The sequence below is a fragment of the Glutamicibacter sp. NPDC127525 genome, from assembly GCF_042672105.1.
Taxonomy (GTDB): Bacteria; Actinomycetota; Actinomycetes; order Actinomycetales; family Micrococcaceae; genus Glutamicibacter.
Genome location: NZ_JBHXVN010000005.1, coordinates 1 through 381,560, shown reverse-complemented (window position 1 = coordinate 381,560; position 381,560 = coordinate 1). Strand labels below are relative to the sequence as shown.

At 61.6% G+C, this 381,560-nt stretch carries 355 protein-coding genes, 4 tRNA genes, 1 pseudogene and 4 riboswitches; of the genes and pseudogenes, 165 read left to right on the top strand and 195 right to left on the bottom strand.

Annotated elements, in window-relative coordinates; genetic code table 11:
* On the bottom strand, positions 1–1,655 hold a 1,655-nt coding region (locus tag ACFVHU_RS14160; protein ID WP_388024918.1), incomplete at its 3' end, for a sigma-70 family RNA polymerase sigma factor.
* A gap of 2,121 nt (positions 1,656–3,776) precedes the next feature.
* Between ACFVHU_RS14160 and ACFVHU_RS14155 the strand changes: the two genes are divergently transcribed.
* The 4 genes from ACFVHU_RS14155 to ACFVHU_RS14140 all read left to right on the top strand — a co-directional run bounded on the left by ACFVHU_RS14155 (position 3,777) and on the right by ACFVHU_RS14140 (position 9,070).
* Positions 3,777–6,005, top strand: a complete 2,229-nt coding sequence (locus ACFVHU_RS14155; RefSeq protein WP_388024917.1) for a SpaA isopeptide-forming pilin-related protein — start codon at positions 3,777–3,779, stop codon at positions 6,003–6,005.
* A gap of 131 nt (positions 6,006–6,136) precedes the next feature.
* Positions 6,137–7,633 (top strand): SpaH/EbpB family LPXTG-anchored major pilin, encoded by a 1,497-nt coding sequence (locus ACFVHU_RS14150; RefSeq protein WP_388024915.1) that lies wholly within the window; start codon positions 6,137–6,139, stop codon positions 7,631–7,633.
* Positions 7,634–7,729: 96 nt separating this feature from the next.
* Complete coding sequence (locus ACFVHU_RS14145) at positions 7,730–8,680, top strand: class C sortase (protein ID WP_286134068.1); 951 nt, start codon at positions 7,730–7,732, stop codon at positions 8,678–8,680.
* Between the two features lie 162 nt (positions 8,681–8,842).
* The gene (locus ACFVHU_RS14140) at positions 8,843–9,070 is read left to right on the top strand and encodes a hypothetical protein (RefSeq protein WP_105656397.1); all 228 of its coding nucleotides are present in this window, start codon (positions 8,843–8,845) and stop codon (positions 9,068–9,070) included.
* A 463-nt stretch (positions 9,071–9,533) separates the two neighbouring features.
* Here ACFVHU_RS14140 and ACFVHU_RS14135 read toward each other — a convergent pair whose 3' ends face one another.
* From ACFVHU_RS14135 to ACFVHU_RS14100, 8 genes and pseudogenes are all read right to left on the bottom strand, one after another.
* Positions 9,534–9,878, bottom strand: a complete 345-nt coding sequence (locus ACFVHU_RS14135) for a hypothetical protein (RefSeq protein ID WP_388024913.1) — start codon at positions 9,876–9,878, stop codon at positions 9,534–9,536.
* Between the two features lie 225 nt (positions 9,879–10,103).
* The gene (locus ACFVHU_RS14130; RefSeq protein ID WP_388024912.1) at positions 10,104–10,544 is read right to left on the bottom strand and encodes a hypothetical protein; all 441 of its coding nucleotides are present in this window, start codon (positions 10,542–10,544) and stop codon (positions 10,104–10,106) included.
* A gap of 130 nt (positions 10,545–10,674) precedes the next feature.
* Positions 10,675–11,728, bottom strand: a pseudogene (locus ACFVHU_RS14125) (IS3 family transposase).
* A gap of 426 nt (positions 11,729–12,154) precedes the next feature.
* Positions 12,155–12,472 carry a hypothetical protein gene (locus tag ACFVHU_RS14120; protein WP_388024910.1) on the bottom strand — a complete coding sequence of 106 codons (318 nt, stop codon included), beginning with the start codon at positions 12,470–12,472 and terminating at the stop codon, positions 12,155–12,157.
* A gap of 249 nt (positions 12,473–12,721) precedes the next feature.
* Complete coding sequence (allB, locus tag ACFVHU_RS14115) at positions 12,722–14,104, bottom strand: allantoinase AllB (RefSeq protein ID WP_388024909.1); 1,383 nt, start codon at positions 14,102–14,104, stop codon at positions 12,722–12,724.
* 151 nt (positions 14,105–14,255) lie between these two features.
* The gene (gcl, locus tag ACFVHU_RS14110; protein ID WP_388024907.1) at positions 14,256–16,049 is read right to left on the bottom strand and encodes a glyoxylate carboligase; all 1,794 of its coding nucleotides are present in this window, start codon (positions 16,047–16,049) and stop codon (positions 14,256–14,258) included.
* A 267-nt stretch (positions 16,050–16,316) separates the two neighbouring features.
* A complete protein-coding gene (locus ACFVHU_RS14105; protein ID WP_388024906.1) occupies positions 16,317–17,228 on the bottom strand; it encodes a 2-hydroxy-3-oxopropionate reductase in 912 nt (303 codons plus the stop codon).
* A gap of 25 nt (positions 17,229–17,253) precedes the next feature.
* Complete coding sequence (locus tag ACFVHU_RS14100) at positions 17,254–18,057, bottom strand: hydroxypyruvate isomerase family protein (protein ID WP_388024905.1); 804 nt, start codon at positions 18,055–18,057, stop codon at positions 17,254–17,256.
* A 641-nt stretch (positions 18,058–18,698) separates the two neighbouring features.
* Between ACFVHU_RS14100 and ACFVHU_RS14095 the strand changes: the two genes are divergently transcribed.
* Positions 18,699–20,222, top strand: a complete 1,524-nt coding sequence (locus tag ACFVHU_RS14095; RefSeq protein ID WP_286134071.1) for an NCS1 family nucleobase:cation symporter-1 — start codon at positions 18,699–18,701, stop codon at positions 20,220–20,222.
* 8 nt (positions 20,223–20,230) lie between these two features.
* Positions 20,231–20,977, top strand: coding sequence for an aspartate/glutamate racemase family protein (locus ACFVHU_RS14090; protein ID WP_105656405.1), 747 nt, complete (start codon positions 20,231–20,233; stop codon positions 20,975–20,977).
* 160 nt (positions 20,978–21,137) lie between these two features.
* On the opposite strand, the gene ACFVHU_RS14085 is transcribed toward ACFVHU_RS14090, so the two are convergent.
* From ACFVHU_RS14085 to ACFVHU_RS14030, 12 genes are all read right to left on the bottom strand, one after another.
* Positions 21,138–23,021 carry an FAD-dependent monooxygenase gene (locus ACFVHU_RS14085; RefSeq protein ID WP_388024904.1) on the bottom strand — a complete coding sequence of 628 codons (1,884 nt, stop codon included), beginning with the start codon at positions 23,019–23,021 and terminating at the stop codon, positions 21,138–21,140.
* Between the two features lie 335 nt (positions 23,022–23,356).
* Entirely contained in the window at positions 23,357–24,850 is a 1,494-nt protein-coding gene (locus ACFVHU_RS14080) for an aldehyde dehydrogenase family protein (protein ID WP_388024903.1), read from the bottom strand.
* Positions 24,847–25,515 (bottom strand): HD domain-containing protein, encoded by a 669-nt coding sequence (locus ACFVHU_RS14075; RefSeq protein ID WP_388024901.1) that lies wholly within the window; start codon positions 25,513–25,515, stop codon positions 24,847–24,849. The genes ACFVHU_RS14080 and ACFVHU_RS14075 overlap by 4 nt, the downstream gene beginning before the upstream one ends.
* 7 nt (positions 25,516–25,522) lie before the next feature.
* The gene (locus tag ACFVHU_RS14070; RefSeq protein WP_388024899.1) at positions 25,523–26,818 is read right to left on the bottom strand and encodes an NAD(P)/FAD-dependent oxidoreductase; all 1,296 of its coding nucleotides are present in this window, start codon (positions 26,816–26,818) and stop codon (positions 25,523–25,525) included.
* A 2-nt stretch (positions 26,819–26,820) separates the two neighbouring features.
* Positions 26,821–27,141 carry a 2Fe-2S iron-sulfur cluster-binding protein gene (locus tag ACFVHU_RS14065; RefSeq protein ID WP_134779181.1) on the bottom strand — a complete coding sequence of 107 codons (321 nt, stop codon included), beginning with the start codon at positions 27,139–27,141 and terminating at the stop codon, positions 26,821–26,823.
* 50 nt (positions 27,142–27,191) lie between these two features.
* Positions 27,192–27,938, bottom strand: a complete 747-nt coding sequence (locus ACFVHU_RS14060) for an SDR family NAD(P)-dependent oxidoreductase (protein WP_388024898.1) — start codon at positions 27,936–27,938, stop codon at positions 27,192–27,194.
* Positions 27,939–28,046: 108 nt separating this feature from the next.
* Positions 28,047–29,912, bottom strand: a complete 1,866-nt coding sequence (locus tag ACFVHU_RS14055) for a PEP-utilizing enzyme (RefSeq protein WP_388024896.1) — start codon at positions 29,910–29,912, stop codon at positions 28,047–28,049.
* 57 nt (positions 29,913–29,969) lie between these two features.
* The gene (locus ACFVHU_RS14050; RefSeq protein WP_388024894.1) at positions 29,970–31,049 is read right to left on the bottom strand and encodes a PEP/pyruvate-binding domain-containing protein; all 1,080 of its coding nucleotides are present in this window, start codon (positions 31,047–31,049) and stop codon (positions 29,970–29,972) included.
* Positions 31,050–31,051: 2 nt separating this feature from the next.
* Positions 31,052–32,353, bottom strand: coding sequence for a cytochrome P450 (locus ACFVHU_RS14045; RefSeq protein ID WP_388024893.1), 1,302 nt, complete (start codon positions 32,351–32,353; stop codon positions 31,052–31,054).
* A 132-nt stretch (positions 32,354–32,485) separates the two neighbouring features.
* Positions 32,486–33,313, bottom strand: coding sequence for an IclR family transcriptional regulator (locus ACFVHU_RS14040; protein ID WP_388024892.1), 828 nt, complete (start codon positions 33,311–33,313; stop codon positions 32,486–32,488).
* A gap of 130 nt (positions 33,314–33,443) precedes the next feature.
* Entirely contained in the window at positions 33,444–34,127 is a 684-nt protein-coding gene (locus tag ACFVHU_RS14035) for an HD domain-containing protein (RefSeq protein ID WP_388024890.1), read from the bottom strand.
* A gap of 132 nt (positions 34,128–34,259) precedes the next feature.
* Complete coding sequence (locus tag ACFVHU_RS14030; RefSeq protein ID WP_388024889.1) at positions 34,260–34,946, bottom strand: SDR family oxidoreductase; 687 nt, start codon at positions 34,944–34,946, stop codon at positions 34,260–34,262.
* 174 nt (positions 34,947–35,120) lie between these two features.
* On the opposite strand from ACFVHU_RS14030, the gene ACFVHU_RS14025 reads away from it, so the two are divergent.
* The 6 genes from ACFVHU_RS14025 to ACFVHU_RS14000 all read left to right on the top strand — a co-directional run bounded on the left by ACFVHU_RS14025 (position 35,121) and on the right by ACFVHU_RS14000 (position 40,099).
* Positions 35,121–35,333, top strand: a complete 213-nt coding sequence (locus tag ACFVHU_RS14025) for a hypothetical protein (RefSeq protein WP_105656406.1) — start codon at positions 35,121–35,123, stop codon at positions 35,331–35,333.
* A 33-nt stretch (positions 35,334–35,366) separates the two neighbouring features.
* Complete coding sequence (locus ACFVHU_RS14020) at positions 35,367–35,900, top strand: DUF488 family protein (RefSeq protein ID WP_388024887.1); 534 nt, start codon at positions 35,367–35,369, stop codon at positions 35,898–35,900.
* Positions 35,901–36,248: 348 nt separating this feature from the next.
* The gene (locus tag ACFVHU_RS14015; RefSeq protein ID WP_388024885.1) at positions 36,249–37,235 is read left to right on the top strand and encodes a siderophore ABC transporter substrate-binding protein; all 987 of its coding nucleotides are present in this window, start codon (positions 36,249–36,251) and stop codon (positions 37,233–37,235) included.
* 92 nt (positions 37,236–37,327) lie between these two features.
* A complete protein-coding gene (locus ACFVHU_RS14010; RefSeq protein WP_388024883.1) occupies positions 37,328–38,308 on the top strand; it encodes an ABC transporter permease in 981 nt (326 codons plus the stop codon).
* Between the two features lie 4 nt (positions 38,309–38,312).
* Entirely contained in the window at positions 38,313–39,347 is a 1,035-nt protein-coding gene (locus tag ACFVHU_RS14005; RefSeq protein WP_105656410.1) for an iron chelate uptake ABC transporter family permease subunit, read from the top strand.
* On the top strand, positions 39,344–40,099 hold the full coding sequence (locus tag ACFVHU_RS14000) for an ABC transporter ATP-binding protein (RefSeq protein ID WP_388024881.1): 756 nt from the start codon (positions 39,344–39,346) through the stop codon (positions 40,097–40,099). The genes ACFVHU_RS14005 and ACFVHU_RS14000 overlap by 4 nt, the downstream gene beginning before the upstream one ends.
* 75 nt (positions 40,100–40,174) lie before the next feature.
* Here ACFVHU_RS14000 and ACFVHU_RS13995 read toward each other — a convergent pair whose 3' ends face one another.
* Entirely contained in the window at positions 40,175–40,645 is a 471-nt protein-coding gene (locus tag ACFVHU_RS13995; RefSeq protein ID WP_388024879.1) for a MarR family transcriptional regulator, read from the bottom strand.
* 50 nt (positions 40,646–40,695) lie between these two features.
* Between ACFVHU_RS13995 and ACFVHU_RS13990 the strand changes: the two genes are divergently transcribed.
* Positions 40,696–41,511, top strand: a complete 816-nt coding sequence (locus tag ACFVHU_RS13990; protein ID WP_388024878.1) for an alpha/beta hydrolase — start codon at positions 40,696–40,698, stop codon at positions 41,509–41,511.
* 37 nt (positions 41,512–41,548) lie between these two features.
* A complete protein-coding gene (locus ACFVHU_RS13985) occupies positions 41,549–42,478 on the top strand; it encodes a heme A synthase (protein WP_388024877.1) in 930 nt (309 codons plus the stop codon).
* Positions 42,479–42,618: 140 nt separating this feature from the next.
* Here ACFVHU_RS13985 and ACFVHU_RS13980 read toward each other — a convergent pair whose 3' ends face one another.
* Positions 42,619–43,230, bottom strand: coding sequence for a hypothetical protein (locus ACFVHU_RS13980; protein ID WP_388024875.1), 612 nt, complete (start codon positions 43,228–43,230; stop codon positions 42,619–42,621).
* On the opposite strand from ACFVHU_RS13980, the gene ACFVHU_RS13975 reads away from it, so the two are divergent.
* The 3 genes from ACFVHU_RS13975 (at position 43,205) to ACFVHU_RS13965 (ending at position 46,416) form a co-directional block, all read left to right on the top strand.
* Positions 43,205–43,357 carry a hypothetical protein gene (locus tag ACFVHU_RS13975; protein WP_388024874.1) on the top strand — a complete coding sequence of 51 codons (153 nt, stop codon included), beginning with the start codon at positions 43,205–43,207 and terminating at the stop codon, positions 43,355–43,357. The genes ACFVHU_RS13980 and ACFVHU_RS13975 overlap by 26 nt on opposite strands.
* A 474-nt stretch (positions 43,358–43,831) precedes the next feature.
* Positions 43,832–44,944, top strand: a complete 1,113-nt coding sequence (locus ACFVHU_RS13970) for a PrpF domain-containing protein (protein ID WP_388024873.1) — start codon at positions 43,832–43,834, stop codon at positions 44,942–44,944.
* A 176-nt stretch (positions 44,945–45,120) separates the two neighbouring features.
* A complete protein-coding gene (locus ACFVHU_RS13965) occupies positions 45,121–46,416 on the top strand; it encodes an SLC13 family permease (RefSeq protein ID WP_388024928.1) in 1,296 nt (431 codons plus the stop codon).
* A 62-nt stretch (positions 46,417–46,478) separates the two neighbouring features.
* Here ACFVHU_RS13965 and ACFVHU_RS13960 read toward each other — a convergent pair whose 3' ends face one another.
* From ACFVHU_RS13960 to ACFVHU_RS13935, 6 genes are all read right to left on the bottom strand, one after another.
* Positions 46,479–46,739: a GlsB/YeaQ/YmgE family stress response membrane protein gene (locus ACFVHU_RS13960; RefSeq protein WP_172511761.1), complete on the bottom strand. Its 261-nt coding sequence runs from the start codon at positions 46,737–46,739 to the stop codon at positions 46,479–46,481.
* Positions 46,740–46,813: 74 nt separating this feature from the next.
* On the bottom strand, positions 46,814–47,398 hold the full coding sequence (locus ACFVHU_RS13955) for a hypothetical protein (protein WP_105656415.1): 585 nt from the start codon (positions 47,396–47,398) through the stop codon (positions 46,814–46,816).
* 2 nt (positions 47,399–47,400) lie between these two features.
* Complete coding sequence (locus tag ACFVHU_RS13950; protein WP_388024872.1) at positions 47,401–47,952, bottom strand: DUF6286 domain-containing protein; 552 nt, start codon at positions 47,950–47,952, stop codon at positions 47,401–47,403.
* Complete coding sequence (locus ACFVHU_RS13945; RefSeq protein ID WP_388024926.1) at positions 47,949–48,320, bottom strand: Asp23/Gls24 family envelope stress response protein; 372 nt, start codon at positions 48,318–48,320, stop codon at positions 47,949–47,951. The genes ACFVHU_RS13950 and ACFVHU_RS13945 overlap by 4 nt, the downstream gene beginning before the upstream one ends.
* Positions 48,321–48,325: 5 nt before the next feature.
* Positions 48,326–48,502 carry a hypothetical protein gene (locus ACFVHU_RS13940; RefSeq protein WP_181148776.1) on the bottom strand — a complete coding sequence of 59 codons (177 nt, stop codon included), beginning with the start codon at positions 48,500–48,502 and terminating at the stop codon, positions 48,326–48,328.
* Between the two features lie 24 nt (positions 48,503–48,526).
* Positions 48,527–49,057 (bottom strand): Asp23/Gls24 family envelope stress response protein, encoded by a 531-nt coding sequence (locus ACFVHU_RS13935; RefSeq protein ID WP_286134072.1) that lies wholly within the window; start codon positions 49,055–49,057, stop codon positions 48,527–48,529.
* Between the two features lie 98 nt (positions 49,058–49,155).
* On the opposite strand from ACFVHU_RS13935, the gene ACFVHU_RS13930 reads away from it, so the two are divergent.
* The gene (locus ACFVHU_RS13930; protein WP_133833920.1) at positions 49,156–49,698 is read left to right on the top strand and encodes an RNA polymerase sigma factor; all 543 of its coding nucleotides are present in this window, start codon (positions 49,156–49,158) and stop codon (positions 49,696–49,698) included.
* Complete coding sequence (locus tag ACFVHU_RS13925; RefSeq protein ID WP_332488712.1) at positions 49,695–50,270, top strand: hypothetical protein; 576 nt, start codon at positions 49,695–49,697, stop codon at positions 50,268–50,270. Before ACFVHU_RS13930 ends, ACFVHU_RS13925 begins: the two co-directional genes overlap by 4 nt.
* Here ACFVHU_RS13925 and ACFVHU_RS13920 read toward each other — a convergent pair whose 3' ends face one another.
* Together ACFVHU_RS13920 and ACFVHU_RS13915 are read right to left on the bottom strand one after the other, a co-directional pair.
* Positions 50,271–51,533, bottom strand: a complete 1,263-nt coding sequence (locus ACFVHU_RS13920) for an MFS transporter (protein ID WP_388024869.1) — start codon at positions 51,531–51,533, stop codon at positions 50,271–50,273.
* A gap of 364 nt (positions 51,534–51,897) precedes the next feature.
* A complete protein-coding gene (locus ACFVHU_RS13915; RefSeq protein WP_359195219.1) occupies positions 51,898–52,680 on the bottom strand; it encodes a carbonic anhydrase in 783 nt (260 codons plus the stop codon).
* A gap of 270 nt (positions 52,681–52,950) precedes the next feature.
* On the opposite strand from ACFVHU_RS13915, the gene ACFVHU_RS13910 reads away from it, so the two are divergent.
* From ACFVHU_RS13910 to ACFVHU_RS13880, 7 genes are all read left to right on the top strand, one after another.
* Complete coding sequence (locus tag ACFVHU_RS13910; protein ID WP_105656422.1) at positions 52,951–53,586, top strand: TetR/AcrR family transcriptional regulator; 636 nt, start codon at positions 52,951–52,953, stop codon at positions 53,584–53,586.
* A gap of 4 nt (positions 53,587–53,590) precedes the next feature.
* On the top strand, positions 53,591–55,195 hold the full coding sequence (locus ACFVHU_RS13905; protein WP_388024868.1) for a carboxyl transferase domain-containing protein: 1,605 nt from the start codon (positions 53,591–53,593) through the stop codon (positions 55,193–55,195).
* A 15-nt stretch (positions 55,196–55,210) separates the two neighbouring features.
* A complete protein-coding gene (locus tag ACFVHU_RS13900) occupies positions 55,211–57,259 on the top strand; it encodes a biotin carboxylase N-terminal domain-containing protein (RefSeq protein ID WP_388024866.1) in 2,049 nt (682 codons plus the stop codon).
* Positions 57,256–57,780 (top strand): MaoC family dehydratase, encoded by a 525-nt coding sequence (locus ACFVHU_RS13895; RefSeq protein ID WP_388024865.1) that lies wholly within the window; start codon positions 57,256–57,258, stop codon positions 57,778–57,780. The genes ACFVHU_RS13900 and ACFVHU_RS13895 overlap by 4 nt, the downstream gene beginning before the upstream one ends.
* Positions 57,773–58,573 (top strand): HpcH/HpaI aldolase/citrate lyase family protein, encoded by an 801-nt coding sequence (locus ACFVHU_RS13890; RefSeq protein WP_388024863.1) that lies wholly within the window; start codon positions 57,773–57,775, stop codon positions 58,571–58,573. Before ACFVHU_RS13895 ends, ACFVHU_RS13890 begins: the two co-directional genes overlap by 8 nt.
* A gap of 66 nt (positions 58,574–58,639) precedes the next feature.
* The gene (locus ACFVHU_RS13885; protein ID WP_388024862.1) at positions 58,640–59,143 is read left to right on the top strand and encodes a hypothetical protein; all 504 of its coding nucleotides are present in this window, start codon (positions 58,640–58,642) and stop codon (positions 59,141–59,143) included.
* Positions 59,144–59,323: 180 nt separating this feature from the next.
* Positions 59,324–60,625 (top strand): MFS transporter, encoded by a 1,302-nt coding sequence (locus tag ACFVHU_RS13880; protein ID WP_133833913.1) that lies wholly within the window; start codon positions 59,324–59,326, stop codon positions 60,623–60,625.
* Between the two features lie 92 nt (positions 60,626–60,717).
* Here the strand turns inward: ACFVHU_RS13880 and ACFVHU_RS13875 are convergent, their stop codons facing one another.
* Together ACFVHU_RS13875 and ACFVHU_RS13870 are read right to left on the bottom strand one after the other, a co-directional pair.
* On the bottom strand, positions 60,718–61,155 hold the full coding sequence (locus ACFVHU_RS13875) for a DUF6069 family protein (RefSeq protein WP_105656428.1): 438 nt from the start codon (positions 61,153–61,155) through the stop codon (positions 60,718–60,720).
* Positions 61,156–61,253: 98 nt separating this feature from the next.
* Positions 61,254–61,664: a DUF6069 family protein gene (locus ACFVHU_RS13870; RefSeq protein WP_286134073.1), complete on the bottom strand. Its 411-nt coding sequence runs from the start codon at positions 61,662–61,664 to the stop codon at positions 61,254–61,256.
* A gap of 786 nt (positions 61,665–62,450) precedes the next feature.
* On the opposite strand from ACFVHU_RS13870, the gene ACFVHU_RS13865 reads away from it, so the two are divergent.
* A complete protein-coding gene (locus ACFVHU_RS13865) occupies positions 62,451–62,696 on the top strand; it encodes a hypothetical protein (protein ID WP_105656430.1) in 246 nt (81 codons plus the stop codon).
* A gap of 79 nt (positions 62,697–62,775) precedes the next feature.
* Entirely contained in the window at positions 62,776–63,246 is a 471-nt protein-coding gene (locus ACFVHU_RS13860) for a hypothetical protein (protein WP_332727602.1), read from the top strand.
* Positions 63,247–63,415: 169 nt separating this feature from the next.
* Here ACFVHU_RS13860 and ACFVHU_RS13855 read toward each other — a convergent pair whose 3' ends face one another.
* Positions 63,416–63,742, bottom strand: coding sequence for a DUF202 domain-containing protein (locus tag ACFVHU_RS13855; protein WP_105656432.1), 327 nt, complete (start codon positions 63,740–63,742; stop codon positions 63,416–63,418).
* The gene (locus tag ACFVHU_RS13850) at positions 63,742–64,125 is read right to left on the bottom strand and encodes a YidH family protein (RefSeq protein WP_105656433.1); all 384 of its coding nucleotides are present in this window, start codon (positions 64,123–64,125) and stop codon (positions 63,742–63,744) included. The genes ACFVHU_RS13855 and ACFVHU_RS13850 overlap by 1 nt, the downstream gene beginning before the upstream one ends.
* Before the next feature lie 149 nt (positions 64,126–64,274).
* Here ACFVHU_RS13850 and ACFVHU_RS13845 point away from each other — a divergent pair, with 149 nt between their 5' ends.
* Positions 64,275–65,321, top strand: a complete 1,047-nt coding sequence (locus ACFVHU_RS13845; protein WP_133833911.1) for an MBL fold metallo-hydrolase — start codon at positions 64,275–64,277, stop codon at positions 65,319–65,321.
* Complete coding sequence (locus tag ACFVHU_RS13840; protein WP_105662301.1) at positions 65,318–66,667, top strand: MFS transporter; 1,350 nt, start codon at positions 65,318–65,320, stop codon at positions 66,665–66,667. Before ACFVHU_RS13845 ends, ACFVHU_RS13840 begins: the two co-directional genes overlap by 4 nt.
* A gap of 45 nt (positions 66,668–66,712) precedes the next feature.
* On the opposite strand, the gene ACFVHU_RS13835 is transcribed toward ACFVHU_RS13840, so the two are convergent.
* Positions 66,713–67,630 carry a LysR substrate-binding domain-containing protein gene (locus tag ACFVHU_RS13835; RefSeq protein WP_388024858.1) on the bottom strand — a complete coding sequence of 306 codons (918 nt, stop codon included), beginning with the start codon at positions 67,628–67,630 and terminating at the stop codon, positions 66,713–66,715.
* 145 nt (positions 67,631–67,775) lie between these two features.
* Between ACFVHU_RS13835 and ACFVHU_RS13830 the strand changes: the two genes are divergently transcribed.
* Entirely contained in the window at positions 67,776–68,816 is a 1,041-nt protein-coding gene (locus ACFVHU_RS13830) for an MBL fold metallo-hydrolase (RefSeq protein WP_388024856.1), read from the top strand.
* A gap of 117 nt (positions 68,817–68,933) precedes the next feature.
* Here ACFVHU_RS13830 and ACFVHU_RS13825 read toward each other — a convergent pair whose 3' ends face one another.
* Together ACFVHU_RS13825 and ACFVHU_RS13820 are read right to left on the bottom strand one after the other, a co-directional pair.
* Positions 68,934–70,163: an acyl-CoA dehydrogenase family protein gene (locus tag ACFVHU_RS13825; protein ID WP_388024854.1), complete on the bottom strand. Its 1,230-nt coding sequence runs from the start codon at positions 70,161–70,163 to the stop codon at positions 68,934–68,936.
* A 28-nt stretch (positions 70,164–70,191) separates the two neighbouring features.
* The gene (locus ACFVHU_RS13820; protein ID WP_388024852.1) at positions 70,192–71,418 is read right to left on the bottom strand and encodes an acyl-CoA dehydrogenase family protein; all 1,227 of its coding nucleotides are present in this window, start codon (positions 71,416–71,418) and stop codon (positions 70,192–70,194) included.
* 50 nt (positions 71,419–71,468) lie between these two features.
* Positions 71,469–71,559, bottom strand: a riboswitch (SAM riboswitch).
* 274 nt (positions 71,560–71,833) lie between these two features.
* Here ACFVHU_RS13820 and ACFVHU_RS13815 point away from each other — a divergent pair.
* Positions 71,834–72,208 (top strand): SdpI family protein, encoded by a 375-nt coding sequence (locus ACFVHU_RS13815; RefSeq protein ID WP_181148779.1) that lies wholly within the window; start codon positions 71,834–71,836, stop codon positions 72,206–72,208.
* 75 nt (positions 72,209–72,283) lie between these two features.
* Here the strand turns inward: ACFVHU_RS13815 and ACFVHU_RS13810 are convergent, their stop codons facing one another.
* The 3 genes from ACFVHU_RS13810 to ACFVHU_RS13800 form a co-directional block, all read right to left on the bottom strand.
* Positions 72,284–73,645, bottom strand: coding sequence for a GntP family permease (locus tag ACFVHU_RS13810; protein ID WP_388024850.1), 1,362 nt, complete (start codon positions 73,643–73,645; stop codon positions 72,284–72,286).
* Between the two features lie 291 nt (positions 73,646–73,936).
* Positions 73,937–74,998 carry a CdaR family transcriptional regulator gene (locus tag ACFVHU_RS13805; protein WP_388024848.1) on the bottom strand — a complete coding sequence of 354 codons (1,062 nt, stop codon included), beginning with the start codon at positions 74,996–74,998 and terminating at the stop codon, positions 73,937–73,939.
* 57 nt (positions 74,999–75,055) lie between these two features.
* Complete coding sequence (locus ACFVHU_RS13800; RefSeq protein ID WP_388024846.1) at positions 75,056–76,564, bottom strand: aldehyde dehydrogenase family protein; 1,509 nt, start codon at positions 76,562–76,564, stop codon at positions 75,056–75,058.
* Positions 76,565–76,764: 200 nt separating this feature from the next.
* Between ACFVHU_RS13800 and ACFVHU_RS13795 the strand changes: the two genes are divergently transcribed.
* The 7 genes from ACFVHU_RS13795 (at position 76,765) to ACFVHU_RS13765 (ending at position 82,732) form a co-directional block, all read left to right on the top strand.
* Positions 76,765–77,769 (top strand): ABC transporter substrate-binding protein, encoded by a 1,005-nt coding sequence (locus tag ACFVHU_RS13795; RefSeq protein WP_332595029.1) that lies wholly within the window; start codon positions 76,765–76,767, stop codon positions 77,767–77,769.
* A gap of 90 nt (positions 77,770–77,859) precedes the next feature.
* The gene (locus ACFVHU_RS13790) at positions 77,860–78,636 is read left to right on the top strand and encodes an ABC transporter permease (protein WP_105656449.1); all 777 of its coding nucleotides are present in this window, start codon (positions 77,860–77,862) and stop codon (positions 78,634–78,636) included.
* Positions 78,629–79,462 (top strand): ABC transporter permease, encoded by an 834-nt coding sequence (locus ACFVHU_RS13785; protein ID WP_105656450.1) that lies wholly within the window; start codon positions 78,629–78,631, stop codon positions 79,460–79,462. Before ACFVHU_RS13790 ends, ACFVHU_RS13785 begins: the two co-directional genes overlap by 8 nt.
* A gap of 46 nt (positions 79,463–79,508) precedes the next feature.
* The gene (locus ACFVHU_RS13780) at positions 79,509–80,315 is read left to right on the top strand and encodes an ABC transporter ATP-binding protein (RefSeq protein ID WP_105656451.1); all 807 of its coding nucleotides are present in this window, start codon (positions 79,509–79,511) and stop codon (positions 80,313–80,315) included.
* A 5-nt stretch (positions 80,316–80,320) separates the two neighbouring features.
* Positions 80,321–81,430 carry a zinc-binding dehydrogenase gene (locus ACFVHU_RS13775; RefSeq protein WP_388024843.1) on the top strand — a complete coding sequence of 370 codons (1,110 nt, stop codon included), beginning with the start codon at positions 80,321–80,323 and terminating at the stop codon, positions 81,428–81,430.
* Between the two features lie 43 nt (positions 81,431–81,473).
* Positions 81,474–82,463 (top strand): ABC transporter substrate-binding protein, encoded by a 990-nt coding sequence (locus tag ACFVHU_RS13770; protein WP_388024841.1) that lies wholly within the window; start codon positions 81,474–81,476, stop codon positions 82,461–82,463.
* Positions 82,464–82,582: 119 nt separating this feature from the next.
* A complete protein-coding gene (locus ACFVHU_RS13765; RefSeq protein ID WP_166650762.1) occupies positions 82,583–82,732 on the top strand; it encodes a hypothetical protein in 150 nt (49 codons plus the stop codon).
* An 82-nt stretch (positions 82,733–82,814) separates the two neighbouring features.
* Here the strand turns inward: ACFVHU_RS13765 and ACFVHU_RS13760 are convergent, their stop codons facing one another.
* A complete protein-coding gene (locus tag ACFVHU_RS13760; protein WP_105656455.1) occupies positions 82,815–83,903 on the bottom strand; it encodes an alcohol dehydrogenase catalytic domain-containing protein in 1,089 nt (362 codons plus the stop codon).
* A 108-nt stretch (positions 83,904–84,011) separates the two neighbouring features.
* Between ACFVHU_RS13760 and ACFVHU_RS13755 the strand changes: the two genes are divergently transcribed.
* A complete protein-coding gene (locus tag ACFVHU_RS13755) occupies positions 84,012–85,094 on the top strand; it encodes a zinc-binding dehydrogenase (protein ID WP_105662291.1) in 1,083 nt (360 codons plus the stop codon).
* Between the two features lie 79 nt (positions 85,095–85,173).
* Here ACFVHU_RS13755 and ACFVHU_RS13750 read toward each other — a convergent pair whose 3' ends face one another.
* Positions 85,174–85,719 carry a hypothetical protein gene (locus tag ACFVHU_RS13750; protein WP_105656457.1) on the bottom strand — a complete coding sequence of 182 codons (546 nt, stop codon included), beginning with the start codon at positions 85,717–85,719 and terminating at the stop codon, positions 85,174–85,176.
* Positions 85,720–85,932: 213 nt separating this feature from the next.
* Between ACFVHU_RS13750 and ACFVHU_RS13745 the strand changes: the two genes are divergently transcribed.
* Positions 85,933–86,319, top strand: coding sequence for a nuclear transport factor 2 family protein (locus ACFVHU_RS13745; protein ID WP_105662290.1), 387 nt, complete (start codon positions 85,933–85,935; stop codon positions 86,317–86,319).
* A gap of 87 nt (positions 86,320–86,406) precedes the next feature.
* Here the strand turns inward: ACFVHU_RS13745 and ACFVHU_RS13740 are convergent, their stop codons facing one another.
* The 3 genes from ACFVHU_RS13740 to ACFVHU_RS13730 are packed head-to-tail and all read right to left on the bottom strand — an operon-like array spanning position 86,407 to position 90,491.
* Complete coding sequence (locus tag ACFVHU_RS13740; protein WP_105656459.1) at positions 86,407–87,552, bottom strand: flavin reductase; 1,146 nt, start codon at positions 87,550–87,552, stop codon at positions 86,407–86,409.
* Positions 87,549–88,979, bottom strand: coding sequence for an MmgE/PrpD family protein (locus ACFVHU_RS13735; protein WP_105656460.1), 1,431 nt, complete (start codon positions 88,977–88,979; stop codon positions 87,549–87,551). The genes ACFVHU_RS13740 and ACFVHU_RS13735 overlap by 4 nt, the downstream gene beginning before the upstream one ends.
* 15 nt (positions 88,980–88,994) lie before the next feature.
* Entirely contained in the window at positions 88,995–90,491 is a 1,497-nt protein-coding gene (locus tag ACFVHU_RS13730) for a 4-hydroxyphenylacetate 3-hydroxylase family protein (RefSeq protein ID WP_133833894.1), read from the bottom strand.
* 247 nt (positions 90,492–90,738) lie between these two features.
* Between ACFVHU_RS13730 and ACFVHU_RS13725 the strand changes: the two genes are divergently transcribed.
* Both ACFVHU_RS13725 and ACFVHU_RS13720 read left to right on the top strand, forming a co-directional pair.
* Positions 90,739–92,109: an MFS transporter gene (locus ACFVHU_RS13725; RefSeq protein WP_388024837.1), complete on the top strand. Its 1,371-nt coding sequence runs from the start codon at positions 90,739–90,741 to the stop codon at positions 92,107–92,109.
* Positions 92,110–92,277: 168 nt separating this feature from the next.
* The gene (locus ACFVHU_RS13720) at positions 92,278–93,606 is read left to right on the top strand and encodes an NtaA/DmoA family FMN-dependent monooxygenase (protein ID WP_105662287.1); all 1,329 of its coding nucleotides are present in this window, start codon (positions 92,278–92,280) and stop codon (positions 93,604–93,606) included.
* 3 nt (positions 93,607–93,609) lie between these two features.
* On the opposite strand, the gene ACFVHU_RS13715 is transcribed toward ACFVHU_RS13720, so the two are convergent.
* Positions 93,610–94,548 (bottom strand): LysR substrate-binding domain-containing protein, encoded by a 939-nt coding sequence (locus ACFVHU_RS13715; RefSeq protein WP_388024835.1) that lies wholly within the window; start codon positions 94,546–94,548, stop codon positions 93,610–93,612.
* A 99-nt stretch (positions 94,549–94,647) separates the two neighbouring features.
* Between ACFVHU_RS13715 and ACFVHU_RS13710 the strand changes: the two genes are divergently transcribed.
* Positions 94,648–96,207: an FAD-binding oxidoreductase gene (locus tag ACFVHU_RS13710; RefSeq protein ID WP_388024834.1), complete on the top strand. Its 1,560-nt coding sequence runs from the start codon at positions 94,648–94,650 to the stop codon at positions 96,205–96,207.
* Positions 96,208–96,496: 289 nt separating this feature from the next.
* Positions 96,497–96,760 carry a hypothetical protein gene (locus ACFVHU_RS13705; RefSeq protein ID WP_105662284.1) on the top strand — a complete coding sequence of 88 codons (264 nt, stop codon included), beginning with the start codon at positions 96,497–96,499 and terminating at the stop codon, positions 96,758–96,760.
* A 52-nt stretch (positions 96,761–96,812) separates the two neighbouring features.
* Here the strand turns inward: ACFVHU_RS13705 and ACFVHU_RS13700 are convergent, their stop codons facing one another.
* A complete protein-coding gene (locus ACFVHU_RS13700) occupies positions 96,813–97,088 on the bottom strand; it encodes an SDR family oxidoreductase (RefSeq protein ID WP_208294246.1) in 276 nt (91 codons plus the stop codon).
* Positions 97,089–97,368: 280 nt separating this feature from the next.
* Complete coding sequence (locus ACFVHU_RS13695) at positions 97,369–98,079, bottom strand: GntR family transcriptional regulator (RefSeq protein ID WP_166650759.1); 711 nt, start codon at positions 98,077–98,079, stop codon at positions 97,369–97,371.
* A gap of 135 nt (positions 98,080–98,214) precedes the next feature.
* Between ACFVHU_RS13695 and ACFVHU_RS13690 the strand changes: the two genes are divergently transcribed.
* The 6 genes from ACFVHU_RS13690 to ACFVHU_RS13665 all read left to right on the top strand — a co-directional run bounded on the left by ACFVHU_RS13690 (position 98,215) and on the right by ACFVHU_RS13665 (position 105,856).
* On the top strand, positions 98,215–100,197 hold the full coding sequence (locus tag ACFVHU_RS13690; RefSeq protein WP_388024832.1) for a flavin-containing monooxygenase: 1,983 nt from the start codon (positions 98,215–98,217) through the stop codon (positions 100,195–100,197).
* A 2-nt stretch (positions 100,198–100,199) separates the two neighbouring features.
* Positions 100,200–101,570 (top strand): carboxylesterase family protein, encoded by a 1,371-nt coding sequence (locus ACFVHU_RS13685; RefSeq protein WP_388024831.1) that lies wholly within the window; start codon positions 100,200–100,202, stop codon positions 101,568–101,570.
* Positions 101,571–101,717: 147 nt separating this feature from the next.
* Entirely contained in the window at positions 101,718–102,602 is an 885-nt protein-coding gene (locus ACFVHU_RS13680) for a VOC family protein (RefSeq protein WP_105656469.1), read from the top strand.
* 20 nt (positions 102,603–102,622) lie between these two features.
* Complete coding sequence (locus ACFVHU_RS13675) at positions 102,623–103,513, top strand: fumarylacetoacetate hydrolase family protein (protein ID WP_105656470.1); 891 nt, start codon at positions 102,623–102,625, stop codon at positions 103,511–103,513.
* Between the two features lie 50 nt (positions 103,514–103,563).
* Positions 103,564–105,192, top strand: a complete 1,629-nt coding sequence (locus tag ACFVHU_RS13670) for an FAD-dependent monooxygenase (RefSeq protein ID WP_388024829.1) — start codon at positions 103,564–103,566, stop codon at positions 105,190–105,192.
* Positions 105,185–105,856 (top strand): GntR family transcriptional regulator, encoded by a 672-nt coding sequence (locus tag ACFVHU_RS13665; protein WP_105662279.1) that lies wholly within the window; start codon positions 105,185–105,187, stop codon positions 105,854–105,856. Before ACFVHU_RS13670 ends, ACFVHU_RS13665 begins: the two co-directional genes overlap by 8 nt.
* A 3-nt stretch (positions 105,857–105,859) precedes the next feature.
* On the opposite strand, the gene ACFVHU_RS13660 is transcribed toward ACFVHU_RS13665, so the two are convergent.
* Positions 105,860–107,023, bottom strand: a complete 1,164-nt coding sequence (locus tag ACFVHU_RS13660) for a glycerate kinase (RefSeq protein WP_332594560.1) — start codon at positions 107,021–107,023, stop codon at positions 105,860–105,862.
* Between the two features lie 259 nt (positions 107,024–107,282).
* Complete coding sequence (locus ACFVHU_RS13655; RefSeq protein WP_105656474.1) at positions 107,283–107,720, bottom strand: MarR family winged helix-turn-helix transcriptional regulator; 438 nt, start codon at positions 107,718–107,720, stop codon at positions 107,283–107,285.
* A gap of 67 nt (positions 107,721–107,787) precedes the next feature.
* Here ACFVHU_RS13655 and ACFVHU_RS13650 point away from each other — a divergent pair, with 67 nt between their 5' ends.
* From ACFVHU_RS13650 to ACFVHU_RS13635, 4 genes are all read left to right on the top strand, one after another.
* Complete coding sequence (locus tag ACFVHU_RS13650) at positions 107,788–109,206, top strand: MFS transporter (RefSeq protein WP_286134076.1); 1,419 nt, start codon at positions 107,788–107,790, stop codon at positions 109,204–109,206.
* A gap of 1,451 nt (positions 109,207–110,657) precedes the next feature.
* Positions 110,658–111,104, top strand: coding sequence for a hypothetical protein (locus ACFVHU_RS13645; protein WP_388024827.1), 447 nt, complete (start codon positions 110,658–110,660; stop codon positions 111,102–111,104).
* A complete protein-coding gene (locus ACFVHU_RS13640) occupies positions 111,092–111,550 on the top strand; it encodes a hypothetical protein (RefSeq protein ID WP_388024826.1) in 459 nt (152 codons plus the stop codon). Before ACFVHU_RS13645 ends, ACFVHU_RS13640 begins: the two co-directional genes overlap by 13 nt.
* A 799-nt stretch (positions 111,551–112,349) precedes the next feature.
* Entirely contained in the window at positions 112,350–113,840 is a 1,491-nt protein-coding gene (locus tag ACFVHU_RS13635) for a SulP family inorganic anion transporter (protein WP_388024825.1), read from the top strand.
* 10 nt (positions 113,841–113,850) lie between these two features.
* Here ACFVHU_RS13635 and ACFVHU_RS13630 read toward each other — a convergent pair whose 3' ends face one another.
* On the bottom strand, positions 113,851–114,798 hold the full coding sequence (locus tag ACFVHU_RS13630; RefSeq protein WP_388024823.1) for a GGDEF domain-containing protein: 948 nt from the start codon (positions 114,796–114,798) through the stop codon (positions 113,851–113,853).
* A gap of 224 nt (positions 114,799–115,022) precedes the next feature.
* On the opposite strand from ACFVHU_RS13630, the gene ACFVHU_RS13625 reads away from it, so the two are divergent.
* Entirely contained in the window at positions 115,023–115,718 is a 696-nt protein-coding gene (locus ACFVHU_RS13625) for an EAL domain-containing protein (RefSeq protein ID WP_388024822.1), read from the top strand.
* Here ACFVHU_RS13625 and ACFVHU_RS13620 read toward each other — a convergent pair.
* The 3 genes from ACFVHU_RS13620 to ACFVHU_RS13610 form a co-directional block, all read right to left on the bottom strand.
* Positions 115,680–115,901, bottom strand: a complete 222-nt coding sequence (locus ACFVHU_RS13620; protein ID WP_286134077.1) for a hypothetical protein — start codon at positions 115,899–115,901, stop codon at positions 115,680–115,682. The genes ACFVHU_RS13625 and ACFVHU_RS13620 overlap by 39 nt on opposite strands.
* On the bottom strand, positions 115,898–117,313 hold the full coding sequence (locus tag ACFVHU_RS13615; RefSeq protein WP_388024820.1) for a glycosyltransferase: 1,416 nt from the start codon (positions 117,311–117,313) through the stop codon (positions 115,898–115,900). Before ACFVHU_RS13615 ends, ACFVHU_RS13620 begins: the two co-directional genes overlap by 4 nt.
* Before the next feature lie 225 nt (positions 117,314–117,538).
* Entirely contained in the window at positions 117,539–119,152 is a 1,614-nt protein-coding gene (locus tag ACFVHU_RS13610) for an AMP-binding protein (protein ID WP_388024818.1), read from the bottom strand.
* Positions 119,153–119,502: 350 nt separating this feature from the next.
* On the opposite strand from ACFVHU_RS13610, the gene ACFVHU_RS13605 reads away from it, so the two are divergent.
* From ACFVHU_RS13605 to ACFVHU_RS13585, 5 genes are all read left to right on the top strand, one after another.
* A complete protein-coding gene (locus ACFVHU_RS13605) occupies positions 119,503–120,414 on the top strand; it encodes a LysR substrate-binding domain-containing protein (RefSeq protein WP_105662373.1) in 912 nt (303 codons plus the stop codon).
* Positions 120,395–121,516 (top strand): enolase C-terminal domain-like protein, encoded by a 1,122-nt coding sequence (locus ACFVHU_RS13600; RefSeq protein ID WP_105656481.1) that lies wholly within the window; start codon positions 120,395–120,397, stop codon positions 121,514–121,516. Before ACFVHU_RS13605 ends, ACFVHU_RS13600 begins: the two co-directional genes overlap by 20 nt.
* Before the next feature lie 11 nt (positions 121,517–121,527).
* Positions 121,528–121,806, top strand: coding sequence for a muconolactone Delta-isomerase (catC, locus tag ACFVHU_RS13595; RefSeq protein WP_388024815.1), 279 nt, complete (start codon positions 121,528–121,530; stop codon positions 121,804–121,806).
* Between the two features lie 193 nt (positions 121,807–121,999).
* Entirely contained in the window at positions 122,000–122,857 is an 858-nt protein-coding gene (catA, locus tag ACFVHU_RS13590; RefSeq protein WP_388024814.1) for a catechol 1,2-dioxygenase, read from the top strand.
* A 117-nt stretch (positions 122,858–122,974) separates the two neighbouring features.
* Positions 122,975–123,127 carry a hypothetical protein gene (locus ACFVHU_RS13585; protein ID WP_388024812.1) on the top strand — a complete coding sequence of 51 codons (153 nt, stop codon included), beginning with the start codon at positions 122,975–122,977 and terminating at the stop codon, positions 123,125–123,127.
* Between the two features lie 153 nt (positions 123,128–123,280).
* Here the strand turns inward: ACFVHU_RS13585 and ACFVHU_RS13580 are convergent, their stop codons facing one another.
* Entirely contained in the window at positions 123,281–123,622 is a 342-nt protein-coding gene (locus tag ACFVHU_RS13580; protein WP_286134659.1) for a DUF1801 domain-containing protein, read from the bottom strand.
* A 253-nt stretch (positions 123,623–123,875) separates the two neighbouring features.
* Here ACFVHU_RS13580 and ACFVHU_RS13575 point away from each other — a divergent pair, with 253 nt between their 5' ends.
* On the top strand, positions 123,876–124,376 hold the full coding sequence (locus tag ACFVHU_RS13575) for a hypothetical protein (RefSeq protein WP_105662271.1): 501 nt from the start codon (positions 123,876–123,878) through the stop codon (positions 124,374–124,376).
* A 151-nt stretch (positions 124,377–124,527) separates the two neighbouring features.
* A complete protein-coding gene (locus ACFVHU_RS13570) occupies positions 124,528–126,087 on the top strand; it encodes a DUF222 domain-containing protein (RefSeq protein ID WP_388024810.1) in 1,560 nt (519 codons plus the stop codon).
* Positions 126,088–126,345: 258 nt separating this feature from the next.
* On the opposite strand, the gene ACFVHU_RS13565 is transcribed toward ACFVHU_RS13570, so the two are convergent.
* The 6 genes from ACFVHU_RS13565 to benA form a co-directional block, all read right to left on the bottom strand.
* Positions 126,346–129,030: a LuxR C-terminal-related transcriptional regulator gene (locus ACFVHU_RS13565; protein WP_388024925.1), complete on the bottom strand. Its 2,685-nt coding sequence runs from the start codon at positions 129,028–129,030 to the stop codon at positions 126,346–126,348.
* Between the two features lie 48 nt (positions 129,031–129,078).
* Positions 129,079–130,413 (bottom strand): MFS transporter, encoded by a 1,335-nt coding sequence (locus ACFVHU_RS13560; protein ID WP_388024808.1) that lies wholly within the window; start codon positions 130,411–130,413, stop codon positions 129,079–129,081.
* 178 nt (positions 130,414–130,591) lie between these two features.
* Entirely contained in the window at positions 130,592–131,407 is an 816-nt protein-coding gene (locus tag ACFVHU_RS13555) for a 1,6-dihydroxycyclohexa-2,4-diene-1-carboxylate dehydrogenase (RefSeq protein ID WP_388024806.1), read from the bottom strand.
* The gene (gene benC, locus ACFVHU_RS13550; protein WP_388024805.1) at positions 131,404–132,939 is read right to left on the bottom strand and encodes a benzoate 1,2-dioxygenase electron transfer component BenC; all 1,536 of its coding nucleotides are present in this window, start codon (positions 132,937–132,939) and stop codon (positions 131,404–131,406) included. The genes ACFVHU_RS13555 and benC overlap by 4 nt, the downstream gene beginning before the upstream one ends.
* Before the next feature lie 78 nt (positions 132,940–133,017).
* Positions 133,018–133,548 (bottom strand): benzoate 1,2-dioxygenase small subunit, encoded by a 531-nt coding sequence (gene benB, locus ACFVHU_RS13545; protein WP_105656489.1) that lies wholly within the window; start codon positions 133,546–133,548, stop codon positions 133,018–133,020.
* Between the two features lie 19 nt (positions 133,549–133,567).
* Complete coding sequence (gene benA / locus ACFVHU_RS13540) at positions 133,568–134,926, bottom strand: benzoate 1,2-dioxygenase large subunit (RefSeq protein WP_388024803.1); 1,359 nt, start codon at positions 134,924–134,926, stop codon at positions 133,568–133,570.
* A 237-nt stretch (positions 134,927–135,163) separates the two neighbouring features.
* Between benA and ACFVHU_RS13535 the strand changes: the two genes are divergently transcribed.
* Positions 135,164–136,582, top strand: coding sequence for an MFS transporter (locus ACFVHU_RS13535; RefSeq protein ID WP_388024801.1), 1,419 nt, complete (start codon positions 135,164–135,166; stop codon positions 136,580–136,582).
* Complete coding sequence (locus ACFVHU_RS13530; protein ID WP_105656492.1) at positions 136,551–136,976, top strand: DUF1801 domain-containing protein; 426 nt, start codon at positions 136,551–136,553, stop codon at positions 136,974–136,976. The genes ACFVHU_RS13535 and ACFVHU_RS13530 overlap by 32 nt, the downstream gene beginning before the upstream one ends.
* Before the next feature lie 24 nt (positions 136,977–137,000).
* Here the strand turns inward: ACFVHU_RS13530 and ACFVHU_RS13525 are convergent, their stop codons facing one another.
* Both ACFVHU_RS13525 and ACFVHU_RS13520 read right to left on the bottom strand, forming a co-directional pair.
* Positions 137,001–137,438, bottom strand: a complete 438-nt coding sequence (locus tag ACFVHU_RS13525; protein WP_105662264.1) for a hypothetical protein — start codon at positions 137,436–137,438, stop codon at positions 137,001–137,003.
* Between the two features lie 88 nt (positions 137,439–137,526).
* The gene (locus tag ACFVHU_RS13520) at positions 137,527–138,636 is read right to left on the bottom strand and encodes a hypothetical protein (RefSeq protein WP_388024798.1); all 1,110 of its coding nucleotides are present in this window, start codon (positions 138,634–138,636) and stop codon (positions 137,527–137,529) included.
* 402 nt (positions 138,637–139,038) lie between these two features.
* On the opposite strand from ACFVHU_RS13520, the gene ACFVHU_RS13515 reads away from it, so the two are divergent.
* From ACFVHU_RS13515 to ACFVHU_RS13500, 4 genes are all read left to right on the top strand, one after another.
* Positions 139,039–139,815 carry an electron transfer flavoprotein subunit beta/FixA family protein gene (locus tag ACFVHU_RS13515; RefSeq protein WP_105656495.1) on the top strand — a complete coding sequence of 259 codons (777 nt, stop codon included), beginning with the start codon at positions 139,039–139,041 and terminating at the stop codon, positions 139,813–139,815.
* 14 nt (positions 139,816–139,829) lie between these two features.
* Positions 139,830–140,810 (top strand): electron transfer flavoprotein subunit alpha/FixB family protein, encoded by a 981-nt coding sequence (locus ACFVHU_RS13510; RefSeq protein WP_388024923.1) that lies wholly within the window; start codon positions 139,830–139,832, stop codon positions 140,808–140,810.
* Between the two features lie 5 nt (positions 140,811–140,815).
* Complete coding sequence (locus ACFVHU_RS13505; protein WP_388024796.1) at positions 140,816–142,633, top strand: cytochrome b/b6 domain-containing protein; 1,818 nt, start codon at positions 140,816–140,818, stop codon at positions 142,631–142,633.
* Between the two features lie 102 nt (positions 142,634–142,735).
* A complete protein-coding gene (locus ACFVHU_RS13500; RefSeq protein ID WP_388024795.1) occupies positions 142,736–143,392 on the top strand; it encodes a class I SAM-dependent methyltransferase in 657 nt (218 codons plus the stop codon).
* 65 nt (positions 143,393–143,457) lie between these two features.
* On the opposite strand, the gene ACFVHU_RS13495 is transcribed toward ACFVHU_RS13500, so the two are convergent.
* From ACFVHU_RS13495 to ACFVHU_RS13475, 5 genes are read right to left on the bottom strand one after another with little or no spacing between them, the layout of a single operon-like run.
* Entirely contained in the window at positions 143,458–144,942 is a 1,485-nt protein-coding gene (locus tag ACFVHU_RS13495; RefSeq protein WP_105656499.1) for a rhamnulokinase family protein, read from the bottom strand.
* A complete protein-coding gene (locus ACFVHU_RS13490) occupies positions 144,939–146,990 on the bottom strand; it encodes a bifunctional aldolase/short-chain dehydrogenase (RefSeq protein WP_133833975.1) in 2,052 nt (683 codons plus the stop codon). Before ACFVHU_RS13490 ends, ACFVHU_RS13495 begins: the two co-directional genes overlap by 4 nt.
* A gap of 47 nt (positions 146,991–147,037) precedes the next feature.
* Positions 147,038–148,345, bottom strand: coding sequence for an MFS transporter (locus ACFVHU_RS13485; protein ID WP_332730802.1), 1,308 nt, complete (start codon positions 148,343–148,345; stop codon positions 147,038–147,040).
* 2 nt (positions 148,346–148,347) lie between these two features.
* Entirely contained in the window at positions 148,348–149,520 is a 1,173-nt protein-coding gene (gene rhaI, locus ACFVHU_RS13480) for an L-rhamnose isomerase (protein ID WP_105656500.1), read from the bottom strand.
* Positions 149,521–149,553: 33 nt separating this feature from the next.
* Entirely contained in the window at positions 149,554–149,901 is a 348-nt protein-coding gene (locus tag ACFVHU_RS13475; protein WP_105656501.1) for an L-rhamnose mutarotase, read from the bottom strand.
* 252 nt (positions 149,902–150,153) lie between these two features.
* Between ACFVHU_RS13475 and ACFVHU_RS13470 the strand changes: the two genes are divergently transcribed.
* A complete protein-coding gene (locus ACFVHU_RS13470) occupies positions 150,154–151,176 on the top strand; it encodes a LacI family DNA-binding transcriptional regulator (RefSeq protein ID WP_208294242.1) in 1,023 nt (340 codons plus the stop codon).
* A gap of 98 nt (positions 151,177–151,274) precedes the next feature.
* Positions 151,275–151,427 carry a hypothetical protein gene (locus tag ACFVHU_RS13465; RefSeq protein WP_388024792.1) on the top strand — a complete coding sequence of 51 codons (153 nt, stop codon included), beginning with the start codon at positions 151,275–151,277 and terminating at the stop codon, positions 151,425–151,427.
* A gap of 99 nt (positions 151,428–151,526) precedes the next feature.
* Here the strand turns inward: ACFVHU_RS13465 and ACFVHU_RS13460 are convergent, their stop codons facing one another.
* Positions 151,527–153,311 (bottom strand): plasmid pRiA4b ORF-3 family protein, encoded by a 1,785-nt coding sequence (locus tag ACFVHU_RS13460; RefSeq protein ID WP_388024790.1) that lies wholly within the window; start codon positions 153,309–153,311, stop codon positions 151,527–151,529.
* 32 nt (positions 153,312–153,343) lie between these two features.
* Positions 153,344–153,526, bottom strand: a complete 183-nt coding sequence (locus tag ACFVHU_RS13455; protein WP_388024788.1) for a hypothetical protein — start codon at positions 153,524–153,526, stop codon at positions 153,344–153,346.
* On the opposite strand from ACFVHU_RS13455, the gene ACFVHU_RS13450 reads away from it, so the two are divergent.
* Together ACFVHU_RS13450 and ACFVHU_RS13445 are read left to right on the top strand one after the other, a co-directional pair.
* The gene (locus tag ACFVHU_RS13450) at positions 153,525–154,223 is read left to right on the top strand and encodes a maleylpyruvate isomerase family mycothiol-dependent enzyme (RefSeq protein WP_388024786.1); all 699 of its coding nucleotides are present in this window, start codon (positions 153,525–153,527) and stop codon (positions 154,221–154,223) included. The genes ACFVHU_RS13455 and ACFVHU_RS13450 overlap by 2 nt on opposite strands.
* Positions 154,224–154,316: 93 nt before the next feature.
* Positions 154,317–155,372 (top strand): CobW family GTP-binding protein, encoded by a 1,056-nt coding sequence (locus ACFVHU_RS13445; RefSeq protein WP_388024784.1) that lies wholly within the window; start codon positions 154,317–154,319, stop codon positions 155,370–155,372.
* Positions 155,373–155,831: 459 nt separating this feature from the next.
* On the opposite strand, the gene ACFVHU_RS13440 is transcribed toward ACFVHU_RS13445, so the two are convergent.
* The 4 genes from ACFVHU_RS13440 to ACFVHU_RS13425 all read right to left on the bottom strand — a co-directional run bounded on the left by ACFVHU_RS13440 (position 155,832) and on the right by ACFVHU_RS13425 (position 161,025).
* Entirely contained in the window at positions 155,832–156,668 is an 837-nt protein-coding gene (locus ACFVHU_RS13440) for a bifunctional allantoicase/(S)-ureidoglycine aminohydrolase (RefSeq protein WP_388024782.1), read from the bottom strand.
* Between the two features lie 10 nt (positions 156,669–156,678).
* On the bottom strand, positions 156,679–157,932 hold the full coding sequence (locus ACFVHU_RS13435) for a DUF6986 family protein (RefSeq protein WP_105656507.1): 1,254 nt from the start codon (positions 157,930–157,932) through the stop codon (positions 156,679–156,681).
* The gene (gene aceB, locus ACFVHU_RS13430) at positions 157,929–159,560 is read right to left on the bottom strand and encodes a malate synthase A (RefSeq protein ID WP_388024781.1); all 1,632 of its coding nucleotides are present in this window, start codon (positions 159,558–159,560) and stop codon (positions 157,929–157,931) included. Before aceB ends, ACFVHU_RS13435 begins: the two co-directional genes overlap by 4 nt.
* Before the next feature lie 79 nt (positions 159,561–159,639).
* On the bottom strand, positions 159,640–161,025 hold the full coding sequence (locus ACFVHU_RS13425; RefSeq protein WP_388024780.1) for an NAD-dependent malic enzyme: 1,386 nt from the start codon (positions 161,023–161,025) through the stop codon (positions 159,640–159,642).
* A gap of 217 nt (positions 161,026–161,242) precedes the next feature.
* On the opposite strand from ACFVHU_RS13425, the gene ACFVHU_RS13420 reads away from it, so the two are divergent.
* Positions 161,243–162,016, top strand: a complete 774-nt coding sequence (locus ACFVHU_RS13420; RefSeq protein WP_105656510.1) for an IclR family transcriptional regulator — start codon at positions 161,243–161,245, stop codon at positions 162,014–162,016.
* A 127-nt stretch (positions 162,017–162,143) separates the two neighbouring features.
* Here ACFVHU_RS13420 and ACFVHU_RS13415 read toward each other — a convergent pair whose 3' ends face one another.
* Complete coding sequence (locus ACFVHU_RS13415; protein WP_388024777.1) at positions 162,144–163,997, bottom strand: ABC transporter ATP-binding protein; 1,854 nt, start codon at positions 163,995–163,997, stop codon at positions 162,144–162,146.
* Positions 163,998–164,441: 444 nt separating this feature from the next.
* Between ACFVHU_RS13415 and ACFVHU_RS13410 the strand changes: the two genes are divergently transcribed.
* Positions 164,442–165,959: a cation:dicarboxylate symporter family transporter gene (locus ACFVHU_RS13410; RefSeq protein WP_388024776.1), complete on the top strand. Its 1,518-nt coding sequence runs from the start codon at positions 164,442–164,444 to the stop codon at positions 165,957–165,959.
* 136 nt (positions 165,960–166,095) lie between these two features.
* On the opposite strand, the gene ACFVHU_RS13405 is transcribed toward ACFVHU_RS13410, so the two are convergent.
* A complete protein-coding gene (locus tag ACFVHU_RS13405) occupies positions 166,096–166,872 on the bottom strand; it encodes an SDR family NAD(P)-dependent oxidoreductase (protein ID WP_388024774.1) in 777 nt (258 codons plus the stop codon).
* 83 nt (positions 166,873–166,955) lie between these two features.
* Here ACFVHU_RS13405 and ACFVHU_RS13400 point away from each other — a divergent pair, with 83 nt between their 5' ends.
* Positions 166,956–167,543 (top strand): TetR family transcriptional regulator, encoded by a 588-nt coding sequence (locus tag ACFVHU_RS13400; protein WP_388024772.1) that lies wholly within the window; start codon positions 166,956–166,958, stop codon positions 167,541–167,543.
* 13 nt (positions 167,544–167,556) lie between these two features.
* Here the strand turns inward: ACFVHU_RS13400 and ACFVHU_RS13395 are convergent, their stop codons facing one another.
* Positions 167,557–168,153, bottom strand: coding sequence for a TetR family transcriptional regulator (locus tag ACFVHU_RS13395; RefSeq protein WP_181148784.1), 597 nt, complete (start codon positions 168,151–168,153; stop codon positions 167,557–167,559).
* Positions 168,154–168,346: 193 nt separating this feature from the next.
* Here ACFVHU_RS13395 and ACFVHU_RS13390 point away from each other — a divergent pair, with 193 nt between their 5' ends.
* Positions 168,347–169,375 carry an aldo/keto reductase gene (locus tag ACFVHU_RS13390; RefSeq protein WP_388024771.1) on the top strand — a complete coding sequence of 343 codons (1,029 nt, stop codon included), beginning with the start codon at positions 168,347–168,349 and terminating at the stop codon, positions 169,373–169,375.
* A 75-nt stretch (positions 169,376–169,450) separates the two neighbouring features.
* Entirely contained in the window at positions 169,451–170,245 is a 795-nt protein-coding gene (locus tag ACFVHU_RS13385; RefSeq protein WP_388024770.1) for a carbon-nitrogen hydrolase family protein, read from the top strand.
* A 403-nt stretch (positions 170,246–170,648) separates the two neighbouring features.
* On the opposite strand, the gene ACFVHU_RS13380 is transcribed toward ACFVHU_RS13385, so the two are convergent.
* Positions 170,649–172,010 carry an APC family permease gene (locus ACFVHU_RS13380; protein WP_388024768.1) on the bottom strand — a complete coding sequence of 454 codons (1,362 nt, stop codon included), beginning with the start codon at positions 172,008–172,010 and terminating at the stop codon, positions 170,649–170,651.
* A 345-nt stretch (positions 172,011–172,355) separates the two neighbouring features.
* Entirely contained in the window at positions 172,356–173,021 is a 666-nt protein-coding gene (locus ACFVHU_RS13375) for a TetR family transcriptional regulator (protein ID WP_388024766.1), read from the bottom strand.
* A gap of 110 nt (positions 173,022–173,131) precedes the next feature.
* On the opposite strand from ACFVHU_RS13375, the gene ACFVHU_RS13370 reads away from it, so the two are divergent.
* Together ACFVHU_RS13370 and ACFVHU_RS13365 are read left to right on the top strand one after the other, a co-directional pair.
* The gene (locus ACFVHU_RS13370; RefSeq protein WP_388024765.1) at positions 173,132–174,775 is read left to right on the top strand and encodes an amidohydrolase; all 1,644 of its coding nucleotides are present in this window, start codon (positions 173,132–173,134) and stop codon (positions 174,773–174,775) included.
* Positions 174,776–174,881: 106 nt separating this feature from the next.
* Entirely contained in the window at positions 174,882–175,910 is a 1,029-nt protein-coding gene (locus ACFVHU_RS13365; RefSeq protein ID WP_388024763.1) for a Gfo/Idh/MocA family protein, read from the top strand.
* Positions 175,911–175,943: 33 nt separating this feature from the next.
* On the opposite strand, the gene galE is transcribed toward ACFVHU_RS13365, so the two are convergent.
* The 11 genes from galE to ACFVHU_RS13310 form a co-directional block, all read right to left on the bottom strand.
* Positions 175,944–176,906, bottom strand: coding sequence for a UDP-glucose 4-epimerase GalE (gene galE, locus ACFVHU_RS13360; RefSeq protein WP_105656519.1), 963 nt, complete (start codon positions 176,904–176,906; stop codon positions 175,944–175,946).
* Positions 176,903–178,099: a galactokinase gene (gene galK / locus ACFVHU_RS13355; protein WP_133833862.1), complete on the bottom strand. Its 1,197-nt coding sequence runs from the start codon at positions 178,097–178,099 to the stop codon at positions 176,903–176,905. The genes galE and galK overlap by 4 nt, the downstream gene beginning before the upstream one ends.
* Positions 178,096–179,205 (bottom strand): galactose-1-phosphate uridylyltransferase, encoded by a 1,110-nt coding sequence (gene galT, locus ACFVHU_RS13350; protein ID WP_105656521.1) that lies wholly within the window; start codon positions 179,203–179,205, stop codon positions 178,096–178,098. Before galT ends, galK begins: the two co-directional genes overlap by 4 nt.
* Positions 179,206–179,260: 55 nt before the next feature.
* Positions 179,261–180,205 (bottom strand): aldose 1-epimerase family protein, encoded by a 945-nt coding sequence (locus ACFVHU_RS13345; protein ID WP_105662253.1) that lies wholly within the window; start codon positions 180,203–180,205, stop codon positions 179,261–179,263.
* A gap of 94 nt (positions 180,206–180,299) precedes the next feature.
* Entirely contained in the window at positions 180,300–181,481 is a 1,182-nt protein-coding gene (gene mmsB, locus ACFVHU_RS13340; protein WP_105656523.1) for a multiple monosaccharide ABC transporter permease, read from the bottom strand.
* Positions 181,478–183,016, bottom strand: coding sequence for a multiple monosaccharide ABC transporter ATP-binding protein (gene mmsA / locus ACFVHU_RS13335; protein WP_105656524.1), 1,539 nt, complete (start codon positions 183,014–183,016; stop codon positions 181,478–181,480). The genes mmsB and mmsA overlap by 4 nt, the downstream gene beginning before the upstream one ends.
* A gap of 93 nt (positions 183,017–183,109) precedes the next feature.
* On the bottom strand, positions 183,110–184,279 hold the full coding sequence (gene chvE, locus ACFVHU_RS13330) for a multiple monosaccharide ABC transporter substrate-binding protein (RefSeq protein WP_332502731.1): 1,170 nt from the start codon (positions 184,277–184,279) through the stop codon (positions 183,110–183,112).
* Positions 184,280–184,454: 175 nt separating this feature from the next.
* On the bottom strand, positions 184,455–185,966 hold the full coding sequence (gene araA / locus ACFVHU_RS13325) for an L-arabinose isomerase (protein ID WP_388024759.1): 1,512 nt from the start codon (positions 185,964–185,966) through the stop codon (positions 184,455–184,457).
* 7 nt (positions 185,967–185,973) lie between these two features.
* Complete coding sequence (locus ACFVHU_RS13320; protein WP_105662251.1) at positions 185,974–186,690, bottom strand: L-ribulose-5-phosphate 4-epimerase; 717 nt, start codon at positions 186,688–186,690, stop codon at positions 185,974–185,976.
* 35 nt (positions 186,691–186,725) lie between these two features.
* Entirely contained in the window at positions 186,726–188,339 is a 1,614-nt protein-coding gene (locus tag ACFVHU_RS13315; RefSeq protein WP_388024757.1) for a xylulokinase, read from the bottom strand.
* A 161-nt stretch (positions 188,340–188,500) separates the two neighbouring features.
* On the bottom strand, positions 188,501–189,562 hold the full coding sequence (locus ACFVHU_RS13310) for a substrate-binding domain-containing protein (protein WP_105656529.1): 1,062 nt from the start codon (positions 189,560–189,562) through the stop codon (positions 188,501–188,503).
* A gap of 307 nt (positions 189,563–189,869) precedes the next feature.
* Between ACFVHU_RS13310 and ACFVHU_RS13305 the strand changes: the two genes are divergently transcribed.
* Together ACFVHU_RS13305 and ACFVHU_RS13300 are read left to right on the top strand one after the other, a co-directional pair.
* Positions 189,870–190,754 (top strand): sugar phosphate isomerase/epimerase family protein, encoded by an 885-nt coding sequence (locus ACFVHU_RS13305; RefSeq protein ID WP_388024756.1) that lies wholly within the window; start codon positions 189,870–189,872, stop codon positions 190,752–190,754.
* 28 nt (positions 190,755–190,782) lie between these two features.
* Positions 190,783–191,784, top strand: coding sequence for a Gfo/Idh/MocA family oxidoreductase (locus ACFVHU_RS13300; protein ID WP_388024755.1), 1,002 nt, complete (start codon positions 190,783–190,785; stop codon positions 191,782–191,784).
* Between the two features lie 69 nt (positions 191,785–191,853).
* On the opposite strand, the gene ACFVHU_RS13295 is transcribed toward ACFVHU_RS13300, so the two are convergent.
* From ACFVHU_RS13295 to ACFVHU_RS13275, 5 genes are all read right to left on the bottom strand, one after another.
* The gene (locus tag ACFVHU_RS13295; protein WP_105662247.1) at positions 191,854–192,747 is read right to left on the bottom strand and encodes an ATP-binding cassette domain-containing protein; all 894 of its coding nucleotides are present in this window, start codon (positions 192,745–192,747) and stop codon (positions 191,854–191,856) included.
* 19 nt (positions 192,748–192,766) lie between these two features.
* A complete protein-coding gene (locus ACFVHU_RS13290; protein ID WP_105656533.1) occupies positions 192,767–193,831 on the bottom strand; it encodes an ABC transporter permease in 1,065 nt (354 codons plus the stop codon).
* A gap of 75 nt (positions 193,832–193,906) precedes the next feature.
* On the bottom strand, positions 193,907–194,902 hold the full coding sequence (locus ACFVHU_RS13285; RefSeq protein WP_105662246.1) for a substrate-binding domain-containing protein: 996 nt from the start codon (positions 194,900–194,902) through the stop codon (positions 193,907–193,909).
* A 209-nt stretch (positions 194,903–195,111) separates the two neighbouring features.
* On the bottom strand, positions 195,112–196,125 hold the full coding sequence (locus ACFVHU_RS13280; RefSeq protein ID WP_133833852.1) for a LacI family DNA-binding transcriptional regulator: 1,014 nt from the start codon (positions 196,123–196,125) through the stop codon (positions 195,112–195,114).
* A gap of 5 nt (positions 196,126–196,130) precedes the next feature.
* A complete protein-coding gene (locus ACFVHU_RS13275; protein WP_133833851.1) occupies positions 196,131–197,339 on the bottom strand; it encodes a Gfo/Idh/MocA family protein in 1,209 nt (402 codons plus the stop codon).
* A gap of 360 nt (positions 197,340–197,699) precedes the next feature.
* On the opposite strand from ACFVHU_RS13275, the gene ACFVHU_RS13270 reads away from it, so the two are divergent.
* Both ACFVHU_RS13270 and iolB read left to right on the top strand, forming a co-directional pair.
* On the top strand, positions 197,700–198,440 hold the full coding sequence (locus ACFVHU_RS13270; protein ID WP_332486354.1) for a GntR family transcriptional regulator: 741 nt from the start codon (positions 197,700–197,702) through the stop codon (positions 198,438–198,440).
* 33 nt (positions 198,441–198,473) lie between these two features.
* The gene (gene iolB, locus ACFVHU_RS13265) at positions 198,474–199,376 is read left to right on the top strand and encodes a 5-deoxy-glucuronate isomerase (protein ID WP_332594580.1); all 903 of its coding nucleotides are present in this window, start codon (positions 198,474–198,476) and stop codon (positions 199,374–199,376) included.
* A gap of 91 nt (positions 199,377–199,467) precedes the next feature.
* Here iolB and ACFVHU_RS13260 read toward each other — a convergent pair whose 3' ends face one another.
* Positions 199,468–200,262: a TIM barrel protein gene (locus ACFVHU_RS13260; protein WP_388024753.1), complete on the bottom strand. Its 795-nt coding sequence runs from the start codon at positions 200,260–200,262 to the stop codon at positions 199,468–199,470.
* Positions 200,259–201,350 (bottom strand): Gfo/Idh/MocA family oxidoreductase, encoded by a 1,092-nt coding sequence (locus ACFVHU_RS13255; protein WP_105656540.1) that lies wholly within the window; start codon positions 201,348–201,350, stop codon positions 200,259–200,261. The genes ACFVHU_RS13260 and ACFVHU_RS13255 overlap by 4 nt, the downstream gene beginning before the upstream one ends.
* 96 nt (positions 201,351–201,446) lie before the next feature.
* Between ACFVHU_RS13255 and ACFVHU_RS13250 the strand changes: the two genes are divergently transcribed.
* Positions 201,447–202,436 carry a LacI family DNA-binding transcriptional regulator gene (locus ACFVHU_RS13250; protein WP_388024751.1) on the top strand — a complete coding sequence of 330 codons (990 nt, stop codon included), beginning with the start codon at positions 201,447–201,449 and terminating at the stop codon, positions 202,434–202,436.
* A 64-nt stretch (positions 202,437–202,500) separates the two neighbouring features.
* On the opposite strand, the gene ACFVHU_RS13245 is transcribed toward ACFVHU_RS13250, so the two are convergent.
* The 8 genes from ACFVHU_RS13245 to iolC form a co-directional block, all read right to left on the bottom strand.
* Positions 202,501–203,991: a sugar porter family MFS transporter gene (locus ACFVHU_RS13245; RefSeq protein WP_388024750.1), complete on the bottom strand. Its 1,491-nt coding sequence runs from the start codon at positions 203,989–203,991 to the stop codon at positions 202,501–202,503.
* 415 nt (positions 203,992–204,406) lie between these two features.
* Positions 204,407–205,291 carry a sugar phosphate isomerase/epimerase gene (locus ACFVHU_RS13240; protein ID WP_105656543.1) on the bottom strand — a complete coding sequence of 295 codons (885 nt, stop codon included), beginning with the start codon at positions 205,289–205,291 and terminating at the stop codon, positions 204,407–204,409.
* Between the two features lie 7 nt (positions 205,292–205,298).
* Positions 205,299–206,312 carry a Gfo/Idh/MocA family protein gene (locus ACFVHU_RS13235; protein ID WP_105656544.1) on the bottom strand — a complete coding sequence of 338 codons (1,014 nt, stop codon included), beginning with the start codon at positions 206,310–206,312 and terminating at the stop codon, positions 205,299–205,301.
* Between the two features lie 40 nt (positions 206,313–206,352).
* Positions 206,353–207,273, bottom strand: a complete 921-nt coding sequence (locus ACFVHU_RS13230; protein WP_105656545.1) for a sugar phosphate isomerase/epimerase — start codon at positions 207,271–207,273, stop codon at positions 206,353–206,355.
* A 30-nt stretch (positions 207,274–207,303) separates the two neighbouring features.
* A complete protein-coding gene (locus tag ACFVHU_RS13225; protein ID WP_105656546.1) occupies positions 207,304–208,818 on the bottom strand; it encodes a CoA-acylating methylmalonate-semialdehyde dehydrogenase in 1,515 nt (504 codons plus the stop codon).
* Between the two features lie 44 nt (positions 208,819–208,862).
* Positions 208,863–210,794, bottom strand: coding sequence for a 3D-(3,5/4)-trihydroxycyclohexane-1,2-dione acylhydrolase (decyclizing) (iolD, locus tag ACFVHU_RS13220; protein ID WP_388024921.1), 1,932 nt, complete (start codon positions 210,792–210,794; stop codon positions 208,863–208,865).
* 30 nt (positions 210,795–210,824) lie between these two features.
* Positions 210,825–211,754, bottom strand: coding sequence for a deoxyribose-phosphate aldolase (locus ACFVHU_RS13215; RefSeq protein WP_105656548.1), 930 nt, complete (start codon positions 211,752–211,754; stop codon positions 210,825–210,827).
* Positions 211,755–211,756: 2 nt separating this feature from the next.
* On the bottom strand, positions 211,757–212,749 hold the full coding sequence (gene iolC / locus ACFVHU_RS13210) for a 5-dehydro-2-deoxygluconokinase (protein ID WP_105656549.1): 993 nt from the start codon (positions 212,747–212,749) through the stop codon (positions 211,757–211,759).
* Positions 212,750–213,088: 339 nt separating this feature from the next.
* Here iolC and ACFVHU_RS13205 point away from each other — a divergent pair, with 339 nt between their 5' ends.
* The 3 genes from ACFVHU_RS13205 to ACFVHU_RS13195 all read left to right on the top strand — a co-directional run bounded on the left by ACFVHU_RS13205 (position 213,089) and on the right by ACFVHU_RS13195 (position 216,400).
* Positions 213,089–214,096 (top strand): LacI family DNA-binding transcriptional regulator, encoded by a 1,008-nt coding sequence (locus tag ACFVHU_RS13205; RefSeq protein WP_332486334.1) that lies wholly within the window; start codon positions 213,089–213,091, stop codon positions 214,094–214,096.
* A gap of 118 nt (positions 214,097–214,214) precedes the next feature.
* On the top strand, positions 214,215–215,387 hold the full coding sequence (locus ACFVHU_RS13200) for a Gfo/Idh/MocA family oxidoreductase (RefSeq protein ID WP_332728164.1): 1,173 nt from the start codon (positions 214,215–214,217) through the stop codon (positions 215,385–215,387).
* A complete protein-coding gene (locus ACFVHU_RS13195) occupies positions 215,384–216,400 on the top strand; it encodes a sugar phosphate isomerase/epimerase family protein (protein WP_388024746.1) in 1,017 nt (338 codons plus the stop codon). Before ACFVHU_RS13200 ends, ACFVHU_RS13195 begins: the two co-directional genes overlap by 4 nt.
* Before the next feature lie 88 nt (positions 216,401–216,488).
* Here ACFVHU_RS13195 and ACFVHU_RS13190 read toward each other — a convergent pair whose 3' ends face one another.
* From ACFVHU_RS13190 to uraD, 7 genes are all read right to left on the bottom strand, one after another.
* Complete coding sequence (locus ACFVHU_RS13190) at positions 216,489–217,094, bottom strand: malonic semialdehyde reductase (RefSeq protein WP_105662234.1); 606 nt, start codon at positions 217,092–217,094, stop codon at positions 216,489–216,491.
* A gap of 186 nt (positions 217,095–217,280) precedes the next feature.
* On the bottom strand, positions 217,281–218,492 hold the full coding sequence (locus ACFVHU_RS13185; protein WP_105656554.1) for an MFS transporter: 1,212 nt from the start codon (positions 218,490–218,492) through the stop codon (positions 217,281–217,283).
* A gap of 67 nt (positions 218,493–218,559) precedes the next feature.
* Positions 218,560–219,522, bottom strand: coding sequence for an ROK family protein (locus ACFVHU_RS13180; RefSeq protein WP_286134082.1), 963 nt, complete (start codon positions 219,520–219,522; stop codon positions 218,560–218,562).
* A gap of 295 nt (positions 219,523–219,817) precedes the next feature.
* Positions 219,818–221,353, bottom strand: coding sequence for a nucleobase:cation symporter-2 family protein (locus ACFVHU_RS13175; protein WP_105656556.1), 1,536 nt, complete (start codon positions 221,351–221,353; stop codon positions 219,818–219,820).
* Positions 221,354–221,428: 75 nt separating this feature from the next.
* A complete protein-coding gene (pucL, locus tag ACFVHU_RS13170; protein WP_105656557.1) occupies positions 221,429–222,352 on the bottom strand; it encodes a factor-independent urate hydroxylase in 924 nt (307 codons plus the stop codon).
* Positions 222,353–222,356: 4 nt separating this feature from the next.
* Positions 222,357–222,713, bottom strand: coding sequence for a hydroxyisourate hydrolase (uraH, locus tag ACFVHU_RS13165; protein WP_105656558.1), 357 nt, complete (start codon positions 222,711–222,713; stop codon positions 222,357–222,359).
* A 67-nt stretch (positions 222,714–222,780) separates the two neighbouring features.
* Positions 222,781–223,275, bottom strand: coding sequence for a 2-oxo-4-hydroxy-4-carboxy-5-ureidoimidazoline decarboxylase (uraD, locus tag ACFVHU_RS13160; RefSeq protein ID WP_105656559.1), 495 nt, complete (start codon positions 223,273–223,275; stop codon positions 222,781–222,783).
* A gap of 322 nt (positions 223,276–223,597) precedes the next feature.
* On the opposite strand from uraD, the gene ACFVHU_RS13155 reads away from it, so the two are divergent.
* On the top strand, positions 223,598–223,792 hold the full coding sequence (locus ACFVHU_RS13155; RefSeq protein ID WP_133833838.1) for a hypothetical protein: 195 nt from the start codon (positions 223,598–223,600) through the stop codon (positions 223,790–223,792).
* A gap of 97 nt (positions 223,793–223,889) precedes the next feature.
* Here ACFVHU_RS13155 and ACFVHU_RS13150 read toward each other — a convergent pair whose 3' ends face one another.
* Entirely contained in the window at positions 223,890–224,543 is a 654-nt protein-coding gene (locus tag ACFVHU_RS13150; protein ID WP_388024744.1) for a TetR/AcrR family transcriptional regulator, read from the bottom strand.
* A 173-nt stretch (positions 224,544–224,716) separates the two neighbouring features.
* Here ACFVHU_RS13150 and ACFVHU_RS13145 point away from each other — a divergent pair, with 173 nt between their 5' ends.
* On the top strand, positions 224,717–226,990 hold the full coding sequence (locus tag ACFVHU_RS13145) for an ABC transporter permease (RefSeq protein ID WP_388024742.1): 2,274 nt from the start codon (positions 224,717–224,719) through the stop codon (positions 226,988–226,990).
* A gap of 67 nt (positions 226,991–227,057) precedes the next feature.
* Here the strand turns inward: ACFVHU_RS13145 and ACFVHU_RS13140 are convergent, their stop codons facing one another.
* Both ACFVHU_RS13140 and ACFVHU_RS13135 read right to left on the bottom strand, forming a co-directional pair.
* Positions 227,058–227,393, bottom strand: a complete 336-nt coding sequence (locus tag ACFVHU_RS13140; protein WP_133833835.1) for a LuxR family transcriptional regulator — start codon at positions 227,391–227,393, stop codon at positions 227,058–227,060.
* A 106-nt stretch (positions 227,394–227,499) separates the two neighbouring features.
* Positions 227,500–228,516 (bottom strand): AEC family transporter, encoded by a 1,017-nt coding sequence (locus ACFVHU_RS13135; protein ID WP_388024740.1) that lies wholly within the window; start codon positions 228,514–228,516, stop codon positions 227,500–227,502.
* 198 nt (positions 228,517–228,714) lie between these two features.
* Between ACFVHU_RS13135 and ACFVHU_RS13130 the strand changes: the two genes are divergently transcribed.
* The gene (locus ACFVHU_RS13130) at positions 228,715–229,479 is read left to right on the top strand and encodes an SDR family oxidoreductase (protein ID WP_388024738.1); all 765 of its coding nucleotides are present in this window, start codon (positions 228,715–228,717) and stop codon (positions 229,477–229,479) included.
* A gap of 250 nt (positions 229,480–229,729) precedes the next feature.
* Here the strand turns inward: ACFVHU_RS13130 and ACFVHU_RS13125 are convergent, their stop codons facing one another.
* The 3 genes from ACFVHU_RS13125 to ACFVHU_RS13115 all read right to left on the bottom strand — a co-directional run bounded on the left by ACFVHU_RS13125 (position 229,730) and on the right by ACFVHU_RS13115 (position 231,033).
* Positions 229,730–230,170 (bottom strand): SRPBCC domain-containing protein, encoded by a 441-nt coding sequence (locus ACFVHU_RS13125; protein ID WP_181148787.1) that lies wholly within the window; start codon positions 230,168–230,170, stop codon positions 229,730–229,732.
* A gap of 57 nt (positions 230,171–230,227) precedes the next feature.
* The gene (locus ACFVHU_RS13120) at positions 230,228–230,485 is read right to left on the bottom strand and encodes a hypothetical protein (RefSeq protein WP_286134083.1); all 258 of its coding nucleotides are present in this window, start codon (positions 230,483–230,485) and stop codon (positions 230,228–230,230) included.
* Positions 230,486–230,571: 86 nt separating this feature from the next.
* The gene (locus ACFVHU_RS13115; RefSeq protein ID WP_105656568.1) at positions 230,572–231,033 is read right to left on the bottom strand and encodes a MarR family winged helix-turn-helix transcriptional regulator; all 462 of its coding nucleotides are present in this window, start codon (positions 231,031–231,033) and stop codon (positions 230,572–230,574) included.
* 169 nt (positions 231,034–231,202) lie between these two features.
* On the opposite strand from ACFVHU_RS13115, the gene ACFVHU_RS13110 reads away from it, so the two are divergent.
* The gene (locus ACFVHU_RS13110; protein ID WP_105656569.1) at positions 231,203–232,204 is read left to right on the top strand and encodes a pirin family protein; all 1,002 of its coding nucleotides are present in this window, start codon (positions 231,203–231,205) and stop codon (positions 232,202–232,204) included.
* 17 nt (positions 232,205–232,221) lie between these two features.
* Positions 232,222–232,554, top strand: coding sequence for a GNAT family N-acetyltransferase (locus ACFVHU_RS13105; protein ID WP_105662222.1), 333 nt, complete (start codon positions 232,222–232,224; stop codon positions 232,552–232,554).
* Positions 232,555–232,564: 10 nt separating this feature from the next.
* Here ACFVHU_RS13105 and ACFVHU_RS13100 read toward each other — a convergent pair whose 3' ends face one another.
* The 14 genes from ACFVHU_RS13100 to ACFVHU_RS13035 all read right to left on the bottom strand — a co-directional run bounded on the left by ACFVHU_RS13100 (position 232,565) and on the right by ACFVHU_RS13035 (position 244,785).
* Positions 232,565–232,753, bottom strand: coding sequence for a hypothetical protein (locus tag ACFVHU_RS13100; protein ID WP_105656632.1), 189 nt, complete (start codon positions 232,751–232,753; stop codon positions 232,565–232,567).
* Positions 232,754–232,766: 13 nt separating this feature from the next.
* Positions 232,767–234,149: an MFS transporter gene (locus ACFVHU_RS13095; protein WP_133833832.1), complete on the bottom strand. Its 1,383-nt coding sequence runs from the start codon at positions 234,147–234,149 to the stop codon at positions 232,767–232,769.
* Between the two features lie 23 nt (positions 234,150–234,172).
* Complete coding sequence (locus tag ACFVHU_RS13090) at positions 234,173–234,910, bottom strand: ZIP family metal transporter (protein ID WP_105656633.1); 738 nt, start codon at positions 234,908–234,910, stop codon at positions 234,173–234,175.
* A 61-nt stretch (positions 234,911–234,971) separates the two neighbouring features.
* Positions 234,972–236,327, bottom strand: a complete 1,356-nt coding sequence (gene dnaB, locus ACFVHU_RS13085) for a replicative DNA helicase (protein WP_105656572.1) — start codon at positions 236,325–236,327, stop codon at positions 234,972–234,974.
* A gap of 794 nt (positions 236,328–237,121) precedes the next feature.
* Positions 237,122–237,814 carry a hypothetical protein gene (locus ACFVHU_RS13080; protein WP_146112228.1) on the bottom strand — a complete coding sequence of 231 codons (693 nt, stop codon included), beginning with the start codon at positions 237,812–237,814 and terminating at the stop codon, positions 237,122–237,124.
* Between the two features lie 148 nt (positions 237,815–237,962).
* Positions 237,963–238,862, bottom strand: a complete 900-nt coding sequence (locus tag ACFVHU_RS13075; protein ID WP_105656574.1) for an ABC transporter ATP-binding protein — start codon at positions 238,860–238,862, stop codon at positions 237,963–237,965.
* Complete coding sequence (locus ACFVHU_RS13070; RefSeq protein WP_181148788.1) at positions 238,859–239,533, bottom strand: ABC transporter ATP-binding protein; 675 nt, start codon at positions 239,531–239,533, stop codon at positions 238,859–238,861. The genes ACFVHU_RS13075 and ACFVHU_RS13070 overlap by 4 nt, the downstream gene beginning before the upstream one ends.
* On the bottom strand, positions 239,526–241,151 hold the full coding sequence (locus ACFVHU_RS13065) for a hypothetical protein (RefSeq protein ID WP_146112229.1): 1,626 nt from the start codon (positions 241,149–241,151) through the stop codon (positions 239,526–239,528). The genes ACFVHU_RS13070 and ACFVHU_RS13065 overlap by 8 nt, the downstream gene beginning before the upstream one ends.
* A gap of 55 nt (positions 241,152–241,206) precedes the next feature.
* Positions 241,207–241,665 (bottom strand): hypothetical protein, encoded by a 459-nt coding sequence (locus ACFVHU_RS13060; RefSeq protein WP_146112230.1) that lies wholly within the window; start codon positions 241,663–241,665, stop codon positions 241,207–241,209.
* Between the two features lie 42 nt (positions 241,666–241,707).
* Positions 241,708–242,265 (bottom strand): hypothetical protein, encoded by a 558-nt coding sequence (locus ACFVHU_RS13055; protein WP_332503204.1) that lies wholly within the window; start codon positions 242,263–242,265, stop codon positions 241,708–241,710.
* A complete protein-coding gene (locus tag ACFVHU_RS13050) occupies positions 242,262–242,819 on the bottom strand; it encodes a stage II sporulation protein M (protein WP_181148789.1) in 558 nt (185 codons plus the stop codon). Before ACFVHU_RS13050 ends, ACFVHU_RS13055 begins: the two co-directional genes overlap by 4 nt.
* A gap of 44 nt (positions 242,820–242,863) precedes the next feature.
* Positions 242,864–243,166: a hypothetical protein gene (locus tag ACFVHU_RS13045; RefSeq protein WP_105656580.1), complete on the bottom strand. Its 303-nt coding sequence runs from the start codon at positions 243,164–243,166 to the stop codon at positions 242,864–242,866.
* 210 nt (positions 243,167–243,376) lie between these two features.
* On the bottom strand, positions 243,377–243,853 hold the full coding sequence (locus ACFVHU_RS13040) for a DUF4913 domain-containing protein (RefSeq protein ID WP_105656634.1): 477 nt from the start codon (positions 243,851–243,853) through the stop codon (positions 243,377–243,379).
* Between the two features lie 431 nt (positions 243,854–244,284).
* Positions 244,285–244,785 carry a flavin reductase family protein gene (locus ACFVHU_RS13035; RefSeq protein WP_105656581.1) on the bottom strand — a complete coding sequence of 167 codons (501 nt, stop codon included), beginning with the start codon at positions 244,783–244,785 and terminating at the stop codon, positions 244,285–244,287.
* Positions 244,786–244,879: 94 nt separating this feature from the next.
* Positions 244,880–244,996, bottom strand: a riboswitch (SAM riboswitch).
* Positions 244,997–245,372: 376 nt separating this feature from the next.
* Here ACFVHU_RS13035 and ACFVHU_RS13030 point away from each other — a divergent pair.
* From ACFVHU_RS13030 to ACFVHU_RS13015, 4 genes are all read left to right on the top strand, one after another.
* On the top strand, positions 245,373–246,980 hold the full coding sequence (locus tag ACFVHU_RS13030) for a long-chain-fatty-acid--CoA ligase (RefSeq protein WP_105656582.1): 1,608 nt from the start codon (positions 245,373–245,375) through the stop codon (positions 246,978–246,980).
* A 15-nt stretch (positions 246,981–246,995) separates the two neighbouring features.
* Positions 246,996–247,418 carry a PaaI family thioesterase gene (locus ACFVHU_RS13025; protein ID WP_105656583.1) on the top strand — a complete coding sequence of 141 codons (423 nt, stop codon included), beginning with the start codon at positions 246,996–246,998 and terminating at the stop codon, positions 247,416–247,418.
* 70 nt (positions 247,419–247,488) lie between these two features.
* The gene (locus ACFVHU_RS13020; protein ID WP_105656584.1) at positions 247,489–248,079 is read left to right on the top strand and encodes a dihydrofolate reductase family protein; all 591 of its coding nucleotides are present in this window, start codon (positions 247,489–247,491) and stop codon (positions 248,077–248,079) included.
* Positions 248,072–249,151 (top strand): PQQ-dependent sugar dehydrogenase, encoded by a 1,080-nt coding sequence (locus ACFVHU_RS13015; protein ID WP_388024734.1) that lies wholly within the window; start codon positions 248,072–248,074, stop codon positions 249,149–249,151. Before ACFVHU_RS13020 ends, ACFVHU_RS13015 begins: the two co-directional genes overlap by 8 nt.
* Here ACFVHU_RS13015 and ACFVHU_RS13010 read toward each other — a convergent pair.
* Both ACFVHU_RS13010 and ACFVHU_RS13005 read right to left on the bottom strand, forming a co-directional pair.
* Positions 249,148–250,665, bottom strand: coding sequence for an acetyl-CoA hydrolase/transferase family protein (locus ACFVHU_RS13010; protein ID WP_181149065.1), 1,518 nt, complete (start codon positions 250,663–250,665; stop codon positions 249,148–249,150). The two genes, ACFVHU_RS13015 and ACFVHU_RS13010, sit on opposite strands and share 4 nt — an antisense overlap.
* A gap of 203 nt (positions 250,666–250,868) precedes the next feature.
* Positions 250,869–251,144: a helix-turn-helix transcriptional regulator gene (locus ACFVHU_RS13005; RefSeq protein ID WP_166650747.1), complete on the bottom strand. Its 276-nt coding sequence runs from the start codon at positions 251,142–251,144 to the stop codon at positions 250,869–250,871.
* 271 nt (positions 251,145–251,415) lie between these two features.
* On the opposite strand from ACFVHU_RS13005, the gene ACFVHU_RS13000 reads away from it, so the two are divergent.
* A complete protein-coding gene (locus ACFVHU_RS13000; RefSeq protein WP_105656586.1) occupies positions 251,416–251,718 on the top strand; it encodes a PadR family transcriptional regulator in 303 nt (100 codons plus the stop codon).
* Positions 251,719–251,727: 9 nt separating this feature from the next.
* Positions 251,728–252,114: a hypothetical protein gene (locus ACFVHU_RS12995; RefSeq protein ID WP_105656587.1), complete on the top strand. Its 387-nt coding sequence runs from the start codon at positions 251,728–251,730 to the stop codon at positions 252,112–252,114.
* Between the two features lie 175 nt (positions 252,115–252,289).
* Here the strand turns inward: ACFVHU_RS12995 and rplI are convergent, their stop codons facing one another.
* The 8 genes from rplI to ACFVHU_RS12955 all read right to left on the bottom strand — a co-directional run bounded on the left by rplI (position 252,290) and on the right by ACFVHU_RS12955 (position 258,924).
* Positions 252,290–252,748, bottom strand: a complete 459-nt coding sequence (gene rplI / locus ACFVHU_RS12990) for a 50S ribosomal protein L9 (protein WP_105656588.1) — start codon at positions 252,746–252,748, stop codon at positions 252,290–252,292.
* A 17-nt stretch (positions 252,749–252,765) separates the two neighbouring features.
* Positions 252,766–253,005, bottom strand: a complete 240-nt coding sequence (rpsR, locus tag ACFVHU_RS12985) for a 30S ribosomal protein S18 (protein WP_013350683.1) — start codon at positions 253,003–253,005, stop codon at positions 252,766–252,768.
* A 61-nt stretch (positions 253,006–253,066) separates the two neighbouring features.
* Positions 253,067–253,636 (bottom strand): single-stranded DNA-binding protein, encoded by a 570-nt coding sequence (locus tag ACFVHU_RS12980; RefSeq protein WP_013350684.1) that lies wholly within the window; start codon positions 253,634–253,636, stop codon positions 253,067–253,069.
* A 55-nt stretch (positions 253,637–253,691) separates the two neighbouring features.
* On the bottom strand, positions 253,692–253,988 hold the full coding sequence (rpsF, locus tag ACFVHU_RS12975; RefSeq protein WP_060703203.1) for a 30S ribosomal protein S6: 297 nt from the start codon (positions 253,986–253,988) through the stop codon (positions 253,692–253,694).
* A gap of 170 nt (positions 253,989–254,158) precedes the next feature.
* Positions 254,159–256,255 carry an acyltransferase family protein gene (locus tag ACFVHU_RS12970; RefSeq protein ID WP_388024731.1) on the bottom strand — a complete coding sequence of 699 codons (2,097 nt, stop codon included), beginning with the start codon at positions 256,253–256,255 and terminating at the stop codon, positions 254,159–254,161.
* Between the two features lie 110 nt (positions 256,256–256,365).
* On the bottom strand, positions 256,366–256,857 hold the full coding sequence (locus tag ACFVHU_RS12965) for a helix-turn-helix domain-containing protein (RefSeq protein WP_105656590.1): 492 nt from the start codon (positions 256,855–256,857) through the stop codon (positions 256,366–256,368).
* Between the two features lie 140 nt (positions 256,858–256,997).
* Positions 256,998–257,549 (bottom strand): LURP-one-related/scramblase family protein, encoded by a 552-nt coding sequence (locus ACFVHU_RS12960; protein ID WP_166650745.1) that lies wholly within the window; start codon positions 257,547–257,549, stop codon positions 256,998–257,000.
* A 94-nt stretch (positions 257,550–257,643) separates the two neighbouring features.
* A complete protein-coding gene (locus ACFVHU_RS12955; RefSeq protein ID WP_105656592.1) occupies positions 257,644–258,924 on the bottom strand; it encodes a M18 family aminopeptidase in 1,281 nt (426 codons plus the stop codon).
* Positions 258,925–259,164: 240 nt separating this feature from the next.
* Between ACFVHU_RS12955 and ACFVHU_RS12950 the strand changes: the two genes are divergently transcribed.
* Positions 259,165–259,551, top strand: coding sequence for a lipopolysaccharide assembly LapA domain-containing protein (locus tag ACFVHU_RS12950; RefSeq protein WP_133833776.1), 387 nt, complete (start codon positions 259,165–259,167; stop codon positions 259,549–259,551).
* A gap of 71 nt (positions 259,552–259,622) precedes the next feature.
* Here ACFVHU_RS12950 and ACFVHU_RS12945 read toward each other — a convergent pair whose 3' ends face one another.
* From ACFVHU_RS12945 to ACFVHU_RS12915, 7 genes are all read right to left on the bottom strand, one after another.
* The gene (locus ACFVHU_RS12945) at positions 259,623–260,366 is read right to left on the bottom strand and encodes a response regulator transcription factor (RefSeq protein ID WP_105656594.1); all 744 of its coding nucleotides are present in this window, start codon (positions 260,364–260,366) and stop codon (positions 259,623–259,625) included.
* On the bottom strand, positions 260,324–261,619 hold the full coding sequence (locus ACFVHU_RS12940) for a sensor histidine kinase (protein WP_105656595.1): 1,296 nt from the start codon (positions 261,617–261,619) through the stop codon (positions 260,324–260,326). The genes ACFVHU_RS12945 and ACFVHU_RS12940 overlap by 43 nt, the downstream gene beginning before the upstream one ends.
* A gap of 34 nt (positions 261,620–261,653) precedes the next feature.
* Positions 261,654–262,496, bottom strand: coding sequence for an ABC transporter permease (locus tag ACFVHU_RS12935; protein ID WP_332502719.1), 843 nt, complete (start codon positions 262,494–262,496; stop codon positions 261,654–261,656).
* Positions 262,497–262,500: 4 nt separating this feature from the next.
* Positions 262,501–263,427 (bottom strand): ABC transporter ATP-binding protein, encoded by a 927-nt coding sequence (locus tag ACFVHU_RS12930; RefSeq protein ID WP_105656597.1) that lies wholly within the window; start codon positions 263,425–263,427, stop codon positions 262,501–262,503.
* A gap of 138 nt (positions 263,428–263,565) precedes the next feature.
* The gene (locus ACFVHU_RS12925) at positions 263,566–264,591 is read right to left on the bottom strand and encodes a YdcF family protein (protein ID WP_105656598.1); all 1,026 of its coding nucleotides are present in this window, start codon (positions 264,589–264,591) and stop codon (positions 263,566–263,568) included.
* Positions 264,592–264,597: 6 nt separating this feature from the next.
* Positions 264,598–266,031 carry an NAD(P)/FAD-dependent oxidoreductase gene (locus ACFVHU_RS12920; RefSeq protein WP_105656599.1) on the bottom strand — a complete coding sequence of 478 codons (1,434 nt, stop codon included), beginning with the start codon at positions 266,029–266,031 and terminating at the stop codon, positions 264,598–264,600.
* Positions 266,028–267,491: a glycosyltransferase family 87 protein gene (locus ACFVHU_RS12915; RefSeq protein ID WP_105656600.1), complete on the bottom strand. Its 1,464-nt coding sequence runs from the start codon at positions 267,489–267,491 to the stop codon at positions 266,028–266,030. The genes ACFVHU_RS12920 and ACFVHU_RS12915 overlap by 4 nt, the downstream gene beginning before the upstream one ends.
* Positions 267,492–267,731: 240 nt before the next feature.
* Here ACFVHU_RS12915 and ACFVHU_RS12910 point away from each other — a divergent pair, with 240 nt between their 5' ends.
* The 7 genes from ACFVHU_RS12910 to ACFVHU_RS12880 all read left to right on the top strand — a co-directional run bounded on the left by ACFVHU_RS12910 (position 267,732) and on the right by ACFVHU_RS12880 (position 275,891).
* Positions 267,732–268,916, top strand: a complete 1,185-nt coding sequence (locus ACFVHU_RS12910; protein ID WP_105656601.1) for an acylneuraminate cytidylyltransferase — start codon at positions 267,732–267,734, stop codon at positions 268,914–268,916.
* Positions 268,917–268,928: 12 nt separating this feature from the next.
* Positions 268,929–269,822, top strand: coding sequence for an N-acetylneuraminate synthase family protein (locus ACFVHU_RS12905; protein WP_105656602.1), 894 nt, complete (start codon positions 268,929–268,931; stop codon positions 269,820–269,822).
* 87 nt (positions 269,823–269,909) lie between these two features.
* Entirely contained in the window at positions 269,910–270,905 is a 996-nt protein-coding gene (locus tag ACFVHU_RS12900; protein WP_105656603.1) for a glycosyltransferase family 2 protein, read from the top strand.
* The gene (locus tag ACFVHU_RS12895; protein ID WP_105656604.1) at positions 270,902–272,245 is read left to right on the top strand and encodes a polysialyltransferase family glycosyltransferase; all 1,344 of its coding nucleotides are present in this window, start codon (positions 270,902–270,904) and stop codon (positions 272,243–272,245) included. The genes ACFVHU_RS12900 and ACFVHU_RS12895 overlap by 4 nt, the downstream gene beginning before the upstream one ends.
* Positions 272,242–273,267 carry a hypothetical protein gene (locus ACFVHU_RS12890; RefSeq protein WP_105656605.1) on the top strand — a complete coding sequence of 342 codons (1,026 nt, stop codon included), beginning with the start codon at positions 272,242–272,244 and terminating at the stop codon, positions 273,265–273,267. Before ACFVHU_RS12895 ends, ACFVHU_RS12890 begins: the two co-directional genes overlap by 4 nt.
* A gap of 8 nt (positions 273,268–273,275) precedes the next feature.
* Entirely contained in the window at positions 273,276–274,508 is a 1,233-nt protein-coding gene (locus ACFVHU_RS12885) for a DUF6716 putative glycosyltransferase (protein ID WP_286134086.1), read from the top strand.
* A gap of 297 nt (positions 274,509–274,805) precedes the next feature.
* Complete coding sequence (locus ACFVHU_RS12880; protein WP_105656607.1) at positions 274,806–275,891, top strand: inositol-3-phosphate synthase; 1,086 nt, start codon at positions 274,806–274,808, stop codon at positions 275,889–275,891.
* Positions 275,892–276,079: 188 nt separating this feature from the next.
* Here the strand turns inward: ACFVHU_RS12880 and ACFVHU_RS12875 are convergent, their stop codons facing one another.
* Both ACFVHU_RS12875 and ACFVHU_RS12870 read right to left on the bottom strand, forming a co-directional pair.
* On the bottom strand, positions 276,080–276,202 hold the full coding sequence (locus ACFVHU_RS12875; protein ID WP_255209577.1) for a hypothetical protein: 123 nt from the start codon (positions 276,200–276,202) through the stop codon (positions 276,080–276,082).
* Between the two features lie 583 nt (positions 276,203–276,785).
* Positions 276,786–278,237: a CCA tRNA nucleotidyltransferase gene (locus ACFVHU_RS12870; RefSeq protein ID WP_105656608.1), complete on the bottom strand. Its 1,452-nt coding sequence runs from the start codon at positions 278,235–278,237 to the stop codon at positions 276,786–276,788.
* A gap of 124 nt (positions 278,238–278,361) precedes the next feature.
* On the opposite strand from ACFVHU_RS12870, the gene ACFVHU_RS12865 reads away from it, so the two are divergent.
* From ACFVHU_RS12865 to trxA, 5 genes are all read left to right on the top strand, one after another.
* Positions 278,362–278,901: an NUDIX domain-containing protein gene (locus ACFVHU_RS12865; RefSeq protein ID WP_105656609.1), complete on the top strand. Its 540-nt coding sequence runs from the start codon at positions 278,362–278,364 to the stop codon at positions 278,899–278,901.
* A gap of 37 nt (positions 278,902–278,938) precedes the next feature.
* Complete coding sequence (gene murJ, locus ACFVHU_RS12860; protein ID WP_286134650.1) at positions 278,939–280,642, top strand: murein biosynthesis integral membrane protein MurJ; 1,704 nt, start codon at positions 278,939–278,941, stop codon at positions 280,640–280,642.
* Positions 280,643–280,768: 126 nt separating this feature from the next.
* On the top strand, positions 280,769–282,385 hold the full coding sequence (locus ACFVHU_RS12855) for a hypothetical protein (RefSeq protein WP_388024726.1): 1,617 nt from the start codon (positions 280,769–280,771) through the stop codon (positions 282,383–282,385).
* Positions 282,386–282,485: 100 nt separating this feature from the next.
* Entirely contained in the window at positions 282,486–283,451 is a 966-nt protein-coding gene (gene trxB / locus ACFVHU_RS12850; RefSeq protein WP_105656612.1) for a thioredoxin-disulfide reductase, read from the top strand.
* 28 nt (positions 283,452–283,479) lie between these two features.
* Positions 283,480–283,803, top strand: a complete 324-nt coding sequence (gene trxA, locus ACFVHU_RS12845) for a thioredoxin (RefSeq protein ID WP_105656613.1) — start codon at positions 283,480–283,482, stop codon at positions 283,801–283,803.
* 112 nt (positions 283,804–283,915) lie between these two features.
* Here the strand turns inward: trxA and ACFVHU_RS12840 are convergent, their stop codons facing one another.
* From ACFVHU_RS12840 to rpmH, 10 genes are all read right to left on the bottom strand, one after another.
* Complete coding sequence (locus tag ACFVHU_RS12840; protein ID WP_133833767.1) at positions 283,916–284,128, bottom strand: hypothetical protein; 213 nt, start codon at positions 284,126–284,128, stop codon at positions 283,916–283,918.
* Positions 284,129–287,356: 3,228 nt separating this feature from the next.
* Positions 287,357–287,920, bottom strand: a complete 564-nt coding sequence (locus tag ACFVHU_RS12835; RefSeq protein ID WP_388024725.1) for an ATP-binding protein — start codon at positions 287,918–287,920, stop codon at positions 287,357–287,359.
* A gap of 2,779 nt (positions 287,921–290,699) precedes the next feature.
* Positions 290,700–291,893 (bottom strand): ParB/RepB/Spo0J family partition protein, encoded by a 1,194-nt coding sequence (locus ACFVHU_RS12830; RefSeq protein WP_332486933.1) that lies wholly within the window; start codon positions 291,891–291,893, stop codon positions 290,700–290,702.
* Between the two features lie 198 nt (positions 291,894–292,091).
* Complete coding sequence (locus ACFVHU_RS12825; RefSeq protein ID WP_105658699.1) at positions 292,092–293,015, bottom strand: ParA family protein; 924 nt, start codon at positions 293,013–293,015, stop codon at positions 292,092–292,094.
* A gap of 177 nt (positions 293,016–293,192) precedes the next feature.
* Positions 293,193–293,834 carry a 16S rRNA (guanine(527)-N(7))-methyltransferase RsmG gene (rsmG, locus tag ACFVHU_RS12820; RefSeq protein ID WP_388024723.1) on the bottom strand — a complete coding sequence of 214 codons (642 nt, stop codon included), beginning with the start codon at positions 293,832–293,834 and terminating at the stop codon, positions 293,193–293,195.
* Positions 293,835–293,880: 46 nt separating this feature from the next.
* Positions 293,881–294,408 carry a R3H domain-containing nucleic acid-binding protein gene (locus ACFVHU_RS12815; RefSeq protein ID WP_133833763.1) on the bottom strand — a complete coding sequence of 176 codons (528 nt, stop codon included), beginning with the start codon at positions 294,406–294,408 and terminating at the stop codon, positions 293,881–293,883.
* Positions 294,409–294,410: 2 nt separating this feature from the next.
* Entirely contained in the window at positions 294,411–295,385 is a 975-nt protein-coding gene (yidC, locus tag ACFVHU_RS12810; protein ID WP_105658696.1) for a membrane protein insertase YidC, read from the bottom strand.
* Positions 295,385–295,762 (bottom strand): membrane protein insertion efficiency factor YidD, encoded by a 378-nt coding sequence (gene yidD, locus ACFVHU_RS12805; protein ID WP_105662201.1) that lies wholly within the window; start codon positions 295,760–295,762, stop codon positions 295,385–295,387. The genes yidC and yidD overlap by 1 nt, the downstream gene beginning before the upstream one ends.
* The gene (rnpA, locus tag ACFVHU_RS12800; RefSeq protein WP_105658694.1) at positions 295,762–296,115 is read right to left on the bottom strand and encodes a ribonuclease P protein component; all 354 of its coding nucleotides are present in this window, start codon (positions 296,113–296,115) and stop codon (positions 295,762–295,764) included. Before rnpA ends, yidD begins: the two co-directional genes overlap by 1 nt.
* Positions 296,116–296,179: 64 nt before the next feature.
* The gene (gene rpmH / locus ACFVHU_RS12795) at positions 296,180–296,317 is read right to left on the bottom strand and encodes a 50S ribosomal protein L34 (protein ID WP_075972541.1); all 138 of its coding nucleotides are present in this window, start codon (positions 296,315–296,317) and stop codon (positions 296,180–296,182) included.
* Between the two features lie 516 nt (positions 296,318–296,833).
* Between rpmH and dnaA the strand changes: the two genes are divergently transcribed.
* From dnaA to ACFVHU_RS12740, 11 genes are all read left to right on the top strand, one after another.
* Positions 296,834–298,270: a chromosomal replication initiator protein DnaA gene (gene dnaA / locus ACFVHU_RS12790; RefSeq protein WP_105658693.1), complete on the top strand. Its 1,437-nt coding sequence runs from the start codon at positions 296,834–296,836 to the stop codon at positions 298,268–298,270.
* A 465-nt stretch (positions 298,271–298,735) separates the two neighbouring features.
* On the top strand, positions 298,736–299,863 hold the full coding sequence (gene dnaN, locus ACFVHU_RS12785; RefSeq protein ID WP_388024720.1) for a DNA polymerase III subunit beta: 1,128 nt from the start codon (positions 298,736–298,738) through the stop codon (positions 299,861–299,863).
* Positions 299,864–299,921: 58 nt separating this feature from the next.
* The gene (gene recF / locus ACFVHU_RS12780) at positions 299,922–301,085 is read left to right on the top strand and encodes a DNA replication/repair protein RecF (protein ID WP_388024919.1); all 1,164 of its coding nucleotides are present in this window, start codon (positions 299,922–299,924) and stop codon (positions 301,083–301,085) included.
* Entirely contained in the window at positions 301,078–301,635 is a 558-nt protein-coding gene (locus ACFVHU_RS12775) for a DUF721 domain-containing protein (protein WP_105658690.1), read from the top strand. The genes recF and ACFVHU_RS12775 overlap by 8 nt, the downstream gene beginning before the upstream one ends.
* A gap of 343 nt (positions 301,636–301,978) precedes the next feature.
* A complete protein-coding gene (gyrB, locus tag ACFVHU_RS12770) occupies positions 301,979–303,982 on the top strand; it encodes a DNA topoisomerase (ATP-hydrolyzing) subunit B (protein ID WP_219844139.1) in 2,004 nt (667 codons plus the stop codon).
* A gap of 58 nt (positions 303,983–304,040) precedes the next feature.
* Positions 304,041–306,668: a DNA gyrase subunit A gene (gene gyrA, locus ACFVHU_RS12765; RefSeq protein ID WP_105658688.1), complete on the top strand. Its 2,628-nt coding sequence runs from the start codon at positions 304,041–304,043 to the stop codon at positions 306,666–306,668.
* The gene (locus ACFVHU_RS12760; RefSeq protein ID WP_105658687.1) at positions 306,665–307,273 is read left to right on the top strand and encodes a DUF3566 domain-containing protein; all 609 of its coding nucleotides are present in this window, start codon (positions 306,665–306,667) and stop codon (positions 307,271–307,273) included. Before gyrA ends, ACFVHU_RS12760 begins: the two co-directional genes overlap by 4 nt.
* Before the next feature lie 122 nt (positions 307,274–307,395).
* Positions 307,396–307,469: transfer RNA gene (locus ACFVHU_RS12755), tRNA-Ile, on the top strand.
* 31 nt (positions 307,470–307,500) lie between these two features.
* Complete coding sequence (locus tag ACFVHU_RS12750) at positions 307,501–307,620, top strand: DLW-39 family protein (protein ID WP_219844366.1); 120 nt, start codon at positions 307,501–307,503, stop codon at positions 307,618–307,620.
* Positions 307,621–307,627: 7 nt separating this feature from the next.
* Positions 307,628–307,700: transfer RNA gene (locus tag ACFVHU_RS12745), tRNA-Ala, on the top strand.
* 95 nt (positions 307,701–307,795) lie between these two features.
* Positions 307,796–307,868: transfer RNA gene (locus tag ACFVHU_RS12740), tRNA-Ala, on the top strand.
* Positions 307,869–307,935: 67 nt separating this feature from the next.
* Here the strand turns inward: ACFVHU_RS12740 and ACFVHU_RS12735 are convergent.
* The gene (locus ACFVHU_RS12735) at positions 307,936–309,078 is read right to left on the bottom strand and encodes a glycosyltransferase family 1 protein (protein WP_332502889.1); all 1,143 of its coding nucleotides are present in this window, start codon (positions 309,076–309,078) and stop codon (positions 307,936–307,938) included.
* Positions 309,079–309,187: 109 nt separating this feature from the next.
* Between ACFVHU_RS12735 and ACFVHU_RS12730 the strand changes: the two genes are divergently transcribed.
* Together ACFVHU_RS12730 and ACFVHU_RS12725 are read left to right on the top strand one after the other, a co-directional pair.
* The gene (locus ACFVHU_RS12730; protein WP_332726979.1) at positions 309,188–310,159 is read left to right on the top strand and encodes a bile acid:sodium symporter family protein; all 972 of its coding nucleotides are present in this window, start codon (positions 309,188–309,190) and stop codon (positions 310,157–310,159) included.
* Between the two features lie 129 nt (positions 310,160–310,288).
* Complete coding sequence (locus tag ACFVHU_RS12725) at positions 310,289–311,155, top strand: DMT family transporter (protein ID WP_105658702.1); 867 nt, start codon at positions 310,289–310,291, stop codon at positions 311,153–311,155.
* Positions 311,156–311,161: 6 nt separating this feature from the next.
* On the opposite strand, the gene ACFVHU_RS12720 is transcribed toward ACFVHU_RS12725, so the two are convergent.
* On the bottom strand, positions 311,162–311,368 hold the full coding sequence (locus ACFVHU_RS12720) for a hypothetical protein (RefSeq protein ID WP_105658684.1): 207 nt from the start codon (positions 311,366–311,368) through the stop codon (positions 311,162–311,164).
* 171 nt (positions 311,369–311,539) lie between these two features.
* On the opposite strand from ACFVHU_RS12720, the gene ACFVHU_RS12715 reads away from it, so the two are divergent.
* Both ACFVHU_RS12715 and ACFVHU_RS12710 read left to right on the top strand, forming a co-directional pair.
* Positions 311,540–312,085, top strand: a complete 546-nt coding sequence (locus tag ACFVHU_RS12715) for a peptidylprolyl isomerase (protein WP_105658683.1) — start codon at positions 311,540–311,542, stop codon at positions 312,083–312,085.
* A gap of 237 nt (positions 312,086–312,322) precedes the next feature.
* Entirely contained in the window at positions 312,323–313,042 is a 720-nt protein-coding gene (locus tag ACFVHU_RS12710; protein WP_332594768.1) for a rhomboid family intramembrane serine protease, read from the top strand.
* Positions 313,043–313,523: 481 nt separating this feature from the next.
* On the opposite strand, the gene ACFVHU_RS12705 is transcribed toward ACFVHU_RS12710, so the two are convergent.
* Positions 313,524–314,141 carry a LysE/ArgO family amino acid transporter gene (locus tag ACFVHU_RS12705; protein ID WP_388024718.1) on the bottom strand — a complete coding sequence of 206 codons (618 nt, stop codon included), beginning with the start codon at positions 314,139–314,141 and terminating at the stop codon, positions 313,524–313,526.
* Positions 314,142–314,217: 76 nt separating this feature from the next.
* Between ACFVHU_RS12705 and ACFVHU_RS12700 the strand changes: the two genes are divergently transcribed.
* A complete protein-coding gene (locus ACFVHU_RS12700; RefSeq protein WP_388024716.1) occupies positions 314,218–315,096 on the top strand; it encodes an ArgP/LysG family DNA-binding transcriptional regulator in 879 nt (292 codons plus the stop codon).
* Positions 315,097–315,101: 5 nt separating this feature from the next.
* Positions 315,102–315,167: riboswitch (guanidine-III (ykkC-III) riboswitch) on the top strand.
* A gap of 11 nt (positions 315,168–315,178) precedes the next feature.
* Positions 315,179–315,496, top strand: a complete 318-nt coding sequence (locus tag ACFVHU_RS12695; protein WP_105658679.1) for a multidrug efflux SMR transporter — start codon at positions 315,179–315,181, stop codon at positions 315,494–315,496.
* Positions 315,497–315,556: 60 nt separating this feature from the next.
* Here the strand turns inward: ACFVHU_RS12695 and ACFVHU_RS12690 are convergent, their stop codons facing one another.
* A complete protein-coding gene (locus ACFVHU_RS12690) occupies positions 315,557–315,814 on the bottom strand; it encodes a cell division protein CrgA (RefSeq protein ID WP_105658678.1) in 258 nt (85 codons plus the stop codon).
* 221 nt (positions 315,815–316,035) lie between these two features.
* Between ACFVHU_RS12690 and ACFVHU_RS12685 the strand changes: the two genes are divergently transcribed.
* The gene (locus ACFVHU_RS12685) at positions 316,036–316,809 is read left to right on the top strand and encodes a class E sortase (protein WP_332730521.1); all 774 of its coding nucleotides are present in this window, start codon (positions 316,036–316,038) and stop codon (positions 316,807–316,809) included.
* Between the two features lie 175 nt (positions 316,810–316,984).
* Entirely contained in the window at positions 316,985–317,629 is a 645-nt protein-coding gene (locus tag ACFVHU_RS12680; protein WP_105658676.1) for an aminodeoxychorismate/anthranilate synthase component II, read from the top strand.
* 9 nt (positions 317,630–317,638) lie between these two features.
* Here ACFVHU_RS12680 and pknB read toward each other — a convergent pair whose 3' ends face one another.
* Genes pknB through ACFVHU_RS12645 form a run of 7 tightly spaced genes read right to left on the bottom strand, consistent with a single transcriptional unit; the run spans position 317,639 to position 326,900 of the window.
* Positions 317,639–319,558 carry a Stk1 family PASTA domain-containing Ser/Thr kinase gene (gene pknB / locus ACFVHU_RS12675; RefSeq protein WP_105662198.1) on the bottom strand — a complete coding sequence of 640 codons (1,920 nt, stop codon included), beginning with the start codon at positions 319,556–319,558 and terminating at the stop codon, positions 317,639–317,641.
* Entirely contained in the window at positions 319,555–321,363 is a 1,809-nt protein-coding gene (locus ACFVHU_RS12670) for a protein kinase (RefSeq protein WP_388024714.1), read from the bottom strand. Before ACFVHU_RS12670 ends, pknB begins: the two co-directional genes overlap by 4 nt.
* The gene (locus ACFVHU_RS12665; protein WP_105658673.1) at positions 321,360–322,820 is read right to left on the bottom strand and encodes a penicillin-binding protein 2; all 1,461 of its coding nucleotides are present in this window, start codon (positions 322,818–322,820) and stop codon (positions 321,360–321,362) included. Before ACFVHU_RS12665 ends, ACFVHU_RS12670 begins: the two co-directional genes overlap by 4 nt.
* On the bottom strand, positions 322,817–324,214 hold the full coding sequence (locus tag ACFVHU_RS12660; protein ID WP_105658672.1) for an FtsW/RodA/SpoVE family cell cycle protein: 1,398 nt from the start codon (positions 324,212–324,214) through the stop codon (positions 322,817–322,819). The genes ACFVHU_RS12665 and ACFVHU_RS12660 overlap by 4 nt, the downstream gene beginning before the upstream one ends.
* A complete protein-coding gene (locus ACFVHU_RS12655; RefSeq protein ID WP_388024713.1) occupies positions 324,211–325,605 on the bottom strand; it encodes a PP2C family protein-serine/threonine phosphatase in 1,395 nt (464 codons plus the stop codon). Before ACFVHU_RS12655 ends, ACFVHU_RS12660 begins: the two co-directional genes overlap by 4 nt.
* Positions 325,606–325,608: 3 nt before the next feature.
* Positions 325,609–326,088, bottom strand: coding sequence for an FHA domain-containing protein (locus tag ACFVHU_RS12650; RefSeq protein ID WP_105658670.1), 480 nt, complete (start codon positions 326,086–326,088; stop codon positions 325,609–325,611).
* Positions 326,085–326,900: a DUF3662 and FHA domain-containing protein gene (locus ACFVHU_RS12645; RefSeq protein WP_181148929.1), complete on the bottom strand. Its 816-nt coding sequence runs from the start codon at positions 326,898–326,900 to the stop codon at positions 326,085–326,087. Before ACFVHU_RS12645 ends, ACFVHU_RS12650 begins: the two co-directional genes overlap by 4 nt.
* 283 nt (positions 326,901–327,183) lie before the next feature.
* Between ACFVHU_RS12645 and ACFVHU_RS12640 the strand changes: the two genes are divergently transcribed.
* Positions 327,184–327,267: transfer RNA gene (locus ACFVHU_RS12640), tRNA-Leu, on the top strand.
* 85 nt (positions 327,268–327,352) lie between these two features.
* Here the strand turns inward: ACFVHU_RS12640 and ACFVHU_RS12635 are convergent.
* The gene (locus ACFVHU_RS12635; protein WP_133833747.1) at positions 327,353–327,808 is read right to left on the bottom strand and encodes a DUF523 domain-containing protein; all 456 of its coding nucleotides are present in this window, start codon (positions 327,806–327,808) and stop codon (positions 327,353–327,355) included.
* A 78-nt stretch (positions 327,809–327,886) separates the two neighbouring features.
* Between ACFVHU_RS12635 and ACFVHU_RS12630 the strand changes: the two genes are divergently transcribed.
* Positions 327,887–328,423, top strand: a complete 537-nt coding sequence (locus ACFVHU_RS12630; protein WP_388024711.1) for a YdeI/OmpD-associated family protein — start codon at positions 327,887–327,889, stop codon at positions 328,421–328,423.
* Here ACFVHU_RS12630 and ACFVHU_RS12625 read toward each other — a convergent pair.
* Together ACFVHU_RS12625 and ACFVHU_RS12620 are read right to left on the bottom strand one after the other, a co-directional pair.
* Entirely contained in the window at positions 328,412–328,579 is a 168-nt protein-coding gene (locus ACFVHU_RS12625; protein ID WP_166650740.1) for a hypothetical protein, read from the bottom strand. The genes ACFVHU_RS12630 and ACFVHU_RS12625 overlap by 12 nt on opposite strands.
* 3 nt (positions 328,580–328,582) lie before the next feature.
* Entirely contained in the window at positions 328,583–329,632 is a 1,050-nt protein-coding gene (locus tag ACFVHU_RS12620) for a LacI family DNA-binding transcriptional regulator (RefSeq protein WP_388024709.1), read from the bottom strand.
* A 150-nt stretch (positions 329,633–329,782) separates the two neighbouring features.
* Between ACFVHU_RS12620 and ACFVHU_RS12615 the strand changes: the two genes are divergently transcribed.
* The 9 genes from ACFVHU_RS12615 (at position 329,783) to ACFVHU_RS12575 (ending at position 336,762) form a co-directional block, all read left to right on the top strand.
* A complete protein-coding gene (locus tag ACFVHU_RS12615) occupies positions 329,783–330,754 on the top strand; it encodes a nucleoside hydrolase (RefSeq protein ID WP_105658665.1) in 972 nt (323 codons plus the stop codon).
* Positions 330,755–330,841: 87 nt separating this feature from the next.
* A complete protein-coding gene (locus ACFVHU_RS12610) occupies positions 330,842–331,540 on the top strand; it encodes a dienelactone hydrolase family protein (protein WP_105658664.1) in 699 nt (232 codons plus the stop codon).
* A gap of 54 nt (positions 331,541–331,594) precedes the next feature.
* Entirely contained in the window at positions 331,595–332,026 is a 432-nt protein-coding gene (locus ACFVHU_RS12605) for a universal stress protein (RefSeq protein WP_038992696.1), read from the top strand.
* 88 nt (positions 332,027–332,114) lie between these two features.
* Positions 332,115–332,831 (top strand): LysR substrate-binding domain-containing protein, encoded by a 717-nt coding sequence (locus ACFVHU_RS12600; protein WP_388024706.1) that lies wholly within the window; start codon positions 332,115–332,117, stop codon positions 332,829–332,831.
* Between the two features lie 42 nt (positions 332,832–332,873).
* On the top strand, positions 332,874–333,662 hold the full coding sequence (locus ACFVHU_RS12595) for an enoyl-CoA hydratase/isomerase family protein (RefSeq protein WP_105662190.1): 789 nt from the start codon (positions 332,874–332,876) through the stop codon (positions 333,660–333,662).
* 14 nt (positions 333,663–333,676) lie between these two features.
* Positions 333,677–334,342: an alpha/beta hydrolase gene (locus ACFVHU_RS12590; RefSeq protein WP_332503170.1), complete on the top strand. Its 666-nt coding sequence runs from the start codon at positions 333,677–333,679 to the stop codon at positions 334,340–334,342.
* A gap of 9 nt (positions 334,343–334,351) precedes the next feature.
* Complete coding sequence (locus ACFVHU_RS12585; RefSeq protein ID WP_359189306.1) at positions 334,352–335,251, top strand: PfkB family carbohydrate kinase; 900 nt, start codon at positions 334,352–334,354, stop codon at positions 335,249–335,251.
* Positions 335,252–336,046: an HAD family hydrolase gene (locus ACFVHU_RS12580; RefSeq protein ID WP_105658659.1), complete on the top strand. Its 795-nt coding sequence runs from the start codon at positions 335,252–335,254 to the stop codon at positions 336,044–336,046.
* Positions 336,043–336,762 (top strand): glycerophosphodiester phosphodiesterase family protein, encoded by a 720-nt coding sequence (locus ACFVHU_RS12575; protein WP_388024703.1) that lies wholly within the window; start codon positions 336,043–336,045, stop codon positions 336,760–336,762. The genes ACFVHU_RS12580 and ACFVHU_RS12575 overlap by 4 nt, the downstream gene beginning before the upstream one ends.
* Before the next feature lie 9 nt (positions 336,763–336,771).
* Here the strand turns inward: ACFVHU_RS12575 and ACFVHU_RS12570 are convergent, their stop codons facing one another.
* Positions 336,772–337,623 (bottom strand): hypothetical protein, encoded by an 852-nt coding sequence (locus tag ACFVHU_RS12570; RefSeq protein ID WP_332503168.1) that lies wholly within the window; start codon positions 337,621–337,623, stop codon positions 336,772–336,774.
* Between the two features lie 218 nt (positions 337,624–337,841).
* Here ACFVHU_RS12570 and ACFVHU_RS12565 point away from each other — a divergent pair, with 218 nt between their 5' ends.
* On the top strand, positions 337,842–341,024 hold the full coding sequence (locus tag ACFVHU_RS12565; RefSeq protein ID WP_388024701.1) for an HAD-IA family hydrolase: 3,183 nt from the start codon (positions 337,842–337,844) through the stop codon (positions 341,022–341,024).
* Positions 341,025–341,107: 83 nt separating this feature from the next.
* Here ACFVHU_RS12565 and ACFVHU_RS12560 read toward each other — a convergent pair whose 3' ends face one another.
* The 7 genes from ACFVHU_RS12560 to ACFVHU_RS12530 form a co-directional block, all read right to left on the bottom strand.
* Positions 341,108–342,514 (bottom strand): sugar porter family MFS transporter, encoded by a 1,407-nt coding sequence (locus tag ACFVHU_RS12560; RefSeq protein WP_388024699.1) that lies wholly within the window; start codon positions 342,512–342,514, stop codon positions 341,108–341,110.
* Positions 342,515–342,729: 215 nt separating this feature from the next.
* Positions 342,730–344,013: a uracil-xanthine permease family protein gene (locus tag ACFVHU_RS12555; protein ID WP_388024698.1), complete on the bottom strand. Its 1,284-nt coding sequence runs from the start codon at positions 344,011–344,013 to the stop codon at positions 342,730–342,732.
* Between the two features lie 27 nt (positions 344,014–344,040).
* On the bottom strand, positions 344,041–345,465 hold the full coding sequence (gene thiD / locus ACFVHU_RS12550; protein WP_388024696.1) for a bifunctional hydroxymethylpyrimidine kinase/phosphomethylpyrimidine kinase: 1,425 nt from the start codon (positions 345,463–345,465) through the stop codon (positions 344,041–344,043).
* Positions 345,462–346,103, bottom strand: a complete 642-nt coding sequence (gene thiE / locus ACFVHU_RS12545; protein ID WP_388024695.1) for a thiamine phosphate synthase — start codon at positions 346,101–346,103, stop codon at positions 345,462–345,464. Before thiE ends, thiD begins: the two co-directional genes overlap by 4 nt.
* A complete protein-coding gene (gene thiM / locus ACFVHU_RS12540) occupies positions 346,096–346,890 on the bottom strand; it encodes a hydroxyethylthiazole kinase (RefSeq protein WP_388024694.1) in 795 nt (264 codons plus the stop codon). The genes thiE and thiM overlap by 8 nt, the downstream gene beginning before the upstream one ends.
* Positions 346,880–346,974: riboswitch (TPP riboswitch) on the bottom strand. (Overlaps the previous gene by 11 nt.)
* A 34-nt stretch (positions 346,975–347,008) precedes the next feature.
* Entirely contained in the window at positions 347,009–347,377 is a 369-nt protein-coding gene (locus tag ACFVHU_RS12535) for a GntR family transcriptional regulator (RefSeq protein ID WP_388024692.1), read from the bottom strand.
* Entirely contained in the window at positions 347,374–348,903 is a 1,530-nt protein-coding gene (locus ACFVHU_RS12530; protein WP_388024690.1) for a hypothetical protein, read from the bottom strand. Before ACFVHU_RS12530 ends, ACFVHU_RS12535 begins: the two co-directional genes overlap by 4 nt.
* Before the next feature lie 89 nt (positions 348,904–348,992).
* Between ACFVHU_RS12530 and ACFVHU_RS12525 the strand changes: the two genes are divergently transcribed.
* Together ACFVHU_RS12525 and ACFVHU_RS12520 are read left to right on the top strand one after the other, a co-directional pair.
* Positions 348,993–350,426, top strand: a complete 1,434-nt coding sequence (locus ACFVHU_RS12525; RefSeq protein WP_388024688.1) for an aldehyde dehydrogenase family protein — start codon at positions 348,993–348,995, stop codon at positions 350,424–350,426.
* Between the two features lie 79 nt (positions 350,427–350,505).
* Positions 350,506–351,954, top strand: a complete 1,449-nt coding sequence (locus ACFVHU_RS12520) for an amino acid permease (protein WP_388024687.1) — start codon at positions 350,506–350,508, stop codon at positions 351,952–351,954.
* Here ACFVHU_RS12520 and pgm read toward each other — a convergent pair.
* Entirely contained in the window at positions 351,951–353,549 is a 1,599-nt protein-coding gene (gene pgm, locus ACFVHU_RS12515) for a phosphoglucomutase (alpha-D-glucose-1,6-bisphosphate-dependent) (protein ID WP_388024685.1), read from the bottom strand. The genes ACFVHU_RS12520 and pgm overlap by 4 nt on opposite strands.
* Before the next feature lie 56 nt (positions 353,550–353,605).
* Between pgm and ACFVHU_RS12510 the strand changes: the two genes are divergently transcribed.
* A complete protein-coding gene (locus ACFVHU_RS12510; RefSeq protein WP_105658645.1) occupies positions 353,606–353,944 on the top strand; it encodes a DUF4190 domain-containing protein in 339 nt (112 codons plus the stop codon).
* 63 nt (positions 353,945–354,007) lie between these two features.
* Here ACFVHU_RS12510 and ACFVHU_RS12505 read toward each other — a convergent pair whose 3' ends face one another.
* Entirely contained in the window at positions 354,008–355,465 is a 1,458-nt protein-coding gene (locus ACFVHU_RS12505; RefSeq protein WP_105658644.1) for a peptide MFS transporter, read from the bottom strand.
* Positions 355,466–355,517: 52 nt separating this feature from the next.
* Positions 355,518–356,864, bottom strand: coding sequence for an amidase (locus tag ACFVHU_RS12500; RefSeq protein WP_388024683.1), 1,347 nt, complete (start codon positions 356,862–356,864; stop codon positions 355,518–355,520).
* A gap of 67 nt (positions 356,865–356,931) precedes the next feature.
* Between ACFVHU_RS12500 and ACFVHU_RS12495 the strand changes: the two genes are divergently transcribed.
* Entirely contained in the window at positions 356,932–357,258 is a 327-nt protein-coding gene (locus ACFVHU_RS12495; protein WP_105658642.1) for a rhodanese-like domain-containing protein, read from the top strand.
* Positions 357,255–358,178: a prephenate dehydratase gene (gene pheA / locus ACFVHU_RS12490; protein ID WP_133833728.1), complete on the top strand. Its 924-nt coding sequence runs from the start codon at positions 357,255–357,257 to the stop codon at positions 358,176–358,178. Before ACFVHU_RS12495 ends, pheA begins: the two co-directional genes overlap by 4 nt.
* A 65-nt stretch (positions 358,179–358,243) precedes the next feature.
* Here pheA and ACFVHU_RS12485 read toward each other — a convergent pair whose 3' ends face one another.
* Positions 358,244–359,290, bottom strand: a complete 1,047-nt coding sequence (locus ACFVHU_RS12485; RefSeq protein ID WP_105658640.1) for a diacylglycerol kinase family protein — start codon at positions 359,288–359,290, stop codon at positions 358,244–358,246.
* A 38-nt stretch (positions 359,291–359,328) separates the two neighbouring features.
* On the opposite strand from ACFVHU_RS12485, the gene serS reads away from it, so the two are divergent.
* Positions 359,329–360,606, top strand: a complete 1,278-nt coding sequence (gene serS / locus ACFVHU_RS12480; protein WP_105658639.1) for a serine--tRNA ligase — start codon at positions 359,329–359,331, stop codon at positions 360,604–360,606.
* A gap of 124 nt (positions 360,607–360,730) precedes the next feature.
* Positions 360,731–361,561 carry an HAD family hydrolase gene (locus ACFVHU_RS12475; protein ID WP_388024681.1) on the top strand — a complete coding sequence of 277 codons (831 nt, stop codon included), beginning with the start codon at positions 360,731–360,733 and terminating at the stop codon, positions 361,559–361,561.
* A 9-nt stretch (positions 361,562–361,570) separates the two neighbouring features.
* Here ACFVHU_RS12475 and ACFVHU_RS12470 read toward each other — a convergent pair whose 3' ends face one another.
* Together ACFVHU_RS12470 and ACFVHU_RS12465 are read right to left on the bottom strand one after the other, a co-directional pair.
* Positions 361,571–362,173, bottom strand: a complete 603-nt coding sequence (locus tag ACFVHU_RS12470; RefSeq protein ID WP_105658637.1) for a hypothetical protein — start codon at positions 362,171–362,173, stop codon at positions 361,571–361,573.
* 58 nt (positions 362,174–362,231) lie between these two features.
* Entirely contained in the window at positions 362,232–362,867 is a 636-nt protein-coding gene (locus ACFVHU_RS12465; RefSeq protein WP_388024678.1) for a YitT family protein, read from the bottom strand.
* Positions 362,868–362,928: 61 nt separating this feature from the next.
* Between ACFVHU_RS12465 and ACFVHU_RS12460 the strand changes: the two genes are divergently transcribed.
* On the top strand, positions 362,929–364,329 hold the full coding sequence (locus ACFVHU_RS12460; protein WP_388024676.1) for a PLP-dependent aminotransferase family protein: 1,401 nt from the start codon (positions 362,929–362,931) through the stop codon (positions 364,327–364,329).
* A gap of 26 nt (positions 364,330–364,355) precedes the next feature.
* Here ACFVHU_RS12460 and ACFVHU_RS12455 read toward each other — a convergent pair whose 3' ends face one another.
* The 3 genes from ACFVHU_RS12455 to ACFVHU_RS12445 all read right to left on the bottom strand — a co-directional run bounded on the left by ACFVHU_RS12455 (position 364,356) and on the right by ACFVHU_RS12445 (position 366,048).
* Positions 364,356–365,015, bottom strand: coding sequence for a YitT family protein (locus tag ACFVHU_RS12455; RefSeq protein ID WP_388024675.1), 660 nt, complete (start codon positions 365,013–365,015; stop codon positions 364,356–364,358).
* A 179-nt stretch (positions 365,016–365,194) separates the two neighbouring features.
* Positions 365,195–365,416: a hypothetical protein gene (locus ACFVHU_RS12450; protein WP_388024673.1), complete on the bottom strand. Its 222-nt coding sequence runs from the start codon at positions 365,414–365,416 to the stop codon at positions 365,195–365,197.
* Positions 365,404–366,048 carry a pyroglutamyl-peptidase I gene (locus tag ACFVHU_RS12445; protein ID WP_388024672.1) on the bottom strand — a complete coding sequence of 215 codons (645 nt, stop codon included), beginning with the start codon at positions 366,046–366,048 and terminating at the stop codon, positions 365,404–365,406. The genes ACFVHU_RS12450 and ACFVHU_RS12445 overlap by 13 nt, the downstream gene beginning before the upstream one ends.
* Positions 366,049–366,131: 83 nt before the next feature.
* Between ACFVHU_RS12445 and ACFVHU_RS12440 the strand changes: the two genes are divergently transcribed.
* On the top strand, positions 366,132–367,340 hold the full coding sequence (locus ACFVHU_RS12440; RefSeq protein ID WP_388024670.1) for a DNA recombination protein RmuC: 1,209 nt from the start codon (positions 366,132–366,134) through the stop codon (positions 367,338–367,340).
* Between the two features lie 101 nt (positions 367,341–367,441).
* Here the strand turns inward: ACFVHU_RS12440 and ACFVHU_RS12435 are convergent, their stop codons facing one another.
* Positions 367,442–367,921, bottom strand: a complete 480-nt coding sequence (locus tag ACFVHU_RS12435) for an inorganic diphosphatase (protein WP_105658632.1) — start codon at positions 367,919–367,921, stop codon at positions 367,442–367,444.
* A gap of 97 nt (positions 367,922–368,018) precedes the next feature.
* Here ACFVHU_RS12435 and dacB point away from each other — a divergent pair, with 97 nt between their 5' ends.
* The 13 genes from dacB (at position 368,019) to panC (ending at position 380,277) form a co-directional block, all read left to right on the top strand.
* On the top strand, positions 368,019–369,383 hold the full coding sequence (gene dacB, locus ACFVHU_RS12430; RefSeq protein ID WP_388024668.1) for a D-alanyl-D-alanine carboxypeptidase/D-alanyl-D-alanine-endopeptidase: 1,365 nt from the start codon (positions 368,019–368,021) through the stop codon (positions 369,381–369,383).
* 18 nt (positions 369,384–369,401) lie between these two features.
* Complete coding sequence (locus ACFVHU_RS12425; protein WP_105662169.1) at positions 369,402–370,328, top strand: zinc-dependent metalloprotease; 927 nt, start codon at positions 369,402–369,404, stop codon at positions 370,326–370,328.
* A complete protein-coding gene (gene tilS / locus ACFVHU_RS12420; protein ID WP_286172157.1) occupies positions 370,325–371,251 on the top strand; it encodes a tRNA lysidine(34) synthetase TilS in 927 nt (308 codons plus the stop codon). Before ACFVHU_RS12425 ends, tilS begins: the two co-directional genes overlap by 4 nt.
* A gap of 64 nt (positions 371,252–371,315) precedes the next feature.
* A complete protein-coding gene (hpt, locus tag ACFVHU_RS12415; RefSeq protein WP_105658629.1) occupies positions 371,316–371,867 on the top strand; it encodes a hypoxanthine phosphoribosyltransferase in 552 nt (183 codons plus the stop codon).
* Between the two features lie 107 nt (positions 371,868–371,974).
* Positions 371,975–373,900, top strand: a complete 1,926-nt coding sequence (gene ftsH, locus ACFVHU_RS12410) for an ATP-dependent zinc metalloprotease FtsH (protein WP_105658628.1) — start codon at positions 371,975–371,977, stop codon at positions 373,898–373,900.
* Between the two features lie 9 nt (positions 373,901–373,909).
* A complete protein-coding gene (gene folE, locus ACFVHU_RS12405; protein WP_286134348.1) occupies positions 373,910–374,488 on the top strand; it encodes a GTP cyclohydrolase I FolE in 579 nt (192 codons plus the stop codon).
* A gap of 8 nt (positions 374,489–374,496) precedes the next feature.
* Positions 374,497–375,399, top strand: a complete 903-nt coding sequence (gene folP / locus ACFVHU_RS12400) for a dihydropteroate synthase (RefSeq protein WP_105658627.1) — start codon at positions 374,497–374,499, stop codon at positions 375,397–375,399.
* Positions 375,386–376,228, top strand: a complete 843-nt coding sequence (gene folK / locus ACFVHU_RS12395) for a 2-amino-4-hydroxy-6-hydroxymethyldihydropteridine diphosphokinase (RefSeq protein WP_166650737.1) — start codon at positions 375,386–375,388, stop codon at positions 376,226–376,228. The genes folP and folK overlap by 14 nt, the downstream gene beginning before the upstream one ends.
* Positions 376,216–376,677: a DUF3180 domain-containing protein gene (locus ACFVHU_RS12390; RefSeq protein WP_388024665.1), complete on the top strand. Its 462-nt coding sequence runs from the start codon at positions 376,216–376,218 to the stop codon at positions 376,675–376,677. Before folK ends, ACFVHU_RS12390 begins: the two co-directional genes overlap by 13 nt.
* The gene (locus tag ACFVHU_RS12385; protein ID WP_388024664.1) at positions 376,646–377,143 is read left to right on the top strand and encodes a PH domain-containing protein; all 498 of its coding nucleotides are present in this window, start codon (positions 376,646–376,648) and stop codon (positions 377,141–377,143) included. Before ACFVHU_RS12390 ends, ACFVHU_RS12385 begins: the two co-directional genes overlap by 32 nt.
* Positions 377,140–378,537, top strand: coding sequence for a PH domain-containing protein (locus ACFVHU_RS12380; protein WP_181148927.1), 1,398 nt, complete (start codon positions 377,140–377,142; stop codon positions 378,535–378,537). Before ACFVHU_RS12385 ends, ACFVHU_RS12380 begins: the two co-directional genes overlap by 4 nt.
* A 2-nt stretch (positions 378,538–378,539) precedes the next feature.
* Positions 378,540–379,406 (top strand): DUF2520 domain-containing protein, encoded by an 867-nt coding sequence (locus ACFVHU_RS12375; RefSeq protein WP_332595340.1) that lies wholly within the window; start codon positions 378,540–378,542, stop codon positions 379,404–379,406.
* A 4-nt stretch (positions 379,407–379,410) separates the two neighbouring features.
* On the top strand, positions 379,411–380,277 hold the full coding sequence (gene panC / locus ACFVHU_RS12370) for a pantoate--beta-alanine ligase (RefSeq protein WP_388024662.1): 867 nt from the start codon (positions 379,411–379,413) through the stop codon (positions 380,275–380,277).
* Here panC and ACFVHU_RS12365 read toward each other — a convergent pair.
* A complete protein-coding gene (locus ACFVHU_RS12365; protein WP_133833718.1) occupies positions 380,274–381,227 on the bottom strand; it encodes a nitronate monooxygenase family protein in 954 nt (317 codons plus the stop codon). The genes panC and ACFVHU_RS12365 overlap by 4 nt on opposite strands.
* Positions 381,228–381,560 lie beyond the last annotated feature (333 nt).

Sequence of the window (381,560 nt, the reverse complement as noted above, 5' to 3'; positions counted from 1 at the left end):
TCAACCGTCAGTTCCGGAGTCGGCTCAACCGTCAGTTCCGGAGTCGGCTCAACCGTCAGTTCCGGAGTCGGCTCAACCGTCAGTTCCGGAGTCGGTTCCGGAGTCGGCTCAACCGTAGGCTCCACCGTCAGTTCCGGAGTCGGTTCCGGAGTCGGCTCAACCGTCAGTTCCGGAGTCGGCTCAACCGTCAGTTCCGGAGTCGGCTCAACCGTCAGTTCCGGAGTCGGCTCAACCGTCAGTTCCGGAGTCGGCTCAACCGTAGGCTCAACCGTCAGTTCCGGAGTCGGTTCCGGAGTCGGCTCAACCGTCGGTTCAGGAGTCGGTTCCGGAGTCGGTTCCGGAGTCGGCTCAACCGTCAGTTCCGGAGTCGGTTCCGGAGTCGAATCAAAAGTAGATTCAGAGATCTCTTCAGGCGACGGCATAGCCGCTGGCACATGTGTCAGCGGGACAAATAGATTACTGAATGGCGACTCCACTTGGTTTGTGATTGCTGGATCGTCCTTCGCATCAGGAACAATTTGCCCAATCATGTCTCGTAAGAACATGGCACCGCTCATTACGACGGGTGGCTGGGCCCCAGCTATCGGGGCTTCAACACCTTGCACCTGCGGCTGGGTCTGGTCCGCGCTGGACGGTGCGGCCCGTTCCCTTTCCTCCTGAACAATCAGTTTCGGTATCAGGCCGATAGCGGACGCGGTTACGGCGACGCTCACCAACCCAATGCCCAAAGTGACGGCCAGGCTGCTTCCTCCCGTTATGCTCAATCCGGCGCCCGATGCATCAGCGGATGCTGTACCAGCAGTAGCTCCCGCAGACACCGTTGCTGAGGCAGCTGAAAATCCCATTCCAGCAATACCTCCCGAGGCAGGAATCCCCAGCGCAGTTATCCCGCCAACAAACAGAGGAAGGACATAAGCGCGCAACGTGGCACCGATTTCGTTCAATTCCCCGAACACTACTGCGCAGTTCGGGCACGATTTCAAATGCTCTTTGACATCACGCTCGTTCCGGATCCCCAACGTACCTCGGATAAAGGCAGGCAAATGCTCTCGAATGTCGGCGCAATTTGCAGGAACCCCAGACTGACCATTCATGTGCGCGGCCAAATAGGCTTCACGCAATCCCTCGCGCGCCCGTACCGCCAATGCTGAAACCGCGTTGGGTGTCATTCCTAGAATTGGCGCGACGTCTCTCGGCGGCAGTTCCTCTACTTCGGTGAGCCACAGCACCGTCTTCCAGCGTTCGGTCAAGGCATTGAACGCAGCGATGGCAAAGTTGGATTCATGGCGTTCCATCGCTTCGTCCGCGTGTGCATCGCCTGGAAGGAATTCCTGGACATCCTCGACAGCAATTTGCTTCGTGGCCGACTTATTCCTGGAAAAAGCTTCACGGGATACCGCAGTCATTAAATAGGCGCGGAAGAACTCATCCGGTCCTGCCCCACGCTCGATGATGCGGAAGACCCGCAAGAAAGCTTCAGAGACAACATCCTCGGCGTCGGAAGGAGAGTTCGTATGCCTGAACGCTACATTCAGCGCCACTTGCTTGTGCCGTCGATACAGGTGGTCCTGGGCTTCGCGGCTTCCTGTCCTAACACCACGAATTAAATCTGCATCGCCGACTTCAGTAAAGCGTGCCCCAGAATCAATTGTCACTACGTCCCCATAACGTTTCGTGCGACAAGGCAGGTGCTCGCAGCCGCCCCCCAAAGATTCCCCAACCCCTGGGTCCGACTAACGGCAACCTGCGCCCCGTCGACGATGCCGCCCGAGTTTGGGCGCCATTTTCATCCTTTAGAACATATCAGGATTTTTCCAATATATCTGTGAAATGGACCTGAAAATCCCGAAAGGTGGGCGAGTTCCATCCCCCAAACTTGCAACTCGCCCACCCGTCAGCATCTTCCCCATAAGACAACTGGACGTCTCGAAACCTCATAATTCCTTGTTGCCCAGTTCAGCGCCTACACCACTTAGATACGCGGAAAAGGGAATCATGACGCAAGAATCCGTATTAATTTGGAATTTTTTCTTCGAGCCGGAGTTCGTATAGATTCCACGGCTGGTCCGCATCCTGGCGAGTAGCAGGAAATTGGCTCGAAGCCCCCTCCAATGCGGACCCTACGCTGTCGTCCATCAACGAAGTGGGGTAGCGGAGACATGCAGCAACGAATGGCCCTCGGCATTTCGCAGTTCCTTGCTCACGGATCTGCTGCGCATGGAGCCTGCGCCTTCCCAACGCCCGATTTCCAAGGAATAATTTTCAGGTTCCTGCTTCATGTACCGCTACACCAATTCGTCTGTCGAAACCCGATTGGACGATGCGATGCCCCGAAAATTCCAGATGTTCAGGCGGTCAACAACGTTCAGAAGCTGCCCGTAATCTTGGCCGGGATCAGGACGTCCCCCTCGGATCTTCGTTGGCAGGTGATCGCACATCCATGGTGAGCACCGGACCGGCTTCGTCCAGAGTTCCAGCCACTTTCTTCATGATCGAGGTGACCGGGTTTGACCGCTATAGGTAGATTTAATCTGACTTAGAATCGATCGTTCCGTCAGCCGACCTCGGCCAATAAGGGCACTCACTGAACTTCGCGAAATTCTCCAAGTCGTCATCGCCGAACGCGCAACTGGGAAACATCAGCTCGGTGACGTTGATGCCATCGCGCACATAGCGCCGAACGACTTCACTAACCAGCTCGACAAGCCTGGTATCAAGCCCACCCTCTTTCCACGCCGAAATGCTTGCCAGTTTTCGGAAGGATGCCCCTCTCAGGAAGTAGAAATAGCTGCGAGAACGCCCTTCCACCAGTTAATCCGACGTGGGCGGAGGCTATGCCAAATTGGACACCGGACAACTCATCGACGCCCTTGGTCGGGCCTAGGATAGCGGCCCCGAATGCACCCATCGAAATGCATGAGAGCAAACTTTATTACGAAATGTTACTAAGTCCAAAGATGACTATTTATCAACTCCTTGGTAGGTTGATCCCGAATCATACATTCAGGTGTGGGGGCCTGGATTTATTACCTTGGGGATTTTTCGTTAAACGCTTAATGCGAGTTCTCTCTGGTTTTGTTTCCTTTTCCTAGTGACATTCTTCCCCACGCCTTTCATCAGTTGGGGAACGATAAATGCTGGGCAAGCACTACGAGAATCGTCGCACTCGCAAAAGTAACGGCAGAACCAAGTTGCCTAGCGGCCTGCCAGCGCCAAGAAACTCCCAAGGCCGGGATGTTCTTCAGCACCGAAGAGCTCGGAACTGGCTCATTTTCTGCGCAGCTCTCGTTGCAATCGGAAGCCTAAGTTTTCAGTACTCCGGGGCCGCATTTGCCACGCCATTGTCCAGCACCACTTCCGACACTGGCGAACTTTCAGTAATGGCATCCCAGAGTCCAGCGTCCACTGCCGGCCCTGAAGTTTCCGAATCTGCGCAGCCATCGGGCTCCTCCTTGGAAGAGTCGTCCGGTATAACCGACGAATCGCTCCCCTCGGCTCTCCTGAACAATCCTTCGGAAACACCAGCGCCGTCCCCCTCCAGCTCGAAGTCGGTCGAGTCAACCACTGACCCTGAGCCAGAGCCAAGTTCTTCGGAACCAACAGCCAAAGAGTCGGGTGCTTCCGTAGTGGAGTCCAGAGCTCTTAGAGCTGCGGCAACCTATTCCCCAATCTGTGGTCCCGGATATGTCTACGGGCTGACCTCTGCTGGACAAATCCGTGCCGTTGCACCAGATGGAGCTGTTTCAAACCTGGGCAGTGCTGTCAACCAGGCAAACATGCAGATGAACGGCCTAGGAATCGGTGCCGGCGGATCCACAGTATTCGCTTACCACCGCAGCACGGACACGCTAGGTGCCACGGTTTACCGTTTCGACGTCAACACAGGTTCCTGGTCCACCACCGGCGCTGCGGTAAACTCCAGCACACTGAATCGTTCGGCAGTATTCGTTGCAGGAGCAGTCGATCTGGGCACCGGTCGCTATTACATCGGCGGCTACACCCCTACCGGCAATAGCACACGGTCATTCCAGCTATGGGAATACAATCCTGCGACAAATGCGATCTCTTACAAAGGGCGGATCGCTACAGATACTGGATCCACCGCTGCGGCGAACGGCGACATGGGTTTCGATGCGAACGGAAACCTCTTCGTTGTCCGTGGCTCCGGAAGCACTGCGACCATATACTCTGTGACGGCAGCTAATCTGGCGTCTGCGAATGGCGGAATTATAACTTCGTCAGTCAGTAACACGGTTAATAACACCACGACCAACGTCAACGGTGTTGCCTTCGACGCCGACGGCAAGGGTTATCTGAGCTCGGGCGATATTGTGCAATCTTATGACATGCCTGGGTGGAGCAATCCGAAAACCGTCGTGAGCTCGAATTTCGGCGGAAGTACGGACCTCGCATCATGCGGATCACCGCCGACCATCACCATTGAGAAGTTTGTTGAAGGTGGACGTGTAGCATCAGGTGATCAATTCGGTTTGTCCCTACGCCAGGGAAGCGCTAGCGGCACTGTCATCGGCACGGCAACAACTACTGGCAACGCTAATGGGCAGCAGCCCGAGCGTGTTGGTCCCCTGCCGACTGTACGCAATGTCGAACTGCATTTCGCGGAAACCGCCGCAGGAACCACAACCCTAAGCAACTACGCCTCTAGCTACCGTTGTCTGGTCGATGGCGTTCAAACCGTTCAAGGCACAGGTACTGCAGGAAAAATCACGATTCCTTCCAGCGGCCAAGCAGTGGAATGCCGGTTCTACAATTCACCGCTCATCGCGCAAGTGAACGTCCACAAGCAAGTCACCGACTCAAAAGGTGAGAACCCTCAGCCAGGAAGGAACTGGACTGTAGGCGCTGCTGCGCAATCTGTAACCGGCTCCGTATCTTCTAGCCCATCAGCAACTACGCAGCAGACGAATGCGGAAGGATCGTCCTCATGGCGTTTCCAATTCGGTGCAAGCACCCACAAAGCTGACCTGAAAGTACGCGAAGTCATGCAGGACGGTTACAAATTCGCTAGCGGAAAATGCGACGTGACCAAGCTTGACGGAACCAAAACGACTATCGCTTTGACCGGTCCGGACAACAATCCTGCAGCTGGAATCGTTCCTGGGGACGTAGTTGACTGCACGTTCGTCAACAGCTTGAAACCGGCAAGCGTATCGATCGGAAAGCACCTTCAGGATTTCAAGGGACAGAACCCTAAACCAGCCAACAACTGGACCGTAGGCGCCACCCTGGCAGCCGGAAGCAGTTCTGGAACCAGCATCAGCACCCCGGCAACCGCGCTGACTGGTGCCGATGGCGAGGTCGCGACACCATGGGCTATTAATTTTCCGAACAATCCTACGGCCACTGCCAACGTGACTATCAGCGAGACCATGCAGACCGGGTACGACTTCGTCAGCGGTGTGTGCTCGGTGACTAGTGCCGGCGGAGCCAAAGCAGAAAAAAGCCTCTCTTCAGCGGCTTCAGTCCTGACAGGTCTTAAACCAGGTGACGTTGCTGAATGCACCTTCACCAATAAGCCCAAGAGCGGAGCAGTTCACTGGGAAAAGATCGACGAGGCCGGCAAGGCCCTCTCCGGATCGCAGTGGACGCTCACCGGGCCATCGAATTTCAATGGCGGGCAGGGGCTAGCAATCCAGGACTGCACCGCGCAGGAAGCTTCTTCGTGCACCGGTGCAGACCGTGATCCGCGGGCAGGCGGCTTCAAGATACCTGAATTGCCATGGGGAGAATACCAGTTGGAAGAAACCAAAGCACCAGCTGGCTATTACCCACTCGAAAACCCACTCGTGTTTGAAGTATCTGCCGATACCCTGACTCTCGACCTCGGCCCAATTGAGAACACCCGGCGCGAGGGCCCGGCAATACCACTGACTGGCGGGCTAGGCAGTGATTTCTACAGCATGCTCGGTGGCGGGATCCTGGCCGCGGGTCTTGTTGGTGCAGGGCTTATCCGTCTGCGCAAACGCCGTCAGGGGGTTTCATAACATCAATACCTCCTTGTAAAACCCGCATCATGCGCACACTAATCCCTCATCTCGAATCCACTCGAAGAACAATTCATCAGTCCACCCGAACCCGATGCGCGGTGAGGGAACGAAAGGAAAACGGAAAAACAATGACCGTTAAGAATCCGCTCCTAAGGCGCGCAACCGCCGCCATTGGAGCCATCTCGATCGCAGCTAGCGGGCTGCTGCTTCTTGGTTCACCTGCCTTTGCAGCTGTGGGCCCCGACCAGCCGGGCGCTCCGTCTAGCGGCACCCTGACGGTGAACAAGTATTCGGGTTCACCCGTTGGTACTGGGGAAACTCCTGACCCCGAAAACTTGCTTGATGGGGTTGAATTCACCGTGCAGCAGGTCGGTAAGCTCAACGCAGGGAATTCATGTGATCCAATCGATCTGTCTGCGGCTACCGACTGGAACGGCTTGAACGGATTGTTCAACTCTGCACCAGCTGCTCCTTCCGCGCCGTACTGCTTGATTTCAGGTACCGATGTTGCCCAGTCGACAGTGGATGGCTCTACTGTTTTCAACTTGGACTTAGGTGTCTACTTCGTTCGCGAAACTGACCCAGGCCAAAACAACATCGTCTCCAAGGTCCCGGACTTCTATGTTTCGATCCCTACCTCTGAAGGTGCCGAAGGCAGCGGCTGGAACTACAACGTAGTAGCCGACCCGAAGAACCAGATCCTGGATGAACCAACCAAGACCATCGATCCTGCACAGTCCGAACTGACCGTAGGCAGCGATGTGACCTGGACGCTGAACGTTCCAGTACCTACCCTTAACAATGGCGAGAAGTTCACTGAAGCCATCGTTCGCGACGCCCTCGATTCCCGCCTGCGCTACGTAGCTGAGTCGACAGTTGCCACGGTCGGAGGTACGCCACTTGTTCAAGGAACCCACTACAACGTCACTGGAAACGCCGTGTGGACCTTCACCGCAGCTGGCCGCGCAGTGCTCGATGCGAATATGGGCGAAAGCATCGCTCTTAGCTTCGACACCACCGTGCTTTCTGTCGGCAACGGGGCTATCCCGAACGACGATTACAAGAGCACCTTCAACGGCACCACGGTTCCAGGCGAACAAGTTCCTTACACCTATTGGGGACAACTCTCGATTCTGAAGACCGATGATTCCAAGCCCAACGCGCTAAAGCTGGCAGGCGCTGAGTTCCAGGTCTTCAACCTCACCGGTGAGACCTGCCCGGCAGAAGCTCCAGCTAATGGCACCGTGGCCACCGGCACCTCCGATGCCAACGGTCTTGTGCAGTGGAGCCACACCACCCCAGCCAGCAGCCCTCTGGGCCTTTGGATCACCAACGTTGACAACGGTCCAGCGGCGCCTGCCCCATCCAAGGACTACTGCGTTTATGAAACTGTGGTTCCAGCTGGCCACACCGCAACGCCAATCGACAATCCTGTCACCATCACCCCGGGTGAGAACAATGTCAATTCGATGACCGTGGTGAACGCCAAGACTGAAGGTCCAGATCTTCCGATGACCGGTGCTCAGGGCACGATCCTGCTGACCGTAGGCGGACTGGTAATCGTTGCGGCAGGCGGAGGACTCCTCCTCGCAGCCCGTCGCCGTAACAACAAGCAGGATGCCTAAGCTCCAGCTGGCCTGAACGTATAAAGGCCCAGAATTTGGCGGCGGTGCATTCATGTGCCGCCGCCAAATCTATTTCACCACCTATGAGGAAAACTAGTGAGTACATCGAGACTTAGGCGTCACGCACCGCACAGCGGGCGCCATCGGAGTTGGAAGCTGCCCTGGCTGGAGAGCCTCGCGGCCATCCTGATCCTCGCAGGAGTCATGACTTTCATGTATCCTCGCACGGCGTCATGGTTCTCGCAGCGCGAGCAGTCCCGCGTGACTGAGATGGCGCTCAACGAGATGCGAGAAGCTCCGACCAATGACGCAGCATATCGGGCAGAACAGATTAGCCGCGCCCATGAGTACAATGACGCCTTAGCTAGTGGCGCGGTATACCGGGCCAATGAGAACATCGCCAGCAGTGACATCAACGTCGCTGAAGAAAAGTTGGACTACGATTCAATGCTGGACACCACCGGCAACGGGTTCATGGGGCGCCTTCGATATGAATCTCTCGACATTGACCTTCCTATTTACCACGGCACAAGTGACGAAACACTGCAACGCGGCATTGGCCATCTGGAGGGAACTTCGCTGCCGGTCGGTGGAAATGAAACCCGTTCTGTATTGACAGCGCACCGCGGACTACCGGAATCTACGCTATTCACCCATCTGGATCGGGCACAGATCGGAGACCGCCTAACTGTTTCGGTGCTCGATCAGACTTTAACCTACGAAGTTGTAAAAACGGTGGTCATTGACCCAGACGAAACCGAAGCTATACTCCCTGTCGCCAATACCGACATGCTGACACTTGTTACCTGCACTCCTCTCGGGCTGAACAGCCACAGGATTCTCGTCAATGCAGTGCGAGTAACACCGACTCCACCAGCAGATGAACTCGCCGCAGCAGAAAAATCCGAACTACCTGGCTTTCCGTGGTGGGCCGTAGTCCTGAGCGCTGTGCTTCTAGCGGCAGTTGCATTCGTCTGGCGCGCTGGCTACGCGCAGGCCAACAGACATACCCGCGCCTCGAAGCGCATGGCTGAAGAAAACACATGAGTACCATTTGCTGTTTACGGCTTCCAACAGCATGCAGAGTTAGAAGTATTCCGATAACAGCCAAACCTCTCACGAGAGATACGTCTTCGGTATCTCGGCTGAGCGCCCATCCAATCAAATACGCCGCGGATAGTTCTCCGACACGACAATCAAGCAGGAATCATGGATTCTGACAAGCATTTCGTTCCATACTCGCTCACTATCCGGATGGAAGATGATGATTCCAGCTACGCCTTGTATGAAGCGCTGAAAAGATACAGAGATGGTTTGTTATCGGGCCCATCGGAATCACCGGCAATCCTTAGTTCCGTCACTCATTTGATCCAGGTGGTCGAAGAAGCATGGGAAGAATCGCCGAATGGTGATGCCACACTGGTATTGGGAGACTGAATGCCAGCAAATGGTCTGCTTGGGAATCTACGGCCTGTAATGCTGAAGAAGAACACTTCTTGGGTGTGTGGCTGCATAACCAGCATCAGTCCCTTGATGAGAAGACCCCCGCTGTCAATGCACGCGGGGTCTTCTCATCGGCAAGGAAAGCAACCCGCAAGTTTTTGGGGAAAACCAGCGGGCCCACTGGGAATCGTTATTCTTGGGGGAAAAAACGATTCGCCGCCCAGTGGTTGGATCTGAAAATCTAGCAAACGAAACTAGCCTAGCTGTAAATCCGTATCTTCGGTTTGCCGACATGCTGGACCGCACGATAAGCGGAGGATTCCGTACCATTTTTGCTGCCAGCGGTGCATGTCGTAACGCATAGAACCTCGAGAATGCGGGCCCGCAGGATCTTTCTGTAGTTCTCATGTCGCTTTGTCTTTTCCAAGAGGCAAATCGGCAGCGCCGTCCAGGCTGCTTATTTGCTCAATGAAACGTAGTCGTGAACCTTGTACGGTGCGGTGTCGGTGAAAGTGGAGAAGAACGTCTGATTCCCTCCCCAGCCCAGGATACTCCGTTCTTGGCGACCCATTGCCAGGTGGCGGTGACCGCAACGGTCTGGCTCGTGGCGCTCTGCCATCAGCTTCACCGAGGGCTTGCTGGTCGCCTTCTTTTCTGCGGCTGTCAACCATTCAACACCGGTTGAGGGCCGTTCCGAGCCGATGACCTCTTTGGCCCGTTCGCTGGTCATGAGCTTGCGGGCGCGCAGTTCAGCTGCGGTGCGGTTGAAATCCTTGTTCGGTTTCCAGGTGGTCAAGAACATTGCTGCTTTGCTTGGCCAATTCGATTTTGGCGGGATCATCCACAGCATCCCCGTGCTTGGGGCCGCTGCTTAGGGAGGGGCTACTGGCAGTTGGTGTCCGCATAGCCGTCATGGGCGGGAAACTGATAGGTTCGGCGTCTGTTCCCGCACTGGTGCATCCGGCCAGCTCTGTAACGCGTGCCGCCACCAGGGCGAGGCTCATGAGTTTGGGGGGTCTTTGGATGTTCACTTTTTGCTGTCGAAGGATCGATACCGGGTCATAGGTATTGCCGTTGTTGATTGCTGGGCGGTCGAAACCTGAAGTTTTCGGGTTGTTGGTCTGGAGGTGGACGTGGATGCCGCTGGAATTGCCGGTAGCACCCGGTTTGCCCAGCGGTTTTCCCTTCTCACCACATCCCCGGTTTTGACCAGCAGGGAGTGACCTTGGGCTTCGTGGAACTCGAATTCCGAATACAATGCTTCGGTCAACTGGGCGACGATGTAGTTGCCATTGGAGTCGTAGAGCTTGTCGATCTTGCCGACTCTGACATACGTGATTTTCATGTCCGTGGGATCGTGGAAGTAGGGGTCTGATCCTGCCAGGTAAACGCCTTCCTGCATCATCAGGAAAGGCATGCCACAGCAGCTGGCCAGCGGGCACGCACGCGGCCCGAATGGAGAGGTCATCCTCGAATTGGGCATGAGGTGTGCCCATTCATCCGCTTCCAGGTCACCAAAGTTGAAACCACCAGGGGCTTCGCAGGTTGAGGAATAGCCCTGCTGCGGGGTCTGCTGAGGGTTTGGTTGACACGAAGGTTTATTCTGCCAGAGCGACAGACTCGAACATTGTAGCCTCGAACTGGCTCGCGGTCATTTTCCCCAAAACCTCGTCGCCTGCTCTTGCGGTTATACCTCCCCTCCAGGTACCCAACAATGGCCAGACGAAGTTCCTGGCGGGAGGACCACCAGCGACGGTCCAACACGTTCTTCTGCAGCATGTTGAAGAACGACTCCATAGCCGCATTGTCACCAGCTGCCCCAACCCTGCCCATCGAACCAACCAGCCCCTGACGCTCGAGAGCCTGGGTGAATTTCCTGGATCTGAATTGGCTGCCACGGTCGCTGTGAACTGTGACCCCACACGGATGGCCTCGGTGCGCCACTGCCATTTCCACGGCGTTGACAGCCAGTTGGACGTTAATCCGCGAATCCATTGAATAGCCAACGATTCGGTTGATGAAGACGTCTTTGATCGCGCATAGGTATAGCTTTTCCTCACTCGTGTGGTGCTCGATGATATAGGTCAACCACAACTGGTTGGGCCGCTCGGCGGTGAAGTTCCGCTGCACTAAGGTCATCATGCACCACAGGGCCTGCCGGAACGTGCTTGCGCTTGTGTTGACTGATCACTAAGCGGATTGCAGCCTCACGACACAGCCTCCACACCCGCCGCTCAGAGACGGGGCTCTTCAGCTACTTGTAATACGCCTGGGTGCTGAATCCCAAGACCCGGCGCGTCACCGCCACAGAAATGCGTTTACTGCCTGTTCTGGCGACTAATTCTTGGACGAACGGGCCCAATATATTGGGCAACGGATGTGCGGCTGGGATAAGTAAGCTGCAGCCTTGCGCGGCACTTCGTTCTCCAATTCGAGCTCCCGGATCCGTTTGAGAGCCTGGATCATTTCTTTGCATTCGTCAGCATCGGAGGATGGGGCGAATCCGTGGGATTGGTAGCGGGCATCGCGAACCCAAGTTTGCAGTGCTGTCTTTGAGACTCACAGATCCGCAGCGACTTGCTTCTGCGACATCACTGATTCGACGGGAGCGACTGCGGCCTTCTTGAATTCTTCGGTGAAGATTCTTGGCATGGCTTTTGTTCCTTCGTTTGCGCATAACCAAAGCTTGGTCATGCGGTCGAAGTGTCAACCAAACCCTCAGCACACCGTATGCCCCGGTGCAAGCACCACCGCGGCATGGAGTTGCGGGTCTCGGGCTAGCAGCAGGGAAATCTTCTCGAGTTCTTCCAGCACCTCGAATGGCCGCTCCGAGAAATCATGGACGGCACCCTTCCGGTCCCCATCCAGGATTTCGCGAACCAGATCCGCCCGGTTTCGGGCGCTGCGCGCACCAGCAAGAGGCGTGGCAAGGCCGGGTGCACCCGGGTTGCTTCAACCACCGCTATACCTCCAGCCCGTTATCGCGTGGGCCAAGCCAAGTGCGGCCCTGCATGGGCTTGAGACTACCAATCTCGTCTTTGACTAACTATCCCGTTGCGTCCGGCCGAATCCCTGTCTTCATCTGCTGTCCTCTAAACCGCGCTTCAAGGCCCCGGTCCGGCGCAGGTCCCCGAGCGCCGAAAGCACTTCAACCCGCGGTGCTGGAAGTTTCCGGGTACCGCTTGCTGGACTCGGAGCCTCATCACGCTCGGCCGGACGCTGATCAGCTGGAGTGCCGTTGGCATGACGGCGCCAATGGGCATAGGTCTTGAGCCCGAAGGCAAGGAGCACAGCCATGAGGATTGCGCCGAAGACCAGCGACGCCTGGACCACTTCGCCCAACGCCAGATCGTCGACTTCTTTGCTCATTATCGAAGCAGCAGTAATCGCGTTCATACCCATTTCCTGTATTCAGAGTGACGGCTGCTCTATCCCCATAGTGCTGACAGTCTATGAGCTGGGCAGCCCAATCCTTTAACGCCACATCCAATCGATACCTGTTTGTTATGCGCCAGGGAAATAGCCTGCGTACCACCGGTGAATACACTGCGAATCTGTGGTGGCCAAAGCACGCCGGGGCTATTATTGCCCACGGCGCAGCAGAGCCCCCGTCCTGCGGACAGGGGCTTTGCGAGGTACCGGTTCCTAGCTCTCGCGGCGGATCAGCTGACCCGTTGGATTCTGGAAATCCACATCGGTCCCGGCAATGATGGACCGGCGGACTACGCCGTTCAGGGTCTTGCCCTGGTACGGGGAGATCGGGTTCTTGTGGTGCAGCTTCTGGACGTCCACCTCGAAGGTGTCCTCCGGAGCGAAGACCGCGAAGTCCGCGTCCTTGCCTACCTCGATGCTGCCCTTGGAGCCCAGTCCGGCAAGCTTCGCGGGATTCAGGCCCATCCACTGCACGACCTGTTCCAGCTTCAGTCCGCGCTTCTTCGCCTCGCTCCAGATCAGCGGCAGCCCCAGCTGCAGCGACGCCACCCCGCCCCAGGCCACGCCGAAGTCGCCGTTCTCCACATCCTTGAGGTCAATGGTGGACGGGGAATGGTCCGAAACGATGCAGTCGATGATGCCTTCCTCCAGGCCCTTCCACAGCAGCTCGCGGTTGTCGTTCTCGCGGATCGGAGGGCAGCATTTGAAGGCTGTGGCGCCGTCGGGGATGTCCTCGGCCAGCAAGGTCAGGTAGTGCGGGCAGGTTTCCACGGTGAGCAGCACGCCCTCGGCCTTCGCCTCGCGGATCATCTGGAGCGCATCCGAGCTGGACAGGTGCAGCACGTGGGCGCGCACTCCGGTTGTGCGGGCGCGTTCGATCACCTGCGCGATGGCGGTGTTCTCGGCATCGCGCGGGCGCGAGTCCAGGAAGCCGGCGTACTTGCCGCCCACCGGTTGCGGGGAGTTGCCGATGATATCGGAGTCCTCAGCGTGCACGATCATCAGCGAGTCGAAGGACGCCAGTTCGGCCATGTCCTCTTCCATCTCGCCAACACTCAGGGACGGGAACTCGTCGACTCCAGAATGCAGCAGGAAGCATTTGAAGCCGAAGACTCCGGCTTCGTGCAGCTCGCGCAGATCCTTCTTGTTGCCCGGGATGGCACCGCCCCAGAAGCCGACGTTGACATAGGCGTTCTTGGAAGCGGCCGCGCGCTTGATTTCCAGCGCTTCGAGGTTCACCGTGGGCGGGATGGAGTTCAGCGGCATGTCCACGATGGTGGTCACCCCGCCGGCAGCGGCGGCCTTGGTCGCCGACTCGAACCCTTCCCATTCGGTGCGGCCTGGCTCGTTCACGTGCACATGGGTATCAACGAGTCCGGGCAGCAGGACCTCATCGGAGGCCACCTCGATGACGCGCTCTGCGGCCAGTCCAGCACCCAATTCCTGCACGGCGACGATCTTTCCGTCGCGCACGCCGATTTCGCGCGGGCCAATGCCCTGCGTGGTCAGCACTTGCTGGCCTCGCAGCACCAGGTCATAGGTGGTTCCGGTGGCGGTCGGGGACGATGTGCGGCCAACAGCTTCGTTGATGCTCATGAGGTGTTCCTACTCGTTAATTGCTAGGTGTTCTTGGGGCTCGGCAGCTCTATGCCAAGTCTAGGTTGTTGTGGCGCGGGGCACACCCGTATTGGTGAACCGGTGCCCCGCGCCAAACTTTGCGGGTTGCAGGTCAGCGACGACTGCCCTTTCACGCACCCACGGTGGCCGAGGCTGCCATCGGCACCAACGCGGTTGGTGCATCGGCGGCGTCCAAAGCCAGGTCTTCGAATTCATTGACTGCATCCAGCTGCGCGCCCATGGCGATGTTGGTGACCTTTTCCAGAATCACTTCCACCACAACTGGCACCTGGTGCTCTTCGGCCAGCGCATTGGCCTGCGCGAATCCGGCAGCCAGCTGGCTCGGATCCTCGACGCGCACGGCCTTGCAGCCCAGGCCCTCGGCGACCTTCACATGGTCCACGCCGTAGCCGTTGGTTTCCGGGGAGTTGATGTTATCGAAGCCCAGGGACACGTGGTAATCCATCTCGAAGGCGCGCTGCGATTGGCGGATCAGTCCGAGGTAGGAGTTGTTGACCACCACGTGCACGTACGGCAGCTTGAACTGGGCGCCGACGGCCAGCTCCTCGATCATGAACTGGAAATCGTAGTCTCCGGAGAGGGCCACGACCTTTTCCCCCGGCTTGCCGCGCACGACGCCCAGGGCGGCCGGTCCGGTCCAGCCCAGCGGGCCGGCCTGTCCGGCGTTGATCCAGTTGCGCGGCTTGTAGACATGCAGCATCTGCGCACCGGCGATCTGGCTGAGCCCGATGGTGGACACGTAGGTAGTGCCCTGGCCGAAGGCGGCGTTCATTTCCTGGTAGACGCGCTGCGGCTTGATCGGCACGTTCTCGAAGTTGGTCTTGCGGTGCCCGGTGGACTTGCGGGCCGTGGCCTCGTTGGCCCAGGCCGAGTAGTCCGGCAGGGTGCCGGCGGCCTTGCGCTCGCGCACGACTTCCAGGATGGCTTCGATGGCGGCCCCGGCATCCGAGGTGATTCCCAGGTCCGGGGAGAACACCCGGCCGATCTGCGTGCCTTCGATATCCACGTGGATGAATTTGCGTCCGGCGCGGTAGGTGGCCAGATCCCCGGTGTGGCGGTTGGCCCAGCGGTTGCCCAGGCCCAGCACCATATCCGATTCCAGGAAGGTCTGGTTGCCGTACTTGGTGTGGGTCTGGATGCCGACCATGCCCGACTGCAGGCGGTGGTCATCCGGGATGGCGCCCCAGCCCATCAGGGTCGGGGAGACCGGGATGTCCAATTCCTCGGCGAGTTCGACCAGCTGCGCGCTGGCGTTGGCGTTGATCACGCCGCCGCCGGCGATGATGATCGGCTTGCTTCCGGAGAGCAGCAGGTCCACGATCTTCTCGGCCTGGCCGCGCGTGGCCTTCGGCTTTTCCACCGGCAACGGCTCGTAGGCATCGATGTCGAAGTCGATCTCGGCCATCTGCACGTCGATCGGCAGGTCGATCAGGGCCGGGCCCGGGCGGCCCGAGCGCATGATCTGGAAAGCCTTGGCGAAGGTGCCCGGAACCAGTCCCGGCTCCAGCACGGTCGAGGCGTACTTGGTCACCGGCTTGGCGATGGACTCGATGTCCACGGCCTGGAAGTCCTCCTTGTGCAGCACATTGGTCGGGGCCTGCCCGGTGATGCACAGCATCGGGATGGAGTCGGCGATCGCGGCGTACAAGCCGGTGATCATGTCGGTGCCGGCAGGACCGGAGGTGCCCAGGCACAGGCCGATCTTGCCAGTGGCCCGCGAGTAGCCGTCGGCGGCGTGGCTGGCCCCCTCGACGTGGCGGTGCAGGGTGTGGCGGATGCCGCCGTGAGCCTTCATGGCCGAGTACAGCGGGTTGATCGCGGCTCCTGGCAGGCCGAACGCCTCGGTGGCGCCCTCCTTGGCCAGGATCTGGACGACGGCGTCGATTGCGCGCATCTTAGGCATGGGAATACGTCCTTTGGAACGAGAAGAAGAAAAGAAGGATACCTACGGCGGGAAGCCAAGGTGCATGAGTCACCACAACGCCGCTTCCTTGAGCACCAGCTAGCGGCGATGAACTGGAACAAAGCCCATTGCGCAGCGGATACGGCGCGTCGGGCCCCTGCCGTGTACCAGGGGTCCGGCGGCACCGGAGCGTAGCCGGTATTGCGCGGCCGCTAGCTGAAGAAGCGGGTTACCTAGTTGTCCCCGCCGTAGGAAGATTTGGTGGTGCTAGGCAGGGACCGGGGCGTCGATCTTTCCGGCCAGGCGCTGCACCCCGCGGAAGAGGCCCGAATGGTCCAGCGCCCCGTCGCCGGAAGCCACGGTGGAGGTGACCAGCTGGGCGACCAGTGCGCCCAGGGGCAGCACGACGCCTGCTTCGCGGGCCGCGGAGGTCACGATGCCCATGTCCTTGTTGTGCAGGGCCAGGCGGAAGCCCGGGGCGAATTCGCGGTCCAGGATCTTCTGGGCCTTCTGGTCAAGCACCTTGGAGCCGGCCAGGCCGCCGCCGAGGACCTTGATGGCCGCGTCGGTGTCCACGCCATAGGCCTCGAGGAAAAGCACGGCTTCGGAGAGCGCCTGGATGTTGGCGGCGACGATCAGCTGGTTGGCGGCCTTGACCGTCTGCCCCGAGCCCGACGGGCCCACCAGCACGATGGTCTTGCCCATAGCTTCCAGGACCGGGGCGGCAGCCTCGAAGTCGGCCTGCTCGCCACCGACCATGATGGACAGCACGCCCTCGATGGCCCCTGCTTCGCCGCCGGAAACCGGGGCATCGAGCGGGCGCAGTCCGGCGTCGCGGGCCGCGGCCGCAAGCTCGACGGCCACGTCGGGACGGATCGAGGAGTTGTCGATCCACAGCGCTCCGGCCTTCGCGTTGGCGAAGACGCCCTCTGCGCCGAGGGTGACGGCTTGGACGTCCGGGGAATCCGGGACCATGGTGATGACCACGTCCGCATTGGCCACGGCTTGCGTGATGGAGGCGGCCTTGGTTCCGCCAGCGGCGGCCAGCTCATTGCCGGCCTTGTCGCTGCGGTTGTAGCCGGTGACATGATAGCCGGCGTTGACCAGGTTCTTGGCCATCGGCAGGCCCATGATGCCCAGTCCGATGAAGGCGATGTTCTGCGACATGTGATTCTCCAAAAATTCTTGTGCGAAAAGGTGTTCTCTAGACTGCGGCGCTGCTGCTGGCGTTCTGGAGCCAGTCGAAGGCGGTGGCCGCTTCCTGCTTGTACTCCAGGGCGACGTTGCCGGTGTAGCCCAACTCGCGCGAGCGCTTGATCCAGTCCTGCAGCGGCAGGTCCCCGGTGCCCGGAGCTCCGCGGCCCGGTGCATCGGCGATCTGGATATGGCCGAAGTCCTTGGCATGCGCTTCAATGACGGCGGCGACGTCATCGCCGTTGACTGACAGGTGGTAGAAGTCGGCCAGCAGCGCGATGTTCCCTTGGCCCTGGGCCTTGACAGCCTCGACGACTGCAAGCGCCTGGGCCGCAGTTTTCAGCGGGTAGGCTTCCGTGCCGGAGACCGGCTCGATCAGCACGGTGCCGCCGACCTTGGCCACGCCCTGGGCCGCGGACACCAGGTTCTCCAAGGCCAGCGCATCCTGGGCCGCCGGGTCGGCGCCCTCGATGCGGTTGCCGTACAGGGCGTTGAAGGCCTTGCAGCCGGTAGCTTCGGCGATGGCCACGACGGCGTCGACATTGTCCTTGAATTCGGACTCGCGCCCCAGCCATGAAACCAGTCCGCGGTCGCCTGCCGGCATGTCGCCGGCGAAGAAGTTCAATCCGTCCAGCTGGACGCCCGCGTTGGCCAGCGAGGCGAGAAATTCGTCGACCTGCTTGCCGGAGGGTGCGGCTTCGCCAAATGGCCACCAGAATTCGACGCTGTCGAAACCCGCCTGCTTGGCGGCATCCGCGCGCTGCAGCAGCGGCAACTCGGTGAGGAGGATCGAGCAGTTCAGAGTGTAGGACACTGGATTTCCCTTCAAGAACATCTTCCAAAGATTCCGCTTTATGGAAGTTAGCTTTTGCTTTATGAAAACTCTAGGACGAGACGCCAATCACTGTCAAGAAGGTTTCGGGACGAAGTGCCGATGCGCGCAGAGTCGCACAGAAGTGCGCTGCAGTGGCATCAGGACAGGAATGGCGCCCGGTGCGATCCTGATAAAAGCAGGCTCATCAGCGGATTCCGGGAATGGAATAAAAGGCTCCGGAATCCGGCCAAAATACCATCTGGTGAAATTATCATTTTCTATTGCGGGAATGTGATCCAGTGCATACAGTGGTGGTTACTCACCTGGCACATATCTCGGAGTGACTTCCTAGCTCAGGAGCAGCCATGCTTTTTCCACCGTGCATCACGCACAGCGCACAGCGGCTTGCCGTTGCGCCGCGCCCGGCCATGCCGCTTCTCGGCTCGCCGGCCGAGTTCTACGTTAATTTCGGACAGCCGATCTACCCGTAAGCGGGCCCGCCTACCTGTCCTGCGTCCCCGCAGGCAGGCACGGGCCGTTCCCCTGAACGCTCCGCTTCCCCAGATCTGTCATCTTCCCTTGCCGCAGTGCGCCCGAATGCGCCTGCCCGGATGCATGACCCTTTGACAAGGATGTCCATCATGTCGCAAAAGACCCCTGAAATGGTGCCCGAGGCCGCACCGCAGGAAAACCGGCCCGCTATCGACCGGGCCAATCCCTTCGAGTTGAGCGCGTCGCTCTACAACCAGGACCTGGCACCAACCACCCGCTCCGGGCGCACCTGGAGCTCTTACAGCATCTTCACCCTGTGGGCCAACGACGTGCACTCGCTGGGCAACTACACCTTCGCCATCGGGCTCTTCGCGCTGGGCATGAGCGGCTGGCAGATCCTCGGCGCGCTGGGCATTGGAGCGGTCCTGCTCTTCGCGCTGCTGAACTTCTCGGGGTTCATGGGCGAGAAAACCGGTGTCCCTTTCCCGGTGATGAGCCGCATCGCCTTCGGCATCAACGGCGCCCAGATTCCCGCGCTGCTGCGCGGGGCCGTGGCCATTGCCTGGTTCGGCATCCAGACCTACCTCGCCGCCCAGGTCCTCGCCGTCATGGTGATTGCCGTGGCCCCGGGGTCCGCAGCCCTGGAGCAGACCAGCTTCCTGGGACTGAACGCCCTGGGCTGGATCTGCTTCGTCGCCCTCTGGGCGGTGCAGCTGGTCATCGTCAGCTACGGCATGGAGATGATCCGCAAGTACGAGGCCTTCGCTGGCCCGGTCATCCTGGCCACCTTCCTGGGCCTGGCCATCTGGATGCTCTTCGAATCGGGTTTCAACGTCTCGATGAGCACCGGCGAATCGAAGACCGGCATCGAGATGTGGACCGCGATGTTCGGCGCAGCCGCCCTGTGGGTCTCGATCTACGGCACCTTCGTCCTGAACTTCTGCGACTTCACCCGTGGCGCATCCTCCAAGAAGGCGATCGTGAAGGGCAACTTCTTCGGCATCCCGCTGAACATGATGTTCTTCGGCGCCATCGTGGTGGTCCTGACCGGTACGCAGTTCTCCATCAACGGCCAGGTCATCACCTCGCCGTCGGATATTGTGGGCGCGATCCCGAACACCTTGCTGCTATTGCTGGCCTCCGCCGCCCTGCTGGTGCTGACCATCGCGGTGAACCTGATGGCCAATTTCGTGGCACCGACCTACGCATTGACCAACCTGCTCCCGAAGAAGCTGAACTTCCGCACCGCCGCACTGATCTCCGGAGTCATCGGCCTGGTCATCCTGCCCTGGAACTTGTACAACTCCCCCGAGATCATCAACTACTTCCTGGGCGGCCTGGGCGCGCTGCTCGGCCCGCTGTTCGGCATCATCATGGCCGACTACTGGCTGATCCGCAAAGCCCGGATCAACGTCATGGACTTGTACCGCTCGGATGCCGAAGGCACCTACTACTTCACCCGCGGCGTGAACTACCGGGCCGTCGGGGCACTGGTGATCAGCTCGGTGATCGCACTGGTGCTGGCCTTCGTCCCCGCCTTGCACGTGGTCGGCCCGTTCGCCTGGTTCCTGGGTTCGGGCGCCGGCGCCTTGGCCTACCTGGCCTTGGCCAAGCGCCAGCACGATCTGGCAGACATCGATGGCGAGCCGATCGCCGTGGCACCAACCCATTAGGACAACTCATGCGCATTCTGATCCTGAACGTCAACACCACGCAGTCCATGACCCGCGCCATCGGGGATTCCGCACGGCAGGTCGCCTCGCCCGGCACCGAGATCGTCGAGCTGACCCCGGATTTCGGGGCGGACTCCTGCGAAGGCAATTTCGAAAGCTATCTGGCGGCCATCGCCGTAATGGACAAGGTGGTCCGCTACACCGAGCCATTCGACGCGGTCATCCAAGCAGGCTACGGCGAGCACGGCCGCGAGGGCCTGCAGGAACTGCTGGATGTCCCGGTCGTGGACATTACCGAAGCCGCCGCCTCCACGGCGCAATTCCTCGGCCACAAGTATTCGGTGGTCACCACGCTGGACCGCACGGTGCCGCTGATCGAGGACCGGCTGAAACTGGCCGGCCTGACCGACCGGCTCGCCTCGGTGCGCGCCAGCGGGCTGGGCGTGCTGGAACTGGAATCCGATCCGCAGCGCGCGGTAGCGGCCATCGTCGAGCAATCCCGCCAGGCCGTGGAGCACGACAAGGCCGAAGTGATCTGCCTGGGCTGCGGCGGCATGGCCGAGCTGGAGGAACAGGTGCGGCTGGCCACCGGCGTGCCAATTGTTGATGGCGTGCGCGCAGCGGTGACCATCGCGGAGTCGCTGGTCCGCATGGGGCTGAGCACCTCCAAGGTGCGCACCTACGCTCCCCCGCGGCCCAAGACCGTGACCGGCTTTCCCATGACTCCGGCGGCCGTCGTTCCGGCGGGTCTCTGAATGCCAAGCCAAATGGCAGGCTCAGCCCAGCGCGCTCACAGTCAGCCGTCCTAGAGTTATAAGTACCTCATGAAGGTGCGAGTGATGACAAAAGGAAACCCCGGTGCTTCGGCACCGGGGTTTTCTTCTTGCCCTGCTCTCCATCGAGGACCGGATTGGCCTAGGAGAATTCAGGCACCTTCGGCAAAGCCATGTTCTTCGAGAAGAACTCGGCCAGTTCCGCGCGGGCAGTCAACGGCAAGACCTGGGCGACATACATGTCCGGGCGGACGACAACCAGGGCTCCGGCCCGGTCGATCTTGCGCTCGGTGAAGATATCCTGATGCGGGATCGCGGCATAGACCTTCTCCCAGTCGGTGATCTGGACCTGGCCCACCTTCGGCAGGAACAGCCGTGGCACCTTGTTGATTTCCACCTCATGGTAGTCCTGCTGGTAGATCACCTTGGCGTCGAATACGCTGTCGATGTCTTGGCCCTCAGCGGTGTACGCGGTAATTGGCGAATCGGCAGAATTCTCCAGCCATTGCGCCAGCTGTTCGAGCTCTTGCCCCGATTCGTCGGCAAAGGCGTAGAGCCTCCAGCGCCCATCGGCACGGAAGTGGTGCCCGAGCTGCACCGTGGTGGTATCGCAGACGCGGGAGACCTGCGCGGATTTGAAGCGCATGCCCACCGGGAAGCCTTCGGCCAGCTTCTGGTGCGCGGTCCCGCCGGTCAGCGTGGACAGCTCGTACTTGGTGTCGAAGCCGCCGGGGAAGTTGGCGGTCTTCACGAAGAAGTCGATGATCTCGTGCGGGCCTTCCATTTCCTCCGGGCTGCGCGACATCATCGCAGACCATTCCTTGTCGTAGTCGATGAGCTTCTGCGCAACATCCTGGCGCTCTTCGTTATAGGTCTTCAACAGCGACTCGTCGCTGCGCCCGGTGAGCACCTGGCCCAGCTTCCAGGACAGGTTCCACCCGTCCTGGATGGAAACGTTCATGCCCTGGCCGGCCTTGGCGCTATGCGTATGGCAGGCATCGCCGGCGATGAACACATGCGGGTTCAGCGATGGATCATTTTTCGCGGCGACATCATCGAAGCTCTGGGCCACCGAGTGGCGCACCTCGTAGATGCTGAACCAGGTCACCTCGCGCACATCCACCGAGTACGGGTGCAGGATGCGGTTGGCGCGGGCGATGGCTTCTTCCGCGGTGGTGGCGCGGACCTGCGCCCGGTTCTGGTCGTTCGGGGTATCCAGCGACACGTAGAAGCGAGTCAGGAAGCCGCCTTCGCGGGGAATCAGCAGGATGGATCCGTCTTTGTCGGACTGGATGCCGCTGCGCGTGCGGAAGTCCGGGAAGTCGGTGTTGGCCAGCATGTCGATCACTGCCCAGGCCTGGTCGGCAGGGTCGGTGACCACCTCGACGTCGATGCAGCTGCGCACCTTGCTCCGCGCGCCGTCGCAACCGACAACATACTTGGCGCGCACCGTGCGCTCGATGCCGTGCTCGTCATTGATGCGGACTTCTACCGGATACTCGCCGGAATCGTGGACCACCAGGTCCAGGAATTCGACACCGTAGTTGATGTTGATGCGGGCCGGGCCGTTTTCTGCGCGCTCTGCGAAGTAGTCGATCACGCGGGCCTGGTTGACGGTGAGGATCGGGAATTCGCTGACATATGCCGGCGGATCATCAGCACGGGCGCCACGGGCAATTTCGGCAGGGTTCTGCGGATGCGGACCCCAGAAGCTCATCTCGCGCATGTGCGCTGCCTCGTGCGCGATCTCGTCGTAGAACTCGAAGGCCTGGAAGGTTTCGCAGCTGCGCGGGAACAGGCCGTCGGCGCGGCCCGCGGCCAGCCGCTCCGGGCGGGCTTCGATGATGCGGGTGTGGACCTCGGGATACTCGGTCAACTGGGCGGCCTGGACGATGCCGGCCGGTCCGGCACCGACAATGAGCACATCCATCGTCTCGGGCAGTTCAGCAGTACGGTTCAGTCCCGTACCTTCTGCATTCCTGATACGAGGGTTGCGGCCGACATATCCGTCGTGGTGGTACTGCATCCTGGAGCTCCTTAGCTGGGTCGCATGATCTTCAAGCAGGAACTGCACTGTCGCTGCCGATCATCCGGAAAAGTTCTTCATGCCCGCTTGATTGTGATGCGGAACACGTTGAGGACTAGTAGCAAGCCTGCGCCCTTCTGCGGGGAAGCACCACGTGAATCTTCCACCCAGCGGAAGCCTTCTTTTAAATCTCCATGTATCGTATTTGACCTGGGGTTCCAATGATTCCAAGGCGCTTTCCACGGCCAGCGCCGCGGCCAGAAAAGGGCAGCAGGGCGTCCCGGGCCATCTGGCCCGGGACACCCTGCTGCGCTGCTTGCCGGCCGGTGTTCTTGCTAGCGGACCTGGCGATGGATGGACTTGTAGCTCAGGTACGCCGAGAGGCCCTCGGGCCCGTATTCGGCGCCCAGGCCGGAGTCATGGCGCCCGCCAAATGGCGCCGCATGGTTCGAGGCGAAGAAGTTGATGCCCACACTGCCCGAATCGATCCGGTCAGCGACCTGCACCGCATGCTGCTCGTCGGCACCGAAGACCAGGCCGCCCAACCCGAATTCGGTGTTATTCGCCAGGGCAATGCCCTCGGCTTCATCCTGGTACTTGAGCACGGTGATCACCGGTCCGAAGATTTCCTCGCGCGATATCCTCATGTCCGGGGTGACACCGGCAAAAACGGTTGGCTCGATGAAATATCCGCCGGCCAGCTCGGCCTCCATCATGGCCTTGCGGCCACCGGTCACCGCCTGCGCGCCTTGCGCATGGCCCGATGCGAGGTACTCCAGGACCGTCTCGTACTGGCTCCCGTTGGCCGAAGGGCCGAACACCGTGCCGGCCTGCAACGGGTCCCCTTGGGTTCCTGCGGAAATCGTTGCGCGCACCGTCTCCACGACGTCGTCGTAGCGCTGCGCTGGGGCCAGGATCCGGGTGGAGATGTAGCACGTCTGCCCGGTATTGCGCATGCACGAGCGGATCAGCCGCGAACTGAGCACCTCCAGATCGGCATCCGGCAGCACCAAGGCGCTGGACTTGCCGCCCAGTTCCAAGGTGACCGGCCGCAGCAGCTCGCCGCAGGCCGCGGCGATCTTGCGCCCCACCGGCGTGGACCCGGTGAATGCGACCTTGGAGACCAGCGGATGGCGAACCAGTTCATCGCCCATGCGCCCCGGCCCGGTGACCAGGTTGGCGACGCCCGCTGGCACTCCGGCGGCAGCCATGGCATCCATGATGATGCGGAAGGACAGCGGTGTTGGCGAAGCTGGTTTCATGACCACGGTGCACCCTGCCAGCAAGGCCGGGGCCAGCTTGATCACCATCAGGTTGATGGGGAAGTTCCAAGGGGCAATCAGCGCGCAGACCCCCACCGGATCACGGCGGACCAGGGATTCCCCGGACCCGTTCGGGAATGGGCGCAGGTCCTCGTTTTCCAGCAATGGAGCCAGCGTTGCGAAGTAGCGGAAGATTCCGGCGGCATTGGCGGCCGCTCCCCCGGTTTCAGAAATCGGGGAGCCGTTTTCCAAGGTATTGGTTAGCGACAGCTCGGTGGCCCGGGCCTCCACTTCTTCAGCGATGCGCAGCAGCAAGGCCGCACGATCCGAAGGCGAGTAGCTTCGCCACGGCTCACCGCGGAAAGCGGCGTGCGCGGCACCCACCGCGCGGTCGACGTCCTGGCTGGTGCCTGCCGGGACCGAGCCCCATACTTGCCCAGTGGCCGGATCGGTGACCTCGATGCGCCCGGTTCCCGCAGAGCCAACCCATCCCCCGTCAATGAAATGCGTATCGACATGGCGGTACGGGATCGCCAAGCTGTCGCGGGTGCTTGCGGCCGCGCTCATCGCAGGGCCTTGGTCCGCAGCAGCGACCGGGAGCGGGCCAGGTCAGCGGTGGCCATGGCCACGGCCGCCTCGGTGATCAGCTCCGGGATGATCTCGGTTTCCAGCCGGTCGGTGTAGGTGCTCGGGTCCTGGCCGAACCAGCCCGACGCCAGTGCGATGCCCGCCTGGTCGAAGCGCCACAGCCGATCCGCGTCGCGCATCAGCGCATCCTCCAGCGAATAGGCCACCGCACGGGTGTCATGCCCATCGATGATCGCGCAGACGGCCTCGACGAACTGCGCGCCATAGCCCAGCGGCGGCAGCACGCGCCGGGCCACTTCGCAGCCCTCGCGCTCGTGCTCGTAGCGGATGTCCGCCTTGCGCCAGTCGCCGCGGAAGCCGTCGGAGATGATCTTTTCTTCATCCACGTGGGCCCAGCCGGTGTCGTGCAGCAGGGTGGAAACCAGCACCAGGGTGCGGTCCGCTTCCGGATAGGCGTCGCACAGGCGACGGGCGAAGGACAGCGAAATCGGCAGGTGGATGTCGTTGCCGCGGGCACGGGTTTCCGGTTCCACCGCGGCCCAGATCTTATCCAGTTCACCGTCGAAGTGCTCATCCAGGGCAATGGGCCTGGTGTTGATGGAGCCCTGCGCAGGCAGTGGCCGGGTCTCGTTCAGAGTGGTCATGATGTCCTCAGGCAATCAGGGTCTTGAGTTGGACAGCGGCATCGGCGCCAGCTTGCGGGTCGATGTTCTTCCCGGCCGCCAGGGCCTGCTTTACCGCCATGAAATCCAATGGCGCGTTCACGCAGTCGGCCGCGATGATCTGGCCTTCGCGGTAGTACAGCACGGTGAATTTCCCCTTCTGGGGTACTTCACGCTTCACCATCTTGTCGAAGCCCATGGACAGGCCGGCGATCTGCAGTTTCATGTCGGCCTGGTTGGACCAGAACCATGGGATGCCGGCGTAGGCTTCGCGCTGGCCCATCAGGGCGTAGGCGGCCACCTTGGCGTGCTCCACGGCGTTGTTCACCGATTCCAAGCGGATCCGCTCGCCTTCAGGGGCGCCGGGCACCGGGTTGGGCATATTGGCCACGTCGCCGACTACCAGCGTGTGGCCATCCGAAGCCAGGGCCGCGTGGTCGACGACGATGCCGTTATCGATGCGCAGGCCGAGTTTTTCGCCGAGCTCGGTGTTCGGAATGACGCCGATGCCGACCAGCACGATTTGCGCGTCGATCATTTCCCCGGATTCCAATTCGACGGCGCTCACGTGGCCGCTTGCGCCGTGGATCTTGCGCACCCGGGCGTCGAGGTGGATATCGAGCCCCCGTTCCCGGTGCTTGCGCAGGAAGTAGCTGCTGGTGTCCTCGCCCACGGCGCGGCCCACCAGGCGTGGCCCGTATTCCAGCACGGTGACCTTCTTGCCCATGGCCTGCAGCGAGCTGGCTGCTTCCAGGCCGATGAATCCGCCGCCAATGACCACCACGTCGGTGGCCTTCGGGGCCAGGTCCTTCAGGTGCAGGGCGTCGTCGGCGTTGCGCAGGTACACCACGCCGTGCAGTCCGCTGCCTTCTGCTTCGAAGCGGCGTGGGCGCGCGCCCACCGCCAGCGCCAGACGGGTGTACGGGTAGCGGGTGCCGGAGCTGCCCACTGCGACGCCGGAGCCATCCGCATTGGAGGCGATTTCCTCGATGCGCTCGCCCTTGACCAGGGTGACGTTGTGCTCGTCCCAGTACTCGTTGGAGCGGAAGATCAGCGACTCGCTGCCGATCTTGTCCTGCAGGAATTCCTTGGACAGCGCCGGACGCTGGTAGGGGCGGTGGTCTTCATCCCCGAGCAGCGTGATGTGCTCGTCATAGCCCAGCGCGCGCAGCGAGATCGCTAGCTGGACGCCGGACTGGGAAGCGCCGACAATCAGCAGGCCGGTGGCTGTTTGCGCCTCTGGGGCCGGGGCGCCGGCGGTGGATACGGCGGTTGCGGTTTTCATGGCTACACCTGGGTTTCCGGGGTGGTGACGTTGATCGTTTGCCCTTCGCACATCTTGATCTGGCAGGACAGCCGCGAGTTGTCTTCGCGGTCTTCCGCGGTGCCGTAGAGCATCTCGTCTTCCATCTCGCTCATTGGCTCCAGCGAATCCAGGTCATTCTCGGCAACGAAAACGTGGCAGGTGGCGCAGGATAGCGAGCCGCCGCATTCGCCAACGATGCCTTCGACACCGTTGCGTACAGCGGTTTCCATCACCGAGTCGCCGGTGTTGGCCTCGATGCTGCGTGCATTGCCTTCGAAATCAGTGAAATTTACTGTCGCCATGATGATCACTCCTAATTTGGTGATTGAAGTCTTGTCCGATGAAGCATGAATCAGATGAATTGGCGTCCGCCGTCAACGACGAGCGTTTGCCCGGTGATGAAGGAGGAGTCCTGGCCGGCCAGGAAGAGTGCGGCTCCGACGATATCGGCGGGCTGGCTAGCCCGCTTCAGCGCCCCGCGGTCCACGCCGTAGCTGGCCGCGTCTTCCATCAGCCCCAGGCTTGCTTCGGTGAGGGTGAACCCCGGCGCGATGGTGTTCACGGTGATTTCCCGCCGGCCCAGTTCCTTGGCCATCACCCGGCTCAGGGCGATGACGCCGCCCTTGGAAGCCACGTAGTGGGCCCACTGCTCGGAGCCGGAGTACACGGTGGCGCTGGCCAGGTTGATCACCCGTGATCCGGCGGCCAGGAACGGGGAGACCGCGCGGGTGACCATCCAGGGGCCCTTGAGGTTCACGCCCATGACCTTGTCCCATTCGCCGGGGTCGATGTCCTCGAACAGCGAGCGGGTCACGGTGGCGTAGATCGCGGCGTTGTTGATCAGCACGTCGATGTGCCCGCCAGCGAATTCGGCGGCGCCGTCCGCCATCTTGTCGGTGGATTGCGGGTCGGTGACATTTACTTCGAAGGCCGCGGCCTGCCCGCCGGCCTCGCGAACCAGCTGCACGGTCTGCTCGGTGCCCGCTAGGTCGATGTCGGCGGCGGCTACCCGGTAGCCGCGTTCGGCGAACCCGAGGGCGAAGGCCCGGCCCAGTCCGCCGGCGGCTCCGGTGATCAGCACCGTTGGTGAGCTGCTCATGGATCGTGCCTTTCAACAGAAGAAAAGATTCTTGGTGGGATGGGTGCCGGCCCTTGGGGGCTGGGCCGGCACCCGGGGGTATTCCTGGTTTGGGGTACCAGGAAGGTCTTAGCCGTGGTTGTGCGAATGGGCTCCGGGCCCGGTCAAGACGGGGCTGTCCACCAGGATTTCCACGGTTCCCTTGCCGCCATCCACCCGAAGGCGGTCGCCGGTCTTGATGGTGGTCGATGCGCTGCCGGTACCGGTCACGGCTGGCAGGTCGTATTCACGGCAAACGATCGCCGCGTGGGACATCATGCCGCCGATGTCGGTGACCGTTGCCTTGATCTTGCCGAAGATCGGTCCCCAGCTCGGCGCAGTGATCGGCGCCACCAGGATTTCGCCCGGCTGGATCTGGCCCAGGTCGTCGGCGTGCATGATCACCCGTGCCACGCCCTCGACAGCGCCTGGCGAGGCGGCCATGCCCTTGAGGACGTTTTCCTGGGCATCCTCGTCATTGCCCAGCCACGACTGCACCTGTTCGGTGGTGATGCCCCACAGCATGCGGGTGAATGGCTCGGTGATCGATTCCGGCGGGGTGTTCAGTGCCGGTGCCGGGCGTGCGGTCTTCAGCGCGTCGACGATCTGGCGGCGCTTGGCGATCTTCTTCGGCAGGGCTACCGCGGCGATAGGCTCGCCGGCGCCGATGCCGAAGGAGGTGACCAGATCGAAGATGACATCGCGCAACTCGTTGCGGCCCAGGTAGAGCAGGTCTTCGGGATCCTCGAAGACCCCGGCATCGGCCATCATCCGCGAAAGCTCGCGGATCTTGCGCCAGAAGACGCCCATGGTCCAGTGCTCGATGTAGAAGTTGTGGTTCTCCACATAGGGGTAGGCAGTAGCAGCCAGCGAGCGCTTGGCCTCGAAGACCTCGGCGGTCTCGGAATCCAGCAGGTCGCTGTATTCCTCGACGATGCGTTCCTTCTCGGCAATCAGCTTTTCGGTGGGACGCAGGATCTGCGCGCCTTCCTCAACGCGGCGGATGTAGTCGGCGATGAAGCTCAGCGGGATCTGCGGGTGCTCGTTCCAGTACTTGTCATGGCCGTAGAAGCCGTTGCCGATGGTGAAGTTGAACCATGGCTCGTGGGCTGCTTCCCACTGGGCGATCCAGCGCTCGCCACCCGGGGCCGCGGCGATGGCCGCCAGGGTGGCCTGCGGGTCATCGGTGTTGGAGAAGAGACCCGAGAGCTTGAGCTCGACGGCCAGCAGGGCCAGCGACTTGAGCTCGTCATCGGGCTTGAACAGCTCCATGTCCACGCCCTGCACCATGGTGGCGATGGACTGGTCGGGGATGTTCGGGAAGACTTCCTTGCAGAAGTTGAAGAAGTCCAGGTAGGCGATGTAGCCCAGGTTCAGGAACTCGAAGTGGTACTGCCAATTCTGGTAGGTGAGCGAGATCAGCCGGTCGTAGTTATCCAGCAGGATCTGCGAGCCGTCCTTGCCCACGCCGTTCTCGATGTCCTGGAACGGAACAATTTCAGGCAGCGGGTCGAAGCGCAGTTCTTCCATGTCCGCGATGGTGCCCTTGACCTTCTCGTGCCAGGCCGCCAGCTTGTTTTCCCAGTCGCCGAAGTAGTGGCCGATGCGCGCCTCGAATTCCGGGACGCGGGCCGCGATCTGGTCCTCGGGCACCGGTATCGGGGACATGTACAGGTAGCCTAAGTGCACGCGGAAGTCGATGCCGTTGGCATTCGGGATCATCAGGTGGCGGGCGTTGTACTGGCCCAGGCACTTGACCGCGAATTCGCCGCCAATGGTCTCGAAGGGCTTGAAGACCGTTGGCCAGTGCGAGGAGTCGCAGAACCAGAACTTGGCATCTTCTTGTTCCTTAAGCTCGTCTTGGAACACCAGGTAGTACGGGTAGATCTCTTCCCATCCTTCGGCACCTGCTGGTACCGGCAAATCGGATGGCTTGGGGAACGACTTCATTGTCATGGTCATGCACCCTTTCAAGGGGTAAGGGAAAGCGCGGGTGGAAAACTTCAGTGCGTGCTAGCCGCTGATCCTGGTCAGCGATGCGGTGATGGAGCCGAATCCCGGGGAGGATGAGTAGCCGGTGCTCTTGGGCTTGGCTTCGGTGGCCTTGGCCGAGTGGACCGTTTCCGGCCGGGACTGCAAAAGCAGCAGGTTTTCGCCGTCGGGCAGATCCGCGTCGATCGCCCATTCGATATCCTGCGGCGCCTTGTAGTGCTTCTCGGCGCGCTTGGCCAGCTGGGCCACGGCGGCCAGCTCGTTGTCGGAGAGGCAACGCACGTTGCGTCGTGCTTCCTCGACTTCGCGTTCCACCAGGGTGTTGGTGGCCGCATCGGGGACCATCTCGGCATGCTTGTCGCCGACATGCTCATGGATCACGGCCAAGGTGACCTTGTCCAGCTGGATGTTATCCGGGGTGACGGTGCCCGAGACGACCATTTCGCCAACTCCCCAGGATGCGTCCACGGTGATCTTGGAGCGGTCGCCGTTGGTCGGATCCAGGGTCATGGCCACGCCTGCGGTCTTGGCATTGACCATCTTCTGCACGACCACCGCCATGCACAATCCTTCATCGGGGATCTCGTTCTTGATGCGGTAGATGATCGCACGGGTGGTGTACAGCGACGCGAAGCATGCGCGGATGTGCTCTGCGACCTGGGGGTAGCCGTTCAGCCAGAGGTAGGTGTCCTGCTGTCCGGCGAAAGAAGCATCGGGCAGGTCCTCCGCGGTGGCCGAGGAACGCACCGCCAGCGGCACTTCGCTTTCAAAGCGGGACTGCAGCTGCGCGTAGGCCTCCTTGGTTGCGTTGCCCAGCTCGGCGGGAACCGGACGGGAGAGGATGATTTCGCGGATGGCCGCGCTGGCGGCGTCCGCCGCCTGGACATCCTCCGGGTCCAGGCCCTTGAGCTGCTGAGCAATCGCCTCGGAGAGCCCGGAGTGCATGAAGGTGCGGAAGGCCTGGGTGTTGACCACGAATCCCGGGGGCACCGGCATGCCCGCGGCGGTCATGGTGACCAGGGAAGCCCCCTTGCCGCCCAGGGAGTCGAGGGTCGGCGCCTTGCCGCCGTCGAAGAACTCAATGAATTCGTTGCTGCTCATCTCTAGGCCTCTTTCAGCGAATCGGGATCCGCGTTCAGCGTGACATTCACGAAGTCCGGGACGCGGAAGGAAATGTTCTTGCGGAAGGTGATGGAATCCCCGTCCACCAGTTCGAGCTGCGGCAGTGCGCTGGTCAGTTCTTCCAGCGCGATCTTCGCCTGCAGCTTCGCGAGCATATTGCCCAGGCAGTAGTGGATGCCGAAACCGAAGGACAGGTGGTCGCGGGCGTTGGCACGGGTGATATCGAAGTCCTCGCCGTTCTCGAAGCGGGCCTCGTCGCGGTTGGCCGAGCCCATCAGCAGCAGGATCTCTGCGCCCTGCGGGATCTGCACGCCGGCGATTTCGGTGTCCGCCAGGGCCTTGCGGCGCCAGCCGACAATGGAGCCGGAGTAGCGCAGCACCTCGTCGATGGCCTTGGGGATCTGCTTCGGTTCGGCGACGAGCGCTTCCCACGCGTCGTGGTGCTCAAGCAGCACGCGCACGCAGTTGGAGATCAGCGTCGTGGTGGTCTCATGGCCGGCGAAAAGCAGCGAGTAGAGCAGCGAGGCGATTTCGTGGTCGGAAATCTCTGCGCCTTCGCGCTGCGCCTTGACCAGATCGGTGGTGAGGCTGTCGCGCCCGGTTCCATGGGCTTCGGCGACCAGCTTCTGGCATTCGTCCCAGTATTCGACGAGGTTGTGGGCGTGCGGGATCTGCTCCTCGTCGCTCAAGTCCCCCCAGGTCATGGCCGCGCGGGAGTCGCTCCAGCGCTTGTAGGTGTCGACCTTGGAGATATCTGCGCCGATCAGGGTCACGATGGTGATGGTCGGCAGCGAGTAGGCCAGGTCGGTAACGATTTCCGCGTGGCCCTCGCCGCGGGCGAGCATTTGCTCGATGGCGCTGCGCACGTTCTGGCGGATCATTGGCTCCAGGGCCTTGAAGCGCCTGGGGGTGAACGCCTTTTGCGCAATCGCGCGGATGCGGGTGTGCTCCGGCGGGCGGCGGGCGGAGAGTCCGGAGTAGGTGGTGAATCCGCCCTCGTCCATGATCCTGGCAGCCTGCGGGCCGCGCTTGCGGACCGGGGCCTGCGCATTCTCCGAGGAGAAGGTCTCCCAGTCCTCGAAGACGGCCTTCACATCGTCATAGCGGGTCAGAACGTACAGGCCGGTTCGCTCGTCGAACATGACCGGCTGTTCGCTGCGCATCTTCGCGTAGGACGGGAAGGGATTCTCCATCGCAAACGGCTCGTACCCGTGATGGCCTGCCGGCGCTTCGGCGCCGAAGCCCATGGGGCATCCGCCCGAGATGGCTGGGGTGCTCGTCATGGAACTGCTCCTTGGGAAATCGATGATGCACGGTGTTTCCCGTGCCGCATTCACTAACCCAAGTGTTACCCACGCCACACCCCAAGCAAAGACTGGTCTTCCATCCAGTGGAAGCTGTCTTTCTCCGGGCCCTTATCCTTCTTCCGAGAGGTCTTCCTCGGGAACATTCATGTCGGGGCCGGATATGATGCCCAGCAATGTTTCCAGCGGAATATGCACGGTCGCGGCTTCCAGGCGCTGGGAGGTTCCATGGAGCACCGGCAGGAAGCGGTCCATGTTCGCGGCGTGGGAGGTCGGAATGACCAGCCCGATGGAGCAGCCCAACCGGCCGGTATGGAATACCGGCACCGCTATCGACGAGGTACCCAGCCGGACTTCCTCATTGGTGGTGGCATAGCCGTTCTCACGGACCCGGCCCAGCTCCTCGCGCAGCTGCTTTGCGGAGCTGCGGGTATGCGCGGTCATCTTCTGCAGCGGCAGTTCCAGGTACGCGTCGGCAACCCAGGGTTCGGAGAATGCCAGGATGACCTTGCCCACGGCGGTCGCGTGCAGCGGCAGGCGTCCGCCAACGCGCGAGGCCCGTGCAATGCGCTTGGTGCCATAGACGCGGTCGATATACAGCGTCATGTTCCCATCCCGGATGGCCAGCTGGCTGGTCTCACCGGTCAACGAGAACAGGTCCTGCACATAGGGCCGGGCCGTATCGCGAAGTTGCCGGCCGGTGTTCTGGGCTATCGCCCACAGCCGCAGGCCCAGCTGGATGCCGCCGTTGGCCGAGCGGCTGAGCATCCCGGACTCGACAAGCTCGCCAACCAGGCGGTGGGTGGTGGATAGCGGCAGGTCCGCCGCCACGGAGATCTCGGTCAGGCTCAGCGATCTCCTGGTCGTTTCGAATGCGGCCAGGATCGCCAGGATCTTCGATGTGACGCTGCGCCCTGGCTGCGAACTGCCACCGGCCATTGATGCCTCCTGTAGGAAATCTGCTCATGCCCCTCGTTGCACGTGCCGCCAAGGCCCACACTAGTCCCCTTGGCCCGATGCGCCATGGCCCCGGCGGTCCAGGGCGCCTGGCCGCCGGGGGAAGTGGCAGCTACCGGCCGTCGAGCAAGAGCCGCTGCGGCAGCATGTTGGCACGCTCCACCGCGATGAATCCGCTGGCCATGCTTCGGGCCTGCTCGGTAGAGAGATGTCCGGCAACCCGCGATTCCACCAGCGTGAAAGCCTGGCTGCGGGTCAGGCCGAACCAGTCCATGATGGTATCCAGCCCATGGCCGGTCAGCCTCCATAGCTTGTCCGCGTCCTTGACCAAGGAATCCTCGATGCTGGTGGATTCCTTGCGGGAGTCGTGGCCGTCGATGATGAATACGATGCGCTCGATATCCGCCGATGCCACGCCCTGGCCCGCCAGCAGCCGCCTGGCCAGCTTGGCGCCTTCCTTTTCATGCTGCAGCACCAGCTCGGCATTGCCCGCACCCGGTGCGATCGCGCCCAGCACGAGGGCCGGATCCACGGCAGACCAGCCGATATCGTGCAGCAGCATGGCCGGCAGCACGATATTGGCATCGGCTTGCGGGTGATGGCCCAGCAGCTGCTGGGCCAAGGACACCGAATACAGGGTGTGCGCATCATTGCTCCGGACCGCGAGAAGCTGCTTGGCGTCCTCCCACAGCTTGTCCAGCAGCGGGTACTGCTCGAACAGGGCAGGTCCGGCGCTCCCGATCCTGTTCGAGACATCGCGCCCGTAGTGATTCGCAGCGGGTTCTAGTTTGGTCATGGGCACATGATCCCACCGCTTGCCCGCAGGCAGAAGGCTCCGCATCCACTCAGTGGAAGCCGCAGAACTTTCATCCGCAGATGCAGAACAGCCCTGCCCCCGTTGCGGAGGCAGGGCTGCGGCTGCGCTTTACTAGACGATCGCTTCCACGATCGGCATGTTGCCGTTGTAGAAGTTCACGGTGGAGCGGCGTGCTGCATTATTGGCCACCACATGGGTGATCACTTCGGCGACGTTCTCGCGCGAGGTCTGCGATGCCTCGCCTTCAACGTCCGCTCCGCTCACCTTGCCCGCCTTGTCAGCCAGCACCACGCGCTGGCTGGCCGGTTCCAGGGTCAGCGCCCCCGGGCCCAGGATCGTGTAGTCCAGCTCCGTGCCGCGCAAGTACGCGTCGGCGTCGTGCTTGGCCTTGGCATAGGTGTAGAACGAGTTGGCCGGATCCAGGCTGTTCACATCCACCAGGGCGCGGCTGTAGGAGACCATCACGAAGCGGTCCACGCCGGCCTGCTTGGCGGCCTGCATGGAACGCACCGCGGCGTCATAGTCCACAGCGCGGGTGCGATGCTCGTTGCCGCCACCGGCACCTGCGGAGAAGACGATGGCGCTGGCACCGGAAAAGGCCTGGGCCAACTGATCCACGCCAGCGCTTTCGATGTCGATGACTACTGGGGTGGCGCCCGTGGCGCTGATGTCGGCTGCATGCTCCGGGTTGCGGATCAGCGAGTTGACCGCGTAGCCGCGCCCAACCAGCTTGGGCGCTGCCAGCAGGGCAACCTTCCCATGTCCGCCAATGAGAACTACTCGATTTTCTTCAGCCATGAACTGCTCCTTCTGATCGATGCTCGTATTCGGCACAACAAGGCCTGCCACGAGCCTATTCCCGGCGAGCCCCGGCGACGACTTTCTGAGTGCCAGCTTGATAGCGGTCATTTCGGCTGGCAATGGGCGTACGCTCGGGTTCATAGAATTCGCACTCGACCCAGGATGAAGCTCATGAAGCAGAGAACCTTGAACTTGGAACTGAGCAATGACCAATTCGCGGACCTGGCCAATGCGCTGGAGGACCACCGGGACTATTTCAAGAAACGCGCCGATGAAGCAACGCTCGGCTTCGGGCTCGATACCGGCTACTGGCAGTCCCGTGCTGCCGAAGTCGAAGAGCTGCTCCAACTAGTCCTCAGCTCCGCCAAGCACGATCAGCATTAGCCCCGCCCCTTCCCCACCCAAGGAGCCAGCATTTTGCCCGCCGGAATTTTCACCATTGGACATTCGGCACGATCCATCGAAGATTTCCTCGCACTGCTAACGCAGTACGGAATCACGAATGTTGTGGATGTCCGCAAACTGGCCGGCTCCCGCAAATTCCCGCAGTTCAATGCGGATGCCTTGGAAGCCTCCTTGAGCACGGCGGGAATCAGCCTGCACCGCGAGGAAGCGCTGACCGGCAGGCGTCCTGTGAGCCGAAGCGTCGATTTCGCAGTCAACGCATGGTGGACGAACCGCAGCTTCCATAATTACGCCGACCATGCCCTCGGGGACGATTTCCTGCAGGCGCTCCAGCGGTTGCAGGCGCGGGCCGCCGGCCAGAAGACCGCGATCATGTGCGCCGAAGCCGTATGGTGGCGTTGCCATCGCAGGATCATTGCTGATCATCTGCTGGCCCGCGGTGCCGAGGTATTCCACATCATCGATGGGCATCCGGCCAAACCTGCCGAGCTGAGCCCGGGCGCGGTGATCGACCAGCAGTCGCGGATGACCTACCCGGCAGCCTGATACCGGCGCGCAAAACGGGCATCAATGGCAGCATCTGCGCCATGGCTCGGCTCATGCAATGAGCTGGAGGTGCAATTCATTACGCTGCCTGACGCAGCTTCCTCCATGCCTTCGGACACTAATTAAACAAGGCCGATGATCGTTATTTCTCCCTGAAATAGCCCAGTCAGCTGGGGCAAGCCTCATCAAGAGCCGCATTTGCGGACGGTTCCGGCCTTCAATTCGCGCATTTGGGTGACCTAGCTAACATAAGAGCCGTTTGGCTTAATTCGCTCAGATAAGGCTAAGCTAATTATCAGATCACTCAATAGCGCAACCAACGCCGGTTGCTGTCCGAAGAAGGAATACATGTCCTCCATGAAGCTTCGCGCTGCCGCACTGCTGAGCATCGCCGCACTGTCCCTGACCGCTTGCGGTTCCGCTACCGATACGGCAGCTGAGGCCAAGGCTGGCGACACCAAGACCGTCACCATCACCGACAATGAAGGTGAGAAGAAGATCGAGGTTCCCGCGAAGTCTGTCGTTGCCACCGACAACCGCACCTTCGAGACCTTGGATTCCTGGGGCATCAAGCTCACCGCAGGCGCTGTCTCGCTGATGCCGGATACCATCTCCTACACCAAGGACGAGAACATCCTGGACTTGGGCAGCCATAAGGAACCGAACCTGGAATCGGTGGTCACCGTCGACCCTGACCTGATCATCAACGGCCAGCGCTACACCCAGCACGCCGCGAAGTTCAAGGAACTGGCTCCGGAAGCCGCCATCATTTCGCTGGACCCACGCGAAGGCGAGCCATTTGACACCGAACTGGAACGCCAGGTCACCACCCTGGGCGAGATCTTCGGCAAGCAGGCCGAGGCCAAAAAGCTCGTTGAGGACTTCGAAGCCGCCGAGAAGCGCGTCACCGATGCCTACGACAAGGACCAGACCGTCATGGGCCTGATCGCCTCGGGCGGCGAGCTGGGCTACTCGGCTCCTACCACCGGCCGCACCGTCGGCCCGATGTTCGACTTCCTGGGCCTGACCCCGGCGCTGAAGCTCGACGAATCCTCCACCGACCACGAGGGCGACGACGTTTCGGTCGAAGCCATCGCCAAGTCCAACCCGGACTGGATCATCGTCATGGACCGCGATGCAGCGGTTGAAGCCGACGGTGCGGACTACCAGCCGGCAAAGGACCTGCTGGAGAAGTCCGAGGCGCTGCAGAATGTCACCGCCTCGAAGGAATCCCAGGTTGTCGTCATGCCTGCTGACACCTACACCAACGAGAGCATCCAGACCTACACCGAGTTCCTGAATACTTTCGCTGACGCGCTGGAAGCTGCCAAGTAGCATTCCGGACACCCCAGCCAGCTAGTGGCGAAGCCGTATTCCGGCTTCGCCACTAGAGCTGTTTTCCCACCACTTATTTCCACGGCGGCATAATGACAAGCACGACCTCCCCGGCCCGGACCAAGAGCAAGGTCCTTTCCGGAAAACTCGCATTGGGCATCCTCGGGGTGCTGGTGCTGCTGGCGTTCTCCCTGTTCACCGGCGTCTACGACATCTTCGGCAAGGACGACGGCGCGATGATGTTCGCCGTCACCCGCATTCCGCGCACCATTGCACTGGTACTGGCCGGAGCGGCCATGGCCATGAGCGGATTGGTGATGCAGCTGCTGACCCAGAACCGCTTCGTGGAGCCGACCACCACCGGCACCACCGAATGGGCGGGCCTGGGCCTGCTGACCATGCTGGTGCTCTTCCCCAGCGCGTCGCTGCTGGCCAAGATGAGCGTCGCGATTGTCTTCGCCTTCATCGGCACCATGATCTTCTTCCTGTTCTTGCAGCGCATTTCGCTCAAGGCCTCGCTGACCGTGCCGATCGTGGGCATCATGCTCGGTTCCGTGGTCGGCGCCTTCTCCACCTTCTTCGCGCTGTCCACCGACAAGCTGCAGTCCATGGGCATCTGGCTGGCTGGTTCCTTCACCTCGGTGATCCGCGGGCAGTACGAGGTGCTGTGGATCGTGGCCATCGTCGCCATTGCCATCTACATCGTGGCCGACCGCTTCACCGTAGCAGGGCTCGGCGAGGAAATCGCCACCAACGTCGGGCTGAACTACCGCCAGGTGATGCTGCTGGGCACCGCGCTGATCGCGGTCGCTACCGGCGTGGTCACCGTGGTCATCGGCAACCTGCCATTCCTCGGCCTGATCGTGCCGAATATCGTCTCGATGGTCCGCGGTGACGACCTGCGCAGCAACCTGCCCTGGGTCTGCCTGCTGGGCATCGCGATCACCACGGTGTGCGACCTGATCGGCCGCACCATCATCATGCCGTTCGAGGTCCCGGTCTCCCTGATCCTGGGCGTACTCGGCGCGGCCGTCTTCATCTTCCTGCTTCTGAGGCAGCGTAAAGTTGGCTAATCTCATGACTCATCCCGCTTTGGGCATCCACCACTCCGCCCGTTCTGCCGGGCCGCTGCCCACCAAGAAGGTCCGCAAGCGATACTGGATCACCCTGTCCATCATGATCGGGCTGGCCCTGTTCTTCGGGATCGGCCTGCTCGCCTGGGATAACCCCATGCCATTTGGCTCCGACGGATTCTGGATCATCGCCAAGCTGCGCGCCAGCAACATCCTGACCATGGTGATCGTGGCCGCCTGCCAGTCCATCGCCACGGTGGCTTTCCAAACGGTGACCAACAACCGCATCATCACCCCGTCGATCATGGGCTTCGAAGCCTTGTACCGGGTGGTGCAGACCGGTGCGATCTTCGTGCTGGGCGTTGCCGGGGTGACCTTCTTCACCGGTGTCAGCCAGTTCGTCCTGCAAGTGGCGATCATGGTGGGCCTCTCGGTGGCCCTGTACGGCTGGCTGCTTTCGGGCAAGCTGGGCAACATCCAGATCATGCTGCTGGTGGGCATCATCATCGGCACCGGGCTGGGCTCGATCTCGACCTTCATGCAGCGCCTGCTGACCCCGAGCGAATTCGATGTTCTCACCGCACGCCTGTTCGGCTCGATGGCCAACGCCGACATGAGCTACATGCCCGTGGCCATCCCGCTGGTGGCCATTGCCGGCGGCTACCTGGTGCTGTCCTCGAAGAAGATGAACATCCTGGCCCTGGGCAAGGAAACCACCATTAATCTGGGGATCAACCACCGCCGCGAAGTCATGAAGACCTTGTTCTTCGTATCGATTCTCATGGCGGTCACCACCGCACTGGTGGGCCCGCTGACCTTCCTCGGCTTCTTGGTGGCCACCTTGGCCTACCAGCTGGCGGACACCTACGACCATCGCTACATCTACCCGATGTCCTTCCTCATCGGCTTCGTGGTCCTGGCCGGCGCCTACTTCGTCATGAAGAACATCTTCTACGCAGAAGGCGTGGTCGGCATCATCATCGAAGCCGTCGGCGGCATTACATTCCTGATCTTCATCCTGCGAAAGGGCCGGCTGTGATTACCCTCAATTCCGTCAGCAAGAAGTACAGCTCCACGGTCTCCATCGGCCCGGTCAGCTTGGAAATCCCCACCGGCGGCATCACCGCCCTGGTAGGCCCGAACGGCGCCGGCAAGTCCACCATGCTCACCATGGTCGGGCGCCTGCTGGGCATCGACCAGGGTTCCATCGAGGTCTCCGGCTACGACGTATCCAAGACCAACTCGAAGGATCTGGCCAAGATCGTCTCGATCCTGCGCCAGGAAAACCACTTCGTGACCCGCCTGACCGTGCGCCAGCTGGTGGGCTTCGGCCGCTACCCGCACTCCAAGGGCCGGTTGACCCAGGCCGATGAAGAGATCATCTCGCGCTCCATCGACTTCCTGGACCTGGGCGAATTGGAAAGCCGCTACCTCGATGAGCTCTCCGGAGGCCAGCGCCAGCGCGCCTACGTGGCCATGGTCCTGGCCCAGGACACCGACACGGTGCTGCTCGATGAGCCGTTGAACAACCTGGACATGAAGCACTCGGTAGTGATGATGCAACACCTGCAGCGCGCTGCCCGCGAGCTGAACCGCACCATCGTGATCGTGCTGCACGACATCAATTTCGCCGGCCACTACGCCGACTACATCTGCGCAATGAAGCACGGCAAGGTCGTGCAATTCGGTTCCCCGGAGCAGATCATGCGCGACGACGTTCTCAGCGAAGTCTTCGAGACCCCGGTTACAGTGATCCCCGGCCCCAACGGGCCGTTGGCCGTGTACTACTGACCCCAGGGACTGCGGGAGATCCCGCATGGCCCCGGCTCCGGTCGCCGCGTTGCGGAAGCTGCCGTGCGCCTTGCCTCAGCAATCCGCCTGCTGCGCATCGGAGGCGAAGTCCCGATAGGCATGGGCCACTCGGGCTAGATAGCTGGAGATGGCCAGGCGCTCGGGGCCGGAAAACCCCGCAGAAGCGTCGTTAAGCGCCGCGACCAAAGGGGCAAGCTCGGTGCGGACGCGATTCGTTGCCCAGGCCGTGGGCATGAGCCTGAACCGGCGGCGGTCGCGCTCATCCCTGATCCGCTCGACATGCCCCGCGGCCACCAGGCGGTCAATCACCTCCGTTGTCGAGGAGCGGGTGATGGCCAAGCGTTCCCCGAGCTCCCCGGGGCTCAGCGCGGTGGCAGAGAGCGCAATATATTCAATGGCAAGGGCATCCGTGGCATTCATCGCCATCCTGCGGGCCAGCTCCGCGCTGGCGGCGCCAAATGCGTCCTGGAGTTCCCGCAGGGCAGCGGCGGACAGTTCATGGTTGTGGTTGGGATCAAGGCTCACCTAGTGATTCTAACCCAAATTATGCTACGGTTGCCGTACTACTTCCCTTCATGAAAGATGCCATGCCTTCGCCCGCCTCCAATACCCCTGACCGAGATGCCACGCCGCCGGGAACACCCAAAAAGCTCTCTCGGCGCAGGGTGTGGACCATCATCCTCATCTCCGTTTCAATCCTCATCCTCGGCGCCCTGGCAGCCTCGATCGCCTGGGTTTCGTCAAGCTTTCCTGCAGACGCGCAGCGGCTGGAAGGCGTGCAATCAGACGAGGATCTGACCTACGAGGACCTCGGCAACGCCATCAAGCTCCAGCCGGCCCAGGAGCCAACCGGGCAAGGCCTGATCTTCTTCCCCGGCGCCAAGGTCGAGCCCCCGGCCTACGCATCAGTGCTCTCCGAAGCGGCTGAAAACGGAGTGACTGTCCTCATTACCAAGCCGCCGCTGAATCTCGCGATGCTCCACCTTGGAAGTCTCGACGACATCATGGATTTGGCGCCTGAAGTCGATTCTTGGGCTGTCGGAGGCCACAGCATGGGAGGAGTCAAGGCCTGCGAATACGCAGACGACCAGCGGGTGGCAAAGCTGCTGCTCTTCGCCTCGTACTGCGCGTCCACTGAGGTGCAAGACCATCGAGGCCTCGATGTGCTGGCCCTCTACGGCGGCCGGGACGAAGTCATCAATAGGCAAAAAGTCGAAGGCTTCGAAAACCAGTTCTCGGAGAATGCCAACAGCGCCACCCTGAATGGCGTGACCCACGCGCAGTTCGGCGACTACGGCCTCCAGCCAGGTGATGGCACGGCGTTGGTTTCACTATCCGAAGCCCAGCAGCTGATCTCCGGACGTTTCCTCCCCTTCCTCCTAGACCGGTAGAAGATCCATGTCGAATCGGCCTTCCTCCGCCACCCCCGTGACGAATCACGCATCCCTGGCGCGCAGGTACCGCTTGCCCACCCGTCTGGACTGCAAAGTCACCGTGCTTGCCTGGTGCTCCTTCGTGGCCCAAGTCCTCGTTATCGCAACCGGAGGCGCCGTGCGCCTCACCTCCTCTGGCCTCGGCTGCCCCACCTGGCCCTTGTGCACCCCGGAATCACTCGTGAACACCCCTGAAATGGGCATCCACGGGTTGATCGAATTCGGGAACAGGACCCTGACCGGGCTGGTTGGCGGGCTCGCTCTTGCCGTGCTCCTATGCGTCTTCCAGCTCAGGGCACAACGCAAGGACCTGTACATCCTGGCCAGCTCGGTACTTGTCGGCATCATGGCCCAGGCGCTGGTCGGAGGAATCACCGTCCTCACCGGGCTAAATCCGTTCATCGTCGGATTCCATTATCTGGCGTCGCTCACCCTGGTCTGCCTCAGCGCGCTTTTCGTGGACCGGCTGGGATCGGGAGTGAGAAACCCCGCGAGTCTTGCCTCCCCGCGATGGCTGAAGAAAAGCCTGTGGGCCACTTCCACCCTCACCGCAGTGACGGTCATCCTCGGTGTGCTCACTACCGGAGCCGGGCCTCATTCAGGGGACGCGGCGGCAGGAAGGAATGGATTCAATGCGGTAATTCTCCAGCATGTCCATGCCTGGCCCAGCTACCTGCTCATCGTGATGACGTTGATACTGGCCCTGGTGCTGCACTCGAAGAAGCATGAATCATGGAAGCGGGCGGCTCTGCTGGTAGCCATCCAGGCACTGCAAGCAGCCTTGGGTATTTTCCAGGCCAGAAACGGCTTGCCCGAACTGGCGGTCGGGTTCCACATGGTTCTGGCATCTCTTCTGGCTGCCGCCACGGCTGTCATGTTCGTACGCACCCAGGGGTACCTGAGCTCGCCGCAGCAACGGGCCTAGCGGCACCCCGGCGGCCCGATGGCCCCGCGGAGCCACCAGAGCAGGGCGAGCCGGTCCCGCTGGCGTACGGGGCACGCAGCTGCCGTGGAGATCATTGCCCTGTGGGCGCGTTGCCAGCCCGGAATCCCGTGGCAGGCATCCTATTCTTCGGGCGGCATCTGCCCGTCCCAGTCCTGGGGCTGGCCGATGAGATCCTGCCGGCTTTCGGGCGCATCCAGGCGCTGCGCAGTCAAGTCCCGCGGCACCAGGTTGAACCCCTGCCAGTGCACTTCCATGGGAGACTGCTCCTCGTCGCGGGGCACGTGGTGGTATCCCACCGCGACACAGGACACCAGGTCATCGAGCTTCTCATCTTCCTGTTCCTGGACATAGTCCAGCACTCCCCGCCCGCAGCCGCCGCGGTTATAGGTGGCGAATACCTGGCATTCATCCGCACTGGTGAAGGCCACATCGTAGCCGACGCTGTCATCGCCATCGTCGGAGTGCTCGTAGTTGCGCTGGTCGTCGATGAAGGTGAAGCTGTCGGCATTCCCCATGCTGATTTCGTAGGACATTTCATGCCCGTCCTCGTTGAGCATCTGTGGCGCCGAGATCTTCCACCAGAGCTTGTCGGTCCACTGGGCAGTGGCCGGTGCGGAGATCGTCGAGTACTTGCCCTCCACGATGGGCGAGTGCTCGCCGTCCTTGCCGGTGGGCTTGGAATCGTACTGCTGGACCTTCTGCCCGGTGTCCCCGCCCAGCGCCAAGCTCAACCAGCGCCCTTTCCATGCATGGGCCAATTTGCCCGAAGGCTGGACGCTGATCACCGACGCACAGGCCAGCGCCGGCCAGCTCGCGCCATTCAAGGAAGCGAACGTGGAGATTATTCTCGCGGGCTAAACCCGGGAAAGCCGCTGCGCATGGCACTCAAATCTCCCTCTATCTAACCTGCCTCTGTATCGCACAGAGTGCGATACAACGGCATTTTTTGGTCATTCGTCTCGGCGCCAATGCCTCATCGCGCGCACGTAAAATCTTTGTCGCCTCGCTCCAAGCAGCGCCGCCAAAAATACTTTTCGCTCGTAATAGTGAAATCTGTAAGCAATGCTTCAAACAACTGCATACTTTGTTCAATCTCTAAAATTAGCGCGCCGAACTACTGATATTGAGCTTCCAGCGCAAGATAAAACTACAGAATTGCGAGCACATAGGCCTCTATTCCCAGTAAATTAAGCAACTCTACAATCCCATGCATTTTATGTACGTAGACTTCATATGTGATGCAAATTATGGTTTTTCGTAGCCGGCTGACGACGAAACCGGACCGAGTGACCGGGAGCGAAAACCGCGGCACCACGAGATGCAGGAATCACGATGAACATACAAGCCGAATGGATGCGCGGAGGAACGAGCAAGTGCTGGGTCTTCGAATCCGAGCACCTGGACAACATGGCCACCAGCCTCGATGAATTACTGCCGAAGGTCTTCGGCAGTCCGGATTCGCGACAGATCGACGGCGTCGGCGGAGCCACCTCAACCACCAGCAAGGCAGTCATCCTGCACCGTTCCGACGATGCCGAGGTAGATGTTGAATTCACCTTCGCCCAGGTAGGCATCGAAGAAGCCACCGTGGATTGGGGAAGTAATTGCGGCAACTGCTCGGCAGTGGTCGGCCTCTACGCCATCGAACAGGGATGGGTTGCTCCCAACTCTGACATAACCCGTGTCATCACCCGCAATACCAATACCGGGCAGATCATCATCCAACGCGTGGATACGCCAGGTGGCGCACTGCCTATCGTTCCCCAAGCGCAGATGCCCGGCGTTGCAACCGCCGGTTACAAGGTCGGCCTCGGGTTCCGCGACCCGGCAGGAAAAACCACCGGCAGCCTGCTGCCAACGTCGAATCCGACGGACATCCTCATCGCCGCTGACCGCGCGTGGACCGTATCATTGATCGATGCTGGAGCCCCGGTGGTGGTTTTGCGCGCAGAAGAGCTCGGCCTTGACCCCGCCAACTATGATTCATGGATGGCCGCCGTCGACTCGCAACTGAATATCTTAGACCAGGTGCGCCGCGAAGCCGCGGTGCGCATGGGCCTGGCCGCGACCCCCGAGCAGGCCGCCCGGGCTATCCCCAAACTTGCTATCGCCGCCGCACCCCAGGATGATCAGAGCGATGCCAGCGTCATGATGCTGTCCATGGGCAAGCCCCACCCTGCGCTGGCCATCACCGGCAGCGTCGCGCTGACCCTCGGCGCGCAAACCCCGGGCACGGTCCTGGGCGAGATCACCGGCGGCGAGCCACGAGCCACATTGCGCCTGCGCACCCCTGCCGGCGTCATCGAAACCTGGAGCGAAGAACGCGAAGGATCGACGTACGTCGGAGTGGATCGCACCGCCCGCTCCATCGCCAGCTCCACCATTCACCTCCCCGAGTCCCTCGGCAGCGTTGCCGGGACCGATCTAGCAAGCGCCAGTCACTAAGGAGTCAGACCATGTCTAAAACTGAGCTCGACGTTGCGCCAGTGACCGATCGCGAAGACGTTGAATTTAATACCGTTGATCCACGCCGCCAAAAGCATCGGAGCCTCCGAAACATCTTGATTGTTGCGGCTGTCGCCGCCATAGTTGCACTGATTGCCTTGCTGGTTGGACCGTCAATGACCGGCTCTTCAGCCCCCACCGATCCGGGTAGTGGCCTGACTTTTGAGCAGATCATCCCGCTAGTGGTCCTAGTCCTGATGTTCATCATCGCCACCAAGTGGCCGGTCAATATCGGCGTCATGGGCCTGGTTTCCTCCTTCGGCATCGGCTACTTCATGCTGGGCATGGATGACAAGGAAATCCTTGCGGACTTCCCGGCGAGTATTGTGCTGACCATCATCGGCGTCACGTATTTCTTCTCCATGGCCCAGCACAATGGCACCATCGATATCATCGTGCGCAACTGCGTGCGTATGGTTCGAGGCAAGACCATGTTGCTTCCTTGGGTGTTTTTCCTGGTCGCCGCGGCGCTGACTTCGCTGGGCACCTTCTCCCCTGCCGCCGTCGCCTTGCTGGCACCGGCAGCCATCGGTTTTGCCTACGAGTCGCGAATCCACCCGTTGCTCATGGGTGCCTTCATCATCAATGGCGCGCATGCCGGCGGCTTCTCGCCGCTGTCGGTCTCCGGTGTCCTGGTCCATGACATCGCCATGGAAAATGGCTTCCCGATCTCGGCCAATGCACTGTTTGTCGCCAGCTTCGCGATCAACCTGATCCTGTCGATCCTTACCGTGATCGTCTTCGCCTTAATGGGCAAGCTGCGCACCGCCAAAGGCGAGGCCTATGCAGAAGCCGAGGATACCCGCTCCACCCGTCCGCAAGGACAGCAGATCTACACGCTGGTGCTCATTGGCGTCATGCTCTTCTGCGCCTTGGTCCTGCGCCTGCCCATCGGCTTCGTCGCCTTGAGCGCAGGCCTGCTCCTGGCCCTGCTAAACATCAAGGACCAGCAGAAGTTCGTTGCCGGCATCTCCTGGTCCACCGTCCTGCTGGTGGCTGGCATGATCACCTATGTATCATTGCTGACCCATATCGGAGTCATCGACACCTTGGCCCACATGGCGCTGGCGCTGGGTGCGCCGATCTTGATCGCTTTGGTTCTGTGCTATGTGATCGGCATCGGCTCGGCTTTCGCCTCGTCGACGGCGCTGCTTGCGGCTTTCATTCCGCTAGCCGGCCCGTTGCTATCCGTCAGCTCGCTGAGCGTCTCCGGCACCGTGGCGGCGATCGCGATCTCGGCCACCGTGGTTGATGTTTCCCCATTCTCCACCGCTGGCGCCTTGGTCGTGGCCAATGTAAAGGAAAGCGACCGCACCCGCACCTACAAGCAGCTGATGATGTACGCAGGTGCCGTGGTGCTGATCGCACCGGCATTGTCCTGGCTGCTGCTGGTGCCAACCGGCATCATGTAAGCATTCCACCAAGTACAACTGTGGGCGGGATCCGAAAAGGATCCCGCCCACAGTTGTACGTTCTAGCGGCGCTTGCCGGTCACCAGTCCCCAGACGATCAAGACGATCAAGGAACCGCCGATAGCTAGCAACCAGGTGGACAGCGACCAGAATTTGTCAACGCCAACACTGAAAATGGCCGACCCGATCCAACCACCAAGCAGTGCACCCACAACGCCCAGCAACAGAGTTGCCAGCCAACCTCCGCCCTGCTTTCCGGGCTTGATGGCCTTGGCGATCGCACCGGCAATGAGCCCAAGGATGATCCAACCAAAAATTCCCATTTATTCTTACTCCCCAAGTGATGTGGCACGATCAGCGTGCCGCAAGTGATTATTTCTTGCTATTCAGTGCCGGCTCAGATGAGCACGGCCTTATTCGAATCCTGCTTTTCCGGCTTCTGGAAGCTGAACGAGATGTGCTTGCGGGAGAAAGGCACCCCCAGCACCATTTCAAGGTCAGGTACCACGCGGCCATTGACCAGCTCGATCCCTCGATTCGCCGGAGCGTCGGCGCGCAGGGTGAATCGCGCATAAAGCACGGGTTCAGCTGCATTGCCGCCAATTCGAACGTTCGCATCCACGATTTCCGGTTGCGTTCGAGCGGCCGTTTCCGCGGCTTTGGCTATTACCGAAGTCTCGATCTCGCTGACTCCTTCGCTGCTCGATTCGTATCTGAATTCATGCGCCGATGGGCGGCGCGGAATGGCAGTGATCAGCACCGCCAGCGAGAGCACGATGCCGGCAATTCCGAGCGCGAGTCCCAGTGGCAGCAGGTACTGCTGATCGATCGGCAGGCTGCTGGCAATCCGGGCTTGGCCGAGGCCAGCGCCTTGGCCAAGCCCCCACCAGACTGCTGCGAGGCCCGAGGCACCGGCCGCCAGCAGGACCAAACCGAAGATCGCCAGAATAAGTCGTTGGCGCACCACATGCGTTCTGAACATTTCTAGTTTCCCCCTCGGCGTTGCACTGAGACCTTGACCTTGGGAGCGCGTTGCAATGGCAACCCGTCGATCACGCGCTGCGCCCGCGCCTGCGCGTTTTCCCGCACGCGCTGAACCGAGTGGGCTGGAGTCTGCACGGTAACCTGGACCAGGGCCGGGCTGGTTTTCACGCTCGCGCGGGTCACCGAATCGGTTCGCTCGACCTCATGCCCCACCAAGGTTGATATTCCACGGCATGAGATTGCCTGTTCCGACCCCGCTGAAGGATCATCGGTATTCAGCAGGATGCTCTGCCGGGGCCCTGGAATGAGCGCGCTGAGCAACAGCAGCAGACCGAGCACCGCAAGAACCACCATGGCGATCACTGCCAGGTTGTCATTGAAGCGCAAGTTGCTGACCGCGTTAATGCCCTGCTGGGCAAAACCGGGCCATTGTCCGCTGGTCAAACGCAGCAGGCAGGATAGCGCCAGGAGAATGCTCGTGGCCAACACGAGGATGAAGCTGATCATCAAGGCCAGGGTGCGGGCACTGCGAACGTGCCAGAACCTGCTCATCGCAGCCTCCAGTTGCTAGTTCCTTCATCCGGCGTTGACATCCAGCTCACCCGTATATCGGTTTGCACCTGCTCAACGCCCAGATACTTGCGCAGATCAGCCGCAACCATGTTCCGCACGTCTTCGCAGGCTTGCTGGACATTGCTCGGATAGCTCAATCCAAGGTCCAAATCGACCACCACTGCACTTCCAAGCACCTCGGCCTTGGCCTTGGGCCGGCTGTCAAAATCCTTGTACTTCCCCAACCCCAGGATCCCACCCGCGGCAGAGCCAACAACTGGCACCTTATAGGCTGCTTGGGCAGCGATTTTTGAATAGACGGCCGTGTTCACCGTGGTGCTTCCACGGCTAGAGGACAGCTCTGCCATCTGCTTCACCGCCGACGTTTGCTGAACACTTGGCCGAGGTCAACCCTGTCCTGCAAAAGCCATCCGACTCCAGCGCCGATGATGGCGAAGAATGCCACCACCACGAACTGCGTGAATGATCCGAAGGCAATCAGCAATCCGGCTAGGCAGCCGATGGCCAAACCCCACTTGACGTGTAACATGTTCTGCTCCTTAGATGAGGACAGTTATTTCAGGCCATCGCGGGGCTCGGCGTCATCGTCATCGTCTTCTGGCAGGTGCACGTCGGTGACTTCAATGTTTACCTCGATGACTTCCAGACCGGTGGCGCGTTCAACCTGGGCGATGATATTCGAACGGATCTCGTTGGAGACCTCAACGATCGAGAACCCGTAGGAAACTACGATCGACACGTCGATGGCGGTCTGCTGCTCGCCCTTTTCGACGCTCACGCCTCCGGCCGCGTTGGCTTGGGCACCGGGGATGCGTTCGGCCAGCGAGTTGAAGGTCCGGCGGGCGGCGTTGCCCATGGCGTATACGCCGGAAACTTCGCGGGTGGCGATGCTGGCAATCTTCTGGACCACACGGTCTTCGATGGTCGTCTTGCCCAGTTCGGTGTGCAGCGGACCGCGCAGCTCTTCGTGGACCGGCGTGTCATTTGCGGCCTTTGCCTTGGCCTGGCGTTCCAGCTCTTCGCCGGTTGGCTTGATGATTGGCCCTTGTGAATCGCGTTGCACCATGATGGTCTCCTCATTCATTGAACGGATATTTTTGTGCCTTACACTCATACAGACGAGAGCTACAGATTAATCCTCACACATTATGAGTGTGATATAGATCACTTAAGGAGGGGTGCTTGGAACCGACCCGGTTGACCGTGCTTGTTGGTCGTTCAATGGAGGGGGACCCCGAGGCCTTCGGCGAACTCGTCACCGCGCTGACACCCGGCCTGCGCCAATACTGCAAGACTTTTTTCAGCAGCTGGCACGATGCGGAGGATGCCACCCAGGATGCCTGGATCCGCGCGTGGCAGTCATTGGGCTCGCTGCGCGAACGTGCCGCGTTCAAGACTTGGCTCTACCGCATGGCACGAAATATTTGCCTTGATCGCATCCGCCAGCGTGCCAATGACCAGCAAACCGTGGATGATGAAGTGCTAGAGCAAACCCCAGTCCCTGACCGTGAATTGCCAGAAAACGTCGCCGTGCAACGCGGCGAAATTGCCGATGCCTGGCAGATCATCAACGGATTGCCTTCGGCGCTTCGCCAGGCGTTCGTACTGGTCGCGCTCCAAGGCATGAGCTATAAGGAAGCGGCCCTGGTGACCAACGTTTCAGAATCAACTGTGCGAGGGCGACTCGCACGGGCACGCAATGCAATCAGCGAGGCGGTGTCATGAAAACCCTTCCCTGCGGACGTACTACCGAAGACGTTTTGCTGAACCTGGATGAACCTGCAGATCTGCACGAATTGCAGTGCCGGTGGTGCCACGCCGAACGGCAGCGGCTCAAGGACCAGAACGGATTCATCACCCAACTGCTGCACAGCTCGACCCCGGAGCACCAGCCTGAAGCATTCTCGCAGCGAATATTGGGCAAAATAGCCGAGCACTCGCCATTCCAGCGGATGTGGGATGTGCAAGATGCGGGCACGGGACTGGCCAAACGCGTATCGTCCCTGGAATTAATCAAGGCGATTCGAGCGGCATTTTCCGAGTCGCCGACATCGCAATTGAACTACACGGAGATCAAGGCGACCGACACGCAGATTCCCCACCTTAACTGGAGGGTGCAATGCCATGTCAGCATGGCTGGGGATAGTTCGGTTCAGGTTATCGAGCAGCAAGTCCTTGACTATGTTCGCTGTGCCATCAGCCCGTTGATCAGCTGGAGGGAACTGGTAGTTAATCTGGTCATTGAAGACCTGCACGGAGAAGCCATCGAGTCCATCACGCTTCGGGGCGAAAACTAGCTACGGCTTCCTTGCTCCCCTGTTCCATCGCTCCGCGGGCTTTCTCGACGCAGCACTGGCGAACAAGCAAGCACCACAAGTCCCGCAATCGGGAACACCATCAGTGCGCAACCCGAAGTTCTCGGCAAGGAAACCCACTAGCGGCGGGGAGAACAAGAAGCCCAATCGCATGAGCCAGGAGACGATGCTCAGCCCAGTTCCCGGAGGCAGGCCGGGCAGCTTGTCGGCCTGGTCCATCACCGCCGGGACCAGGGTGGCCGAGCCGAATCCAGCCGCCGCAAATCCCAGCAGCGTGCCCGGAACCGTGGGGAAGAACAACGCCAGACCCATACCGATTGCTATCAGCGCTCCCCCGAACTGGGCCATGCCGCGCTGGCCAAAGCGGTTGACCATGCCATCGCCGAGAATTCGGCCAATGAACTGGGCCCCGACCAGAGCGATGAACCCGCTGGCCGCCAGCGCCGCTGGCGCCCCCAGCTGGCCAAGATACAGCGTGGACCACGAATTCCCGGCGTCTTCAACCATCACGCCGGCTACGGAGATCAAGACCAGGGCGCTCATCATCAGCAGCAGCCGTCCGCGGGATCCTGCGGGGGCCGCGGCCTGGGCGGTTCCGGGTGCAGGTGGCGCAACAGGTTCTATGACCGCCAGTTCGGCGGATCGAGGCAGGCAGAATTTCAGGGCAGTCAGTGCCACCGCGGCGAAGAGCACCATCGATATGCCCAAATGCACTGGCAATGCCAAGTTCATCTGGATCGCTCCGGCGGCCATCAAACCGCCGATCACCGCTCCGACAGACCACAACGCGTGGAAGGAATTCAGTATCGAACGCCCATAGCGCCGTTGCACCACCAGCCCGTGCGCGTTCTGCCCGACATCCGTAATCGAATCCATGGCGCCGCCCAGGGCAAAAGCCAGCACGACCAAGACCACGCCCGGCGCGCTGCCGGCGGCCAGCAAGGCCGCACCGGTAACTATCGTGCCCACGACGGCAACCTGCGCGGAACCAAAACGGCGCACCAGCGCACCTGCAGCCAACCCTGCAAGGATTGCCCCAACAGGCCATGCGGTGACCAGCAAGCCGTAGCCGGCGGTGTCCAATTCCAGTTCCCGCTTCAGCTCGGGAAGGCGTGGGGCCATATTGGCAAAGAGTGCTCCGTTAGTGAGGAACAGGGCCGCGACTGCAGCGCGGGCGCGGGAGTTGACGCTGGATTCGCTGGCTGCCATGGGGCCTTTCACTGCACGTGCATGCGGGTTCTTCACGGGGAATGCTTCACTAGCATCCAGCGTCGAGAGTACCAGTGCACCTGCTGGCAAATCCCGAAACCGTGCCGAAAGGCCCGTCAATGGTTGTTTTGCGTCTGACCAGCTGCATCAGGATAGCGGCGAGCTGGCCATCCGCCGGTATTCGCGTTTCGGCTGCAACCTTGGAAGCCCAGCTGGTCCAGCAGCTGGATCGCCCCGTTCGCCAGATGCCCTGTTGCCGCGGAGCCTGCGCTCAGCGTGTCCATAGGCATTGTCAATATCGTAGTAACAACCTCAGTGAGGGTGCGAGTGATGATCGCAGAAGTTCCCGCCGGTTCCACCGGCGGGAACTTCTGGTTAATTCGCAACCGGAAAATCGGAGCTAGCCATCGAGCCAGCGCACTTCTCCGCTGTCCAGGTCGTAGACAGCTGCCACCACCCGGGTCCGCTTTTCTTGCACTGCCTCGCGAATGATGGCAGATCGCTCCAGTAGCTGCTCGGTGACGGCACGGGCATTGGCCTGCACCACCTGGTCCACCTCTTCGCTACCCGAACCTTCAACTTTTGCCTTGCGGGCAACAGGAGCAATCTGTTCAGCGAAGTCGGCCATCTCGCCGGGCAATTGCGGATTCTTGGCATCTTCTTCCATTGCCTTCAAGGTGCCCGCCACCGCGCCACAGGCCGTATGGCCGAGGATCACCAGCAACGGGACCGAATAGGGACTGGAAACAGCGAATTCCATGCTGCCAACCAAGGTGTCATCGAGCACTCCGCCGGCGGTCCGGGTGACGAACAAGTCTCCGATCCCCTGGTCGAACAGGAGCTCGGGGGTCACGCGGGAATCCACGCAGCCGTGGATCAGGGCGAAGGGGTTCTGGTGCTCGGCCTGCTCGCTGCGCCGTTCAGTTGCTTGATTGGGGCGTTCTGGCATGCCGTCGGCGTAGCGCTGGTTCCCGGCGCGCAGTACCTGCAGCACTTCATCGGGGGTCTGCGGGGGTCCGGCGAGGTTTGCCCTGTCCGCGTCCGGGGCCTGCGGTGATGCGCAGGCTGCCAGTCCGGCCAGAGCAATGAGCCCGGAGGCGCCGGCGAGCAGGCCGCGGCGCGACGGTCCGGCTGGGGTTGGGTTTTGGCGGTTGAGGAAACGTGGTTCAGGTTGCGGCATCATGCCTTCCAGTGGCGTCTGATCAGCTGCCCAGCAGAATTAACTAGAGCTTGACAGTAAATAACATCAAGCAGTCTAGTGTTTTGCATTTGATTCATAAATAGAAAACGTCATATTTCGGCCCCTTTCAACATGAGCGTCGCATGAGGTGCGGATGGCAGCGCCACTCGGTGTCCCCGCCTGCAGAAGATAGTGATTGACACCACACTTTTTCTTCGGTTGGATGGAAACTGTCAATCGATTGATTGGCTCTTGAGTCACAGGGTGGTGTCCATGGAACTGGGAAAGGTCCAGCAAGCAGCCGTAGCCTGCTTTGCCCAGCGCGGTTTCGCCGCCACCGGCATCCGCGAACTAGGCAGCGCCGTAGGACTGAACTCGGCGACCCTCTACCATTACGTCGGCGGCAAGGAAGACTTGCTGGTGGGCATCATGAACGACTGCCTGGCCGCCATGATCTCCGGCGCCGAGCAGGCGCTGGCCGGCAGCAAGGACCCGGTACGCCAGCTCGCGTTGCTCGTGGCCTTCCACGTGGGGTTCACCGCCACCAATCCCAGCACCGCACGTGTGACCGAATACGAGATGCGCGCGCTATCGGCCAAGGCCCGCGAGCAGATGCAGGAACTGCGCGACGCCTACGAGCAGCTCTTCGCCGACGCGCTTCAGGCCGGCGAGCGCCAAGGCAGCTTCAGCACCGTGGACCTGGGCATCGCCCGCTTGGCACTGATGGAAATGGGGACCGGTGTCTCGCACTGGTACCGCAAGGACGGCCGGCTCACGCTGGCCCAAGTGCAGTTGAACTTCATTTCCCTGGCCATGCGCATCCTCGCGGTGCCCGACGAATTCCCGCTGCCTGCGCAGCAGCTGCCCGTACCCCGGGTGATCGCCAGCGAACCGACCAGCAAGGACTGACTTCGTGAAGACCCTCTCCTCCCACTTGAACCCCGAGCAGTTCGAGCGCAACGCCGCCGACCAGGCACCGCTGCTGGCCGAACTGCACGAACGGCTCGAACGCGCTGCGCGCGGCGGCTCCGAGAAGTCCCGGCAGCGCCATGTGGATCGCGGCAAGCTGCTGCCCCGCGAACGCGTAGACGCGCTGCTGGACGACGGCTCGCCCTTCCTGGAGATCGCACCGCTGGCCGCCGAGGACATGTATGACGGCGCCAGCCCCGGCGCCGGAATGATCGCCGGCATCGGCCTGGTGCACGGCCGCCACGTGCTGGTCATCGCCAACGACGCCACCGTCAAGGGCGGCACCTACTTCCCGATGACGGTCAAGAAGCACCTGCGCGCCCAGGAAATCGCGCTGGAGAACGGCCTGCCCTGCATCTACCTGGTGGATTCGGGCGGGGCGTTCCTGCCCATGCAGGACGAGGTCTTCCCGGACCGCGAGCACTTCGGGCGCATCTTCTACAACCAGGCGCAGCTCTCCGCGAAGAAGATCCCGCAGCTGGCTGCGGTGCTCGGTTCCTGCACCGCCGGCGGCGCCTACGTTCCGGCAATGAGCGACGAGACGGTCATCGTGCGCAACCAGGGCACCATCTTCCTGGGCGGACCACCGCTGGTGAAGGCCGCCATCGGGGAGATCGTCACCGCCGAGGAGCTGGGCGGCGGCGACCTGCACGCCAAGACCTCGGGCGTGGTGGACCACCTGGCCGAGAACGACGATCACGCGCTGATGATCATCCGCGATATCGTCTCCACCCTGCCGGCCAACCCGGCCCCCGCGTGGACCATCGAGAGCCAGGTCGCCGAGCCACTCTACCCGGGCAGCGAACTGGCCGGGGTGGTGCCGGTGGATGTCAACGCGCCCTACGACGTGCACGAGGTCATCGCCCGCATCATCGATGCCAGCGAGTTCCACGAATTCAAGGCCGACTACGGCACCACCCTGGTCACCGGCTTCGCGCAGATCCACGGGCACCGGGTAGGCATCATCGCCAACAACGGCGTGCTGTTCTCCGAATCCGCGATGAAGGGCGCGCACTTCATCGAGCTGTGCGACCAGCGCGGCATCCCGCTGCTCTTCTTGCAGAACCTCGCCGGATTCATGGTGGGCCGCGACTACGAGGCGGACGGCATCGCCAAGCACGGGGCCAAGATGGTCACCGCCGTGGCCACCGCCCGGGTGCCCAAGCTGACGGTGGTCATCGGAGGCTCCTTCGGCGCCGGCAACTACTCGATGTGCGGCCGGGCCTACTCCCCGCGCTTCTTGTGGATGTGGCCGGCCGCGCGGATCTCGGTGATGGGCGGGGCCCAGGCCGCGTCGGTGCTCTCCACGGTCAAGCGCGACGGAATCGAGGCGGGCGGCGGCAACTGGAGCGCCGAGGAGGAGGAATCGTTCAAGGCCCCGATCCGCGAGCAGTACGAAACCCAGGGAAACCCCTACTATTCCACCGCCAGATTATGGGACGACGGCGTCATCGACCCGGCAGATACCCGCCGGGTGCTCGGCATGGCCCTGGATGTCTGCGCCCGCCAGCCGCTGCCGGAGACCAGCTTCGGCCTCTTCCGGATGTAGTACGAGGAAAACACCATGACTACGAAGCTCTTTGACACTGTCCTGATCGCCAACCGCGGAGAAATCGCGGTGCGCATCATCCGTACCCTGCGGGCGCTGGGCATCGAATCGGTCGCCGTCTACTCCGATGCCGATGCCGGGGCGCTGCATGTGTCCGAAGCCGATCGCGCGGTGCGCATCGGCGCGGCTGCGGCCAATGAAAGCTACCTGGATATCGACGCGGTGATCGCCGCTTGCCGGCACACCGGTGCCCAGGCGGTGCACCCGGGCTACGGGTTCCTCTCCGAGAACGTGGACTTCGCCCGGGCGCTGGAAGTTGCCGGCATCACCTTTATCGGCCCGCCGGTGAACTCCATCAATCTCATGGGCGACAAGATCCGCTCCAAGAACCATGTGCTCTCCCACCAGGTGCCGGTGGTTCCCGGCATCGCCGAACCTGGCCTGGGCGATCAGCAGCTGCTCGCCGCTGCCGCGGACGTCGGCTTCCCGCTGCTGATCAAGCCTTCGGCCGGCGGCGGCGGCAAGGGCATGTTCGCCGTGGAATCCGCCGCAGAACTGCCCGAAGCGCTGGCCAGCGCCCGGCGTACCGCACGCAATGCCTTCGGCGATGACACCCTGTTCCTCGAACGCCTGGTGCGCAATCCGCGCCATATCGAGGTGCAGATCCTGGCCGATGCGCACGGGAACACCGTGCACCTGGGCGAACGCGAATGCTCCTTGCAGCGCCGCCACCAGAAGGTCATCGAGGAAGCCCCGGCTCCGCTGTTCGAGAACCTGGAGCACGGCGCGGCGATCCGCGAGCGCATTGGCGCCGCCGCGGTGGCCGCTGCGCAATCGGTGGGCTACGTCGGCGCCGGAACCGTCGAGTTCCTGGTGAGCGACCAGAACCCCGACGAATTCTTCTTCATGGAAATGAACACCCGCTTGCAGGTGGAGCACCCGGTCACAGAGGAAGTCGTGCGGGTGAACGGGGACAAGCTGGATCTGGTGCAGTGGCAGGTGCGCATCGCGGCCGGACACGCACTGGACTTCACCCAGGACCAGGTGGTGCTGGAAGGCCATGCCATCGAGGCCCGGCTCTACGCCGAAGACCCGTCCTCCGGCTTCCTGCCCTCGGTGGGCACCGTGCTGCACGTGCGCGAGCCGGAGAATGTCCGGGTGGATTCCTCGCTGCGCGACGGCCTGGAGATCAGCGCCCACTACGATCCGATGCTTTCCAAGCTCATCGTCTGGGGCCCGGATCGCACCGAGGCGCTGGCCCGCTTGGATAAGGCACTGGCCGGCACCGTGGTGCTGGGCGTGCTGACCAACAGCGAATACCTGCGGCTGCTGCTGGCCGACGAGGATGTGGCCGCCGGGGCCCTGGACACCAACCTGATCGAGCGGAAGATGGGCCAGTTCGCCTTCCGCCAGGTCGGGGCCCGCGAACTGGCACTGGCAGCGCATCTGGAGGATCGGCGCATTCCAGCCGCGAATACTCCGTGGGGCCTGCGCGACGGCTGGCGGTCCCAGCATCGCCGGGCCAGCATCGGGCACTTCGACGCCGAGGCCGCCGAGGGCAGGACCGCATTGCTCAGGGATCCCGATTCGAGCCGGGTGCGCGTGGGCGCCGAAGAATTCACCGTGCGGCAGGAACCGGATGGAACCCTGTCCGTCAACGGCCAGCGCACAGCACTACAGCACGCCTTCGCCGCCGATGGCACGCTGTGGCTGTGCGAGGAAGGCTGGACCGCGGCGGTGCGCAAGCTGCCCCGCGAAGAAGTCCTCGAACGCCAGCTGGCCACCATCGCCAAGCAATCCGGGACCTTCTCCCCGCATGTCCTCTCGCCCATGCCCGGCACCGTGATCAACGTGCAGGCGGCCGATGGCGATGCGGTCGCCGAAGGCCAGCTGCTGCTGAGCATCGAAGCGATGAAGATGGAGCACCAGCTCTTCTCCCCCGCGGACGGCATCGTGCGCATGACCGGGTTGAAGACCGGGGATCTGGTCAAGGCCAAGCAGGTCGTGGCCACCGTGGAAGCAGCGCAGCCAACCGAAGCACAGCATCAGGAGCAGGACGCATGAGCGAGCAAACCCACAAACGTGTCGAGCAGCGCGGCCTCTACTTCGATGAGCTGCAGCTGGGGGCCACCTACGTGCACAAGCCCGGGCGCACCCTGACCGAAGCGGATAACGTCGCGTTCACGACGATGACCATGAACAACCAGGGACTGCACCTGGACGCGGCATGGGCATCCACCCAGCCCTTCGGCAAGCCGCTGGTCAACTCCCTGCTGACTCTGAGCACCATGATTGGGCAGTCGGTGGGCCAGCTGACCGAGGGCACCATCGTGGGGCAGCTGGGCATCAATGACGTGCGCTTCCCGCACCCGATGTTCCACGGCGATACCCTCTACACCGAAACCGAGATCACCGCACTGCGCGAATCGAAGTCCCGCCCCGGGCAGGGCCTGGCGTCCATGACGCACACCGGCCGCAACCAGCACGGCAACATCGTGGCCACCGCCACCCGCACCTGCCTGATGTGGACCCAGCAGGCGCACTTGGATTCGCTGGAACCCAAGGGGGAAAGCTCCAATGGCTAGCTTCCTGATGGGTCCTTCCCTGCTGTTCTGCCCGGCCGACCGGCCCGAGCGCTACGCCAAGGCGGCACAGCGTGCCGATGCGGTCATCATCGATCTGGAAGACGCTGTGGCTGCCGGGAACAAGGACGCGGCCCGCCGCGCCTTGCTGGATACGCCGCTGGATCCCGCGCGGGTCATCGTGCGCGTGAACCCGGTCGATAGCGAGCACTTCGCCAAGGACCTGGCAGCGCTGGGGCAAACGGCCTACCGCACCGTGATGCTGCCCAAGTGCGAATCGGCGGCGCAGCCGGCCGCGCTGGCAGGCTACGACCTGCTGGCACTGTGCGAAACCGCCAAGGGCATCACCAATGCCTCGGACATTGCCGGGGCGCAGAATGTCGTCGCGCTGATGTGGGGCGCGGAAGACCTGATCGCCTCGCTCGGCGGCACATCCTCGCGCGGCCACGATGGCAGCTACCGCGAGGTGGCACGGTTCGCGCGGTCGCAGGTGCTGCTGCATGCGGTGGCCAACGGCAAGGCCGCAATTGATTCCGTGTACCTCGATATTCCAGATCTCAAAGGCCTGGGCGAGGAGTCCCGCGATGCCAAGGCCTCGGGATTCGCCGCAAAGGCCTCGATCCACCCGAACCAGATGCCGGTCATTCGCGAGGCGTTCGCACCGACCGAAGCAGAACGGGAACGTGCCCGGCGGATCCTCGACGCCGCGGAGGCGAATCCCGGAGTTTTCGCTTTCGAAGGGCAGATGGTCGATGAGCCGCTGCTGCGCCAGGCCCGGGCCACCTTGGGCAGATAAGCTGTTTACCGCCATGGGCTACAGTGTGTAGCAATGACCGCCGACAGCTGGCCAACGGAGGTTCAAATGCCTGTCGTGAAGAAACCCGGAGCCGATACCCTGGTGTATTTCTGGTTTGCGGTGGGGTTGGCCGTGCTCGGCATGGTCATCCAGCAAATCGGCGCCGTCATGATGCTCAACGGCTCGCTGGAGCTGAACGTCCTTGAAGTGACCACGCTTCACCTGGTCGCCTGGGGCTGCTACACCGGAGCCCTCATCTTCACCATCGTGGTCATGCACAAGGCCATTGCCATGCTGATTTACCTCGTGCACCACCGTCGTCCGCTGCCGCCACGCAGGATGCCGGTCATCCGCGATGCCCCGGTGACGGCCCAAACCGCCGAGGCAGCCGCAACAGGCCAAGTCTCCGCTGCCCCATCGGCCATGGCCGATCCGCTGGACCAGGACGAACCGCCTTCCGGGGCCAAGCTAAAAACCTTTCCGCGGCAGGCGCTGGGTGCGCCGGCCCCGCAGGACCGGCACCCTCGCAGCCGGCGCCAGAACCCCAGCAACGGCAACGACCCCGCATAGCGAATAAGCAGAGCCGATCAGGCGCAAAAACTGAGTCTGCCGCGCTTCGCCATGCACAGCTAATCCCGGCGAGGCAAGGCGCTCCACCTGTTTCGGACATCAATATATGTTCTTCGCACGTCACGAACTCCAATGCCTGTTAGCGCCGGTGAAATGCTTAAAGCAACACCCAGAAGGAGCATGCGATTGAACTCCCCGAAGCCATTGCGGATCCATCGAGCCTGGCTGGTCGCCATCGTGACCACGCTGGCGCTAGTCGCCACGGCGGCGTTCCGCTCGACCACCGGCGCGTTCTTTGAACCACTTGAATCCGAATTCGGCTGGCTCCGCTCCCAGTTATCGACCGCGGTGACCATCAACCTGGTGGTCTACGGCCTGGCAGCTCCTTTCGCCGCGACTTTGCTGGAACGGTATTCCATGCGCAAGGTGGCTGCCATCGCTCTGGCATTGGTGGCCTCCGGAGCCGGATTGTCCGTGTTCATCAGCCAGATCTGGCAGTTGTGGGCGCTCTGGGGTGTGCTGGTTGGACTGGGCACCGGGGCGATGGCGTTGGTTTTCGGTTCTGTGGTTGCCAACCGCTGGTTCTGCGAACGGCGCGGCCTGGTGATGGGCATCTTCTCTGGCGCGAATGCCGCCGGCCAGCTGGTGTTCCTGCCAAGCATTGTGCTGATCATCGAGCAGTACTCATGGAGGGCCGCGGCTCTGGTTGTTGCGGTCTTCGCGGTGCTGATCATCCCGTTGCTGCGCTGGCCCTTCGCCAATTCCCCTGCCGAAGCCGGTGTACTGCCTTACGGCGGGGCCGGAGCTGCAGCCGCGCCGGCATCCGGAACGCAGCAGGGTTCGATGGCTGCCGCGACTCTCAAGGCCCTGTTCGCGGCCTCACGCTACCCGGCATTCTGGGTCTTGGCGATGACCTTCTGGATCTGCGGATGGTCTACCAACGGGCTGGTGCAGACGCACTTCATCCCTGCGGCGCACGACCATGGCATGCCGGCAACGACCGCTTCCGGGTTGCTGGCGCTGGTTGGCATTTTCGATATCCTCGGCACGGTGTTCTCCGGGTGGCTGACCGACCGTGTACGCCCGTGGCTGCTGCTTGCGGTGTACTACGCGTTGCGCGGACTGTCCCTGATGTTCCTGCACTCGCTGATGGGTCCAACCGTCGAGCCGCTGATGTGGATCTTCATTGTCTTCTACGGTTTGGACTGGGTGGCCACCGTGCCTCCTACCGTGGTGCTCTGCCGCCAGTACTTCGGTCCGGTTAGAGCCACCGTGGTCTTCGGCTGGGTCTTCGCCTTCCACATGATCGGCGCCGGCGCCGGCTCGCTGACCGCAGGGCTGTCGCGGGAAACCACCGGCAGCTACCTGGCCGCGTGGATTACCGCTGCGGTGCTGTGCCTTGCGGCAGCCGTCAGCCTGCTGTTCTTGCCGCGCATGCGCAAAGCCTACGAGCATCCTCAGCTCGAGAAAGTTGGGGTGTAGCCCGAATCAGCACCAGCAGCTCTCACGGCTTAACGGAAAACCTCGCAGAACAGATCATTGCTGATCGCTCTGCGAGGTTTTGCTTTTCGTGCTTAGACGAGCGCTACGTCCTTGGAAGGAACGTGGAGCTCCTTGTTGCCGTAGTGCACCGAGAAGAACCAGCCGATACCGGTCACGATATGGATCAGGGACAGGCCCACAGCGGTAGCGGCATCTGCTGCGTTCATGATCGGGAAAACGATCGAGACTACCGCGATGAGCAAGCCAGCCCACTGCGCGATCTTGCAAATGCCCTTGTTTGCCCGTCCGATCAGGAAGACCACCAGGCCGAAGAACAGAATCGGGATCAACGTGAACTGCAACAGGTGGTCAAAGGCGACAACATCAGTTGAATTAGGACCAATCCGGCGGGATGCCCCAGCGGCGCCAGACAGGAAGAAAATGATGACATTCAGGTAGCTGGTACCCAGCGCACCGATAATCACCTGAATGAAATTGAATGGGCTATTGGGTTGTCCCTGAGACGTCATGGCACTCCTAGAATTGTTGATAGTTCGCAACTATTCTATTCCCGAGTGCCTGTGCCACGGCTCTCAGGAGCCCGTGAGAACCGCGACACTTAGCAGGGCTATAGGTTTTCCAGGGCCGCGATCTCGTTGAACTTCCTATTCGAGTAGTTCACCGCGATATACCAAGACGCTGCAACAACCAGGTGCATAATCGCCAGGGTCAGCGCGGTCCCCCAGTCCTCGGCGAAGAACCACTGCACCACCGCTGAGGTCAAGACGGCGGCAACGCCGACCCACTGGGCGATGCGGCAGAAGCCCGGCTTGGCCCGGCCGATCAAGAAGGTCAGGAAGCCGAGAATGAGAATGGGCAGGGCAGTGAATCGCACGATGTGGATGAAATCCAGGTTCCGGAATAAGCCGCCGGAGTACTCCATGGATGCGCCGATAACCCTGGCAACAAAATAGGCCAAGGTGCTAAGCCCCATGGCTCCGAAAGCCGCAATAACCACCTGGGCGAAATTGAACGGCATCTTGAATCTAGCGTCAGCCTGCATCGCGAATCATCCCCTTTTACAGCGAATTCGAGCTGGACCGGTATTTTCACTGTACGCGCATTCCCGCCCGTTGGACCCCGAACTCCGGAACATTCAAGATCGGGCCCCGCATTAGCCGATGGCGGTTTCCGCTGGCCTCCCGCGCCATGGCCCGGACCGCGACAGGGTGACGCCCCTCGGCAACACAAGCCGTTGCAGCCGCGGGCACCCTTCGTCGCTTCACTTGGCCATTTTCCGGTCCACAACCGGAAAACCGGAGTAGACTGGAATTGGATCTAACTTCCGTAGAAATGCCGTCATCGGAAGCACTTCCTACCGGCGTAGAGCTTTTGTGCCCTCCTCATTGCCGAGGACGGCGTTCAGATTAACGCAGCAGTGTTGAACCGGGATCTTTATCGAGGCGGCTCGAATTAACTGCCCGCTTCCTTGCGCTTCTTCCATTTGCCCGATAAGGGTTGCCCGCCAGGAACGAATCACAGTTTTGCTCCAGCAGCCCACAGACCGGTTCGGTCCGCTAGTGGCGAATCATGCAACCAGCACAGCCGGACAACACCTTTGAAGCCGACAGTGCAAAACGGTAGTACGCGCACAACTGCCGCGGTCCCCGCGATGCCCAACTCAAGAAATGGTACGGCGTTTCCCGTGGAACCGGCCTTGAACTGCAGCACCGAGGGCAGAGCACGGCAATAAAAACGACTATGCAGCAACGGAGGGAATGTCATGAACAAGCCGAACAGCTGTCCGAGGTGCTACAGAAATACCTTGGTTGAAACAGAAACCCGTCGATTCGTCGATGATCAAAACCAGCTCAAGAGATGGGACAACGAAGGCGGCCACGAAGCTGGCCAGCGCCAGGACATGCTGGTAACGATGCGTGAAGTGCTCTGGACCTGCACCTCATGCGGATGGCGCAAGGTTGCCTACAGTTCGCAAGAACCACTACAGGGACCAGAGCGCCGCGTGGACATCTTGCCTGCTACGGGCCAAGCAACCCTACGGCAAGCCTAGCTGAGCTGGCGCCAGGCGCTGCTGCCCACGGCAGAGCACCCTGGTCGCCGGCATGGAACGGACATGGAAAGGAAAAGCCATGATGGACTTCTCCCGCACTCTTGGCAAGAAGCACCAGCCGCTGAAGATAGGCCCGGTGCTCATGAACTCTCTGCCGGGAACTTTGCTCAGCGACAAGGCGCCCGGCGCGTACCGGGTTGCCGCCGTTTTCAACCGCCAGCCCGCAGCCGAGGAAACAGAGTTCTTGACCAGCGATTTCATGCGCGGCCAACTCGATGCCGCCGGCTACCCTGATGCCGTTCTGAGCGCAGCTAACCGAAGATTGGAAATTTCCAACACCTCCCTGGAACAACTGCGTGACGGATTGGCAGCATTAATTGCCCGGGAGCTGGCTCTCGCCGGAAAGAAGTTCGAGGCTGATAGGGACGAAAGAAATTCCCAGTTCCACAAGGATATCGATGCGGAGTCACAGCGTTATGCAGCGGTGCAAAAGCTCGCGGAATCGGTAGCATTCAGCTCCGCGGAGATTCTCGAGCTCCATGGGCCCTGACCCTTCGGTAAATCCGGGTCCCAGCACCGGTACAGCTAGAGCGCCTGGACTGGCTGCACCGGCCCGGGCATTCGCAATAGGGCCGGAACAGCACTCGCGCCGCGCCTGCAACTCCTCTGGCCGCTACTGCCGCAGCCTCGATAAACCTGCGCCTGGCGAGCACCCGGAACTAGGCGCCGAGCACAAGGATGATCGCGCAAGCGCCTAGAGCCAGCAGCACCGCTGTTGTCAGCAGCACGGCGAGAACATCCGCGCTGACGCGTTCAGCCTTCACGCCTTGCGCCATTTTCCGGTACCGGGCACGCTGCGAGAGCAGAATCCCGAATGCCATCGAGGAAGATATCGCAATCAGCAGGATCACGGCCAGGCCATAGTGCGGAAGCCAGCGCAGGAAGACCGCGGAAACCACGAGAAATGAAACCATTGTCCGGTTCCACGCGAAGACGGTGCGCTCTGGCTGCAACCCCGGGTCGCTGATCTCGATGGGCTCTTTCATCACGAGCTGAGGGACCAGAAAATCATGGCGATCGCTGCCAGTGAGGCCACCACGGCACCGAATGCCAGCAGCGGGACAATGGCGGGAATCGGCAACGGCCTGCCGGTGCGCATGCTGCGTTCCACGCGGACCCAGCGCACGGCTGCACCGGCGGCAATCAGGATGCCGACGCCGATCACCAGCACCGCCAGCCAGGTGCGAACTGGCGACGGGAAGGCCTCTGCGGCGAAGGCCTCCAGCGCTGTGCCGCCCGCGAGGAAGGCTAGCGAAGTTCGAATCCAGGCCAAGAAGGTGCGCTCGTTGGCCAGCGTGAAGCGCGGGTCAGGCTCACTGCCCCGTGGCAATATCCAGCGTGAAAGCCGGCTGCGATCTTGCTCGGACATGACCCTCCTTGGTTTGCGTCGATGCTATGAGCATACCCAACCCATTATCGGCTAAACCTATTTAGTTGGTTGATAAAAACAGTTTTACGAATGTGATCCAGTGCATAAGAATTGAATGCAGTACCTGAACGAACGAAAGGGCGCATTCCATGGCCTCCACCAATCTCAATCCCCGCGTCGTTACGCTGGGCACCGCCGGCGGACCACGCTGGTGGACCGGCGAGAACGCCGGCAAGCGCGCGGGAATTTCCACCGCCGTAGTCGTAGGCGAAAGCGTCTACCTGGTGGATGCCGGAACCGGCGTGGGCAACCAGCTGATGAAGGCCGGGTTCACCCCTGCGAACCTTCGCGGCATCTTCCTCACGCACTTGCACTCCGATCACACCATCGACCTGGCTTCGCTGGCCATCTTCGGAATGTTCACCCTGCCGGCCGGCAAGGCTCCGATTTCCATCATCGGCCCCGGCGACCGCGGCGCCCTGCCACCTGCCTCCCCGCGCGCAGTGACCGCCCCGCAGCCGGTCTTCGCGCAAAATCCGACCCCGGGCACTGCCTCGATGTTCGAGCATCTGATGCAGGCCTACGCCACGGACCTGAATGACCGCGTGATCGACGCCCTGCGCCCCTCCCCGCTGGACCACTTCATCGCCTCGGACATCGAGATTCCGGTGGGCACCGGGTACCACCCCAACGAGAACCCGACGCCGAAGGGCTTCGCGCCGTTCGAGATCTACCAAGACGAGCTGGTCACGGTGACCGCAACCCTGGTCAAGCACCCGCCGATCGCCCCGGCCTTCGCCTTCCGCTTCGATACCGCAGAAGGCTCGGTGACCATTTCCGGAGACACCGCGCCCTGCCAGAACCTGGTGGCCCTGGCGAAGGATACCGACCTGCTGCTTCATGAGGCCATCGATTTCGACTGGGTGCAACGCGCCTACGGTTCGGTTGGCACCTTGGAAGCCCAGGCTTCGATGGACCACCACCGCGCCTCGCACACCTCGCCGGAGCAGGCGATCGAGATCGCGCACCAGGCCGGGGCGCGCAGCCTGGCCCTGCACCATCTGGTCCCCGGAACTACGCCTTTGCAGGTCTGGGAAGCCCACGCCGCGAAATTCTCCGGCAACTACCTAGTGCCCAACGATCTGGACACGATATCCTTTTCCCGCGTCAACAGTGAAATGGCGGCAGTACGATGAGCAGCACCCTGAATAATGGCAACGGCGTGGAGGCACAGGCGTTGGTTCCCTCGCTGAAATCCCCGCAGATGCGCCGGATCCTGGCTTCCAGCTTCATCGGCAGCGCAATCGAATTCTACGATTTCATCCTCTACGCCACGGCGGCCTCGCTGGTCTTCAACAAGGTCTTCTTCGTGGGCCTGACCCCGGGTGTAGCCATCTTCGCTTCCTTTGCCACCTTGGCCGTGGGCTATCTGGCCCGCCCGCTGGGCGGCATCGTGTTCGGCCACTTCGGCGACAAGATCGGCCGCAAGGGCGTGCTGATCACCTCGATGGCGATGATGGGCGGTGCCTCGACACTGATCGGACTGCTTCCTCCCACCGCGCAGATCGGCATGCTGGCCCCGATCGCGCTGATCATCTTGCGCATCGTCCAGGGCCTGGCCGTGGGCGGCGAATGGGGCGGGGCCATGCTGATGGCGCTGGAGCACGCGCCGAAGGAGCGCCGCGGCTTCGCGGCGAGCTTCGCGAACATGGGCGGCCCGGCCGGCGCCGTGATGGCCACGTTGGCAGTCTCGGCCGTCTCGCTCATGCCCAATGAGCAGTTCCTGGCCTGGGGCTGGCGCATTCCGTTCCTGATCAGCATCGCGCTGGTGGGCATCGGGCTGGTCATCCGGCTGAAGGTCACCGAGTCCCCGCTGTTCCTCGCGTTGGAAAACAAGGCAGAAGAGCGCAAGACCCCCTTCATGGAGGTCATCACCAAGTACCCGAAGTCCGTCATCCGCGGAACCCTGGTGGGCATGAGCTCCTACACGGTGCAGGGCCTGATGACCGTCTGGGCCATCTCCTACGTGGTCGAGGAAGTCGGCATGGACCGCACTGCGGTGCTGAACATCAAGGCCATTGGCGCCGCGTTGACCGTGGTGGGCATCTGGGTTTCATCGCGCTATTCAGACAAGCTGGGCCGCCGCCCGGTCATGATGGTCGGCATCCTCGCCGGCGCCGTGGCCGCCCTGCCGATCATGTGGATGCTGGAACTGGGCCAGCTGTGGCTCTTCGCCATCGCGCTGTTCGTGGCCAACGGCATCATCCAGGCCTTCATCTTCGGGCCGTTCGGCGCGTTCACCGCGGAGCTGTTCCCAACCCGCATCCGCTACACCGGCGCTTCGCTGGTCTACCAGCTCTCCTCCACCGTGGGCGCGGGTTTCACCCCGATGATCGTTGCAGGCCTGGTGCTGCTGGGCGGCGGATCGCTGTGGATCGCCGGAGCCGTTTGGGCCGCCGCGTTCATCGTCGCCGCCCTGGCCATGCGCGGCATCAAGGAAGGCCGCGACGCCGACCTCGAGGCCGAGGAAATGAGCCACTAGCCTCCCGACTGGCGAAAGCGCGGGGCCGGTTGGAACCTACGGGTTCTAACCGGCCTTGCGCTCTTTCTCGGCTCCGGCTTCCTCGCAGAAATCCAAGAACGCGCGCAGCCGCAAGCTAGGGCGGTCCGAAGCGGTGTAGGCCACGCAGATATCGCTCACGCCAACCTCGCCCTCGATCTCCAATACCGACAGCGGCAAGCCGTCGTAGCTCAGGTTGACCGGCGGGCGCTGCACCAGAACGGTATAGCCCAAACCCCGAGCCACCATCCCGCGCACCGCCTCGAAGCTCTGCGAACTCCACCGCACCTTGGGGTCCAAGCCCGACATGCGAAGATTCACCAGCTGGTTATCGCGCACCGTGGGGATGTCCAGGGAGACGAAGTCGTCGTCGGCCAGTTCGCTCAAGGCGACGGAGGTGCGATCGGCCAGCCGGTGATTGCCTCCCACCAGCACATAGGGCCGGCCCGACATCACCGTACGCGAAGAGACCTGCGGCAGCAGGTGGCGGGTATGGGTGAGCACCGCATCCAGGTGGCCCTTGAGCATGCGCTCCTGCAGGTCGGCCCCGTCCCCCTCCACGAGGGTGACCTGCAAATCCGGGTGCACATTGGTGAAGCGTTCGCAGATCACCGGGATCCAGAAAGCGGCCAGCGAGGAATAGCAGCCGATCACCAAAGGGCCGGAGAGCTTGGTCTGGCGTTCGACAATCTGGTCCTGCACTTCTTCGGCATGGCGCACCAGGGCCCGCGAGTCCAGCAGGAAGTCCGTGCCGACAGCCGTGAGCACCACGCCGCGGGCACGTCTGCGCACCAGCACCTGCGAGCCGACGGCGCGTTCCAGCTCGTCCATGGACTGGGACATGGCTGCCTGGGAAATATGGCACTGCTTCGCTGCGGCGGAGATGGAGCCGAGTTCAGCGACGGCGACGAAGTACTGCAGCTGGCGCAGGGTGTAGTTGATCACCCGCCCAGTCTAGCCAGCGGGCAGCGGACCGCTGCCAACTAGAAAATGTTATGAGACGAATAATCTATTATTCCTTGACTACTTCATTGCCTCCGCGGATGATGGCATCAGCTTGCCGATGAAATAACCCGTCTACAGGAGACAGATGAAGCCAGTAATGAAGACCGGAATGCATGCAGTGGCGCTTGGAACTGCTGGCGGCCCGCTATTGAGGCCGGATCCAGGAACCGGTCACCGTCGCGGAATTTCTACCGCGATCGTTGTGGACGGCCACGCTTACTTGGTGGATTGCGGCCATGGCGTCGGTTTGGGCCTGGCTGAGATCGGGATTCACCCCACTGCCCTGCGCGGAATTTTCATTACCCATCAGCATTCAGACCACGTCATTGACCTGAATTCTGTCATGGTCCTGGGCGGCCTTGCGTTCCGCGGCACCGAGGGTCGGCAGGTTCCTGTTTTCGGACCGAGTGATCGAGGAGTGCTGCCCTCGATGCAGACAGCGGCCGAGGAGCCGGAAGCCATATTTCCGCAGTCGCCCACACCCGGGACCAACGCCATGGTCAACTTGCTGCTGCGCGCCCATGCGACAGATCTCAACGATCGCCGACGGGATTCGGCGGCACCTGATATTTCGGATATTTTCCATGGCGTAGATATCGAGATTCCTGCCGGCACAGGCTTCCACCCCAACCACAATAATCACCCGGACATGGAGCCTTTTGAAATATACGCTGATCGGCATGTAAAAATTAGCGCTATCCTGGTCCAGCACCAACCTATCGCTCCGGCATTCGCATTCCGCTTTGATTCGAGATATGGATCGGTCGTGGTTTCCGGCGATACAGCGCCAAGCGCAAATCTTGCGCGCCTGTCCCAAGGCTGCGACTTGCTGTTCCATGAAGCTATTGATCTGGAGGCCATCGCTCGTAGCTACCCGCATGCTTCATCCTCCGAGCTGGAAGCGAGCATGGGACATCATCGGCGCGCGCACACCACCGCAGAAGATGCAGGACGAATCGCCCAGCGGGCTGGAGCACGGAACTTGGCGCTGCATCATTTGGTTCCCGCTGGATCTGGAATGGAAGTTTGGCAGCGGGCTTCGAAACAGTTCTCTGGCGGCCTCTTCGTACCCCGCGACTTGGATATCTTCCATATCGCAAGTGGCACGGTTACCCAGGTGCGCTAGGGCCAAGGCCGGCAGCTATCCGTCAGGCGGCTGGAACCATGGTCGATCAATTGCCCCGGGCCGACGACCACGGGCCCAGCATCGGCAAAGAATGCTGGACCCGCAAGACCATGGAATCTACTTTGATGCACCAATCGCCCACACGCGCGGAAGCTCGGTGCCATTAACCGCCAGGTCGCCAATCAACCGCGCCTTGAACACCCAGGGGTTGTGGTTGCCGGCGGTACGGGCATTGCGCCAGTGCCGGTCCAGGTTCTTGGTAACGCTCGTGGCGCTGGCGGCCAGCGCATCGAAAGCGTGGGTGATCGCGTTGAGGACCAATGGCGTGAGCACCACCTGCGCCTGGGCGCTGGCCAGCTCTGCCGCATCGTTGGCTGCTTCGTCCTCTTCCCCGGTCACCTCGCCGGTGTGCAGCGCCTGCGCAGTTTCATAGGCTCCCTGCAATGCCGTCGACACTCGTTCCACCGTTGCCGCGGCAGCGAAGGCCGCCGCGGAGACCTCGCCGATCACCTGCAGCAGCTGCGGGTCTTCGGCCGCCAGATTGGCCGCGGCATGGCTGAAGGTCCGCTTGCGCGCCTTCAGCTCGGCGGCGAAGTCGCGCTCGGCTGCTTTGGCGGAGCCGGCCAGAACAGCGAGCAGCACCTGCTGGTAGAAAGCTGTCTGGTACTTGAAACGCGTATCGAAGTCGATGAGGTCTTCTTCGGCGACAATCGCATCGGTGAAGGTGGAGGTGCCGGTACCCGTGGTGCGCTGGCCGAAGCCATCCCAGTCATCGGCCAGCTCGACGCCGGGCTGGTGGCGGTTGACTGCGGCGATCACGCGCTTTCCGGTGTCGGTGCGCTCTGCGTAGGTATCGAGCCAGTCGGCGAAGATCGAGCCGGTGGAGTAGTACTTGGTGCCGTTGAGCTTGAATCTTCCCTCGCCGTCCGGGGTGACCTTGGTGATCACGTCCCCGACCTTGACGGTGCCGACCTCGGTCCAGGAGTTGCCCACCAATTCTCCCGCCACGAAGCGGGCCAGCCACTTGTCGCGCCCCGGACCGGGGGCCGCAACCAGACGGTCCTCGACGAAGGCGAAGTGCGCGCGCAGCGCTTGGGCAATATTGGAATCCGCCGCCGCGAGATCCACGAAGAGCTCGAAGAGTTCGGGCAGCGTAGCGCCGGCACCCCCGTGCGATTCCGGGACCCGAACCGCGCCAAAGCCAGCAGCGGCCAGGTCCGCGACCTGCTGGTAGGGCAATTCGCCGGTGCGGTCGCGTTCAGCTGCACCCTGCGCAATGCGCGCGAAGAGCGGTGCGAAGCGGTTTTTGAGGCCTGCGAGTCGATTGCCAGTTGCAAGTACAGTCATCGTTCAGTCCAATCCGGGAGAAGTTTTCTTAGGTGTACAGCGAGAGCGGCTGGGACTCTCCGCGCAGGAAGTAGGCGCCGACCTCGATCTTCTTGTAGTCCACTGGGTCGTGCAGCGAATGGGTGCGCACATTGCGCCAGTACAGGTCCAGACCCACCGAGTTCGCAGTCGAAGATGAACCGGTCACCTCGAAGATCCGGTTCGCCACCTCCACTCCCACCTCAGTGGAGACCACCTTGGCTTCAGCAATTTCCACGGCCAACGCCGCTCGTTCGGGCTGGGTGACTTCCCCGGCCTTCGAGAGCAGGGCATCGAATTTCCGGCCCAGCTTCTCGGTCAGCGCCGCCACTGCTGCGGTGCGGGCTTTGAGCTCTCCGACGGTGCGCTGGAAGATCGGGTCCTGCGAGTAGGTCTCTGCCTGCGAGAACAGCCAGGCGTTCTTGCGGCCCAGCAAGATCTGCTTGCCGCGCTCCAGTGCTCCCTGGGCGATGCCCAGGTAGAAGTTGGCGAAGGCCAACTGGATACCGGGGGTAAGCAGGGTGGAGACCGGTTCATCGGTGACGAATCCCAGCAAGTCCCCTGCTTCGAGCCGCACGTTGTGGAACTTCAAGGAATTCGACGCGCTCAGCCGCTGTCCCAGGTAGTCCCAGTCGTCAACGATTTCCAAGCCATCGATATCGCGTGGCAGAACCAACGCGAGAATCTGCCCGTCGTATTCTCCGCCCTGGACCAGCGCGTTGATGACGATGACCTCGCCAACACCGGAACCCGTGGAGAATCGCTTGGCTCCATTCAGTCGGTAGCCGTCCCCTTCGGCGCTCAGCGTCAAATCCGGATCAACTGGATTCACCGAATCGCCCCAGAGCCAGCCACCTTCCACGGTGCGCTGCCACCATGCCCCTTGCGCTTCTGCTGGGGCGTAGAACGCAATGCCGGACTGGTTGATGTAGTGGTAAGCCAGCAACTGCGAGATGGAGCCATCAGCTGCGGCCAGTATGCGGACCGCTTCGAAAGCCGTTTCCCAATGGGCTCCGGCTCCGCCGAATTCTGCAGGCACCAAGAGATTGAGCAACCCGGCTTCGCGCAGCAGCTGCACTTCGGCGAAAGGCTGGGCGTTCTTTCGGTCGCGTTCGAGCGCGTCAGCCGCCAGCTTGTCAGCTACTTGCTGGGCGACGTCGCGCCAATGAGCCAGTTCAGCTTCATCAGCAGTGCCGGTGTAGGGCACGCGCGGCAATTGGGTATCCAGTACAGTCATCTTCGTTCTCCTCTTGGGCTATGGATTCCGAAGGATGCAGAAAATCTGCGGATCCATCGAACCTGGCGTTAGCACTACCTGCGGAGTGCAGGCTTGCTGCGGCGTCTCGGAGCCAGGTCTCTCAGCCGCTCTGGATGGGTTGTGCTCCGAGTCAAGCATTGCTGGCAGGTCCTCGGGAAGGGCGCTGTCATGCGGAGGAACAGCAGGACAAAATACGTCATCTTCGCGCCTTCGCCCTGCCGGAAAACGGGCGGATAAGACGTCATATGACCTTCGCATGACGCAATTGGCATGCCGGAACTGGATCTCAAGAGCGTTCCCGCAGGCATCGATTGGGAACACAGCGTGGATCAGGGCACTTCCATGCGACCGCATAGAATGGCCATTCAAGATCAATCGGCAGAAGAGGCGGCAAGTGGATCCAGCAGGCGTGATTGCCTTCATGTTCGGGTTGCTGAGCATAACGCTGGTCGCAGCGTTCCTCGCCCCGATGGCACGGGACCGGAAGCTCGCTCGCAATGCGGCGATCGGCATCAAGACGCGCCACACCTTGGCCAGCGATGACGCCTGGTTCGCCGGGCATCAGCAGGCTGCGCCCCTGCTTGCCGCGGCTTCCTGGGCCGGTTGGGCGGCATTGGCCAGCGCAGCAGTTCTCTGCCTGCTGGGCCAATTCGGTTTCGCCTTCGCCGCGACCGGAACCGGCTACCTGGCCGCCATCGCGTTGCTGGTGATCTCGACTGCCACAGCGAATAAGGCCGCGCGGAGCTTCCCGGCGGCAGGCCTAGGCTAATCCAGTACTGCTTAAAGCAACGGATCGCGCCATCTGCTGATGGCGCGATCCGTTGCTTTCTTGGAAGGCGTGCTGCTAAAGCAGTACGGCTCCCAGGACCAGTACAGTCAGGAACCCCGCGGTGCCCTGGATGGCGGTAGCCACGCTCAGGGTCTTGTAGGCGGTGATCACCGGAATCCGGCTGAGCTGCGAGACGACCCAGAAGTAGGAGTCGTTGGCGTGCGAGACAACCATCGCACCGGCGCCTACTGCCAATACGGATAGCACCATGCCCAGCTCCGAACCCAAGCCCAGGGAGCCGAGCATCGGAGCGACCAGCGCGGAAGTGGTCACCATTGAGACGGTGGACGAGCCCTGGGCGGACTTCAGTGCAGCGGCGATCAGGAATGGCACAGCCAGGCCCAAGCCCAGTCCGCTGAGTGAATCCGAAAGAATCGTGGTCAGATCCGACGCGGCCAGGACCGCGCCGAAGCCGGCGCCGGCACCGGTGATCAGCAAGATCGGAGCAGCGGTGCGTACAGCTTCGTTCATCTGCTCATTGAAGACCGCCAGCTTGCTGCCACCGCTCAAAAGAAAAGTCGCGGAGATCAAGCCGAAGATCAGCGCAATAACCGGCGTCCCCAGGAAGGAAAGGATTTCCAGGGCAGCGCCTTCGCCCATCGGGTGCGAGGGCAGCTTCGCAATGGATGCGGCACAGATCAGCACCAGCGGAACCAGGATCGGCATGAAGGCCAGCGCCGGGCTGGGCAATTTTCCGAAGCTTGCACGCAGCTGCTCATAGTCGAGTTCGGAGATGTCATTGTGGTCGTCGCTTGGCAACGGGGTCCATTGGGACTTGTTGAAGCGGCTGGCGTAGGCCAAGCCGGCAAGTGCCGAGATGGCCGCAACGGGCAATCCGACAGCGATGATCAAGCCCAGGTTATCGGCAATGCCGATGCTTTCGGCTGCGGCCAGCGGGCCCGGAGTTGGAGGCACCATGGTGTGGGTCGCGTACAGGCCGGTCATCAGGGCGATGGAAGTTGCCAGCCCAGAGACCCCGGTACGCAGGGTGATGGCTTTGCGCAGCGAGTTGAGCACCACGTATCCCGAGTCGCAGAAGACCGGAATGGAAACGATGTAGCCGATAATCGATAGCGTCAGGTTGGGGAACCGGGTACCGAGGACCTTGATCAGCGCATCTGCCATGGAGATCGCGGCGCCGGATTTCTCCAGGATGACACCGATCATTGTTCCGAACAGGATCACCAGTCCGATATTTCCCATGGTGCTGCCGAAAGCCGTGGTGACCGTCGAAGCCACGTCGGCCAGCGGAATCCGGTAGGCGAAGGCCGCCAGGATAGCGGCGCCAACGAGGGCGAGAAATGGGCTGATCTTCAGGCGTCCTGTGACCATCACGATGGCCACAACAAGGATCAGCAGAACAAGCAGTTCGTACACGGCGGGTTGGCTCCTTTGCCAATATCGGTAGTTCTCTGCGTCCAGCCCGCAATGGCTCAACGGGTGGACCAGCCCTGTCGGCAAAGCCGCTCAAGGCTTTGCCCGTTGGGCTAGATGCCACCGTGCCACCCCGGTTTCGGGCGCAAAGATCGATCATCCTGCCAATACTAGGAAAAGTGACCCCGAATACCTATGGGCACACGACCACATTTGCCTGGGTTCGAAAGAGCCAATGTGTGCAAACACCCCACCCTTCCCAGCCCCGGCGCCAGCTCCCCTCGTTTCCAGGGCCTAGAAAACATGCAGCTGGCCCAAGGCCACTCTCGCGTAGATGGCATGCTGGAGTTTCAGGGATTCGCTGGACCGCCGAATATCGACGCCGCTGACCTGGCTTATCCGCTCAAGTCTTTGCACCAAGGTATTGCGGTGAATATGCAGATCCGTGGCCGCTTGGCTCATCGAAGCAGCTGTCGCAACGACCAGCAGGGTTCTGGCTTGTTCCTCATTGAGCTGCATCGCTGGGGCAGCTGCATGTTCCAGGCTGCGGGCTGGGGTGCGGGCGATAGCCACAGCAATTTCCCGGCTCCACATGCGGCGCCGCGCGTGGGATGGCACGAGTGCCGGATAGCCCACCAATACGCGCAGCACTTCGGTTTCGGCCATGAGATCCTCGGCCTTTTCGACAGGCGCGGAGACCAGGAAACGTTCCTGGTCCATGCGCTCGGGAGCGAAAGCTGTCTCGCTGGCAGCGCAAAGCCTCCAGTACGCGCCGGAAAGGCTAATCCATGACGTGCGGTGATGATCCTTCGCCGGCTCTTCGAGCGACGGATCCCCTACGCTTCGGGGCAGCCAAGCTTCAATGCATTTCGGCCCGCGCAAACCATGCGCTGCGAGCGAGCGGTCGATCACTTCAGGTGCAACGCGACCGGCGATCAACGCAGAAATAATGTCGCGGGCTTCGGTCTCGCGCCGCGCGCTGCGAGAGTGCTCGCGTTCCTGGGCAAAGAGCAATTGAACGGTCAATGCAATCAGGCCGGCCAGCGGTTCCACCTCGTGGGGAGCTCCGGTCACGCCCACAACGCCGCAGAGCTGGTCGTTCAGCACCAGCGGCACATTGACCCCTGGCTGGGTTCCGGCCGAGCCGTCGGCCTGGCTGACACGGATGATGCCGTTGCGTCGGATCGCCTCTGCGCTGCCGTCGTGGTGGGTACCGATACGCGCAGCATCCGTAGAAGCAATGATGACTCCGTGAGCATTCATGATGTTCACATTGCGGTTGATGGTCGGCGCAATCGTGTCGACGACTTTCTGCGCCAACGCGCTAGCCAGCCGGGGTTGCTCCTTTTCGCTCATGAGCTCATCCTATCGGCCCGGGACTGCGCAAAGCAGTCCCGGATTAGAACATTGCCGCTAGTCGAGCTTGACGGTGACCGACTTCAGCGAGGTGTAGGCCTCGATGCCTTCACGGCCATTTTCGGCGCCCCACCCCGACTGCTTGAATCCGCCGAACGGCATGTTCGCATCCATGCCGGCACCGGTATTCACCCTGACGTTGCCGGCCTGGATTTTCTTGGCGAAGGTCAACGCGCGGGAAATGTCCTGGGTGAAGATCACCGAATTGAGACCGTAGTCGGTGTCGTTGGCCCGGCGCAGCACCTCGGCCAGCGAATCCTCGTCGCCGAAGGTGCTCACCGAGAGCACCGGCCCGAAGATCTCATCCTTGGCGATGGACATGTCCGGACTGACATTTTTCAGCACGGTGGGCTGCACGAAGAATCCTTCTTCGCCTTCGGCCAAGCCACCGGCAACGAGTTCCGCGCCATCAGCGATGCCCGCCTCGATGTACCCCAGCACGCGCTCGCGCTGCACCTGGGAGATCAGCGGGCCCAGCTGGGTTCCTTCTGCCAGGCCAGCGCCCAGCTTGAGGTTCTTCGCGAATCCGGCGATGCCTTCGATGACCTGGTCTGCGATGTCTTCGTGGACATACAGTCGCGACCCTGCCGCGCAGACCTGGCCGGAGTTGCCGAAGATGCTCATGGCGGCGGCCGGAATGGCCTTGTCCAGATCCGCGTCGGGATAGATCACCACCGGGGATTTGCCGCCCAGCTCAAGGCTCAGCCGCTTGAGATTGACCGCTGCCGACGCCAGCAGCTTCTTGCCTACCGCGGTGGATCCGGTGAAGGAGAGCTTGTCGACATCCGGATGGTCGGCGAGCGCTTGGCCGGCCACCGGCCCCAAGCCCTGGACCACGTTCAGCACACCGGCCGGGATGCCTGCTTCAAGCGCAATCTGCGCCATGCGCACGGCGGTCAGCGGGGTCAGCTCCGCGGGCTTGAGCACGACGGTGCAGCCGGACGCCAGCGCCGGAGCCACCTTGGACAGCGCAATGGTGAAGGGGACATTCCATGGCACGATCAGTGCGGCCACACCCAAGGCTTGGCGCTGGGTATAGGCGTGCCAGGTTCCTGGCAGGGAAATATCGCGGGTTTCGCCGTTGAGCTTGGTGGCCCAGCCGGCGAAGTAGCGCAAGGTCTCGATGCCCGCGGGCAGCTCGCCAAAGCGGGCGATGTTGAAGGGCTTCCCGCAGTTCAGGGACTCCAGGGTAGCCAATTCATCGAGGTTCGCTTCCAATGCGTCAGCGAAGCGGTGCAGCGCCCGCTGGCGTGCTGCCGGGGTCATTTCTACCCAGGGCCCGGACTCGAACGCTGCACGGGCGGCAGCTACTGCGCGGTCGATGTCCGCTGCGGTGGCAGCCGTCGTCTCGGTCAGCAGCTGGCCAGTGGAGGGATCGGTTACCGGCAGCTTTTCCCCCGAGCCAGCGACCTCCTGGCCATTGATCACCAGCGGAAGGGGCGTGGCCGCCAAAGCGGCGCGAAGCTGCTGAGCCAGCGGAACGGCGGAAAGATCTGTTGCTGTCATGGAATGTATCTCCTGGTCTGCCCGGCGCGCTTCGTCGTTGGCATCATTTTGAATGTGAGTCTTGCCACACAATCATACTAAAGATATATTGTGATTCAAGGAATACATTTTGATGCTCAATGTACTTCTTCTTCCGGGAGCCGACCCCGGTCGACAACTCGCAGCCTTCGCCTAGGCACCAAGCTTTCAAGGAGATCCCCATGGTCACGAAACGACGTTTTGCACGGAAGGCCTTCTCCGGCCTCGCAGTCTCTGCCCTCGCAATCGGCACCCTGGCCGCGTGCGGATCCAGCGAGGAGGCCAGCGCCGACGGCCCGGTGAAGCTGCGCGTCGCCATTGCTCCGATCCAGTTCGAAACCGCACGCATCGCTGAAGAGAAGGGCTACTTCGAGGACCAGGGCCTGGACGTTGAATTGGTCAATGGCGCCGACCCCGCCGCGCTGCTGGCCCAGGTGGTCTCCGGTGACGTGAACGTTGCCATCGGCTCGTGGATCAACGTCGCCACCTCCTTCTCCCAAGGTGTTCCGATCCAGGTCATTGGCGGCAACGGCATGGTTGATCCGGAGGCCGACAACTCCGGCGTCATGGTGGCCAAGGATTCCGGGGTCAAGGAACTGGCAGACCTGAAGGGCAAGACCATTGGCGTAGTTGGCGTGAAGTCCGGTGGCGACATCCCCGTGCTCCAGGCATTGGAAGCGGCCGGCGTGAAGGAAAAGGAAGTCACGGAAGTTGCTGTTCCCTACGCGGGCATGGAAGCGGCCCTGGAACAAGGCACCGTGGATGCAGTAGTGCCTGCCGACTCCTTCTACCACCAGATGTCGGAGAAGGGCTACCAGACCATCTCCAACCCGGTACAGGAATTCCAGTCCAGCATGCCGGTAACCGTTTGGACCGTGCAGAAGCAGTGGCTGGAGCAGAATGGCGAGACCGCCAAGAAGTTCGACGCAGCTATGCAGGATGCCGTGAAGTTCTACTCGGACCCGGCCAATCTGGAGGAAGTCCGCAAGGTCCACGCCGAAGCCAACCAGATCGATGTAGCCGATGCGCCCAAGACCTTCGTCCCGGCGGACGTCACCTTCAACGTGGCTGAAGCCCAATCCGGCATCGATGCCATGGTCCACTTCGGCCTGGTCGAGAACAAGGTCATCGTCGAAGATGTGCTCTGGGACGAAGCCCCTACCCGGGCTTCGGCAGACGCCAAGTAGCCCACGTCCTATTCGCCCCACCGGTGGCGCCATCCCCTGCGCTGGCGCCACCAGCACCCCTAGCTTGCAACTGCTTACTCAAGGATTCCCATGAAAGAGTCAACGATTTCACCGGGTCTGCTCTGGACCCTGCGCATCGTGGCCATCGCCGCCCTGCTGGGCATCTGGCAACTGGTGATCGCCTCAGGAACCATGCCCTCCATGCTCCCCGGCGTGGAAAAGATCTTCTCTGCCATCTCCGAAGCCCTGGGCCAAGCGGCCTTCTGGGGCGGGCTAGGCAAGACCCTGCTCGCAGCCCTCACCGGCTGGCTCATTGCTTCGGTCGTGGGTGTCGTCCTGGGCCTGGTCATTGGATCAGTTCGCTTCCTCGACAACTCCACCTCGATTCTGATCGATTTCGGCCGTTCGTTCCCGGTACTGGCCCTGATGCCGGTAGTGATCATGCTGCTCGGCTCGAACACCATGATGGAAATCGTCGTCGTCGCGCTGTCCTGCCTGTGGCCAGTGCTGATCCAGACCATCTACGGTGCACGCCGCCAGGAAGCCGCGGTTGCCGACACCGTCGCCGTCTTCCGCATCCCGCCGATGCTGCGCTTCACCAAGGTCCTGCTGCCTTCTGCCCTGCCGCTGATCGCGACCGGTGTGCGCATTTCCTCGGCCATCGCCATCCTGGTGGCGGTGGGCGTTGAAGTGATCTCCCAGGCGCCAGGCATTGGACGCCAGATCACGCTGATGCAGCAGGCGCAGCGTTGGGATCTGGCCTTCGCCTACCTGTTCTTCGCCGGCCTGACCGGATGGGCCATCGCCCTGCTCTTGCAACAGGCCGAAAACCGTTTGCTGAAGTGGAAGAGGCAGAACGATGACTAACGCAACTTTGAACGCCCCGGCAGTGCCATCACGCGCTTCGAAGGCCAAGGCTCCGAGCTCCTCGGCGGCCGCCGGACGCAAGATACTGGTTTCTTCATGGCTCATCGTTGCCGTGGTTGCGGCTTGGTGGTTCGGCTCGGCAAACTCCACGAACTTCTTCATCCCCTCGCTGGAGTCCATCCTCGAAGCCTTGGTCCGCGACCTGGGCAACGGCGTGATTATTTCCGGCGCCTGGTACTCGCTGTCCAACCTCTTTGTCGGCTTGGCCCTGGCTGCCTTTTTCGGCATCTGCGGCGGACTGCTGCTGGGCGAAGTCCCGTTGCTGCTGAAGATCGTTGACCCGATCATCCACTTCTTCCGCGCTGTCCCGCAGGCAGCACTGGTTCCGATGATCATCGGCGTCTTCGGCATGGGGCAGGGCCCGAAGATGGGCACCATCGCCTTCGCCTGCATGTGGCCGATCCTGCTGAACACCATCGACGGCATCCTGGGCATCGAGCCAACGGTGCGCAAGTTCTCCAAGGTCTACCGCATCCCGCGCGGCCTGCACTTCCGCCGCGTGATCCTGCCCGGTGCCACCCCGCAGATCGTGGCCGGCATCCGCGTCGCATTGCCGATCGGCATCACCGTGATGGTGGTTTCGGAAATGTTCGCCTCCATTGAAGGCCTGGGCTTCTACATCCTGAATTCCTCGGCCACCTTCAAGGTTCCGGAGACATGGGCCGGCGCACTGCTGGTCGGTGTCATCGGCTACATCATCTCGATCCTCTTCGTGCTCGTCGAGAAACGGATCCTGCGCTGGTACCACGCCTCCGGCGCCCAGTAGCCTCCGTTTCCGTCCGACCTTCCATCTTCTGACCAAGGAGAATCCCATGACCACCCAAGCACCCGTTGAAACGACCATGGAAACCAAACCATTGCTCATGAAGGTTCGCGGCATGTCCATGAGCTATGGCGCCGGCCCGGCCGAAAACAAGATCCTGGAGAATTTGGATCTGGACGTGGAGTATGGCCAATTCATCTCGATAGTCGGCCCTTCGGGCGTCGGCAAGACCACCTTGCTGCGATGCCTTTCCGGCTTGCTGAAGCCAAAAGCCGGAACCATCGAGGTTTCCGGCACGAAGATCAACGGCCCGCACCCCGATCTCGCCGTGGTCTTCCAGGACTACTCGCGTTCGCTGATGCCGTGGATGACCACCCGCGAAAACGTGGCCTTCCCGCTGCAGGGCAAGGGCATCGGCAAGGCCGAGCGCAACAAGCTGGCCGATGAGCATCTGGCTGCCGTGGGCCTTGAAGGCCAAGGCGGCAAGTTCCCCTGGGAAATGTCAGGAGGCATGCAGCAGCGCGTGGCCATTGCCCGCGCCTTGGCCTACAACGCGAAGGTGCTGCTCATGGATGAGCCCTTCGCCTCGGTTGATGCGCAGACCCGCTTCGACCTCGAAGACCTCGTGCTGGACTTGCAGCACAAGCTGGGTGTGACGATCCTGCTGGTCACCCACGACATCGACGAAGCGCTGTACCTGGCCGACAAGGTGGTCGTGATCGCGGAGAAGCCGGCCACCGTAGTCGACGAGATCGTCACCGGTTTCGGCGAGACCCGCGACCAACTGGCCACCAAGGCTGACCCGCGCTTCACCGAGGCCCGCGCACGGATCCTCGTGCGCCTGCGCCAGGACTGATCCCCATGGCACTCAGCGCACGGGCAGCACTGGCAAGGCACGGCGATGGCAGCTTCAGCATTGAGGACATCCACGTTGATGCGCCGCTGGGCGCGGAATTGCTGATCGAAGTCAAAGCAGTTGGAATGTGCCAGTCCGATGCCCACCTGGCGGGCATGGATCTGGGCCTTCCCGCCCCGCTGCTGCTGGGCCATGAAGTCGCCGGGGTGGTGCTCAGCACCGGCAACCAAGCCTGCGGTTTCACTGCGGGCGACCACGTGCTGGCCGCCTTGATCCAGTACTGCGCGCAGTGTGCGCTGTGCCTTTCGGGCCAGGAATACCGTTGCGCCAACCGCCCCAGCACGCTGCGCACGGCCGGCCAAGCACCGCGCGCCAGCTGCAAGGATCAGCCGGTGATGCAGATGTTCGGCACCGGCGGATTTTCCCAGTACACCTTGGTGCATGCCAACCAGGCAGTAAGGATTCCCGAGGAGTTGCCCTTCGCCCAAGCCGCGGTGATGGCCTGCTCCACGCTGACCGGTGCCGGGGCAGTGTTCAACTCCGCCCAGGTGGCCCAGGGGCAATCCGTCGCAGTCATTGGCGCTGGAGGCATCGGGTTGAACGCGATCAATGCCGCCCAGATCGCCGGCGCTTCGAAGATCATCGCAGTGGATCTGAGCGATGAGAAGCTGGAACTGGCCCGCGAATTCGGGGCAACGCACACGATCAATGGCGGCAGTGGAGACGCTGTCGCCAAGGTCCAGGAAATCACCGGCGGCGGGGTGGATCATTCCTTCGAGATGATCGGCCTGCAGGCCACCAGCTTGCAGGCGGTGCGCATGACCCGTGTAGGCGGGGATGCCTATCTGGTCGGGTTGCATAAGCCCGGCGCGCAACTGCCGCTGGATGCCATGTCCGACATCATTGGGCCGCAGCGCAGCCTGCACGGGATCTATATGGGCTCTTCCAGCCCGCAACGTGATGTCCCCAAATACACCGAGCACTATCTTGCCGGGCGCCTCAAGCTCGACGCGCTCGTTGCCCGGGAACTTCATATCTCGCAGATCAACGAGGGCTTCGCAGCGATGAAGGCCGGGCAGGGCGTTGCCCGTTCGGTCATCACAGATTTCAGCTGATTGCCTGCCACTTCATATCCCCTTCAAGCACGACGAGGCCATCTTGAGAACTCCATCTTCCGCGCGCCGGGCCCTGCCCCTGTCCGCGGTCCTGCTCGTTTCCACCATGGCCTTGGCCTCTTGCGGCAACGCTGGGCAAGGCGCCGAAACACCGGGCGGCTTGATCCCGCTGAAGGTCTCGGTGGCCGGCATCCAGTTCGAGCCGGCTTACCTCGCCGAATCCCAAGGCTTCTTCGAAGACCATGGCTTGGACGTTGAAATCATCAATGGCGCAGACCCCGCCGCCCAGATTGCTTCTGCTATCTCCGGCGAGGTGGACATCGCCACCGGTTCCTGGGTCAACGTCGCCACCTCCGTGTCAAAGGGCCTGCCGATCGAAGCGCTGGCTTCGAATGGCGTGGTCGACCCGAACGTCGATAACTCCGGAGTGCTCGTCGCCAAGGACTCTGGGATTGCGAGGCTTGCCGATCTCAAGGGCAAGACCATCGGTGTCATCGGCGTGAAGACCGGCAGCGATCTGCCGGTCTTCCAAGCCCTGGAAGACGCAGGGGTGGGCGCCGACGAATTCAGCGAAGTGGGCATGCCCTACGCCGGGATGCAGGCCGCGGTGGAGACCGGGACCGTTGACGCGGTCGTCCCCAGCGACGTCTTCTACCACCAGATGGTTGCGGCCGGCTTCCCCTCCTTGGGCAACCCGGTCCGCGAGTACCAGGGGAATCAGCCGGGCACTTTGTGGCTGAGCACTTCCCAGTGGTCCGGTGCGAATCCAGATACTGCCAAGGCCTTCGTATCGGCCATGAAAGAGGCAGTGGAGTTCTACTCCGATGCAGCAAACCTCGAGGAAGTGCAGAAGATACACGCCGAGGTCAACCAGATTCCGGTGGAAAAAGCTCCAACGCGGTTCGCCTTGGCGGGCACCGCGTTCGATGCAGAGGCTTCCCAGTCAGGCCTGGATGCAATGGCACGCTTCGAGCTCATTGACAAGCCCGTAACAGTGGATGAAGTGCTCTGGGAGCACGCGTCTCGCAAATAACCAGCACCGGCAAATCCTTGGACAGCGACTGGCGCGATGCTAGGCTCACGGGAGCACGTTCTGCCCACGGAAGGTTCACCATGAGTTCGGCAATCAGTTACCTCACCGGAGGATTTCTGGTGTCTCTGCTTGTCACCCTGAACATGACCTGGAACCAGCACCTGCCCGGCATCACCGGGTCCGTGGCGGTTGCGCTCAGCTTCATCGGGTTGCTGGGCTGCGTCTTGTACGCCACGCGCATACAGCGCCGCGCGCAGACCGGAGAGTAGCAGCACCCCCAGAACATGAAACAAGGCCAGCAGATCAGTGAACTGCTGGCCTTGCTTCGTTCAGCGACCGGCGTCGATAAATCTAGAAGGTAATCACGCTTCGGGCCACCGCACCGCCACGCAGCTGCTCGTATCCCTTGTCGATTTCATCCAAGCTGATATGCGCTGACACCAGTTCGTCGAGCTTGAAACGGCCCTGCAGATACAACTCGGCGTACATGGGGATATCCACCTGGATATTGCTCGACCCCATGGCCACGCCACGGATGCCCTTCTGGCGTCCCATCAGGTCTCCAAATGGGGTGATGCTGATCTGCGCGCCGGGCTTGTGAACGCCAATCAGGTACGCGGTGCCGCCAATTTCCAGCATGGCCACCGCCTGCTCGCTGGTGGCTTGCAGGCCGATGACCTCGAAGGCATGCGTCACTCCCCCGCCAGCAATCCGCTTGACGGTTTCCACCGCATCGCCCTCCCCGCCGTTGATGACGTCGGTGGCACCGAAGACCTTGGCCAGCTCCAGCTTGGCCGGCTGCAGGTCGATAGCGATGATGCGGGTCGCGCCAGCCAGTTTCGCGCCCTGGATGACGTTCAGCCCGACACCACCGGCGCCGATCACGGCAACGGTATCGCCTGGACGGATGCGCGCGGTATTAATAGCCGCGCCAGCACCCGTGACCACTCCACAGCCAAGCAGCGCCGCGCGGTCGAACGGGATAGCGTCCGGAACCCTTACGACGGTGTTCTCATGCACCAGCACCTGTTCCGCGAAGCCGCCAACACCGATGAACTGGGTGAGCCGCTGCCCACCCAGGGACAATCGCGGATTCTGCTGCGCGGTGCGGTCGGTGTGCGAGGGCACGCGGCACTGGTAGGGTTTGCCGGTGCGGCATCCCTTGCAGACCCCGCAGCTGTGCACTGGAGAAGTCACCACGCGGTCCCCCACCGAGAGCGAGGTGACGGCCGAACCGACGCCCACGACCAGACCCGAGACTTCGTGGCCGAGCACCGCTGGCATGGGGAAGCCGATGTCCGACGTCGCCACGTGCAAATCCGAGTGGCACAGGCCGCTGGCCTTCACGTCAATGAGGACTTCATGGGCTTCAGGGTTGTCAATGCTGATGTCCAGGACATCAAAAGAGCCGGCAACTTCAGAAACGACTGCTGCTTTCATGCTTCCTCCAGAAAATAGTCGCGCAAAGGGGGTGACGCAGAACACTAATGAAAATATACTATTAGAAATAATGCATTTTTAGAATAAGAATCTAACGAAGGATCTGCAATGCGCGCAGCGGTCATCAACTCCATCGGCGAAGGTTTCAGCATCGAGGAACTCGAAGTCGACGAGCCGCGGGGGCAAGAAGTTCTGGTGAAGGTCGAAGCCGCAGGCCTGTGCCACTCGGACCACATAGTTGCCACCGTAGACCGCGGGCGCCCCTTGCCGATGGTGGTCGGCCACGAAATGGCTGGCACCGTCGTCGCGCTAGGCCCCGAAGCCACCGACTTCGAAGTGGGAGACCATGTCATCGCCACGGAAATCAGCTTCTGCGGGAGCTGCGAAGAATGCGTCAACGGAGCGACCTACCGCTGCTTGAATCCCCAGCATGCGCTGCGCGGACCGGATACCCCGGCACGCTTGACGCGCAACGGCGAGCGCGTAGAAGGCTTCGGCGTGGCCGGTTTCGCCGAGTACACGGTCCTGCACCAGAACAAGCTGGTCAGGGTGCCCAAGGAAATCCCATTCGCGCAGGCTGCTGTGCTTGGCTGCGCGACAGCCACCGGCGTGGGCGCGGTGCTCAACGCCGCCAAGGTTTCTCCCGGGGAAACCGTCGCGGTCATCGGCTTGGGCGGCATCGGCCTGAATGTCATCCAGGGAGCCAAGCTGGCCGGCGCCAAGACCATCATCGGCATTGACCTGCAGCCAGAGAAGCTGGAGCTGGCCAAGAAATTCGGAGCCACCCATGTCATCAACGGCGGCACCGAAGACGTGGTCAGCGCCATCCGCGCCATCACCGGCCGCGGAGTCCACCATTCCTTCGAAGCCATCGGCATTGCCCCCACGCAGCGCCAGGCCCTGGAAGTCGCCAAAACCGGCGGACACGTGTATTTCATCGGCATTCCCCAGGGCAAGCCGCTGGAAATGAATATCATGCTGGACCTGCTGATCCCGCAGCGCAATCTCCACGGCATCTACATGGGCTCCTCCACGGTCCGCAATGACATTCCCTACTACGCCGAGCTCTATCTGCAGGGCCGGTTGAATCTCGATGACCTGGTGGCGCAGGAGATCCAGCTCGACGAGATCAACGAAGCCTATGCAAAGCAGGAAACCGGGTCCATCGCCCGCAGCGTGATCCGCTTCTGATCCACATGAGCAACAAGCTGCAGGCCGCGAACCAGTTTCCTGGTTCGCGGCCTGCAGCCCAGCTAGTGGCGGCCAGCCTCTATTTGCCTTCCTTGGCGGCCCGCTCCTTCTCGATGGCTTGGACCTGGGCAACCATGTCCGGAGCAAAGGCATAGAGCTTGCCCTCTGACTGATGGACCCAGAAGCGCCCGCACAGATCAGTCGTCTCGCTTTGGCCATCGGCTGGCCACCAGTCGGCATCCAAGGTGCGGGTAGCTGAGATCTCGTCAGGCTCGAGGTTCTTGGTGCGCGGGTCAGAAGCGTAGGCCTTGGCCAGTTCTGCTTCGGTCGGATTCCCAACGGTTTCCAGAGCCTTGCACTGTTCGCTGTCCAGCTTGCCGTCGTAGTTCAGCATGAAGATGCGTTCAGCGCCGGTATTGCGCTGGACCAGCTGAACGTCGGTGCCGCCGGACGGAACCCAGTCGGGCAGCACGCCATCGGCCACGGCCTTCTCTGAAGTTTTGGCAGTTCGAGTGGTGGATTCATCGTACTTGTCGACGAAGAGATCAGAACCGCTGCAGCCGGTGAGCAGGAGAGCGAAGGGAAGGGCGAGCGCGCCAGTGGCGAGGTACTTTTTCTTGAGCATGATTCCATCGTAGAAATTTCCGCGGCCCGGGGAATCAGCGATGCGAGGTAACTATCCCGTGCCCGGCTCATACCCTCGGCTGATAGTTTCCACTTCTGGGATCAACCCTGAAACTCCATCTCACCCAGTAAAAGCACTCGCTAATATCCGCACATCGCCACTGCTTATTGGTAGATTGCCTACGAACCAAACGCTACTTAGGAGCCATCACCGTTGACGACTATTGACCCTGCGGCACTTGAATCGGAACTGCGCATCGCAGAAGAACGGCGCCTTTCGGCCATGCTCGCCCGTGACCTCGAAACCTTGGGGAACCTGCTTGAGCCGGATTTGCAGTACACCCACTCCACCGGTCGTGTCGATGACCGCGACTCATTGCTGGAACTGCTCGGTTCCGGGGCCGTCGAATATTTGGCGCTCAGCCACGACTTCGAGTCCGTTACCCAGGAGGGCAACGTGGTGGTCGTCGAAGGCAGCATGAAAATGCATCTGATTTCCGGAGGCGTCGAAAAGCATCTGGCAACTGCCAACCGCACGGTGTGGGCCAATACCGGCGGCCAGTGGAAGCTGCGCCTCTTTGTCGGGGCCACAGCGCAATAGACCCGCACTTCGACGCTTTATAAAGCCACGGCGGCAGGCTGGATCTTCCAACCTGCCGCCTTTCCACAGTGGCTATCGCCTCAATGCCTAAACCTGGCCGCCATGGCGGGCCACTGCTTCACGAGCCAGCGCCTTGCCGAACTCGGTGTGCGCGGCAAGCGCTGCCTGGGCCGCTGGTGCGTCACCGGCAGCCAGCGCTTCAGTCAATTCGGCAACGTGGCGGTGGTCCAGCTGGCGCGACCACTGCTCTGCGGTCAGCGCTTGGCGCCAGACGGTGCCAATTCCCAAACGGCGGAAGGAATCCACCAGCTGGCTGGAGCCGGCAACGCCAACCAGAGCATCGTGGTAGGCGACATTCAGGGCCAAGAACTCTTCCAGGTCGGATTCCGAAGTCTCACGCAGGTCAGCCAGCTTCGCGGTGATCTCGCGCAGGCTGGAAATGGTCTCTTCGGAAATCTTGCCCAGGTGCGAGGCGATCACCCCGGACTCGATGGTGGCGCGCGAGTCGTAGGCCGAATCGGTCAATTCTGCGGTAATCGGCTTTGGCTGGTATTTTCCGGTTTCGGTGCGGAAGACCAGGTGCTCGCTTTCCAGCTTCACCAGCGCGTTGGCTACATGATCAGCGTCGGCCCGGGAAGCCGCGGCGATGGCATCCACGTCGAGGTCTTCGCCCAGTGGACTGGTGCGCAGCAGCACCCAGGTGCGGGTGGCCTGGTAGGCAGCCAACTCCTTGGTGGGCTCGAGGCGGCCCATGGTTCCGCGGTAGTAGGCCAGCGGTTCGCGGTCATGGGCTTCAGCGTGGCTGACCAGTCCCAGGAAAACGGTGTGGGTACCGCCGGTCGGGGTTTCGGCCACATGGCATACGATCGTGGCCAATGCGCCGTCAATCAGCGGGATGCCCTCCGCGGAGAGGGTATGCGGCACGGTAGCGAACTTGTCCTCGCCCTTGCGGCCGAAGTGGAAGGCCAGCGCGCCCTGGTCCTCGGCCAGGATGTTGATGCCGAAGACGCCTGCTTCAACTACCCGGTCATGGGTGGAGCTGGAGCGGTTCAGGCAAGCGAGCATCATTGGCGGTTCCATCGACAGGGAGGACACTGCCGAAGCGGTGGTGCCGTAGAGCTGGCCGTCCACGGCCGTGGTGATCACCGTGACACCGGAGGCGAAGTGGCCGACGACGTTGCGGAAGGTGTTCATGTCTACTGGGGTGACCGATTCAAGGTTGGTGATGCTCATGGGAGTTGCTCCTGGTAATTCGGGGTGAAGTTTCTAGCGGGGTCCAGCGCCGCCATCAGATCAGTCAGATCCGGTGCGCTGGCGAGGTGTTCGAGCTGGTGCTGCAACGCGTCCTTGCGTGCTGCCAGTTCTGGATGCGAGAACTCGAGATTCTTCGAGAACTTCTCAACTACCTGGTCATGCTCCAGGGGTGTGCGCAAGATGTTTCCGTCCGGGTGCTCCACGCGCACGTGGCGCACCTCGCCGCTGCGCAGCCGTGCAGTGATCTCCGCCGTCAGCCGCTGGCTGTTAGGCAGGGTGCCGGCTAGCTCGATGCGCCCGAGCATCTGCGCCAGCTCCGGGTCCGCCAGCGCGCTGGCGGTCAGGTGCTCGGGGCGAACCGTTCCGTGGATCAAGGCGATCGCCGCGGTGGCGTGCACCGAGAACAGGGCTGCCACGGTGCGGGTGTCCCCCGCCTCGAAGCGCGCCCCGACGAATCCGTTCAGGGTCCGCTCGCTCAGGTGGACGGTGAGGCATTCGATGTCCTTGTAGCCCACCGTGCCGTCGGCCACCAGTTCCGCGCAGGCCTGCAGCGAAGGCTGCGCGGCCCGGCAACTGGCAAAGGGCTTGATCGTGCAGTCCCCATGGAAGCTCACGCCAAGATCCGCCACCGCCAGTTCCGGCTGCGCGTCGATGCCGAACAGCTGGAAGTAGCCGTGCTTGCCGGTCAGCGGATCATCCGCCGCCTTCATGCCGGCTTTGGCCAGCTGCGCGGCGGAAATTCCGGCGCGGGCGGCGAAGGCCATGGGCAGCTTGAAGCCGTTGGCCCCATCGAAGATCGCCGCCACATTGCCCGAAGCCTGGTTGACCGCAATGCCGATGGCATGGCGTGCCTGCGCCTTGTCCAGGCCCAGCATCCGGCTGGCGATTCCAGCGGCGGCCAGGGCATTCAAGGTGCCGGTATTATCCTGCCCCGAGTACACGTCGAAGCCGCCGGCGATGGCCAGGCGGGCTGCCAGGTCATCGCCCAGCGCCAGCGCGGCCAGTGCTTCTTCTCCGGTGGCGCCGGTGGCTTCGGCCAGGGCCAGCACGACGGCCACGGTGGTTCCGGAGATGTGGGCGGCGACCTGCTTGCCGGCCGGGCCTTCGGCTTCCACCGGCTCGAAGTCGAAGGAGCGGATCAGCGCCGCGTTGACGAAGGCCGCGGAGGTGGCCGGAAGCTTGATTCCGGTACCCAGCACGGTTGCTTCATCGCCGTGGCCCCAGGCCTGCGCCGCTTCGATGAGTCCGGCAATGTCGTCGGCGCGGTGCCCTGCCAGCCCAACGCCCACCGAATCCAGCAGGCGCTGGTTCACGCGCTGGATCGTGGCCGTCGGCAGCTGGCCGTACTGGGTTTCCAGCAGGTGCTCGAGCAGCGCATCGAGCACATCGGGCGTCGGGTTAGCCATGATTTTCCTGCTTCCCTAGGCGCGCGTTGCCGCGGCGTCCAGGTCCAGCGCGGCCTGCTCGGCGATGACCGGGCTGATGCCCACCTCGGCGAACATCGCCTCGAAGGCACCGGTCTCGCCCTTCATCTGCGCCTTGCGGTGATCCAGCCCGCGGGCACGGCTGACCGACCCCAGGTAGAAGCGCTCGTACAGTTCGATGCGGCTGCCCAGGGCGGATCCGGCGAAGTCCCAAGCGGTGCGGAAGATCTTGGCGCGTTCCTCCGGCGCGATGCCGTTGGCTCCCGGCAGGTACTTCTTGAGCAGTGGGCCCAGGCGCGGGTCCTCGAAGGAGGCCGCGGTCGGGGTGGCCAGCAGGTTGTGGCTGCCCATGGACTTGATGATGTCGTTCACGCGGGCCATCCAGATGGGCATCATGGTGCGCAGCGCGGAGATGTCGTCGTGGCAGAAGAACGCCCCGCCGCCCCATTCCGACGCGTTAACCTCGGCCGAGTGGATCACGGCGCGGGCGATGCGCAGGTAGGAATAGATCTCGCCGAGCATCGATGCGGTGTCCGGCTTGTTGTCGGTGGCGGTGACCTTGGCCATCTGCACGCACAGGTCGTAGGCGAACTCCAGCTTCACCGAGGCGCGGATGGCGGTCTGCTGCTGGGTGTTGCCGGTGGCGGTGCCGGCGTTCAGGGAATTGTAGACATCGAGCTGGCCGTCGATGAACACGCGATCCCAAGGGACCAGCACGTCGTCGAAGATGATGACCGCATCCTGCTCGTCGAAGCGCGAGGAGAACGGCTTGTCCACTACCGGCTGGTCCACGCCGTAGTGGTCGCGGCAGACCGAGACCACGCCGCTGGTGGCGACCGGGATCGCGAAGGACAGCGCGTATTCCTCGTAGCCCTTCTGGATGGGCACCGCCGGGTAGACATAGAGCTCGTCGGCGATCGGGCCCAGGGTGGCGAGCATCTTCGCGCCGCGCACGATCAGGCCTTCAGCGGTGCGGTCCACCACGCGCAAGGTCAGCTCTTCATTGATGCCCTGCAGTTCGCCGACCGACTTGTCGATGGCCGCATGCACGATGGTGTGGGTCAGCGCCAGGTCGTTTTCCTGCACATGGCGCCAGTAGTTCTCCAGGCGCTCGTAGTAGACCGGGTCGCCGGATTTGGCGAAGATGTCCGGGCGCGAGGCGTGGCCGGCGAGCACCACGTTGACGTAGTCGGGGGTGCGTCCGAGCATGCCATTGGAGTAGCGGGCCAGGCGGTCGAACGCGCGGTGGCGGCGGGCGATGTCTTCTGCGTTCTTGGGACGCAGCAGGGAGACGTTGTGCTGTTCGCCAGTCTGCTCGTCGTTCATCAGGCAGTCATCGGCGTACTTGTGCTGGTAGTCGAAGTAGGCGGCCATGCCGTTGATCGAGCCGGCAAATGCCGGGTGCTCGGTGACGTCAATGCGCTGATCGCCCAGCCAGACCTCGCGGGAATCCTTGAGCCCTGCCAGGTACTGCTCTCCAGTGCGTGCACTCATCTTCGCTGCTCCTTATCGGGCGTCCCGCTGAGCGGGTTCAAAAATATATTCTGTGCATCAGTTTATATAACTTGTGTGACCCAGATCAAGCTCTGAGTCGAAGAATTTTTTCAAACCCGCAGGATCACGCGGTTTTCAAGGGCTGAAGAAAATATTATCTGTCTTAAAATGCGTAAAAAGTGGACAAGGTTAGTGAAATGGGCCACTATGGCTTAAGTCACATCAGCGATCAGGAAGGGTTCTCGTCGTGTCCGACTCGCAACAGAACCAGCCAGTGCCGGCAATGGAGCCAAGCGACTCCCTCAACACCAAGGATTTGCGCCGCATTCTCGGATCCAGCTTCTTGGGCAGCGTCATCGAGTATTACGACTTCATCTTGTACGCCACTGCGGCGTCGCTGATTTTCGACAAGGTCTTCTTCGGCAACCTGAGCCCGGGCTTGGCACTCTTCGCCTCCTTCGGCACCTTGGCCGTCGGGTACATTGCCCGCCCGCTGGGCGGCATCGTCTTCGGCCACTTCGGCGACCGCCTTGGCCGCAAGAAGATGCTGGTGCTTTCCATGATGATGATGGGCGTAGCCACCGTTGCCATTGGCCTATTGCCGACTACCGCAACCATTGGCGCAGCTGCCCCGGTCATCCTGGTCTTGCTCCGCGTGGTCCAGGGAGTCGCAGTTGGCGGCGAATGGGGCGGCGCCACCCTGATGGCCCTGGAACATGCACCCGCTTCCAAGCGCGGTTTCGCAGCATCCTTCGCTAACGCCGGCGCACCGGCCGGTGGCCTGCTGGCCACCTTCCTGGTTTCCTTCATCTCCTTCTCCACCGGTGATGCGTTCTTGGAATGGGGCTGGCGCATTCCGTTCATCTTCTCGGCAGTCCTGATCATCATCGGCATGGTGATCCGCCTGAAGGTCGCAGAAACTCCGGTCTTCCAGGAGCTGGATGCCAAGGCCTCCGAGCGCAAGCAGGAGCGCAAGACTCCTATCTCGCTGGTGCTGAAGAACCATTCGCGCACCGTGATCATCACCCTGATCGCTTCCCTTGGCTTCTACACCTGCCAGGGCGTGCTGACTTCGTGGGGCGTTTCCGAAGCCGCGGCCCAGGGCGTGGACCGCTCCTTTGTGCTGAACACCAAGGGCTACGCGGCAATGGTCACCATCGTGGTCTGCCTGTTGGCCGCCAAGCTCTCGGACAAGTACGGCCGGAAGATGATCCTGACCATCGGCGGCACCGCCGGCATCCTCTGGGCTTTCCCGGCAGTCTTCCTGATGAGCAACGGCACCGGCTGGGGCTTCGCAGTTGCAGTCATCGTCGGCAACGGCGTCATCCAGGGCATCCTGGCCGGACCGATCGGCGCCTACATCTCCGAGCTGTTCCCAGCTGATGTCCGCTACACCGGCGCCTCGCTGGCCTACCAGGGCTCCTCGACCCTTGGGGCCGGCTTCACCCCGATGATCTGCACCGCGCTGGCCGTCAGCTTCGGCATCACCGCCGTAGGCATCTTCTGGGTGGCAATCCTTATCGTCGGGCTGGTCGCCATCCGCATCAGCCCGGAAGGCGCCGCCCTGCCTCCCAAGGCAGCCGCGTCAGCGCCGTCCAACGCAAAGCTGAACGCCTGAACGCCGGCACTGGTCCGCGTATCAGTTGATACGCGGACCAGCTTTTAACACCTAACATCAATTTTTCTGAACCCTATGGCGCAAAAGTTCTCCATTTACGACTTTAGAGACTCTTGAAACCATGGACTCAGTGCTTCCCGTCACATCCGCAGGAAAGGATGAGTTTCAATGACTCCCAAGAACCCCCAGCACATGGTGCTCACGACCTTCATGCTCCCCGCTGGCTACCACAAGGACTCGTGGCGCATGGACGGCTCGCGCTCCGAGGAGCTGGCCAACCTGGAATTCGTCTACGACCTGACCAAGATGGCTGAAGACGCCAAGCTGGACGCCATCTTCTTCGGCGACATCGTCCATGCCAACACCGTGATGCGCGGCGATATCAAGATGAACGGCTTCTACGAGCCGATCTCGGTACTTTCCGCACTGGCAGCACGCACCAAGAACATTGGCCTGATCGGAACCGTTTCCACTTCCTTCTCGGAGCCTTACAACCTGGCCCGCCAGATGGCCGGACTGGACCACATGTCAGGTGGCCGCGCCGGGTGGAACATCGTGACCAGCTCCGATGGTTTCCAGAACTTCGGCATGGACTGCGCGCCGGATCCGGCCACCCGCTACCGCCGCGCCACCGAGTTCGTCGAGGTAGCCAACCAGTTGTGGGATTCGTGGGAAGACGACGCCGTCACCAACGACAAGGAGTCGGCATGGTACGTGGACACTGACAAGATCCACCCGATCAACCATGAGGGCGAATTCTTCAAGGTGCAGGGCCCGATCAACATGCCGCGCAGCCCGCAAGGCCGCCCGGTGCTGGTGCAGGCCGGCTCCTCGGGACCAGGCATGGAACTGGGCTCCTCGGTGGCCGATGGCATCTACACCGCGCAGCCGCTGAAGGAACCATCGGTGGAGTTTTACGCCAAGTTCAAGGCGATGGCGGCTGCCAAGGGCCGCAACCCCAACGACATCAAGATCATCCCGGGCATCCTGCCGATCCTCGGCGACACCCAGGCCGAAGCAGATGAGCTGGCCGAGGAACTGGCCAACCACATCCACCTGGAAAACGGCCGCGTGCAGGTGGGTGCCGATCTGAAGATGGATCTGTCCTCGCTGGACTTCAACGAGAAGATTCCCGCCGAGTGGTTCTCCGATGACCCGGCCCTGGGTTCGCGCTACCAGATCTACCGCCGCAAGTCGGTGGACCAGGGCATGACCCTGCGCGAGCTGATCGTTGACCTGGCCCGCTCCACCGGACACCAGTGGATGGCCGGCACCGCCTCGGCAGTGGCAGACCGCATGATCGACTGGTTCGATTCCAAGGCCTGCGACGGCTTCAACCTGAACGCCCCGTTCAACCCAGGCGGCTTCAAGCTCATCTGCGACAAGCTGATCCCTGAATTGCAGAATCGTGGCTACTTCCGCACCGAATACGAGGGCACCACCCTGCGGGATAACTTCGGATTGTCCTACCCGTCCTCGATCCGCACGCGCGTCTAGCCGCTAGCTGCGCCGGCCCGCAGTCTCGAAGAGTTCCGCGGCGACTTCCACCCAGGCTTGGGCACGGGAGTTCAGCCGCGAACTGCGGGGCCAAGCCACCGAAACCGGAACCACGGCGATATTTTCGTCATCGAGTTTCAGCGGCTTGAGCACCACGTTCAGCTCTTCATAGGGTGCTTCCAGGGCCGGCTGCTGGAACAGCACAGCCACCCCGCGGCCGGTACTGACCAGCGAGCGCACGGTCGCATAGGAACGCGAGCGGTGCCGGATCATCGGTTCCAGCCCGCTGCCCTGGTACAGGCCGAGGATGCGCTGGGTGATCGGCTCGGATTCGAAGAGGACCAACGGCTCGTTCGCGATTTCACGCAATGACACCGACGGGCTGGCGGCCAGCGGATGCCCGGAAGGCAGCAGTATCTGGGCCTCGGCCATCGCCACGGTGGCCGAACGCAAGGCTGGTGAGATCTCCGATCCGTAGAGGAAGGCGACATCGATGGAACCATCGAGCAGCGCATGCTGCATTTCCTGGTGGAACCCCTCCAGGAAATCGACCTCCACCTTCGGGCATTGCTGGGCAAAGGCACTGAGCATGGGCGGAATGATGATCGGGCCCAGGGGCATGAAGCAGCCAACGGTTAACGGGCCGGCAAGCTCTTCGCGAGTTCCCTGGCCCATGGTTTCCAGATCATGGGCCCGCTCCAGCAGTTCCCGGGCCTGGAGCAGCACGGTCTTGCCGGTCGCGGTCAACGTCAGCCCCTTGGCCCGGCGCTTGATCGCCAGCTCGGCACCGACGATGCGTTCGAGTTCCGCAATGGACATGGAAATTGCCGAAGGCGCCAGATGCAGCCGGCGGGCAGCTTCGGCCATGGTTCCAGCCTCGGCCGCGACAACGAAGTGCCAAAGCTGGCGCAAGGTCAGTTGCGGGTGGGACACAAGATTCATGTCATCAAGCATATTGATGACGGCACGAAACAAAGCAAGTTTTTTAGATTAAGACAGTGGGGCCGCGGCGTTCGCCGATGGCCAGCGGAAGGGTGAATCATGGATCGTCGTGAAGAATTTCTTGAGGCAGCCAAGGAAATCGTTGGCGCAGAAAACGTTGTTTCCTTGGGAGATTCCGAGGGCTACTTGGATCCCTACCCGCTGAACCCGGGCCGTACCCCTTGGCCCGGCATCCGCCCGGCCAGCACCGAGGAAGTGCAGGCCATCGTCAAGCTGGCCACCGAGCACGAGGTACCGTTGTGGACCTTCTCCTGCGGCAAGAACCTGGGCTATGGCGGCCCCGAACCACGCGATACCGGGATGGTGGCGCTGGATTTGAGCCGCATGAACCGCATCATCGCGGTCGATGAACGGCTGTGCTACGCCTTGGTGGAGCCCGGCGTCACCTTCTTCGATCTCTTCGAATACATCAAGGAACGCGGCCTGAAGGTCTGGATGTCGGTTCCGGCCTTGGGCTGGGGCTCGGTCATGGGCAATATGCTCGACCGCGGCTACGGCATGACCCCGCTGGGCGACCACGTGAAGTCCTTGTGCGGCATGGAAGTGGTCATGCCCGACGGCGATCTGGTCCGCACCGGCATGGGCGCGATGGACGGCACCGAGCTGGGCCCGATCTTCCAGGGCGGCTTCGGCCCGACCTTGGACGGACTGTTCACCCAGTCCAACTACGGCGTGGTTACCCAGGTCGGACTGTGGCTGATGCCGGCACCGCACACCTACGTCAATGGCGATGTTTTCGTCGACGACGAGGCGCACCTGCCGCAACTGATCGACATCCTCACCACCTTGCGCCGCGAGGAAATCATCCAGAACAATGCCCTCTGCGGCAATGTGGTGCGCGCGGCAACCATGCGCGGATCGCGCTCCGACTTCTGGGATGGCGAAGGTTCCATTCCCGACTGGCGCCTGGAAGAAATGCGCCAGGAATTCGGCATTGGCCAGTGGAACTGCAAGTTCGCCTTCTACGGCGACCGCGAACTGTGCGAACGCCGCCTGCAAATCGTCAAGGACAGGATCAGCGTGATCCCCGGTGCCCGCGTTGACGCCCGGTTCTACTCGGGAGAAGAAGGCTTGGCCTTGCAGCATGAGGACATCGCCGCCCAGGACCGCACCCAGATGGCCGGCGTCCCGACCTTGAAGCCGCTGTCCACCGTGGGCTGGGCCGCTGAAAACGGCGGACACATCGACGCGGCGCCGATCATCCCGGCCCGCGGCGAACTCGTGGCCGAGTTCTACCAGGAAGCCAAGAAGCTCTACGCGAAGCACGGCTTCGACCTGTACATCGGGTACCACCTGTACCCGCGGCATATGGTTCACGTGACCATGATCTTCTTCGAGCGCGGCAACCAGGAGATGCTCGCCCGTGCGCGCGCCCTGTACTCCGAGCTGCTCGATGCGGCCCGCGCCCGCGGCTACGCACCGTACCGCAGCCACGTGGACTACATGGACCGCATTGCCGACGGCTTCGACTTCAACGACAACGCAGCACGCCGCCTGCAGGAGAAGATCAAGGATGCACTGGATCCGGCGGGGATCCTGGCCCCTGGCAAACAGGGCGTCTGGCCTGCGCGCTTCCGCGATCAGCGCTCCAGCGTCTAGCCCCTAGCCCGTGCCTTGAGCCACGCATGATCCCCTCACCGCAATAGGCAGTGGGGGGATTTTCATATGGCTCTTCCCCGGAATTAGCGTCGACAGAGAATTGGGCATACGCCCCCGCCAGCTCGGAAGATGCTAGGAAAGTACAGCACACTCCATTTTTACATGCGTTGATTTAATGAACCATTGATATAAAGTGGAGAAGATCGGGCACAACGCGCAATCGTGATCGCACTGGTATTGAGCATATGCAAACCGACGAATCCCGCATGAGCGCCAGAGGAGCAGTTAAGTGAAAGACTTCTTCCAGTCCCTGTCCAAGCGTGCATTTGCGATCCTCATCGCTATCGTGGTTCTGATTCTGATCGCAGTGCCAACAGCTCTGATGTCAGGACTTCTGAGCAGTATCTTTGATTCACCGGCAGAAGGCATCCGAGTATTTTTCATCATGGTCGGCGCTGGCGCAGTTCTCCTTGTATGCGAGCTATTCATCGAAGATGCACGCGAACGCCGCCAACTGAAAAAGCGGGCTCTGGCATCGGGCAAAAAGAAATAATCTCCTGCTGGCACTAGTTTCGTTCCCGCCAGCATCCGCATCCACGCCGCTACTAGAGACCGCGCGCAAAGCCACCGTCAACGCGAACGTTCTGTCCGGTCATGTAGCTTGACTCGTCGCTGGCCAAGAAGCGCACGGCCTTGGCAATCTCGGTGGCGCTGGCAGCACGGCGCAATGGAATCTTCTGGACCCATGCTTCAGGGACCGCGCTCGGGTCTTCCTTGGTGAAGCCGGGAAGCACGTTATTCATGCGTATGCCCTTGGGCCCGTATTCATCGGTGTACACCGGCGAGGGCCAGGCACTCCAGGCTATCAATTCCTTGCGCAATCAGTTCCTTGAACGAAAGCATTCACGCTACTGAACTCCCATTCTGGCTTCTTAAGCTGGGTCGCTGCGAAAAGCGGCGACCCAGCTCTTGCCTTGATAGCGCCGCAAAACAGGCTTGCCGGCCATCCGCGTTGCCAAAACACTGCCGGGATAGAGCCCGGATGCGTGCAGCATCATGATGGAAACTGCGCTTGCGCCGGCTCCGGAACCAGTCGGAAATGTTCCCGCTGCAGCAATCCGGGTCAGGGTCTGGGCGTGGGAATGCCCACGAAGGTTCTGGCTACTTGAGCAGCTTCACGTGCGGCAAGCAGGCTAGCCCGACCTCGCCACCGTTTTTCACCGCACTGAGCGTGGTTTCGTAGTGCGCGCGCAATAGCTGGCCAGCCAGTTCCGCATTGCGGTCCAGGGCGGCGTTGAGGATATCGCGATGCTCCTTGTCCAGGTCCCGCTTGGCGTCACGGGTGGCCGGGCCGGCCCAGCGTCCATAGAGCTGGATCAGGTCAGACAGGGTGCGAGTCACCTCGGTCAGCAGCGGAACACCACAGGCCTCAACGAGCTTGTCATGGAAGTTCTGATGCGCGTGATTCCATGCCGGGGTGTGGTTATCCGGGTCTTCGTCCGAACGGCGCGGCGTGCGCTCCAGGGTGTGGTGCGCTGCCATCAGCTCGCTCTCCCACTCCAATGGCGCACGTTCGAAGCCCAGCGAAATTGCCAGCTGCTCGTTGACGCAGCGCATCTCCACGATGTCGCTCAAGTCGGCCAACGACAGTTCCGGGACAAAGAAGCCCTTGTTGGGGCGAAGGGTGACGAGCTTGTCCCCCACCAGCCGGGTCAACGCTTCGCGAATGACCGTACTGGAGGTTTCGTAATGCTCAGAAAGATGCGTGAGCTGCAGCCGGGCACCTGGTTCCCAGCGCCCATCCAGGATATCGGTGCGCAGGGTGTCGCGGATGTGCTTTGACATCGTCTCTGAATCGGTGCGTTTCGCCATGACATAAATCATACCAAAGTCGGCAAAGAATACATTTTTAGTTGACTTATGCATAACCAAGAGGTGACACTGGTTACATCACGCGCCTGCCGGCCCTGTCGCGCACGGCCCGAAAAGACTTGCTAGGAGTAACCAATGAGCGAATCACTGATCGAGACCGTCGCCACCAAACAGGTAGATGACCTGTACTGGCGCGCAAACTACTCTGCTATCACCGAAAGCGACGAGCAGCTGCGCAAGATCGTTGCAAGCACCGACCTGCCGCCACTGATGGTGGCCCTGGCCGCGGCAACCGGCGATTACTCGATCCTTCGTGATGAGCTGCGTCCACCGCAGCCGCCGGTTGATACCGTGGGCCAGCCGCACGGCGGCATGGACGCCGCAGCTCAGGAAGCGGCCCGCGAATTGGCCTTCGAAGCACTGCGCCGGATCCGCGATGAAAAAATCACCTCAGTGGAGACCCTGGACGACGAGCAGGCCACCACGATCCTGGACTGGATCACCAACCAGGCCACCACCGATTACCACCAGATGCTCAAGCACGACATGGCATTGGTTCCCGAAGTGAGCGGCGCACCGGCCTTCACCAAGGAACAGGTTGCTCCCACCCGCGACTTCACCGTGGCCGTCATCGGCTCGGGCGTGGCCGGCATGGCTGCCGCCTACCGCCTGAAGCAGGCCGGTTTGGACTACACCGTCTTCGAGAAGGGCCACGAAGTGGGCGGTACCTGGTGGAAGAACACCTATCCGGGCGTGCGCCTCGATACCCCCAACTACGCCTATTCATTCTCCTTCGCGCAGCGCGATGACTGGCCCCAGCAGTTCTCCGAAGGCCCCGAGATCCACAAGTACACCCGCGACGTCGCAGAACGCGGCGGCATCACGCAGAACATCCAGATGGGCACCGAGGTGCTTTCGGCTACCTGGGATGAAGAAGACGGACGCTGGGTACTGTCCATGATCGTGGACGGCGGCGAAGTCCAGGAACGCCGCTTCAATATCGTCCTGACCGCCGTCGGCCAGCTGGACCGCCCGAAGTTCCCCGATACCCCGGGCCACGACACGTTCGCCGGCATCCACGTGCATTCGGCCGAATGGAAGCCGGGCATCGATTTGAAGGGCAAGAAAGTTGCCGTCATCGGCACCGGCGCCAGCGCCTACCAGATCGTCCCAGCCATCGTGGACGAGGTCGAAGAGCTCAAGATCTTCCAGCGCTCCTCCCCTTGGATGCTGCCTACCCCGTTCTACTACGAGGACATGCCCGAATCGGTGACCTGGCTAGTCGAGCACCTGCCGCAGTACGGCCAGTGGCTGCGCTTCTGGCAGCACTGGCTGGGCGTCGAGGGCCGCCAGCACACCACCGCCGCGGATCCTAACTGGACCAAGGAAGGTTCAGTGTCCGCGGTCAACGAGCGCGTGCGCCAGCAGCTGACCGAGATGCTCAAGGAGCAGTACGCCGATCGCCCGGACCTGCTGGCCAAGGTCACCCCGGACTACATCGTGGGCGGCAAGCGCATGCTGCGCGATAACGGCGTGTGGGCCAAGAGCCTGAAGAAGCCGCAGACCACCCTGGTCACCTCGGGCATGAGCGAAATGACCGAGGCCGGGATCATCGATGGCGACGGCACCCTGCACGAGCTGGACGTCATCATCTACGCCACCGGCTTCCAGGCTTCCGAATTCCTCGAGCCGCTGCGCATCACCGGCCGCGAGGGCAAGGACATCCACGAATACTGGGGCGGCAACGCCACCGCCTTTGCCGGGGCCACCGTGCCGGGTTTCCCGAACCTGTTCATCGTTTCCGGACCGAATACCGGGCATGTGGTCAACGGCTCGCTGTTCTCGATGATCGAGTACGGCCTGACCTACATCCTGGATGCACTGAACATTGTGCTGGAGAAGGATCTGAAGGCACTGGACCTGAAGCAGGAGGTGCTCGATGCGTTCGTGGCGGATCTCGATGCCGCCAACGCGCAGAAGGCCTGGGGCCACCCCGAGGTGCACACCTGGTACAAGAACAAGTTCGGCCGCGTCTCGCAGATCTGGCCTTACCCGATCGTCGAGTACTGGAACATCACCCGCGCGGTCGACCAGTCGCAGTACACGGAAATCCGCTAGGCATGGGGGTTTACAGCTACGCGCAGCGCAGCGCCGGGCGCTTCGGCAAGCTCAGTGAAGCCACCGGACTCACCGCAGCGCAGCCGGCAATTTTCCCGCAGGCCCCAGGTTCGCTCGACTGGCTGCTGGGCCCTGCCTTGCAGGAACTGCCGCAGTCCGAGGATGCTTTCCAGGTTGCGGTGTTCGCGCCCGAGAGCGCCCAGGACCTTCCGGTGATGGTTTTCCTTCCCGGCGGCGGCTTCGTTTCCGGCGCCGGCACCGTGCGCTGGTACGACGCGCAGGACTTTGCCGAGAAGCAGAACTGCGTGGTGGCCGTGGTCAACTACCGCATCGGATTGCTGGCCCACAATCAGCAGGTGGGCGGCGGGAATACGCCGCCCGAAGAACTGCTCTTGGCCCTCGCATGGGTACAGCGCAATATTGCTGAACTCGGTGGCAACCCGCAGGAAGTCACCCTGGCAGGCCAGTCCGCAGGTGCCTTCTGGGCCTTCGCATTGGCCCAGCTTGAGGCAGCCCGTGGACTGTTCGACAGGCTCTACGTTGGTTCGCTGTCCTTCCAGCCTCCGATGGGTGAAACCCAGGCGCAGGAACGCAATGCGGTGATGGCCCAAGCGCTTAATGGCACCGCCTTGGCCGAGGCCAGCTCCGAGCAGCTCTTGGCTGCCGGCACAGCACTGGCCCAGGCTTGGGCCGGGCGCGGCTTGGGCCTCTACCCGAGTGCCGATGAGTCCGTTCCGGCGGATCTTTTTGATACCGCGCGGGCAGTCGAACGCCTGCATGTGAAGCAGCTATTGCTGTCCTACACCGCCGATGAGGCAAGTGCCTTCATTGGCACGGCCCCCGAGCAGGCATTCACCCTCGATAGTGTGCGCGGGTTTATTGCAGGGAACTTCAATGAACCGCAAGAAGTCTTCGACGCACTGATTGCCGCAGAACCGCAAGCAACGGCCAAGTCACTCATGGTTAGGGCGATGAGCCTGCACCAGATTCAACTCTATGCCGTGGAATTGGCCGATGCGGCAGCCGCTGCCGGCATCCAGGTGCAGCTCCTGGGCTTCGAAGTTCGCTCCCCCTTGCCTCACGCTGGTTCGGCCCACTGCTTAGAGCTGCCGTTCCTCTTTGGCAACCGTGAGCGCTGGCAGGATGCCCCGATGCTCGATGGCGTGGCCGATGAGCTCTTCGAGCAAACGGCGAAGGTTCTGGGTGATGCCCTAGGGTCATTTATCCGCCTGGGAACCGCAGCTACCAGCGATAATAACGCTCTTGCTGTGCATCAGAAGGGTGCTCAATCGCTGACAGCACTGGGGGAAACAGGCCTGATCAAGCGCGAAATTCAGCGTCAGTTCAGCACCAGACGCCCGGTCTTGGCCTAGTCTTTGCGCGCCTATTCTTGCGGACCAGCAGGTCCGCTCGGGCAGGCGCGCGAGTCTTTTTCCGAAAACACTAGACAATCTAACTTAATGTGAATAATCTAATTATCTAGATCATAATATTTTTATCGTCTACAGAAGGGATCCACCATGGCTTGGGGATTAATCAGGGAAATGGGCCACGTGTCCATCCAGACCAATGACATCGAAGGATCCATCTTCGACGCCACGCAGCTGCTCGGCCTGCGCGTCACCGAACGCACCGGCAACGAGGCCTACCTCGCAGCGAACTCAGTGCACCACGAGCTGACCTACGTCGAGTCCGAAGTCAACGGCATCCACTCCCTGGGCCTGATCGCGCAGAACGGCGACGCGCTGCGCGAGATCCGCAAGCGCGTAGCCAACGAGAACTTCAGAATCGTCTCCGAAACCCCGGTCTCCGCCGGCGTTCAGGACGGCTTCTCGTTCATCGGCCCCGAAGGCTGGATCTTCGAGGTCTACACCGGCATGCAGCACAACGACCGCGGCCTGCTTTCCTTCGGCCCGGACCGCTACGGCCACATCAACTTCCACCCGCGCGACGTGCGCGGCATGATGGAATTTTTGCGCCGGATCTTCGACTTCCGCCTCTCGGATGTCATCGGGGATGACTTCGCCTACTTCATGCGCTGCAACCCGGATCACCACGGCATCGCGCTGATCAAGGGCCAGGGCACCTTCCACCACCACGCCTGGCAGGTCCAGTCGATCGGCGACCTCGCCAAGCTCGGCGACCGCCTGGGCGCGGCCGGCCGCGAACTGATCTGGGGCCCGGTCCGCCACGGCGCCGGCCACAATATCGCCGCCTACTACGTGGAAACCTCCGGCGCGGTCGTGGAGCTCTACACCGATTTGGAGCAGATCTACGACGATGAGCGCGATCCCATTGTCTGGGGCGAAGACGAGAACTGGTGGAACATGTGGTCCAACCGCCGCACCGAGGACTTCCGCACCTTCGGCATTCCCACTGTCACCGAACTGAAAACCTTCATCTAGAACACCCGAAAGGCACCACCATGCAGTACGTATCCTTCAAGGCAGCTGACGGCACCGAAACCTGGGGCGTGTCCATCGACGGCACCGTCTACGATCTGGGCCCCACCGGCAAGAACCTGGCCGCCAATACCCGCGACGCGATCGAAAAGGGCATCTTCGGCACCCAGCTGGACCTGTCCGGCGCGCCAACCATTGCCGAGGCCGAGATCGACTTCCTGCCCTCGGTGACCAACCCGGGCAAGATCATCTGCATCGGCGTGAACTATCTGGCCCACCAGGAAGAGTCGGGCAAGACCGGGCAGACCGCACCGACCGTCTTCACCCGCTTCGCCGACTCGCAGATGGGCCACCTGGCTCCTGCGGTCAAGCCGACTTCCACCACCAAGTTCGACTACGAGGGCGAAATGGCCCTGGTCATCTCCAAGGAAGCCTTCCACGTGGAGAAGGAAGACGCCTGGGACCACATCGCCGGCTACGCCTGCTACAACGACTTCTCGGTGCGCGACTGGCAGAAGGCCGCCAGCCAGTGGATCCCGGGCAAGAACTTCCCGGGCACCGGCGGCTTCGGACCGTACCTGGTTCCCGCAGCCGATCTGGGCGACATCACCACCGCCGTACTGGAAACCCGCGTAAACGGCGAAGTGCGCCAGAACGCCCCGGTATCCAACCTGGTCTTCGACATCCCCACCCTGATCAACTACGTCACCGGCTTCACCCAGCTGAACCCGGGCGACGTGATCGTCACCGGCACCCCGGGCGGAGTGGGCCTGTTCTACGGTCCAGAGGGCCTGATCAACCACGGCGACGTCGTCGAGGTCGAGATCACCGGCCTGGGCATCCTGCGCAACACCGTGGCCGACGAGGCTACGCTGCTGGCCGGCGCACAGGCCACCGCCGGCGCCACCGCCTGACGCGCAGCCGCGCACTGTTAATACACGAAGCACAAAGGAAGTAGCGGGCAGTGGCACAGTCTCATGAAATCGACGTCCTGGTCATCGGCTCGGGTCCCACCGGCCTGACCGCCGCCAACCTGCTGGCAGATACCGGCCTGCAGGTTGCATTGATCGAGAAGAACCCGGGCAGTGGCGATGAGCCACGTGCCATCAGCGCCACCGATGAAACCCTGCGCGTCATGGCGCACCTGGGAATCATGGATGAGCTGGGACCGCAGATGCTCATGGACACCGGTGCCCGCTACTTCGGCCTGGGCGGCAAGGTCATTGCCGACGTTCGCCCCGGCACACCCCGCCTAGGTCAGCCCGGCAAGAGCCAGTTCGACCAGCCAATCATGGAAGGCCTGCTCTACGAGGCCGCCACACTGCGCCAGAACCTGGGCCTGCACTACGCCACCGCGGCCACCAGGATCGAACAGCATGCCGACCACGTGATCGTGCACGCCACCCGCACCGGCGAAGCCACCACCGGATTCAACGGCTCCAAGGCAGCAGACACCGGGCAGAACCCCTACGCAGTAGCAGAAGGTGAAGAAACCGCCCTCGAGTTCAAAGCCAAATGGGTACTTGCCTGCGACGGCGGTCGCTCCTTCACCCGCCGCGAACTGGGCATCGGCCTGCAGGGTTCCACCCAAACCGAACGCTGGATCGTGGTGGATCTGCTGGATGTGCCCGGCAACCCCGAACCTTTCGCGTCCTTCCACTGCAACGGGCAGCGCCCGGCCGTAGTGGTCCCCGGGGTCGGTGGCCGCCGCCGCTATGAATTCATGCTCTTCGATCACGAAGATGGCGACGCGATGATCACCCCCGAATCCATCACCGCCCTGGTCGCACCATTCCAGGACACCAACGTGGTCTCCGTACGCCGCGCCGCGGTCTACACCGCACACCAGCGCATCGCCGACACCTACCGCAAGGGACGCATCCTGTTGGCCGGCGACGCCGCGCACCTGATGCCGCCCTTCGCCGGGCAGGGGCTGAACGCCGGCATCCGCGACGCCGTGGGTGCTGCCTGGCGCCTGGCCGCGGTCATCAAGGGTGAAGCAAGCGAAGTGCTCATCAATGACTACGAAACCGAGCGTCGCCCGCATGCCGAGGAAATGGTCAAGCTTTCCAAGCGCATCGGCTGGGTAGTGATGAACACCAACCCCGTGATCACCCGCGTGCGCGATGCCGTGGTCACCAGCACCCGCATCATCCCACCGCTGAACCGCTGGCTAACCGGCATGCGCTTCCTCAAGCAGCCTCACTACACCACCGGCACCGTCGCCGCACCGGTTTCCGGGGTTCCGCACCTGGCCCAGAACTTTGCCGGTCGCATGCTTCCGCAGCCAAACCTTGAGGTCAATGGCGCCACTGTGATGCTCGACGAGCTGCTGTCGGCCGGCTGGAACACCATTGAGGTGGCTGCCGGATCCCAGCTGGTCTTCACCAATCAGGACGGCGATAGCGTGAGGGCCAAGGACATCAACCGGGTCTTCGATACCGCCACCGGTACCGTACTGCTGGTGCGTCCAGACTACTATGTAGCAGGCATTGCACCAGCACGCGAGGTCGACCAACTTCTGGAAGCGCTCAGCGCCAAGGCCACCGTGCTGCGCACCTTCGGTGCCGCCAAACAAGGAACTCGTGGCTAGGCCAGCAGAAGCTGCCCTGTCCGGCATCCGCGAAGCCATCCTTGATGGCGCGTGGATGCCCGGCGAGCGCCTTGCTCCCCCGCATCTGGCCCAGCGTTTTTCCACCAGCACCACCGTTATCCGCGAATCCCTCACCCGGCTTTCCGGTGAGGGTTTGGTGGCGGCGATCCCCAACCGCGGATTTTTCGTACCGGAGCTGAACCTGCAGCAGTTGCAGGATCAGACTGAGCTGCGCTGTGTCACCGAGGAATTGGCGGTCAATCTGGCCATCACCCGCGGGGATCTGGAGTGGGAGTCCGCGCTGATTGCCACGCATTACAGGCTGTCCAAGGCACCGCGCCGGCAACAAGATAACCCGGAGCAGTTCACCCCTGAATGGGGTAAGGCGCACCGCGATTTCCATCAGCTGCTGCTGGCTCCATGCGCCTGCCCGCCGATCCTTGAGCTGTCGGCCAACCTGGCCAATTCCACCTTGCTCTACCGGCGTTGGGCGGCCGCTTCGCAGGGTGCCACGCACCGAAATGTTGAGGCCGAGCATGAGGCCATGCTGCAGGCGGCACTTGATCGGGATGCACCTGCCTTGGCTGCGCGCTTGCGAACCCACTATGAGGCTTCGGCCAAGATTATTCTGGATGCCGGCCTGCTCAAGCTGGATATTTTCTAGCGCCTAGCGCAGGAAGGTTCGGGCCACGCTGAAAGCTGTGCGCTCGGCTAGCTCCATGGTGTCTGCTGAAAGTTCTGCCAGCGTGGCCGGACCTGGCGCAATCGAGTACGCGGCCAGGATTCCCGAGGCCTCCAGCTGCTCATCGGACAGCTGCACCGAACCGGCCACCACGATCACCTCGGCCTGTTCACCGGCAGCCTGCAACACCCCGGAAACTACCTTGCCGTCCAAGGATTGCGCATCCAGCCGGCCTTCACCGGTGATCACCAGGTCAGCGTCGGCCAGAATTTCATGGGCACCAAGTACCTTGGCCACCAAATCCCAGCCCGGCACCAGCTCCACCTCGAAGTAGGACCCTAGGCTCACCGCAATCCCGCCGGCAGCCCCCATGCCCGGCTGCTCACGCAGTGCCCGGCCGGTATTGGCTTCCAAAACATCGGCCAGTTGCGCCAACCCCTGATCCAGAATCTGGACATCATTTTCACTGGCGCCCTTTTGCGGACCGAAGATCGCAGCCGCACCCTTGGCGCCCAGTAGCGGGTTGGTGACATCGCAGGCGATTTGCCAGTTAACCTGCCCGGCCCGGGCATCCAGCTGCGAAACGTCGATCCGCGACAGCTGGTTCAGTGCCCCGCCCCCTGCGGGAAGCTGCTCCCCGTTGGCGTCCAAGAATTTTGCGCCCAGTGCGCTGAGCAAACCCGTTCCGCCATCGGTGGTTGCTGAACCGCCTAGGCACAGGATGATCCGGGCGACCCCTAGGTCCAGCGCATGAGATACCAGTGTGCCCAACCCATAGGTAGTGGCATCCAGTGGTTGCCGTGGCACGTCGCTCACCTGCGGCAACCCGGCTGCTTCGGCCGCTTCCACCACCGCGATTTTCCCGTCGGCCGAAAGCCCCAGCCGGGAGGTGACCGGGCGCCCCAAGGCGTCGGTGGTCTCCAGTGCGATCGCCTCGGTCCCCCAGGTGTCGATCAACGCTTCAAGGGTTCCCTCGCCGCCGTCGGCGAAGGGCACCGCGGTAATCTCGACCGCCCGCGACCGGCTAGCCGCACCCTTGCTGAAGCCTCGTGCCAAGGCCGCGGCTACCCCGCTGGCGCGGGCACTTCCCTTGAAGGAGTCGGGCACAATGGCCACCTTGCAGGGCATCGAATGCTGGGTTGAAGTCATACCCATCAGCCTAGGCACTCTTGAGACCTGCACCTATGGTCTTTTGACTGTAGTTCGAGCGAAGTTCGGGGCCTGCTTATGTGCATTTGTCTGGCTCGCAGATGCTTTTCAAGTGCATCGCTAATAGCTAGCTCTGCCAAAGGAATGGCACAGAAAGCGGCATTAGAGTTTAAAACACCTCTTGAAGGTGCGAGTGATGATCGTAAGGATTCCCGTCGGATATTGCCCGGCGGGAATCTTTCTTTAACCAAGTTCGTGATTAGTCCCGCTGGGAGTCGCGGTACTCCTCGATGGAAGCGTTGAAGCGCTGCAGGTAGCCGGCGAACTGCTCAACATCCTCAGCCTCCCACTCATTCAGGATTCGATCCAGGGCATGGAGGGTTACTTCGCGGGCATGCTCCAGCTTCGCCAACCCCAGGTCGGTCAGCGTGATCTTACGCGCAATATGGCCATCGGGATCTGCGATGCGTTCTAGGTAGCCATCGTCGATTCCATGGGTTACCTGGCGTTGCAGGGTGGAGTTGTCCAGCCTCAGCCCGTGGCTTAGTTCCGCGATACTCAGCGGACCCTGGGCCTGAATGCGACTCATCAGCAGGTACACGCTGCGATCGACACCACCGAACTGGCGCTGCTGCGCGATGGTGTAGCGACTGAGCATGAGCTGCTCGTATTCGATCTGTTCCAGATGGCGCTTCATTCCGAACTTCTCCAATGTGTAAAATACATACAGTATGTAGCTTACACATTTATCCCGGAAGGCTCTTGTGCCCAACCCCACCCCCACCGGACATCCGAAATCCGGACTCGCCGTCGGCATCCTCGCCACGGCAGGCATCGCCTCATCGCTCACCCAGACGATGGTTGCCCCACTGATCCCCCAGCTGCCTGGAATCTTCAGCACCTCACCGGATAACACCGCATGGATCATCACCGCGACCCTGCTGGCAGCTGCCGTAGTGATGCCGATTTCCGGTCGTCTCGGTGATATGTTCGGCAAACGCCGAATGATCCTGATCCTGGCCATCCCGCTGATCCTCGGTGGAATCATCTGTGCCCTGGCACCAAATGTCACCGTCATGATCATCGGCCGGGCCTTGCAAGGCTTTGGTTCAGGCATGATCCCTCTGGGTATCGCAATGTTGCGCGACCTCGTGGATAAGGCGCATCTGCCGGCAGCCATCGCCACGGTTTCAGCCACCCTTGGTGTGGGCGGTGCGATCGGCCTGCCGCTCTCCGCAGCGCTGATCGAGTTCTCTTCCTGGCGCGTGCTGTTCTTCTTCGGTTCGGCGATTACCGTTGTGGTGGCCGCACTGATCTTGAAGTTCATTCCGGCAATTCCAACCATCGGCGCGAAAACCCGCTTCGATTGGCTTGGTGCCATCGGCCTGGCCATCGGCTTGATCGCCCTGATGCTCGGCGTTTCCAAGGGCTCCACCTGGGGCTGGGCTTCCCCGCTGGTACTGAGCCTGCTGATCGGCGCGGTCATCGTCTTCCTGCTGTGGGGAGTATGGGAACTACGCACCAGTGCACCGCTGGTGGACCTGCGCACCGCCGCAATACCCCGGGTGCTGTTGACCAATATCGCCTCGATCTTCGTGGGCTTCGGCATGTATTCCAGCTCGCTGGTGATGCCGCAGATCCTGCAGATGCCTACCGAGGCAGGCTACGGACTGGGGCAGGGCGTACTGGCCGCCGGCCTCTGGATGGCTCCAGCCGGCCTGATGATGCTCTTCCTCTCCCCTGTGGGCGGTCGACTGACCAGCGCCAAGGGCCCAAAGTTCACCCTGGTGCTGGGTATTTTCATCATGTCCGCTGGCTACGCGGTAGGCCAGATTGGCATGGGCAGCCTCTGGGGCCTGCTGATCACCAGCCTGGTCATCAACTCTGGCGTGGCCCTGGCCTACGGCGCAATGCCAGCCATCATCATGGGCGCAGTGCCACGCAGCGAAACCGGTGCCGCCAACGGCTTCAACACCCTGATGCGTTCGCTGGGTACCACCTCGGGTGCGGCAGTGATTGGCCTGGTTTTGGCCCAGATGACCACCGACTTCCACGGCACGGTGCTGCCCTCCGAAGCCGGGTTCCACATGACCCTGTGGCTCGGTGCGGGAATCTCCTTGCTGGCGGGGTTGATCGCCCTGTGCATCCCGGCACTGGCCAAGCCCGCCCCGGAGAAGATCTAGTTCACCTCCAGGGATCCATGGCCTACGCGCAGTGCATGCTTACCGCATCCACAGAATGCCAACTTAGAGTATTAAGTACCTCATGAAGGTGCGAGTGATGACGTAGAAACTGGCACTGTCGGTCTTGCGACAGTGCCAGTTTCTGTATCCAAAACCTTTTTGCTCGTGTCCAGCAGTCCGCCGGCCCTGCGGCCCGCCCTCATGGAGTTGAAGCAATTCCCCAAACCTGCAGTTGGCGCTCAGCGCCGGCATAGCTTTGCACCCTACAGTGGTAAATACCTCATGAAGGTGCGAGTGATGATCGAGTAACCCCGGCAAAGCAATTCGCCGGGGTTACGATTTTAACCGGCCGGCGGATAGTCGGGTAGTTGGGTGCCCACTTTAAGTGAGCTGCCCTACAGAGCTACTCGCCCTTTATTGAACAGATTGGATCAACGACCCGCCCTCTGGCCTCAATAGCGCCTTGCCCTTGTTCCACCTCGGAGGCACTACTTACCATGACGATACCCCACGTTCGGCAAACACTTGTTCCGGTCGATCGCAGCTCGCTCACCTGCAACTTTTGGCTCCGCTCACACACGCTTTCATGGATGGACATATCGAAAAGGGTATACATTTTGGCATTGAAAGTCGTTCGTGAATCTAACCCCGATTCGCCCCCCGGGGCTATCATGTCCTGAATTTCTCAATACTTTTATCCGCGGTCCTCGGCAACAGCCTGGTCCGTCCACAAGTCTTACGATCTAGGTGCCATCTGCGACCTGATTTAGTGACCCCGATGTGAATCGGTCGGCTGAGGGGCTAAGTCGTGCCTGTCCTATATGCATTAACGTCGGGCTTAAAAACATCCGGAGTGACTGAATTGTGACTATTAATTTCGCTTGACTCCTATATCGCAGCTCCGGCTGACGGTTATGGGCTCCTTGTAAGCAGAACCTTATGTCTAACCATCGAGAAATACGAAGGCGCGGCCCAAGATCTCGTAACCAACGGCATCGACCGTGCGAAGGAGAATTTGGGCATCATGATTACGGCATGGAAGGAGAGCTGCGATCAGGGCTATCAGGGGTATCAGAATGGCCAAAGTTCCTAATAACCGCACCCCGCGGCCGTGGAACCTAAATTCCATGTGCGGACTTGCACCAATGGTAGATTCTCGAAAATCGGTTACATTACTATCGATAATAAAAACGTCCCATTCATATCTAAATGTTTAATATTCGGCTTAGGCCATAATGATGAAATTTTCCTTTGTCGCATTACCCCTTGCATTGTCTTTGGTGACTGTATCGCCGGGGACGGCGCAAGCTGTTGAAACTCCGGTTGGCGAAACCTACACGTTGAAGCAGTCCTCGTAATACGCCCTTTCAACGAAAGATTTTTTCTCCGAAAAGACCTCTGCAGAATCCAACTACATTGAAGCGGCATCACCTGCCGAAGCAGCAGCCAAAATGAACATGATGGATGAACTGCGTCAAGCGGGATTCAACGTGGGGACCATGGCAAAGGTTAACTATGGGCCTTGCAAGATCGTGGCCGAAGGTTTTCACACCAGAAAATCCGGGAAGTACGAGACGGGTGGCTTCAAATCCACTATCTATTGCACCAAGAAAGTCACTGCGATCCACCATTCTTCCCAGGCACGTTTTAAGCGGCTTGCGTGGTGGGTCAAGGGTGGTCGCGCGATTGGCCAGCCAGCCCAAAAGATAAAAGCTGGTAAACATAATGGCACCTACTACCCGACTGTCTTCCAGCAGACAAATCACGCGCTGACATGTAAATCTGCAAAAACGACCACTTGGTCAGGTCGCACCCTCGGAACAATTGTCTACAATGGCAAGACTTACTATGCTGATGCTTATGCTCCTGTGCAGAAGGGGGTTCGATGCCGCCTCTAAGCAATATCCTGACAAAAATCAAGAATCGTCTTAGATCGAAATATTCAGAGGAACTGATGGTTTTCGTTGTCTACGGTAAACAACCCAGCCCGTTTCCAGATCTAGAACACATAGAGCCAATAATTGCGATCGTGGCCAGTGAGCGTGAATGCTATGAGATTCAGGAAAAGTACCCAGAAACTCAAGTCAGCTGGGAAGCTCGAAAGGTCCAGAATACTGAAGGCATGGAACTGACATGGGGCGGCATTCTGTATCTCACGCATACTACTTTATTGCCGTACGACGAGGATGGCGATGGGAATCCAATCTTCGGAATCATGGAGTCCCCACAGCCTACAGGCCTATATTGCAGTCGGGACACCGCTGAGCAAGAAGCACCGGGTCAATATCTGCACAGAGTCAGCCTCGGAGAAATAAACCTTCGCGGTGTCGGCGAGCTTTTGTGATAAGCATCCAGTTCCTTACGCCAGTATGTGACGTTGCCAAACGTGAAAAGGGGGCAAACCAGGCGTGGCTTCTCAGCGTGATGATGGCCGCACCCAAGGGAGACAGGTTGACCCGTACCGAACATCGCTGAAATTTTCAGCATTGCTCATGCAACCGACTGTCAGACCAGCAGACGAGCCATCGAGCCTACAATTCAATATTGTGATTCAGACACTGCATTTGGCCTCCGGTCATGTGGCATGCCGATGGAGGCCATACGATCTGGTTCAGCAGTTAAATAAGTCGGCTGTGCCTACCGTGCGCTTCAATTTCTCCGACTTAGACCCACAGCAGGGTTGTGACGGCAATTTTGATATTCACCCCTCACCGGCACCAAAGTAACGATTCGCAGGACCGCGCAGCACTGATGAAATCCGTGCGAACAAAGTACCGACCTTCCTCCATGTGGATTCGAGCATGCACCGCTCGTCACCACGAAACTTCGACAGCGGAATGGAAATCTCGTCGATAGGAACATTCAGTAGTCGTAACCACAACCCACCGTGGATTGATTGGCTCCGCAGCGTAATTTGGCAGGAAACGGTGCTTTCTCAGTAAAGACCTCGTGGAGAGTACCAGGCCTGGGCTCTGACTGTTGAGCAATCTGTTCATTCTCCCAACCGGCGAGCGCGTACCTCCCGAATGACGGTCAGCGCCTGCGTCCGATCTGCAGCCCTGAGCCCAATCGGGCATAGGTGCGATAACGTAGACGGGTTCCCAATTTCCCTTCCCTGGGACATCTGACGAAACGGAGCCCCGGTGAGTACCGCGACCGCTGAACTGACGCCCCTGCAACGACAGTCGGTGCTGCGCACCCTGAAGTCCCCGCGATTGCTCAAGACAGAGCTGCTCGCCGGACTGGTAGTCTCCCTGGCACTGATCCCCGAGGTCATCGCCTTCACCGTGATCGCCGGAGTCGACCCGCGCGTGGGCATCTTCGCGTCCTTCACGATGTCGGTGGTCATCGCGATCACCGGCGGGCGCCCGGCGATGATTTCGGCAGCTGCCGGCGCGGTGGCTCTGGTGGTCGCACCGCTGGTGCGCACCCACGGGGTGGAGTATCTCTTCGCCACGGTGGTCCTGGCCGGCATCATCCAGGTATCACTGGCGCTGCTGGGCGTGGCCAAGCTGCTGCGCTTCATCCCGCGCCAAGTGATGATCGGCTTCGTCAACGGCCTGGCCATCTCGATTTTCTGGGCGCAGATGCCCGAGCTGCGCAATGTCCCGTGGATGGTCTACCCGCTGGTGATCCTGGGCGTGGCCATCGTGTGCTTCTTCCCGAAGATCACCAAGGCGGTTCCGGCTCCGCTGATCGCCATCGTGGTGCTCACCGCGATCACCATCTTTGCCAAGGTCGCCGTTCCGACCGTGGGAGACAAGGGCGAACTGCCTGATTCGCTGCCGATCTTCCACCTGCCCGGGGTGCCGCTGGACCTGGAGACCCTGCAGATCATCGCGCCCTACGCGATCGCGGTGGCCTTCGTGGGGCTGCTCGAATCGCTGCTGACCGCCAAGCTGGTCGATGACATCACCGATACCCCGTCAAGCAAGACCCGCGAGTCCTGGGCACAGGGCACCGCAAATATCGTCACCGGCTTCTTCGGCGGCATCTGCGGCTGCGCGATGATCGGCCAGACCATGGTGGGCGTGAAGGTCTCCGGCGGGCGCACCCGCATTTCCACCGCCTTCGCCGGCATCTTCATGCTGCTGCTGGCGGTGCTGCTCGGCGACATTGTCGCGCAGATTCCGATGGCGGCCCTGGTGGCGGTGATGATCGTGGTTTCGGCGACCACCTTCGACTGGCATTCCATCCGACCGAGCACGCTGAAGATGATGCCCAAGAGCGAAACCTTCGTCATGGCCATCACCGTGGCGCTCACCGTGATCACCAGCAACCTGGCCATCGGCGTAGGGGCGGGCATCCTCTCGGCGATGGTGCTTTTCGCCAATCGCGTGGCGCATATGGTCACCGTGGATCGCAGCGCAACCCCGGATGCCGCCGTGTACAAGGTCAACGGCGAACTGTTCTTCGCCTCCTCGAACGACCTGTACACCCAGTTCGACTACGCGCAGGACCCCGAGAAGGTCATCATCGACATGTCTGATTCGCACCTGTGGGACGCCTCGACCATCGCCGCCCTGGATTCGATCCGCACCAAGTACCAGAACTACGGGAAAACCGTGGAAATCCGCGGCCTGAACGAGGCCAGCCAGAAGATGCAGGACCGCCTGGGCGGAAAGCTGAACTAGGGCACGGAGCTCAGCTTCCCTCCGCGCTCTTCCCGCGTTCGGCCGTCCGCAGGCGCTTGGAGGAGTACATGTCCCGGTCGGCCCGGAGAATCATCGTGCTCAAGTTGTCATCCGTGCGGGCTTCTGCCGTTCCGAAACTCCACGCCAGCGGCGATGAACACTCGATGCGCTCCATCAGCACCTGAGCCTGGCCACGGGTCGTATTAGGGAAAACCAGCACGAATTCATCGCCGCCCAAGCGGCAGACCAGGTCCCCGGCCCGCGTCACGCTGCGCAGATGCCGTACCAGTTGCTTCAAGGCAAGATCCCCGGCTTCGTGGCCGCCTTGGTCGTTGATCTCCTTGAATCCGTCCAGGTCCAGCAGCGCCACAGCCAGGGGCCTGCGGTATTTCCGGGAGGAGAGCACGGCGGCATCGCCGCGCACGGCCAGCCCGACGCGGTTCAAGGCCCCGGTCAATGCGTCGATCTGGGTTTGCTGGCGGAACCGGCGCTTGACGTAGAGGCCGACGAACATCCCGGCGACGGTGAAGAAGACCAAGCTCAGCACGTTCAACAGCCCGCTTTGGTGCTCGGTGCCCACAGCAGGGCCGGAGAACACCGAGTAGGGAATCGTGAAAGCCATGATCGGGTAGATGGTCCACCGGGTGATAGCCGGTGGAAAGAGCCACGACATGTACAGTGCGATGAGCGGAAATTCCTGGAGCCTGAAGACGATCTGCTCATGGTTTAGCGAAAAACCCACGAAGACCACGAAGGCCGACAGTTCGGCCAGGGCCCCGAGATAGGCGATCCACAACGGAAAACGATCCAGCATCCACCACACGGCGATCACCAGCCCCAGCGCCCCGGCAACCCTGGCTACCGCCAGCTTCTGGAAGAGCGGAGAGCTGAAATCATTGCCCAGGTTGACCACATAGAAAAGCAGCAGGAAAACTGCCACCATCCCTGTGACAGCCACTTCCAATCGCTTGATGCGGCGGAGCCTGGCTGGCAGGAACCGGCTCCACCAAATTCCGTCGTCGTTTGACCGCCGATCCATTGTCCTCGGCATGCCATCACCCGCTTTCTCTTTAATTCATCTTAACCGCGTGATCCCGGCCAGTGGCGCGGTAAGATCTCATTCGTAGCAACAGCCTAATCAGCAATCAAGTTGCCAGCCCATACCGCCAGGTTAGGTAGTCCATGAAGTTCGTATTCCAGCCATTGATCAACCTGCGTTCCACAACGCTGCTGGGTTTCGAGGCACTGGCGCGCTTCAGCGACGGGCGCAGCCCTGACGAGCATTTCTCCGCGGCCCGGACCGAAGGCAACCTGGTAGAACTTGAGCTTCGCGCTCTGGAGCGCATTGTCGAATCCAGCCAAGGCCTGCCCGAGGGGCTGCTGCTCACCATGAATGCTTCGGGTCCAGCGATCAGGGCGTTCGCGCACTCAGAGCCGGCACTCGATCCCCGGCTGCTCTGGGGCCTGGAACTGCACGAGCAGTCCGCGCCGGAAGTTTGCGATGCCGCCCGCATCCATGCAGATGAGCTCGGCTGCCTGCTGCTGGTTGACGATGCCGGCATCGGCTATGCAACGCGGGGGCGCATCCTCCGGCTGAAGCCGCACATTGTGAAGCTGGACCGTTCGCTTTTCATCCGCTACCTGGCATCGACGCAGGCTCGCGAACACGTTGGCATCCTGCTGGCCGCTGCCCGCGAGATCGGTGCCAGAACTCTGGTCGAGGGGATCGAAACCGGTGAACATCTGGATCTGGCCCGGAAGCTGGACTTCGACTATGCGCAGGGCTTCTATTTCAGCCCGGGCATAGAGCTTGCGGGGTTGCCAGCTGCGATGCATGAGCTACACGGACGCCTCGGGATCGATATTCCGGGTTTCTGAGCGCCGTTCCCGTCCCCGCGAGCTGCGGATCCGGATCACCGGCAGCAGCTTGGCCAGTCCCAGGACCAGATAGAGCACGGTGTTGATCGCGACGAACGAAGCGAGCACCGCGAACCAATCACTGAGCAGAACGCTCTCGGGAAGAATGATTCCATGTGGAATCTGGACGAGGTGATTCATCATGAGGTGCTTTCCTTACGTGCGGCGCCCGCGTGGTCGACGTGCTTCCAATCCGCGCTCCGGGCAAACGCGATATCCCCTACGCCCTTGAGGAACGCAAGGTCCAGGAAGGCGTCATAGACCAATTCCGGAATCACCAGCGCGGCGATGATCCTGGCTTTCCAGCCGCCGTGCCAGACCGTGACCACGCGCTCGACAGCGAAGAGCGCTCCAAGCAGCATCCAGAAGGGGAACCACACCCAGTTGTCCATGGAGACCAGCATGATGATCATCAGCGCGAAATAGCTGAACAGCGCGATCACGCCGTAGCCGATGCCGATCTGCTGGGCCCAGTACCGCGTGGTCTGCGGGGTGACTCCGTACGCGCCCAGGTTCTCCAAGGCGCCGCGCTGCCAGCGCAGCCGCTGCGCCCACAGCATCTTCCAGTTGGGCATCAGCTCGGTGACCACCGTGCAGTCCTGCGGCGATGTGGTCAGCGCGCCGAGGGTTTTCAGCGCGATGGTCAGTTCGTTGTCTTCGGTCAGAGCCTCCGTGTCGTAGACCTCGCCGCAGGTGCCCGGCAGCATGCTCCCGCGTGCCGCAGCCACTTCGCGCAGGGCCGTCGCGCGGAATACCGAGGCCGTTCCGGTCAGCACGAAGACCCGGCCGTCGCGACGGCCGATTTCGCGTTGGTAGCGGGTGTACTCATTGCGCTGGAACTGGCCGATCAGCCCATGGCCCTCTTCTCCGTGGAACAGCCCGCCCACGGACATCAGCGCGCGGTCCCAGGTGAAGCGGTCCCGGGCGGTTGCCAGGAAGTCCGCGCCGATCTGGCTGTCGGCATCCATCACCATGACGCAGTCGTTATCGCCCATCCCGGGCAGGATGGAGTGCAGCGCCTGGTTCAGCGCGCCGCCCTTCTTGTGCTTGTTCTCCACCGATTCGAACACCTCGACCCCGTGCTCGCGGGCAACTTGCACGGTCCGGTCGGTGCAGTTGTCGGCAACCACGATGATGCTCGAGGGGGCAAAGCTCTGCTCTTCCAGTGCTTTCAGGGTGTACGGCAGGGAGGCTTCTTCATTGTGCGCCGGGATCAGCACGGTCACGGTCACCGGCCCGGCGTAGATGCCCCGCGTCCGGGCCATCACCGCTTTGGGCGCCAGCGGCCGGCTCGATTTCTGGATCGGCGTCCGGCGATAGCGCCAGGTGACAAAGCGTTCGCCCAGGACCACCAGCAGCACCAGGAAGACTGCTGCGGCGACGGCGAAAGCGAGGATGGACAGATCCGGCAGCTCGGTGCTGTAGAAAGTAGTCCAGAGTTTTCCGATATGGACCTCGATCGGGTTCCACATCAGCGCAGGCTTCCCGCCCATGCTCAACGCCCAGGCCAAGAGCGAGGCCGCGAGAACGACGATCAAAATGACAGCGATGCCCACTAAGCGGCTGAAATGTTTCTGCAAGTACGCGCCCCATTCACGTTCGGATTCCTTGGCAACCCCTGGCCTGGACCTGATCTGGATCAGCGAATCATGCCAGGCTTGCCCAAGGCAAGCTACTTGGAAAACTAGCAGTCGGAAAAATCATCGACGCAGTATTTATGTCCAAGGTCACCTCCACCCAAAGCAACGCTGTGCCTTGCGCCCCTGCCTGGTGGCATTTGGCTACAGTTCGAGCACTTTCGCCGCATCCTCGCGCAGCTGGTTCTTGCGGATCTTCCCGGTGACGGTGGTCGGGAACTCCTGCAGGATCTGCACGTAGGCGGGGATCTTGTAATGCGCCAGATGCCCGGTGCAGTATTCGCCGATGGCCGCGACGTCCAGGGGTTCGCGGCCGTCCCTCATGCGGATGCAGGCGCAGACCGCCTCGCCGTACTTCTCATCGGGCACCCCGATCACCTGCACGTCCTCGATATCCGGATGCTTGTAGAGGAATTCCTCGATTTCCGCCGGGTAGATGTTCTCCCCGCCGCGGATCACCATGTCCTTGATGCGGCCCACGATGGTGCAGTACCCGTCCTCGCGCATCACCGCCAAGTCGCCGGTGTGCATCCAGCCCTCGTCGTCGATGGCCGCCCGGGTCTTGTCTTCGTCGTTCCAGTAGCCGAGCATCACCGAGTAGCCGCGGGTGCAGTATTCGCCGGTTTCCCCGCGCTGCAGGGTTTCGCCGCTCACCGGGTCCACCACCTTGATTTCCACATGCGGGTGCACCCGGCCGATGGTGGAGGTGCGGCGCTCGATATCGTCGTCGCTGCGGGTCTGGCAGGAGACCGGCGAGGTCTCGGTCATGCCGTAGGCAATGGACACCCCGTCCATGCCCATCTCGTCGATGCAGCGGCGCATCACCTCGACCGGGCAGATGGATCCGGCCATGATGCCGGTGCGCAGCGACGAGAGGTCGAAGTCCTTGAAATTGGGCAGGTTCTGCATGGCGATGAACATCGTGGGCACCCCGTACAGGCCCGTGCACTTCTCCTCCGCCACTACCCTCAGCGTGGTGTCGGCATCGAAGCCCGGGGCCGGGATGACGATGGTCGCGCCCCGGGAGGTGCAGCCCAGGTTGCCCATCACCATGCCGAAGCAGTGGTAGAACGGCACCGGGATGCACAGCCGGTCGTGCTCGTCCAGGTCGATCATGCCGGTGACCTGGTAGCCGTTATTCAGGATATTGCGGTGGCTGAGCACCGCGCCCTTGGGGTAGCCGGTGGTGCCCGAGGTGTACTGGATGTTGATCGGGTCCCCGGGCTTGGTGGCCGCCAGATGCCCGGCCAGCTCCTCGTCGCTGACCTGCTCGCCCTCGGCCAGCAATTGCGCGAAGTCCCCGGTGTCCACGTAGACCACGCGTTCGAGGCTCGGGGTGTCGGCGCGGGTCGCCTCCACCATCGAACGGTAGTTGCTGGTCTTGAATTCGGAGACCGCCAGCAGCAGGCGCACCCCGGAGTGGTTGACCGCGTAGGCGTATTCGTGGGTGCGGTAGGCAGGGTTGACGTTGACCAGGATGACGCCGATCTTCGCGGTGGCGTATTGCGCGAATACCCATTCCGCGCAGTTAGGCGCCCAGATGCCCACCCGGTCTCCCGCCTCCAGGCCGGCGGCCAGCAGGCCCTTGGCCAGGGCGTTGATCTGCGCATCCAGGTCATTCCATGACCAACGCCGTCCGCTGGCCGCTTCGACCAGTGCTTCTGCCGGGCCGAAGCGGGCTGCGGTGCGTTCGAAGCTGGCTCCGATCGTCTCTTCGATCAGCTGCGGTCCGCTCTCGCCCTGGGCATAAGCCTTCATCTGCGTACCCCTTCATGGATCGCCTCGTCGGAATCTGCGCGGACACGAAACATGTGCCCAGCGTCACATTCACACCCTAGCCGCGAGCTGTCCCGCTACCAAGCACCAGGAAGGAGCCGTGCTGGTGGCCAAGTGGCGACATGGGGCCGTGGCGGTCCATGGCAGTCCAGTGCCTCCCGGCGTGATTCCGGTCTGGAAATCAATCGTTGAATACAGTGCGACCCAAGAATTCATACTTGTAGACTCTCAATCGACCCAGAATAAGTATTTCACCCTCTTGGATCGCCGCGTTAGAGTTGCCAGCAAGCGTCTTCTGCGCATTCGACGCGCGGTCCGACGATCGGAGCACCATGGACACGAGACTACTTCGCTACTTTGTCGCCGTCGCCGAAGAACGCCATTTCGGCCGCGCAGCGGCGCGCCTGCATATCGCGCAGCCACCGCTCTCCCAGCAGATCAAGCAGCTCGAAGAGACCCTGGATACCCAGCTGCTGATCCGCACCACGCGCAAGGTGGAACTGACCAACGCCGGCGAGCTGCTGCTGCGCCGCGGACGCATCCTGCTCGCAGAGCTCGACCAGCTCTCCCGCGATGTGCGCACCGTGGGCCAAGGCGCGCTGGGCGTGCTGCGACTGGGTTCCACCGGCAGCGCCACCTCGCGCATCATGCCCAAGCTCATCGAAGCCAGCTCCCAGCAGATGCCGGGCCTGCAGCTGAATGTGCAGGGCGAAATGCTCACCCCGCAGATGGTCGAGGGACTGGTCGAGGGACGCCTGGACCTGGCTATCCTGCGCCCGCCGGTGCGCGGCACCGAGGTGGACTACATGCTGCTGGACCGCGACCACCTGGCCGTGGCGCTGCCGCTGGGCCACCCGCTCGCCGCCCACGATGAGCTGGACCTGGAACAGCTGGCTGGCGAGAAGTTCATCTGCTACCCGCCATCCTCCGCGGTGAACAACATCATCATGGACTCCTGCCGCCGCGTGGGCTTCGCCCCGCAGATCGCGCAGGTGGCCAGCGAAACTTCCACCCTGCTCACCTTCGTCGCTGCGGGCCTGGGCATCGGGTTGCTGCCCACCACGCACTACCTGCCGCACAGCACCCGGATCACCTTCCGGCCGCTGCGCAACGCACCGGCCGTCGACCTGGCGATCGCCTGGAAGGCCGGCAACGAGTCTGCGCTGGTGCGCAACTTCCTGGAACTTTGCACATTGCTCAACCCCCTAGAAAGGCTGGACCCCGATGCGAATCCAGCGGATTGAAACAATCCCCTACGCCATCCCCTACAACCACCCGCTGCGCTTTGCCAGCGGCGAGGTGCACACCGCCGAGCACGTGCTCATCCGCGTGCACACCGACGAAGGCGTGATCGGCACCGCCGACGCCCCGCCGCGCCCGTACACCTACGGCGAGACGCAGAAGTCCATCGTCGCGATCGTGCAGGATGTCTTCGCCCCGCAGCTGATCGGCCTGGAGATCATGGACCGCGCCAAGATCCGCCAGGTGCTGGATAGGACCATCCACAACCAGGTGGCCAAGGGCGCGATCGACATCGCCGTCTGGGACGCCATCGGCCAGGCGCTGGGCACGCCGGTGCACAAGCTGCTCGGCGGCTTCACCGACTCGATGCGCGTGAGCCACATGCTCGGCTTCAAGCCCGCCCAGGCGCTGCTCGACGAGGCCCTGCGCTTCGGCGAACAGTACGGCATCACCACCTTCAAGCTCAAGGTCGGCCGCCGCCCGCTCGCCCTGGACATCGAGGCCTGCCGCGTGCTGCGCGAAGGGCTGGGCGAGGACGTGGAGCTCTACCTGGACGCCAACCGCGGCTGGAGCGCGAACGAGTCCATGGAGGTGCTGCGCCAGACCGAGGGCCTGGGTCTGACCATGCTCGAAGAGCCGTGCGATGCCAAGGAAGCGATGAGCCGACGCCGCCTGGTCGAACGCTCCCCGATCCCGATCGTCGCCGACGAGTCCGCGCCCACCGCGGGCGATGCCTCGCGCGAGCTGCTCTCCGGCGGAGCGAACGCGATCTGCATCAAGACCGCCCGCTCGGGCTTCACCGAAGCCACCGAAATCCTGGGCCTGTGCACCGGACTGGGCGTGGACGTCACCATGGGCAACCAGATCGATACCCAGGTCGGTTCGCTGGCCACGGTGACCTTCGGCGCGGCCTTCGAAGCCACCAGCCGCCGCGCCGGCGAACTGTCCAATTTCCTGGACATGGCCGATGACCTGCTCGCCGAGCCGCTGCAGATCGTCAACGGCCGCATTCCGGTGCGCACCGTGCCCGGCGTGGGCGCCGCCATCGACGAATCCAAGCTGGCGCGCTACCGCCAGGACCACGTGCTTTCCACCTCGAACTAAAGGAGACCCCCATGTTGTTCCTCGCCCGTATGGACGTTGTTTTCCCGGACCACCTGACCAATGAGCAAGTCGCTGACTTCCAGGCCCGGGAAAAGGAGTACTCCGCAAGCCTGCAGCGCAGCGGCAAGATGCAGGGCATCTGGCGCGTGGTCGGCGAGTACGCGAACCACTCGCTGTACAACGTCGAATCCAACGACGAACTGCACGAAATCCTCAGCGGCTTCCCGATGTACCCGCACATGAAGATCAAGGTCACCGCGCTGGCCAAGCATCCGAATTCGCTGGCCTAGGACTTTTCCGGACCGGCGGATTCCCTCCGTGTCCCAGCCCACAAGCATTGATATTCAAAACGTTCCAATGACCGACAAATGAGTATTTCACTTGGCATAGACGCTGCACTACATTGAATATCAATCACCCGGGATGATGGGGGTCACAGTATGGATCCGCATCCGCCACACCACATAATTTAGGGGAGTCACCATGACCACTGAAACTCCAGCAGACGCAACTGCAGCCAAGTCCGGCAACGCCGCCACCGACAGCTTCCGCAACTCCGGCAAGCTCGGCAGCATCGCGACCTCCACCGAGCGCGTGAACATGCTTGCTTCCAAGCTCGTCAAGGCCGCCAACGACATCATCCTCGAAGAGCGCGTGAGCTACGACGAGTTCAATGCCCTGAAGGCATGGTTGATCAAGGTTGGCGACGACGGCGAATGGCCATTGTTCCTGGACGTGTGGCTGGAGCACTCGGTGGAAGAGGTCGCCACCGACCACCGCGAAGGCAACAAGGGCTCGATCGAAGGCCCTTACTACGTGCCCGAAGCGCCTTCGCAGAACACCCCTGCCACCATCTCGATGCGCGAGGACGAGAAGGGCACCAACCTGCTCTTCCAGGGCCAGGTCCGCTCCACCGACGGCTCGGCGCTGAAGAACGCCAAGATCGAGCTGTGGCACGCAGACGAAGAGGGCTTCTACTCGCAGTTCGCCCCCGGCATCCCCGAGTGGAACCTGCGCGGCACCTTCATTGCTGACGAGGAAGGCAACTTCCAGATCAACACCATGCAGCCAGCCCCGTACCAGATCCCGACCGACGGCGCCTGCGGCCAGCTGATCGCCGCCGCCGGCTGGCACGCGTGGCGCCCAGCGCACCTGCACCTGAAGGTCTCCGCCGAGGGCCACGAGCTGCTCACCGCCCAGCTGTACTTCCCGGGCGATGCGCACAACGACGACGACATCGCCACCGCGGTGAAGCCGGAACTGATGCTCGACGTGCAGCCAGCAGCATCGGGCAACGGCAAGCAGGTCACCTACGACTTCGTGCTCGACCCTGTGAAGTAAGCCCCAGCGCGCCTCAACACGGCGGGGGTCCCGGCAGCATTGGCCGGACCCCCGCCGTTGCCGTACCCGGAACCTCGACGAACGGGCGAACACCCGCCAATCCAATGGGAGTGCAGCATGAATACTTCAACACTGGACGATCCAGCCGGGAAGTTCCAGCCCCAATCCATCGCGCACCGAGCTGCCGATACCAGCGAACCCCAGAACCACTGGGCCTGGACCGGATGGATGCCAGAAGAGGAGCACGGCATCTCGATGCTTGCCGCCTAGGCTTTTGCCCTCAGTACTACCGACGCGAAGCGGAAGGTCCCGACAGCAATGACGCTGCCGGGACCTTCGGCGCACCTGAGGACGGACTCCAGGCAATGCGGCTGCCTGCAGCGGGCGCACTGTTCATCTTGCGGCCAGCTAGCTTGCTCGGGATCAGCCCGCGGCCTTCTTCACCAGGTCCCGGATCCTGTCTTCCGTTGCAGAATCCAGCGAGGTGATAGTCCATGCAACTGGATGCATGTGGGAGCCTTCCTCGTAGGCTGGATTCACGACTTCTCCAAAACCGAAAGCTACGAAGTCCTTGTCAGGCTTGATGTAGCAGACGTCTTTGCCATCCCGGACGTAGAACGGAAGTCCCCAGCGGACGATCGGCTCCAGCGATGGTGCGCTCTGCATGATTATGGCGTGAAGCCGTTCGGCAATCTCGCGATAGGGTGCTGGAGCTGTGCTGAGCTTGGCCAGAACTGCGGCGTCGCCTTTTTTGGTGAAGATCATCCCTAGTCTCCTTCTAACGGCTGGCGCTGCATTGCGGCGCTGGGTGATGTCGCTCGCGCGATCGCTTTTGGCGCCCGATCGGCCCATAATCCACCTTACCGACTAAGGGCATCTGATTCACGGATTCTTGCACTGGAATACAGGCAGCTGGCCTCAGGACAGCTTGATCGTGCAAGGAAGCAGCATGGACGCCCAACTCATACGCGTATTGGTTATCCCACCGAGTTGACTAGTGCACTGTTAGGCTACTGACATGCGTAAACTTCTAGCCATCTCCGGGTTCGCCATGATCGTGGCTTACGCGGCTTACGGCTCACTGCTCATGAACAATTGGGCCGTGACCGCAGCAAGTGGACTCTCCCTCGATGAAACCATTTCCGAGATGGCCTCAATGGACCAGAATTACGACTCGCTTGGAGGGTGGGTCTTCGCAGCCACTGGAACCGCCCTCGCCATTTCTTGGCTCGTTCCGGTAGTTTCCGCCGGACGCAAGCTGCCCGCCTGGGCGGCTATCGGAGCTTGGAGCCTGATCATTGCCTTAGGCGCACCGGCTTATTTCTTCGCTTCCTTCGCCAATATGAACTCGGTGGGCGACACCTTTGCCGATTGGAACGCCGATGCCGCCGCGGATCTAGCCGCACCCCTGTACATGGCCAGCGTCCTCGCCTTTGCCATACTCGCAGCCATGGCAGCCCTTGGCATCCGAACTGCCTTCACCCGCCCGCCGCGCCCCCTGCATCCAACTAGCAACTAGCAACTAGCACGGCACCCATTACTGCCTTCCCTGATCTAGCGATTTTCGCGCCGGAATCACGCTTAATCGCATTCGTATAAACTTTCTAGAACTTATCCACAATTGGTTTCGAACCAGAAGATACTGTCGATAATCTGCGCGAACGTTAACTATGACTATTCCCGCATATCTAGACGATCACGACGATGAACATCGCCTTCCACTGCGCCCGCCGGGCACCCGCATGGAGTCGCACAGAGCGTCAGCGCTCGACGCCCATCGCGAGCACCAGTTGTTCTTCGGACCCATCAAGCAGGTTGCCGACGAACTATTCAATGCGGGCCCCGTGGATGGGCCCGGAGACGCATTGGAACGCCTGAAGAAACTCCAACGCCTGATGAGCAGCGCTGAAGCCGCTATCTGCGTTTTACTGGCAGACGGAGTCGAGCAGGTCAGCGCGTCCTTCAATGACCTGATTGCCACCGAGCATGCCCACACCCCAGACGAGGAAGCCGAAGCCCGCAAGAGTGCCGAATACTATGGCATAGACCGTGGCAGCGAACAGGTCATCAACTCCAATTTCGTAGCTGAGTCAGCTGTCGCATTGCGCGAATCCGTCCGTAAAGCCAGCAAGCGGATGTTCCATGCCAAGGGCTTGCGCCACGCCTGCAAAGCCACCCTTGCCGCGCTCGCTGCAGGTGAGATTACCGTTAAGGCCGCCCACGACATCGTCAAATACTCGCAAGACCTTTCCCCGGAGCAGGTCGGCCGCATGGAGGAAAATTTGCTGCCTCTGGCAAGAACAGCCTGCGACGAGACCGTCTACCAGCGGGCCCGTCGCTTTCACGACCGGATGAATCCCAATTCGGCAGAGAACCGGCAGAAGAACGCATTCGCAGCCCGTAATCTCAAGGTGTGGAATGAGGAGAATGGCATGGCTACCTTGCAGCTGCATCACCGCGCTGATGTCATCCATTCGATTCGCAACTCGATAAAGCAGGCAGCCGCCCAGATCACTGATTCCAAGGATCTGCGCACGCAAACGCAGGTTGAAGCCGATGTGCTTGCGGACGTGTATCTGCATGGCTGGCCCGGAATGGAAGGCATGCCGCTGAAGCCACGGGTTGCCATCACGATCCCAGCCATTGAAATGCTCGCGAATCCCGCTCGCGCCCTCGCTGATTTGGAAGGTTACGGGCCGATCCCAATCGGCGTAGCGGTGGAAATCGCCGCGGATGCTCCGTCGTTCCAGCGCGTTCTGACCGACCCGTGGACGGGAGCCGCAATTGATGTGGAGCCCAAGAAATATCGACCTTCCCAGGGGTTGCGCGATTTGCTGCGTTACCGCGACCAGCATTGCTGTTTCCCTGGTTGCCGCCGCCTGCCCGATCGTTCGGAAATTGATCACATCGAAGCGTATGGACAGGGCGGCCACACTACCCGGCAGAACACCCATCTCTTGTGCAAGCAGCATCAGATGTACAAGCACGCGCTTGGCTGGAAGGTCTTCGCTTGCCCGGATGGCTCCAAGACGTGGGTATCTCCGCACGGGCTGCGGTCAATCACGGTTCCCGAGAGCGTGGACAACGTGGAGAAATTTGATCATGTCAACGATCATTGTCCTCAACGTCCCCAGGAGGCTGCGGCCTGCGAGGTGCAATTGACCCCCGAAGTGCGGCGAGTACTGGGGCTCGGCCAAGATGAGGGCCTGCCCGGAACCGGAACCAGCTAGAGCCAGTACCTGATTTGGATTTCGAGTGACAAATTTTTTCAGTCACTAGCACCACCACACCACCCATACTTCGCAGGAGCAACGGCTTTGAGTCTGGTTGCAATGCTGGCCGCGGCCTGAATCAAGAATCCCGGCCGCGTTCGATTCAAGCGATTCGTGCTGAATGAAAAAAATCTACAGTCACAGCGCGCGGGTCAACTCGAACTCCGCATGGTTTTGCTGCCCTCGGGAATGAAAATTTTTCTCAGTCGGAAGGCACTATCCCTCAAGGTCGAAACGCGCCAGCGCAGCAAGCTCAGTACGGTTTGAGACCGCCAGCTTCGTGTAGATCTTGGTCAGATGGTACTGCACTGTCTTGGTGCCTATATACAGCTCTTCAGCGACACGTCGATTGCTTGCACCTTCGCAAACCAGCTTGGCCACGGCTTGTTCCTGCGCCGTCAGCGTCGACCAGTCAGCACTCTCCCTGCGCAGCATCCCGGTTCCGCTTGCCTGGAGCTCACGAGTGCAGCGGTCGATGTACACGGATGCATCGAAGTGCGTGAAAATCGCCAGCGCGCGGGTCAACGGCGCAACGCATTCGGCTCGCTTGCCGGCTCGGCGCAGGCATTGCCCGTAGTAGAAATCAATTTTTGCCCGGTGGTAGACCGACCCGATGCCTTCCAAACGGCGGATGGCATCTTCAAAGGCCAAACGGGCTGCGTCGATATCACCGCGGGCTGCCAGCAAGGTGCCTTGCACGCTCAGGAATCGAGCGGCTCCGCTCTGGTGGCCTGAAGCGAGAGCACTCTCCAGCAACGGCTGTACGAATTTTTCTGCTTCATCCAGGCGTTCGCAACGGATTAGCGCCATGGCGTATGTATCCTGCCAGGTCCAGAAACCTGCTTGGTCGATGCCCTGCGTACGGTCCAGCCGAAGCAATGGTTCCAGCGTCCGCACAACCTCTTCATGGTTTGCCTGCGCCCGGGCAATCTCGGCCCGCGCCATCCGGTAAGGCATCTCCATAATGGCATAGCTGCCGGTGCGTGCCCACGACTTGCGTAGGTGCAGATCCGCCTGCTCCCAATTGCCGCGCAATGCGTGAATCTGCACCGCGGTCAGCTGGATCAGCGGACGCAGGATCTGGATTTCAGAACGCTCCTGCAGGGACTGCGCGGATCGAACCGTCTCCAGCGCTTGGTCCCAGTCGCCCATGAGGAATTCAGCGCGCGCCGACCAGGCTTTGGCCCACAGCGAGATGCGCAGGGAACCATCGCTGAAGTCCGTGGAGCTGGCTGCGGAGAGCTCGTGCCGGGCCAGCTCCACGCGATCGGTCGCGAGGTAGACCCAGCCCAGTGACATTTCCGCGCGCTGGCGCTGTGCTCCCGCCGGAAGGGTGGCCAGCAGGTCCATCAAGACCTGTTCCCCCTCATCAGCCCGGCCCATCATTGCCAGGCCGAGCCCTTGGATGGCTGCGTTCTCAATGGCCAGCGGGCTGCCCACCTGGGCAAGGCGCAGCGATTGCTCAGCCCAGTCAATGATCTTCTGCCCCTTCAAACGGCACAGCGAGTCGAGGACTTGGCGTTGGGCGATCGCGGCCATCACATCGTTGTCCTGATGCTGGACCGCGTTCTGCCAGGCACTGGACAGCCAGCGCTGCGCGGTGTTGGCGCGGCCTTGCAGGATCGAGATGTATCCGGAAAGCACGTCCCGTTCCGGACTGCTTTCCAAGCTCGAAAGCTGATGCGCGAAGGTTTGCGCCCGCGGCAGCTCGCCGGCGGCGACAATCGCATCCACTGCGTTGAGCAGCAGGGAGTCGCGGCGCATCGGTTCCGGGGACAAGTGCATGGCCCTGAAGTACGCGGTAGCGGCCGAAGACCACTCGCCCCGCTTGCCTTGGGACCGCGCGTAGTCTTGCAGTTCCATCGACAAGCGGCCATCGGGCAGGATGCTCGCATCGGCCCGATGGCCCAGCTTGGCCCCCTGGTCCTCGACGATGTCCGCGGCGCAAGCATGCAACCGGATGCGGGTGCTCAGCGGGATCTGATGGTAGACAGCCATTTGGGTCAATGCGTTCTCGAACCCGAGCCGCACCTTCCCGCTATGGCCGTGGGTTTGCGCCAGCGAGGAGTCGAGAATCTGCTGGATCGGCAGCAGCGGATCATCCTCGCCCACCAGCTTGGCGATATTGTCGATCCGGGCCTGCGCGCCGAGCACCGCAGCCGCTTCCAGCAGCGCCCGCGCCCGCGGTTCCAACCCCTCCAATAGCTCGATGACGTGCAACGACAGGGCGTGAGGGGCAGGCGGCCAGCGGTCGAACTGCTCCCAGCTGTGCTCCGGATTCTCGTGGGCCAGCTCGATGACCACCTGCAGGTTGCCCTCGGTGTAGTCCACCAGCTGCTCGACGGCCATGGGCGGCAGGTCGATCCCCGTCCTGGCGCAGATAATCTCGCGCGCATGCGTTGGATCGGGCACTTGAAGCTGCAGGATCTTCAATTGGCTGTCGGCCAGGAATTCCCGGGTTTCCGGTGAAAGCCTGGCCAGGTTCTGGTCGCGCATCACCAGCACGATGAGTACCGGTTCATTGCGCAAGCGGCGCCAGGCGTAGTGCAGCGCCTGGAAGCTCAGGTCATCGACCCATTGCGCATTTTCCAGCACCAGCACACGGGGTTGCGGCGCCTCCCTGCGCAGGTATTCCAGCAAGGCCTCGCCCAGCGCCCCGGCCGAGCCTGCGTGGCTGCGTTGCAGCAACGGGCCCAAGGCGGCTCCGGGCTGCGCGGTTTCCCAGCGCGAAGCGGTCACCAGCTGCACCGATTGGCTGGCCAACCGGGTTAGCAGCGCCTTGATGATCGTGCTCTTGCCGCTGCCGCGCGGACCCTTCAGCACGGCCAGGGTACTGCCAGTTTGCTGGACTTCGCGGGAAAGGCCGATGAGCGCATCCTGGCCCTGCTGGGCACTGAGCATGGCGTTCACCAGCCTTCCTGCGTCGCCGCGTTGCGTTTCGATGTGCTGCTACTTCCCTGCTCCCGCGGCAGCCAGCTCTTCTTGCGCGCTGCGCTGCGCGTCCGAACGGGTCATCGGGACGCAGGTGGTGACCAGCGTTCCAACGATAGCAACTGCGGCGAAGACATAGAATGCGGTTCCCGGGGAAACTCCCGCCGAAAGCAGCAGTCCGCCCAGCAGCGGGCCGAAGATCCCGCCCAGCCTGCCGAATCCGGCGCACCAGGCCACCCCGGCCCCGCGGGCGGCACTGTGGTAGTAGTTCGACACAAATCCGTAGATCAGCACCTGCGTGCCGATGGTTCCCACACCTGCCACTGTCACCAGGGACAGCAGCAAGCCCAGCGGGAGCTTGAGGGTCAGCAGCACCATTGCCAGCGCGGCCAGGAAGAAGGTCAGCGCCACGACCTGCTTGGGGCCGACCCGGTCGGCGGCCACCGAAGCCAGCAGCCCGCCGAAGACCGCGGCGAGGTTCAGCACCAGCAAGAAGAGCAGCGAATGGGACTTGCCGTAGCCTGCCTGCTGCATGATTTCCGGCATCCAGGTGTTCAGCCCATAGGTCAGCAGCAGTCCGGCGAAGCTCATCATGCCCAGCAGTGCGGTAGGCAGCGCGTAGCGCCTGGTGGCCAGCGCGGCGAAGCCGACACGTTCGGCCTTCAGCTGCCCGGCATCGGCGTCGCTGGGAAGTTCCAGCAGCATTCCGGTGCGCGCAGCCACCTCGCGGGCTGCGGCCACGCGGCCGCGGGAGAGCAGCCACTGCGGGGATTCGGGCAGCTTGAACCAGGCCATCGGCAGCAGGAACAGCAGCGGCAGCGCGCCGATGAGGAACAGCCCGCGCCAGCCGATCACGTCGCTGAGCACCATGGCCAGCAGCGAGGCGAGCACGCCTCCGGCCGGCACGCCCGAGTAGACGATCGCGTTGTAGTAGTTGCGGCGGTTCTTCGGGGCGAACTCGGCCACCACCGCGCCAGCGGTGGCCACGATCGCGCCCACGCCCATGCCGGTGAGGAAGCGCAGGATGCCGAACCACAGGGTGTCGGGCGCCAGCGCGGTCAGGCCCATGCCGACGGAGAACCAGATGATGCCGGTGATCATCGCCTTGCGCCGGCCGATGTAGTCGCCGATCGCGCCGGTGGACAGCGCACCGACCATCACGCCGAGCAGCGCGTAGCTGCCCAGCAATCCGGCGGCGGCTTCATCGAGCTGGCCGAGCTGGCTGGGGTCCGCCAGCAGCGTGGAGACGATGGTTCCGAAAACCACCAGGTCGTAGCCGTCGAAGATCAGGGCGATGGCGGCGATCACCACCACCCAGCGCACGGCGCCATTGGCGGCAGTGCTGGATGTCATTGGGCTGGTATTCACGTGTTTTTCCGTTCGTTTGCGGTGACCGGGGAACCTCGTTGTTCCCCGGAAAATACGTGCCCGGCGCTGGAAGCACGGCCGGGATGGTGCTGGATGGAACAAACGGCCCGTGATCACGAGCCGTTTGTTCCATGGTGGTGCGTTTGTGGTGCCGGGACTGCCGCTAGCCGAGGTCTCCTCCGGCCACCGCGAGGGTGGAACCGGTGATGTAGGAGGCCTCATCCGAGGCCAGGAACACGATGGGCGCCGACTGCTCGTCCAAGGTGCCGTAGCGCTTGAGCAAGGTGGAGTCCACGGTCTGGTCCACGATGGCCTGGTACCAGGCCTTTTCCTGCTCGCCGGTGGGCGCCGGCCCGCGCTTGACTACCCGCTCAGGGGCTTCGGTGCCGCCCGGCGCGGTGGCGACCACGCGGATGCCCAACTCGGCGCCCTCCATGGCCAGCGCCGAGGTGATGGCCTTGACCCCGCCCTTGGCCGCCGCGTACGGGACGCGGTTCATGCCGCGGGTGGCGACCGAGGAGACGTTCACGATGGTTCCGGATCGGGCCTGGACCATTTCCTCGAAGACCGCACGGCACATCCACAAGGTCGGGAACAGCGATCGCCGGATTTCCTTTTCGATCTCCTCGGGCGCGTAGTGCTCGTAGGGCTTGGCCCAAATGGTTCCGCCCACGTTGTTGACCAGCACATCGATGCGTCCGAACTGGTCCTTCGCGGCGGTGACCGCAGCCAGCGCGCCCTCGTAGGTTTCCAGGTCGGCGGTCACGCTCAGCGCGGTGGCGCCGTCGGCGCCGTCGGCGCGCAGGGCCCCGGCCACCTCGTGGATCAGCGCCGCGCGGTCCACGAGCACCATTTCCCCGCCCTCGGCGGCGATGCGCCGGGCCACGGACCAGCCGATGCCCTGGGCGGCGCCGGTGACCATGACGACCTTGCCGGCAAAGCGTCCCGGATGGAAGGACTCGGGCAGCCCGGCGCTCACTGGGCCACTGCCTTGGAAGCGGCGGCCATGGTGGCCTTGGCGTGCTGGTTGTGCGCGGTGATCGCTGCGCGGGCAGCGGCGATGTCCTGCTTCTCGAAAGCGGCGACGATGCCCAGGTGGTCGGCGTCCACGGCCCCGTCGATCCAGTGCTCCTGGCGCAGCACGGCGGCCATCAGCGCCGGCACGTCCAGGCGGCGGTAGGCCTGCAGCAGGTGCTCGTTGCCCACGGCCTTGAACAGGAATTCGTGGAAGGCGTCATTGGTGACGGTGAATTCCTCGGCGTTGATGAACTTCTCGCCGTCCAGGGTCTTGCCGGCCAGTTCGGCCAGGACCTTGAATTCGCCCAGCTGGCCCTCGGCCAGCTTGCCCATGGTCAGCTCGACGACGGCCAGTTCCAAGGCCATGCGCGCATCGAACTGGGCCTCGAAGCTGGCGTGCTCCTCGCCGATTTCGTAGCCCTGGTCGGCGGCGGCTTGCGCGGCGGGCGCCTCGGCAGCCGGGGCGGCAGGCTCGGCGTCCGGAACGACGGCCAGCGCGAACTTCTCGTAGTAGAAATTCTGCGGCTTGAGGCCTTCGGCTTCCAGATGGCGGCGCACGCCCTCCACCATCGGAGGCGGGCCGCACAGGTAGATGTCCACGTCGCCCTCGGCCAGGTGCTGCGGCTCGAAGTGGTTGGTGACGTAGCCCTTCTTCTGTGAAGCGCTGTCCGGGTCACCCACCACGGTGTCGAAGCTGAAGCCCGCGATGCGCTGGGTGTAGTCCTGCAGCACATCGAGTTCGACCAGGTCGATGTCGGTGTTCACGCCGTAGATCAGGTGCACCGGGTGCGGGTTGTCCATGCCGGCCAGCTTCTCCAGGATGGCCAGCAGCGGGGCCAGGCCGGTACCGCCGGCGAGCAGCAGCGATTGGCGCTTGGGTTCGCGCAGGAAGAAGCTGCCCATCGGGCCGGTGAAGGTGATGCGGTCGCCCACCTGCGCGGTATCGCGCATGTAGGTGGACATCAGACCGCCATCGGTGATGCGGATCAGGAAGGAGACGATGTCCACTTCCGGGCCCGAGCTGAAGGAGTAGGAACGGGTTTGCCCGCCGGAGCCGGGGACCTCGATGTTCACGTACTGGCCCGGCAGGAAGGAGAGGTCTTCGCGCTTGTCCACCTCGAGGCTGAAGGCGTAGGTGGTTTCGGAGATGCGGCGGATCTCGTTCAGCGTGGATTCGAAGGAGGCGGCCGAGGTCTTGGCGACATCCGAGGTGGTCGGGATCTGCAGCACGAGGTCGGATTCGGGGACCATCTGGCAGGGCAGGCAGTATCCGGCCTCTGCCTCGTCGTCGGTCAAGGCTTCTTCGATGTAGTCGCCGCCGTCGTACTTGCCCGACTCGCAGAAGGCCTTGCAGGTGCCGCAGGCGCCGTCGCGGCAGTCCAGCGGGATGTTGATGCGGGCTTTGTAGGAGGCATCGGCGACGGTTTCGTTCGCGCCGACCTTGATGAAGCGGGTGATTCCGTCTTCAAAGGCGAGGGCTACCTGGTGGGACATGGCATGCTCATTTCACAGGATTCGGGGATGGGCGATTCGGCGGGGCCTGCACTGGCCCCGCCGCCCAATGGGTGTCGCTTAAATGTGGTAGATGTCCACGACGTGGTGGATGTAGTCGTTCTTCAGGACGACCTTCTTCGCGGTGATCACCGGCGCAGTGCCGGAGTAGTCGATCGTGTAGAACGAGGTGCCGAAGTAGGTGTCCACGTTCTGGTAGCGGTAGTACAGGGTGAACCAGTTGAAGCGGATGTCCACCTTGTCGCCGTCCACTGCAACGATCTCCACGTTGGTGATGTTGTGCCCGGTGCGCGGCTCGGGCAGCGAGGTGGCCGAGGAGCGGTCGGTCTTGATGCGGAAGACGCGGTCTTCCAGGCCGCCGCGGTTAGCGTAGTAGATCAGCGAGATCTCGCGCTGCGGATCTTCGGTCAGCTGCTCGTCATCGGCCCAGGCCGGCATCCAGAAGGTGGCTTCCGGGTGGTAGCAGTCCAGCCAACGGTCGAAGTCGCGGTCATCGAGGAAGCGGGCTTCCTGGTAGAGGAACTGCGCGATATCCGCGGTGGTGACTGCGCCGTTGGAAGTCGGCGCCTCGGTCAGTGCGATGGTGCTCATCTGTCTTGTCCCTTCGACCTTAGTTCTGTGCTTCGCGTTCGTTATCCACGGCTTGGCGCATGGTCTGCAGCCAGTAGCCGTGCTGGATCGGGTACAAGCCCTCGTCCTCGGTGCGCGCTCCGGAGGAGATGGGCTTCAGGCCCACCTTGTCCGCGTTCTCATCCGGGCCGGTGATCTGGTGGGCCTGGCCGCGCGAGAGGTCATTCCACTGCGCCGAGGTGGCCAGGTAGGTCTTCTGGCAGGAGCGGAATTCTTCCAGGTCATCCGGGGTGGCCATGCCCGAGGCGTTGAAGAAGTCCTCGTACTGGCGGATGCGGGCCGCGCGCGCGGTGTCCGACTCGCCCACCGGGGCGAAGCAGTAGATGGTCACCTCGGTCTTGTCCACGGAGATCGGCCGGAAGACGCGGATCTGCGAGCCGAACTGGTCCATCAGGTACACGTTCGGGTACAGGCACAGGTTGCGCGAAATGCCGATCATCCAGTCGGCCTTGGCTTCGCCGAACTTGGCAACCAGCTCGTCGCGCTTCTCGGCCAGCGGGCGGTTGGCCGAGTCCAGCCATTCGGTCCACAGCAGCAGGTGGCCGTGCTCGAAGGAGTAGTAGCCGCCCTTCTGCTTGTCCCAGCCGCCGGCGTCCATGGTCTTGGTGTCGTTGGAGGATTCGCCGTTGGCGCGGCGGGCCTGGGTGGCGGCGTAGTTCCAGTGGGTGGCCGATACGTGGTAGCCGTCAGCGCCGTTCTCCGCCTGCAGCTTCCAGTTGCCGTCATAGGTGTAGGTCGAGGCGCCGCGCAGCACTTCCAGGCCTTCTTCGGACTGGTCAACCATCATGTCGATGATCTTCGTGGCCTCGCCCAGGTGCTCTTCCAGCGGCAGGACATCGGCGTTCAGCGAGCCGAAGAGGAAACCGCGGTAGTTCTCGAAACGGGCGACCTTGGTCAAATCGTGGGAGCCGTCCTTGTTGAACTGCTCCGGGTAGCCAGCTCCCCGCGAATCCTTGACCTTGAGCAGCTTGCCGGAGTTGTTGAAGGTCCAGCCATGGAACGGGCAGGTGAAGGTGGTGCGGTTATCGGTCTTGCGCCGGCAGAGCATGGCTCCGCGGTGGCTGCAGGCGTTGATCAGCGCGTTGAGTTCGCCCTGCTTGTTGCGCGAGATGATGATGGGCTGGCGGCCGATGTTGGTGGTGTAGTAGTCGCCGATGTTCGGGATCTGGGACTCGTGGGCCAAGTACACCCAGTTGCCTTCCCAGATGTGCTTCATTTCCATCTCGAAAATCTCTTCGTCGGTGAAGATATTTCGGTTGGCGCGGAACTCTCCGGTTTCCGGGCTGTCAACCAGCGCGTTATCCAGCAGGCTGGATACCTCGTTCAGGGTCTCGGTCATGGCGTGGTGTGCTCCGTCCATTCAATGCTCGTTTAAAGGGGAAACCGCTGCAGCCGGTTTGCATGGATTCAACCTTGGCAGAAAGTGCGGGCGGTCACACTAGGGTTATGCCTAGGCTTGGGCTAGGCATCTGACTACTATGTTTTCGATCGTCTGAATTCACACCTGTTGCCTATCAATGCATCGGCGTATTCTTTTGCTACGACCACCAGCCACTTTTTCGAAGCAGGCTTGCCCATGCGCGATGAAGGACCCCCTGATCTCCCGCCGGCCCACGGCCAGAACCCCGAAGTTCCGCCGCAGGGCCAGCGCTCTTTCATGCACATCCTGGTCAACACCGCCGTCGCGAACCTCACCACCAGCTACCTGTGGTTCGCGCTGACCTTCTGGGTGTACCTGGAGACCGAGAACGTCATGGCCACCGGCATCATCGGCGGCGCATTCATGCTGCTGATCTCCGTGTTCTCCATGGTTTTCGGGACGATCGTGGACAACCACCGCAAGAAATCGGTCTTCGTCTTCTCCGCGATGATCACCGCTGTGGCCTTTTCCCTGGCTGGGCTGATCTACCTCTGGCTGCCCACGAAGGACATCCTGGATATCGGCGGATGGCAGTTCTGGATCTTCTGCCTGGTCATCCTGTTCGGCGCGATCGTGGAGCAGATGCGAGGCATCGCGCTGTCCACGACGGTCACCTTGCTGATCCCGGTCGAGCGCCATGCCAACGCCAACGGGCTGGTGGGCACGGTGCAGGGCATCGCCTTCATCATCACCAGCGTGTTCTCCGGGCTGTCCATCGGACTGCTGGGGATGGGATGGACGCTGGCCATTGCCATCGTGATGGTCGTGGTCACGATGCTGCACCTTTTGGGCATCTCCATCCCGGAGGAGGAACCGGAAAAGGAGGAGGGGCGGACCAAGACCAGCGACCTGCGCCTGGGCTTCACTACAGTGATGGCCATCCCTGGCCTATTCGCGCTGATCATCTTCTCGATGTTCAACAACTTCATCGGCGGCACCTACATGGCGCTGATGGATCCCTACGGGCTGACCATCATGCCGGTCGAAGCCTGGGGCATCACCTTCGGGCTGGCATCCACCGGCTTCATCATCGGCGGCTTGGCCATCGCCAAGTTCGGTCTGGGGGCCAACCCGATCCGCACCATGCTCCTGCTGGTTGCCGTCATGGGATTCCTCGGCGCGATCTTCACCATCCGCGAATGGACGTGGCTCTATGTGCTGGGCATCTGGCTCTACATGATGCTGATCCCGGCGGTGGAAGCCTCGGAGCAAACGGTGATCCAGAAGGTGGTCACCTTCCGCCGCCAGGGCCGGGTGTTCGGCTTCGCCCAGATGATGGAAGCCGCCGCGGCGCCGATTACCGCTTTCCTGATCGCGCCGATTGCCCAGTACCTGGTCATCCCCTTCATGCGCTCGCCAGCGGGCGACGACCGATTCGGCTGGCTGGTGGGGCAAGGCGAGGCGCGCGGCATCGCCTTGATATTCCTGGCCGGCGGGCTGATCATGATTGTGGTGGCGCTGCTGGCCATGGGCACCAGCCAGTACCGCAAGCTGTCGACAATTTTCCAGGCCGAATCACCTGGAGCACCCGAGGAGGCATCACTTGCCAACAAGTCAGAAGACCCTTCCAACTGAGGCCAGCGTGGAGGAATTCATTGAGGCGGCAACCCCGGCCAAGCGCCGGGTTGACGGCCACGAACTGGACCGCATCTTCCGCGAAGCCACCGGCGAGCAGCCGGTGATGTGGGGACCGAGCATGGTGGGCTACGGAAGCTACACCTACATCTCCCCTGCCAATGCGCGCACCACGGGCATCTGGCCCAAGACCGGTTTCTCGCCGCGCAAGGCCCAGCTCTCGCTCTACGGGCTGAAGGACCTTCCCGAGGGCGCCCAGCTCTTGCCGCAGCTGGGCAAATACACCGAGGGAGCCGGTTGCGTGTACGTGAAAAAGCTGGAGGACATCGACCTGGAGGTGCTGCGGAAACTGATCTCCATCGCTGCCTCGCGGCAGGACGACCAGGCTCGATAGCCTCCAGGGGCTTAGCTCCGCCGCCTAGTTCGCCACGGCGGCCAGCCGGGCCTTCCTGAAACGCCTGAAAATTGCCCGCCCGCCTGCAACTGCACCCAGCACAATTGCCACCGCACCCGAGAATAGCGAGACGGCCATGGGAAGCTGCGGGCTGGCGGAATCCGGGAAAGCGTCAAAGAGCAGTAGCGTCCAGAAAAGGCCGGGAATCACCCCGGCGGCCAGGGCGCTGAAGCTGAACACCAGAGCGTGCAGCCAGCGCTCGGTTGCGCTTCCCAGCCATGCCATCACGCCGGCAACTGCCAGCCATGGAAGCAGCGGGAACGCCAAGGGCACCCACAGGTCGGGTTCGGACCACCATGGGGCATCCGCGATCAGCGGATCCACGATCAGCAGCAGCACCGCAAAGAGGATCCCGCTGGCTGCAGCCAGCCAGCTCATTGGCCAACTGATTTTCTTGCCCATTAGCGATTGCCTGCTTGCTACTAGCGAATATCTTCCTAGGTTGGATGATACCCGCAGACTGGTGCCTCTGCGGGTATCATCCCCTGCCTTATTCGGCTTCTTCGAAGAAGGCCTCGACCTCTGAGATGCCGGCGGAGATGACCGGAACCAGGCGCTCGTCGATGCTGTAGCGCTCGCCGTCCTTGGAAATCAGACCGTAGCCGACCAAGGAATCCATGGCGATGCGGGCTTCTGGAAGCACGGCATCGTAGATCTTCGGACCGCAGTTGCGGCGCAGGCCCTCCAAGTCCCCTTCGCGGCCGGTGGATGCGGTGACCAGCAGGTTACGCAGCACCAGGTAATGGGCTTCATCCCGCAAGGTGACATCGAAGGTCGGGTTCAGGTGCGCCTGGACGCAGCCGACAGCCATCTCGAAGAGCAGCTGCGCGCTGCCCGCTTCCTCGCCGGCAACCAGCAATTCGTAGGCGTCCGGATCCGTGCGCAACACCGATCCTTCCGACTCCACGACGGACATCCGGCCGGCGCTCCAGATGTAGTTGAAGGCTAGTGGCGCCGGGCCTTCCGGGTCGAAGGTTTCGGCATCCAGGCCAACGGCAGTCAATACCTTGGCGCGCGGCGCTTCGGCTGCTGCACTGAAGTCCTCCATGTCCACGCCTTCGGCCACCGCCTGGGCATAGGCCTTGACCTGGCTGAACAACCTGGTTTCGCGCAGCAATCCGCATAGCTCCGCGTCGCCCTCGGCAAAACCATTGAGCGTATCTTCCAGCATCTCGCGCAGGGCTTCGAGGTTCTCCGCAGGGCCCTGCCAGAGCATGCGCTGCTCGATGAAGCTGAAGTATTCCAGCCATGTGGTGAAGATCGGCTCCGGAGCCAAGGATTCCGGCAGGTTGCCCAGGTGCTCGGCCAGAGTCTCGCCGAAGACATCGATGTCCAGGTCGAACAGGTTCGAGCTGCGGGCGTTCTCGGCGTACTGGCCGGCGATCTGCCCGATGACGTCCAGCTGCATGCCCGCTGCCTGCGCCGCCTGTTCAGGCGAAAAGGCAGGAACCTGCTGCGCTACCCAAGTTGTGTAGTCCTGGCGAAGCGCATTGATCTGCTGTTCAGCCTGGATCAGGAACACGCTGCGGCCGCGCGCTGCCGCCTTGGCAGGATTCCCTGCGCCCGAGTTCTTCTTGCCTTGACGCTTTTTGCTGGCCATGAGCCGTCCTTTGGTTCCGAAATTGGTCTCTGGTTAAAGCCTACGGTGCCCGCCCGAAGCCGGGCGAATAGCGCGATGCGGCTCACCTGCGTGGAAGCATGCCCGGATGACCCCGCAGGACCGTAGACCTTTGGTGTTCAAGGTGCTCACTTGCTGTTTTCTTGTCCACTTTCATTGACCAATGGCGCTGAATCCGACAAGATGAACAGCAAAGACAGATGTAGCCTGCGACACAATGCTTTCAGCTCTACAGAAAATCTGCGCCGTGGCCTATTAATGAACTTGGATTTCCTAGTAGTTTCGGCGGGGGCCGCTTCAGTGGTCCGCGAAGCCCCGGATCATTGGTGATTTCCGGCCATCGGCTGTCCTGGCAGATGCTACTGCGATAAGAGGGAGAAAATAATGAAGATCGCGGTTTTGATCAAAGAAGTCCCAGATACCGGAGAGGACCGCCTGCTGGATCTGGAGACCGGCCTGGCCGACCGTGCCGCTTCAGAAGTGGTGCTCGATGAAATCGGCGAGCGGACCCTGGAAGTTGCGCTGAAGCATGCTGATGCGAACCCTGGAACTGAAATCACCGTGCTGACCATGGGCCCGGATTCAGCTCAGGCCACCCTGCGCAAGGGTTTGGCCATGGGTGCTGCCAGCGCCGTGCATATCAGCGACGAGGAGCTTCTCGGCGCCGATCTGGTCCTCACCGCGCAGGTCCTGGCGGCGGCTTTGCGCCGAGGCAGCTACGATCTGGTCCTCACCGGCAACATGTCCACCGACGGCTCCGCGGGCATGCTCCCGGTCATGCTGGCCGAGCTGCTTGATCTTCCGGCGGCGACCTCGTTGTCCTCGGTAGAAATTGCCGACGGCGCTATCAGCGGATTGCGCGAGCTGGATGGCGCTGCCGCCCAGATCAGCGCTCCATTGCCAGCGGTCGCTTCGATCACCGAGGCATTGCCAGATGCCCGCTTCCCGAATTTCAAGGGCATCATGGCCGCGAAGAAGAAACCGGTCGAGTCCCTGTCCCTGGCCGATTTGGGCGTCGAGTCCCTGCCTGCGGATACTGCGCGTTCCATCATGGTTTCGGTGGCCCAGCGCCCGCCCCGCACCGCCGGAACTGTCATTGCCGATGACGGCGATGCCGGTAACGCAGTGGCCGAATTCCTCGTCAAGAACAACCTGGTGTGAGCGGAAAGAAAACCATGACTTCCTTTGCTTCTGATTCAATTCTTGTTTTCCTCGAGACCACGGCCACTGGAACGCTGGCCAAGAACCACGCGGAACTGCTCGGCGCCGCCTCTGCCGTGGGCACCCCGGTAGCGCTTCTCGCCGCTCCGGCCGGATCCCTTGATACCCTGGCGGCGCAAGCCAGCGAGTCTGGCGCCGCGCAGGTACTCACCGCCGCCGTCGATTCTCCGGTGCTGACCGCGCCGATGGCTGACGCGCTGCAGCAGGCCTTCGCGCAAATCCAGCCACAAGCCGTACTGCTGGGGCATACCCTGGCTTCGCGCGAAGTGGCCGCACGCTTCGCGGTGCGCCACCGCTTGGCGCTGAGCGTCGATGCGCTCGGTGTTTCGCGTGATGACCAGGGAATCATCGCAGCCCACTCGATCTACGGCGGCGCGTATTCGACCCACAGCGCCCCGACCTTCGGCGCGCCGGTGATCACCGTGCGCGTGGGCAGCATCGAAGAGCGTGCCCAGGCCCAACCGGCGAGCGCGATCCCGCTGGAGGTAGCCGCCAGCGCCAAGCCGGAGGTCGAGGTCAAGGAACTGAGAACGGCCGAAACGGCATCCACCCGTCCCGAGCTGCGTTCCGCGGCACGCGTGGTCTCCGGTGGCCGCGGGTTGGGCAGCGCGGAGCAGTTCGACCTGGTGCACCAGCTGGCCGATGCCTTGGGTGCTGCCGTGGGCGCGTCGCGTGCGGCGGTGGATGCCGGATACGTCGAGCATGCCGCCCAGGTGGGCCAGACCGGCGTGGCAGTTTCTCCCCAGCTGTACGTGGCACTGGGCATTTCCGGAGCCATCCAGCACAAGGCGGGCATGCAGACCGCCAAGACCATCATCGCCATCAACAAGGATGCCGATGCACCGATCTTCGAGATCGCCGACTTCGGCGTGGTGGGGGATGTCTTCAAGGTCGTGCCCCAACTGATTTCCGCCTTGGAAGCACGCAAGGCCTGATCGCCATGAACGCACCAAACCAATCCATCCGCCAGGGGCTGCCGCGCGTGGCCGGCGGCGATCCCTGGCCGCCAGCCGAGCTGTTCGCTCCCGCTGCAGGCGCCGCGGTCCCGGCAGGGCCTAGCGCGGTCGAGGATGCTGCAGAACCAGTTCTCGACCAGCCCGTTGGCCCGTCGGTGCCTGCGGAACCAACGCCTGGCCAAGCATCTGCTAGTTCCGCAGCCAGCGCACCGGCCGCGGAACCTGTTGCAGATCAGGGCGCGGTTGCCGGGCTTCTTCGCCAGGGCCTGCCACGGGTTGCCGGCGGCGGACCGTGGCCGCCTGCGGGAACGCCGGTCGCCGCGAACGCTCCAGCCGCATCGCAGAACGCTTCCGCTGCACCAGCACCTGAGCCGGTTGCCGAGCTAGTTGGCGAACCGGTTGCCGAACCGGTAGCTGAATCAGCGCCGGCGGCCCCCGAACCAGTTGCCACCGCGGGTACCGCCCCGGCCACAGCGGTTTCCAGTGCCGGGGCACCAGCAGTTCGCCGTGGCCTGCCGCGCACCGCCGGTGCAGAACCGTGGCCGCCAAGTTCATTCGTGGCAGCTCCCGTTGTTGCCGCAGCTCCAGCGGCTCCAGCGCCTGCGCTCCCGCCGGCACCGGTTGCGGAAGCTGCCCAGGCCCAGGCCGCACCGGCCATCCCGCCGAGGGCAGAGGCAGCACCCGCGGATCCGGTGGGCCAGGCATCCGGCGCCGCGCTGGTCTCGGAGCCTGCGGCCGCCGAGGTGCAGGCTGCTTCTGCCCGTACCCGCATGGGTGCGCAGGAACCTGCCGCGCCAGCAGCCGCGGCAAGTAACGCGCTGACCCCCGGGCGCGCGAGCAAGCCGGCACCCCAGGCAGCGGCGAAGAGCAAGAAAGAAGCGGCCAAGCATGGCCCGCTGACGACCAAGCAGTGGGTGCTGGCTGGAATCCTTGGCGCATTCTGCGCCTTGGGCATCGCCACTGCCGTGGTGCTCGTTGCCCGCGGCATTGCCGGCATCGATGCCGTGGAGTCATTCATGGAACGCTACCCGGGTGAGTACCACCTGCCGGACTCGGCACCTCTCGGGTTCCCTGGCTGGCTGGCATGGAACCACTTCTTCAACTTCTTCCTGATGGTCCTGATCATCCGTTCTGGCATGCTGGTCAGGCACCAGAAGAAGCCGCCTGCCTATTGGTCGTCGAAGCGCAGCCCGAAGGTGAGCATCAACCTCTGGCTGCATCAGGGTCTTGACCTGCTGTGGATCATCAATGGCCTGGTGTTCCTCGTGCTGCTGTTCGCCACAGGCCACTGGATGCGCATCGTCCCGACGTCTTGGGAGGTCTTCCCCAACGCGATTTCGGCGGCCTTGCAGTACCTGACGCTGGATTGGCCCACCGAAAACGGCTGGGTGAATTACAACTCGCTGCAGCAGCTGGCCTACTTCACCACCGTGTTCATCGCGGCCCCGGTCGCGGCGATCACCGGCTTCCGGCTCAGCGCCTTCTGGCCGAAGAACATGCCAGCACTGACCGCGAAGTACCCGATCGAGGTTGCCCGCGCGCTGCACTTCCCAACCATGCTGTACTTCGCTGTGTTCATCCTCGTGCACGTGATCCTGGTGTTCTCCACCGGGGCGCTGCGCAACCTGAACCACATGTACGCGGCCCAGGGTTCCACGGATCCAGCCGCGTACGCGGATAACTGGACCGGACTGCTCTTCTTCGCGCTCTCGCTGCTCGTAATCGCCGGCGCCTGGCTGGCCTGCCGGCCAATGATCCTCGCATCCATTGCCCGGCTCTTCGGCAAGGTCAGTGCAAGGTAGGAGCAGCGATTCTTGCCTCTGGCGCAAAACTGATCGCGCATGGGGTCGATCGTCAGTAGGGTCGATAACAACGGCCTTACTGACGAATGGGGAACAACGAAAATGAGCCAACACCACGAACACCACACCAAAGAACATGATGATGTCGCCTTCTGGGAGAACCACTACGGCCAGTCCGAGCGGGTCTGGTCAGGCAAGGTCAACCAGGTCATCGAGAACCTTGTCGCCCCGCTGGCCCCCGGCACGTCGCTGGATATCGGCTGCGGGGAGGGAGGCGATGCGCTGTGGCTGGCCTCCCATGGCTGGAAGGCTACCGGGGTCGACATCTCGCCCACCGCGGTGAAGCGCGCGCAGGAAGAAGCGGCCAAGCACGGTCTGGACGCGGGGCAGACCCGCTTCATCGCCTCGGATCTGGCTGCGTGGAATACCGGGGAAACCTTCGACCTGGTGACCTTGAGCTTCTTCCAGGCACCCTTTGAATTCCCTCGCGCCAGCTTCCTGCGCAAGGCAGCGACCCTGGTCGCACCCGGCGGCCACCTGCTGGCCCTGTCCCATGCATCGATGCCGTCCTTCGCCAGCAAGCCCGATCACCAGATGCCCGTGTTCCCCAGCCCCGAAAAGGAACTGGAAGCTTTGGCTCTGGATCCGGCGCAGTGGGAGGTGCTGTGCGCCGAGGTCCGCGAACGCACCATCATCGGTCCCGATGGCAATCCGGCGACCCTGGAGGATGCCGTGGTATTCGTGCAGCGCAAGGTGTAAAAAGTTCGACCCTCCAGCCCCATCGGGCTGGAGGGTCAACGACGGCCTAGATATCCCACACGGATCTAGGCCAGCTTCAGGGCCTGCGACGGGGCGTAGGCGCCTAGCGGCACCGAGTCGCGCACCACGTCGCGCAGGTTCAATGCATCACCGCCCGCAGGCATAGCCGCTTGCAACTGCACGAGCACGTTGCCCAGGGCGGTGCATTCCACGGGTCCGGAAATGACCGGCACGCGCGCATGGTCTGCAGTGCGCTGGCACAGCAGCTGGCCTTGCGAGCCGCCTCCGACAATATGGATGTTCTCCAGCTCGAATCCACCCAACCGCGCGGCTTCTGCAGCTTGGCGGGCGAAACTCTGAGCCAGCGACTCGACGACCACCCTGATCACTTCGGCAGGTGAGCACGGGCGCTGCCCGCCGGCGGCTTCCACCGCATCGCAGATGCGCTGGGCCATCTGGCCAGGAGCCAGGAACCGCTCGCTTTGAGGATCGATCAGCACCTGCGGAACAGGCAATTCCGCGGCCTCGGCAAGGAGCTGCTCCAAGCTGGTTTCTTCCCTTCCGGCGGCTTCCGCGTCGTCGTTCCATTGGCGGATCGACTCGCTGAGCAGAAAGGTTCCGGCGACGTTCTTCAGGAACCGGACACTGGAATCCAGCCCCAGCTCGTTGGTGAATCCCGCTTGATGCGCTTGCTCGGTGAGTACCGGGCGGTCCAGCTCCACACCAACCAATCCCCACGTTCCGCAAGAGATATAGGCGGATTGCCCGCTGGAGAGCGGGGTCGCGACCACTGCGCTGGCCGTGTCATGGGAAGCGACCGCCACTACCTGGACTTCGTGGCTGGCTCCGAATTCCGCAGCCAGCTCGGGCAGCAGTGCGCCCACCGGCTGGCCAGGGTGCACTAGCTGCGCGAGCTTTCCCGAAAGCCCCAGTTCAGCAACCAGATCCTCGTCCCATGTACCGGTGCTGTGGTTCAGCAACCCGGTAGTGGAAGCGTTCGTCCACTCGCTGCGCCGATGCCCTGTGAGCATCCAGTTGAAATAGTCGGGAACCAGCAGCAGCGCCTCGGCGTTCGCCAACCGGTTTTCCAACTTCTCGGCTTGCAACTGGTACACGGTGTTGAACGGAAGGAATTGCAGCCCATTGCGTGCAAACAACTCGCGCCGGCTGAATTTCTGTTCCAGCGCAGCAACCGCGCGCTCATTGCGCGGATCCCGGTAATGCCGCACTTCTCCCAGGCGCTTGCCGTCCTTGAGCAACGCATAGTCCACCGCCCAGGAGTCCACCCCGATGCTGGCGATATCCCCGCGCTGCGCGAAAGCCAGCGAGAGGCCGTGGCGAATTTGCGCCCAGAGCTCATCGATATCCCAGGCCAGCGCTTCTTGCCGCGCCCCTGGTTCCAGGCTCGACAGCGGAACCGGTCCGTTGGCGAAACGGTGGACGGCAGTGAGCTGGAGCTTCCCGTCCACCATCTGGCCGATCATGACACGTCCGCTGGTGGCGCCGAGGTCGATAGCTGCGACCGGCGCGCTCTCTGCTTGCTTGCTCATCGCAGGAAGGCTGCCGCCACTCCGGAATCCACCGGAATGTGCAATCCGGTGGTCCGGGTCAGTTCCGGCCCGGTCAGCACGAACACGGCATCGGCAATGTTCTCCGGGATGACCTCGCGCTTCAGGATCGTGCGGTTTGCGTAGAACTGCCCCAGATCCTCCTCTGCCACGCCATAGGTCGCCGCACGCTGGGCACCCCAGCCGGAGGCGAAGATCCCGGAGCCGCGCACTACGCCATCGGGGTTGATGCCGTTCACGCGCACGCCATGCTCGCCCAATTCCACGGCCAGCAAGCGCACCTGATGCGCCTGGTCGGCCTTCGTGGCCGAGTAGGCAATATTGTTCGGACCTGCGAAGACCGAGTTCTTGGAGGAAATGTAGATGATATCGCCGCCGAGCTTCTGCTCGATCAGCACCTTGGCCGCGGCCTTGGAAACCAGGAACGATCCCTTGGCCATCACATCATGCTGCAGGTCCCAGTCGGCCTCGGTGGTTTCCAGCAAGGGCTTTGAAAGCGAGAGGCCCGCGTTGTTCACCACCAGGTCCAATCCGCCAAATGCCAGCACCGCCTCATCGATGGCACGTTGCACGGCGTGCGCATCGGCCACGTTGGCGGCGACGCCAACGGCCACATCTGCTGTACCCAGCTCCGCCGCGGCGGCCTGCGCCTTGTCCAGGTCCAGGTCTGCGATGACCACGCAGGCTCCCTCGGCTGCCAGCCGCTGCGCCACGGCCTTGCCGATGCCCGACGCGGCACCGGTGACCAGGGCGATGCGCCCGGCATGGGATTTGGGCTTGGGCATGCGCTGCAGCTTGGCTTCCTCCAGCGCCCAGTATTCAATGCGGAACTTCTCGGCATCGGAAATCGGCGTATAGCTGGAGACCGCTTCGGCGCCGCGCATGACGTTGATGGCATTGAGGTAGAACTCGCCAGCGACCCGTGCGGTCTGCTTATTCGCCCCATAGGAGAACATGCCGACGCCCGGGACCAGCACGATCAGCGGGTCGGCCCCGCGCATCGCCGGAGAGTCCAGGTCCTTGTGGGCCTCGTAGTAGGCCTGGTAGTCAGCACGGTACTGCGCATGCAGTTCTTCCAGGCGAGCGATCTGCTCCGATACGCCTGCGGTAGCGGGAAGATCCAGCACCATCGGCTTGATCTTGGTGCGCAGGAAGTGGTCCGGGCAGCTGGTGCCCAGGGCCGCCAGCTGCGCCAGCTTCTGGCGCGAGAGGAAATCCAGGACTCGCTGATCATCGCTGAAGTGCCCCACCATGGGCTTGTCGGTGCTGGCCAGGCCGCGGATGCTCGGGGCCAATGCGGCGGCGCGGGTCCGGCGCTCCTCCTCGTCCAGCGGCTCGAATCCGGGAACCACAGGACCGAAGGGCTCCGGTGCGCCGTGCTCGTCAAGGTAGGCAGCGGCGGTGTCGATGATCCACAGCGAGTTGGACTCGGATTCCTGGGAGGTATCTCCCCAGGCGGTGATGCCATGGCCGCCGAGGATGCAGCCCACGGCCTGCGGATTGGCGTCCTTGATCGCGGCAATATCCAGTCCCAGCTGGAATCCGGGGCGGCGCCAGTCAACCCAAGCCACCTTGTCGCCGAAGATCCTTGCGGTCAGCTCCCGGCCGTCCTTGGCAGTGGCAATGGCAATGCCGGAGTCCGGGTGCAAGTGGTCGACGTGGTTTGCGTTGACCAGCCCATGCATTGCGGTATCAATGGATGGCGCGGCGCCTCCCTTGCCGTGCAGGCAGTAATCGAAGGCCGCGACCATCTCGTCTTCGCGCTCCACGCCCGGGTAGGCGTCCACCAGCGAGCGCATGCGGTCCAGGCGCAGGGTCGACAGCCCCTTTTCGGTCAACGTGCCGAGGTCCCCGCCCGATCCCTTGACCCAGAGCAGCTCAATTTGCTCACCGGTGACCGGGTCTTTCGCGGTGCCCTTGGCCGAGGTGTTTCCACCGGCGTAGTTGGTGTTCTTCTTGTCTGCACCCAACCGGTTGGATCGTTGAATCAGTTCCTGTGCGGTGGTGCGTGTCGCGATGGTGTTGCTCATGGTGTTCTTGTCTTCCGACTCGTTAGTGTGCATGGGGGCAGTGGTTCTCAGGCGTCGACTTTGGTGGCCCTGGTTTCATATCCATAGCGCTCCAGTTCGATCTCTTCCAGCGACTTGCCGCGCGTTTCCGGCGCCCAAATGGTGCCGATCAGCAACGCGACGACCAGCAGGCCGATGATCAGCAGGCCAAGCTTTTCCAAGCCCAGGTTGGTGAGCAGTACCGGGAACACCAACGAGAGCAGGCCGACAAGCACCCGGGCAAGCATGAACAGCACGCCCTGTGCACTGGCGCGGTAGCGCGTGGCGAAGAGCTCCGCGGTCCATAGCCCGTAGAAAGCCTGCGCGCCGATACCCGCCGAGATGCCCCAGGCCACTGCGTAGAACAGCAGGGAGAAGGCACCTGGAGGAGCGAAGATCAGCACGGTCCAGGCCGCAACACCCAGCAGGGCGCCACCGAAGTAGAGCCAACGCCGCGAGACCTGGTCTCCGTATTTCATGAATCCGAAATAGGTTGCGGCGGCGGTCAGCACCCAGACCAGCACCTGGAGCAGGTTCTGCTGGGTAGCGGATTCAACGCCAGCGGCAGCATAGACGCGAGGCTGGAAAATGCCAGCCTGCCCTGCCACGGTATTCCATAGCCCATAGACGCCGAGCAGGAAGAAGAGCGCGCTCCAGTTGCGGCGGTCGGCCAGCAGCCCGCGCATGCCGGAGAAGAACGAGGCTTTCACGCCAGCAGCCGTTTCCGCGGCACGTTGCTCCTTCCACCTCCTGGACTCGGGCAATCCGCGGCGGACCCACCAAGTGACAGCGGCGATCAGGAAAAGATGGAAGAAGATTGCCCGGGAGCCGTTCACGCCCCAAGGCTCAACCAGGATCGCCAGCGCGAAACCGATGGCTGGGCCAATCGACCACGCCAGCTGAGCGGTGCCCACGTGCGCAGCACGCGATTCCTGCGGAGCCTCCTCGGCAATGTAGGTCCAGGAGGCTGGAACGCCTGCGCCCACGGCAATGCCCATGAGGACCACGCCGATGATCAGCAGGCTCGTACCGGAGGAGAAGGTGATCATCAGGGCGCCGACCATGAACACGATCAGGTCGTAGGTATAGATGAACTTGCGGCCCAGACGGTCGCAGAGCGGTCCGCCGATCAGTGCACCCAGGGCCGCGCCGAACGCGTTGGCCGACACGGCAGCGATGACACCGACCAGCGCGTCGTCGAATCCGAACGCGCCCTGCCACAGGCTGAGGCTGGTGGCCAGCGCAATGATGGCTCCGGCTTCTATGTAATTGCTCATGGCTACGGCAATGGTGGCTTTCCACCCGGAGATGCCGCGCTTCTTTGCTGCGGTGCTCATGATCAGGCTCCCCATCCTGCTTGCACGCCACCAGCGCGCGATGCTTCGATTCGGCTCTGGTAATCGGAGGTGCGGAAGGCCTGCATCGGATCGGCTGGCAGGCCGCGCGTTGCGCGCCATGCTTCCAGGTCGGCCCGCACGTCGGTGTAGAAGGCATCCATGAAGATCTCGTTGGCGGCCAGGACATCACCGGAAATCTGTGCTTCAGTCAGCGCTACGCGGTCGATCAGCAACGCCCGGGCCGTCATTTCCTGCACGTTCTGGACGCTTCTGATCTGGCCCAGGATCTTGTTCTCCACGTTGTGGCACTGATCGAGCATGAAGGCCACAGGCGTGTCCTGGTCCAGTCCGCCACCGCGGATCACCTCGGCCATGATGCGGAACAGCTGATACGGGTCTGCCGAGCCAACGATCAAGTCGTCATCCGCGTAGAAGCGGGAATTGAAGTCGAAGGATCCGAGCTTGCCAAGCCGCAGCAGCTGCATCACGATGAACTCGATATTGGTGCCTGGCGCATGGTGCCCGGTGTCCAGGCAAACCATGGCCCGATCCCCCAAGGCCGCAACCTGGGCATAGGACGTTCCCCAGTCGGGCACGTCGGTGTGGTAGAAGGACGGTTCGAAGAACTTGTACTCCAGCACCAGGCGCTGGTCTCCGGAAAGCCGCGCATATATTTCGGCCAGCGAATCGCCTAGCCGGTCCTGGCGCCCTCGCATATCCGCTTGGCCTGGATAGTTCGAGCCCTCTGCCAGCCAGATTTTCAGATCCTGGCTTCCGGTGGCATCCATTACGTCGATGCATTCGAGGTGGTGGTCGATTGCCTTGCGGCGGATCTTCGGATCCTCATGGGTCAAGGCGCCGAACTTGTAATCGTCATCCTGGAAGGTATTCGAATTGATGGTTCCGAGGCTGACGCCCAGGCCTTCCGCATGCTCGCGCAGCACGGTGAAGTCCTCGACCTTGTCCCACGGAATGTGCAGGGCCACCGAGGGAGCCAGTCCGGTCAATCGGTTGACTTCAGCCGCATCGGCGATTTTTTCGAAGGGATCGCGCGGGGTCCCGGGGGTCGAATAGACCTTGAAGCGGGTGCCCGAATTTCCATAGGCCCAGGAAGGGACTTCGATGGCAAGGCGGTCAAGGATTTGCAGGTGCTCAGGGCTCAGCTTCGAGCTCATGGAACTCTCCATTTCTAGTAATTCTGCGGGCTTCTACTGCTGGGATGCGGCAAGTGCGGCCAGCTGGTTTTCGAGATTGAAGACCTCGCGCAGACGCGGCGCTTGCTGATCTGGCCGGCCGCCCAGGCTGAGGAAGAATCGGCTCATTTCCGCTTCCCACGCTGCGGTGCGCGGGTCGGAGTCCAAGGCGGCCTGGGCAGCGCTGTCGTCATCGGTTTCGTAATAGCCGATCAGCAACCCGTCCTCGCGCAGAAAGAGTGAGTAGTTGCGACGCCCGGCTTCTTCGATGGCTTGGAGCATCTGCGGCCACACTTCCCGGTGGCGCGACACATACTCGTCGATCAGGTCGGGATTGACCTGCAATTGAAAGCAAACTCGCATCGTACTACTCTTCCGGACCGCTGGAACTGGGTGGGCAAAACTGTGCGATCCGATTCGCTTTGCACAAAAATGAATCGTTTCAATCGCTTCGAAATTCGAGTGTAGAGCAGGTCACACTTGAATTGCAAGCGGTCGGTCGAGCGAATGCCGCATTCTTTTGAATCCTTTCAAAAAGCTGTCGGGATTCCAGTTCCCATCCGTGCGCCAGTTATACTCGCAGAAGAACAACTCACCGAAGAACAGGAAAGCTCTGTGGCCGTCAGCGTCAAGGAAGTTGCCGCCGAGGCGGGCGTTTCCGTAGGCACCGTCTCCAACGTGCTCAACCGGCCCCAGGTTGTTTCCGAACACACCGTTTCCAAGGTCACCGCAGCCATCGAGAAGCTCGGCTTTGTCCGCAACGATGCGGCCAGGCAACTGCGTGCCGGCCGCAGCCGGAGCTTCGGGCTCGTCGTCCTCGATGCACGCAACCCGTTCTTCATGGACGTCACCCAGGGCGCCCAGCATCGTGCCCTGGACAACGGCTACACCGTGCTGATGGGAGCCAGCGACAATTCCCTGAGCACCGAACAGCAACTGCTGGATCTCTTCGAAGAGCAACGCGTCGCCGGAGTACTCATCTCCCCCTTGCACAGCGACTTGAGCCGGCTCTGGCGGATCCGCGAAGCGGGCACGCCAGTGGTGCTGGTGGACCGCGGAAGTGGCGACCGCAGCTTTTCATCGGTCTCCGTGGACGATGTGGAAGGCGGAAGAATTGCCGTACGGCACCTGCTGGACATTGGCAGAAAGCGGATCACCTTCGTCGGCGGACCGCAGAGCATCGAACAGGTCCAGCACCGATTAACGGGAGCCCAATCGGTATTGGCCCAAGCCCCGGATGCCGTGCTGGAGCACATGCCTACCAAGAACCTGACTGTGCTGGAAGGACGGGCAGCCGGAGAGCGTATTCTTGCCATGGATCCTGCACAGCGCCCCGACGGGATCTTTGCGGCCAACGACCTGCTCGCGTTGGGCATCCTGCAGGCTCTGGTGATGTCCGGCGAACTCAGTGTTCCCGAGGATATTGCTCTGGTGGGATACGACAATATCGACTTCGCCGAGTCGGCCGTCATCCCGATTACCACCGTGCGCCAGCCAGCAGAAGAAATCGGGCGAACCGCTGTCGACGTCTTGCTGCGCGAAGCAGAAGCGGGCGATCAAGCGGTCCGCGAGCAATTCGTTTTCACTCCCAAGCTCGTTATCCGTGCATCGACTGTGGCCCCGAGCCAAGCGCGCTGACGTTTACCTTAGGGGTTCCTGAAAAGCGGGTTCTGCAGCTTCTGATGCCCAGCGGTTCTTGCTAGGTTGGCATTCCAAGCAACGAGAGGGATGGATTTATGAGCGAGAACAACCCTGAAGCCCGACTGCACAAGGCAGAGGCCGAAGAGCCCGATACCATTTCCGACCCTGCTTTGAATAATGAAGTTGGCCAGGACTGGACCGATGAAGGCGGAGCGACGCCGCATGGAGCCGCGCTAGACGACGACTAGGCCAGAGGGCCAACCAGCCGAAAACCAAAAATGCCCGTGGGTTGCCAAGTTTGAAAGTTTGGCAACCCACGGGCATGTTCACTGGCTTGAATCAGCCGCCTAGAACTCGAACTCCAGGTGGGCATTGACTTCGTCCTTGTTGAAATACGCCGGATCGATCTCGTATTCCTCTTCGTAACCGAAGTTCGAAAGCCAGTCTTGCACTTCCTCGTACTCCGGGTCCGTCGGATCATCGAGAATATCCAGCTTGGCTTCCCAGCCACCGATCCCGCCGCTGTCCTCCATCGGAGCCATGCGCCGGCCGCCGGTGCATCGCGGCAGCTGGCCGCCATCGGCATCCAGGATCTTCTCGACGTCGATGCGCACTTCCCAGTTGTCCCCGAAGTCGTACAGGTAATCCAGGCGGTCTTTTTCCTTCTGCAGCAACGAGGAAACCAGGGTTTCCGCTTCGTTCTTCTGGTAGTCCATGTCGTCAATCTCTGGACCATATGAAGTGCCGCCGAAGCCACCCTCGTAGAAGCTGTGCAGGTGCCCGTCGTACCAGTCGAAGCTCGCTTGGATGATGTCGTGCAGGTCGCCAAGGTTCAGGTCCATGGGCACCAGCACGCGACGCCAGATCGGCGGCTTGGCGTCCTTGAGGGTCAGCTTCAGCTGCAGCACCTTGCCGGTATACGGTGTTTCGCGCTTCAGGCGTTTCGGCTCGTCATCGTCCGGCCCGAACATCGCGTCGAGATCGGTGTCGTCGAATTCATCCTCATCGAGCAGGTCCTGTTCAACGTCGGTAATCGCCAGGCGGACGATAGTGGGCACCGAGTACGCTTCGCCATCTTCGATAAGGCCAAGTACGCGCAGTTCATGCATGCGCACATGCGCGGTTTCCCATACCTTTGGCGACCATTGATCATCTCGCGGGTCAGCCACGCGATGCGGGTTGCCTTCGATCCCCTCGACGATCCAGAAAGCTGCCAGCCCCCAGGCTTCAAGGCTGGCGTCATCGCCGCCTTCCGGCTTTTCCAGCAACGAGTCCAGGCAGGCCTGGATGAAGTAGAAGTTCGGCTCGAAGGAGTCGGCGTCTTCATGCTGCATGATGTCTTCGTACGTCACGCCGCGCTCCGGCTTGCCCTGTTCGGGCAGCTTGATGGCGCTGACCGATTCCAGTGCCGAGAGCACGACCGCAACCATCAGGCCCCTGCGCGATTCGTGGACTTCCGGAGGCAGCTGGTCGGCGAGCGCTATTGCGGCCGTTTCCAAGAATTCAGGCGCCGGCAAGCTGGCCCACAGATTCTTGCCCTCGGTGAGGGTCCAAGCCAAGAAGGCACGGCCCAGCTTGCTGATCGGCATGGCGGCGATTTCAGCCAGGGCCGCTTGAGAGGCCTCGTCAGATGCCATGATCTCGTCAATTTCATCGTTTTCATCGATGCCGTCATCACCGGCGAATGGATCCTGGGCTTCCAGCGACTTCCGGAACCACTCCAGGCTTTCGGCCTCGCGCTCCCACAGACCGGCATCGCGCAAGAACTCGACGTAATCCGCCCAGGCCATATAGATCATGGTTCCCAGCCCATTATCGGCGGCATCGGGATTCTCGGCCTCTTCGAATTCAATCATCGAGCTGAGCACTGCCAGCAGTTTGGGCGGATCAAAATCGGTAACCTTGTCCAGGCCGACGACTTCGGCGTAGATGCCCAGGGTTTCGCGCACTGCGGCAAGGACCATCAGGGCCAGTTCTGGGTCATCGCGGTTCTCGGAGAACCAGCGTACGAACTGCGGCGTGAGCGCGTCCAGGCCGCGCCCCACCTTCACCCGGTCCAGGGAGACGACGCCCTCTTGCAGGCGTGCCGGATGCCCCTGCTTGGGCTTCTGCTTCTTCTTTTTCTTCGCCATCGGACTGCTTTCCTGGTCGTTTGCTTCTCCCCCTAGGCTACGTGGCTGCTGGTTCCTGAAGAAGCATGCCTGGCACGTGTTCTGCTGGACAGCTTCCTGCCGTCGCAGCCAGGCACCGCCAGGGCCCGCACGGCGCGGATATGAATCGAGTCGCTTTCGATATCTATGGCGTAACCCGTACTGCTGGAGCGCCCGCGTTGGTAGGGTGACTTCATGATCAATACTGCTCGTTTGCACTCGGACCTGTCACGACTCAACCGCGAAACCGCGATGATGTCGGCCACGATCGAAACCCTGTCCAGCGAAGAAATGGCCGCCGCCTCGCTGTGCGAAGGCTGGAGCCGGGCGCAGGTCATTGCGCACTTGGCCTCCAACGGCCGGAGCCTGGTCAAGCTCATCGACTGGGCCACCAGCGGAGAACCGCAGGAGCTCTACGCCTCGCGCGAGGCCCGCGACGCGGAGATCGACGAGCTGGCGGCCCTGCCGCGCGAGGAACTGGTCAAGAAGTTCCAGGACGCCGCCGCATACTTCGCCGAGCAGTGCGAACGGCTCAGCGGCGAACTGGCCGTGGAAGAGGTGGACCTTCACGGCAAGATCATTCCGGCGACCTCCATCGTGGCCCTGCGCATCTCAGAGGTGGTCATCCACCACCATGATCTGGATACCGCGTGGACCATCGAGGAAGCCGATCCGGATTCCCAGGAGAACGCCGTCGAGGCCGCCGTGCGGACTATGCGCGTGAAGAACGCTCCGGGCATGACGCTGGTGACCGAAGAGGGCGACGAATGGGTCATCGGCGATGGCGCGCTGAAGGTGCGCTCGGACCGCGAAGGCTTGATCGAATGGCTGGCCCGCGGCCAGGCCCGGCATATCGAGGCCGATGGCCCGATTCCGGTTTTGCCTTCCTGGTAACCATCTTCTGGCAGGCGTGTCAGCACGCGGCAACGGTTGGCCCTGCAAGGAGAATGGATTCGGCCCGCTTGTCGAAGTGAAAAGGAGCCGGCATTGATCCCTGTCATCGTGCTCACCGGATATCTGGGTGCAGGCAAGACCAGCCTGCTCAACCGCTTGCTGACCCGCCCGGGTACCCGCGTCGGGGTCATCATCAACGACATCGGCAAGGTCAACGTGGATACCGGGCTGATCACCGGCCAGATCGATGCGGCCGAATCCATTGCCGGCGGCTGCGTTTGCTGCCTGTCCGATAGCAGCGACCTGGACGAGCTGCTGGAGAAGCTGGGCCAGCCGAAGCTGCGCCTGGATGCCATCATCGTGGAGGCCAGCGGCGCGGCCGACCCGCTGAACGTGGATCGGCTGCTGCGTTTCGGCAAGGCCCACGGGGTACGCTTCGGCGGCATCATCGACGTGATCGACGCGGTGGAGCATGAGCACACCGTGGATACCGCGGCGATGGCCCCGGCCCGCTTCAGCGCCACCAGCATGGCGGTGGTCAACAAGCTGGACCGCATTGCCCCGGAACACCGCGACGCGGTCCTGGCCAGGATCAGCGGACGGATCCGCGAAATCAACCCGCACGTGGCCATCATCCCGGCGTCGCACGCCGCCATAGACCCCGAGCTGGTCTTCGACATCGCCCTGAACGAAGACCCGATCGACGAGTTGCCGTTGGCGGCTGCCTCCCGCCCGCACCACGACCACGAGCATGCTCCGCACGCCAACGCGGTGACGGTGCGCTGCCCCGAAGCGGCGGATCCGGGTGCCCTCTTGGACCTGCTGGAGCACCCGCCTGCTGCGGCCTACCGGCTCAAGGGGCATGTAAAACTGCGCACCGATCGCGGCACGCAGCGCTTCCTGGTCAATATGGTGGGCCGGCAGATCCATTTCGCGAAAGCAGCGGCCCACAGCGATCCGGCCGATGACGCGCTGGTCGCCGTGGGAATGAACTTGGACGAGGAAGCGGTTGGCGCGGCATTAGCGGCCGCCTTGGAACCAGCACGACTTGATCCTTCGCCGGGAAATCTCACCCGTTTGGAACGGCGGTTGATTTTGAGCAGCGATGTCGCAGATGCTCCGGCCAAGGTTGACGCTGAAGAGTTCTAGCTGCTGCGGCACTGATGCCTGCGAGTTGGCAACGAGGGCATCCGCTGCCCCGTCTCGACCTGCAACATCGAGCCGCGTTCGCATCCAGTTCGCGCCCGGTGCATAGGGGCACGTCCCAAACAGGCCAAGCCTTCGGAAATAACTCAAGTGCTGCCCGCGACTCCAGTGATGAGTCCCAATTCCAACCCGTCCAACGTTGGACGATTCCGTGCTCCCCGCGATTGCCGGGATGACGCCCGGTATTGCCGATGGTTTCGATGAGCGGTTCCAAGTGATCCTTGGATCTTCACGAAACAGCCCCGGGTCGCCAAAACCGAAGGCCGCATCCCGCGCGACCCTGCCGTCAGCCCACCATGTCCGAGCAAAAGAAACATCACTGGAACATGAAATGGACACGGTGCGCCGATGGCCGGCGGGTCAGCGCGGGGTGCGGCCCCGGCAGTCTCTGGAAATGAACGCTTACAACGCGATCTGGCGGTTCTGGTCCTTGTAGAGCAGGTAGCGGAAGTTCTCCGGGCCGCCGGCGTAGCAAGCCTGGGGGCAGAAGGCGCGCAGTGACATGTAGTCCCCGGCTTCGACCTCGACCCAGTCGCCATTCATCCGGTACACGCCCTTGCCTTCGAGCACGTACAGACCATGCTCCATGACGTGGGTTTCGGCGAACGGGATGGATGCGCCCGGTTCGAAGGTCACGATATTCACGCCGAAGTCGAAGGCCACATCGTCGGGATCGAGCATGCGGGTGGTGCGCCACTTGCCATCGGTGCCCGGCATCGGGCCAGGCTCGATGTCGCGTTCGTTGCCCACGACCGGGCCCGGAGCGGCGACGCCGGCTAGGACTTCGTAGCGCTTGCGCAGCCAGTGGAAGCTGGTGGTCTCGGTGCCGTCATTGCGGGCGGACCAGTTGGCGCCGGCTGGCAGGTAGGCGAAGCCGCCGTCCACCAGCACATGCTCGGTGCCCTCGATGAGAAGGGTCAGCTGCCCGGTGAGCACGAAGATGAATCCCTGCACCTGGGCCTGCGGCTCCGGCTTGGTGGCGCCGCCGCCCGGGGCAACTTCCACGATGGCTTGGGAGAAGGTGGTGGCCCCGCCGGCGACCGGGCGGTTGAGCACCCAGGCACGGGTGTTGGTCCACTCGGGGAAGACGCTGGTGACGATGTCGCGCAGCACGCCCTTGGGGATCACGGTATAGGCCTCGGTGACGATGGCCCGGTCGGTGAGCAGATCGCTCTGCGGCGGGTGGCCGCCGAAGTCCGAGTAGTACGACGAGGAGTTCTGGATGGCTGGAACAGTCATGGTGTTGTCCTTAGGCGTGGGAGCGGTTCAAGGCGATCGCCTCGAGTTCGGGCAGGGTGATCTGGGCTAGTTCGGTGACCTCGTCGGCGCTGACCGCACCGCAGGCCACCCCGCGGTGGATGTAGCGGGCCAGGGCCCGTGCGGTGGCCGGCTCGTCCATGATGGCCGAGTTGATCTGGTGGACGTAGTTGCGCAACCGGGTTCCGGCTGCCTGCAGGCCTTCGCGGAAGAAGGCGAAGGTGGCCAGGTAGCGGGTGACCAGCTGATTCTCGTGCATGTCCCAGCCCTGGTAGATGCCGCGGGACAGGTGGCGGGAGACCAGGCGGGCGTGCAGTTCCCAGGCGGCCGCAATGTTCTCCGGGTCGCCGGCCGGGATGATGTTGGTGGAGCCGTCGGACAGTTCCACCCCGGTGCCGGCTACGGCCACCTGCATGACGTCCTTGGCGAAGTCCGCTACCGGGTGCTCCATGGACTGGTATCCGGCGGCCACGCCCAGCGACGCGGAGTAGTCGTAGGTTCCGTAGTGCAGCGAGGATACCCGGCCCTTGCCCGAGGCGATCAGCTGGGCCACCGGATGGGTTCCGTTGGCGGCCAGGATGACCTGCGGGGTTTCCACCTGCACTTCGAAGCGGATGCGTCCGGCTTCCAGCCCGTGGGCTTCTTCCAGCTTCTCGGCCAGGTAGACCATGGACTCGACCTGGGCCACGGTGGTCACCTTGGGCAGGGTCAGGCGCAGGCCCTCGGGCAGCGGACCGTTGGCCAGAAGCCGGGTGATGAACAGGTCCAGGGTGCGGATCCCGCGGGCCCGGGTGGGTGCTTCGAAGCATTTGAAGCGGATGCCGATGCAGGCCGGGGCTTTGCCGGCGGCCACCGCGGCGGATACCGAGTCGGCCGCGGCAAGCACTGCGGCGTCCTCCTCGGCATCCGTGCGGTTGCCGTAGCCGTCCTCGAAATCGAGGCGCAGATCTTCGATGGGTTCGCTTGCCAGCTTCGCGCCAACCAGTTCCGCCAAGCGCTCTGGTTCGGCCAGCTTGAGCTTGGCCGCCAAGGCGGATAGGCCAATCAGTCCTCCGGCAGTGGCTACTGCGTTGTGGCCCCAACGTTCTGGGAGGTCCACGGTGTACTTGTCCCCGGGGACGTACACGGTATGGATCGGCTGGCGGGCTCCGGTATCCCCCGGGTAGGAGGTTTCCAGCAGCCGGTCGGTGGCGGCCAGCTTTGCTTCTACGCTGGCAAGCGTGGACTCATCGAAGGTGTTGCTCATGGCTTGGTCACGTATTCCTTTTCCAAGAGTTCGTAGGCTGGGGTGGTGAGGAAGTCCGCGAAATCCTCGTCCTTGCCGCTGGTCAGTTTCGCGATCAGTTCCGCTGCCGGCTGGTAGTAGGCGTTGAAGTGCTCTTCATTGTCGACCTCCGCGCGCAGGCGTTCAACCTCTTCGGCGAGAATGCCAGCAACCAGTTCGGCGGTGATGGTGTTGCCGGTGTCGGCGGCGACCACCTGGTTGCGGATCTGCTGCCAGATCTGCGAGCGCGAGATCTCCGCGGTGGCGGCGTCTTCCATCAGGTTGTGGATGGCGACCGCGCCGTTGCCCGAGAGCCACACGGCCACGTAGTTCACGGCCACGTAGAGGTTGGCGCGCACGCCGGCCTCGGTGACATCGCCAGGAGCGCTGGCCACGTCCAGCAGCTGGGCCGCGGTGACCTCGACCTCCGGGCGCTGGCGGCCGATCTGGTTCGGCTTCTCGCCGAGCTTCGCGTCGAAAATCTCCTTGCACAGCTCAACCAGGTCAGGGTGGGCGACCCAGGAGCCGTCGAATCCGTCGTTGGCCTCACGGGACTTGTCCTCGCGGACCTTGTCGAAGGCGGCGGCGGTAACTTCTGGTTCGCGGCGGTTCGGGATGAACGCCGCCATGCCGCCCATGGCGAAAGCCCCGCGCTTGTGGCAGGTCTTGACCAGCAGCTCGGTGTAGGCGCGCATCATCGGCGCGGTCATCGATACGGCCGAGCGGTCGGGCATGATGAACGCTTCGCCGGCTTCGCGGAAGGTCTTGATGATGGAGAACAGGTAGTCCCAGCGGCCCGCGTTCAGGCCAGAGGCGTGCTCGCGCAGCTCGTAGAGGAATTCCTCCATCTGGAAGGCGGCCGGGATGGTCTCGATGAGCATGGTGGCGCGCACGGTTCCGTGGGCGATGCCCAGCTCGGCCTGGGCGAAGGTGAAGACCTCGTTCCACAGGCGCGATTCCAGGTAGTGCTCCATCTTCGGCAGGTAGTAGAACGGGCCCTGTCCCGATTCGGCGAGCACCTTGGCATTGTGGAAGAAGTGCAGGCCGAAGTCGACCAGTGCACCGACCGCCGGATTGCCGTCGATGAGCACATTGTTCTCCGGCAGGTGCCAGCCGCGGGGGCGGACCACCACGACCGCGCGCGGGGCGTCGGTGCGCAGCGCGTAGGACTTGCCGGTTTTCGCATCGGTGAAGGCCAAGGTGCCCCGGGCGGCGGCCGAGAGATTGGAGATCGCATCGATGACATTGAACCAGCTCGGAGTGGAAGCATCTTCCAGGTCGGCCAGCCAGACCTTGGCGCCGGAGTTCAGCGCGTTGATGGCCATCTTGGCCGGGGAGGCCGGGCCGGTGATCTCCACGCGGCGGTCGCGCAGCGCCTCTGGGGCTTCGGCGACCTTCCAGTCGCCGGTGCGCACGGATTCGGTCTGCGGATCGAAGTCGATGGACTTGGCATCGGAGAACTGCTGGCGGCGCACGCCGCGTGCGGCCAGCAGCTGATCGCGGGTGCCAGCGAACTTCTGGTGCAGCTTCTCGATGAAGGCCAGCGCTTCGCCCGAGAGGATCTGCTGGGCATCGGCGACGTCGGGGATGCTGGTGGTTTCAATACTCATGGGTTGTTCCTTAACTTCTTGTGCTCTGTTCCAATGAAGGGTGCGTTGACATGCACCCTAGGGTCTTGCTGCGCAGCGCCTACTTGGCGGCGGCTGCGTCCTGCACTGCCATGGCCACATCGGAGGCGACCTGTGGGTCGAATACCGACGGGATGATGAATCCGGGGTTCAGCTCTGATTCGCTGACCCGCGCGGCAATGGCGTCCGCGGCGGCCAGGAGCATGGCGTCGGTGATCTCGGTGACGCCTGCATCCAGCAGCCCGCGGAAGAAACCTGGGAATGCCAGGACGTTGTTGATCTGGTTGGGGAAGTCGCTGCGCCCGGTGGCGACCACCGCCGCGTGGCGGCCGGCCAGTTCCGGGTCCACCTCGGGATCCGGGTTGGCCATGGCGAAGACGATGGCGCGCTCGTTCATGGCGGCGATATCGGCTTCGTCCAGCACGTTCGGGGCCGAGACGCCGATGAAGACATCCGCGCCGGCGATGGCTTCCTTCAGGGTACCGGTGAAGTTCTGCGGATTGGTGTTTTCCGCCAGCCAGGTGCGGTGCGCATCGGCGTAGGCTTCGTTGCGGGTGATCGCGCCACTGCGTCCGCAGGCGATGATGTTCTGCGCGCCGCGGGCCATGAGCAGCTGGATGATCGCGTTGCCGGCCGCGCCGACCCCGGAGACCACGATGCGCAGGTCCTCGATCTTCTTGTCCACGACCTTCACCGCGTTGAGCAGCGCGGCCAGGGTGACAATTGCGGTGCCGTGCTGGTCGTCGTGGAAGACCGGGATGTCCAGTTCTTCGCGCAGCCGGGCCTCGATTTCGAAGCAGCGCGGGGCGGCGATGTCTTCGAGGTTCACCCCGCCGTAGACCGGTGCCAGCGCCTTGACGATCATGATGATCTCCTCGGTGTCCTGGGTGTCCAGGCAGACCGGCCAGGCATCGACATCGGCGAACTGCTTGAACAGCGCCGCCTTGCCTTCCATGACCGGCAGGGCTGCGGCCGGGCCGATATTGCCCAGCCCCAGCACGGCCGAGCCGTCGGTGACCACGGCGATGGTGTTGCGCTTGACCGTCAGGTTGCGCGCATCGGCAGGGTTCTCGGCGATGGCCATGCAGACGCGGGCGACACCCGGGGTGTAGGCGCGGGAGAGGTCATCGCGGTTGCGCAGGGCGACCTTGGGGGTCACCGAGAGCTTGCCGCCAAGGTGCATCAGGAAGGTGCGGTCCGAGACGTTGCGCACGCTCACGCCATCGAGGCTATCCAGCGCCGCGCGCACGGTCTCGCCGTGGGCCACGTCGGTGGTGTTGCAGGAAACGTCCACCACCATGTGGGTGTGGTTGGACTCGGTGACATCCAGGGCGGTGATGTGCGCGCCGGCCGAACCGACCGCGCCGGCCAGCTCGCTGGTCGCGGTAATCGACGCAGGTGTCTGGACGCGAAGCGTGAGTGAATATCCCGGGCTTGGTGCTGCCATCTGATCCTCCTGTAAAAGTTTCCGTATAGTGGATACTATTATCCTCAAAATGAAAATGCAAGAGTGTTTTGTGGCGCCCAGCACGATTTTTTGCCGAGTTAATATCGGATCGTGGAAGAAAAGCCTGATTCTGCGCTATTCTTGGGACTAGGATTTCGCATCGTAGAAGTAATGCGCAGCCCTCTTCCGAAAACCAGTGCCTTTATTAGGAGCAAAGATGACGCAGACTTCCAGCAAGTCCACCACCGGCGGAGTCCAGTCCGTCGAACGTGCTTTCGAGCTCCTGGAAGTCATCGCCCGTGCCGGCGGCGAAGCCGCGCTCAGCGAGCTTGCCGCCGATACTCCCCTGCCATTGCCGACCATCCACCGCCTGCTGCGCACCCTGGTCGGCGTGGGCTACGTGCGCCAGCTGCCCAACCGCCGCTATTCACTGGGCCCGCGGCTGATCCGGCTGGGCGAAGTAGCCAACCGCCAGCTGGGCGCCTTGGCCTCCCCTGCGCTGAAGGATCTGGTCGCGAAGCTGGGCGAATCGGCGAATATCGCGGTGCTCGACGGAGACATGGTCACCTACATCGCCCAGGTGCAGTCAGCCCACTCGATGCGCATGATCACCGAAGTCGGACGCCGCGCCATGCTGCACAATTCCGGGGTCGGCAAGGCCGTGCTCTCGGTGCTGGATGACGAGCGCGTGCAGCGTTTGGTCTCGCAGGCGGGCATGCCCCCGAAGACCGCGAACACCATCACCACCCTGGGCAAGCTGTTCACCGATGTCGAGGCCACCCGCGAACGCGGCTACGCCATCGACGAGGAAGAGCAGGAACTAGGGGTTCGCTGCATCGCCGTGCCAGTACCGGGCGCGCCAACGCCGATGGCCATCTCGGTTTCCGGGCCGGTGACCCGCGTTGACGAGGCCTTCATCGACAGCGCGGTGCCGGTATTGCAGGAGGCGGCCCGCGAGCTGGGACGCCAGCTGGTGGCCGCGGCGGACTAGCCGCGCTTGGCGATTCCGGCACGCAAGCAAAGATGCCCGCCTGGGCAGTCGATGGCATCGACCGCCCAGGCGGGCATCTCAGTTCGCGCTGGTGCCGGAACACCTATGGAGCCGGCGAACAGGCGTGCTACTGCGCGAACTGGGTTTCGTGCAGCTCGCTATAGCGTCCGCCGAAGGCCAGCAGCTCGCTGTGGGTTCCGCGCTCGACGATGCGCCCGCCCTCCACGACCAGGATCTGGTCCGCCGAGCGGATGGTCGACAGGCGGTGGGCAATGATCAGCGCCGTGCGGTCTGCCAGCGCCTCGCCCAGCGCCGCCTGCACCGCCGCTTCATTCGACGAGTCCAGGGCCGCCGTCGCCTCATCCAGGATGACTACCTGGGGTGCTGCCAGCAGCAGACGGGCAATGGTCATGCGCTGGCGTTCGCCACCGGAAAGCCGGTAGCCCCGCTCGCCCACCACGGTATCCAGGCCATCGGGCAAGGAAGCGATCACCGGCTTCAGCCGGGCACGCTCCAGCGCCTCCCAGATCTGCTCTTCGGTCGCTTCGGGCCGGGCCAGCGTCAGGTTGGAGCGGATGCTCTCGTGGAAGAGGTGCCCGTCCTGGGTCACCATGGACACCGTCGAACGCAGCGAATCGAGCTCAAGCTGGCGGATATCCTCGCCGGCCAGTTCAACACTGCCCGAATCCACGTCGTACAGGCGCGCCAGCAGCGAGGCGATGGTGGACTTGCCCGCACCCGAGGAGCCCACCAGCGCGTAGGTTTGGCCCGCGGGGATCTCGAAGTCGATATCGTGCAGGACCTCTTCGCCGCCGCGGGTGTCCAGGATGGCTACTTCTTCCAGCGAAGCCAGCGAGACCTTGTCGGCGCTCGGGTAGGAGAAGCTCACGTGGTTGAATCTCACCGGCACCGCCCCGGCCTCGAGGCGGCGGGCGTTCGGGGCATCGGCAATCAGCGGCTCCAAGTCCAGCACCTCGAAGACCCGGTCGAAGCTGACCAGCGCGCTGGTGATTTCCACGCGCGCGTTGGCCAGTGCGGTCAGCGGCGTGTAGAGGCGGGTGAGCAGCATGCCCAGGACCACCACGTCGCCGGCGGCCAGATCGCCACGTACCGCGTACATGCCGCCCAGACCGTAGACCAGGGCGAGTGCCAGGGCCGCAACCAGGGTCAGTGCGGCGACGAAGTAGAACTGGCGCATGGCCATCTTGACGCCGATATCCCGCACCTTGCCGGCACGCAGCGCGAACTGCTCGGACTCGTCCTTGGGACGGCCGAAAAGCTTGATCAAGGTGGCGCCGGGGGCGGAGAAGCGCTCGGTCATCTGGTTGCCCATGGTCGCGTTCAGGTCCGCGGATTCACGACGCAACAGGGCCACGGACCTGCCGAAATGGCGGGCGGGCAAGAGGAAAATCGGCAGCAGCACCAGAGCGATCAGCGTGACCTGCCACGAGGTGGTGAACATGACCGCAGCGGTGAGCACCAGCGCCACGGTATTGGAGACCAGCCCGGAAAGGGTTCCGGCGAAGGCGGATTGCGCGCCGATGACATCGTTGTTCAAGCGGCTGACCAGCGCACCGGTCCTGGTGCGCGAGAAGAATGCCACCGGCATCTTCTGCACATGGTCGAAGACTGCGGTGCGCAGGTCATAGATGATGCCCTCGCCCAAGCGCGAGGAGAACCAGCGGACCACGACGGACACCACCGCATCCAGGATCGCGATCACCGCCATGACCAGAGCCAAGTTGATGATCGTCCGCACCCCGGATTGCGCGACGACTTCGTCGACCACCCGTCCGGCGAGCACCGGGGTGATCACGGCCAGGACGGCGGCGAAGATGGAGAAGACGACGAAGACCAGCAGCCGGGACTTGTAGCTGGCTGCGAACTTCAGCACTCGCTTAGGCGTGGTTGGAGCGTAGGCCTTGCCCTTGTCTCCTGACAGCTTCCATAGCGAATGCCAGGCGGCGCTTTCCATGCTCATAAGTGAGTGCTCTCAATCCTGCTGGGAGTAATCGGTGGGTTCCACCTGTGTCCATGATCCCAGTAAGCCATCCGCGACTTCCAGGTAGGGTCAGCTTACGGCGGTCAGCCCGGGCGACACAGCCCGATTGCCCGACGCGCAATAACCGGGATCCCTGCATCAAGAACAGCGGTACCCCCGGGTTCATTCCTCGCCGGCCCCGCGCGGCACAGCACGAGCCCCCGATGGCGCGTGACACGCCCAACGCTGCCGCCATCGGCACAGCGGTACTCGGAGCCAGATAAATGCCTATCAAACACGGATTAATTCCATAATCCAGAAGGAATTCATTCCGCATAACGAAATTATCTTTTTTCATTGCGGAATATTGTGACGTGCCCTACAGTTGACACCATCCAAGCCACGGGCACATACCTCGGAGCGAGTCCATCCTCAGGAGCAGCCATGAAAATCAAATCCGCAGACGACTTCCGGGTCGCTGAGCCAACCACCAAGAAACCTTTCTACACTTCCCTGTTCTTCCAGCTTGGCGTCGCAATCGTCGCCGGCGTCTTGATCGGCCACTTCCTGCCGAAGGTCGGATCCGAGTTGCGCCCGCTGGGCGACGGATTCATCATGCTGATCAAGATGATCATCGCCCCGCTGATCTTCCTGGTGATTGTCACCGGCATTGCGGCGGTGGGCGATGTCAAGGCAGTGGGACGCGTTGGCGTCAAGGCATTGGTCTACTTCACCTGCGCCACACTCTTCGCCCTGGTCTTCGGCCTGATCATTGCCAACCTCTTCCAGCCAGGCGCCGGGTTGAACATCGACCCGTCATCCCTCGACGCCGGGGCCATCGAAGAGAAATCCGGAGAGGCCAAGGGGGCCGCCGACTTCATCCTGGGAATCATCCCGGTCAGCGTCATCGGCGCCTTCGCGGATAATAACTTGCTGCAGGTGCTGTTCTTCTCGGTCTTCTTCGGCGCAGCCATCGTGGTGGTCGGCCAGGAACGCTGCGCACCGCTGCTCGCGGTGTTCGAGAACGTCCTGGAGCTGATCTTCAAGGTCATGAGCTGGGTCATGCGGGTCGCACCCCTGGGTGCCTTCGGCGCCATGGGCTTCATCATCGGCCAATACGGCATCGAGACACTGGGCACCTATGCGAAATTGATTCTCGCCTGCTACGCCGCGGCCCTGCTGTTCATCGGCATCCTCTTCCTGATCGCCTGGGGATTTGCCCGGGTTCCGCTGTGGCAATTCATCAAGTACACCCGCGAGGAATTCCTGCTGGCCCTGGGCACCGCATCAACCGAGTCGGTGATGCCTCGCATCATGACCAAGCTGACCAACGCCGGATGCTCCCGCGCCACCACCGGCTTGGTGGTCCCGACCGGATATTCCTTCAACCTCGACGGTGCGGCCATCTACTTGTCCATCTCACTGCTGTTCCTGGCCCAGGCGTTCGGCCACAATCTCAGCTTTGGGCAGCAGCTTGCCGCCCTGGGTATCCTGCTGCTGACTTCCAAGGGCATGGCCGGCGTCCCTGGATCCTCGTTCTTGGCCCTATCGGCGACGGCAGCCGCCCTGGGCATTTTCCCGGTGGCCGGCGTGGCCCTGTTGCTGGGCGCGGACCGCATCATGGATTCGATGCGCGTTGCCGTGAACCTGCTGGGCAACTGCGTGGCCACCTTCGTGGTCGCCAAATGGGAAGGGCAGTTCGACCGCGAGGCAATGAAGCGCGCCTTCGCCGGGGAAATCACCAATGAGGACTCGGCCCGCATGCTCGGACGCGATGAGGAATGGGAAGCCATGGAGGCCGAACGCGTAGCCAACGGCGGCCAGCCTTCACCGAAGTTCGGCGGTGGCCCCACCCCGGAGGCCCTGCTCAAGTTCGATATGAGCCCGGCAACCGAAGCCGAAGCAGCTGCGGCCACGCAAAAAAGCTACCCCGATGAGGAACGCGCAGAAGCGCGCAGCTGAGTCAGGCGGTTGCCGCACGGACAACTGCGGGGACCTTGAGAGCTAATCGGCCGGGGTGCACTGGAGCTTTCCAGTGCACCCCGGCCGATGGCCGTTCCACCTGCTGGCAGGGAAACTCGTCTCCAGGCAGGCCTTGCTAGATGGCGCTCCAGCCGGTATCCGAAGCCAGGACCACGCCGTTGATGTTGGTGCTGTCCTCGCTGAGCAGGAAGGTGATCGAGGCGGCGAGCTGGCTTGCGGTAGCCATGCCCGGAATGATGCCCATCAGCGGAGGGATCACCTGCTGGGCGAATTCGGAGGCCATTGGAGCCTCGATATTGGTCTGCACCGCACCCGGTGCCACTGCGTTGAAACGCAGCCCCTTCTTGCCATACATGACAGCCGAGTTCTTGGTCATGCCGATGACCGCGTGCTTCGAGGCGGTGTATGCGATGCCGGCGGCCGAGCCGCGCAGGCCAGCTTCCGAAGCGACATTGACCACGTTGCCCTGGCCGGCCTCGAGCATCAGCGGGACCACCGAACGGGTCAGCTTCAGAACGGAATTGACGTTCACATTCATGACCCGTTCCCAGGTCGAGTCCTCGATCTCGTGGATCGGCTCGAACTTGTCCATAATGCCGGCGACGTTGGCCAGCGCATCGATCCGCCCTTCGCCAGCTGCCACTACCTGGTCCACTACCGCTTGGTCGGTGATGTCGCCGGCCACGACGGCAAAGTCCAGATCCGGGTTCTCGGCAACAAGCTCATCGAGCCGTTCGCGGCTGATGTCCGCGGCGATCACCTTGCCGCCTTCCTTGGCCACGCGCAGCGCGGTGGCCTTGCCGATGCCCGAACCGGCGCCAGTGACCACCACTGTCTTGCCGGCAAAACGTTCTGCGGTGACCTTTTCCTGCCATGCGTTTTCCATGCCCATAACCGTTCCTTCTGGTTGCCGATGAATTGGTAGTTTCATATTATGACACACTGTGTCTTAACTCAATGGGCCATAATTGGGATATGCCTGACACCCAAGATTCCGTTGCCACGCACCTGCCTGGGCGCCCGCAGTCCATTGATCCCGACTCCGTGGCCCGCACCGCCCTGGCGCTCTTTGCCAAGCATGGCTATGGCGAAGTTTCGATGGCGCAAATTGCCGAAGAAGCGAGAATCGGACGCAAGAGCCTCTATCGCTATTTCGCTTCCAAGGCTGATTTGGTGTGGGGCGGCCTGCTGGAAGCTTCGGCCATTTCAGACGGCGCCTTCGCCTCGGCGAAGCAGGAGGGCCACGACCTGGTGGGTGCCATGCACGCTGCTGCGGTGGCAGCTTTCGATTCGCTGCCGGACCCGGAGGTCACGCGAGGACGCTTGCGGCTTATCGCGGACCAGCCCGAGCTCCTGGCCCAGGCGTCGATGCGGATGGGCAAGGACAACGAGCGGGTGCTGCGGCATTTCTCGGAAGGCGGGGTCAGCGCGCAGGCGGCGCCCTATCTGGCGCTGGCATTCGGCACGGTGACTTTTGCAGCATGGATCAGCTGGGCGCAATCTGCTGACCCCAGCCCGGAACCGTACTTGGCCGAGGCGATCAAGGTGCTTCGCTTGCCGTAGCCTGTAGCGGTTGCTAGCGCTTCTCCGCCCAGTTGTCATCGATCATGGCGGCGAAGTCGAAGGCTTCGTCGAGGATCTCGCGAAGTGTACTGCCCGCCGTCCCAACCCAACGGGTCAGTGCATGGTCGTAAAGGGCCAGACCCAGCAACGCGGCGGTTTCAGCCAGCCGCTGGTTCGCGCAGAACGGCGACAGCGCCTGGGCCAGCGCTACCTGCTGCTCTCGCCGGGATTCCTGCCAGCTGGCCCGGAGCGCAGGGGTGCTCCTGACCAGCTCAATGCGGCCCTGCATCGCCACCGGATCCTGCTCAGCGAATACTACTGCCGATTCAAAGCTGCGGCGCAAAAGCTCCAGCAAGCTCTCGCCCGGATGCGAAGACATGGAGCTAGCCATGTCGGAGAAGTGCGCGGTCATGGAACGCAACGCAGTAACTACCGCGTCCTCTTTTGACGAGAAGTACCGGAAGAACGTGGCACGGGATATTCCGATTGCCTGGGCTGCCTGCTGGGCGGTGACGTTCTCCATGCCGCGTTCGGCGAACACGGCATAAACCTGTTCCGCCAACTCGACTTTCATCTTTTCGCGCACTCGATCGCGAACCACGCTTCCCATGGCAAGAATTTTACTCTGAGATTCAAGGGCAGAAGTGAGACACAGTCTCTTTATGCTGGTCATTGCCACTTTAGCTACGGTGTGTCGTTTCGGTCGCAGTTCACGGAACTCAATAAATCACGGAACATGATGACCGCTGAATCCTGCTTCGCTAGGCTCAAGAAGAGAGAAACTGACTACTCGAAGGACCACCATGGCACAGCAGATCGCAAACAGCATCGACCTCGGCCAGGGGTTGGAAGCCACCTCGCAGGGTTTTGGTTGCATGTCCCTGAGCGGGCCCTACGGATCGGCCGACGATGCCGAATCCCTGCGCGCCTTGAACCATGTTCTTGATCGCGGCGTCACGTTTCTGGATACCGCCAACATCTACGGCGAAGGGCACAACGAAACCCTGCTCTCGCAGGTGCTCAAAACCCGTCGCGGCGAAGTCACCCTGGCAACCAAGGCGGGCATCGTGCGTCCGAAGAATCCGGGAGACCCACGCGCTAATGGCGACCCGGACTTCATCAAGAAATGCATGGATGCGAGCCTGCAGCGGCTGGGCGTAGACCACGTTGACCTGTACTACTACCACCGGGTGGATTCCCGGGTGCCAATCGAGGAGACTGTCGGAGCCTACAAGGAGCTAGTCGAAGCAGGGAAGGCCCGGCACATCGGCTTGTCCGAAGTGACTTCCGAGGAGCTGCGCCGAGCCCACAAGGTGCATCCAATTTCCGCGATCCAGATGGAGTACTCGATTTTCAGCCGGGACATCGAAAGATGGCTCTTGCCAGCCGCCAGTGAACTCGGCGTGGGCCTGGTGACCTACGCGTCGCTGGGTCGCGGGTACTTCACCGGGGAAGTTGATTCCCTGCAGCAGCTTGAAGCCAACGACATCCGCCATAACTTCCCGCGCTTCGAAGCGGCCCGCATGCAGCACAACCATCCATTGCGGCAAGTCATCGCGGAGGTGGCCCAGCGCGAAGGTGTTTCAACCGCCCAGGTGTCACTGGCGTGGGTTTATGAAAAAGCACGCGCATTCAATGTGGCCGTCTCCCCGATTCCGGGGACCCGCTTCAGCGCGCACTTCGAGGATAATCTGGTGGCGCTGGATGTCCGCTTGTCCCTGGAATCAATGTCGCAGCTGGATGCCTTGGCTGCCCGGGTGGACGGTGAGCGCCAAAAGGACGTGATGTCGGTGTCCAAGGGCCGTGAAGAGGTGCAGATGGCCCGGATGTAGCTTCGCTGATCGCTACTGCGTAGAGTCGTGAAGGTAGCGCATAGCCAGCAGCTGGCAGCAGGAAAGGACTATCCCATGAGAATCGCTTTGGCGCAGGTTCTGAGCACCGCTGATCCGCAGCGCAATCTGGTAACAGTGCGCGATCATGCGCGCCGGGCAAAGGAAGCCGGCGCCACGCTGGTGGTCTTCCCCGAGGCCATGCAGGTTTCCTTCGGCCACGATCTCGCCAAGTACGCGCAACCCCTGGATGGGCCCTGGGCTACACTGATCCGCCAGCAGGCGCGGGATATAGGCATCACCATTGCCGTGGGCATGTTCACCCCTGGGGAAGGCGGCCGGGTACGCAACACCTTGCTGGTCGCCGGTGAAGGCCTAGATACCCACTATGACAAGATCCACCTCTACGATGCCTTCGGCTATGCCGAGTCGGACTCGGTGACGCCCGGAACTTCTCCGGTGCAGTTCGAGCACGAGGGAACGACGATCGGCTTGGCCACCTGCTACGACTTGCGGTTCCCGCGCTTGTTCACCCGCCATGCGAAGGCTGGTGCAGCGGTCAACATCGTCAGCGCTTCGTGGGGCCAGGGCGAGGGCAAGGCCGAGCAGTGGACCACCCTTGCGCAGGCCCGCGCCTTGGACGCGACGACGTTCGTGGTGGCAGTGGACCAGGCTGATCCTGAAAGCATTGGACGCAAGATCACCGGTACCGCGCCTTTGGGCGTCGGGCACTCGGTGGTGGTTGATCCGCTAGGACGCATTATTGCCCGGGCCGGTGCGGAACCCGAGCTGCTGGTAGTCGATCTGGATCTCAGCCAGGTCGAGGCCGCTCGCAAGCAGCTGCCGGTGCTGGCCAACGCGGTCGACCTGTAGCCAAGCGGTTGGCTCAGCCGTTGAGGCTTGCCAGCCAGCTCATCGCTGGCGCCGGCGGCGAGGATGGGATCCCGGATAGCACTGCGCGCTTCCAGCAGGACCCTTGAGGGGATGTGCTCGCCCAATCCGAGTTTCCGCCCGTGCGCTTTTCGATGCCAGGGATATCCCGCTGGATCTAGTCGCGAATTCAGCGAAAGCGCGGCAGAAGCGTAGCGGTGTTGCGGTCGCCGGATGAATCGCCAGCACTACTCGCAGCCCGCCTGCCGGCCTGCCCATCGTGGCCCGAACGCCGCCCTTGGCGGTGACGAGGATGCACACTGATTCACCGAGGATGCCCTGGGGCCGCATACCGCTATCCCCCGGATGCTAATGAACGGTGAACGGGTTTTTCACAGCAGCGGTACTATTCGGCAAGATCCAGCATCGGTGCTTTGCGCTTGAATCCGCCAGTCACGTAGGCGAGATACACCAGGCCCAGCCCGATCCAGGCCAAACCGATCACCAGCGAGAGACCGCTGAGGCTTGTCCATAGCCAAATTGTCAGGGCCAGGCCAATCAACGGCAGCACCAAGTAGTTGATCGTAGCCCCCATTCCGCGCTGGCGGTGGGCCAAGAAGAAGTACTTGATTACGGCGAGGTTCACTGCAGAGAAGGCGACAAGGGCGCCGAAGCTGATCATCGCGGAGACGATTTCCAGGCTCGCGAACAGGGCGGTCAGCGAAATCAGTGAAACGATGATGATTACGAACGTCGGGGTCTTGAAACGGGGGTGCAGGTACCCGAAGACCCGTCGGGGAAGCACGCCGTCGCGTCCCATGCTGTAGAGGATTCGCGACACCGATGCCTGCGAGACAAGCGCCGATCCCATTGCGCCGCAGATGAATCCAGCGGTGAAGAAGATAGAGAGGAATTGGCCGCCCGCTGTGAAGACCACATCAATGGAGGCCGAATCCGCGTTCGCGAATTCATGGCTCGGGTAAACCAGATGCGAGACGTAGGCCAGGGCCACGAATAGGAAGCCGCAGATCAAAGTCGTCAGCAAGATGGCGCGCGGCAAATCGCGCTTCGGATTGCGGGCTTCCTCGGCGAATGTCGTGATCGAGTCGAAGCCGAGGAAGGAGAGGCAGAGGATCGCAGCGCCCGCGGCCAGTGGAGCGAATCCGCCCGCCTCCCCGGAACCGCGCAATGGGGCAAAGAGGTCAACGGTGGCCTGCCCGCGGAGGTAGGCAATGGAGAAGCCGACGAACAGGATGATGAACAGGAACTGGAAGCCGATAATCACGATGTTCGTTCTGGCCACAGAGACAATGCCGATGACATTAAGGACTGTCACCAGCACCATCCCAGCCAACATGAAGGCCCAGGGCGGAATCACCGGGAAGAACTCGTTGAGGTAGATCCCCAAGAGCAGATAGTTGATCATGGGCAGGAAGAGGTAATCAAGCAGGAGCGCCCAGCCGGCCATGAAACCGATATTCGACCCGAAGGAGCGCTGGGTGTAAACGTAGGCAGATCCGCCTACCGGGAAAGCCTGCGACATCAAGCCGTACGATCGTGCCGTGAAAAGCATCGCGACCAAGGTGATCGCGTAGGCTACCGGAAGCCGGCCACCGGTAATTTCGGTGACAATGCCGTAGGTGCTGAAGATGGTCAGCGGCACCATGTACACCATGCCGAAAAGCACCAGGTTAGGCAGTCCGAGCACCCTGTTCATCTGCGCGGGCGCTTCCACTGCGCTTCGCACGCCTTGCTGTACCTGCTTCATCGCGGCTCCTTCTGTGCAATTGCCCCGTCGCCACTCCATGACGAGTCAGACGTTCCAGGGCGTCCGTACTCACTGCCCCAAATAATGAATATCGTTCACTTAATGTAGTGACATGGCTCACTGATAACAAGGGGGACCTACCCTCAAGGCGCTGTTTCCGGCAGGTAAACCGGGTCGAATATTGGCCGCGGAACCCACACGGGCAAGGCGGATCACCTGCATGACTTGGAGCTTGTTGATGAAGGCAAGCGGTGGGGGCCTCCCGCTTCAGGAGGGCCGGCGGATCAAAATAAATTTATATTATTAATTTCGGGGAAACATCCGTCTGCAGAAATCAGCACGTCGCTAGGACTGGGAGACTTCCCGCTCGACCGCGGAAATGATCGCCCGGAGCCCGAACTCAAATGATTGGTAGCTGACGCTGGTGCGAGCCTGCCGCGCATAGGCCTCTCCCAATTCCATCACTTCGCCGTGGCTGCTGCGCACAGTTCCCAGGTCGTCTGCAGGCACGGTGGCAACATGAGCCCCCGGGGCGACGATATCCAAGGCAGCCCCGACAATCAGCGACTCGATCGCCACCATGACCATGAGAATGCGAGGCACGGCCACACCGGCCCGGCGCAGGATACGCCCCATTTCCTCATAGATGACACCGGATTCCGATTCCTCGGAAATGGGCGTGGCGACAATCAGTTCCACTGCCGCGGGAACGCGGAGCAGCGCTTCGCGAAAGAGCACTGCGAAATGGAACAGCGCTTCGGTCCACGGCAAATCGGCCAGCATGTTCCGCTCAATGGATCTCACCATGTCGCGGCGCATCAGGTTCACCAGGTGCTGGCGGTTGTCCACGTGGTTGTAGAGCGCAGGCGTGCGCACGCCCAGGGAGCGCGCCAGGCGCCCCATGGAGAACTCCTCCGGACCGATTTCTTCGAGCAGGGCAAAGGCCGCATCGACAATGCCCTGCTGGGTCAGGATCGGCGTGGCCGGCCGGCCGGCGACTCTTTGCGACATGCGAACCATCCTCGTTGTGGGTTAATCCGCTTCCATCCAACCATGGACAGCTGACTCAGCTCCGTTTAGACTCAAAAATAATTAATGCCATTAATTTGAGGAGTCGAACGATGACCGGTCCGCAGACGGTGCTTTATGCAAGGACCATCTACACGCTGGCCCAAGAACACCCTGCCAGCGCTTTGGGGATCACCGATGGCCGCATCTCGCATGTGGGCACCAAGGAGCAGGCCCAAGGGTGGATCGCAGACGGAACCGCGGTCATCGACTACGGCGAAGCCGCGATTACCCCGGGGCTCGTCGATGCGCACATTCATCCGGTCTTCGGGCAGTCAGTGGCCCGAGGCGTCTTCCTCGGCGACGCCAGGACACTCGATGAGGCCAAACGGCTCATCGCAGGGCATGCGCAGGCCGGTGCGCCCGGCGATGTGGTACTCGGCCATGGCCTGAACGTGGCGATCTTCGGCACCGCGGAGCCCAGCGGGCAGTTCCTCGACGAAGCCGCCCCGGGGCGGCCCAGCTACGCCACCTGCTTCGATGCGCATTCAGCCGTGGCCTCTTCGGCCATGCTCCAGCTAGCAGACATCGACGGCAGTGAGAGTTTCGCCGACGGCTCCAGCGTCGTAGTGGACTCCGATGGCCGACCCACCGGCTTCCTCCGGGAATTCGAGGCCATGGCACTAGCCGAAAAGGTCCTGCCGGTGCTGGGCATCGACGACAAGGTGGAAGCAGTCTACCGGCTGCTGCGGGACATGGCGGCCAGCGGGCTGACCGGCGGGGAAATGCTGGATCTGGCCGATCCTGATTCATTGGAGATTTTCCGGCGCCTGGAGCTGCGCGGCGAATTGCCGATCAAGCTGCGCATCGCCCCGTGGATCATGGCCAGCGATCCGGCAGAAACCCTCGACCAGGTCATCACGCTGCAGGGAGAACGCGGACGCCGCTGGCAGGTGCGCGGCGCCAAGCTGATGATCGACGGGACGGTGGACAACGGCACCGCCTGGCTCTACGAGCCGGACATCGAAGGCGAATCCACAGAATCCCTCTACCGGGATCCAAGCCGCTATGTGGCCAATCTGCGCGCCCTTGCGCAGGCCGGCGTGACAACCACGACCCATGCCATCGGCGACCAGGGCATCGGCTTCGTCATTTCCGCCATTGCATCGCTGCCCGACAATGGGCTGCGCCACCGGATCGAGCATCTGGAAGAACTCAACGACGAGGATTTCTCCCGGCTTAAGGCTTCCGGGGCCACCATCAGCATGCAGCCCACGCATTGCACACATTTCGTCCGCGCCGACGGATCGGATGCCTGGTCCCGGCGGCTGGGCCAGCATCGCGCCAGCTTCGCCTACCGCCTGCGTGATGTCAAGGATGCCGGCATGGTGCTGGCGCTGGGCTCCGACTGGCCCATCGCTCCTTTCGACCCGCGGCTGATCATGGCAGACGCGCAGACCCGCAGGCGCACCGAAGTGCCCGGCAGCGACAGCGTGCAGCCACGCCATCGCCTGTCGGCTCGCGAAGCTCTGGAAGGCTACACCGTGAACGTCTACGAAAGCACCGGGGCCACTGGCGGCCGCTTGGAAGCCGGGATGCCTGCGGACCTGACGATCTTCGCTGCAGATCCGCTGGCCGCAGCCCCCGAGGAGCTTTGCACCATGGAGGTGCTGGGCACCTATGTCGATGGCAAGCTGGTGGATTTGGGAGCCGGTCTTGGGGCGGCCGACGCGGAGCCGGCGAGCGCGCGACGGTAGTGGGCAAGCGCCTGCTGCCACGCTGCTGGGATAGCTCTTCCACTCGGACAAATGTCCACATAGGGTAGAAGTAGCCATCTGACTTTACCTGCCATCGGAGCCTTCAGTGCCAATAGCCTTACCCGAATCCACGCTGCCCCATCCCTCCTCGGCTCCTGCGCTGAATTGGGGCATCCTCGGGCCGGGGTGGATCGCCTCGCAGTTTGCCGCATCACTGAACGACTTGACCGCCAGCCGGCTCGCAGCAGTCGGCTCGCGCACCTTGGCCCGCTCCGAGCAGTTCGCACGCACCTACGGAGACGCCGGAACCCGGGCCTTCGGCTCCTATGCCGAGGTGCTCGGGGACCCTGGGGTGGATGTCGTCTACATCGCCGTCCCGCACAGCGGCCACGCGGAACTTGCGCTCGAGGCGATCGCCGCGGGCAAGCATGTCCTGGTGGAGAAGCCAATGAGCCTGGACGCCGGGCAAACATCCCGGATCATCGAGGCGGCCAAGGCCGCCGGAGTTTTCGCCATGGAAGCCATGTGGTCACGATTCCTGCCCATCGGCAATGTGGTTTCACAGGTCGTCAAGTCCGGAATCCTGGGGCAGATCATCACCGTCCAGGCTGATTTCGGCGCCAAGTTCGAGGTCGACTACGACTCGCGCATCTACGACCCGGCGCTCGGCGGCGGGGCCCTGCTGGATGTCGGCGTCTACCCTATTGCCTTCAGCGCCATGGTCTCCCCTGCCAAGCAGCTCCTGCACGCTTCGGGACGCATGGCCAAAACCGGGGTTGACGCTACCTTCACCGCGGTGCTTTCCAATGAAGACGGTTCCACGGCAATGGTCTTCAGCAGCATCGAAACCGATTCGCCGCAGGGCGCATGGATTGCCGGCACGCAGGGCACCTTGGAACTCCAGCGCCCGATTTGCTGCGGTTCCGGGCTGGTGCTGCGCAGTGCCGACGGCAAGATCGCCGACAGCCGCGAGTTCACGGAAACCTCGCCTACTGCCGGTTTGGGCTGGGAAGCGGCCCACGTGGCCCAGTGCATTGCCCTGGGCCTGGCCGAATCCCCGGTCATGCCGCTGGCTGAATCGCTGGCGATTGCGCAGACCATGGACCAGATCGCGGCCACGCTGCGCACCAGCTAGTTTCCCAGGCCGCTGCGCTTCAGCTTGGCGCAATCAGCCGCGCTGGGCCGAAGCCTTCCAGGCGCTGTGGACCATCTGCTGCAGGCTATGGCGCATCTGCCAATCAAGGTCGCGGGCGGCCAGCTTCCCGTCGGCGACAATGCGCGCCGGGTCGCCCGGGCGGCGCGCTTCTTCCACCGCGGTGAAACCGATGCCGGTGGCCTTCGCTACCGCATCCATGATCTGGCGCACCGAGACGCCATCGCCGGAGCCCAAATTGTAGACCGGCTCCAATACCTCGCCGGCTTCCAGTTTCCTGGCCGCCTCCACGTGCGCCAGCGCCAGGTCGGCGACGTGCACGTAGTCGCGCACGCAGGTGCCGTCCTCGGTGTCGTAGTCGGTGCCGAAGATCTTCGGCGTCTTTCCGGCATTCAGCGCCTGGAACACCAGCGGGAACAGGTTGTGCGGGCTGGCATCGTAGAGTTCTTCGCTGCCCGAGCCGACCACGTTGAAGTAGCGCAGCGAGGTGTGCTTCAGCCCGGTAGCCACCGCCTGGTCGCGGATCAGCCATTCCCCCACGAGCTTGCTCTGTCCGTACGGGGATTCGGGGAAGGTGCCGGTGGATTCGGTCACCACATCTTCGTCCGGGGTGCCGTAGACGGCTGCCGAGGAGGAGAAGACCATGTTGTGCACGCGGGAGGACGCCATGGCTTCGAGCAGGTGCGCGGTGCCGGTGACATTCTGCTCGAAGGCCAGCAGCGGGTGCTTCACCGATTCGCCGGCATACTTGTAGCCGGCCAAGTGGATGACCCCGGTGACCTCGTGGCGCTTCATGATTTCCACGAGCTTTTCGGTCTGCAGGATGTTCAGCTGGTAGAACGGCACCTGTTCGGGAACGAAGCCGTGCACCCCGCTGGACATCGAGTCCACGACGACCGGCTCAAGGCCTGCCGCGGACAGCGAACGCACCACGTGGGATCCGATATATCCGGCTCCGCCGGTCACTAGCCAACTCATGCCCGGCCTGCTCCTTCGTCTGCAATTACGGTGAAAATGGCCGGCTCGACATAGCCGGCCTGGTCAAAGGCTTCGCGGACGGCCTGGCTGACCGGTTCGATCTGCTCGCGCTTGACCAAGGCAATGGCGCTGCCGCCAAAACCGCCACCGGTCATCCGGGCTCCGATCGCCCCGGCCGCCATGGCCGCTTCCACGGCGGCGTCCAGTTCCTCGCTGGAAATCTCGTAGTCGTCGCGCATGGATTCGTGCGACTGGCAAAGCAGCTTGCCCACCGCGGGCAGGTCGCCTTCGCGCAGCGCGAGGACAGTATCCAGGACGCGGCGGTTCTCGGTCACGATGTGCTTGGCGCGGCGCTTGGCTACCGGGTCCCCAATGGCCTCCAGCTCTTCGATGCTGTGCACCTCGCGCAGCGATGCTACCTCCAGCACCGCGGCGGCCTGCTCGCAGCTGGTGCGACGGGCGGCGTAGCCGCCATCCACGTGCGAATGCTCTACGCGGGTGTCCATGACCAGGACCACCGCGTCATGCTGCGCCAGTGGCAGCGGCACGGATTGGGATTCCATGGATCGGCAATCCAGGAACAGCGCATGCTGGGCATGGGACATCAGCGAGGCGCTCTGGTCCATGATCCCGGTCGGAGCACCCACGAATTCGTTCTCGGCACGCTGCGTCAGCTGGGCCATCTGCACCTTGGACAGGCCCAGGCCGTAGAGATCGTCCAGCGCCACGATGGTCGCCACTTCCAGGGCATGCGAAGAGGACAAGCCCGAGCCCACCGGGACATCGGAGTCCACCATCAGCTCCAGCCCGCCAATGTGCACGCCATCGAGCTGGCTCAGCGCCCACAGCACGGCGGCCGGGTAGGCGGCCCAGCCGGGCACCGCGCGGGGCACCAGCTCATCGAGGGTAATGGAGGTGACCGGCGGTTCGTCGCCCGCCCCGTAGGTGGAGGCGAAATCCAGCACCTGGCTGCCCGGCTCCAGCTGCGACTTGCGGCGCACGGCCACCAGCGCGTTCTTGTCGATGGCGAAGGGCAGCACATAGCCCATGTTGTAGTCGGTGTGCTCGCCGATCAGGTTCACCCGTCCCGGGGCCCGCCAGATGCCTTCCGGGTGGTGGCCGTAGGCCTTGGTGAACTTCTCGCGCAGGGCGTTGACGCGCGCCGCGGTTTCCTTCGTTCCGCTGCGGCTCATGGCATGACCTCGCGCAGCCGTGCAGCAGTCTGCTCGGCCGGGACGTCGTTGATGAAAGCGCCCATGGCAGCTTCCGATCCGGCCAGGAACTTCAATTTGTCAGCGGCCCGGCGCGGGCTGGTCAGCTGCAGGTGCAGCCGTGAGGCCTTGCGGGCCACGGGCTCCAGCGGAGCCTGGTGCCAGGCGGCGATGTACGGGGTGGGCGTCGGGTACAGCGCGTCGAATCCGCGCAGCAGGTCCCGGTACATCACGGCCAGCTCGGCTTTTTCGTCCGCATTGAGCGCGGCGAAGTCCGGCACGTGGCGGTGCGGCACCAGGTGCGCTTCCAGCGGCCAGCGGGCCGCGTAGGGCACGAACACGGAGAAGTGCTCGCCCTCGGCGACCATGCGCGTGCCCTCCTTGCGCTCGAAGTCCAGGATGTCGCCCATCAGGGTGCGCCCGGTCTTCTCCAGGTGCGCGATGCCCTGGCCGGCCATCTTGGCGGCGGTTGGCGCCAGGTACGGGTAGGCGTAGATCTGCCCATGCGGGTGGTGCAGGGTCACGCCGATATCCTGGCCGCGGTTCTCGAAGACGAACACCTGCGCAATGCCCTCCATGGCGGACAGGGCGGCGGTGCGCTGCGCCCAGGCCTCGATGACGGTGCGCGCCCGGGCATCATCCAGCGATGCGAAGGAACCGGTGTGCTCGGGGGTGAACACCACGACCTCGCAGCGCCCGTAGGCCGGGGCCGGCTGCTGCACCGGTGCGGCCGCTGGAATCCGGCCCAGTGCCGGGCCCAGGGACGGGAAGCGGTTCTCGAAAACCACCACGTTGAAGTCCTCGGCAGGGATTTCGCTCTGCCGCCCGTGGACGCTGGGGCACAGCGGGCATTCTTCCTTGGGCGGGAGGTAGGTGCGCGACTGGCGGTGGGCCGCTACGGCCACCCAGTCCCCGGTCAGCCGGTCGTAGCGCAGTTCGCCAGGCTCCCCGCGCGGATCCAGCGGCCGGGTGTCGGCCACCGGTTCGGGCACGGCGGCATTGGCGTCGGCGAAGAAGATCGCCTCGCGGCCATCGGCCAGGTGATGGACCCGGTGGGTCGGTTCATGTGCTGCGGAGCCCTGCGGCATTGCAATCTCTCCAGTTGACTCGTGGTGGTTCCAAAGGTGGGTGGCGCCTGGGGTGCTAGCGCGGCTGGACCGGGCCGATCAGCCAGCTGGCTTCGTGGCTGGCGCCCGGTGCCAGGGCGATGACGTCCTGGCCGGAGTTGTAGCCGCCCGGCGGGCAGGTCATCGGCTCGATGGCCAGGCCGGTGCGGTCCAGGGCCGGATCATCGCGGTCGGCGGTGTGTATCTGGACCCACGGGCAGGCTTCGTCCCAGGTGATGTGCGATCCGACGCCCCCGGCGTCGGTGATCTCCGCGCGGAAAGAACCGTCCGCGCGGGCAGCCAGGCCAGTGTAGGCATGGTCGATGAAGAGATCCCCGATGGGCTTCGGGGTGCGGAAATCCAGCTCGGTGCCGGCGGCCTGAACCGTGTCGCGCGGCAGCAGGCGCGGGCCTTCGGTCAGCTGCACCTTGCCAGCTGGCAGGGTGAAGGTCCATTCATCCGCCTTCTTGCCCGGGGCGACCAGGTAGGCGTGCGAACCCCAGCCGAAGGGCGCGGTGCCCGTCCCGAGGTTGGTGGCGGCAGCGACGGTGCGCAGCCCGCCGGCCTCCAGCCGGTAGCCGATCACCAGCTGCACCTCGTACGGATAGCCGGCGCTCGGGGCGATGACGGTGCGCAGCTGGGCGAAGTCGGCACGGTGCTCGATGATCTCGAAGCCGGTATCGATCACCAGGCCGTGCAGGGCATGGCCGCGCTCCGGCTCGGTGACCGGCAGCTGCAGCTCTTGGCCTTCCCAGCTGTAGGCCCCGTCGATCACCCGGTTGGGCCACGGGGCCAGGATGGCGCCGGCGAAAACCGGGCGCGGCCCGTGCGGGTCGAAAGCGCGCACCAGCGGGCGGGAGCCGTACTGGAGGGAAACCAGGGTGGCGCCCACCGTGGCCACTTGCGCGGTGAAGCCATGGGCTTGCAGCGTCAGCACCGTTCCATTGGCGGTGTCCTTCAGGGGCAGTGCGAGGCGGTCCATGTCTTCATCCTTCTTGCTGGGCCATCGAAAACGTCGGGCACGCATGGGCCCTCCCGCAATCGCGTGCGGGAGGGCCCATGGCACCAGCGGCAGGCTAGTTGCCGGCGCCCGCGCGGCGCTTGTTGTAGATGTCGAAGGCGACTGCCAGAAGCAGCACAACGCCCTTGACGATCTGCTGGGTGGAGGCGCCCACGCCCATCAGCTGCATGCCGTTGGAGAGCACCGCCATCACCAGGCCGCCGACGATCGCGCCGGTCACCCGGCCCACGCCGCCGGTGGTCGAAGCGCCGCCGATGAAGCAGGCCGCAATGGCGTCCAGCTCGAACATGTTGCCGGCACCCGGCTGGGCGCCGTTGGAACGCGAGGAGAAGACCACGCCGGCCACGCCCGAAAGCAGGCCCATGTTGATGAAGATCCACATGTTGATCTTCTTCACGTTCACGCCCGAAAGCTTCGCGGCGGACAGGTTGCCGCCGATGGCGTAGACGTGGCGGCCGAAAACGGTCTTGGTGGTCAGCACGTGGTAGCCCAGGATCAGGGCAGCCAGGATGATCAGCACGATCGGCATGCCGCGGCTGGTGGCGATCTGCCAGAAGAACCAGAGGATGATGATGCCCGAGATGATGTTCTTGGCCAGGAACATGGCCATGGATTCAACGCTCTGGCCGTACTTGGCGCGTCCAGCGCGGTTGCGCCACTGCGAAACGAACAGTCCGGCCACGGCGATCACGCCGATGATCACGGTGAACAGGTCGAATCCGTTGCCGCCCAGCAGCCCGTTGAGGAAGCCGCCGGCGATCTGGCCGTATTCGCCGGGGAACGGCGAGAGCGACACATTGCTCAGCACTTCGTAGGTCAGGCCGCGGAAGAGCAGCATGCCGGCCAGGGTCACGATGAACGCGGGAATGCCCACGTACGCCACCCAGAAGCCCTGCCACAGGCCGCACAGGGCGCCCACGGCGATGCCGGCGAGCATGCCGACCCACCAGGGCAGATCCCCCTTGATGACGATGACCGCGGAGACCGCACCGGTCAGCGCCACGAGGGAGCCGACCGACAGGTCGATGTGCCCGGCGACGATCACCAGGATCATGCCCAGGGCGAGGATCAGCACGTAGGAGTACTGCAAGATGATGTTGGTGATGTTGATCGGGCTGAGCAGCAGCCCGTTGGTCAGGATGGTGAACAGCACCACGATGAGCACGAAGGCAATGTAAATGCCCGAGGTGCGCAGGTTCTTGGTGAAGATATCCTTCAGCTCGCTTGTGATGGTCATCGGGTGCTTTCCTTCTCGATGGTCATGAGTTCCATGAGGCGTTCCTGGGTGGCTTCGCTGCTGGGCAGCTGGCCGGTCATTCGGCCGTAGGCCAGGGTGTAGATGCGGTCGCAGATGCCCAAGAGCTCTGGCAGTTCGGAGGAGATCACCAGCACGGCCTTGCCGGCAGCCGCCAGCTCGTTGATGATGGTGTAGATCTCGTATTTGGCGCCGACGTCGATGCCGCGGGTGGGCTCGTCGAGGATCAGCAGCTCGGGTGCGGTGTGCAGCCATTTGCCCAGCACGACCTTCTGCTGGTTGCCGCCCGAGAGGTTCCCGACCTTCGCCATCACGTTCGGGGTCTTGATGCGCATGGACTTGCGGTAGTGCTCGGCAATCTGGATCTCCTTGTTGCCGTCCACGAAGCCCTTGGAGGAGATCTTGTCCAGGCCGGCCGCGGTGGTGTTCACGCGGATGTCCTCGATCAGGTTCAGCCCGAACTTCTTGCGGTCCTCGGAAACGTAGGCGATGCCGGCCTTGATGGCCTTGCCCACGGTGGAGGTGTCCACCGGCTTGCCGTCCATCTTGACCGTGCCGGTGATGTTCCGGCCATAGCTGTGGCCGAAGATGCTCATCGCCAATTCGGTGCGCCCGGCGCCCATCAGTCCTGCAATGCCGACGATTTCGCCGGCGCGGACCTCCAGGTTGGCGCCTTCCACCACGGTGCGGTCCTGCTGGACCGGGTGCTGGACCGACCAGTCCTGGACCTCGAAGACCACGTCGCCGATCTGCGGTACGCGTTCCGGGTAGCGGGAGGACAGTTCGCGGCCCACCATGCCGCGGATGATGCGGTTCTGGTTGGACTCGGGATCGGCCATGTCCAGCGCCTCGATGGACTGGCCATCGCGGATGATCGTGGTGGTGTTGGCAATGTCCTCGATCTCGCCGAGCTTGTGCGAAATGATGATCGAGGTGATGCCCTGTTCGCGCAGTCCGCGCAGCAGGTTCAGCAGGTGCTCGGAGTCGTCGTCATTCAGCGCGGCGGTCGGTTCGTCAAGGATCAGCAGCTTGACGTTCTTGCTCAGCGCCTTGGCGATTTCCACCAGCTGCTGCTTGCCCACGCCCAGCTGGCCTACCGGGGTGACCGGCAGTTCGTCCAGGCCCACGCGGGCCAGCAGGTCTGCGGCGCGGTGGTTGGTCTCGTTCCAGTCGATGAAGCCGCCGCGCGCGGTTTCGTTGCCGAGGAAGATGTTCTCGGCCACCGACAGGTACGGCACCAGCGCCAGCTCCTGGTGGATGATCACGATGCCCTGGGCTTCGGAGTCCTTGATGTTCGAGGCCTTGAGCTCTTCGCCTTCGAAAATGATCTGGCCCTCGTAGCTGCCGTGCGGGTAGACCCCGGAGAGCACCTTCATGAGGGTGGATTTTCCGGCGCCGTTCTCTCCGCAGATAGCGTGGATCTCGCCCTTGCTAACCGAAAGGTTGACGCCGTCCAGCGCCTTGACTCCGGGAAAAGTCTTGGTGATGTCCTGCATGTGCAGGATCGTGGTGTCCATAGTGCAGACGTCCTTGGTGTGTGCTGTGAGCGGTGCATCCGGTGGGCGGGAGGGCGGCTTGCCCTCCCGCCCACCGGATTGCGGCCTGGGAGACTACTTGGTCTGGCCGGCCTTGACTTCCTCGGCCGTGTAGTACTCGGAGTCGACCAGCAGGGAGGTGATGTTGTCCTTGACGACGATGTCCGAATCCAGCAGGTAGGAAGGAACAACCTTCTTGCCGTTGTCGTAGGTTTCGGTGTCATTGGCTTCCGGCTCGCCGCCGCCTGCGTAGGACTTCACTGCCTCGACAGCCTGGGTAGCCAGCTTGCGGGTGTCCTTGAAGATGGTTGCGTACTGCACGCCATCGTCGATCAGCTTCACCGAAGCGATTTCTGCATCCTGGCCCGAGATGATCGGCAGGCCGGCCTCGATGGTCTTGCCGTAGCCGGCGTTGGACAGTGCGGTGATGATGCCGCGGGAGATGCCGTCGAATGGCGAGAGGATGCCGTCGATCTTGGTCTTGCCGCCCTGGTAGTGGGCGGTGATCAGGTCTTCCATGCGCGACTGGGCTTCTTCCTGGCTCCAGCGCAGGGTAGCTGCCTGCTCGATCTTGGTCTGCCCGGACTTGACCGTCAGGGTGCCGTCATCCAGGTAGGGCTTGAGGGTATCCATGGCGCCCTTCCAGAAGAAGTGCGCGTTGTTGTCGTCGATCGAACCGGCGAAGAGCTCGACGTTGAACTTGCCCTCCTTGCTGGTGCGCTTGCCTTCCTCATCGGCCAGGCCCATGCCGGTCAGCAGCGAGGTTGCCTGCTGGACGCCGACGTTGTAGTTGTCGAAGGTGACGTAGAAGTCGACGTTCTCGGTGCCGTTGATCAAGCGGTCGTAGGAGATGATCGGGATGTCCTGGTCCGCTGCGGCCTGCAGCTGGGTGGACAGCGCGGTGCCGTCGATGGAGGCGACTACCAGGATGTCGCTGCCCTTGGTGATCATCTGGTCGATCTGCTGCTGCTGGGTGGGGATGTCGTCATTCGCGAACTGCAGGTCGACTTCGAAGCCAGCGGCTTCCAGCTGGGACTTGACGGCTTCGCCGTCGGCAATCCAGCGCTCGGAAGTCTCGGTTGGCATTGCCACGCCCACCTGGATGTCCTCAGGTGCAGTCGACTCGCCTTCACCGGCTCCTGCTCCGCCGCCAGCGCCACCGCCGCTGCACGCTGCCAATGCGCCGACCAGTGCCAGCGATCCCATGGTCGCCGCGGCCTTGCGGGTCCAATTATTCCATGCCATCTTTTCCTCCTTGAAAGGTTGCCATATCTGCGAGTGAGACTGGACTCACACTATGTTAGCGCTAACACAGTGATTTCAGCCACCCTTTATGTAAATAAATTAAGATTCCTTACTCATTGGTAATGCACGCCCCGCCACGGGGCGCGCATTACCTGGGCAGGTGTCCTTCGAACCGCTAGAAACCCTGCGCCAAGCGGTAGTAGCTCTGGTTCACGCGAATCTGCTGCGCGAAGTTCCGGCGGGTGGTTTCCTCATCGATAACCAGCAGCTCGGTGCCTGCGATTTCGGCGAAGATCTCGAAAGCCTCGATCCCCGCGGCCGTGGACATCACCGTGTGGTGCGCACCGCCGGCAGCCAGCCAGGACTCGGCAGAAACATTGAAGTCCGGCCGCGGGCTCCACACCGCGCGCGCCACCGGCAGGTTCGGCAGGTCCGCCGGCGGGGTGACTACATCCACCACATTGGCAGTCAGGCGGAAGCGCTCGCGCATATCGGCCATGGACACGACCACCGCACCTTCGGCAACGTCCGCGTTGAAGACCATGCGCACCGGATCCTCGCGGCCGCCGATGCCCAGCGGGTGGATTTCAACCCGCGGCTTGGAGGTGGTCAGCGACGGGCAGACCTCGAGCATGTGGGCGCCGAGGATCAGCTCCTTGCCGGGAGTCAGGTCGTAGGTGTAGTCCTCCATCAGCGAGGCGCCGCCCGGCAGGCCCTCGCCCATGACCTTGGCGGCACGCACCAGTACCGCGGTCTTCCAGTCGCCTTCGGCGCCGAAGCCGTAGCCCTTGCCCATCAGGCGCTGCACAGCCAGGCCCGGCAGCTGCTTGAGCCCGCCCAGGTCCTCGAAGTTGGTCGTGAACGCCATGGCGCCGGCCTTGGCCAGGAACGCTTCCAGCGCAATTTCCTGGGATGCGGCATAGCGCAGCGACTCGTGGCGGGCACCGCCGGCGCGCAGTTCGGGCACGACGTCGTATTCGCGCTCGTACTGGGCGACCAGCGCGTCGATGTCGGCCTCGGCCACGGCCTGGACCGCTTCGACCAGGTCGTTGACGGCCCAGGTGTTCACCGAGACGCCGAAGCGGATCTCCGCCTCGGTCTTGTCCCCCTCGGTCACCGCGACGTTGCGCATGTTGTCGCCGAAGCGGACCAGGTTCAGGTTTTGCACGGCGTTGAAGCCGGCAGCGCCGCGGATCCAGGTGCCCACGCGGCGGGATACGGCAGGGTTGGAGACATGGCCGACCACGGTGGTGCGGGCCGCGCCCAGGCGGGTGGCCAGGTAGGCGTACTCGCGGTCGCCGTGGGCGGCCTGGTTCAGGTTCATGAAGTCGAAGTCGATCGAATCCCAGGGCAGTTCGACATTGGCCTGGGTGTGAAGGTGCAGCAGCGGCTTCTGCAGGGCCTTCAGGCCGTTGATCCACATCTTGGCCGGGCTGAAGGTGTGCATCCAGGTGATGACGCCCAGCACTTTGTCATCCGAGTTTGCTTCCAGCATTGCGCGGCGGATCGATTCGGAGTCCTTCAGGACCGGCTTCCACACGATCCTTGCCGGAACGTCGGCGGACGCATCCAGGGCCTGCGCGACCTCGGTGGACTGCTGCGCCACCTGGCGCAGCGTCTCTTCGCCGTACAGGTCCTGGCTGCCGGTGAAGAACCAGATTTCTTGGGTGTTATATGCCTTGGCCATGATGTCCTTACTGTCCGTAGACGTTCTGGTAGCGCTCGTAGAGCGAGTCGATATGCTTCTGGTCGATCGCGACCGGGTTGCCTAGCTGGCGCGAGATGTGCACGGTTCGCGCCACTTCCTCGCACATCACTGCGGCTTTGACTGCGGCCTTGGCGTCCTTTCCGATAGTGAAAGGACCGTGGTTGCGCATCAGCACGGCCGGGCTGCGGGACTCGCTCAGCGTGGACACGATGCCGCGGCCAATCGAATCATCGCCAATGATGGCGAAGGGGCCTACCGGGATCGGGCCGCCGAATTCGTCGGCCATCATGGTCAGCACGCAGGGAATTTCCTCGCCGCGCGCCGCCCATGCGGTGGCGTAGGTGGAGTGGGTATGCACCACGCCGCCCACCTGCGGCATGTGCTCGTAGGTGTAGGCATGGGCCGCGGTGTCCGAGGACGGGGCGCGGGTGCCATCGAGCAGCTTGCCGTCCAAGGTGCAGACCACCATGGACTGCGCGGTCAGCTCGTCGTAGGCGACGCCCGATGGCTTGATCACGAACAGGTCCGCGGAGCCGTCGGCGATTTCCGGGTGGCGCACGCGCTGCGACACGTTGCCGGCAGTCCAGACCACCAGCTCATAGCGCGGCAATTCGGCGTGCAGGTCGGCAACAATCTGGCGGACCGTGGCCACCTCGTCCTGCATTGACTGCGGGTAATCCGCCAGGATTCGTGGTTGATTCATCGGTTTCTCTTTTCGTCCGAAACTGTGTGCGATGCCTAGATGGCGGTAATGGCGGTGCGCTGAATGGCCAGGCCGGCTTCATAGGTTTCCAGGTAGGCCTCGAAGCCGGCACGGTCATCGGCCTGCGGCTCCGCGAGGCTCAAAGCGGCACCGGCGAAGACTTCGGAATCCAGGAATTCAGGCAGGGACTGCTGCAGGCCATCGAGGACTCGGCGCCGGTACGCTGCCAGGACGGCGATGCCCCATGCACCTCCGTGTCCGGCGCTGTCCCCGACAAGGACGGGAGTGTTGATCGCAGCGGCCAGCAGCCGTTGGGCCACCCCGGCGGTGCGGAAGATGCCGCCATGGGCAAACATCTGCTTGACCTCGACGCCTTCGGCGGCCAGCACGCGCAGTCCGAGGCTCAGCGTGGCGAACATGGCGTACACCTGAACACGCACGAAGTTGGGCAGGTTCAGCGTGGAGTCCGGGGTGCGCAGGATGGCCGGACGGCCTTCGGCAAGACCCGCTACCGGTTCGCCGGAAAGATTGTTGTAGGCCAGGAGCCCCGCACCATCGGCAGCACCCTGAAGGGCCGAACGCAGCAGGGTTTCGAAGACCGCGTTGTCGTCGGCGTCGCTGCCCAGCGCCCGGGCGAACTGCCCGAAGACCTGGGCCCAGGCGGCAAATTCGCTGGCGCCGTTATTGCAGTGGACCATGGCTACCGGATGCCCATCGGGCGTGGTGACCACGTCGATTTCGTGGTGCACTTCCTTGAACGGCGCGTCGAGGACCACCGTCGCGAAAATGGAGGTTCCGGCGGAGATGTTGCCGGTGCGCTGGGCTACCGAATTGGTGGCCACCATGCCGGTTCCGGCGTCTCCTTCCGGTGGGCACAGCGGGCTGCCAGGCTGGAGCTGGCCGGTGGGGTCCAGGAGCAAGACCCCGGCTTCGCTAAGCGTGCCAGCATCTGCACCGGCGGGCAGTGCCGCGGGCAGCATTGAGGAAAGCCCTGCGGTCGCGCCATGCCGGGCAGCCACCGCGTCAAAGGCGGAAAGCATCCGTGCATCGTAGCTGCCGGTGGCTGAATCGATGGGGAACATTCCCGCGGCATCGCCCACGCCAAGCACAAAATTTCCGGTGAGAAGCTCATGCACGAATCCGGCCAGCGTGTTCAGGCGGGAAACTTTCGACACGTGCTCTTCGCCGTTGAGCAGCGCTTGGAAGTAGTGCGCTACGGACCAGCGCTGCGGGATATTGAAGTCCAGTTCCTCGCTGAGCATCGCCGCCGCTTTTGCCGTGGAGGTGTTGCGCCAGGTGCGGAAGGGAACCAGCAGTTCCCGGTCGACGTCGAAGGCGAGGTAGCCATGCATCATCGCGGAGATTCCAACGGCTCCTAGCTGCGTTGGGCGTACTCCGTGGCGCTCTTGGGCATCTTCCAGCACCTGGGCCATAGAGTCCTGCAGGCCGGCGACGATGGCTTCGCGGGAGTAGGTCCAATTCCTGTTTTCGTACTGGTTCTCCCAGGCGTGGCTGCCGCTGGCAAGCTGCTGGTGGCCGGGGCCGATCAGGCTGGCTTTGATATTCGTTGAACCGAACTCGATGCCCAGCACGGCTTCGCCGTTGCTGATGATCTCGCGGGCGGTTGGCCCGTTGAGCTGTGTTGCCATGAAATCTCCGTTCGCACAGCTCGGTGAGCAGCGCCATAGCCATCGTTTCCTGCTCCACTCGCGAAAAATGCGCTGGCAGAACAAAACCTCGATCCAATGTTAGCGCTAACAATTTGTGATCCGCAATACCGGATCCCGGACTCGGGGAATGAAGCGCTTGGCTAGCGGGCGTTGGGCGGTGCGGTACTCGCCCGGATTACCAGCGTTGGCGCAATCACTTTCGGGACCCTGTCAGCCGTGGCGCCTTCCAGCAATTCCATCAGCGCAGCATGGCCGACATCGCGGAAAGGCTGGCGAACCGTGGTCAGCGAAGGGATCAGGAAATTGGAGATTTGCAGGTCGTCGAAACCGATAACCGAAACGTCATTGGGCACTTCCAGCCCGGCTTCCCAGAAAGCACGCAGAACACCGGTGGCAAGGTAATCATTCGCTGCGAATACTGCCGTAACTTCGCCGGCGCGTATCGGGTCAACCAGACGCTGGCCTGCCTCATAGCCGCTCTGGGCCTGCCAGGATTCAGCTGGCACCTCAACAATCGGGGCCTTGGCTTCCAGCATTTTTTCCCGCCAGCCGATCTGCCGTTCGGTGGCGTCGAACCAGCCGGTCGGCCCGGACACGTGGACGATCTTGCGGTGCCCCAGGGCCAGAAGATGACCAGTGGCCAAGCGCGCGCCTTCACGCTGGTCGATGTACACGTAATGCGCCGGATCCGCGTCGGGAACCTCCGTGCGAGCGGCCACGACCACCACTGGAATCGTCAGGGCAGCATCATCCAGGGCATCGATCACCTTTTCGAAGGGCGCAACCATCACCACGCCATCAACGCCCTGGTCCACCAGGTGGCTGAGGGCTTCGCTCGCGCTGTGCGCGTCATAGCGATCCAGTGCGGTAACGGTCACGAAATATCCCTGCGCACGGGCAGCGGCCTCGATGGCCAGCACGGTGGATTGCGGTCCGAAGAATTCGCTGCCGATGGTCAGAATGCCGATAGTGCTCGAGTGCGATGTGGCCAGTGCCCGCGCGGCTCGGTTGCGGCGATAACCCAGCTGCCGGATGGCATCCAGCACCTGGTCGCGGGTTCCCGCCCTGACGTTTGGATGGTCGTTGAGCACGCGGGAAACCGTCTGATGGGACACCCCAGCCAAGGCCGCCACATCCGCCATCGACGGGGGCCGGTTTCCTGGGCGCCCTTCACCGGGCTGAGCAATGTTCACAACGGTCATTATTGCAAACACCTTCGAAACAGCCACTGTCGCGGGCGAATATCCAGTCAATCAGCGAGCCGGATTACTGCATTCCCTTGAAGGTATATAACGCACTTTCGCCTTGAACCATTGAAAAACCGGTGATGAACAGACGTATCCTGCACTCGCAGACCAGCCTGGCGGCGGCTCGGAAAAAACTCATGGAGAATTTGCCCGAGCGTATTACTTTCCGGGGAGCAGTGGGCATATGATCTTGGAAGCACCTTTGTACTGACAACTGTACATTTCGTTTCCACGCATGCATTCCACACGCCAAGGAGGACCAATGGCAAAACTGTCCATGAATGTCACAACAAGTTTCTACGGGAATGTTGCCACCGACATTGCAACGGCACGGTCGGCCGGATTCGGCGGCATCGAGCTGCAAAGCCCGAAACTCTATCGCTATCTTGATGCCGGCTTTTCTGTGCACACGCTTCCAGAAATGCTCACGGGCCTTGAAGTGACAGGAATCGGCGCAGTCCTTGACCTTGAACGCCAAGGCACCGCACGGGATGACATGCTCCGGGAAGTCAGGCGGATGGCCGAAATCGCCACAGTGGTCGGCGCACCGATCCTGCAAATGTGCACCGGGCCAGTGGACTGGAATGTGGTCAAGGATTTCAAGTCCGGAAAACTCGCAGCATCTGATGATCGCTACCGCGGGACACTCGGCCTCTCGGAACCGGAAGCCATGGCCATTGCCGCCGATAATGTATCTGCTGCCGCCGGGATCGCCGCAGAGCACGGGCTGGAGATCTACTTGGAACCGCTGGCTTGGTCCAATATCAATCGGTGTCGGCAAGCCCTGGAAATTATTGAGCGCTGCGGCCGCGAGAACGTTGGCATCGCCTTGGACACCTGGCATTTCTGGACCGTCGGGGACACCTTGGAAGAAGTGGCCGCGTTGCCCAAGGAACTGATCAAGGCGGCCCATATTTCCGACGGGTTGGATCTGGATCGGCGCCATGAGGTTCCGGCCCAGGACGTGCACCGCAATGTCGTCATCGGCGGTGGCGCCATCCCATTGCAGCAGTGGGTGGACGCGATCAAGTCCACCGGCTATGACGGCTGGTGGGTTTCCGAGATGTTCTCTGACCGCGCCAATGAGCACGACTTCCACAAGGTTGCCAGCACCATGCGCAATCTTCTGGACATCATGATCTCCTGACTTCAACCAACTTCACGAGGTGCCTTCAATGCAAAGATTCGCCCTGATCGGCGCCGGCTTCATCGGCTCGGTGCATGCACACAACTTGGCCGCACACCCGGAGATCGACTTTAAACTGGTCTACGACATTGACCCTCAGCGAGCTGCTGCTCTGGCCTCGCGACATGGCGCCAAGGCAGCAGCAACGCTCGACCAGATTTTCGGCAATGACGGCCTGGACGCAGTGTTCATCGCGTCATCAACGGATTCCCACGCCCAGAACCTCCGCCTTGCAGCCGATGCGCGCCTGGCGGCTCTCGTCGAAAAGCCAATCGACCTCGACTTGGAAACGGCAAAGGCGACGGTAGCCTACGTTGAACGTTCAGGAATCAAGGCCATGGTCAATTTCAACCGGCGCTTCGATCGCGCTCACGCAGAGCTCAAGGAGCTCGTGCACTCCGGGCGAATCGGCGATCTGGCTTTGCTCCAGTTGACTTCGCGTGGCCCGGGATTGCCACCACTGGCTTACCTGAAAAATTCTGGCGGCCAGTTCCGCGATCAAGCCGTGCACTTCTATGATTTGGCACGCTGGATATCAGGCCAGGATCCCCTGCAGGTGCACGCCTTCGGCTCGGCCCTGTCCGCCCCGGAGATTGCGGAATTTGGCGATGTGGACACTTCGATCAGTTCGCTGCAGTTCCCTAGTGGAGCGATGGCCCAAATAGATTGTGTGCGCCATACGAATTACGGCTATGACGAACGCATCGAAGCGCTGGGGTCTGAAGCCATGGCCGCATCTGAACGGCAACCCTCGGGGCACGTCAGCCTGTTCCAGGGGCAGCACGCGCAATCCCACGGGCTGCACGGCAACTGGTTCGACAGGGTCCAGCCAACCTATGCCGCCAGCTTGGGAGCCTTCGTTCAGGCACTGGACGAAGACCGGGAAGTACCTGTCACGTTGCGTGAGGGGCTCAAATCCCAGGCCATCGCCCAGGCCGCGGTGCGTTCCATCGCTACTGGCCATAGTGAAATGATTGACTACTCGCTCTAAGCACTGGGACAGCTAAGGCCTGGGCTTCTTCACCATCGCGAAGAAGCCCAGGCCTTAGCTGCGGTTGGGTCAGGCTGTTGCTTGAGAGTTCGCGCCCGCCTCTGCCTCTGCCAGCTCTTCATCATGTCCACCAAGCTGTTCAAGCTCATGAGCCAGTTCAGCGAGTTCAGCGCCACCGGCCATCTGGGCGGTCAGCTCTTCGACGGTGATTTCCGACTTCGAGTAGTACCCGATGGAGCGGCCGCGTTTCAGCAACAGGAACGAGTCCCCTACCGGATACGCGTGATGCGGGTTGTGCGTAATGAAGATGACACCCAACCCGCGGTCGCGCGCCTGGAGGATGTAGCGCAGCACCACGCCGGACTGCTTGACGCCCAAGGCGGCGGTAGGCTCATCGAGGATCAGGACCTTGGCTCCGAAATATACCGCGCGAGCGATGGCTACGCACTGGCGTTCACCGCCGGACAGCTGGCCGATCGGCTGCTCGACGTCACGCAGATCAATGCCCATGTCGGAGAGCTCCTGCTTGGTGATGTCCTTCATTTTCTGCACATCAAGCTTCTTGAACAGCCCAACCCCGGTGGTCAGTTCCGAGCCGAGGAAGAAGTTGCGCCAGATCGGCATCAAAGGAACGACCGCCAGGTCCTGGTACACCGCGGCGATGCCGGCATCCAGTGCGACGCGGGGACTCTTGAGCTTGATGGCCGAGCCATGCAAACTGAACTCTCCTTCATCGTGCTGGTGCAAGCCGGCGATGATCTTGATCAGCGTGGACTTGCCGGCGCCGTTATCCCCGAGAACGCAGGTGACCTTGCCCGGATCCACCACCATGTCGACACCGCGCAGGGCGATGATGCTTCCGTAGTGCTTGCCAACTCCCTTGAGGGTCAGCAGGTTGTCGCTGATCTTGGGCTCGAGCTTCTCGAGCAGGTCTTCGGTCTTCTTATTCTTGCGAGTCTTCATGATTTTTGTCCTTGGCTTCCTACTTGCTGGATTCCGCACGCTTTTTCACCACGATGTTGACCACCGTAGCCAAGAGCAGCATCAGGCCAAGGAAGAACTTGAACCAGTCCGGATTCCATTCCGCGTACACGATGCCCTTGTTCGCCATGCCGAAAATGAACGCCCCGATAGCGCCGCCAATGGCTGAACCGTAACCGCCGGTGAGCAGGCAGCCGCCGATGACCGCGGCAATGATGTAGAGGAATTCATTGCCGATGCCTTCGCCGGACTGCACCGAGTCAAAGGCGAAGAGGTTGTGCATGCCCAGCACCCAGCCGCAGAATCCAACGGCCATGAAGAGTCCGATCTTGGTGCGGACCACTGGAACGCCGACGGCGCGAGCGGCCTTCTCATCCCCGCCTACGGCGAAGATCCAGTTCCCGATCTTGGTTCGGAGCAAGATCCAGGAAGCGATGATCACCATGGCGATCCAGATGAACACGGTGATCTTGACGTCGATCCCGGCGATATTGACTGAAGAGGCAAAGACCGCCTTTGCGCTCTGGAATCCTTCAATATCCGCAATAGATGGAGAGGACACCGAGCCGCCAATGGCTCGCGTCAGGCCCAGATTCAGGCCGGTGAGCATCAAGAAACTGGCCAGCGTCACGATGAAGGATGGCAGCTTGGTCTTGATCAGGATGATTCCGTTGATGAAACCGATCAGCAGCGAGACGACCAGGGCCAAGGCAATGCCGACCCAGACGTTGAGACCGAAGTACCAGGAGATCATCGATGCACTGAGCGCCGAAGAAATGACGGCCACACCGGTGGATAGGTCGAACTCGCCACCGATCATCAGCAGTGACACGCCAACGGCCATGATGCCGATGGTCGAAGCCCCATAGAGGACGGTGGCCAAGGATGCGGGAGCCAGGAAGACCGGAGCGACGACGGCGAAGAATACGAAGAGGGCGATGGCGCCCACGAGAGCACCGATCTCCGGACGGCCCAGAAGGATAGACAATGCGCTTTTCTTGCCGACGCGCTCGTCCAGAGCCGGAGATTTTCTCTTTTGAGAGGGTGAAGCTGTTATAGATGACATGGGATTTCCTCCGTGTCCAGGCTGCGCGCCGGATCGCCGCTACCGGCAGATCAGGCGCGCGCCGAGGGGATGTGGCTAGCGGACGCCTTCTTGGGCGAAACTGGTAATTTGCTCAGCGACGGCTTTGTCTACAACAGCCGGGCCGGTCAACGTCGCCTGTCCACCGCCGATGGTGAAGCCGCCACGGTTGTTCTGCCACAGCGCATCAACTGCCATGTAGCCCTGCAACCAAGGCTGCTGGTCAACGGTGAACATCACATTGCCCTTGGTGATTTCTTCAACCAACTGCGAGTTCATGTCGAAGGAAGCTACCTCGACCTCGGACTTCGCCGTGGCTTTAGCCTTGAGCAGTGTCATCGTGATGGGTGCGCCCAGGCCGATGATCGCGTCGGCTTGCTTATCGGCTTGGAGCTTTGCGGTTGCCGTTGATTCAACCTGGGTCATGTCAGTGCCCTGCACGTAGAGTATTTCGGTGTCTGGGACGATTTTCTTCACGCCGGCGCAACGTGCTTCAAGCCCAACGTGCCCCTGTTCCTGGATGACGCATATCGGCTTCTTGATTCCCGCCTCCTTCAGCTTTTCGCCAGCGGCCTGGCCTGCAAGCTGCTCATTGGAACCGAAGTGGGCAAATGCTCCGAGATCCTTGAATCGGGCTTCACCGGCATTCAAGCTGACAATGGGGATCCCGGCATCGGCAGCCTTGCCTAGCGCTCCAGCCATGGCGTCGGGCTTGGCCAGGGTCACGGCGATGCCGTCGACGCCCTGGTCAATAGCCTGCTCGATCAGCTGGGACTGGCGTCCGCCATCAGGATCACTCAGATACTGGAGTTCTACGTTGTCCTTGGCCGAAGCTTCTTCAGCGCCCTTTCTAAGAATGTCCCAGAAGGTATCTCCTGGAGCCGCGTGGGTGATGACCGCGATTTTGATGCGGTCAGTAGCCGCCACCGCACCGCCACCGGCATTGCTTTCCGGTTCCGGTGCACGCCCGCCAGTGGACGAGCAAGCCGCCAGCCCCAATGCTGGAATGATGGCGAGCGTGATTGCGAGTTTGCGCCAAATTGGCTTTCCCATATTCGTTTCCCCTTCAGGAATCCCCGGCGCACCCCGATTGTCCCCTGGGGCGGGCCGCCTTAACAAGATGTTCCGTGACTTGAATCACAAGATGCCTAAAGTGTGCGTGACGAAAAGCGATCCGTCAAGACTTTGTTAAGACATAAGGATGTGAAGACGAGTAATTTGCCGACCTCGACAAGCACGGCGAAACGCCGCTTTCACAGGGTTCAACGGTGCAGCTGCGACGAGGAGCGCACGATAAGCCGCGGTGGAATCATCAACTGACGTGCAAATTTTCCTTCCGGATTCCGCATCAATTGGAGCAGCAGCCGCACGCTGCTGCGACCGAGATCTTCCGAATCCGAGCCGATGCTGGTCAGCGAAATTCTTCCCAGCGACGATAGGGAAATATTGTCGTAGCCAGTCACCGCCGCAGACACGCCAGCCTCATCCAGAGCCTGCAGCGCCCCAATGGCGGAAAGATCATTGAAACAAGCCAGCGATTCAGGCCGTGCCCCCGAGGCCAGCAGTCGCGCTACGGCTTCATGCCCGGCCTGAATCGTTGGCCCGGCTTCCACCACCTGTACGTGCTGGCGCAAGCCATGGCGCAGCATCGCCCGATGATAGGCGGCTTCGCGCATCGCAGAAACCGGACCAGCGCCACCGGCTATATGGGTAATCCACGCATTTCCGCAATCGACCAAGTGGTCAATCACCATGCCGAAGCCCTGCTCATCATCAACCGAAACCGCGCCAGCGCTTGATTGGGCCTGGCGCCCGCCGCCAACAAATACCGCGGGAGTCTCACCCAAGGCGGCTTCGAAACTGACGGCGTCATCGGCTGATCCAACGACGAGAATTCCACTGACCCGCAAATCGCGCAAGGTCTGCAATTCCGCGGGCCCAACGCCCTGCCCGTCATGAATCGCGGCCGCACTGAACAGCACGTCAAGCCCTGCTGCTTGCAACTGTTCGCGAACCACTTCCGCGACGCTCAGAACCCAGGGATTATGCAGTTCCCCCAAGACAACGCCAATGGCATGCCGGTTCTCGGCCGAAAGCGAGCGCGCTGCCAGGTTGGGCTGATAGCCCAACTCGCGGATGGAGTCCTCGACCAGCGAACGCCGCATCGAACTGACCTTGCTAGGATCCGAGAGCACCAGGGAGACCAAGGATTTTGAGACCCCGGCATGCTTGGCGACGTCCCGGATCGTGGGGCGGCGGCGCGACGAGTCAGGCATGGCGGTCAGTATTGCACACTCGCAGCGCGCACCGGCTCATCCAGCGCCTGCCACGTGCCGCTTGCGGCAGATGCTTCGGCCGCTTCGACCACTGCGGCTGCCGCCACCGCATCGGCGATGGTGGAGTTCGTTTTCTCGCCACCGGCGACAGCCAGCAGGAACTTCTTGGCCTCGATGGTCTTGAGGTCGTCAAAGCCCATCGCGTTCCCTGGGCCTGGCTGGAACCGGGAGTATTCGCCATGCTTTGGCGAGCCGATCACCGTCGTGAATCCCTGTTCTTCGTTGTCTCGACCGAGCACGACTTCCAGTTCATTCATGCGTTCAAAATCCCACTTGACCGAACCTTCCGTGCCGTAGATTTCCAGCCGGTAACCGCACTGCGGTCCCACAGCCACCCGGGATGCCTCGATAGTTCCGATCGCGCGGTCCGCCACGCCTTCTGGGCTGAAACGCACCAACGCTGCGGCGTAATCCTCATTCTCGACTTCACCTTGCTCACCGCCTTCGATCAGGTCGAAGTGCGTGCCCTGGCCCATGGATAGTTTCGGCCGGGACGGGATCATGACATTGGTGGATGCGGAAATGCCCTGGATGGGGCCGACAACATGGCTGCATAGATCAGCTGCATGGCTGAACAGGTCAGCAAGCACCCCGCTGCCGGCCAGCTCCCGGTTGAAGCGCCACGACAGAGCGGCCCGGGGGTCTGCCGCATATCCGGCAAGGAAGCTGGCGCGGACATTCGTGATGGATCCCAGCCGGCCTTCTTGCACCAGCTGGCGGGCGCGTGCGATAGCTGGCGCATGCCGGTAGTTGAACCCGACCGAGGTGACCACGCCATTGCGGATGGCGGCTTGCTCGATAGCCTGCGTTTCGGCCAGGCTTCGGCCGGCGGGCTTTTCGATCCAGAAGTGCTTGCCGGCCTCCGCTGCGGCGATCGCCATGTCGGCGTGCAGGAAGTTCGGAGCGCAAATCGAGACGACATCCACCTCGGGATCGGCTAGCACCTGGTGGTAGTCCAGTGTTCCGCGCTCGAAGCCCAGTGTTGAGATCGCGAAGTCGACTCGCGACTGCTCGGTGTCCGCGGCTATGACCAGTCTTGGCTTGATGCCCAGCTCTGGATAAGCATAGGGCACCGAACTGTAGGCGCGAGCGTGCAGCTTGCCCATCCATCCCACCGAGATCAGCCCCACGCCGATGCTGCGCTGTTCATTCATGATGTTCTCCTGTCTGCGGCGTTTAACGCCGTGATTCCCTGTGGCCGCCGCGGCTCGCCTCAAGTCTTGGACCGTTCCAAAAAACCATATGTGCCACTGGAATCCTCGGGCAATGGAATCTGCCGAATTTCTTATCTGGACGATTGGACAATCCAACCTGTTGTCCAATTCCCCTTGTCGGACCTCATGTCTGACTCGAACCCCGCGGCTGGCAACGCCGCTGGGGATCACCAACTTGCGTGGAGAATGCTTTGGAATGATTGGATTTCCAGCCAAAGGATGCCCAAATCGTGAACTTTCATATATAGTTTGTCCTGTCAAAGCGACATATCATGACAAAGTCGCCGGCAAGGAGCAACTGTGAGCACACCACTGAGCATCAAGATCGACCGATCTTCGCCCATTCCCCTTTACCACCAGGTAGCGCAAGGCATCGAAGGCGCGATCCGCGACGGTTCGCTGGCCTCGGGCACTCGACTGGAAAATGAAATCGAGCTGGCCCAGCGGCTGCGGCTTTCACGGCCCACCATTCGCAAGGCCATGGATGACCTAGTCCAGTCCGGCCTGCTGGTGCGCAAGCGCGGTGTGGGAACGCAGGTTGTTTCCAGCCAGATCCGCCGGCATCTTGAGCTGTCCAGCCTGAATGACGACCTTGAGCGCGCCGGGAAGAAGCCTTCTACCACCCTGCTCAGCTTCGAGCACATTCCCGCTCCGCCGGAGATCCAGGATCTTCTTTCGTTGCCCAAGGACGTCTCTGTCTACCACTTCACCCGGCTGCGTTCTGCCGGAGGCAGCCCGCTGGCCCTCATGGAGAACTGGGTTCGCGACGACATTGTCGAGCTGGACGAAAAGTCCTTGCAGGCCCATGGCCTCTACGAGCTCCTGCGCGAAGCAGGGGTGAACTTCCGGCTGGCCCAGCAGCGCATCGGGGCCACGACCGCAGATGAAGCCCAGGCCAAGACCTTGGACGCAGCGGCCGGTTCGGCCCTGGTGACCATGCAGCGCACCGCGGTGGATGACACTGGGCGCAACGTGGAAACCGGCTCCCATGTTTATCGAGCAGACGCCTACAGTTTTGAAATGACCTTGGTGCAACGCTAGGCACCTGTCCCCCGCCGTCGAAAGGATCGACTGATGACCGATTGGATTTACCCTGCAGGTTCGGCCGCTAACGGAGAATGGAGCATCTCGCTCGGTGCCCATGACTCAGCCGTTTCCATAGACGGCTGGGCACACACCGGACTCAAGGTAGCTGAGCTGGCCCCTGGCCAAACAGTTGAACTGGAGGCCTGCGGCGAAGAACGGATCGTGGTCCCGCTCAGCGGCGAATCATTCACTGTCGCCATGGCAGGAACCGAACATGTTCTCAAGGGTCGCGAATCAGTCTTTGCTGGACCTGCTGATGTCCTCTACACCGGCATCAACACGGCGCTGTCCATCAGCTCCGCCAAAGGGGGCCGGGTCGCCGTCGCACTGGCCCCGGCCAAGCAGTCCTACCCGACCCGGCTGATCAGGGCAGAAGAGACCCCTGTGGAGCTGCGCGGCGCAGGAAACTGCTCCCGCCAGGTCCACAACTTCGGCACCCCGGCCGCCCTGGAAGCGGACCGATTCATCGTCTGCGAAGTCATCACTCCGGCGGGCAACTGGTCTTCCTACCCTCCGCATAAGCATGATCAGGAGAAGGAAGGCGAAACCAGCCTCGAGGAAATCTACTACTTCGAGACGCAGCTAGCCCAGGGCATGCCCGCCGAGGCGGCAAGCGATCCCATCGGCTACGCGCGCGTTTATGCTTCGGATGAACGCCCCATCGATGTAAATGCCGAGGTCCGCACCGGGGACGTTGTCCTGGTCCCCTACGGCTGGCATGGTCCGGCCATGGCCGGGCCGGGATACGACCTCTACTACCTGAACGTCATGGCCGGCCCGGGGCGGGTGCGCGATTGGCTGATCAGCGATGATCCCCACCACGGCTGGATCCGCCAGACTTGGGATTCGCAGAGCATGGATTCGCGCTTGCCTTTCGGCGCTGGCGCGTAGCTTCTCGGAACGCACGCCAAGTGGCGGCAGCAGGTTTTCCTGCTGCCGCCACTGGGCTTTAGACTCTCATTCCGATGCTCGGTGCATGATGCTAGCGCGCCACGGGCTTGGACAGCGGTGAAAACGCCTGGGCAAAGGCCGCGATGGCTCCTTCGGAATCTGCGCTGGCGTAGGCCTCCATGCCGATCGGGCCAGAATAACCCAGCTCGGCCAGCACACGGGCGACGGCCAGATAGTTGATCTCCCCGGTGCCCGGCTCGCACCGTCCGGGTACGTCTGCGACCTGGATTTCCCCAATGTGCGGAAGCGCCGAGCGCACCAGTTCGATGAGGTTCCCCTCGCCAATTTGGGCGTGGTACAGGTCCAGCATCATCTTCACGTTCGGGTGCCCGACGGCCTTGACCAGGGACATCGTGTCCTTGGCGCGTCCCAGCGGGATTCCAGGGTGATCCAGGATCGTGTTCAGGTTCTCCAGCATGAAGGTGACCTGGTGCTCTTCGCCGATGCGGCCCAGTGCTTCCAGCGTTCGCGCTGCGGTGAGCCACATCTCTCCGGTAGCCCGGAATTGCGGGCTGGCCGCCTGCCCGTCAACGAGCTGGGCCGGATGCACAACTAGCCGGTGGATGCCCAGCTGCTGGGCTGCCGGGATCAATTCCTTGGCGGTGCGAACAACTTCGCCCGCGCTGTCCGGATCGCAGAGGCTGCCTGCGCTGTAGCCTGTCATGGAGCCGAAACGGGCGCCGGTGGCCGCCAATGCCGGCAGGTCCTTGCCCCGGATATCCCAGAATTCTATTTCAAAGCCGGCCTCGTCCAGGCGCTTCACCCGGTCGATCAGCGGAAGGTCCAGGAAGACCATTTCGGCACAGACCGCCAGTTGCCCGTTCATGGGTTCACCGCAAGGCGGGTGGCGGATTCCAACTTGACCGGCAGCCCGGATTCTGCGGATTCCAAGGCCGCCAGTGCGATGCGCAGGGCTGCGCGGGCGTCGGCGCCGGTGGGGACCGCCAGGGCCGCATCAGCCGTATCCTCGCGCAAGCCCCGGATCTTGCGGGCGAAGACCGAGAGCTGCTCGCGGTAGGCCTGGGCGAATAGCTCGATGTTCAACCGTTCGGTTGGCGCATGCGCTCCCTGGCTGTCGAAGCTGGCCGCGGCCAGCTGCACCGGATTGCCTGCCTGCACCATGCCCTTTGAACCGAAGACTTCTCCGCGCACGTCATAGCCGTAGCTGGCCGAGAAGTTCGCCTCGGCCACGGCGATTGCCCCATTGGAGTAGCGCAGGCTCACCACGGCGGTATCCAGCAAACCGGAGCCCCGGTGCTCAGGGGCCACCAGCGCATCGGACATGACGTGGACTTCCACTGCTTCGGCTCCCGGGTTCAACCAGTTCAGGGTGTCAAAATCGTGGATCAGGGTTTCAGTGAAAATGACGTGGGAACGGATCTTTGCCGCGTTGGGCAGCCCGCCGGCCACTTCTGGATCCCGGGTCAGCGAGCGCAGCAGTTGCGGGGTGCCAATAACTCCGGAATGCACCTGTTCCGCCACAACGGCGAAGTCCCGGGAGAAGCGCCGGTTGAAACCGATCTGCAGCAGCACCCCGGAAGCCTCCACGGCGTCAAGCGCGGCGTCCAAGTCCGACAACGCGTGCGCTGCCGGCTTTTCGCAGAAGATGTGCTTTCCGGCTGCGGCGGCTTGGGCGATCAAGCCGGCATGGAAGCTCGAAGGCGCCCCGATAACCACGGCGTCCACGCTGTCGTCGGCCAGCACGTCGGCGATGTCTTCGGTGTAGTTCGGGCAACCAAGCTCAGCGGCCAGTTCAGCGGCCCGGCCCGGCGCCGGGTCCGCTATGACATGCAATAGCGCATCCGGCAGATGCTGCGCCACGGTGCGGGCGTGGAATGCTCCGATCCACCCGGTACCGATAACGGCCAGGCGCAGCGGCTTTACTGAAGTTTCTGGCAGGGTCTGGTAAGCCATGAAGTCTCTCCTAGAACGTTCTAGATTTAGTGTTCAGGAAAATCATGGCACACTGGATAGCAACTGTCTATAACGTTCTAGAAGAAAGTTCCGCCCATGCCGACACCCCCTGCAAAACGCCCCACACTGGCCGACGTCGCCCGCGCCTCTGGGGTCTCGGTAGCGCTGGCCTCGATTGTCATGCGCGGTGCCGAGGGTGCCAGCGAGGAGTCCCGGTCCCGAGTCAAGCAGGCGGCCGCGGAGTTGGGTTACCGCCCGGATTCGCGCGCGCGGTCTCTGCGCAGCAACCGCAGCCGGACCATCGGGCTGGCCCTGGCGCTGGGAGAACCGTTGCATGCGGAGTTGGCCGATGCCCTGTACGAGCAGGCAGACCAGAACGGCTTCGAGATCATCCTGGGCGCTACCGGCAGGCACCGCGATGAACGCCGAGTGCTCAATACGCTGATCGATGCGGGAGTCGAAGCGGTGATTGGCCTGTTCCCGGAACTTCCGCCGGCTCAACTGGTCCACGCCTCCAAGCAGCTTCCCATAATCAGCCTGCTGCGCACGATTGACGGCATCCCATCCGTCATTACCAACGAAGCTGCCGGCGTTGAACAAGCCGTCCGCCATGTGGCCCAGCTCGGCCACACCCGGCTGCTGCATCTGGATGGCGGATCTGCCATCGCGGCGCAACAGCGGCGCGATGCCTTTGCCGAATCCGCCGCCCGCGCCAACGCGCACGGCCAAGTGCTCCCAGCTGGCCCCGATGACGCCACCGCTTTCACGGTCCTGCGCGAATACCTGGCAGCAACTCCCCCAGCCGAACGCGCCACAGCGGTACTGGCCTTCAATGACCGTGCGGCACTCGGCGCCCGCCAAGCAATCGACCTTGCCGGCCTGCATGTTCCCGAGCAGATCTGCCTGGTCGGCTATGACGACAGTGAATTCGCCAGGCTGGCGCACGCCGATCTGACCAGCGTTCGGCAAGATGTCGCGGCACTGGCCCAAACCGCCATGCACGCGGCCCTGAACGCCCCGGGCGCTTCCAGCACCCATGCCCCGCAGCTGGTAGTGCGAGGCAGCACGGCAAGGCCCCGGGCATAGCAGCGAGCCCAGCCCCCTGCCACGTGGGGGGGCTGGGCTTGCCAGCTCAGCGATGCGCCGGGATTCAGGCGTTGACCGCAGGCTTGACGTGGTAGATCGCTCCGGTGGAAACATCCTCTTCCAGCGCTTCCAGCGAGCGTCCACGGGTTTCAGGCACCTGCGTGGCTACGAAGAACAGTGCCAGCACACCGATGCCAGCGAAGATGAAGAAGGACCCGGTAATCCCGGTCCCGGAGACCAGCGATGGGAAGAACAGCGCCAGCACGCCGTTGGTCGTCCAGCCGAAGAACACCGAGATGCCAATGCCCAGTCCGCGCATATGCAGCGGGAAGATTTCAGCCAGCCATACCCAGACGGCCACGTTCAGGAATGTCTGCATGGACATCACGAAGGCAACCACCAGGATCAGGATCACCACTGGCCGGATCGGGCTGCCAACTGGCAGCAGCATGCCCGCGATAGCCACCAGCAGGTGGCAGGTGGTGGTCAGCGACAGGCCAATCAGGAACGTCTTGCGGCGGTCCATGCGGTCCATGTTGCGCAGGGCGATAATTCCGCCAATGACAGCAACCACGCCAAAGGCGATATTCGCCAGTACTGCCTGCTGCTCTGACATCCCGGATTCTTCCAGCACGCGCGTGCCGTAGTACATGATCGAGTTGATGCCCGTGAGCTGCTGAGTCATGGAAACGCCGATGCCGATGGCGATGATGCGCATCAGCCATTTGTTCTTCAGCACCGCTTTGATGCCCACCGGCTTGTTAGCCAGCTTTTCCTCGTCGGCGACAATCTCGATCTCGTGGACTTCGGCCATTGCGCGTTCAGGCGAGCGCACGGTCTTGAGCACCCGCAACGCCTCGGCATAGCGGCGCTTTTCCACGAGCCAGCGAGGGGATTCAGGCATGCGCAGCATGCCGAAGAACAACGCCAATGCCGGCAAGGCGCAAATCGCGAACATGATACGCCAGATGCCATCCACGGTCCCGCCCAGAACGGTTCCAATGATCGCGTTCATGACGAAGGCGGCCAGCTGGCCCGAGACGATGGCCAACTCATTGCGGCCGGTGATCGAGCCGCGAATTTCATACGGTGCCAGTTCAGCCAGGTATACCGGTACGACCGTAGATGCGCCGCCGACGGCCAATCCGAGCATGATGCGTCCGGCAATCAGCACGCTGTAGCCAAAGGGCGAGAACGTTCCCAGTTCCGGTCCAGCAGGCGAAAAGACAACCAGCAGGCTTCCCGCGAAGAAGAGGACTGCCAGCATGATGATGGTTTTCCGCCGGCCCCACACGTCAGCGATCTGCCCACCGACCAGTGCGCCAATTGCGGCGGCGAAGACCAGCGAGCTGATCACCACGCCAATCTGCAGGAGATTCAGGCCCAGCTCGGCGGCCATCGGGCCTTCAGCACCGTTGGCAACACCTGTGTCATAGCCGAAAAGCAGGCCGCCGAAACAGGCAACGATGGAGATTAAACCGAGACGTTTTGCATGGGGGCCCGGACTAAGGGGCGGCAGACTCGACTCTGCAGAAGCACTCTGCGCACTGGACATGGGGACTCCTTTGGATTGCCCGGGTGGAAGCGTGGCTGGCCTGCGGCCATCCATCGGATCAACTGCGATCCGGCTTCCTCCACTCGGTGCGGCGGGGGCCATTGAGCATTATTCCGGCCCCGTCGATAATTGAAAGTGATGGGCTTCACAGCCCTTATGTAAGGACAATACGTCATCAGTGTTTTCTGGGCAAGCATTCTTGGACATTTTGTCCTGGCGGATACTGCTTTTTGGACTGCCGCAGCCTCCCGGTCCGCCACTTCCCGGGACCATGCCCACAGATCATCACGGCATTTTGCGGCTCTTGCTGGATCCGCCTTCTGCGCAGGATGGCCCCCGGGCAGGACGACGAAAGCCGAACCCTTGCGGATTCGGCTTTCGTCATGTTGCAATTCGGCTCGGGAAGCCGGTTTGGCTAGGCGCGCACGGCACGGGCAGCGTCAACGCGGCTGCGCATCTGCTCCAACTGGTACTTGGCGACTGCTACGGCGTTCTCGTTCTCGGCAAAAACGCAGGAGACCATCACGCTGTCCTGGCGGTCGGCAAATCCGTTGGCCACGAGGCCGGAGAAGAATTCGTCCCAGTTCACGTCGCCATCGCCAAGCTTCAGATGCTGGTGCACGCGCACCGCATTGCCCGGCGGGTTGGTGATGTAGCGCAACCCGTGCGAGGCATGATGGTTCATGGTGTCCGCCACGTGCACCACGCGCAGCCGCTCTCCCACTGCCTGCATGATATCCAGCGGCTTGTCCTTCATGTGGAAGGAATGCGAAGCAACGTAGACGAAGGACAGATTCGGCGAGTTCACCCCGCGGATCACCCGCCAAGCGGCCAGGCCTTCTTCGACAAAATCATCCGGATGCGGGTCAATGGCCACATTGATGCCCTCGCGCTCAATGATTGGCACGAGCTCTTCCATGGAGCGGTAGAACGCCGCCTCGGACTCCTCGGCGCGTTCCGGCCGCCCGGAGAATTCAGTGTTCATCTGGTTCACGCCGAGATCCACGGCAATCTGGATGGCGCGCTTCCAGTAGCGCACCGCGGCCTGGCGCAAATTCTCATCGGGCGAGGCCCAGCGCAGTACCGGCAGCACCGAAGCGATCTCCACCCCGGAAGCCCGGCAACGGGCCGCGAGCTGCGCGACCAGGTCATCGTCGGCCTTGGGGTGGGTGAAGAACGGAATCATGTCCGCATGCGGTGTCAGCTGGATGCTGTCATAGCCCAGCTCCGCTGCCAGTTCCGGGAACTGGAGCAGCGAATGGGTGGAATGGAACGGGGTCGGGTCCAGTGCGTATTTCATGATGCCCTTAGCTGTAGAGATCCGGCTTGCTGTTCAGCTTGACTGCCACCTTTTCGCCGGTGCGCTGGGCTTCGACTCCCGCCTCGCAGCAGGCCGCGGTGGCGTAGCCGTCCCAGGCGCTGGGCCCGCCCAATTCGCCTCGCAGCGCGGCGTCCACCCATGACTGGATTTCGGTATCGTAGGCGGCGCCGAAACGCTCCTCGAAGCCCGGGGTGACCTTGCCGCCCCACTGCCCGGCGGTACGCACATACGGTCCAGCGTCATTGCCGATGGACACGATGCCCTCCTCGAAGGAAGCCTGGGTCGCCACCTCGTAGCCGAACTTCGCGTTGACGTAGATCTCCACGTCGGCGAGCACTCCGGTCGAGGTTTCCAGCAGCACGTGCTGGGGGTCGTGCTGGCCGTTGGGAGCATTGCGGGTGGCCTTGCCCAAGCGCACCTGCACCGAGGTGATCTCGTCACCGGTGAAGTAGCGGATGGCGTCGAATTCGTGGACCACCGAGTCGTTGATCAGCATCTCATTGGTGAAGCCCTCCGGGGTGGAGGGATTGCGGTGCTGGTGGTGCAGCACCAGCAATTCGCCCAGGCTCTCGTCCTCGATCAGCTGGCGCAGCTGCCGGTACTCGGCGTCGAAACGCCGCATGAAGCCCACTTGGATGCGCTTGCGGCCCAGCTTGGCCTCGGCCTCGACGATCTCCCAGGAGGAAGCGGCATCGGGGGTCAGCGGCTTTTCGCACAGCACCGGAATATCTGCCTCGAGCACCGCCAGCAATGCATCGTGGTGAAGGAAGCCGGGGGTCGCCAGCAGTACCGCGTTGACCTCTCCGCCGGCGAGCGCCGCGGACAGGTCGGCGTAGCCCTTGGCACCCGGGATCCCGTCGATGGCCGCAGCGACCCGGTCGGTGTCGATATCAACGACGGCCGCGACTTCGGCTCCGGAAATACGGTGGTGGATCCGCTGTATGTGGTCGGCGCCCATGCGCCCGGCTCCAACGACGGCGACGCGCAGGTTATCTGGCACGATATGTCCTTTCAAGAATTCTTGGCTAGGTGGGGATTGCTTAGACGCGGCTGCGCGAGCCGCAGCTGAGCAGGTAGTCGCGGGTGCGGGTGGCGATGGGCAGCGGCACCGAGAAGTCGGCCACCGGGTACATGTCCTGTTCGACAATTCCGAAAATCGGACGGCCCAGCTTCTCCACTTCCTTCAAGACCTCGTTGAGGTCAGGCAACCCGGAAGGCGGTTCGCACATCACCCCGGCCAAGTTGGCCGCGGCCCAGGTCATGTCCTGTTCGCGGACCGTGGCCAGGATGTCCGGGTTGATCTGCTTCAGGTGCAGGTACCCGATGCGCTCCGGGAAGCGGCGGATCAAATCCACGCTGGAAGCTCCACCGTATTCGGCATGTCCGGTATCCAGGCACAGGGTGGTGAATTGCGGGTCGGTGAGCTCAAGGAACTTCTCGATGTCGCCCTGGCCGCAGACATGGGAGTCGGCATGGGAATGGAACTGCTGCTTGAGGCCGAATTCCTCCTGCAGGATCCTTCCCAGCCGGTCATGGCCCTTGGCCAGCGAATCCCAGGCCGAACCGTCCAGGGTGCCCGATTCGATGGCCTGGCCGGTGACGTCGTCGCGCCACATGGCAGGGATCACCACAATATGCTCGCCTCCCATGGCGGCGGTCAGCTCGGCCACCTTGCGGGCTGGCTCCCAGGCTTCTTCCCAGGCGCTGGCGCTGCCGTCGATGCCGCGGTGGAAGGCGGTGAAGACGGTGCCGGCGCAGACGTTCAGGTCGCGGGCGGCCAGCTCGTCGGCCAGCTGCGCGGGGTCGGTGGGCAGGTACCCGTAGGGACCCAGTTCGATGGTCTTGTAGCCGGCTTCAGCCACTTCGTCGAGGAAGCGCTGCCAGGGTGTCTGCTGGGGATCATCGGCAAACCAGACTCCCCAGGAGTCGGGGGCAGTCCCGATGGTGATGTTCTGTGCCATGGTGCGTACCTTATCTTCTGTTCAAGGTGCCTAGTTGGAGGGGAAGTTGAAGGTGGCGGCCGTGCCCTGGGCCGGCTCCGGCCAGCGCTGCGTGATGGCCTTGCCCCGGGTGTAGAAGCGCACGCCGTCCGGGCCGTAGATGTGGTGCTCGCCGAACAGCGAGTCCTTCCAGCCTCCGAAGGAGTGCCAGGCAACCGGCACCGGCAGCGGCACGTTGACCCCGACCATGCCTACCTGGATGCGGCGGGTGTAGGTGCGGGCGTGGGCGCCAGAGGAGGTGAAGATGGCCGTGCCGTTGCCGTAGGGGTTCGCGTTGACCACTTCGATGGCTTCTTCCAGGCTGTCTACGCGCAGCACCACCAGTACCGGGCCGAAGATCTCCTCGGTGTAGGCGCTCATCTCGCGGCTGACCTTGTCGATGATGGTCGGGCCGACAAAGAACCCGTTCTCGTGGTCCTTGACCACCAGGTCGCGTCCGTCGATGACCAGCGCGGCGCCAGCTTCCTGCGCCTCGCCAACGATCTTCTGCAGGCGGGACTTCGAGGCCGGGGTGATCACCGGTCCCATATCCGCCGTCTCATCGAAGCCGTTCGAGACGTTGACGTTGCGGGCATGCTCGGCGAGCTTGTCCACCAGGCCATCGGCGGCATCGCCCACGGCGACGGCCACGGAGATGGCCATGCAGCGCTGGCCCGCGGAGCCGAAAGCGGCGGCGTTGATGTGGTCGGCGGCCAAGTCCATATCGGCATCGGGCATGATCACCGCGTGGTTCTTCGCTCCGCCCAGGGCCTGCACGCGCTTGCCGTGCTTGGTGGCGGTTTCGTGCACGTACTTGGCGATCGGAGTGGAACCGACAAAGGAGATGCCATCCACATCCGGGTGGGTGAGCAGCCCGTCCACGGTTTCCTTGCCGCCGTGCAGCACCTGGAAAACGCCGTCGGGCAGGCCGGCTTCCTTGAACAGCTCGGCGATCAGCAAGGCGGCCGAAGGGTCGCGCTCGGAAGGCTTGAGGATGAAGGCGTTGCCGGTGGCAATGGCCACCGGTGCCATCCACAGCGGCACCATCACCGGGAAGTTGAACGGGGTGATGCCGGCGACCACGCCCAGCGGCTGACGGAAGGAGAACACGTCGATGCCGGTGGAGACCTGGTCGGAGTATTCGCCCTTCAGCGACTGGGAGATGCCGCAGGCATACTCCACCACTTCGATGCCGCGGCTGATCTCGCCGGCGGCGTCGGAGAGGACCTTGCCGTGCTCGGAGGTGACGATGCGGGCCAGCTCGCCGGTGTGCTCGGTGAGCAGCTGCTGGAAGCGGAAGAGGATCTTGCTGCGCTTGGCGATCGATACTTCGCCCCAGGTTTCGGAGGCGGCCTTGGCCACGGCCACAGCCTGCTGCAGGTCCTCGCCGCTGGCCAGGTGCAGCTGGCCGGTGATTTCTCCGGTTGCCGGGTTGTAGACCGGCTGGGTGGCGGTGCCGGTGCCGGCGCTGGGCTTGCCGTTGATGTAGTGCAGGATTTCGGTGACTTCGGTAGCGGTAGCAGTCATGGGTTCACGTCTTTCGGTATTCGAGTTGGTCTGGTGCGGTGCGCCTAGCCCAGCAGGGGCTTCTGGCGGGATTTGTGCTCGGCGTAGGTCTTGCGGGCCTGGGTGGTGGAGTCCAGCTCGGCGACCTCGCTGACCGGCACATCCCACCAGGACTCGCTGGAGGGAGCATCGGCGTAGAGGTCGGATTCGATGTGGATCAGGATCGGTCCCGAACCCTCGGGCGCGGCCTTGGCCTGGGCGATGGCCGCCGAGAGCTCATCGATGGCTTGGGGCCCGGGCTCGATCCGGATGACCTTCACGCCCAGCGACTCGGCGTTGGCAGCCAGGTCCACTGGCAAGGTCGCACCATCATCGAAGCTGTGGCGCTGGGCATCGAGCGTGCGGTACTTGGTGCCAAAACGCTGGGAGCCCAGTGATTCGGACAGGGCTCCGATGGAGGCGTAGCCATGGTTCTGTATCAGCACGGTGATCAGCTTCAGGCCTTCGGCCACGGCGGTGACCAGCTCAGTGTGCATCATCAGGTAGGAGCCGTCACCCACCATCACCACGACGTCGCGGGACTCTTCGGAACCTCGCGCGGTTTCAGCAAGGGCGGCGCGCTTGATGCCCAGCCCGCCGGCGATCTCGTATCCCATGCAGGAGAAGCCGTATTCCACGTGGTAGCCGAACGGGTCGGAGACCCGCCACATCTTGTGCAGGTCCCCGGGCAGCGAGCCGGCGGCGCAGACCACCACATCGCGCGGATCCATGGCCTGGTTCACCGCTCCGATGATGGCGTTCTGGCTGACCAGCGGGCTCAGCCGCTCGGCGAAGGCCTCATCAACGGTCGCGTCCCAGCGCTGCTTCTCGGTGGCGGCCTGGACTTCCAGGGCCCCCTCGACCCGGTACCCGGTCAGCGCCTCGCGCAGCGCGATCAGCGCTTTGCGGGCATCGGCGACCACCGGCAGCACGGTGCCGTGCTTGTAGGCGTCCAGCGCGGCGACGTTGATGTTCACGAACTTCACGTCCGGGTTCTGGAATGCGGTGCGGCTGGCGGTGGTGAAGTCCTCATAGCGGGTGCCGATGCCGATGACCAGATCCGCCTGCTCGGCCAGCGCATTGGCCGCGGTGGTGCCGGTGGAGCCAATGGCGCCCAGGGAGTACTTGGAATCCCACGGCAGCACGCCCACCCCGGCCTGGGTATTGCCCACGGGGATGCCGGTGGCTTCGCAGAAGGCGGCCAGCTCCTCGGTGGCGTAGGCATACAGCACGCCGCCGCCTGCGACGATCAATGGGCGCTTGGCTTCGCGGATCATGGCCGCGGCCGCCGCGATGTCCTCGGATTCCGGTGCCGGGCGGCGGATCTTCCACTCGCGCTCGGCAAAGAGCTCTTCCGGGAAGTCGAAGGCCTCGGCCTGCACGTCCTGCGGCAAGGAGATGGTCACCGCTCCGGTTTCGGCGGGGTCGGTGAGCACCCGCAACCCGTGGTGCAAGGCACTGGCCAGCTGCTCGGGTCGCGTGACCCGGTCGAAGTACTTGGACAGCGGGCGGAAGGCGTCGTTGACGGTGATGTCGTAGCCGTGCGGCATTTCCAGCTGCTGGAGCACCGGGTCCGCGGCGCGGGTGGCGAAGGTGTCCGAAGGCAGCAGCAGCACCGGCAGGCGGTTGGCGGTGGCCAGCGCCGCACCGGTGAGCAAGTTGGAGGACCCGGGGCCGATGGAGGTGGAGACCGCGTAGGTGGCGCGCCGGCGGGTGTGCCGCGCGTAGGCAACGGCCTGGTGCGACTGCGCCTGCTCATTGCGGCCCTGGTAGTACGGCATGAGGCTCGGGTCCTTGGCCTGCCACTGCTTCAGCGCCTGGCCCACCCCGGCAACATTTCCGTGGCCGAAAATCCCGAACATGCCCGGAATCAGCCGTTCGCGGTAGTGCGTGCCGCCGATGGAATCCACCGTGTACTGGCGGCCCAGGAATTCCACGACCGCCTGGGCAACGGTCATTGTGCGTGTAGTCATCGAGCTTCGTCCTTCTCAGCTGCGTACGGTTGCGGTGGTGTCCAGTAGCGATGCGGCGGTTGCCACGGCGGCGGCCACATCCCCGTCCTCGGGATACAGCAGGGTCCGGCCTACGGTCAGCCCCTGCACCGAAGGCAGGGCCAGCGCCGCCTGCCACGAGGCGAAGACCTCGTCGGGACTGCCCGATGGATCCCCGCCGAGCAGGACCGTGGGCAGGGTGGTCGCGGCCATGACCCGTTCCATCTCTTGGACCACGGGAATCTTCAGCCAGGTGTAGGCGCTGGTTTCGCCCAGTCCCGAGGCGATGCCCATGGACTTGATCACTGCCTCCGGGCGCAGGTCGTTGACTACCTTGCCCTCGGCCCGCTTGGAGATGAACGGCTCGACCATGGCCACCAGCTGGTGCCGGGCCAGATCCGACACGGCGTCGGCGGTAGCGGCCAGGGTTTTCACGGTGTCCGGATCCTCGTAGCTGATCCGGGTGAGCATCTTGCCGCCGTCGGCGCCCAGGGCAGCCAGGGCGGCCGCGCTGTGCCCGGTAAAGCGGTCGTCGATCTCGTTGACCAAGCCGGTGAGCCCGCCGCGGTTCATCGATCCGAAGACCAGCTTGCCTTCCAGCGCGCCCAGCAGCAGCAGGTCATCGAGGATATCGGGCGAGGCCAGCACCCCGTCGCAGGCGGGGTTCTGCAAGGCGATCTGCAGCCGGTCCAGCAGCTGGCGGCGGTCGGCCATGGCCGTGGCGCGCTTGCCCACGGACAGGGCGCCGCGGGCCGGGTGGTCGGCGGCGATGATGAAGTTCTGCCGTCCCAGCACCGGGCCGGCGTGCTTCCGGCGCAGCGAAGCGGCGCGCTGCACCGAGGCCGGGTCTTCCAGCCGCTGGCGGGTGATGGATTCGTAGCGGCGCGGGTCTTCCCGGTCCACTGGCAGCTCTGATGCCTGTTTCATATCTAGACCAGGTCTTTCTGGGAGTCGGGTACGGTGCGGCCGCGCTCGGCCAGCAGGGCATTGACTTCTTCCGGGTCCGGCATGGCGTCGGAGCAGGCAACCTTCGAGGCCACAATGGCTCCGGCGGCATTGGCGTAGTCAAGCACCTGTTCCAGCGGCCAGCCGGAGAGCAGTCCGTGGCAGAAGGCGCCGCCGAAGGAATCTCCGGCACCCAGTCCGTTAGCGGTCTGCACCGGGACCGGCGCGGAAACCACGCGCTCGGTGCGGGTTTTGGCCATGACCCCTTCGGGGCCGAGCTTGACCACGGCAATCTGCACTCCGGCCTCCAGCAGGCGGTCGGCCTGCTCATCCGGGGTGCCTTCGCCGACGGCTACCGAGCATTCGGTGTCGTTGCCGATGGCCACGGTGGCCGATGGCAGGGCACGCGCTACCTGTTCGCGGGCCTGTTCCACGGAGTCCCAGAACATCGGGCGGTAGTCCAAATCCAGAATGGTGAACTGACCCTGGGCCAGGGAATCTGCTGGGCGGGCGGCATAGGCCGCCAATTGCGCGGTGCGCGAAGGTTCGCGGCTCAAGCCGGTGACGGTGCTCCAGAAGATCCTGGAGTCCTTGACGGCTTGGAGGTCGATGTCGCTGCTGTCGATGTTCCAGTCCGGCGCCATCGGGAAGCGTCCGTAGAAGTACAGCGGGAAGTCGTCCGGCGGCATGATGGCGCAGAAGGTGACTGGCGTCTGCAACGTGGCGTCGCGGGCTACCTGGGTGCGGTCCACGCCGAAGCGGTCCAATTCGCGTTCCAGGAATGTGCCGAAGTCGTCGTCGCCGATTTTGGTGATCACACCGGCTGCTCGGCCGTGCCGGGCGGCCGCCACGGCGACGTTGGTGGCGGAGCCGCCGAGGTACTTGCTGAATGTGTTCACATCCGCGAGGGAAACGCCGATGTCATTCGGATACACGTCGACGCTGATGCGTCCGAGGGTGAGTACGTCGTAAGTCACGCAGATCGACGTCCTTTCGAGTCAGAAGTTCAGGGATCGGCCAACTGCCGAAGATGTGAACGGTGCCACAAGAAATACTTTGCACCATGAATTCGGCACTGTCAAAGGTTTGTACTGACATATTTACAACATGAGTAACATGGTGTGGACAAATCCGCGGAATTCCGGGGTATTCCATCTGTTTCGGACGTTGAAAATAAAAAAATTTCCACATGCCATGTCTTGGCTTCATGGCGTGGCCCGCGAAGTTCGACGAGCAGAATCCACCCCCTAACGGCCGTGCACTCGAGCAAAACGCTAGGCTCTTAACGAGAACAACCGACACCCCCAGGAGGAACTGTGGCCGCAGCACGCCGTCGAGCGACCATCTACGACGTTGCCCAGGCCGCAGGTGTTTCCAAGTCGCTGGTGTCCCTGGTGCTGCGCGGCTCCCCCAGCGTCTCGGAAGCACGTCGCGCGGCAGTACTGGCCGCCATCAAGGAACTGGATTACCGCCCCAGCCAGGCCGCCACGGCACTTGCCGGCGGCACGAGCCAGACAGTCGGCGTAGTCATCGACGACTACACCAACGTCTGGTTCGTGGAACTTCTTCGCGGGCTCCAAGAAGGACTGGCAAGCGCAGGATTGCGCATCGCAGTTTCCGACCGGGCACTCAACACCCACGTCGAGTCGGACCCGCTCGATGGATTCCTCAGCACCCGGGTAGAGGCTTTGGTACTGGCCACCGAACCGACTCCTGCCATGCGCTTTTCAGCGCAGGTTCCGGTCATTGTGGCCGGCAATCGCGCCACCCAGGTTCGCGGCGCGGACATTTCTTCCAGTGACGACAGGCTCGGGGCACGCCAAGCCATCGAGTACCTGGTTTCGCTGGGCCACCGGAATATTGGCCACATCGCCGGTGGCGGCGGAGCCTCGATGCTGCGCCTGGCCGGGTACCAGGAGGCAATGAAGGCCGCGGGACTCGAAGAGCGCATAGTTTCGGTCAGCGAATTGACCACCGAAGACACCGGCTACCAGTGCGCACGGCAGCTTTTGGGCGAAGCCCCGGAAACAACGGCCATCTTGGCCGGCAACGACTCAATGGCCATGGGAGCCATGGCAGCCGCCCGGGAAGCCGGCCTGTCGACACCTGGGGATTTGTCAATCATCGGCTACGACAACTCGCCGCTCTCCGGCACCCACCTGCTGCGCCTGACAACCGTGGATAGCCGCAACCACGAGCTTGGATTGCACGTGGCCCAGCAGGTGCTCTCCCGGCTCGCCAATCCCGAACGCGAAGCCCAGCGCGTGCTGATGGAGCCGCTGCTCATCGAGCGCGGCACCTGCGCGGCACCACGCCGGCCCTGATTCCTTCCAGTTCCAAACCTTCTCCTGCAGACCCCTTGACCGCGATCTGAAATAGGTTCTAGACTCTTTTGGAGCGCTCCAAAATATTCCATGAACAGCTTTCACCCAGGAGAATTCCATGACAAAAACCATCGGCATTGCCGTCATTGGCGCCGGCATGGCCGGGCTGTCCCACATCGCTGGGTACCGCACAGCACCCACCCTCTACAGCTCCGACTTGCCACCGCTTCGCTACGTTGCCGTGGCTGACGTGAACACCGAGCTCGCAGCCAAGGTCGCCAAGCGCTACGGCTACGAAAAGGCGCTCGGTTCCTGGCAAGAGGTGGCCGCAGATCCAGATATCGACGTGGTCTCGGTAGTTATTGCCAACCGTTTCCACCGTGAAGCAGTCGAGGGCCTGCTGGCTGCCGGCAAGCACGTTTTGTGCGAAAAGCCGCTGGCTGACACCCTTCAAGAAGCTGAAGCGATGGCCACCGCGGCCCGCAACGCCGACTCCGTGGCCCGCGTTGGCTTCACCTTCCGCCGCACCCCGGGCATCGCCACGATCCAGAACCTGATCGCCGATGGCACCCTGGGCAAGGTGCTGCATTTCTCCGGACGCTACTGGACCGACTACGGCCACAACCCGCAGGCCCCGATGAGCTGGCGCTTCAAGGGCCAGCCAGGCTCGGGCGCACTGGCCGATGTGGGAAGCCACCTGGCCTACGTTGCCGAATTCCTGGCCGGCGAGATTCTTTCGGTCAGCGGCGGCCAGCTGAGCACCAGCATCACCGAACGCTTCCTGCCAGCCGGCGCCGTCACCGGCCACGATCTCGTGGAACTGAGCGACACGTCCGAGCCGGTAGAAAACGACGACTACGCGGCGTTCAACGTACAGTTCGCCGGGGCCGCAGGCAGCCTGGAAGTTTCCCGCGTGGCAGCCGGCCACCCCAATACGCTGACCTTCGAGGTCTTTTGCGAGAAGGGCGCCGCACGCTTCAGCCAGCTGCGTCCAGCGGAAATCGAAATCATGCTCACCGAGGGCCCTTCGGCAACCAACGGCTACCGCACGGTAAATCTCGGCTCGGAACACGCCTACCTCAGTGGCGGACTGCCCATGGATGCGCCAGGTGTCGGCTTCGGCCAGAATGATGCCTTCGGCTACCAGGCGCGCGCCTTCCTCGACGAGGTCTGCGGCCTGGGCAATGCACTTCCCAGCAACGCAACATTCGACGAGGGCGTGCACAATATGCAGGTCCTCCAGGCGGTCGTGCAGTCCGCTGCCAATGACGGAAAGAAGGTTTCACTGTGAAACTCGGAGTCTACAACGCAATCCTCCACAACCGCCCGCTGGCCGAAGCCCTGGAGGTCATTGCCGCCCAGGGACTGACCGGCATCGAATTGAACACCGGCGGCTTCTTGCCCCCAGTGCACGTGCCGAACATCGACGAGATCCTGGAATCCGACATCGCTCGCGATGCTTTCCTCGCCCAATTCGAAGGCACCGGCGTGGAAATCTATGGGCTGAACTGCAACGGCAACCCGTTGCACCCCAATCGCGAAATCGGCCAGAAGCACGCCGAGGACATTCGCCGCTCCATCAAGCTGGCCGCGCGCCTAGGCCAGACCCGCGTGGTCACCATGTCCGGCCTGCCCGCTGGAGACCCCAATGCTTCGACCCCGAACTGGGTAGTCAATGCCTGGAATTCGGCAGCCCTGGACCAGCTGGACTATCAATTCGGGATCGCCGCGGAATTCTGGAAAGAAATCGATGAGCTGGCTGTCGAACACGGAGTCAAGGTTGCTCTGGAGCTGCACCCGCAGAACCTGGTCTTCAACCCTGCAAGCTTTCGCGAGCTGTTGAAGCGGGCGGGTACCAGCAACATCGGAGTTGAACTGGATGCCTCGCACCTCTTCTGGCAGCAGATGGATCCAGTAGCCGTTGTCCGCGACCTGGGCCCATGGGTCTTCCACGCAGCAGCCAAGGATGTGCGCGTCAATCCGAATGCGGCCATCCAGGGCGTATTGGATAACAGCTTCCGCAAGCTGGGCGAAGACGAACCACGCACCAACCTCGGCGGGGATGAATGGGCGAACGAGTGGCCGAAGAATTCAGCCTGGGACTTCGTGGCTTTGGGCAAGGGACATGACACCGCATTCTGGACCGAATTCTTGCGCGCATTGCACGAGGTGAATCCGGAAATGATGGTGAACATCGAACACGAGGACACCGAGCTAGGTGCCGTTGAGGGCCTGGAAGTCGCCGCCAAGGTACTCATTGAGGCCGACGCGGCCCTGCAAGCTTCATTGGCCGCAACCTCCTAGGATCCTCCCGCTGGCGTGCAGAAGCCCGGAATTCACCGTGTGAATTCCGGGCTTCTGGCGCATGCCGTTTTCGAAGTACTCGATGCACCTAGACGGTGCGGACAACTGCTTCGTAGTCGAAGCGTGCTTTTGGCGAGCCGATCTCGCTTTCGGCTGGCTGGCCGATATTCACGACCAGGAAACTCTTCTGATCGCCTTCCGGGAAGAACGATGCGTCGATGGCGGAGAAGTCTGCGCCGGTCATTGGACCTACCGCGAAGCCCAAGCTGCGCGCGGCCAGCATGAAGTAGCCCGCCTGCAGGTGTGCGTTGTTGTTGCCGGTGGATGCGGTGAAGTCCGCATCAGCATCGTACATGGCCTTGGGTGCGTTGTAGCCGGGCAGGAAGTTGTCCCACTGTTCGTGCCATGCGGTGTCATAGCTGAGGATCGCTACCAGCGGAGCTGCGGCGGTCTTGGCTTTGTTGCCGTTGGAGAGCGCGTCGACCAGGGTGGCGCGGGCTTCGTCCGACCGCACGTAGGTGACGCGCAGCGGCTGGGAATTGAACGCGGTTGGACCGAACTTGGCCAGTTCGTAGATTTCCTGGGCCTGCTCCTCGGTAACCTCTCCGGTGAACGCGTTAGCGGTGCGCGCCTCGCCAAAAATGGCGTTGAGCGTTGCTGTGTCGGCCTGGATTTCCTGGGATGCAACTGTCATTGATTGCCTTTCAGATCTGTCCGAGGCCACTGGTTCGGGCCATTGCCGGATATGGTTTTCTTCTATCAATGCCCAACGAGGATCGGCTGCACCTCATTCCGGCAAGCCACGTGTTCTCTGCCACACGCAGGCCGGGGCTCGTCTGGAGCTCGGCTGTCCTGCCAGCAATGCCCGCCGCACGCAGACCTAGGGTCCGGCAGGGATTCGCGAGTTTGCAGAATCGTCCCAGCGGCGATGAAGCCTGGCGCACCCGATTGCGCACAGTGCGATGATTGCGCCGAAGCAGGTCACTGCCATCGATTCGCCGCTGATCTGCCCTACCCAGCCCAGCCCCAGCGCCCCAAGTGCGGTCAGGGCGTAGCCCAGTACCCAGAAGGCGGAGCTGGCGCTGCCTCGATGCCGCAGCTCGATGCGCCGCAGTACGATGCCCAGTCCCACCGGGAACAGCGCACCATGGCTCAGTCCAGCAACCACTAGGCCAACCAGGTACACCGTGACCGCCAAGCCCCCGCCCAACCTCGGGGCAATAGCTATCAGCACTGCTCCCACCGCCAGCCCGGCATAGCCCAGCTGCACTTTTTCGCTGACCAGCTTCCCGCCCGCTTTCTGGCCCACGGTAGTGGCGGCGAAAATCAGCGAACCGATGAGCCCCAGCAGGCGCAGGTCGGTAATCCCAAAGGCGCGGACCACCAGGATGGACGTCATGGCTGTACAGCCGCCCATGACCGCAAAGCCCAGGGTCATCAGTCCACCCACGCAGAAGTCCCGTCGTGCCAAACGCGGCACCAGCGGAAGGCTGAGTTTCCACCCGCCCCGGCGGTGCGCAACACTGTCGGGGATCATGGCCAGCAGCACGATGCACAGACCCGAAAGCACCGCGTGCACGCTGAAAGCGATCATGGGGGTAGCCGGGAAGAAGAAAGTCAGAAATGCCGCCAAGGCCGGCCCGCTGCCTAGTCCCGCCATATTCGCCAGGCTGGAAATGGCGGCACCGCGTCCGGAGCTGGAGACCAGATCCGCCAAATAGGCTGTGGCCGTTCCGGTGACCAGCCCGGCGCACACCCCGGACAGGGCCCGGGCAATGAACAGCATGGGAACGTCGGTGGCCACGGCATAAAGCATCCCGCTGGCGGCCGAGGAGAGCAACCCGAGAATCATGACGGGCTTGCGGCCAATGGCGTCGGAGAGGGAACCGAAGATGCACAGCACCGTGAGCACCACCAGGGCGTATATCGCAAAAAGCTGGGTCGAGGCGGCGGTGCTCAGGCCGTATTCATCCTGGAGCATTGGATACAGCGCGGTCGGCATGGTGGTACCGCACATGGCGACCGCGTAGGTTCCCAAAACGACTGCTAGCGGCCAGCCACGGGTCTGCGGCGGCTTCTCTGGCAGGACCATGCCGGAACCTCGCTCTCGTGTTGAATAACAAACTGAGCCTAGATAAGACCTAATGTCCTGTCAATGTTTATTGCTGTTGATTGAACCTCGCCAAATCAGCAGCCCCGATCAGGCCTGCCACCGGACCCAATTCGGCTTGGCTGATCTTCGCAAAGGGACGGTAGCCCCTGCCGGAGAGGGTGCGGCGGTAGGTCTCCTCCGCGGTGGCCACCAGTTGCTTCGACGCCGCGCCCAAGCCGCCGCCGATAACGATGGTCCCCGGATCCAGAACCGAGACCAGATTCGAAATGCCCAACCCGAGCCATTCGCCCATATCCGCAATGAGGTCGGCGCACGCCGGGTCGCCCTCTGCGGCAAGTCGAGTTACCTCCGCCCCGGTAACGGCGTCCGGATCATCGCCCACGGCCTCGCGCAGGCGGAAGGCCACCGGTGATTTGCTGCGCACAAGTTCGGCTCCTTCCCGGCCCAGGGCATTGCCAGAGGCGTACTGCTCCCAGCAACCGCGGTTTCCGCAGGCGCACCGATGGCCGCCGGGAACGATCACCTGGTGCCCGAATTCGCCAGCAATCCCGGACTTGCCACGGTGGATTTGCCCTCCGAGGATGACCGCCCCGCCGATCCCCGTTCCGAGGGTCAGGCACACCATGTCGCTTTCGCCCCGGCCCGCGCCAAAACGATGCTCGGCCCAGCCGGCCGCATCAGCGTCGTTGACCAGAGTCACTTCATGTCCTACCAGCTGCATCAGACGGTCGCGCACCGGTTCATTGCGCCAAGACAGGTGGGGGCTGAACAGCACGTTCTGCCCCTTGCGGTCCATCCATCCCGCGGCGCCAATGCCCACCGGAAGACCTTCGTTGCCCTTCGAGAGCTCGCGGATCATCTCAGCCAGGGCACGTTCGGTCCCCGCCACGTCATGGTCAGGTGTCTCGCGGCGGATTTGCCCGAAGGCGTTCCCCTCTTGATCCACAAGGGCTGCAAGGATTTTGGTGCCACCGATGTCAACGCCGATGGAAAGATTTGCTGAACTCACAGTCATCTAGCTTAGACCCTCGCAAAACGCCGATGCTCCCGCTGCCGCACAGGAGCCCCTGACTGGTCCGGTGCCTGCACGGAACTTCCAACGCAGTCCAGCACTTGGGCCAGCCCTGCGCAAGGTGCCCGGAAAACTCGTCCGGCGGTGCTCCCTGGCTGTCCGCGCTGTGAAGTGCAACTGCTCGAGCTCGCGCAAAATGCCCGCAAACCGGAGTTTGCGAGCATTTCGCGCTAGCTGCTACTTCTCGTCATCGTGCAATTCCTCGGCCTCGGGTTCGGATGGGGCCGATTCCTCAGTGCCCTGATGTCTCGGCAGGCCTGGGTACAGGCATCTGGATGGCTCCGGTCTGGATCTGCTCGAATTCATCGGGTGTGACCACCGGAATTTCGTAGCCTTCCTTGTCGATGAGCTTGCCGCCCACGTAGTGGTCGCCATCGAGCAATCCGCAGATCTCCTCGGTCTTGACCATGCGCGGCGGAGCCGCCGAGAAGACCGATGCATCCTTTGTATTCCCGAACTTGAGTTCGTTGAACAGCAGGTTCAGCAGCACGGCCATCACGGCCGCCGAGGAAATCCCGGAGTGGAAGATCGTCTCGAACCACGTGGGGAATCCAGCGTAGAAGTCCGGCTTCACAATCGGGATGCAGCCAAAGGCAATCGATGCCGCGACGATCACCAGGTTCATGCCGTCGTACTTCACCTTGGACAGGGTCCGGATCCCGGAAGCGGCGACGGTGCCGAAGAGCACGATGCCTGCGCCGCCGAGCACCGGAGTCGGGATGGCAGCGACCACTCGTCCGAGGATCGGCAGCAAGCCGAGCACGACGAGGATGCCGCCACCGGCCGCGACAACGAAGCGGCTGGTGATGCCCGTGATGGCCACCAGGCCGACATTCTGCGCAAAGGCCGACTGGGTGAAGGTATTGAAAATCGGCGCCACTGCGGAAGAGGCCATGTCGGCACGCAGGCCGTCGGCAATGCGCTTGGAATCCACCTTCGATCCGGCGATCTCGCCCACAGCGAGGATGTCTGCGGTGGTTTCGGTGAGGATCACCAGCACCACGATGGTCATCGAGATGATGCCGCCGATTTCGAAGACCGGCATGCCGAAGGCCAGTGGCTGCGGGAAGGCGAAGATCGCGCCGTGCCCGACCTGCGAGAAATCGGCCATGCCCAGCAGCGCTGCGGCGACGGTGCCCAGCACGATGGCCAGCAGGATCGACATGCGGGAAATCGCTGCATTGCCGACCTTGGACAGCAGCAGGACCACCAGCAGTGTTCCGGCGGCCAGGCCGATGTTGGCCAGCGACCCGTAGTCATCGGCCTTCGCGTCCCCGCCCATGGCCCAGTTGGCCGCGACCGGGGTCAGCGAGATGCCGATCATGGTGATGACCACGCCGGTGACCACCGGCGGGAAGTACCTGACAATGCGGGCGAAGAACGGCGCAATGAGGAAGCCGATCAGCGCTGCGACGAGCACGGCCCCGAAGACCGCCTGGATTCCGCCTCCCCCGTTGACGATGGCCACCATGGTAGCCACGGATGCGAAGGACGTGCCCTGGACCAGCGGCAGCTGCGCCCCGAAGAACGGGATGCCCACGGTTTGCAGGATGGTGGCCAGCCCGCCGACAAACAGGCAGCAGGCGACCAGCAGGCCCACCTCGTCCGGGGCCAAGCCGGCAGCGTTTCCGATGATCAGCGGCGGGGCGATAATGCCGCCGTACATCGTCAGGACATGCTGCAGGCCATAGGCAAAGGACTTCCCCAGAGGGAGCTTCGCGTCCTCGGGACGATTGCCTTTGATAGATTCATCTTGTGTAGCGCTCAAGGCTGACCTCCTACGTCAGTCGCTGCCAAAGGTGTGCCGGCGTGCCAGCGCCGGCCCACCTTCAACGCCGTTCAGTTAGATAAATGCCGGAATATTGGCCCAGATGGGGTGATTCGCCTCGGTGCCTTCGCGGGTGATCGTCGCTTCGATCAGGCCGTATGGGCGATCCGCGGCGAAGAAGACCTCATTGGGGTTGTCTTGGCCGAAGACTTCCAGGTCAACCAGGAAGTGGTGCTTGTTCGGCAGGGACATCTTGATTTCGGCGATTTCCGGATGCGCTTCGAGCACTGCCTGCCCCATCTGGAACATGGTCTGCTGCAACGCGTACGAGTGGGTGTCGGCGAAGCGGGTCAGCAGCAGGTGGCGCACCGAGGTGTAGACCGCGTCGAAGTCGATGCCCTGGGCGATGGCCTGGCCGGTGTAGCGCCAGCGCGCAGTCACGTCGGTGGCCAGGATGCGGTCGGTGGTTTCCTTCAGGGTCGTGTACTTGTCCACCGGGAAACCGTGGAACTCGCTGCCCGTGGACTTCAGGACGGTGAGGTCCTCCAGGCCGGCAACGATGGACTTCTTGCCTTCGGCGTCGATTTCCAGCACGGCGGTGCGCACTTCGGACTTGTTCTGCGAGAAGGCGTGGTCATGGTCGTTGATGCGGTCCCAGAAGAACTGCTGGGCTGCCCAGCGGCCGCCGGTGATCCACTCGAATTCGCCAGTGAAGTGGTTTCCCAGCTGCACCAGGAACTCCTCGATGGCGCCCACGCCGTTGCGGGCCAGGCCATAGACGGTGTTCTTCTGGGTGTCAGTGGCGACGACGCGGCCGTTGTCGCCGTCCTGGTGCGCGGCGGTGAAGTCGCCGTGCAGCTGGCTGGTGACGTTCAGGTCCTGGATCTGGTGGCGCACGGTGTCGCGGGTGATCTTGACCAGGCGGACTTCGGCCTTGCCGTACTGGTTGGAGCCCAGCACGATCTTGGTATCTGCTGGGGCTGTGATTTCGGTAGTCATTGTTCTAACTCCCTCGGTACGTGGAATATGCAAACGGGCTGATAAGAAGAGGTACGTGGTAGTGCTCGTCGACGTCGTTGACGAAGAAATCGATGCTTACCGCGGGGAAGAAGCTTTCCGTTCCCTGCTTCCCGAAGTAGCCGCCGGTTTCAAAGGAAATCCGGTAGCGGCCGGCTTCAACCTGTATCGGTCCGAGGTTCTTGATGCGGCCATCGGCATCCGTGGAACCCGAGCCGATTTCTTGCCAGCCGGATGCCGTCTTGGCTTCCAGCGTGGCCTTGACACCGGAGGCAGGCCTCCCGGTCCCGGTGTCGAGTATGTGGGTGGTGATGTGGCTGCGTTCGCCATTTCCATCTGCCATGTTCATCTCCTGGCTGTCGGAAGGATTGGTATCGATAAATGCGCAGGGGTTCACCCCGGGCATGGGCTTAGTTGTCCACCGAGTTCTCCAGCCGCAGCAGCGCAATCTGGCGCAGCTGCTCGGCTACTTCAAGCAGTTCAGCCTGTTCTGCGTTGGCCAGCCGGCGTTCGCATTCGGCAAGGATTTCTTCGGTGCTGCGGCCGGCGGCGCGGATGAGGAATACCCTGTTGAAGCGCTGCTCATAGGCCCGGTTGGCTGCTGCCAGGCGGCCGGCGACATCGTCATCAAGGTCCAGGCCTGCCTGTTCGCCGCGGGAGAGGTCCGCTTCCTTGCTGCTTCCCTGCGCTTGTTCGCCGATGCGCGGATGGTGGGCCAGGGCGGCGGCAATTTCCTCGCGGCTGAAGGGAGCGACGTCCTGCAGCGCAAAGCTGGAAAGCGCATCGAAGCTGCTGAAAGGACGGGCGGAAACAAGGGCATCGATCCAGCGGTCGACATCGACGCAGGGGCGCAGGAAATCAGCGGCCTCGGCTGCGGGCAATTGGTTGAATACGTCTAAACGCATCGGGTGATCAGCTCTTTTCAAACGGTCGTTCTTTCCACGGACCTTGGCTGAACACCCTTACCACCGAAGGAGACTTCGGCTTCGACTCGATGCTGGTTTCGTGGAACCTTGTGTGACCACTGTAATCCACCTCACAGCGTCGCAGTCAAGCGAAAGCTGGAAAAACTTTAACAAGTGTGACTTTTTGCCGGTTTCCATATTGTGGATAGATAATTTTGCGCCCAGCTATTGCAAACGCTCCGACCTAGCCCACATAATGGTTTCACAACACAGAAGATAATTTCCATATTATGGAAATGTGAAATCGCGAAGGAGGGTCGCAATGACCGCTATCAACCCAAGCAAGATCAACTGCACACCGGAGGACCAGCGCCTCATTGCCACCACCGACGCCTTGCGCACCGGACTGTTCCAGCCCATCGAGAACCTGGATCCGGATATTGCCCGCCAGCCGCGGATCACCCGTGAGGCCCCCTCGCTGTGGAGCCGCCTGTTCGGCCAGCACCCGGGACGCTAGGCGTCCCCTGAAGACCACGCAGAGGCCAACCCCTGAGGCGTCGGGACCTGGCCTCTGCGTTTTTTAATTCCGGCTGCAGCGCCTCGCGCCAGCCCGGCTAGTCCTCGCCGAATCCCATGAAGTCGGCCGCAGCGGTGCTTGGCGCCGCCAGCATGCCGACCATGGAATCGACCAGGAAGTAGCCCAGCGATTCCCAGTTGCCCTGCTGCTTGCCTTCATTGACCGTGCGCTCGTACTGCGCGCACAGCCCCAGGAACATCGGACCGAGAATCAGCGCACGCGACCTGACCACGACCTCCGGAATGCCCTCGAATTCCTTGCGAGCACGTCCTGGGCCCGCCACGCTCAGCACCTCGTCGCGCAGGCTGTCGCCCACAATCGCCGGCAGTCCTGGATGCAGCCGTGCCTGGTAGAGGAATTGCGCCCGCCAGGAGGGCGGCGGCAGCGCGTCAAAGGAATAGATCCAGGGAAGGGTCCGCACGGTGACCACCTCGCGCAGGCTCGCCTCCGGTCCGCCAGAAAGGGATGGCAGGCGGTTGCGGCAGCTGCGCATGTCGCCTAGTGCCCGCTGGAGCATGGCCTGCAACAGGTCCTCGCGGCTCCCGAAATGGTATTTGATCGCCGAATGGTTGGCAGTACCGGCATGCTCGGTAATTTTCCTATTCGATACGGCGTCTATGCCGTGGCTCGCGAAGAGCTCTTCTGCCGCATCGAGCAAGACCTCCCGCGCCTTATCGCCGTGTCGGCTCACCGTTCCCGCCTTTCCTCGCATCATCTCGTCCCGGCACCCAGGAAGTGAACCTCGGCACAGTTGCAGACAATTTTACGCCATGTGGCGTAAATTAGTTGTTAGTATTCAACTAAAGACCTTGGCGGGTTGCCTCGCACCCCGCTGCAGACCGAGAATCCAAGGAGCATGCGCAGTTGAGCAACGACGCCGCAGTCACTGAAAACCCGCCGCCCTCCCGCAGGGCCAAGCACGAGAAGCAGCCTCTTTCCGAGCAGGAAGCGGCCGCCAAACGCGCCAAGGCCGAAAAGATCGGCAGGACTGTCGCAGTCTTCATCATGCCATTGATGATCGTGGGCATGATGATCTGGGGCTACCTGGGGGCCATGCACCACCAGTCGGCCGCGAACATGCCGGTGGCCATTTCGGCCACCAGCAGCGCAGCGGCCGGTGACTTTCCCCGGGCGCTGGAGGACAGCAATGCTGAGGCCGTGGACCTGCGCATCGTGGACTCGGCCCGCGAAGCCCGCGAGCTGGTCTACGACCGCGAAGTCACCGCTGCGGTGGACCTCGATGGCGATACGGCCACGCTGTACACCGCCAGCGGCGCCGGCATGTCAGCCACCTCGGCCATCACGGCCGTGCTCACGCCGGTCATCATGGAGCAGTCGCTGGAACTGGCTTCCCAGGATCTGGTGCCGCTTCCGGAGAACGACTCCATGGGCATGGGCGCCATGCTGCTGGCCACCGCGATGATCACTGCCGGCTACATGCCCTGGTCGATGGCCTTCTCGAACTCCCCGGAACTGCTCAAGCGCCGCCGCGCGCTGCCGCTGCTGGGCGGATGGTCGATCCTGCTCTCCGGGCTGGGCATCCTCGTCGGCGGCCCGATCCTGGGCGTCATTCCTGCCGCGAGCATCCTGCCCGCGTGGTCGACCCTGGCCTTGGGCGTCTTCGCCGTGGGCGCCGGGCAGCTGCTGCTGACCCGCATATTCGGCGCCATGGCCGTCATCCCCGGAATGTTCCTGTTCATGGTGCTGGGCCAGCCGGCCTCCAATATGGGCATGTCGGTCTACACCCTGCCGAAGATCTTCCCGTTCCTGCACCAGTTCCTGCCGATGCCGGCCCTGGGCGAAGCCATGCGCTCGGTGCTGTACTTCAACGGCGACGGAGCGGCCCGGCATATCCTGATTCTCGCCGGCGGTGCCGTCGCGGCGCTGCTGCTGGTCGCCCTGCTCGATGCCCTGCGCATCGCCAAGGGCAAGAGCGATCTCCCCACCCAGATCAATGTCGCTTCCCTGCATGGCGGCCCGCGCCCCAAGAACAAGGCGTGGCGCTACATCACCTTGGCCGCGCTGCCCTTCGGCATGATCGCCATCATGCTCAGCTCGATGCTCGGCGCCATGCAGACCCCGGTGCCACGCGACATGCCGGTAGCCGTCGTGGGCTCCTCCGTGGAGCAGGCCCAGCAGACCGTTGATTCGCTGAACGAATCCATGGAGGGCATGTTCGAGTTAACCGCCATGGACAATGCCGCTGACGCCCGGTACCTGGTCGAGTCCCAGGAGCTGACAGGGGCCTTCGTGCTGCCTTCGGAGCAGAGCCCGGAAGCTGCCGTCTATACCGCCCAGGCTTCCGGCAACGCCGCATCGCAGCTGGTGGTCCAGGTGTTCACGCAGATCGGCCAAGCGCAGCAGATGGACGTGGACCACCAGGAGCTGGCCCCGCTTCCGGAGCACGACAATATGGGCACCGTGGCCATGTACCTGGGCATGGGCTGGGTGATGGCAGGCTTCATGGTCATCATGGTCGGCGCCACCGCGGCACCGCACATGGCCCCGCTGCAGAAACTGGTCCCGCTGGTGGCCGTGTACTCGGCCTTCATGTCCGCCGTGCTCTGCCTGATCGCCGGCCCGTTCACCGGGGCAGTGGAGGGCCACTTCGGGCAGCTGTTCAGCGTCGGCATGCTCGCGATTTTCGCGGTGGCCATGCTCACCACGGTATTCAACCGCCTGCTGGGCATGGTCTGCCTGGTCCCGACCATGCTGATCGTGATGTTCCTGGGCGTCCCCGCCTCCAATGGCGGGCTGTCCATCTACATGGAACCGCGCATCTTCACCATCCTGCACGACATCCTGCCGATGCCGGCTGCCGTCGAAGCCATCCGCGCGATCGTCTACTTCGACGGGGTCGGGCTCGGCTCCCACCTGGTGGTCCTGGCCATTTGGGCCTTGGCCTGCCTGGCCGTGACCATGGTCATCGACCAGCTCAAGCCGGTGCAGACCTCCAGCCACCCGGTTTCCGCCGAGGAGCTCGCCGCGCTGCAAGGCCGGGCGCTTGAAGCCAAGGCGAGCGAAGCCGCGGCATCCGCCGACGCCATCGACGCTGAAGCCGGGGACTTGGCAGACGCCGAAGCCGCGGCCGGCGAAAGCGGCACTGGAGACCGGGAGAAGGACGCGGTCAGCGTCTAATCAGTCCTTCTCCCCTGCAGATGCGGGCCGGTTCATGGATGTGAACTGGCCCGCATTTTGGTGTCCCCTAGCGATCGATCTTGGCTACGGTGAGCAGCACGCTGGAATCCTGCGTGGCGCTGATTTTCAGCCTCCCCTCGGGAAGCACAATGAGATCCTGGCTGCGCCCCTCCCACTGGTTGCCCATGGATGAAACGGTGACCCTGCCCTGGAGGACCAGCAGTGTCGCTTCGCCGGGATTCACATGTTCTTGCAGCTCGGTGCCGGCCGTGAGCCCAATGACGGTTTGGCGCAGGGTGTGCTCATGTCCGCCGAAAACCGTGCTGGCAGCTCGGCCATTGGTTGCATCCGCGGCTTCCCTCAGCTGGGTTCGGGCGATGGCGGCCAGCGAAAACTTCTTCATCAAATCCCTGCATCTCATCTCTCGGGCTGGATACTCCGGGCTGATTAGCCTGTGCTGCTACAAGACTGTCCCCGCACCGGGGCAAAGGTCAAGGAAAGCGCGGGGACTACTTCAGTACCAATTGAGCCAGCACCGGCAAGGCAATGACCGACAGGACGCAGGTGATCACGATGGCCACCGCGGTCGGCTCGCCATCCCCGGTGTCGTTCTGGGCCATGATGTAGGCGGTTGCGCTGACCGGCATGGCCGCCATGAGCACCGCGGCATTGAACCAGATGCGATCCAGATCCGGGGCGAAAACAAGCAGCATGGCCACCGTCAGCAATGGCATCGCCACGAGTTTGCCCAGCACCATGGCCGCGATGGAGGTTCTCGCCCAGCTGCCGCCAGCCCCAGAGCCATCCGGAGCAACCGGTGCATGCTTCCTGGCACGCGAACGGTCAATGGTCCGCTTCAGCGACATGCCGATGACGAAGAGCGCCCCCGGGGCGGCCGCGGCGGATATCAGGTCAACGGTGTCGTCCACCGGCCGTGGTACGGGCACACCGAGGATTGCTACCGTGCCGCCAAGGACCATGGCCCAGGTGACCGGGCTGCAAGCCAGGGCATTGCGGATGGTCCGGGCGATGCGCGCGGCGCTTGCCGGATGCTGGCCTCCTTTGCCGTTGGGCAAGAGAATTTGGGCGAGGATGGGGAATCCGACCATGAAGATGATGTTGTGGACCAGTTGCCCCATGCCCGCGGCGAACCCGGCTTCTGTGCCCATGACGCCGAGGATAATCGGGATTCCCAAGTACGACACGTTGCCGAAGCTGGTGGTCAGCATGCCGGCGAGCGCCCGCGCCCGGTTTGCGCGTAGCAGATAGCGGAAAGCCAGCCAGCTGAGCAGGGCGAAAAGCAGCGCGGAGACGATACTGATCCACAGGAATGCGAGCGGCACGCCTTCGCTGATATCCGCCCGGGCTACCACCTTGTAGAGCAGCGCCGGCAAGGCGACATAGAAGACGAACACATTCAGTGCCGGTTCCACGCTGGCCGGGAATTTGGGTGCATGGCTGGCGCCGTAGCCGATGAGCATGACGAAGAACAGCGGCAGCACGCCATAGAGCACGTCGAGGAACACAAGCCTCCTTAGGGAATGTTCGGCCGGGGTCGCGGGGACCGAGCACTTCAAGGTTAGTTGCTTGCCAGGCTGATCCGGGAAATGCGCCGGGGGCGCTTCGCAACATGCAGGCGAAAACTGGGGTTTGGCGGCGCAAATTCCTAGGATGAGACCACGCGCCTCGTCCGATCACTGTTGAGCTTTCCGCAAGGAGAATTAATGTCCCACGCATCTGGAGTCCCGCAGGCCCCGCGCACGATTGCCATCACCGGCGCAGGATCAGGCATTGGCCGCGCCACCGCACGCCTGCTGCTGGCGCAGGGATGGAATGTGGTACTCGCCGGGCGCACCGCGGCTAACCTGCATGAGACGGCGCAAGGCCACGGTTCCGCCTTGGTGGTTCCCACGGATGTTAGTGATCCGCAGGCTGTGGAACACCTGTTTGCCGAAGCGGCGCAACGTTTCGGCACGGTCAATGCGCTGTTCAATAATGCCGGGATTTTCGGTCCCTCGGCAGCCATCGATGAGCTGAGTCCGGCCCAGTGGGATGAGGTTTGCCGGATCAACCTCACCGGGGCCATCAACGCGGCCCGCACGGCCTTTGCCCATTTCAAGGCCAACGACGGCGGACGCATCATCAACAATGGATCGATTTCAGCGCAGGTTCCGCGGGTGAACTCCGTTGCCTATACCGTCACCAAGCACGGCATCGCCGGCTTGACCAAATGCCTTGAACTTGATGGACGGGAGCACCGGATCAGGGCCACGCAGCTCGATATCGGCAACACCGCCAGTGACCTGCTCGATGATTTCGGTGCCACCCAGGGTGCCCTGCAACCGGGCGGCCAGCGGCTCGTCGAGCCGACATTCCCGCTGGCCCAAGCCGCTGAGGCCGTTGCGCACATCGCCGGGGTTCCGCTCGGTACCTCCATCAACCAATTCACCATCACTGCTGGCGGAATGCCCTACATCGGGCGAGGCTAGGGCGCAGGCAACCGGAGGAAGGAATTGGCGTGCAAGTCGATGCTCCGGTTGCGTGCGGCAATGCTCCGCGCCATCAGATCATCATGGGATTCTGGTTGCGCTACACGGCATGAACCTGCCAGAACTGCGCCAGTGGCCGCAGCGAAACGCCTTTCAGCCACGTGCTGCGCTTTGACTCCGCCGGCAAGAGCGCGAAACTGGCAGGCGTTCGCAGCTGCTGTGTTGGTTCTTCCCCTGCCGTACTAAAGGCCTAGAAGAATTCCGCCAGCAGCGCTTCGAGCTTCGCAAAAGCGGAATTCCATGCCTTGGTGCTGGATTCGAGAACCTCATAAGGCAATGGGGTTTGGGTCAGCGTCAGCATCGTCTGCCCGGCGAATTCCTTGAATTCGATACGGGTTTCGATCACGAGGTCCAAGGTCATTTCGTGCGGGCCGTCGGCACTGACCAGGCATTCGTACTCGTCGAAAGACGTCAGGACCGCCTTGAGCGGCACCTTGGCATCCGGGTTATCAGCCTGCACCATATTCAGCTCATGCCGGCCGCCGACCTTGGCTTCGAATACGACGGAATCTTCCTCGACAAGCCAGCCATCGGGACCCCACCACTGGGCGATGATTTCCGGCTCGACGAAGGCAGCCCAAACGGCGTTCTTCGGTGCGGAAAATTGCCGGGCGACTACGAGTTCAGTCATCGATTCCATAAGGTCAATATTATCGCGGCCCGCCATCAGGTTCACCCGCAGGGGCAACTACCCCTGCGGACGGCGAGGCTCCATGCGGCTCGCGGTGTACAGCGTTTGCTCATCCGGCGAGGTTCCGGCAGCTTCATGGGCGCGCATGACCTTCATTGCGCGGTCCCATTTGATGCGTTCGCGAGGGCTGGCGAGGACACGGCGCTCGGCCGGACCGAAGATGGACAATCCCAAGTACTTCAGACGCCAGAATATGCGGTAGCCGACGCTTAGTCCGGTGGTATCGGAAATGATCGGCAGGGGTGATTCATCCATGATCGTCGTCCTCTTCGGTCATTGGGTTTGCGAGTACTGGCACTTCAATCATACGTCATTAGTTGGTGCACCAACTAAATGGGGTTCTAGCTTTTCGGAGCGTTCGAACCTGCAGCAATAATGCGGTCCAGGATGCCGCGCAGCTCCAGCACATCCTTGTCGGTCAGGGCAAGCCGGGCCATCATTTCGCGCGGCACCTCCACCGCTTCAGCACGCAGCGCGGCACCCTTCTCGGTGGGCTGAATGATGACGGCCCGCTCATCGTCCGGGTTCTTCGTCTTTGCCACCAAACCGGCAGTTTCGAGGCGCTTGACCAACGGGGAAAGCGTTCCCGGATCCAGGTGCAGATGCCCGCTGAGGGCACGGGCGCTGATCGGCCCCAAGTCCCAAAGGGCCAGCATCACCAGGTACTGGGGATGCGTCAGCCCCAGCGGATCCAGCACGGGCTTGTATGCCGAGATCACCGAGCGCGAGGCTACGGCCAGGCCGAAGCACACCTGCTTTTCCAGCTTGAGAAGATCTTCGTCGCGAAGAATAGCACTGTCCACGTTGTCGCAAGCTCCTTGAAAGATGCCTAATACCACTGCATTGATCGTACCGCGGTCGAGAATACCGTGCCCGGGCCGAAAGCTGCCCCGTGTCGCAGCGCCAATTCCAGTTGCGTTCGAATCGGTGGCGCAAGTAGTCAAAGCGGGCCACAGTGAATAGCCTTGGCATATGAGCAATCTTGAGCACCGGCCTGAGGAGATCGGCTGCAGTGCAGTGCGTTCCCAGGCAGAGGTTGAAATCCTGGAACCACGCGAAGTGCCCTTGGGCGGTCCGCGGGCAATGACGGTCTTCCGGACACTGCCGCAAAAGCAGCGCAGCCTGATCGGCGCTTGGTGCTTCCTGGACCATTACGGTCCTGACGATGTCGCAGTCACCGGCGGGATGAACGTGCCCCGTCACCCGCACACCGGACTGCAGACTGTCTCTTGGCTCTTCACCGGAGAGATCAACCATATGGATTCGGCCGGGTTCAAGGCGACCGTGCGACCCGGCGAGGTCAATCTGATGACCGCCGGGCACGGAATCAGCCATTCGGAGATCCTCACCGAAGACACCACCATCCTTCACGGCGCCCAGCTATGGACCGCGCTGCCGGATCATGCACGGGATATGGAACATACTTTTGAGAACTACCGCCCGGAAGCGCTCACCGCTCCCGGCTGGTCGCTGTCGGTCTTCCTTGGCACCTACGGGGTGTCGGGCAAGTCGTCCACCTCCCCGGTAAAGACGCACACCGAGCTCGGTGGCGCCGAACTGCGCCTTGAACCGAACACCGAGATCGAAGTGGTTGTCCCCGGGCACCATGAGCACGGGATCCTCCTGGACTCCGGCAATCTTGAAGTCAACGGCCATGAACTCGCTCCACGCGATCTCGGGTTCGTGCGTGCGGGATGCACGACCCTGCGCCTGAAGTCCGGGGACCAGCCGGTTCTAGCGCTGCTCATCGGCGGAGAGCCGCTGAAGGAAGACATCCTGATGTGGTGGAACTTCGTAGGCCGCACCCATGAGGAAGTCCTCGCGTTCCGCGCGCAATGGCAGGCCGAGATCGGGGCCGAGCCCGGGGATGCCTCCGAGGATCGCTTCGGGCCTTTCCCGCCTAATACTCCGGCAGCCTTGCCGGCTCCAGCACTTCCCACCGTTCGCCTGCGCCCGCGCGTGAACCCCGCCTAACCAATAAGGAACTCCCAATGAGCGACATCAAACCAGTATTCCTGCCCGAGCGCCAGCGCTTCGCCCTCGACGATGACGGCAAGATCATCGGAGCGGCGCACTACCGCGATTTTGATGGGGCCCAAGGCGTCGAGCGGATCTTCTTCCACACCACCGTGGATGAGGAATACGGCGGACAGGGCCTAGCCAGCGTCATGGTGAAATTCGCGCTGGAGAACACCATCGCCAGCGGTGCCAGGATCGTTCCGGTCTGCCCGTACGTGAAGGCCTACGTTGCCAAGCACACCGAGTATGCGCAGCATATCGTGGAACCGGACAAGGACCACCTGGGCATCCTGCCGCGCGGCTAAACCGGAGATCTCAGGGGTTCATCTTGAGGCCGCGTGCGGCCAGCTCGTCGCGGAGGATGCGGATGGCTTTCGGGCCGACGCCGTGCAGCGCGAGCAGCGCCGCGGTGCCGGCTTGCCCCGCCTGCTCGAGACTGGTGATGCCGGCCTGCTCGAAAGCCCTGGCGGCGGGGTTGCTCGTCTTGGGAAGCTCTGTGTCCATGATCCCAGCGTAGTCAGGCTGCTGGCTGCGCAACAGGTTTGGTGCGCGGCGAGATCGCGATCAGGACCAGAATCAGCAAGAGGCTGAAGCTGAAGACCGAGATGAACTCCATCCCGGTGGCGGCCATCGCGAAGATGACGCCACCGATGGCGGTGGTTCCGGCGTTGCCCAGGGAGTCGGCCACGGTCATTGCCGATGAGTTGAATCCCTGTTCATCCTTGGCAGACAGGGCCAGCATGTTCACGTTTTGCCGCGGGAAGATCATCCCCATGCCGAAGCCGCCCACGGCCCATCCGCAGACCAGCACGAGGACCGGCGGATGGAAGATCGCGGTGGCCAATGCGGTTGAAATCGCTACGCTGCCGGCGATCGCACCCACGGTGATGCAGGTGGAGGATTCCACCTTATCCCCCAGCTTTCCTTGCAGCCATGAACCCACCGACCAGCACAATGCCGAGGCCGTCAGGATCAGGCCCGCCCGGTCGGGACCCAGCTGGTAATCCTCGCGCAGCAGGTACGGCAGATAGACTTCCACGCCGAAGAAGGCCCCGGCCACGAAGATGCGGGTCATGATGGTGGACGGCAGCCCCTTGGCCAAGCTGAACGTGCCCTTGGGCAGCAGCGGGCGAATCGCCGCAAGGGCTACCGCCAATGCCAAGACCAGTCCCAGAAGGGACCAGCTGCCCTGCGCATTGCCGAGCAAGTTCATGCAGATGACAGCCAGTCCAGCCAGGCCGGCCAGCATCAGCCGCTTCTTGGAAATCGGCCCCAGGTCCGGATTGCGCTGGGAGCTCAGCGACTTCAACGCCGGCACGATCCCGCAGAACGCGAGAACCACCAGCACCGCCACGCCGGAGAACACCCAGCGCCAACCGAGGTGCACGGCCATCAAGCCGGCCAGCCAGGGGCCGATCATCGCCGGGACCACCCAGGCGGTAGCGAACAGGGCGAAGATCTTGGAATGCAGATGCGCAGGATACGCGCGGGCAATGAGCACGTAGATGGCGACGGTGATCGCGCCACCGCCAATTCCCTGCAAGATGCGCCCGGCAATCAGGACCTGCATGTTCTCGGCTGAACCGCAGATCAGCAGCCCAATGCAGAAAACGGCCACGGCGATGGACAGCGGGTGCTTGGGCCCCCACCGGTCGGTGACTTCTCCGGCGGCAACCATCCCCAGCATCCCGCTGGCGATTGGCGCGGCAAAGGCCAGGGCGAAGTAGCGTTCGCCCTCCAGCAGCTCGCTGACCAGTGGCATTACCGTGGTCACGGCCATGGATTCGAAAGCGACCAGGAAGACGAGCACGAACATGCCAAGGGTGGTGGCAAGATACTGCGGAGCATAGATCGTTGACTCGGCGCGCTCGGCTGATTGGCTGCTGCGGTTCAGGGGCATGCATCCATGATCTCAGGTTTCCCCTAGCCGCCGATCACGTGCAGGCTGAAGGCCGCCAGGAAGCCCGAGGTCACCAGCAACCCTGTGTAGTCGAGCTCCACCTTGTAGGCTTCCGGAATCATGGTGTCGGCGATCATCGTCAAGATGCCTCCGGCAGCGACCGCGGTGGCGAAGGCCAGCACTTCACCGGGCATGGATTCCAGCAGCAGCGCTCCGAGGAAGGCAGCGATGCCGCAGGAAATGGCTATCGATCCCCAGAGCAAAACGATCGAGGACCCCTTGCGCCCGGACGCTTTCATCTGTGCGGTACTCGCCAGCCCCTCGGGGACATTGGAGATGAATATGGCGATGAGCATCGCCGGATTAATGCTCGCGGTGGCGACCACGGAAAGTCCAAGGGCCACGGACTCGGGAATGCCGTCGATGAGTGCACCGACCGCGAGCGCGGTTCCCGATGACTCCTGCTCTCCTGCGCGCTGCGCCTGCCGCTTTGAGGTTCTCCAGGCCAGCAGCCGGTTCGCGCCGAAATACAAGGCAGCGCCCACGATCACGCCGCCCAGCGTCGCAACGAGGCCGCCGGTTTCATAGGCTTCGAGCACCAGCTCGAAGGCCAGTGCGCTGACCAGGACCCCGGCACCGAAGGCCATGATGGCGCTGACCCAGACCTTGGGGATCTTCAGCCACCAGGCCGCGCCAGATCCCAGCAGCAGGGCCGAGCCGGCCACAGTGCCCCACAGCAAAGCCTGCATCGAAGCGAACATGGCACCCACTATAGCCAGCAATTCGCTGGCTTAGTAGGTGCCATATGAGTTCTGACTGGGACTAACCCTCGGTGGACATGTTGTTGAAGCGCGAGTAGTGGCCCTGGAAGGCCACGGTGATGGTCTTGGTCGGACCGGCACGGTGCTTCGCGATAATCACGTCAGCTTCGCCCGGACGGTTTTCCTTGTCGTAGACGTCATCACGGTGCAGCAAAATCACCATGTCGGCGTCCTGCTCAATCGAGCCCGATTCGCGCAGGTCCGAAACCATTGGCTTCTTGTCGGTACGCTGCTCGGAACCACGGTTCAGCTGCGACAGCGCAATCAACGGAACGTCGAGTTCCTTGGCGAGCAGCTTGAGGTTACGCGAGAACTCGGAAACTTCCTGCTGGCGCGATTCCACACGCTTGCCCGAGCTCATCAGCTGCAGGTAGTCCAGGATGATCATGCGCAGCTCGTTGCGCTGCTTGAGGCGACGGCACTTGGCACGGATTTCCATCATGGACATGTTCGGCGAATCATCAATGAACAACGGGGCTTCGTTCAGCCGGCCCATGGTCGTGGCGATCTTGGTCCACTGCGCGTCTTCCACCGAGCCCTTGCGCAGATCCTGGAGCTGGATGGATGCTTCGGCCGAGAGCAGGCGCATCGCAATTTCATTGCGGCCCATTTCCAAGGAGAAGAACACGGTGGCCATATTGTGCTTGATGGCAGCAGAACGGGCGAAGTCCAGCGCGAAGGTTGACTTGCCCACCGCAGGACGGGCGGCGATGATGATCATCTGGCCGCCCTTCAGGCCCTGGGTCAGCTCGTCGAATTCATAGAATCCGGTGGGCACACCGGTAATGCCATCGCCCGCGTTGGCCGCGTTCTCGATTTCATCAACGGTGTCTTCGATGATGTCCGAAAGGCGCACGTAGTCTTCACTGCTGCGGTTCTCGGCCACCTTGTAGACCTCTGCCTGGGCTTCGTTGACGATCGCATCAACTTCACCATCTGGAGAGTAGCCCATCTGGACAATACGCGTTCCGGCGTCAACCAATCGGCGCAGCACGGCGCGTTCGCGCACGATTTCTGCGTAGTACCCGGCGTTGGCTGCAGTTGGAACCTGCTGGATGAGATTGTGAAGGTAGGCGGCGCCACCAATGCGCGAGATCTCGCCGCGCTTGGTCAGCAAGTCGGCTACGGTGACCGCATCGGCTGGTTCGCCACGACCGTAGAGGTCGACAATCGCCTCGTAAATTGATTCGTGGGAGGGACGGTAGAAGTCGGTGCCGCGAATGGATTCAACGACGTCAGCAATGGCGTCCTTGGAGAGCATCATGCCACCGAGGACCGACATCTCGGCCTCGATATCCTGTGGCGGCTTGCGCCCTGCGTCGGAATCTCGTCCTTCGTAAACCGGCTCAGCACTCATTGCAGACACTTCCATCCCCTATTGACCCGCTGGGAAAAATTATCCTTGCCTCATGGCAACGCTTCATCGTGTCAGTCGATACGGACATTTGGATGTCAGGCGCCTGTGGATATTTCTCTCCCGAACCCAACACTAGGGCTGTTATTAACAGGCGTAAACCTCATTATCCACAGAATATGTGGATAACACTCCTCTACCTGTGGAGTTCCCTGTTCACAGTCTGGGGAGAACTCTGTGGATTACCCCACTCTACGTATCATTAATATCTGTTGACTTGGTTGTTTGTATTCGCACACCTGTGGACAGAAACTTAATTCATTGAAGCTCACGCCAACCGGCCCAAGGTTATCAACACCCTTAATCGCCCAGTTCCCGGGGTTTTTCACCCTTTGCACACATTTGCCCATGTCTTGTCCACAGTTTTGTGGATAACCTTGTGGATACTGGTGAATTTACAAAACCCTAAGTCACCGTGGATTAAATTCGCCAGCAAGGCCGGATCTTTCAGTAGTCCACAATCGGCGAGGGTTTCTGCGTTCGGGGGCGGTGGATAACTTAATGTGTGCAACGACTCGGCGGGCGAACCTGGATCAGCGACTGGGCTGCCGGCGCACTCTCGCCACTTCGCGTCCGCGACGCGCGCCAGTGAAGACCCCATAAAGCGCCGGTTTCATTTGTGATGCGCAGCCTTTGCATGGCTCGGAAACCCCATCCGAGGGTTGCCGGCAATTCGCTGCCACTCTGCGTTTATCAAAAGATGGTCGATGCCTACCTGCAGGTTCACGGACTTAACTTTAAGATATGTTGGTAAACCTTTGCCGAACGATCCCCGCTATCAACAGCGCCAAAGTCCAGGCAGCCATCACGGTACCGCCTAGTACGGGGGACAGCGCAACGCCTTCCCGAGCGATTAACATTTGTGATCCCGCGACGTCAGGAAAATACGGCACGAGAATGGAAGTTTCAGGCCAACGCGAAAAAATTGGGGCACCAAAAAGGGAGAAACCAAAGATTACCGCCATGGACAGTATGTTTCCCTGGAACAGTGCAGAAACGCTCATGGCTATGATTGACACCATCGCAAAATAGAGGGCTGCTCCAAACACTGGATAAGACAAGCCATCTTGTATCGGCGATATATCAGGTGAGACCAGAGCCATTGAGAATGCGCTGATGATGGTAGCGAGCAAACCGGAACAGAAAGCTATCGCGCCCACGGTAACAGCTTTGTGCAGTACAAACACCGCGCGTCGCGAAATGATACAGAATGAAGCAGTAGCATGTGGCCCGGTGCAATCCGTGCAGTAGGCCTGTACGCCGAGCACCACGGCTGCTACTTGACCGATACTTACACCGGCGGTTTGGAAATCGTGGGTTTGCAGGTCGTTTCCTACCTCGTTGCTACCCATCATGAGAAGGGAAGCAGCCCAGGCTGATCCGCAAGAGATGACGGCGGTCAGGACGACGATGAACAGTGCAGCACCCATTGTCGATCTACAGGTAAGTATCTTGAAGAGCTCGGAGTACAAAAGGTTTCTTGAATCAGCTATCGACCAGTCGGTCCGCGGCCGATTCTTCTTGGCCGCTTGCCTGGTAGTAGGCTTTGGATAAGTCGGCTCGGCCCCGATGTTTAGCTTAGACGGATGCATTGTGCATGCCCGTGGTTAAAGAGAAATAGGCCTGCTCAAGAGAGGGCTCGGTCCAGCAGATTTCATACATTGGGATGGATGCCTCCGCAGCTAACCGCGCGACCTGTTTTATGTCCACCATCTGTATCAGAGTAGTCTCACTTTCCAGCTCCTTCCATCCAATGTTTAGGCCGTCCAACATTGTCCTCAACCTCTTTGATTCCTCGGAACGTAATATGAAACCTGGCTCGCCGGCGACTCTGTTCAAAGACTTGACGGAGCCCTGGAAAACAATTGCACCGTCTTTGATGACAGCGACCTTATCTACTATGGGCGAAAGTTCACTCATCAAATGGCTCGAAATGAGTACCGTCCGCCCCTCGCTCCTCCATTGATTCACGAGATCCCTAAACCATCTGATGCCCTCAGGATCCAGCCCATTAAGCGGCTCATCGAGGATCAAAATACGCGGGGACGCCACGAAAGCCACACCCAAGGACAGCCTTTGCCGCATTCCCAAGGAAAGATGTTTAATTTTAGTATTTCTGGCTGCCAGCAGGCCGACTTCTTCAAGCACAGCCAAGACCCTAGAGCGTCGAAGCCCAGATGCCAAGGCAGACGCATATAGATGCTCGAACGCGGTCCTGCCCGGGAAAGGTGCAGCGGCATCGATGAGGACACCTACACTTTTAAGGGGCGAAGTCATCCGTGGCACCGGCACACCGTTGAGTAGAGCAGAGCCGGCATCCGGCCGGCAAAGTCCTACCAACATGCGAAGAGTTGTTGTCTTTCCGGAACCGTTGGGTCCAATGAATCCTAGTACCTGACCCGAATCTACATTTAGGTCAACTTCCCGAACGACATTTTTCCCACCGAAACTTTTTGTCAAACCTGATGCGGTGATCATTTTGCCTGGAATTCTGCAGTAGACAGCGGCCCATTGAAAGGTCTCGGAACGTCATCCAGTACCCGCCCGGATTCCAAGACAATTTGCCGATCCAGCAAGTCGAGGATCGGACTTGGGTCATGGGCGGTCATCACGACAGTTCTTCCCCGTTCCTTAGCCAGACGCAGATCGCGGGCAACCAGCTTAACGGTTTCTGCATCCAAACCGTTAAAGGGTTCATCGAGTATGAAAAGAGGACCTTTTTTTAAAGTCGATAGCACGTAACCCATCTTTTTTCTGGTGCCCAAAGAAAGGTTTTTTACCAACGTTTCAAAATCGCTCTGCACACCGAATAAGAGAAGTCTATTTAGTGTTTCTGATACATCCTCACCCCAAATTGAACAAGCAAACCCTACGTTCTCCCTGATGCTTAGATAATCGTATAGGGCGGGGCTGTCTTGAATAAAGACGGCATGGCTTTTCAGAATATTTTGAGACATTTCCTGTTGATTCACAAGAATGCTTCCAGAGGTGGACCTCTCAAGTCCGGAGATAACTTTGAGTAAGGTGCTTTTCCCAGATCCATTATGCCCAAAAATACCGATAAAATCACCCGGTTCGAACGCTGCCGTCACGTCATCTATGGCAAGATTTTCACCGTAACGGACGCTGATGTTTTTTAGGCTAAACATACACTTTGACATCTTCCCTATTGTTTTTGAAAAATAGTGTTACTACAAAGACCACAGTCAAAGCCAGAGGAACCAAGCCAACGAGTCCCTGTAGTGCTGGTGACGGCATAAGTGCGACACACGAAATTACTACGGCAGCACCAGAAGAAATAAGTATTGGTTGTACTAGATCCGCCACGGGTGATCGTTCAATAACGCGCATGGAGTTGGCTTCGGTGAGGGGGGACAGAACCTGCGTCAAAACCGAACTGAGCCCTGCTAAAAGACTGATGGAAGTAGAGATTGCCAAAAGAATCCACATCTGACTTGTCTGGCCTGATGTGAGTAAGACAATTCCGACCACTCCCGGCATTGAAATAATGATTGTAACCATTGCAAAGGAGCAGATTTTCGTAGCCCGCAGATGGCGTGTTGTCAGTGGCATCAAACACAGCATCTGCCAATTGTTTCGTTCAGCCTCGATACTTGAAATCTGCACGGATCCATCGGCCGCGAGGACCATGAATGCCGTTATAAGAGTGCCACTCAGAATCAATGGAGCATCCAGAACAGCCCTGCCATCAAGGGACAGATAAGCCCCGATGCCGGACCCCAAGAGTGCCAGGCCTCCGAGAAAGGTCAGATAGGCCTTTCTGAGCGCGAGCCGATCTTGGCGGAAACAAGCTAATACGTCCTTGGTAATGACGCTGGCAAGCACTCGGAATGCCATGGACCGACGCAGAGCAATGTTTTTGAACATTTTGGACATCGCAAGGGAAACGTGAGATGAGGCTCGTTGGTCATCATCTACTTTAAATCCAGCTTGAGACTCAGGGCCTTTGAGCAGCGACAGCGCCACACCGCCAAGAAGAAGGATCGAAAGGCCGGTTAGAACAATGCAGTATGTTGTTACAGCAACTGGCGAAGTCTGGAAAAGATCTTCCCACCAGTCTGGTCGGGATGACGCGATGATTTCAGCCAATACGGTGTAGCCTGATTCGACTATGTTTCTGGTCTCCGAGAATTGTCTGACGCTGGGTCCAAGCCAAGTACCAAGAAGCATTGCCAGAATGGGCGTCATTATTATGTGTCTGACCGAAATGGTTGACGCCTTGCCCCATCGAGTCAACAACAAAGTTGCTGCCATTCCAATACAATTTCCGCCTACTATGGTGCTCAATAGCACTGCAAAAACAATAGGGAGCATTTCAACCCCTGCGTTGGAAGATGCCAACCACGGGCCAAAGGCTAAGCAGGAGAATAAGCTCATCCCCAGCACTCTGGCCATCATGGGGATCAAGAGGCGGGACCATATCAAATGTCGGCGTAGAACTTCGAAGGAACTCAGCACTGCCGCATCAGTTGGTTCATTAACTGCTCTTGCTGATTCTGGATCTATACTCCCAGCAAGCGCGACAAGAAGAATCACCCACACGAACCACGATATGAGAAGAAACGTGGGCTGTGTGGTGCTGTTTAAAGGGGCAAATCTACCAACTTGAGTGGAAACAGTGAAAACGACTGCTCCGGCAAGAACGATACAGAGGATGATGAGCACAACGCCCGCGATCTGAACCCGGAATGGAAGTGAACGTCCATTCAACATATTAAGTTGCCGTCGCCGATCAGAGACCAGCACTGCGGCAATTATTGGGAATTTTCTGATGCGACGCATAGTCGGTTCTCGTTGTTTCCTACTCGGAACTTCGCTGGGCATTTCCCGAGCTAATGATTTTATCCGCTTTGGCTACCACGAGATAAACGACGGTTATCAGTGCAACCAGGAATAGTGCAGCCAGAATTTTCGACGAGATCGTTGTTGGAAAGAAAACTCCGATAGCGAAGAGGACGGCGCCAATAACTCCGTTAATTCCAATGAGCACTAGATGCCCAATTCCAAGGAACAGCGGCACCAGGGCCAATACTGTAACAATGACTGGAGCTGCGATCCAAGCAATGTTGGCAGGGTCCTGAATAGAGATAACGAAGTCGCGGTTATTATTTGCAACAACTGGACTCAATCGCGACATTTCTTGGATAGCTTCACGGTTTGTATAATATATTGCGGCTCGTCCCCATGCAGTTAGGAAAAGTGCTATCAGCGCTCCGTAAAAAATATTACGAGTTCTATTTTTTTTGATTACGTTATTCATATTTAAAACCCTAATGGTTTTTGTTCAGATGATTTATTATTTTTATAGTACGGAAAAAGCGATCGCAAACAAGGCGGTTGGAACCAGGGGTACGATGAACACTGATTTTCTCGATCCGCCTTCGCGCGCCAGTAGCAGAACTCCACCAAAATAGACCACCAGCACCGAGATATCAGCCTCAAAGAATGAATCCATTATCGTCGGCACGACGACTCCGAAGACTGAGGCTAGGTACCATCCGAGACTTCTGAAAGCTACATACAGACCAACCATTACCGAAATGGAGCGGCGGGTTGTGCGGGTTGTTTCAGCGCCGTCAAGACGCGCATTGAGTCGAGCTGTGAGGAAACCGGCAAATGCAGTTAGTAAAACAAGGATTACGGAGTTTAGCAGGGCGCTGGTGATAAGTGCGGTGACGGCCCCAAGTCGAATTTCAGCAGGCTGTGCTTCAGGTAGCTTCAGCGACACTTCATGTTCGTAGACCCCGACGAACCTGCCCATCAGCATGAAAACACTGACCCCGATCAGAAGCATAGTCAAAGGCCAAGCAAACCTGCTGTTGAGAAGTGAGGTTTTGCTGGAAAGGTCGTTCTGTGTCATAGGAGAGTAACCCAAGTTTCTATAGTTGCGGCTATAACGATCATGAGGAGGGAGATGCAAAGTAGGGAGACCGCATCAAGGATTACGCCCTGTGCGGCCTGAAACAGGTTTTCTCTAGGTTCTTTTCTGCCTCCGAGAGCAGTCCGTAGAAAATAAGCCAGAGGCGAGATCCCTGCTGAAATCGCGATAATAATGGCCGGAAATTCAACTATCCCGTGTGGTCCAACCCCTCGAATAACGCCGAGCAAGCCAGCGAGGTTGACTGCCTGTGCCAGAAAATGGCCAAAAAGCAAGCCCGACGCAAGGGCATACAACACCGTGATGATGCCGAAGGTCAAAATTCCTGCAAAGGCCAGCAGAGCAATGATTGCATTGTTCGATAATATGCTCCACCATAGGGCCCATGAAGGTGATGCCGGAACCAAACCTGAATGACTCTCTTGTTCAAGAGGTACCGTTGCAATACCGGCTGCTACGGCGCCCAGCCACAGCAACGCTCCAATGCATAATGCTAAGCGCTGCCTTGCAAAAAGACCCTTTAAATAATGTGTCATAGGTTCGAAGGCGGACCGACAGCTTGTCGGTCCGCCCATCGTTTCTACTTAACCAGAGCCTTCTTGCCAATAGCGCGGCGGAGCATAGCCAAGGCAGCACCACCGATAACAGTGGCACCACCGAAGAGCGAGACCGCGGTCGCAACATCCATGCCAGCGAGAATTGCTGTTGCCGCTGCCGTTGCATTGGCCGTGGTAAAGCCAAAGAAGGCAACTAGTGCCTCTGGCATTACAGCGGATGCTACCAGAAGGATGGTGAGTGACGCCGTGACTGCCGCAAGTACGATGATCCCTTTTCCTGCCGAGATCGCTTGGACCGTGCTCTTTTCTGAGGTAACGCTTGACATATTTTTCCTTTTGATTGAGGCCCTGTGGAAACACGAAGAATCGCATTTTCACATGCCCTGAGTTATTGCTCCTAACTTCCAAGTTCCATTCGCCAAATGAGATTTGGCGCTGAAAATTGATGCGCAGGAGCTTTGCACGACCGAAGTCAAGATCGACTACAAGATCCGTCTCTGATCAGTCGTAGTTACTATATCAAAGAAACTTACCCACTAGAATAAATATTTTTTTGGAGGTTCAACAACTGGAAGGTGGATTTGACGTTGGTCAGGGAACAAGCCCTCCGGCGGCGCTGCATAAGGCAACGGCTGCCCTTTTTTGGACTTGTTTTCGTCGGTGTCCGCTGCCGAGGAAAACGGCCCATCCGGGTCCAGCAAGACCGCCATATGGTGGTCCGCGTGGTCACGCCACCACACGCTCATGCCGGTGCTGGGGTCCATGCGCAGATGTTCCCAGGAACGCCACAGCGCTTCCAGACGGATCACTGCCTCGTCATATTCCCACCACCGGGCAGCCCAGACCCGCGACCGGCCGTTGATCGCCCGGCGATAGACATTGCGCAGGTACTCACGGACAAACTCATCAACGGAACCGTAGTAAAGGGTTTCCTCCGGTTCAGCCTCGCCCTCGTCGTCTTGGGCTTCTTCGGCTGCCTCGTTGGCCTCCACCTGTTCGGTCACGGCGGCCACGGCCGCCTGGACAGCTCGCTGCCTGAGGGATTCCAAGAGCTCCTCAGTTAGGGCTTCATCAACCGCGGCCGTGGCCACGTTATTGATTTGCTTACGAACCGAGGCCGGTCCAGCGTGCAGCGAGGATCCATGAGCTACCTGCGCGGTTCTGTTCGACAGCCCAGGCGGGTGGCGGATATGGCGAGTTCAAGGTTTCTCGCGACAGATACTTTGATGACGAGGTTATCGCCAAATGCCTGGGGCAGCTGGCCCAAGATGGCAGGCCATGAGATTGCCAGCCATCTTGCCACGTCTTCAGGGTGGCGAGAGAGAACGGGCATTGCCGGTGTCGAGGGCTGCGGGGAACGGCTCAACCCGCCTAACCGGAATTCAAAAAGCTCCGGCCAGATCGATGATTTGATCTGGCCGGAGCTTTGGAAGATGCGAAGCGCTTATACGAGCTCAGGAATCGGCAGCGAATGGAACCGCGAATCATGGAAGATCTGTGGCGAGTGCTCGGAGGTGCGGTGCCCGTGGACTTCCATCAGGACTACCCAGTGATCCCCCGCTTCGACCTCGTTGTAGATCGAAGTCTCCAGCCACAACGTGGAGTCGTTGACGAAGAGCGCGCCCTGATCCGAGGAATAGGTATCGATTCCGCGGAACCGGTCGCCATTTTTCGACGCAATCTGAGCGCAGACACCATCATTGCGTTCGCTCAGCACTGAGACGCCAATGCGGCCAGCTTCGCGCAGCTTTGGCCAAGTGTTCGAGGACTTCTGCACGGCGAACATCACCAGTGCAGGTTCAAGGGAAACTCCCACGGTAAACGATGAAGCGACAATTCCGGTCTTCACGCCATCCAGTTCTGCACAGAGGGCGGCTACCCCTGATGGATGCTGAGCGAAAACCTTGCGCAGGGTCAACGGGTCAAGTTCAAGATTCAATGACATGGCTCGATTCCTTTGGGTCTTGCCCACCGCGCAGTAGCCTGCAAGCATTGGCTTCTCGTTACTCGAAGCCGCTTGGGCTGAAGTTCCGCGCCGTGTGCGGTACTTGTTCCAGCACATTTTGTGTGGAACCGAATCCTCACCTGGAGCACCCCACTACCGTTGAGAGGGTTGCCGATCAGCAAGCCAGGGCTTATAGCTGATGCTCTTGATTCTGTTTAAAACGATATGGCTCATGACGAACAGCCGTCAAACATTTCACTTCGCAAATCGCAATATTCGACGCAATATTCGATCCAAGGCCCCGCCAGAAGTCCTTGGGCAGTCTTTTATTCGCCATACGCCGCGCTTCTTGAACGCTTCGGCCCCATGATCGCAGCAGGCTTCCGCCGCTCTTGATTCGGCAGAACACTAACTCCTCCCCTGGGCTCGGGGCCCTGGCGCGAATTCCCTACCGCCCACCGTAATGAAACTTGGTTTCCCGGCATGACGCTGAGGTTCATGCCACTATTGGTCATGGAGTGCATTGAGTCACACTCCTGCTTATTGTTCTCCGTAACCATCGATGACGATTGAGGAATAGCCACACCATGGTAGAGATTCAGGCAAACCATTCAGAATTGACCCCACTGCGTTTCTTGGAACGCACAGCCGAGGCCTATCCGAAGAAGACCGCCGTCATCCATGGAACTCGCAGCTTCTCCTATGAAGAATTCGAAGCACGGGTGCACCGCTTTGCCCAGGCGCTGAAGGCTCGCATTGAGCCGGGCGACCGCGTGGCCGTGCTGGCACCGAATACTCCCGAAATGCTCATGGCGCATTACGCCGTACCGCTGGCAGGCGCAGTCCTCGTTGCCCTGAACACCCGACTCTCGGCCCACGAGCTGCAATACATCATTGATCATTCTGCTGCCAAGCTGATGCTTGCCGACACAGAGCTGTTGGAGAACACGAAGACCCTGCGCCGCGAGAACCCAACGCTGGAGGCGCTCATCGAGATCGCCGATGACCAGTACGCCGGAGAACGTCCGGACGTGCCCGTGGACGCCACCTTGGACGAGCTAATCGCACAAGCCTCGGATGAAAGACTTCCCTACGCCATCGCCGATGAGCGGGCTCCGATCACTCTCAATTACACGTCGGGCACCACCGGCAAGCCGAAGGGCGTGCTCTACTCGCACCGCGGCAGCTACCTGAACTCGTTGGGCGAAGCGCACCACCAGGGCTTCACCGCCAAGACCCGCTACTTGTGGACCCTGCCGATGTTCCACTGCAACGGCTGGTGCACTCCATGGGCCGTCACCGCAGCGGGAGGAACGCACCTGTGCCTGCGCGGCGTGCGCGAAGATTCCGTTTGGGATGCCATCGAGGATCTTGGAACCACCCACTTGTGCGGCGCTCCGACCGTCTGCTCCATCATCGCCGACTCCACCCGCGCCCACCAGCTCGATGCGCCACTGCGCATCACCACCGCAGGAGCTCCCCCGTCCCCGGCAATCATCTCCAAGCTGCAGAAGCTGGGCATCGAGGTAGTCCATGTATATGGCCTCACCGAGGTATACGGACCGTACACGGTGTGCGAGTACCAGGATGAGTGGGATGCCCTCGATGGCCCGGACCGGGCCGCGAAGCTCGCCCGCCAAGGCGTTGGCATGATTACCGCCGAGTCCGCACGCATTGTTGACGAGAACATGAACGATGTCCCGGCGGATGGACAGACCATGGGCGAAATCGTGCTGCGCGGCAATAACGTCATGATCGGCTACTACCGCGATGAAGCGGCCACTACCCAAGCTTTCCATGGCGGCTGGTTCCACACCGGCGATCTGGGTGTCATGCACCCGGATGGCTACATCCAGGTGCGCGACCGGGCCAAGGACATCATCATTTCCGGCGGCGAGAACATCTCCACCATCGAGGTGGAGCAAGCCCTCGCCTCGCACCCAGAGGTGCTGGACCTGGCCGTCATCGGCATCGCGGACGAGAAATGGGGCGAGCGTCCGGTGGCATATGTCATCCGCGCCAGCGGATCCTCCCTGGACGCGCAAACGCTGATTGAATTCGCCCGCGAAAAGCTTGCCGGTTTCAAGGTGCCGCGCACCATCGTCTTCCCGCAGGATCTGCCGCGCACCTCCACTGGTAAGGTGCAGAAGAATGTCCTGCGCGCCCAGGCGCTCGAAGCCAGCACACCGAACTAGCCTGAGGATCACCAATTGGAAAACACTGCACCGCGGATTCCCAACAAGACCAGCCGCTTCACCGAAAGCATCGGACTGGAATTCGACGAAATCACGGCCACGGAAGTACGCGGCCACGCGCAGCTGGACGAGAACCACCACACCCCTTGGGGCGTGGTGCATGGCGGCGTTTACACCTCGATCATCGAGAGCGCAGGATCAGTGGGCGCCAGCTACGCGGTGGCCGAACGCGGGCAATTCGCCGTGGGCGTGCACAACGCCACCGACTTCCTGCGCCCTTCCACCGGAGCACGGGTCCAGGTGATCGCCACCGCGCTATTCCAAGGGCGCACCCAGCAGCTCTGGGAGGTCATCATCACCGATGAATCCACCGGCAAGCAGCTATCCCGCGGCCAGTTGCGCACCCAGAATGTGGATTTGCCTGAGAATCCGGCCTAGCTGGTTTTCACACCGCGAGCACGGGCGTACGGTAGGTGGCATCTAACGCTCAAGCTCCAGGAGATTCGCCATGAGTGCGACCTATACCTTCGATGTGTTCAGCAGCCTCGATGGCTTCGGCAGCGCCGCCGGCGATTGGGGCGGCTACTGGGGAAAACAGGGGCCAGAGCTGTTAGCCCACCGCCTCGCGCTCTACACTCCGGCTTGCCGCATGGTTTTCGGGGCCAACACCTTCCGTCTCTTCAGCCGCTTCTGGGCAGAAATCGAGGCGAATCCCGAGGTTGAAGACGCGTGGGGTGTGGCCCTGCACGACAAGCCCGCCACCGTCATCTCCACCACCCTGGAAGAGCCGCTGTCCTGGCCAAACCCCACGCTGGAGCGCGCTGATGCACTGGAAGTCGTCGCACAGCTCAAGGAAGCTTCAGATGTGCCGCTGCGCTCCCACGGCTGCTTAGCGATGAACCATTCCCTGCTGGCGGCAGGTCTTGTGGACTTCATCCAGGTGACCATCTTCCCGGTACTGACCGGGCATAGCGGTTCTGCCCCGGTACTTGGCGGGGTCGATGACTACGATCTGGAACTTGTCGAGTCCAAGCTGCTGGACGGACGGATCCAGGAACTGACTTATCGCCCGACGCGCCATCAACCAGCCCATGCATAGCAGCTCGATGAAGCGCATTCTGGGTACCTGCCTAGTGCTCGGCGCAGTGTTCCTCGCCGGATGCTCCGCGCCAACCCCGCCTTCAGCTCCAGCTACCGAATCGCAAGCTGTTCCAGCACCACTGGCCACCGGCTTGGACGCCCCATGGTCCATGGTTTACGCCCAAGACAGCCTGCTGGTCAGCGAACGCGATTCTGGGCGGATCGTGGAGATCTCAGGATCCGGACCAGGCCGCGAAGTGGCTCGGCTCGATGATCTGGTGGCGACCGGAGAAGGCGGACTGCTGGGCTTGGCCTTCCTCTCCCCAGACCAGCTTTTTGCGTATTCCACCGCTGAATCCGGCAACCGCATCCAGCGGTTCACGGTGCAAGGCAGCGCCAGGAATCTTTCACTGTCGGCCCCGCGCACCTTGATTGACGGGTTGCCCTCGGCCAGCATCCACAACGGCGGGCGGTTGGCCATCGGTCAGGACGGGATGCTCTATGCCACCGTGGGCGATGCGGGCAATCCCCAGCAAGCCCAGGACCTGCAGCAGCTGGGCGGAAAGATCCTGCGCATGGCACCTGACGGCAGCGTCCCGGACGACAACCCGTTCGAGAATTCCCTCGTCTACAGCTACGGGCACCGCAATGTGCAGGGCTTGGCGTGGGGTGCTGATGGCACCATGTTCGCCAGCGAGTTCGGGCAGAACACCTTCGACGAGCTGAACATCATCGAAGCCGGGGGAAACTACGGCTGGCCCGAAGCCGAGGGAAAAAGCGGCGGAAATCCGTCGTACACCGATCCGATTGCGCAGTGGTCCCCGTCCGAAGCCAGCCCCAGCGGCATCGCGATCCTCGATGGCACCCTCTACCTGGCGAATCTGCGCGGAGAAGTGCTGCGCGCGGTGGAACTGGACGAGCCGGCCACCGAGCATGAACTGCTCGATGGCCGGCTCGGCCGGCTACGCGACGTGCTAGTGGATCCTGACGGCGCACTGATGGTGCTGACCAACAATACCGACGGGCGCGGCCAGCCAGGGGCGGGCGATGACCGCATCCTGCGCATCGCGCCCCGCCTGGCCGGCGACTAGCTGGCCGGGCGCATGTCTCCGGTCTCCTGGAAGCGCTGGTGCCAGGACAGGGCCTCGCCCAGCAGATGCGGGGTGTGCTTGCCATAGCTTTCCTTGCACGCACGGTCGAAGTAGTCCTGCAGCATCGGGCGGTACTCCGGGTGGGCGCAGTTATCGATGACCAGCTGCGCACGCTGCTTTGGCGAGTGGCCGCGCAGGTCGGCCAGGCCCTGTTCGGTAATCAGGATCATGGTGTCGTGCTCGGTGTGGTCCACATGCGAAGCAAAAGGAACGATGCCCGAGATCTTGCCGCCCTTGGCGGTCGACGGGGACATGAACACCGACAGGTAGCCGTTGCGGGCGAAGTCGCCCGAGCCGCCGATGCCGTTCATCACGTGCGATCCCAGCACGTTGGTGGAATTCACGTTGCCGTAGATGTCGGCTTCGATCATGCCGTTCAGCGCAATGCAGCCCAGCCGGCGGATGATCTCCGGATGGTTCGAGATCTCCTGGGCGCGCAGCAGGATGCGCTCGCGGTAGTGGTCGACGTTGCGGTTGAATTCCTCGATGCCCTCCGAAGACAGCGAGAAGCTGGTGGCAGAGGCGAACTCGATGGTCCCGTCCTTGATCAGCTCCAGCATTCCGTCCTGGATGACCTCGGTATAGGCGGTCAGGCCCTTGTAGCCGCCACGGGCTAGGCCAGCGAGCACTGCGTTGGCGATATTGCCCACGCCCGACTGCAGCGGGAGCAGCTTCTCGGACAGGCGTCCGGCACGGATCTCGGAATCCAGGAAGGTCAGCAAATGATCGGCGATCTTCTCGCTGGTCTCGTCCACCGGGGCGAAGGGGCTCAGGCGGTCTGGCGCGTCGGTTTCCACGACGGCGACGATCTTGTTGACGTCGACGTCCATGTACTGCTGGCCGATGCGGTCACGCACGGTTCTCAGGTCGATTGGCTTGCGGTGCGGAGGCAGTGCGGTGCCGTAGTAGACATCGTGCATGCCCTCCATGGCCGCAGACTGCTGGGAATTGACCTCGATGATGATCTTGTCGGCCATCTCCAGCCAGGTCTTGTTGTTGCCCACCGAGCTGGAAGGGATCAAGTCGCCCTCGGCGGTGACGCCGACAACTTCGACGATGGCCAGGTCGATCTTGCCGTAGAAGCCGAACCAGGCGTGCTGGGCGACATGGGACAGGTGGATGTCCATGTATTCCATGTTGCCCTCGTTGATGCGGCGGCGCAGCTCGGGGTCGGACATGTACGGCAGGCGCAGGTTCATGCCTTCGGCCTTGGCCAGCACGCCATCAAGCTCAGGGGCGGTGGAAGCGCCGGTAAGCACGTTGATCTTGAAGTCCTTGCCCGCAGCGTGCTGGCGCTCCATCTGCGCTGCCAGTGCCCCGGGCACGGCCTTCGGGTATCCTGCACCGGTAAAGCCGCTCATGGCGACAGTCATGCCTGGCTTAATGAACTCTGCAGCTTGCTCGGCGCTCATCAAGCGATCAGCAAAGGCCCGGTGGTGAATACGTTCGTGCAAAATAACCCCTTCAGAACTTCCTTGTGACACAGGTCTATAACCCGCGTCTCACCGGAATACTTTAGCTGGTCGGCACAGTGATTCAGGCCTCGCTGTGCGCTCCTGAGCGATGGGTGGCATATTTATCGATGAGGTGCGCTCTATTTGCGCTGACCGGTCGGTCAGGAATGGCAGCTTGGCAGCGACCGCCGGGAGCTCGATCACTAGCCAAGTTCGGCGTGCGTGCCCTCGCGGATCGCTTTCACTTGCAGGCTGGCGCCCATGGCTTCTGCGTAGCGGCGCAGGGTGGCCAGCTGGACTCGGTCAAGGTCCCCGGTCTCCATGCGGGCGATGCGGTCCACGCTCAGCTTCAGCACGGTGGCAAGTTCTACTTGGCTCAGTTCTGCTTCTTCGCGCAGCGCACGCAACGACAGGCGCCGGGACTCGCTTTGCACACGGCGCTGATGCTCTGCCACAGCTTCGCGTTGCGCCTCGGTCAATACTTCAGGATCCGCACACGCAAAACCCATTTGTTCCACCGCTTCTCTCGATCGTGCTGGCTTTGGACGTACTCATCTTCGAGGCTATTGCTGCAAATTGGCCAAGCCAATGATTATGACGCATTGGACGCAAGACGATCTGGTGAAATGTTAGCCACTTCTAAGTGACCATGACCAGTTCCGGCTCGGAATTGAATCGCCGGATGCTGCTAAGCCAAGATCATCCGAACGAAGGATAGAAATGCACCTATGTAGGATTCATACTTAAGTCATGTCACAGAGCAGAGTACTTCCACAGGTGAAGCGTTCCATGCTTCCGGTCGTTCTTCTAAGCTTCCTGGCAGAAAAACCCGAACACGGATACTCCATGCTGGCTAAGCTCGAAGAGCTCGGAGTGCCTGGCATCAAGAGCGGGACTTTATACCCACTGCTTCGAACCATGGAAGAGTCCGGGGACATCGTCTCCGACTGGCAAATCACCGCTCGCGGACCCGCACGCAAAATCTTCGAAATCACCAAGCAGGGTCATCAGACCCTGAAATCAGTCAAAAACTGGTTAGAACAGTTCAATTAGGAGCCTTCCATGGAAAGTAACCTCAAAACCTACATCGACGAACTGCGCTACAGCCTTTCACTACGAAACGTGGATACGGCCACCATCCGCGATATAGCCAGAGAGGTCGAGTCCGAAGCCACCAGCTACGAAGACGCGACAGCCAACTTTGGATCTCCTGCAGAATATGCGGAGTCCTTTCCCGCAACAGCATCTCCAAAGAGCCACTCTGCCTTCATTCTCGTAGGCGTGGCCTTAGGTTTTCTTTGGCCTTTGCTGGCGATATTCCTACGGGATCGCGAAACAATGGTTTTCTCCGGATGGGCGATCACCTGGTTACCTGCATTCGGATTTATCGTGGCAGGAATCATCACAGATTTCTCTCGTTCGCTGATTCGGTCTCGCGCCAGCCGGTAAGCGCCGAAAGCCTGAACGAACTCAAGATTCTGAATTGGCTTTGAGCCTATTCGAAGGTGGAACTTGCTATTCGTTGACCCGGAGGCCCAAAAGAAATCCGGTTAACGCCAAGAGGTGGCGTGCTCTCCTTGCGGAGTGCACGCCACCTCTTGAACAGAAGCTGAGTCTAGAAGACTTACTTCTTGGCAGCAGCTACAACCTGCAGGCGCAGGTTTGCAAGAACGTCAGCGTGAACGCGAACGGTTGCGGTGTAGTTGCCAGTCGACTTGATCTGGTCGTTGACCTCGATGTTGCGCTTGTCGATCTTACCCAGACCGGCAGCCTCTACGGCAGCAGCAATTTCGGTGGTCTTGACGGTGCCGAACAGGCGACCGTTCGAGCCAGCCTTCATGGTGATCTTCACCGGCTGGGACTTCAGCTTAGCTGCAAGTGCCTGAGCATCCTCAAGGTTTGCAACGGCGCGAGCAGCACGTGCAGCCTTGATCGACTCCACCTGCTTCTCACCGCCCTGGGTCCAGACGATTGCGAAGCCGCGTGGCAGCAGGTAGTTACGGGCGTAGCCGTTCTTTACCTCGACAATATCGCCAGCAGCACCGAGACCGGATACTTCGTGAGTCAGAATGATCTTTGCCATTTTGCTATCCCTCTTCCTTAGCCGCGGCCAGCGCCGGAGTAAGGCAACAGGGCTACTTCACGTGCGTTCTTGATTGCCTGTGCGATCTTGCGCTGTTCCTGAACGGAAACGCCAGTTACACGACGAGCGCGGATCTTACCGCGGTCGGAGATGAACTTGCGCAGCAGTGCGGTGTCCTTGTAGTCGATGACAGTGATGTCAGCGGCCTTCAATGGGTTGGACTTTGGTTTGGGCTTACGGATTTCAGCCTTAGCCATCGTGGAGCTCCTTAGCTTTGGAGCCCGCAGAGTGATCTGCGGGATGGTGAATAAATATTGTTTAGAAAGGCGGTTCGTCTGCGCCCGGGTTGCCCCAGCCGCCACCGTTGTTTCCGCCGGTGCTCCATGGGTCTGCGGCTGGAGCATTCCATCCGCCACCCTGCTGAGGCTGCTGCTGACGCGGCGCCTGAGCTGGTGCACTTTGCTGCGGTGCGTTGGAGAAGCCTCCACCACCGTTGCCGAAGCCACCGTTGCCACCGCCGGAGCGCTGGGTACGGGTGACCTTGGCGGACGCGAAACGGAGCGATGGGCCGATTTCATCGACTTCAAGCTCCATGACGGTGCGACGTTCGCCTTCCTTGGTGTCGTAAGAACGTGAACGCAACCGGCCCTGGGCGATGACACGCATGCCCTTGGTCAGCGTTTCAGCAACGTTCTCTGCAGCTTCGCGCCACACCGATGCGCGCAAGAACAGGGCTTCCCCGTCCTTCCACTCATTGGACTGGCGGTCAAAGGTGCGAGGAGTCGAAGCGATCGTAAAGTTCGCTACGGCTGAACCGGACGGCGTGAAACGCAGCTCCGGATCGGCAGTCAGGTTTCCGATAACGGTAATAACAGTCTCGCCTGCCATTGACTCTCCTTAAAAAGATTGAACGTTAATTCCTACGACGGAAGGTTTCGCGTAATTAAACGCGTGCCTCTTCCGGACGGGTGACCTTGTGGCGCAGGATCAGTTCGTTGATCTTGAGCTGGCGCTCAAGCTCAGCGGAAGCTGCTGGCTCTGCGGTGTAGTTCACCACTACGTAAGTGGCTTCTGCCTTCTTCTTGATCTCGTAGGACATCTTGCGACGACCCCAGACATCAACCTTTTCGATAGTGCCACCGTTGGAGCGGACAACCTCGAGGTACTTCTCGATGGTTGGCTCTACGGTGCGGTCATCGACCTCTGGATCAATGAGGACCATAAGTTCATAAGCACGCATGTGAACCCACCTCCTTTGGGCTAAACGGTCGCGGTATTTCCGCAACAGGAGGTTCTTGCGTTATCTGTGCACCAGACGCCCAACTTTCGGGCATGCAGTGGCACAGACCTTCCAATCCTACCCGAGAGACCCGAACTTGCATAAGCCTTGGTGTCCTAAATCATGCTGGGCTACTCGGAATCCAAGGCAGCCTCGATCCTATCGCCAAAGATCGGGGCCAAGGTGCGCATGTAGGTATCGCTGATGTGGTGCTTGTCCCGGTAGACCAAGACATTTCCCACCACTGCCGGGCAGGTTCCATCCATGCAGAAGTAATCGCTGAAGTCGAGCACTTCGACGCGCGGCTCCAGTTCGGCGGCCTGCTTGGTGGCATCGCCCACTTCATAGGCTCCCTTTTCCGGGAAGGCGCACTTATCCGGGTTCTGCACGTTTTCTTCCACGCAGTCGCGCGCATAGGAATCCTGCGGCGGCCGCGGGGTGTCCACAATGGCGTAGACCGGCAGGCCCGCGTCTTCAAGGGTGGACCACGTCGAAGCCAGCCCCTGTGCCGCGTCAGTGGTAAAGGTGGCTCCTCCCCAACTCGAGGTGATCACCGCGTTGATGTCATCGCGCGCAGCCAGAGCTTCCATGGTCTGGTCGATGGCTTCTTCGCAGTTGATGCTGCCATCCCGATCCGCCTTGCGCTGGGCCTCGGAGAACGGGCAGGAATTCTTCAGATAGGTCACCACTTTCCAGCCCTTGCTTTGGGCGTATCGGCTGACGGCCTCGAACCAGTGGGCTGCATGGGAATCACCCACCAGGGCCACGGTGTAGCTGGCGTCCTCGCTGCCGAATTCGCATTCCTTGATCTGCGTGGATTTCGGTTCCTGGACGCAATCTCCCAGTTCGGGCTGGTCCTCGGCGGCCGTCGCAGGAAGCGGGACGACCTGGCGATGGCCGGAAAGGTACGCAGGTGCGCCCTGGCCCACGGAGGCCGCGCCAAAACCAGCTGGCGGGTTTTGCATCATCGCGCCCAGCTCACGCTGCTCCTGGCCCACAAGATGCTGCTGCATGGCACCTGGCAATAGCGCGATGGACGCGGCCAGCCCGACCATCGCCGCCCCTGCAATCAAGGAGCGGGCAGGAGAACCGGCTATGGGGCGGAAGTGGCGCATGGGAGTTTCGACCCACTTCAAGCTGGCCCAAGCCAAGAGCAGGGACCCGGCCAGCAAGGCCAGCGACTGCAATGGGTCCGGGTTGCCCCCGGCCAGTTCGATGAAGAATACGATCAGCGGCCAGTGCCACAGATATAGCGAATACGAGGCGAGGCCGACCCATTGAACGGGAGCCCAGTTCACCAGCGGGTGCAGGGAACCAGGTCCTCGCGTACTGCCTGCGGCAATCACCACGGCGCAGCCAAGAACCGGGAGGGCCGCCGCAATCCCCGGGAAGACTGTTGTGGCGTTGTAGCTGAATGCCGCGAAGCAGATCGCCGCCAAAGCCACGAGTACGGCAAGATTTTTGAACTGCCAGCTGGTTGCCCACGGTGGAAGCTTCAAGGCGCCGTTGGCGTGCGCCTGGACTGCCAAGGCCAGCAGTCCGCCGACGGCCAGTTCCCAAATGCGGGTGGTGGTGATGAAGTATCCGGCGCTATTGCCTGAGTAACCGGCATAGGCCGAGTATCCCAGCGACAAAAGTGCGGTGGCTGAGAAAATGATCCAGAGCATGCGGCGCCGCGGGGCAAATCCATCGCCACTGCTAGCGTCCGCATTCGGTTTGGCCAACAGGCACACGGCCAAAACCAGCAACGGCCAGAAAAGGTAGAACTGCTCCTCCACGCCCAGGGACCAGAAGTGCTGCAACGGCCCGGGTGCTTGATCCGAAGCGAGGTAGTCGACGGAGTCGGCGGCGAGAACCCAGTTCTGCACCGAGAAGGCAGAGGCGATGGCCTGGGTGCCCAAGGCACCCCACTGGGTTTTGGGAAAGATCAGCAGGCTTGCCACGACAACTACCAGGATCACCAGCATGGCAGCCGGGAGGATTCTTCGCGCTCGGCCGGCAAAGAAGGCTGCGAGGCTGACCCGGCCGGTGCGTTCGGCTTCACGCAGCAGGTGCGAGGTAATCAGGAAGCCCGAGATGACGAAGAAGATGTCAACCCCGATATAACCGCCTGGAACTGCGGATGGCTCAAGATGATAGGCGACGACCAGCAGAACCGCCAAGGCGCGGAGCGCTTGGATCTCCGGGCGGAAATTCTTGACCTGCAGGGAATTCGAACTCATAGTCATTGATCAGACCAGCAGGGGGTAAACAGCAGGTTATCAATGGGCAACAGTCGGTCTAACGACCCGTGGGAACCTCATGGGCGGTGCCTGGGTTTGCGCTTCGCAGCATGGACCTAGCCCAGCAGTTTCCGATTTGCCGTGGACAGCGGGTATTTGGCGTCGAGTTTGGCATCCAGGCTCAGACGGAAAGCAGCCTCAAGCAGCAGCTGCCCGACGCCCCAGTACACCGGGATCAGCAACCAGATGTACCACCCAAAGTTGCCGGTGGTAGCCAAGATGACCGTGCCGAAAGTGACCAGGATGCCCAGCCCGCGGAACACGGCCAGGATCCCCTTGGTTGCCGAATCCCGACGATCTTGATCTGCTTGGGCCCGCGCTTCAAGCCCATCCACGGCCTCGGAGAACTTCGGAGTCTGGACGCTTTTGAACAGGTCTCCAACCGGCACCTCCAAGGCCTTGGCGACCAGTGAGATAGTCTCCAAGCTCGCATCATTTCCGGCTTCGAGCCGTTGGACCGTTCTGACAGTGATGCCGCTTTCGGCGGCTAGACGTTCTTGCGTCCAGCCCTTGGCACGGCGAAGCTCTGCAATCCGTGATTCATTCATGCCACTTACGCTAGCCAATGGCGCCCCGAAAGCACCACGACATCGACGTGACAGTTACCCGACTGCAACACGACAGCGGCCAAGAACCAAGGCTGGCCTGCGACGAAGAAGTATTCCTGGCGGCGACTACCTCAGCTCCGTTAAGAATTGCGCTGTTGCTTTTCACGGATCAAATCCAGTGCCAGCACCGAGCCGATCACTGCCTGGCGTTGCTGTGCGTTGAGGTTTTCCGCCAAGCGCAGGGCATAGGTTGACTTGCCGAGCAATGCGTTGCCCATCCCGGACCATTCTCGGGTCACGGTTCCCAGAACCCCGCCGGGACCGGTGATCTGGAAGTCGAAGTCCCAGATGCTGCCCAGTAATTCGAGCTCTTCGCCCAGCATCGAGATGGAGACCCTTGTTTTGAAGAAGGTGATCCTCTTGACCAGGCTGGCCAGCGGGGCAGCGTTGCCATCAAGGATTTCAAAACGATCGCGGCCCATGGTCATCGTGTCCTTGACGATGACAACCGGATTGCCTGGTCCATCGAAGACCGTGAGTTCGCGAGCCCCAACGAACATGCGGCCCAGCGCGCTTCCGCCGGTATCCACGTGGGCAATCTGCATCCCGGAAGAATCAAGAATCGCGAAGTCGTTCTTCGAGATGTTCTTCGTCTGCTGGAAGATCAACGTGTTCTGGTTGAGGATCGTCATGGTGCCGATTATGCCATCGATTAGGCACATCGGGCGAAGATCCCCCGGGGAGGCGAAAAGCCAGCCCGCAGGCCGGCTTTTCAGGTTGGACTTGCTAGGCTCCGAAGAACTCGCGAGAGACCTTGGACAGATACCAAGGGTCGTCAACGCCGCACATCTCGCGGGCCGAGTGCATGGACAGCAGCGCGACTCCCACATCCAGGGTGCGAATGCCCAGTCGGGTCGCGGTCAATGGTCCAATGGTGGATCCGCACGGTACGCGGTTATTGGACACGAACTCCTGGTAGGGAACTCCCGCCGACTCGCACCAGTTGGCGAATGCGGCAGCACCCACCGCATCGGTGGCATAACGCTGGTTCGCATTGATCTTCAGCAGCGGGCCGGCATTCAGCTGCGGACGGTTGGCTGGGTCGTGGCGCTCTGGGTAGTTCGGGTGAACCGCGTGGCCAGCATCGGCAGACAGGCATACAGAATTCGACAGGGCGCGAGCGGTGTCTTCAACTGAAGCATCCATGGATGCCTGGATGCGGTTGATCAGCTCTTCCAGGAATGGGCCGCAAGCGCCCGAGCGCGAGGAGGAACCCAGTTCTTCGTGGTCGAAGGCAGCAAGCATGGCAATGCGGTTGCCTGCTGGCTTGCGGGAATGGCCCGTCAGCGCAATCAGGCCTGCGTGCACCGAGGTGAGGTTATCCAGCCGGGCGCTGGCGAAGAAGTTCTTGCCCTCGCCAAAGACCTCGCCGCGCTGCGCGGGCGCGGTCAGGATGTCGTAGCCGGCTACCTGGGCCGGGTCGACACCTGCAGACTTCGCCAGGATCGCCAGGATGTCGGCATCCGCCAGATCGCCGGCGCCAAAGATTGGATTGGTGTGGGTCTGCTTGTCCAGGGTCAGGCCCTCATTGACCTGGCGGTCCAGATGGATCGCTAGTTGCGGGATGCGCAGGATTGGTTCGGTCTTCGCCAGGTGCTCGGAACCGTCCTTGAGTACCAATCGGCCGGCGAGCACCAGTTCGCGGTCCAGCCAGGAGTTCAGCAGCGGTCCGCCGTAGACTTCGACCCCTGCCTGCCACCAGCCGTTGGAACCGGTGGTTGGCTTCGGCTTGAGCTTGAAGCCCGGCGAGTCGGTGTGGGCGCCGAGGATATGGAATCCGCTGGTCGCAGTGGCAGCTTCTGGCTGCACCCAAGCGATGATCGCACCGTCGCGGACCACGTAGTAGGAACCCGGGACCAGGTTCCAAGCCTGCTTTTCGTCCAGACCGGTGAATCCAACAGCGTCCAAGCGCTGCGCGGCCGAGGCCGCGGCGTGGTAGCTCGATGGCGAGGTTGCGACGTATTCGGCCAGATCTGCAATGTGGGCCATTGCTGCGGCTTGTGCCATGGCTGGTTACTCACTTCTTTCTGTCAAGAGATGTTTGTCAGACGGTTCTTCAGGTTTTGGTTCCCGCCTGAAAAGTCGAGTTGCCTCCCAGCTTAGTAGCCTGAACCACATTTGCTGATGTCCTGCTGAGCCTGCCTCCGCCCTGGCAACCTGGCAGACACCCCTATCCGGGTCTTGACTTGGCACCTCGCTCTCGACGAAGCTGAAAGCAGTCCCGGAGACAAGGAAAGCGAGTTCATCATGGCTACGGCTGATCGAACACCAGAGCAAGAGAACATTCCAGCAGAATCACGCGAGGTCGAAGTGGAGACCACCGTACCGATGGATTCCAAGGTCCAACGGGCCAAACCTGCCGGTGCAGATAAGCTCCCAGCGACCAAGTTGGGTCGTATCTGGACCGCTACGATCTTCGGCTTGCTCGTGCTGATCCTGCTGATCATCTTCATTGCCCAGAACCAGGAGCAGGTGACCCTGAACTACTTCGCGTATCAGGGACAGGTCAACCTCGGGCTGGCATTGTTCTTTGCCGCTATTGGTGGCGCCCTAGTGGTCGCGATCGCCGGGGTGGCCCGCGTGATACAGCTGCGCTCTACGGCGAAGAAGCAGCGCAAGGCCAATAAGCGCTAGAAAGCTCCATGGCCGCCGGGCGGAACCCCATGGGGTTTCACCCGGCGGCCATTTTGCTGCCTCAGCGATGCCTAGTAGTCCAGGCCTTGGGATGGAATGACCAGCCCGGTCTCGTAGGCGTACACCACCGCTTGAACACGGTCGCGCAGATGCAATTTGGTCAGGATGCGCCGCACGTGGGTTTTCACCGTTGCTTCGGAAAGGAAGAAACGGTGTGCAATCTCGGCGTTGGATAGTCCCTCGGAAAGCGCACGCAGCACTTCCTGCTCACGCGGGGTGAGATCATCGAGCAGCGGGTCATGCGGAGTTTCGGCCGGCTGGTTCCGGTTCCCGGCGCCAGCGTTGCGCACATAGGTTTCCAGCAGGCGGGCAGTCACCCGGGGTGCCACCACAGCGTCGCCGGAAGCTACCAGGCGCACCGCTTGGACCAGTTCTTCCGGGGCCACGTCCTTGAGCAGGAACGCACTGGCTCCTGCCTGCAGCCCTGAGAAGGCGTACTCGTCCAGGTCAAAGGTCGTCAGGATAATGATCTTGGTTTCCGGATGGTCCTTGGCGATGCGTTCGGTCGCTTCCAAGCCGTCCATCTTGGGCATGCGCACATCCATCAGGACCACATCGGGTTTCAGTGCGGCCGTCTGGGCAAGGGCATCGAGTCCATCGACAGCTTCGCCGGCGATGACGATGTCGTCTTCACCTTCGAGGATGAGGCGGAATCCCATGCGTAAGAGGGGCTGGTCATCGACCAGCAGTACCTTGATTTTGTCTTCCACGCTTATTCCTTCACTGCCTTCTGGTTTTCGTTCTGCAAGCTGCATTCGGGTAGCTTGAGGACCGCTTTCACAATCCATCCGCCACTGGCTACCGGTCCGGCATCAACCGTTCCGCCAAAGAGCGCGGCTCGTTCGCGCATGCCGCGCAGACCGCGTCCGCTGCCGATACTCGGAACTCTCGTTGCATCTCCGTTGTCCATGATTTCCATGCGCAGTTCTTCGCGGCGCCGTTCCAGGCGAACCTGCACATCACTTACGTTACGGGCATAGCGCAAGGAATTAGTCAGGGACTCTTGAATGATACGGAAGACGGTCAGCTGGAAGGTGGTGTCCTCCGGCAGAGGATCGCCCGTATGGGTAAATGAGACCGGCAGACCTGCGGTACGGAATCCTTCGAGCAATTGCTCCACGTTCCCGCCGGTAGGCTGCGGGGCCAGCTCTCCGGATTCTTCTTGGCGAAGCACGCCCAGCATGCGGCGCATATCCGCCAGGGCGGCGCGACCGGTTCCAGAGAGCTCATTGAGCACTTCGTCGGCACGGACCTGATCGCGCTTGGCCACCACTCGTGCCCCCTCTGACAGGGCAATCATCACCGAAAGCGAATGGGCGACAACGTCGTGCATTTCGCGGGCGATGCGGTTGCGCTCTTGCACCTGGGCCAGTCCGGAGACCTGCGAGGCCCAGTGGTTCAGTTCAGCTTCGTGGATGCGCGCGTTGCGCACATTCATGCCCACCGCGGCTGCGGCAATGTAGAAACCGATGACGAAGCTGCCCGAGACGGCGATGATGACGCGCGTGAAGATGGTTTCGTCGATTCCATCTTGCGGGTCGAATTCCATTCCGGCCATGTCGGGGAAGCCCATCAGCACCATCAGGACCGTCTGGAAGCTGCCGGCCAGGATGGCCAGCGGGATGGTGCGTTTGGCCGAATAGCTGGTGGCGACCGTGTACAGGGCGATAATCATGCCTACCCCGCCCAGTCCACCTTGCGGACCAGCAATCACCAGGGCCAGGCATTCGAAAATGAACACCAGGATGATCACCGTCATCGGTGCCCGGCGCCGGTACAACAAGGCAGCGCTGACGGCGAGGGTGACGACCAGCAGGCCGGTGGCGTTTGCTTCTGGCATCGCTGCCATGACCAGGACACCGGGCAGTGTGAGCAGCAGATAGATGACTACCGCACCGATGACCACCAAACGCGGGTGGGTACGCAAATAACGGCGTATCCGGCCCATGCGCTTGGCGGCCAGTTCATCGAAGGAAACCACAGTTTCCTGCAGCGTCGGTTGGCTCATGTTTCCAGTCTAGTTTTCTCGATCAATCCCTGCGCTACTTGATGTCCCGCTTGGTCAGCAGGATTGCACCCAACACCAGTGGAAGCACGATCCAACCCGCCACGCCCAGCAGTTGCTGCCAGGTCTCCAAGTCGGTGACAACACTTGCGGGCGTTGCCAACCCCATGCCCAGCTGGTCAGGGGTGAACTTCGCGATGTTCTGCGCCCAGTCGGTCAAGGCGGTCAGGATGGAAAGGATGATCGGCAGCACGAAGAACAGGGCAGCGAGGCTGGTGATGCCGCCGGCCGAGTTGCGCAGCAGCATCCCCAACGCCAAACCGATCAACGCCGCCATGGTCACCGCCAGCGTCCCGTACCAGAGCACCCGTTGGAAGGCGTCGCTGCTGAATTCCAGATTCATCTGGTAGTTCTCGGCAATCGGCTTGCTGATCGCGAAGGCCAAGAGCGAGCTGATGATCTGGACGACGGCAGTAAGCAGGATGATCAAGATGCCCTTGGCGGCCAGGACACGCAGTCGCCGCGGGCTGGCCAGGAACGTGCTTACCGCTGAACCGGTGGTGAATTCACCGCTGAAGAGCAGGACACCAAGCACGCCAAGGATCAGCTGGCTGAAGACCAGGCCCGAGCCGATGAGCTCAGCGGCGAATCCCGGGGCCGATAGGCCTTCCATGCCCGGCATCTGATCCGTGTCGCCCATGCTGGCACTGAGCGAACCAATGCCCCAAGTGGCCACGGCTGCAATGCCCACATAGAACACGATGGCCAAGAGAACCAGGATGCGGGTGGAGTTCAGGGAGAAGAAACGGATGGACTCACTGCGCAGCACGCCGAAGAGGGTGACCTTGCCATGTGGTGCGGTTGCTAGATGGTTAGACATGTCCTTACTTCCCGCCGCCAGTCTCGGCAACTGTGTTCGAGTGGTATTCGACGGCATCGCGGGTCAATTCCATGTAGGCGTCTTCCAAGGTGCGTTGCAGCGGACGCAATTCGCTGAGCACCACCCCGTATTCCAAGGCACGGCGGCCAATGGTTTCTGAATCGGGGCCGGTAACTTCCAGGCCATGCTCATCAATCCGGCGTAGCTGAATACCTTCACCATTCAACGCATTCATCAAGATCTCAATGTCGGCTGAACGCACAATGGTCTGGTCAAGACCGTTGTCGATGAATTCAGTGATCGGCGCATCGGCCATGATGCGGCCACGGCCAATCACGATCAGGTGATCCGCCGTCTGGGCCATTTCACTCATCAGGTGGGAGGAGATGAAAACGGTTTTGCCATCGGCCGCCTGCTGGCGGGCCAGGTTGCGGACCCAAGCCACGCCTTCGGGATCCAGGCCGTTGACCGGCTCATCGAGGATCAGCACCTGCGGATCTCCAAGCAGGGCCGTGGCAATGCCCAGCCGCTGCCCCATGCCCAGCGAAAAGCCGCCGACCTTCTTGCGCTGCACGCTAGACAAGCCAGTCAGATCGAGCACTTCGTGCACTCGGGACTTCGGGATCCCCGCGGTAGCCGCCATGGCACGCAAATGCGCCAGCGGAGTCAGGGATTTGTGCACCGACTTAGCTTCCAGCAGGGTGCCGACTTCGGTCAACGGGTGACGTGATTTTTTGAAATCGTGCCCGTTGACCAGCACTTCACCGCTGGTAGGTTTGGCCAATCCCACGATCATGCGCATGGTGGTGGACTTGCCGGCACCATTGGGGCCGAGGAACCCAGTCACCATGCCTTCTTGGACCGTGAACGACGCATTATCGACCACGGTTTTTCCACCGTATTTCTTCGTCAACTGCTCTGCCTGGATCATATTTCCAGCCTAAGGAATTCGAGCCCAGCTCTCACCGCCCCCAGTGCTGATTTATGGCTCAACCAAAAGGGTGATGGCAGGGAACCGAAAACTGGGCCCATGCACCAGATGGTGCATGGTCCCAGGGTGCCAAGGAAGTTAGAAGGTCGTCGTGAGCACGAACATCATCCCTGCGACGGCTAATGCGAAGGGCAGGGCCAGCAAAACCATCAGCTTCTTTTGATCCCGCACGATCGCAACGCATTCCCTGAGGAAGGCACTCGGACGGTAGTAGGCCGCCGTTTTCCCGCCGAAGGCACGGGCATCCAAGCCGAGCTTGCGTGACGCCATCGCTGCACGCAGCGCATGATAGTCGCTGGTGACCAACCACAGCTGGCCATCCGGACGCTGGGCACGGACCAAGGCGTCGGAGAACTCCAGGTTCTCAAGGGTGTCCCTGGCCCGGTCTTCAACCAGAATCTGTTCATCGGCAATGCCCTGCTCACGCAGGTAGCGGGCCATGCTTACGCCCTCTGGTTCTTCCTCATCATGGCCCTGTCCCCCGGTCGGAACCATGAAGGGGCGAGCAGATGCCTGCAGTTGATGCAGGTCTATGCCCTTGTCCAAGCGGCCACGCAGCAACGGGGTGACCTTGCCGTTGATTGTGCGGGCACCAAGGACCACCACGGCGGCGGCTTCGCCCTTGGATGGGTATCTGGCGTGCACCCATGCGTACAGCAACAGCATGGCGAACAAGCTCGCCGTGAAGACGGAGGCCATGAACAGGACGAAAGCCAGCGAATAGGTCCACCAGGATTCGATGCGAATCAGCAGCACCGCAATGACTGGCAGGACAAAGACGGATAGCCCGGCTGCCAATGACAGCAGATTCGCAGGTTTGGCTCCTTCGCGCCGGCACATCAGGATCCCGTTGTAGATCAGCGCGGCACCGAAGACAACGACCATCAGCGGGGTCAGCACCAGCACTATGGAGAAGAGGAACCCAAACCCGGGGATCACACTGGTCAACAGGTCGACGACCGCCGAAATGGTGAAGAACACCAGCGGCAAGAGAAGTGCAGCCAGACCCAAGCGGCGTGGGTCCTTGCGGTATTGCCGGATAAACAGCCACCAGAGTGCTGCCAGGAAGACCCAGCCAACGAGCTGCGCGAGCACTGATTCCATTGCCTCTCAGTTCACCGATTTCCAGTTTGCGATTCCGTATTCCCGTTTGAGCATCGATTGCGCTCCGAGGAATCCGCCCATGCCATGCACCGACGGCCCCGGAGGCGCAGCCGAGGATACCAAGTACAGTCCTTTGGACTGCAGGTACCACGGGTCGGCCGAGATCCGAGGCCGCTTGATGCTGCCCAGCAGGTCCATGGTTCCCCCGGAAAGATCGCCACCGACCAGTGCCGAGTTCTGCACTTCCAAGTCCTGGGCGGTGACAACATGGGATTCAATGATTGTCTCGCTGAAACCAGGGGCTGCCTGTTCAATCATTTCCTTCAGTTCCCGGCTCATGTCTACCGGAGAATCCAGTGGCACGTGGCAGTAGGCCCAGATGACGTGCTGGCCCTGCGGTGCCCGCGAATCATCAAATTGCGAGGGCTGGGCAACAATCATGAACGGCTTCGCCGCTCCCCCGCGCACTGCGGCGCGTTCGGCCTTCCCGACCTGCGCCGCGGTGCCGCCCAGGTGCACGGTGCCGGCCTTGCCCAGAGTCTCGTCGCGCCATGGAACCGGTGCCGAAAGGACGTAGTGCACCAGGCAGCTTCCCGGCGAGCGCCGGATGCTGCTCAACGCGTGCGAGAGCCGTTCAGGCAGGTGTCCTGTTGAAAGCTTGGCAGCGTTTTCGGCGGAGGTATCGAAGAGGATGCTCTGCGCAGAAAGCTCATCAACATGGTTGACGCGGGTGCCGGTAAGGATTTTTGCTCCATGAGCCATCGCTTCTTCGGCCAAGGCGTCGCTGATGGCTTGGGAACCTCCACGCGGGATGGCCCATCCCTTGCCGTGCGCTGTTGCTGCAAGGAACAGTCCTGCCCCGGCATTGGCCGGTCCGCGAGAGCCTCCCGCAACGTGGGCGGAACAGCCTGCGTAGAGCGCGGCGGCGCGTTCAAACTTTCCAGAAAAGAGTTCCTTGACGGCCATGCCCGCCACCGTGCTCACGGCAAAGGTCGCCAACGCTGCGGGGTTCGAGGGAACCCTCAGCAGAGGATTGAGCAGTGTCTGGCTGACCCCGTCAATCTGCTTGACCAGCGGGCCCAGGAGCCGGGTGTACATCTCGCCGTCCGCGCCTCCAAGTTCCTGCCCGGTGCGTTCCAGATCCTTGTACGCGTAGGCAGTCCGGCGATCCAGCACATGGGCGAAGGACAGCTCGGGGACGATGAACTCCACCTTGTCGTGGACGCCCAGTTCATGCATGGCTTGGGATTGCATGGCCATCGGATGCACTGCGCTGCCCAAATCGAATTTCGCTGCAGAACCATTCAGCGGCTGCGTTCTGGCGGCCCCGCCGATGGTGTCGTTGGCTTCATATACCGTGACGCTTAATCCAGCACGGGCAGCAACTGCTGCGGCTGCTAGCCCATTGGGTCCCGCACCGACAACGGCAACATCGCTCATGATTTATTTCCCGCCACTTCATTCGTTTTCTTGGATTGAGGCAGCAGTCCGCGCAGGGTCCAGCGGTCCTCCAGTCCGGCGAATGGGCCGGCCAAAGGATCATCCTGGCCCACGGCACGAATCGGGTCGTGGCGTGGATCAAGAATTGAACGTGCCACCAAGAACATCAGGTATCCCAGCATCACCATATGCGCCAGCACCAGCACCGCATAACCGGTCTCAGGGAAGGCCTTCTGCGCTTCTTCCGCAGAGAGGGAATCAAGGTAGAACCAAACAGCGTAGAAGTGCGCGATTTCCACGAGCATCCAGACAACGAATTCGCGCCAGCGCGGCAAGGCGAGGGCGAACAGCGGAATCAGCCAGACGATGAACTGTGGTGAATACACCTTATTGACCATGACAAAGGAAGCAATGATCAAGAAGGCCATGGAGGCCAGGCGCGGGGTGCGTTTAGCAGTCAAGCCCAGCACTGCGACGCCCACGCAGCACAGGAAGAAGAGGACCAGGCCGTAACGGGAAATCTGTTCGGCTTCAAAGAGCGGGACCCCTCCCCTGTTATCGGCGATGACATTCCATGCGTGCCAGAAGCTGGAGAAGCCTGCCCCGCGTTCAGAAGAGAAGTTGAAGAAGTGCATGAACGAGTCGGGGAACGCCAGCGCATAGGGAAGGTTCACCAGTGCCCATGTCGCCGCGGCGGTTCCGCCAGTCACCCAGAAGGTCTTGAGCCTGCCGGTGCGAATGGCCAATATCAGCACCGCGCCGAGGATGAAGAACGGATAGATCTTCATCGCGGCACCTAAGCCGATCAGCACCCCGGCAAGGACGGTGTGCTTTCGTGCGAATGCCAGCATGCCCAGGGCCAGCAAGGCCACAGCCCACATGTCCCAGTTGATGCTGCCGGCCAGGATGATGCCCGGGGCAATAGCCACCATTGCGGCATCCCACGGGCGGCGCCCGGTCATCCGCAGGGTGGCGATCACGGTGACCATCCACAGGATCGCAACGAGCAGCAGGTTGATGTCGAAGTACAGCAGCGAACGGTTTTCGATCCCCGTGGGGATGATCGAGGCAACGGCCGAGGCCACCGTGCTCATCAGTACCGGGTACTCGAACTGGGCGGTCGCGCTGAATGGCGCCCAGGGGTTCTCGGCGAAGCCGCGGGCGGAGAACAGCGGAACCCAGTCGCTGTAGCACGCATAGGCGTACGGGTTGTTGCCAGTCCACCCGTTGACCCGGCAGGGGTTCTTGGCAAGGAGCATCAGCAAGGCGCCCACGGTGGTCATCAGGATAATGACTCGTTCCACGCTGAAGAATCCTGGATCGACTCGGCCTGGATCGCTGTGTCGTCCCAGGCGGCCACCGATCATTGCGGTGAACTGTCGAAGGAACCCGTCAGCGCGTGATGGCACGGTAATCCGCAGGGGGCCACGCGTGGGCTGTGACTGGTTTGGCTCGTGCATACCCTCCAGCCTAAATGTTCTGTGCCTAAGCTCCGCCTTGCACACTCATGTTTCATTAGTCGCTTTGATCTTTTATGCGGTTCTGAGGGCTCGAAATCCCTCTTCCGGATTCACCGAATCGTACGTAAAACGCTTGCTGACCTCGCATTCAGCAAACAAACAGGTGATTACACCGGCACTTCACCGTGCGTTAACCCAGATGCCCCCTCTTAGTTAACTTGTGCCCATAGCGTCTTACTCGTGAGCAAAACCAACCAGCCAAATGCCATGGCGATCATCCCCGCCCGGGGAGGATCCAAGGGCATCCGGCTTAAGAACCTGCGTGAGATCGGCGGCAAATCGCTACTGGGCCGCGCAATCGAATCAGCCAGATCCGCGGCGGCAGTCAGCGACGTCGTGGTCAGTACCGACCATGAGCAGATCAAGGCCGAAGCGCTTCGCTACGGGGCGCGAGTCATCGATCGACCGGCAGATATCGCCGGCGACACGGCCAGCAGCGAGTCAGTTCTGCTCCATGCGCTAGCGAATGCGGAATCTCAGCCAGAGATCACCGTGTTCATCCAGTGCACCAGCCCGTTCATCGATCCGGAGGATCTGGACGCAGCCATTGCGGCGGTTTCTTCGAAACGCGCCGACGTCAGCTTCGCAGCTGTTGCGGACCACGGTTTCCATTGGGGCCTGGATCCGCAGGGCGAAGCGGTCGCCGTAGGCCACGACAAGCTGCACCGTCCGCGTCGCCAGGATCGCGAACCGCGCTTCCGCGAAACCGGGGCCTTCTACGTGATGGATACCCGCGGATTCCGCGAGGCAGGGCACCGTTTCTTCGGAAAGGTCCGGGTTCACGAAGTTCCAGCAGAGCACGGCATCGACATCGATACCGAGGCAGACCTGCTGCTCGCTGGGCTGGCCGTTCCGGCCACCCGGGAACCGATCGAAGTCGACGCGGTCATCACGGATTTCGACGGGGTGCATACCCCGGACACCGCGTATGTCGATGAGCACGGAACCGAAACCGTGCGCGTCTCCCGCTCCGATGGAATGGGAGTGGCCCGGTTGCGGGCTGCCGGAGTGAAGTTCCTTATTCTCTCCAAGGAAATCAACCCTGTTGTCGCCGCCCGCGCCGCCAAGCTGAACGTCGAAGTGGCCCACGGAATCGACAACAAGGCCGAATACCTGGCCCGCTGGCTGGCTGACGAATCCATCAATCCGGCTCGTGTTGCCTACGTGGGCAACGACATCAACGATCTGGGCGCGATGGCGTTGGTCGGCTGGCCGATCACCGTGGCCGATGCCCAGGAAGATGTGCACCGGGCAGCACGGTACAAACTGACCCGCAAGGGCGGGCACGGAGCGGTACGGGAACTAGCCGAACTGGTTCTCGCCGCACGCACCGCCACCAAGAGTTCTCCAAGTTTCACCCACTGAAAGGCAATACCCATGACTTCCATGACTACTGACATCAAGCCTGTTGCTATCGGCGACGTCCAGGTTGGCGCAGGCCAGCAGGTCTACGTCATCGGCGAGATCGGCATCAACCACAACGGCGACATCGAGATCGCCAAGCAGCTGATCGATATCTCTGCTGAAGCCGGTGCCAACGCAGTGAAGTTCCAGAAGCGCACCCCGGACATTTCCACCCCGATGGACATGCGCGACAAGATCCGCTCCACCCCATGGGGCGACATGACCTACCTGGACTACCGCTACCGCGTCGAGTTCGACCAGGCGCAGTACAAGGAACTCATCTCCTACGCAGCCTCCAAGGGCCTGCACGCCTTCGCCTCGCCATGGGATGTTCCATCGGTCGAATTCATGGAAGAGCAGGGTGCAGTCACCCACAAGGTCGCCTCCGCATCGGTCACCGACATCGAGCTGCTCAAGGCCCTGGCGCAGACCGGCAAGCCGATCATCCTGTCCACCGGCATGTCCACCATCGAGCAGATCGACAAGGCCGTCGAGACCCTGGGTACCTCGAACCTGGTCATGATGCACGCTACCTCCACCTACCCGCTGCCTCCTGAAGAGGCCAACCTGCGCATGATCGAGACCCTGCGCGACCGCTACCAGGTCCCAGTGGGCTACTCGGGCCACGAGCGCGGCCTGCAGATCTCGCTGGCTGCTGTTGCCCTGGGCGCAGTGACCGTCGAGCGCCACATCACCCTGGACCGCACCATGTGGGGTTCGGACCAGGCCTCGTCGCTGGAGCCAAAGGGCTTCGAGTCGCTGATCCGCGACATCCGCATCCTGGAGCAGGCCATGGGTGACGGCGTGAAGAAGGTCTTCCCAGGCGAGCTGGCACCGCTCTCGCGCCTGCGCCGCGTCGACGCCTAAGCACGCCAACGTATCCGGCGGTTGGACTCACCGACGGGTCCAACCGCCGTTTATTTTTGTCTGCATGAGGAAGGCCTTGAAGCACAGATGAGTTTGATCCCCGGGCGCATTTCCGTGGTTATCCCCGCCTATAACCAAGAAGCATATATTTGCGATGCCTTGTCATCGCTGGTCCGGCAGAAGCTGGGACGCTGGGAGCTGGAAGTGCTCGTGGTTGATGACGCTTCCGATGACCAGACTGCTGCCCTGGTTCGCAGCTACCAAGACCAATTGCCTGGCCTGAACCTGATCTCGCTGCCTGAGAATGCCGGAGTTTCTGCCGCCCGCAATGCCGGGTTGGAACAGGTCACCGGCGAATACTTCACCTTCCTCGACCCCGACGACTGGTACTCCCCCGAGCATTTGGAAGCCCTGGCGGAATCCTTGACCGAACTGCACGTGGACTTCGTGCGTTGCGATCATGTGCGTGTCACCGGCACCAATCGCGTCATCCACCGCGCCCCGCAGGCGTTGCGCGGCATGCCGCTGAACCCGGCCGATGACATTGAACCTATCGATTCGCCGTCCATGGTGGACTACGCCTTCGTGTGGGCGGGCATGTACCGCACCGACCTGATGCGCGCCCGCGAACTGATGTACTTCGACGCGCAGTTGCACAGCGCCGAAGACCGCCTCTGGCTATGGAAGCTGCATCTGAACACCGAGCGCTATTCCGTCGTTTCCTCCCCCGGGGTGTTCTACCGCCGCGGCCTGCCCGGCTCGCTGACCCAGGTCTTCGACCACCGTCAGCTCGGCTTCATTCCGGCCTACTCGCAGATCCTCACCGAGGTGCGCTTGCACCCGGACGCGGATCGCCACCTGCCCAAGGCGATGCGGCAGTTCTTCGCCATCGTGTGCCACCACGAGAAGCGCGCGAAGAACTACCCGCCGGAAGTCCGCTTGGAGATGAAGCAGAAACTGCGCCAGGTATTCACCACTATTGATGCGCCGATGGCCCGCCAGGTTGCCCTCGAGATGGACGTTGCCCGTCGCCGCCATATTCTCTCCTTCCTCCAGCCAGGTCAGATCGGGGCCGCCAAGTGATCGCACTGATTGAAGCCAGCAGCTATTTCCAGCTTGCTTCTCTGGCCGCGATGGCCGATGCAGGACTGCTCCCCGAGGCAGATGAACGAATTCTCGTCTTGGCTAACGGCTCGCAGGTTCCGGAACTGACTACTGCGTTGGATGAAGTCCCGGGCTTCGAGAAGCTTGCCGCCCGCTTTGACCGCGTGGTGGATTTCGCTGCGCTGACCTCCCCGCGTCGCCCGGCACAGTTCAACCCGCGTGAGGACGAGCTGCATATTTTCGAACGCCTCCTGCGCAGCGCTTGGGATCTGGGCAATGAACCCTTGACCTTGGTTCTGGAATCCATCCAGGTCAATCCGGCGCGTGCGCTGGCGCGTATTTTCTTTGATGCCCAGCTGTGGATCCACTCCGACGGCTTGATGTCCTATGGCCCAACCCGTAATCGATTGCCAATGCCGCTTCGCCAGCGCGTCATGGGCACCATCCATGTGGACTTGGTTCCAGGACTGCAGCCTCACCTGCTCGCAGAGCTCGAGCCGCGGCGCGAGGTCTTGGCCACCGGCGGCCTGGCTGCAATCTTCGGCGAACTGGCCCAGGGGGCAGAATTCGATCTGCCAACCGGCAGTGCGCTGATCCTCGGCCAGTACCTGGGTTCCTTGGGCCTGATGGATGCCGAGGAAGAATTCGAGCTGCATCTGGAAATGCTCAACGAGGTGGCCCGCCGGGAAATTTCCACCGTCCTGTTCAAGGCGCACCCATCGGCCAGCGCCACCTCAGCGGCACGCTTGTCTGCAGCCGCCAGGGACATGGGGCTGGATTTCCGGTTGGTCGGCACCGATCATCTGGCGGAAACCGTCATCGCGGCGGTACGTCCAGCCGTGGTGATCTCCTGCTTCTCCACAGGCTTGGCCACCGCCAAGTACATCCTGGATACCGAGGTCTACGCAGTGGGCACCGGCAGACTGCTCCAGGCGCTGGCTCCCTACGAGAATTCCAACCGCATCCCGTTGTCCATCATCCATGCCTTGTTCGTCCAGGACGTGCCGGTTCCGGCGCACGGTGGCGGCAGCGACCGCCTCACCGAACTGCTGGCTGCCGTGGCCTACTGCATGCAGGCCGCGCAACTGCCTCACCTGCGCGAGCAGGCCGAGTCCTTCTTGTCCGCGCACTACCCGGAGTTCTCGGCTCATTTCAAGCGCCGGCGCATCACCAGGCTCGAGCTGCCTCCACGCTGGGCGCACATCAGCTCGCGCCGCTCGCTGCCTTCCAAAGTCCGCGGGGCCTCGCGCCGTGTGCTGCGCAATGGTTCCAAGCAGCTGGACACGCTTTCCAAATCCCTGAGCCGACTGGCAAAATGACCCTCACCATGATGAAACTGACTCAACATGACACCCACGAGGTGCCACGCCCGCGTTTCGGCACCGCGCACGTTTGGGTGGAGTCGCCACTGCAGCTGCTTTCGGCGGTAGAAACGCATGCCGCAGGGCTGCTGGGCACGGACATCCGGATCATCCCCCGTCAGGGAATGCCCCTGGAAGCCACGACGCAGGCAATGCTGAATCATGCCCCTGCAGGGGTTCATTTTGAACCGGCCGCTCGTAAGCCTCCGCAGCCCAAGGGCGCTGCCGATCGGTATGTCACCGGCGACGCCTACTCAGGCAAGATCCAGCGCACGCTGCTGGCAGGCGTACGGGCCAAGGAAATCGTGATCATCGATGACGGCATGGCTACGCTGGCCCTGATCAAGCAGCTCATTTCCGATGAGCCCACCCCGTTGGTGCGCGCCCGGACCAGGAATTCCGCAGCACGCGTGGCAATGGGATTGGCGACCTGGCATCGTTTGCGCCAGCTGGCCCGTGAAGATCGCCTGTTGATTGTTTCAGCGTTGTATGTCGACCCGGCATCCCGTCAGAAGATGGCTGATCTGGGGATCAAATTCGCGCAGCACAAGTTTGAATGGCTCGCTACCCAGCCGGTAGCCGAGCAGTTCACCGAACCAACCTTGCTGATCGGTTCGGCGATGGTGGCTGATGAGCTGATTTTTGAGCAGCCGTATCTGCGCTGGATTGAGCAGATCGCTTCCGAAGGCCCGGTTGCGTACTTCCCGCATCGCCGTGAAACTCCCGAATTGCTGGAGAAGATCTCGAGGATTGATCAGGTGGTGCTCAAGGAGCACACCGTTCCCATTGAAATGCGTTTGCGTGTCCTGCGACCAGGCCAGGAGATCCGCGCCTTGCCTTCCACGGTGATTCCATCCCTGCGCCTGCTGCTGGGTCCTGATGCCCGCTGCCTCTATCCGCAAGCCGTGATTGACAGCTGGTGGACCCCTGGTACCCCATCCGAGTTGCGCGAGCACCTATCCAGTTCATTGAAGGTGTGAATCAGCCGATGAAGCCATCAATACTTGCCATCGCCGACTCGGATTCCTATCTGAAGCTGGCAACGAGCTTCCTGAACCGCCTAGGTCCCGCATGGGATCGCAAGGTGTATTTGGCGCGGACCCCGGTGATGCCGACCGCCGACCAGATCGCAGCCGCCTTTGAAGGCACGGATCTGGATCCGGATATCCTGCAGGTGATTTCCGTATCCCAATTAGAAGCCGACACCGTAGATGAAGACATTGTTTTCGCTTCGGCTACCGGGCCGGTAGTTGCCGAGATCTACTCTCGCATGCTTCGCACCGAGCCGACTGATGGCCGGTGCACCGCACTGATTTCCGCCCTGCCTGGCGTGGCATTCCCCGCCACGCAGAAGGGGTGGAACTATCGTCGAGCCGGCGATGCGTTCATTTGCCATTCGCATGCCGAAGCCCGTGATTTCTCATTCATGATCGAAGGCCAGGTAGGGCACCAGCCGACCATCATGGTCAGCAAGCTCCCGTTCTTGCACTCGGCAGGATTCCCGCCAGCGCAAAAGCAGGTGGTCGAACGCTTGGTGTTCGCGCCGCAAGCGAAGGTACCTGCCCAAGAGAGCGAACGCGAGTCGATCCTGCTGGCTCTCGAGCAGGCTAGCAAGATGAATCCCGAACTTGAGGTGATCGTCAAGCTCCGCGCCAAGGCCGGTGAGCCCCAAACGCATCTCGAGGCGTTCCCGTACGATTCGCTGTTCGAGAAGTTGCAGTCCGAACGGCGGATCGGGCCCGAGTCGCGGCTTCGCTTCGATACCGGATCGATGAGTGAAGCATTGGCCGATGGCAGCGCCTTGGTGACAGTGTCTTCGACTGCTGCCTTGGAATCCATTGATCGCGGGTTGCCAACGCTGGTCCTTTCCGACTTCGGCGTCAGCGCGCAGATGATCAATACGGTCTTTGTTGCCTCCGGCGTCATCGGCACCTTGGATGACGTCGCCGGCTTGAGCTTCGGTGAACCTACCAAAGCCTGGTTGCGGGAAAACTACTTCCACAGGGTGGACCACAGTTTCGTTCAGTCCCTCGAGATTCTCGCGCAGCGAGCTCGAGCTGGAAAGCTGCACACTGATCCGGAAATGCTGGCGCATATTCGCCGCCAGCCTTTGCGCCACCGCCTCAGAACCACGTTGCCTGCACCGCTAGTCAGGGTTTTGGTGAAGTTGCGGCACCAGTTCGGGCTAGCACGCAAAAATGGCGCCAACTCATGGTCATGACCAACTAGGTCTTAGCCCATGAAGTCACTTTAATGCCTGAATTGATCGTCACTGTCAGTAGTATCCAATCCTTAGGTGCTTTACCTGCTATTGGTGCAGCTGCGCTGAGACAGTGCAGTAATAACCTCGGTTTCGCTAGCCCAGAGCGGCCGCCCCGATAGTTATTCGGTGATACCGGGCACGATTGGGAATGTTTGCACTCCATTAAGACTTAAGATCATTATGGGTCAATTTGCGCAATGCGCTTTTGCGCGCCCTATTGCCCAAAGGTTTTATACATTTCAATAAGGAGTTCATGTGTCGGCGAACCCGATTCGCGTTGCCATCGTAGGCGTAGGCAACTGCGCCACTTCCCTTATCCAAGGTGTTGAGTACTACCGAAACGCCGATGCTGATTCCACGGTTCCAGGTCTCATGCATGTGCAGTTCGGTCAGTACCACGTGGGCGACGTTCAGTTCGTTGCCGCCTTCGATGTCGACGCCAAGAAAGTCGGGCTCGACCTCTCGGAAGCCATCTTGGCCAGCGAGAACAACACCATCAAGATTGCCGACGTTCCAACCACCGGAGTGACCGTTCAGCGCGGCCACACCTTGGATGGCCTGGGCAAGTACTACCGCGAGACCATCGAAGAGTCTGCAGCCGAGCCAGTTGACATCGTCCAGTCCCTGAAGGACAACGAAGTCGATGTCCTGGTTTGCTACCTGCCAGTTGGTTCCGAGCAGGCCGCCAAGTTCTACGCGCAGTGCGCCATCGACGCAGGCGTTGCATTCGTCAATGCCCTGCCAGTATTCATCGCCGGCACCCCAGAGTGGGCGCAGAAGTTCACTGACGCCGGTGTGCCAATCGTTGGCGACGACATCAAGAGCCAGATCGGCGCAACCATAACCCACCGCGTGATGGCCAAGTTGTTCGAAGACCGCGGCGTTGTCCTGGACCGCACCTACCAGCTGAACGTTGGCGGCAACATGGACTTCAAGAACATGCTCGAGCGCGATCGCCTGGAGTCCAAGAAGATCTCCAAGACCCAGGCAGTCACCTCGAACACCTCCGCCGCCTTGGGCGAAGACGACGTGCACATCGGCCCAAGCGACTACGTTGCATGGCTTGATGACCGCAAGTGGGCTTTCGTCCGCCTCGAGGGCCGCAACTTCGGCGATGCTCCGGTCAACCTGGAATACAAGCTGGAAGTTTGGGACTCGCCAAACTCGGCCGGCGTGATCATCGATGCCGTACGCGCAGCGAAGATCGCCCTGGACCGCGGCATCGGCGGTCCGATCCTGTCGGCTTCGAGCTACTTCATGAAGTCGCCACCAGAGCAGTACGACGATGAGACCGCGCGCAACAAGGTGGAAGCCTTCATTCGCGGCGACATCGAGCGCTAGCCCTCCGCGTTAGCGGAAAGGCAATGGCCAGGACCGTTCGGTCCTGGCCATTGCTGTATTCGACAGTGCTCTGGATGCGGAGAAGCCCGCCGGCTTGCAGGCCGGCGGGCCTCTTGGCGATGCCTTGCGAGTTCATCATGGGTACCTCGGATTCTTGTTAGCGGGCAACGGTAATGGCGTTGCCGGCCTTAGCGAATTCGAAGGTACATTTCTGGTGGCACGTGGTTCTTCAGCTCACGCTGACGCATGCGGCGGTTGAACTCGGTGCTATCAAGGTTGGTGAACTTGCGCTTGTCTTGACGCTTTTTCATTTGCTGTCCCTCCCTTCGGTCAAAGTAGAAGGGGAGGGAAGATCTTGGCGCGTAGTTGAAATGGCGCGAGCTTTCAGGCTTTCTGGTCCTGCGAAGATTAATTCCGAGGTGCGAACTGCCCGTTGAGCGGATGAGGAGAACAGTGGACTAGGCATGAAAAAAGTTCCTAAGGGTGAGAGTCGATTACTGACCTGCAACCTCAGGAACTTATGCGGGATTTACCGTGAGTTAGGAATCCGCTTGTCCGGAGGTTGGGGAAATGAGCTTGCACAGACGAGACATGGGAGAGCCGCCAATAAATCGCGCTCCGCGATGAGTCTCTGTGTACCAATTGGTATTAATCATTTCGCCACCTCCTAAAATCTGCTCTCGGCCGGCCATGGATGCCATGGGGCCTCTTTGAAAAGTTTTCTCGATCCGCAAGTCTCATTGAGACTTCCCAATCACAGTATTCAGCATACATGGATTATCCCCGATGCGCTACAAATTTGCGCAGAAACTTTAAGCACTTTCCCGGGGACGGCAAAAGCACCCGAATCCATGCGGATTTCAGGTGCTTTTCCCTTGGTGTTCAGGTCAGAGGTTACCCCTCGGTAGCCGATTCCTGGGCTTCAGGCTGTTCTTTCCACCAGGCGCGCAAGCGCTCAGTGGCGATTTCCGCGCCCAGCGGGCCTTCGTCCAAACGCAGTTCCAAGAGGAACTTGTATGCGCGGCCAACGACCTTGCTCGGCTTGATTCCCAACAGGTGCATGATCTGCTCGCCGTCAAGATCCGGGCGGATTGACTGGAGCTCTTCTTGCTCGGCGATCTGCGCGATGCGCGCCTCGAGGTCGTCGTAGGCAAAAGCTAGGCGGTCGGCCTTCTTGCGATTGCGGGTGGTGACATCCGAACGGGTCAGGCGGTGCAGGTGCTCGAGCAGGTCTCCAGCATCGGTGACGTAACGGCGCACCGCCGAGTCGGTCCAGCCGGCCTCGCCGTAGCCATAGAAGCGCATGTGCAACTCGACCAGTCGGGCTACGGACTTGGTGGTGTCCTTGTCGAAACGCAGGGCGCGCATACGCGCCTTGACGAGCTTCGAACCCACCATGTCATGGTGGCGGAAGGATACCGCGCCGCTTGGTTCAAATTTGCGGGTCGCCGGCTTTCCGATATCGTGCATCAGCGCCGCGAAGCGCAACACGAAGTTCGGGCCGGGAACAGGTCCCTCTTCGTCGGTTTCCAACGCCATGGCTTGTTCCAGCACGGTCAGCGAATGCTGGTAGACATCCTTGTGCCGGTGGTGCTCGTCAATTTCCAGACGCAGTGCCGAGACTTCGGGCAGCACCTTATCGGCCAGGCCAGTTTCCACCAGAAGGTCGATTCCCGCGCGCGGGTCTGCACCGTTGATCAGCTTGACCAGTTCATCGCGAACCCGCTCGGAGGAAATGATGTCGATCCGATCGGTCATTCCGCTCATGGCTTCGCGCACCTCTGGACTGACTTCGATCTTCAGCTGCGAAGCAAAACGGGCAGCACGCATCATGCGCAGCGGATCGTCAGAGAAGGAGATATCAGGTGCACCAGGGGTGCGGATGGACCCGTCTTCCAGCGAGCTTACGCCGTCGAAAGGATCCACCAGCTCGAGCTGCGGCAAGCGCAGAGCCATCGAGTTCATGGTGAAGTCCCGACGGAAGAGATCGTCGTGCAGGTTATCACCGAAGGCAACGATCGGCTTGCGCGACTCCTTGTCATAGGCATCAGCGCGGTAGGTCGTGACCTCTAGCGTGTGTTCGCCCTTCTTGAAGGCAATAGTTCCAAACTCGCGTCCCACATCCCAAACGTTATCGGCCCAGCCGGAAATCACCTTGATGGTTTCTTCCGGGCGAGCGCTGGTGGTGAAATCGAGGTCCGGGGATACGCGTCCCAAGTACAGATCCCGAACCGGCCCACCTACCAGCGACAATTCATGGCCCGCCCGAACAAAACGGTCGGCCAAGTCGAAAATAACCGAGGGCAGGATTTGACGCAGTGCGTCAGGCGAGGGAAGTGCATGCATAGTTACTTAAGCGTGCCAGAAATCCCGGAAGAATGCTTGAAATTCCGACGGATTTGCCTGCGAGATAACTTACTTGTCCACGTCGATCAGGCGGCGAACGGTACTTTCTCGATAGAGTGGTTCCATGAACCGACCGATCCCGTCTGCCCCAAAGCGCACCCCATTGACTGCGTCAATGGCTCGCGCGCAGGCAACTGGCGGTCACACGAGCCTGCCGACCGTGGAAGAAGTCTCTTCCGGCGGCATCGTGATCGACTTCAACGACCCCACCTTCCCAGTGGCCATCATTGCCCGGTACAACCGTGGCGGACGGCTGGAATGGTGCCTGCCCAAGGGCCACCCGGAGGGCGTGGAAACCAATGAGGAAGCGGCTATCCGCGAAATCGAGGAAGAGACCGGCATTGCCGGACGCATCCTCGCCCCGCTGGGTTCGGTCGACTACTGGTTCACCGTGACGAATTACCGTGTGCACAAGACCGTGCACCATTTCCTGCTGGAAGCTACCGGCGGGCATCTGACGATCGAGAATGATCCCGATCATGAAGCCGTCGATGTTGCCTGGGTCCCCATCGGTTCCCTGGGCAAGCGCCTGTCCTTCCCTAATGAGCGCCGGATCGCTGATCTGGCACGCGAGGTCCTTACAAAGCATGTCTCAGGTTCCTAATCCATCTGCGGGCTCCGATCAGCTACACACCGGAGCCATGGACGTAGTCGCCGGACCTCCCCCGCAGCAGGCAGCTCAGCCTGTTGGCTCGCGCTCCAGGATCTATGCCCTGATGGCCTCCGGCACGATGGTCTCCCGCTTGCTGGGCTTCGTGCGCACGGCCTTGCTGGCGATGGCCATTGGTTCGGTCACCTCGGTGGCTGACATCTTTGAAAAAGCCAATATCATCCCGACTATCATCTACATGCTGCTGGCCGGCGGCATTTTCAACGTCGTGCTGATCCCGCAGCTGATCAAGGCCTCCAAGGCGAAGGACCGCGGCGCCGCGTACACGTCGAAATTGGTGACGCTGACCGTCGTGGGCATGGGTATCCTGACTCTGATCCTCACGCTCTGCGCCAGGCCATTGATCACAGTGCTCACCAATAACTGGACCGAGCCCATGATCGCGTTGGGAACGGCCTTTGCCTACTGGTCGCTGCCGCAGATCTTCTTCTATGGGCTCTACGCAGTGCTGGGCCAGGTGCTGAACGCGAATGGCCGCTTTGCCGCATTCATGTGGGCTCCTGCGGTCAACAACATCATCCAGCTGATCGTCATTGGCGCTTTCATCCTGACTTTCGGCGCCTACTCTTCGGGCGACCCGATGCAGGATTGGAGCGGCGTCAAGACCATGTGGCTGGCTGGCGGTGCCACCTTGGGTATCGTATTGCAGTCGGTGGCGCTGTTCTGGCCACTGAAGAAGACCGGGCTGAAACTGACACTGGACTTCCAATGGCGCGGCATGGGACTGCGCCACGTGGGCAAGCTGGCGATCTGGACCCTGGCGGCCATGGTGATCGGCAATCTCTCCTCGCTGGTGTACTCCAAGATCGTGTCCGGAGCTACCGCGGCTCGAGCGCAGCTGCCTCCCGAACAGGCCGCCTCGGTAGCCGGCGAGTACGCGTTGAACACCTCGCAGTTGATCACCGTGCTGCCGCACTCCCTGTTCGCGCTGACCGTCGCCACCGTGCTGTTCAACGACTTCGCCCGGGCTTTCACCGAGAACCGCCGCAAGGATGTTGGCAAGCTGCTCAATCAGGGCATGCGCTCCACCGCAATCCCTATCGTGTTCTGCACGCTGGTCTTCATCGTGCTGGCCGGACCGCTAGGCAGGCTCTTTGCCGGCAACTCCGAGAATGCTGCGCAGGCCGCGGGCGCTCTCGGGCAGCTGCTGGTGCTCACCGCGCTTGGGCTGCCGTTCAAGTCCTTGCAGTTCTTCATGCTGCGTGTCTTCTACGCAGAGGAGGATACCCGCACCCCGATGCTGATCCAGTCGGCCACCGCCGGGCTCGGATTGATCTTGGCGTTCGCCGCTGCAGCCGTGGTCGATCCGCTGCATATCGCCGCCGCCATTGCCTTCATCTACGGCTTGACCAACGTGCTGACCTGCATCGGCACCCACTATCTGATCAAGCGCCGCTACGGCAACTACGGTGTTTCCTCTGTCATCGACACCTACATTCGAGTCGGTTGGATGGCTACGCTCTCCTCCATCATTGGATGCATCGCGCTCTGGTTGCTGGGTGGATTCAACTTCGGATTCGCCTACGACTCCGTATTCAGCGCCCTGGTTTCGGTGGCTATTGTCGCGCTGGTGATGGGCATCGTCTTCATTGGCTTGCTGTACAAAACCAAGGTCCCGGAGCTCCAGTCGTTCCTGGGTCCGATCCTTCGCAGAATCCCGGGACTCAATCGCTGATGGTCCGCTGAAACTTGCTAGTGATTCTGGGCAAATAGGCACCAAATAGCTTGATCTGACCGGTAACATGGCAGGTGGTGGTCCGTGGACCGCCACCGAACCAAAATCAACCCCTTGGAGATGCACGTGTCGCAGCCAATCGATGTCGGCTCTGTCCTCAGCGGTCGCTACCAAGTAACCGAGAGTGTCCTTTCATCAGCTGAAGGAGACTTGGTACTCGGTGGCGTAGACCAGGTACTGAACCGCTCGGTCAGCATCATGGTGGCTTCCGTGGAGAATTCATCGCAGCTGGCAACGAGCGCACGCGAAATCGCCATGGGCGAGCGCGCTTCGAACGTTCAGGTGCTGGATCTGGGCATCACCGATGCCAACCAGACCTACCTCGTCGCCAACACCGCGCGTTCCTCGGACCTGCTGGACCTGGTATTGGAAACCGACGACGCTCCATATGTTGAGCCGTTCTTCACCGACACCCTGGGCACCGAGATCTTCGGCGAGTCCCGCCAGGCCGTCCCTGAGACCTACGAAGACGACAACGAGTACTACGACCAGCTGCAGTACGAAGACGAACCAGAGCAGCAGGGCAAGATCGGTTCCGCCTTGGCTGGTGGCTTCGCAGGACTGAAGAACCGGTTCGGCAAGAAGAACCAGGAACAGCCTGAAGAAGAACAGTTCGACCAGACTGCGCCTAATGAGCAGGTTCCCGCCACCATGGCTACCCCGGTTGCGCCAGCTGAAAAGCCAGCGGCCGAAGACAAGCCGAAGGTGTCCCGCCTGGAAGACGAAGACGAGCCTAATGTCACCGCAACTGCGGCCCTGGCTGCCGCTGCGCAGTCCAAGGGCAAGACGCCGGCCAAGCCTACCCAGAAGCCTGCCGAGGAAGATGAGAAGCCGGCAAAGAAGAAGGCTGCAGCAGCTGGAGCCGTAGCCGGCGCAGGCGCCGCTGCGGGTGCCGTAGCCGGCGCAGGCGCCGCTGCGGGTGCCGCCGCTGCCGCTGCCCCGAAAGCCTCGACCTTCCCCGCAGCTGCCAAGAATGCTCCTGCCCAGGACCCCCAGGTCGGCGAAGAGGAAGAGGAAGAAGGCGGTTCCAAGGGAACTCGCCTGCTGGTTGGCGCCGTCTTGCTCATCGTGCTGATTGTTGCAGTCGTGTTCGCTTTCAACTTCCTTGGTGGGGACAAGAACACCACCGCCGATGGCGAGCAGCCAACTGCCGTGGAGTCCCCGGAAAAGCCATCCGAGACCGAGAAAGAAAAGGACTCAACCGAGGACGCCTTGCCTGCTCCGAAGATCGACGACGTATCCCGCCTGGTTCCCGGCAATCAGCAGCTGAACTCCGAAACCGATGGCAAGCTGGGCCAGATGATCGACGGCAACGCCTCGAGCACCTACTCAACGTACTCGTACACCACCGCTGATTTCGGCGGCTTCGCTTCCAACATGGTCTTCATCCTGGAACTGGACGAGAAGTCCAAGATCTCCGAGGTCAATCTCGAGGGCCTGAACGGCACCGGCGGCAACTACGAAATCCTCGTCGGCGAATCCGAAGACCTGGGCGATGCCAAGTCGGTAGCCAAGGGTTCATTCTCCGGTCCTTCGGTATCGGTAACTGCCAAGGACGACGACAAGGACTACATGGAAGGAACCCACGTGTTCCTGGACATCACCGACCTGCCTCGCAAGGCATCCGGCGGCAATGATTCACGTCCATTCGGTCTCCAGATCGGTGAATTCTCCGCCAAGTAATAGAAGCGGAATTTTTTACGAAAGCAATGCGTTGAGGTGGATAGTGAGGTTAGACCTTGCTATCCACCTCGCATTATTAGAACGAAAGGGTTCTACCCCCGTGACTTCAGCACAGAACGACGAAATCCGCGACGTCATCATTGTCGGCTCCGGTCCGGCCGGTTACACCGCCGCGGTTTACACCGCCCGTGCGAATCTGAACCCACTAGTCATCGCCGGCTCAGTCACTGCCGGCGGCGAACTGATGAACACCACCGACGTGGAGAACTTCCCAGGCTTCCCCGAGGGCATCATGGGCCCAGACCTGATGGACAACATGCAGAAGCAAGCCGAACGCTTCGGCGCCGAGATCCTCTTCGACGACGTCACCGAAATGAACCTCGAAGGCGAAATCAAGACACTGTCCCTGGCTGACGGCACCATCTACCGTGCTCGTGCTGTCATCGTCTCCACCGGCTCCGCCTACCGCGAGCTGGGCCTCCAGGACGAAAAGCGCCTCTCTGGCCATGGCGTCTCCTGGTGCGCCACTTGCGACGGGTTCTTCTTCCGCGACCAGAGAATCGCCGTGATCGGCGGTGGCGACTCCGCCATGGAAGAAGCACTGTTCCTGACCAAGTTCGCCTCCAAGGTCATCGTCGTGCACCGCCGCAACGAGCTGCGCGCTTCGAAGATCATGGCCGACCGCGCCCTGGCCCACGAGAAGATCGAATTCATCTGGGACTCCGAAGTCATCGGCATCAACGGTGCCGATAAGGTCGAAGGCTTGGTCGTGAAGAACCGCACCAGCGGCGAAGAATCCACCGTGGATGTCACCGGTATCTTCGTGGCCATCGGCAACGACCCACGCGTGGATCTGGTCAAGGACCAGCTGCAGCTGACTTCCGAAGGCACCATCGCCGTTGAAGGCCGCACATCCAAGACCTCGCTGCCAGGTGTCTTCGCCGCCGGCGACGTCATCGATTCCACCTACCGCCAGGCCATTACCGCGGCCGGCTCGGGCTGCGCCGCGGCCCAGGACGTGGAGCACTACCTGGCCAACGTTTCCGAAACCCTCGCTACCGCCTAATAGTTTTCTCAGAAAGGGGTTGTCTCTCATGAGCAACGCAAAAGCAGTAACTGAAGCAACCTTCCAGGCCGATGTCCTGGATGCCGACAAGCCAGTGATCGTCGATTTCTGGGCTGAATGGTGCGGCCCTTGCCGCCAGCTCGGTCCAATCCTGGATCAGATCGCAGAAGAGCACGCTGCGAAGGTCGACGTCGTGAAGGTCAACGTCGATGAGAACCAGGCAATTGCCGCGAAGTACGGCATCACCAGCATCCCAGCCGTATACGTCTTCAAGGGCGGCGAGCATGTCGCTACTTCCATCGGTGCCAAGCCGAAGGCTGTCATCGAAAAGGACTTCGCAGAATACCTGTAAGCCAAGAACATGATTGAAGTGGGGATCAACCGCAAGGTTGGTCCCCACTTCTTATTTAACCGTGGCGCCGCGAGAAGTTCACTTGCTTTCGTTTTCTGGCGGTTTCCGAGCCTTACCCCAGCTCAGGTTGAGCCGGTTCTTCATCTGAAGGCCCTTTTGACATGCTGTTGCGAATATCCAAGGTAAAATATTTGTTTTTATTATTCTGGCTCTGTTCTATGACGCTTTGCACAGTTCTTTGGCACCCGTCAGCCAAGATGCGCATTTCATGCTCAGCAATGGACCCGGCAAGTTCGGGTTCGCATTTGATCGTTTCTCTGGCCACCTAGACAGGTTCCCGAATTCTGAATCTTGATGTCCTATGCAAAATTCAGCGATCCGCAATCGCCGTATTTCTAGCCCTTCAACTTCGGCCCACAATTCCAGACTGCACTGTGAAGGGCCGCGGAAACGCATCCGGATACGCCGCACATGCTAGCTGATTGGATGTGCTTTCTGACAGGCAGCCAAAACCAATTCCTCATGGGACTATCCGCTTCCGGTCGAAATTGCGTCAAATTCTGTCCATGGATAATCCAGGCCATGCCGACTGCCGCATCCCCGTGTCGCCGCGACACTCAGTTTTCATGGGCGTCTTTAGCTGGAACAGCATCTCTTGGTCTTGATTATTGGGGAGGGTTCAACGCGCAGTGAGAACTGCCAGGGCTAACGGAGTTCCAGGGAATTAGCGGAGCACTCCCCTTCCGCGTATCCACTGGTTGCTCACTGAGCCTACTGTTTCGCCGTCAATCGTCAGAATCCATGATGCTATCTCCTCCAAAGTCCGAACGGTTCAGCAACGAGTTCCTGAGGACGTTCTCTGGCTAAACTGGCACGCAGTAAGCAGAACAGAATCTTTCGGCTTGTGAGTTGTTGTCGTAAGTCAGTTGCTGCGGCCCAAACCATGTTTCGTGCCGATACGTCATCACCCACTGCGCAACTGTCACATGGGCCGCTGGGTAATGATGAGGTGCGACCTGTCGAAGATTGAATGAATCTGAGGTCGATTGCCGTGGAGCGAACGAGCCACATCATCGCTGAATAGCTGTTCATACCCATCGGGGCGAAGCTTGCCGGTAGAACCTGCATCAGGGACAAAGGCCTTAGACTCATGCTCGTTGCCCTACTGTCGACTCGCGAAGAGAAGGCCTGAATCTCCAATCTGCTAGTGATCGGAGGGGTTTCTCTCTGATCAGGTCATTGCAATTCTGCACTAGGTCCTAGTGCAATCAACTAACTCTGAACAGCGCGCTACCTATCTTTCGGGAAGTCGGTTTCCCCGAGGGCCAGTACTAACCCCACATATAAGTTCTTTCATTCACACGCTTCCCTCCTTCAGGTTCTCTTGCCTTTCAATTAATGGAGGTCTTCGCCCAGTTCTCCAACCCTGAGAAATTTAGGTTGATCACTACTACGGGCTTCGGCACCTGGGGCTTCGCACTCCACGGCATCATGCCTACCTATTGCGCGGCTGGTGCATGGACAGCTTGGTCCGAATTCCCGCGCTATTTACCTTGGGGCTTTTTTCTAGTGAATAGTTCCTTCGAACCGGGACAAAAGCAGGAGCGGGTTGAGCCGGGTTTGCGGAGACTCTAGTGAACCTATTTCACCGCTAATCCTCCTACTCTCTTGGATTGAAGGTTGTGATCCTTCTGGATTTCCCTTCGCTCACCTTGCTCATGAGCGGGATCTGGAGCGCTGCCGGGCCGCTCATGCCCGAGAGGGCTCCCGGAGACCCATACATCCGCCTAGGACGCGCTTCTGCAGCCTCATAAGTCACTCCTAAGGCTTTCTGGCCATCTGTTGCTCGACCCCTCCCTAGGGCCTTGGCGTCATTTCCTCCTGTCAGCTGCTGGCGTTGAAGTGGTTGGACGATCGTATCCAGGCTTCACCTTCCGCGCGTATGGGACCAAGGGTCAAGTTATCCCTCGGCATCTCGCGACGCTCTTACTTTCCTGCACGCCGTGCGTGCTCGCCGGGTTTTTGGCGCTGGAACGAACTTCCTCATGTCCGCGCCGCAAGCCGCAGGCTGATCGCTGTCCTCTCACGTAGGCACCGGCCAGACAGGTCCTCTCCGGCGCTCGTACAGGCCTACGCATGTATTCAGCAAGCTTCTTATGCCTCATCTCAGCAAAGGCTGTCAGCCTGCGGGTAGTGGGTATAGCATCATTAGCTATTCATCTCGGGGGCGGGGTGCCCAGGTCGTGCGTGGCCGCTCCATTCTGTGCAACGTCAACCCTGCATGTGCTTTCAGGTCGTTCTGGTTGTTTCACGTGAAACACCAAGCGCATCGTTGAGTTCAGGACAATCAAAGGGCGGTCAGGTTAATGTTTCACGTGAAACACGTTTCGCTTCGCAGACGTCAGCAGGTTCGAAGGGTGGTCTGGATCATGTTTCACGTGAAACGTTGCTTCAAGGCAGCTGCTCTCAGTGTTCATGTTGCGGTTCCGCCCCCCCACCAGTCGCAGTCGCCGATTCAAGAAATTCGAGAGACGGTGACACGATTTCATGACAGCTCGAACTCGGATTTCTAGAGATCTGGATGTCGGTTCGGCAAGGGTGCGCACCAATGTTAATCCCACACCTGCGTCAGGAATCTTAATGGAGTCGTTGTTTCTCATCAGCGTGCCCTGGCTCAGGGGGCGCGTAATGGCTTCGGGAAGGGCTAGTACCACTCCCCCATCGCACGGCATGGCGCATTCGACATAAGAAGTTCCGGTCATGCCCGCAACACCAACTGAAAATCGCCTTCTTATCGTCAAACGGAATCGGACCTGTACCGTCCAATTCTCCCTACGCCAGCTCGGCATTGGTCAGCAAACCGGACGGTTCTTCGCCCGATATGGATGGTTAGGCGAAGACAGCCTCTCCTCAGGGTGAACCAAGCAATCAGTATTCGCCGAGGCATCAACCTCGTCACCATTGGCCTCACCCCAGCGGACAATCGGCGGATTGGACCTGGTTAGCACCGACTTCTGTTAATAACGATCAGCTGCATCAACGGCCGCAGTACCGAATGGAATGTAATCCACCTTGACGATGATCAACAGTTTGTATTGCATAAGACGCAGCAACTCATGAGTCGATTTCCCTCCGTGATGCGCCGCCACCAACCTTTACGCGCAGCCAGAGCTGTTCATCGAAGAGCATTGGATACCACTGCCGGCAGGCTTTGACACCCAGCGCAATACGCGAGTTAGTATTCACCGCCCATGGCGGTCCTCTACAGGTCACGAGCATAGCTGTCGGGATGATCGCCGTCCTGGCCCGGCAGGTTCACGAGTCCATCCCTCATCATGTGCTGGATCAACATGCTACTTGCACGTCCGACAGATTGATGGCATTTTCATGGCTCTCGCCAACTGCTCAATCGTTTCTTCCGAAGTACGCATTACTGGTCATCATGAAAGTCGTGGATGTCCAGGCAAGGGATTCTATTGCCGGCCGATACCTGGCGTGACGCGACCACGCAGCCGTGGTCGTGGCCAAATAACGGTTGTGCGTCGAATCTTGCTCAACGCACAACGCAGTAATCTGCACATGTGCCGGATCGGTAATCATCTGGTGCTTGTGAATATTCGGTGGTTTGAGAGCCACCCAATATTGCGCTTCTGGGCCAGTCGTTATTGTGGTTCAGATCCACCCAATAGTCTCCCTTAGAACCACCTGCCGGATCATCAGTCCGGCAGGCAGTCCTGAACGAGGATTCCATCGAATCAACGCCCCGTGGCTGATGCTCCGGCCGAGAGTACACCTCACACATGTTGCGCCCACCGGTCTCAACCCAAATCGTATCGTGCACGACATGATCCATGATCGCGTCGGCCAACGCACCAGCGTCCAGCCGGGCACGCCAATCCGATTGCTTGTACTGCGTACAGAAAATGGTGGATGCAGCGTCATACCGCCGCCCTATGAGCTCGAAGATGATTCTCAGCAACCCGCCGGCTGGAGGATCCAAAAGCCACTCATCCATCAGCAAGACGCAACCACCGGCGCGCGCGGACAGAATACTGGGTGGCTCAGAACCGCAATATTGGCGGCTCTCGAAAAGTCCAATATTCAGCTTGTCCAGCACCGCGGAGGATCAGCCACCACCGGCTGGCCGCAGACCCTCTATCCATGGTCACCGTGGAATCAACAATCCGGCCAATGTCTGAAGGATGCACCAATTAATTATTGCGGCCCAGACTCATGCTATAGGTCCTTCTCCATCGTGCCCGATGGCTGAGCCCGGTACTGATGGCATCGAAGGCGAGATGATCATTGTGCCTAGAGCCTACGGCGACCGGTCGATGCTCCGGACCTGGATCGGGCTGAACGGTGTACATTGGCTTTCGGTAGACACCCGTCGAGCTGTTTGCTGAGATTCTGAAGGAAAGAGGATTCAAGCAACTGGTTGCATTCGGTTTGCTCTTTGAACTCAGAATCTCTCGGTGGAGCCAGAATGCTCCTGCTAGCCAGCGGCTCGGCAAGCACTGAATTGACTTCCGTGTCTTTCCTTTTGCTTCCGAATCGCGGATTCACGGTCCCAGATTCTGCTCTTGAGGACCGCGTCATCATCGTCGTTCTAGCTCCACATCCCAACGCTCAGATCCGGGCATTGCCAACTAGGAATCATCAGCGCTTTGAACACCCTCAAATGCGACAGCCTCATCATCAGCTCCGGCAGGATCAGAGCCTGGTCGGATCCGACAGATGTCCGTGGCTTGGGGAACCACAGATCCACTTGCGCGGCTTGCCCTGATTCGTGGAACATCCGGTCCGCAGGGCCCACGTTCGTGTATTCCGGACATATCAGTGCGACCCGGTTCTTCAACGTGGAGATGGAATTCGTTCATTCGATTCGTTCGTCGATGGCCGTCGCCGGCATGCGCGGATACTCGCAGACCAGCCTGCGGGTTTCTGGTTCGAAAGCGTCAGCGATGGAACCATGCTTCGTCTGCAGGTCATTTGCAGACTCGGTGACTGCCAATGCTGAACATACGGTGTTACGTGCGATGCCAAGTCGCCGCGAGATCGCCGTTATTGGCACGCCTTCTGCTCAATGCAGTCGACGGATCTCTGCGTACTGTTCCACATTGATCCTTCCCTCAGAATGTCTGTTGAATGGATCAGGTGGGGTGAATATTCAAAAGTCGTTCAATGGTTAGCATTCAGTTAGCGTTGGCACCCCTCCGAACTTGCCCCCGGTTGGTCCTGCCATAAGTCCATAGCGGCCTTCCTTGGCCCTTCACGGCCTTCGTGCGAGCCTTCCTCTCCCCTACCCGACTCCCGGCTCTCGTGGCATCGCTATACGCCCACCTTGCTGCTCAGAGAGTCATCACGGTATGCCTGACTATCTGATCTTGCTGTTCCAGAACATGCTGTATGCAGTCCTTACTCAACGCCGTTGCATATCTGCCCTAAGCAAGAACGATGAAACGTACCCTTGGAATCGCCCGATACGGCTTCTCGGTCCAAGGTTTTCGGAGTTGTGCTCAGTTGCGGACAGCATCCTGGCTCCCTTGCACATCAGTCCTCGAACAAACTAAGAAGCATGGCTGACACATGCCACTGCGCATTAGATGGAGTAGAGCCAGGCAGGGATAGACCGCGAAAACCATCAGTGTCTCTACTGATCGCACCTTGTGTTCTCCTTCGCACTGGAAGGTAGCCGGAATACTGTGCCCCAAATGCGGCACCTATCGCCCCGGATGTCCTACCAAGCAGAATACTGGCGGCCCAAATCCGTATCCGCTGGGGTAGTTCCCGCAGCCAGGCGGGTCGAATCATGCGTTCTATCCTCGTCCCGTTCTCCGTAGAATTCATTAAGTGGAGGCATTTCGGTGACCTAAACTGAATGGCTCGCTGATCCTCAGGAGCAGGCATCGGAGAATGGTTACGAAGCGAGGTGAAGGGCTCGGCTCAGCGATGCGGTGCCAATCCCGAACCTGGTACGGTGTGTCCTGCTTTCTCTACATTTCTGGACAGCGTCGTGGCTACTTCGTGCTCATGCCATCGGCATGTACGTTCCCTCTTTGATAAGCCAACGGCGGATGCCAACAATCAGTTTTATGCTTGCTGAATAATTGACTGTTTGGGGGCCAGCAATATTGCACGTGGGGACTACCCCGGGAAAATCTGATTATTTTCCGTGGGAGCCACCAGTGGCATTGCGGGGAGCCGTTTTGCCGGTGGTCTGGCGGGTGCAACTATGTGAGCAGGTCCGGTTCCGATCGATCGCCCCTGCAGTCTGCCGGACACTGCCAACAATGGGACGTGCACGGCGGCCAACATCCTGCCGGTGATAGCGGAGCCATTGTCCGGGGACCCTGACGGGAAGCATCTCCGTAGGCGGCCCGTGCCCAGGGAACGCTACCGCGGCCCGGTCCTGTGTGTCCTGCACGCGGTGTCTGCAGAAGGGGCGACTCCAGTCGCCATGCAGAGGATGGTCATGGACCGGAACGTCCACCGTACTAGCCGGCACTGGGCAGGAAGACACACGTGACGCGAGGAGATCGGCGCCGTACAGAATCAGGTGGCACCCGCTGGAGGCCGGTGGCTTTCACGCGGGAGGTACTGGTCCCCAACTGCAATATCAGTGGCCCCCAATGGCAATATTGGGTGGTCCCCAAGGCGTCGAATACTCACTTGCTGTGGTTCATGATCCATTTGATGCGAAAGCTATGCGGGCACACCTAAGTATCCGTTTATGGACAGCAGCGGTTTCCTACCCACCAACGATTCGTCTCCATGTGCCGCCCTCATACTTGGTTGGCAGTAACCTCGCATGGAGTATTTGTTTCACGTGAAACACAGGCTCTAGATACAAGAAAGGCGCATGTTTCACGTGAAACATGCGCCAGTTCATGAAATTACGAGTTCATAGTCGGATCAATAACCTGCATGATGCGGTTCAGATCATCCACCGAAGCGAACTCGATGCTGACTTTGCCCTTGCGGCTGCCAAGCTGAATCTTGACGTTAGTGTCCAAGCGGTCCGCGAGCGAAGTTGCCAGGAAGTCCAGGCGTTCATTGCGCTGGGTCTCTCGCGCCTTCTTTGCTGGCTTTCGTGGCTTGTCGTCACTCAGTGCCACTGCTTCTTCGGTCGCGCGCACGGACAAGCCCTCATTGATGATTCGCTGAGCCAGCTGCTCGATGACTTCGTTGTTCGACAGTCCTAGCAACGCGCGCGCATGACCGGCAGAAAGAACGCCAGCCGCAACACGACGCTGAACGAGTGGAGGTAGTTTCATCAAGCGAATCGTATTGGAAATCTGCGAACGGGATCGTCCGATTCGTTCTGAAAGCACTTCCTGGGTGCAATTGAACTCTTCTAGAAGCTGCTGATAAGCAGCGGCCTCTTCCAGTGGATTCAGTTGTGAGCGATGCAGGTTCTCGAGCAAGGCGTCGCGCAACAGATCGGTGTCATGCGTGTCGCGGATAATGGCCGGGATAGTCGCTAGGCCAGCCGCCTGTGTCGCGCGCCAACGGCGTTCACCCATGACCAGCTCATACGGAGCGTCATCTTTCTCGCGGGAAGGGCGGACCACGATAGGTTGAAGCAATCCAATTTCGCGGATCGAATGGATGAGTTCATCCATATGCTCCTGATCGAAGTTGGTACGCGGCTGCTTGCGATTTGGGTGAATCAGCTGGACGTCGAGTTCAGCGAACTGTGCGCCAGGAACTTCGACAAGATCGGGAGAGTCTGATTTTACAGGTTGCGGCTCGGTCTTCTTAGGTGCTGGTTTCTCAGCTGATGCGTCTTCCTGAGGTGCAGAGGTATTCTTTCCCCCAAGAGTTGTATTCAAGCCAGGCATAGTTGCGCGAGCGCGCTTTGCCGGCTTTGCGGGAGTGGTTGGCGCCTTAGGTGCCGAGGACTTGCGTCCCGGTTCGAAGAACATATCGACAGGACGTGTAGCGCGCGACTTCGACGCTTCCGCGGCCGGATCTACAGGAGCTGTTTCACGTGAAACATTCTGGTTTTCCTCAGGAGCCGCCGTCGCCGGTGAGCTGGAAATAAGGGCACCCAGTCCCCTGCCCAATCCCCGCTTCTTATCTGCCATGTTCTTCGCACGCCCTTTCATCCGAAATTTCAGCCCGAGACTAGTCTACTGTTTTTTGGCTTTGAACCGGGGATGCGCACAGTGCGTCAGCCGTGGCTCTCACCGTACGAATCTCGCATCCGCATCAGATAGATCTGGAAAAACAAACGAAAATCTAAGGGGATGATCTTTTCCAGCGTGAAACGTATTTATAAGGTCTTACGCGCCTCGTTCAGCCATCTCTACGGCTGCTTCGGAGTACGACAATGCACCAGTCGAATTTGGATCATAAGTAATGACGGTCTGCTGGTAGCTCGGCGCTTCAGAGATTCGTACCGAACGAGGGATGACGGCCTTGAGCACCTGCTCTGGGAAGTGCTCACGGACTTCGTTGGCGACCTGCGCGGCCAAATTCGTGCGACCGTCGTACATGGTCAGCAGTATCGTCGAAACCGTCAGCTTGGAGTTCAAATGCTTCTGGATCATTTCAATGTTCTTCAGTAGCTGGCTCAGGCCCTCGAGCGCATAGTACTCGCACTGGATTGGGATGAGAACTTCACGAGCGGCAACGAAGGCGTTAACGGTCAGCAGGCCTAGGCTTGGCGGGCAGTCGATGAAGACGTAGTCCAAGCGAGGCAGCCCCTTGCGCTGGCGGGTACGCGCGTAGTCATCCAGGGCGCGCTGCAGGCGCTGTTCGCGGGCTACTAATGAAACCAACTCGATTTCAGCGCCTGCCAGGTGAATGGTTGCAGGAGCGACCTGCAGGGTTGGCAAGTCTGGGCATGTAGCTACTACGTCAGCCAATGGAAGATCATTGATTAACACGTCATAAATGCTGTCTACTTCAGCGTGGTGTTCAATGCCCAGCGCGGTAGAAGCGTTGCCCTGCGGGTCGATATCAATGACCAGGACGTTTAGCCCGCCCTTGGCTAGGGCGGCGGCAAGGTTCACCGTGGTCGTCGTCTTGCCTACGCCACCCTTCTGGTTGGAAATGGTGAAATAGCGGGTCTTCTCAGGCATTGGCACCTTGCGGGCCTCCAAAGCTTCGCGACGACGATGTTCACTAGCTATCTGAGTAGCCAAAGGCGAGGACGAGTCGTTGAAATCAAACGCGCTATCCGATGAATCCTTAGTCTTAGACAAAGGTAAAACTCCTCCTCGTGAATTGATGCACCTAATGCTCATGGCGTGCACCGATAATGTTTCACGTGAAACATTCAAAACAAGTCATGCAGATTGCGAAATGGCTTCATCCTCGAAAACTATGAGGATGAAAGCCATTTCGCTTCTATAACTATTTAACAGACTATCGCGTCAACCTTAGCCAACCTTGATGCGAACCACCGTGGTTGGCTCTGCAAGGATGCTTTCGCCCACAGTGAGCACTTCGGTTTCCCTGCCGCCAAGCTTGCGGATCGCCTTGGTAGCCTTAGCGATCTCTTCGACAGCGGAGCGGCCCTTGATGGCGATGAGCTCGCCCTGTCCGTGTAGCAATGGAATAGTCAGTCCAGCCAAGTTGGTCAGAGCAGATACGGCACGGGCCGTGACATAGCGTGCGTTGACGACGTCGACCATCTGCTCTGCACGGCCACGCATCACGGTGACGTTGTCCAGACCCAGATCATCGATAACCTCGGAGAGCCAGATGCAGCGGCGCTCCAGAGGCTCAATAAGCGTCAATTTGAGGTCCGCGCGGGCAATTGCCAAGCAGAGCCCTGGAAGGCCAGCACCGGAGCCTACGTCGGCTACCTCGGCGTCCTTCTCCATGATCTCTTCGATCACGGCGCAGTTGAGCACGTGACGGGACCACAGACGGGGTACTTCCCGTGGGCCAAGAAGCCCGCGCTCAATGCCCGAGGTCGCCAGATGCTCCACATAGCGCTTGGCAAGATCCAGGCGGTCACCGAAGATCTTCTCGGCAGCCAGGGTCTCTTCTGCAGTAAGGCTGAGGTCCTCAGTCATGGTCGTTGGTCCTTAGGTCGATCAGCACGCTCTCGCGTGATGGTTCTTAGCTGTCCAGTACCGAAATAACGATATGGCGTCGGGTCGATTCACCCTCGGATTCCGAGTGCAGTCCTGCATCGGCGATCACGTCGTGCACGAGCTTGCGCTCGTAGGCGCTCATTGGATCCAAGTGGGTCTTCTCGCCGGTTTCGCGTACCGACGCAATAGCATCTTCAGCGATCTTGCGGAGCAGTTCTGCGCGCTCTGCGCGGTAGCCGGCAATATCCAGGATCAAGCGCGAACGTTCACCGGTAGCAGTGAGCACTGCCAGCCGGGTGAGTTCCTGGAGGGCATCGAGGACTTCTCCATCCTTGCCTACGAGGCTCTCCAACGAGGCGTCTGCGTCCTCGGCAAGGATCGAGATGTAGGTGCGGCCACCGCGGATCTCGATGTCGATATCGCCGTCCAGATCTGCAATGTCCAGAAGCTCTTCGAGGTAGTCGGCGGCGACGTCGCCCTCGTCCAGAACTTCCTGGTCGTCTTCGATCTGGTTTTCCAGTTCTGGTGCGTCGATGTTCTCAGTTGCAGTCATGGCTACTTCTTCTTTCGACGGTTCTTGCGCTGCGGCTGTTCACGCTGGCCCTTGGCCTGCTGCTCTGCCGCGGCGGCGGCAGCGGCATCAGCGTCTTCCTTCTTCACGCCTACTGGAGGCAGGCCCTTGGCGGCGCGGCGAGCGTTAAGTTCGCGCTCTGCTTCCGAACCAGGGGTCGGGTTGTTGCGGATAACCCAGAACTGCTGGCCCAGGGTCCACAGGTTCGAAGCGGTCCAGTAAATCAGCACACCGATTGGGAAGTTGATACCACCGATACCGAAGACCAGGGGCAGGATGTACAGCATCATCTTCTGCTGCTGCATGAACGGGCCCTCGAGGGCCTCCTTGCTCATGTTCTTGGTCATCAGCTGTCGCTGGGTGAAGAACTGCGATGCGGTCATTGCAAGGATCATGACCACCGCAACGATGATCACTGCCCAGTTGATGGCACCGGAATTGATGGTGCCCAAGAAGGTCTCGGACAGCGGAGCGCCCAGGATCGAGGAATTGTCGAAGCTGCGGATGTGCTCAGCGGACAGAGCGCCGATCGAACGTCCATCATCGCTGGCGCGGGAGGCTTCGTTCAGAACGCGGAACAGCGCGAAGAAGAACGGCATCTGCACGAGCAGGGGCAAGCAGGAAGACAGCGGGTTGGTCTTATGCTTCTTGAACAGCGCCTGCTGCTCCTGAACCATAGCCTGGCGCGACATCTGGTCGGTCTTGCCCTTGTACTTGGCCTGCAGCTTGCGCAGATCAGGCTGCAGTGCCTGCATCGCGCGCTGGGACTTGATCTGCTTGACGAACACTGGGATCAGCAAAGTACGGATCAGCAGCACGAGGAAGATGATCGACAAGGTCCAGGTAACACCCGAATCCCCGTTCATTCCAATCGCGGTGAACAGTTCGTGGAATGCCCACAGAACCCACGAGACTACGTACGTAAACGGAGTCAGTATCGTGTCTAGGAAGTTGTTCATCAGTGGTCGAGCTCCTTGCGGCCGCTTTCCGCGGCGTCTTCATCGTCGGGAATCACAGGATGATTCAGAACTATGATCCTCGGCAGTTTGCCTTCTGGCCAAATCCTCGGTCCCTCAGGAACGTGGTCGACGCCTCCGTGGGACCACGGATTGCATCGGAGAATCCGCCAAGTGGTCAATCCGGCGCCTTTGACAACGCCGTGCTGAGTCACTGCTTCGAGCCCATAGGCAGAACAGCTAGGAAAGTATCGGCATACATCGCCATATAGTGGCGAGATGAGTTTTCGGTAAGTCTTGAGCAGCCCGATAACGATGTTGCGTGGGATATCGATGATGAACCACAGCAAACCGGTACGCGGAGCTAAGTCCTTACGCATCAGCGCGCCTCAATCTTGCGCAAAACAGCGGAGAAGGCTGAATTGACCTGGGAGTTGAGTTCTTCCCAAGAGAGTTCGGCGGCGCCAGGAAGTGCACGGAAGACGAAATCGACGTCGCCGTCCACGCGCCGCAGCTCGTGGGCGATTTCCCGCATTCGTCGTTTGGTGAGATTCCTTTTAACGGCAATACCTACAGCCTTGGAAACAATGAATCCAAACCTGTCACCAAGGAACTCTTCGGTTTCTCGGTGCCGTGCATATAGCACGACGTTCCGGCGTCCGCTTCGGACGCCGGAACGTACAGTGGCTGTAAGGTCTTGCGCTAGGCGCAGTCGCTGATTCTTAGGCAACATCGGCTTCGGGTTGCTCTTTAGCTGAGCTCGTTGAAGTCATGCTGCCAAGAGCTGTTTCGCAAATTTATGCGGACAGCTCGGTGCGACCCTTGCCGCGACGTGCCGAAAGGATGGCACGACCTGCACGGGTACGCATACGAAGGCGGAAGCCATGCTTCTTCGAACGACGACGGTTGTTAGGCTGAAAAGTCCGCTTGCTCACGGTGACACTCCAAAACGTTTTAGATGATGCGTACTACCCGTTACTAGCTAGCTGGATAACAACAGGATGACGCTCGTGCTTTTTATAAAATGCGCTTTTTTCGCGGGCTCTTCCAAAAATGAGCAAGTCGCAAAAAGATGCGCATAGGACTGAATAACAATAGAAAACTATGCGCGCAAGGTCAAATTGGCGCACGAGTTCTGCCCATGCTCCCTACTTCGAGAGTCGGCCTGTGAATAATCTACCCCAGACTTGTGGATTAAGGCTGTGCATAACGAAAGAAAATTCACAGTTTTCCGCAAAACAGCTAGTCATCTCGCAGCGAAAAACGCTTGATTTCAAGGGAAAACCCGTTTTCCACAGTAATAACATCCGCTTTTTCCACGGAGCTGTGCATAACTGTGTGGATGATGGATAGAATCAATGCAGACGTGGTCCAGAAAACGACGTTTCAGAAGCCTGGAAACAGGATTCTTGTGACCAAGATTGCATTTATACGGAAGCGGGGCGCCCTTAGTGAGCAGCGACGAAACCAATAGCATTGGTAGCTCTTGGCGCCAAGTCATCCGGAAGATCGAGGATGATGATCGCGTCAAGGCGCGTTACCGTGCCTTCGTATCGCTGGCTAAACCTCAGGGACTAATCGGTACGACGCTCTTAGTTGCGGTACCCAATGACCTCACCCGCGATATTTTGCAGACTCAGCTGCGCGAGCCGCTGGATGAAGCACTGCGAGAAGTCTTCCAGGACGAGATCCGTTGCGCCGTCAGCGTTGATCTCTCGCTCTCGGATGAGCTCGAAGAAGATGAGCCTGAAGCCAAAGCCGCCGCGCCGTCAGCTCCAGCAGTCGTTGAGACTCCTGGTCCGCGCCCCCAGCCAGCACCGCAGCCAACTCCCCCATCGAATTCGCAGGAGTTCGGCCGGCTGAACCCGAAGTACATTTTCGACACCTTCGTGATCGGCTCATCGAACCGCTTTGCCCACGCCGCAGCCGTTGCTGTTGCCGAAGCGCCGGCCAAGGCCTACAACCCGCTGTTCATCTATGGTGATTCAGGTCTGGGCAAGACTCACTTGCTGCATGCCATTGGCCACTACGCACGCCATCTCTACAAGGGCATCCGCGTGCGCTACGTGAACTCCGAAGAGTTCACCAATGATTTCATCAACTCGATCCGCGACGACGAGGGCGCAAGTTTCAAGCAGACTTACCGCAATGTCGACATTCTGCTCATTGACGACATTCAGTTCTTGGCCAACAAGGACGCTACCCAGGAAGAGTTCTTCCATACCTTCAATGCGCTGCACAACCACAACAAGCAGGTTGTCATCACCTCTGATCTGCCTCCCAAGCAGCTGCAGGGATTCGAAGACCGCATGCGTTCGCGCTTCGAGTGGGGCCTGCTGACCGATATTCAGCCACCAGAGCTGGAGACGCGTATTGCGATTTTGCGTAAGAAGGCCGACGCTGAAAATCTTTCAGCTCCAAGTGATGTCATGGAGTACATTGCTTCGCGTATTTCCACGAATATCCGGGAACTCGAAGGTGCTTTGATCCGTGTCACCGCTTTCGCGTCGCTGAATAACCAGCCCGTGGACCTTGCATTGGCCGAAACCGTGCTCAAGGACTTGATCAGCGAAGACGGGGCCCAGGAAATCACGCCGTCGACCATCATCAAGCAGACCGCAGAGTACTTCGGACTGAGTATTGATGAGCTGAACAGCAAGTCGCGAACTCGTACTTTGGTCACCGCGCGCCAGATCGCCATGTACTTGCTGCGTGAGCTTACCGACATGTCGCTGCCGAAGATTGGTGCAGAACTTGGCGGCCGCGACCACACCACCGTGATTCACGCGGATCGTAAGATCCGTGAGCTCATGGCCGAGCGCCGAGCGATCTTTAATCAGGTCACCGAGCTAACCAACCGGATTAAGCAGAGCCAGCGGGAGCACTAGCGGCGAGAAATCACAGGTGTGGATAAGACTGTGGATGATTTGGTGACGACCTGCGGATAAGTGCGCAAACCATGTGGACGTTAAAAATCATGGAACTGAGTATCAACAGGATGATGGAACTGAGTCTCATGTTCAACCACAGATTGTTCACATGCACAATCGTGGGCGGGTCTGGGGTTACAGGCCTTATCCACAGTATCCACAAGGGTTATTAACACTTCTCCTTTAAACCCTTAATCATCCAAATAACGAGTCCACTCCACACCCTCGAGCCAAATCCTGTGCAGAACAATTTTTTGTTGCATCGTCCACACTTCGTTCATTGAGCAGACGTTGCGCTATCAGGGCGTGGCAAGATTAGATGGATAAAACGTGCAATTACCTGCTCTATGCTTAAGAACTTGGCGAGGGAACAACCTTCTTGGCCTGACTTAAGACTTATGGGTTCCGAAAGGCGGATTTTTCGTGAAGTTCAGCGTTGAAAAGGATGTATTGGCAGACGCCGTATCCTGGACTGCCCGGTCCCTGGCACAGCGACCACCATCACCTGTTTTGGCTGGCATTCTTATCACCACCCATGAAGGCCTGGTTCGGCTCGAGGGATTCGACTATGAGATTTCCTCGCATATTGAGATTCCCGCGGACATTTCTGAGCAGGGTTCGATCTTGGTTTCCGGCAAGCTCTTGGCTGAGATCACCCGATCGCTGCCTAACTCGACGGTCACCTTGGAGACCGAAGGCTCGAAGATCTCGCTGACCTGTGGCCGTTCACGATTCCACCTGGCCACCATGCCAGTTGATGAATACCCAACCCTGCCTGAACTTCCAGCTATCGCCGGCACTATCGATGGCCTAGCATTCTCCGAAGCTGTATCGCAGGTTATCGTTGCGGCGTCCAAGGACGACACCTTGCCAGTTCTCACCGGCATCAAGGTTGAAATTGAAAATGACCTGATCACATTCTTGGCCACGGACCGCTACCGTCTGGCTCTGCGTGAACTCAATTGGACTCCGAACCAGGCAGAAATCTCGACCTCCTTCCTGATCAAAGCCAAGACCCTCAACGAAGTTGCCAAGACTCTCTCGAGCTCTGGCGAGCTGAAGCTTGCAATGAGCGAGAACGGAGAAATGGTTGGCTTCGAAAGCTCCAACCGCCGGACCACTTCGCTGCTGATCAATGGCGAATACCCGAAGATCCGCTCGCTGTTCCCAAGCGACACCCCAATCCATGCCACCGTTCGCACCAGCGAGCTGATGGAAGCTGTTCGTCGTGTATCGGTGGTTGCCGAACGCAATACCCCAGTTCGCATGGCTTTTACCGATGGCCAGCTGACCTTGGATGCTGGCACCGGCGAAGACGCGCAGGCTGAAGAAGCTATTGTTGCGTCTCTTCGCGGCGAAGACATCGTCGTTGCCTTCAACCCGACCTTCTTGTCCGAAGGCCTGAACTCCTTCAATACCGATTTCGTGCGCTTCTCCTTCACCAGTGCGCCCAAGCCGGCTATGCTGACCGGCCAGAAGAAGCTGGATGAGGATGACCAGGACCAGTATCGCTACCTCGTGATGCCGGTTCGGTTGCCCAACTCGAACTAAGCCAATTTCGTGGTGGATGGCTAAAGCCATCCACCACCTTCTTTCTGTCAGGACCTCGGTGTATATCTCGCAGCTTTCACTCACGGGCTTCCGCTCGTATGCGCAGGCCGACGTGCACCTGGCCCCTGGGATCAACGTTCTGATCGGCCCCAACGGCGTCGGCAAAACCAATATCGTTGAGTCCGTTGGCTATTTGGCCAATCTCTCTTCGCATCGCGTGAGCAATGACGCCCCTTTGCTGCATTTCGGTTCTGAGCGCGCGCTGATCCGCGGCACCGTGCATCGCGGCCCGCAAACCACAGTGATCGAGGTCGAAATCACCAGTGGCAAGATCAATCGTGCCCGCATCAACCGGGCCAACCCGGTTCGCGCTCGGGAGATCCTGGGCATGGTGCGCACCGTGCTCTTCGCCCCGGAGGACATGGCGCTGATCAAGGGCGACCCGTCCAACCGCCGCAAGTTCTTGGACGAGCTCCTGGTAGCCCTGCGCCCGGTAGAAGCCGGCACCAAGAACGACTACGACCGCATCGTGAAGCAACGCAATGCCCTGCTCAAATCCATCCGCGGCAAGTCCAAGCTGAGCACCTCGCAGGAAAACACCCTCAAGGCCTGGGATCTGCAGTTGGCCTTGACGGGCGCTCGATTGATCCGCGGACGCCTTGACGTCCTGGTCTTGATTCGCCCGTACATGCAGGCCGCCTACGCGGATTTGGCCGATGGCGCGAAGGAAGCGCGCGCCGTCTACCGGTCCTCGCTCGAGGGCGAACTCGATGAAAACAGCCTGCCGGCAGAGGATCTTGAGTCCTTGGACCAAGAAGAAATCCAGGAACTGCTGCTGAACGCCATTGAAGTTAATCGCGGTCGGGAAGTCGACCGCGGAATTTCGCTCTTTGGACCGCACCGGGACGATCTGACCCTGATCCTGGGACCGACCCCTGCCAAGGGCTATGCCTCGCACGGGGAAACCTGGTCCTTTGCCCTGGCCCTGCGCCTTGCCGCCTACCGTGTTTTCGGCGATGACGATCCGCGCCCAGGTTCCGGACCCATCCTGATCCTTGATGATGTCTTTGCCGAACTGGACACCACCCGTCGTGATCGTTTGGCGCATATCGTTGCCGGAGCCGAGCAGGTTCTGGTGACCGCCGCCGTTGTCGAAGATGTTCCAGAAGCACTGAAGGGACATTTCTTCCAGGTCTCCCCTGGCCAGGTTGTCGATGCATGAGCCATCAGAACGGGATGAACACCGCTTCGATCCAGAGATCGATGCGGCCAAAGCACTGCTCAACCGCATGCGGAAGCTCGCCGAAGAACGTGGCGAGAAGCGCATAGATGCGGCGCGCATGGACAAAGTGCGCAAGCGAAAAGCCGCCCGCCGCGGATTCGCCGCTGAAAAGCCGGAATCCGCCGAGGGGGCGATCCGCGATCCGCGCGCCATCGGCGAAGTAGTCTCCCGCTTGTCCAAGTCCCGCGGCTGGAACACCCAGGTCGCGGTCGGATCGGTACTCGGCCGCTGGCCCGACATCATTGGCGTGGAGAACGCGAAGCACTGCAAGCCGGAATCCTTTGAAGACACGGTGGTGGTGATGCGCTGCGATACAACAGCGAGAGCTGCGCAAATGCGCCTGCTCAGCCACGATATTCTGAAGAAATTCGATGCCGAGTTGGGTCCCGGGATCGTCACCGTGATCAAGGTGCTCGGGCCTAATGCTCCCTCCTGGCGCCATGGCATGCGTTCGGTGGCCGGCCGGGGTCCACGCGACACCTACGGGTAGAAATTGCTGGCACGGCATATGGCGCACTCACGGACCCGGAGGGTGGATCCCCCCACACTTGATCGCCCCAACTGCCTCAGAACGTCAATTAGCAGCTTTTGGTGGGCGATTTAGGCCTCAAAGTCACCGTTTATTTTGGTCTACGCGGTAGAATTAGAGGTAGTGAAATGACTCCGCTGCGGGCTTGCCCGGCGGCGGTGTCCCTCCAGACCATGATTGCCTGACGCGCTGAATCCATCGCAGCGGGCAATCGCGCGCCAAATCCGAGGAGTTCGTAGCACCCGTGTCTACCGAAAATGCTTCACCGCAGGAACCGGCTGAAAGCCAAGCCCCCGCGGAATCGATGACTTCCAAAGTCGAACACACTTACGGCGCCCAGGATATTACCGTCCTCGAAGGACTCGAAGCGGTACGCAAACGCCCGGGCATGTACATCGGTTCCACCGGCCCTCGAGGCCTGCACCACTTGGTCTACGAAGTCGTCGACAACTCCGTCGATGAGGCGCTGGCTGGCTACTGCGACACCATCAACGTCACTCTGCAGGCCGATGGCGGCGTGCGCTGTGAAGATAACGGCCGCGGCATCCCAGTAGACATCCACCCAACCGAGGGCAAGCCAACCGTAGAGGTTGTCATGACCATCCTGCACGCAGGCGGCAAGTTCGGCGGCGGCGGCTACGCGGTCTCCGGCGGCCTGCACGGTGTGGGCATCTCCGTGGTGAACGCCCTGTCCGAGAAGGTCGACACCATCGTGCGTCGCCAGGGCCATGCGTGGCGCATCGGCTTCGGCAACGGCGGCCACACCGTCCAGGAGCTGACCAAGGGCGAAGAAACCGAGCTGACCGGCACCAGCCAGACCTTCTACCCGGATCCGGAAATCTTCGAGACCACCGAATTCGATTTCGAGACGCTTCGCGCCCGTTTCCAGCAGATGGCCTTCCTGAACAAGGGCCTGCGCATCACCCTCACCGATGAGCGAGTGCAGGACAACGAAGAGCCCGAGGCCGAGGTCGAGGAGGAAATCGAGAACCAGGTAGTCAAGCCGCGCACGGTGGACTACCTGTACAAGGACGGCCTGCTGGACTACGTCAAGCACCTGAACGCCGCCAAGAAGATCGAACTGGTCCACGACGAGGTCATTGCCTTCGAATCCGAAGATGCTGCCCGCGGCATCAGCCTGGAAATCGCGATGCAGTGGACCAGCGCCTACGCCGAATCCGTGCACACCTACGCGAACACCATCAACACCCATGAAGGCGGCACCCACGAAGAGGGCTTCCGCGCGGCCCTGACCGGCCTGCTCAACCGCTACGCACGCGATAACAAGATCCTGCGCGAAAAGGACGACAACCTCACCGGCGAGGACGCCCGCGAAGGGTTGACCGCCGTGATTTCGGTCAAGCTCTCCGAGCCCCAGTTCGAGGGCCAGACCAAGACCAAGCTGGGCAACTCGATGGCCCGAGGCTTCGTCCAGGGCGTGGTCAACGAGGAACTGGGCGACTGGTTCGAGCGCAACCCGAACGTGGCCCGCGACATCATCCGCAAGGCCCAACTGGCTTCGCAGGCCCGCATGGCCGCCCGCAAGGCCCGCGACAACGCCCGCCGCAAGTCGCCGATGGAATCCTTCGGCATGCCGGGCAAGCTCTCGGACTGCTCCTCGAAGAACCCTGCCGAGTGCGAAGTGTTCATCGTGGAGGGCGACTCCGCAGGCGGCTCCGCCAAGCGCGGACGCGACCCGCACACCCAGGCCATCCTGCCGCTGCGCGGCAAGATCCTGAACGTGGAACGTGCCCGCCTGGACCGCGCGCTGGGCAATGCCGAAGTGCAGGCGATGATCACCGCCTTCGGCACCGGCATCGGCGAAGAGTTCGACATGGCCAAGCTGCGCTACCACAAGATCGTGCTGATGGCCGATGCCGACGTGGACGGCCAGCACATCACCACGCTGCTGCTGACCTTGATCTTCCGCTTCATGCGCCCGCTGATCGAGCACGGCTACGTCTACCTGGCAGCCCCGCCGCTGTACCGCATCAAGTGGTCCAATGCGCCGCATGACTACGTGTTCACCGACAAGGAACGCGACCAGGAGCTGCTTGCCGGCCAGGCCGCCAACAAGCGCCTGCCCAAGGACAACGGCATCCAGCGCTACAAGGGCCTGGGCGAGATGGACTACTCGGAACTGTGGGACACCACCATGGATCCGGAGCACCGTACGCTGCGCCAGGTCACCATGGATGACGCGGCCGCCGCGGACGAGGTGTTCTCCGTGCTGATGGGCGAGGACGTCGAGTCCCGCCGTAACTTCATCCAGCAGAACGCCAAGGACGTGCGCTTCCTGGATATCTAGCCGGCCGCCGCCACCACAGATATCCACCGAAGACTTTTTTGACTTGTAAGGGAAGAAATTGAGCGACGAGCAAACCCCTGAGAACGCACCAATGGACGGCGAGATCATCGAGCCGGTCCCAGAAGGCGGTCGCATCGACCAGATCGACCTGCAGACCGAAATGCAGCGTTCGTACCTCGACTACGCCATGGCCGTTATTGTCGGCCGCGCGCTGCCGGATGTGCGCGATGGCCTGAAGCCGGTGCACCGCCGCGTGCTGTACGCAATGTACGACGGCGGCTACCGCCCTGAGCGCTCGTACAACAAGTGCGCCCGCGTGGTCGGCGAAGTCATGGGCCAGTACCACCCGCACGGCGACACCGCGATCTACGATGCGCTGGTCCGCCTGATCCAGGACTGGGTCATGCGCTACCCGCTGGCCCTGGGCCAGGGCAACTTCGGCTCCCCGGGCAACGACGGCGCCGCCGCCCAGCGTTACACCGAAACCAAGATGGCCCCGCTGGCCATGGAAATGGTCCGCGACATCAACGAGAACACCGTTGATTTCCAGGACAACTACGACGGCAAGAACCAGGAACCAACGGTTCTTCCGGCGCGTTTCCCCAACCTTTTGGTCAACGGCTCCTCCGGCATCGCCGTGGGCATGGCCACCAACATCCCGCCGCACAACCTGCGCGAAGTCGCCGAGGGCGTGCAGTGGTACTTGAAGAACCCGGAAGTTTCGCGCGAGGAGCTGCTCGCCGAGCTGATGCTGCGCGTGAAGGGCCCGGACTTCCCATCCGGCGCCATGATCCTGGGCACCAAGGGCATCGCCGATGCCTACCGCACCGGCCGCGGCTCGATCACCATGCGCGCAGTGGTCAACGTGGAGGAAATCCAGGGACGCACCTGCCTGGTGGTCACCGAACTGCCGTACATGGCCAACCCGGATAACCTCGCGGTGAAGATCGCCGAACTGGTCCGCGACGGCAAGATCGCCGGCATCGCCGACATGCGCGACGAGACCTCGGGCCGCACCGGCCAGCGCCTGGTCATCGTGCTCAAGCGCGATGCCGTGGCCAAGGTAGTGCTGAACAACCTGTACAAGCACACCGAGCTGCAGTCCAACTTCTCGGCCAACATGCTCGCGATCGTCGACGGGGTGCCGCGCACCCTGCCGCTGGATGGATTCATCCGCCACTGGGTCACCCACCAGATCGAAGTGATCGTCCGCCGTACTGAATACCGCCTGAAGAAGGCCGAGGAAGAAGCCCACATCCTGCGCGGCCTGCTCAAGGCCCTGGATGCCCTGGACGAGGTCATCGCCCTGATTCGCCGCTCGGCTACCACCGAGGCGGCGCGCGACGGGCTGATGGAGCTGCTGGACATCGACGAGGCGCAGTCCCGCGCCATCCTCGACATGCAGCTGCGCCGCCTGGCCGCCCTCGAGCGCCAGAAGATCCAGGATCGCCATGCCGAGCTCGAGCGCATGATCGCCGAATTCCAGGCGATCATCGCCGATCCGGCACGCCAGCGCCAGATCGTCTCCGAAGAACTGCAGGAAATCGTCGACAAGCACGGGGACGAGCGCCGTACCAAGGTGCTGATGGGCTACGACGGCGACATGAGCGTCGAAGACCTGATTCCCGAAGAGGAAATGGTCGTCACCATCACCCGCGGCGGCTACGTCAAGCGCACCCGCATCGACAACTACCGTTCGCAGGCACGTGGCGGCAAGGGCATCAAGGGCGCGAACCTGCGCGGGGACGACGTGGTGGAGCACTTCTTCGTCACCTCGACCCACAACTGGCTGCTGTTCTTCACCAACCACGGCCGGGTTTACCGCACCAAGTGCTACGAGCTGGCCGAGGCCGGCCGCGATGCCAAGGGCCAGCACGTAGCCAACGTGATGGCCTTCCAGCCGGACGAGCACATTGCCCAGGTGCTGGACCTGCGCACCTACCAGGATGCGGCCTACCTGATGCTGGCTACCCGCAACGGCTTGGTCAAGAAGACCCGCCTGGAGGATTACGACACCAACCGCACCGCCGGCGTGATCGCGATCAACCTGCGCGAGGACGATGAACTGGTCTCCGCGCAGCTGGTCAGCGAATCCGATGACGTGATGCTCGTCTCACGCAAGGGCCAGTCGGTCCGCTTCACCGCCACCGATACCGCGCTGCGCCCCATGGGCCGTGCAACCTCGGGCGTGACCGGTATGAAGTTCCGCGAAGACGATGAACTGCTGGCAGCCGACGTGGTCCGCGAAGGCTCCTACGTCTTCACCGTGACCAACGAGGGCTACGCCAAGCGCACCACCGTCGAGGAATACCGTGTGCAATCCCGCGGTGGTTTGGGCATTAAGGTGGCCAAGCTCAACGAGGAACGCGGTGAGCTGGTTGGCGCGCTGATCGTCGACGAGACCGATGAGGTCTTGGTGGTGATGGGCTCGGGCAAGGTGGTCCGCTCGGCCGTTTCGCAGGTTCCTTCCAAGGGCCGCGACACGATGGGCGTCATCTTCGCCAAGCCGGACAAGAAGGACCGGATCCTTGCGGTTGCCAAGAACTCTGAGACTGAGCTCGAAGAGAACTTGGAGGAAGATGCCGTAACGTTGGACGCAGAAAACACGATCGATGAGTCATCGGCTGTGCCAGAAAACGAATCCGGCGCGGAAAATGATGACAACACTAACGGAGGTAACGCATGAGCACGCCCTCGACGCCACGCCCCAGCGGCGGTGCCCCGAAGAGCGCAGCGCCGCGACCTACCCAGGTAAAGCGTCCAGCTCCGACCGGTACTGGCGCCCGTCCGGCTAGCGCCGGCGCACGACCAGCAGCAGGCCAGGCACGTCCAGCGGGCCAGCGCCCGACAGGAGCGCCGCAGCGCCCAACCAGCCAGCAGCGTCCGGCCAATGGCCAGGATCGCCTGGTTCGTCCAGCGCCCAAGGCGAAGGTCCGCAAGGCCCGCCTGCTGGTTTCCAAGGTGGAGCCCTTCTCGGTTCTGAAGCTGGCCTTCCTGCTCTCGGTAGCTTTCGGTGTGATCACCGTGGTTGCCGCCGTGGGCATCTGGGCTGTCTTGGATCTGACCGGAACCTTTGATGCGTTCAACCAGCTGATGCGCGAGGCCATTGGCGCCGACGGCAACTTCGACCTGCGCGACACCATGTCGCTGGGCCAGGTGGCTTCCTACGCGACGATCATCGCAGTGGTGAACGTAGTGGTAATTTCCGTGGTCTCCATGCTTGGCGCGGTGCTGTACAACATTGCTGCTTCACTGGTCGGCGGAGCCGGAGTGACCCTCACCGACGACTAGGAACACCCCAAGTCGAGCCCGGGATTCATGCTGTGATGCATGACACCCGGGCTCGATTTGTATCTTTGGGAGAACACCGGTAAAGTTTTATTTCGTTCCGAAGGGAACAAAAACAAAAGCAAGGGCGTATAGCTCAGGCGGTTAGAGCGCTTCGCTGATAACGAAGAGGTCCCAAGTTCAAGTCTTGGTACGCCCACGGAAACCTTGCTGGAGAGAAAGAGGGAGTAATGAAAAAGTTCCTGGTTCTCGCATCGATCGCGGCTGCTGCAGTAGTCTTGGTCAAGAAAGCGAAGGCTTCGTCGGAAACGAAGGAAACCTGGCATCAGGTAGCCGATAAAGTTTCCTAAAGCTTTTGGGGCCTTAGCTCAGTTGGTAGAGCGTCTGCTTTGCAAGCAGAATGTCAGGAGTTCGATTCTCCTAGGCTCCACAAAAGAAAGTGGCGGAAAGTGAAAACTTTCCGCTAATTCTTTTTGATTGATCCGGTTGGATTGGTCTTGGAGTGGAAACTTCAAAATTGAATACGGGGCCTTAGCTCAGTTGGTAGAGCGTCTGCTTTGCAAGCAGAATGTCAGGAGTTCGATTCTCCTAGGCTCCACATTTGCCAAAAGGCGGAAAGTGAAAACTTTCCGCCTTTTGCGTATCCAGAAGAAAATTCTATTTCGCTAGTGCCGGATCCGGGCCATCCGGACATGCTCATAGTGTCCAATAAGCTGCTCGCCAATGCTGTGCCAGGACCGATCCTGGACACTGCTAAGCGCAGCGCTGGCAAAAGCCAGCCGTTTCGCATCGTCATAGGCCAAGTCGCTGACCCGACTGCGCAGCTCACTAAGGTTTCCTGGCTGATAGAGCCAGCCCGTGCGCGAGGAATCCACCAGATCCAGCGGTCCCCCACGGCCTACGGCCACGACAGGCACACCACAGGCCATGGCTTCCTGAATGGTCTGGCAAAAGGTCTCTGAGGCGCCAGGATGCACAAAGATGTCCATCGAAGCCATGACCTCGGCCAAGCGTTCCCCGGAAAGGAAACCGGTGAAGTGGGCGTTGGGCAAAAGGCTGCGCAGTTCGTCCTCGAGTGGGCCGGAACCGACGATCACCAGCCGAGTATTCTCAAGACTCGCCAGGGCCTGCAGGTCCGCGACCTGCTTCTCTGCTGCCAGCCGGCCGACGTAGCCAATGACTACCTCGTCATTCGGGGCAACCGCCTGCCTGAACTGCTCGCTTCGCCGTCTTGGCGTGAACTGCGCTGTATCTACTCCCCTGCCTGAAATGGCAAGCCGCGGAACGCCCAGAGATTCGAGCTGGTGGTAGGAAAACGTGCTTGGAACCAGAGTGAGGTCCGCACCCGTGTGGATCGCTCTGACGTGCTCCCAGAGCCTCTGCGTCAGCCACGGCATTTTGTAGCGTGCCGCGTAGCTGGGAACCTCGGTCTGATACAGCGCCACGGTGGGCAATTCGAGTTCCTGTGCAGCGCGCAGAGCCTGCCATCCAAGGATGAACGGGCTAGCCAGATGAACTACGTCGACGCGCTCTCGAGCCAGCATCTTGCGCAGGCGCGCCACACTGGTGGTAGCGACCCGAACCTCGGGATAGCTTGCCAAAGGCATCGACGGAACTGTGAGGATCTTGAAGCCCTGATAGAGCTTTGGCACGCCATGGCCCGACAGCTCCCCTGCCAGCGAGCCTGCAGGGGTAATGACCACGGCCTCCTGGCCAGTCTGCCTGAGGTGATCCAGCGTCTTGAGGATTGAGTTGGTGACCCCATTGAAATGGGGAAGGAACGATTCAGCGACGATTGCTACCTTCACATCTTCAGCATGCTTTTCGTCAATTACACGCAAGTGAATATGACAAGGGTAGTGGATTAACTTCAGTTGTCTCGTTGTGGCCGCAACTCTTTAGTGGCAAAATACCTAGGTGCCCTATGAACAGTCCAGCCCTTCCGCTGCGGCGGCAAATGCCAACAAGAACGAAAAAGACTCCCGCATCGCGGTACTGCTCTTCCCTGTGCTGATTTTGCTGGGCGGACTGTGCGGAATGCTCGTTCCCCAAGCGTTCGTGGGGTTTTCCGGATGGATAAATCCCCTGCTGATGGTGATCATGTTCTGCATGGGGCTGACGCTGACCTTGCCAGACTTCGCCCTGGTGTTCAAGAACCCGTTGCCGGTGCTCGGCGGTGTCGCAGCGCAGTTCATCCTGATGCCATCCATGGGCTGGCTGGTCGCCACGCTGCTGCAGCTTGAACCTGCCTTGGCCGCCGGCCTGATCCTGGTTGGCTGCGCACCAGGAGGCACGGCATCGAATGTGGTTTCCTACCTGGCTCGAGGCAACGTCGCCCTGTCCGTTGCCATGACTTCCGTGTCGACCTTGCTCGCACCGCTGCTGACCCCGGCGCTGGCCTTGTGGCTGGCTGGCCAGTACATGCCAGTCGATGCTGGATCCATGGCCGTCAGCGTCATCAAGATCGTACTGATCCCTGTGGTCCTAGGCATCGTCCTGCGCATGCTGTTCAACCAGTTCGTGGCGAAGATCGGTGGTGTGCTGCCATGGCTGTCGGTACTAGCCATCACCTTCGTGGTGACGGTCATCGTCGCGGGCAGTGCACAGACGATTTTGACTGCTGGCCTGCTGGTCCTGGTTGCGGTCATTTTGCATAATGCCCTGGGCCTGGCTTTGGGGTATGCAATGGGTGTCCTGTTGCGCGTTCCCGAAGCTTCCCGGCGAACAATCGCCATCGAAGTCGGGATGCAGAATTCAGGCCTCGCCGGTGGGCTAGCGAAGCAATACTTCTCGCCTGAAGCCGCTCTGCCAGGTGCCGTATTCTCTGTTTGGCATAACTTGTCCGGCGCATTGATCGCAGCTTATTGGCGGAGAAAAGACGCTAAATAGCTCGAGAGGGCGGGCGCGGATAAAAGTATTCCGTCATAAGAATATCTTGATCTGTCCAAGTATTCGCCGGATCCGGCACGTTCCAAGTTCGAATGAAGCCCATGCGCTGGGAAACTGTAATCTTGGTTGGTGACCATCTTGCTTGCCTTGGTCGGAATTCTCGGGATTTCGGCATCTGGCCCCATTATTGCCGCCTTCCCTGGTGTCCCGGTTCTCTCCATGGCCTTTTGGCGCAATGGAGCTGCGGCGGCCGCGCTCAGCGCACCGGCACTGCGAAAGAACTCCAAAGCTTATCTGCAGATGACCGGGCGAGAATGGTTCTTCACCGGGGTAGCAGGTGTAGCTCTCGCACTGCATTTCGTGTGCTTCATGTATTCGATGCGACTAACCAGCGTGGCTGCTGGAACGGCACTGGTGTGCATCCAAGGTGTCTGGATCGCGATTTACCAGGTTCTTCGCGGAACCAAATATCGAACGCAGGTTTTCCTTGGCATGGGCATTGCGCTGCTTGGTGCAATCATCATCACGGGATTCGACATGGGGCTGGGACGTGATGCCATCATTGGCGACCTCTTGGCACTAGCCGGTGGCGTCTTGGCCGCTGTGTACACGCTGGCCGGATCCGTGGCTCGCAGGACCTTGGGAACTACAACGTATGCCTCGAGCTGCTATGCCATTACCGCCGCAGTGCTGCTAATCCTGTGTTTCCTGACTGGAACGCCGATTTGGGGTTTCGACGCCCGAGGATGGATGGCGATCATTCTGCTGACGCTTTGCGCGCAGATCTTTGGCCATACCGCCATGAATCATTTGCTCAGCGTGCTCGGTCCGCTCACGGTCTCGACGCTGATTCTGCTCGAGATTCCTGGCGCGGCAATCCTAGCGGCAATGTTCTTGGGGCAGGTAGTTCCTATCGCTACCTATGCCGGGTTGGCCGTGATACTTGTTGGGCTTGCCCTCGTGATTCGAGGGCAAGCCCAACCAAAAGCAGCCTAGACGGCTTTATTTGTCATCTTCGAGGATTTCGCGGATTTCTTCCACGCTGGCTTCACGCGATTCAACAGGCTCGTGCGGTTGTGCAGGAAGTGGTTCGTTTTCCCATGGATCCTCAATTGGTTTCGAGGCCTTCCACACGGCTACCAGCACTGCGACAAGTCCCGCAATCAAGCCAACGGCTAGTACTTTTCCTGCTTTGCTCTTCTTGCTCATGCATTGCTCCCGATCCGAAAAAATTCACGCTAACCGACAGTTCAAGACTAGGCAGTTCTATGCCCAGTGGCCAGCAGTATCGGACAAGCAACCTAAGAATGGTCCAAATTTTCTCTCAACGCGTACGTCAGTATTTAGCGGGTCGAGCATAGATCATGGAAGAATGAAGGCATGACCGCAAACGCAACTCATAAAGCCACGATTCACACTACTTTGGGCGATATCGTTGTCGATCTCTTCGGCAACCACGCACCAAAGACCGTAAAGAACTTCGTTGGCCTCTCGACCGGTGAGCAGGAGTGGGTACACCCAGAATCCGGTGACAAGAAGACCAACACCCCGCTGTACAGCGGAACCATCTTCCACCGCATCATTTCTGATTTCATGATTCAGGGTGGCGACCCACTGGGCCAGGGCTTCGGCGGCCCAGGCTACCAGTTCGATGATGAGATCCACCCAGAACTGAACTTCAACGAGCCTTACAAGCTGGCCATGGCCAACGCGGGCATCCGCATGGGCCGTGGAACCAACGGTTCGCAGTTCTTCATCACCACCGTTCCTACCACCTGGCTGCAGGGCAAGCACACCATCTTCGGTGAAGTCCTTGACGCTGACTCGCGCAAGATCGTTGACGCGCTGAACGCCGTTGCTACCGATGGCCGTGACAAGCCACTGGAAGACGTCGTTATCAACTCGGTCGACATCGAGACCCTGTAACAACACAGGCGCACCAACCCGAGGCTCCGACGATTCCCTAGCGGCATTGTCGGGGCCTCGAGTATTTAATCCTTCTCCCCCAACTCAAGGCAGGTACTGATGTCCTTTGGACAGGTTTTCCCAGAGGGCCAAGCAACTCCGACGTGCTATCGACACCCGCAGACGGTGTCCTATGTTTCATGCCACCGGTGCGGACGTCCGGTCTGCCCGCAGTGCCAGGTCTCTGCGCCTGTAGGTGTGCAATGCGTAGACTGCGTCGCGCAAGCCAATAAGAACCTGCCGCGGCAGAAGACCCAATTCGGTGGCCGGGCTCGATCCGGTGCTCCTGTTATCACCTACACTTTCATCGGCCTGAACGTGCTGGTGTATCTGCTGCAGTGGATCATCCCTGGATTCACCAATCAGCTTGTACTTGCGCCGGCTCTGGCCGCCTATGAGCCATGGCGCCTGATCACCAGCGCCTTTGCCCACTCCACGAGCTCCTTCTTGCACCTTGCCATGAACATGTACGGCGTCTACATCTTCGGCACCATGCTCGAACCAAGGATGGGACGGCTGCGCTTCACCTGGCTATACCTGCTCAGCGCTTTTGGCGGTTCACTGGGCGTTCTCCTGCTGAGCAACCCGATCAGCGCCACGCTCGGCGCTTCGGGCGCACTGGCAGGCTTGTTCCTCGCAACTTTCGTAGTGTTCCGTTCCAACAAGCAGGCACTTCGCTCCATGGGAATTATCCTGGCGCTGAATGTCGTTCTCGGCTTCGTTATTCCCAGTATTTCGTGGCAGGGGCATCTGGGCGGAGCGATATTGGGTATCCTCGCAGCCTGCTGCATTGTGCTGATCCCGCGAAGTAATCCACAGCGTGCGCGTACCCAGATACTTTTACTCACGGCCTTGTCGATTGCGTTGCTGGCAGCCCTTTACCTCTCCACGGAAGCAGTGAAGTGGCCCTTGGGATAGTTCGAAAAGAAGCAATGCAGTTATCCACACTGCTTATCCACACTGTTAATAACTTACAAGCGTGTAACTCTCGAGGCCTAGTGGTTATTAACAGCCCCAAGACCCCGTGATATCAGGGATATTCGCCTTGGAGTACCCAATACTCACAACCTTGTCCCCAGTTGTGGATAACTTTTTAACAACCCCTGTAGATAGTGCATATACGAATCCACCGACTGTTAATAACTTCGGGTTCGAAAGTTTAAACGAATCATGAGAATCACGGTTCAATAAGCGGAATCACGCCTTATCCACAGCCGGAATCCACAGTGTTAATAACTTACAAGCATGTCATTTCAGTTTCCAATATCCCCGTTGACCTGTACTTTATCCGAAAAATTGTGAACTCTACCCAAGTTCTCCCCAGCTGTGGATAACTTTGTGAACAACTGTTTATAAAAGTTGTTCACAGTCACTGTGGATAAGAGTGTTTGCCTGTGGATTACTTGGTGAGAACTGGCAGGATCAACATGATGGCAAAGATGAGCATGACGATTCCGATAAGTACATCAAGTACCTGCCACGCCTTGGGGTTGGCAAAGAGCGGGGCAAGGAAACGTGCGGCGTAGGCAAGTGCGAAGAACCAAGTGAAGCTGGCAATGATCGCACCAGTGGCGAAATAGGGTGCGCCTGCGGCTTGGGAAGTAGCAATTGAACCAAGAAGCAGTACCGTGTCGATATAGACATGTGGATTCAGCCAGGTGAGGGCCAACGTCGTTCCGATGATCGAGACGGCTGTTGTTGCACCGGGGAGCCCTGAGACTTTCAGCGCCTCGGGCTTCAGTGCTCGGCGGAAAGCGAAAATCGCGTAGCTTGCCAGGAAGATGAAACCGCCTATTCGCGCAATCACCAATATCCAGGGCGCTCGGTCGACAAGCGCTCCCATGCCGCTGGCTCCGGCGGCAATCAGGATCGCATCTGATAATGAGCACACCAAAGCGGTGATGAAAACATGCTCTTTCCTGATTCCCTGGCGCAGCACAAACGCATTTTGCGCACCGATGGCGACGATGAGGGACAGGCCAGTGGTAAAGCCGAAGAACAAGGATCCAGAGAGCATGTAGAAACTGTAAGAGATTAGCTGATCTGCGTCGAACTTAAGCTTCTGATTCTAGATTAGAGTTCCTAATGTGAACATGGATGTGGAACACCTCGAAACCCTGCTTGCGGTAGTTGATGCGGGAAGCTTCGACGATGCCTCGATTGATCTGGGAGTGACCGCTTCGGCCGTCAGCCAGCGCATCAAGGCCTTGGAGAACCGCCTGGGCGCAGTCCTGCTCGTCCGCAGTCGCCCGGTTAGGCCTACCGAGCATGGACTGAAAGTTCTGCGCTATGCGCGACAGATGACATTGCTCAGTGCAGAGTTCTCCAAAGAGATAGCCTCCGAAAAACTGGTCCCGATCGCCATTGGAGTCAACGCGGATTCGCTCTCCACTTGGTTCGGTCCGGTATTCTACGAGCTCGCGAAGTTCGAAGACCTCTCCTGTGAAATAGTGCGTACCGATGAAAACAGGGGACTGGAGCTACTTCGAACCGGTCGCGTCAGCGCTGTGGTCACCAATGCGGAGGAGAATATCCAGGGATGCATCAGTGACAAACTGGGTGCACTGCGCTATCGCGCAGCAGCGCCAGCTTCGGTGGTCGAACGCCATGTACCTACTGGGGCCGTGGAAGAGCTCATTCGCACTCCGATGGTGGTCTTCGATCGTGAGGATCCCCTGCAGCATGAGATGCTCCAGCGGGTTGCCGGGGCTAAAGCGCGACCGGAAGGCCAAGTCCACCATGTTCCAGATTCCATGCAGTTCGTTGCGGCCATAGAAGCGGGGATGGGGTGGGGGATGGTTCCAGAAACGCAGCTGCAGAAAGCCAGCGGGCTGCAGGTACTCAACGAGCAATGGTTTATCGATGTGCCACTGTATTTTCAGCGCTGGGCTGTGGACTCGCAGATCCTCGCGAGGATAGGTGGCATTTTGGTCACAGCCGCGAGACAGCAAGGCCTGCATTTGCTAGCCTGAGGTGGTCACCAGCAATCATTGCTTGGACCCGGACGAGGGAGCCGTACCCGGAGCGCGACAAGACGGCCAGAAAGTATCTGGCATGCATTGGGTAATTTTGATCGTTTCCGGACTATTCGAAGCGGTATGGGCCATCGCTCTTGGCATGAGCGAGGGGTTCTCCAAACTCGTTCCGACCATCGTCTTCTTCGCGGCGCTGGTTGTGTCCATGGGTGGACTGGCCTACGCCATGAAGGAAATCCCCGTCGGCACTGCATATGCCATCTGGGTAGGCATCGGAGCCTCGCTTGCCGTCATTTACTCGATGGCCACCGGACAGGAAGCCTTCAGCGTACTGAAGATGGTCTTCATTCTCGGATTGGTTGGTTGCATCATCGGCTTGAAAGCCGTCAGCCACTAATATCAAAAGCCGCCATTAAACAACTTCGCCGGCCCCCTCAGCAGGGGGCCGGCGATACGGCTATTTCCAGCCCGTTGTCATGAAAAAGCCGACCATCGCAATACCGAAGCCGACAACGATGTTCCAACCGCCGATATTCGGAATCGGGTACAGGGTCTGCGAAACGTAATAAACGATGATCCACAGCAGGCCCAGAAGCATCAGTCCGAACATGACTGGCTTGTACCAGCCCGGCATCGGCTTATCGATGGCATGGGCGCTCTGGCGCGTCTCCTGCGGCTGTGAATTCTTCTTGCGTCGTGGCTTTGACTCCGGCACTCGAATGCTCCCTCGGCTTCATCTGCTTAATGTAGTAAATGTGGGTGACCTTCAGGTCTTCCCGGTAGGCTTGGGTGCAAGAATGCTGAGAACTGCTTAGTGCATTCCTACGTAGCTTCCATACTAGCCGTTACCCGCTGGAACTCTGGGTTTTGGCCAGTATCGACCCATCTTAGTTGACCTATTTCGCGCATTTCTTTCCCCTAAGGAGCCAGACCGCCGTGAACCGATCAGCCACTGCGCAGGGACGTCGCATGCAGCACCGACGACCGTCGGCAGGAAACCGTATTGCCGGATTCTTTGGCGAACTGCTGATCACCCTTGGCATCTTGCTGATGCTCTACGTGGTGTGGGAACTGTGGTGGACGAATATCGACTCGGCCCAGGCCCAGAAGGAAGTCACCGCAAACCTCGTGCAAGAACTTGGCGAGGTCGTGGTGCCGGAAGGCAACGAGGAGGAAGAGGAGAAGGACTACGGTCCGGCTCCGGTCACGGAAGTGGCTCCCGGAGAAACTTTCGGGATCATGTATTTCCCGCGCTTTGGCGCTAGCGGATCGCACCACCCGGTGACCTACGGAGTGGAAGACCACGTGATCGATAACCTCGGCATTGGCTATTACCCGACCACGCAGCAACCGGGGGAGCTGGGCAACTTCGCCGTAGCGGCCCACCGCCAGACCCATGGCCAGGTCTTCTGGGATATTGACAAGCTGCAAGACGGCGACAAGATCTATCTGCAGACTGCACAGGGGTATTACACCTACACCTGGTACGCCACCGAGATTGTGGCTCCATCCAATGGCGATGTCCTGTTGCCTACCCCGCACCAGTGGGGAGTGGAACCAACGAAGTCCATCTTGACCATGACCACCTGCCATCCGAAGTACTCGACCCAGCAACGCATGATCGCGTATTCGGAACTCACCGATTGGCGTCCTCTGGATGCAGGTCCGCCGAAGGAAATCCGTGACATGGTCATCGACGCAACGAGCTAGGAGAAGAGATGTACGCCTGGATATTTAGAAATCTGCCCGGCCCTTTGTGGCTTCGTATTTTTGAAGCATTGATTCTCATTGCCGCGATCGTGCTATTACTGATGATGTACGTTTTCCCATGGCTGAACCAGTACATCAGCCCATTCACCGATTCAACGATTGGCCAGAGCACCCCGTGAGCAGCACCAGGATCCTCGTGATCGATAATTACGACAGCTTTGTGTACACCCTCGTGGGTTACCTGCAGGAGCTGGGCGCGGAAACCACCGTATACCGCAACGACGATTTGAGCGTTGGGGAAGCAACCAAGTTGGCTGCGGAATACGACGGTGTGCTGATCTCCCCGGGCCCGGGCGAGCCTGCAGGAGCGGGTGTCAGCATCGATCTGATCAAGTGGTGCGGGCAGCAGCGCAAGCCAATGCTCGGTGTCTGCCTTGGGCATCAGGCGCTCGCTGAAGCCTATGGCGGCACGGTCACGCACGCCGAAGAACTAATGCACGGCAAGACCTCGCTGGTGAGCCACGAAAACCACCCGGTCTTCAACCAGGTAGCCAACCCCTTCACCGCAACGCGCTACCACTCCCTGGCAGCCGTACGCGAGAGCATCCCTGCTGAGCTTGAAATCATCGCTGCTACCGCCGGGGGAGTCATCATGGGGCTGGCGCACCGGGAAGCACCACTATGGGGCCTGCAGTACCACCCAGAGTCGGTGCTGACCGAGCAGGGATACCAGATGCTGGGCAATTGGCTGGAATTCGTAGGACTTCAGGGGGCAGCCAAGAAGGCCACGACCCTGAGCCCGCTCTTCAGCGGAGAGTAGCCTAGCAGCCTATCGGTCGCGCCCGTTTTCCCGTGGCGGGTTAGTCCGATCTGGCGGGCCGTTCCCATTGGAAGGAGCCGGAGCGTCACTGGTAGGCGAAGCACTGTCGGACGGATCATCGGATTCTTCTGAATCTGGAGATTCGGTCTCGCTGGGCGATGGTTCTTCACTTGGTTCTGGTGCCGGCGGAGCCTTGGCCACAGAAATCTTCACCAGGCTTCCCTGAGCCACGTCCTCGGAGGCCTCGGGGGACTGCTTGAACAGGGTTCCCTCAGGGTAGTCGTCGGTTGCCACCTCATCGAACTGAACTTCCAACCCGATGTCGTCCGCAGAGAGCTTCTCTTCAGCTTCCTCACGGCTCATCTCGGTAACGACCGGAACGGTCACCATGCCGGTAGAAAGGATCAGGTCGACTTCGCTGCCGGCCTTCACCTTGGAGCCCAGCTCCGGGCTGGTGCCAATAACCCAGTCGGTTGGAATGGTTGCAGAGTTCTCCCGGCTGACTTCACCCACTTCGAGGCCAGCTTCACGCAGGGCATCGCGGGCAGCCGTCTCGGACTGGTTCGCCAGATCCTTGGGAATCGTGCGCTGTTCCGAACCATCGGAAATGAACAGCGCAACCGTGGATTCCTTGGAAACCATGGACCCTTCTGCCGGGTCGGTTCGGGTCGCCTTGCCCTGCTCTACTTCATCACTGAATTCCCGCTCTACACGCACCTGGAAGGTGGAATCGCGCAGCAATTCACGTGCGTCGTCTTCGGACATCTCCAGGACCTTGGGCACAGCAACTGGGGCACGCTTTTCAGCCTCGGCCTGGATCGAGCGGATCACCAGGAAACTGGCGATACCCACAGCGATCAGGGCAATGATGGTCAGCAGGATGATCAGGCCGCGGTTGGACTTGTGCCGTGCAGGGGCCTCGGGAGCCTCATCTTCGACGAAGACCGGGTGCTGGCTGGTGCCTGGCGCTGACTGCGCGATGAACCCGGTTTCAGTCTCGCCGTGCATGCCGTATATCGGCAAGGTGTAGGTTGATGGTGCCGGTTCGTCATCATGGAATTCAATGCCGTTCAGTGCATCTTCCAACGCAGCCGCGAAAGCGCCTGCGCTCTGGAAACGGTCATCGCGTTCCTTGGACAGAACCTTGGAAACGATCGGGTCGAAGATCGGGTCAACGTCGTGCTTGACCTCGCTGGGCGCTGACGGAATCTCGCCAACGTGCTGGTACGCGACCGAAACCGGCGAATCACCGGTGAACGGGGGGCGCTGGGTCATCAGCTCGTAGAACAGGCAGCCAACAGAGTAGATATCCGAACGGAAATCGACCTGTTCGCCGCGTGCCTGCTCAGGAGAGAAGTACTGGGCGGTTCCCACCACAGCGGCGGTCTGCGTCATTGTCGCCGATGTGTCCAAGGCACGGGCTATGCCGAAGTCCATCAGCTTCACGTGGCCGGCATCGGTCACCATCACGTTGGCTGGCTTGATGTCGCGGTGGACGACATTGTTATTGTGCGAATGATCCAGGGCATTGCATACGCCGCGGGTGACGTGCACAGCGAAGGAAGCGTCGACATCGCCCGAAGCGATCACCTGCTTCAGAGTCCGGCCGGTCACGTATTCCATGACCATGAAGGGCAAGCGCTCACGGCTATGATCGGTAGCAGGCAGCTCGCCGGTGTCGTAGACGGCAACGATATTCGGATGGCTCAGGCCCGCGACGGCCTTGGCTTCACGGCGGAATCGATTGACCACCATGGGGTTGCTTGCGGTATCCGGGCGCAGCACCTTGACCGCGACCTTGCGCGAAAGCACATGGTCGGTGGCAAGATAGACATCCGCCATGCCGCCGCGGCCTACCAGCGATTCGATCTCGTAGCGATCGTTTATCAATCGTGGCAAGCCGGGGGGCAAGGCTTCGACTTCACTCATGGCGCTTCGCTTTGGTCCGGCTCTGCAGCTTCTGGGGATTCAGATGCCGACGGGGTAGCGGACTCGGATGCTTCGGGTTCTTCTGGGCCCATGGAAATATCCAGGGTCACCGTGGTGCCCGGCTCTACTTCGCTGCCGGCTGGAACGTCCTGCGCAAGCACCGTGCCAGCGACCGAAGAGTCATGGCGTTCCTCGCCCTTGGCCACGGCCAGCCCAGCGTCCTGGATGCGCTTCTGCGCGGCTTCGTAGCCCATGCCGGTCACCGAAGGAACGCCAACGGTTTCAGGCGCCATGGCGTAGGTAATCGAAATGGTTTCGCCCTTTTCGACGCTGCCGGTCGGGTTCAGCGAAATGACTTCGCGTGGGTCGTACTCATTGGTTTCCTGCGGGGTCGCGTCAACGACCAGGCCCTTGCCCTCAAGCTCTGCCGTCACGGTGTCGATATCCTGGCCCACCAGCGAGGCCGGAACCTCTACGTAGGTCACGGTTTCACTCGGGGTCGGGGAAGAAGACTCGGAGGTCTCCGATGCTTCGGTGGTTTCCTCCGAAGGATCGGTGGATTCCTCGGTCGGAGAAGGGGATTGGGAAACATCGGTGCTCTGCGTGACCGAAGCCGTCGGCTGATTGTCCTTGTCGCTGCTCATGGCAGGGATCAGCCACGCCAGCAAGGCAATCACGGCGGCCAGCGCGATGATCACGATCAGCGGGATCAGCCAAGGGCTGCGTTTGGCCCCGGCCTCGCCAGCCGGATCCTGGGTATCCACGTCCTCGTCATCGAATCCGCCGGCTGCGGCACTGGACCCGGATAAACCGCTGGTAGCGCCGGCAGGTTCCACCACGGTTGGCATCGCATTGGTCATTGTCGGCGCGGAATCAGCACGCGGCACCACCTGGGTGGCGTCGTTACCCATGTTGACCACTTGGGTTGCGTCGGTGGCGATACCGGTGGCCAGCATGCCGGGAACGGCCAAGGTCGCGGTATTGGTATCACCGGAGCGCAGTGCATCGGCGGCCTTCGCCAGCGCCGTTGCGTCCTTCGGGCGATCCGACGGGTTCTTGGCCAGCATCGACATGATCAGCTGGCGTACCGGTGCCGGGATGGTGTCCGGCAGCGCCGGGGGAGCATCGTTGACCTGTGCCAGGGCGATGGCGATCTGCGATTCGCCGGTGAACGGGCGGCGTCCTGCCAGGCACTCGTAGCCGATCACGCCCAAGGCGTAGATGTCAGAGCTGCCGGTGGCGATCTGCCCGGTGGCCTGTTCCGGGGCCAAGTACTGGGCGGTTCCCATTACCTGCCCGGTGGCGGTCAGCGGAACCTGGTCAGCAAGCCGGGCAATGCCGAAGTCGGTGATCTTCACGACGCCCGAAGGCATCACCAGGATGTTACCCGGCTTCACATCGCGGTGCACCAGGCCGTGCTCGTGGGCTGCTGCCAGCGCGCGGGCGGTCTGCGCGATCAGCGAGAGCGTACGGTCCACGTCGAGCTTGCGCTCGCGCTCGATAATGGTGGACAGCGGCGGGCCGGGAACCAGTTCCATCACCAGATAGGCGGAGCCCTGTTCCTCGCCGTAGTCGAAGACGCCAGCGATGCCAGGGTGGTTCAGCAGCGCGGTGTGGCGTGCTTCCACGCGGAAACGCGTCAGGAAGCTCTCATTATCGGTGTATTCCTCTTTGAGGATCTTGATCGCTACCAGACGTCCTAGGACCTGGTCTCGTGCCTTCCAAACTTCGCCCATGCCACCGATCGCAATGCGGTCGGTCAGCTTGTAACGACCGCCCAAGGTGGTGCCGGTTACTGGCCTCACTTGTTGAACACCGCCTCTAACATCGTCTTCATAAGTGCACCTGCCGTGTTGTGGCCGGTGTTGTAATCTACGTCTTGAATATTGACCGTGATGGCAACCTGCGGATCATCGGCCGGTGCGAAACCGGTCATCCAGGAGTTCACCATGCGGACTCCGTTCTCTGACGGTCGCTGCGAGGTGCCGGTCTTGGCTCGGAAATCCACGCCTGGAACGCGGGCATTCATGGCCGTACCGCTCACAACCGGGCCTTCCATCAGCTCGGTGAGCTGTTCGGCAACTTCCGGGGTGGTGGCCGTGGAGAACTTCTCCGGCTTCGGGTCCTCGATAACTCGAAGATCCGGCGCGATGACCTTGCCGATCAAATTCGGCTTCATGATCACGCCGTCATTGGCGATGGCCATGGCGGCCATGTTCATCTGCAGCGGAGTAGCCTTGTTTTCCCATTCGCCGATTGCCATCTGCGCCATCTGCGCTTCATTGGCCTCAGCAGAAGGGAACTCGCTTGGAACAACATTCTGCGGGATGCTCAGCTGCTGCCCGTAGCCGAAGCGTTCGGCAACCTCGGTGAAGGCATCCTTCCCGACGGTTTGGCTGATTTCCATGAACGGGGTGTTGCAGCTCTGGGCAAAGATGAACTCGAGCTTTGCCCGGGTATCGCGCGCGCAGATGCCCTCACTGAAGTTGTTCATCTGCCTAGTCGAATGCGGATAATTCACCGACACCGGATTGTCGATGGGGGTTTCCATATCGAACTTGCCCGATTCCAGGGCCGCAACGGTGCTGAGGATCTTGAACGAGGAACCTGGGGTCACCGGGTTGCTGATGGCCGGGTTCCGGTAGGGGCTCAAGCCGTCGGTGTTGCTGATGTCCTTCAGGTTCTGGGCCGCCTGGGAGGTCGAGTGCACCGCCAGCAGGTTGGTGTTGTAGCTTGGCTTGGAAGCCATCGCCAGGATGTCACCGGTCTTCGGATTGGTCACGATGATCGTGGCCTTCAAGTCGTCAGGAATCGCTTCGAAGGCAGTCTTCTGCAACTGCCCGTCAATGGTCAGCTCAACCGAGGCGCCTTCGGAACGGGTACCGGTGAACATGGCCGACAAGCGGTCGAAGAGCAGATCCGAGCTCGTGCCGGTCAGCCAGTCGTTCAGCTGCGATTCGAGCTGGGTGGTGCCATTCGCGAGCGAATAGTAGCCAGTCAGGTGGGCGTAGGTTTTCGCGTCGTGGTAAACACGCTGGAATTCGAACTGGCCATCATCGGTCGGAACGGATTCGGCAATCGGCTTGCCGTCGACCAGGATCGCGCCGCGGGGCAGGTCGAACTCGCGGTAGAGTTCGCGCTTGTTCAGCGCATTCTCCGAGAGCGGCTTGGCGTCGAAGAACTGGATGTAGCTCAGTCCACCCAGGCAGATGACGAACAGGACGGTTAGCGCAACCCAAACGCGTTTGATTGCATGATTCACTTTTTCGTCACCGCCTTGGTGCTGGAGGTAAGGGCCGTGCTGGCACTTGCAAATTCATCGGTTGGTCCTACGCCGCCAGTCTTCGGGCGGCGCGAGTTGTGGGAGATCAGGAGCAGCAACGCGATGATGATCCAGTTCGCCAGCAGCGATGAGCCGCCGGCGGCCATAAATGGCGTTGCCAGGCCGGTCAGCGGGATCAGCCGGGTGACGCCTCCGATGATCACGATGCATTGCAGGCCCAGGGTGAAGGACAGGCCTGCAGCCAGTAGCTTGCCGAAGGTATCGGCCGAGCCCAAGGCGGCCCGCAAGCCACGGGAGACCAGCAGCATGTAGAGCAGGATGATCGCGGCCACGCCGATCAGGCCAATTTCTTCGCCGAAGGAGGCAATGATCATGTCGGAGTTGGCCAGCGGAACACGGTAGGGGGAACCCGCGCCCAGGCCGGTGCCGAACAAGCCGCCGTCAGCCATGCCGAATAAGCCTTCTACGATCTGCATGCTGCCACCCTTGGCCTGGTAGATCGCAGGGTCAAAGGCGTTGAGCCAGACGTCCAGGCGGCGGGTCACGTGGCCCATGGTCAGGCCCGCGACGATGCCGCCGGCGACAACCATCAAGGCACCGATGAGCACCCAGGAAATACGCGCGGTTGCCACGTAGATCATCACGATGAACAGGCCGAAGAAGAGGATCGCGGAACCGAGGTCTCGCTGCACCACGAGCACGCCGATGGAGAGCAGCCAAGCGATAACCATCGGAGCCATATCCCGCAGGCGGGGCAGCTGCAGCGGTCCGAACTTGCGGCCAGCCATCAGGATCAAGTCGCGGTTCGACGAGAGATAACCGGCGAAGAAGATCGACAAGGTGATCTTCGCGAGTTCGCCTGGCTGCAGCGAGAACATGCCCATGCGGATCCAAATGCGGGCACCGTTGATCGTGACACCCAATTTGGGAATCAACGGAAGCAGGAGCAATACGACCGATAGCAGCAGGGCGATATAGGTAAACCGACGCAGCAGGCGGTGGTCCTTGATTGCCCAGAGAACGACCGAAGCAATGACGATGGCAATGGCAGTCCAGAGCAGCTGGCGCGCCGACTGGGACGTTCCCTTAGCCAGGTCAATGCGGTGAATCATGGCTAAGCCAAGGGAGTTCAACGCAATCGTAATCGGAAGTATTACTGGATCGGCATATTTGGCGAAGATGCGCAGCAGCACATGAACCGTCAGGGATAGTGCCGCCAGGATGCCCATCTGCACGTAGAAGTCGGTGTTGTCGACATCCTCGGTGGAGCTGCCCACCAGATAGAACGCGGCACCGCCCACGCAGAGGGCCAGCAGCACCAGCAGCAGCTCGAGATTGCGCCGAGGCACCGGTGCGGTTTGCACTTCGGTCATTGCATTACCTCCTGGCAGTAGGCGGGCAGTTCGAGCTGGTTGGCGGAATCCGAGGATCCGGGAACGGTGACCGGGCAGTTCTGCTTCGCGGTGACCAGGAGTTCCTGGATGATCATCTGGGCATGCTGCTGGTTCTCTGCCGAGATGGTCGATTCAACGCGGTGGCGTGAATACTCCGGCAGGGCTTCGAGCGGCACCTTGCTGACTGTGTCGACCTCGGAGAGCGAAATCGGTCCGAGCTCCTGGGGAACGCCCTTGTAGATTGCGACCTTTCCATCGACAGTGCCAACAAAGTACTGGGTCTGGGTCCACATGTAGCCCCAGACGCCCAGGGCAATGACGAAGAAAGCCGTCAAGGTCAGCAGGATCGGCATCATCCATCGGCGCTGCTGCACCGGAGCATCCAGTGGATCCAGCACCTCGCCGGCCGCCGGGGAACGGTGGGTCAGCAAGGCAGCTGCACGGCGTTCGCCGGTGTGCTGGGTCACCACCGGGATCTGGCCGGTTTGCGTCGCAAGCTGGGCGGCGCCCACCAGCAGGTGGGGGCGCTGGGAAATCTCATGGCGGAGCAGCGAAGCGCTGGCTTCGACATCGCCTTCGGCGGCAATGGTGAGCTGGCCGGTATCCGGTGCGGGTTCTGGTTCGGCGGGCGCTTCGCCTTCGACGACAGCGTTTTCGACAACCTCGAACATCACCACGGTGACGTTATCCGGCGCACCATTCTTCAAGGTTATGGCAACCAGGTCGTTGACCGCTTCATCCATATCGGCGGTAGTGCGGATGATCTGCTCGATTACCGGAACCGGCACCGCGTCGGTGAGTCCGTCAGAGCACAGCATCCAGCGTTCGCCGGGTTCTGCCTCGAATTGGTCGACATCGAGTTCCGGGGAGGCATCCGAGTCGCCCAGCACGCGCAAGAGCACGTTCTTATGCGGGTGGACCTCGGCCTCGGCCGGCTTGATGCGGCCTTCGTCGACCAGCCGCTGCACGAAGGTATGGTCCTTGCTGATCTGCTCGAAGACCCCGTGCTTCAAGCGGTAGGCGCGGGAGTCGCCGATGTGCGCCATGTGCAGGGTACTTCCCGAGAGCAGCAGGGAAGTGACGGTGGTACCCATCCCCGAAAGCTTCGGGTTGGCGCCGACGAGTTCATTCAGCACCAAATTGGCGGCCTGGATCTCATCCGGCAGGGCATTTTGCGGATCTGCGGTGCCATCGTGGTCCAGATGCACCAAATCAAGCACGGTGGAGGCTGACGCCACGTCACCGCCGACGTGTCCGCCCATGCCATCGGCAAGCACCGCGAGGTACGCGCCGGCGTAGGCGGAGTCGTCATTCTTCTTGCGAACCCGCCCCACGTCGGATTTCGCAGCAAATTTTAGTTTGAGGGCCATAGGCTAGGGCTTCAATTCCAGGACAGTCTTTCCGATGCGGATTCGCTGGCCGGGCTCCACTGCCTGGGCGCGTGAGAGCTGGTTGTCACCCACGAAGGTGCCGTTAGTTGAGCCGAGATCTTCAATGAACCAGCGCGATCCCTGCGGGAACAGGCGGGCATGGCGTCCCGAAGCGTAGTCATCATCGAGAACGACGGTGGCATCCTGAGCTCGCCCGAACATGATCGGTTGGCCGCGGAGGGGAATGCTGCTGCCGGCCAGTGGGCCCTCAACAACTTCCAATGACGTGGCGGCCTTGCGCGCAGGCACTTCTGGTTCCGCCAGCTCTGGATTCTTCTTCAGTTCCCGAGCGCTGGGCTTGCCGGTGCGTGCCCGCGATCCGATGGCCAAGTCGCGGCGCATCGATCCGACAACGCTTAATACGAGCAGCCAGATGAGGACCAAAAAGCCCAATCGGAACAAGCTTAGAACCAGGTCGTTCACGCGCGGCCTCCGTTGTTCGAGGTAATCAGCCGAAAGACGATTTTTGTCTGTCCGATAGTAATGATCGAACCGTCAAATATACGGGTTTCTTCCGAAATCTTCTTGCCGTCCACGTAGGTTCCATTGGTTGAACCCAGATCGGTGACGACGAAACTGGTTTTGCCACGGGTTTCGACGCGCACATGCTGGCGGGAAACGCCGGAATCATCCACGGGAATATCGGTGCTGGCCGAACGGCCCAGCACGATGGAGTGGTGATGCAGGGCGTAGCGCTGTCCAGCGACCTCAAGAATTGCCTGCTTCTGCATGGGTTTCTTGGGGATCTCTGCAATCGGACGGACCGATGGACGTGGCTGTGCGGTTGTCGGCGGGGTGGCGGATGGTGCTGCGGGCGCTGCTGCTCGCTCTTTTACCGGAGCCGAGGCTGCTGGGCGCGAGCTGGACTCCTTGACCGAGCTGGCAATCTCCATTTCTCCGGGCTTGAAATCGTCCTTGGAAACAAAATGGATCGTGATATCGCCGTGGACCGAGTAGTCCTGGGCTGCCGCATGCTCGGCGGTGACCTTCGCCATTTCGTTGACGACGCCCCGTCCCCAACCCTGCGCGGTGTTGTAGTCCTTGGTGCTCAGCGAGACAACGAAGTCATTGGCTGCAAGGCTGCGGCCCTCGCTGATTGGCATGATTCCGCGGTCCATGTCATTGCGTAGCGCGGTAGTCAGTTCGACTGGCTTGAGATCTGCGGTGCTGGTGCCACGAAAGAAGCTAGTGACGACCTTCTCTAAGCCGCGTTCGACATTGTCGAGAAAGCCCATTATTCGTGCTCCTTCCTTAGGGTCCATGGCTGGTTATTGGGAGCCTGCATTCACGCCGTCCAAGCTGTGAACACAGAACTTCATATTCGATCTTACTGTTTTCAGCTGTGCAAATGCCGAAAAATCCTTGAGCGGCTCAAGTGCGTCAATATCAACGATAAATGCCCCAAAAAGGTTTCCCATGTGTCCCTAACCACAAATCAGGGTTTCGATTAGGTGAACGGAAAATGAGTGTGTAAGCTATTTCTTGTTGCAAAGAACGATGGCAACGAAAACAGAATATGCGCGAGTGGCGGAATTGGTAGACGCGCTGGCTTCAGGTGCCAGTGATCGCAAGGTCGTGGGGGTTCAAGTCCCCCCTCGCGCACAAATGGAAAATAACCCTTGATCTTCGGATCGAGGGTTATTTTTTTGTTTAAAAGAGCAACTGAATCGTTATCTTGCAGGGTGTGTCAGTTTGCCGGTGGCGCGCTGACATTGACGCCCCGGCGCTTGAGCAGGGCGGCCAGTACGCCATCGCCTGCAACGAGTTTTCCGGTGTGCGAGCCATCGTAGATGGTGCCGCAGCCGCACGAGGGGCTGCGATCCTGCAGGATCGCCTCGGTGATTCCCTGGTGCTGGACTAGATCCGAAACCTTCTGGGCACCAGCTATGAACTGCCCGCTGATGTCCTCGCCGTTGATGTCGATCACGCAGGCCCGGCCTTCCAGCACGTCGTGGCCATCGCCACCGACAATCTCCGCTGGCGGACGCGGAGTAGGGAGCTCACCCAATTCCTCAGCGCAGGCCGCAACGGCTTCTCCTCGTGCCACGGCCTCGACGATGGCAGGGTTTGCCTTCGCCTTGCCGTTGTAGCGGCAAGGGATGCCGGCCAGGCAGGAACTAACGAGCAGCGGAGGTTGGGTCATAACAGCAGTCTAGCCACGTGGAAGCGCAATGCCGCCGTGCCATAGACTGCCCTTGGACAACGGAGAAGGGGAATTCCCATGGCGGTATCCAATGAGATATTCGAACTGAATGGAACTGCAGATCTGGTCAACGATCGGAAGATAATCAGGCTCGACCAGGAATCCAGCGACAAGTTGCCAAGCCGCGGACAGGTTGCGGTGGAACTTCTCCAGGCGCATGAAGGCCACGTGGTCGTAATAGATCCCGACGGGCGCCGAGGCCACTGGTTGGCCCTCGATGGACAGGGCGCGCCCCAGCTGTTGGCCGCGACGGGGGATCAAGTGGAATTGACCGCCCGGGTCGCTAGAACCTGGCCGGAAACAGGGATTCCGCAAGACCTGGCCAGTGCCCTGGGCGAGGCTGGGGATCTGGATGAGATGTGGGCAGGGCTCACTGCCATGGCCCGCTGGGAATGGGTACGCTGGATCGGTGCGACCAAGAACCCTTCCACGCGCGAACGCCGAGTGGAGGCCAGTATTTCCAAGCTGCGTGATGGCAAGCGCCGGCCGTGCTGCTTTGATTTGTCCTCATGCACCGATCCCGAAGTTTCGAAGAGCGGAAAGCTAATCCAGTAGCACCCAGCTGCGCGCGGCGGATTCGATGCCGGTGCCCGGTGGGGTTGCCGGGCCGGTAATGAGGCCCAGCACTCCGCTGGACATGACGATCAGGCCCAAAGCAATCAGCAGGGCGATGGCGGCAGTGACCTTGGCAGGCCATTTATGCATGTTCACCGGCTAGTCTCCTTTGTTGCCCAGCGTCGATCCGCGGACAACCAACGAACTGGGCAGCATTGTCTGCAGTGGGTCAGGGGTTTTTCCATCGAGCAGCGCGCGCAGCTTCAATGCGGCCTGGCGTCCGCCTTCCTGGGCGTTGAGCTGCACGGAAGTGATGGAAGGGTTGGACGTTGCCGAGTAGGGAAGGTCGTCGAATCCGGCCACCGCAAGCTGCTGCGGAATGCGGATACCAAGCAGGCGCGAAGCATGCAGCACGCCGAAAGCGTGGTTATCGGTTGCGCAGCCCAGTGCGGTCACGCCCGATTCATGCCACTTGGGCCAATGCTGGCCAAAGGCCGCTGAAGCCTCAGTGACGTCGATCATCGAGCTGGCAACAGAAGATGGCAGCACTTCGATGCCGTACTCCCTTGCCGCCGCCAGGAATGCCTCGCGGCGCACTGCCAGGGTCTCGGTGCCGGTGCTGGCATCCATGTAGGCGGCCCTGGTGTGTCCCTGCGCAGCGAAATGGGCTACGACTTCCCGCGCTCCCTGGGCGACATCCATATTCACGGCAGGAATCGATGGATCGATGCCCGGGGCATCCAGGGCCACCAGCGGGAGGTTGCTCGAAATTTCCTCGAGGAAATCCTGGCTTGGGGCATGGACCAGCAGCCCGGCCGGACGGAGGCCCATGATCTTCCTCGTTTCGCTGGCGCTGGGGGAGACGCCGGCATCCGTGACCGAGAGCAGGAGCTGGTAGTCGCTAGCCAATACCGAGCGCACGCCAGCGATCACCTTGGCAAAGAAGGGGTTGGAGATATCCGGGGCCACCAGGACCACCAGCGAACTGACGCCCTTGGCCAGCGAGCTGCCGATGCTGTCGACGAAGTAGCCCAGTTCGCGAATTGATTCACGCACGCGCTGCTCATTCGCGGCCGAGACCCGGCCCGCCGACTTCCCGTTGGCAACAAGAGAGACCGTTGCGGTGGAAACGCCGGCGTGTTCGGCTACCATCGCTGCGGTCACGCGGCGTGGAGCGCGCGAGTTGCCGGACTTCTCACCATTCTTCATGGCTCCATCGTAGTCGGAGTTGTGACACGCGACAGCTTTGCGTTAAGCGCTTGACGATAGCATGGGGACGCGAAAGAATTATCAAAGGATGCCTATCCGCCCCCACGACTTAGCTACCGGCCGCCAGCTGGCAGAGCGAAGGAAGAAGCCATGACCCAGGACAGCAATGCCCCGCGCAAGATCATTTTGGACTGCGACCCGGGTCATGATGACGCCGTGGCAATGATTCTTGCCCATGGCAATCCCAAGATCGACCTGCTGGCCGTGACCACCGTGGCCGGCAACCAGACCCTGGATAAGGTCACTGCCAACGCGCTGGCCGTGGGTACCATCGCCGGCATTACCGGCATTCCCTTCGCGGCCGGCTGCGCCCGTCCGCTGGTGCGCGAAGTGGAAACCGCGGGAGACGTCCACGGGGATTCCGGGATGGACGGGCCGGCCCAGCCGGAGCCGGGCATCGAACTCGATGGGCGCCACGCCGTGGACGTCCTCATCGACCTGGTGATGAGCCATGAACCCGGCGAAATCACCTTGGTGCCCACCGGCGCATTGACCAATATCGCCTTGGCGGCCCGGAAGGAACCGCGCATCGTTGAACGCGTGCGCGAAGTGGTGCTGATGGGCGGCGGCTACCACACCGGCAACTGGTCGGCGGTGGCGGAATTCAATATCAAGATCGATCCTGAAGCTGCGCACATCGTCTTCAACGAGGCCTGGCCGGTGGTGATGGTCGGATTGGACCTGACCCACCAGGCGTTGGCCACCTCCGAGGTGGTTGAACGCATCGAGAAGATCGGCACCGGCCCATCGACCTTCGTGCGCGAGCTGATGGACTTCTTCGCCCGGGCCTACCGAGACCACCAGGGCTTCGATGCACCGCCGGTGCATGACCCATGCGCCGTGGCCTACGTGATCGACCCGGATATCGTTCGCACTGTCAAGGCCCCGGTCAGCGTTGAGCTGCGTGGCGAGCTGACCTTGGGGATGACCGTCACGGACTTCCGCGCGCCGGCTTCCGCCGACTGCAATACTTCCGTGGCGGTGGACCTGGATCACGAAGGCTTCTGGAATCTGGTGGTCGATGCGCTGGAACGTATCGGCGAGGTCACGCTCGGAAAATAGAACAACTTTGGCGCAATGTGGGGCAGGTCAATGCCAATGGCGTCCAGACCTGCATAAACTGGAGGCACACGCAGAGCAGGAGGCACCATGGCGGACAAAACCCCGCACCAGAACGTGACTTTCCCTTCTTCAGGCGCGCAAGCGCATGGCTATCTCGCCTTGCCGGAGTCCGGCAAGGGCCCTGGGGTCATCGTGATCCAGGAATGGTGGGGTCTGACCGACCATATCCGCGACGTTGCCGACCGGCTGGCCGCGCAGGGCTTCGTGGCTCTGGCTCCGGACCTCTATGGAGGCTGGATCACCCACGACGGTGAAGAAGCCGGGCAGATGATGTCCCAGCTCCCGGAAGCCGCCGGGGCCCAGCTATTGAGCGGTGCCGTGGACTACCTGCTGGCCAATGAGCACGTCACCAGCGAGAAGCTGGGCGTCATCGGCTTCTGCATGGGTGGCGGTTTCGTGCTGCAGATGGCTGCCCAGCAAGGCGGGAAAATTGCCGCGGCCGTGCCTTTCTATGGCGTCGGCCAGGGTGTGCCCAACGATTTTTCCGGAGTCCGCGCGGCCATCCAGGGCCACTACGCGAACCTGGACCAGATGTACTCGCCGGCTCAGGCGAAGGCTCAGGAAGAGCAGATTCGCCAGGAATCAGGCGCGGAAGTCCAGTACTTCTACTACGACGCCGATCACGCATTCCACAACGACGAGAACCCTGCCGGCAACTACGATCCCGAACAGGCTGCCATCGCATGGCAGCGCGCCGTGGACTTTTTGCAGGCTAAAGTGGCCTAAAGGCCATAAAGTGTTACCCATCACTTAATGCATCACTCATATAAGGAGAACAATATGTCTGAAACCATCATCGTAGGCGTAGACGGTTCCGAAACCGCACAGCGCGCAGCCCGCCGCGCTGCAGAACTCGCCGTCAAGCTCGACGCTGACCTGGTGGTCATCACCGCTCACGCATCGGATAACACCGAGGTCGTTTCCATCGGTTCCGATACCTGGATCCTGGACGACGCAGAGCAGGCCCGCAAGCTGGCCCAGCGCGTAGCCAACGACGTGAAGAACGCTGTGCCAGGCGTCAAGATCACCGCTGCTGCCGGCCACGGCAAGCCAGGTGACGTGCTGATCTCCGACGCCGAGGACCGCAAGGCTTCGATGATCGTTGTCGGCAACGTGGGCATGAAGGGCCTGGGCCGCGTGCTCGGTTCGGTAGCTTCCTCGGTGGCCCACTCGGCACCATGCGACGTTCTGGTCGTCAAGACCGACAAGTAGGCCTCCCCGGCTTGCGCGGACGCAGGCGGGCACCGGTTCACCGGTGCCCGCCTGCGCCATTTAACCCGGCAGAGCGTAGGCTTAACCCGTGCAGAAACTTCGAATCGCCTACGCAACCGGCGTCACCCCCGGCAAATGGATGGACCGCTTCCAGGAACGCTATCCTGCCATCGAGCTGAAAGCCTGGCGCCTGGATGAGGGGGAAATCCTGGATCTGCTGGCCAATGGCGAGGCTGACGCAGTATTCGTGCGCTATCGCGGCGACTCGCCCAAGGACGCAACGCGCCACGTCATCCCGCTTTACGAGGAACTCGAAGTGGTCTGCGCGGGCAAAGACCACGACGTGGAGTACTTCGAAGAATCCGTTCCGCTGGAGACCGTAGAGTCCTTCCCGCAACTCGACTTGGCCGACTACCCGGAATCCGTGGGCGGCATTCCGGTAGCGATGGAAGTTGTCGCTTCCGGCGCCCAGGTGCTGCGCACCACGCAGTCCATTGCCCGGCTCTTCGCCCGCAAGGACGTGGTGGTGCGCTTCATTGACGACGGTTCGCCAACCCAGGTGGGCATCGCCTGGCCTACCGCCACCGAAGACACCGCCTTGCTCGAAGAATTCATCGGCATTGTGCGCGGACGTACCGCCAGCTCCTCGCGCCAGACTTCGGTGCGCAACCAGGAGCAGAAGGCCAAGCGCGTCAATGAGCAGAAGAAGGCCAAGGCGAAAGCCCAAGCCAAGGCAAAACAGCAGGCCAAGAGCTCATCCAAGAAGCCACAGGGTGCCAAGGCAAAGCCACGCAAGCACCGCTGACAATCCAATACGTGACGCGCGTTACGTGAGAGAGTTAGGGGTATGAAGCAATTCGATACCCTCAGCCTGAGCACCCAGGGCTCGGCCCTCATCCTGACCGTCAACCAGCCGAAGTCGCTGAACGCGTTGGCAAAAGAGGTCGTCAACGACCTTGAAGCCTTCCTGGACTGGTTCGAGGCCACCGGCTATGAATACCGCGGCGTGATCCTCACCGGTGCCGGCGAGAAGTCCTTTGTCGCCGGCGCCAATATCGTGCAGCTGCGCGAAATGGACCCGGCGGCGGCGCTGGCCTACGGGCGCCAGATGCACGCGGTCACCGAACGCCTGGAGAAGCTGCAGGTTCCAGTGATCGCCGCAGTCAACGGCTTCGCCCTGGGCGGCGGCTGCGAACTCGCCCTGGCTTGCGATTTCATCTACGCTTCCGAGACGGCCAGCTTTGGGCAGCCGGAGGTCAACCTCGGGCTGGTGCCCGGCTTTGGCGGCATGGTGCGCCTGCCGCGACGTGTCGGCAACGCGATGGCCCGTGAATTGGTTTTCACCGGCCGCCGCATCAAGTCCGAGGAAGCATTGCGCATTGGCCTGGCCAACCGCGTTGTCCCGGCCGGGGAACTGATTGACCAGGCCGTGGCCACCATCGAGGAGATCGCGAAGGTGGCACCGACGGCCGTTGGCAATGCCAAGGCCGCGATGGTGGACATGGACGCGCTGAACACCCATGACGCCCTGCTGGTTGAAGCACAGTCCTTCCAGCAGGCCTTCGGAACCGCCGACTCGGTGGAAGGCCGTGCCGCCTTCGTCGAAAAGCGCGCCGCGGTCTTCCCGGGCAACTAGCCGGGGCGCCGACCATGCACTACGGGGCGCACCCGGACCAGCAGGTCCAGTTCTACGAGCCGGAACGCACCACCGCTCGCGGAGCGGTGATGATCATCCACGGCGGATACTGGCGTGAAAAGTACACCGCTAGCCTCGGCGTGCCCCTGGCAGAGGATCTCGCCGCCCGCGGGATCCCTGCCTACAACCTCGAATACCGGCGTGGGCCGGGCAGCGCGGCGAAAATGCTGGCCGATGCCCGGCTCGCGCTGGGCCTGGTCAAGGAAGAAGGGCCGATCACGCTGATCGGCCATTCAGCCGGAGCGCAATTGGCCTGCGTGTTGGCCGCCCATGATGCACGGGTCTCCCAGGTGATCAGCCAGGCCGGGGTCCTGGACCTTGAAACGGCGCAGCGCCTGAAGCTCAGCGGCAGCGCGGTGGACGAGATGCTCGCAGGCGCGCCATTGGGCGCCTGCAATCCGGTGGAATTATGGCCAATGCATGCCCGTGTCGTAATCTTTCATGGACGGGACGATGGCGATGTTCCGGTAAGAATTGCCCGTATCGCAGCCCAGAAAGCCGCTGCGCTCGGACAGGAGCACAGCTTCTCGCTGTTCGCGGGCGACCACTACACCTGGATCGATCCGCACAGCAGCCAATGGGCTGCCTGCGTGCGTGCCCTGTCCCCACTGCACTACTGAAGGAGCAGCATGAACCCGACCGTGATCGGCGAGGCCCTCGTTGACGTCCTGGCCTCCGGCATTGCCCCAGCCCAGGAGTTCGTTGGCGGCAGCCCGTTGAACGTCGCGGTTGCGCTCTCCCGCCTGGGGTACCCGGGAACCTTGATTTCCCGCTGGGGCGCCGATGACAAAGGCCGCAAGATCGAGGATTACCTCAAGGACAACAACGTGGCATACCTGGGCGGAGCCGATGACCAGGCCACCGTCATTGCCCATGGCATCCTCGACCCGGCCGGCGGCGCGGCCTTCGCGTTCAACGCCTACTGGCAGATGCCGACCATCGGGCCGGAGCTGGCCCAGGATGCCGAGCTGGTGCACACCGGCTCCATCGCCACCCTGTTCAGCCCCGGAGAACTGCTGCCGCTGCTTTCGGCCGCGCGCACCCATGCCACCATCAGCTACGACCCGAACCTGCGCCCGTCGCTGGTCACCAACCATTCGCAGACCGTGGCCGAAGTCGAGCGATTCGTCGGCCAGGCCGACGTGGTGCGGGTCTCCGGCATCGACCTGAAGTGGCTGTACCCGATGCGCTCGGTCCAGGACTCGGCCCGTGCCTGGCTGGACATGGGTCCGGCGATCGTTGTGTCCACCGCAGGCTCGCGCGGGTCCTGGGGCGTCGTTCGCGCCGGCGACGCCGAATTCACTGCGCCGTCGGTGGAAGTCACCGATACCGTGGGTGCCGGCGATACCTTCACCGCCGCGCTGCTGTGCTGGCTGGCCGAACATGGACTGATTGGCGCAGCCAACCGCGAAAAGCTGAACCAGCTGCAGATTGCGGAGCTTTCGCGAGCCCTGGAATTCGCGGCCCTGGCCGCCGCGGTGACCGTGCAGCGTGCCGGGGCGAACCCGCCACGCCGCGAGGAGCTGTAGATGATCAAGCTGATCGCCTCGGACCTCGACGGCACCATTGTCGCCAAGGACGGCACCATCTCCGAACGCACCCAACGTGCCTTCATCCAAGCCCGCGACGCTGGCATCCAGATCGTCTTTGTCACCGGACGCCCCTTCCGCTGGCTGAGCCCGATCATTGAAGCCTTCGGCGGGATGGGCACGGTCATCTGCTCCAATGGCGCGGTGCTCTACGACCTGGAACAAGACGAAGTGATCTGGTCGCGCACGCTCAGCGCGGCTACCGCGCGGCGGGCGAGCGAAATCATCCTGGAGCTGGAACCGCGCGCGTCCTTCGCTGCCGAGACCACCAAGGGGCTGCACCTGGGTGAAGGCTTTGCCGACCGCCACCACAACTTCGGGGTGCAGGCAGTCCTGGATCTGGCTAGCGAGTCAATTGATTCCGAGGGCATCGTGAAATTCCTTGCCCGCTCCCAGCACCTGCCGATAGACAAGTTCTATTCCTCGGTTGAGCCGCAGCTGGCAGAACTGGTATCGGTGACCCACTCCGCCTTCGACGTTTCCCTATTGGAAATGGCGCATGTGGATATCCACAAGGCCACCACGCTGCATGAATACTGCCAGCGCCTGGGAATTGCCGCAGCTGAAGTGATGGCCTTCGGCGACATGCCCAACGACATCGAAATGCTCGAATACGCCGGCCACGGCTACGCGATGTCCTCCGGACACCCCATGGCGCTGGCTTCCGCCCGCTTCCGTGCACCCTCGCTGGCCGATGACGGGGTAGCCCAGGTCATTGAAGGCCTGCTGAAATGACCTACGCCTTTTCGCACCGCGGCGTACGCACGGGCAACGAGGAAAACACGCTGGCAGCCTTCCAGCGCGCCGCAGACCTGGGCATCACCCATCTGGAGTCGGATGTGCACGCCTCCGCCGACGGCACGGTCTACCTGTTCCATGACCAGAGCCTGGACCGGGTAACCGACGCGAGCGGGAATTTCAACGACTTCACCGACGAGCAGCTGGCAACGGTGCGGGCCGGCGGGGAACCGCTGTGCACGCTTGATGCACTGCTCGACGCGTTCCCGCACGCCACACTGAACCTGGACGTCAAGGACGAGCACGTGATCGGCCCGCTGGCCGAGCTCATCGAGCGCAGGAAAGCCCATCGGCAAATTGCCCTCGCGTCCTTCTCCACGGCATGCAGCGCCGCGGTCGGCCACCTGCTTTCCGCTCCGATACGGCGCTCGCCGGGTCAACGGGAAATTGTCGCCATCTGGCTGTGCGCCCACCTGCTGGGCTGGGTTCCCAAGCGGCTGCTGGCAGGCTTCTGGGCGGTCCAGGTGCCGCTGAACCAGGGCATGCTGCCGGTAGCGACCCGTCGATTCATCAAGGCGGTCCACCGAGCCGGCGCCCAGGTGCATGTCTGGGTCATCAACGACGAGCCGACCATGCGGCTGCTGATGGAGCGCAAGGCCGACGCCATCATGAGCGATGACGCGGCCTTGCTGGCCAGGGTTCTGGGCTCTTGAACTGCGGCCCTAGGAGATATCCAGGGTTCCCAAAACGGTCTCGGCGTGCTCCTGCAGTTGCTCGTCGCTGGCATCCAGGAGCAGGCGCAACCAGGTCTCGTGCTGCGACAGCGGCGCAACCAGGCAGGCTGGATTAATCAGGTCGTACAGCTCATCTGCTGAGCCGTAGGCAGAGAACTGGTCCAGGTACGCGAAAAGCACCTTCATCACGCGCTCATCACCGGTATCGCAATCCCACGCTTCGCACATGGCGGCCAGCGGCGTGTTCAGGGATGAGAAGGGGTGAGCCCAGTGCGCGGAGGACAGATTCAGGATGCGGCCGTGGTCTCCGGCCTCGGCAGGAACCACCACCTGCGACAGATCGAAGTTGCCGTGCTCGATGCTCAACGGCACCGCACCGGCATGAAGGGCAGCGGTGGCCCTCCTCAACTCATCGAGATGCGAAACCATCTTGTCCGCCATGGATCCCTCCAGGTACAGCGGGTGTGCCGGGTCCAGGGACACATGCATCATCAGCGCCTGCTCGTACTGCTCGGGCAGGAACTGCGGGTCCACCACGGTGACCCCGGAATCAAAGAATTCTTCCTCGTGGCCCATCAGCGCGACCTGGAAGGAACCGAGCGAGGCCATGGCCAGCTCCCAGTTCTCCACCGAATCGCCCAGATCCGCCAGGGTGTGCCCGAAATCCGGGCTGAGCATGTAGCCGGCGATCCGGTCGATAGCCAGTGGCATCACCACGCGATCGGGCAGCAGCTGGCCGGCAGCGACCGTGGTCGCTGGTTCCGAAGCCAGCCCCGGAGCGTTGGCGCTGAAGATCAGATCTGCGGCACCGGTCTGAACCGCCGCCTGAATCTGGTGCAAATCTGCGGGCCAAAAATCCGGTCCTGCGGTGCGCTGAATGCCATATGCCTCGCACGCAGCATCGATCCACTCGGCGGTTGCCTCACGCCAGTCTTCGCTATTCCATACATCTATCCACTGAGCCACATTCTTATCGTAGTATGTCGAAGCAAGCGCGTTCAGTTGCTACGGTAAGGACTACGGCCAGTAATTCGCTCCTCTTTCGAAGGATTTCGATTGTGAACGCTTTTCGTCCTGAGTACCGACATCGTGATTACAAGGCCGTCCTCTTTGATCTGGATGGCGTGATCACTCCTACCGCGTTGCTGCATCGCAAGGCATGGGAAGAACTTTTCACCACCTTTTTCGACAAGCACCCGGGCGTGGCCCCATACACTTCCGAGGACTATTTCAACCTGCTTGACGGCCGTCCGCGTTATGACGCGGTGGCGGCCACCCTCGAATCCCGCGGCATCCGCTTGCCCCGCGGGGATGAAAGCGATCTGCCGGGGGAAGGCAGCATCTGCGCGCTGGGCAATATGAAGAACGAAAAGTTCACCCAAGTGCTGCAGCGCGACGGGATCGACCCCTATGCCGGCTCCGTGGCCTACCTGCAACAGGTGCTGGATGCCGGGCTGGACGTCGCGGTGGTGTCCTCCTCGCGCAATGCCAGCGTGGTACTGGCTGCCGCAGGACTGGCCGAGCACTTCCCATTGGTGATGAGCGGCCAGGAAGCTGCTGCGCGCCGGCTGGCGGGCAAACCGGCCCCGGACACGTTCCTGGCTGCCGCCGCCGATCTGGGTTGGCGTCCGGAAGAATGCGCCGTCATCGAGGATGCCACCAGCGGGGTGAGGGCAGCGCGTGCCGGAGGCTTCGGAGTCATCGGCGTGGCCCGCGAAGGCAATGAGGCCGCCTTGCTGGATGCAGGGGCCCATTTTGTGGTTCATGACCTTTCCGAACTGGTCTCCGAGCAAGCAGCCAAGGCCTGGGAAGAGGACTCCTGGTCGCTGTGGCGCGGGAACCAGCGTGACAGCGATGGCGCCGAAGACACCGTTTTCTCCTTGGGCAACGGTTTTCTGGGTGCACGGGCTGCGCAACTGGGTCTGGGGGACCAAGGAGGCGGCACATTCATCAACGGGCTGCATGAGACCTGGGAAATCCGCCATGCCGAGAGCGCCTTCGGGCTGGCCGAAACCGGGCAGACCATGATCAGCGCCCCGGATTTCCGGACCATGCGCGTGTTCATCAATGACGAAGCCCTGGAAGTCGGCCGCACGGAGATGCTGCGTGATGAGCTGCGCCTGGATTTCCTTGACGGGACGCTGACCGCGCACACCCTGTGGCGAACTGCCGAGGGGCACCGGGTAGCCGTCACTGCCCGCTCAATGATTTCCTTCACGGATCGCCACGTGGCGCTGCAGGACGTGCATGTGCGCCTGCTCGATGCTCCGGCGCAGGTGCTGGTCCAGTCTTCGGTCATCGGGTACCGCTCCAGCCGGAAGGTGGCTTCCCCGGAGGAAACCGATGCCGGGGTTCCTGCCGATCCGCGCAAGAGCGAGGAAGCCAGGGCCAACCCGCTGCATCCGGCGGGCACCCACCGCGATGGCGCCCGGCTGGGCATCTCGTACCAGGTCTTCGGATCCGGGATGTCGGTAGCAGCAATGGTGGAGCACGAGGTGGCCACCACTGGCGGAGCGCAGGCGGAGCTGTCCGTGGTCCGCAAGGTGGACGATGACCGCGCGGATGAAGTGATCAGCACCAGGCTGGAAGCCGGGCAAGGCGTGCGCGTCTCCAAGTACGCGGTCTACCACTCCTCGCGGCGCCATCCTGCCCAGGAGATGCTCTTGCGTTCTGAGCGGGCCTTGGAGCACCTGGTGCTGTTGGGGATTGACGAGCACTTCCGCACCCAGCGCCGTTTCATGGCCGACTACTGGGACCGCAGCGATGTGGTGGTGGAGAGCGATGAGCCCGAGCTGCAGCGCAAGATCCGCTGGAACCTGTTCCAGCTCGCCCAAGCTGCCGGACGTGCCGACGGCCTGGGCATCAGCGCCAAGGGCGTGAGCGGCAACGGCTATTCCGGGCACTATTTCTGGGATACCGAAATCTATGTGATGCCGTTCTTGACCTATACGAACCAGCAGTGGGCGCGCAACACGCTCCGCGCCCGGGTCTCGATGATTCCTGCAGCGACCCGGCGGGCGCTGATCATGAACGAGGAAGGCCTGCTCTTCCCATGGCGCACGATTAACGGCGAGGAAGCCAGCGCCTATTATCCGGCTGGCACTGCGCAGTACCATATCAATGCCGACGTGGTGTATTCGCTCAACCGGTACCTCGGGGTCATGGAGGATGACGAGTTCCTGCTGGCCGGCGGCGCCGAAATCCTCGTGGGAACTGCGCGCATGTGGGCCTCGCTGGGGTTCTGGCGTGGCGAGCAGGGCAATGAGCGCTTCCATATCCATGGGGTCACCGGGCCCGATGAGTACACCGCGGTAGTCAACGACAACCTCTACACCAATGTCATGGCGCGCTTCAATTTGCGCCGCAGCGCCCAGCTGCTGGCCGAAATGGCCCAAGAGCATCCGCGCGAGTTCGCGCAACTGGCCAGCAGGCACTCATTGGAAAACGAGGAGATCGCCCTGTGGCTCAAGGCCGCTGATTGCATGCACATCCCGTATTCCGAAACGGTCGGGATCCACCCCCAGGACGAGCACTTCTTGAACCGCGAAGTCTGGGACCTGGTCAATACCGGTGCGGATAAGCGGCCGTTGCTGCTGCACTACCATCCGCTGGTGATCTACCGCTTCCAGGTCATCAAGCAAGCCGACGCGGTGCTGGCTTTGTGGCTGCGTTCCAGCGACTTCACCGCCGAGCAGAAACTTGCGGATTTCAACTACTATGACCCGCTGACTACGGGCGACTCGACACTGTCGGCGACAGTGCAATCGATTCTCGCCGCCGAGGTGGGCTACCGCGATCTTGCCTGGGAGTATTTCGAGCACGCGCTGAACGTGGATCTGGAAAACCTGCATGGCAATACCGCTGACGGCGTGCATGTGGCATCGACCGGTGGCGTCTGGTCGGCGCTGATCTACGGCTTCGCGGGACTGCGCGACGATGACGACCAGCTGCGCTTTGATCCGCGGCTCCCGGAGAAATGGCGGGCCCTGCGCTTCAACCTCGGGTGGCGGGGCATGAGGATTTCCGTGGGCTTGCGGGCTGAAGCCATTGATTTCACCCTGCACGGAGCCTTCTCCCGTCCGATCTGGGTGCGCGGCCAGCAGGTGGATCTGCAGCCGGAGCAGACAGTCAGCGTGGCGCTCGCCGGCCAGGGCCCGACGCTGGAAGGGCGGCCAAGCTTGGAGCATGTGCTCTCGCTGCAAAGCGACGTAGGAGTGGATGTGCCCAACAAGGCCTGGTAAGCATCCGGGCACGCAAAAGGAGGCAGGAACCATCTTGGTGCCTGCCTCCTTTTGCGCAATCCGCAATGCCCTGCGGGTGGTGCCTAGAGGGTCATCTCCTCGAGTTGGCGCCCCTTGGTTTCCTTGACCAGGAAGATCACGAAGATCAGGGAAAGCAGCGCGAAGAATGCGTAGATGCCGTAGGCCAATGCCAAGCCTGCCTCGGCGAGGGCCGGGAAGGTGGTGGAAACGGCGAAGTTGGCGATCCACTGCGCCGAGGCTGCCACTCCGAGTGCCATGGCGCGGATCGAGTTCGGGAAGATCTCGCCGAGCAATACCCATACGGCCGGACCCCAGGTGGCGCCGAAGCCGACCACGAACAGGTTGGCCGAGACCAGGGCGACGATGCCCCAGCTGCCCGGCAGCGACACGGCGCCGTCGATGGTGACCGACTGCGCGAACGCTACCGCCATCATGCCCAGCGACACGGTCATGATGGCCGAGCCGATGGTGAGCAGCAGCTTGCGTCCCAGCACGTCGATCAGCAGCACCGCCACGATCGTTGCCAGCACGTTGGTCGCCGAGGTGATCAGCGAAATCGTGAAGGAATCCGATTCGGCAAAGCCGACGGACTTCCACAGCGTCGTGGAGTAGTAGAAGATCACGTTGATGCCGACGAACTGCTGGAAGACCGAGAGCAGGATGCCGACCCACACCAGCGGGTGGAAGCCGAAGCGGCCCAGCAGGTCCTTGAAGACCTGGCGGCGCTCGATGTGCACGGTGGAGCGGATCTCTTCGATCTTCTTTTCGGTATCCGTGCCGGCGTTCATGCCCATATCGCGGGTCAGCACGGTAGCTGCTTCAACGAAGCGGCCGCGCTCGACCAGGTAGCGGGGAGATTCGGGCAGGCGCAGCGAGAGCAGGCCGTAGAGCACTGCTGGAACCAGCAGCGACAGGTACATCCAGCGCCAGGCCGTCAGGCCGAACAAGCCGACGGCATCCGCCGAGCCCATGACGAAGACCAGCAGCGCGCTGACCAGGAAGGCCACGAAGATGCCCAGCACGATGGCCATCTGCTGCATGGTGCCCAGGCGTCCGCGATGCGCGGCCGGGGAGACCTCGGCAATGTAGGCAGGGGCGATCACCGAGGCGAAGCCCACGCCGATGCCGCCGACAATGCGCCAGATGATCAGGTCGGTTACGCCGAAGCACAGGCCGCAGCCGATGGCTGATGCTGCCAGGAGGATGGAGGCGAAGAGCATGGTGCGCACGCGTCCCACGCGTTCGGAGACCACACCCGCTATCCAAGCTCCCAGTGCTGCGCCGAGCAGGGCGCAGGAAACGGAGAATCCGATGGTTACCGCGTTGAGCCCGAATTCGTGCTCGACAGCGTCCACGGTGCCGTTAACGATTGATGAGTCATATCCGAAAACGAACCCACCCAATGCCGCCCCGAGGGCGATGAAGATGAGTCGCGCGGAGAGTTTTCCGTCTGATGTAGTCGCAGTCACAATGAGCCATGCTATCGGATTCGAGAGCCGCAGAATCCCGATTTCCCGATTTTTTATGGGAGATCGATCACAAATTGGAAGGAGTCCTTACTTCAAGACCGGGGGAGGCCCAGTGCGCGTCGCCGGTTCATGACTGGCCAGCTCCCGAATTCTTGGCAAAAAAGCAGGCCGGCATTGCGAGTTATCGCGATGCCGGCCTGCGGGGAATTTATTTGCTAGCTATCCGCAGGCTTCTGCGAGTCCGCCAAATCGTTGCCGCGCATCTTGGCGACGATACTCATCAGGTGGAAGACCACCAAGGTGGCGATCGAGCCCAGGGCGATGCCGCCCAGCTGGAGCTGGCCGAAAGCGATTTCCTTGGTCACCGCAATGGCGATAATCAGGCCGGTGCCGGCGGTCATCAAGTTGATCGGGTTGCCGAAATCCACCTTCGCCTCGATCCACAGGCGCGCGCCGACGATGCCGATCATGCCGTAGAGCACGATGCCCAAGCCGCCGATCACGCCTTCTGGAATGGTGCCGATCAATGCGCCGAACTTCGGCAGGAAGGCCAGGGCCACGGCCACAATCGCAGCGATCCAATAGGCCGCGGTCGAGTACACGCGCGAAGCGGCCATCACGCCGATGTTCTCGGCATAGGTGGTCGTGGCCGAACCGCCGCCGAAACCGGCGAGCACGCTGGCAGCGCCATCGGCCATCAGCGCACGGCCGTTGAACTTCGACAGGTCGCGATTGGTCATCACGCCCACGGTGCGCACATGGCCGATGTTCTCGGCGATCAGCACGAACACCGCAGGCAGGAACATCAGCGCAGTGTCGAAGTGGAAGGTCGGGGTGTGGAATTCTGGCAGTCCGATCCACTCTGCGGCAGCAACCGCCTTGAAGCTCACCTGCCCCTGGGCCAGTGCAACAAGGTAGCCGCAAAGAAGTCCCATGAGGATCGACAGCCGGCCCAGCAGGCCCTTGAACGCAACGGTCGCGACCACGGTAAAGATCACCGTGAGGAAAGTGGTCAGCGGGAACTCGGTCATGGGAACCAGCGTTGCGCTGGCCAAATTCAGGCCGATGAGCGCCACGATGGTGCCCATGACCACCGGCGGCATCAGGGCGTGGATCCAGCCGGTGCCGGTCTTCTGCACGATCAGCCCGACAACGAACAGCAAGGCCCCGGTCATCACGATGCCGCCCAGCGCGCCGGACATGTTGTGCGACTGGGTGGTCGAGAGGACCGGGGCAATCATCGCAAAGGACGAGCCGAGGTAGCTGGGCACCTTGTTCCTGGTCATCAGCAAGAAGATGACGGTGGCCAGGCCGGTGAACAGCAAGGTCGTGGTGACCGGGAAGCCGGTGATGGTTGGCACCAGGATGCTGGCGCCGAACATCGCCAGGATGTGCTGGGCTCCGATGGAAACGGTCTGCGGCCAATGCAGCCGCTCATCCGGGGCAACTACCTCACCTGGGGTGATGGTCCTGCCGTTGCCGTGAATGCTCCAACTCATGATTCCTCTTCCCGGGCCCTGCGGGTTTTAGGCCGTAGAGAAGTCTACTCGGTTCTCGTGCGCCTGCGCGAAGAAAGAGCGCTCATGTTCCGCGGAGCGGATGAAAGCGGCCTCCATGCGGGCCCGCAGCTGCGGATCTGCCTGCTCGAACGCCTGGCGGACCATTTCGATGGCCTGCTCGGTGGCGGAATCGAATTCCTCGGATGCATAGGTTTCCAGCCATTGCCGATAAGGATGCTCGGCATGGTTGGCTGCCGCCAGCCGCTTGCCGATGTCCTGGTACAGCCAGTAGCAAGGCAGGATCGCGGCAATCAGCTCCCCGTAGCTCTCCTGGCTGGCGGCCAGGTGGTTGGTGTAGTTCAGCGTGGTGGCGCTGGGCGTATCAGCGAACTCATCCAGGTAGCTGCCGTGCAGCTGCAGCTCGCCATCGAGGATGCCGTTGGCGCCACGCGACCAGAAACGCTGGGCACCGAGATCCGGCGCCATCGAGCTGGCTAGCGAAAGCACCTTGGCGTAACGCAGCAGATACAGCGCATCCTGGGCGATGTAGTAGTGGAAGTCATCCCGGTCCAAGGTGCCCTCGGATAGCCGGGTGATGAAATCCAGCTGGTCGATTTCCTCGCGGATCGGCTGGATCTTCTGCCACCAGTCGCCCATGGGATCTGCCGTGCCGAAGAAGTCGATGAAGTGGTTGACCGGGCCGTGGCCGCTGCCCACCTGCAATTGGTCGGCCGCTGCGATGGCCTTGGAGAGGTAGGACTTGGACTGCTCCAACGCGGCGATCCAGTCTCCAGTGGCAGCGAAGCGGGTAGCCAGAGTGCTGGAAAGGGTGCAGCCGGTGCCGTGGGTGTTCCTGGTGGCATGGCGCGGTCCGTGCAGCTCCAGCTGCACCCCGCCCGCCGACACCAGGGCATCGGGGCAATCCGCCCCGGCCAGGTGCCCGCCCTTGGCCAGCACCAGCGTGTCGTGCTTGGCAGCCAGCCGCTGGGCCTGGCGCAGGGCTTCGTCCCAGGAAGGGGCCACAGGCTCGCGCAGCAAGCTGGCCAGCTCCAGCAGGTTCGGGGTAATCACCGTGGCGCGATCCAGCAGCGAATCAAGGGCCGATTCGTCGTCGAGCAGGCGATCCCCGCTGGTCGCCACCATGACCGGGTCCAGCACGACGGGGGCGTCAACAGTTTCCAGCCAGCCGGTGACTGCGCGGATCACCTCGGCGTTGGCCAGCATCCCGATCTTGATCGCATCGATGCGGATATCTGTACTCACGGCTTCGAGCTGCGCGAGGACGAAATCGCCGCTGATCGCCTGAACTCCGGACACCCCATGGGTGTTTTGCGCAGTCAAAGCGGTGATCACGCACATTCCGTAGCCGCCGTTGGCGGCAATGGCCTTCAGATCCGCTTGGATTCCGGCGCCGCCGGAAGGATCGGAGCCTGCGATGGATAGGATGTTCATTTCGAGGCCTCCCAGGCTGCGACCAGCTGCGCGCTGGCAAGTTGCGGATCTTCGGCGTTGCAGATGGCGCGGACCACGGCCAGGCCTGCGCCGCCGCCGGCGCGGATCGCGGCGGCATCGTCTTGGGTAATTGCGCCGATCGCTACGCAGGGCAGCTTGGCCAAGGCAGCGGCTCGCGCAAAGCCGTCCAGCCCCAGGGGAGCAGGATGGTCTTTTTTCGTCGGAGTGGCGCGGATGGCTCCTACACCGAGGTAGTCGATCACCGAGGCGTCCTTGTTCGCCTGGGCCAGCTGCTCATCGCTGGAAGCACTCAAGCCGATGATGCCCTCGCCGATGATCTGGCGAGCCAGCTGTACCGGCACATCTTTTTGCCCGATATGGATGCCGTTCACTGCTGCGCCAGCAGCCCGTGCCGCGAGGTAGACGTCAATGCGGTCATTGATCAGCAACTGGGCTTTGCCGTCGGTGAGCTTGGCAGCCGCGCAGGCCAGCTCGAAGAATTCCCGGGCGCTTTCATCCTTGGCGCGCAGCTGGATCCACCCGATCCCTCCGGCGACGGCTCCCTCGATAACTTCCAGGGTGCTGCGTGGGGTGCAGCTGGCAGTGTTGGCTACTAGATAAGCGCCGTAATTATGCATGGTTCAATTCCTCGTACTTCAAAGTTTTCAGTTCCCCGGGATCGGCAGCCGACAGCGCATCAAGGAAGGCAACTGCGAAGCTGCCCGGACCGGAGCTGCCAGCCAGGGCCTTTTCCGCGGCCAGGCCATAGAAACCGTGGGCTGCGATGGTGGCCTCGAACGGGTCATCGTGGACCGCAACCATCCCGGCGCAGACCGCGCCCAAGGCGCAGCCGCCACCTGTCATCCGGGTCAAGCCAATTCCGTTGGTATGCACCAAGACGGTACGCGTGGCGTCGATGATGGCGTCAGCCTGGCCGGAAATGGCCACCACGCAGTCGTGCTCCGTGGCCAGTTCGCGTCCCGCCGCCAAGGCGGCAGAAACCTCATCCAAGGCATCGACACCGCGCGAAGCAGATTGCCGGCCGGCCAGAGCCAGGATTTCCGAGGCGTTGCCGCGAATCAGGGTCGGGCGTTGCCGGACAATGCGCCGGGCAAACTCCGTGCGCACCGGAAGCGCTCCCACTGCCACTGGATCCAGGACCCACGGGGTGCCTGCAGCGCTCGCCGACTGCACAGCTTCTTCCATGGCGGTCAGCTGTTCAGTGCTTGGAGTTCCCAAATTCACCAATACGGCTGAAGCTGCCTGCGCGAATGGACCGGCCTCTCCGGGCAGATCCGTCATGGCCGGAGAAGCCCCGGATGCCAGCAGGGCATTGGCGGTGAAATTGGATACGACGGTATTGGTCAGGCAAAAAACCAAAGGTGATTGTTGCCGGTATTTTTGGGCAACTGCATGCAAAGCCATGCGACATCCCTCCGCTAGCGTGAACTAGATCAGGTTCTACGGGTCTTATCTCAGTCGGTTGATCCGACACCCCGTGTCACTGCCATAGAGCGTACGCACAACCGGTTCCGAGGACAAGTTACTTACGCTCGCGCCGCGCCACCAAGGCCTTGAGCGTGGCCGCATCCACCTTCTGCGCGGCCGCCAGCGCCCAGAGGCGATCCACGGCGGCCAGCAGATCTTCCCTGGTGTCCACCGGCTGCGGCCGCTCGTTGACTACTGTGCCGGCACGGCGCCGGGAGGTGATCAGCTCTTCGGCTTCCAGCTCCTTGTAGGCGCGCGCCACTGTACCGACAGCGACGCCGAGGTCCGTGGCCAGCGCACGCACAGTAGGCAGCTTGCTCCCCGAGGGCAGATCTCCCAAGGAGATCAGTGAAGCAATCTGCGAGCGGATCTGCTCATAGGGCGGGGTAGCTGCTTGGAGGTCAACACTGATCTGCGTGCTCATGAAGTAGCTGCCGGCTGATGTTCCCGCACGAAGGCGCTACCGGGGCGCTCTAGGAAAATGACTGCTGGGACAACGAAGATGAGCAATGCAAAGAGTCCCAGCCCGGCCGGGAATCCGTAGCCAATGAGCAGCATGGCTACCACTGCACTGGTGTTAACACGCATTGAACGCAGTTCCAGGACCTTGCGGTACCAGATTTCTTCGGCCGACGAGACAGCCCAGGGAATAATTGCCCGGCGGGAGAACCAGACGAATCCAAGATGGGTTGCCAGCAACAGCAGGATCAAGCCTGCAACCATTGTCTTGCCTGGAGGCACGAAGCCCCACAAATAGTCCAGCGGCGGATCGAGCAGAAAATAGGTGCTGGTGGCAAACAGCAAGCCAGCGGCGATGTAGGACCACAAGGGCAGGGGCGCGTGGTACTTGGGTGCTGCAGACGCCTGCCGGGCCACCGTGCTGACGTAGCTGAGATAAAGCGCATTGAGAACGGCATAGCTCAAAGCCGCACCGGCAAAGATCATTAAGATCCACGTAGTTCGCTCATTGGTAGGCATCTGGAGCTCGTCATCCAGTGGCAAGAATGACCAGCCGATTGCAACGCTGAGCAAGGTGAGTGCTGCAGTTACGTATTGCAAGGTGAATAGTTGATCACGCAAACGCGAGAAGGCGGTCCGTTCCCTGGTGGTGGATTGAGCTGAGAATGTAGAGCGCGGTCCCCAGAAGAGCAACGTGAGGGCGACCGCAAGGGCGCCATAGCTAACGAACTCGTACTGTCCATCCGGCGAATTAGCCTGCGAGTAATTGACCACCGACACGGTGAAAGCCAGCAAGACGATGCCGATATTGCGCATCAAGCGGTTGAGCCAGACCGTGCGCAACGCTTGGTTGTCTTCGACCGAGATGCCGGCCAAGGCAGGTCTTTTCAGGATAACTACGGTAATCACAGCCGCGGCCACGATGATCCCTGCCAGGGCCACGATGAATACCGGGAGCATCTGTGTGCCCGGCAACCGCCCATCATACGGACCCTCCGACGTGTATGAATAGATGCCGTCAAAATCAAAGGTCGTGAATTCCGAGGCCGGAACGCCAACGAGCCCTTCGACTTTGGAGACCGGCCACAGGGAGCCGACTGCGATCAGCAGCAAAAGCCCAACGAAAGCCCCTAGGGCCTTGGGAAATGGAGTTGTCAGGCTGCGGGCCTCTAATGAAGCGGTGCGCACGGGCTGGAGTTCCTTGGGCCAAGTGAACAAGCCGATGAGGTATACCAGAAGAACCCAGATCCCCGGAGTGAGTGCTTCAGCGATAGCCGAACCTGAATTGGTTTCGGTCATTGAAACGCGCCAGGTCTCGGACAAATCCCATGAGGTTGAAGCAAAGAATGCGATCAATGCGCACCAGAACGAGTGGGATCGGGCCCGGTCGATAGCTGGTGTTCCACGCCTGTGCGCCACCGAACGCAACCAAACGCAGATGATTGCGGCAACGAAAGCGATGGATATGGCGCTCGCCGAGAACTGGTTCATGGACATCAATGTATCAACTATTTGATACATATTGAATCCTCTGGCGAATTAAACGATGAAAAATAGTCCCAGTGACGTACGCTCAAATCATGGGTCTGTTTACTTCCACTCCGTTGCCCGAACCGGTCGGTGATTCCGCACCTCCGGTGGACGAGCATCCATCGCGCATAGCAACAGTTCTGAGTCATTTGCGGCGTTCTGCGGACACGCGGATCACGCATCCGCGACGCTTCCGCCTGCAGCAGCTCAAGGCACTGGAGAAGATGCTGGAAGAGCATCTGGAAGACTTCGTCCAGGCCTTGGCCGAGGACTTGGGCAAGAGTGCCACCGAAGCCAAATTCTCCGAAATCGACGTGGTGCGCGCGGAAATAGATTTCGCCCAGCGCCACCTCGTTGAGTGGATGGATTCCACCAGTGTCAAGGTTCCGCTGGCCTTGCAGCCAGCCATGGCCAAGGTCGAGCCGCGCCCGCTGGGGGTCGTGCTGATTATCGGAGCCTGGAACTATCCGGTTCAGCTGGTGCTCGCACCGCTGGTCGCGGCCATTGCTGCCGGCAACGCTGCGGTCATCAAGCCATCCGAGCTGGCTCCTGCGACCTCAGGCGCCTTGGCCAAGTTCCTCCCGGTCTACCTCGACGAACGGGTTTACGCGGTAGTTGAAGGCGGCGTGGATACCTCCACGGAGTTGCTTGCCGCCCGCTGGGACCACATTTTCTACACCGGCGGCGAACGCGTGGCCAAGATCGTGGCTGCCGCGGCCGCGAAGCATCTGACGCCTACCACCTTGGAATTGGGCGGAAAATCGCCGGCCGTGGTGGAGAACGATTCGTTGGCTTCCGCGAAGCGCTTGGCTTACGCCAAGTTCATGAATGCCGGCCAGACCTGCGTGGCGCCGGATTACGTATTGAGCGTGGGCGACTCGTCTGAGCTCATCAGGCGCCTGGGCCAGGCCATCTCCAGCTTCTACGGCAAGGAACCGCTCACCCATCCGGACTTTGGCCGCATCGTCAGCCGCAAGCACTTTGAGCGGCTGCTGTCGATGTTCGAGCAAGGCGAGGTGGTTTTCGGCGGCGAGTACGACGAGGATACCCTGCGCATAGCGCCGAGCATCATGCGCAATGTGGACCTCGAGGGAAGTTTGATGACCGAAGAGATTTTCGGTCCGATCCTGCCGGTGATCGAGGTGGAAACCTTCGAGGAAGCACTCGAATTCATTGCCCGGCGGCCGTCGCCGCTGGCCGCTTACCTGATGAGCGAAAGCCCGCGCCTGCAGTCGATTTTCTCTGACCGGGTGCGAGCCGGCTCCATTGTGCATAATGCTCCGTTGGCCCAGATGATCGTTCCAACCCTGCCTTTCGGCGGCGTGGGACCGAGCGGAATGGGGGCCTACCACGGCAAGCACGGGTTCGAACGGCTTTCGCAGATGCGCTCGGAATTCAACAAAACAACCGTCGTTGATACCCTGAGCGCGATATATCCTCCATATTCATGGGCCAAGCGAAAGATTATTGATCGCTTACTGTAGCGCGGTTCATAGCTTTATGGCTTGTCAGGGTGCTTGGATTGATAGGTTGGAAATTTTCAAGCATCAGGAGATGTAACGCATGACTGAGCCCGCACCGTCCCAGGACGGTCTGAAGCGTGGCCTCAAAGCTCGCCATATGCAGATGATTGCCATTGGCGGCTCGATTGGTACCGGACTATTCGTCGCGTCCGGCGGCACCATTGCCCAAGCTGGCCCCGGTGGCTCGCTGGTGGCCTACGCGCTGATCGGCATGATGGTGCTGCTCCTGATGCAGTCGTTGGGAGAAATGAGCGCCCGGCTTCCGGTCGCCGGTTCCTTCCAGACCTACGCAACGGTCTTCGTGAATCGCCACTTCGGCTTCGCGATCGGCTGGAACTACTGGTTCAACTGGGCCATTACCGTGGCTGCCGAGCTGGTGGCAGCTGGCATCATCATGTCCTACTGGTTCCCTGATGCCCCGGGATGGATCTGGGCGGCCATCTTCCTGGTGCTGCTCACCGGATTGAATGCGCTGTCCGCCAAGGCCTTTGGCGAGGGTGAATACTGGTTGGCCGCGATCAAGGTCATCACCGTGGTGGTCTTCTTGATCTGCGGTGTCGCGATGATCTTCGGCATCCTGGGCGACTCCACCCCTGGCTTCAGCAATTGGACCGATGGCGAAGCGCCATTTGTTGGCGGCTGGCTGTCCATCGTATCGGTCTTCATGATCGCCGGTTTCTCCTTCCAGGGAACCGAACTGATCGGCGTGGCCGCCGGTGAAGCCGAGAACCCCCAGCGCGATATCCCACGCGCCATCAAGGCGATCTTCTGGCGCATCATGCTCTTCTACATCGGCGCGATCTTCGTCATTGGCATGCTGATCCCGTATGTGGATCCATCCCTGCTCTCTTCCGAGGCATCGGATATCACCACCTCGCCATTCACCCTTGTCTTCGAGCGTGCGGGCGTAGCATTCGCCGCGGCACTGATGAATGCGGTGATCCTGTCGGCCATCCTCTCCGCAGGCAACTCCGGTCTATATGCCTCTGCGCGCATGCTTTATTCGATGGCGTTGGACGGCAAGGCTCCAAAGATCTTCGCCCGCTTGAACAAGCGCGGCGTGCCCATGCCGGCAATGCTGCTAACCGCCTCGGTAGGCCTTTTCGGCTTCCTTACCGCGATTGTCGGCCAGGGTTCGGCATATACCTGGTTGCTGAACGTTTCGGGTCTCTCCGGCTTCATTGCCTGGGTGGGTATCGCGGTGTGCCACTACAAGTTCCGCAAGGCATATATTGCCAGCGGGCAGGATCTCGCGAACCTGCCGTACAAGGCGCCACTGTTCCCGCTGGGACCGATCCTGGCTTTCGTGATCCTGATCGTGGTGATCGTCGGCCAGAACTACCAGGCGATCGTGGATGGAAACTTGCTGCAGATGGCTTCGAGCTACATCGGCCTGCCGATCTTCCTGCTGCTCTGGCTGGGCCACTGGCTGGCTACCCGCAAGCAGCCAGCCGTGGCCATCGATCCATGGACCGCGAAGCTGAACTAGCCAGCTAGCGCAGCATCAACAATCACCCGAGCTTCAGCCAGCACCTGCTGCAGATGCTCGGGTGATTTTGTTGATTCTGCATAGATCTTGTAGATGTCTTCTGTGCCCGATGGGCGCGCGGCAAACCATGCGTGCTCGCTGGAAACCTTCAAGCCGCCAATGGGGAAGCCGGCCGCTTGCGTGGCCTTGGCGGTAATCGGATCCGATGCCAGTTCGGTAGCGGTGACCATCGATGGATCCAGCTTGCCCAGTACGGCCTTCTGCTCGCGGTTTGCGGGCGCGTCAAAGCGGTCGTAGAAGCTGGGGCCGTGGCGCTCTACCAGTTCGGCATGCAGCTGGCTGGGGCTCTTGCCGGTTACTGCGCGGATCTCGCTGGCCAGCAGGGCCAGCATCAGGCCGTCCTTGTCGGTGCTGAACGCCTTGCCGGAGAAGTCCAAGAAGCTCGCGCCGGCCGATTCCTCCCCGCAAAAAGCGACCCTGCCGGAAGCCAGCGGTTCAACGAAGTACTTGAAGCCCACCGGTACCTCGCGCAGGGTCCGGCCGTGGGAAGCCACCACCTTGTCGATGAGCACCGAGGAGACCAGGGTCTTGCCGATCTGGGCATCAGCCGGCCACTGCGGACGGTGGGTGAGCAGGTAGTCGATGGCCACGGCCAGGAAATGGTTCGGATTCATCAGGCCGGCATCCGGGGTGACAATGCCGTGGCGGTCAGCATCGGCATCGTTGCCGGTCGCGATGTCGTACTTCTCGCGATTGGCCACGAGGGAGGCCATCGCATGGGCGGAGGAGCAATCCATGCGGATCTTCCCGTCCTTGTCCAAGGTCATGAAGCCGAAGCGCGGATCCACGGACTCGTTGACCACTTCGAGGTTCAGGCCGTATCGGCGGCCGATTTCGCCCCAGTAGTGCACCGAAGCCCCGCCCAGCGGATCTGCGCCAATGGAAATGCCGGACTCGGCGATGGCCTTGAAGTCGATGACTTCAGCCAAATTGGCGATGTACAGTTCGCGGAAGTCGAAGGGCCGGGCATTCGGCTCGCCGCGCTTGACCGCTCCGCTGGCCAGCAATTCGTTGGCCCGTGCAGCGATGGGTCCGGTGATTCCGGATTCTGCCGGTCCGCCATGCGGCGGGTTGTACTTGATGCCGCCGTCGGTTGGCGGGTTGTGCGATGGGGTGATGATCAGGCCATCGGCCTGTTCGCCGCCGCTAGCGTTATGTACCAGGATTGCGTGGCTGACCGCTGGAGTGGGAGTCAGTCCGTCATCGGCGAGCACGGTGACGCCGTTGCCTGCCAAAACTTCAAGGGCGGTGCGGTATGCGGGCGCGGAGAGTGCGTGGCTGTCCTTGCCCACGTACATCGGGCCGGTGATCCCCGCACCGTTGCGGTAGTCGACCACGGCCTGGGTGATCGCAGCGATATGCATTTCATTGAAGGTGGTGTTCAGGGAGCTTCCGCGATGTCCCGAGGTGCCGAAAATGACGGCCTGGTCGGGGTTGCCGCTGGAAGGAACCAGGGTGCTGTAGGCATCGAGTACCTCCTGCAAATTGATCAGGTCTGATTCTTGGGCTGGCTGGCCAGCTCGGAGGTGTGCCACAGATTGCCTTTCAGATTGATGCGCTTATCGCAGTTTCGTAGAAGAATGGTAGGCAAATGAGCTACTACCAGTATCCGCAGAACCCCTACCAACGACCGCCTGAATCCGCCGGCCTCTCGGTGGCTTCCCTGGTGCTTGGCATCTTGTCGTTGCTAGGCTTCACTGTCATTATCCTTGTTCCGCTGGCCGGAGTCATTACCGGGCACCTGGCCTACCGGCGTGAACCCAGCTCCCGGGGCTTGAGCCTAGCCGGGCTAATTACCTCATGGATTGGATTGGCACTAGCCATAGTCATTTATGCGGTAGCCATCTGGTTCTTCTGGGCATTGTCAACCGGGTTCGGCTACGACTCGTATTACGACAACGTGACCTTCTCACAAGGGCTTCTTCGATAATCCCCGGGCATGAAAAAAGCGGTTGGTTCAAATGAACCAACCGCTTTTCGCATGCTCGAACGCTTAGAGGATCGGGCCCATCAGCTTCTTCAAGGCCGGGGTAGCTGCCATCATGGCAATACCCAGGACAACAGCGGTGCCGCCCATGGCGATGAAGTACGGGATCTCGTTGCCCTCGGTGTAGTAGCCGGCCAGCACACCCGACAGGGTGGTGCCCAGCGAAACCGACAGGAAGAACAAGGCGATCATCTGGGTGCCGAAGGCGGCCGGAGCCAGCTTGGTGGCAATTGCCTGGCCCACTGGCGAGAGCAGCAGCTCGGCAAAGGTGCACAGCAGCAGGATGCCGACCAGCGCCAGCAGCGGGGTCTTCACGAAGGATTCCAGCGGGATGAACAGCAAGAAGGCCGCACCCACAACCACCAGTGCCAGGCCGAACTTCATTGAAGTGCGTGGCTGGCGCTTGCCCAGTTTGGTCCACAGTGCGGCGAAGATACCGGCGAAGATGATGATGAAGACCGGGTTGATCGAGGTAACCCAGCTCGGTGGCATTTCCCAGCTGCCCAGGTGGCGGTCCAGGCGCTGATCCGAGTAAGCGGCAATGAAGGTGAACTGCTGCTGGAACAGGGCCCAGAAGGCAGCCGAACCGATGTAGAACGGAATGAATGCCCAGACTTGCTTGCGCTCGGTGGCGTCAACCTTCTTGCTGCGCAGGATCAACGCGAAGTAGATGATCGAAGCGGCGATCACCACGTAGGCGATGGTGCTTGCCAAATTCTCCGGAGTCACGATCTTGGATGCGAAAGCGGCAATGATCAAAACGATCACGGCAGCGAAGATGACCACATAGCGGTTGCGCTCAGAGGCAGGCAGCGGGTTGCTTGGGATGCGGCCGGAGTCCGGCAGCTTCTTGCGTCCAAGGGCATAGATCCCCAGGCCGATAGCCATGCCGACCGCGGCAGCGGCGAAGCCGATGTGGAAGCCGTACTGGACCTGCAGCCAACCGGTGAGCAGTGGGCCGAGCAGCCCGCCGATGTTCACGCCCATGTAGAACAGGGAGAAGCCGGCATCGATGCGCGGATCTTCCTTGGAGTACAGGGAGCCCACCAGGGCTACAGCGTTGGCCTTCAGGCCGCCGGAACCGACGGCAACGAAGATCAGGCCGATAACCAGTCCGGCATAGCCGGGCAGGAGCGCCAGGCCAATATGGCCGATCATGATCGCGATAGCCGAGAAGAACAGGACGCGTTCCGAGCCGAACAGGCGGTCGGAGAGCCACGCGCCCAGGATGGTGGACAGGTAGACAGCGCCGCCGTAGGCGCCGACCAGCGACAGAGCCAAACCCTGGTCCATGCCCAGGCCGCCGTCGGTGACCGAGTAGTACATGTAGTAAGCCAGCAAGCCCTGCATGCCGTAGAAGGAGAATCGTTCCCACATTTCCACGCTGAAGAGGCTTGCGAGCGCACCGGGGTGACCGAAGAAGGTCTTTCCGGAAGCTTTGGTGCTCGTTGTTGCAGTAGACATACGTAATATTTTTCGCCCTTGCCCACCCGAGTACCTACTTATATGGGAAAGGTCACACCTGCATCTGGACGGCCAGCGCGAGCAGCAGTCCTTCGTCCGAGCGCGGGGAAATCAGCTGAATACTCATTGGTAACCCCTCGTTGGAGTGGCCTACCGGAACGGTGATGGCCGCTACTGAGGCGACGTTCACCATGGAGGTGTAGGGGGTGTACCGGCACTGCAACATATAATCCACATCGGCTGTGGATTGTGTATAGTGCCCGATCTTCGGCGGGATCGAGGCCATGGCAGGGGTGGCCACGACATCGTAGGCGGACCATTGGCGCACGAAGTCGGCCGCAATCTGCTTCAACCTCGAACCTGCCTGCAGGCTCTGTTCCAGCGAGCGGTCGGCGGCACGTCGGCGGAAATCCCTTGCCAAGTCGCCGAGCAGCGAATCATCCGCGACCGGAACGTCTTTCAGGCCATTGGTCCACACCGCCGCGAAGGTTTCCGGATAGTCCGTGGCGTAGTGCAGGTTGGCCGGCTGGACGCGATGCCGTTCTCCAAGGCGTTCAAGGCCCTGGGCAAATGAAGCCCGGGCTTCTTGCGCCAGGGTAATTTCATAGACCGGTTCAAACGGGGAATGGGTGCTGTACCCAATCTTCAGCCCGTCCAGGCGCTGGGGGTAGCTTCCCTGCAGCAACGGCAGATAGTGGTCCTTGCCGCGCATGGCGTCAAGCAGCAAAGCCGCATCCAAGGCATCATGGGCCAACGGTCCGCTAACCGCTAGCTTCGGTGCGCCCATGGGATCGGTGTAGCCATCAAGGATGTCGCTGGGAACGCGGCCCAAAGAAGGCTTCAGGCCTACCAGCCCGCAGGCGGCCGCGGGGATGCGAACCGAACCGCCGCCATCAGAGCCCGGACCCAGCGGAATCATGCCGGCGGCAATCGCCGCGGCCTGCCCGCCAGAGGAACCGCCCGACGAGCGCGTGGGATCAAAGGGATTGCGTGATGGGGGCGCCACGAGGTTCTCTGAATAGCTGCTCAGCCCGAATTCCGGAACCTGCGTCTTGCCCAGGACCACCACGCCCTCGGCGCGCAGCCTGGCCACCAAGGAGTGATCACGTTCAGCGACCATCGCAGGCATCGCCGCAGTGCCATAGGTGGTAGGCATCCCGGCCACGTCATTGAGGTCCTTGAACGCGGTGGGGAGCCCATGCAAGCGGCCAATGTCGCCACGGGCATGCGCCTGGTCCGCCGCTGCCGCGGCCTCCATCGCATTTTCTGCCACGTGGACGAAAGCACCTAGGTCCGCCTGCTCTTCGATGCGCTTGAGGTAGTGCTCGGTGACCTCGCGGCTTGAACGCTCGCCGCGGGCCAGCTCGTCTCGCAATTTCAGGGCGCTTGAGGGAAACATGTCGGCTTTCGACGCAGGAAATGACTAGTCTTATAAGCAAACACCCTATGTGAGAGGAATGCTAGCCGTGAGCGATTTTGAGACTGTTTCGGTCAATGATGTCCCGAAGGATGCCTTCATCCTTGACGTGCGCGAAGACTTCGAATGGGAAGCAGGCCGTGCTGCCGGAGCAACCCATATTCCCCTTGGCTCCTTGCCAGAGAAGATTTCCGAGCTTGACCCGGATGTAGACACCTACGTCATCTGCCGTACCGGTGGCCGTTCGGCCCAGGCCGCATCATGGCTCACCGTGATGGGCTACACCGCCTTCAACGTCGCCGGCGGTTCCGATGCGTGGATCGAAGCGGGCTTGCCAATGGAAGCGGATAACGGCCAGGAGCCAACCGTACGATGAACTATGCCTATCTGGGACCTGCTGGCACTTTCACCGAGTCGGCCCTGCTGCAGGTTCCCGGGGCTGCCGAGGCGCAGCGGATCGCGGCCTCCAACGTCAACGTGGCGCTGACCATGGTGCGCGAGGGGACCGCGGACGCGGCGATGGTCCCGATCGAGAACTCGGTAGAAGGCGGCGTTTCGGCCACCTTGGACGCCATTGCGCAGGGCGAAGCCCTGCAGATTGTTTCCGAAATCCTGGTTCCGATCACTTTCGTGCTGGCGGTACGCCCCGGCATCGACTCGCTGGAGCAGATCAGGCAGATCTCCACCCACGGGCATGCCTGGGCGCAGTGCCGCTTATGGGCCGAAGCGAATATTCCCGGGGCCGCATTCACCCCGGCTTCTTCCACGGCAGCCGGCGCCCTGGCTCTCGAAGAGGACGAACCGCCGCATGATGCGGCGATCTGCTCTCCGCTGGTAGCCCAGGAGCGCGGCCTGAAGGTGCTGGCCAGCGGGGTCGAGGACAATATCGGCGCGGTGACCCGCTTCATCCTCGTGACTCGTCCGGGAAGGATTCCGCAGCCTACCGGCGTGGACAAGTCAACGCTGATCCTGCCGCTGCCCGAGGACCGTCCCGGTGCGCTGATGGAAATCCTCGAGCAATTCACCGCGCGCGGCGTGAACCTCTCGCGCATCGAATCGCGTCCTACCGGCAAGAGCCTGGGCGAGTACTTCTTCTCCGTCGATATCGAAGGCCACGTGGCCGAGGAACGCGTTGCCGCCGCCTTGTCGGGGCTGCACCGGCTGTCCCCGCAGCTGCGCTTCCTCGGTTCCTACCCAGCCGCCCAAGGCCTGGAGCCGGCCGTGGATACGCATAATTCAGATGCGGCCTTCAGTGAAGCCCGTGCCTGGGTGCAGTCGCTGCGCGACCGGCTTTAAGCAGGCAGCGCGAAGGCCCGGCCTAGCTCCCCGCAAGGGGAAATCGGCCGGGCCTTCGGCATGCGCTACGGGGTGCGCAGGCGCAGGGCGCTCGGGTTCACGGACACCTGCAGTTCGTTGACCTGGCCGGTGGGGTCCCCGTCGATCTGGGTATTCATCGGCTCATCGCAACGCAGCGACACGCCAGAGGTCTGGTAGAAGCTCATCACCGGAATCTTGTTCTTGGCGCGGAATGCGGTCTTGAGCAGGATCCAGGTCCAGCCGGCGGCCGAGCGGGGAGAAAGGATCACTGCGTCGAGCACGCCGTCGTCGATCTTGGCGTCGGGCACGAAATCCAGGCCCTGCAGCTTTCCGCAGTTGGCGAAGAGCACCGAACGGACCTTGCGGGTCTGCCAGCTCTCGTCGCCCGAGAGCTTGAAGCTGACCTTCTTGCGCTGGCCCGGCAACTGGCGCAGGCCGGCTTCCGAGTAGGCCAGCCAGCCGACCTTGGATTTCAGCTCTTCGTTGGTGTCGTCAAACAGGTCGGCGTCGGTGCCCACGCCGGCGATGACCAGGAAAGCATGATCCGCCTCCTTGCCGTCCAGCAGCTGCAGCTTCATGTGCCCGACGTCGATCCGGCGAACCATCCCGCGCACTGCCACCAGCGCCGCGGTGTGCAGGTCATCGAGCGGAATATCCACGTTGCGGGCCAGCAGGTTGCCAGTGCCCAGCGGCAGGATTCCCAGGGATGCGCCGGTGCCTTCGAGCACTTCCGCGACGGCGCGGATGGTTCCGTCGCCACCTGCGGCAATAATTGTGTCGCATTGCGCATCGAGTGCTTCACGGGCTGCATCCTGGCCGGCGTTGTCCTTGGTCGTTTCAAGGACCAGCGGTGCTTCCAGGCCCGCTTCAGCGCAGACGCGGACCACGGCTTCCCTTGCTTCGTCAGCACCTGACTTGGAAGGATTGATGACCAGGGCCACCTTGGTAGCCGCTGCCTGTTCAGCCGCTTCGGGCTGCTTGATCAGCGGTTTGCTGTAGTTCGAAAGCTTGCGCACCGAATACCAACTGGTCGCCGCGGCGGCAGCTGCAGCAGCCACGGCAGAGAAAACGATCACACGATTTGTCTGCATAATGCTCTCATCGTACTCATGATTGCTACCCTTAACATGTGATCGACCTGAAAATGCTCACCGAAAATCCGGATTTGTACCGTGCCTCGCAACGCGCGCGCGGTGCCGACGAGTCGTTAATTGACCAGCTGCTGGCAGCTGACACGGCACGTCGTGAAACCATCGCCACCTACGAGCGCCTGCGTGCCGAGCAGAATGCGTTCTCCAAGAAGGTCGGCAAGGCCAAGGGCGACGAGCGCGCCGCCCTGCTTGCCGAGGTCAAGGAGCTCGCTGCCGCGGTGAAGTCCGCCCAGGCCGAGTCCGACGCGGCCTCCGCCAAGTGCACCGCACTGCAGCGTTCCATCCCCAACCTGATCATCGACGGCATCCCGGCCGGCGGCGAGGATGACTTCACCGTCGTCAAGCACGTGGGCACCGCCCGCGACTTCAAGGCCGAGGGCTTCGAGCCGCTGGACCACCTGCAGATCGCCGAGAAGCTGGACGCCATCGACATGGAACGCGGCGCCAAGGTTTCCGGCTCGCGCTTCTACTTCCTCAAGGGCATCGGCGCCCGGCTGGAAATCGCGATGATGAACATGGCCCTGGATGTGGCCATGGCGCACGACTTCATCCCGATGATCACCCCGACCCTGGTCCGCCCCGAAACCATGCAGGGCACCGGCTTCGATGTCGAGCACGACGACGAGATCTACAAGCTCGAGCGCGACAACATGTACCTGGTCGGCACCTCGGAGGTGGCCCTGGCCGGCTACCACGCGGACGAGATCATGGATCTGGCCGACGGCCCGATCCGCTACGCCGGATGGTCCTCCTGCTACCGCCGCGAGGCTGGTTCGGCTGGCAAGGACACCCGCGGCATCATCCGCGTGCACCAGTTCAACAAGCTGGAGATGTTCGTCTACGCCAGCGTCGAGGACGCCGAAGCAGAGCACCAGAAGCTGCTGGCCATGGAAGAGGACATGCTCGGGCGCATGGAACTTCCCTACCGCGTGATCGACACCGCCGCCGGAGATTTGGGCATGAGCGCCGCGCGCAAGTTCGACTGCGAAGCCTGGGTTCCTACCCAGGGCACCTTCCGCGAACTGACCTCGACCTCGAACTGCACCACCTTCCAGGCCCGCCGCCTGAATATCCGCGAACGCGAGATCATCGACGGCAAGGCCGGCAAGACCCGTTCGGTGGCGACGCTGAACGGCACCCTGGCGACCACCCGCTGGCTCGTGGCGATTCTGGAAAACCACCAGAACCCGGACGGTTCGGTCAACGTGCCCAAGGCGCTGCAGCCTTACCTTGGCGGACTCGAAGTACTCAAGTAGCCAATGACCGGCCATTTGCCGGCTGCCCCTCGCGGGCAGCCGGCAAATGCTTTTAACCGGTTGTTCACTTGGCGCTGTGCCTTGGGTCATCGCCAAAAACCCGCGGTGGTGGTTAACTTGAGCCATGACTGTTATGACTAAGCTCGGCAACGATGACCGGCTGACCAAGCAAAAATTGATGATTTGCCTTGACGTGGATGGCACCATCGTCAACCACCAGGGGGAAATGAGCCAGCGTGTGCGCGATGCCGCGCGGGCTGTAGTGGCCCAAGGCCATGAGGTAATCATCTCCACCGGCCGCTCCTTGGGTGCGGCCCTGCCCATCATGGCGGAACTGGGCATCGACCATGGCTATGTCGTGGTCAGCAACGGCGGCGTGCTCGCGAAGGTGTCCCAGGACGAAGTCGAGATCCTGCACCGCGAGATCTTCGACCCGTCGACAGCGCTCAGGGCGCTGCGCGACCAGCTTCCCAAAGCCAAGTACGCCTTGGAAAACGAGCGCGGCGAATTCCTTTCCAGCGAAACCTTCGGCGACATGAGCTTTGGCGCCGAGAGCAAGGTCGTTGATTTCGGCGAGCTGGTCAACAGCAAGGCCGTGCGCGTGGTGGTTTTCTCCACCGACAACACCGCCGAGGAATTCGGGCATGCCGTGCAGAGCCTGGGGCTCTCCGGGGTGACCTACTCGGTGGGCTGGACCGCTTGGCTGGATATTGCCGCCGAGGGTACCACCAAGGCCAGCGGCCTGGAGCGGCTGCGGGCGATCCTGAAGGTCGATTCGAAGGACTCGCTGGCAGTAGGCGATGGCCGGAATGACGTCGAAATGCTGCAGTGGGCCGGACATGGCGTGGCCATGGGCCAAGCGCCGGAAGAGGTCAAGGCAGCGGCCGACGCCGTGACCGAAGGCGTAGACCAGGATGGCCTGGCCATCGTCCTGGAAGGGCTGCTGGGCAGCTAGCGCCAGGGTCTAGAGCTGGTCGGTGTATTCCAGCAGCCGGGCGATCGCTGCCCGCGCGCCCAGCTCGTCGTTGTAGCCCGAACGCACGATCGCCGCAGATACTGCCTGGGGAGTGATTCCCAGGATCCCGGCGACCGCTTTTTGCTGCCCGCGCACACCGGGAGTCAACAGGTCAACGACGGACCATTCGGCCTCGGTGCGGGTGCGGATCCACTGTCCGAGCATGCGCAGCAGGCCCTCGAGCTCGCCGTCCATCTCGTCATTGCCCGAGGAAACGCAGATCGGGACCCTTTCGCCGCGGTGGCTGGCCGCCTCCAGCGCGCCGAGCGCGCGCCGCGCCGCCCTGCCCTCGACCAGGTCGGCCTCTGCGGGCACCGGCTCGTACAGGCTGCCGATACCCAGCCCGATATTGCAGAAGTTCAGCCGTGCCACGCGCAGCAGCGCGTCGACGGCGGCATCGGGGTCACTGGGCACTCCGAGCAGCAGCTGCCCGCTGAGCGCGGTGAACGGCGCGTGGGTGTCGACTTGTTCCAGCTGGTGCCAGAGCTGCTCGCTGGCGGCGGCGACATCGGTGACCGAGCGGGGCCGGGGGCTGAGCGCAACGACAAACATGATTCAAGTATTGCGTGTGCAACCGGGTTTGTCGCGCACTGCGCGCTGCAGGCTGCGGCTAGCTCCCCTGCGGAAGCCGAATGCTGGCGCGCCGGATGAACAACTGCGTCGCCGGGCCGATGAGCAGTGCGTAGGCCATGGTGCCGATGCCTACCGGTCCGCCCAGCAGCCAGCCGATGGCCAGCACCGAGAGTTCCAGGGCCGTGCGGACCAGTCGGATCGAAACGCCGGTGCGCCGATGCAACCCGGTCATGAGGCCATCGCGCGGACCGGCGCCGAAGTGGCTCCCGATATACAGTGCCCCACCCAGCCCGTTGACCAGGATTGCCGCGGCCAGCGTGAGGATCTGCCAGCCCAGGCCATGGACTTCAGGCAGGAAGCGCAGGAAGGCGTCCAGCGCGATTCCCAGGTACAGCGTGTTCGCGATGGTGCCGAGGCCGGGCCATTGCCTCAGCGGGATCCACGCCAGCAGCACCAGGATCCCGACCAGGATGATGATCGTCCCGAGCGAGAGCGGCAGGTGATTCGCGATGCCCAGATGCAGCACATCCCAGGGATCAACGCCGAGCTGGGCCCGGATCATCATGGCCATGGCGAAAGCGTAGAGGGTCAGGCCGAGGAAAAGGGTAGTGAGGCGCAGGGGCAGTCGTCCGGCGGAAAGCTGCTGGCGCGGAGACAGGTTCGTTATGGTCATGGAAGCAATGCTCCGGTAAAGTGGACTTGGAAAAAATAGCCAATTACGAATGGGTGGATCCATGGGACGCGTCACAGCCGCGACGCTTGCGGGCATGCTCGGTGCCGTTGATGCTTCAATGCCCGCCTACCGCTGGCTCTTCCTGGCAATGCGGGCGCTGATTGCCAACGGCCGGATCCTGCATGGCACGGCGCTGCCCAGCGAACGCGACGCCGTCCAAGCCTTGGGGCTGAGCCGCACCACGGTGTCGCGAGCCTACTCCGAACTGCGCGATGCCGGGTACGCCAGTGCCCGCCGCGGCTCGGGGACCATCGCCCAACTGCCCGGCGGCCCGGTATCCGGAGGTGCCGAACCGCTGCCGCTGGGCGGATTCGGGCCGATGCCCGGAAGCCGCGCCCTCGATCTGACGTGCGCGGCGCCAAATGCCCCTGCGGGAATGATCGCCGAGTTCGAAGCAGCGCTCGAGGAGCTTCCGCGCTACGCCGCGACCATGGGCTACTATCCGTTGGGCATCGAGCCATTGCGCGCCGCCCTGGCCGAGCAGTACACCCGCAAGGGGCTGCCGACCAGTCCGGAACAGATCATCGTCACCTCCGGGGCGCTCTCCTCGATCGCCGCTGCCGGGCGCGCGGTGCTTGGCCGCGGGCAGACGGTGCTGGCGGAAACGCCCACCTATCCGAATTCGCTGCTGGCGCTGAAGGCCCACGGGGCGCGCACCGCCGCTGTGCCGATCGGCCCGGAAGGATCGGATCTGGAGCAGATCGCCGAAGCCTTGCAAAGGATCTCACCCGCGGTGATGCTGTGCCTGCCGGATTTCCACAACCCGGTGGGAACGCTGCTCGATGATGCCGGACGCGCACGCTGGGCCTCCGAGCTCGATCGTGCGGGAACCGTGGGAATTGTCGATGAGACCTGCGCCGAGCTATGGCTCGATGAGCGGCCCGAGGTATTGCCGATGGCCGCATTCTCCAGGAACCTGATCAGCGTGGGCAGCGCCAGCAAGTCGCACTGGGGAGGCCTGCGCCTGGGCTGGATCCGCGCCCCGCGCCACCTGGCTGGAGCGCTTGCCCGCTCCCGGATGAGCATGGATCTGGGGGCGCCGGTACTGGAACAGCTGGTGCTGGCCAATGCGCTCGCCTCGCAGTCGGCCCTGTCCCCGGCGACCCGCGAGGAGCTGCGCGGGAACCGCGATTGGATGATCGGCGAATTGGGCAAGGTGCTGCCCGACTGGGAACCCAACCGGCCTTCCGGCGGCCTGAGCTTGTGGTGCCATTTGCCCCAGCCGCGTTCCAGCGTGCTGGCGCGCCGGCTGAAAGGCATCCTGCTGGCCCCCGGAGCGACCTTTGCCGTCGAAGGGCACGGGCTGGAGCACTATATGCGCCTGCCCTTCGCCCAGGATCGCTCGCAACTGGAGCAGGCCCTGCCGGCCATTGCCGCGGCATGGCGCCAGGTGGCTGCGTAGCCTCCGGCCCCAAGCGGCTGGCGGAACTAGGACAGGGTGGGGCTGGGCGCGCCCTGCTGGGCGGGCAGCGCAACGGTCGTGTACTTGAAGAAGAACTGCGTAGCGGGGCCAATCAGCAGCGCATAAGCCACCGTGCCCACGCCCACCGGACCGCCGAGCAACCAGCCGATCCCCAGCACGCACACCTCGATAATGGTGCGCAGCAGGCGGATCGATTTGCCGGTGCGCAAATGCAGCCCGGTCATCAGGCCGTCGCGCGGGCCGGGGCCGAAATGGCAGCCGATGTACAGGGCGCCGCCAAGGCCATTGACGGCGATGGCGCCAACCAGGGTTAGGATCTGCCAGCCCAATCCGTGGACATCAGGGATGAGCCAGAGAAAGAAGTCCAGGCCAAGCCCGATGAGCAGCACATTGGCGACGGTGCCTAATCCTGGCCACTGCTTGAGCGGAATCCAGGCCAGCAGCACCACGACACCGACGATGATCACGATCGTTCCCAGCGACAGCGGAATGTAGTTGGCCAGGCCCAGGTGAAGCACATCCCACGGATCCACGCCGAGCTGGGCGCGGATCAGCAGTGCCATGGCCAGCGCAAATAGCATGAGGCCGATGAACAGATTTGCAAGACGCAGGGGCAGCTTTCCGGCACGCAGCTGATCGAGCGGAGTGAGATTATGCAGGGTCATGATGCTTCAAGGCTAGCCCTGCGCTGAACCCCGGCAGTAATCCCGCAAGTATCAGATGGTCACATTCCTAGTCCCAGTCCAGCCATGGGGCAGCGAGCCCCGAGACGACCAGGGCGAAAGCTCCGATGAAAAGAAGGCCGATGGAAAGCGAAAAAAGAACCATCCAGCGGGTGGGACTGCTATTCATTATCGGATCCAGGCTTTCGTTTCATCATGATCCCGGTCAAGCGGGCCACCGAGTAGACGGCGCCAAACAGGGGAATAGGTATGGCTAGGGCCAGCGGTATGGCGGTGCGCACACAGCGTTCGCGGAGGAACTGCACCAGCACAAGGACCGTGCCCAGCGCCCACAGCACCAGAATGCCAACTTCCGGGCCGTCCAGTGCCATTACCGCTTCCATGGAAGCAGTCTATCCACTGGGTCGACGCTTCCCAGTATCGCAAGGCCCAGGGCCGACGATAGCCGGCTCAGGTCCCCGGGCCGAGGTTGGCTGGCCGATGCGTCGGTTTCAGCACCAACCGTGGCTCGAACCCCTGGCGGGCGCAGTGCGGGAACATGGATGAACAATGCCGGGACCGGTTGGGAATACGCCAAATACGCAATGTGGTTGCACACGAAACGCCCGGCATCCTCGGAGACCCTTGCCTCATGGCCTGCGGCGAGCAGGGCGCGGACGGCCGCTGCTGGATCAAGTGTGGCATCCAAGCGTCCTGGCGCGTTCGTCTTGATGGCCGCTGACCGTGGCTGGGCGCCATCATTGTCGGGGATGCGGGCATCATCTTCGTTAAAAGCCCATCGCTCCGGCGTGATTGCATGCCGGCCTCCGGCTTCGCCGACGCAAATCAGCGCATCGGGCTGGTGCTTCGCCACGAGCGATTCGAGAGCCTTGCCGGAGGCCGCGAAGGACACCGGAAGCATGGCGGTGAGGACCTGATGCTCGCCCAGCTGCCTGGGAAGGTTGGAAACGGCTTCCTGGCTGGCATTGAATTCGTCGTTGCCGAAGGGCTCGAAACCGGTGACCAAAATATGCATGGACCCATTATGGACCCAAACTGTCGGTGTCCGCTGATAGGACTGAGGCAATGGTCCGCTCGACAGTTCTTGGTTAGGTGCTCATGGTAATCGCGGTTTTTGTACTCGTCATCCTGAATATTCTGGCAACGGCATGTATTGCCTCGCTGCTGGTGCGCAGGACATCCAGCTCTGATGGCACCCAGATCCAGGACTCGGTGCGTGCTGCTAATGCGGAGCTCCGGCAGGAACTGGGGACCCAGCGCACCGAACTGCGCCAGGGGATGGGCGAAGTGCGTACCGAGATCGACGCCAAGCTGACCGCGATGGCAGAAGCCAATGCGAACCGCCATCTGCAGGTCCAGGGGCTGCTCCAGCAGGAAATGGAGAAACTGCGCTCGGGCAATGAAGCCAAACTCGAGAAGATGCGCGAGACGGTGGACGAGAAGCTCCAGGGGACCTTGGAGAAGCGGCTGGGCGAATCCTTTGAACTGGTCAGCAAGCGGCTGGAAATGGTGCAGAAGGGGCTGGGGGAAATGCAGAGCCTGGCCCAGGATGTCGGCGGGCTGAAACGCGTGCTCACCAACGTGAAGAGCCGTGGTTCATGGGGCGAAGTGCAGCTTTCGCGCCAGCTGGAAGACATCCTCACCGCAGAGCAGTACGAGCAGAACGTGGCGGTCCTGCCCGGCAGCCGCGAGGTCGTGGAGTTCGCGGTGATCCTGCCCGGGCGGGATGCCGGAACGATCTATCTGCCAATCGACTCCAAGCTGCCGCAAGAGGACTACGAGCGCCTGCTCGATGCCCAGGAGCACGGCGACAAGGCCGTCATCGCCGCTGCGGGCAAGGCGCTGGACCGGGCGATCCTTGAGCAGGCCAAGCTGATCTCCAGCAAGTACATCGCCCCGCCGTACAGCACCGACTTCGCCATCATGTACCTGCCCACCGAGGGGCTGTTCGCCGAGGTTGTGCGCAGCCCGGGGCTGGCCAGCAAGCTGCAGGCCGAGCACCGGGTGCTGGTCACGGGGCCGACCACCCTGATGAGCCTGCTGAACTCCTTGCAAATGGGTTTCCGGACACTGGCCATTGAGAAGCGCAGCAGCGAGGTATGGCAGGTGCTCTCGGCGGCCAAGGAAGAGTTCCGCAAGTACGGAGATGTCTGGGACAAGCTGGGCAAGCAGCTGGCCACAGCGCAGAACACGGTGCGCGATGCCGGTACCCGGACCCGTGCGGTGGAGCGGAAACTCAAGGACGTGCAGACCCTGGAAGTTTCCGCGCAGGAAGATGTGCTCAGCGGAATGCTGCCTGAAGCCTAGCGCCGGGCAGGTCCGGGTCTCCGGCAGTGAACCGGCAGCAAAAGCAATGGCGGCGACCCCCGATTCGGGGGTCGCCGCCATGTTCGGCTTGAGCCTAGTGGCTAGGCCTTGAAACGCTCGATGGAGCGAGCCAGCTCGGCTTCGGCAGCCTCGCGGCCTTCCCAACCCTCGGCCTTGACCCACTTGCCTGGTTCCAGGTCCTTGTAGCGGGTGAAGAAGTGCTCGATCTCCTTGATCAGCCATTCGTCGATGTCTTCAAGTTCCTTGATGTGGTCAAAGCGCTTGTCGGCAGGAACGCACAGCAGCTTGGCATCGCCACCGCCATCGTCGGTCATGTTGAATACGCCAATTGGGCGTGCTTCGACAACAACACCTGGGATCAGATCAACACCCGGGATGAAGACCATGGCGTCCAATGGATCGCCATCTTCGCCCAGAGTATCGTCGAAGTAGCCGTAGTGGGTTGGGTACTGCATCGAGGTGAACAGCACGCGATCCAGGCGCAGGCGGTGGGTCTCGTGGTCGATCTCGTACTTGACGCGCGATCCGGTGGGGATCTCGATGGTCACGTCGTGGCTCATGAAAAGCACACTCCTAAACTAGTCTTAGGGATATCCGCTAATAAGGGTATCGCCCCATTGCGCCTGATGGATAAAACTGCGAGAGGAATGTAACCATATGAACACTGCCGCCCGACGCGCTATTACGCTGGGGGTGGCGATTGTTGCCATGGTTGCAGTGATTGCCGCGATGCTGCTGGCCCCGCGATTCTTCACCGGAGAGCCCGAGGCTTTCTACACCCCGGCCAGCGCGCAGCTGGCCGATAAATCCCCAGTCGCCGTGCGGGACCTGGACCCCAACGCCGCGCAACCGGACCCCGGGATCCTCGCCGCGAAGCTGGATAGCATCCTGGCGGACAAGCCCGACCGGACGTCCTTCAACGCCCAGGTGGTCGACGTGGCCACGGGCACAGTCCTGTATGACAGGAACTCCGAAATAAATGGCACCCCGGCCTCCAGCCTGAAGGTAGTCACCGCCATCGCGGCCCTCGATGCCCTCGGCGGCGACACCCAGCTGTCCACCAGCGTGCTGCTCGATGGCGGCACATTGATCCTGCGCGGCGGGGGAGATGTGCTGCTGGGCGACGGGGAATCGGACCCGGCGCACCCCAAGGGCTATGCAGGACTGGCAACCCTGGCCAAGCAGACCGCCGAAGAACTTGAAAAGCGCGGCATCAGCGAGGTCAAGCTGTGGCTGGACGACTCGCTGTTCGGCGATGCGCACAGCAACCCCGCCTGGGACAAGTCGCTGTTCACCTCCAATAACATTGGCCAGGTCTACCCGATTGCGCACTACGCCGGGCGTGCCGGGGAAAGCACCAGCACCGCCTACCAGTCCGACCCGGCCGCGCAGGTCCGCAAGGTCTTCGCCCAAGCCCTGGGCGAGCGGGTCAAGGTGGATGAGGGTGGCCGCGGCCCCTATGCGGGGGGCGAGCAGATCACCGAGGTGAAGTCGGCACCGCTGCGCGATGTCATCAAGCACATGCTGCTGGTTTCGGATAACTACATTGCCGAATCCATGGGCCGCCTGGTGGCGCTGGACCGCCAGATGCCCGGGGAGCAGGCAGGGGCCGCCGTCGCTGCTGTGGCCCAGGCCCATGGGGCTGCTGGCCACACGCTCGTGGACACCAGCGGCCTGGCTGCCAGGAACCGGATTTCGCCCGCGGCGCTGACCGCGGTACTGCGCTCGGCCGCCACCAGCAAGAAGCCGGAATTGCGCGAGGTCGTCTACTCGCTGCCGGTCGCCGGCTACAACGGCACCTTGATGAACCGCCTGGGTGGTGCCGGAACACTTGGCCTGGTCCGCGCCAAGACCGGCTCGCTCACCGGCGTGGCCACGCTGACCGGCATGGCCATGACCGAAGACGGGCGCCTGCTCGCCTTCTCGATCTATGCCGATCAGCCCAACGGAACACTCGCACCCCACAAGCCAACCATTGACTCTGCTGTCACCGCCATCCGTGGCTGTGGCTGCCGGAGCTGAACGCCGCAGGAGCAGCAAATGAACCAGTTCGTCGATTGGAAGCTGGCGGCCAAGGCCGCGAAAACCCTGATGCCCGCCGGGCCGGGGATCCAGGCCCAGGATGCCGCGCGGATCATCGAGGAACTGCGCATCGCCGCCGGCGAAGGCCTGGTGGAGGCCGAGAAGGTTTCCAAGCTGGCTGCTTCCGCGCCCTCGCAGACCCTGGTGGTGGACCGGTCAGGCTGGGCCAAGGCCGTCAGCCAGAATTTCGCGGCCCTGCTCCCGGCAGCGCGCCAGGACGTCCCCGGGGTGGTCCCCTTGATTGCCGGCGCAGAACTTGGCGCGGTGCTCTCGGTGCTGGGCACCCGGGTGCTGGGCCAGTTCGACCCGTTCGTCGGCCCGCGCCTGCTGCTCAACGCCCCGACCATCACCCAGATCCGCGGCGAGCTGAATGTGAACGCCCGCGACTTCTACCTGTGGATCGCCACCCACGAGCAGACCCACCGCCTGCAATTCGAGCACGCTGCCTGGATTCCCGGGGTCATGAAGCAGACCCTGGCCGAGGCTTTCGAGCCGCTGGCCGGCACCACCCACTCCATGGGCGAACTGGGTGAACGCCTGAAGTCCATGAAGTCCGAGGTCAGCGAACTGACCAGCATCATGTCGGTGCTCGAAGGCCACGCCATGGTCGTGATGAACGATGTCACCTCGATCCGCAGCATCAAGACCATCCGCCGCCGCTTCGAAGCCCGTGGCGAGAACCGTTCGGCCCTGGCGATCCTGCTGGGCAAGCTGCTGGGATTGGATGCCAAGGCGCTGCAGTACAAACGCGGGGCAAAATTCGTGCGGCATATCGTCGACGCGATCGGCTACGAGGGCTTCAACGAAATCTTCACCGCCCGCGAGATGTTCCCGAGCGCCGGGGAACTCGATGACCCGGAACGCTGGCTGGCCCGCACCCGATGAGCCGCGCCCTTCACCTTGCCCGCGCCGCCATCAGTGCCAGCAGCGCGCCCGGGCTGAACCTGATCGGGGTTTCCGGCGGTGCCGACTCGCTAGCCCTGGCCATTGCCGCGGCGACGCTGCCCGCTTCCTTCGGCGCCGTGGTTATCGATCACGGCCTGCAGCCCGGCAGCGCCCAGGCGGCCGAACGCGCCGCCGGGCAATGCCGCGAGCTGGGATTGGACCCGGTGGCGGTGGTCCAGGTCGAGACCTCGGATGACGAGGCTTCGGCCCGCACGGCCAGGTACCAGGCCTTTGAAGCAGCCCTGCAGCAGTTCAACGCGCAGGCATTGATGCTCGCCCACACCCGCGACGACCAGGCCGAGCAGGTGCTGCTGGGGCTGCTGCGCGGATCGGGAACCCGCTCGCTGGCCGGCATCCCTGCCCGGCGCGGAGCCTACCGGCGCCCCCTGCTGGAACTGTCCCGGGCGCAAACCGAGGAAATCTGCCGGCAGGCGGGGCTTGGCTACTGGGAAGATCCGAGCAACGCGGACACCGGGTACAAGCGCAACCTCATCCGCCATAGGATCCTGCCCTTCTTGCGCGAGGAACTTGGCGAGCATGTTCCCGAAGCACTGGCGCGCACCGCCAGCCTGGCCGCCGCCGACGCCCAAGCCCTCGACGAATGGGCCCAAGCGGCCAAGGACGAGCACGGGTTGGCGATCCCGGACCTGGCCAAGCTGCCGGTGGCCATCAGCTCGCGAGTATTACGCCTGGCCGCCATGGAAGCCGGGGCCAGGAATGTGGGCCATGAGCGAACGGCGGCGCTGTGCGCGCTGGCCGGGCTCGGCGTCCCCAAGTCCAAATCAGCTGGTCCTGTGCAGCTGGATGGCAGGATCAGCGCCTTCCGGCGGCAATCGGTGATCGTTTTCACCACAACCGGCTAAACAACCTTCCGCTAAATGTGGCACTCTAGGTAAGTACCACACCTCTAGAATCAGGAGAATTCTCGTGGATTCCAATGCAGTCAAAGCCGATCTTGCGCACGTTCTGTACACCAAGGAAGAAATCCAGGCCCGCGTGGAAGAACTTGCCGCGCAGATCGACAAGGATTACGAAGGCCGCGACATCCTCGTGGTAGGTGTGCTCAAGGGCGCCGTGATGATCATGGCTGACCTGGTTCGCGCACTGAACTCCCACCTGACCATGGACTGGATGGCAGTGTCCTCCTACGGTTCGGGTACCCAGTCCTCCGGTGTGGTGCGCATCCTCAAGGACCTGGATTCCGACCTCATGGGCAAGCACGTGCTGATCGTCGAGGACATCATCGATTCCGGCCTGACCTTGTCCTGGCTGAAGTCCAACCTGGAATCCCGCGGCCCGGCCTCGGTGGAAATCTGCACCCTGCTGCGCAAGCCGGAAGCAGCCAAGGTGGAAATCGACGTCAAGTACGTCGGCATGGACATCCCGAACGAATTCGTGGTGGGCTACGGCCTGGACTTCGCGGAAAAGTACCGCAACCTTGATTGCGTGGGCACCTTGGCCCCGCATATTTACCAGTAGGGAACTTTTCTCGCCAATGGGGCGTTGAGAAATATCGAAGGTGGCGTGACCCGGACGCCAGAGCAGTGCGTGAGGGGGATGCGCCAGGCGCGGGGCCTGTCGGATCAATGAAAACGAAGAAGCTTTTTAACAGCTGGATCATTTGGGTCCTGGTCGGCGTTGTCGCCGTGGTGTTGTTCCTGCCGATGGTCTTCGGCAATAACTCGGCCAAGGTGGACACTTCCGTAGGCCTGCACCAGCTCACCAGCGGCAATGTCACCGAAGCGAAGATGTTCGACGGCGACCAGCGCGTGGATCTGAAGCTGCGCGACTCGCTGAAGGTCGATGGCGTGGACAAGGGCACCTCGGTGAGCTTCTACTACTCCACCGCCCGTGCCGAACTGGTGGTCGATGAGATCAACAAGGCCAACCTGGGCAAGTTCACCGACCAGCCGGTGGAAAGCAACTGGCTGCTGTCGATGCTCGGGATCATCATCCCGTTCCTGCTGATCGCCGGCATCTTCTGGTTCATCCTCGCCCGCTCCCAAGGCGGCGGCTCCAAGGTCATGCAGTTCGGCAAGTCCAAGGCGAAGCTGATCACCAAGGACATGCCGCAGGTGACCTTCAAGGATGTCGCCGGCGCCGACGAGGCCGTGGAGGAACTCCACGAAATCAAGGAATTCCTGCAGGAACCAGCCAAATTCCAGGCCCTGGGCGCGAAGATTCCCAAGGGCGTGCTGCTCTACGGCCCTCCGGGCACCGGCAAGACCCTGCTGGCCAAGGCCGTAGCCGGCGAGGCGGCGGTACCGTTCTACTCGATCTCCGGTTCGGACTTCGTGGAGATGTTCGTCGGCGTGGGCGCCTCGCGCGTGCGCGACTTGTTCGAGCAGGCAAAGACCAACTCCCCGGCGATCATCTTCGTCGACGAAATCGACGCCGTCGGCCGCCATCGCGGCGCCGGCATCGGCGGCGGCAACGATGAGCGCGAGCAGACCCTGAACCAGCTGCTGGTGGAGATGGACGGCTTCGACGCCACCACCAACGTCATCCTGATTGCCGCGACCAACCGCCCCGACGTGCTGGACCCGGCGCTGCTGCGCCCGGGCCGCTTCGACCGCCAGATCCCGGTGGAGGCACCGGATCTGAAGGGCCGCGAGCAGATCCTGGCCGTGCACGTGAAGGGCAAGCCGATGGATGCCACCGTGGACCTGAACGCCGTCGCGAAGAAGACCCCGGGCTACACCGGCGCCGACTTGGCCAACGTGCTCAACGAGGCCGCGCTGCTCACCGCCCGCTCCAACGCGAACCTGATCGACGACCGCGCCCTGGACGAGGCCATCGACCGCGTCATGGCCGGCCCGCAGAAGCGCACCCGCCTGATGGACGAGCACGAGCGCAAGGTCACCGCCTACCACGAGGGCGGCCACGCGCTGGTGGCCGCGGCCATGAACCAGACCGCACCGGTCACCAAGATCACCATCCTGCCGCGCGGCCGCGCGCTGGGCTACACCATGGTGGTTCCCGAATCCGACAAGTACTCGGTCACCCGCAACGAGCTGCTGGACCAGATGGCCTACGCCATGGGCGGGCGCGTCGCCGAGGAGATCGTCTTCCACGATCCGTCCACCGGCGCCAGCAACGACATCGAGAAGGCCACCGCCACCGCGCGCAAGATGGTCACCGAATACGGCATGAGCGAGAAGGTGGGCGCCGTGCGCCTGGCCGGCTCGGCTGCCGAGCAGGGCATGGGCACCGCCTCCCGCGACTTCTCCGACGAAATGGCCCACCTGGTGGACCAGGAAGTGCGCGAGCTGATCGAGCAGGCGCACAACGACGCCTACCAGGCGCTGATGGCCAACCGCCATGTGCTCGACCGCCTGGCCCTGGCGCTGCTGGAGCGCGAGACGCTGAACCAGAAGGAGATCGCCGAGATCTTCTCCGACCTGGTGAAGCGCGACAAGCGCGAAGTCTGGCTGAGCAACGAGGCCCGTCCGGTGCACCAAGAGGGCCCGATATTAAGCCCCAAGGAGCGCGCAGCTTCCTCGACCGACTAGGATCGAAGCGTGAGTGAACTACAAGAGATTGATCAGCCGCGGATCGCGGCAGCCGTGCGCGAGATCCTGGAAGCCATTGGCGAGGATCCCGACCGCGACGGCCTGGTAGACACCCCGAAGCGGGTGGCCAAGGCCTATGCGGAGTTCTTCGCCGGCTTGCACCAGAAAGCGGCAGACCACTTGTCCACCACCTTCGACATCGAGCACGATGAGATGGTGCTGGTCAAGGACATCCCGTTCTACTCGACCTGCGAGCACCACCTGGTGCCCTTCTACGGTTCGGCGCATATCGGCTACATCCCGGGCAAGGGCGGCAAGGTCACCGGCCTGTCCAAGCTGGCCCGGCTGGTCGAGGTGTACGCCCGCCGCCCGCAGGTCCAGGAGCGCCTGACCACCCAGATCGTCGATGCCCTCGTGGAGCACCTGAACCCCTCCGGTGCGATCGTCGTCGTTGAATGCGAGCACATGTGCATGTCCATGCGCGGGGTGCAGAAGCCCGGCGCGAAGACCGTGACCAGTGCGGTGCGCGGGCAGCTGCGGGAAACCGCCACCCGTGCCGAAGCCATGAGCCTGATCCTCGGAAAGTAGGAACCCCCATGTCGCTTGGAGCGATCCCGGGCACCGGCCCGAACACCAGCCCATTGCCGGTGATCCGCAAGTCCAGCAAGAAGACCATGGCCGACCTGCCAACCGGCCGCACCCTGGTCATGGGCATCCTGAACGTCACCGAGGACTCCTTCTCGGATGGCGGGAAGTACCTGTCCGCCGATGCCGCGATCGACCAGGGCCTGAAGCTGCTGTACTCGGGTGCCGACATCATCGACGTGGGCGGCGAATCCACCCGCCCGGGCGCCACGAACGTGGATCCTGCCCTGGAGCGCGAGCGCATCATCCCGGTCATCGAAGCCCTGGTGAAGGCCGGCGCGGTGATCTCCGTGGACACCATGCATGTCTCCACCGCCCGCGCGGCCATCGCCGCCGGCGCGCACCTCATCAACGACGTTTCCGGCCTGACCTATGAGCCGGGCATGCCGGAGCTGATCGCGGAAACCGGCGTCCCCTACGTATTGATGCACCGCCGCGGCACCGCGCAGGACATGGTCTCCGAGGCCAACTACCAGGACGTGGTCACCGAGGTCATCGGCGAATTGCGCATGCTGCGCGATGAATTCGTCGCCAAGGGCGTGGCCCCGGAGCAGATCATCATCGATCCGGGACTGGGCTTCGCCAAGGATGCGCAGCACAACTGGGCGCTGCTGGCCAACGTCCCTGCCATCGAGGAGCTGGGCCACCGGGTGCTGATCGGCACCAGCCGCAAGCGCTTCCTGGGCGAACTGCTGGCCGAAGGCTCCAAGAGCCGCGCGCCGATGGAACGCGATTCCGCGACCGCCGCGACCACCGTGCTGGGCGCCCGCGACAAGGTCTGGGCAGTGCGCGTGCACGATGTCACCGGCAACCGCGACGCCATTGAAGTCGTGCAGGCCTATGGATCGCATTAGCATCTACGGAATTTCGGCCACCGGCTACCATGGCGTTTTCGACCATGAGAAGCGCGACGGCCAGGAATTCATCATTGACGTGGTGCTGCACGTGGATATCTCACGTGCGGCAGCCAGCGACAATGTTCTTGACACGGTGCACTACGGCGAAGTCAGCGAGCTGGTAGTCCAGCAGATCCAGGCCGGCCCGTGGGACCTGATCGAGAAGCTGGGCAGCGAAATCGCCGAGGCGATCCTCGCCGCCTACCCGGGCGTGTTCACCATCGACGTGGTGGTGCACAAGCCGCAGGCTCCAATCCCGGTACCGTTCACCGATGTCACCATCTCGCTGACGCGGCACCAGAAGCAGCACACCGCGATCATCGCATTGGGCGCCAACCTGGGTGATCCGCAGGCTACCCTGGCCGCCGCGGTGCAGGACCTCGGCGCAGAAGTCGAGCTGCTCAAGGTTTCCCCGCTGGCCATCACCAAGCCGGTAGGCGGTCCGCCGGAACAGCCCGATTACACCAACCAGGTCGTCCAGGTGCGTACCCGGCTGGCCCCGCATGAGCTGCTGGATCTGTGCCAGTGGATAGAAGCCAAGCACCACCGCACCCGCGAGGTGCGCTGGGAAGCGCGCACCCTGGATCTGGACCTGATCGCCTACGACCAGCTGAACCTGGATGATGAGCGGCTGACCCTGCCTCATCCGCGCGCCGCGATCCGCGGCTTCGTGCTGGCCCCGTGGAGCTGGATGGATCCGGACGCGGTGCTGAACGGGCAACTGGTTTCCCGTTTGGCCGCCGAAGCTGCCGATACGAAGGACATCATACGGCTATGGCCAAGCTGAAGCTGCGCTGGCTGCTCTGGTGCGCCGGGCTCGGGGCCGTGGCCGGCTGGATCGCGTTGCGCCTGCTCACCGCGGCAGGCAGGTACGCGCCGGTGCTGGACTACTCCGCCCTGTACTCGCTGGGCGCAGTCTGCGCGGTGATCCTGTTCCTGGGGATCCGCGTGAAGCGCTCCACCTTGGGCAAATCGGACTTCGAGCCGATCGCCGCAGCTCGTACCCTGGTTCTGGCCCAGGCCTCGGCGTATGCTGGTGCGGTGATTGTCGGTTGGCATGTTCCGGCCATCATCACCCTCTGGGCGGCCACTGGGATCACCCCCACCCTGACCCGCGGCCTAGTGCTGACTGGTGCTGGTGTCCTCATGGTGATTATTGGGTATATTGTTCAGCAACTGTGCAAACTACCTCCAGAGGATACCGATGGCAACAGCGACTCCGTGGTCACCGAATAACTTCACCCCAGCCCACCGGGACTACGCCAAGGTCAAGTTCACCACTTGGGTGATCACCTGGGGCCTGTTCCTGCTGGCGGCCCTGGTCCCTGCCGTGCTGGCAGTCACCGGCGTCGGCGTCCCGCTGTGGCTGGTGATTTCCCCGGTCCTGCTGGTGCTGGCTATCGCGTTGCCGGCATTGCGCATCATCCGCCGCCAGGTCGCCGCACTGGGCTATCTCGAACGCGAAGAAGACTTCATCGTCCGCTCCGGGGTGATGTGGCGCAAGCAGGTGGTCATTCCCTACGGCCGCATGCAATACGTCGAGGTCAACAGCGGGCCGCTGGAGCGCCGCTATGGGCTATGCCAGCTAACGCTGAACACCGCCGGCAGCGCTGCCACCGCGCACGTCTACGGGTTGCCCGAGGGCGAAGGGCAGGCCCTGCGCGAACGGCTTGTGGCCGCCGGCGAAGAGAAAATGCTATGAGCCAGGCCGAAGAGCTGGCCACCGGAGACAGTGCCGAGCCATGGCAGCGGGTGCATCCAGCCAGCCCGTTCGTCCACGGCTGGCTGGCCATCATCGGCCTGGGCTACATCTACTGGCAGAACACCGACGACCTGTCCTGGGCGGAGCGCTTCTCCGGCACCAGGCTGATGTGGACCGTCGCGGGCGCCGGCATCGCACTGGCCGTGGTGCTCATCTTCTACTTCCTTTCCTGGTACTTCACCCGCTACAAGCTCACCAGCACCCACGTGTACGTGAATTCCGGGATGCTATTCCGCAGCCAGAAGCAGGCGCGCATCGACAAGGTGCAAGGCATAGACATTGCCCAGCCACTGGTAGCCCGGCTGCTGGGCCTCGCCGAACTGCGCTTTGACGTGGCCGATTCCTCCGAGTCGGTGCTGCGCCTTTCCTTCCTGCGCAAGGCCGATGCCCACGCGCTGCGCGTGGTCATCCTGGAGCGGGCCCGCGGCGAAGAACCTGCCGCTGCCCAAGAAAGCGGCTCCCACGACGCGGCGGATCGCGCGGCAGCCCAGCCGCAGGCCGCCGCGGACGCATTGCCGCTGATGGCCAACGTGCCCATTGGGCGCCTGATTGGCTCCATGTTCCTGCAATTGCCGGTGATGTTCGGGGTGCTCGCATGCCTGGCGATGCTGGTGCTTTGGCTTGCCGGGGTCGACGGAATCATCGCAGCCCTGGTCCCCGCGGCCTTGGCCTTCGGCAGCTTCTACTACAAGCAGCTGAACCAGGGCTGGAACTTCACCGCCAGCGCCTCGGACACCGGCATGCGCATCAGCTACGGGCTGGCTGACACCCGCCAGCACTCCATTCCTGCCGGCCGCGTCCAGGCCATTTCGGTGACGGCACCCTTCTTCTGGCGGATGCTGGGCTGGTACAAGGTGGAAGTCAACGTGCTGGGCACCAAGAGCGATGACGCGGATAACCTGCAAGTGCTCCCGGTGGGCGACTTCGAGTCGGTCGCCCGGATCATGGGGATCCTGCTGCCGGATCTTGGCGTCGCCAACCAGCGCGAGGTGCTGGCCACCGCGGTGAGCACCGGATGCGAACACGGTTTCACCGGCTCCCCGGAACGCGCCAAGCCGCTATCGCCCGGGGCATGGAAGCACCAGGCGTTCCTGGCCACCGGCACCACGGTGATTTCCCGGTATGGCTGGCTGGCCCGGCAGGCCAGCTTCGTGCCGCATAACCGGGTGCAGGGCATGAGCTGGGGCCAGGGACCATGGGAGCAAGGACGTAAACTGGCCGGTGTCCGCTTGCACTGTGCCGGCGGAAACATCATCGGATACCTGCATCAAATTGATGCGGACACCGCAGCAGAATTTATTCGGGCGCAAACCCGGCGCCTGGTTGAAAGGTAGAAGTGGACGCACCACGCTTGGGAATCGGCATCATCTCCGCCGGCAAGGTAGGCACCGTGCTTGGTGCGGCGCTGGCAGCCAGCGGACACCGGATCACCGGAATCCACGCCGTCTCGGAGGATTCGCGCGATCGCGCCGACGCCTTGCTGCCCGGCGTGGAACTGCTGGACCCAGCAGAAATCCTGCGCCGCAGCGAACTGGTGCTCTTTGCGGTACCCGACGACGTGCTCGGCGAACTGGTGTCCGGACTGGCAGCGGGCGGCCATATCGCCGCCGGGCAGTTGATCGCGCACACCGCCGGGCGGTACGGCACCTCGATCCTGCAACCGGCCTTGGATGCTGGCGCCTTTGGACTGGCAATCCACCCGGCCATGACCTTCACCGGCATGAGCATGGACCTCCAGCGCCTGACCGACTGCGTCTTCGCGGTCACCGCGGACGAGGCCATCCTCCCGGTAGCCCAGGCGCTGGTGGTGGAAATGCGCGGGGAGCCGGTGGTGATCGCCGAGCAGGATCGTGCCAGCTACCACGCGGCCCTGGCCCATGCGGCAAACCACCTGAACACCATCACGGCGCAATCGGCGGACATCCTGCGCCGGATCGGCGTGGAAGAACCATCCAATACCCTGCGCGCCCTGATGTACGCGAGCCTGGATAACGCCCTGCGTTCCGGCGCGGGCGCACTGACCGGCCCGGTAGCACGAGGCGATAGCGGAACGGTCACCGCGCACCTGCAGGCGCTGGCCGACGCCCCGGCGGAAACCAACAATTCCTATCGGAGCCTCTCGCGCGCTACCGCGCTGCGCGCCGCAGAACGCGGACTGATCTCCCAAGGCACGCTGGAAGAGCTTCTGCGAGTTCTAGAATAGAAGCGTGAAAACCCCGAAGATTGTAAAGACCCGTGCCGAGCTGAAGGCTGCTATTGCCGCAGCTAACCCGGGATCGCTGGGCTTCGTGCCCACTATGGGAGCCCTGCACCGCGGACATGCTTCGCTGTTCAAGGCCGCCCGCGAAGAAAACGAACTGGTAGTCATCTCCGTATTCGTCAATGAGCTGCAGTTCAACGATGCCAGCGACTACGCCAACTATCCGCGCCAGCTCGACGCTGATGTGCAGCTGGCCGCGGCCGCCGGCGTCGATCTTGTCTTTGCCCCGGACGCTTCCGAGATCTACCATGCCGGCCTTCCGCTGGTGAAGTTGAGCTCCGGCGCGCTGGGCGAAATGTATGAAGGCGCCTCGCGTCCAGGCCACTTCGATGGCATGCTGGCCGTAGTCGCCAAGCTGCTGCACTTGGCCGACCCGCGTCGGGGCGAATACCGCGCCTACTTCGGCCAGAAGGATGCCCAGCAGCTGATGCTGATCCGCCGCATGGTTGCCGACCTGGATTATCCGGTAGAACTGCGTGCGGTGCCGATCGTGCGCAGCCCGAAAGGCCTGGCGCTTTCCAGCCGCAATGCATTGCTCAGCGAGGAAGAGAAGGAAGCGGCCTTGGTGCTGCACCGTTCGATCCAGCTGGTTGCCGACCGTGCGGCACGCAATGAACCGCTGTACATCGAGGATGCCATCGGCATGTACCAGATGGCCCCGCTGGTGGAGCTGGACTACTTCGCCGTCGTTGACCCGGATACCCTGCAGGAACTGGCATTCAACTGCCAGGACACCCCCTTCACCGGCGAGGGCTTGATCCTTGTCGCGGCGAAGGTGGGCAACGTCCGTCTGATCGACAACCAGCCGATCTAGGCAAAGCGTCGAGCAGTCTGCCCGAGGACCTGGCGGAAGCCGCACAGCTCCTGCATGATTTCGGCGGCGGGCTGCTCGGCGCCAACGAACTGCACCGCCTCACCGGCATAGACCGGGGCTATGTCCGTCAGCGCTTCGGAGCGGGCCTGATCCATCTGCTCGCGCAGCGCATCGTTCGGCTCCCAGCTGGAAAGATCCGCGTGCTTGTCGCTGAACTCATTGCGCAGCGCCCGTCCGCCGAACTCGGGCGCCCATGGCAATTGCTGGGCGAGATCGAAGGCGCGGGTATAGATAGTGTCATCCAGGCCCGCATTGCGTGCTGCGCTCTTCATGTTCCCGTGCCCGCTGGACTCTGCTGCCGAGAGGAAACGGGTCCCGATCCAGGCAGCTTCCGCGCCAGCTGACAGCACCGCGGCGATACCTCGCGCAGTGCCGATGCCTCCGGCCGCCACCACAGGCTTCTGGTGCTGGGCGGTTGCCAGCTGCAGCAGCGGCAGAGTTCCGGCTTCATTGCGGCCATGTCCGCCACCTTCTGCGCCACGGGCAATGATGATGTCGATGTCATCAGCCATCGCGCGTTCCAGATCTGCCGCATTGCCTACCTGCATGGCGGTCAGAACTCCAGCCTCATGGGCTACCGCCGCGGCCCGGGTGACATCGCCGAAGCTCAAGGTCACCAACGAGGGCCCGAACTCCAAGAAGGCCTCTAGCGGGGAGAGATCCGTTTCCAGCGCCCAGGCCATGAAGCCGACGCCCCATGGAGTACTCAGGGATTCAACGAATTGCGTTTGCTGTTCAATCCAGTCAGCTGTGGGAGTTGCAGGCGAACCGATCATCCCTACACCTCCCGCGTGGGAAACAGCTGCAGCCAAGGCGCCGCCAGCCGCGCCAGCCATAGATGCATTGAAGATGGGTTCACGGTATCCAAGGAGTCTTTGCAGGTCGCTCATGAGCCCAGACTAGAACAGCGAAATGAATGTGACCTAGAACGCGGCCCTTCGATTTGTAAGTACCCAAGAACCTGTGTATAGTTTTTATCTGTTGCCGGAACGGAAACAACACGGAATCTACCGTTTGTTTACCCGGCAGCCAATCACTTTTCACTGAAGGTTTTCCGCCGATTTTGATCGGATCAGGAAGTCTGGTAAGTTGGAAAAGTTGCTCCGGAGCGAAGCAGTCATCGAAGGTTTGGTGGTTGTGGTGTCGAGAGTGTTTGTTGTTTGAGAACTCAATAGTGTGCCAAGTTTGTTGATACCGAATATTTTTATTTGGTGAATACATAA

Excerpts from the sequence above, each read along its gene's own strand:
- ACFVHU_RS14155 (WP_388024917.1), top strand. The coding sequence starts at position 3,777 with ATGCAGATGAACGGCCTAGGAATCGGTGCCGGCGGATCCACAGTATTC.
- ACFVHU_RS14150 (WP_388024915.1), top strand. The coding sequence starts at position 6,137 with ATGACCGTTAAGAATCCGCTCCTAAGGCGCGCAACCGCCGCCATTGGA.
- ACFVHU_RS14140 (WP_105656397.1), top strand. The coding sequence starts at position 8,843 with ATGGATTCTGACAAGCATTTCGTTCCATACTCGCTCACTATCCGGATG.
- ACFVHU_RS14135 (WP_388024913.1), bottom strand. The coding sequence starts at position 9,878 with ATGTTCTTGACCACCTGGAAACCGAACAAGGATTTCAACCGCACCGCA.
- ACFVHU_RS14130 (WP_388024912.1), bottom strand. The coding sequence starts at position 10,544 with ATGACCTCTCCATTCGGGCCGCGTGCGTGCCCGCTGGCCAGCTGCTGT.
- ACFVHU_RS14120 (WP_388024910.1), bottom strand. The coding sequence starts at position 12,472 with ATGAACGCGATTACTGCTGCTTCGATAATGAGCAAAGAAGTCGACGAT.
- allB (WP_388024909.1), bottom strand. The coding sequence starts at position 14,104 with ATGAGCATCAACGAAGCTGTTGGCCGCACATCGTCCCCGACCGCCACC.
- gcl (WP_388024907.1), bottom strand. The coding sequence starts at position 16,049 with ATGCCTAAGATGCGCGCAATCGACGCCGTCGTCCAGATCCTGGCCAAG.
- ACFVHU_RS14095 (WP_286134071.1), top strand. The coding sequence starts at position 18,699 with ATGTCGCAAAAGACCCCTGAAATGGTGCCCGAGGCCGCACCGCAGGAA.
- ACFVHU_RS14090 (WP_105656405.1), top strand. The coding sequence starts at position 20,231 with ATGCGCATTCTGATCCTGAACGTCAACACCACGCAGTCCATGACCCGC.
- ACFVHU_RS14085 (WP_388024904.1), bottom strand. The coding sequence starts at position 23,021 with ATGCAGTACCACCACGACGGATATGTCGGCCGCAACCCTCGTATCAGG.
- ACFVHU_RS14080 (WP_388024903.1), bottom strand. The coding sequence starts at position 24,850 with ATGAGCGCGGCCGCAAGCACCCGCGACAGCTTGGCGATCCCGTACCGC.
- ACFVHU_RS14075 (WP_388024901.1), bottom strand. The coding sequence starts at position 25,515 with ATGACCACTCTGAACGAGACCCGGCCACTGCCTGCGCAGGGCTCCATC.
- ACFVHU_RS14070 (WP_388024899.1), bottom strand. The coding sequence starts at position 26,818 with ATGAAAACCGCAACCGCCGTATCCACCGCCGGCGCCCCGGCCCCAGAG.
- ACFVHU_RS14065 (WP_134779181.1), bottom strand. The coding sequence starts at position 27,141 with ATGGCGACAGTAAATTTCACTGATTTCGAAGGCAATGCACGCAGCATC.
- ACFVHU_RS14060 (WP_388024898.1), bottom strand. The coding sequence starts at position 27,938 with ATGAGCAGCTCACCAACGGTGCTGATCACCGGAGCCGCCGGCGGACTG.
- ACFVHU_RS14055 (WP_388024896.1), bottom strand. The coding sequence starts at position 29,912 with ATGACAATGAAGTCGTTCCCCAAGCCATCCGATTTGCCGGTACCAGCA.
- ACFVHU_RS14050 (WP_388024894.1), bottom strand. The coding sequence starts at position 31,049 with ATGAGCAGCAACGAATTCATTGAGTTCTTCGACGGCGGCAAGGCGCCG.
- ACFVHU_RS14045 (WP_388024893.1), bottom strand. The coding sequence starts at position 32,353 with ATGACGAGCACCCCAGCCATCTCGGGCGGATGCCCCATGGGCTTCGGC.
- ACFVHU_RS14040 (WP_388024892.1), bottom strand. The coding sequence starts at position 33,313 with ATGGCCGGTGGCAGTTCGCAGCCAGGGCGCAGCGTCACATCGAAGATC.
- ACFVHU_RS14035 (WP_388024890.1), bottom strand. The coding sequence starts at position 34,127 with ATGACCAAACTAGAACCCGCTGCGAATCACTACGGGCGCGATGTCTCG.
- ACFVHU_RS14030 (WP_388024889.1), bottom strand. The coding sequence starts at position 34,946 with ATGGCTGAAGAAAATCGAGTAGTTCTCATTGGCGGACATGGGAAGGTT.
- ACFVHU_RS14025 (WP_105656406.1), top strand. The coding sequence starts at position 35,121 with ATGAAGCAGAGAACCTTGAACTTGGAACTGAGCAATGACCAATTCGCG.
- ACFVHU_RS14015 (WP_388024885.1), top strand. The coding sequence starts at position 36,249 with ATGTCCTCCATGAAGCTTCGCGCTGCCGCACTGCTGAGCATCGCCGCA.
- ACFVHU_RS14010 (WP_388024883.1), top strand. The coding sequence starts at position 37,328 with ATGACAAGCACGACCTCCCCGGCCCGGACCAAGAGCAAGGTCCTTTCC.
- ACFVHU_RS14005 (WP_105656410.1), top strand. The coding sequence starts at position 38,313 with ATGACTCATCCCGCTTTGGGCATCCACCACTCCGCCCGTTCTGCCGGG.
- ACFVHU_RS13990 (WP_388024878.1), top strand. The coding sequence starts at position 40,696 with ATGAAAGATGCCATGCCTTCGCCCGCCTCCAATACCCCTGACCGAGAT.
- ACFVHU_RS13970 (WP_388024873.1), top strand. The coding sequence starts at position 43,832 with ATGAACATACAAGCCGAATGGATGCGCGGAGGAACGAGCAAGTGCTGG.
- ACFVHU_RS13965 (WP_388024928.1), top strand. The coding sequence starts at position 45,121 with ATGACCGGCTCTTCAGCCCCCACCGATCCGGGTAGTGGCCTGACTTTT.
- ACFVHU_RS13960 (WP_172511761.1), bottom strand. The coding sequence starts at position 46,739 with ATGGGAATTTTTGGTTGGATCATCCTTGGGCTCATTGCCGGTGCGATC.
- ACFVHU_RS13955 (WP_105656415.1), bottom strand. The coding sequence starts at position 47,398 with ATGTTCAGAACGCATGTGGTGCGCCAACGACTTATTCTGGCGATCTTC.
- ACFVHU_RS13950 (WP_388024872.1), bottom strand. The coding sequence starts at position 47,952 with ATGAGCAGGTTCTGGCACGTTCGCAGTGCCCGCACCCTGGCCTTGATG.
- ACFVHU_RS13945 (WP_388024926.1), bottom strand. The coding sequence starts at position 48,320 with ATGGCAGAGCTGTCCTCTAGCCGTGGAAGCACCACGGTGAACACGGCC.
- ACFVHU_RS13940 (WP_181148776.1), bottom strand. The coding sequence starts at position 48,502 with ATGTTACACGTCAAGTGGGGTTTGGCCATCGGCTGCCTAGCCGGATTG.
- ACFVHU_RS13935 (WP_286134072.1), bottom strand. The coding sequence starts at position 49,057 with ATGAATGAGGAGACCATCATGGTGCAACGCGATTCACAAGGGCCAATC.
- ACFVHU_RS13925 (WP_332488712.1), top strand. The coding sequence starts at position 49,695 with ATGAAAACCCTTCCCTGCGGACGTACTACCGAAGACGTTTTGCTGAAC.
- ACFVHU_RS13915 (WP_359195219.1), bottom strand. The coding sequence starts at position 52,680 with ATGATGCCGCAACCTGAACCACGTTTCCTCAACCGCCAAAACCCAACC.
- ACFVHU_RS13910 (WP_105656422.1), top strand. The coding sequence starts at position 52,951 with ATGGAACTGGGAAAGGTCCAGCAAGCAGCCGTAGCCTGCTTTGCCCAG.
- ACFVHU_RS13900 (WP_388024866.1), top strand. The coding sequence starts at position 55,211 with ATGACTACGAAGCTCTTTGACACTGTCCTGATCGCCAACCGCGGAGAA.
- ACFVHU_RS13895 (WP_388024865.1), top strand. The coding sequence starts at position 57,256 with ATGAGCGAGCAAACCCACAAACGTGTCGAGCAGCGCGGCCTCTACTTC.
- ACFVHU_RS13890 (WP_388024863.1), top strand. The coding sequence starts at position 57,773 with ATGGCTAGCTTCCTGATGGGTCCTTCCCTGCTGTTCTGCCCGGCCGAC.
- ACFVHU_RS13885 (WP_388024862.1), top strand. The coding sequence starts at position 58,640 with ATGCCTGTCGTGAAGAAACCCGGAGCCGATACCCTGGTGTATTTCTGG.
- ACFVHU_RS13880 (WP_133833913.1), top strand. The coding sequence starts at position 59,324 with ATGCGATTGAACTCCCCGAAGCCATTGCGGATCCATCGAGCCTGGCTG.
- ACFVHU_RS13875 (WP_105656428.1), bottom strand. The coding sequence starts at position 61,155 with ATGACGTCTCAGGGACAACCCAATAGCCCATTCAATTTCATTCAGGTG.
- ACFVHU_RS13870 (WP_286134073.1), bottom strand. The coding sequence starts at position 61,664 with ATGCCGTTCAATTTCGCCCAGGTGGTTATTGCGGCTTTCGGAGCCATG.
- ACFVHU_RS13860 (WP_332727602.1), top strand. The coding sequence starts at position 62,776 with ATGATGGACTTCTCCCGCACTCTTGGCAAGAAGCACCAGCCGCTGAAG.
- ACFVHU_RS13855 (WP_105656432.1), bottom strand. The coding sequence starts at position 63,742 with ATGAAAGAGCCCATCGAGATCAGCGACCCGGGGTTGCAGCCAGAGCGC.
- ACFVHU_RS13850 (WP_105656433.1), bottom strand. The coding sequence starts at position 64,125 with ATGTCCGAGCAAGATCGCAGCCGGCTTTCACGCTGGATATTGCCACGG.
- ACFVHU_RS13845 (WP_133833911.1), top strand. The coding sequence starts at position 64,275 with ATGGCCTCCACCAATCTCAATCCCCGCGTCGTTACGCTGGGCACCGCC.
- ACFVHU_RS13840 (WP_105662301.1), top strand. The coding sequence starts at position 65,318 with ATGAGCAGCACCCTGAATAATGGCAACGGCGTGGAGGCACAGGCGTTG.
- ACFVHU_RS13830 (WP_388024856.1), top strand. The coding sequence starts at position 67,776 with ATGAAGCCAGTAATGAAGACCGGAATGCATGCAGTGGCGCTTGGAACT.
- ACFVHU_RS13825 (WP_388024854.1), bottom strand. The coding sequence starts at position 70,163 with ATGACTGTACTTGCAACTGGCAATCGACTCGCAGGCCTCAAAAACCGC.
- ACFVHU_RS13820 (WP_388024852.1), bottom strand. The coding sequence starts at position 71,418 with ATGACTGTACTGGATACCCAATTGCCGCGCGTGCCCTACACCGGCACT.
- ACFVHU_RS13805 (WP_388024848.1), bottom strand. The coding sequence starts at position 74,998 with ATGAGCGAAAAGGAGCAACCCCGGCTGGCTAGCGCGTTGGCGCAGAAA.
- ACFVHU_RS13800 (WP_388024846.1), bottom strand. The coding sequence starts at position 76,564 with ATGACAGCAACAGATCTTTCCGCCGTTCCGCTGGCTCAGCAGCTTCGC.
- ACFVHU_RS13795 (WP_332595029.1), top strand. The coding sequence starts at position 76,765 with ATGGTCACGAAACGACGTTTTGCACGGAAGGCCTTCTCCGGCCTCGCA.
- ACFVHU_RS13790 (WP_105656449.1), top strand. The coding sequence starts at position 77,860 with ATGAAAGAGTCAACGATTTCACCGGGTCTGCTCTGGACCCTGCGCATC.
- ACFVHU_RS13785 (WP_105656450.1), top strand. The coding sequence starts at position 78,629 with ATGACTAACGCAACTTTGAACGCCCCGGCAGTGCCATCACGCGCTTCG.
- ACFVHU_RS13780 (WP_105656451.1), top strand. The coding sequence starts at position 79,509 with ATGACCACCCAAGCACCCGTTGAAACGACCATGGAAACCAAACCATTG.
- ACFVHU_RS13775 (WP_388024843.1), top strand. The coding sequence starts at position 80,321 with ATGGCACTCAGCGCACGGGCAGCACTGGCAAGGCACGGCGATGGCAGC.
- ACFVHU_RS13760 (WP_105656455.1), bottom strand. The coding sequence starts at position 83,903 with ATGAAAGCAGCAGTCGTTTCTGAAGTTGCCGGCTCTTTTGATGTCCTG.
- ACFVHU_RS13755 (WP_105662291.1), top strand. The coding sequence starts at position 84,012 with ATGCGCGCAGCGGTCATCAACTCCATCGGCGAAGGTTTCAGCATCGAG.
- ACFVHU_RS13750 (WP_105656457.1), bottom strand. The coding sequence starts at position 85,719 with ATGCTCAAGAAAAAGTACCTCGCCACTGGCGCGCTCGCCCTTCCCTTC.
- ACFVHU_RS13740 (WP_105656459.1), bottom strand. The coding sequence starts at position 87,552 with ATGAGCATCACCAACCTTGAATCGGTCACCCCAGTAGACATGAACACC.
- ACFVHU_RS13735 (WP_105656460.1), bottom strand. The coding sequence starts at position 88,979 with ATGGCTAACCCGACGCCCGATGTGCTCGATGCGCTGCTCGAGCACCTG.
- ACFVHU_RS13730 (WP_133833894.1), bottom strand. The coding sequence starts at position 90,491 with ATGAGTGCACGCACTGGAGAGCAGTACCTGGCAGGGCTCAAGGATTCC.
- ACFVHU_RS13720 (WP_105662287.1), top strand. The coding sequence starts at position 92,278 with ATGACTCCCAAGAACCCCCAGCACATGGTGCTCACGACCTTCATGCTC.
- ACFVHU_RS13715 (WP_388024835.1), bottom strand. The coding sequence starts at position 94,548 with ATGAATCTTGTGTCCCACCCGCAACTGACCTTGCGCCAGCTTTGGCAC.
- ACFVHU_RS13710 (WP_388024834.1), top strand. The coding sequence starts at position 94,648 with ATGGATCGTCGTGAAGAATTTCTTGAGGCAGCCAAGGAAATCGTTGGC.
- ACFVHU_RS13695 (WP_166650759.1), bottom strand. The coding sequence starts at position 98,079 with ATGGCGAAACGCACCGATTCAGAGACGATGTCAAAGCACATCCGCGAC.
- ACFVHU_RS13690 (WP_388024832.1), top strand. The coding sequence starts at position 98,215 with ATGAGCGAATCACTGATCGAGACCGTCGCCACCAAACAGGTAGATGAC.
- ACFVHU_RS13685 (WP_388024831.1), top strand. The coding sequence starts at position 100,200 with ATGGGGGTTTACAGCTACGCGCAGCGCAGCGCCGGGCGCTTCGGCAAG.
- ACFVHU_RS13680 (WP_105656469.1), top strand. The coding sequence starts at position 101,718 with ATGGCTTGGGGATTAATCAGGGAAATGGGCCACGTGTCCATCCAGACC.
- ACFVHU_RS13675 (WP_105656470.1), top strand. The coding sequence starts at position 102,623 with ATGCAGTACGTATCCTTCAAGGCAGCTGACGGCACCGAAACCTGGGGC.
- ACFVHU_RS13660 (WP_332594560.1), bottom strand. The coding sequence starts at position 107,023 with ATGACTTCAACCCAGCATTCGATGCCCTGCAAGGTGGCCATTGTGCCC.
- ACFVHU_RS13655 (WP_105656474.1), bottom strand. The coding sequence starts at position 107,720 with ATGAAGCGCCATCTGGAACAGATCGAATACGAGCAGCTCATGCTCAGT.
- ACFVHU_RS13645 (WP_388024827.1), top strand. The coding sequence starts at position 110,658 with ATGAACATGATGGATGAACTGCGTCAAGCGGGATTCAACGTGGGGACC.
- ACFVHU_RS13640 (WP_388024826.1), top strand. The coding sequence starts at position 111,092 with ATGCCGCCTCTAAGCAATATCCTGACAAAAATCAAGAATCGTCTTAGA.
- ACFVHU_RS13625 (WP_388024822.1), top strand. The coding sequence starts at position 115,023 with ATGAAGTTCGTATTCCAGCCATTGATCAACCTGCGTTCCACAACGCTG.
- ACFVHU_RS13620 (WP_286134077.1), bottom strand. The coding sequence starts at position 115,901 with ATGATGAATCACCTCGTCCAGATTCCACATGGAATCATTCTTCCCGAG.
- ACFVHU_RS13610 (WP_388024818.1), bottom strand. The coding sequence starts at position 119,152 with ATGAAGGCTTATGCCCAGGGCGAGAGCGGACCGCAGCTGATCGAAGAG.
- ACFVHU_RS13605 (WP_105662373.1), top strand. The coding sequence starts at position 119,503 with ATGGACACGAGACTACTTCGCTACTTTGTCGCCGTCGCCGAAGAACGC.
- ACFVHU_RS13600 (WP_105656481.1), top strand. The coding sequence starts at position 120,395 with ATGCGAATCCAGCGGATTGAAACAATCCCCTACGCCATCCCCTACAAC.
- catC (WP_388024815.1), top strand. The coding sequence starts at position 121,528 with ATGTTGTTCCTCGCCCGTATGGACGTTGTTTTCCCGGACCACCTGACC.
- catA (WP_388024814.1), top strand. The coding sequence starts at position 122,000 with ATGACCACTGAAACTCCAGCAGACGCAACTGCAGCCAAGTCCGGCAAC.
- ACFVHU_RS13585 (WP_388024812.1), top strand. The coding sequence starts at position 122,975 with ATGAATACTTCAACACTGGACGATCCAGCCGGGAAGTTCCAGCCCCAA.
- ACFVHU_RS13580 (WP_286134659.1), bottom strand. The coding sequence starts at position 123,622 with ATGATCTTCACCAAAAAAGGCGACGCCGCAGTTCTGGCCAAGCTCAGC.
- ACFVHU_RS13575 (WP_105662271.1), top strand. The coding sequence starts at position 123,876 with ATGCGTAAACTTCTAGCCATCTCCGGGTTCGCCATGATCGTGGCTTAC.
- ACFVHU_RS13570 (WP_388024810.1), top strand. The coding sequence starts at position 124,528 with ATGACTATTCCCGCATATCTAGACGATCACGACGATGAACATCGCCTT.
- ACFVHU_RS13565 (WP_388024925.1), bottom strand. The coding sequence starts at position 129,030 with ATGCTCAGTGCCCAGCAGGGCCAGGATGCGCTCATCGGCCTTTCCCGC.
- ACFVHU_RS13560 (WP_388024808.1), bottom strand. The coding sequence starts at position 130,413 with ATGACATCCAGCACTGCCGCCAATGGCGCCGTGCGCTGGGTGGTGGTG.
- benC (WP_388024805.1), bottom strand. The coding sequence starts at position 132,939 with ATGTCCCACCAGGTAGCCCTCGCCTTTGAAGACGGAATCACCCGCTTC.
- benB (WP_105656489.1), bottom strand. The coding sequence starts at position 133,548 with ATGAGCACCATCGCACTGACCGAGGCGCCGACTTCCAACGGCGCAGTC.
- benA (WP_388024803.1), bottom strand. The coding sequence starts at position 134,926 with ATGACCGAGACCCTGAACGAGGTATCCAGCCTGCTGGATAACGCGCTG.
- ACFVHU_RS13535 (WP_388024801.1), top strand. The coding sequence starts at position 135,164 with ATGCGCGATGAAGGACCCCCTGATCTCCCGCCGGCCCACGGCCAGAAC.
- ACFVHU_RS13525 (WP_105662264.1), bottom strand. The coding sequence starts at position 137,438 with ATGGGCAAGAAAATCAGTTGGCCAATGAGCTGGCTGGCTGCAGCCAGC.
- ACFVHU_RS13520 (WP_388024798.1), bottom strand. The coding sequence starts at position 138,636 with ATGGCCAGCAAAAAGCGTCAAGGCAAGAAGAACTCGGGCGCAGGGAAT.
- ACFVHU_RS13515 (WP_105656495.1), top strand. The coding sequence starts at position 139,039 with ATGAAGATCGCGGTTTTGATCAAAGAAGTCCCAGATACCGGAGAGGAC.
- ACFVHU_RS13510 (WP_388024923.1), top strand. The coding sequence starts at position 139,830 with ATGACTTCCTTTGCTTCTGATTCAATTCTTGTTTTCCTCGAGACCACG.
- ACFVHU_RS13505 (WP_388024796.1), top strand. The coding sequence starts at position 140,816 with ATGAACGCACCAAACCAATCCATCCGCCAGGGGCTGCCGCGCGTGGCC.
- ACFVHU_RS13500 (WP_388024795.1), top strand. The coding sequence starts at position 142,736 with ATGAGCCAACACCACGAACACCACACCAAAGAACATGATGATGTCGCC.
- ACFVHU_RS13495 (WP_105656499.1), bottom strand. The coding sequence starts at position 144,942 with ATGAGCAAGCAAGCAGAGAGCGCGCCGGTCGCAGCTATCGACCTCGGC.
- ACFVHU_RS13490 (WP_133833975.1), bottom strand. The coding sequence starts at position 146,990 with ATGAGCAACACCATCGCGACACGCACCACCGCACAGGAACTGATTCAA.
- ACFVHU_RS13485 (WP_332730802.1), bottom strand. The coding sequence starts at position 148,345 with ATGAGCACCGCAGCAAAGAAGCGCGGCATCTCCGGGTGGAAAGCCACC.
- rhaI (WP_105656500.1), bottom strand. The coding sequence starts at position 149,520 with ATGAGCTCGAAGCTGAGCCCTGAGCACCTGCAAATCCTTGACCGCCTT.
- ACFVHU_RS13475 (WP_105656501.1), bottom strand. The coding sequence starts at position 149,901 with ATGCGAGTTTGCTTTCAATTGCAGGTCAATCCCGACCTGATCGACGAG.
- ACFVHU_RS13465 (WP_388024792.1), top strand. The coding sequence starts at position 151,275 with ATGAGCGAGAACAACCCTGAAGCCCGACTGCACAAGGCAGAGGCCGAA.
- ACFVHU_RS13460 (WP_388024790.1), bottom strand. The coding sequence starts at position 153,311 with ATGGCGAAGAAAAAGAAGAAGCAGAAGCCCAAGCAGGGGCATCCGGCA.
- ACFVHU_RS13450 (WP_388024786.1), top strand. The coding sequence starts at position 153,525 with ATGATCAATACTGCTCGTTTGCACTCGGACCTGTCACGACTCAACCGC.
- ACFVHU_RS13455 (WP_388024788.1), bottom strand. The coding sequence starts at position 153,526 with ATGAAGTCACCCTACCAACGCGGGCGCTCCAGCAGTACGGGTTACGCC.
- ACFVHU_RS13440 (WP_388024782.1), bottom strand. The coding sequence starts at position 156,668 with ATGACTGTTCCAGCCATCCAGAACTCCTCGTCGTACTACTCGGACTTC.
- ACFVHU_RS13435 (WP_105656507.1), bottom strand. The coding sequence starts at position 157,932 with ATGAGCAACACCTTCGATGAGTCCACGCTTGCCAGCGTAGAAGCAAAG.
- aceB (WP_388024781.1), bottom strand. The coding sequence starts at position 159,560 with ATGAGTATTGAAACCACCAGCATCCCCGACGTCGCCGATGCCCAGCAG.
- ACFVHU_RS13425 (WP_388024780.1), bottom strand. The coding sequence starts at position 161,025 with ATGGCAGCACCAAGCCCGGGATATTCACTCACGCTTCGCGTCCAGACA.
- ACFVHU_RS13420 (WP_105656510.1), top strand. The coding sequence starts at position 161,243 with ATGACGCAGACTTCCAGCAAGTCCACCACCGGCGGAGTCCAGTCCGTC.
- ACFVHU_RS13415 (WP_388024777.1), bottom strand. The coding sequence starts at position 163,997 with ATGAGCATGGAAAGCGCCGCCTGGCATTCGCTATGGAAGCTGTCAGGA.
- ACFVHU_RS13410 (WP_388024776.1), top strand. The coding sequence starts at position 164,442 with ATGAAAATCAAATCCGCAGACGACTTCCGGGTCGCTGAGCCAACCACC.
- ACFVHU_RS13405 (WP_388024774.1), bottom strand. The coding sequence starts at position 166,872 with ATGGGCATGGAAAACGCATGGCAGGAAAAGGTCACCGCAGAACGTTTT.
- ACFVHU_RS13400 (WP_388024772.1), top strand. The coding sequence starts at position 166,956 with ATGCCTGACACCCAAGATTCCGTTGCCACGCACCTGCCTGGGCGCCCG.
- ACFVHU_RS13395 (WP_181148784.1), bottom strand. The coding sequence starts at position 168,153 with ATGGGAAGCGTGGTTCGCGATCGAGTGCGCGAAAAGATGAAAGTCGAG.
- ACFVHU_RS13390 (WP_388024771.1), top strand. The coding sequence starts at position 168,347 with ATGGCACAGCAGATCGCAAACAGCATCGACCTCGGCCAGGGGTTGGAA.
- ACFVHU_RS13385 (WP_388024770.1), top strand. The coding sequence starts at position 169,451 with ATGAGAATCGCTTTGGCGCAGGTTCTGAGCACCGCTGATCCGCAGCGC.
- ACFVHU_RS13380 (WP_388024768.1), bottom strand. The coding sequence starts at position 172,010 with ATGAAGCAGGTACAGCAAGGCGTGCGAAGCGCAGTGGAAGCGCCCGCG.
- ACFVHU_RS13375 (WP_388024766.1), bottom strand. The coding sequence starts at position 173,021 with ATGTCGCAAAGAGTCGCCGGCCGGCCGGCCACGCCGATCCTGACCCAG.
- ACFVHU_RS13370 (WP_388024765.1), top strand. The coding sequence starts at position 173,132 with ATGACCGGTCCGCAGACGGTGCTTTATGCAAGGACCATCTACACGCTG.
- galE (WP_105656519.1), bottom strand. The coding sequence starts at position 176,906 with ATGAGTTGGCTAGTGACCGGCGGAGCCGGATATATCGGATCCCACGTG.
- galK (WP_133833862.1), bottom strand. The coding sequence starts at position 178,099 with ATGAGCCGCAGCGGAACGAAGGAAACCGCGGCGCGCGTCAACGCCCTG.
- galT (WP_105656521.1), bottom strand. The coding sequence starts at position 179,205 with ATGCCGCAGGGCTCCGCAGCACATGAACCGACCCACCGGGTCCATCAC.
- ACFVHU_RS13345 (WP_105662253.1), bottom strand. The coding sequence starts at position 180,205 with ATGGACCGCCTCGCACTGCCCCTGAAGGACACCGCCAATGGAACGGTG.
- mmsB (WP_105656523.1), bottom strand. The coding sequence starts at position 181,481 with ATGACCATCACAAGCGAGCTGAAGGATATCTTCACCAAGAACCTGCGC.
- mmsA (WP_105656524.1), bottom strand. The coding sequence starts at position 183,016 with ATGGACACCACGATCCTGCACATGCAGGACATCACCAAGACTTTTCCC.
- chvE (WP_332502731.1), bottom strand. The coding sequence starts at position 184,279 with ATGGCATGGAATAATTGGACCCGCAAGGCCGCGGCGACCATGGGATCG.
- araA (WP_388024759.1), bottom strand. The coding sequence starts at position 185,966 with ATGGCCAAGGCATATAACACCCAAGAAATCTGGTTCTTCACCGGCAGC.
- ACFVHU_RS13320 (WP_105662251.1), bottom strand. The coding sequence starts at position 186,690 with ATGAATCAACCACGAATCCTGGCGGATTACCCGCAGTCAATGCAGGAC.
- ACFVHU_RS13315 (WP_388024757.1), bottom strand. The coding sequence starts at position 188,339 with ATGGCAACACAGCTCAACGGGCCAACCGCCCGCGAGATCATCAGCAAC.
- ACFVHU_RS13310 (WP_105656529.1), bottom strand. The coding sequence starts at position 189,562 with ATGACCGTTGTGAACATTGCTCAGCCCGGTGAAGGGCGCCCAGGAAAC.
- ACFVHU_RS13305 (WP_388024756.1), top strand. The coding sequence starts at position 189,870 with ATGGCAAAACTGTCCATGAATGTCACAACAAGTTTCTACGGGAATGTT.
- ACFVHU_RS13300 (WP_388024755.1), top strand. The coding sequence starts at position 190,783 with ATGCAAAGATTCGCCCTGATCGGCGCCGGCTTCATCGGCTCGGTGCAT.
- ACFVHU_RS13295 (WP_105662247.1), bottom strand. The coding sequence starts at position 192,747 with ATGAAGACTCGCAAGAATAAGAAGACCGAAGACCTGCTCGAGAAGCTC.
- ACFVHU_RS13290 (WP_105656533.1), bottom strand. The coding sequence starts at position 193,831 with ATGTCATCTATAACAGCTTCACCCTCTCAAAAGAGAAAATCTCCGGCT.
- ACFVHU_RS13285 (WP_105662246.1), bottom strand. The coding sequence starts at position 194,902 with ATGGGAAAGCCAATTTGGCGCAAACTCGCAATCACGCTCGCCATCATT.
- ACFVHU_RS13280 (WP_133833852.1), bottom strand. The coding sequence starts at position 196,125 with ATGCCTGACTCGTCGCGCCGCCGCCCCACGATCCGGGACGTCGCCAAG.
- ACFVHU_RS13275 (WP_133833851.1), bottom strand. The coding sequence starts at position 197,339 with ATGAATGAACAGCGCAGCATCGGCGTGGGGCTGATCTCGGTGGGATGG.
- iolB (WP_332594580.1), top strand. The coding sequence starts at position 198,474 with ATGACCGATTGGATTTACCCTGCAGGTTCGGCCGCTAACGGAGAATGG.
- ACFVHU_RS13260 (WP_388024753.1), bottom strand. The coding sequence starts at position 200,262 with ATGAACGGGCAACTGGCGGTCTGTGCCGAAATGGTCTTCCTGGACCTT.
- ACFVHU_RS13255 (WP_105656540.1), bottom strand. The coding sequence starts at position 201,350 with ATGGCTTACCAGACCCTGCCAGAAACTTCAGTAAAGCCGCTGCGCCTG.
- ACFVHU_RS13250 (WP_388024751.1), top strand. The coding sequence starts at position 201,447 with ATGCCGACACCCCCTGCAAAACGCCCCACACTGGCCGACGTCGCCCGC.
- ACFVHU_RS13245 (WP_388024750.1), bottom strand. The coding sequence starts at position 203,991 with ATGTCCAGTGCGCAGAGTGCTTCTGCAGAGTCGAGTCTGCCGCCCCTT.
- ACFVHU_RS13240 (WP_105656543.1), bottom strand. The coding sequence starts at position 205,291 with ATGAAATACGCACTGGACCCGACCCCGTTCCATTCCACCCATTCGCTG.
- ACFVHU_RS13230 (WP_105656545.1), bottom strand. The coding sequence starts at position 207,273 with ATGGCACAGAACATCACCATCGGGACTGCCCCCGACTCCTGGGGAGTC.
- ACFVHU_RS13225 (WP_105656546.1), bottom strand. The coding sequence starts at position 208,818 with ATGACTGCTACCGCTACCGAAGTCACCGAAATCCTGCACTACATCAAC.
- iolD (WP_388024921.1), bottom strand. The coding sequence starts at position 210,794 with ATGACCGTTGCCCAGGCGGTCGTGGAATTCCTGGGCCGCCAGTACACG.
- ACFVHU_RS13215 (WP_105656548.1), bottom strand. The coding sequence starts at position 211,754 with ATGAAACAGGCATCAGAGCTGCCAGTGGACCGGGAAGACCCGCGCCGC.
- ACFVHU_RS13200 (WP_332728164.1), top strand. The coding sequence starts at position 214,215 with ATGACAAAAACCATCGGCATTGCCGTCATTGGCGCCGGCATGGCCGGG.
- ACFVHU_RS13190 (WP_105662234.1), bottom strand. The coding sequence starts at position 217,094 with ATGACAGTTGCATCCCAGGAAATCCAGGCCGACACAGCAACGCTCAAC.
- ACFVHU_RS13185 (WP_105656554.1), bottom strand. The coding sequence starts at position 218,492 with ATGGTCCTGCCAGAGAAGCCGCCGCAGACCCGTGGCTGGCCGCTAGCA.
- pucL (WP_105656557.1), bottom strand. The coding sequence starts at position 222,352 with ATGACTACCGAAATCACAGCCCCAGCAGATACCAAGATCGTGCTGGGC.
- uraH (WP_105656558.1), bottom strand. The coding sequence starts at position 222,713 with ATGGCAGATGGAAATGGCGAACGCAGCCACATCACCACCCACATACTC.
- uraD (WP_105656559.1), bottom strand. The coding sequence starts at position 223,275 with ATGCGTTTAGACGTATTCAACCAATTGCCCGCAGCCGAGGCCGCTGAT.
- ACFVHU_RS13155 (WP_133833838.1), top strand. The coding sequence starts at position 223,598 with ATGACCGCTATCAACCCAAGCAAGATCAACTGCACACCGGAGGACCAG.
- ACFVHU_RS13140 (WP_133833835.1), bottom strand. The coding sequence starts at position 227,393 with ATGAAGAAGTTTTCGCTGGCCGCCATCGCCCGAACCCAGCTGAGGGAA.
- ACFVHU_RS13130 (WP_388024738.1), top strand. The coding sequence starts at position 228,715 with ATGTCCCACGCATCTGGAGTCCCGCAGGCCCCGCGCACGATTGCCATC.
- ACFVHU_RS13125 (WP_181148787.1), bottom strand. The coding sequence starts at position 230,170 with ATGACTGAACTCGTAGTCGCCCGGCAATTTTCCGCACCGAAGAACGCC.
- ACFVHU_RS13120 (WP_286134083.1), bottom strand. The coding sequence starts at position 230,485 with ATGGATGAATCACCCCTGCCGATCATTTCCGATACCACCGGACTAAGC.
- ACFVHU_RS13110 (WP_105656569.1), top strand. The coding sequence starts at position 231,203 with ATGAGCAATCTTGAGCACCGGCCTGAGGAGATCGGCTGCAGTGCAGTG.
- ACFVHU_RS13105 (WP_105662222.1), top strand. The coding sequence starts at position 232,222 with ATGAGCGACATCAAACCAGTATTCCTGCCCGAGCGCCAGCGCTTCGCC.
- ACFVHU_RS13100 (WP_105656632.1), bottom strand. The coding sequence starts at position 232,753 with ATGGACACAGAGCTTCCCAAGACGAGCAACCCCGCCGCCAGGGCTTTC.
- ACFVHU_RS13095 (WP_133833832.1), bottom strand. The coding sequence starts at position 234,149 with ATGCCCCTGAACCGCAGCAGCCAATCAGCCGAGCGCGCCGAGTCAACG.
- ACFVHU_RS13090 (WP_105656633.1), bottom strand. The coding sequence starts at position 234,910 with ATGTTCGCTTCGATGCAGGCTTTGCTGTGGGGCACTGTGGCCGGCTCG.
- dnaB (WP_105656572.1), bottom strand. The coding sequence starts at position 236,327 with ATGAGTGCTGAGCCGGTTTACGAAGGACGAGATTCCGACGCAGGGCGC.
- ACFVHU_RS13080 (WP_146112228.1), bottom strand. The coding sequence starts at position 237,814 with ATGGGTGCTGCACTGTTCATCGTCGTCCTGACCGCCGTCATCTCTTGC.
- ACFVHU_RS13075 (WP_105656574.1), bottom strand. The coding sequence starts at position 238,862 with ATGATCACCGCATCAGGTTTGACAAAAAGTTTCGGTGGGAAAAATGTC.
- ACFVHU_RS13070 (WP_181148788.1), bottom strand. The coding sequence starts at position 239,533 with ATGTTTAGCCTAAAAAACATCAGCGTCCGTTACGGTGAAAATCTTGCC.
- ACFVHU_RS13060 (WP_146112230.1), bottom strand. The coding sequence starts at position 241,665 with ATGAATAACGTAATCAAAAAAAATAGAACTCGTAATATTTTTTACGGA.
- ACFVHU_RS13055 (WP_332503204.1), bottom strand. The coding sequence starts at position 242,265 with ATGACACAGAACGACCTTTCCAGCAAAACCTCACTTCTCAACAGCAGG.
- ACFVHU_RS13050 (WP_181148789.1), bottom strand. The coding sequence starts at position 242,819 with ATGACACATTATTTAAAGGGTCTTTTTGCAAGGCAGCGCTTAGCATTA.
- ACFVHU_RS13045 (WP_105656580.1), bottom strand. The coding sequence starts at position 243,166 with ATGTCAAGCGTTACCTCAGAAAAGAGCACGGTCCAAGCGATCTCGGCA.
- ACFVHU_RS13035 (WP_105656581.1), bottom strand. The coding sequence starts at position 244,785 with ATGTCATTGAATCTTGAACTTGACCCGTTGACCCTGCGCAAGGTTTTC.
- ACFVHU_RS13030 (WP_105656582.1), top strand. The coding sequence starts at position 245,373 with ATGGTAGAGATTCAGGCAAACCATTCAGAATTGACCCCACTGCGTTTC.
- ACFVHU_RS13020 (WP_105656584.1), top strand. The coding sequence starts at position 247,489 with ATGAGTGCGACCTATACCTTCGATGTGTTCAGCAGCCTCGATGGCTTC.
- ACFVHU_RS13015 (WP_388024734.1), top strand. The coding sequence starts at position 248,072 with ATGCATAGCAGCTCGATGAAGCGCATTCTGGGTACCTGCCTAGTGCTC.
- ACFVHU_RS13000 (WP_105656586.1), top strand. The coding sequence starts at position 251,416 with ATGTCACAGAGCAGAGTACTTCCACAGGTGAAGCGTTCCATGCTTCCG.
- ACFVHU_RS12995 (WP_105656587.1), top strand. The coding sequence starts at position 251,728 with ATGGAAAGTAACCTCAAAACCTACATCGACGAACTGCGCTACAGCCTT.
- rplI (WP_105656588.1), bottom strand. The coding sequence starts at position 252,748 with ATGGCAAAGATCATTCTGACTCACGAAGTATCCGGTCTCGGTGCTGCT.
- rpsR (WP_013350683.1), bottom strand. The coding sequence starts at position 253,005 with ATGGCTAAGGCTGAAATCCGTAAGCCCAAACCAAAGTCCAACCCATTG.
- ACFVHU_RS12980 (WP_013350684.1), bottom strand. The coding sequence starts at position 253,636 with ATGGCAGGCGAGACTGTTATTACCGTTATCGGAAACCTGACTGCCGAT.
- rpsF (WP_060703203.1), bottom strand. The coding sequence starts at position 253,988 with ATGCGTGCTTATGAACTTATGGTCCTCATTGATCCAGAGGTCGATGAC.
- ACFVHU_RS12970 (WP_388024731.1), bottom strand. The coding sequence starts at position 256,255 with ATGACTATGAGTTCGAATTCCCTGCAGGTCAAGAATTTCCGCCCGGAG.
- ACFVHU_RS12965 (WP_105656590.1), bottom strand. The coding sequence starts at position 256,857 with ATGAATGAATCACGGATTGCAGAGCTTCGCCGTGCCAAGGGCTGGACG.
- ACFVHU_RS12960 (WP_166650745.1), bottom strand. The coding sequence starts at position 257,549 with ATGACGATCCTCAACCAGAACACGTTGATCTTCCAGCAGACGAAGAAC.
- ACFVHU_RS12955 (WP_105656592.1), bottom strand. The coding sequence starts at position 258,924 with ATGGCACAAGCCGCAGCAATGGCCCACATTGCAGATCTGGCCGAATAC.
- ACFVHU_RS12950 (WP_133833776.1), top strand. The coding sequence starts at position 259,165 with ATGGCTACGGCTGATCGAACACCAGAGCAAGAGAACATTCCAGCAGAA.
- ACFVHU_RS12945 (WP_105656594.1), bottom strand. The coding sequence starts at position 260,366 with ATGCAGCTTGCAGAACGAAAACCAGAAGGCAGTGAAGGAATAAGCGTG.
- ACFVHU_RS12940 (WP_105656595.1), bottom strand. The coding sequence starts at position 261,619 with ATGAGCCAACCGACGCTGCAGGAAACTGTGGTTTCCTTCGATGAACTG.
- ACFVHU_RS12935 (WP_332502719.1), bottom strand. The coding sequence starts at position 262,496 with ATGTCTAACCATCTAGCAACCGCACCACATGGCAAGGTCACCCTCTTC.
- ACFVHU_RS12930 (WP_105656597.1), bottom strand. The coding sequence starts at position 263,427 with ATGATCCAGGCAGAGCAGTTGACGAAGAAATACGGTGGAAAAACCGTG.
- ACFVHU_RS12925 (WP_105656598.1), bottom strand. The coding sequence starts at position 264,591 with ATGGAATCAGTGCTCGCGCAGCTCGTTGGCTGGGTCTTCCTGGCAGCA.
- ACFVHU_RS12920 (WP_105656599.1), bottom strand. The coding sequence starts at position 266,031 with ATGAGCGATGTTGCCGTTGTCGGTGCGGGACCCAATGGGCTAGCAGCC.
- ACFVHU_RS12915 (WP_105656600.1), bottom strand. The coding sequence starts at position 267,491 with ATGCACGAGCCAAACCAGTCACAGCCCACGCGTGGCCCCCTGCGGATT.
- ACFVHU_RS12905 (WP_105656602.1), top strand. The coding sequence starts at position 268,929 with ATGACTTCCATGACTACTGACATCAAGCCTGTTGCTATCGGCGACGTC.
- ACFVHU_RS12900 (WP_105656603.1), top strand. The coding sequence starts at position 269,910 with ATGAGTTTGATCCCCGGGCGCATTTCCGTGGTTATCCCCGCCTATAAC.
- ACFVHU_RS12890 (WP_105656605.1), top strand. The coding sequence starts at position 272,242 with ATGACCCTCACCATGATGAAACTGACTCAACATGACACCCACGAGGTG.
- ACFVHU_RS12885 (WP_286134086.1), top strand. The coding sequence starts at position 273,276 with ATGAAGCCATCAATACTTGCCATCGCCGACTCGGATTCCTATCTGAAG.
- ACFVHU_RS12875 (WP_255209577.1), bottom strand. The coding sequence starts at position 276,202 with ATGAAAAAGCGTCAAGACAAGCGCAAGTTCACCAACCTTGATAGCACC.
- ACFVHU_RS12870 (WP_105656608.1), bottom strand. The coding sequence starts at position 278,237 with ATGCATGCACTTCCCTCGCCTGACGCACTGCGTCAAATCCTGCCCTCG.
- ACFVHU_RS12865 (WP_105656609.1), top strand. The coding sequence starts at position 278,362 with ATGAACCGACCGATCCCGTCTGCCCCAAAGCGCACCCCATTGACTGCG.
- murJ (WP_286134650.1), top strand. The coding sequence starts at position 278,939 with ATGGACGTAGTCGCCGGACCTCCCCCGCAGCAGGCAGCTCAGCCTGTT.
- trxA (WP_105656613.1), top strand. The coding sequence starts at position 283,480 with ATGAGCAACGCAAAAGCAGTAACTGAAGCAACCTTCCAGGCCGATGTC.
- ACFVHU_RS12830 (WP_332486933.1), bottom strand. The coding sequence starts at position 291,893 with ATGGCAGATAAGAAGCGGGGATTGGGCAGGGGACTGGGTGCCCTTATT.
- rsmG (WP_388024723.1), bottom strand. The coding sequence starts at position 293,834 with ATGACTGAGGACCTCAGCCTTACTGCAGAAGAGACCCTGGCTGCCGAG.
- ACFVHU_RS12815 (WP_133833763.1), bottom strand. The coding sequence starts at position 294,408 with ATGACTGCAACTGAGAACATCGACGCACCAGAACTGGAAAACCAGATC.
- yidC (WP_105658696.1), bottom strand. The coding sequence starts at position 295,385 with ATGAACAACTTCCTAGACACGATACTGACTCCGTTTACGTACGTAGTC.
- yidD (WP_105662201.1), bottom strand. The coding sequence starts at position 295,762 with ATGCGTAAGGACTTAGCTCCGCGTACCGGTTTGCTGTGGTTCATCATC.
- rnpA (WP_105658694.1), bottom strand. The coding sequence starts at position 296,115 with ATGTTGCCTAAGAATCAGCGACTGCGCCTAGCGCAAGACCTTACAGCC.
- ACFVHU_RS12775 (WP_105658690.1), top strand. The coding sequence starts at position 301,078 with ATGCATGAGCCATCAGAACGGGATGAACACCGCTTCGATCCAGAGATC.
- gyrB (WP_219844139.1), top strand. The coding sequence starts at position 301,979 with ATGACTTCCAAAGTCGAACACACTTACGGCGCCCAGGATATTACCGTC.
- ACFVHU_RS12760 (WP_105658687.1), top strand. The coding sequence starts at position 306,665 with ATGAGCACGCCCTCGACGCCACGCCCCAGCGGCGGTGCCCCGAAGAGC.
- ACFVHU_RS12750 (WP_219844366.1), top strand. The coding sequence starts at position 307,501 with ATGAAAAAGTTCCTGGTTCTCGCATCGATCGCGGCTGCTGCAGTAGTC.
- ACFVHU_RS12720 (WP_105658684.1), bottom strand. The coding sequence starts at position 311,368 with ATGAGCAAGAAGAGCAAAGCAGGAAAAGTACTAGCCGTTGGCTTGATT.
- ACFVHU_RS12715 (WP_105658683.1), top strand. The coding sequence starts at position 311,540 with ATGACCGCAAACGCAACTCATAAAGCCACGATTCACACTACTTTGGGC.
- ACFVHU_RS12705 (WP_388024718.1), bottom strand. The coding sequence starts at position 314,141 with ATGCTCTCTGGATCCTTGTTCTTCGGCTTTACCACTGGCCTGTCCCTC.
- ACFVHU_RS12700 (WP_388024716.1), top strand. The coding sequence starts at position 314,218 with ATGGATGTGGAACACCTCGAAACCCTGCTTGCGGTAGTTGATGCGGGA.
- ACFVHU_RS12695 (WP_105658679.1), top strand. The coding sequence starts at position 315,179 with ATGCATTGGGTAATTTTGATCGTTTCCGGACTATTCGAAGCGGTATGG.
- pknB (WP_105662198.1), bottom strand. The coding sequence starts at position 319,558 with ATGAGTGAAGTCGAAGCCTTGCCCCCCGGCTTGCCACGATTGATAAAC.
- ACFVHU_RS12660 (WP_105658672.1), bottom strand. The coding sequence starts at position 324,214 with ATGACCGAAGTGCAAACCGCACCGGTGCCTCGGCGCAATCTCGAGCTG.
- ACFVHU_RS12655 (WP_388024713.1), bottom strand. The coding sequence starts at position 325,605 with ATGGCCCTCAAACTAAAATTTGCTGCGAAATCCGACGTGGGGCGGGTT.
- ACFVHU_RS12645 (WP_181148929.1), bottom strand. The coding sequence starts at position 326,900 with ATGGGCTTTCTCGACAATGTCGAACGCGGCTTAGAGAAGGTCGTCACT.
- ACFVHU_RS12635 (WP_133833747.1), bottom strand. The coding sequence starts at position 327,808 with ATGACCCAACCTCCGCTGCTCGTTAGTTCCTGCCTGGCCGGCATCCCT.
- ACFVHU_RS12630 (WP_388024711.1), top strand. The coding sequence starts at position 327,887 with ATGGCGGTATCCAATGAGATATTCGAACTGAATGGAACTGCAGATCTG.
- ACFVHU_RS12620 (WP_388024709.1), bottom strand. The coding sequence starts at position 329,632 with ATGAAGAATGGTGAGAAGTCCGGCAACTCGCGCGCTCCACGCCGCGTG.
- ACFVHU_RS12615 (WP_105658665.1), top strand. The coding sequence starts at position 329,783 with ATGACCCAGGACAGCAATGCCCCGCGCAAGATCATTTTGGACTGCGAC.
- ACFVHU_RS12610 (WP_105658664.1), top strand. The coding sequence starts at position 330,842 with ATGGCGGACAAAACCCCGCACCAGAACGTGACTTTCCCTTCTTCAGGC.
- ACFVHU_RS12605 (WP_038992696.1), top strand. The coding sequence starts at position 331,595 with ATGTCTGAAACCATCATCGTAGGCGTAGACGGTTCCGAAACCGCACAG.
- ACFVHU_RS12595 (WP_105662190.1), top strand. The coding sequence starts at position 332,874 with ATGAAGCAATTCGATACCCTCAGCCTGAGCACCCAGGGCTCGGCCCTC.
- ACFVHU_RS12590 (WP_332503170.1), top strand. The coding sequence starts at position 333,677 with ATGCACTACGGGGCGCACCCGGACCAGCAGGTCCAGTTCTACGAGCCG.
- ACFVHU_RS12585 (WP_359189306.1), top strand. The coding sequence starts at position 334,352 with ATGAACCCGACCGTGATCGGCGAGGCCCTCGTTGACGTCCTGGCCTCC.
- ACFVHU_RS12580 (WP_105658659.1), top strand. The coding sequence starts at position 335,252 with ATGATCAAGCTGATCGCCTCGGACCTCGACGGCACCATTGTCGCCAAG.
- ACFVHU_RS12575 (WP_388024703.1), top strand. The coding sequence starts at position 336,043 with ATGACCTACGCCTTTTCGCACCGCGGCGTACGCACGGGCAACGAGGAA.
- ACFVHU_RS12555 (WP_388024698.1), bottom strand. The coding sequence starts at position 344,013 with ATGAGTTGGAGCATTCACGGCAACGGCAGGACCATCACCCCAGGTGAG.
- thiD (WP_388024696.1), bottom strand. The coding sequence starts at position 345,465 with ATGAACATCCTATCCATCGCAGGCTCCGATCCTTCCGGCGGCGCCGGA.
- thiE (WP_388024695.1), bottom strand. The coding sequence starts at position 346,103 with ATGCATAATTACGGCGCTTATCTAGTAGCCAACACTGCCAGCTGCACC.
- thiM (WP_388024694.1), bottom strand. The coding sequence starts at position 346,890 with ATGGCTTTGCATGCAGTTGCCCAAAAATACCGGCAACAATCACCTTTG.
- ACFVHU_RS12535 (WP_388024692.1), bottom strand. The coding sequence starts at position 347,377 with ATGAGCACGCAGATCAGTGTTGACCTCCAAGCAGCTACCCCGCCCTAT.
- ACFVHU_RS12530 (WP_388024690.1), bottom strand. The coding sequence starts at position 348,903 with ATGAACCAGTTCTCGGCGAGCGCCATATCCATCGCTTTCGTTGCCGCA.
- ACFVHU_RS12525 (WP_388024688.1), top strand. The coding sequence starts at position 348,993 with ATGGGTCTGTTTACTTCCACTCCGTTGCCCGAACCGGTCGGTGATTCC.
- ACFVHU_RS12520 (WP_388024687.1), top strand. The coding sequence starts at position 350,506 with ATGACTGAGCCCGCACCGTCCCAGGACGGTCTGAAGCGTGGCCTCAAA.
- ACFVHU_RS12510 (WP_105658645.1), top strand. The coding sequence starts at position 353,606 with ATGAGCTACTACCAGTATCCGCAGAACCCCTACCAACGACCGCCTGAA.
- ACFVHU_RS12505 (WP_105658644.1), bottom strand. The coding sequence starts at position 355,465 with ATGTCTACTGCAACAACGAGCACCAAAGCTTCCGGAAAGACCTTCTTC.
- ACFVHU_RS12500 (WP_388024683.1), bottom strand. The coding sequence starts at position 356,864 with ATGTTTCCCTCAAGCGCCCTGAAATTGCGAGACGAGCTGGCCCGCGGC.
- pheA (WP_133833728.1), top strand. The coding sequence starts at position 357,255 with ATGAACTATGCCTATCTGGGACCTGCTGGCACTTTCACCGAGTCGGCC.
- ACFVHU_RS12485 (WP_105658640.1), bottom strand. The coding sequence starts at position 359,290 with ATGCAGACAAATCGTGTGATCGTTTTCTCTGCCGTGGCTGCTGCAGCT.
- ACFVHU_RS12475 (WP_388024681.1), top strand. The coding sequence starts at position 360,731 with ATGACTGTTATGACTAAGCTCGGCAACGATGACCGGCTGACCAAGCAA.
- ACFVHU_RS12470 (WP_105658637.1), bottom strand. The coding sequence starts at position 362,173 with ATGTTTGTCGTTGCGCTCAGCCCCCGGCCCCGCTCGGTCACCGATGTC.
- ACFVHU_RS12465 (WP_388024678.1), bottom strand. The coding sequence starts at position 362,867 with ATGACCATAACGAACCTGTCTCCGCGCCAGCAGCTTTCCGCCGGACGA.
- ACFVHU_RS12460 (WP_388024676.1), top strand. The coding sequence starts at position 362,929 with ATGGGACGCGTCACAGCCGCGACGCTTGCGGGCATGCTCGGTGCCGTT.
- ACFVHU_RS12455 (WP_388024675.1), bottom strand. The coding sequence starts at position 365,015 with ATGACCCTGCATAATCTCACTCCGCTCGATCAGCTGCGTGCCGGAAAG.
- ACFVHU_RS12450 (WP_388024673.1), bottom strand. The coding sequence starts at position 365,416 with ATGGAAGCGGTAATGGCACTGGACGGCCCGGAAGTTGGCATTCTGGTG.
- ACFVHU_RS12445 (WP_388024672.1), bottom strand. The coding sequence starts at position 366,048 with ATGCATATTTTGGTCACCGGTTTCGAGCCCTTCGGCAACGACGAATTC.
- ACFVHU_RS12440 (WP_388024670.1), top strand. The coding sequence starts at position 366,132 with ATGGTAATCGCGGTTTTTGTACTCGTCATCCTGAATATTCTGGCAACG.
- ACFVHU_RS12435 (WP_105658632.1), bottom strand. The coding sequence starts at position 367,921 with ATGAGCCACGACGTGACCATCGAGATCCCCACCGGATCGCGCGTCAAG.
- dacB (WP_388024668.1), top strand. The coding sequence starts at position 368,019 with ATGAACACTGCCGCCCGACGCGCTATTACGCTGGGGGTGGCGATTGTT.
- ACFVHU_RS12425 (WP_105662169.1), top strand. The coding sequence starts at position 369,402 with ATGAACCAGTTCGTCGATTGGAAGCTGGCGGCCAAGGCCGCGAAAACC.
- tilS (WP_286172157.1), top strand. The coding sequence starts at position 370,325 with ATGAGCCGCGCCCTTCACCTTGCCCGCGCCGCCATCAGTGCCAGCAGC.
- ftsH (WP_105658628.1), top strand. The coding sequence starts at position 371,975 with ATGAAAACGAAGAAGCTTTTTAACAGCTGGATCATTTGGGTCCTGGTC.
- folP (WP_105658627.1), top strand. The coding sequence starts at position 374,497 with ATGTCGCTTGGAGCGATCCCGGGCACCGGCCCGAACACCAGCCCATTG.
- folK (WP_166650737.1), top strand. The coding sequence starts at position 375,386 with ATGGATCGCATTAGCATCTACGGAATTTCGGCCACCGGCTACCATGGC.
- ACFVHU_RS12390 (WP_388024665.1), top strand. The coding sequence starts at position 376,216 with ATGGCCAAGCTGAAGCTGCGCTGGCTGCTCTGGTGCGCCGGGCTCGGG.
- ACFVHU_RS12385 (WP_388024664.1), top strand. The coding sequence starts at position 376,646 with ATGGCAACAGCGACTCCGTGGTCACCGAATAACTTCACCCCAGCCCAC.
- ACFVHU_RS12380 (WP_181148927.1), top strand. The coding sequence starts at position 377,140 with ATGAGCCAGGCCGAAGAGCTGGCCACCGGAGACAGTGCCGAGCCATGG.
- ACFVHU_RS12365 (WP_133833718.1), bottom strand. The coding sequence starts at position 381,227 with ATGAGCGACCTGCAAAGACTCCTTGGATACCGTGAACCCATCTTCAAT.